Source organism: Microbacterium paraoxydans (assembly GCF_020524545.1).
In the GTDB taxonomy this organism is placed as follows: domain Bacteria; phylum Actinomycetota; class Actinomycetes; order Actinomycetales; family Microbacteriaceae; genus Microbacterium; species Microbacterium paraoxydans_C.
In genome coordinates this window covers 336,952-785,967 of record NZ_JAIVLG010000001.1, presented here as the reverse complement: position 1 = coordinate 785,967, position 449,016 = coordinate 336,952, and the positions used below count along the sequence as shown (strand labels likewise).

The 449,016-nt window shown below is 68.5% G+C and carries 450 protein-coding genes, 9 tRNA genes, 1 other RNA gene and 1 pseudogene (2 of these 461 cut by a window edge); 166 read left to right on the top strand and 295 right to left on the bottom strand.

Annotated features, from left to right (window positions below; all coding sequences use genetic code 11):
* Positions 1–191, bottom strand: partial view of a heparan-alpha-glucosaminide N-acetyltransferase domain-containing protein gene (locus LC041_RS03900; protein WP_226531636.1) — the 5' end (the start) only. Its footprint begins 958 nt before the window's first position; only the first 191 of its 1,149 coding nucleotides appear in the window; its start codon is at positions 189–191; its stop codon lies beyond the left edge, outside the window.
* Positions 192–234: 43 nt separating this feature from the next.
* On the opposite strand from LC041_RS03900, the gene hrpA reads away from it, so the two are divergent.
* From hrpA to LC041_RS03880, 4 genes are all read left to right on the top strand, one after another.
* On the top strand, positions 235–4,152 hold the full coding sequence (gene hrpA, locus LC041_RS03895; RefSeq protein ID WP_226531635.1) for an ATP-dependent RNA helicase HrpA: 3,918 nt from the start codon (positions 235–237) through the stop codon (positions 4,150–4,152).
* A 67-nt stretch (positions 4,153–4,219) separates the two neighbouring features.
* Entirely contained in the window at positions 4,220–5,164 is a 945-nt protein-coding gene (locus LC041_RS03890; RefSeq protein WP_226531634.1) for a quinone oxidoreductase family protein, read from the top strand.
* Between the two features lie 75 nt (positions 5,165–5,239).
* The gene (locus LC041_RS03885) at positions 5,240–6,238 is read left to right on the top strand and encodes a Gfo/Idh/MocA family protein (protein ID WP_226531633.1); all 999 of its coding nucleotides are present in this window, start codon (positions 5,240–5,242) and stop codon (positions 6,236–6,238) included.
* A gap of 2 nt (positions 6,239–6,240) precedes the next feature.
* Positions 6,241–7,203, top strand: coding sequence for an NYN domain-containing protein (locus LC041_RS03880; protein ID WP_226531632.1), 963 nt, complete (start codon positions 6,241–6,243; stop codon positions 7,201–7,203).
* A 30-nt stretch (positions 7,204–7,233) separates the two neighbouring features.
* On the opposite strand, the gene LC041_RS03875 is transcribed toward LC041_RS03880, so the two are convergent.
* The 9 genes from LC041_RS03875 to LC041_RS03835 form a co-directional block, all read right to left on the bottom strand.
* Entirely contained in the window at positions 7,234–8,508 is a 1,275-nt protein-coding gene (locus LC041_RS03875) for an MFS transporter (protein WP_226531631.1), read from the bottom strand.
* 6 nt (positions 8,509–8,514) lie between these two features.
* Positions 8,515–9,522: a sugar phosphate isomerase/epimerase family protein gene (locus tag LC041_RS03870; RefSeq protein WP_226531630.1), complete on the bottom strand. Its 1,008-nt coding sequence runs from the start codon at positions 9,520–9,522 to the stop codon at positions 8,515–8,517.
* On the bottom strand, positions 9,519–10,493 hold the full coding sequence (locus tag LC041_RS03865; RefSeq protein ID WP_226531629.1) for a sugar phosphate isomerase/epimerase family protein: 975 nt from the start codon (positions 10,491–10,493) through the stop codon (positions 9,519–9,521). Before LC041_RS03865 ends, LC041_RS03870 begins: the two co-directional genes overlap by 4 nt.
* A gap of 2 nt (positions 10,494–10,495) precedes the next feature.
* Positions 10,496–11,440 carry a sugar phosphate isomerase/epimerase family protein gene (locus tag LC041_RS03860; RefSeq protein WP_226531628.1) on the bottom strand — a complete coding sequence of 315 codons (945 nt, stop codon included), beginning with the start codon at positions 11,438–11,440 and terminating at the stop codon, positions 10,496–10,498.
* Positions 11,441–11,465: 25 nt separating this feature from the next.
* Positions 11,466–12,293, bottom strand: a complete 828-nt coding sequence (locus LC041_RS03855) for a carbohydrate ABC transporter permease (protein WP_226531627.1) — start codon at positions 12,291–12,293, stop codon at positions 11,466–11,468.
* Positions 12,290–13,258, bottom strand: a complete 969-nt coding sequence (locus LC041_RS03850; protein WP_226531626.1) for a carbohydrate ABC transporter permease — start codon at positions 13,256–13,258, stop codon at positions 12,290–12,292. The genes LC041_RS03855 and LC041_RS03850 overlap by 4 nt, the downstream gene beginning before the upstream one ends.
* 7 nt (positions 13,259–13,265) lie before the next feature.
* Entirely contained in the window at positions 13,266–14,579 is a 1,314-nt protein-coding gene (locus LC041_RS03845; protein WP_226531625.1) for a sugar ABC transporter substrate-binding protein, read from the bottom strand.
* Between the two features lie 37 nt (positions 14,580–14,616).
* Positions 14,617–16,110 (bottom strand): GMC oxidoreductase, encoded by a 1,494-nt coding sequence (locus tag LC041_RS03840; RefSeq protein ID WP_226531624.1) that lies wholly within the window; start codon positions 16,108–16,110, stop codon positions 14,617–14,619.
* Positions 16,111–16,177: 67 nt separating this feature from the next.
* Positions 16,178–17,281, bottom strand: a complete 1,104-nt coding sequence (locus LC041_RS03835) for a Gfo/Idh/MocA family protein (RefSeq protein ID WP_226531623.1) — start codon at positions 17,279–17,281, stop codon at positions 16,178–16,180.
* 115 nt (positions 17,282–17,396) lie between these two features.
* Between LC041_RS03835 and LC041_RS03830 the strand changes: the two genes are divergently transcribed.
* The 3 genes from LC041_RS03830 to LC041_RS03820 are packed head-to-tail and all read left to right on the top strand — an operon-like array spanning position 17,397 to position 20,239.
* Positions 17,397–18,596: an ROK family transcriptional regulator gene (locus LC041_RS03830; RefSeq protein WP_226531622.1), complete on the top strand. Its 1,200-nt coding sequence runs from the start codon at positions 17,397–17,399 to the stop codon at positions 18,594–18,596.
* 27 nt (positions 18,597–18,623) lie between these two features.
* Positions 18,624–19,259 (top strand): DUF4166 domain-containing protein, encoded by a 636-nt coding sequence (locus LC041_RS03825; RefSeq protein ID WP_226531621.1) that lies wholly within the window; start codon positions 18,624–18,626, stop codon positions 19,257–19,259.
* Positions 19,256–20,239, top strand: a complete 984-nt coding sequence (locus LC041_RS03820; RefSeq protein ID WP_226531620.1) for an epimerase — start codon at positions 19,256–19,258, stop codon at positions 20,237–20,239. The genes LC041_RS03825 and LC041_RS03820 overlap by 4 nt, the downstream gene beginning before the upstream one ends.
* Here the strand turns inward: LC041_RS03820 and LC041_RS03815 are convergent.
* From LC041_RS03815 to LC041_RS03805, 3 genes are read right to left on the bottom strand one after another with little or no spacing between them, the layout of a single operon-like run.
* Positions 20,236–20,625, bottom strand: coding sequence for a PLDc N-terminal domain-containing protein (locus LC041_RS03815; RefSeq protein ID WP_226531619.1), 390 nt, complete (start codon positions 20,623–20,625; stop codon positions 20,236–20,238). The two genes, LC041_RS03820 and LC041_RS03815, sit on opposite strands and share 4 nt — an antisense overlap.
* 51 nt (positions 20,626–20,676) lie before the next feature.
* Positions 20,677–21,606, bottom strand: coding sequence for an aldo/keto reductase (locus LC041_RS03810; protein ID WP_226531618.1), 930 nt, complete (start codon positions 21,604–21,606; stop codon positions 20,677–20,679).
* A gap of 29 nt (positions 21,607–21,635) precedes the next feature.
* On the bottom strand, positions 21,636–21,866 hold the full coding sequence (locus LC041_RS03805) for a helix-turn-helix domain-containing protein (protein ID WP_226531617.1): 231 nt from the start codon (positions 21,864–21,866) through the stop codon (positions 21,636–21,638).
* Positions 21,867–21,960: 94 nt separating this feature from the next.
* Between LC041_RS03805 and LC041_RS03800 the strand changes: the two genes are divergently transcribed.
* From LC041_RS03800 to LC041_RS03790, 3 genes are read left to right on the top strand one after another with little or no spacing between them, the layout of a single operon-like run.
* Entirely contained in the window at positions 21,961–22,335 is a 375-nt protein-coding gene (locus tag LC041_RS03800) for a helix-turn-helix domain-containing protein (RefSeq protein ID WP_226531616.1), read from the top strand.
* Positions 22,336–22,379: 44 nt separating this feature from the next.
* Positions 22,380–22,778: an ImmA/IrrE family metallo-endopeptidase gene (locus LC041_RS03795; RefSeq protein WP_226531615.1), complete on the top strand. Its 399-nt coding sequence runs from the start codon at positions 22,380–22,382 to the stop codon at positions 22,776–22,778.
* Positions 22,779–22,786: 8 nt separating this feature from the next.
* Positions 22,787–23,389: a GNAT family N-acetyltransferase gene (locus tag LC041_RS03790; protein ID WP_226531614.1), complete on the top strand. Its 603-nt coding sequence runs from the start codon at positions 22,787–22,789 to the stop codon at positions 23,387–23,389.
* Between the two features lie 3 nt (positions 23,390–23,392).
* Here LC041_RS03790 and LC041_RS03785 read toward each other — a convergent pair whose 3' ends face one another.
* Positions 23,393–23,596, bottom strand: a complete 204-nt coding sequence (locus tag LC041_RS03785; RefSeq protein WP_226531613.1) for a hypothetical protein — start codon at positions 23,594–23,596, stop codon at positions 23,393–23,395.
* A 90-nt stretch (positions 23,597–23,686) separates the two neighbouring features.
* Between LC041_RS03785 and LC041_RS03780 the strand changes: the two genes are divergently transcribed.
* Positions 23,687–24,298 (top strand): flavodoxin family protein, encoded by a 612-nt coding sequence (locus LC041_RS03780; protein ID WP_226531612.1) that lies wholly within the window; start codon positions 23,687–23,689, stop codon positions 24,296–24,298.
* Between the two features lie 6 nt (positions 24,299–24,304).
* Here the strand turns inward: LC041_RS03780 and LC041_RS03775 are convergent, their stop codons facing one another.
* From LC041_RS03775 to nrdH, 6 genes are all read right to left on the bottom strand, one after another.
* Positions 24,305–24,805: a GNAT family N-acetyltransferase gene (locus tag LC041_RS03775; RefSeq protein WP_226531611.1), complete on the bottom strand. Its 501-nt coding sequence runs from the start codon at positions 24,803–24,805 to the stop codon at positions 24,305–24,307.
* 33 nt (positions 24,806–24,838) lie between these two features.
* Positions 24,839–25,879, bottom strand: coding sequence for a hypothetical protein (locus LC041_RS03770; RefSeq protein ID WP_226531610.1), 1,041 nt, complete (start codon positions 25,877–25,879; stop codon positions 24,839–24,841).
* A 157-nt stretch (positions 25,880–26,036) separates the two neighbouring features.
* Entirely contained in the window at positions 26,037–27,014 is a 978-nt protein-coding gene (gene nrdF, locus LC041_RS03765; RefSeq protein WP_226531609.1) for a class 1b ribonucleoside-diphosphate reductase subunit beta, read from the bottom strand.
* Positions 27,015–27,068: 54 nt separating this feature from the next.
* Positions 27,069–29,213: a class 1b ribonucleoside-diphosphate reductase subunit alpha gene (nrdE, locus tag LC041_RS03760; RefSeq protein WP_226531608.1), complete on the bottom strand. Its 2,145-nt coding sequence runs from the start codon at positions 29,211–29,213 to the stop codon at positions 27,069–27,071.
* Positions 29,210–29,644: a class Ib ribonucleoside-diphosphate reductase assembly flavoprotein NrdI gene (gene nrdI / locus LC041_RS03755; RefSeq protein ID WP_226531607.1), complete on the bottom strand. Its 435-nt coding sequence runs from the start codon at positions 29,642–29,644 to the stop codon at positions 29,210–29,212. Before nrdI ends, nrdE begins: the two co-directional genes overlap by 4 nt.
* Positions 29,645–29,650: 6 nt before the next feature.
* A complete protein-coding gene (gene nrdH / locus LC041_RS03750; RefSeq protein ID WP_047519073.1) occupies positions 29,651–29,884 on the bottom strand; it encodes a glutaredoxin-like protein NrdH in 234 nt (77 codons plus the stop codon).
* Between the two features lie 435 nt (positions 29,885–30,319).
* Between nrdH and LC041_RS03745 the strand changes: the two genes are divergently transcribed.
* The 8 genes from LC041_RS03745 to LC041_RS03710 all read left to right on the top strand — a co-directional run bounded on the left by LC041_RS03745 (position 30,320) and on the right by LC041_RS03710 (position 42,700).
* Positions 30,320–31,483: an MFS transporter gene (locus LC041_RS03745; RefSeq protein WP_226531606.1), complete on the top strand. Its 1,164-nt coding sequence runs from the start codon at positions 30,320–30,322 to the stop codon at positions 31,481–31,483.
* Positions 31,480–32,394, top strand: a complete 915-nt coding sequence (locus LC041_RS03740; protein WP_226531605.1) for a sugar kinase — start codon at positions 31,480–31,482, stop codon at positions 32,392–32,394. The genes LC041_RS03745 and LC041_RS03740 overlap by 4 nt, the downstream gene beginning before the upstream one ends.
* Before the next feature lie 246 nt (positions 32,395–32,640).
* Positions 32,641–34,554 (top strand): purple acid phosphatase family protein, encoded by a 1,914-nt coding sequence (locus LC041_RS03735; RefSeq protein WP_226531604.1) that lies wholly within the window; start codon positions 32,641–32,643, stop codon positions 34,552–34,554.
* 37 nt (positions 34,555–34,591) lie between these two features.
* Entirely contained in the window at positions 34,592–38,722 is a 4,131-nt protein-coding gene (locus LC041_RS03730) for a metallophosphoesterase (RefSeq protein ID WP_226531603.1), read from the top strand.
* 100 nt (positions 38,723–38,822) lie between these two features.
* Positions 38,823–39,599 carry an alpha/beta fold hydrolase gene (locus LC041_RS03725; RefSeq protein WP_226531602.1) on the top strand — a complete coding sequence of 259 codons (777 nt, stop codon included), beginning with the start codon at positions 38,823–38,825 and terminating at the stop codon, positions 39,597–39,599.
* Positions 39,596–40,756: an acyl-CoA dehydrogenase family protein gene (locus LC041_RS03720; protein WP_226531601.1), complete on the top strand. Its 1,161-nt coding sequence runs from the start codon at positions 39,596–39,598 to the stop codon at positions 40,754–40,756. The genes LC041_RS03725 and LC041_RS03720 overlap by 4 nt, the downstream gene beginning before the upstream one ends.
* 85 nt (positions 40,757–40,841) lie before the next feature.
* A complete protein-coding gene (locus tag LC041_RS03715) occupies positions 40,842–41,309 on the top strand; it encodes an Lrp/AsnC family transcriptional regulator (protein ID WP_226531600.1) in 468 nt (155 codons plus the stop codon).
* The gene (locus tag LC041_RS03710; RefSeq protein ID WP_226531599.1) at positions 41,306–42,700 is read left to right on the top strand and encodes an aspartate aminotransferase family protein; all 1,395 of its coding nucleotides are present in this window, start codon (positions 41,306–41,308) and stop codon (positions 42,698–42,700) included. Before LC041_RS03715 ends, LC041_RS03710 begins: the two co-directional genes overlap by 4 nt.
* Positions 42,701–42,815: 115 nt before the next feature.
* Here LC041_RS03710 and LC041_RS03705 read toward each other — a convergent pair whose 3' ends face one another.
* Positions 42,816–44,360 carry a PucR family transcriptional regulator gene (locus LC041_RS03705; RefSeq protein WP_226531598.1) on the bottom strand — a complete coding sequence of 515 codons (1,545 nt, stop codon included), beginning with the start codon at positions 44,358–44,360 and terminating at the stop codon, positions 42,816–42,818.
* A gap of 100 nt (positions 44,361–44,460) precedes the next feature.
* On the opposite strand from LC041_RS03705, the gene LC041_RS03700 reads away from it, so the two are divergent.
* Together LC041_RS03700 and LC041_RS03695 are read left to right on the top strand one after the other, a co-directional pair.
* Entirely contained in the window at positions 44,461–45,945 is a 1,485-nt protein-coding gene (locus tag LC041_RS03700) for a CoA-acylating methylmalonate-semialdehyde dehydrogenase (protein WP_226531597.1), read from the top strand.
* Positions 45,946–45,959: 14 nt separating this feature from the next.
* A complete protein-coding gene (locus LC041_RS03695; protein ID WP_226531596.1) occupies positions 45,960–47,348 on the top strand; it encodes an aspartate aminotransferase family protein in 1,389 nt (462 codons plus the stop codon).
* Between the two features lie 85 nt (positions 47,349–47,433).
* On the opposite strand, the gene LC041_RS03690 is transcribed toward LC041_RS03695, so the two are convergent.
* From LC041_RS03690 to galU, 4 genes are all read right to left on the bottom strand, one after another.
* Positions 47,434–47,506 (bottom strand) — tRNA-Ala (locus tag LC041_RS03690).
* A gap of 50 nt (positions 47,507–47,556) precedes the next feature.
* A complete protein-coding gene (locus LC041_RS03685) occupies positions 47,557–48,402 on the bottom strand; it encodes a hypothetical protein (protein WP_226531595.1) in 846 nt (281 codons plus the stop codon).
* 93 nt (positions 48,403–48,495) lie between these two features.
* Positions 48,496–49,107, bottom strand: a complete 612-nt coding sequence (locus tag LC041_RS03680) for a GNAT family N-acetyltransferase (RefSeq protein WP_226531594.1) — start codon at positions 49,105–49,107, stop codon at positions 48,496–48,498.
* 41 nt (positions 49,108–49,148) lie between these two features.
* Positions 49,149–50,036, bottom strand: a complete 888-nt coding sequence (gene galU / locus LC041_RS03675) for a UTP--glucose-1-phosphate uridylyltransferase GalU (RefSeq protein WP_226531593.1) — start codon at positions 50,034–50,036, stop codon at positions 49,149–49,151.
* A 41-nt stretch (positions 50,037–50,077) separates the two neighbouring features.
* Here galU and LC041_RS03670 point away from each other — a divergent pair, with 41 nt between their 5' ends.
* Genes LC041_RS03670 through mscL form a run of 3 tightly spaced genes read left to right on the top strand, consistent with a single transcriptional unit; the run spans position 50,078 to position 51,409 of the window.
* Entirely contained in the window at positions 50,078–50,674 is a 597-nt protein-coding gene (locus tag LC041_RS03670) for a 5-formyltetrahydrofolate cyclo-ligase (protein WP_226531592.1), read from the top strand.
* A 15-nt stretch (positions 50,675–50,689) separates the two neighbouring features.
* Positions 50,690–50,962: an FmdB family zinc ribbon protein gene (locus LC041_RS03665; RefSeq protein ID WP_226531591.1), complete on the top strand. Its 273-nt coding sequence runs from the start codon at positions 50,690–50,692 to the stop codon at positions 50,960–50,962.
* Between the two features lie 24 nt (positions 50,963–50,986).
* Positions 50,987–51,409: a large conductance mechanosensitive channel protein MscL gene (mscL, locus tag LC041_RS03660; protein WP_226531590.1), complete on the top strand. Its 423-nt coding sequence runs from the start codon at positions 50,987–50,989 to the stop codon at positions 51,407–51,409.
* Positions 51,410–51,506: 97 nt separating this feature from the next.
* On the opposite strand, the gene LC041_RS03655 is transcribed toward mscL, so the two are convergent.
* Together LC041_RS03655 and LC041_RS03650 are read right to left on the bottom strand one after the other, a co-directional pair.
* Positions 51,507–51,710, bottom strand: a complete 204-nt coding sequence (locus tag LC041_RS03655; protein WP_226531589.1) for a hypothetical protein — start codon at positions 51,708–51,710, stop codon at positions 51,507–51,509.
* The gene (locus LC041_RS03650; RefSeq protein ID WP_226531588.1) at positions 51,703–55,371 is read right to left on the bottom strand and encodes an AAA family ATPase; all 3,669 of its coding nucleotides are present in this window, start codon (positions 55,369–55,371) and stop codon (positions 51,703–51,705) included. Before LC041_RS03650 ends, LC041_RS03655 begins: the two co-directional genes overlap by 8 nt.
* A gap of 229 nt (positions 55,372–55,600) precedes the next feature.
* Here LC041_RS03650 and LC041_RS03645 point away from each other — a divergent pair, with 229 nt between their 5' ends.
* From LC041_RS03645 to LC041_RS03635, 3 genes are all read left to right on the top strand, one after another.
* Positions 55,601–56,113, top strand: coding sequence for a methylated-DNA--[protein]-cysteine S-methyltransferase (locus LC041_RS03645; protein ID WP_226531587.1), 513 nt, complete (start codon positions 55,601–55,603; stop codon positions 56,111–56,113).
* Positions 56,114–56,249: 136 nt separating this feature from the next.
* A complete protein-coding gene (locus LC041_RS03640; RefSeq protein ID WP_226531586.1) occupies positions 56,250–57,107 on the top strand; it encodes a LuxR C-terminal-related transcriptional regulator in 858 nt (285 codons plus the stop codon).
* Between the two features lie 75 nt (positions 57,108–57,182).
* The gene (locus LC041_RS03635; RefSeq protein WP_226531585.1) at positions 57,183–57,527 is read left to right on the top strand and encodes a histone-like nucleoid-structuring protein Lsr2; all 345 of its coding nucleotides are present in this window, start codon (positions 57,183–57,185) and stop codon (positions 57,525–57,527) included.
* A gap of 29 nt (positions 57,528–57,556) precedes the next feature.
* Here the strand turns inward: LC041_RS03635 and LC041_RS03630 are convergent, their stop codons facing one another.
* Positions 57,557–58,201, bottom strand: a complete 645-nt coding sequence (locus LC041_RS03630) for a MarR family winged helix-turn-helix transcriptional regulator (RefSeq protein ID WP_226531584.1) — start codon at positions 58,199–58,201, stop codon at positions 57,557–57,559.
* A gap of 90 nt (positions 58,202–58,291) precedes the next feature.
* Here LC041_RS03630 and idi point away from each other — a divergent pair, with 90 nt between their 5' ends.
* From idi to LC041_RS03590, 8 genes are read left to right on the top strand one after another with little or no spacing between them, the layout of a single operon-like run.
* Positions 58,292–58,813 (top strand): isopentenyl-diphosphate Delta-isomerase, encoded by a 522-nt coding sequence (gene idi, locus LC041_RS03625; protein ID WP_226531583.1) that lies wholly within the window; start codon positions 58,292–58,294, stop codon positions 58,811–58,813.
* Between the two features lie 3 nt (positions 58,814–58,816).
* A complete protein-coding gene (locus tag LC041_RS03620; protein ID WP_226531582.1) occupies positions 58,817–59,899 on the top strand; it encodes a polyprenyl synthetase family protein in 1,083 nt (360 codons plus the stop codon).
* Positions 59,896–60,804: a phytoene/squalene synthase family protein gene (locus LC041_RS03615; RefSeq protein WP_226531581.1), complete on the top strand. Its 909-nt coding sequence runs from the start codon at positions 59,896–59,898 to the stop codon at positions 60,802–60,804. The genes LC041_RS03620 and LC041_RS03615 overlap by 4 nt, the downstream gene beginning before the upstream one ends.
* Positions 60,801–62,390, top strand: a complete 1,590-nt coding sequence (gene crtI, locus LC041_RS03610; RefSeq protein ID WP_226531580.1) for a phytoene desaturase family protein — start codon at positions 60,801–60,803, stop codon at positions 62,388–62,390. The genes LC041_RS03615 and crtI overlap by 4 nt, the downstream gene beginning before the upstream one ends.
* Positions 62,390–62,737: a lycopene cyclase domain-containing protein gene (locus LC041_RS03605; protein ID WP_226531579.1), complete on the top strand. Its 348-nt coding sequence runs from the start codon at positions 62,390–62,392 to the stop codon at positions 62,735–62,737. Before crtI ends, LC041_RS03605 begins: the two co-directional genes overlap by 1 nt.
* Entirely contained in the window at positions 62,734–63,078 is a 345-nt protein-coding gene (locus LC041_RS03600) for a lycopene cyclase domain-containing protein (RefSeq protein ID WP_308012735.1), read from the top strand. The genes LC041_RS03605 and LC041_RS03600 overlap by 4 nt, the downstream gene beginning before the upstream one ends.
* Entirely contained in the window at positions 63,075–63,968 is an 894-nt protein-coding gene (locus LC041_RS03595) for a prenyltransferase (RefSeq protein ID WP_226531578.1), read from the top strand. Before LC041_RS03600 ends, LC041_RS03595 begins: the two co-directional genes overlap by 4 nt.
* 39 nt (positions 63,969–64,007) lie before the next feature.
* On the top strand, positions 64,008–66,194 hold the full coding sequence (locus tag LC041_RS03590; RefSeq protein WP_226531577.1) for an MMPL family transporter: 2,187 nt from the start codon (positions 64,008–64,010) through the stop codon (positions 66,192–66,194).
* A 32-nt stretch (positions 66,195–66,226) separates the two neighbouring features.
* Here the strand turns inward: LC041_RS03590 and LC041_RS03585 are convergent.
* From LC041_RS03585 to LC041_RS03570, 4 genes are all read right to left on the bottom strand, one after another.
* Positions 66,227–66,299 (bottom strand) — tRNA-Arg (locus tag LC041_RS03585).
* Between the two features lie 50 nt (positions 66,300–66,349).
* Positions 66,350–66,847: an HNH endonuclease gene (locus tag LC041_RS03580; RefSeq protein ID WP_047522501.1), complete on the bottom strand. Its 498-nt coding sequence runs from the start codon at positions 66,845–66,847 to the stop codon at positions 66,350–66,352.
* A 309-nt stretch (positions 66,848–67,156) separates the two neighbouring features.
* Positions 67,157–67,975: a M23 family metallopeptidase gene (locus LC041_RS03575; RefSeq protein WP_226531576.1), complete on the bottom strand. Its 819-nt coding sequence runs from the start codon at positions 67,973–67,975 to the stop codon at positions 67,157–67,159.
* A gap of 275 nt (positions 67,976–68,250) precedes the next feature.
* Positions 68,251–68,952, bottom strand: a complete 702-nt coding sequence (locus tag LC041_RS03570) for a metal-dependent transcriptional regulator (RefSeq protein WP_047522511.1) — start codon at positions 68,950–68,952, stop codon at positions 68,251–68,253.
* 101 nt (positions 68,953–69,053) lie between these two features.
* Between LC041_RS03570 and serC the strand changes: the two genes are divergently transcribed.
* Complete coding sequence (gene serC, locus LC041_RS03565) at positions 69,054–70,166, top strand: phosphoserine transaminase (RefSeq protein WP_226531575.1); 1,113 nt, start codon at positions 69,054–69,056, stop codon at positions 70,164–70,166.
* Positions 70,167–70,175: 9 nt separating this feature from the next.
* On the opposite strand, the gene LC041_RS03560 is transcribed toward serC, so the two are convergent.
* Positions 70,176–70,787 carry a DUF3027 domain-containing protein gene (locus LC041_RS03560; protein ID WP_226531574.1) on the bottom strand — a complete coding sequence of 204 codons (612 nt, stop codon included), beginning with the start codon at positions 70,785–70,787 and terminating at the stop codon, positions 70,176–70,178.
* A complete protein-coding gene (locus LC041_RS03555) occupies positions 70,771–71,151 on the bottom strand; it encodes a cold-shock protein (protein ID WP_047522525.1) in 381 nt (126 codons plus the stop codon). Before LC041_RS03555 ends, LC041_RS03560 begins: the two co-directional genes overlap by 17 nt.
* 118 nt (positions 71,152–71,269) lie before the next feature.
* On the opposite strand from LC041_RS03555, the gene LC041_RS03550 reads away from it, so the two are divergent.
* The 3 genes from LC041_RS03550 to LC041_RS03540 are packed head-to-tail and all read left to right on the top strand — an operon-like array spanning position 71,270 to position 74,945.
* Positions 71,270–71,545 (top strand): multidrug ABC transporter ATPase, encoded by a 276-nt coding sequence (locus LC041_RS03550; RefSeq protein WP_226531573.1) that lies wholly within the window; start codon positions 71,270–71,272, stop codon positions 71,543–71,545.
* A gap of 10 nt (positions 71,546–71,555) precedes the next feature.
* Positions 71,556–73,268 (top strand): helicase-associated domain-containing protein, encoded by a 1,713-nt coding sequence (locus LC041_RS03545; protein WP_226531572.1) that lies wholly within the window; start codon positions 71,556–71,558, stop codon positions 73,266–73,268.
* 36 nt (positions 73,269–73,304) lie between these two features.
* Positions 73,305–74,945, top strand: a complete 1,641-nt coding sequence (locus tag LC041_RS03540; protein ID WP_226531571.1) for a DNA repair helicase XPB — start codon at positions 73,305–73,307, stop codon at positions 74,943–74,945.
* Positions 74,946–74,979: 34 nt separating this feature from the next.
* Here the strand turns inward: LC041_RS03540 and LC041_RS03535 are convergent, their stop codons facing one another.
* Complete coding sequence (locus tag LC041_RS03535; RefSeq protein WP_226531570.1) at positions 74,980–75,987, bottom strand: CPBP family intramembrane glutamic endopeptidase; 1,008 nt, start codon at positions 75,985–75,987, stop codon at positions 74,980–74,982.
* A 161-nt stretch (positions 75,988–76,148) separates the two neighbouring features.
* On the opposite strand from LC041_RS03535, the gene LC041_RS03530 reads away from it, so the two are divergent.
* The 3 genes from LC041_RS03530 (at position 76,149) to LC041_RS03520 (ending at position 79,061) form a co-directional block, all read left to right on the top strand.
* On the top strand, positions 76,149–76,841 hold the full coding sequence (locus LC041_RS03530; protein WP_047522533.1) for a response regulator transcription factor: 693 nt from the start codon (positions 76,149–76,151) through the stop codon (positions 76,839–76,841).
* Positions 76,842–76,903: 62 nt separating this feature from the next.
* Entirely contained in the window at positions 76,904–78,610 is a 1,707-nt protein-coding gene (locus tag LC041_RS03525) for a sensor histidine kinase (protein ID WP_226531569.1), read from the top strand.
* 163 nt (positions 78,611–78,773) lie between these two features.
* On the top strand, positions 78,774–79,061 hold the full coding sequence (locus LC041_RS03520) for a WXG100 family type VII secretion target (RefSeq protein WP_226531568.1): 288 nt from the start codon (positions 78,774–78,776) through the stop codon (positions 79,059–79,061).
* A gap of 66 nt (positions 79,062–79,127) precedes the next feature.
* Here LC041_RS03520 and groL read toward each other — a convergent pair whose 3' ends face one another.
* From groL to LC041_RS03500, 4 genes are all read right to left on the bottom strand, one after another.
* Positions 79,128–80,747, bottom strand: coding sequence for a chaperonin GroEL (gene groL / locus LC041_RS03515; protein ID WP_226531567.1), 1,620 nt, complete (start codon positions 80,745–80,747; stop codon positions 79,128–79,130).
* Between the two features lie 124 nt (positions 80,748–80,871).
* Positions 80,872–81,450, bottom strand: coding sequence for a LytR C-terminal domain-containing protein (locus tag LC041_RS03510; protein ID WP_226531566.1), 579 nt, complete (start codon positions 81,448–81,450; stop codon positions 80,872–80,874).
* A gap of 60 nt (positions 81,451–81,510) precedes the next feature.
* Positions 81,511–81,786: a DUF3263 domain-containing protein gene (locus tag LC041_RS03505; protein WP_226531565.1), complete on the bottom strand. Its 276-nt coding sequence runs from the start codon at positions 81,784–81,786 to the stop codon at positions 81,511–81,513.
* Positions 81,787–81,795: 9 nt separating this feature from the next.
* On the bottom strand, positions 81,796–82,788 hold the full coding sequence (locus LC041_RS03500; protein ID WP_226531564.1) for a DUF2332 domain-containing protein: 993 nt from the start codon (positions 82,786–82,788) through the stop codon (positions 81,796–81,798).
* Positions 82,789–82,859: 71 nt separating this feature from the next.
* Here LC041_RS03500 and msrB point away from each other — a divergent pair, with 71 nt between their 5' ends.
* Both msrB and LC041_RS03490 read left to right on the top strand, forming a co-directional pair.
* Positions 82,860–83,264 (top strand): peptide-methionine (R)-S-oxide reductase MsrB, encoded by a 405-nt coding sequence (gene msrB / locus LC041_RS03495; protein ID WP_047521486.1) that lies wholly within the window; start codon positions 82,860–82,862, stop codon positions 83,262–83,264.
* Positions 83,261–83,839 (top strand): nitroreductase family protein, encoded by a 579-nt coding sequence (locus LC041_RS03490; RefSeq protein WP_226531563.1) that lies wholly within the window; start codon positions 83,261–83,263, stop codon positions 83,837–83,839. Before msrB ends, LC041_RS03490 begins: the two co-directional genes overlap by 4 nt.
* Positions 83,840–83,843: 4 nt before the next feature.
* Here LC041_RS03490 and LC041_RS03485 read toward each other — a convergent pair whose 3' ends face one another.
* The gene (locus LC041_RS03485; protein ID WP_264188945.1) at positions 83,844–84,755 is read right to left on the bottom strand and encodes a DMT family transporter; all 912 of its coding nucleotides are present in this window, start codon (positions 84,753–84,755) and stop codon (positions 83,844–83,846) included.
* Positions 84,756–84,859: 104 nt separating this feature from the next.
* On the opposite strand from LC041_RS03485, the gene LC041_RS03480 reads away from it, so the two are divergent.
* The 5 genes from LC041_RS03480 to LC041_RS03460 all read left to right on the top strand — a co-directional run bounded on the left by LC041_RS03480 (position 84,860) and on the right by LC041_RS03460 (position 89,261).
* Entirely contained in the window at positions 84,860–85,486 is a 627-nt protein-coding gene (locus LC041_RS03480; protein ID WP_226531561.1) for an SOS response-associated peptidase family protein, read from the top strand.
* Between the two features lie 92 nt (positions 85,487–85,578).
* Positions 85,579–86,490 (top strand): ABC transporter ATP-binding protein, encoded by a 912-nt coding sequence (locus tag LC041_RS03475; protein ID WP_226531560.1) that lies wholly within the window; start codon positions 85,579–85,581, stop codon positions 86,488–86,490.
* A complete protein-coding gene (locus LC041_RS03470) occupies positions 86,487–87,302 on the top strand; it encodes an ABC transporter permease (protein ID WP_226531559.1) in 816 nt (271 codons plus the stop codon). The genes LC041_RS03475 and LC041_RS03470 overlap by 4 nt, the downstream gene beginning before the upstream one ends.
* A gap of 10 nt (positions 87,303–87,312) precedes the next feature.
* Positions 87,313–88,587, top strand: a complete 1,275-nt coding sequence (locus LC041_RS03465) for a sensor histidine kinase (RefSeq protein ID WP_226531558.1) — start codon at positions 87,313–87,315, stop codon at positions 88,585–88,587.
* Positions 88,584–89,261: a response regulator transcription factor gene (locus LC041_RS03460; RefSeq protein ID WP_226531557.1), complete on the top strand. Its 678-nt coding sequence runs from the start codon at positions 88,584–88,586 to the stop codon at positions 89,259–89,261. The genes LC041_RS03465 and LC041_RS03460 overlap by 4 nt, the downstream gene beginning before the upstream one ends.
* A gap of 10 nt (positions 89,262–89,271) precedes the next feature.
* On the opposite strand, the gene LC041_RS03455 is transcribed toward LC041_RS03460, so the two are convergent.
* Positions 89,272–90,225: an aldo/keto reductase gene (locus LC041_RS03455; protein WP_226531556.1), complete on the bottom strand. Its 954-nt coding sequence runs from the start codon at positions 90,223–90,225 to the stop codon at positions 89,272–89,274.
* A 25-nt stretch (positions 90,226–90,250) separates the two neighbouring features.
* Positions 90,251–91,057, bottom strand: coding sequence for a polyphosphate kinase 2 (gene ppk2, locus LC041_RS03450; RefSeq protein ID WP_226531796.1), 807 nt, complete (start codon positions 91,055–91,057; stop codon positions 90,251–90,253).
* A gap of 174 nt (positions 91,058–91,231) precedes the next feature.
* On the opposite strand from ppk2, the gene LC041_RS03445 reads away from it, so the two are divergent.
* From LC041_RS03445 to LC041_RS03435, 3 genes are all read left to right on the top strand, one after another.
* Complete coding sequence (locus LC041_RS03445; protein WP_226531555.1) at positions 91,232–91,546, top strand: DUF7882 family protein; 315 nt, start codon at positions 91,232–91,234, stop codon at positions 91,544–91,546.
* A 4-nt stretch (positions 91,547–91,550) separates the two neighbouring features.
* Positions 91,551–92,174, top strand: coding sequence for a hypothetical protein (locus LC041_RS03440; protein ID WP_226531554.1), 624 nt, complete (start codon positions 91,551–91,553; stop codon positions 92,172–92,174).
* A gap of 94 nt (positions 92,175–92,268) precedes the next feature.
* Positions 92,269–92,898, top strand: a complete 630-nt coding sequence (locus tag LC041_RS03435) for a hypothetical protein (RefSeq protein WP_226531553.1) — start codon at positions 92,269–92,271, stop codon at positions 92,896–92,898.
* 49 nt (positions 92,899–92,947) lie between these two features.
* Here the strand turns inward: LC041_RS03435 and LC041_RS03430 are convergent.
* Together LC041_RS03430 and LC041_RS03425 are read right to left on the bottom strand one after the other, a co-directional pair.
* A tRNA-Thr gene (locus tag LC041_RS03430) sits at positions 92,948–93,020 on the bottom strand.
* Between the two features lie 41 nt (positions 93,021–93,061).
* Entirely contained in the window at positions 93,062–94,000 is a 939-nt protein-coding gene (locus LC041_RS03425) for a DsbA family protein (protein WP_226531552.1), read from the bottom strand.
* Positions 94,001–94,232: 232 nt separating this feature from the next.
* Between LC041_RS03425 and LC041_RS03420 the strand changes: the two genes are divergently transcribed.
* Together LC041_RS03420 and LC041_RS03415 are read left to right on the top strand one after the other, a co-directional pair.
* Positions 94,233–95,336, top strand: coding sequence for an ABC transporter ATP-binding protein (locus LC041_RS03420; RefSeq protein WP_226531551.1), 1,104 nt, complete (start codon positions 94,233–94,235; stop codon positions 95,334–95,336).
* Between the two features lie 91 nt (positions 95,337–95,427).
* The gene (locus LC041_RS03415; protein ID WP_226531550.1) at positions 95,428–96,732 is read left to right on the top strand and encodes a DUF4032 domain-containing protein; all 1,305 of its coding nucleotides are present in this window, start codon (positions 95,428–95,430) and stop codon (positions 96,730–96,732) included.
* Positions 96,733–96,742: 10 nt separating this feature from the next.
* On the opposite strand, the gene LC041_RS03410 is transcribed toward LC041_RS03415, so the two are convergent.
* The 5 genes from LC041_RS03410 to LC041_RS03390 all read right to left on the bottom strand — a co-directional run bounded on the left by LC041_RS03410 (position 96,743) and on the right by LC041_RS03390 (position 101,683).
* The gene (locus LC041_RS03410) at positions 96,743–97,384 is read right to left on the bottom strand and encodes an NAD(P)-dependent oxidoreductase (protein WP_226531549.1); all 642 of its coding nucleotides are present in this window, start codon (positions 97,382–97,384) and stop codon (positions 96,743–96,745) included.
* 25 nt (positions 97,385–97,409) lie between these two features.
* Positions 97,410–98,423 carry a 23S rRNA (guanosine(2251)-2'-O)-methyltransferase RlmB gene (rlmB, locus tag LC041_RS03405; RefSeq protein ID WP_226531548.1) on the bottom strand — a complete coding sequence of 338 codons (1,014 nt, stop codon included), beginning with the start codon at positions 98,421–98,423 and terminating at the stop codon, positions 97,410–97,412.
* Complete coding sequence (gene cysS / locus LC041_RS03400; protein WP_226531547.1) at positions 98,416–99,819, bottom strand: cysteine--tRNA ligase; 1,404 nt, start codon at positions 99,817–99,819, stop codon at positions 98,416–98,418. The genes rlmB and cysS overlap by 8 nt, the downstream gene beginning before the upstream one ends.
* An 83-nt stretch (positions 99,820–99,902) precedes the next feature.
* Entirely contained in the window at positions 99,903–101,129 is a 1,227-nt protein-coding gene (gene ispD / locus LC041_RS03395; RefSeq protein ID WP_226531546.1) for a 2-C-methyl-D-erythritol 4-phosphate cytidylyltransferase, read from the bottom strand.
* A 71-nt stretch (positions 101,130–101,200) separates the two neighbouring features.
* Positions 101,201–101,683, bottom strand: coding sequence for a CarD family transcriptional regulator (locus tag LC041_RS03390; protein WP_226531545.1), 483 nt, complete (start codon positions 101,681–101,683; stop codon positions 101,201–101,203).
* A gap of 135 nt (positions 101,684–101,818) precedes the next feature.
* Between LC041_RS03390 and LC041_RS03385 the strand changes: the two genes are divergently transcribed.
* Positions 101,819–102,349, top strand: coding sequence for a DNA modification methylase (locus LC041_RS03385; protein ID WP_226531544.1), 531 nt, complete (start codon positions 101,819–101,821; stop codon positions 102,347–102,349).
* Positions 102,350–102,404: 55 nt separating this feature from the next.
* Here the strand turns inward: LC041_RS03385 and LC041_RS03380 are convergent, their stop codons facing one another.
* Positions 102,405–103,088, bottom strand: coding sequence for a response regulator transcription factor (locus tag LC041_RS03380; protein ID WP_226531543.1), 684 nt, complete (start codon positions 103,086–103,088; stop codon positions 102,405–102,407).
* On the bottom strand, positions 103,085–104,308 hold the full coding sequence (locus LC041_RS03375; RefSeq protein ID WP_226531542.1) for a sensor histidine kinase: 1,224 nt from the start codon (positions 104,306–104,308) through the stop codon (positions 103,085–103,087). Before LC041_RS03375 ends, LC041_RS03380 begins: the two co-directional genes overlap by 4 nt.
* Before the next feature lie 216 nt (positions 104,309–104,524).
* Between LC041_RS03375 and phoU the strand changes: the two genes are divergently transcribed.
* A complete protein-coding gene (gene phoU / locus LC041_RS03370; RefSeq protein ID WP_226531541.1) occupies positions 104,525–105,235 on the top strand; it encodes a phosphate signaling complex protein PhoU in 711 nt (236 codons plus the stop codon).
* Between the two features lie 118 nt (positions 105,236–105,353).
* Here the strand turns inward: phoU and LC041_RS03365 are convergent, their stop codons facing one another.
* Positions 105,354–106,103, bottom strand: a complete 750-nt coding sequence (locus LC041_RS03365; RefSeq protein ID WP_226531540.1) for a phosphoglyceromutase — start codon at positions 106,101–106,103, stop codon at positions 105,354–105,356.
* Between the two features lie 58 nt (positions 106,104–106,161).
* Between LC041_RS03365 and LC041_RS03360 the strand changes: the two genes are divergently transcribed.
* Complete coding sequence (locus LC041_RS03360; protein ID WP_226531539.1) at positions 106,162–106,989, top strand: class I SAM-dependent methyltransferase; 828 nt, start codon at positions 106,162–106,164, stop codon at positions 106,987–106,989.
* 2 nt (positions 106,990–106,991) lie between these two features.
* On the opposite strand, the gene ygfZ is transcribed toward LC041_RS03360, so the two are convergent.
* The 3 genes from ygfZ to LC041_RS03345 all read right to left on the bottom strand — a co-directional run bounded on the left by ygfZ (position 106,992) and on the right by LC041_RS03345 (position 109,166).
* On the bottom strand, positions 106,992–108,122 hold the full coding sequence (ygfZ, locus tag LC041_RS03355; RefSeq protein ID WP_226531538.1) for a CAF17-like 4Fe-4S cluster assembly/insertion protein YgfZ: 1,131 nt from the start codon (positions 108,120–108,122) through the stop codon (positions 106,992–106,994).
* A 1-nt stretch (position 108,123) separates the two neighbouring features.
* Entirely contained in the window at positions 108,124–108,726 is a 603-nt protein-coding gene (locus LC041_RS03350; RefSeq protein WP_226531537.1) for an FABP family protein, read from the bottom strand.
* A gap of 149 nt (positions 108,727–108,875) precedes the next feature.
* A complete protein-coding gene (locus tag LC041_RS03345) occupies positions 108,876–109,166 on the bottom strand; it encodes a hypothetical protein (RefSeq protein WP_226531536.1) in 291 nt (96 codons plus the stop codon).
* 73 nt (positions 109,167–109,239) lie between these two features.
* Here LC041_RS03345 and LC041_RS03340 point away from each other — a divergent pair, with 73 nt between their 5' ends.
* The 8 genes from LC041_RS03340 (at position 109,240) to LC041_RS03305 (ending at position 118,424) form a co-directional block, all read left to right on the top strand.
* Positions 109,240–109,923 carry a winged helix-turn-helix transcriptional regulator gene (locus LC041_RS03340; protein ID WP_226531535.1) on the top strand — a complete coding sequence of 228 codons (684 nt, stop codon included), beginning with the start codon at positions 109,240–109,242 and terminating at the stop codon, positions 109,921–109,923.
* Between the two features lie 51 nt (positions 109,924–109,974).
* Positions 109,975–112,140, top strand: a complete 2,166-nt coding sequence (locus tag LC041_RS03335) for an RNA degradosome polyphosphate kinase (RefSeq protein WP_226531534.1) — start codon at positions 109,975–109,977, stop codon at positions 112,138–112,140.
* Positions 112,137–113,126, top strand: a complete 990-nt coding sequence (locus LC041_RS03330; RefSeq protein ID WP_226531533.1) for an NUDIX hydrolase — start codon at positions 112,137–112,139, stop codon at positions 113,124–113,126. The genes LC041_RS03335 and LC041_RS03330 overlap by 4 nt, the downstream gene beginning before the upstream one ends.
* Positions 113,127–113,276: 150 nt before the next feature.
* On the top strand, positions 113,277–114,380 hold the full coding sequence (locus tag LC041_RS03325) for a phosphate ABC transporter substrate-binding protein PstS (protein ID WP_226531532.1): 1,104 nt from the start codon (positions 113,277–113,279) through the stop codon (positions 114,378–114,380).
* A 104-nt stretch (positions 114,381–114,484) separates the two neighbouring features.
* Entirely contained in the window at positions 114,485–115,462 is a 978-nt protein-coding gene (gene pstC / locus LC041_RS03320) for a phosphate ABC transporter permease subunit PstC (protein WP_226531531.1), read from the top strand.
* A gap of 1 nt (position 115,463) precedes the next feature.
* Positions 115,464–116,549, top strand: a complete 1,086-nt coding sequence (gene pstA, locus LC041_RS03315) for a phosphate ABC transporter permease PstA (RefSeq protein WP_226531530.1) — start codon at positions 115,464–115,466, stop codon at positions 116,547–116,549.
* Positions 116,550–116,577: 28 nt separating this feature from the next.
* On the top strand, positions 116,578–117,357 hold the full coding sequence (gene pstB / locus LC041_RS03310; RefSeq protein WP_226531529.1) for a phosphate ABC transporter ATP-binding protein PstB: 780 nt from the start codon (positions 116,578–116,580) through the stop codon (positions 117,355–117,357).
* 212 nt (positions 117,358–117,569) lie between these two features.
* Complete coding sequence (locus LC041_RS03305; protein ID WP_226531528.1) at positions 117,570–118,424, top strand: type IV toxin-antitoxin system AbiEi family antitoxin domain-containing protein; 855 nt, start codon at positions 117,570–117,572, stop codon at positions 118,422–118,424.
* Between the two features lie 170 nt (positions 118,425–118,594).
* Here LC041_RS03305 and LC041_RS03300 read toward each other — a convergent pair whose 3' ends face one another.
* The 4 genes from LC041_RS03300 to sigK all read right to left on the bottom strand — a co-directional run bounded on the left by LC041_RS03300 (position 118,595) and on the right by sigK (position 121,715).
* Entirely contained in the window at positions 118,595–119,476 is an 882-nt protein-coding gene (locus LC041_RS03300; RefSeq protein WP_226531527.1) for an aminodeoxychorismate lyase, read from the bottom strand.
* Between the two features lie 189 nt (positions 119,477–119,665).
* Positions 119,666–120,295, bottom strand: coding sequence for a DNA-directed RNA polymerase subunit beta (locus LC041_RS03295; RefSeq protein WP_226531526.1), 630 nt, complete (start codon positions 120,293–120,295; stop codon positions 119,666–119,668).
* A 29-nt stretch (positions 120,296–120,324) separates the two neighbouring features.
* Positions 120,325–121,119, bottom strand: coding sequence for an anti-sigma factor (locus LC041_RS03290; protein WP_226531525.1), 795 nt, complete (start codon positions 121,117–121,119; stop codon positions 120,325–120,327).
* Complete coding sequence (gene sigK / locus LC041_RS03285) at positions 121,116–121,715, bottom strand: ECF RNA polymerase sigma factor SigK (protein ID WP_226531524.1); 600 nt, start codon at positions 121,713–121,715, stop codon at positions 121,116–121,118. The genes LC041_RS03290 and sigK overlap by 4 nt, the downstream gene beginning before the upstream one ends.
* 150 nt (positions 121,716–121,865) lie before the next feature.
* Here sigK and LC041_RS03280 point away from each other — a divergent pair, with 150 nt between their 5' ends.
* On the top strand, positions 121,866–122,525 hold the full coding sequence (locus LC041_RS03280; protein WP_226531523.1) for a fasciclin domain-containing protein: 660 nt from the start codon (positions 121,866–121,868) through the stop codon (positions 122,523–122,525).
* A gap of 139 nt (positions 122,526–122,664) precedes the next feature.
* A tRNA-Lys gene (locus tag LC041_RS03275) sits at positions 122,665–122,740 on the top strand.
* 22 nt (positions 122,741–122,762) lie between these two features.
* On the opposite strand, the gene LC041_RS03270 is transcribed toward LC041_RS03275, so the two are convergent.
* Positions 122,763–123,221, bottom strand: coding sequence for a hypothetical protein (locus LC041_RS03270; protein ID WP_226531522.1), 459 nt, complete (start codon positions 123,219–123,221; stop codon positions 122,763–122,765).
* Between the two features lie 173 nt (positions 123,222–123,394).
* On the opposite strand from LC041_RS03270, the gene LC041_RS03265 reads away from it, so the two are divergent.
* Entirely contained in the window at positions 123,395–123,940 is a 546-nt protein-coding gene (locus tag LC041_RS03265) for a type 1 glutamine amidotransferase domain-containing protein (protein WP_226531521.1), read from the top strand.
* Between the two features lie 30 nt (positions 123,941–123,970).
* Here LC041_RS03265 and LC041_RS03260 read toward each other — a convergent pair whose 3' ends face one another.
* Positions 123,971–124,486, bottom strand: a complete 516-nt coding sequence (locus LC041_RS03260; protein ID WP_226531520.1) for a CGNR zinc finger domain-containing protein — start codon at positions 124,484–124,486, stop codon at positions 123,971–123,973.
* A 25-nt stretch (positions 124,487–124,511) separates the two neighbouring features.
* Between LC041_RS03260 and LC041_RS03255 the strand changes: the two genes are divergently transcribed.
* A complete protein-coding gene (locus tag LC041_RS03255) occupies positions 124,512–124,727 on the top strand; it encodes a hypothetical protein (protein ID WP_226531519.1) in 216 nt (71 codons plus the stop codon).
* A 3-nt stretch (positions 124,728–124,730) separates the two neighbouring features.
* On the opposite strand, the gene LC041_RS03250 is transcribed toward LC041_RS03255, so the two are convergent.
* The 12 genes from LC041_RS03250 to LC041_RS03195 all read right to left on the bottom strand — a co-directional run bounded on the left by LC041_RS03250 (position 124,731) and on the right by LC041_RS03195 (position 135,258).
* The gene (locus LC041_RS03250; RefSeq protein ID WP_226531518.1) at positions 124,731–125,279 is read right to left on the bottom strand and encodes a DUF1697 domain-containing protein; all 549 of its coding nucleotides are present in this window, start codon (positions 125,277–125,279) and stop codon (positions 124,731–124,733) included.
* On the bottom strand, positions 125,276–125,857 hold the full coding sequence (locus LC041_RS03245; protein WP_226531517.1) for an isochorismatase family protein: 582 nt from the start codon (positions 125,855–125,857) through the stop codon (positions 125,276–125,278). Before LC041_RS03245 ends, LC041_RS03250 begins: the two co-directional genes overlap by 4 nt.
* A 66-nt stretch (positions 125,858–125,923) precedes the next feature.
* Positions 125,924–125,996 (bottom strand) — tRNA-Thr (locus LC041_RS03240).
* A gap of 69 nt (positions 125,997–126,065) precedes the next feature.
* The gene (locus tag LC041_RS03235; RefSeq protein WP_226531516.1) at positions 126,066–127,619 is read right to left on the bottom strand and encodes an alpha/beta hydrolase; all 1,554 of its coding nucleotides are present in this window, start codon (positions 127,617–127,619) and stop codon (positions 126,066–126,068) included.
* On the bottom strand, positions 127,616–128,773 hold the full coding sequence (locus LC041_RS03230) for a DNA polymerase III subunit delta' (protein WP_226531515.1): 1,158 nt from the start codon (positions 128,771–128,773) through the stop codon (positions 127,616–127,618). Before LC041_RS03230 ends, LC041_RS03235 begins: the two co-directional genes overlap by 4 nt.
* Positions 128,774–128,846: 73 nt before the next feature.
* Positions 128,847–129,476 carry a dTMP kinase gene (gene tmk, locus LC041_RS03225; protein WP_226531514.1) on the bottom strand — a complete coding sequence of 210 codons (630 nt, stop codon included), beginning with the start codon at positions 129,474–129,476 and terminating at the stop codon, positions 128,847–128,849.
* Complete coding sequence (topA, locus tag LC041_RS03220; protein WP_226531513.1) at positions 129,473–132,319, bottom strand: type I DNA topoisomerase; 2,847 nt, start codon at positions 132,317–132,319, stop codon at positions 129,473–129,475. Before topA ends, tmk begins: the two co-directional genes overlap by 4 nt.
* A gap of 77 nt (positions 132,320–132,396) precedes the next feature.
* The gene (locus tag LC041_RS03215) at positions 132,397–132,726 is read right to left on the bottom strand and encodes a helicase (RefSeq protein ID WP_226531512.1); all 330 of its coding nucleotides are present in this window, start codon (positions 132,724–132,726) and stop codon (positions 132,397–132,399) included.
* Entirely contained in the window at positions 132,726–133,109 is a 384-nt protein-coding gene (locus LC041_RS03210) for a TadE family type IV pilus minor pilin (protein WP_226531511.1), read from the bottom strand. Before LC041_RS03210 ends, LC041_RS03215 begins: the two co-directional genes overlap by 1 nt.
* Positions 133,106–133,303: a DUF4244 domain-containing protein gene (locus LC041_RS03205; protein WP_226531510.1), complete on the bottom strand. Its 198-nt coding sequence runs from the start codon at positions 133,301–133,303 to the stop codon at positions 133,106–133,108. The genes LC041_RS03210 and LC041_RS03205 overlap by 4 nt, the downstream gene beginning before the upstream one ends.
* A 54-nt stretch (positions 133,304–133,357) precedes the next feature.
* Positions 133,358–134,260 (bottom strand): type II secretion system F family protein, encoded by a 903-nt coding sequence (locus LC041_RS03200; RefSeq protein WP_226531509.1) that lies wholly within the window; start codon positions 134,258–134,260, stop codon positions 133,358–133,360.
* On the bottom strand, positions 134,254–135,258 hold the full coding sequence (locus tag LC041_RS03195) for a TadA family conjugal transfer-associated ATPase (protein WP_226531508.1): 1,005 nt from the start codon (positions 135,256–135,258) through the stop codon (positions 134,254–134,256). Before LC041_RS03195 ends, LC041_RS03200 begins: the two co-directional genes overlap by 7 nt.
* A gap of 401 nt (positions 135,259–135,659) precedes the next feature.
* Between LC041_RS03195 and acs the strand changes: the two genes are divergently transcribed.
* Positions 135,660–137,627 (top strand): acetate--CoA ligase, encoded by a 1,968-nt coding sequence (gene acs, locus LC041_RS03190; RefSeq protein WP_226531507.1) that lies wholly within the window; start codon positions 135,660–135,662, stop codon positions 137,625–137,627.
* A gap of 84 nt (positions 137,628–137,711) precedes the next feature.
* On the opposite strand, the gene LC041_RS03185 is transcribed toward acs, so the two are convergent.
* A complete protein-coding gene (locus LC041_RS03185) occupies positions 137,712–138,170 on the bottom strand; it encodes a RidA family protein (protein WP_226531506.1) in 459 nt (152 codons plus the stop codon).
* Positions 138,167–138,391, bottom strand: coding sequence for a DUF4177 domain-containing protein (locus LC041_RS03180; RefSeq protein ID WP_226531505.1), 225 nt, complete (start codon positions 138,389–138,391; stop codon positions 138,167–138,169). Before LC041_RS03180 ends, LC041_RS03185 begins: the two co-directional genes overlap by 4 nt.
* 89 nt (positions 138,392–138,480) lie before the next feature.
* Here LC041_RS03180 and LC041_RS03175 point away from each other — a divergent pair, with 89 nt between their 5' ends.
* The 6 genes from LC041_RS03175 (at position 138,481) to LC041_RS03150 (ending at position 144,298) form a co-directional block, all read left to right on the top strand.
* Positions 138,481–141,039 carry a transglycosylase domain-containing protein gene (locus LC041_RS03175; protein ID WP_226531504.1) on the top strand — a complete coding sequence of 853 codons (2,559 nt, stop codon included), beginning with the start codon at positions 138,481–138,483 and terminating at the stop codon, positions 141,037–141,039.
* Complete coding sequence (locus tag LC041_RS03170; RefSeq protein WP_226531503.1) at positions 141,030–141,971, top strand: metallophosphoesterase; 942 nt, start codon at positions 141,030–141,032, stop codon at positions 141,969–141,971. The genes LC041_RS03175 and LC041_RS03170 overlap by 10 nt, the downstream gene beginning before the upstream one ends.
* Before the next feature lie 56 nt (positions 141,972–142,027).
* Positions 142,028–142,104, top strand: a tRNA-Pro gene (locus LC041_RS03165).
* A gap of 66 nt (positions 142,105–142,170) precedes the next feature.
* Positions 142,171–142,647, top strand: coding sequence for a VanZ family protein (locus LC041_RS03160; protein ID WP_226531502.1), 477 nt, complete (start codon positions 142,171–142,173; stop codon positions 142,645–142,647).
* Positions 142,644–143,399: an HAD-IIB family hydrolase gene (locus LC041_RS03155; RefSeq protein ID WP_226531501.1), complete on the top strand. Its 756-nt coding sequence runs from the start codon at positions 142,644–142,646 to the stop codon at positions 143,397–143,399. The genes LC041_RS03160 and LC041_RS03155 overlap by 4 nt, the downstream gene beginning before the upstream one ends.
* 53 nt (positions 143,400–143,452) lie before the next feature.
* On the top strand, positions 143,453–144,298 hold the full coding sequence (locus LC041_RS03150) for a DUF1295 domain-containing protein (protein WP_226531500.1): 846 nt from the start codon (positions 143,453–143,455) through the stop codon (positions 144,296–144,298).
* Between the two features lie 18 nt (positions 144,299–144,316).
* On the opposite strand, the gene LC041_RS03145 is transcribed toward LC041_RS03150, so the two are convergent.
* The 16 genes from LC041_RS03145 to ffs all read right to left on the bottom strand — a co-directional run bounded on the left by LC041_RS03145 (position 144,317) and on the right by ffs (position 163,544).
* A complete protein-coding gene (locus LC041_RS03145) occupies positions 144,317–145,576 on the bottom strand; it encodes an alpha-hydroxy acid oxidase (RefSeq protein ID WP_226531499.1) in 1,260 nt (419 codons plus the stop codon).
* Between the two features lie 10 nt (positions 145,577–145,586).
* Entirely contained in the window at positions 145,587–146,309 is a 723-nt protein-coding gene (locus tag LC041_RS03140) for a FadR/GntR family transcriptional regulator (RefSeq protein WP_226531498.1), read from the bottom strand.
* A gap of 205 nt (positions 146,310–146,514) precedes the next feature.
* A complete protein-coding gene (locus tag LC041_RS03135) occupies positions 146,515–147,168 on the bottom strand; it encodes a thymidine kinase (protein WP_226531497.1) in 654 nt (217 codons plus the stop codon).
* Positions 147,169–147,177: 9 nt separating this feature from the next.
* Positions 147,178–148,650: a malate:quinone oxidoreductase gene (locus tag LC041_RS03130; RefSeq protein WP_226531496.1), complete on the bottom strand. Its 1,473-nt coding sequence runs from the start codon at positions 148,648–148,650 to the stop codon at positions 147,178–147,180.
* Positions 148,651–148,713: 63 nt separating this feature from the next.
* On the bottom strand, positions 148,714–149,784 hold the full coding sequence (locus LC041_RS03125; protein ID WP_226531495.1) for an aspartate-semialdehyde dehydrogenase: 1,071 nt from the start codon (positions 149,782–149,784) through the stop codon (positions 148,714–148,716).
* Positions 149,785–150,044: 260 nt separating this feature from the next.
* A complete protein-coding gene (locus tag LC041_RS03120; RefSeq protein ID WP_226531494.1) occupies positions 150,045–151,325 on the bottom strand; it encodes an aspartate kinase in 1,281 nt (426 codons plus the stop codon).
* Between the two features lie 109 nt (positions 151,326–151,434).
* Positions 151,435–152,352, bottom strand: a complete 918-nt coding sequence (locus LC041_RS03115; RefSeq protein ID WP_226531493.1) for a DMT family transporter — start codon at positions 152,350–152,352, stop codon at positions 151,435–151,437.
* The gene (recR, locus tag LC041_RS03110) at positions 152,349–152,942 is read right to left on the bottom strand and encodes a recombination mediator RecR (protein ID WP_226531492.1); all 594 of its coding nucleotides are present in this window, start codon (positions 152,940–152,942) and stop codon (positions 152,349–152,351) included. The genes LC041_RS03115 and recR overlap by 4 nt, the downstream gene beginning before the upstream one ends.
* Positions 152,942–155,143 carry a DNA polymerase III subunit gamma and tau gene (locus tag LC041_RS03105; RefSeq protein WP_226531491.1) on the bottom strand — a complete coding sequence of 734 codons (2,202 nt, stop codon included), beginning with the start codon at positions 155,141–155,143 and terminating at the stop codon, positions 152,942–152,944. The genes recR and LC041_RS03105 overlap by 1 nt, the downstream gene beginning before the upstream one ends.
* 175 nt (positions 155,144–155,318) lie before the next feature.
* The gene (locus LC041_RS03100) at positions 155,319–157,826 is read right to left on the bottom strand and encodes a glycoside hydrolase family 65 protein (RefSeq protein WP_226531490.1); all 2,508 of its coding nucleotides are present in this window, start codon (positions 157,824–157,826) and stop codon (positions 155,319–155,321) included.
* Positions 157,823–158,581, bottom strand: coding sequence for an HAD-IA family hydrolase (locus LC041_RS03095; protein WP_226531489.1), 759 nt, complete (start codon positions 158,579–158,581; stop codon positions 157,823–157,825). The genes LC041_RS03100 and LC041_RS03095 overlap by 4 nt, the downstream gene beginning before the upstream one ends.
* A 100-nt stretch (positions 158,582–158,681) precedes the next feature.
* Entirely contained in the window at positions 158,682–159,902 is a 1,221-nt protein-coding gene (locus LC041_RS03090; RefSeq protein ID WP_226531488.1) for an acetate/propionate family kinase, read from the bottom strand.
* Positions 159,899–162,016, bottom strand: coding sequence for a phosphate acetyltransferase (gene pta / locus LC041_RS03085; protein ID WP_226531487.1), 2,118 nt, complete (start codon positions 162,014–162,016; stop codon positions 159,899–159,901). Before pta ends, LC041_RS03090 begins: the two co-directional genes overlap by 4 nt.
* Positions 162,017–162,081: 65 nt before the next feature.
* Positions 162,082–162,630 (bottom strand): hypothetical protein, encoded by a 549-nt coding sequence (locus LC041_RS03080; RefSeq protein ID WP_226531486.1) that lies wholly within the window; start codon positions 162,628–162,630, stop codon positions 162,082–162,084.
* 146 nt (positions 162,631–162,776) lie between these two features.
* Positions 162,777–163,385: a rhomboid family intramembrane serine protease gene (locus LC041_RS03075; RefSeq protein ID WP_226531485.1), complete on the bottom strand. Its 609-nt coding sequence runs from the start codon at positions 163,383–163,385 to the stop codon at positions 162,777–162,779.
* 62 nt (positions 163,386–163,447) lie between these two features.
* An RNA gene (ffs, locus tag LC041_RS03070) (signal recognition particle sRNA small type) lies at positions 163,448–163,544 on the bottom strand.
* A gap of 172 nt (positions 163,545–163,716) precedes the next feature.
* Here ffs and LC041_RS03065 point away from each other — a divergent pair.
* The 3 genes from LC041_RS03065 to LC041_RS03055 are packed head-to-tail and all read left to right on the top strand — an operon-like array spanning position 163,717 to position 168,161.
* Positions 163,717–164,706 (top strand): AAA family ATPase, encoded by a 990-nt coding sequence (locus LC041_RS03065; protein ID WP_374197650.1) that lies wholly within the window; start codon positions 163,717–163,719, stop codon positions 164,704–164,706.
* A gap of 10 nt (positions 164,707–164,716) precedes the next feature.
* Entirely contained in the window at positions 164,717–165,907 is a 1,191-nt protein-coding gene (locus LC041_RS03060) for a DUF58 domain-containing protein (protein WP_226531484.1), read from the top strand.
* Entirely contained in the window at positions 165,894–168,161 is a 2,268-nt protein-coding gene (locus tag LC041_RS03055; RefSeq protein WP_226531483.1) for a transglutaminase family protein, read from the top strand. The genes LC041_RS03060 and LC041_RS03055 overlap by 14 nt, the downstream gene beginning before the upstream one ends.
* 2 nt (positions 168,162–168,163) lie before the next feature.
* On the opposite strand, the gene trhO is transcribed toward LC041_RS03055, so the two are convergent.
* The 13 genes from trhO to LC041_RS03005 all read right to left on the bottom strand — a co-directional run bounded on the left by trhO (position 168,164) and on the right by LC041_RS03005 (position 178,562).
* Complete coding sequence (gene trhO, locus LC041_RS03050) at positions 168,164–169,054, bottom strand: oxygen-dependent tRNA uridine(34) hydroxylase TrhO (RefSeq protein ID WP_226531482.1); 891 nt, start codon at positions 169,052–169,054, stop codon at positions 168,164–168,166.
* Positions 169,055–169,112: 58 nt separating this feature from the next.
* Positions 169,113–169,841, bottom strand: a complete 729-nt coding sequence (locus LC041_RS03045) for a hypothetical protein (protein WP_226531481.1) — start codon at positions 169,839–169,841, stop codon at positions 169,113–169,115.
* Complete coding sequence (locus LC041_RS03040; RefSeq protein WP_226531480.1) at positions 169,838–170,566, bottom strand: ABC transporter permease; 729 nt, start codon at positions 170,564–170,566, stop codon at positions 169,838–169,840. Before LC041_RS03040 ends, LC041_RS03045 begins: the two co-directional genes overlap by 4 nt.
* The gene (locus tag LC041_RS03035) at positions 170,563–171,279 is read right to left on the bottom strand and encodes an ATP-binding cassette domain-containing protein (RefSeq protein ID WP_226531479.1); all 717 of its coding nucleotides are present in this window, start codon (positions 171,277–171,279) and stop codon (positions 170,563–170,565) included. The genes LC041_RS03040 and LC041_RS03035 overlap by 4 nt, the downstream gene beginning before the upstream one ends.
* Positions 171,272–172,924, bottom strand: a complete 1,653-nt coding sequence (mpaP, locus tag LC041_RS03030) for a daptide biosynthesis intramembrane metalloprotease (RefSeq protein ID WP_226531478.1) — start codon at positions 172,922–172,924, stop codon at positions 171,272–171,274. Before mpaP ends, LC041_RS03035 begins: the two co-directional genes overlap by 8 nt.
* A 28-nt stretch (positions 172,925–172,952) precedes the next feature.
* A complete protein-coding gene (mpaM, locus tag LC041_RS03025) occupies positions 172,953–173,780 on the bottom strand; it encodes a daptide-type RiPP biosynthesis methyltransferase (protein ID WP_226531477.1) in 828 nt (275 codons plus the stop codon).
* Between the two features lie 64 nt (positions 173,781–173,844).
* Positions 173,845–173,964: an MpaA3 family daptide-type RiPP gene (gene mpaA3 / locus LC041_RS17290; RefSeq protein WP_308012732.1), complete on the bottom strand. Its 120-nt coding sequence runs from the start codon at positions 173,962–173,964 to the stop codon at positions 173,845–173,847.
* A 34-nt stretch (positions 173,965–173,998) separates the two neighbouring features.
* Entirely contained in the window at positions 173,999–174,124 is a 126-nt protein-coding gene (gene mpaA2 / locus LC041_RS17055) for an MpaA2 family daptide-type RiPP (RefSeq protein WP_264188840.1), read from the bottom strand.
* Between the two features lie 42 nt (positions 174,125–174,166).
* Positions 174,167–174,301, bottom strand: coding sequence for an MpaA1 family daptide-type RiPP (mpaA1, locus tag LC041_RS17050; protein ID WP_264188838.1), 135 nt, complete (start codon positions 174,299–174,301; stop codon positions 174,167–174,169).
* Between the two features lie 4 nt (positions 174,302–174,305).
* Complete coding sequence (gene mpaC, locus LC041_RS03020) at positions 174,306–175,490, bottom strand: daptide-type RiPP biosynthesis dehydogenase (protein WP_226531476.1); 1,185 nt, start codon at positions 175,488–175,490, stop codon at positions 174,306–174,308.
* Entirely contained in the window at positions 175,487–176,746 is a 1,260-nt protein-coding gene (gene mpaD / locus LC041_RS03015) for a daptide-type RiPP biosynthesis aminotransferase (protein WP_226531475.1), read from the bottom strand. Before mpaD ends, mpaC begins: the two co-directional genes overlap by 4 nt.
* On the bottom strand, positions 176,743–177,792 hold the full coding sequence (gene mpaB, locus LC041_RS03010) for a daptide biosynthesis RiPP recognition protein (RefSeq protein WP_226531474.1): 1,050 nt from the start codon (positions 177,790–177,792) through the stop codon (positions 176,743–176,745). The genes mpaD and mpaB overlap by 4 nt, the downstream gene beginning before the upstream one ends.
* Entirely contained in the window at positions 177,792–178,562 is a 771-nt protein-coding gene (locus tag LC041_RS03005; protein ID WP_226531473.1) for a hypothetical protein, read from the bottom strand. The genes mpaB and LC041_RS03005 overlap by 1 nt, the downstream gene beginning before the upstream one ends.
* Before the next feature lie 143 nt (positions 178,563–178,705).
* Here LC041_RS03005 and LC041_RS03000 point away from each other — a divergent pair.
* A tRNA-Ser gene (locus tag LC041_RS03000) sits at positions 178,706–178,793 on the top strand.
* Positions 178,794–178,851: 58 nt separating this feature from the next.
* On the opposite strand, the gene LC041_RS02995 is transcribed toward LC041_RS03000, so the two are convergent.
* The 8 genes from LC041_RS02995 to LC041_RS02960 all read right to left on the bottom strand — a co-directional run bounded on the left by LC041_RS02995 (position 178,852) and on the right by LC041_RS02960 (position 187,914).
* Positions 178,852–179,454 carry a GNAT family N-acetyltransferase gene (locus LC041_RS02995; protein WP_226531472.1) on the bottom strand — a complete coding sequence of 201 codons (603 nt, stop codon included), beginning with the start codon at positions 179,452–179,454 and terminating at the stop codon, positions 178,852–178,854.
* 28 nt (positions 179,455–179,482) lie between these two features.
* Positions 179,483–180,112 carry a phosphatase PAP2 family protein gene (locus tag LC041_RS02990; protein WP_226531471.1) on the bottom strand — a complete coding sequence of 210 codons (630 nt, stop codon included), beginning with the start codon at positions 180,110–180,112 and terminating at the stop codon, positions 179,483–179,485.
* Positions 180,113–180,143: 31 nt separating this feature from the next.
* Positions 180,144–181,532: a multidrug effflux MFS transporter gene (locus tag LC041_RS02985; protein WP_226531470.1), complete on the bottom strand. Its 1,389-nt coding sequence runs from the start codon at positions 181,530–181,532 to the stop codon at positions 180,144–180,146.
* Between the two features lie 161 nt (positions 181,533–181,693).
* Positions 181,694–182,848 (bottom strand): cystathionine gamma-synthase, encoded by a 1,155-nt coding sequence (locus LC041_RS02980; protein ID WP_226531469.1) that lies wholly within the window; start codon positions 182,846–182,848, stop codon positions 181,694–181,696.
* Between the two features lie 73 nt (positions 182,849–182,921).
* Entirely contained in the window at positions 182,922–184,298 is a 1,377-nt protein-coding gene (locus tag LC041_RS02975; RefSeq protein ID WP_226531468.1) for a cystathionine beta-synthase, read from the bottom strand.
* A gap of 98 nt (positions 184,299–184,396) precedes the next feature.
* Positions 184,397–185,359 (bottom strand): carbohydrate ABC transporter permease, encoded by a 963-nt coding sequence (locus LC041_RS02970; protein ID WP_226531467.1) that lies wholly within the window; start codon positions 185,357–185,359, stop codon positions 184,397–184,399.
* Positions 185,356–186,495 carry a carbohydrate ABC transporter permease gene (locus tag LC041_RS02965; protein WP_226531466.1) on the bottom strand — a complete coding sequence of 380 codons (1,140 nt, stop codon included), beginning with the start codon at positions 186,493–186,495 and terminating at the stop codon, positions 185,356–185,358. Before LC041_RS02965 ends, LC041_RS02970 begins: the two co-directional genes overlap by 4 nt.
* A gap of 102 nt (positions 186,496–186,597) precedes the next feature.
* Entirely contained in the window at positions 186,598–187,914 is a 1,317-nt protein-coding gene (locus tag LC041_RS02960) for an ABC transporter substrate-binding protein (protein ID WP_226531465.1), read from the bottom strand.
* A gap of 284 nt (positions 187,915–188,198) precedes the next feature.
* Between LC041_RS02960 and LC041_RS02955 the strand changes: the two genes are divergently transcribed.
* Positions 188,199–189,203, top strand: coding sequence for a LacI family DNA-binding transcriptional regulator (locus LC041_RS02955; protein ID WP_226531464.1), 1,005 nt, complete (start codon positions 188,199–188,201; stop codon positions 189,201–189,203).
* Positions 189,204–189,284: 81 nt separating this feature from the next.
* Here the strand turns inward: LC041_RS02955 and rplL are convergent, their stop codons facing one another.
* Together rplL and rplJ are read right to left on the bottom strand one after the other, a co-directional pair.
* The gene (rplL, locus tag LC041_RS02950; RefSeq protein WP_226531463.1) at positions 189,285–189,668 is read right to left on the bottom strand and encodes a 50S ribosomal protein L7/L12; all 384 of its coding nucleotides are present in this window, start codon (positions 189,666–189,668) and stop codon (positions 189,285–189,287) included.
* Between the two features lie 48 nt (positions 189,669–189,716).
* Positions 189,717–190,205 (bottom strand): 50S ribosomal protein L10, encoded by a 489-nt coding sequence (gene rplJ, locus LC041_RS02945; RefSeq protein WP_017829129.1) that lies wholly within the window; start codon positions 190,203–190,205, stop codon positions 189,717–189,719.
* Positions 190,206–191,638: 1,433 nt separating this feature from the next.
* On the opposite strand from rplJ, the gene LC041_RS02940 reads away from it, so the two are divergent.
* Positions 191,639–192,319, top strand: coding sequence for a YqaJ viral recombinase family protein (locus LC041_RS02940; protein WP_226531462.1), 681 nt, complete (start codon positions 191,639–191,641; stop codon positions 192,317–192,319).
* A 35-nt stretch (positions 192,320–192,354) separates the two neighbouring features.
* Here LC041_RS02940 and LC041_RS02935 read toward each other — a convergent pair whose 3' ends face one another.
* From LC041_RS02935 to LC041_RS02910, 6 genes are all read right to left on the bottom strand, one after another.
* A complete protein-coding gene (locus LC041_RS02935; protein ID WP_226531461.1) occupies positions 192,355–192,849 on the bottom strand; it encodes a hypothetical protein in 495 nt (164 codons plus the stop codon).
* Positions 192,846–193,478 carry a hypothetical protein gene (locus LC041_RS02930; RefSeq protein WP_226531460.1) on the bottom strand — a complete coding sequence of 211 codons (633 nt, stop codon included), beginning with the start codon at positions 193,476–193,478 and terminating at the stop codon, positions 192,846–192,848. Before LC041_RS02930 ends, LC041_RS02935 begins: the two co-directional genes overlap by 4 nt.
* Entirely contained in the window at positions 193,475–194,101 is a 627-nt protein-coding gene (locus tag LC041_RS02925; RefSeq protein WP_226531459.1) for a signal peptidase I, read from the bottom strand. Before LC041_RS02925 ends, LC041_RS02930 begins: the two co-directional genes overlap by 4 nt.
* Positions 194,098–194,715, bottom strand: coding sequence for a SipW-dependent-type signal peptide-containing protein (locus LC041_RS02920; RefSeq protein ID WP_226531458.1), 618 nt, complete (start codon positions 194,713–194,715; stop codon positions 194,098–194,100). Before LC041_RS02920 ends, LC041_RS02925 begins: the two co-directional genes overlap by 4 nt.
* 8 nt (positions 194,716–194,723) lie before the next feature.
* Positions 194,724–195,350: a SipW-dependent-type signal peptide-containing protein gene (locus LC041_RS02915; RefSeq protein ID WP_226531457.1), complete on the bottom strand. Its 627-nt coding sequence runs from the start codon at positions 195,348–195,350 to the stop codon at positions 194,724–194,726.
* A 204-nt stretch (positions 195,351–195,554) separates the two neighbouring features.
* A complete protein-coding gene (locus LC041_RS02910; protein ID WP_226531456.1) occupies positions 195,555–196,454 on the bottom strand; it encodes a LysR family transcriptional regulator ArgP in 900 nt (299 codons plus the stop codon).
* 70 nt (positions 196,455–196,524) lie between these two features.
* Between LC041_RS02910 and LC041_RS02905 the strand changes: the two genes are divergently transcribed.
* Positions 196,525–197,187 (top strand): LysE/ArgO family amino acid transporter, encoded by a 663-nt coding sequence (locus tag LC041_RS02905; protein WP_226531455.1) that lies wholly within the window; start codon positions 196,525–196,527, stop codon positions 197,185–197,187.
* Between the two features lie 6 nt (positions 197,188–197,193).
* On the opposite strand, the gene LC041_RS02900 is transcribed toward LC041_RS02905, so the two are convergent.
* The 6 genes from LC041_RS02900 to LC041_RS02875 form a co-directional block, all read right to left on the bottom strand.
* Complete coding sequence (locus tag LC041_RS02900) at positions 197,194–197,550, bottom strand: iron chaperone (RefSeq protein ID WP_226531454.1); 357 nt, start codon at positions 197,548–197,550, stop codon at positions 197,194–197,196.
* A 115-nt stretch (positions 197,551–197,665) separates the two neighbouring features.
* The gene (gene rplA, locus LC041_RS02895; RefSeq protein ID WP_226531453.1) at positions 197,666–198,355 is read right to left on the bottom strand and encodes a 50S ribosomal protein L1; all 690 of its coding nucleotides are present in this window, start codon (positions 198,353–198,355) and stop codon (positions 197,666–197,668) included.
* An 11-nt stretch (positions 198,356–198,366) separates the two neighbouring features.
* Complete coding sequence (gene rplK, locus LC041_RS02890; protein WP_226531452.1) at positions 198,367–198,798, bottom strand: 50S ribosomal protein L11; 432 nt, start codon at positions 198,796–198,798, stop codon at positions 198,367–198,369.
* 343 nt (positions 198,799–199,141) lie between these two features.
* On the bottom strand, positions 199,142–200,176 hold the full coding sequence (nusG, locus tag LC041_RS02885) for a transcription termination/antitermination protein NusG (RefSeq protein ID WP_226531451.1): 1,035 nt from the start codon (positions 200,174–200,176) through the stop codon (positions 199,142–199,144).
* Between the two features lie 42 nt (positions 200,177–200,218).
* Positions 200,219–200,491, bottom strand: a complete 273-nt coding sequence (secE, locus tag LC041_RS02880) for a preprotein translocase subunit SecE (protein ID WP_017201518.1) — start codon at positions 200,489–200,491, stop codon at positions 200,219–200,221.
* Between the two features lie 40 nt (positions 200,492–200,531).
* Positions 200,532–200,604 (bottom strand) — tRNA-Trp (locus LC041_RS02875).
* A 173-nt stretch (positions 200,605–200,777) separates the two neighbouring features.
* On the opposite strand from LC041_RS02875, the gene LC041_RS02870 reads away from it, so the two are divergent.
* Positions 200,778–202,622, top strand: coding sequence for an HSP90 family protein (locus tag LC041_RS02870; protein WP_226531450.1), 1,845 nt, complete (start codon positions 200,778–200,780; stop codon positions 202,620–202,622).
* A 21-nt stretch (positions 202,623–202,643) separates the two neighbouring features.
* Positions 202,644–205,442, top strand: a complete 2,799-nt coding sequence (locus LC041_RS02865; protein WP_226531449.1) for a hypothetical protein — start codon at positions 202,644–202,646, stop codon at positions 205,440–205,442.
* Positions 205,443–205,468: 26 nt separating this feature from the next.
* Here LC041_RS02865 and poxB read toward each other — a convergent pair whose 3' ends face one another.
* The 8 genes from poxB to gabT form a co-directional block, all read right to left on the bottom strand.
* Complete coding sequence (gene poxB, locus LC041_RS02860) at positions 205,469–207,193, bottom strand: ubiquinone-dependent pyruvate dehydrogenase (protein WP_226531448.1); 1,725 nt, start codon at positions 207,191–207,193, stop codon at positions 205,469–205,471.
* A gap of 126 nt (positions 207,194–207,319) precedes the next feature.
* Positions 207,320–207,757 carry a pyridoxamine 5'-phosphate oxidase family protein gene (locus LC041_RS02855; protein ID WP_226531447.1) on the bottom strand — a complete coding sequence of 146 codons (438 nt, stop codon included), beginning with the start codon at positions 207,755–207,757 and terminating at the stop codon, positions 207,320–207,322.
* A 112-nt stretch (positions 207,758–207,869) separates the two neighbouring features.
* Entirely contained in the window at positions 207,870–209,234 is a 1,365-nt protein-coding gene (locus tag LC041_RS02850; RefSeq protein ID WP_226531446.1) for an NAD-dependent succinate-semialdehyde dehydrogenase, read from the bottom strand.
* A 58-nt stretch (positions 209,235–209,292) separates the two neighbouring features.
* Positions 209,293–210,759 carry an NAD-dependent succinate-semialdehyde dehydrogenase gene (locus tag LC041_RS02845; RefSeq protein ID WP_226531445.1) on the bottom strand — a complete coding sequence of 489 codons (1,467 nt, stop codon included), beginning with the start codon at positions 210,757–210,759 and terminating at the stop codon, positions 209,293–209,295.
* A 22-nt stretch (positions 210,760–210,781) separates the two neighbouring features.
* On the bottom strand, positions 210,782–212,329 hold the full coding sequence (locus tag LC041_RS02840) for an APC family permease (protein WP_226531444.1): 1,548 nt from the start codon (positions 212,327–212,329) through the stop codon (positions 210,782–210,784).
* The gene (locus LC041_RS02835) at positions 212,329–213,213 is read right to left on the bottom strand and encodes a universal stress protein (protein ID WP_226531443.1); all 885 of its coding nucleotides are present in this window, start codon (positions 213,211–213,213) and stop codon (positions 212,329–212,331) included. The genes LC041_RS02840 and LC041_RS02835 overlap by 1 nt, the downstream gene beginning before the upstream one ends.
* Entirely contained in the window at positions 213,210–214,595 is a 1,386-nt protein-coding gene (locus LC041_RS02830) for a flavin monoamine oxidase family protein (protein ID WP_226531442.1), read from the bottom strand. Before LC041_RS02830 ends, LC041_RS02835 begins: the two co-directional genes overlap by 4 nt.
* Positions 214,596–214,700: 105 nt before the next feature.
* Positions 214,701–216,065, bottom strand: a complete 1,365-nt coding sequence (gene gabT, locus LC041_RS02825) for a 4-aminobutyrate--2-oxoglutarate transaminase (RefSeq protein ID WP_226531441.1) — start codon at positions 216,063–216,065, stop codon at positions 214,701–214,703.
* A 98-nt stretch (positions 216,066–216,163) separates the two neighbouring features.
* On the opposite strand from gabT, the gene LC041_RS02820 reads away from it, so the two are divergent.
* Positions 216,164–217,672, top strand: a complete 1,509-nt coding sequence (locus LC041_RS02820) for a PucR family transcriptional regulator (protein WP_226531440.1) — start codon at positions 216,164–216,166, stop codon at positions 217,670–217,672.
* Positions 217,673–217,686: 14 nt separating this feature from the next.
* Here the strand turns inward: LC041_RS02820 and LC041_RS02815 are convergent, their stop codons facing one another.
* On the bottom strand, positions 217,687–218,094 hold the full coding sequence (locus LC041_RS02815) for a riboflavin kinase (protein ID WP_226531439.1): 408 nt from the start codon (positions 218,092–218,094) through the stop codon (positions 217,687–217,689).
* The gene (locus LC041_RS02810; protein WP_131494309.1) at positions 218,091–218,600 is read right to left on the bottom strand and encodes a flavin reductase family protein; all 510 of its coding nucleotides are present in this window, start codon (positions 218,598–218,600) and stop codon (positions 218,091–218,093) included. Before LC041_RS02810 ends, LC041_RS02815 begins: the two co-directional genes overlap by 4 nt.
* Positions 218,601–218,703: 103 nt before the next feature.
* Here LC041_RS02810 and LC041_RS02805 point away from each other — a divergent pair, with 103 nt between their 5' ends.
* Positions 218,704–219,303, top strand: coding sequence for a PadR family transcriptional regulator (locus LC041_RS02805; protein WP_226531438.1), 600 nt, complete (start codon positions 218,704–218,706; stop codon positions 219,301–219,303).
* A gap of 4 nt (positions 219,304–219,307) precedes the next feature.
* On the opposite strand, the gene LC041_RS02800 is transcribed toward LC041_RS02805, so the two are convergent.
* The 7 genes from LC041_RS02800 to LC041_RS02770 all read right to left on the bottom strand — a co-directional run bounded on the left by LC041_RS02800 (position 219,308) and on the right by LC041_RS02770 (position 227,109).
* Positions 219,308–220,192 carry a ribokinase gene (locus tag LC041_RS02800; RefSeq protein ID WP_226531437.1) on the bottom strand — a complete coding sequence of 295 codons (885 nt, stop codon included), beginning with the start codon at positions 220,190–220,192 and terminating at the stop codon, positions 219,308–219,310.
* Positions 220,185–221,564 carry an NtaA/DmoA family FMN-dependent monooxygenase gene (locus LC041_RS02795; protein ID WP_226531436.1) on the bottom strand — a complete coding sequence of 460 codons (1,380 nt, stop codon included), beginning with the start codon at positions 221,562–221,564 and terminating at the stop codon, positions 220,185–220,187. Before LC041_RS02795 ends, LC041_RS02800 begins: the two co-directional genes overlap by 8 nt.
* A gap of 111 nt (positions 221,565–221,675) precedes the next feature.
* On the bottom strand, positions 221,676–222,524 hold the full coding sequence (locus LC041_RS02790) for an ABC transporter permease (RefSeq protein WP_226531435.1): 849 nt from the start codon (positions 222,522–222,524) through the stop codon (positions 221,676–221,678).
* Positions 222,517–223,314, bottom strand: coding sequence for an ABC transporter ATP-binding protein (locus tag LC041_RS02785; protein ID WP_226531434.1), 798 nt, complete (start codon positions 223,312–223,314; stop codon positions 222,517–222,519). Before LC041_RS02785 ends, LC041_RS02790 begins: the two co-directional genes overlap by 8 nt.
* The gene (locus tag LC041_RS02780) at positions 223,314–224,417 is read right to left on the bottom strand and encodes an ABC transporter substrate-binding protein (protein WP_226531433.1); all 1,104 of its coding nucleotides are present in this window, start codon (positions 224,415–224,417) and stop codon (positions 223,314–223,316) included. The genes LC041_RS02785 and LC041_RS02780 overlap by 1 nt, the downstream gene beginning before the upstream one ends.
* A gap of 113 nt (positions 224,418–224,530) precedes the next feature.
* Positions 224,531–225,643 (bottom strand): DUF6226 family protein, encoded by a 1,113-nt coding sequence (locus LC041_RS02775; RefSeq protein WP_226531432.1) that lies wholly within the window; start codon positions 225,641–225,643, stop codon positions 224,531–224,533.
* Positions 225,644–225,666: 23 nt separating this feature from the next.
* Positions 225,667–227,109, bottom strand: a complete 1,443-nt coding sequence (locus tag LC041_RS02770) for a helix-turn-helix transcriptional regulator (protein WP_226531431.1) — start codon at positions 227,107–227,109, stop codon at positions 225,667–225,669.
* 269 nt (positions 227,110–227,378) lie between these two features.
* Here LC041_RS02770 and aceA point away from each other — a divergent pair, with 269 nt between their 5' ends.
* Both aceA and aceB read left to right on the top strand, forming a co-directional pair.
* Positions 227,379–228,704 carry an isocitrate lyase gene (aceA, locus tag LC041_RS02765; protein WP_226531430.1) on the top strand — a complete coding sequence of 442 codons (1,326 nt, stop codon included), beginning with the start codon at positions 227,379–227,381 and terminating at the stop codon, positions 228,702–228,704.
* Positions 228,705–228,847: 143 nt separating this feature from the next.
* Complete coding sequence (gene aceB / locus LC041_RS02760) at positions 228,848–230,518, top strand: malate synthase A (RefSeq protein WP_226531429.1); 1,671 nt, start codon at positions 228,848–228,850, stop codon at positions 230,516–230,518.
* A 308-nt stretch (positions 230,519–230,826) separates the two neighbouring features.
* On the opposite strand, the gene LC041_RS02755 is transcribed toward aceB, so the two are convergent.
* Complete coding sequence (locus tag LC041_RS02755) at positions 230,827–231,921, bottom strand: helix-turn-helix domain-containing protein (RefSeq protein WP_226531428.1); 1,095 nt, start codon at positions 231,919–231,921, stop codon at positions 230,827–230,829.
* 237 nt (positions 231,922–232,158) lie between these two features.
* Positions 232,159–232,677 carry an Lrp/AsnC family transcriptional regulator gene (locus LC041_RS02750; RefSeq protein ID WP_226531427.1) on the bottom strand — a complete coding sequence of 173 codons (519 nt, stop codon included), beginning with the start codon at positions 232,675–232,677 and terminating at the stop codon, positions 232,159–232,161.
* A 105-nt stretch (positions 232,678–232,782) separates the two neighbouring features.
* On the opposite strand from LC041_RS02750, the gene ald reads away from it, so the two are divergent.
* Both ald and LC041_RS02740 read left to right on the top strand, forming a co-directional pair.
* On the top strand, positions 232,783–233,877 hold the full coding sequence (ald, locus tag LC041_RS02745) for an alanine dehydrogenase (RefSeq protein ID WP_226531426.1): 1,095 nt from the start codon (positions 232,783–232,785) through the stop codon (positions 233,875–233,877).
* 81 nt (positions 233,878–233,958) lie between these two features.
* Entirely contained in the window at positions 233,959–235,158 is a 1,200-nt protein-coding gene (locus LC041_RS02740; protein WP_226531425.1) for a pyridoxal phosphate-dependent aminotransferase, read from the top strand.
* A 108-nt stretch (positions 235,159–235,266) separates the two neighbouring features.
* Here the strand turns inward: LC041_RS02740 and LC041_RS02735 are convergent, their stop codons facing one another.
* Genes LC041_RS02735 through LC041_RS02715 form a run of 5 tightly spaced genes read right to left on the bottom strand, consistent with a single transcriptional unit; the run spans position 235,267 to position 238,529 of the window.
* Positions 235,267–235,668: a VOC family protein gene (locus LC041_RS02735; RefSeq protein ID WP_226531424.1), complete on the bottom strand. Its 402-nt coding sequence runs from the start codon at positions 235,666–235,668 to the stop codon at positions 235,267–235,269.
* Between the two features lie 30 nt (positions 235,669–235,698).
* Entirely contained in the window at positions 235,699–236,832 is a 1,134-nt protein-coding gene (locus LC041_RS02730) for a UDP-N-acetylmuramate dehydrogenase (RefSeq protein ID WP_226531423.1), read from the bottom strand.
* A 13-nt stretch (positions 236,833–236,845) separates the two neighbouring features.
* The gene (locus tag LC041_RS02725) at positions 236,846–237,244 is read right to left on the bottom strand and encodes a MaoC/PaaZ C-terminal domain-containing protein (RefSeq protein WP_226531422.1); all 399 of its coding nucleotides are present in this window, start codon (positions 237,242–237,244) and stop codon (positions 236,846–236,848) included.
* A complete protein-coding gene (locus tag LC041_RS02720; RefSeq protein ID WP_226531421.1) occupies positions 237,244–237,702 on the bottom strand; it encodes an FAS1-like dehydratase domain-containing protein in 459 nt (152 codons plus the stop codon). Before LC041_RS02720 ends, LC041_RS02725 begins: the two co-directional genes overlap by 1 nt.
* Before the next feature lie 29 nt (positions 237,703–237,731).
* On the bottom strand, positions 237,732–238,529 hold the full coding sequence (locus LC041_RS02715; RefSeq protein ID WP_226531420.1) for a sulfite exporter TauE/SafE family protein: 798 nt from the start codon (positions 238,527–238,529) through the stop codon (positions 237,732–237,734).
* Between the two features lie 165 nt (positions 238,530–238,694).
* Between LC041_RS02715 and LC041_RS02710 the strand changes: the two genes are divergently transcribed.
* Complete coding sequence (locus tag LC041_RS02710; RefSeq protein WP_226531419.1) at positions 238,695–240,269, top strand: AMP-binding protein; 1,575 nt, start codon at positions 238,695–238,697, stop codon at positions 240,267–240,269.
* Positions 240,270–240,440: 171 nt separating this feature from the next.
* On the opposite strand, the gene rplQ is transcribed toward LC041_RS02710, so the two are convergent.
* From rplQ to rpsL, 36 genes are all read right to left on the bottom strand, one after another.
* The gene (gene rplQ / locus LC041_RS02705) at positions 240,441–240,998 is read right to left on the bottom strand and encodes a 50S ribosomal protein L17 (RefSeq protein WP_226531418.1); all 558 of its coding nucleotides are present in this window, start codon (positions 240,996–240,998) and stop codon (positions 240,441–240,443) included.
* 33 nt (positions 240,999–241,031) lie between these two features.
* Entirely contained in the window at positions 241,032–242,021 is a 990-nt protein-coding gene (locus LC041_RS02700) for a DNA-directed RNA polymerase subunit alpha (protein ID WP_017201565.1), read from the bottom strand.
* A 133-nt stretch (positions 242,022–242,154) separates the two neighbouring features.
* Complete coding sequence (rpsK, locus tag LC041_RS02695; RefSeq protein ID WP_017829189.1) at positions 242,155–242,553, bottom strand: 30S ribosomal protein S11; 399 nt, start codon at positions 242,551–242,553, stop codon at positions 242,155–242,157.
* A 31-nt stretch (positions 242,554–242,584) separates the two neighbouring features.
* Positions 242,585–242,959, bottom strand: coding sequence for a 30S ribosomal protein S13 (gene rpsM, locus LC041_RS02690; protein WP_047524098.1), 375 nt, complete (start codon positions 242,957–242,959; stop codon positions 242,585–242,587).
* Between the two features lie 148 nt (positions 242,960–243,107).
* Complete coding sequence (gene rpmJ, locus LC041_RS02685; RefSeq protein WP_005050492.1) at positions 243,108–243,224, bottom strand: 50S ribosomal protein L36; 117 nt, start codon at positions 243,222–243,224, stop codon at positions 243,108–243,110.
* A 64-nt stretch (positions 243,225–243,288) separates the two neighbouring features.
* Positions 243,289–243,510 carry a translation initiation factor IF-1 gene (gene infA, locus LC041_RS02680; RefSeq protein WP_017201569.1) on the bottom strand — a complete coding sequence of 74 codons (222 nt, stop codon included), beginning with the start codon at positions 243,508–243,510 and terminating at the stop codon, positions 243,289–243,291.
* Between the two features lie 155 nt (positions 243,511–243,665).
* Positions 243,666–244,331 carry a DsbA family protein gene (locus LC041_RS02675; protein ID WP_226531417.1) on the bottom strand — a complete coding sequence of 222 codons (666 nt, stop codon included), beginning with the start codon at positions 244,329–244,331 and terminating at the stop codon, positions 243,666–243,668.
* Complete coding sequence (gene map, locus LC041_RS02670; RefSeq protein WP_226531416.1) at positions 244,331–245,182, bottom strand: type I methionyl aminopeptidase; 852 nt, start codon at positions 245,180–245,182, stop codon at positions 244,331–244,333. The genes LC041_RS02675 and map overlap by 1 nt, the downstream gene beginning before the upstream one ends.
* Position 245,183: 1 nt before the next feature.
* Positions 245,184–245,780, bottom strand: coding sequence for an adenylate kinase (locus LC041_RS02665; RefSeq protein WP_226531415.1), 597 nt, complete (start codon positions 245,778–245,780; stop codon positions 245,184–245,186).
* A complete protein-coding gene (secY, locus tag LC041_RS02660) occupies positions 245,777–247,099 on the bottom strand; it encodes a preprotein translocase subunit SecY (RefSeq protein ID WP_226531414.1) in 1,323 nt (440 codons plus the stop codon). The genes LC041_RS02665 and secY overlap by 4 nt, the downstream gene beginning before the upstream one ends.
* A 183-nt stretch (positions 247,100–247,282) precedes the next feature.
* Positions 247,283–247,918, bottom strand: coding sequence for a 50S ribosomal protein L15 (gene rplO / locus LC041_RS02655; protein WP_226531413.1), 636 nt, complete (start codon positions 247,916–247,918; stop codon positions 247,283–247,285).
* Positions 247,918–248,103, bottom strand: a complete 186-nt coding sequence (rpmD, locus tag LC041_RS02650; RefSeq protein ID WP_017201575.1) for a 50S ribosomal protein L30 — start codon at positions 248,101–248,103, stop codon at positions 247,918–247,920. The genes rplO and rpmD overlap by 1 nt, the downstream gene beginning before the upstream one ends.
* Positions 248,103–248,780, bottom strand: a complete 678-nt coding sequence (rpsE, locus tag LC041_RS02645) for a 30S ribosomal protein S5 (protein WP_268768102.1) — start codon at positions 248,778–248,780, stop codon at positions 248,103–248,105. The genes rpmD and rpsE overlap by 1 nt, the downstream gene beginning before the upstream one ends.
* A 20-nt stretch (positions 248,781–248,800) precedes the next feature.
* On the bottom strand, positions 248,801–249,160 hold the full coding sequence (rplR, locus tag LC041_RS02640; protein ID WP_226531412.1) for a 50S ribosomal protein L18: 360 nt from the start codon (positions 249,158–249,160) through the stop codon (positions 248,801–248,803).
* Between the two features lie 2 nt (positions 249,161–249,162).
* Entirely contained in the window at positions 249,163–249,699 is a 537-nt protein-coding gene (rplF, locus tag LC041_RS02635; protein WP_047524102.1) for a 50S ribosomal protein L6, read from the bottom strand.
* 6 nt (positions 249,700–249,705) lie between these two features.
* Complete coding sequence (gene rpsH / locus LC041_RS02630; protein ID WP_226531411.1) at positions 249,706–250,104, bottom strand: 30S ribosomal protein S8; 399 nt, start codon at positions 250,102–250,104, stop codon at positions 249,706–249,708.
* A 132-nt stretch (positions 250,105–250,236) separates the two neighbouring features.
* Complete coding sequence (gene rplE, locus LC041_RS02625) at positions 250,237–250,827, bottom strand: 50S ribosomal protein L5 (RefSeq protein ID WP_047524104.1); 591 nt, start codon at positions 250,825–250,827, stop codon at positions 250,237–250,239.
* Entirely contained in the window at positions 250,827–251,186 is a 360-nt protein-coding gene (gene rplX, locus LC041_RS02620) for a 50S ribosomal protein L24 (protein WP_226531410.1), read from the bottom strand. The genes rplE and rplX overlap by 1 nt, the downstream gene beginning before the upstream one ends.
* 2 nt (positions 251,187–251,188) lie before the next feature.
* The gene (gene rplN / locus LC041_RS02615; RefSeq protein ID WP_226531409.1) at positions 251,189–251,557 is read right to left on the bottom strand and encodes a 50S ribosomal protein L14; all 369 of its coding nucleotides are present in this window, start codon (positions 251,555–251,557) and stop codon (positions 251,189–251,191) included.
* On the bottom strand, positions 251,554–251,871 hold the full coding sequence (gene rpsQ / locus LC041_RS02610; protein WP_226531408.1) for a 30S ribosomal protein S17: 318 nt from the start codon (positions 251,869–251,871) through the stop codon (positions 251,554–251,556). Before rpsQ ends, rplN begins: the two co-directional genes overlap by 4 nt.
* Positions 251,871–252,188 carry a 50S ribosomal protein L29 gene (gene rpmC, locus LC041_RS02605; protein ID WP_206476034.1) on the bottom strand — a complete coding sequence of 106 codons (318 nt, stop codon included), beginning with the start codon at positions 252,186–252,188 and terminating at the stop codon, positions 251,871–251,873. The genes rpsQ and rpmC overlap by 1 nt, the downstream gene beginning before the upstream one ends.
* Positions 252,188–252,607 (bottom strand): 50S ribosomal protein L16, encoded by a 420-nt coding sequence (gene rplP, locus LC041_RS02600; RefSeq protein WP_047524107.1) that lies wholly within the window; start codon positions 252,605–252,607, stop codon positions 252,188–252,190. Before rplP ends, rpmC begins: the two co-directional genes overlap by 1 nt.
* Positions 252,607–253,362: a 30S ribosomal protein S3 gene (rpsC, locus tag LC041_RS02595; RefSeq protein ID WP_226531407.1), complete on the bottom strand. Its 756-nt coding sequence runs from the start codon at positions 253,360–253,362 to the stop codon at positions 252,607–252,609. The genes rplP and rpsC overlap by 1 nt, the downstream gene beginning before the upstream one ends.
* The gene (rplV, locus tag LC041_RS02590) at positions 253,362–253,760 is read right to left on the bottom strand and encodes a 50S ribosomal protein L22 (protein WP_226531406.1); all 399 of its coding nucleotides are present in this window, start codon (positions 253,758–253,760) and stop codon (positions 253,362–253,364) included. The genes rpsC and rplV overlap by 1 nt, the downstream gene beginning before the upstream one ends.
* Positions 253,760–254,041 (bottom strand): 30S ribosomal protein S19, encoded by a 282-nt coding sequence (rpsS, locus tag LC041_RS02585; protein WP_017201589.1) that lies wholly within the window; start codon positions 254,039–254,041, stop codon positions 253,760–253,762. The genes rplV and rpsS overlap by 1 nt, the downstream gene beginning before the upstream one ends.
* Before the next feature lie 12 nt (positions 254,042–254,053).
* On the bottom strand, positions 254,054–254,893 hold the full coding sequence (gene rplB, locus LC041_RS02580; RefSeq protein WP_017201590.1) for a 50S ribosomal protein L2: 840 nt from the start codon (positions 254,891–254,893) through the stop codon (positions 254,054–254,056).
* 20 nt (positions 254,894–254,913) lie between these two features.
* A complete protein-coding gene (gene rplW / locus LC041_RS02575; protein WP_017829206.1) occupies positions 254,914–255,237 on the bottom strand; it encodes a 50S ribosomal protein L23 in 324 nt (107 codons plus the stop codon).
* Positions 255,234–255,896 carry a 50S ribosomal protein L4 gene (gene rplD / locus LC041_RS02570; RefSeq protein WP_226531405.1) on the bottom strand — a complete coding sequence of 221 codons (663 nt, stop codon included), beginning with the start codon at positions 255,894–255,896 and terminating at the stop codon, positions 255,234–255,236. The genes rplW and rplD overlap by 4 nt, the downstream gene beginning before the upstream one ends.
* Before the next feature lie 2 nt (positions 255,897–255,898).
* Positions 255,899–256,558: a 50S ribosomal protein L3 gene (rplC, locus tag LC041_RS02565; RefSeq protein WP_226531404.1), complete on the bottom strand. Its 660-nt coding sequence runs from the start codon at positions 256,556–256,558 to the stop codon at positions 255,899–255,901.
* Positions 256,559–256,566: 8 nt separating this feature from the next.
* Positions 256,567–256,875 (bottom strand): 30S ribosomal protein S10, encoded by a 309-nt coding sequence (gene rpsJ / locus LC041_RS02560; protein ID WP_017201594.1) that lies wholly within the window; start codon positions 256,873–256,875, stop codon positions 256,567–256,569.
* Between the two features lie 830 nt (positions 256,876–257,705).
* Positions 257,706–257,918 carry a hypothetical protein gene (locus LC041_RS02555; protein ID WP_045264638.1) on the bottom strand — a complete coding sequence of 71 codons (213 nt, stop codon included), beginning with the start codon at positions 257,916–257,918 and terminating at the stop codon, positions 257,706–257,708.
* Positions 257,919–258,070: 152 nt separating this feature from the next.
* The gene (locus LC041_RS02550) at positions 258,071–258,994 is read right to left on the bottom strand and encodes a hypothetical protein (RefSeq protein WP_226531403.1); all 924 of its coding nucleotides are present in this window, start codon (positions 258,992–258,994) and stop codon (positions 258,071–258,073) included.
* A gap of 228 nt (positions 258,995–259,222) precedes the next feature.
* Entirely contained in the window at positions 259,223–260,413 is a 1,191-nt protein-coding gene (gene tuf, locus LC041_RS02545) for an elongation factor Tu (RefSeq protein WP_047524110.1), read from the bottom strand.
* A 168-nt stretch (positions 260,414–260,581) separates the two neighbouring features.
* Positions 260,582–262,696 (bottom strand): elongation factor G, encoded by a 2,115-nt coding sequence (gene fusA / locus LC041_RS02540; protein WP_226531402.1) that lies wholly within the window; start codon positions 262,694–262,696, stop codon positions 260,582–260,584.
* 87 nt (positions 262,697–262,783) lie between these two features.
* On the bottom strand, positions 262,784–263,254 hold the full coding sequence (rpsG, locus tag LC041_RS02535) for a 30S ribosomal protein S7 (protein ID WP_017201608.1): 471 nt from the start codon (positions 263,252–263,254) through the stop codon (positions 262,784–262,786).
* Between the two features lie 5 nt (positions 263,255–263,259).
* Positions 263,260–263,628, bottom strand: a complete 369-nt coding sequence (gene rpsL / locus LC041_RS02530) for a 30S ribosomal protein S12 (RefSeq protein ID WP_017201609.1) — start codon at positions 263,626–263,628, stop codon at positions 263,260–263,262.
* Positions 263,629–263,849: 221 nt separating this feature from the next.
* Between rpsL and LC041_RS02525 the strand changes: the two genes are divergently transcribed.
* Positions 263,850–267,056: an ATP-binding protein gene (locus LC041_RS02525; protein ID WP_226531794.1), complete on the top strand. Its 3,207-nt coding sequence runs from the start codon at positions 263,850–263,852 to the stop codon at positions 267,054–267,056.
* Between the two features lie 34 nt (positions 267,057–267,090).
* On the opposite strand, the gene LC041_RS02520 is transcribed toward LC041_RS02525, so the two are convergent.
* The 11 genes from LC041_RS02520 to LC041_RS02470 form a co-directional block, all read right to left on the bottom strand.
* Positions 267,091–267,924 (bottom strand): ABC transporter permease, encoded by an 834-nt coding sequence (locus LC041_RS02520; protein ID WP_226531401.1) that lies wholly within the window; start codon positions 267,922–267,924, stop codon positions 267,091–267,093.
* Entirely contained in the window at positions 267,921–268,922 is a 1,002-nt protein-coding gene (locus LC041_RS02515) for an ATP-binding cassette domain-containing protein (RefSeq protein WP_226531400.1), read from the bottom strand. Before LC041_RS02515 ends, LC041_RS02520 begins: the two co-directional genes overlap by 4 nt.
* 76 nt (positions 268,923–268,998) lie before the next feature.
* Positions 268,999–269,646, bottom strand: a complete 648-nt coding sequence (locus LC041_RS02510; RefSeq protein WP_226531399.1) for a spermidine/putrescine ABC transporter substrate-binding protein — start codon at positions 269,644–269,646, stop codon at positions 268,999–269,001.
* A 170-nt stretch (positions 269,647–269,816) separates the two neighbouring features.
* Entirely contained in the window at positions 269,817–270,248 is a 432-nt protein-coding gene (locus LC041_RS02505; RefSeq protein ID WP_226531398.1) for a hypothetical protein, read from the bottom strand.
* 68 nt (positions 270,249–270,316) lie between these two features.
* A complete protein-coding gene (locus LC041_RS02500) occupies positions 270,317–271,348 on the bottom strand; it encodes an ABC transporter (protein ID WP_226531397.1) in 1,032 nt (343 codons plus the stop codon).
* Between the two features lie 115 nt (positions 271,349–271,463).
* On the bottom strand, positions 271,464–271,616 hold the full coding sequence (locus LC041_RS02495; protein WP_226531396.1) for a hypothetical protein: 153 nt from the start codon (positions 271,614–271,616) through the stop codon (positions 271,464–271,466).
* 73 nt (positions 271,617–271,689) lie between these two features.
* Positions 271,690–272,343 (bottom strand): HAAS signaling domain-containing protein, encoded by a 654-nt coding sequence (locus tag LC041_RS02490; protein ID WP_226531395.1) that lies wholly within the window; start codon positions 272,341–272,343, stop codon positions 271,690–271,692.
* On the bottom strand, positions 272,340–272,672 hold the full coding sequence (locus tag LC041_RS02485) for a PadR family transcriptional regulator (protein ID WP_226531394.1): 333 nt from the start codon (positions 272,670–272,672) through the stop codon (positions 272,340–272,342). Before LC041_RS02485 ends, LC041_RS02490 begins: the two co-directional genes overlap by 4 nt.
* 67 nt (positions 272,673–272,739) lie before the next feature.
* Entirely contained in the window at positions 272,740–273,648 is a 909-nt protein-coding gene (locus LC041_RS02480) for a sugar ABC transporter permease (RefSeq protein WP_226531393.1), read from the bottom strand.
* 1 nt (position 273,649) lies between these two features.
* Complete coding sequence (locus tag LC041_RS02475; RefSeq protein ID WP_226531392.1) at positions 273,650–275,254, bottom strand: ABC transporter permease subunit; 1,605 nt, start codon at positions 275,252–275,254, stop codon at positions 273,650–273,652.
* Positions 275,255–275,327: 73 nt separating this feature from the next.
* Positions 275,328–276,536 carry a sugar ABC transporter substrate-binding protein gene (locus tag LC041_RS02470; protein ID WP_226531391.1) on the bottom strand — a complete coding sequence of 403 codons (1,209 nt, stop codon included), beginning with the start codon at positions 276,534–276,536 and terminating at the stop codon, positions 275,328–275,330.
* A 199-nt stretch (positions 276,537–276,735) separates the two neighbouring features.
* Here LC041_RS02470 and LC041_RS02465 point away from each other — a divergent pair, with 199 nt between their 5' ends.
* The 3 genes from LC041_RS02465 to LC041_RS02455 all read left to right on the top strand — a co-directional run bounded on the left by LC041_RS02465 (position 276,736) and on the right by LC041_RS02455 (position 278,723).
* A complete protein-coding gene (locus LC041_RS02465) occupies positions 276,736–277,380 on the top strand; it encodes a hypothetical protein (RefSeq protein WP_226531390.1) in 645 nt (214 codons plus the stop codon).
* Between the two features lie 9 nt (positions 277,381–277,389).
* Positions 277,390–277,881 (top strand): YajQ family cyclic di-GMP-binding protein, encoded by a 492-nt coding sequence (locus LC041_RS02460; protein WP_226531389.1) that lies wholly within the window; start codon positions 277,390–277,392, stop codon positions 277,879–277,881.
* 203 nt (positions 277,882–278,084) lie between these two features.
* Positions 278,085–278,723 carry a GntR family transcriptional regulator gene (locus tag LC041_RS02455; RefSeq protein ID WP_226531388.1) on the top strand — a complete coding sequence of 213 codons (639 nt, stop codon included), beginning with the start codon at positions 278,085–278,087 and terminating at the stop codon, positions 278,721–278,723.
* A gap of 6 nt (positions 278,724–278,729) precedes the next feature.
* On the opposite strand, the gene LC041_RS02450 is transcribed toward LC041_RS02455, so the two are convergent.
* From LC041_RS02450 to LC041_RS02430, 5 genes are read right to left on the bottom strand one after another with little or no spacing between them, the layout of a single operon-like run.
* Entirely contained in the window at positions 278,730–279,737 is a 1,008-nt protein-coding gene (locus tag LC041_RS02450; RefSeq protein ID WP_226531387.1) for an alpha/beta hydrolase, read from the bottom strand.
* 60 nt (positions 279,738–279,797) lie between these two features.
* Positions 279,798–281,171, bottom strand: coding sequence for an FAD-dependent oxidoreductase (locus LC041_RS02445; RefSeq protein WP_226531386.1), 1,374 nt, complete (start codon positions 281,169–281,171; stop codon positions 279,798–279,800).
* A gap of 59 nt (positions 281,172–281,230) precedes the next feature.
* The gene (locus LC041_RS02440; RefSeq protein WP_226531385.1) at positions 281,231–282,292 is read right to left on the bottom strand and encodes a polyprenyl synthetase family protein; all 1,062 of its coding nucleotides are present in this window, start codon (positions 282,290–282,292) and stop codon (positions 281,231–281,233) included.
* Positions 282,293–282,338: 46 nt separating this feature from the next.
* Positions 282,339–283,058 carry a class I SAM-dependent methyltransferase gene (locus LC041_RS02435; protein ID WP_308012730.1) on the bottom strand — a complete coding sequence of 240 codons (720 nt, stop codon included), beginning with the start codon at positions 283,056–283,058 and terminating at the stop codon, positions 282,339–282,341.
* Positions 283,055–283,618 (bottom strand): DUF402 domain-containing protein, encoded by a 564-nt coding sequence (locus tag LC041_RS02430; RefSeq protein ID WP_226531384.1) that lies wholly within the window; start codon positions 283,616–283,618, stop codon positions 283,055–283,057. The genes LC041_RS02435 and LC041_RS02430 overlap by 4 nt, the downstream gene beginning before the upstream one ends.
* Positions 283,619–283,675: 57 nt before the next feature.
* Between LC041_RS02430 and LC041_RS02425 the strand changes: the two genes are divergently transcribed.
* The gene (locus tag LC041_RS02425; RefSeq protein WP_226531383.1) at positions 283,676–284,929 is read left to right on the top strand and encodes an isochorismate synthase; all 1,254 of its coding nucleotides are present in this window, start codon (positions 283,676–283,678) and stop codon (positions 284,927–284,929) included.
* A 7-nt stretch (positions 284,930–284,936) separates the two neighbouring features.
* Here the strand turns inward: LC041_RS02425 and LC041_RS02420 are convergent, their stop codons facing one another.
* From LC041_RS02420 to LC041_RS02410, 3 genes are read right to left on the bottom strand one after another with little or no spacing between them, the layout of a single operon-like run.
* Complete coding sequence (locus LC041_RS02420; protein ID WP_226531382.1) at positions 284,937–285,779, bottom strand: polyphosphate kinase 2 family protein; 843 nt, start codon at positions 285,777–285,779, stop codon at positions 284,937–284,939.
* Between the two features lie 16 nt (positions 285,780–285,795).
* A complete protein-coding gene (gene menD / locus LC041_RS02415; RefSeq protein WP_226531792.1) occupies positions 285,796–287,442 on the bottom strand; it encodes a 2-succinyl-5-enolpyruvyl-6-hydroxy-3-cyclohexene-1-carboxylic-acid synthase in 1,647 nt (548 codons plus the stop codon).
* A gap of 14 nt (positions 287,443–287,456) precedes the next feature.
* Positions 287,457–287,807 (bottom strand): PLD nuclease N-terminal domain-containing protein, encoded by a 351-nt coding sequence (locus LC041_RS02410; protein ID WP_226531381.1) that lies wholly within the window; start codon positions 287,805–287,807, stop codon positions 287,457–287,459.
* Positions 287,808–287,882: 75 nt separating this feature from the next.
* Between LC041_RS02410 and LC041_RS02405 the strand changes: the two genes are divergently transcribed.
* The 4 genes from LC041_RS02405 to LC041_RS02390 all read left to right on the top strand — a co-directional run bounded on the left by LC041_RS02405 (position 287,883) and on the right by LC041_RS02390 (position 292,055).
* Positions 287,883–288,311: a hypothetical protein gene (locus LC041_RS02405; protein ID WP_226531380.1), complete on the top strand. Its 429-nt coding sequence runs from the start codon at positions 287,883–287,885 to the stop codon at positions 288,309–288,311.
* Positions 288,312–288,384: 73 nt separating this feature from the next.
* Positions 288,385–289,035, top strand: coding sequence for a DsbA family protein (locus LC041_RS02400; protein ID WP_226531379.1), 651 nt, complete (start codon positions 288,385–288,387; stop codon positions 289,033–289,035).
* A gap of 93 nt (positions 289,036–289,128) precedes the next feature.
* Positions 289,129–289,935 carry a tyrosine-protein phosphatase gene (locus tag LC041_RS02395; protein ID WP_226531378.1) on the top strand — a complete coding sequence of 269 codons (807 nt, stop codon included), beginning with the start codon at positions 289,129–289,131 and terminating at the stop codon, positions 289,933–289,935.
* A gap of 41 nt (positions 289,936–289,976) precedes the next feature.
* On the top strand, positions 289,977–292,055 hold the full coding sequence (locus tag LC041_RS02390) for a bifunctional lysylphosphatidylglycerol flippase/synthetase MprF (RefSeq protein ID WP_226531377.1): 2,079 nt from the start codon (positions 289,977–289,979) through the stop codon (positions 292,053–292,055).
* A 25-nt stretch (positions 292,056–292,080) separates the two neighbouring features.
* Here LC041_RS02390 and LC041_RS02385 read toward each other — a convergent pair whose 3' ends face one another.
* The 3 genes from LC041_RS02385 to LC041_RS02375 form a co-directional block, all read right to left on the bottom strand.
* On the bottom strand, positions 292,081–293,328 hold the full coding sequence (locus LC041_RS02385; RefSeq protein WP_226531376.1) for an RNA polymerase sigma factor: 1,248 nt from the start codon (positions 293,326–293,328) through the stop codon (positions 292,081–292,083).
* Positions 293,325–293,693: a YciI family protein gene (locus tag LC041_RS02380; protein WP_226531375.1), complete on the bottom strand. Its 369-nt coding sequence runs from the start codon at positions 293,691–293,693 to the stop codon at positions 293,325–293,327. Before LC041_RS02380 ends, LC041_RS02385 begins: the two co-directional genes overlap by 4 nt.
* Before the next feature lie 62 nt (positions 293,694–293,755).
* Positions 293,756–294,409 (bottom strand): DUF998 domain-containing protein, encoded by a 654-nt coding sequence (locus LC041_RS02375; protein WP_226531374.1) that lies wholly within the window; start codon positions 294,407–294,409, stop codon positions 293,756–293,758.
* 185 nt (positions 294,410–294,594) lie between these two features.
* On the opposite strand from LC041_RS02375, the gene LC041_RS02370 reads away from it, so the two are divergent.
* The 5 genes from LC041_RS02370 (at position 294,595) to dacB (ending at position 300,638) form a co-directional block, all read left to right on the top strand.
* On the top strand, positions 294,595–295,071 hold the full coding sequence (locus LC041_RS02370) for a hypothetical protein (protein ID WP_226531373.1): 477 nt from the start codon (positions 294,595–294,597) through the stop codon (positions 295,069–295,071).
* 163 nt (positions 295,072–295,234) lie between these two features.
* Complete coding sequence (locus tag LC041_RS17285; protein WP_226531372.1) at positions 295,235–296,983, top strand: sensor histidine kinase; 1,749 nt, start codon at positions 295,235–295,237, stop codon at positions 296,981–296,983.
* Positions 296,971–297,636 carry a response regulator transcription factor gene (locus tag LC041_RS02360; RefSeq protein WP_226531371.1) on the top strand — a complete coding sequence of 222 codons (666 nt, stop codon included), beginning with the start codon at positions 296,971–296,973 and terminating at the stop codon, positions 297,634–297,636. Before LC041_RS17285 ends, LC041_RS02360 begins: the two co-directional genes overlap by 13 nt.
* 168 nt (positions 297,637–297,804) lie before the next feature.
* On the top strand, positions 297,805–299,064 hold the full coding sequence (locus LC041_RS02355) for a serine hydrolase domain-containing protein (protein WP_226531370.1): 1,260 nt from the start codon (positions 297,805–297,807) through the stop codon (positions 299,062–299,064).
* Positions 299,061–300,638 carry a D-alanyl-D-alanine carboxypeptidase/D-alanyl-D-alanine endopeptidase gene (gene dacB / locus LC041_RS02350; RefSeq protein ID WP_226531369.1) on the top strand — a complete coding sequence of 526 codons (1,578 nt, stop codon included), beginning with the start codon at positions 299,061–299,063 and terminating at the stop codon, positions 300,636–300,638. The genes LC041_RS02355 and dacB overlap by 4 nt, the downstream gene beginning before the upstream one ends.
* A gap of 33 nt (positions 300,639–300,671) precedes the next feature.
* Here dacB and LC041_RS02345 read toward each other — a convergent pair whose 3' ends face one another.
* The 14 genes from LC041_RS02345 to LC041_RS02280 all read right to left on the bottom strand — a co-directional run bounded on the left by LC041_RS02345 (position 300,672) and on the right by LC041_RS02280 (position 313,069).
* Entirely contained in the window at positions 300,672–301,079 is a 408-nt protein-coding gene (locus tag LC041_RS02345) for a hypothetical protein (protein ID WP_226531368.1), read from the bottom strand.
* Positions 301,064–301,672 (bottom strand): TIGR00341 family protein, encoded by a 609-nt coding sequence (locus LC041_RS02340; RefSeq protein WP_226531367.1) that lies wholly within the window; start codon positions 301,670–301,672, stop codon positions 301,064–301,066. The genes LC041_RS02345 and LC041_RS02340 overlap by 16 nt, the downstream gene beginning before the upstream one ends.
* 375 nt (positions 301,673–302,047) lie before the next feature.
* Positions 302,048–302,500, bottom strand: a complete 453-nt coding sequence (locus tag LC041_RS02335) for a hypothetical protein (protein ID WP_226531366.1) — start codon at positions 302,498–302,500, stop codon at positions 302,048–302,050.
* A 122-nt stretch (positions 302,501–302,622) separates the two neighbouring features.
* A complete protein-coding gene (locus LC041_RS02330; protein WP_226531365.1) occupies positions 302,623–303,789 on the bottom strand; it encodes a helix-turn-helix domain-containing protein in 1,167 nt (388 codons plus the stop codon).
* Positions 303,782–304,408, bottom strand: a complete 627-nt coding sequence (locus tag LC041_RS02325; protein WP_226531364.1) for a hypothetical protein — start codon at positions 304,406–304,408, stop codon at positions 303,782–303,784. The genes LC041_RS02330 and LC041_RS02325 overlap by 8 nt, the downstream gene beginning before the upstream one ends.
* An 84-nt stretch (positions 304,409–304,492) precedes the next feature.
* Positions 304,493–304,810 carry a hypothetical protein gene (locus LC041_RS02320; RefSeq protein WP_226531363.1) on the bottom strand — a complete coding sequence of 106 codons (318 nt, stop codon included), beginning with the start codon at positions 304,808–304,810 and terminating at the stop codon, positions 304,493–304,495.
* On the bottom strand, positions 304,810–307,545 hold the full coding sequence (locus tag LC041_RS02315) for a phage tail tape measure protein (protein ID WP_226531362.1): 2,736 nt from the start codon (positions 307,543–307,545) through the stop codon (positions 304,810–304,812). Before LC041_RS02315 ends, LC041_RS02320 begins: the two co-directional genes overlap by 1 nt.
* 528 nt (positions 307,546–308,073) lie before the next feature.
* Complete coding sequence (locus tag LC041_RS02310) at positions 308,074–309,036, bottom strand: hypothetical protein (protein ID WP_226531361.1); 963 nt, start codon at positions 309,034–309,036, stop codon at positions 308,074–308,076.
* The gene (locus tag LC041_RS02305) at positions 309,033–309,449 is read right to left on the bottom strand and encodes a helix-turn-helix domain-containing protein (protein ID WP_226531360.1); all 417 of its coding nucleotides are present in this window, start codon (positions 309,447–309,449) and stop codon (positions 309,033–309,035) included. The genes LC041_RS02310 and LC041_RS02305 overlap by 4 nt, the downstream gene beginning before the upstream one ends.
* The gene (locus LC041_RS02300) at positions 309,442–309,657 is read right to left on the bottom strand and encodes a hypothetical protein (RefSeq protein WP_226531359.1); all 216 of its coding nucleotides are present in this window, start codon (positions 309,655–309,657) and stop codon (positions 309,442–309,444) included. The genes LC041_RS02305 and LC041_RS02300 overlap by 8 nt, the downstream gene beginning before the upstream one ends.
* 1,010 nt (positions 309,658–310,667) lie before the next feature.
* Positions 310,668–311,753 carry a tyrosine-type recombinase/integrase gene (locus LC041_RS02295; RefSeq protein ID WP_226531358.1) on the bottom strand — a complete coding sequence of 362 codons (1,086 nt, stop codon included), beginning with the start codon at positions 311,751–311,753 and terminating at the stop codon, positions 310,668–310,670.
* A gap of 3 nt (positions 311,754–311,756) precedes the next feature.
* On the bottom strand, positions 311,757–312,152 hold the full coding sequence (locus tag LC041_RS02290) for a hypothetical protein (RefSeq protein WP_226531357.1): 396 nt from the start codon (positions 312,150–312,152) through the stop codon (positions 311,757–311,759).
* A complete protein-coding gene (locus LC041_RS02285) occupies positions 312,149–312,724 on the bottom strand; it encodes a hypothetical protein (RefSeq protein ID WP_226531356.1) in 576 nt (191 codons plus the stop codon). The genes LC041_RS02290 and LC041_RS02285 overlap by 4 nt, the downstream gene beginning before the upstream one ends.
* A 99-nt stretch (positions 312,725–312,823) precedes the next feature.
* Positions 312,824–313,069, bottom strand: a complete 246-nt coding sequence (locus LC041_RS02280) for a helix-turn-helix transcriptional regulator (RefSeq protein ID WP_226531355.1) — start codon at positions 313,067–313,069, stop codon at positions 312,824–312,826.
* Between the two features lie 103 nt (positions 313,070–313,172).
* Here LC041_RS02280 and LC041_RS17425 point away from each other — a divergent pair, with 103 nt between their 5' ends.
* A complete protein-coding gene (locus tag LC041_RS17425) occupies positions 313,173–313,733 on the top strand; it encodes a helix-turn-helix domain-containing protein (RefSeq protein ID WP_374197649.1) in 561 nt (186 codons plus the stop codon).
* Between the two features lie 163 nt (positions 313,734–313,896).
* Complete coding sequence (locus tag LC041_RS02270) at positions 313,897–314,958, top strand: tyrosine-type recombinase/integrase (RefSeq protein ID WP_226531353.1); 1,062 nt, start codon at positions 313,897–313,899, stop codon at positions 314,956–314,958.
* A 28-nt stretch (positions 314,959–314,986) separates the two neighbouring features.
* Here the strand turns inward: LC041_RS02270 and LC041_RS02265 are convergent.
* Positions 314,987–315,062: pseudogene (locus tag LC041_RS02265) on the bottom strand.
* Between the two features lie 204 nt (positions 315,063–315,266).
* Between LC041_RS02265 and LC041_RS02260 the strand changes: the two are divergent.
* Together LC041_RS02260 and LC041_RS02255 are read left to right on the top strand one after the other, a co-directional pair.
* Positions 315,267–316,184, top strand: coding sequence for a hypothetical protein (locus LC041_RS02260; RefSeq protein ID WP_226531352.1), 918 nt, complete (start codon positions 315,267–315,269; stop codon positions 316,182–316,184).
* A 9-nt stretch (positions 316,185–316,193) separates the two neighbouring features.
* Positions 316,194–316,499 carry a DUF4229 domain-containing protein gene (locus LC041_RS02255; RefSeq protein ID WP_226531351.1) on the top strand — a complete coding sequence of 102 codons (306 nt, stop codon included), beginning with the start codon at positions 316,194–316,196 and terminating at the stop codon, positions 316,497–316,499.
* 15 nt (positions 316,500–316,514) lie between these two features.
* On the opposite strand, the gene LC041_RS02250 is transcribed toward LC041_RS02255, so the two are convergent.
* From LC041_RS02250 to LC041_RS02240, 3 genes are read right to left on the bottom strand one after another with little or no spacing between them, the layout of a single operon-like run.
* On the bottom strand, positions 316,515–317,489 hold the full coding sequence (locus LC041_RS02250; RefSeq protein ID WP_226531350.1) for a 1,4-dihydroxy-2-naphthoate polyprenyltransferase: 975 nt from the start codon (positions 317,487–317,489) through the stop codon (positions 316,515–316,517).
* Positions 317,490–317,540: 51 nt separating this feature from the next.
* The gene (locus tag LC041_RS02245; protein ID WP_226531349.1) at positions 317,541–317,831 is read right to left on the bottom strand and encodes a DUF4287 domain-containing protein; all 291 of its coding nucleotides are present in this window, start codon (positions 317,829–317,831) and stop codon (positions 317,541–317,543) included.
* 17 nt (positions 317,832–317,848) lie between these two features.
* The gene (locus LC041_RS02240) at positions 317,849–318,211 is read right to left on the bottom strand and encodes a cupin domain-containing protein (RefSeq protein ID WP_226531348.1); all 363 of its coding nucleotides are present in this window, start codon (positions 318,209–318,211) and stop codon (positions 317,849–317,851) included.
* Between the two features lie 46 nt (positions 318,212–318,257).
* On the opposite strand from LC041_RS02240, the gene LC041_RS17280 reads away from it, so the two are divergent.
* Entirely contained in the window at positions 318,258–319,283 is a 1,026-nt protein-coding gene (locus tag LC041_RS17280) for an ArsR/SmtB family transcription factor (RefSeq protein ID WP_226531347.1), read from the top strand.
* A 9-nt stretch (positions 319,284–319,292) separates the two neighbouring features.
* Here LC041_RS17280 and LC041_RS02230 read toward each other — a convergent pair whose 3' ends face one another.
* Complete coding sequence (locus LC041_RS02230; protein ID WP_226531346.1) at positions 319,293–319,751, bottom strand: Lrp/AsnC family transcriptional regulator; 459 nt, start codon at positions 319,749–319,751, stop codon at positions 319,293–319,295.
* 72 nt (positions 319,752–319,823) lie between these two features.
* Between LC041_RS02230 and LC041_RS02225 the strand changes: the two genes are divergently transcribed.
* A complete protein-coding gene (locus LC041_RS02225; RefSeq protein ID WP_226531345.1) occupies positions 319,824–321,263 on the top strand; it encodes a DUF6421 family protein in 1,440 nt (479 codons plus the stop codon).
* A gap of 129 nt (positions 321,264–321,392) precedes the next feature.
* Positions 321,393–322,052, top strand: coding sequence for an SDR family NAD(P)-dependent oxidoreductase (locus LC041_RS02220; protein WP_226531344.1), 660 nt, complete (start codon positions 321,393–321,395; stop codon positions 322,050–322,052).
* A gap of 22 nt (positions 322,053–322,074) precedes the next feature.
* On the opposite strand, the gene LC041_RS02215 is transcribed toward LC041_RS02220, so the two are convergent.
* Entirely contained in the window at positions 322,075–323,538 is a 1,464-nt protein-coding gene (locus tag LC041_RS02215) for an MFS transporter (protein WP_226531343.1), read from the bottom strand.
* 55 nt (positions 323,539–323,593) lie between these two features.
* On the opposite strand from LC041_RS02215, the gene LC041_RS02210 reads away from it, so the two are divergent.
* Entirely contained in the window at positions 323,594–324,661 is a 1,068-nt protein-coding gene (locus LC041_RS02210; protein ID WP_226531342.1) for a threonine aldolase family protein, read from the top strand.
* Between the two features lie 6 nt (positions 324,662–324,667).
* Here LC041_RS02210 and LC041_RS02205 read toward each other — a convergent pair whose 3' ends face one another.
* From LC041_RS02205 to LC041_RS02175, 7 genes are all read right to left on the bottom strand, one after another.
* Positions 324,668–325,390, bottom strand: coding sequence for a FadR/GntR family transcriptional regulator (locus LC041_RS02205; RefSeq protein WP_226531341.1), 723 nt, complete (start codon positions 325,388–325,390; stop codon positions 324,668–324,670).
* A 13-nt stretch (positions 325,391–325,403) separates the two neighbouring features.
* Entirely contained in the window at positions 325,404–326,846 is a 1,443-nt protein-coding gene (locus LC041_RS02200; RefSeq protein ID WP_226531340.1) for an aldehyde dehydrogenase family protein, read from the bottom strand.
* 1 nt (position 326,847) lies between these two features.
* Complete coding sequence (locus LC041_RS02195; RefSeq protein WP_226531339.1) at positions 326,848–328,221, bottom strand: glutamine synthetase family protein; 1,374 nt, start codon at positions 328,219–328,221, stop codon at positions 326,848–326,850.
* Complete coding sequence (locus LC041_RS02190) at positions 328,218–328,982, bottom strand: SDR family NAD(P)-dependent oxidoreductase (protein WP_226531338.1); 765 nt, start codon at positions 328,980–328,982, stop codon at positions 328,218–328,220. Before LC041_RS02190 ends, LC041_RS02195 begins: the two co-directional genes overlap by 4 nt.
* Positions 328,983–329,006: 24 nt before the next feature.
* Entirely contained in the window at positions 329,007–329,819 is an 813-nt protein-coding gene (locus tag LC041_RS02185; protein WP_226531337.1) for a gamma-glutamyl-gamma-aminobutyrate hydrolase family protein, read from the bottom strand.
* Positions 329,819–331,306, bottom strand: a complete 1,488-nt coding sequence (locus tag LC041_RS02180) for an APC family permease (RefSeq protein WP_226531336.1) — start codon at positions 331,304–331,306, stop codon at positions 329,819–329,821. Before LC041_RS02180 ends, LC041_RS02185 begins: the two co-directional genes overlap by 1 nt.
* 200 nt (positions 331,307–331,506) lie before the next feature.
* Complete coding sequence (locus LC041_RS02175; protein ID WP_226531335.1) at positions 331,507–332,112, bottom strand: NUDIX hydrolase family protein; 606 nt, start codon at positions 332,110–332,112, stop codon at positions 331,507–331,509.
* 330 nt (positions 332,113–332,442) lie between these two features.
* Here LC041_RS02175 and LC041_RS02170 point away from each other — a divergent pair, with 330 nt between their 5' ends.
* Positions 332,443–333,099, top strand: coding sequence for an alpha/beta hydrolase (locus tag LC041_RS02170; RefSeq protein ID WP_374197648.1), 657 nt, complete (start codon positions 332,443–332,445; stop codon positions 333,097–333,099).
* On the opposite strand, the gene LC041_RS02165 is transcribed toward LC041_RS02170, so the two are convergent.
* Positions 333,100–333,318: a hypothetical protein gene (locus LC041_RS02165; RefSeq protein ID WP_226531334.1), complete on the bottom strand. Its 219-nt coding sequence runs from the start codon at positions 333,316–333,318 to the stop codon at positions 333,100–333,102.
* 324 nt (positions 333,319–333,642) lie between these two features.
* Between LC041_RS02165 and LC041_RS02160 the strand changes: the two genes are divergently transcribed.
* The 5 genes from LC041_RS02160 to LC041_RS02140 all read left to right on the top strand — a co-directional run bounded on the left by LC041_RS02160 (position 333,643) and on the right by LC041_RS02140 (position 342,102).
* Positions 333,643–335,334, top strand: coding sequence for an ABC-F family ATP-binding cassette domain-containing protein (locus tag LC041_RS02160; RefSeq protein ID WP_226531333.1), 1,692 nt, complete (start codon positions 333,643–333,645; stop codon positions 335,332–335,334).
* Positions 335,335–335,383: 49 nt separating this feature from the next.
* Positions 335,384–339,988, top strand: a complete 4,605-nt coding sequence (locus LC041_RS02155) for an ATP-dependent helicase (protein WP_226531332.1) — start codon at positions 335,384–335,386, stop codon at positions 339,986–339,988.
* 23 nt (positions 339,989–340,011) lie between these two features.
* Positions 340,012–340,803, top strand: a complete 792-nt coding sequence (locus tag LC041_RS02150; RefSeq protein ID WP_226531331.1) for an EI24 domain-containing protein — start codon at positions 340,012–340,014, stop codon at positions 340,801–340,803.
* Complete coding sequence (locus LC041_RS02145) at positions 340,803–341,576, top strand: DNA-formamidopyrimidine glycosylase family protein (RefSeq protein ID WP_226531330.1); 774 nt, start codon at positions 340,803–340,805, stop codon at positions 341,574–341,576. The genes LC041_RS02150 and LC041_RS02145 overlap by 1 nt, the downstream gene beginning before the upstream one ends.
* Before the next feature lie 118 nt (positions 341,577–341,694).
* Positions 341,695–342,102 (top strand): DapH/DapD/GlmU-related protein, encoded by a 408-nt coding sequence (locus tag LC041_RS02140; protein WP_047524579.1) that lies wholly within the window; start codon positions 341,695–341,697, stop codon positions 342,100–342,102.
* Between the two features lie 41 nt (positions 342,103–342,143).
* Here LC041_RS02140 and LC041_RS02135 read toward each other — a convergent pair whose 3' ends face one another.
* Positions 342,144–342,806 carry a LuxR C-terminal-related transcriptional regulator gene (locus LC041_RS02135; protein ID WP_226531329.1) on the bottom strand — a complete coding sequence of 221 codons (663 nt, stop codon included), beginning with the start codon at positions 342,804–342,806 and terminating at the stop codon, positions 342,144–342,146.
* Positions 342,793–344,040: an ATP-binding protein gene (locus tag LC041_RS02130; protein ID WP_226531328.1), complete on the bottom strand. Its 1,248-nt coding sequence runs from the start codon at positions 344,038–344,040 to the stop codon at positions 342,793–342,795. Before LC041_RS02130 ends, LC041_RS02135 begins: the two co-directional genes overlap by 14 nt.
* A 115-nt stretch (positions 344,041–344,155) precedes the next feature.
* Between LC041_RS02130 and LC041_RS02125 the strand changes: the two genes are divergently transcribed.
* Genes LC041_RS02125 through LC041_RS02110 form a run of 4 tightly spaced genes read left to right on the top strand, consistent with a single transcriptional unit; the run spans position 344,156 to position 347,516 of the window.
* Complete coding sequence (locus tag LC041_RS02125) at positions 344,156–345,694, top strand: PspC domain-containing protein (protein ID WP_226531327.1); 1,539 nt, start codon at positions 344,156–344,158, stop codon at positions 345,692–345,694.
* Entirely contained in the window at positions 345,694–346,008 is a 315-nt protein-coding gene (locus LC041_RS02120) for a hypothetical protein (RefSeq protein ID WP_226531326.1), read from the top strand. Before LC041_RS02125 ends, LC041_RS02120 begins: the two co-directional genes overlap by 1 nt.
* A 10-nt stretch (positions 346,009–346,018) precedes the next feature.
* Positions 346,019–346,759, top strand: a complete 741-nt coding sequence (locus LC041_RS02115; RefSeq protein ID WP_226531325.1) for a substrate-binding domain-containing protein — start codon at positions 346,019–346,021, stop codon at positions 346,757–346,759.
* 40 nt (positions 346,760–346,799) lie between these two features.
* Positions 346,800–347,516: a glutamine amidotransferase-related protein gene (locus tag LC041_RS02110; protein WP_226531324.1), complete on the top strand. Its 717-nt coding sequence runs from the start codon at positions 346,800–346,802 to the stop codon at positions 347,514–347,516.
* Position 347,517: 1 nt separating this feature from the next.
* Here LC041_RS02110 and LC041_RS02105 read toward each other — a convergent pair whose 3' ends face one another.
* Positions 347,518–347,988: a glutaminase gene (locus tag LC041_RS02105; protein ID WP_226531323.1), complete on the bottom strand. Its 471-nt coding sequence runs from the start codon at positions 347,986–347,988 to the stop codon at positions 347,518–347,520.
* On the bottom strand, positions 347,985–349,199 hold the full coding sequence (locus LC041_RS02100) for a cation:proton antiporter (protein WP_226531322.1): 1,215 nt from the start codon (positions 349,197–349,199) through the stop codon (positions 347,985–347,987). The genes LC041_RS02105 and LC041_RS02100 overlap by 4 nt, the downstream gene beginning before the upstream one ends.
* Before the next feature lie 86 nt (positions 349,200–349,285).
* Here LC041_RS02100 and purU point away from each other — a divergent pair, with 86 nt between their 5' ends.
* Entirely contained in the window at positions 349,286–350,137 is an 852-nt protein-coding gene (gene purU, locus LC041_RS02095) for a formyltetrahydrofolate deformylase (protein ID WP_226531321.1), read from the top strand.
* On the opposite strand, the gene LC041_RS02090 is transcribed toward purU, so the two are convergent.
* Positions 350,134–351,180, bottom strand: coding sequence for an NAD(P)H-dependent flavin oxidoreductase (locus tag LC041_RS02090; protein ID WP_226531320.1), 1,047 nt, complete (start codon positions 351,178–351,180; stop codon positions 350,134–350,136). The genes purU and LC041_RS02090 overlap by 4 nt on opposite strands.
* Before the next feature lie 146 nt (positions 351,181–351,326).
* Between LC041_RS02090 and LC041_RS02085 the strand changes: the two genes are divergently transcribed.
* Together LC041_RS02085 and LC041_RS02080 are read left to right on the top strand one after the other, a co-directional pair.
* A complete protein-coding gene (locus LC041_RS02085) occupies positions 351,327–351,599 on the top strand; it encodes a DUF6412 domain-containing protein (RefSeq protein WP_226531319.1) in 273 nt (90 codons plus the stop codon).
* A 66-nt stretch (positions 351,600–351,665) separates the two neighbouring features.
* A complete protein-coding gene (locus LC041_RS02080; protein WP_226531318.1) occupies positions 351,666–352,445 on the top strand; it encodes a YidC/Oxa1 family membrane protein insertase in 780 nt (259 codons plus the stop codon).
* On the opposite strand, the gene LC041_RS17275 is transcribed toward LC041_RS02080, so the two are convergent.
* The 3 genes from LC041_RS17275 to LC041_RS02065 form a co-directional block, all read right to left on the bottom strand.
* On the bottom strand, positions 352,417–353,334 hold the full coding sequence (locus LC041_RS17275; RefSeq protein WP_226531317.1) for an EamA family transporter: 918 nt from the start codon (positions 353,332–353,334) through the stop codon (positions 352,417–352,419). The genes LC041_RS02080 and LC041_RS17275 overlap by 29 nt on opposite strands.
* 133 nt (positions 353,335–353,467) lie before the next feature.
* On the bottom strand, positions 353,468–354,352 hold the full coding sequence (locus LC041_RS02070) for an SDR family oxidoreductase (RefSeq protein WP_226531316.1): 885 nt from the start codon (positions 354,350–354,352) through the stop codon (positions 353,468–353,470).
* Between the two features lie 100 nt (positions 354,353–354,452).
* Positions 354,453–354,803: a DUF7882 family protein gene (locus LC041_RS02065; RefSeq protein ID WP_226531315.1), complete on the bottom strand. Its 351-nt coding sequence runs from the start codon at positions 354,801–354,803 to the stop codon at positions 354,453–354,455.
* Positions 354,804–354,993: 190 nt separating this feature from the next.
* Here LC041_RS02065 and LC041_RS02060 point away from each other — a divergent pair, with 190 nt between their 5' ends.
* The gene (locus LC041_RS02060; RefSeq protein WP_226531314.1) at positions 354,994–355,473 is read left to right on the top strand and encodes an FHA domain-containing protein; all 480 of its coding nucleotides are present in this window, start codon (positions 354,994–354,996) and stop codon (positions 355,471–355,473) included.
* 16 nt (positions 355,474–355,489) lie between these two features.
* Here the strand turns inward: LC041_RS02060 and LC041_RS02055 are convergent, their stop codons facing one another.
* From LC041_RS02055 to phnD, 6 genes are all read right to left on the bottom strand, one after another.
* Entirely contained in the window at positions 355,490–356,578 is a 1,089-nt protein-coding gene (locus LC041_RS02055) for an alcohol dehydrogenase catalytic domain-containing protein (RefSeq protein ID WP_226531313.1), read from the bottom strand.
* Between the two features lie 11 nt (positions 356,579–356,589).
* Positions 356,590–357,297: a phosphonatase-like hydrolase gene (locus LC041_RS02050; protein WP_226531312.1), complete on the bottom strand. Its 708-nt coding sequence runs from the start codon at positions 357,295–357,297 to the stop codon at positions 356,590–356,592.
* Entirely contained in the window at positions 357,294–358,439 is a 1,146-nt protein-coding gene (locus LC041_RS02045) for a TIGR03364 family FAD-dependent oxidoreductase (protein ID WP_226531311.1), read from the bottom strand. Before LC041_RS02045 ends, LC041_RS02050 begins: the two co-directional genes overlap by 4 nt.
* A complete protein-coding gene (gene phnE / locus LC041_RS02040) occupies positions 358,436–360,193 on the bottom strand; it encodes a phosphonate ABC transporter, permease protein PhnE (RefSeq protein ID WP_226531310.1) in 1,758 nt (585 codons plus the stop codon). Before phnE ends, LC041_RS02045 begins: the two co-directional genes overlap by 4 nt.
* On the bottom strand, positions 360,190–361,020 hold the full coding sequence (gene phnC, locus LC041_RS02035; RefSeq protein ID WP_226531309.1) for a phosphonate ABC transporter ATP-binding protein: 831 nt from the start codon (positions 361,018–361,020) through the stop codon (positions 360,190–360,192). The genes phnE and phnC overlap by 4 nt, the downstream gene beginning before the upstream one ends.
* A gap of 107 nt (positions 361,021–361,127) precedes the next feature.
* On the bottom strand, positions 361,128–362,057 hold the full coding sequence (phnD, locus tag LC041_RS02030; protein WP_226531308.1) for a phosphate/phosphite/phosphonate ABC transporter substrate-binding protein: 930 nt from the start codon (positions 362,055–362,057) through the stop codon (positions 361,128–361,130).
* Positions 362,058–362,226: 169 nt separating this feature from the next.
* Here phnD and LC041_RS02025 point away from each other — a divergent pair, with 169 nt between their 5' ends.
* Positions 362,227–362,970, top strand: coding sequence for a GntR family transcriptional regulator (locus LC041_RS02025; RefSeq protein ID WP_226531307.1), 744 nt, complete (start codon positions 362,227–362,229; stop codon positions 362,968–362,970).
* A gap of 255 nt (positions 362,971–363,225) precedes the next feature.
* Here LC041_RS02025 and LC041_RS02020 read toward each other — a convergent pair whose 3' ends face one another.
* The gene (locus LC041_RS02020; protein WP_226531306.1) at positions 363,226–364,368 is read right to left on the bottom strand and encodes a sensor histidine kinase; all 1,143 of its coding nucleotides are present in this window, start codon (positions 364,366–364,368) and stop codon (positions 363,226–363,228) included.
* 227 nt (positions 364,369–364,595) lie between these two features.
* Between LC041_RS02020 and LC041_RS02015 the strand changes: the two genes are divergently transcribed.
* Positions 364,596–365,252, top strand: coding sequence for a response regulator (locus LC041_RS02015; RefSeq protein ID WP_226531305.1), 657 nt, complete (start codon positions 364,596–364,598; stop codon positions 365,250–365,252).
* A 20-nt stretch (positions 365,253–365,272) separates the two neighbouring features.
* Here the strand turns inward: LC041_RS02015 and LC041_RS02010 are convergent, their stop codons facing one another.
* Positions 365,273–366,733, bottom strand: a complete 1,461-nt coding sequence (locus LC041_RS02010; RefSeq protein ID WP_226531304.1) for an HNH endonuclease signature motif containing protein — start codon at positions 366,731–366,733, stop codon at positions 365,273–365,275.
* Positions 366,734–366,841: 108 nt separating this feature from the next.
* On the bottom strand, positions 366,842–367,705 hold the full coding sequence (locus LC041_RS02005) for an EamA family transporter (protein ID WP_226531303.1): 864 nt from the start codon (positions 367,703–367,705) through the stop codon (positions 366,842–366,844).
* 266 nt (positions 367,706–367,971) lie between these two features.
* On the opposite strand from LC041_RS02005, the gene LC041_RS02000 reads away from it, so the two are divergent.
* The 3 genes from LC041_RS02000 to LC041_RS01990 all read left to right on the top strand — a co-directional run bounded on the left by LC041_RS02000 (position 367,972) and on the right by LC041_RS01990 (position 371,345).
* Positions 367,972–369,255: a M18 family aminopeptidase gene (locus LC041_RS02000; RefSeq protein WP_226531302.1), complete on the top strand. Its 1,284-nt coding sequence runs from the start codon at positions 367,972–367,974 to the stop codon at positions 369,253–369,255.
* Positions 369,256–369,318: 63 nt separating this feature from the next.
* Positions 369,319–370,761, top strand: coding sequence for a purine-cytosine permease family protein (locus LC041_RS01995; protein WP_226531301.1), 1,443 nt, complete (start codon positions 369,319–369,321; stop codon positions 370,759–370,761).
* Entirely contained in the window at positions 370,758–371,345 is a 588-nt protein-coding gene (locus tag LC041_RS01990; protein ID WP_226531300.1) for a cysteine hydrolase family protein, read from the top strand. Before LC041_RS01995 ends, LC041_RS01990 begins: the two co-directional genes overlap by 4 nt.
* Positions 371,346–371,424: 79 nt before the next feature.
* On the opposite strand, the gene LC041_RS01985 is transcribed toward LC041_RS01990, so the two are convergent.
* Positions 371,425–372,135, bottom strand: a complete 711-nt coding sequence (locus tag LC041_RS01985; protein WP_226531299.1) for an MBL fold metallo-hydrolase — start codon at positions 372,133–372,135, stop codon at positions 371,425–371,427.
* A gap of 80 nt (positions 372,136–372,215) precedes the next feature.
* On the opposite strand from LC041_RS01985, the gene LC041_RS01980 reads away from it, so the two are divergent.
* A complete protein-coding gene (locus LC041_RS01980; RefSeq protein WP_226531298.1) occupies positions 372,216–372,740 on the top strand; it encodes a TetR/AcrR family transcriptional regulator in 525 nt (174 codons plus the stop codon).
* 16 nt (positions 372,741–372,756) lie between these two features.
* Here the strand turns inward: LC041_RS01980 and LC041_RS01975 are convergent, their stop codons facing one another.
* The 4 genes from LC041_RS01975 to LC041_RS01960 form a co-directional block, all read right to left on the bottom strand.
* Positions 372,757–374,490 carry an ABC transporter ATP-binding protein gene (locus LC041_RS01975; RefSeq protein WP_226531297.1) on the bottom strand — a complete coding sequence of 578 codons (1,734 nt, stop codon included), beginning with the start codon at positions 374,488–374,490 and terminating at the stop codon, positions 372,757–372,759.
* Positions 374,483–376,069, bottom strand: coding sequence for an ABC transporter transmembrane domain-containing protein (locus LC041_RS17270; protein WP_226531296.1), 1,587 nt, complete (start codon positions 376,067–376,069; stop codon positions 374,483–374,485). Before LC041_RS17270 ends, LC041_RS01975 begins: the two co-directional genes overlap by 8 nt.
* Positions 376,070–376,349: 280 nt before the next feature.
* Positions 376,350–377,723 (bottom strand): pyridoxal phosphate-dependent decarboxylase family protein, encoded by a 1,374-nt coding sequence (locus tag LC041_RS01965; RefSeq protein ID WP_226531295.1) that lies wholly within the window; start codon positions 377,721–377,723, stop codon positions 376,350–376,352.
* Between the two features lie 11 nt (positions 377,724–377,734).
* A complete protein-coding gene (locus LC041_RS01960; protein ID WP_226531294.1) occupies positions 377,735–378,394 on the bottom strand; it encodes a TetR/AcrR family transcriptional regulator in 660 nt (219 codons plus the stop codon).
* 80 nt (positions 378,395–378,474) lie between these two features.
* Between LC041_RS01960 and LC041_RS01955 the strand changes: the two genes are divergently transcribed.
* The 6 genes from LC041_RS01955 to LC041_RS01930 are packed head-to-tail and all read left to right on the top strand — an operon-like array spanning position 378,475 to position 385,230.
* A complete protein-coding gene (locus tag LC041_RS01955) occupies positions 378,475–379,515 on the top strand; it encodes an agmatine deiminase family protein (protein WP_226531790.1) in 1,041 nt (346 codons plus the stop codon).
* Positions 379,515–381,272, top strand: coding sequence for an amidase (locus LC041_RS01950; protein ID WP_226531293.1), 1,758 nt, complete (start codon positions 379,515–379,517; stop codon positions 381,270–381,272). The genes LC041_RS01955 and LC041_RS01950 overlap by 1 nt, the downstream gene beginning before the upstream one ends.
* A 30-nt stretch (positions 381,273–381,302) precedes the next feature.
* On the top strand, positions 381,303–382,154 hold the full coding sequence (locus LC041_RS01945) for a tryptophan 2,3-dioxygenase (protein WP_226531292.1): 852 nt from the start codon (positions 381,303–381,305) through the stop codon (positions 382,152–382,154).
* Complete coding sequence (locus LC041_RS01940) at positions 382,154–383,161, top strand: amidohydrolase family protein (RefSeq protein ID WP_226531291.1); 1,008 nt, start codon at positions 382,154–382,156, stop codon at positions 383,159–383,161. The genes LC041_RS01945 and LC041_RS01940 overlap by 1 nt, the downstream gene beginning before the upstream one ends.
* 1 nt (position 383,162) lies before the next feature.
* Complete coding sequence (locus LC041_RS01935) at positions 383,163–384,401, top strand: kynureninase (RefSeq protein ID WP_226531290.1); 1,239 nt, start codon at positions 383,163–383,165, stop codon at positions 384,399–384,401.
* Entirely contained in the window at positions 384,391–385,230 is an 840-nt protein-coding gene (locus LC041_RS01930; RefSeq protein ID WP_226531289.1) for a PaaX family transcriptional regulator, read from the top strand. Before LC041_RS01935 ends, LC041_RS01930 begins: the two co-directional genes overlap by 11 nt.
* Here the strand turns inward: LC041_RS01930 and LC041_RS01925 are convergent.
* Positions 385,227–385,721, bottom strand: a complete 495-nt coding sequence (locus tag LC041_RS01925) for an FBP domain-containing protein (RefSeq protein ID WP_226531288.1) — start codon at positions 385,719–385,721, stop codon at positions 385,227–385,229. The two genes, LC041_RS01930 and LC041_RS01925, sit on opposite strands and share 4 nt — an antisense overlap.
* A 295-nt stretch (positions 385,722–386,016) precedes the next feature.
* Here LC041_RS01925 and LC041_RS01920 point away from each other — a divergent pair, with 295 nt between their 5' ends.
* Entirely contained in the window at positions 386,017–386,364 is a 348-nt protein-coding gene (locus LC041_RS01920) for a DUF1380 domain-containing protein (RefSeq protein ID WP_226531287.1), read from the top strand.
* Positions 386,365–386,376: 12 nt separating this feature from the next.
* On the opposite strand, the gene LC041_RS01915 is transcribed toward LC041_RS01920, so the two are convergent.
* Positions 386,377–386,754, bottom strand: a complete 378-nt coding sequence (locus tag LC041_RS01915) for a hypothetical protein (RefSeq protein WP_226531286.1) — start codon at positions 386,752–386,754, stop codon at positions 386,377–386,379.
* A gap of 214 nt (positions 386,755–386,968) precedes the next feature.
* Here LC041_RS01915 and LC041_RS01910 point away from each other — a divergent pair, with 214 nt between their 5' ends.
* Positions 386,969–387,178, top strand: coding sequence for a CsbD family protein (locus tag LC041_RS01910; RefSeq protein WP_226531285.1), 210 nt, complete (start codon positions 386,969–386,971; stop codon positions 387,176–387,178).
* Positions 387,179–387,259: 81 nt separating this feature from the next.
* On the opposite strand, the gene LC041_RS01905 is transcribed toward LC041_RS01910, so the two are convergent.
* Complete coding sequence (locus LC041_RS01905; RefSeq protein ID WP_017201713.1) at positions 387,260–387,424, bottom strand: hypothetical protein; 165 nt, start codon at positions 387,422–387,424, stop codon at positions 387,260–387,262.
* A 122-nt stretch (positions 387,425–387,546) separates the two neighbouring features.
* Here LC041_RS01905 and LC041_RS01900 point away from each other — a divergent pair, with 122 nt between their 5' ends.
* The 6 genes from LC041_RS01900 to LC041_RS01875 all read left to right on the top strand — a co-directional run bounded on the left by LC041_RS01900 (position 387,547) and on the right by LC041_RS01875 (position 392,529).
* On the top strand, positions 387,547–387,813 hold the full coding sequence (locus LC041_RS01900) for a DUF7218 family protein (RefSeq protein ID WP_226531284.1): 267 nt from the start codon (positions 387,547–387,549) through the stop codon (positions 387,811–387,813).
* Positions 387,814–387,821: 8 nt separating this feature from the next.
* Positions 387,822–388,898: a carboxylate-amine ligase gene (locus LC041_RS01895; protein WP_226531283.1), complete on the top strand. Its 1,077-nt coding sequence runs from the start codon at positions 387,822–387,824 to the stop codon at positions 388,896–388,898.
* Between the two features lie 44 nt (positions 388,899–388,942).
* Positions 388,943–390,340, top strand: coding sequence for an MFS transporter (locus LC041_RS01890; protein WP_226531282.1), 1,398 nt, complete (start codon positions 388,943–388,945; stop codon positions 390,338–390,340).
* An 8-nt stretch (positions 390,341–390,348) separates the two neighbouring features.
* Complete coding sequence (locus tag LC041_RS01885) at positions 390,349–391,194, top strand: endo alpha-1,4 polygalactosaminidase (RefSeq protein WP_226531281.1); 846 nt, start codon at positions 390,349–390,351, stop codon at positions 391,192–391,194.
* A 91-nt stretch (positions 391,195–391,285) separates the two neighbouring features.
* A complete protein-coding gene (locus LC041_RS01880) occupies positions 391,286–392,326 on the top strand; it encodes an iron-containing redox enzyme family protein (protein ID WP_226531280.1) in 1,041 nt (346 codons plus the stop codon).
* Positions 392,323–392,529, top strand: coding sequence for a CDGSH iron-sulfur domain-containing protein (locus LC041_RS01875; RefSeq protein WP_226531279.1), 207 nt, complete (start codon positions 392,323–392,325; stop codon positions 392,527–392,529). Before LC041_RS01880 ends, LC041_RS01875 begins: the two co-directional genes overlap by 4 nt.
* Positions 392,530–392,601: 72 nt before the next feature.
* Here the strand turns inward: LC041_RS01875 and LC041_RS01870 are convergent, their stop codons facing one another.
* On the bottom strand, positions 392,602–393,690 hold the full coding sequence (locus LC041_RS01870; RefSeq protein ID WP_226531278.1) for an alkene reductase: 1,089 nt from the start codon (positions 393,688–393,690) through the stop codon (positions 392,602–392,604).
* 38 nt (positions 393,691–393,728) lie between these two features.
* Positions 393,729–394,226 (bottom strand): MarR family winged helix-turn-helix transcriptional regulator, encoded by a 498-nt coding sequence (locus LC041_RS01865; protein WP_226531277.1) that lies wholly within the window; start codon positions 394,224–394,226, stop codon positions 393,729–393,731.
* Between the two features lie 104 nt (positions 394,227–394,330).
* Between LC041_RS01865 and LC041_RS01860 the strand changes: the two genes are divergently transcribed.
* Positions 394,331–394,855 (top strand): hypothetical protein, encoded by a 525-nt coding sequence (locus LC041_RS01860; RefSeq protein WP_226531276.1) that lies wholly within the window; start codon positions 394,331–394,333, stop codon positions 394,853–394,855.
* A gap of 279 nt (positions 394,856–395,134) precedes the next feature.
* On the opposite strand, the gene LC041_RS01855 is transcribed toward LC041_RS01860, so the two are convergent.
* Positions 395,135–395,590: a MarR family winged helix-turn-helix transcriptional regulator gene (locus LC041_RS01855; RefSeq protein WP_226531275.1), complete on the bottom strand. Its 456-nt coding sequence runs from the start codon at positions 395,588–395,590 to the stop codon at positions 395,135–395,137.
* A gap of 1 nt (position 395,591) precedes the next feature.
* The gene (locus tag LC041_RS01850) at positions 395,592–397,325 is read right to left on the bottom strand and encodes an MFS transporter (protein ID WP_264188827.1); all 1,734 of its coding nucleotides are present in this window, start codon (positions 397,323–397,325) and stop codon (positions 395,592–395,594) included.
* 92 nt (positions 397,326–397,417) lie between these two features.
* Between LC041_RS01850 and LC041_RS01845 the strand changes: the two genes are divergently transcribed.
* Positions 397,418–398,173, top strand: a complete 756-nt coding sequence (locus LC041_RS01845; RefSeq protein WP_226531273.1) for a class I SAM-dependent methyltransferase — start codon at positions 397,418–397,420, stop codon at positions 398,171–398,173.
* A gap of 28 nt (positions 398,174–398,201) precedes the next feature.
* On the opposite strand, the gene LC041_RS01840 is transcribed toward LC041_RS01845, so the two are convergent.
* The 8 genes from LC041_RS01840 to LC041_RS01805 all read right to left on the bottom strand — a co-directional run bounded on the left by LC041_RS01840 (position 398,202) and on the right by LC041_RS01805 (position 407,968).
* Positions 398,202–398,378: a hypothetical protein gene (locus LC041_RS01840; protein ID WP_226531272.1), complete on the bottom strand. Its 177-nt coding sequence runs from the start codon at positions 398,376–398,378 to the stop codon at positions 398,202–398,204.
* A gap of 115 nt (positions 398,379–398,493) precedes the next feature.
* Positions 398,494–398,865, bottom strand: a complete 372-nt coding sequence (locus LC041_RS01835) for a hypothetical protein (protein ID WP_226531271.1) — start codon at positions 398,863–398,865, stop codon at positions 398,494–398,496.
* 93 nt (positions 398,866–398,958) lie between these two features.
* Positions 398,959–403,140: a PQQ-dependent sugar dehydrogenase gene (locus LC041_RS01830; RefSeq protein ID WP_226531270.1), complete on the bottom strand. Its 4,182-nt coding sequence runs from the start codon at positions 403,138–403,140 to the stop codon at positions 398,959–398,961.
* 98 nt (positions 403,141–403,238) lie between these two features.
* Complete coding sequence (locus LC041_RS01825) at positions 403,239–403,991, bottom strand: ABC transporter ATP-binding protein (protein WP_226531269.1); 753 nt, start codon at positions 403,989–403,991, stop codon at positions 403,239–403,241.
* Positions 403,981–404,742, bottom strand: a complete 762-nt coding sequence (locus LC041_RS01820; RefSeq protein WP_226531268.1) for an ABC transporter ATP-binding protein — start codon at positions 404,740–404,742, stop codon at positions 403,981–403,983. Before LC041_RS01820 ends, LC041_RS01825 begins: the two co-directional genes overlap by 11 nt.
* Positions 404,739–405,854 (bottom strand): branched-chain amino acid ABC transporter permease, encoded by a 1,116-nt coding sequence (locus LC041_RS01815; protein WP_226531267.1) that lies wholly within the window; start codon positions 405,852–405,854, stop codon positions 404,739–404,741. The genes LC041_RS01820 and LC041_RS01815 overlap by 4 nt, the downstream gene beginning before the upstream one ends.
* Entirely contained in the window at positions 405,838–406,722 is an 885-nt protein-coding gene (locus LC041_RS01810) for a branched-chain amino acid ABC transporter permease (RefSeq protein WP_226531266.1), read from the bottom strand. The genes LC041_RS01815 and LC041_RS01810 overlap by 17 nt, the downstream gene beginning before the upstream one ends.
* Before the next feature lie 10 nt (positions 406,723–406,732).
* A complete protein-coding gene (locus LC041_RS01805) occupies positions 406,733–407,968 on the bottom strand; it encodes an amino acid ABC transporter substrate-binding protein (protein WP_226531265.1) in 1,236 nt (411 codons plus the stop codon).
* A gap of 127 nt (positions 407,969–408,095) precedes the next feature.
* On the opposite strand from LC041_RS01805, the gene LC041_RS01800 reads away from it, so the two are divergent.
* A complete protein-coding gene (locus LC041_RS01800) occupies positions 408,096–409,109 on the top strand; it encodes a LacI family DNA-binding transcriptional regulator (RefSeq protein ID WP_226531264.1) in 1,014 nt (337 codons plus the stop codon).
* Positions 409,110–409,194: 85 nt separating this feature from the next.
* Here the strand turns inward: LC041_RS01800 and LC041_RS01795 are convergent, their stop codons facing one another.
* A complete protein-coding gene (locus tag LC041_RS01795; protein ID WP_226531263.1) occupies positions 409,195–410,697 on the bottom strand; it encodes an arylsulfatase in 1,503 nt (500 codons plus the stop codon).
* Between the two features lie 86 nt (positions 410,698–410,783).
* Entirely contained in the window at positions 410,784–411,677 is an 894-nt protein-coding gene (locus tag LC041_RS01790) for a formylglycine-generating enzyme family protein (protein WP_226531789.1), read from the bottom strand.
* 113 nt (positions 411,678–411,790) lie between these two features.
* Between LC041_RS01790 and LC041_RS01785 the strand changes: the two genes are divergently transcribed.
* The gene (locus LC041_RS01785; RefSeq protein ID WP_226531262.1) at positions 411,791–413,191 is read left to right on the top strand and encodes a threonine/serine exporter family protein; all 1,401 of its coding nucleotides are present in this window, start codon (positions 411,791–411,793) and stop codon (positions 413,189–413,191) included.
* Positions 413,192–413,231: 40 nt separating this feature from the next.
* Here LC041_RS01785 and LC041_RS01780 read toward each other — a convergent pair whose 3' ends face one another.
* Genes LC041_RS01780 through LC041_RS01765 form a run of 4 tightly spaced genes read right to left on the bottom strand, consistent with a single transcriptional unit; the run spans position 413,232 to position 417,553 of the window.
* Positions 413,232–413,936, bottom strand: coding sequence for a potassium channel family protein (locus LC041_RS01780; RefSeq protein WP_226531261.1), 705 nt, complete (start codon positions 413,934–413,936; stop codon positions 413,232–413,234).
* Positions 413,937–413,949: 13 nt separating this feature from the next.
* Positions 413,950–414,246, bottom strand: a complete 297-nt coding sequence (locus tag LC041_RS01775; protein ID WP_226531260.1) for a DUF7882 family protein — start codon at positions 414,244–414,246, stop codon at positions 413,950–413,952.
* A gap of 45 nt (positions 414,247–414,291) precedes the next feature.
* The gene (ppsA, locus tag LC041_RS01770) at positions 414,292–416,676 is read right to left on the bottom strand and encodes a phosphoenolpyruvate synthase (RefSeq protein ID WP_226531259.1); all 2,385 of its coding nucleotides are present in this window, start codon (positions 416,674–416,676) and stop codon (positions 414,292–414,294) included.
* A 49-nt stretch (positions 416,677–416,725) separates the two neighbouring features.
* Positions 416,726–417,553 (bottom strand): pyruvate, water dikinase regulatory protein, encoded by an 828-nt coding sequence (locus tag LC041_RS01765; RefSeq protein WP_226531788.1) that lies wholly within the window; start codon positions 417,551–417,553, stop codon positions 416,726–416,728.
* Positions 417,554–417,774: 221 nt separating this feature from the next.
* Between LC041_RS01765 and LC041_RS01760 the strand changes: the two genes are divergently transcribed.
* The 5 genes from LC041_RS01760 to LC041_RS01740 all read left to right on the top strand — a co-directional run bounded on the left by LC041_RS01760 (position 417,775) and on the right by LC041_RS01740 (position 426,009).
* Positions 417,775–417,987 (top strand): heavy-metal-associated domain-containing protein, encoded by a 213-nt coding sequence (locus tag LC041_RS01760; protein ID WP_226531258.1) that lies wholly within the window; start codon positions 417,775–417,777, stop codon positions 417,985–417,987.
* Between the two features lie 67 nt (positions 417,988–418,054).
* Positions 418,055–420,373 (top strand): heavy metal translocating P-type ATPase, encoded by a 2,319-nt coding sequence (locus LC041_RS01755; RefSeq protein ID WP_226531257.1) that lies wholly within the window; start codon positions 418,055–418,057, stop codon positions 420,371–420,373.
* The gene (locus LC041_RS01750) at positions 420,370–422,466 is read left to right on the top strand and encodes a heavy metal translocating P-type ATPase (protein WP_226531256.1); all 2,097 of its coding nucleotides are present in this window, start codon (positions 420,370–420,372) and stop codon (positions 422,464–422,466) included. Before LC041_RS01755 ends, LC041_RS01750 begins: the two co-directional genes overlap by 4 nt.
* A gap of 121 nt (positions 422,467–422,587) precedes the next feature.
* Entirely contained in the window at positions 422,588–424,111 is a 1,524-nt protein-coding gene (locus tag LC041_RS01745) for a VaFE repeat-containing surface-anchored protein (protein WP_226531255.1), read from the top strand.
* 110 nt (positions 424,112–424,221) lie between these two features.
* Positions 424,222–426,009, top strand: coding sequence for a sigma-70 family RNA polymerase sigma factor (locus tag LC041_RS01740; protein ID WP_226531254.1), 1,788 nt, complete (start codon positions 424,222–424,224; stop codon positions 426,007–426,009).
* A gap of 65 nt (positions 426,010–426,074) precedes the next feature.
* Here the strand turns inward: LC041_RS01740 and LC041_RS01735 are convergent, their stop codons facing one another.
* Together LC041_RS01735 and LC041_RS01730 are read right to left on the bottom strand one after the other, a co-directional pair.
* Positions 426,075–426,479 (bottom strand): VapC toxin family PIN domain ribonuclease, encoded by a 405-nt coding sequence (locus LC041_RS01735; protein WP_226531253.1) that lies wholly within the window; start codon positions 426,477–426,479, stop codon positions 426,075–426,077.
* Entirely contained in the window at positions 426,476–426,712 is a 237-nt protein-coding gene (locus LC041_RS01730; protein ID WP_226531252.1) for a type II toxin-antitoxin system VapB family antitoxin, read from the bottom strand. The genes LC041_RS01735 and LC041_RS01730 overlap by 4 nt, the downstream gene beginning before the upstream one ends.
* A 180-nt stretch (positions 426,713–426,892) precedes the next feature.
* Between LC041_RS01730 and LC041_RS01725 the strand changes: the two genes are divergently transcribed.
* A complete protein-coding gene (locus LC041_RS01725) occupies positions 426,893–427,600 on the top strand; it encodes a haloacid dehalogenase type II (protein ID WP_226531251.1) in 708 nt (235 codons plus the stop codon).
* A gap of 5 nt (positions 427,601–427,605) precedes the next feature.
* Here the strand turns inward: LC041_RS01725 and LC041_RS01720 are convergent, their stop codons facing one another.
* A complete protein-coding gene (locus LC041_RS01720) occupies positions 427,606–428,229 on the bottom strand; it encodes a metal ABC transporter ATP-binding protein (protein ID WP_226531250.1) in 624 nt (207 codons plus the stop codon).
* 54 nt (positions 428,230–428,283) lie between these two features.
* Here LC041_RS01720 and aztB point away from each other — a divergent pair, with 54 nt between their 5' ends.
* From aztB to aztD, 4 genes are read left to right on the top strand one after another with little or no spacing between them, the layout of a single operon-like run.
* The gene (gene aztB / locus LC041_RS01715) at positions 428,284–429,183 is read left to right on the top strand and encodes a zinc ABC transporter permease AztB (RefSeq protein WP_226531249.1); all 900 of its coding nucleotides are present in this window, start codon (positions 428,284–428,286) and stop codon (positions 429,181–429,183) included.
* Positions 429,180–430,379, top strand: a complete 1,200-nt coding sequence (locus tag LC041_RS01710) for an ABC transporter (RefSeq protein ID WP_226531248.1) — start codon at positions 429,180–429,182, stop codon at positions 430,377–430,379. Before aztB ends, LC041_RS01710 begins: the two co-directional genes overlap by 4 nt.
* Complete coding sequence (gene aztC, locus LC041_RS01705; protein WP_226531247.1) at positions 430,376–431,296, top strand: zinc ABC transporter substrate-binding protein AztC; 921 nt, start codon at positions 430,376–430,378, stop codon at positions 431,294–431,296. The genes LC041_RS01710 and aztC overlap by 4 nt, the downstream gene beginning before the upstream one ends.
* A 50-nt stretch (positions 431,297–431,346) precedes the next feature.
* The gene (aztD, locus tag LC041_RS01700) at positions 431,347–432,543 is read left to right on the top strand and encodes a zinc metallochaperone AztD (protein ID WP_226531246.1); all 1,197 of its coding nucleotides are present in this window, start codon (positions 431,347–431,349) and stop codon (positions 432,541–432,543) included.
* A gap of 70 nt (positions 432,544–432,613) precedes the next feature.
* On the opposite strand, the gene LC041_RS01695 is transcribed toward aztD, so the two are convergent.
* Both LC041_RS01695 and LC041_RS01690 read right to left on the bottom strand, forming a co-directional pair.
* Positions 432,614–434,050, bottom strand: a complete 1,437-nt coding sequence (locus LC041_RS01695) for a type II toxin-antitoxin system HipA family toxin (protein ID WP_226531245.1) — start codon at positions 434,048–434,050, stop codon at positions 432,614–432,616.
* Positions 434,050–434,310, bottom strand: coding sequence for a helix-turn-helix transcriptional regulator (locus tag LC041_RS01690; protein ID WP_226531244.1), 261 nt, complete (start codon positions 434,308–434,310; stop codon positions 434,050–434,052). The genes LC041_RS01695 and LC041_RS01690 overlap by 1 nt, the downstream gene beginning before the upstream one ends.
* Positions 434,311–434,401: 91 nt before the next feature.
* Here LC041_RS01690 and LC041_RS01685 point away from each other — a divergent pair, with 91 nt between their 5' ends.
* On the top strand, positions 434,402–434,857 hold the full coding sequence (locus LC041_RS01685) for a DUF805 domain-containing protein (RefSeq protein ID WP_226531243.1): 456 nt from the start codon (positions 434,402–434,404) through the stop codon (positions 434,855–434,857).
* Here LC041_RS01685 and LC041_RS01680 read toward each other — a convergent pair.
* The 7 genes from LC041_RS01680 to LC041_RS01650 form a co-directional block, all read right to left on the bottom strand.
* On the bottom strand, positions 434,811–436,307 hold the full coding sequence (locus LC041_RS01680; protein ID WP_226531242.1) for an FAD-binding oxidoreductase: 1,497 nt from the start codon (positions 436,305–436,307) through the stop codon (positions 434,811–434,813). The genes LC041_RS01685 and LC041_RS01680 overlap by 47 nt on opposite strands.
* On the bottom strand, positions 436,304–437,485 hold the full coding sequence (locus LC041_RS01675; protein WP_226531241.1) for a histidinol-phosphate transaminase: 1,182 nt from the start codon (positions 437,483–437,485) through the stop codon (positions 436,304–436,306). The genes LC041_RS01680 and LC041_RS01675 overlap by 4 nt, the downstream gene beginning before the upstream one ends.
* Positions 437,478–439,121 carry a purine-cytosine permease family protein gene (locus LC041_RS01670; protein WP_226531240.1) on the bottom strand — a complete coding sequence of 548 codons (1,644 nt, stop codon included), beginning with the start codon at positions 439,119–439,121 and terminating at the stop codon, positions 437,478–437,480. Before LC041_RS01670 ends, LC041_RS01675 begins: the two co-directional genes overlap by 8 nt.
* A 57-nt stretch (positions 439,122–439,178) precedes the next feature.
* Positions 439,179–439,922, bottom strand: coding sequence for a sugar phosphate isomerase/epimerase family protein (locus LC041_RS01665; protein WP_226531239.1), 744 nt, complete (start codon positions 439,920–439,922; stop codon positions 439,179–439,181).
* A 146-nt stretch (positions 439,923–440,068) separates the two neighbouring features.
* A complete protein-coding gene (locus LC041_RS01660; protein ID WP_226531238.1) occupies positions 440,069–442,006 on the bottom strand; it encodes a DUF2264 domain-containing protein in 1,938 nt (645 codons plus the stop codon).
* A gap of 111 nt (positions 442,007–442,117) precedes the next feature.
* Complete coding sequence (locus LC041_RS01655; protein ID WP_226531237.1) at positions 442,118–443,116, bottom strand: Gfo/Idh/MocA family protein; 999 nt, start codon at positions 443,114–443,116, stop codon at positions 442,118–442,120.
* A 15-nt stretch (positions 443,117–443,131) separates the two neighbouring features.
* Complete coding sequence (locus LC041_RS01650) at positions 443,132–444,250, bottom strand: GntR family transcriptional regulator (RefSeq protein ID WP_226531236.1); 1,119 nt, start codon at positions 444,248–444,250, stop codon at positions 443,132–443,134.
* A gap of 514 nt (positions 444,251–444,764) precedes the next feature.
* On the opposite strand from LC041_RS01650, the gene LC041_RS01645 reads away from it, so the two are divergent.
* Positions 444,765–445,151 carry a hypothetical protein gene (locus tag LC041_RS01645; RefSeq protein WP_226531235.1) on the top strand — a complete coding sequence of 129 codons (387 nt, stop codon included), beginning with the start codon at positions 444,765–444,767 and terminating at the stop codon, positions 445,149–445,151.
* A gap of 125 nt (positions 445,152–445,276) precedes the next feature.
* Positions 445,277–445,984, top strand: a complete 708-nt coding sequence (locus tag LC041_RS01640) for a hypothetical protein (RefSeq protein WP_226531234.1) — start codon at positions 445,277–445,279, stop codon at positions 445,982–445,984.
* Between the two features lie 101 nt (positions 445,985–446,085).
* Here LC041_RS01640 and LC041_RS01635 read toward each other — a convergent pair whose 3' ends face one another.
* The 3 genes from LC041_RS01635 to LC041_RS01625 all read right to left on the bottom strand — a co-directional run bounded on the left by LC041_RS01635 (position 446,086) and on the right by LC041_RS01625 (position 447,984).
* Entirely contained in the window at positions 446,086–446,607 is a 522-nt protein-coding gene (locus LC041_RS01635) for a DUF2510 domain-containing protein (RefSeq protein WP_226531233.1), read from the bottom strand.
* Between the two features lie 185 nt (positions 446,608–446,792).
* A tRNA-Ser gene (locus tag LC041_RS01630) sits at positions 446,793–446,883 on the bottom strand.
* A gap of 54 nt (positions 446,884–446,937) precedes the next feature.
* Positions 446,938–447,984, bottom strand: a complete 1,047-nt coding sequence (locus tag LC041_RS01625) for a hypothetical protein (protein WP_226531232.1) — start codon at positions 447,982–447,984, stop codon at positions 446,938–446,940.
* A gap of 132 nt (positions 447,985–448,116) precedes the next feature.
* Between LC041_RS01625 and LC041_RS01620 the strand changes: the two genes are divergently transcribed.
* Positions 448,117–448,893 (top strand): hypothetical protein, encoded by a 777-nt coding sequence (locus tag LC041_RS01620; protein WP_226531231.1) that lies wholly within the window; start codon positions 448,117–448,119, stop codon positions 448,891–448,893.
* Positions 448,894–448,911: 18 nt separating this feature from the next.
* Here the strand turns inward: LC041_RS01620 and cydC are convergent, their stop codons facing one another.
* Positions 448,912–449,016, bottom strand: partial view of a thiol reductant ABC exporter subunit CydC gene (cydC, locus tag LC041_RS01615; protein WP_226531230.1) — the final stretch only. The gene runs 1,563 nt beyond the window's last position; 105 of the gene's 1,668 nt are visible here — the last part of the coding sequence; its start codon lies off the right edge, out of view; it ends in the stop codon at positions 448,912–448,914.

Below are 449,016 nucleotides of genomic sequence, written 5' to 3'. Positions count from 1 at the left end.
AGGATCGAGGATCGACCGTGCACGAGGTCGGTCCAGGTCGCCGGGTCCGCCCACGCGAAGGGCTCCGTCTCCCCGATATGTGCGCCGGCCATGCCGAGGATCGCCAGAGCCCGGGCGACGTCGAGACCGAGGATGCGCGGCGGACGGCCGAACTCGCGGAACCAGCGGACAGGAGCCAGTGCGGTGATCACCCGTTGATCGTAGGCGGTGAATCCCGTCATACGATGGAGGGCTATGTCCTCCCCTGCGATCTCCTATCCGCCGGAGCTGCCCGTCAGCGCAGCCAGGGCCGAGATCGCCGACGCCCTGCGCGACCACCAGGTCGTGATCGTCGCGGGCGCCACCGGATCCGGCAAGACGACCCAACTGCCGAAGATCGCCCTCGAACTCGGGCGGGAGCGCATCGCGCACACCCAGCCGCGCCGCCTCGCGGCCCGCACGATCGCCGAGCGCGTCGCCGAGGAGCTCCAGGTCGAGCTCGGCACGGTCGTCGGCTACAAGGTGCGCTTCACCGACAAGGTCTCGGACGCCACCCGCATCGCGCTGATGACCGACGGCATCCTCCTCAACGAGATCCATCGCGATCGGCTGCTCACGCGCTACGACACGATCATCATCGACGAGGCGCACGAGCGCTCCCTCAACGTCGATTTCCTCCTCGGCTACCTCTCGCGCATCCTGCCCGAGCGCCCCGACCTCAAGGTTGTCATCACCTCGGCCACGATCGATCCGGAGAGCTTCGCCACGCACTTCGCGGCGGCGGACGGCACACCCGCTCCGATCATCGAGGTCTCCGGACGCACGTATCCCGTGGAGATCCGCTACCGCGGGCCGGTCGAGGATCCCGACGAGGAGGATCAGGCCGCGGAGCCGGAGGATGAGGTCTCGGCCATCGTCTCCGCGCTGCGCGAGCTGGACCGCGAGGCGCCGGGCGACGTGCTCGTGTTCCTGCCCGGCGAGGCCGAGATCCGCGACGCGGCCGACGCGGTGCGCGGCGCGTACGCGGACCACCGCGCGCCCACCGAGGTGCTCCCCCTGTTCGGACGCCTCTCCGCCGCGGACCAGCACCGGGTGTTCGAGCGCAGCCGGGTGCCGGGCGTGCGCCGCCGGGTGATCCTCGCCACCAACGTCGCCGAGACGAGTCTCACCGTTCCCGGCATCAAGTACGTCATCGATACCGGCACCGCCAGGATCTCGCGCTACAGCAACCGTTCCAAGGTCCAGCGTCTGCCGATCGAGGCCATCTCGCAGGCGTCGGCGAACCAGCGCTCGGGCCGTGCGGGACGCACCAGCGACGGCATCGCCATCCGCCTCTACTCGGAGGAGGACTTCGACCGGCGTCCCGAGTTCACCGAGCCCGAGATCCTGCGGACGTCACTCGCATCGGTCATCCTGCAGATGCTCTCGCTCGGCTTCGGCGACATCGCCGCCTTCCCGTTCCTGACCCCGCCCGACTCCCGCGGCGTGAAGGCCGCGTTCGATCTGCTCACCGAGCTCGGCGCGGTCGAGCCGTCCCGCCGTGACGGCTCCCCCCACCTCACCCGCACGGGACGGGACATCTCGCGCATGCCGATCGACCCGCGGTTCGCACGGATGCTGATCGAGGCGGGCCGTGCAGGAGCGGGCGGATCGGTCACACGCGATGTGCTCGCGATCGTCTCAGGCATGACGATCCAGGACGTGCGCGAGCGGCCGGAGGAGCGCCGCGAGGAGGCTGACCGCCTGCACGCGCGCTTCATCGACCCGACGAGCGACTTCCTGACCCTGCTGAACCTGTGGAATCACCTGCGCGAGCAGCAGCGCGAACTCGGCTCGAGCGCGTTCCGCCGACTGTGCCGCTCCGAGCATCTCAACTACGTGCGGGTGCGCGAGTGGTTCGATGTGCACCGCCAGTTGCGCACGCTCGTCAGGACGCCCGAGCGCGGGGCCGAGACGGGCGCCGCGAGCGATCCGGACGCGATCCACCGCGCGCTGCTCTCCGGACTCCTGTCGCAGATCGGCATCCTCGACGAGCGCACGGCGCCCGCCGGCAAGGCGCACTCCCCTGCGAAGGAGCCGAAGGGCCGCCGCATCGCCGAATATCGGGGCGCCCGCGGCATCCGCTTCTCGATCTTCCCCGGGTCGGGTCTGCGCAAGAAGCGCCCGCGCGCGGTGATCGCGGCCGAAATCGTCGAGACCTCTCGCACGTTCGCTCGCACGGTCGCCGCGATCGACCCGGCGTGGGCAGAGCCGCTGGCGGGCGACCTCGCCAAGCGGCAGGTGACCGAGCCGCACTGGTCGAAGGATGCCGGCGCCGCCGTCGCCTTCGAGAAGGTCACCTTGTTCGGGCTCGAGATCATCCCCCGACGCCGCGTGCAGTTCGCGCGCATCGACCGGGCCGCATCACGCGAGCTCTTCGTGCGGCATGCGCTCGTCGAGGGCGAGTGGGATCCGACGCGCATCGACAAGCGCGCGAGTGCGTTCTGGCGCAGCAACGCCGAACTGCGCAAACGCCTCGAGAAGCTGGAGGAGCGCGAGCGCCGCCGCGACATCCTCGCCGGCGACGAGGCCGTGTTCCGGTTCTACGACGAGCGCATCCCCGCCGAGGTGTTCGACGTGCGCTCCTTCGAGAGCTGGTGGCGGGAGGCGATGGCCGCGACGCCGAAGCTGCTCGTGATGCGCGAGAGCGACCTGATCGACGACGAGGAACGCGCGGATCAGCGCGAGTTCCCGACCCGGTGGACGCAGGGCGACCAGGTACTCGGCCTCGCGTACCGGTTCGAGCCCGGCTCCGAGGACGACGGCGTCAGCGTGGTCGTGCCCTTGCCACTGCTCGCCCAGATCGAGGACCGCGGCTTCGACTGGCAGGTTCCCGGCCTGCGGGCCGAGTTGATCACGGGGTTGCTGCGCGCCCTCCCCAAGGCGATCCGGCGCCACGTCGTGCCCGCCGCCGACTGGGCCGAGAAGTTCGGGGCCGAGCTCAGCGAGGAAGGCCCGGAGTCGCACGGCGGACTCCCTCCGCGCACGCTCAAGGAGGCGCTCGCGCGACGGATCCAGCCGCTCGCGAACCAGCTCGTCTCCGCAGCCGACTTCGACGACGAGCGGGTGCCCCCGCACCTGCGCATGAACTTCCGTGCCGTGGACGAACGTGGTCGGATCGTCGGCTCTGGCCGTGACCTGCAAGCGCTGCAGACGCGACTCTCCGACCGTGCGCGCAGCAGCGTCGCCCGCTCGATCGCCGCTCCACCCCGATCGGGGACCCCCGGCGGAGGTCGCGGGCCCGAACGCGTCGCTGCGGCTCCGATCGAGCAGACCGGTCTCACGGGGTGGACCTTCGGGGATCTGCCCCCGGTCCTCGACACCCGCGTCGCCGGTGGCGTCGTGCGCGGCTATCCCGCCATCGTCGACCAGGGCAAGAGCGTGTCGGTACGCGTGGAGTCGACTCCGGAGGCCGCTGCCGCCGCCACGCGCGACGGCGTGCTGCGCCTGGTGCTGCTCGGTGTGCCGTCGCCTTCCTCGTATGTGCAGGAGCATCTGACGAGCCAGGAGAAGCTGGCACTCGCCGCCTCGCCGTATCCGTCGGCCGCCGCCCTCATCGAAGATTGTCGGGCGGCCGTCGCCCGCAAGGCCGTCGAGCGTGTCGTGCCGGACGGGATCGTGCGCACCGAGACGGATTTCGCGACGGTGCGCGACGCGGTCTCGGCCACACTCGTCGACGACCTCTTCGCCTGCGTCTCGCTGGTGGCGCGCATCCTCAGCCGATCCAGGGACGTCGAGCGCGGCATCAAGTCGCAGAACTCGCTCGCGCTGCTCGGCCCGCTGAACGACATCCGCACCCAGCTGAGCGGGCTCCTCCATCCGGGTTTCGTGTCGGCGGCCGGCGTCGACCGCCTCGCGCACTTCCCGCGGTACCTGGAGGGGATGCTCGACCGCCTGAAGACGCTCGCCAGCGAGCCGGGCAAGGACCGCGCACGAATGACGGAGTACGAGCGGATGGCCGCTGCGTTCGAGGACGCCGGGGGCACGATACCTCTCCGCGCCGACGCGGCACCGCCGCTCGTCGAGGTGCGATGGCTTCTGGAGGAGTACCGCGTGAGCGTGTTCGCGCAGCGGCTCGGCACCGCGCAGCCGGTATCCCCGCAGCGCATCATGAAGGCGCTCTCGGGGCGCTGACCCACGAGATCTCCTTCATCCCACGCGACACGGAGCCTCCGTGGCCGGTCGCGGGTAGCCTGATTCCATGGCTCGCGCGATCGTGTACACCGAAATCGGATCCCCCGCCGTCCTCCACCTGATGGAGATCCCCGACCCGGTCGCCGCGCGCGGTGAGGTCGTCGTGCGGATCGAGGCGGCAGGCGTGAATCCGATCGATGCGAAGCTCCGCGGCGGCAGACGTCCTTCCCCGCCGATCACCGAGCCGCGTCCGGCCGGGTTCGACGGCGCCGGGGTCATCGAGGTGCTGGGCGAGGGCGTCGACGGCCTGCAGGTCGGCGATCGAGTGGCGATCCGCGACGGGCACGGCACGTACGCTTCCGCACTCGCCGTCGCGACCGAGAACCTCGCTCCGCTTCCGGACTCGGTCACGATGGCCGAGGGCGCCGCGATCGGGATCCCGGCAGGCACCGCCTACCAGGCGCTGCGGTCTCTCGGCGTCACCGAAGGCGATGTGCTCCTCGTGCACGGAGGCTCCGGCGCGGTCGGGCAGGCAGCCGTGCAGTTCGCAGTCGCCTGGGGTGCGACCGTGATCGCGACCGGGAGTCCCGCCCGCCACGACCAGCTGCGCGAACTCGGGGCGGTCCCCGTGGCCTACGGCGATGGTCTGATCGATCGAGTCCGCGATGTCGCTCCGTCTGCCGTCACGGTGGTGCTCGATTGCGCCGGCACCGACGAGGCGATCGAGACCTCCCTCGCGTTGGTGGCCGACCGCGACCGCATCGGTACGATCGTCCGAGGGCCGGATGCCGCATCGTTCGGAATCCGCGCCTTCTCCGGGGGCTCACCGGTGCCCCTCACCGATCAGGAGCTCGCCTGGCGCGCCGAGGCGCTGCCCCGGACGATCGCGCTCCTGGAGACCGGGGACTTCACCGTCGAGATCGGACCGCAGCTGCCGCTCACCGAGGCGGCGCGGGCCCATGAGCTCCTGGAGTCCGGAACCGCCTCGGGCAAGATCATCCTGCTGCCGTGATCGAGAGGCCGCGGATCGGGAGCCGACCCCGTGAGGATGCGGCGTCACGCCCGCGGCACCCCGTACGCTGAGACCATGACAGGTCTTCGGTGGGGAATCCTCGCGACCGGCGGTATCGCCGGCGCATTCGCGTCCGATCTGCGAACCGCGGGGCTCGACCTCGTGGCCGTCGGCTCCCGTTCGCAGGAGTCGGCGGATGCTTTCGCCGCGCGCTTCGACATCCCCCACGCCCACCCCTCCTACGACGCTCTCGTCGCCGACCCCGACGTCGACATCATCTACGTGTCGACGCCGCACCCGATGCACCATGAGAACGCTCGGCTCGCCCTCGAGAACGGCAAGCACGTGCTGGTCGAGAAGGCGTTCACGCTGAACCGTGCCGAGGCCGAAGATCTGCGGGCCCTGGCTGCGGAGCGCGGGTTGCTGGTCATGGAAGCCATGTGGACGCGGTACCTGCCGCACATGGTGCGTCTGCGCGAGCTGATCGCCGAGGGCGCGCTGGGTGAGATCCGTGCGGTGAGCGCCGACCACACGCAGCTGTTGCCCTCCGACCCGGCCCACAGGCTCAACGCCCTGGAGCTCGGCGGCGGCGCCCTGCTCGACCTCGGCATCTACCCGATCTCCTTCGTCTGGGACGTGCTCGGGGCCCCGACGTCGGTGCGCGCGGTCGGCCGCCTCATCGAGACGGGAGCGGATGCCGAGGTCGCGACGGTCATGACGCACGAGGGCGGAGCGGTCTCCACCACCCTGTCGTCGTCGCGCGGGGCCGGTCCCAACACGGCCCACGTGGTCGGCACTGCGGCCCGCGTCGAGATCGAGCGCTTCTGGTGGTCGCCGTCCATCCTGCGTGTGATCGATCCGCAGGGCGCGGTGATCGAGGAGTTCGACGGCCGCCCGTCCTCCGACGGTCCGCGCGGGATGCAGTTCGAGGCGCTGGCCGCCGAACGTCTGGTGACCGAGGGCCATCTCGAGGGCGACATCCTGCCGATCGCCGACACCGTCGCGATCATGGGCGTGCTCGACGAGATCAGGGCCCAGCTGGGCGTCGTCTACCCCCGCGAGAGCGGAGTCTGATCATGGCCGAGGCCACCGATGCCCGCGTCGCCGTCTATCTCGACTTCGACAACATCGTCATCTCCTGGTACGACCGGGTGCACGGGCGCAACGCCTACGGCAAAGACCGGCAGCGGATCACCGAGAACCCGAACGATCCGGAGGTGGTCGACCGCCTCGGCCGCGCGATGATCGAGGTCGGCGCGATCATCGACTACGCCGCATCCTTCGGAACACTGGTGTTGACCCGCGCGTACGCCGATTGGTCCTCGCCCGTGAACGCCGAGTACCGCTCGCAGCTCGTGGCCCGCGCGGTCGACCTCGTCCAGCTGTTCCCCGCCGCGGCCTACGCCAAGAACGGTGCCGACATCCGGCTCGCGGTGGACGCGGTCGAGGACATGTTCCGGCTCCCCGACCTCACGCACGTCGTGATCGTGGCCGGCGACAGCGACTACGTGCCGCTCGCCCAGCGCTGCAAACGACTCGGTCGCTACGTCATCGGGGTCGGTGTGTCGGGCTCGACCGCGAAGTCGCTCGCCGCGGCGTGTGACGAGTTCGAGTCCTACGACTCGCTGCCCGGCGTCGTGCGCCCCGTCAAGGCCGTCACCGCACCCGTTTCAGCGCCTCCCGTCGAAGCGGCGGCGCCCGCAGCAGAGACCGCGACGAAGCCGAAGAGCGCGCCGAAGCGTGCGAAGGCCAAGCCCACCGCCAAGGCGGAGGAGAGCAGCGTCGAGGAGAAGATCGACGACCAGGAGGTCGCCACCCAGCTGTTGGAGCGCGCGCTGCGCCTCGGCCACGACAAGGCCGACGCCGACGAATGGCTGCACAGCTCCGCGGTCAAGACGCACATGCGCCGCATGGATCCGTCCTTCAGCGAGAAGGCTCTCGGCTACCGCTCGTTCTCCGACTTCCTGAAGTCACGCGACGACATCACCGAGCTCGAGGAGACCGGCCATGAGCGATTGGTCCGCCTCCGCGAGCCGTGAGCCGACGGGCGGTCGAAGCGATCAGGGCACTCAGGGCGCGGACCGCAGCGCCCGCCAGGAAGCCGCGACGGCGAGCACCGTGACCGCCCCGACGACGGCGTAGGCGATCCGCGGATCGCCTACCTCCGCGAGCCCGCCGACCAGCAGCCCCGTCACGACGGTCGACCCGGGCAGGGCCATGGCCCAGATGCCCATCACCCGCCCGCGCACCGCGCTCGGCGTCGACAGCATCACGAAGGCGTTGGCCCTGGCGATGAACCACATCACGATCATGCCGACAGCGGCCAGGCCGATGAACAACAAGGGCAGTGACGGGGCGGCCGCCGACAGCAGCACGGCGACGGCCATGGCCACCGCCATCGTCCGCACCTCCGTACTCCGCGGTGTGATCGGTCCGGTGGCCGAGAAGAACGCGCCGGGAAGGGCGCCCAGACCGAAGGCCACGGCAAGCGCACCGTAGGTCGCACCGTCACCGTGGAACACGTCCACCACCAGCAGGGGCACCACGACGGCGATGTTGTAGCTCGCTGCCGCGCACACCGCGAGGAGAAGCGTCGCGCGGATCGCGGGCGTGCCCGTGGCGAACCTCCACGCGCCCGTCGTCGCCGCCGGGGGCGCCACGGCCGAAGTCGCACGCTGCTCCCCCCGCGGGAGCGGACCGACGCCGGCCTCGGGGGCCGGCATGCGGCTCGGCAAGGCGAGGAGCACGAAGATCGAAGGGACGAACAGCACCACGTTCACCACGAAGCACCAGCCCGCATCCGTCACCAGCAGCAGCGCGCCCGCGATCGCGGGTCCGATCACGCGCGCGCCGTTGATGATCACCTCGTTCATGCCGACCGCGCTGGTCACCCGGTCGCGGCCGACCAGATCGAGCACCAGCAGCTGACGGGCCGGGTTGTCCGCCGCGAACGCGATCCCGTGGGCGAGCGAGAGCGCCATCAGCATCCACAGCTCGAGAGCGCCGCCGAGGGCCAGCGCCGCGAGCACGGCGGCGATCGCCATCTGCACCCCTGCCGTCACGAGCAGCACGGCGCGACGGGTGTGACGGTCCACCAGCACGCCGATGAAGGGACCGAGCAGCAGCGTCGGGAGCATCATGCTGGAGGTCACCGCGCCGAGCGCGAGACCGTCTCCGCCCAGCTGCACGACGAGCCAGGCGATCGCGATCTGCGAGGCCGCACCGCCAGCCCCGGAGAGCAGCTGCGCGATGCTCCATCGTCGATACTCCTGCACACGCAGGGCATCGAACGACCGCGTCAGCGCTGACCGGGTGAATCGCGCGCGCAACGGTCGCCAGAACACCCGCGCCTACTGGTTGGTGAAGGCGGCGTCGAAGGAGGCGTCGGGCGTCGGCCACAGCAGCGATCGCACATACGCGAGGGCCTGCGGCGCCCCGTGCAGGCGATCCATGCCCGCGTCCTCCCACTCGATCGAGATCGGGCCGTCGTAGCCGATTGCATCCAGCGCGCGGAACGAGTCCTCCCACGGCACATCCCCGTGTCCCGTGGAGACGAAGTCCCACCCGCGGCGAGGATCCCCCCAGGGAAGGTGCGAACCGAGCACACCGGCGCGACCGTTGCGCGGACGCATCCGCGTGTCCTTGCAGTCGACGTGGTAGATGCGGTCGGCGAAGTCGACGATGAACCCCACCGGATCGATGTTCTGCCACATCATGTGCGAGGGGTCCCAGTTGAAACCGAAGGCCTCTCGGTGTCCGATCGCCTCGAGTGCGCGCACGCTCGACCAGTAGTCGTAGGCGATCTCGCCCGGGTGCACCTCATGGGCGAAGCGCACGCCTTCCGCGTCGAACACGTCGAGGATCGGGTTCCACCGATTGGCGAAGTCCTGGAATCCGGCGTCGATCACCGACGCCGGGACGGGCGGGAACATCGCCACATACTGCCAGATCGGCGAGCCCGTGAAGCCGACCACGGTGTCGACGCCGAGCTTGCGAGCGACCCGAGCCGCACGCTTCATGTCCTCCGCCGCGCGCTGCCGCACGCCTTCCTCCTGGCCGTCTCCCCACACGTACTCGCGCAGGATCGCCTCGTGCCTGAAGTCGATCGGCGCGTCGCAGACGGCCTGACCGGCGAGGTGATTCGAGATCGCGAAGAGACCCAGCCCGTGACGTTCCAGGATCTCGAGCCTCGACGCCGCGTAGGCGTCGTCTTCGTCCGCGCGTCGCAGGTCGAGGTGGTCGCCCGACGCCGCCACCTCCAGGCCGTCGTATCCCCACTCCGCAGCGAGCCGGGCGACCTCCTCGAAGGGCAGATCGGCCCACTGACCGGTGAACAGGGTGACGGGATGCGTGCTCATGCGTGTGCCTCCGTTGCGCCGCTCGGGTAGTTCTCCGCGATCCACGCCCAGCTGGCCTTGGCGCTCTCGAACGGATCCATGCTCGGTTTGTCGACCTCGATGAGAACGGTACCCTCGAAGTCGTCTGGCAGCTCGGCGAGTGCCTCACGGATCGGTACGTGACCCAGCCCCGGCTCCAGGAAGAAGCGCTGCGCCATGACGTCGAAATAGGGTGTTCGCGTCTGCCGGGCGGCCTTCGCGAGGTCGAGATCCATGTCCTTGACGTGCAGGTCGGAGATGCGATCGGCGTGCGCCGCCACCCAGGCGACCACGTCGACTCCCGTCCAGGCGAGATGCCCGAGGTCGGGCCCCGCGGCGAGGAGCGAGGGCGAGACGGCGTCGAGCACGTGATCGTATTCGGCCTCGGTCTCGATCCAGGTGCCGACGTGGTTGTGCAGCGCGGCCGTGACGCCTTCGGCATGGAGCACCTGGGCGGCCTCCCCGATGATGTCGGTCACACGGTCGAGCCGGGCGGCGTCGAAGGCGTGCCCCACGGCGGCCGCCTCGTCGATGCGCGGACGCCCCGGAGCCATGTCCGCAGCCAGGAAGACTCTGTCGAGCCCCAGATGGAGGGTCTCCTCGGCACGACGGCGGATGCCGTCGAACCAGCGGAAACGCGCCTCGTCGTCGCCGGAGAGGTCGCGCCCGAACTCTTCGGGCAGTCCGATGTGCACGTAACCGGGAGTGACTCGGAGCCCGGCGTCGGCGACGACCCGGGAATAGGCCTGCAGCGTCTGCGTCGGCAGCACCTCGAGCATCACCGAGGAGAACCCGGCGTCGCGCACCTCCCCGAGGACGACCGGTTGCCTGGCCAGGAACCGGGGGCGGTCGAACTCCCAGCCGACGCTGCCTGGCTCCCCCGTGGAGTCGCCGAGCGACACGGTGATCCACTGGAGTGTGTTGAGCGAGAAGTGCTCGCGCGTGAGGGCCATGGTCAGGCCCGGATCTCGGCGACCCAGCGCGCCGTGTGGAGCGCGCTTTCGACGGGGTCCATGCTCGCGCGGTCGACCTCGATGATGACCCAGCCGTCCCAGCCGTCGGGGAGGGCATCGAGCGTGCCGCGCAGGTCGATCTGCCCGAGTCCCGGCTCCAGGTAGAGCCCGAGATCGGTGGCGCGTTCGTATGTGAGCCTTTCCTCCCTGCTGCGACGCGCGAGGTCGAGGTCGAGGTCCTTCAGGTGAAGGTCCTGCACACGATCGGCCCAGGTCGTGAGGGCCTCCCTCGCGCTGATTCCGGCCCACTCGAGGTGGCCGATGTCGAAGGAGGCGCCGAGGCGCGAGGCGTCGATCGAGTTGAGCACGTGCTCGTACTCGTGCTGCGTCTCGATCCAGGTGCCGACGTGGTTGTGCAGCCCGGGCTTGACCCCCTCCGCGTTCAGCACGTCGACGGCCTCATCGATCAGATCGGTGAGTTCGTCGAGTCGGTCCTGGGAGAAGTCCGCGCCGACGGCGGGCTGCTGCCAGCGGATGGCGTCCTGATCAACCTCGGCGGCGAGGAAGATCGTGGACAGTCCGAAGTACGCGGACTCCTCCGCCTTACGACGAACACCATCGAACCAGTGGATGCGCTCGAACGTGCCGCGCTCGAGCCGGCCACCGTGGTCGCTCGCGAGAGGGACCTGCACGTAGCCCGGCGCGAGGGCCAGCCCGGATTCCGCCACCATCGACGCGTAGTTCTGCAGCGTCTGCGTATCGAGCACCTCCATCATCGTCGCGTCGAAGCCCGCCTCCCTGATCGCGCGGAGCACCTCAGGGTATTCGGAGACGAACGCGGGATCGGCGAACCTCCACAGGCTCGCGCTGTCCAGATCGGCGGGGTCCTCCTTGACGTTGATCCACTGGATCGCGTTGAGGGCGAACTTCAGGTCCTTCACGGCCATGCGATGGGTCCTTTCAGGGTGCGGGTCACTTCAGTCCGGTGGCGGCGACGCCCTGGATGAAGTACTTCTGCAGGAAGAGGAAGAGGATGAGGATCGGCAGCAGCACGACCATGGCTCCGGCCAAGAGCAGCCCGAAGGAGATCGTGTTGGAGGCCTGCGAGGCCACGGACAAGCCCACAGGCGCCGTGTACGTGTCCTGGGACTGGGCCACCACGAGCGGCCACAGGAAGTTGTTCCAGGAGGTGAGGAAGGACAGGATCGCGACCGTCGCCAGCCCCGGGCCCGTCAGCGGCAGGAAGACCCGGAGGAAGATCCTCCCCTCCCCCGCACCGTCCAGACGCGCGGCCTCCATCAGCTCGTAGGGCACGCCGTGCGCGAACTGGCGCATGATGAACACGCAGAGGGGAAGCACGAGCACCGGCAGGATGATCGCGATCAGGGAGTTGACCAGGCCCATCTGCACGACGATGACGAACTGCGGCACGAACAGCGCGACGTAGGGCACGATCATCGAGGCGATCACCAGCGGGAACACCACTCCGCGGCCGCGGAAGCGCAGCTTCGCCAGCGCGTAGCCGGCCATCGCGCTGAAGAGCACGTTGCCGACGATCGCGACGCCGGAGACCACGATGCTGTTGAGCATGTACGTGCCGAACCCGCGGTCGGCGAACAACTGGATGTAGTTCTGGATCTGGAAGGACTCCGGGAACCAGGCCCCGGGGTTGCCCAAGAACTCGGCCTGCGTCTTGAACGATCCGAAGAACACCCAGACGAAGGGCAGCAGCATGAACACGGTGATGACGGCGAGCACTGTGTAGTTCAGCGCCTGGCGCGTCGGAGACGGAGTCTTCAATGTTTCGGCCTCAGGATTCTGAACTGGACGATCGCGACCACGCCGACGAGCAGCAGCAGCAGCACGGAACCGGCCATCGAGGCCGACACGTTGCCGAAGCCGAACTGCTCGTACACCCAGACGGCGATCGATTTGGTGGAGCCGAGCGGACCGCCCTTGGTGAGCAGGTAGGGCTCCTCGAAGATGTTGAGGAACGACACCGTCTGCAGCACCGTCACGAGAAGAGTGGTGGGGCGCAAGAGCGGCAGCGTGATCGACCAGAGGCGCCGCCACGCTCCGGCGCCATCGGTCGATGCCGCCTCGTAGATCTCCTCCGGCACGGCCTGCAGACCGGCGAGGAAGAGGATCATGCACGTGCCGGTGGTGCGCCAGACACCCATCATCACGACCGTGGTGACGGCCCATCCCGGCTCGCCGAGCCAGTTCGGCTCCGGCAGACCGAGTTCGCCGAGCGTCGAGTTCACCGGGCCGGTGATCGAGAAGGCGTACTGCCAGATGACAGCCGCCGCGACGATGTTGGTGATGACCGGCACGTAGGCCGCTGCGCGGAAGAAGTTGCGCAGCCGCCGGATACCGTTGTTGAGCATGAGCGCCAGGGCGAGGCCCAGTGCCATGCTGAGCGGCACGCAGATCACGACGAACATCACCGTGTTTCCGAACGCGCTCTGGAACCCCGGGTTGTTGATGATCTCGATGAAGCCCTGCACGCCGGTGAAGTTGACGTTGAACGGGTCGCGGATGTCGCGAGCGCTGATGTCGGTCATGCTGGCGCCGATGGCGAGCACGGCCGGAACGCCCGTGAAGAGCAGGAAGATCGCGAGGAACGGGGTGAGGAACAGCCACGCGGTTGCGGCTTCGGCCCGCGATCCCTCGTGCACCTTCCTGATCCCTCGAGGACCGGTCGCCCGGGGGCGTCGCGAGGACGCCCCCGAGGTGACCATGGTGCGGGTCGCAGTGGAGGTCATGATGCGCTCAGTCGCCCATCCCGATGGCTTCGGCCTGGGCCTGGGCCGCGTCGAGCGCGTCCTGCGCGGAGACGCCGCCGCGGACGACCTTCTCCATCTGCTCGCCGATCACGGTGCCCACCTGGGTCCAGGTCGAGACCTTCGGCAGGTTCACGCCGGTCTCCAGGCCCGCTTCGACGGTCTCGAGCAGACGGTTGCCGGCGAGAGAGGGATCCTCCCAGGCCGACTTGACCGCCGGCATGTTCTTGAAGATCTCGAACCACTTGACCTGGCTGTCCGGCTCGGACATGAACCGGGCGAACTTCCACGCCGCGTCCTTGTTCTCGGAGTCGGTGGGCACGAACCAGCTGCCGCCGCCGACCGTCGTCGCGGCGTCGCCGTCGGGGCCGACCGGCATGGGCGCCAGCGAGAGGTGCTCGTCCGCCCAGCCCTCGCCGTTGGCGTCGTCGAACCAGCCGACGAACCACGGGCCGCCGTCGATGATCGCCGCGTTCTTGCCGGTCGTGGACCAGGAGACGGTGTCGAGGAACGCAGGACCGTCGGGCGAGGCGAGGCCGTCGGCCATGAAGCTGGCCCAGAACTCGAGCGCCTCCACGTTCTCCGGCGAGTTGATCGTCCACTCCGACAGATCGTCGGAGATGAACCCTCCCCCGTTCTGCTTGGCGAAGGTCAGCAGCTGGCGGGCCGTGTACGCGTCGTAGGCCGCATACAGTGCCAGCGGATACTCGACGCCCGAGGACTTGAGCTTCTCGGCGAACGTCCGCAGCTCATCCCAATCGCCCGGGGCCTGCGCCCCCGCGGCATCGGCGAGATCGGTGCGGTAGATGACCATGTCCGAATACGCGTACCACGGCACACCGTAGGCCACGTCGTCGTAGACCGAGTTGTCCCAGATGACCTCGAAGAAGTCGTCGGGGTCGACGAGTCCGTCCGGCACCGGGTCGAACCCGCCGGTCGCGATCAGCGAGGACTGGGTCTCGGTGAAGGAGTAGATCAGGTCGGGGACGGTTCCCGCGGTGATCGCCGCGGTCATCTTCGAGGCGAACTCCGCTTCCGGGATCTGCGTCATGTTGATCTCGACGTCCGGGTTGTCCTTCTTGAACTCGTCGAACATCTGGGGCAATTCGGCGCCGTCGGCGCCCTGCGTCCAGATCTCGAGGGTTCCGGTGGCCGGCTTGTCGTCGATCGTCACGGACTCGCCGGCGTTTCCGCCGCCGCTGTCGTCGCCGCGGCCGCAGCCGGTCAGCAGCAGGGCGCCGGACGTGACCAGCGCGAGTCCGAGCATCGTCGCCCGGCGTCGCGAAGTGGTGTGAGTGTGCAACGCGATCATCTCCTTGGTGGGTAGGGGTACTGCAGGGTCAGAGGGAGGCGGCGACCGCGCGGGCGATGCGCACCGAGAGCGTGGCTCCGGTGAGCGTCGAGTTGCAGGTCAACGCGGTCGGGATCACGCCGTTGCCGGCGAGGTACAGGTTGTCGAAGCCCCAGACGCGGCCGTCGGTGTCGACGACGCTGGTGCCGTCGTCCGCCGCGCCCATCCGGACGGTGCCGGTGTAGTGCAGCGACGCTCCCGGCGGCTGGATCTCGCGCTCCTCGGTCGGGAAGTCCCCGATGACGGCGGCGGCGGTCCGCTGCACCTCCTGGGTACGGCGGATCTCCTCCAGATCGGCGTCGGAGTACGAGAAGTGCACGGTCATGTGCGGCATCCCGAGGGCGTCCGTCAGCTCATCCGAGAACTCGATGCGGTTCTCCGCACGGATCTCGGTCGCGCAGTACCAGCCGACGCTGAGCTTGTGGCGCCCTTCGAACACCCGCTCCATGAGCTGGCCGTGCGCGGGGCGGGCGGCACCGATCGACGGGCTCCAGAACGAGCCGATGAACGGTTCACCCACCGGCGCCTCGATGATGTCGGCGTCCGTGAGACCGAAGCGCGCGGCGTCGATGTCGACCTCGCCGTCGATCGTCGCGTGCTCGTTGAGGTAGCAGCCGAGGGCTGCGGGGCGGATACCGGAGGCCCACAGCAACTGCGGTGTGCGCAGGGCGTCTCCCGCGATCAGCACCTGCGTGCCACGCACGCTGCTCTCCTCGCCGGTGACGAGGTCCCGCAGGGCGAGCCCGGTCACCCTGCCGTCCTCGTGCTCGAGGCGGTGCACCAGCACGCCGCTCACGAGCGTCACACCGGGCTCGCTGCCGTCGAACACGAACGGGGCGATGTCACGCGGACCGGTGCGGGCGAAGGGCTGCCCGACGCGCGGAACTCCCCCCATCGGCATGTAGCCGAATTCGCGCGCGGGATCGGGGCTGGGAACCGCCTCCCGCAGCGCGGCGAAGAGGGGCTTCTCGAAGGGGTTGTCGACGCCCGCGACGAGGGGGCCCACGTAGGTGCGCAGGAGTCCGCGCGCCGTCTCCAGGTCGGCGTCCCATTCCGCACGCGGGACGATGGCGGGGATCTCCTCGGCGTAGGGCCACGGTGTCGCCGCGGTCCAGTGCACGCCCATGCCGCCGATGTTCCAGGCGACCGAGGCGCCGGGGAAGGCAGCGAAGTTGTGCCCGAAGAAGGCGGCCGGGAAGACTCCGGACGACTCCGGGTCCCACCCGTCACCGTCGATCTCACTCATCGAGACCGCGTCCTTCACATACTCGATCTGCCGTGCGCGGCGCATGAGGTCGTCGTACGAGGCGTTCATGGCGCTCTCGTCTGCCTCGACCAGGTGCTCTCCGGGGACGCCGGTGATCTCACGGCCCGCCTCGACGACGAGGATCGTCGCCTCCGGTGCCTGCTGATGCACCTGATTGGCGATGATCGCGCCGTTGGGGCCGGTGCCGACGATCACGAGATCGTAGTTGTCCGTCATTGGATTTCTCGTTCCTTCTGTCTGCGTCGAATCAGGAAGTGGGTGCGGCGATGCGCCCGGGCAAGGCTCAGAGGGGAGTGTCCACCCATCGTTGCTCCGCGGCCGCGACGAGCACGGCCTCGGTGAGCTGCGCGGCGCGCACGCCGTCGGCGAACGTGGGCAGTCCATCCGGCTGCTCCCCGCGTACGGCCGCGTAGACGTCGGCGACGAATCCGTTGAACGCGTCCTGATAGCCCTGCGCATGTCCGGCGGGGACGCTCGAGAATCGCGCGACGCCGGGGTGCGCCGTGAGCGGATCGCGGAAGAGGTGACGGCTGCCCGCGCGCTCGCCGATCCACAGCTCCTCCGGCCGCTCCTGGTCGAACCGGATGCTGGCCTGCGCGCCGTGGAGCTCGAGTGTGAGCGAGTTCTTGCGTCCCGCCGCCATCTGCGAGATCAGCAGGGTGCCGATGGCACCGGATGTCATCTCGACGAGGATGGAGACGGCATCCTCATTGGTGACGGCCCGGCCTGCGCGCTCGGCGTACACTCGCCGGGTTCTGGCGGTGAGGCGCACGATCCGCTCGCCCGCCACGAACTCGAGCAGGTCGCACAGGTGGGAGCCGATGTCCGCGAAGGCACGGGAGGGTCCTCCGTCGGCCGAGGTCACCCTCCAGTCGTCGTCGCCCGGCAACAGCATCCAGTCCTGCAGGTAGCCGCAGTCGACCGTGATCAGCTCGCCGATCTCTCCGGCGGCGACGCGGGCGCGGGCCTCGCGCACCATCGGGTGGTACCGGTAGACGAAGGGCACGGCGGCGACGACGGCTCGCTCGGAGGCGGCGGCGGCGAGCGCTCGGGCGTCGTCGACGTTCGTGGCGAGCGGCTTCTCGCAGATCACGTGGCGACCGGCGTCGATCACGGCGAGTGCGAGCTCTGCGTGGGTCGCGTTGGGAGTGCACACGTGCACGACGTCGACATCCGCTGCCAGGAGATCGGCGAGACCGTCGGCCGCCCGCTCGATACCGAGATCCTCGGCGGCAGCGCGAGCCCGCGCGATCGAGGAACTGGCGAGGACCGCAGTGGCCGCGCCGGCGGCTCGAGCCGCTCTGCTGTGGACCTGGGCCATGAAGCCCCCGCCGAGGAATCCGGATCGGATCGCCCCGACGCCGGTTGTGGTGACGTCCGTTGTCATGTCGATGATTCTGACACAGGTCGCCATACTTTTGCTAGTTCTTCGTCAAAAGAGTTTTCACAATCGTCAGATGCCTATGCGCTCTTGAGGGAAACCCTGTGATTTACTGACCCCTATGAGTGACGCGGAACGCATCTTCCCCAGCGCTTCGAACGGTGCCGGCGACATTTTCCAGCTCCTCCTGGACGGTCAGGCGCGTACCAAGGCCGATCTCGTGCACCTGACCGGGCTTGCGCGATCCACCGTCTCGACCCGCGTAGACGCCTTGCTCTCCGCGGGGCTGCTCGTACCCGCTGGGGAAGCCGCGTCCACCGGGGGGCGTCCGCCGTCGCGCGTCGCCTTCAATCCGCGCGCCGGCCTCGTGCTCGCCGTCGACCTCGGCGCTTCCCACGCCACGGTCGCTCTCGCCGATCTCGGCGGCCGCATCCTCGCCTCGACGACCCATCCGCTCGACATCGCGAGCGGTCCCGAGCCTGTGCTCGATCGCATGCTGGCCGAGGCACGCACGCTCCTCGGGGGCGTCGAGGCTCCCGCCGAGGCGCTCGTGGGCGTCGGCATCGGAGTGCCCGGGCCCGTCGAGCACTCCACGGGGCGCCCCTACAATCCGCCCATCATGCCGGGCTGGGACCGCTTCGACATCCCCGGCTACGTACAGCAGAGCTTCGATGTGCCGGTCCTCGTCGACAACGACGTGAACGTGCTCGCCCTCGGGGAGCAGATCACGAGCTTCCCCGACACCACCGATCTCATCTTCGTGAAGGTCGCCACGGGCATCGGAGCGGGCATCATCGCCGGAGGGCGCCTGCAGCGCGGCGCACAGGGCTCGGCCGGCGACATGGGCCATGTGCGGGTGCCGCATTCGTCCGAGTCGACCCACGCGGCCGATGAGGAGCGCGACCTCGAGGATCTGGCCAGCGGCAGCGCGATCGCCGCATCGCTTCGCGCACAGGGCATCGACGCCGAGACCAGCCGTGACGTGACCGAGCTCGTGCGCAGCGGCAACACCGCCGCCATCGAGGCCTTGCGTCAGGCTGGTCGCGACGTCGGAGAGGTGCTCGCGACCGTCGTGAACCTGCTCAACCCGTCCATCGTGGTCCTGGGCGGCAGCATCGCCCGAGCCGGCGAGCATCTGCTGGCCGGCGTGCGCGAGGTCGTCTACCGCCGTTCGATCCCGCTCGCCACCCAGCACCTGGCCATCGTCCAGTCCCCCACCGGCGAACGCGCCGCGGTCCTGGGGGCGGCGATCATGGTCGCCAGGGAGGTGCTCTCTCCGGCCAACGTCGACGCCCGCGTCGCCGCGGTTCATCGGGGCTGACCACAGCCGGCGGGCTAGGCTCGAGGGGTGACGCTCGTGCCGCAGTCCCCGTATGCTCGGGCACTCGGTGAGCGGATCGACGACCTGCACCCCCGACTGCGCACCTACTTCGCGGCGATACCCGAGGGCGCGGTCGGCGTCGGCGAGGGTGTTTTCGAGCGGGTCGGCACACCGCGACGCTGGCTCTGGCCTCTGCTACGGCTCCTCGAAGGACGCGGCGTGGTCGCCGCCGCCTGGGAGCGCGATGTGCCGTTCCGCGTGGAGAACCGCACGGTGGCCTCACGGGCCATCGGCGAGCGCACCTTCGATCTCGCACGAGGACCCTGGGTGATGCGCGACGCCGCGGCCCTCACGCGGCACGGACGCATCGTCGACGAGCTCGGAGAACCCGGCCTCCTCGCTGCGTGTTTCGACGTCGAGACGCACGACGGCGCCCTCCGTCTCACCAGCAACGCCGTCGGTGTGCGTCTCGGGCGGCTCCGGCTGCGCGTCCCCCGCCCGCTCTCGCCGACCATCCGGCTGACGGAGCATTTCGACGATGCTCGCGACAGCCAGTGCGTGACCCTCACCGTCCACCTGCCCGTCATCGGACGCGTGTACGAGTATCGGGGCCGTTTCCGCTATCGCATCGAACCGGCCGCAACGAAGGAGCAGACCGCATGAGCACGGACCGCATCGGCACGGGACGAGTGGTCATCGGCGGGTCCACGGGGTTCATGGGGTCGTACCTCGCGCCACGGCTCCGCGCCGCGGGTCGCGAAGTGGTGACGGTCTCCCGCTCGGGCGCCGACATCCGGTGGGGCGACCAGGTCGAGATAGATCGCGCCGTCGATGGCGCGTCCCTGGTGATCGGCCTCGCCGGCAAGAGCGTCAACTGCCGCTACACCACCGAGAACCGCGCGGAGATCTTCCGCTCGCGGCTCGACACCACGTCCTCGTTGAGCACCGCGATCGCGCGGGCGACGACGCCTCCCCCGTTCTGGGTGAACTCCTCGACCGCCACGATCTACCGGCACGCCGAAGACCGCCCGATGACCGAGTCCTCCGGCGAGATCGGCACCGGATTCTCCGTCGAGGTCGCCAAGGCGTGGGAGCACGCGTTGTTCGCCGACGACCTGCCGGCCACGCGTCGGGTCGCTCTGCGCAGCACGATCGTCCTCGGTCACGGCGGCGTGCTCGAACCCCTCAAGACCCTGGCGCGTCTCGGCCTCGGAGGTCCGCAGTACGACGGGCGCTGGCCGGTGAGCGCCGCCCGTCGAGCGGCAGGAACGGCACACTTTCCGGGGGCACGTCGGGGTCGGCAACGCTTCAGCTGGGTGCACATCGAAGACGTCGCCCGGATCATCGACTTCCTCGAGCAGACGCCGTCGCTCGACGGACCGGTCAACGCCGCCGCCCCGCATCCCGTCGACAACGTCGAGTTCATGGCGACCGTGCGCGACGTGCTGGGTGCCCGGATCGGCCCGCCGATGCCTCGGTGGATGCTGGAGCTCGGAGCCATCGGCATCCGCACCGAGACCGAGCTGATCCTGAAGAGCCGTTGGGTGCTGCCCGAGAAGCTCACCGCCGCCGGGTTCGAGTTCCGTCATCCGCGGCTGGAGGAGGCGATCCGCGAGTCGTTCGACCGCCCGCACGCCGCCTAGGAGGTCGGCCCTGCGGAGCCGGACGGAGCGTCGCCGTCGCGTCGGCGCTTCTCGATCTCTTGGCGAAGACGCCATTCCTCGATCTCACGGTCGAGATCGGCGATCTGCTCCTCCGTCGTGCGCCGATCGACCGGCGGGGCCGGTCGCACGTCGGTCTGCGGTGAGGGCCGCTGCGCCCTCCGCATCCGGGGAATCTGTACGCCGGCGTCGCCGTACTCGCGACCGATCGCGAACCACAGTGCGCTTCCGATGAGTGGCAGCAGGATGACGATGATGATCCACACCATCTTCGGCAGGTGCTTCACCAGAGAATTGTCTCGAGTGATGATGTCGATCAGCGCGCCGATCATCAGGGCGATGATGAGAAGCGAGAACAGGAACGGCATGAACTCAGGGTAGACGACGACGCGACGGCTCGCCTCGCTGCGCCCGGTCGACTACGGAAGCAGGTGCCCGGCCGCACGGAACAGTTCGTACCACTCGGGCCGCGTGAGCTCGATGTCGGCACCCGCCGCGGCCTGCTGCACCCGCTGCGGCGTCGTGGTCCCGAGAACGACCTGCATGCCGGCGGGGTGGCGCGTGATCCAGGCGGTCGCTATCGCGATCGGTGCCACGTCGTGCGCAGCCGCCAGGCGGTCGATCACCGCGTTCAGCTCGGGGTACTCGGGGTTGCCGAGGAAGACGCCGCGCGAGAACCCGTCCTGGAAAGGCGACCACGCCTGAATCGTGATGCCGTTGATCCGGCAGTACCCCACGAGCCCTCCGCCGTCGCGCTCGACGCTCTGCTCATGGCCCGCCATGTTCGCCGCCACCGGTTGCGCGAGAAGGGGCGCATGGGTGAGCGAAAGCTGCAGCTGGTTCGCGATCAGGGGTTGCCGGACTGCCGTGCGGAGAAGATCGATCTGTCTCGGCGTGTGGTTCGAGACGCCGAACGCCTTCACCTTGCCCGCGGCCTCGAGGTCGTCGAACGCCCGGGCGACCTCATCGGGCTCGACCAGGATGTCGGGACGGTGGAGCAGCAGCACGTCGAGACGATCGGTGCGCAGCGCCGCCAGCGAGCCCTCGACCTGGCGCACGATGTGCTCGTAGGAGAAGTCGAACATGCCCTGCGCAGGCACGATGCCGCATTTGGTCTGCAGCACGATCTCATCGCGCTCGGACGCACTGAGCTGCAAGGCGTCGGCGAATCGCGCCTCGCACCGGTGCATGCTCCCGCCGTAGATGTCGGCGTGGTCGAAGAAGTCGATGCCCGCGTCCCGCGCCGTGGCGTACAGCGTCCTGACGTGCGCATCGTCCTTGTCGTGAATGCGCATCATGCCGGCGATGACGGCGGGAGCGGTGGCGGATCCGAATGCGACGGTCTTCATGGGGACCACGCTACCCCGCACGACCGACGTCAGCCGTCGTCGGCGACGGACGCAGGCAGGAGCGTCGTCACTGCCACGTCGAGCGCCTCGGCGACGGCTGCCAGATCGACCACGGTGAAGTCCCTCTTCCCGTCGAGGAGGTCCGCCAGTTCGCTCAGGCCGATGCCGGAGCGCTGCGAGAGGTCGGCGATGGTCACTCCGGCATGCAGCCGTGCTCTCTCGACTTCGGATGCCAACAAATGACGTAGATGTGTCCCCATACGCCTACGCTACCGCTCCACACGGACACTCGACGCCGCCGGGTGAACCAGAATGGCAGCATTCTGGCTTCGGAGCGCTGCTATCGTGAGCCGGGTGAAGACAGCTGCAGAGGAGTTCAACGAAGCCGTGGGCCGCCAGATGCGCGCGGAGATCGCCGCCTCCCGAAGCAGCATCGCCGCCATGGCTCGCGGGATCGGCATCGCACGCAGCGCGCTCGACAACTACGTCACCGGAAAGCGCGCGATCCCCGTTCCAGTCGTCTACTCCGTCTGCGCCACGCTCGGCGTGGACCCCCACGTACTGCTCGCCCGCGCGGAGGAGCGGCTCCGGGCGGACGGCGAGCCCACCGCGCGCATCACTCCACTCCGCCGTACACCCGATGTCGCCGGTCCACGCGAAGATGTCCGCGAAGTCGCCTTCGATTCCCGCGTCCACCATGACGCCGATTCGGACGACCTCTACGACTGACCCGGCCTCGAGCGCCGGAACGGACCGGAACGAGGAGGAGCACCATGCAGCACCTCCTCCGTCTCGCCGAGGAGCGTCGGTTGCGGGTCGTCGAGCGCACCGGGCGCACCCGAGGTGGCTTCGACCCCGAGACACGGACGATCCGGCTCGCTCCGGGGATGAGCAGCCGAACGATGCGCAGCGTCCTCGCGCACGAACTCGGGCACGCGCACCTCGGCCACCTTCCCACCTCTTCTCCCACGGTCCGCGCGCAGCAGGAGCGTCGGGCCGATGAGTGGGCGGCCCGCCAGCTCATAACCGTGGAGGCGTATGCCGACGCCGAGGCTGTCCGCGGCCCCCACCTCGCCAGCCTGGCATTCGAGCTCGGCGTCACCGTCGAACTCGTGACGGCCTTCCAACGGTTGCTGAGCGAAGGCGCCGTCCCGCTCGCCCGCGCTGGTTGAATGTCGTCATGGCCTTCCTCTCCCCTCCCGTCCCCGTCACCCTCACCGGCGAGCTCGTCGAGCTTCGTCCGCTCGCACGCTCGCACGTCGACGGCCTCATCGAAGCGGTGCGGGAAGGCGACCTGTGGAAGACGGCCTGGTACACCTCGGTCCCCGCGCCCGACGGAGTCGCCGCCGAGGTCGAGCGACGCATGAGACTCGTCGACACGGGCGAGATGGTGCCCTTCACCGCGTTCGACGCCGCAGGCCGCGTTCTCGGACTCACCTCGTACTACGACCTCGTCGCCGATGTCCCACGGCTGCACATCGGCTACACGTGGAACCGACCGTCCGTGCACGGGACCGGCACGAATGCGGAGTCGAAGCTGCTGTTGCTCCAGCACGCGTTCGAGTCACTCGGGGTGTTCCGCGTCGGATTGACCACGCAGTGGGTGAACTTCCAGTCCCGCGCTGCCATCGAGCGGCTCGGGGCCAAGCAGGACGGCGTGATGCGCGCGATGAGCCGCTACCGCAACGGAGCGCTCAGGGACAGCGTGGAGTACTCGATCATCGAGCCCGAATGGCCCGCCGTCAGGGCGAATCTCGAGGCGAGACTCGCCACGCGGCGGTGAGGGTCACTCGGTGGGGTTGCCCGACCAGTTGTTCGACCGACGCGTGGCGGAACCGCGCTCACGGAGCATGAAGGCCATGGCCAGGGTCACCAGCAGGAGGCCGCCGCAGAACGCGAGCGCCTGGAATGCCGGCAGCCCGAACGAGATACCCATCAGCAGGATTCCTCCGATGAAGAGGATCATGAAGAAGAGGAAGCTGAGGATCACGGGATCTCCTGTCGTCGGTGCCGTTTACCAGGATAGCCCGGACACGGGAAGCCCCTGTGCACCCGCGCTCGATTCTGGTCTGCTCGGAACATGAAGACTCCACTCTCCGCGGTCGCCGTCTCCTGCACCCTGAAGCCGTCGCCCGCTGCCTCCAGTTCCGACCTCCTCGCGACCCAGGTGCTCGATGCACTCGCCGCGCACGGCGTCACCGGCGACCTCGTCCGCGCCGTCGATCTCACTCTGAGCCCCGGCGTGGAGAAGGACATGGGCGGAGACGACGAGTGGCCGAGCATCCGACGGCGCATCCTGGACGCCGACATCCTCGTCCTCGTCACCCCGACCTGGATGGGACAGCACTCGAGCGTCGCTCAGCGCGTGCTCGAGCGCCTGGATGCCGAGCTCGGCGAGACCGATGCCCGCGGTAGGCCGACCCTGTTCGACAAGGTCGCTGTCGCCGGCATCGTGGGAAATGAGGACGGCGCCCACCACATCGCGGCGATCCTCTTCCAGTCGCTGAACGACGTGGGCTACACGATTCCCGCCCAGGGCTCCGTCTACTGGAACGGCGAGGCCATGCACACGACCGACTACAAGGACCTCGACGAGACGCCGGAAAAGGTCGCATCGGCGATCAGCACGGCCGCGCGCAACGCCGCCCACCTCGCCAGGGCGCTCAAGGCACAGGAGTACCCGGCGGGCTGATGCCGCTCACGTCGTGAGGTCGAGCGCCCACGCGTTCACGGTCAGCTCTGCTCCGCGGAACTGCTCGGTGAACGTGCCGACCAGGTCGAAGCCGTTCCGGCGGCAGACCCCGTTCGACGCGGCATTCCCGACCTCGGGGAACGCCGTCAGGAACCGTCTGCCCTCTCGATGCGCACAGGCGTCGTCGACGACGAGAGCCAGGGCGTCGGAGGCCACCCCGCGTCCTTGCGCTTCGGGAAGGACGAACCATCCGGCCTCCAGCGCCGGCTCCTGCCGCCACTGCATGCGCCAGTGGCCGATCGAGCCGAGTGCGGAGCCCCCGGCATCTTCGATCACGAACATCCGTGCCTCGCCCGCCGCGACCAGACGGAGGTAGCGGGCGTGGCGCTCCACGATCTGGTCTTCGGTCTCCGGGCCTCCCAGATGACCCGTCATCGCCGGAGTGTTCGCCGCGTGCAGCAGATCGAGGTCGTTCTCCGACCAGAGCCGGAGTCGCAGGTGATCCATCCCCAGATGATCGCAGGTGCCTCCGACATCCGTTCAGTGTCCGCGCACGTGCGAGGCGGACGACGCCGGTGGGCGGAAGGTGACGACCTCGTCCCGGCGCGCCGTCTCGACCGCGAGCCCGGCACGCTCGAGTCGTCGGTGGACGCGCTGCGGGAGTGCCGGGAGCTCCGCTGAGAGACCGCGAGGCGGTGCCGCGAGCCCGGCGAACAGGGACAGGTCGACCCCGCCGCCACGTACTTCGATGCGCGCGTAGTCGCTGCGGCACCGCCAACGTAGGAACTCGATGGCAGCACAGGGAATCCTGTGCGTCGTGTCGTCGACGCTCACACGCACCTCGTCGTCCGCGAAGGCGACCGTGCACGCAACGGTGCGGCGGCGCAGGATCGCCAGGAGCAGGAGATACACCGGCAGACCGAGCACGAGCCCCAGGAGGACGAGCGCGATCCGTGGCCCCATCCGCATCACGATGTCATCCAGCACGATCAGCAGTGCGCCCCCGAGGAGTCCACCGACCACGACGATGGCGACGATCGCCCCGGTCAACGTCCTCATTCGGATCGGGATCGCCGGAAAGCGCACGAGCGACCCTCCACCACGCTCGTCGTGCTCCCAGCCCGGCGTCATGCGCCTCGGCTGCTTCTCCGTGTCGCGGGGCGGGATGAGCGCGATGACGCGGCTGAGGAGCCCGAGCCAGATCCAGGCGACCGCCGGGACCGCCGCGAGCTGGAGAACCAGAGCGACCTCGCGAACCGTCTCGGGCAGAGGTTCGAGCAGCTCTCCCCCGAACTCGGCCACGAAGGCGACCGCCGCGCCGAGGACGACCGCGACACCGGCGTGCAGTATCGCGCCGTTGCGAGCCGGGACCATGCCCAGCGTCGCATTCACGAACGCGACGCCGAAACACCAGCCACCGACCAGCATCAGCAGGAACGGGAAGAAGCCGAGGTCGTCGCCCGCGAGCGTGAACCCGACAGCGGCGATGAGAAGAGCAGCGCCCCACACGAGGGGGTTGCGCGTGAGCTTCCGGGTCACAGTCCTGCGGACGCTCCTGTCAGCGGCGGCGTCTTCGGTCATCCCTAGGAGTCTAGGGTCGAGGCCGTGAACCAGGGGGCTCTCCCGCGTCGAGAAAGATGCGGGCGGACGGACGAAGAGCCCCCGGCCAGCCGCTCGAGATGAGCTGCGGGCCGGGGGCTTCGTGGTCGCCGAGGAGGAAGTCGCCGACCGACAGGACTCAGAAGTCCCAGTCGTCGTCTTCCGTGGCCTCGGCCTTGCCGATGACGTACGACGAGCCCGACCCCGAGAAGAAGTCGTGGTTCTCGTCGGCGTTCGGCGACAGGGCCGACAGGATCGCCGGGTTCACGTTCGTGACGCTGGAGGGGAACATGGCCTCGTAGCCCAGGTTCATCAGGGCCTTGTTGGCGTTGTAGTGCAGGAACTTCTTGACGTCTTCGGTGAGACCGACGCCGTCGTAGAGGTCCTGCGTGTACTGCACCTCGTTGTCGTAGAGCTCATACAGGAGCGAGAACGTGTAGTCCTTCAGCTCATCACGACGCGCCTGGTCGGCGGTCTCGAGGCCCCGCTGGAACTTGTAGCCGATGTAGTACCCGTGCACGGCCTCGTCGCGGATGATGAGGCGGATCAGGTCGGCCGTGTTGGTCAGTTTCGCCTTCGACGACCAGTAGATCGGCAGATAGAAGCCCGAGTAGAACAGGAACGACTCCAGCAGGGTGGAGGCCACCTTGCGCTTGAGCGGATCATCGCCCTGGTAGTAGTCCATGATGATCTGAGCCTTCTTCTGAAGGTTCGGGTTCTCCGTGGACCAGCGGAACGCCTCATCGATCTCCTTCGTCGACGCGAGCGTCGAGAAGATCGAGGAGTAGCTCTTCGCGTGCACCGACTCCATGAACGCGATGTTCGTGTAGACAGCCTCTTCGTGCGGGGTGATCGCATCGGGGATGAGGGACACCGCGCCCACCGTGCCCTGGATCGTGTCGAGCAGCGTGAGCCCGGTGAACACCCGCATGGTGAGCAGCTGCTCGTCGGCGGTGAGTGTGTTCCACGACTGCACGTCGTTCGACAGCGGCACCTTCTCCGGCAGCCAGAAGTTGTTCACCAGACGGTTCCAGACCTCGAGGTCCTTGTCGTCCTGGATGCGGTTCCAGTTGATCGCCTGCACGCTGGAGACCAGCTTGAGTCTTTCGGGGGTCATGTTCTTCGTCGTTTCTCGGGTTTCAGCCGTGTTCTCGGGTCGACAGTTCTCGGGTCAGAGCATGCACGAGACGCACTCGGCCATGTCCGTGCCCTCGAGCGCCAGCTGACGCAGACGGATGTAGTAGATCGTCTTGATGCCCTTGCGCCAGGCGTAGATCTGCGCCTTGTTGATGTCACGCGTCGTGGCGGTGTCCTTGAAGAACAGCGTCAGCGACAGACCCTGGTCGACGTGCTGGGTGGCCGCGGCGTACGTGTCGATGACCTTCTCGTAACCGATCTCGTACGCGTCCTGGTAGTACTCCAGGTTGTCGTTCGTCATGAACGCCGCCGGGTAGTAGACGCGGCCGAGTTTGCCTTCCTTGCGGATCTCGATCTTCGACGCGATCGGGTGGATCGACGACGTGGAGTTGTTGATGTACGAGATCGACCCGGTCGGCGGGACCGCCTGCAGGTTCTGGTTGTAGATGCCGTGCTTCTGGATGGACGCCTTCAGCTCGACCCAGTCGTCCTGCGTCGGGATGTGCTTGCCGGCGAAGAGCTCCTTGACCTTCTCGGTCGCGGGGACCCATGCCTGGTCGATGTACTTGTCGAAGAACTCCCCCGACGCGTACTTCGAGTCCTCGAAACCGTCGAACGTCGTGCCGCGCTCGATCGCGAGGTTGTTCGACGCACGCAGCGCGTGGAACAGCACCGTGTAGAAGTAGATGTTCGTGAAGTCGATGCCCTCTTCCGAGCCGTAGTGCACGTGCTCGCGAGCGAGGTAGCCGTGCAGGTTCATCTGGCCCAGACCGATCGCGTGAGAGCGGTCGTTGCCGTCCTCGATCGAGCGCACCGAACCGATGTGGCTCTGATCGCTGACCGCGGTGAGCGCGCGGATCGCCGTCTCGACGGTCTGGCCGAGGTCGTCGGCATCCATCGACAGCGCGATGTTCATCGAGCCGAGGTTGCAGGAGATGTCCTTGCCGATGTTGTCGTACGACAGGTCGTCGTTGTACGTGGTCGGCGTGTTCACCTGCAGGATCTCACTGCAGAGGTTGGACATGTTGATCCGGCCCTTGATCGGGTTGGCCTTGTTCACCGTGTCCTCGAACATGACGTACGGGTAGCCCGACTCGAACTGGATCTCGGCGACGGTCTGGAAGAACTCGCGCGCGTTGATCTTGGTCTTCTTGATGCGCGGGTCGTCGACCATCTCGCGGTACTTCTCGGTGACCGAGATGTCTCCGAAGGGCACGCCGTAGACCTTCTCGACGTCGTACGGCGAGAACAGGTACATGTCCTCGTCGTTCTTGGCGAGCTCGAACGTGATGTCGGGGACGACGACGCCCAGCGACAGCGTCTTGATGCGGATCTTCTCATCGGCGTTCTCACGCTTGGTGTCGAGGAAGCGCATGATGTCGGGGTGGTGCGCGTTGAGGTACACCGCGCCCGCACCCTGGCGGGCACCGAGCTGGTTGGCGTAGCTGAAGCTGTCTTCGAGCAGCTTCATCACGGGGATGATGCCGGACGACTGGTTCTCGATCTGCTTGATCGGCGCACCCGACTCACGGATGTTCGACAGCAGCAGTGCCACACCGCCACCGCGCTTGGACAGCTGCAGCGCGGAGTTGATGCCGCGGGCGATGGACTCCATGTTGTCCTCGATGCGCAGCAGGAAGCAGCTGACGAGCTCACCGCGCTGCGCCTTGCCCGCGTTGAGGAACGTCGGGGTGGCCGGCTGGAAGCGACCGGAGATGATCTCCTCGACGAGCGCGACCGCGAGCTTCTCATCGCCGTCCGCGAGTCCGAGGGCGGTCATCACGACACGGTCCTCGAAGCGCTCGAGGTACCGCTTGCCGTCGAACGTCTTGAGCGTGTAGCTCGTGTAGTACTTGAACGCGCCGAGGAACGTCTCGAAGCGGAACTTCTTGCCGTAGGCGAGATCGTTGAGCTTCTGGATGAACTCCATCGAGTACTTCTCGATGACGGCGCCCTCGTAGTACTCCTTCTCCACGAGGTAGTCCAGACGCTCCTTCAGCGAGTGGAAGAACACCGTGTTCTGGTTCACGTGCTGCAGGAAGTACTCCCGCGCGGCGCGCTTGTCGGCGTCGAACTGGATCTTCCCGTTCTCGTCGTACAGGTTGAGCATCGCGTTGAGGGCGTGATAGTCGAGGCCCTCGTAGGAGGGGTTCGACTTGAATGCCACTGTCTCGGTCACTGAAGCTGCCACCGTCGTTCCAATCCGTCGCTCACGCGATCCACATCGTCTTGTGTGCCGAAGATCTCGAGCCGGTACAAGTGAGGCACGTGGCACTTGCGGCTGATGATGTCACCGGCGAGGCAGAACGCATCGCCGAAGTTGGTGTTGCCCGCGGAGATCACACCGCGGAGGTGGCGCCGGTTGCGCTCGTCGTTGAGGAACCGAATCACCTGCTTGGGAACGGCGCCCTTCTCGACGCCTCGTCCCGCGCCCCCGCCGTAGGTGGGGGTGACCAGCACGAAGGGCTCGTCGATGACGAGGTCTTCTTCGTGTCGGTGGAGGGGGATTCGTCGGGCGGGGAGCCCGAGCTTCTCGATGAACCGCGCGGTGTTACCCGACACGCTCGAGAAGTAGATCAGGAGCGGCGCTGCGGTCGCGACGGCGCTCATGGGAGGTCACGCCAGACGAGAGGCGAGCTCGTCGATCTTGTCGGGACGGAAGCCCGACCAGTGCCCCTCGTCGGTGACGACGACGGGTGCCTGCAGGTAGCCGAGCGCCTTGACCTGCTCGAGCGCCGTCGGGTCCTCGGAAAGGTCGAGGACCTCGTACTCGATGCCCTTGGCATCCAGGGCACGGTACGTCGCGTTGCACTGAACGCAGGAAGGCTTGGTGTAGACCGTGATCGACATCTTTTTCGTAACCCCTCAAATCTCTGGCCCGCTTCTCATCAGGCTGTTTCCCGGTAGACCCCCTGCCGGGACTTCAATACTACATATGGGGACCGACATTGGGGGCGACCACAAGGGGTAGTAGTTACATCCGTGTAGTTATCCACCGTTCTCCACGACCTCAACACAGGTTCTCCACCGTTTCCTCCACAGGCGAAGGCCCTGTCCTGAGGGGCGCGAACCGCGTGAAATCGCGGCTGGGAAGCCCCTGTGAACGATCCATCCACAGGGGGCACGGTACGCCGGTCCTCGGACATTCGGATTCCTGTGGAATTCGCCCTTCGGCGTGTCGCGGCGTGTCGCCGCACGAGCGCTTCCACGACCGCGTCGGAGGCCCGGTACCGTTATCTCGTGGCGGGATATCGGGATCTTCTTCGCACGCCTGGTGTGGCGCGCATGATCGCGGCTCAGCTGACCGCGCGCTTCCCCAACGGCATGATGTCGCTGGCGATCCTGCTGCACGTGGAGCAGGAGACCGGGTCGTACGGATCGGCCGGGCTCGTCCTCGCGGCGACCAGCGTCGGGCAGGCCGTCGCAGGTCCCGTCACGAGTCGGTGGATGGGCGCCTGGGGCATGCGACGGGTACTCACCCTCACCCTCACGGTCTGCGTCCTCGCCGTACTGAGCCTCGCGGTCCTTCCCCTCGACGTGCCCGGCTACATGGCGCTCGGGATGGTCGCCGGGCTGTCCACGCCGCCGGTCCAGGCGGCGGTGCGCACGATCTACCCGAAGCTCGTCAACTCCTCCCACCTCACTCCGCTGTTCTCCCTCGACGCGTCGTTGCAGGAGATCATCTGGGTGCTGGCGCCGGTCGTCATCACGCTCGTTTCCACCCAGGTCGGGACCACGGAGGGGCTTCTGCTCGTCGCGATCGTCCTCGTCCTCGGCGGCGCCTGGTTCATCCTCTCCCCCGAAGTCGGGCGCGTTCGCATCCCACGCAGCCGGCATGCTCTGGGCAAGGTCGTCCTCAAACCACCGGTCCTGCTGGCGACGGTGATCGGGTTCCTGCTGATCGGGGCCTGCGCCGCCGTGGAGGTGGGCGTGGTGGCCACCTTCGAACACGGAAGCCTGGCGGCCGGACTCGTGCTCGCCGTGTTTTCGGCGGGGAGCCTGGCGGGCGGCCTGGCGTTCGGACACATCCCCATCGGCCCCTGGGCCATGGCACGCCGACTGCTGATCGTCACGATCGGACTCGGCCTGACGATGGTCATGCTCAACGTGTTCTGGCTCGGCGGCACCTTGATCCTCGCCGGCATCGGCATCGCCCCCGCCCTCGCTGTCCTCTTCGCCATCACCACCGCGAGCGTGAAGTTCAGCGAGACCGCGGAGGCGTTCGGCTGGGCCGGCACCGGTCAGCTGATCGGCGCGGCCGCCGGGTCCGCCGTCGCCGGCTTCCTCGTCGACGTCAGCGACTGGCGAGGCGCGTACCTCGCCGCCACGATCTTCGCAGCGGTCGGTCTGCTCGTCTCCATCGTCTTCGTCCGTTCCTTCCCCGATCTGCGTCACCGCGACGCGAGCCCGCATCCCGACACCGAACCCTTGGCGGTCACCCCTTCATGAACTCCCCCTCCTCTCCGGCTTCCTCCGCACCCGAGATCGTCTGCGTCGGCGAGTCGATGGTGCTGATCACCCCGACCGACGCCGGTCTGGCCGATGCCTCGCAGGCGTCGCTCGGCCTCGCCGGGGCGGAGGCCAACGTCTCCGTCGGCGTCGCCGCCACCGGCCACCGCGCTGTCTGGGCGTCGCGACTCGGCGCAGACCCGATGGGCGACCGGATCGCCTCGGAGCTCGATCGTCGTGGTGTGGAGCTGTGGGTCGAGCGGGACGATGCCTCCCCCACCGGCGTCATGTTCAAAGACCCCGGTGTCGAGACGTCGACGGTCTACTACTACCGTCGAGGATCAGCCGCCTCGCTCATGGAACCCGGCTTCCTCGCGCCGTCACGGCTCGCGGGGGTGCGCATCGTGCACACCACCGGGATCACCCCCGCCCTCTCCGCATCGTGCCGGGAGATGACCGACCGGCTCTTCGTCGATGCGCGCGCGGCGGGCGCACTCGTCTCCTTCGACGTGAACGACCGCCGACAGCTCTGGGACCGGGAGGACGCCGCCGCGACCCTTGCCCGCCTGGCCGACGCCGCCGACATCGCCTTCGTCGGGCGCGACGAGGCGGAGCGCATCTGGGGGACGGTCTCGCCTGCGGAGATCCGCGCGTTCCTGCCCGACTGCGGGCTGCTGGTCGTCAAGGACGGCGACGTGGGTGCGACCGCCTTCGAGGGCGACGCCGAGCCGGTGTTCGTTCCCGCACCGGTGGTCGAGGTCGTCGAGCCGGTCGGAGCCGGGGACGCCTTCGCCTCCGGCTTCCTGAGCGCGACCCTCGACGGCGATGACCTCGCCGCGTGTCTCTCGGCGGGCCACGCCGCGGCCGCGCGCGTGCTGACGATCGCCGCCGACCTCCCACCGCTGGACTGACACCTCTCCCCGTCGCGCGGGGTTCCTTCACTGAACACGCGCTCGGATCACGCCGACCGGAGTCAAGCAACCGATCGGTGAACGCCCGTCGGCGATCGATGAACGGCGGATGACGGCTGCCTGGAAGGGCCGCTCTGCTCTGGCACGCGCTAGTAGCTTCGCGAATGGCGCCTCTTCCACCCTGTCGCAGCGCGCCGTCCTCCCACCTCGAACACCCGACGAAAGGTGCTGCCTGCGATGGCGCGCTTGCCACGATCCCTGACCCCCCTGCGGCGTACCGCCGCCTTCACCGCCGGAGGCCTCGCCGCCGCCGTCGGACTCACCTTCCTCGGCGGCGGCGTCGCCGTCGCCGCCGGCGGACTCAACCCTCCGGCCGTCGCCCCGGCCACGGTCTTCGTGCCGTCGGCGACGCCCGATCGCGTGATCCTCACGCCGACCGCCGCACCGCAGACGAGTCAGAGTGTGAGCTGGCGCACCTCGGCGGACGTGACGTCGCCGCAACTGCAGCTCGCCCCGCTCACCGCGACGCCGGTCGACACCGCCGCTGCGCGGACCGTCACCGCAACCACCACCGGGTTCACCTCGAACTTCGGCTACGAGATCGCGCACCATTCGGCGACCGTGGACCAGCTCGAGGCAGGCACCACGTACCTGTATCGCGTGGGCGACGGTGCGACCTGGAGCGAATGGCTCGAGTTCACGACCGCCGACGACACGGTCGGCAACTTCAGCTTCCTGGTGCAGGGCGACGCGCAGAACGATAACAAGGCGTTCACCTCCCGTGCGATGCGTGCCGCGTTCGAGGCGCGCCCCTACGCGCGCGCCGTCGTGCACGCCGGTGACCTAATCGACACCGAGACGTCGGATGCGGAATGGGGCGAGTGGCACGAGGCCGCCGCGTTCTCGAACCAGTACCTGAACGTGATCGCGGCCACCGGCAACCACGAGTATTACCCCGGCCCCGAACTCTCGAAGCACTGGGACGCCCAGTTCGAGTACCCCGCCAACGGCCCGCAGGGCGCCGACCTCGGCGAAACCGTCTACTCCGTGGACTACCAGGGGGTGCGCTTCATCACGCTCAACAGCACCCAGGCATTCTCGCCCGCGAGCCTCACGGCGCAGACGGAATGGCTCGAGGATCAGCTCGCAGAGAACCCGAACACCTGGACGGTCGTGGCTTTTCACCACCCGATCTTCTCCGTGACGTCCGGCCGCGACAACGCCGTCCTGCGCGATGCCTGGATGCCGCTCTTCGAGGAGTACGGCGTCGACCTCGTCGTGCAGGGCCACGATCACGCCTACGGGCGTGGCAACCTGATCGCGAACGAGAGCCATCTGCCCTCCGGAGCCGACTCGGAGACGAGCCACACCGGGCCCGTGTACCTCGTGTCCGTCGCCGGACCGAAGATGTATGTGCCTGACCCCGCCGAAGCCAACAACTGGACGGCGAACGACGCGAACCTCCGGGTCGTCGGTCGCGACGTGCAGCTCTTCCAGACCGTCGACGTGACCGCCGACGAGTTCCACGTCGAGGCTCGCACAGTGGACGGTGCCCTCTTCGACTCCTTCACGATCGAGAAGACGAACGACGGCACCAAGCTCGTGAGCGACGACGAGGCCTGGACGGCCGGTCCCGGCTCCACACGCTGGGGTTTCGAGGAAGGCACGGATCCGGTCGACCCCGTCGACCCCGTCGACCCCGTCGACCCCGTCGACCCCGTCGACCCCGTCGACCCCGTTGACCCCGTTGACCCCGTGGACCCCGACGGCGTCTCGATCACCCTTTCGACCGCGCAGGTCGCGCCCGGCGACGAGCTCCAGCTCACGGCGAAGGGCCTGGACCCGGAGGAGCGCGCGTCCATCGAGCTTCACTCCACCCCGGTGCAACTCGCCGTGGCCTCGAGCGATGCCGATGGCACGCTTGCCGCGACGGTGCGCATCCCGGCCGACACGGCTCCGGGCGAGCACGAGATCGTCGTGACGGGCCTGGGCTCCGAGGCCACCGGCCGCATCGCGATCATCGTCACCCGTCCGGCCGACGGCGGCGGCTCGCTCGCCGCGACCGGCTGGGCCGGCGGCGGCCTCGCTCTGTTCGGCATCCTCATCACCGCGGCCGGAGCCGCCGTGATCCTCCGCTCCCGTTCCCGCTCCGCCGCGTGACCGGCCCGCTCATCGAAACCCGAAAGGCACTGATCTCATGACCACCCCCTTCACGCGGCGCCGCACCCCGTGGCGGTTCGCCGCCTGCGCCCTCGCGGGAGCCGTGCTCCTGTCGGCCGGCGTGCTCACCGCGCCCGCGCCGAGTGCTCAGGCCGCGGATGCGGCCCCGTCCGCGTGGGAGCCGTCGGCGATCCCCGACCGGATCGTCCTCACCCCCGCCGCAGACGCGACCACCCAGCAGACCGTCACATGGCGCACCGCAGCCACGACCGACCGCGGGATCGTGCAGTACCGCACCATGACGGCGACCCCGTACCCGGGCGGCGTGAGGGAAGCCACCGCCGCGCACACGACGGTCGCCACCGATGCCGGCTACACGCAGAACCTGCACTCGGCCACACTCACCGACCTGCAGCCGGGTGTCGAGTACATGTACCGCGTCGGCGACGGCACGAACTTCTCTGAATGGCAGGACTTCGCCACCGCGAGCACAACCGACAAGAACACGTCGTTCATCTTCCTCGGCGACATCCAGAACGGCATCCTGAGCGACGGCTCCCGCGTGCTGCGCAACGCCTTCCGCGACCGCCCGAATGCCGACGTCGTCGTGCAGGTCGGCGACCTGGTCAACGACGCGAACGCGGATGCGCAGTGGGGTGAGCTGTTCGACGCGTTCTCCTATTCCCTGGGCACACAGAACCTCATCACCACCCCGGGCAACCACGAGTATGACGGCGGCTTGTCCCGCACCTGGCGCGCACAGCTGCCGTACCCGGCAAACGGTCCGGCCGGGGAGGGCGCGATCTACGACGAACTCGCCGGCACGGTGTACTACACCGACCGCGAGGGTGTGCGCTTCGTGTCGCTGAACAGCAACATCGTCTCCGAGGAGGGTCTGCACGTGCAGGCCGAGTGGCTTGAGGGCGTGCTGGCAGAGAACCCGAACGAGTGGACGATCGTACTGTTCCACCACCCGGTGTACTCGCTCGACGAGGGCCGCAACAACCTGGGCATCCGCACGGTATGGGGCCCGGTCCTCGAGAAGTACGACGTCGACCTCGTCCTGCAGGGTCACGACCATGCCTACGGGCGCGGCAACTCGCTCGCCGCCGAGGAGAACCTCCCCGCAGGTGCCGACCCCGAACTGAGCGCGACCGGCCCGGTCTACGTCGGCTCCAGCGCCAGCGTGAAGCTGTACGAGTACGGTCCGCGCCTGTGGAACGAGAACGGCGCGCACCTGCGTCGCCTCGACGGCGGCAAGCAGTTCTACCAGCTCGTCGACGTCAGCGAGGGCACCCTGCGCTACGAATCGAGGACCGCCGACGGCGAGTTCTTCGACGGCGTGACGATCACGAAGGACGAGAACGGCAAGCTCGTCACGGACGGTGTCGAGCCGCAGGAGATCCCCACCGGTCCCGTGCAGCCGTGCCTCGGCTGCGGCGGTAACCCCGATCCCGGCGAAATCACGCCCGATGTACCGACCGGCGAGGTCGACTACGAGGTGACAGGCTCGCTCGTGTCGGTGGACAAGTCGAAGGCGAGCCTGCCCGCGGGAGTGGCCTACTCGGAATCGCGTGACGTGCTCTACCTGGGAGACCAGAACGGACGCAAGATCTACGAGATCGACGCCGACACCGACCAGATCCTCGGCGAGATGACCCTCCCCGAGAACATCCGCGACCTCGGTATCGATGACGACAGGGACCTCCTCTACGTCGGACAGCAGAACCGCAACTGGCTCGTCGTCTCCATCGCGCCCGACACGTTCGGTCAGGTCGTCCGCGGACCATTCCCGACCATCGAATCCAACCGCTCCATCGACGTCGACCCCCAACTCGGATACGTCTACGTCGCCGTCCCCTCCCGTGGCATCGAAGTCCTCGACGCCACCACCGGCGCCTCCCTCGGAGTCATCAACGGCACCGCCGACGCCTACTACGTCGCCGCCGACCCCACCACCGGCACCGTCGTCAGCACCAAATTCCACGACCTCACGAGTGTCGTGAACGTCGAGGCGTTCGATGCCGACAACGGTTTCGCCAAGATGTGGGCGAAGGCGACGAGGGCCAACCCCCGTCAAGTCGACATCGACTCGACGAACGGACTGCTCTACGTGGGATACACCGGCACGGGTGCAGGCTCTGGCGGGTTCTCGGTGCACGACCTCGCCACGGGCAAGGCGCTCGGCGACTTCGCCGATCCCGCCTTCGGCAAGGACGGCTACGGCATCGCCGTGGACGAGGAGCACCAGCGCGTGTTCGTCTCGAACCGCGACTTCCGCCTCAACCCACCAGGAGAGGAACTCACCGCCGCCGCCGTGACCGTGAGCGAGCGAGTGATGCCGGAGGCGCTGTCGTACGAGTCGGCGGGACACCTGGTGTCGGTGGACAAGTCGAAGGCGAGCCTGCCCGCGGGAGTGGCCTACTCGGAATCGCGTGACGTGCTCTACCTGGGAGACCAGAACGGACGCAAGATCTACGAGATCGACCCCGACACCGACCAGATCCTCGGCGAGATGACCCTCCCCGAGAACATCCGCGACCTCGGTATCGATGACGACAGGGACCTCCTCTACGTCGGACAGCAGAACCGCAACTGGCTCGTCGTCTCCATCGCGCCCGACACGTTCGGTCAGGTCGTCCGCGGACCATTCCCGACCATCGAATCCAACCGCTCCATCGACGTCGACCCCCAACTCGGATACGTCTACGTCGCCGTCCCCTCCCGTGGCATCGAAGTCCTCGACGCCACCACCGGCGCCTCCCTCGGAGTCATCAACGGCACCGCCGACGCTTACTACGTCGCCGCCGACCCCACCACCGGCACCGTCGTCAGCACCAAATTCCACGACCTCACGGACGTGATCAACCTGGAGGCCTTCGACGCGTCGAACGGATTCGCGAAGCTGTGGGAACGCACGAGTCGCCCGAACCCTCGTCAGGTCGACATCGACTCGACGAACGGACTGCTCTACGTCGGCTACACCGGCACGACGGCCGATCGTGGCGGGTTCTCGGTGCACGACCTCGCCACGGGCGCCCTGATGGGCGACTTCGTGGGCCCGCAATACGGCAAGGACGGCTACGGCATCGCGATCGATGAGGAGCGCCAGCGCGTGTTCGTCTCGAACCGCGACTTCCGCCTCAACCCACCGGGAGAGGAACTCACCGCCGCTGCCGTGACCGTGAGCGTGCGGACGGTCGACCCGACCGACCCGACCGACCCGACGGATCCAACAGAACCGACCGATCCAACGGATCCGACCGACCCGACGGATCCGATCGACCCAACGGATCCGACCGACCCGGAGACTCCGGTGTTCACGGCGCGGTCGCTGTCGGTGATCGCATCCGCGACGGACGTCCAGGAATCGGACGAACGTCCGGTCGGGTCGGTGGTCGACACCCGAAGCGGCCATCTGTTCGTCGGCAACGAGATGCGCCCCGCGCGCGTCTGGGAGATCGACCCGACGACCGACACGCTGGTGCGGACGCTCGATGTGCCCGCCCCGACCGCGGTCGACGAGGGCGTGCGAGACGTCGCGCTCGACGAGGCGAAGGGCGAGCTGTACGTCGCCTACTCCAACCGATGGCTGGTGATGGATGCGAGCAGCGGTGCGCTCACGCGCGGACCCTATGCGTTCACGGCCAACGTGCGCGGCATCGACATCGACCCGGAGGCAGGTCTCGTGTTCGGCGCCACGCGCGGAACGGGAGTGGAGATCATGGACGCGGCGACGGGCGCAGCAATCGCCGTGACGCCGGCCGGCGACTCCGCCTGGCGCTCGCACGGCATCGCGTGGGACGGCGTCAACGACCGCCTCTACGTGGGCACCGCCGATGCTGACGGGTCGACGGACGGCGTGCGTGTGTTCGCCGGAGGCACGTGGGAACTCGCAGGGACCATCCCGATGGCGAACGCCGACCTGCGCTCCCTCGCCGTCGACACCGCCACGGGGCGGCTGATCGCCGGGCACCAGACGACGACCTTCGACGCGAGCGGAGTGTCGATCTACTCGACCGCCGATCTGTCGCTGATCGCCCGGCTCAGCGCCCACGCGTACGGCAACAAGGTCTACGGCGTCTCGGTGAACCCGACGGACGGCGAGATCTACGTGTCGGCGCGCGACCGGTACCCATCCGGGCTGGTGGCGATCGGCACCGACTGACCGCTGTTGCCGCAGAGGGGGCGCGTCCGCGAGGCCGCGCCCCCTTTCCGCGTCCTCCGGCCCCGCGACCGCGGATCCGAGTCGGTCGTAGGCTGGTGCCATGCCCGCTCCCCTCTCCCTGCCCCGGCTCGCCTGGGGAGACCCGACGGCTTCGCGCCGCGCCCTGCTCGTGCATGGACTGGGGTCGTCCGGCGCTCTCATGTGGCGCCTCGGCGACGCTCTCGCGGAGGCCGGTTGGCACGCGACGGCGGTGGACCTCCGCGGACACGGCGATGCCCCGCGGTCCCTCGACTACACGGTGCAGGCGTACGCGTCCGACCTCGTCGCCACGCCCCCTGACGGCGGAGGAGCGTGGGATGCCGTGATCGGGCACTCCCTCGGTGGCGCATCCAGCACGGTCGCCGCTGCCTCGGCACCGGATTGGACGCGGCGTCTGGTGCTGATCGATCCCGCGATCCACGTCGTCGGGCGCGACGCGAGCATCGTGCGAAAGAGCCAGGAGCGCGCGTTCGCCGAGAACCGCATCGACGTGGTGCAGCAGGAGCACCCGCACTGGCACCCGCAGGACCACGAGCTGAAGATCGACGCGGTCCGACGCGCGAGCGCCTGGGCCGTCGAGGAGACCAGTCGGCAGAACCAGCCGTGGGACGTGCGGGACGCGGCCGCGCGGCTCACCGTCCCGACGCACGTGATCGGCGCCGACCCTGCCGTGTACAGCATCTTCACCGGCGATCTCGCCGCCGAGGTGCTGGCCGCCAACCCCCGCATCACCCTCTCGGTCGTGGAGGGTGCGGGCCACTCGCTGCACCGCGACCGGCCGGAGGAATCCATCCGGCAGCTGCTCGAGGCCCTCGCCGGAACGGAGACACGCGCATGAACGACTTCGACCCCAGGGCCTTTCTCCCGGACGACCTCCTCGACCGGATCCGCGAGCGCGCTCCGATCCACGACCGCGAGAACACTTTCCCCCAGCAGGACCTCGACGAGCTGCGCGACGCCGGCTACCTGTCGATCCTGGTGCCGACGGAGCGCGGCGGCGCGGGACTCGGTCTCGCCGAGGCAGCGATCCTGCAGCAGCGACTCGCGGGCGCCGCACCTGCGACGGCGCTCGCGATCAACATGCACCTGGTGTGGACCGGCGTCGCCAAGATCTTCTCCGATCGCGGCGTCCCCGGCCTGGAGTTCGTGCAGGACGGCGCGGTCGCGGGCGAGGTCTTCGCCTTCGGCATCAGCGAGGGCGGCAACGACCTGGTCCTGTTCGGCAGCGACACCGCCGCAGTGCCGGACGGCGACGGGGGCTATGCGTTCACCGGCACCAAGATCTTCACCTCCCTCGCTCCGGTGTGGTCGAAGCTGGGCCTGCACGGTCTCGACACGACCAGTGCTGATGCTCCACAGCTCGTGTTCGCCTTCATCGAGCGCACGGATGCGGTGACGACATCCGACGACTGGGACACGCTCGGCATGCGGGCCACGCAGAGTCGGACCACTCGGCTGGAGGGCGCCGTCGCGGACGCCGATCACGTGGTGCGCCGCATCTCGCCCGGGCCCAGCCCCGACCCCATCGTGTTCGGCATCTTCTCGGTGTTCGAGATCCTGCTGGCATCGGTCTACACCGGCATCGCGCGCCGTGCCCTCGAACTCGCGGTCTCGACCGCGCAGAAGCGTCGGTCCAAGAAGAGCGGAGCGGCGTACAGCCAGGATCCCGACATCCGCTGGCGCATCGCCGACATGGCCATCGCCTACGACGCTCTGCCCCCGCAGATCGCCGCGCTCGCGCGCGACGTCGACGACCGCGTCGATCACGGCGCTCGCTGGTTCCCCCTGCTGTCGGGTGTCAAGCACCGCGCGATCACGATGGCGAAGCAGGTCGTGGACGAGGCGATGCTGGTCGCGGGCGGCGGCTCTTACTTCTCGGCGAACGAACTGTCGCGGCTCTACCGAGACGTGCTGGCCGGCGCGTTCCACCCCTCGGACCCGGAATCCGCCCACTCCACCGCGGCGAGCGCGTTGCTGGGTCCGATCGAGAACTGAGCCGAGACAGCAGATTCCGCCGACTTTCACCCTCAGTACGGCGGAATCGGTTGCTTGAGACACTTCCGAGTGCGAAGATCGCACCATGGGTTCGATGAAGAAGCACCCCACTCTCGATGCGATCTCCAAGACGATCATCGAGCTGCTCCAGGAGGACGGCCGCCGCTCCTACTCCGAGATCGGGCGCGTGGTCGGCTTGAGCGAAGCCGCCGTGCGTCAGCGGGTGCAACGGCTCACCGAGTCCGGCGTGATGCAGATCGTCGCCGTGACCGACCCGATGCAGCTCGGCTTCCCTCGTCAGGCCATGATCGGCATCCGTGTCTCCGGCGACACGCGCCACGTCGCCGAAGCCGTGGCGGCGATCGATGCGGTCGACTACGTGGTCATCACGGTCGGATCCTTCGACGTGCTCGCCGAGGTCGTCTGCGAGGACGACGACGACCTGCTGGCGCTGATCAACGACACCATCCGGCCGATCGACGGCGTCCTCTCCACCGAGACCTTCATCTACGCCAAGCTTCAGAAGCAGCTCTACAACTGGGGGACCAGATGAACACCGTCCGCGCCACGCCCACCGAGTCCGCACTGCAGACGATGGCCAAGGACCATCTCTGGATGCACTTCACGCGACAGTCGACGATGGCCGAGTCCGGAGTCCCGATCATCGTGAAGGGCGACGGCCACCGGATCTGGGATGCGAAAGGCAAGGAGTACTTCGACGGGCTCGCCGGCCTGTTCGTCGTGAATGCCGGGCACGGACGTCGACGGCTGGCCGAGGCCGCTGCCGCGCAGGCATCCGAACTGTCGTTCTTCCCGCTGTGGTCCTATGCCCACCCTGCGGCGATCGAGCTGGCGGACCGTCTCGCCGACGAGGCGCCCGGCGACCTCAACCGCGTCTTCTTCTCGACCGGTGGCGGCGAGGCGGTCGAGACTGCGTTCAAGCTGGCCAAGCACTACTGGAAGCTGCGGGGGAAGCCCACCAAGCACAAGGTCATCTCCCGTGCGGTGGCCTACCACGGCACGCCACAGGGAGCGTTGGCGATCACCGGCATTCCCGCCATGAAGTCGATGTTCGAGCCGGTCACACCGGGCGGCTTCCGCGTCCCCAACACGAACTTCTACCGCGCGGCCGAGATGGGAGGACCCTCCGAGGACCTCGAGGCCTTCGGTCGTTGGGCGGCCGATCGCATCGAGGAGATGATCCTGTTCGAGGGGGCCGACACCGTCGCCGCAGTCTTCCTGGAGCCGGTGCAGAACTCCGGCGGGTGCTTCCCTCCCCCTCCCGGATACTTCGCCCGAGTGCGCGAGATCTGCGACCGCCACGACGTCCTCCTCGTCTCGGACGAGGTGATCTGCGCGTTCGGCCGCCTCGGCCACACATTCGCCTGCACGGGTCTCGGTTATGTGCCCGACATGATCACCTGCGCCAAGGGGATGACGAGCGGGTACTCCCCGATCGGCGCCACGATCATCAGCGACCGCATCTACGAGCCGTTCTCGCACGGTGACGTCTCGTTCCCGCACGGCTATACGTTCGGCGGACACCCGGTCTCGGCTGCGGTCGCGCTGGAGAACCTGGCGATCTTCGACGAGGAGGGACTCAACGCCCACGTGCGGGAGAACTCACCACTCTTCCGCGCGGAACTCGAGAAGCTGCTCGACCTGCCGCTGGTCGGCGACGTCCGCGGGGACGGCTACTTCTTCGGCATCGAGCTCGTCAAGGACAAGAGCTCCAAGGAGACGTTCGACGATGCGGAGTCCGAGCGTCTGCTGCGCGGATTCCTCTCCCCCGCGTTGTTCGAGGCCGGACTGTACTGCCGGGCCGACGACCGCGGCGACCCCGTCATCCAGCTCGCACCTCCGCTCACGGTGGGTCCGGCGGAGTTCCGTGAGATCGAGCAGATCCTCCGCGATGTGCTGACCCGCGCGCAATCGGTGCTGTAGCCGGCGTCCTGTCGCGCCGAGACCCCCTCCGGTCGCCGAGGCCCCCGGTAGCTCACGCGACCTGCCGGGGGCCTCGACGCGGAGAGGGGGTCTCGATGTCAGGGGGACGGCGCGTTCAGCCGTGGACGGCGCTGCGCCGTGCGGCGAGAGCGAGGTGCAGGGCGGCGAGGGTCTCGCCGTCATCGAGATCAGCGCCCGACAACTCAGCGATCAGCGTGAGGCGCTGGTAGAAGACGGACCGGGAGAGGTGGCTCGCCGCCGCAGCTGCTGATCGATTGCCGGGGTGAGCGACGAGCGCGGCCAGGACATCCAGGAGGTCGCCGCGGCGCTCCCTGTCGTGCGCGATGAGCGGAGCGAGCATGCGTTCGCTGTGCTCGTGAAGCCGGTGATCGTCCCGCAACGAGGCGACGAGCCTCTCGAGCGGACGATCTTCGACCCTGCGCACACGAGGACCCGTGCCGGGATGATCACCGCCCGCCGCGAGATCGCGCGCGACACGCAGCGAGGCGAGGAGCCCCAGGACGTCCTCCGCGGACGGACCGACGAACACGGTGCGGTCGGGCCCGACGATGCGCGAGATCATGACGTCTGTGAACGGCACGGATGCCGGCACGGAGAGCAGCGCGACGTCGTGTGAGTCCACACCGGCCGCGACCACTGCGCACCCGGCCTGACGCGCACGATACGCGAGTTCGCTCGCCGACACCGCACCGCGTGCGACGATGCCGTGGCAGTGGTGCCCGTCGAACACGAAACCGCCGGCGGCGAGACGCGCGGCGATGTCGGCGGGGCTCGCGAACCGCGCTCCGAGCAGGTCGTCGATCAGTCCGCTCTGCGCCAGGATCGACCACTCGGCGTCGCCCCCGTCGGCAAGGCATCCGAAGGCCAGCGCCGTCGCCCCTTGCTCGAGCACCGTGAGTCGCCCGGCGGGGTGCGCGGGGCCCGGCAGCGCCGAGAGAGTGCCCCAACGAACCCCCCGCGCCTGCACCGGCACGGGCTCCCCGTCGTCGGCGAGCCGCGTGAGCGCCTCGGCGACCGGCACGCGAAGTGGTTCGACCGCGATCACCTCGTGCGCCAGATTCTGCAGCACCACCGGAGACCCCAGCGCTCGCGCGACCTCCGCGACCACCACGTCGGCAGGGGCGCCCTGGAGACTGAGCGCCGTGAACAGCTCGTGCAGGCGCTGACGCTCGTGGAGTGCATCGGTCTGCGCGGCGATCAGTGCTCGATGCACAGCCTCGGTCACCGTCACGAACTTGACCTCGCTCGTCAGCACGATCAGCGCGAGTCCTGCCTCGGCGCACTCGCCCGCGATGACATCAGGGACCCGGGCATGCGAGACACCGAGTTCCAGGACGATCCCCGCGATACCCGCACGATGCAGCCCCCGTACGAACGCCTTCTGTTCCTCCGCCTCCTCCGGCCAGCCGGCCCCTGTGCTCAGCAGCAGTTCTCCGCCGTCGAGCAAGCGAGCGACTCCGGCGCTGTCGGAGACGTGAGCCCAGCGCACTTCGGCCTCGAGCGCAGCCCCACCCACGACAACCTCGGGTGAGCCGGCCTGCATCACCGGCTCCGCGAGGACTTCGGCGACCGTGAGCAGCGCGGTGGCACGGATCGGACGATCTGTCCGATCCGACGAAAAGTCCTGACGGATTGACATCGCGATTGCCCCCACGACTCTGTGAACATTGAGAAACACCAGCGTAGCGAACCTCGGTCAGAGTGTTCGAGATCACTTCTTCAGCACTCGGAGGAACACCGTGGACATCGTCCGTCACGTCATCAACGGAGTGGAGACCGCCGAAGCGGCTCGCACCGGCCAGGTCTTCGATCCCGCCACCGGCGAGGTCTCCACGCACGTCGCCCTCGCCTCGGCAGCCGAGGTCGAATCCGCGATCGCAGCGGCAGCGGCCGCCCTGCCCGCATGGCGCGAGACGAGCCTGATCAAGCGCGCCGATGTCTTCTTCCGCCTGCGGCAGCTCCTCAAGGAGCGCACCCCCGAGCTCGCTGCGATCGTCACATCCGAGCACGGCAAGGTGCTCGCGGATGCCGCGGGCGAAGTGTCACGCGGCATCGAGAACGTCGAGTTCGCCGCCGGCCTCGTGCACCTGCTCAAGGGCGAGCGCAGCGAGCAGGTCTCCCGCGGCGTCGACGTGCACTCGGTCAAGCAGCCCGTCGGCGTGGTGGCGGCGATCACGCCGTTCAACTTCCCCGTGATGGTGCCGCTGTGGATGGTCGCCTCCGCGATCGCCTGCGGCAACACGGTCGTGCTCAAGCCCAGCGAGAAGGATCCCTCCGCCGCCGTCTGGATCGCGAAGCTGTTCACCGAGGCCGGTCTTCCCGACGGCGTGCTCAACGTCGTCAACGGCGACAAGGAGGCGGTCGACGCACTCCTGGACTCGCCTCGGGTGAACGCCGTCAGCTTCGTGGGGTCGACCCCCATCGCCCGTTCGATCTACCAGCGCGCCTCGGCCGCCGGAAAGCGGGTGCAGGCACTCGGCGGCGCGAAGAACCACATGGTGGTGATGCCGGATGCCGATATCGACGCCGCCGCCGATGCCGCGGTCTCCGCCGCCTACGGGTCCGCCGGTGAGCGCTGCATGGCCGTCTCCGTGCTCGTCGCCGTGGGTGATGTCGCCGACGACCTGGTCTCGGCGATCGCCTCGCGCATCGACGGCCTGAAGATCGGCCCCGGCACCGATACCACGAGCGAGATGGGTCCCCTCATCACGCGCGAACACCGCGACAAGGTCGCCTCCTACGTGACGGGAGCGGGTGCCGAAGGCGCGAAGGTCGTCGTGGACGGCACGCAGAAGGAATTCGACTCCGACGGCTTCTTCCTCGGCGTCAGCCTGATCGACGAGGTCGCCCCCGGCATGAAGGTCTACGACGACGAGATCTTCGGACCGGTGCTGTCCGTGGTGCGCGTGGAGACCTACGCCGAAGCCGTCGAGCTCGTGAACGCGAACGCCTACGGCAACGGGACCGCGATCTTCACCCGCGACGGCGGCACCGCACGCCAGTACGAGTTCGACATCGAGGTCGGCATGGTCGGCGTGAACGTGCCGATCCCGGTGCCGATCGGCGCGTACTCGTTCGGCGGATGGAAGGACTCGCTGTTCGGGGACTCCCACATCTACGGTCCCGAGTCGGTGCACTTCTACACCCGCTCCAAGGTCGTCACGACTCGCTGGCCGGACCACACCCCCTCGCAGATCGACCTCGGTTTCCCGAGCAACCACTGACAGGAGCGTTCACGATGACGAACTTCACGGACCGCCACGGGACCGCCCACCCGCTCCCCGCGCCCGCCGCCGAGGCGCAGGTGCGCGCGGACGACCGCGGCCACGTGTTCCACTCCTGGAGCGCGCAGGCGCTGATCGACCCGCTGCCCGTCGCCACAGGTCAGGGCTCGACGTTCTGGGACTACCAGGGGAACGCCTACCTCGACTTCTCCAGTCAGCTGGTGAACCTGAATCTCGGACACCAGCACCCCGACCTGGTCGCCGCGATCCAGCAGCAGGCGGGGCGCCTCGCGACCATCCAGCCCTCGATGGCGAACGACGTGCGCGGTGAGCTGGCACGCCTGATCGCGGAGGTCGCACCCGACGGCATGGAGAAGGTCTTCTTCACCAACGGCGGCGCCGAGGCCAACGAATACGCGGTGCGCATGGCACGGCAGTTCACCGGCCGACGCAAGGTGCTCTCGATGTATCGCAGCTACCACGGCTCCACGTCGACGGCCATCTCGCTCACGGGGGACCCGCGCCGATGGGCCAACGACACCGTCGACTCGGGCGCGGTGCGCTTCTTCGGCCCGCACCTGTACCGTTCGCCGTTCCACGCCGAGACGCCGGAGCAGGAGTCCGAGCGCGCGCTCGCGCACCTCGAACAGACCATCCAGCTCGAGGGGCCGCAGACGATCGCGGCGATCATCATCGAGACCGTCGTGGGCACGAACGGCGTGCTCGTGCCGCCGCCCGGCTATCTGCAGGGTGTGCGCGAGCTGTGCGACCGCTACGGGATCGTGTACATCGCCGACGAGGTCATGGTCGGATTCGGTCGGCTCGGCGAATGGTTCGGCATCGACGCGTTCGACGGGCGCCCCGACCTCATCACCTTCGCGAAGGGTGTGAACTCCGGCTACGTGCCGCTCGGCGGGGTCGTGATCTCGGATCGGATCGCAAGCGCGTTCGACACGATGCCGTTCGCCGGCGGACTGACCTACTCCGGGCACCCGCTCGCCTGCGCGGCCGGAGTCGCGACGTTCGAGGTGTTCCGCCGCGACGGCATCCTGGAGCGCGTGCGCGACCTGGGCGCGCGCGTGGTCGAACCGACCTTGCGTCGGTGGGAACAGACTCACCCGAGCGTGGGCGAGGTCCGCGGTCGCGGGCTCTTCTGGGCGATCGAGCTCGTGCGCGACCGGGAGACCCGCGAGCCGCTGGTCCCCTTCAACGCGACCGGTGCGGATGCCGCCCCGATGGGTGCCTTCGCCGCAGCGGCCAAGAGGGCCGGTGTCTGGCCGTTCACCCACTTCAACCGGGTGCACGTGGCTCCCCCGCTGGTGATCGATGAACACGAGCTGGTACGCGGTCTGGAGGCGATCGACGGTGCGCTGACCGTCGCCGACGAGGTCGCCACCGGCTGAGCGGGGCCCGCTCAGCGAGGGAGAGCGTCGAAACCAAACGCCCGGCCAGTCATGATCTCTCATGCCTGACCGGGCGTTTTCCCGGTGGACCTAAGGGGATTCGAACCCCTGACCTCCTCGATGCGAACGAGGCGCGCTACCAACTGCGCCATAGGCCCGTGAACACCTCTACGCTATCACGACGAAAGGGCTGCTCGCTTCCGTCCGATCATCCGGCGGCACGGCGGGAGAGGAGTTCGCGCACGTGGGCCTCGATCTCGGCGTCGTCGACGAACCCCATCTTCGCGTAGGGCGACGATGCGGCGGGAAGCGGTGTGGGCGCGGCGGGAGCCATCTGCTCGGCACGTTCGCGGAGCTCTGCCACCCGCGCCGCCTTGCGACGTTCCTCCTGCGCCTCGATCTGATCCTGCGCAGCCTGTGCGCGCGACCCGGCGACGGAGACCAAGGGCTCCGGCAGCGGCCGCGGCGTCCAGGTCGCCCGGCCCTGATCATGCAGTTCGGGAGCGGCCCGCTCGACCACTGGAGCGGGCACGACCTGCGTGGCACGCGCGGCCCGAGCAGCGACGGCGGCCATCCGCTGAAGCGCGGTACCGGCGGGAACGATCAGAGCGCCGCCGAGCCACAGCAGCAGCGAGGAGCCGGCGATGACGAGCTGCCAGATTCCGAGGCCGACGGCAGCGAGGCCGAGCAAGAGCGAGATGGTCGACACCATGCGCACCCGGCGACGCGCCCGTGCACGACGGATCACCGGGTCGGCCCTGGTTGCGGCGAGCTGTTCCCGCAACGACTCGAGCTCTGCGGCTTCACGTTCCGACTGCACGCGCTTGGCGAGCTTCTGCTGCGCCAGGGCGGTGCGCGCGTTCAGCTCGAAACGCACCTCCTGCGGCGTCTCGCTCGTCTCGGCGAGGACCCGCAGCGCCTGGTTGAGGCGGACGGCGTTCCGCTCCGCGGCGTTGTACTGGAACCGACCGCGCCACGATGGGAGCAGATAGAGCATCCACAGGAGCACGGCGACGAGCACGATCACTCCTCCACTCAGCACCGGCCCGTCCATGGTGATAACGCTACGGGCACAGGGGCGGCGCGGCCGTACAGAAGGGCGCGTGTCGCGGCGAGTCCTTTCGGATCCGCTCGGTTCGGGGTCTCTTCAGAACGAGATGCGGTCGGAGGGCGGCACGGTCGAGGCATCCGGCGGCACCTGACCGCTCAGCCAACGCGCCAGCACTCCCTGCGGCACATCCTCCTGCGTCAGCGCGAACGCGTAGTGATCGCGCCAGTCCCCATTGATGTGGATGTACCGGCGACGCAGACCCTCGTAGCGGAATCCGAGCTTCTGCACGACGCGGATGCTCGCAGCGTTCTCGGGCCGGATGCAGATCTCCATCCGGTGCAGGCCGTACTCGGTGAAGCATGCGTCCGTGGCAAGCGCGACGGCGGTGGGGGTGATGCCCCGCCCCGCGAACCGCTCGCTGACCCAGTACCCGATCGTCGCCGAGCACAGGGACCCGCGGGCGACTCCCCAGACGTTGAGCTGCCCTGCCACCTCACCCTCGTACTCCATGACGAAGGGGTAGCCCGAACCGTCACGGTACTGCTGCAGCAGCCGCCGGATGCTGAGCCGCATGTCGAACGACACCGAGCCGTACGGCACCGTCGCCTCCCACGGCTGCAACCAGGAGCGGTTCGCGAGCAGTTCGTGCTGCAGCGGACGGGCATCCTTCGCACGGACGAGCCGCAGTTCGATGGGTCCGTGTCGCATCCCCGCCGCCGTTTCCATGCCGCACCGACCCGCAGCGTCGCCTAGAGGCGTTCTGCGAACTCCTTGAGCCAGGGGCGCAGCTCGGGGCCGAGGTCGTCCCGGTCCGCGGCGAGCTGGACGATCGCCTTGATGTAGTCGACGCGGTCTCCCGTGTCGTAGCGGCGCCCACCGAAGACGACGCCGACGACGCCGGGCCCCTGCGGATCGGTCGCGAGCTCCTGCAGTGCGTCCGTGAGCTGGATCTCGCCGCCCTTGCCCGGCTCGGTGCGCTCGAGGATATCGAAGACCGAGGCCGGCAGCACGTATCGACCGATGATGGCCAGGTTCGACGGAGCGTCCTCCTGCGCAGGCTTCTCGACGAGCCCGGTGACGCGGACGGCGTCAGACCCCTCGATCTCCTCGACCGCGGCCGCACCGTACATGTGGATGCTCGCCGGATCGACTTCCATGAGTGCGATCACCGCGGCGCCGGTGCGCTCGTGCTCGGCGATCATGTCGGTCAGAAGCGGGTCGCGCTCATCCATGAGGTCGTCTCCGAGGAGAACCGCGAAAGAGCTGTCCCCCACGTGGGTCCGCGCCCGCAGGACCGCGTGGCCGAGCCCCTTGGGTTCACCCTGCCGCACGAAATGGATGTCGGCGAGGTCGCTGGACTTCATCACCCGCTCAAGCCGTCCGGTGTCGCCCTTCTCCATGAGCTTCACCTCGAGCTCGGGAACCGAGTCGAAGTGGTTGGAGATCGCGTTCTTGTTGCGGCCGATGATGACGAGGATGTCATCGATCCCCGCGTTGGCCGCCTCTTCGACCACGTACTGAATGGCCGGCTTGTCGACGACCGGAAGCATCTCCTTCGGCATCGCCTTCGTCGCAGGCAGGAATCGTGTCCCCAGTCCTGCTGCGGGAATGACGGCCTTGATCTTCTGTGCACCCATCCCCACAGCCTAGTGGTGAGCATCGCCGTAGACTCGAAGCCATGTCGAACGACGTCGAACACGCCAAACGCGCGCTCCGCGCCGATCTGCGCGAGCGGCGTCAGCTCCTCTCAGACGCGCAGCGCGAAGCCGCCGCCGCAGCGATCGGCGAACGGCTCGACTCACTCATCGATGAACTCGGCGCCCGCTCGATCTCCTGCTTCCTCTCCACCACCACCGAGCCGGGAACCCGCGAATTCGTGACGCGCGCGGTACGCCGAGGCATCCGGGTCCTCCTCCCCGTCACCCGCGCCGACGGGTTGCTCGACTGGGCCGTCGCCACCGAAGACGACGAGATCTCGGAGGGGTTGTACGGGCTTCCGGAGCCCACCGGAGAAGTGCTCGGGCCGATCGCCGTCAACGACGTGGAGCTGATGATCGTCCCCGCCTCCGCCGTCGACCGCAGCGGGATGCGGATGGGGTGGGGGCGCGGGTACTTCGACAAGACGATCGGCTCGATGGAGAAGTGCCCGCCGGTCTATGCCGTCGTCTATGATTCCGAGGTACTCGACGAACTTCCGCGCGAGGTGCACGACCAGCCGGTGAACGGCGTCATCACCCCCTCGCAGACGCTCACCCTGTCGCCTCCGCGACGCTGACCCGCAAGGACGCCCATGCCCACCTACGCCTATGCCTGCACCTCGTGCGGACACCAGTTCGATGCCGTGCAGAGCTTCGCCGAGGATGCGCTCTCGGTGTGCCCGGAGTGCGGCGGGGCCCTGCGCAAGCAGTACGGCTCGATCGGAGTGACCTTCAACGGCTCCGGCTTCTATCGCACGGACTCGCGCGCCAAATCCGGTGGTTCGAAGGACACTTCGGCATCATCGAAGTCGGAATCGACGACGAGCGCCACGCCGGCGGCTGCGTCGACACCAGCCTCGTCCTGAGGCCCTGATCTGTTGGGGGATCCCATGCTCAAAGGTTTCAAAGAATTCATCCTGCGCGGCAACGTCATCGATCTGGCCGTGGCCGTCGTCATCGGCGCGGCCTTCACCGCGATCGTCAACGCGGTGGTGTCCAGCATCATCACGCCGCTCATCTCCCTGTTCTTCAAGGCCGATTCGATGGGCGGCTTCGGCCCTCAGATCACGAACATCTACGGCGACAAGGTCACGTTCCCGATCGGCGACCTGATCGCGGCGATCATAAGCTTCCTGGCCGTGGCGGTCGTCGTCTACTTCGTGTTCGTCCTGCCGATGAACACGTTCAAGGCCCGCGTCGAGGCGCGCAAGGGTACCCCGGCGGAGGAGCCGGAGGAGGAGCCGGCCGCCGCGACCGAAGCCGAATTGCTGGTCGAGATCCGCGACCTGCTCAAGGCTCAGCGCGGGGCCTGATCGCACCCGCGCCTCACCGGAGACGCACGGTCCCTCCTCGGAGGACCGTGCGTTTCTCGTTCGCCGGCCACGTCACCGACAGCCCGCTCCCGGCGCCCTAGTAGTGCGGAGGCACGTCCTGGATGAGCTGGTCGTCGTTCGGGCCCTTCGGTCCCGTCGACCGTGCAGGCGGCGGCGACTCATCCGGTGCGGATTCCGGCGTCGGATAGCTGCCGGGAACCGGCGTCAGACGAGCACGACGGGAACCCGGGACCCGCACCACGCTCTGGCGCGGAGTCGAGCCATCGCTCTCGTCAGTCATTCGGGGTGTCGATGATGTCGATCGGCTGCGTGTCGTTCTCCGCACGCGGGGCGGAGTCGGAGATGCCGAGCACGGCGGCGATGCGCGTCGCCACCGTCGTCGGATCGCTGTACAGATCGAAGGCGTGCACACGAACGTAGTGCCAGCCGAGACGTCGCAGCACGTGCGGGCGCAGGCGCAGCGTCTCCCGCAACGACTCGCCCCGAGATTCCGGGTCGGACTCGATGACCACAGCCTTGCCTGCGTGCTGCGCGACGAGCGGCAGCAGCCCGCGGTAGTCGACGTCGACAGATGCGCCGAGCCGCCGGAGCTCCCTGGCGAGGGCGAGGGTGAGGGGGTCGGCCAGATCCTCCAACCGCGCATCTCGACTGCGCATGGCGAGTCCGCCGAGGATCGACATCAACGTCGCTGCGCCGTGCTCGAGCCGGCCGTCATCGAACGACGACGGGCGGATCGACGAGACCAGGACCATCGACCGGCGAGCCCGGGTCATCCCGACGGTCAGGAGCCGCTCCCCGTCGGGGGTCGAGAGGTCGCCGAAGTCGCTCAGCACCCGACCGTGTTTGGTGAGCCCGAAGCCGAGGGAGAAGATCACGCGGTCACGGCTCTCCGCGACCGATTCCTCGAGGGTCAGCACGGCGAAGGGCTCGACCGTGTCACGTCCGACGAAGTCCGCCACGTCGGACCGGCCGGCGAACGCGGAGGTGACGGCCGCGCGGACCCGCTCTGCGTGGCGTGCGCTGGCCGTGACGACCATGAGCGACTCCGACGGGCGGTGCACGGCATGCTCGACCACGAGCGTGACAACTCGGGCGACCTCGGCATCCGGGCTCTCGACCGCGCCCGAGACCGGATCGGGGGTACCGGTACCGCCCTCGACGTAGTCGACCGTGAGGCTTCCGCGTCCGAGGTACGAGCCGGCCCAGGGCAGCGACACGATCTCGCCGCCGTAGAAGGCGTCGTTGATGAGCTCCGCGAGGTCTTCGCCGCCGGCGCGGTAGCTCCGGGTCAGCGTCATCACGGGCAGCAGCTCGGACAGCCGCTCGAAAGCCGAGACGTCGTCGAACGGGACTTCGGGCTCCCACGACGCCTCAGGATCGACAGCGGTGTGGAACGGCGTCGGGCGCTGTGTGACCGGGTCTCCGAACGCCACGATCTGACGTGCCCGACGGATCGTCGGCGCCGCTTCGGCGAGATTGATCGCCGCGGCGTCGACGAGGAGGACGGTGTCGAACTCCACGGACTCAGGGATCTCCGGTACCTGATACGGCGACGAGATCCAGACGGGCGCGAGGACGTCGACGAGCGCAGGGGCCGCGCTGACGATCTGCGCGGTGGTGGCGGACTGCTGCGTCAGCGCTCGACGGAGATGCTGCGACTGCTGAGGTTCGTCGACGATCGCGATCCGCCACTGGTTCGCGAGCTGCCAGGCGAGCAGCGGACCCGCCATCGCCGCGTGCGCTTCATCGACCAGACGGAAGTCCCGCTCGAGACGATCGACCACGGCGGTGTTCGCACCGAGGAGGGCACGGTTGTCCTGCAGTGCCCGCTCGAGGAGCGATTGCCACCAGGCGAACTCGAGCTCGTCCCCCACTTGGGACTCGGCGACGTGTCGTACCGAGAGTTCCGTGAGCAGCGGCTCGAGCCCAAGCAGCGCCAGACGGTCACGCAGCTGTGCGCGCTCCACGAGATTCTCGAAGACGTCGGACTTCGCGGCAAGACCGGCCAGGGTGCGCACGAGTCGTGCCACGGGCAGCGAGGCCAGAGGTTCGCGGCGGTCGAGCGCGGCGTCGAGCTCCGCCAGCTCGGCCTCCACCCGCTGCCAGGCGACGTACACATCGGCGAGACCGAGCGGGATCTCCGGTGCGGCACCGGCCTCGACGTAGCGCTGCCACTGCGTGCGCTGGGCCTGGATGCGCAGCAGGGCCTCGTGCATCTCGGTGACGTGGACGCCAGGACGCACGTACTCCTTGGCGAGACGACGCAGTCGTCGTCTGTTCGCCCCGGAGAGCCCCGGCGCGTCGCGACGCGAGCCGTGCGCCTGGATGAGTTCGCCGAGCGGGCGCTCGAACACCGTGGGACTGAAGCGATCCAGGGAGTCGCGGATGCCCTGCAGCAAGCGCAGGTACTCGCCGAGTTCGTCGATCGTCGAGAACGGGCGCATGTGCGTCTGCGCGATCAGCTCGTAACCGCGCTCCAGGAGTGCGGGCACACTGCTGGAGTGCAGCCGGCCGGCCAGCTCGTGTGCGGCCCGGGCCGCCTCGGTGCTGGCGAAGGTGACGCCGTACCAGGGAGAGTCGTCCGGACCGAAGCGGAACTCGCCGAGACGCGCGGCCTGCGCGAGCGCCGCGGCGGCTTCGCTGCGGTCCGAGGCGAGACGACGCAGGGCGTCCGATCCGAGACGCGCGGTCGTCGAGGGAGGGATCGGGAGCGAGGCGAGGCGGGTGAGCTGGCGGGTCGCGTCGAGCACCGATGCGTCCATCCCGGCGATCGGCGCGGTGAGCGCCTGCCGATAGTCGCGAAGCACCGTGCGCAGGCGCACCAGGGCGTCGTCGACCTCGCTGACCTTCGGGGCCGTGGCCTTCTCGTTGCGGCCGATCGCTCTGACGAGGTCGCGGCGCACGCTGGCCGGCGAGATCGCGAGGCTGTCGAGTCCGATTCCCGCGAGCCGATGCCGCACTCCGTCCAGCGTCGACCGACGAGCGGAGACCACGAGCACTCGCTTGCCGCCACGTACCAGTTCGCCGAGCGCGTTGATCACGGTCTGCGTTCCGCCGGTTCCGGGAAGCGTCGCGACCGTCAGCGAGTGCCCCGCGGCGATGCGCGCGAGCACGGCTTCCTGTTCGGCGTCGGCGTCGAGGAGCAGGTTGTCGGACGCCGGAGCCCGATCGTCGGGGCCCGTGTGGTGAGGCGTGGCGCGCGGCGCCGTGACGCGCTCCCGGTCGCCGACATGGCCGCCCAGCGCGTTGAGCACCACGTGGTCGAGGCTCCCGCCGTCGCGCGACATCGCGCCGGACACGTCGGCGAACGTCGACACGACGAGCCGCGGCTCGACCGAGAACGTGTCGATGGAGCGCGTCATCGCTCGCAGGCTGTCGATCACCGGCTGCGGCTTGAAGATACCGCCGTCGTAGGCCAGCGCGGCGAGCGCCGCGGCGTCGATCGAGAGCCCGAAGTGCTCGCGAGCGATCCGCACGAGCGCGGGGTTCACCTCGAACGCGCCCTGCAGCTTCAACTCGAAGTCCGAATGATGGCGACGGATCGCCAGCGGGCGCAGCAGCACGGGGGCGGCGAAGCCTGCCCCTCCGATACGCCAGCCCGCGACCCCGACGGCGAGGTGCACGGCCTCGATGCCGCGAACCGTGCGGAGTTCGGTGTTCTTCGCCGTGATGCGCTCCGCCGCGAGCCGCGCTGTGCGCAGACCCACCTCATCGCGGAAGAGATTCGAGAGGAGTGTCGACTTCCCGGTGATGAACTGGGGCAGGCTGCCCGGATGCGCCTTGGAGATGTCGATCCCGGACTCCACGCTGTCGCGGAAGCTGACCAGTGGCGACGGGCCACCCAGATCGGCAGCCTCCGCCCTCAACCGGGTCCGTTCCGCCTCGGCCGCATGTGCGATGTCGATTCCTGTCGCGGTCTCACGCAGATCGTCGATGGACACAGCGGCTTCCGCCGCTGCGTCCTCCGCAGACCTGTCTTCACGTCGCCACACATTCACACCCTAGGCGCGACACGCGGAGACGAAGAGTATCCCAGGCGGGTTTCCGCCGAATCCCCGCCGGAATCGGGCGATCTGCACTCCTCCTGCCCCGCCCTCCGGGCGCCCGCGTTATCCACCTGAGCCAGGAGGAAGATGGTCCGCACCCGCTGTCGCCGGTCAGGATGGTGCCATGACCTTCCGCTACGACTTCGCTCCGACTCCCTTCGGCGACGCCCTCGCGGTGTTCTCGGATGAAGGCGTCGTACGCTTCGACCTCTCCGAGTCCGAAGACCCGCGCGTCCCCTGGCTTCTCGAGGGCGTCTCCCGACAGCTGCACGCCGTCCCGGAGCCCGACCCCGGCGCGGCCGACGAGCTCGCGCACCTCCTCGCCGAGTATTTCGACGGCAAGCCGGTTCGCTTCCACGAGCACCTTCGCCTCGACTGGCGCCTCACCGACGGGTTCTCTCGCACCGCGCTGCAGACCATCAGAGACATCGCGTGGGGAGAGACGATGAGCTATGGCGAGGTGGCCGTCCTGGCGGGACACCCCGGAGCCGCCCGCGCCGTGGGCACCGCCTGCCGACTCACACCGTTCTCCATCATCGTTCCCGTGCACCGCGTGGTGCGCTCGGACGGGACCCCGGGGCACTACGGCGCACATCCCGAGCGAAAGCGGTTCCTGCTCGACCTCGAAGCCGGTTGACCCGGCGTGGCGCGAGACGTGGACCCGGCGAGTAGGCCGCCGGGTCCACGTCTGACGCCAGGAGCGAGAAGGACCCCGGGTGATAAAGTCGACGCTACGAACGGGGAACGCAGTCGTCACCCGGAAGCAGGTAATCGTGAGCGCACCCGTCACCCTCGAATCCGAGACCGAACTCGTCACCAACGCGGTGCGCGAGCTCGCGCGACGAACGCGCTTCCCCGTCGCTTTCGGGGGTCTCATCGAAGAGGGCGTCGTGAGCGTCACCAGCATCGTCGGTGCACGCACCCGCTCACTGGACGGCCTCCGCGTGCGTCCGGAGCGTGGACTCGGCGGCAGAGCGATGATGGAATTGCGCCCGCGGATGACGAGCGACTACGGCTCGTCACAGCAGATCACGCACGACTATGACGTATTCGTCCTCGGCGAGGGACTGCGCACCCTCCTCGCGCTACCGATCATCGTGCAGGGACGACCTCGCGGTGTCCTCTACGCCGGCGGCTGGGACGAAGAGCAGGTCGGCGGAGTGACCACCGCCCCTGCGATGCAGGTGGCGCAGTCGGTCGCCGACGAATTGCGCATCCGTGACGAGGTCCAGCGGCGAATGCACGCGAACGTCGGTGGAAGCGATGCCGTCGCCCCGCGGCAGCGCGAGGAACTGCGGGAGAGCTTCGCAGAGCTGCGCAGCATCGCGGCATCCATCGATGACACCGAACTCCGGGCACGGATCGCGCGAGTCGAGCAGCGGCTCGTCACCCTCGCGGGCGACGAGCCGGCGGCCTCGACCAGCCCGATCTCGACCGTTCACCTCTCCCCGCGGGAGACCGACGTCCTGGCCTGCGCCGCGATGGGGGCCACCAACGCGGAGATCGCGGCCCAGTTGGGTCTGCGCGAAGGCACGGTCAAGGCCTATCTCGGCGCCGCGATGTCGAAACTCGACGCCTCGACGCGGCATGCCGCCGTCACACGTGCCCGACGCGCGGGTCTTCTCCCGTGACAACCTTCCGCAAGCAGATGTGAATTCACAATCGTCCAGTTGCCCGCTTTCCTCGATTGGCATATATTCGCATTCATGGCGAGAAGAATTGTGCATCAGCTGGTAGACGACATCGACGGCAGTGTTCTCGAGGTGGGCGAAGGCGAGACGGTTCATTTCTCGTTGAATGGCGCCTCGTATGAGATCGACCTGAATTCGACCCATGCGGAGGAGTTGCGCAACGCTCTCGAGCCGTACATCTCGGCGGGACGACGCGCCGGTTCTTCCAGCGCCGCCCGCACGTCGGCATCTCGCAAACGCCCTGCCCGCAATCCGGAGGTCGCTGCGATCCGCGCGTGGGCGAAGGAGAACGGCCACACGCTCTCCGAGCGCGGACGCATTCCTGCGCCGATCGTGGACGCATACAACGCCGCGCATTGATCTCGCGCTGAATTACCTGCCCGCGGATATCAGTCTGCGGTTTCCTGCACCCACGCTTCGTCCCGCAGAGTGATTTCCTCGGTCATATCGTCGAGGAATCGGATGACGACTTCACGCTCCGCGGGGCTGAGCCGCGCCGCGGAATAGAATCGCTTGGCCTGCTGACGGCCGACCGTCTCCATGGCGGCCAATCGCGTCTCCGGTGTGATGCTGATGTGGAGCGCCCGACGGTCGGTCGGGTGCGGCTCCCGCATGATGTGCCCGCCCTTCTCCAGTCGATCGAGAAGCTTGGTCGTCGCCGCCGTGGAGACGCCGAGGTGGTGGGCGATGCCGCCGGGGGTCGCGACGAGCTTCCGATTCGCGCACACGATCAGATAGTGCAGAGCGCGCATGTCCGTCTCGTTGAGACGCATGTAGCGCCGGGAAGCCTGGGAGAGCTTCTGCTCCGCCTCCCTCAGGTTGGCGAGTGCCTCCATGAGCCGGGCGATCTGCCGCAGCTCTTCCGGCGGCACACCCTCACGGTCGACGAGCGTGCTGCGCGGATCGCTCGCGTCGACGTCATAGAGCGCCGAGTGCGAGAGTCCGTCCGGAGTCTCACCGCTCGGCCTCTTGCCACCGCTCAGCGACACCTCTGTCGCGCGCTCGCGCGGGGTGGTGCCGGGCTCCGTGTCCATGCGATCATGTTACACACGAACAGTTTCATGCTAAGTTGACTACTTACCAAGTTAGAGAAATACCGGACAGCGCGAATTCAAGGAGATGCCATGGATGACGTGACCCTCCTCGCCGAAGACGGGACCACTGTCGGGACGATGCCGAAGAGCGCCGTCCACTCCCGCGACACCCCTCTGCATCTCGCGTTCTCCTGCTACGTCCTCGACACGCACGGCCGCCTCCTGCTCACCCGTCGAGCGCTGGCGAAGAAGACCTGGCCGGGTGTCTGGACCAACAGCTTCTGCGGTCACCCCCGCCCCGGAGAGGACATGCTCGATGCCGTCCGGCGGCACGGCGTCGACGAACTCGGCATCGACCTCTCCGACCTCCACGTCGCCGTCCCCGACTACCGCTACCGGGCCGTGGACGCGAGCGGGATCGTCGAGAACGAGATCTGCCCCGTCCACGTCGCTGTCATCGATGGTGAGCCCTCCGCGAACCCCGATGAGGTGTCCGAGTGGATCTGGGTCGACGTGGCCGCGCTCGTCGAGAGCATCACGCACACGCCGTTCGCCTTCAGCCCGTGGCTCGTCGAACAGCTCCCGATCCTTCGACGACTCGGCGAGGTCTGACCGATGAGCAGCACGGTGACGGAAGAAGACCTCGGGACGCGCATCGAAGAGGCCCTGCGCCACCGCTTCTCGGAACGCAGCGTCGCGGCAGAGAAGTACGGAGAGGAGTTCGTCGCGCTCTGGCACGCCGCCGCGCACCACGCGCTCGGCGGGAAGCTCGTCCGCCCTCGGCTCCTCATCGACCTGCTGCAGTCGCTCTCCCCCTCCCCCCTTTCGGAGCGGAGGACCGCGTGCGCGATCGATGTGGCCGCGCACGTCGAGCTGCTCCACTTCGCCTTCCTCCTGCACGACGACGTCATCGACGGAGACCTGACCCGGCGGCGCGGACCGAACCTCATCGGTTCCCTGGTGGCCGAGCGCGCCGATGCCCCTGCCGAGTCGACACTGCACTGGGCACGCTCGAGCGCGATCCTCCTCGGGGACATGCTGCTCGCCTCGGCTGTGCTGGGGTTCGCGCGCGCCGACATCGCCCCCGACGCCCGTGAGCGTCTGCTCTCGCTCTTGGAGCAGACGATCTTCGAGACCGTGGCCGGAGAACACGCAGACATCGCCCTCAGCGACGGCGTGATCACACCCGATCTGCGGACCATCCTCGCGACGAGCGTCTACAAGACGGCGACCTACTCCTTCATGCTGCCCCTGCGCGCCGCTGCCGTTCTCGCGGCGTCCTCCCCCGCCGCCGAGGAACGACTCAGCGAGATCGGTCGGCATCTCGGCCTCGCGTACCAATTGCAGGATGACCTGCTCTCCGTGTTCGGCGACCCCGGAGAGCACGGCAAGGATGCCTACTCCGATCTGCGCGAGGGCAAGGAGACGGCGATCATCGCCTATGCCCGCATGACGGCGCACTGGGAGAGCATCGACGTGCACTTCGGCAGGGCCGATCTCAGCCTCGCCGAGGGATCCGACGCCCGGGAGCTCCTGCGCGAGTGCGGTGCCGAAGACTTCGTGCTCGGCCTCATCCGGGAGCATCTGGATGCGGTGTCGACCACCCTTGCCGAAGCGGAGTCCGACGGCACACTCCCGGCAGCGGCTGCACGGACGATCCGCGCTCACGCTTCCCGCGTCGAAGGGCGCCGCCGATGACCACGGACCCGGCCGATCGCACGGAGGACACCGCGCTGCGACGCTTCAGCCGTACGGCGGAGATCGCCACGACCGACGTGATCCGCACCTACTCGACCTCGTTCGGACTCGCCACCCGACTTCTCGGCCGACGTCACCGCCAGCACGTCCGGAACATCTACGCCATGGTGCGCATCGCCGACGAGATCGTCGACGGGGTGGCAGCCGAGGCGGGGCTCGACAGCACTGCGCAGTCGGCGGCGCTCACCTCCTACATCGAAGAGACGCACCGCTCGATGCGCACCGGCTACAGCAGCGACCTCATCCTGCACGCGTTCGCACGGACGGCACGGGAGTGCGGTATCGGTGAAGACCTGACCGGGCCGTTCTTCGCATCGATGAGCGCCGACCTCGCCGATGAAGACGCCTTCACCGCCTACGACGCCGCCACGCACGCGGACTACGTCTACGGCTCCGCCGAGGTGGTCGGTCTCATGTGCCTTCAGGTCTTCCTCCGGGGTGCGGACCGGACGACGGAAGAGCTCGACACGCTCCGCCGTGGCGCACGCCAGCTGGGTGCCGCCTTCCAGAACGTCAATTTCCTCCGCGATCTCGCCGACGACACCGACCGGCTCCACCGCGGGTACCTCGGTGGCTCCGCTCGGCTGACGGACGCGGACCGTGACGCCTGGGTGGCGACGGTCTTCCGGCAGCTCGCGGATGCGGATGCCGCCATCCCGCTGCTCCCGAAGGATTCCCGCGCCGCGGTGCGCAGCGCCCTCGCCCTGTTCGCCGCCCTCACCCGACGCGTCGCGAAGACCCCCGTCGAGGTGCTGTACCGCCGACGCGTCCGCGTGCCGGATCCGATCAAGGCGCTGCTCGCAGGCCGAGCCGTCGTCGTCACCGCCGTGGAGCGCGACCGATGAGCCGCGTGGTGGTGATCGGCGCAGGCATCGCCGGCCTCGCGACGGCCGGGCTCCTGGCGCGGGACGGGCACGAGGTCGTCGTCTTCGAGAAGAACGCCCGCGTCGGCGGTCGCGCGGGAACGATCGAACGGGACGGATTCCGCTTCGACTCGGGGCCGTCGTGGTACCTGATGCCTGAGGTCTTCGATCACTTCTTCGCGATGATGGGGACCTCGACGTCCGAGCAGCTGGACCTCACCGAACTCGATCCGGGATATCGGGTCTTCCGGTCACCCCGTTCCTCGGGTGGAGTGAGCGTCCCGGCAGGACGCGATGCGGTCACCGAGCTCTTCGAAGAGCTGGAGCCGGGTTCCGGTCCCGCCCTCGACGCCTATCTGGACTCCGCGCACCACGCTGCGACGATGGCCGAGAAGTACTTCCTCTACAACCCGTTCACCCGCCTGCGCACTCTCGCGAACCCGGAGGTCGTGCGAGCGCTCCCCCGGCTGTTCGCCCTCCTCGGAACCAGACTGCAGTCCTTCGCGGAGCAGCGATTCCGTCATCCGGTCGTGCGCCAGATCCTCGGCTACCCCGCGGTCTTCCTCGGCACCGACCCGCGCACCGCGCCCGCGATGTACCACCTCATGAGCGCGCTCGACCTCGATCAGGGCGTCCGCTACCCCCAAGGCGGTTTCTGGCGCGTGGTCGAGCGGATCGAGGCGCTCGCTCGCGAGGCCGGCGTCCGGATCGTCACCGGCGCCGATGTCACCGGTATCCACACGCAGGACGGCACCTCCGGCGTGCACACGACCGGGGTCGGCTGGACGGATCACGCGGGCGTCGCGCACGTGGAGCACGCCGACATCGTGGTCTCGGCGGCGGATCTGCACCACACCGAGACCGTACTGCTGCCGCCTTCCCTGCAGACCTACCCCGAGTCGTGGTGGTCACGGCGGACCAGCGGTCCCGGCGGCGTGCTCGTGATGCTGGGAGTTCAGGGCACGCTGCCCGAGCTTCCGCATCACTCGCTGTTCTTCACCGAGGACTGGGACGCCAACTTCGATGCGATCTTCGGAGCGAGCCCGACCGTTCCCGATCCGGCGTCGACCTACGTCTGCCGACCGAGCGCGACGGATCCCGACGTCGCGCCGGAGGGTCACGAGAACCTCTTCGTCCTGATCCCGGTCCCGGCGGACGTCGAGCTCGGGCAAGGCGGATCCGATGGACGAGGATCACCCGCGATCGAGAGCGCCGCGGATGCGGCGATCGACCAGATCGCGACCTGGGCAGGGATCGCGGACCTCCGCGAACGCATCGTCGTGCGCGAGACGATCGGCCCCGCGGACTTCCGGGACGACTACCGCTCCTGGCGCGGCGGGATGCTGGGGCCGGCGCACATCCTCTCCCAGAGTGCGATGTTCCGCGCGCAGAACGCCTCCCGGCGCGTGCAGGGCCTGTTCTACGCCGGGGCGACCACCGCCCCGGGCGTCGGCGTCCCGATGTGCCTCATCAGCGCGGAGATCGTGCTCAAGCGCATCCGCGGTGACCACTCCCCCGGCCCGCTTCCCGTTGCGGTACCGTCCGCGGTCGGGACGGAGGCATGCTGATGGGCGTGGTGTATCTGTCGGCCCTTCTCCTGTCGATGGGGTGCATGCTGCTGCTGGACTGGCGGTTCCGTCTCTTCTTCTGGAGAGATGTCGTGTCGGCTGCGATCGTGACGCTCATCGGTCTCGTCTTCTTCCTCGTATGGGATGTGGCGGGCATCGCCACCGGGATCTTCTTCCGGGGTGAGGGTGCGATCGCGACGGGCCTCGTGCTGGCGCCCGAACTGCCCGTCGAAGAACCTGTGTTCCTCCTGTTCCTCGTGGTGTGCACGATGGTGATCTACACCGGCGCCGTGCGCCTGATCACGTGGCGGCGCGAAAGCCGTCGCGCACGGGCAGGTGGGTCGTGAGCTACCTCCAACTCGCCGCCTGCTTCCTGCTCGTCGCCGTCGTGGTCGGTGTCATCCTGCCGCTTCTCCGCCGACGCCGCGGACCGCTCCCCTCTGCCGTCCTGCTGACCGTGCTCGTGCTCTTCCTCCTCACTGCGGTGTTCGACACCGTCATGATCGCGAGCGGATTGTTCCGCTACGCCCGGGATCCACTCCTGGGCGTGTACATCGGCCTGGCCCCCGTCGAAGACTTCGCCTATCCGCTGGCGGGTGCCCTGCTCCTTCCCGCCGTGTGGACGGAGCTGCGCGCGCGACGGCGAGCGCGTGAGGACCGGAACGTCCACGACGGGGAGCGCGGATGAACACCGGAGCCACGCCGTCGCGGACGTTCGGACGGGATCTCGCGCAGATCGTGCTGTCGTCACGACCGATCAGCTGGATCAACACCGCTTTCCCCTTCGCGGCCGCCTATCTGCTCACCACCCGCGAGCTCGATGCGACGCTGCTGGTGGGCACGCTGTATTTCCTCATCCCGTACAACCTCGCGATGTACGGCATCAACGACGTCTTCGACTACGCCTCCGACCTGGCGAACCCGCGCAAGGGAGGGATCGAGGGCGCACTCCTGGCGCCGCGCATGCATCGCGCCACTCTTTGGGCGGCCGCGGCGACGAACATCCCGTTCCTCGCCTACCTCGTGATCGTCGGCAACCCGGCATCCTGGCTCTGGCTGGCCGTGAGCGTGTTCGCCGTGATCGCCTACTCGGCTCCCGTGCTGCGGTTCAAGGAGCGACCATTCCTCGATTCGATGACCTCGAGCACGCATTTCGTCAGCCCGGCGATCGTCGGGCTCGCCCTGGCCGGAGCACCCGTCACGTCCACCAGCGTCCTCACCCTCGCCGCGTTCTTCCTGTGGGGCATGGCAGCCCATGCGTTCGGGGCCGTTCAGGACGTCGGACCGGACCGCGAAGCAGGTATCTCCTCGATCGCCACGGTGATCGGGGCGAGGGCAACCGTGCGCCTTTCCCTCTCGCTGTGGGTGCTCGCCGGAGCCGCCATGCTTCTGACCCCCTGGCCGGGACCGCTCGCCGCGGTGCTCGCCTTGCCGTACGTCGTGAACGCGGCACCATGGTGGAACGTCGACGATGCGGGCTCGGCTGCCACCAACCGGGCCTGGCGACGCTTCATCGCGCTGAACTATTTCGCCGGTTTCCTCGCCACGATGATCCTCATCCTCGCGTGGGTGGCCTGACCCTCCCCCGCCGACCGAACCCCTTCCGAGAGGAACACGATGTCCCGCCCCGACTCCACGCCGACTCCGCCGATCAGGGAGCGCTCACGGCGCCACTCCTGGGTACGCGTGTTCCTTCCGGTGGCGCTGATCCTCGTCTGGCTGGTGGGCGCTTCGCTCGGCGGCCCGCTGTTCGGCAAGGTCGACGAGGTGTCGTCCAACGACCAGACGACCTATCTGCCGGAATCGGCGCAGGCCACCGAAGTCCAGCAGCTGCTCGGCGAGTTCAACGACAGCGATTCGATCCCGGCCATCGCGGTGTTCACCTCGGACGATGTGCTCACCGCGTCCGAGGTGGACGCGATCTCCGAAGCCGTCGCGGATGCGCCGAGCGTGGAGGGCGTCGGAGACGACGTCTCGCCTGCGCTCCCCTCGGATGATGGGAAGGCCGTCCAGGCGTTCATCCCGATCGAGAGCGATGCGGAACTCGCCGATGCGACGGGAGCCCTCGGCGACGAGCTGCGTGCTGCCGTCCCCGACGGCGTGACGGTCTACATCACCGGCCCGGCAGGCTTCAGCGCCGATCTGGTCGCGGGCTTCGCCGGCATCGACGGCCTGCTCCTCGGTGTCGCGCTCCTCGCGGTCCTGGTCATCCTGGTGCTCGTCTACCGTTCGTTCCTGCTGCCCCTCGTCGTGCTGTCGACGAGCCTGTTCGCACTCTGCGTGGCACTCCTGGTCGTGTGGTGGCTCGCGAAGTTCGAGGTGCTGCTGCTCAGCGGCCAGACGCAGGGCATCCTCTTCATCCTCGTGATCGGCGCCGCCACCGACTACGCCCTGCTCCTCGTGGCACGCTTCCGGGAAGAGCTGCGCGTCTCCCAGGACAAGGGCGTGGCGCTGCTCGCCGCCTGGAAGGGGTCGGTCGAACCGATCGCCGCATCCGGCGGAACAGTGATCGCCGGGCTCCTCTGCTTGTTGCTCAGCGACCTGAAATCCAACAGCACCCTCGGCCCCGTGGCCGCGATCGGCATCGTGTTCGCGATGCTCTCGGCGCTGACCTTGCTGCCCTCGCTCCTCCTGCTCTTCGGGCGTGCGGTGTTCTGGCCGCGACGTCCGCACTTCGAACCCGAGGTGGTCGCCGCCGAGCACGGTATGCGGACGACGGGCCTGTGGGCCCGGTTGGCGGGTGTCATCAAGCGCCGCCCACGGGTGATCTGGATCGTGACCACCCTCGCCCTGCTGCTCGGAGCCGCCGGGGTGACTCAGCTCGATGCCAACGGTGTGCCGCAGTCCGAGCTGGTGCTCGGTGCCTCGGAGGCCCGTGACGGGCAGGTCGCGCTCGGTGAGCACTTCCCGGGCGGCTCCGGCAGCCCGGTGTATGTGGTCGTCGAGGAGGATCGCCTGCAGGACGTCGCAGACATCCTGCTCGCACACGACGGCATCGATGCGGTCTCGGTCACCGCCGCGGATTCGCCCAGCGGCAGCGCGCCCGTGACAGCCGACGGCATCACCGCGTTCGGCCCGCCCGGGACCCCCGCCCCCGCACCGACGACTGTCGACGGTACGGTGCTCCTCCAGGGAACGCTCACGGACGCCGCAGACTCCGAGGCCGCCGCGGCGACGGTGCGCGAACTGCGGGCCGAGCTCGACGGCACCGACGCCCTCGTCGGCGGAGTCACCGCGACGTCCATCGACACGAACGACGCCTCGATCCACGACCGCAATCTGATCATCCCGGTGATCCTCGTGGTGATCATGCTGATCCTGATGCTGCTCCTGCGCTCGATCCTCGCCCCGGTCCTGCTGATCCTGACCACGGTGCTGTCGTTCGGCACGGCGATGGGAGTCTCGGCGCTCGTGTTCAACGGGATCTTCGACTTCCCCGGTGCCGACCCTGCCGTCCCGCTCTTCGGCTTCGTGTTCCTCGTCGCACTCGGGATCGACTACAACATCTTCCTGATGACCCGCGTGCGCGAGGAGGCGAAGGCGCACGGCACCCGTGAAGGCATCCTGCGCGGGCTCTCGATCACGGGCGGGGTGATCACGTCGGCAGGTCTGGTCCTCGCCGCGACGTTCGCCGCGCTCTCCGTGATCCCGATCCTGTTCCTCGTCCAGCTGTCCTTCATCGTCGCCTTCGGGGTGCTTCTCGACACGTTCGTCGTCCGCTCCCTGCTGGTGCCGGCTCTGACCTACGACATCGGCAAAGCGATCTGGTGGCCGTCGAAGCTCTGGCGGCGGGGAGAGGACTGAGACGCAGGGGCGCAGCCGCAGGTCGCGCTGGGTGCCCTCGACAGGATTCGAACCTGCGACCTGCCCTTTAGGAGAGGGCTGCTCTATCCCCTGAGCTACGAGGGCGCGCGTCAAGTCTACGGGACGAGAGAGCGCGCCCTCGGCGCCCTTGACGGTTAGGCGGCCAGAGCCAGGTACGGCTCCCATCGCGGGTCACTGCGTTCGGTTCCACGGACCGTCCAGGCCGTGCCGTGCGGAGGCCGCGGCGTGAATCGCAGCTGCCAGCGCATCTCCTGCGGGGTGCGGTCGCTCTTGACGTTGTTGCAGCGCAGGCAGCAGGCGACGAGGTTCTCCCAGGAGTCCGCACCTCCGCGCGAGCGCGGCAGGACGTGATCGATCGTGGATGCGGCCTTCCCGCAGTAGCCGCAACGATGGTTGTCACGCCGGAGAACACCGCGTCGCGTGACAGGTACTCGTCTGCTCGTGGGCACCCGGACGTAGCGGGCGAGGATGATGACCGCCGGCCGATCGTAGACGCCGTGGGTGCCCCAGACGGGATCGTCTTCCACGCGTTCGATCACGGTCGCCTTGTCGTTCATCACGAGCACGAGCGCTCTCTTGAACGACACGATCGCGAGCGGCTCGTATCCGGCATTCAGGACCAGTGTGCGCATTCGTCATCCTCTCGATCCGCCGGGACGGCTTCCCGGCACTCTCGACTCACACGAGGTCGCGCAGGCGGCAGAGCGATCGTAAGGACGAAAAAAGGCGCCGTCTAAAGACAGCGCCTTTCGCGCACGGCAACGCCGTGGCATCCCTGCGGGCTATGCAGAAGGACGTGACGACCGAGGGCATCCATGGTTCGGATGGTCGGTATTCGCTCCATCAGCCTCTCCCAGCTGTTCGACAACGGGATCAGGCTAACCCATCTCCCTGGGTACAGGGCGAAACGGCGGGTGAATGAGGGAAGACGTGTCGGGGAATCAGCCGGCGTTGACCGAGAGCCACGACATGGGCTCGACGAGGCCACCGTTGATCCACACCTCGAAGTGGAGGTGGTTCGCGGTCGAGCGTCCGGTGCTGCCGACGTAGCCGATCAGCTGGCCCGCGGCGACCGTCTGGCCGACCTGAACCTGGCGCGAACCGTAGAGCATGTGGCCGTAGGTCGTCTGCACTCGCTGTCCGCCGACGACGCTGTCGAGCATGACGCAGACGCCGTAGCCGCCGATGCTCTCAGCCGAGGCGCGGACCACACCTGCCGCGGCCGCATAGATCGGGGTGCCTGCGGGCGCGAGCATGTCGGCACCGTTGTGGCCGCCGCCGATCGTGCGGCTGACGTTCCAGGAGCCCATCGGGAGCGGGTAGCGGACCTCTCCGGAACCGGGCGACGTGAGGGCGTAGCCCGCGGAGTTGAACTGCGTGGAAGCCGATGCGGTGGATGCGGCTGCGGCCGCACGGGCGGCTGCCGCTTCCTCGGCCTTCTTCTTCGCGATCTCCTCCGGAGTCGTCGCGCTGAAGGTGCCGCGGCTGAGCGGTGCGGCGGTGGCCTGCGAGGCGACGACGAGCGATTGCGCGTCGACGGCGGCGAGCTGCTGGAGAGTGGTCGGTGCAGCCTCAGCCGGCTTCGGAGAAGCGAAGGCCGGAAGTGCGATCCCGGCGACCAGCGCGCCGACGGCCCCGAAGATCGCGATCGACCGAAGGGGCTTCAGCGCCTTGCGAGCACCCGTGCGCGCGCCGGTCCGGCGGGCTGGTGCTCGGTCTTCAGATTTCTTCTTCGCGGTCGGTTCGATGTCTGCGGCCAAAACGTGGTCCTCCTGGGCCCTCGCGCTTTCGGGTAGCGCTGGCTCGTCGGCACTCTGCTCTCGTGGCATGAATGTAGCTCGGGGTACTTCGTGCGTTCCTGCCGTGAAGACGACGAGCCTGGAAGGCGAATCTTCGCGGTGCGTCTCCAGCGGGCTTCTTCGCTGGCGACTCGACCGAGGTTACCGGAAGATAACGATCGTGTCACCCCAGGAACCTGACAATCGTCGCAGAGGCCCTCGCGGGCACCCTCTTGCGGTCAGCGTTCTGCGTGAGATCAGGCCGGTTCGCCCACCAGGAAGATATGCGACGCCAGCTCGACGGGAAGCTCGAGTCCGTCGGTCTGGCCGTCCATCTGGATGAGGACGTAGCCCTCGCTGAAGCGGAAGTCGCCGTGCGCACCGGGAACCACACCGGCGTCGCGGAGCTGCTCCAGCAGTTCGGGGTCCACCTGGGCGGGCTCGGCCAGACGACGGACCGTTCCCTCGACCGGCTCACCGGCCGCGTTCAGGCGCTGAACGAGACCGATGACGCCTTCGTCGAAGGTACGCGCGGGAATGTCACCGAGCTGGTCGAGGCCCGGGATCGGGTTGCCGTACGGCGACTCGGTCGGGTGGCCGAGCAGTTCGACCAGGCGGCGCTCCACCTGCTCGCTCATGACATGCTCCCACCGGCAGGCCTCTTCGTGGACGAACGCCCAGTCGAGCCCGATGACATCCGACAGCAGACGCTCGGCGAGGCGGTGCTTGCGCATCACGTCGACGGCCTTGCGACGACCCGCGTCGGTGAGCTCGAGCGTGCGGTCTTCGGAGACGATGACGAGACCGTCGCGCTCCATACGCCCCACCGTCTGCGAAACCGTGGGGCCGGAGTGGCCCAGGCGCTCGGAGATACGCGCGCGCAGCGGCACGATGTTCTCCTCCTCGAGTTCGAGGATGGTGCGGAGATACATCTCCGTGGTGTCGATCAGATCGGTCATGTGCGGGCCCTCCGGGGTTCTTAGGCAAGCCTACATTCCCGGGCGGACATCGGAGCCGCGCGCGGTGCGGCGGGGCGCCGTTCGCCCTCTAGAATCAAGCCATGGCGATCGAGATTCCCCGTGACCTCCTGCCCACTGACGGCCGCTTCGGCTGCGGCCCCTCGAAGGTGCGTCCCGCGCAGCTGGAGGCCTTGGCGGCCTCGGGAGCCTCGATCCTGGGAACCTCGCACCGCCAGGCTCCCGTGAAGAACCTCGTCGGAAGCGTCCGCGAACAGCTTGCAGCACTGCTGCGCGTCCCCGAGGGATACGAGATCATCGTCGGCAACGGCGGATCCACCGCGTTCTGGGATGCCGCCGCTTTCGGACTCATCGAGCACCGCAGCCAGAACCTCGTGTTCGGTGAGTTCGGTGGCAAGTTCGCCGCCGCCGCGGGGGCTCCGTGGCTCGCTGCTCCCGACGTGCGCAAGGCCGAGCCGGGCTCGCTGACCGTCGCCGAGGTGGTGCCGGACGTCGACGTGTACGCCTGGCCCCACAACGAGACGTCGACCGGTGTCGCGGCCCCCATCGGGCGCGTCGACGCGGAGGGGGCGCTCACCGTCATCGACGCGACGAGCGCCGCAGGCGGGATCGACTTCGACGCCACCCAGGCGGATGTGTACTACTTCGCGCCGCAGAAGAACCTCGGGTCCGACGGAGGCCTGTGGTTCGCAGCCGTCTCCCCCGCCGCGATCGAGCGCATCGAACGCATCGCCGCGTCCGACCGGTACATCCCCGAGTTCCTCAGCCTGAAGAACGCTGTCGACAACTCGCGTCTCAACCAGACGCTCAACACCCCGGCCCTCACGACGCTGCACCTTCTCGACAGCCAGCTGCGGTGGATCCTCGACAACGGAGGACTCGCCTGGGCTGCGGCCCGGACGGCGGAGTCTTCTTCCGTGCTCTACGACTGGGCGGAAGCATCGTCGGTCGCCACTCCGTTCGTCGCGGACGCGGCGCACCGCTCCCCGGTGGTCGCGACCATCGACTTCGACGACAGCATCGACGCCGCCGCCATCGCGAAGACGCTCCGCGCCAACGGGATCGTCGACACGGAGCCCTACCGGAAGCTCGGTCGCAACCAGCTGCGCGTGGCGACGTTCGTCTCCATCGAGCCGGACGACGTGCGCCAGCTCACCCGCTCCATCGAGTACGTGCTGGAGAACCTGGGCGCCTGAGCGCCGGGCTCACTCCTCTTCGTCGACCTCGCTGGCGTCCTCATCCAGGGCGCCGGCTTCGTCGTCCTCGGCCCCGTCCGCCTCGGACGCGTCTGCGCCGGTCTCGGCCCCGGAATCGTCGAGTTCGTCGATGTCGACGCCGTCGACGTCACCCGCGTGAAGGATGTCCGAGACGTGGTCGCCCTCATCGAGGTCGTCCTCGTCGTCGTCGAGGTCTTCGTCGAGGTCGTCGTCCGCGTCATCGTCGTCCGGCTCGTCGTCGGGCGATTCGCCGTCGGCCGAGGCCGCTTCGGCGAGCTCGGCCTGGTGTGCGCGGTACTCGGCGAGCCGCTCGGCCCAGGGCACCCACTCGGGCGCGAGGAGAGCGCCGTCGCCCGGGAGCAGTTCGACCTCGAGGACCGTCGGATCCTCGTCGTCCACTCGCGCGATGGTCACGGTCCAGTACCACCCGGGGTAGCCGGCGAGACGGTTCTCGAATCGCAGCGAGACCGCGCCGTCCTCCTCGGCGACGTATCCGGCCGCCGGTCCGATCGACGTGGCAGGAGTGATCTCGCGCAGAGCCGCCAGCGCGAGATCGTGGGCGCCGAGCAGACGGGCGTCGGCCTCAGGCTTCGAGGTCATCGGCGACCTTGCGCAGGACGGCCGCGATCTTGCGGCCGTGTCCGGATGAGGGGTAGCGTCCGCGGCGCAGATCTCCGCCGATGCCGTCGAGGAGCTTCACGAGGTCTTCGACGATGATCGCCATGTCGTCGGCGGGCTTGCGCTTCGCCTTCGACAGGCTCGGCGGCGCCTCGAGCACGCGTACCGAAAGCGCCTGGAGGCCGCGCTTGCCATCCGCCACGCCGAACTCCACGCGCGCACCCGCCTTCACCGCGGCACCCGCAGGCATCGCGGAGGCGTGCAGGAAGACGTCCTGGCCGTCATCGCTGGCGATGAAGCCGAAACCCTTGTCTTCGTCGTAGAACCTGACCTTGCCGGTGGGCATGGGAGAACCTCGCTGAGATCGATATGCAGAACCAATGACGCGCTCGTGCGCGCCCTCCCAGCCTACCGGTCGCGGGCTCCGCCGATCCGATGGTGTCGGTGAGAGTAGGCTGAGGCGGATGAGCACGCACAATTCCGAACCGGAGGTTCCCGTCCGCCAGCTGGATCGTTTCCTGGCTTTCGCCGCGCTCGGAATCGCCGCGGCATCCGTGGTGTGCTTCTTCGCCATCATCATCGGAACCGCCGTCGGCATGGACCAGAGCTCCTTCGGCGAGGGGGCGTGGCCGTTGATCGCTGCGATCCCCTACTGGGGGCTCCCGGTCGCCTTCCTGATGATCCTCACGCTCCTCATCATGAGCTTCGTGCGAAAGGGACGCGCTTCCACGCGTTCGTGAGGAACCGGCCATGAGCACTCACGCACGACCGCTGGCGGACTGGCTGGCAGCGGCGAGCGATGACGACCTCCGCCGACTCTTCACGGCGCGCCGGGTGCGGCCGGACGCCCCGTGGCAGGACTTCTTCGACGCGGCTGAGGCGCTGCTCGACCCCGCTTCCCTGGCGAAGGTCCTCCCCTCGCTCACCGCGGCCGAGGCGAAGGCCCTCACCGCCGCGGCGTCCGGCGTCCCTTCCGGCGCCCTGCAGGAACAGCTGACAGCACTCGCTCTGCTGCGCCCCGACGGCACCCCCTATCCCCCTGTCACCGCTGCGATCGACGGGCGACCGTCTCCCGAGCCCGTGACGGACCCGCCGGTTCCTCCCCGCTCGTCGGAGGCCGCCTCGGCGCACGCCGCGGAACGCGCCTTCACGACGGTGGCCGTGCTCGCAGACCTTCTCCTCATCGCGCGCGAGCGTCCGTTCGCCCTGCTCACCGGCGGCGGGGTGAACGCGGGCGAGAAGCGCCAGCTCGCCGAAGCCGGCGTGCCGGGCGAGCTCGTCGATGCCCTTGTCTCCCTTGCGCTCCAGGCCGGTCTCGCGGTCTCGGCCGACCGCCGCCTGCGCTCGAGTCACTCCGCTGAGGAATGGCTGCGGTCCTCAGCCGTCGACCGCTGGAGCGTGCTGGCCAGCTCCTTTCGCGACACCCTTCCGCAGGGCATCCGTTCAGCGGAAGGCGGATGGATCCCACCGGATTCGTGGATCGACGCACACCCGTGGGATCAGAACTGGCCGGAGCGTTCCGCGGCCCTGCACGAAGCGGCCCGTCTGCTCGGACTGATCGCCGAAGACGGCACGGAGCCCGAGTGGGCGGTCGCGCTGCGGAGCGGCGACACGGCTGACGCGGGGGCGCTCGTGCGGCTGCTCCCCACCGAGGTCGACCGGATCTTCCTGCAGAACGACCTCACGGCCATCGCCCCTGGTCCGCTGGAGCCCGCGCTCGACGTGCGGCTGCGTACGATCGCCGCCCGGGAATCCGCGGCACAGGCATCGTCCTACCGCTTCACCGCGGAGTCCGTGGCGCACGCGTTCGCGACCGGTGAGACGGAGCAGTCGATCCTCGACTTCCTCGGCACGCTCTCGCTCACGGGCATCCCGCAGCCGCTCGGCTACCTGATCGCACAGACAGCGCAACGGCACGGTCTGGTCCGCGTCTCGACGGATGAGGAGACCGGCCGCACCCGGATCGAGAGCAGCGACGGCCACCTCATCGATGCGATGGCGGTCGACCAGTCCCTGCGCCCGCTCGCTCTCACCGCGCACGTCGGATCGCTCACCTCCCGCGTCAGCCGTGACACCGTCTATTGGGCGCTCACCGATGCGCGATACCCGGCGACGCTGGTCGGGCCGGACGGCGCCCCGGTCGTCCGCGAGAGGCACCCTGCCCCATCGTCCGCCGCCGCGCACACCGGCACCTCCGACCTCGACCCCCTCATCGCGCGCTTGCGGTCGCATCAGGGACCGGATGCCGACGCCGCCTGGCTCGATCGCGAGCTCGAAGCGGCAGTGCGGGCGAAGTCCGTGCTGCAGGTGACCGTCGGCATGCCGGACGGCTCCACGCGAGAGCTCCTCCTCGAGGCGACCGGGATCGGCGGCGGGCGGCTGCGGGGGCGCGATCGTGCCGCCGACGTGGAGCGCACCCTCCCCGTGTCGAGCATCCGCACGGCCACGATCGTCGCGCCATAGACCCCCGGTGTCGCAGGACCGGTAAACTGGTCAGCTATGTCTGATGGCCCCCTGATCGTCCAGAGCGATCGCACCGTGCTGCTCGAAGTGGCCCACGCCGACGCCGAGAGCGCCCGCCACGAACTCGCGATCTTCGCCGAGCTGGAACGTGCCCCCGAACACATTCACACCTATCGCATCACCCGGCTGGGCCTGTGGAACGCACGCGCTGCCGGCCACTCCGCCGACGACATGCTCGAGACGCTGGACCGCTGGTCACGATTCCCGGTACCGCCCTCCGTCGCCGTCGATCTGCGTGAGACGGTGAATCGCTATGGACGGCTGGTCATCGAGCGCGATGACGAAGGCACCCTGATCCTGCACTCTTCGGATCCGGCCGTGCTCGCGCAGGTCGCGAACAACAAGCGCATCCAGCCTCTTCTGATCGGTCACCCGACCCCTGAGACGTACGTGGTCGACGCCTGGGCGCGGGGGCAGATCAAGCAGGAGCTGCTGAAGATCGGGTGGCCGGCCGAGGACCTCGCCGGCTACACCCCGGGCACCCCGCACGAGATCGAGCTCGCCGAAGACGGCTGGCAGATCCGTCCGTACCAGCAGGATGCGGTGGATGCGTTCTCGAAGGACGGCTCCGGCGTCGTGGTCCTCCCCTGCGGCGCGGGGAAGACGATCGTCGGCGCGGGGGCGATGGCCGCGACGAAGACCACCACGCTGATCCTCGTCACCAATACGGTGTCGGCCCGACAGTGGCGCGACGAGCTGCTCAAGCGCACCAGCCTCACACCGGAGGAGATCGGCGAGTACTCCGGCCAGGCCAAGGAGGTCAAGCCCGTCACGATCGCGACCTATCAGATCCTGACCGCCAAGCGGAAGGGCGAGTACGCGCACCTGGCGCTGCTGGACGCCCTCGACTGGGGCCTCATCGTGTACGACGAGGTCCACCTTCTCCCCGCGCCGGTGTTCAAGCTCACCGCCGACCTGCAGGCCCGTCGCCGCATCGGCCTGACAGCGACACTGGTCCGTGAGGACGGTCGCGAGGGCGATGTGTTCAGCCTGATCGGACCCAAGCGCTTCGACGCGCCGTGGAAGCAGATCGAGGCGCAGGGCTTCATCTCCCCCGCCGCCTGCTATGAGGTGCGCGTCGACCTCCCGCCGAGCGACCGGCTCGAGTACGCCGCGGCGACCGACGACGAACGCTATCGGCTCGCTGCCTCGGCGCCGGCCAAGGTGACTGCGGTGCGCGAGCTCATCGCGAGGCATGAGGGCGAGCGCATCCTCGTGATCGGCCAGTACCTCGATCAGCTCGAGTCGCTGTCGGCGGCACTGGATGCTCCGCAGATCACCGGCGCGACACCGGTCGACGAGCGCGAGGAGCTGTACCGGGCCTTCCGCGAGGGCGAGATCTCCCTCCTGGTGGTGTCGAAGGTCGCGAACTTCTCGATCGATCTCCCCGAGGCGTCCGTAGCCATCCAGGTGTCCGGCTCGTTCGGGTCGCGCCAGGAGGAGGCCCAGCGACTCGGACGCCTGCTGCGTCCGAAGCAGTCCGGACACACGGCGAGCTTCTACACCCTCGTCGCCCGGGACACCATCGATCAGGACTATGCCCAGAACCGCCAGCGCTTCCTGGCCGAGCAGGGCTACAGCTACACGATCATGGACTCCGACGCGATCGCCGCCTGACCTTTCCGCCGGGCATCCCCCGCGGTCGCGCCCTTCAGCCGCCCAGGAGGCGCGGCAGGTGATGGGTCCCGGCGTGACGGGCCGGTGCGGGCACGGGCGCCGTCGCGGTGCGCGTCACACCGAGGCGTCGCGCCCAGCGGTCGGCGAGCACCGCGTACACGACCATCGCGATCATCGAACCGACGAGGTCCGCCGCCGTCCCCGAGGTGGCGTTGGCATCGACGAGGGCGACGGATCCGAGCAGGAAGATGAGCACGTTGTTGACGATGTGCAGTGAGATCGCCGCTTCGAGACCACCCGTCCGCCAGGTCAGCCAGGCGGCGACGATCGCGAAGGCCCCCACGCTCGCAGCGCCCCAGACGTCGTAACCGTGGCCGAGGACGAACAACGGCACGGGCAGCAGGATGGCGAAGGCCGGATGCCGGAGCCAACTGCCGACCAACTGCATGAGGTACCCGCGGAAGACGTACTCCTCCGCGGCCGCCTGGAAGGGGATCAGGAGCAGCACCAGGAGGACCATGATCCACAATCCGGGGTGCGAGAAGTCGGCGACCACCGCCTCCCCGGCGAGCGCGGACCACCCCAGCACGACGGCGAAGTACACGGCGAACACCGCGAGCACCAGCAGGAGGCTCTTCCCGAGCCACCCCACCCGCAGTCGTGCCGTCACGGAGGACAGCACCCCGACGCCGCGGCCTTCGACGACCCGGGAAGCCAGCAGCAGAGCCGGGATCATCAGGATCAACGGGAGCACGAGGGCGATCAGCAGCCAGGGACGGTCGAGGTCGAAGTACTGCACGGAGGTGAGGAGCACCATCATCTCGTCGCCCCACCCCGGGATGAGCGCTGCTGCGGCGACCAGGGGCACGGTCAGGAGGAGGAGGAGCACGACGTAGAACGCGAGGGCGACGAGTCCGGTGAGGAGCGGCCGCCACCAGCGATACCGCGGTCGGAGGTGCGCCAGCCGGTGGTAGGGGACTTGCGCGGCGTGCGATGGGGAGGGCGGGGCGGGGGCGACGGATGCGTCCTCGTTCGAGCTCATGTCTCAATCCTTGCCTGTCCACCTGTGCTCTTGCTCCCACCGCGAACGATGTCTCGTCCCGCGTAGGTCGAGCGCGTCGACGACTCGCCGGGAGCGCGCGACTCCACGCCGTTCCGCACAATAGTCAGCATCCACATGGCCGGAGTCACCATAATGGGGACATGACTGCTCCGCGCATCCTGGTCGTCGATGACGAACCCAACATCCGCGACCTGCTCTCCACGGGTCTCAGCTTCGCCGGATTCCAGGTGAAGACGGTCGCCAACGGCGCCGCCACGATCTCGGCCGTCCTCGAGGAGGAACCGGACCTGATCATCCTCGACGTCATGCTCCCGGACATGAACGGGTTCAGCGTGACCAAGCGCCTCCGCGGCGCCGGCTTCACCGCCCCGATCCTCTTCCTGACGGCGAAGGACGGCACCGACGACAAGATCGAAGGACTCAACGCCGGCGGCGACGACTACGTCACCAAGCCTTTCAGCCTCGACGAGATCGTCGCCAGAGCGCAGGCGATCCTCCGCCGCACCATGCAGGCCGACGAGGAGTCGATCATCCGCGCGGGCGAGTTGTCGATGGACCAGGACACCCACGACGTCCACGTGGGCAAGGAGCCGATCGAGCTCAGTCCGACCGAGTTCAAGCTGCTGCGCTACCTGATGCTCAACCCGAACCGTGTGCTGTCGAAGGCCCAGATCCTCGACCACGTGTGGGAATACGACTTCAACGGCGACGCCGGCATCGTCGAGAGTTACATCTCGTACCTTCGCCGGAAGATCGATCCGCACACCGAGGAGTCGCTCATCCAGACGAAGCGCGGCTTCGGCTACATGTTGAAGGTCGGCAAGTCGGCCTGACGCCCGGGCCACAACCACTCGACGCCGCCCAGCGGCGTGTTCGCCGCACCGAGGAGGACCGCATGGCGCACAAGCCCGATGCGGTCACCAGCTGGTGGCGGCGCATCAGCCTCCGGGCGAAGGTGACCGGAGTCACGGTGGCGGTCCTGGCGCTCGGCCTGCTGGTGGCAGGAATAGGAACCGTGCCGATCCTGCGCAACGCGCTCGTCGCGAACATCGACGCGCAGCTTCCGGCGCTGGTGTCCAGTGATCTCGTGGAGCGGTACTTCGATACCTCGACGACGGACGGCACCACGACCTACACTCCCCGCGAAGAGCAACCACGGGACTTCTCCTTCGCCATCTACGACGCGACGGGCGTGCTGCGAGCCACCGTGCGCGGCACCTCCGGCCCGACACCTCTCTTCCCCGCCGAGTACTCCCTCGCCAAGGCCACCGCCGATTCCGAGCGGACCCCGCTCGAGCTCGCAGGGCCGGATGGCGAGGTCTTCCACGCCGCCGTCGCCGTGGTGGGCTCGGAAGACGGCGGGGGCGCGCTCCGCATCCAGCTGGTCGCGCTCCCCCTCGCGCCCGCGGATCGCATCGTCAGCCAGTACTTCGGCATCTACATCACGATCGCCCTCATCACGATCCTCATCGCCGCGCTGCTCACCCGCGGCCTCGTCACCCTGACCTTCCGCAGACTCGGACAGGTCGAGGCGACTGCCATGTCGATCGCCGCCGGCGACTTCCGACAGCGTCTCACCGATCTCGAGCCGACGACGGAGGTCGGCCGTCTGAACGCAGCCATCAACACGATGCTCGATCGTGTGGACCGCTCACTCGCGCAGCGCGACCGCACGGTGCAGCACATGCGGCGTTTCATCGGCGATGCCAGTCACGAGCTGCGCACGCCCCTCGTGAGCGTTCGGGGGTACGCAGAGCTCTACCGCATGGGCGCGATCAAGGGGGAAGAGGACACCGCCAGAGCCATGGAGCGCATCGAGAAGGAGGCGATCCGGATGGGTGTCCTCGTGGAGGATCTCCTCGCACTCGCGCGCCTGGACGAGGAACGCGAACCGGAGATCGCCGCTCTCGATCTGCGTCCGATCGCACGGGACGCGGCGCTCGACCTGCGCGCCGCCGCTCCCGGCCGGACGGTCACGGTGATCGACCGGACGGTCGGTGCCCCGGCCACCGCCCCCCTGCGCCTCGCTCCTTCCCCGCAGCCCGAGGATGCCGTGCGCCCGACTCCCCGCGGGTTGTCCCGGACGGCGCTCTCCCGTCTGCGTCGCCGCCCCCGCGTTCCCGAACCGACCCCGGCCATCGACTTCACGGAGATCCCCGACATCCCCGTGCGGACGCCTCCGATCGTGCTCGGGGAGGAGAACAAGGTGCGGCAGGTCGTCACCAATCTGCTGGGAAACGCCCGCCGCTTCTCCCCCGAGGACGGACCGATCGAGCTCATCGTCGACTCCGACCGCGCCCGCGGTACCGGCAGCATCTCGGTCGTGGACCACGGTGAAGGCATCCCGCCGCAGATCCGCGAGCAGATCTTCGAGCGTTTCTGGCGCGCCGATACGTCACGCGCACGGGAGACAGGGGGATCCGGTCTCGGGCTCGCGATCGTCGCATCGATCATGAAGGCCCTGCACGGTGCCGTCGACGTGTCGGAGACCCCCGGCGGCGGGGCGACTTTCACGGTCACGCTGCCGCTCGCGCCGGCCCGCGCCACGCCCGCGCACCTGCTCGAGGACACGCAGCCCCTGGAACGACTCGACCTTCCCTGATCGACCGGCACCCACGTCGGAGTGCGCCCTCCGCACGGGCAACGGTTCTGCACGGGTCGGAGCATCTCACGGTTGTCCCCAGAGGACGACGCCGGCCGACGCTGACCCGATTAACGACACCGCCTCGCGCATAGCGTCGGAACCCCAAAGAGAAGGAGTTCCCATGTCTGTCTTCACCGTCGACACCGATGCCGTCCACGCCGCCCACGGCGCCGTCAGAGCCACCATCGAGCGTCTGCAGAGCGAGTCGGCGACGCTCATGGCTCAGCTGCGTCAACTGCAGAGCTCGTGGGTCGGAAGTGCCTCCAACGCGTTCCAGGGGTGTGCCGAGCAGTGGCAGGGTGCCCAACTGCATGTGGAGCAGGTTCTCGACTCGATCGGAACGTCGCTCGGATCGGCCGCCACGCAGTATGCCGATGCCGACCAGTACTCCGCGAGCCTGTTCCGCTGACGCCGCTTCCCGCGAACGCAGAACGCCCCCGGCCGAAGCCGGGGGCGTTCTGTCAGGAAGGAACTATCAGAAGTCCATGCCGCCCGACGGGTCGGGCATCGGAGCCGCTGCCTTCTCGGGCTTGTCCGCCACGACGACCTCGGTCGTGAGGAACAGAGCTGCGATCGACGCCGCGTTCTGCAGCGCCGAACGGGTGACCTTGGCCGGGTCGATGATGCCGGCGCCGAACATGTCGACGTACTCGCCCGTAGCCGCGTTCAGGCCCTGGCCCGCGGGGAGCTCGGCGACCTTGTTCGCGACGACACCAGCCTCGAGACCGGCGTTCAGCGCGATCTGCTTCAGCGGAGCCTGGATCGCGACGCGGACGATGTTCGCTCCCGTCGCCTCGTCACCCGTGAGCGAGAGCGCGTCGAGCGCCTTCGTTCCGGACTGGATGAGCGCGACGCCACCGCCGGGGACGATGCCCTCTTCGACGGCTGCCTTCGCGTTGCGGACGGCGTCCTCGATGCGGTGCTTGCGCTCCTTGAGCTCGACCTCGGTCGCAGCCCCCGCCTTGATGACGGCGACGCCACCGGCGAGCTTGGCCAGGCGCTCCTGGAGCTTCTCGCGGTCGTAGTCGCTGTCGGTGTTCTCGATCTCGCGACGGATCTGCGTGACGCGACCCTCGATCTGGTCGGCCTCGCCGGCACCCTCGACGATCGTGGTCTCGTCCTTGGTGACGATGACCTTGCGCGCACGACCCAGCAGGTCGAGCGTGGCGTTCTCCAGCTTGAGGCCGACCTCCTCGGTGATGACCTGACCACCGGTGAGGATCGCGATGTCCTGCAGCTGCGCCTTGCGACGGTCGCCGAAGCCGGGGGCCTTGACGGCGACCGACTTGAAGATGCCCTTGAGCTTGTTCAGCACGAGCGTCGCGAGAGCCTCGCCCTCGACGTCCTCGGCGATGATGACGAGCTCCTTGCCGTCCTGGATCACCTTGTCGACGATGGGCAGGAGGTCCTTGATGTTCGAGACCTTCTGGTTCGCGATGAGGATGTACGGGTCCTCGAAGACAGCCTCCTGGCGCTCCGGGTCCGTCACGAAGTACGGGTTCAGGTAGCCCTTGTCGAAGCGCATGCCCTCGGTGAGCTCGAGCTCGGTGCCGAACGTCTGCGACTCCTCGACCGTGACGACGCCTTCCTTGCCGACCTTGTCGATCGCCTCGGCGATGAGCTCGCCGATCGCGGGGTCAGCAGCGGAGATGGACGCCGTGGCGGCGATCTGCTCCTTGGAGTCGATCTCCTTGGCGGTCGAGAGCAGCTCCTCGGTGATCGAGGCGACGGCCTTCTCGATTCCGCGCTTGAGCGAGATGGGGTCGGCGCCGGCTGCGACGTTGCGCAGACCCTCGCGGACCAGAGCCTGAGCGAGGACCGTGGCGGTGGTGGTGCCGTCACCAGCGACGTCGTCGGTCTTCTTCGCGACCTCCTTGACGAGCTCCGCGCCGATCTTCTCGTACGCGTCGTCCAGCTCGATCTCCTTGGCGATGGAGACACCGTCGTTCGTGATCGTGGGGGCGCCCCACTTCTTCTCGAGGACGACGTTGCGGCCGCGCGGGCCGAGGGTCACCTTGACCGCGTCGGCGAGGATGTTCAGGCCGCGCTCGAGGCCGCGGCGGGCCTCCTCATCGAAAGCAATGATCTTTGCCATGAGTTTTTTCGTCCCTCCTGGACGTAGACGTTGGGTTTAGCACTCAGAGTGAGAGAGTGCTAACGCCATTCTGGCACTCGACACCTTCGAGTGCAAGCCGCCCGGCACGGGTCCCCTCCGCAGGTCAGGAGGCGGGCTCGTCGTCGGGCGTCTGCGGTGCAGAGGTCGACCGATCGAGACCGATCACCACGGTGAACTGCTTCTCTCCGTCTTCGGTCTGACCGGAGTAGTAGTCGCTCTGCTGGACCCTCGCGCCACCGAGGAGGTTGGCCAATCCGATCGCGGCCTCTTCGTCTTCTTCGTTGACGTAGAAGACGGTCGTCTCGGCGAAGTCCTGGCTGGAGCTGTCCCCCGCGAACACGTCGTCGGCCGCCCAGCCGTTGTTGATCAAGGTGTCGCGCATCTGCGTGTCGAGTCCCTCGTCGGGCGTCCCGTTCAGGATCATGACGGAGATCGTCGGGTCGACGATCCCCGTGTCCACCGGAGACGGGACAACGGACGGCGCAGCTTCGGGGAACAGAGAGACCCGCCCCATCACCACGAGCGAGCCGAAGATGCCGGCGATGATGAGGATGAGCGCGGCCACGAAAGACCACAGCAGCACGACCCAGCCGTTCATGCCGGGGGCTTCGGCGCGATGCGCTCCCACGCGTCCGGAGGAACGGGGAACGTCATCGAAACGATCGCGGGAGGGCTTTGACACCCCTCGATGCTAGCGGCACGTTCCTGTCAATCGCTTCCGCGGTGCGGGGACGGCGTCCCGTCATTCGGGCGTGGCCGCCCAGCCGACGAAACCGGGGGTGCGTGCGCGACGCCGTGCGGCTCGCGCATCGCGGATGCGACGGAGTCTGCGCACCAGCATCGGGTCGTACTCCAACGCGACCTCCGAGTCGATCAGACGTCCGAGGAGCTGGTAGTAGCGCGCGGCACTCATGCCGAGCTGCGAGCGGATGACCTCTTCCTTCGCCCCGTCGTGCCGGGGCCAGGTCCCTTCCAGGGCGAGGATCGCGCGATCGCGCTCCGTCAGGTCTCCGATCATGGATACAGGTTAGGACTCGTCGGCAGGGAGAGCCGCTCGCCACTCCCACCATCGCCCGAGCGGATCCGCGGCGGCGCGCACACGCCCGTCCAAGGCGACGACGAAACCCGGCCAGTCGTCTGCATCGACGGCCGGCTCCCACACGTCGAGCACCCCCGGCGGGTCGATCGTGATCCAGCGCGCATCCAGGCGGTCGATGGTCGCGACGAGCGCGGCTCTGGACGCCCGCGGGATGTGCACCAGCACTCCCGGCGTCGTGATGACGAGGGTGGCTTCCCGCGGGGCGGCGGCGGCGAGCTCCTCGATGCCGCTCAGCGCATCACCGGCGACGAGCATCGGAGGATCGGCGGCGACGATGTCGAGCGCGGCGGCCATGCGCTCATCGCGCCCCGCCTCACCCGGCCAGACCAGCCCACGCAGCCACCGACGGTCGCGCTCGTCCGCCGCGTCGAGCGGAGCCAGGTCGATTCCGGCGCGCCAGATCACCTCCGGCATCCGCAGGGGCGGCAGAGGTCCGGACACCCGGGTCTCCAACACGACCGACGACGGCCCGTCCACCGGATCCAGTGCGGCGCGCAGCTCACCGTTCTGGTCGCTGACGCGGTACGAATACCGATCCGGGTAGAGACAGAGCCCGGCCGCCGCACCGACCTCGAGCAGTGCCACCGGACCGGGTATCTCGGTGAGCACCGGAAGGAGGGCGGCGAGTCGAAGCGGTTCGTTCGTCTGCAACGACCGCCGTGCGCACTCGGTGACGATGCCGTCCGCGTGCCGCAGCACGAAGTCCCGCCACTGCGGGTATCCGGCCAGCGGCGCACCGAGCATCCGCGCGACGGCGAACACCAGCGGCGGCTGCCTCCTCGTCTCCGGGATCCGCCGGAGGACCGCTCGCACCGCGTCGTCCTCCGCGACGCCGGTCGCCCATTCGGCGTAGAGGGCACTGCGACCCGGTGCCTCGTCACGAGCGAAGCGCGCATACCGCTCCTGGAGAGCATCGGTCATCCGTCCATTCTGACTCGAAGCACCCGAGAGGTCGCTGCAGGAGGGAGAATGGAGGCGACTCAGGAGGACACATGTCGTACAGCGTGGACAAGACCGAAGACGAGTGGCGCGAGGAGCTCGGCGATGAGCGATACGCCGTGCTGCGGAAGGCCGCGACGGAACGAGCCTGGACGGGTGAGCTCCTCGACGAGGAACGCGCGGGACTCTACACCTGCGGCGCCTGCAACGCGGAGCTGTTCAAGAGCGGGACCAAGTTCGACTCCGGCTGCGGGTGGCCCAGCTTCTACGAATCGATCCGCCCCGACGCGGTCGAGCTCCTCGAGGACGACAGCTTGGGCATGGTGCGCACCGAAGTCCGCTGTGCCAACTGCGGCTCGCACCTCGGCCACGTCTTCCCGGACGGGTTCGGCACGCCGACCGGCGACCGCTACTGCATGAACTCGATCGCGATGAACTTCACCCCAGACGCCTCGTGAGTGCTCTGGACGCCGTTCGCGCGCGTCAATCCTGGTCGAAGGTCGAAGACACGGCCCCTGGTCGCGAGGAGTTGCTGACCCTGGTGGCTGCCGCAGGTCGCGTCGCCGATCATTCCTCCCTGCGACCCTGGCGGCTCATCGAGCTTCGCGGGACGGACCGCGAAGTCCTCGGCGCCGCGATCGCGAAGGCCCAGGGCGACTCCTCTCCGTCCAGCAAGCCGCTGCGCGCTCCGCTGCTGATCGCCGTCGTCGCGAGCTACCGCAAGAGCGAGAAGGTGCCGCGCTGGGAGCAGGAGGCCGTCGCCTCCGGGGTCGCACACATGCTGAGCCTGCTGCTCGATGAGGCAGGTTGGGGCGTGATCTGGCGCACAGGCCACTACACCCGCGCCAAGGCAGTGTCGAAGGCGCATGGTCTCGGCAAGAACGAAGAGCTTCTGGGCTGGCTCTACGTCGGACGCAAACCGGAGGGCAAGAAGGCGGGACGCCGCAAGATGGTGGATGCGCGGAAGTCGCTCACGCGCATGCCGACGCCGGGGTCGGTCTCCACGAAGAAGTCGAGCAAGAAGAAGAAGTAGAGCGTCAGCGGCGCCACACCCGAGGGATGGCGACGAGCACCGAGGCGACGGCGACAGCGACCATCGCGATGACCTGCCAGAGTGCGGGCCCTGCCGCGGCGGGCCAGATCAGGTCGATCACGACCGAGGTCAGGAGCTGTCCGAGCACGGAGCCCAGTCCCATCAGGAGCACCCCGGTGTGCCCGACGATGAAGGCCCCGAGGAGGATGTAGCCGGCGCCGAGGAACCCGCCGAGGTACAGCCACGGCTCGACGGGGAGGGCATCGGGCGGCCCGCGGAACACGATGCTCGCCCCGGCCGCGAGCATCAGAACCACCGTCCCCGCGACGAAACTCATCAGGGTCGCCGCGAGGGGCGAGCGCACGCGCTGAGCGAGACGTCCGTTCGTGGCCGCCTGCCAGGCGATGCCGACGCCGGCCGCGAACGGCAGCAGCAGCATCCACAGCGGCGCGGCGGAGAGCACATCCCCGGACAGGGAGATCCCGACGGCGGCGAGCGCGAGCACCCCGCCGGCCACGCGCCCCGGAGTGACCGCCACCACGCCGGCCGGCCCGAATCCGATCCGATCGAGGACGAGTCCGTGCAGTGTCTGGCCCGCGACGACGCCGACACTGAAAAGGGAGACCCCCAGCACGCCTGCTGTCAGCCCCTGCGTCGAAACCGTGAGCGCGCCGCAGGCACCACCCAGGAGCATCCAGAACGGGATGCTGCGCTCACGGACACCGCGCCACAGACGCCCCACGCCTCGGCGGGCGCTCGCCATGCAGGAGATCACCGCGACGAGGGCCAGCAGGCCGACCGAGAACGAGAGGAGACCGGCGACGATGCCGTCGTCGACGCGCACCCCGAGCACACCGTTGATCCGCGCCTGGACGGCTGTCATGATCCCGATCGCGACGGCCCCGCCGAGTGCCAGCGGAGCAGGAAGACGGCGGGATTCTGGCACCCATCGACCCTACCCGAGCACGCGTTCCCGCCCGATCGCCCTCCGACGTCGGTGCCCGGGTCTACGCTGGCGGCATGTGCGCGAGCTATGGCCTCGATCCCCGGTTCACCGATGCGGAACTCCTCGCCGCCGCCGACGACGCGGTGCTCGAAGGACTCCGGGCCTGGGCGGAGGAGAACGCCGGCGAGACGGTGCGTCCGACCGGCAAGAATCTTCGCAACCTCAACCCCCTGATCGTGCAGCCCGATGCCGCTCCGACGCTCGAACCCGCCTGGTGGGGATTCCTGGTCGGCGGCGAGCCGGCGAAGTTCCCCTCGATCAACACCCGCGCCGAGCGGCTGCGGGAACGTCCCGGCAACGCGAAGTCGCGAGGGATCGTCCCGGCGACGAGCTGGTACGAGATGCAGAAGCCGTCGCGGCAATGGAACGAGTTCATCGTCGACGACGGCACCCTCTTCGGCATGGCGGCCGTGACGCAGCGGGGTCGGGCGTCCGACGGCGAGTGGTTCACGTGCTATTCGATCGTCATGCGTCCCGCTCCCCCGCACCTCGCGGATCTCCACGACCGGATGCCATTGCTAGTCCCGACCTCCTTGAGCCACGAGTGGCTGACGGCTCCGCCCTCGAGAGACCTCATCGATGAGGCGCTCCTCGCCTCCGATGAGATGGCCGCACGCGTTCGAGCTCGGCCTCGACTCTGAACCGGATGTCCTCCGCGGGGAGGACGCCCGGTGCAGAAGACGGTACCTGCGGCGGATGCGGCGTACCGAGGATGCTCCGTAGCGTGGACGTCATGATCACAGCAGAAGGCCTCACGAAGAGGTTCGGAGACAAGACCGCCGTCGACGACGTGTCGTTCACCGTCAAGCCGGGCAGTGTCACCGGATTCCTCGGACCGAACGGCGCCGGCAAGTCCACCACCATGCGGCTGATCGTCGGACTGGACCGGCCGACGTCCGGACGCACCGCCGTCGCAGGTCGTGAGTACCGCAAGCTGCGCGCGCCGCTCACCGAGGTCGGCGTGCTGCTCGACGCGAAGGCGGTGCACACCGGACGCACCGCGCGCAATCACCTCCGGGCGATGGCGGCGACCCACGGCATCCCCTCCTCGCGCGTGGATGAGGTGATCGACCTCGCGGGCATCGGCTCCGTCGCCCGCAAGCGGGCGGGCAAGTTCTCCCTCGGGATGGGCCAGCGGCTCGGCATCGCCTCGGCCCTGCTCGGGGACCCGCACACGCTGATTCTCGACGAGCCGGTGAACGGTCTCGACCCCGAGGGGGTCCGCTGGGTACGCCAGTTCGTGCGGCATGCGGCTTCGGAGGGGCGCACCGTGCTGCTGTCGAGCCATCTGATGAGCGAGATGGCGCAGACCGCCGACCACGTCATCGTCATGGGTCGCGGTCGGGTGCTGGCGGACGCAGCTCTGTCCGATCTCGTGCGTTCCTGGACAAGGAACACCGTGCGGGTTCGTACGCCGCGACCTGCCGACCTGGCGGCTGCCGTGGGCGGCCCGGACGTGGAGATCGTGAGCTCCGCTCCCGACCTGCTCGACATCGTGGGGCTGCCCGCCGCCCGCATCGGCGATCTGGCCGCCGATCGCGGCATCCCGCTGCACGAACTCACCCCGACCACCGGTTCGCTCGAAGACGCCTACCTCGCCCTCACCGGCGACTCCGTCGAGTACCGCACGAAGGAGATCTCATGACCACGACACAGGCTCCCGCTCCCACACGGCCGCGCGTCGACACCGGTCGGCGCCTGACGTTCGTGCGCGCCCTGCGCGGCGAGTGGATCAAGCTCGCGACCCTGCGCTCGACGTGGTGGTCCATCGGCATCGCCGCCGCACTCACGATCGGGATCGCCGTGCTCATCGCTCAGGCGGTCGACATGCCGGGCTTCGAACCGATCCAGGCCGTCATCATGCCGATCCAGTTCACCATGCTGCTCGCCGGCATCATCGGCGCGATCTCGGTCACCGGAGAGTACTCCACCGGGATGATCCGCTCGACCCTGACGGCCAACCCGATCCGCGGGTCCGTTCTGGCGGCGAAGTCGATCGTGCTGGCCGTGTTCCTCTTCCTGTCGTCGCTGGTGATCTTCTCCGTCGCGGCCGCCGCCGTCTCACTCGTCGTGGCACCGCGGGACCAGAGCATCGACTGGTCGGATCCCTCGATGTCGCTTCTCCCGATCGTCGTGGCCTCGCTCTCGATGGCCGTCTTCGCACTGATCGGGGTGTCGTTCGGCTTCATCCTGCGCTCCGGCGCCGGTGCGATCGCGGCCACCGTCGGTGTGCTGTTCGTGCTGCCGATCGTGGCGAGCTTCTTCACCTTCGCCGGCGAGGCATGGGCGTGGCTCGTCGATGCAGCGAACTACCTTCCGGTGGCGGCCGCACAGAGTGCCATCCTGCCGGGTGACGGCACCCCGCTCGAAGCCCCGGTGGCCTTCCTGACTCTGGCCTGCTGGGTCGCCGGCGGCGCTCTCGTGGCCTGGGCGGTTCTGCGCACCCGCGACGCGTAGAGTCTGGTCAGTGAAGAGAACGCGAAGCCGCAGCGACTCGATCCGCGAGGACGAGGAGCTGCGGCTTCCGCGTGCGCCGGGACTCTTCCGCCGCTTCTGGGCACGACACCCCCTTCTCGCGGACGTCCTGCTCGCGCTGTTCTGCCTCCTCCTCTCGCTCGCCCCGGCCGGGCGACTCGTGGATGCGTCGATTCCCGAAGCCACAGCCATCGCGATCAACATCGCCACGCTGTCGATGGTGGCCCTCGCCTGCAGCACCCTGCTGTGGCGACGCCGGGCCCCGTTGGCCCCCTTCATCGCGGCGGTCGTCCTGGGCACCGTCGGCCTGTTCACGGGGCTGTCCGGCGGGCTGATCCTCCTGCTCGTCGCCTGTTACGGGCTGGCGGTCTACCGCTCCTCTCGAGCCGCCTGGACCTGGTATGGAATCGGCGCGGCATGGTTCGTCGGCCTCACCACGCTGCTGATGCTCACGGGGGCGATCGTGCTCCAAAGCGGGTTCGATACCGCTCTCAGCTACGTCGTGCTGGGCCTGATCGGCACGCTCGTCGGTGTCAACGTCGGAGGGCGCAAGCGTTACCTCTCCGCCGTCATCGATCGCTCCCGACAGCTCCTCGTCGAACGCGACCAGCAGGCCAGGTTGGCGGCCGCCTCCGAACGCGCACGTATCGCCCGGGAGATGCATGACATCGTGTCGCACTCGCTGACCGTGATCGTGGCGCTCTCCGAGGGCGGCGCGGCGACGGCGGATCGCGAGCAGGCGCGCAGGGCCGCGCTCTCGACGGCGGAGACCGCTCGTTCCGCACTCACCGAGATGCGGTCGATGCTGGGAGTCCTGCGGGGCGACGAGTCGCCACTCCCCCTCGCTCCGGTGCATCCGGTGCCACCACGGGACACCGTCGAAGCCGCGCAACGCGCCGGCTTTCCGGCCACTCTCACCGTGACCGGAAAGCCTGAGGTCTCGCCCGCGGTCGCGCACGCGATAGGTCGGATCGTCCAGGAGGGCGTCACCAACGCGATGCGCCATGCGCCGACCGCATCGGCGATCGCGGTGCGCGTGGCCTATGCAGCGGAGACGGCGACGATCGAGATCGTGAACGACGGCGTCACGGGCGAGGTCGGATCCGCCGGCTTCGGTGTCCGCGGGCTGTCCGAACGTGCGGCCCATGTGCACGGCACGCTGCAATCCGGCCCCGTCGGTGAGGGACGGTGGGTGCTGCAGGCTGTGCTGCCGACAGGGGAAAGCGCCCACGGCGCCGGGGTCGAGTCGAGGGAGGACGAGACATGACAGAGGCGATCAGAGTGCTCCTGGTGGACGATCAGGAACTGATCCGAGTCGGGTTCCGCATGGTGCTCGAGGCCGAGGGAGACATCGTGGTGGTCGGCGAGGCCGCGGACGGGAAAGCCGCGATCACGCAGAGCAGGATCCTTGCCCCTGATCTCGTGCTGATGGACATCCGCATGCCCGAACTCGATGGTATCGCGGCCACGGAGACGATCGTGCGCGAGCATCCGCGGACGAAGGTGCTCGTGCTGACGACCTTCGACCTCGACGAGTACGCCTTCGGCGCCATCCGCGCAGGCGCGAGCGGCTTCCTGCTGAAGGATGCGCAGCGACAGGAGATGATCTCCGCCGTGCGCGCCGTGCACCGCGGAGATGCCGCTCTCTCCCCGCGCGTCACGCGGATGCTTCTCGAGCACGTGACGCCGCAGCTGGGCTCCTCCTCCGTCCCCGGCCCTGCGTCGGCAGAGAGCGCCGCGCTCGCGTCCCTCACCGAGCGGGAGCGTGATGTGTTCCTGGCGATCGGCCGCGGCCTCACCAACGCCGAGATCGCCCAGACGCTCTACGTGGGCGAGTCCACCGTGAAGACGCATGTGGGCCGGGTGCTGACCAAGCTCGCGGCCCGCGACCGCATCCACGCGGTGATCCTGGCGCACAGACTCGGCCTCGTCGGCGACTAGCGGCGTCGCATCAGGCCGGGGAGGGGCTCCACTCCGAGACCCGGTCGAGCACGGCCACCTCTTCGGGCGAGAGTTCGAGGCGTGCCCCGGCAAGCAGGTCGGGCACCTGCTCGACGGTGCGGGCGCTCGCGATCGGCGCGACGACCGTGGGCTGCGCGCGCAGCCAGGCGAGCGACGTCGCCGCGATCGACGCGCCGTGGGCGTCGCCGATCTCTTCCAGCGCGCCGAGGATCTGCAGCCCGGCCTCGGTGGCGTACTTCGCGGCGCCCTGCGCCCGCGGAGATGCCTCGCCCGCGGCATCCGTCGAGCGGTATTTGCCGGTCAGGAACCCGCTCGCCAGCGAGTAGTAGGGAACGAGCCCGAGCTCGAACTCCTCGGCGATCGGGATGATCGTCTGCTCGACCTCGTTGCGGTGCACGAGGTTGTAGTGCGGCTGCACGGCCACCGGCACGGCGACCCCGAGACGCCGGGCGATCTCGACCCATTCACGGATCCGCTCGGCCGAGTAGTTCGAGACGGCGACGTGCCGCACCAGGCCATCCGCGACCAGCTGACCGAACGCAGCGACGGTCTCTTCCAGCGGGACGGTCTCGTCATCGAAGTGCGCGTAGTACAGATCGATCTCGTCGATGCCCAGGCGCACCAGCGATGCCTCGGCCGCCCTGCGGACATTCTCCGCGGACAGCCCTCTGAATTGCGGGTGCTGGCTCACCTTGGTCGCGACGACGACTCCGGCGGGCTTGCGGGACGCCAGCCACTCGCCGATGATCGCCTCGCTCTCCCCGCCTTCATTGCCCGCCACCCAGGAGCTGTAGGAGTCGGCCGTGTCGATGAAGTCGCCTCCCCCGTCCACGAAGGCGTCGAGCACCGCGAAGGAGGCGTCGCGATCGGCGGTCCAGCCGAACACATTGCCGCCGAGCGAGAGCGGGAGCACGTCAAGGTCACTGTTGCCGATACGAGTCATGTCGTTGACAACCGCCGACGGCGCCTCACGCATTCCCGCTCGGTGTGTGTTCCTCGTCGTGGACCTGCGATGGGCGCCTGACGAGACGTGGGTCGGGCGCATGAGCGATCAACGGATCCTTGCCGGGATAGTCGAATCGTGCAAGGACGCACCTCATCGCCTCGAGCCGTGCGCGCTTCTTGTCGTTCGCCGTGATGGCGATCCACGGTGCGGCCGACGTATCGGTGTGGGCGAACATCGCCTCGGTCGCCGCCGTGTACTGTGCCCACCGGTCGATGCCGGCGAGATCCGTCGGGGTCAGCTTCCACTGCTTCACGGGGTCCGCGCTGCGTCGCTGGAACCGCCGCCGCTGCTCCGCCTCGTCGACTGAGAACCAGAGCTTGATGAGACGGATGCCCGCTCCCACGAGCATGCGCTCGAACGAGGGCGCCGTCTGCAGGAACTCCTCGTAGTCGCCCGACGAGCAATACCCCATCACCCGCTCGACCCCGGCGCGGTTGTACCAGGAACGGTCCATCAACACGATCTCGCCACCGGACGGCAGGTGCGCGACGTAGCGCTGGAAGTACCACTGGGTACGCTCGGCATCCGTCGGCTTGTCCAGAGCGACGACTTTCGCACCGCGCGGATTGAGGTGTTCCATGAAGCGCTTGATCGCGCCGCCCTTACCTGCGGCGTCCTGGCCCTCGAACAGGATCAGCACACGTTCGGAGGTGTCCCTGACGTGGGATTGGAGCTTGAGGAGCTCGACCTGCAGCAGTCGCTTCTCGCGTTCGTAGGCCGCCGCGGAGACCTTCTCGATGCAGGGATGGCCGTGCTGCCACTCCTGCATGGCCGTGGCTGCGTCGGGTGCGCTCATGATGTGTGTGCCCTCCGACGGCCGATCCCCCGTGCACCGCACGCCACCGCGGCGTCGGTAACGTATCACCGGCCAAAGCGATATGTCAGAATACGACAGCCCGCCCCGTTCCCGACGGCGCGCGAGGATCGCGGCTATCGTTCTGGGATGGGAACGATCCAGTACGGAAACGGCGACGAGATCCACATCGAGGACCGTGCACTCGCCCATCTGAAAGTGGTCATCGCGACCAAACTCCGGCGCAACGAGAGCTTCACCCTGTCCTGGCGCCATCGTGAGGGTGAGCCCGCCGGACGCTCGACGATCTGGCTGCACCCGTCTATTCCCCTGCGTTTCACCTTCGAGGCACCTGACGCGCCTCCACTGAACCCGACCTGGATCCAGGGCCTGATGCACTCCGCGAGCTCGACGGGCGGGATCAGCCTCGTCGACGAGGTTCTCGACGTGCCGCAGGACGCGTGACGCCATGGAATCTCGCACACCGCACGTGGTCGCCCGCCGGACAGGGGACGACGCGGGCCAGAAGCGACACGACGGCGTCGGACGGCGAACACTCCTGGCGGGTGCGGCCTGGTCGGTGCCCGTGATCGCTGCCGCTGTCGGGACACCGCTTGCCGCCGCGTCGACGGGTGCGCGTGGGCGGTTCGTGATCGAGACGATGCAGGGCGGCACCTGGATCGATCCCGAGTACTACGGAGCATCGATCCAGCTGCGCAACGACGACACACAGGCCGCCTCACTACCGGTGGAGCCGATCACCAGCGGCGTCGTCGTCGTGACTTTCGCCTCGATCGATGTCGGCGCGGTGCAGCCTGCCATCATCGCGAACGCCGGTGGCAGCAGTCCCGTCGTCGGCGCGCTGCCGGCGACGGACCCGACCTGGACGGCCGGAGACGCGGTCGACAACGGCGATGGCACCATCTCCTACACCCTCGTCTTCGCTGGCTCCGTGGCCGGACAGGGTGTGACGCACGTCAGCTTCGGCATCCTCGGCTCGACTCCGCTGCATTCGGGCATCAGCGTAGAAGTCCGCGCCACCGGGGACCCGACGGACGGGACGACGAGCTCTCGCACCGCGACCTTGTTCTGACTCCCGGGGCGGGTCATCCGCTGAGCAACCGTCGGTCACCCCGTCCGGGTGAGCGGCAACATCGCCGCCGGGTCGCGGGCCGCAGAATCGGCTCATGCACAGAGGCCCTTCGGATGAGTCGACCCGCACGACTCGTGTTCTGGACGTCATCACGGTCGTTCTGCTCTCGGTGACCGCGGTCGTGACGGCCTGGTGCGGCTTCGAGGCCTCGAAGTGGGGCGGCGAGATGTCCATCGCATTCAGCCAAGCTTCCAGCGCTCGCATTCAAGCCGCTTCCGCCCAGTCCACGGCCCAGGCTGCACGCCAGTACGACCTGACGCTGTACACGGAATGGGTGCTCGCAGAAGCGGACGGGCGAGACGAGTTGGTGGCTTTCATCGAGGAACGCTTCACCGAGGAGTTCGCGGTGGCCTTCGACGCGTGGGCCGCGGAGGGGCGCGCGTCTCGTGGGCCGTTCGTGATGGAGGAATACGTCCCGCCCGGCACGCGGGAAGCCGAGGAGTTGAACGCGAGAGCGGATGCGAAGTTCGATGAGGCCCTCGCCAACAATCAGCGCGGCGACAACTATTCCCTGCTCACCGTGCTGTTCGCACTCGTCCTGTTCTTCGCCGCGATCTCTCAGCACCAGGCGGCCCCCTGGCGACGCCGGGTGTTCCTCGGCCTGAGCGGCGTCATCGTCCTGTGCGGGCTCGCCCTGCTCACGACATTCCCGATCAAGATCTGACCCGGAAGAGTCGCTAGATCGATCTCTCCGCTCCCGTCTGGAAGAACAGAGCCGACTACGGGACTCGAACCCGTAACCCCCGTATTACAAGTACGGTGCGCTACCAATTGCGCCAAGTCGGCGGATGCCATCAGCTTAGCGATGGCATCGACCCCCTACCGAATCACGGGGCAGGTGTGGAAGTCGGGGTCGGGGTCGCCGTTTCGCGTGACGCGTCGCTGGCGACACTGAGGACGAACTGGGAGAACTCGGCGGGATCGTCCATCGCACCGACGTAGGCCTCGCCGTTCGCCACGATCATCGGGGTCGCGGTCAGCACAAGGTCGTCGGAACCGGCGAGCGGACCGTCCAGGGCCCGGGTCGTGGCCTCCTTCGCCCAGCCCACGAAGTCGCCGTCCTCGACGCACGAACGGACTGCCTTGCCGTTGGTGACGCCGACGGCGAGAGCGAGGTTCGCGAGGTCTTCGTCCGAGAGGCCGTCGCTGCCGACCTCGGGCTGATCGTCGAGCAGCTCGTGATTGAAGGCGTAGAACTGCTCGGGCGAATGCGTGGCGACGCACGCCGCGGCCGCGGCCGAGCGCAACGAGAACTTGGTCCCGTTCGAGCTGGCGGTGAGCAGCGCCACCGGGTGGTAGCTGACCGTGACCGCGCCTTCCTTGATCCAGCCGGCGAGCTGGCGGGCGTTGGCACGCTCGAACTTGCCCGCGTCGGGCGACAGGTAGTCGACATAGATGTGGATGTCGACCTTCTCGGATGCGGTCGGCTCCGGCGTCGGCGATTCGGAAGCACCGGCATCGCTCGGCTCGGGCGTCGGGGTCGACGGAACCGCAGCGGACCCGGCGAAGGCTTCGATATCGGTGACGACGACACCGTCCGACTCCATGCCGGTGGGCGTGAGCCGCGGCTTGGACACCTGCGACGACACCGCCAGCGTCACTGCGGTGCCGATCGCGCCCACCGCGACCAGCGCCACGGCGCCGATGATGATCCGTCGCATGAGGCGCGCCCGCGACTGCTGGGCGTGCACTCTCTGGGCCTTCTCCCGCACGATCTCGCGTGAATTTCGCGGTGTGGGGACGTTCGGCGTTTCGTCGCTCGACATCGTTCCTCTGTGAGTCTCTCAGGGGGTCCGGGTTGGCCCCGACCGCCGCTCAGCGACGATCGCCGCAGCGCGCGGCCGAGTTCGATGGTAGCGATTCAGGCTGAGAAATACCCAGGTGCCCCCGTTCATGTCATACTGATTCCGACCCAGAGTCGGGTCACGGCGGGCTCACTCCGCCGCTTCATCACTACGGATCGTCCGGCACGTACCTGCCGGTGAAGGAGAAACAACGATGGCATCTGTGACTTTCGACGAGGCCACCCGCCTGTACCCCGGTGGAACCCGTCCCGCTGTCGACAAGCTGAACCTCGAGGTCGGTGACGGCGAGTTCCTCGTCCTCGTCGGACCTTCTGGATGCGGTAAGTCGACCTCCCTCCGCATGCTGGCCGGCCTCGAAGAGGTCAACGCCGGCCGCATCCTCATCGGCGACCGTGACGTGACCGACGTCCCGCCGAAGGACCGCGACATCGCGATGGTCTTCCAGAACTACGCGCTCTACCCGCACATGACGGTCGCCGAGAACATGGGCTTCGCCCTGAAGATCGCGGGCGTCGGCAAGGAAGAGCGTGCGGCACGAGTGCTCGAAGCCGCCAAGCTGCTCGACCTCGAGCCCTACCTGACCCGCAAGCCGAAGGCCCTGTCGGGCGGTCAGCGTCAGCGTGTCGCCATGGGTCGCGCCATCGTGCGTCAGCCGCAGGTGTTCCTCATGGACGAGCCGCTGTCGAACCTCGACGCCAAGCTGCGCGTGCAGACGCGTACGCAGATCGCCTCGCTGCAGCGCCGTCTCGGTGTCACCACGGTCTACGTCACCCACGACCAGACCGAGGCTCTGACCATGGGTGACCGCATCGCGGTGCTCAAGGACGGCCTTCTCCAGCAGGTGGGCTCCCCGCGCGACCTGTACGAGAAGCCGAACAACGTCTTCGTGGCCGGCTTCATCGGCTCGCCTGCCATGAACCTGTTCCCCGCCGACCTCGCCGATGGCGGCATCCGCTTCGGGTCCGAGATCGTTCCGCTCGACCGCGACACGGTCGGCCGCGCGAACGGCAGCCAGGTCACGGTGGGTGTGCGCCCCGAGGACATCACGGTCGGACCGGCCGACGGCAAGGGCCTCCCCGTCGTCGTCGATCTGGTCGAAGAGCTCGGTGCCGACGGCTACCTCTACGGCCACACCGAGATCAACGGCAAGCGCAGCGACATCGTCGCCCGCGTCGACGGCCGCAACCACCCGAACGCCGGCGAGACCGTCACCCTCGCGGCGAACCCGGGGCACGTGCACGCCTTCGACATGGAGTCCGGCGACCGCCTGAACGACAAGCCGGTCGTCTCCGTCTGATCGGATCCACAGACGCGGCGCAGGTTGACTTCGGTCGCCTGCGCCGCGTCTCTTTCTGTCTCCGTCATCACACCCGCGTTCAGGGAGCACCATGCAGGATTCCTTGCGGATCACCGCGAGCACGATCGATCCGGGCCTGCTGGCCCTCCCCTGGTCCACGACGCTGGCGAAGTGGCCCTCGGAGTACATCGTGTCCCTCCCGAAGGGCCTCTCCCGCCACCTGGTGCGCTTCGCAGACCTCTCCGGCCGCGTCATCGCGGTGAAGGAGACCACGGCGGAGATGGCCCAGCGCGAGTACGACATGCTCGGGAACCTAGCTCGACTCGACGTTCCCTGCGTCGACCGCGTCGCCGTGATCGCGGGACGCACCGACGCGGACGGGGAGCCCCTGCCTGCCGCCCTCGTGACGGCACATCTGCGCTTCTCGATGCCCTACCGAGCACTGTTCACGCGCGTCCTGCGTCCGGACACGGCCACCCGGCTCGTGGACGCCTTGGCCCTCCTCCTGGTGCGCCTGCACAACGTCGGCTTCTACTGGGGCGATGTCTCCCTGTCGAACACACTGTTCCGTCGCGACGCCGGGGCCTTCGCCGCCTATCTGGTCGACGCCGAGACGGGTGAACTGCATGAGGAAGGACTGACCGACGGCCAGCGCGCCTACGACCTGGACCTCGCCCGCACGAACATCGCCGGGGAGATCATGGACCTCGCGGCCGGCGGTCGCTTGGAGCACGGTGTGGACGCCATCGCGATCGCAGACGGCATCGTGTCGTCGTATCGCTCGCTGTGGGCGGAGCTGACCGCTCAGGAATCGTTCTCGGCCGCCGAGACATGGCGCATCACGGAACGCGTCGAACGCCTCAACGCGCTGGGCTTCGACATCGACGAGATGTCCATGTCGACGACGGCGGACGGCACCGTCGTCGAGATCCAGCCGAAGGTGGTGGACGCCGGCCACCACCAGCGCCGCCTGATCCGGCTGACGGGCCTCGATGTCGAAGAGAATCAGGCCAGACGCCTGCTCAACGACCTCGACGAGTTCCGCGCCCGTTCGACGAAGCAGTGGTCCGACGAGGAGATGTACGCGCACGAGTGGCTCACTCGGGTCTTCGAGCCCGTCGTCCGCGCAATCCCGTACGAGTTGCGCGCAAAGCTGGAGCCCGCGGAGGTGTTCCACCAGGTGCTCGAGCATCGGTGGTACCTGTCACAGGCACAGGGACGCTCCGTGCCGCTCGCGGAGGTCCTGACGAGTTACATCAACGAGGTGCTGCGCCACCGCCGTGACGAGGCGACCATCATGGGCCCGCCGACCGAGACCATGAGCCTGCCCGTCATCACCGGAGTGACTCCCGTCGCCGACGACGACGAGGACATCGACTGGCGCGACCTGGTCTGAGCACGCGGGGTCAGTAGCCGACCGTGAAGCGCTCGCGGTGGTGATTCCCCTGCTCGATCTCGTCGACCACGGCCATCGCGAAGTCCGCGCCGGAGATGAAGGAGTTCCCCTCGGCATCGCGGACGATCACGTCGCCGCCGTCGCGGTAGTGTCCGGTGCGCTCCCCCTCGGCCCAGGGGCCGAAGACCTCGGCAGGGTGGATGAAGAACCAGTCGAGGTCCTCGTCCGTGCTCTCCAGGAACGCGAGGGAATCGATGCCGACCTGCGCCTCGTGCTTGTACTCCTCAGGGAAGCCCTGATCGAACAGGCGCGGTCCGCCCGGGGCGACGAGGCTGCCACCTGCTCCGCCGACCACACCGAGTCTCGTCGGCGTACCCGCGAGCTGCGCGACGAGAGTGGTCAACGCCTCCAACGCGCGATCGGCCATGTCCCCTCGCGGCGAGAGCGCCGAGACGACCGCATCCGCGCCGACGAAGGCATCCGCGAGCGGAGCCGGGTCCAGCGCGGAGCCCTGCACGTAGGCCGCACCTGCCACCGGGTCCGTCGGCGCCGAGCGCGAGATGGCGATCACGGCATGCCCTCGGCTCACCGCCTCGGAGACGATGTGACGACCGGCGTACCCGGTTCCTCCGACGACGACGATGCGAGACATGGTGGACCTTTCTCCGGATGTGCGGCTAGGACTGGTTGGCGGCGCGGACCGTCGCCACCTGATACAGCGCGACCGACGTCGCGATACCGGCATTCAGCGACTCCGTCGCGGCGGAGATCGGAATCGAGACGATCTGGTCGCACGTCTCGGTGACGAGCCGCGAGAGCCCCTTCCCTTCCGAACCCACGACGATCACCACGGGACGGTCGGCGAGCTGCAGGTCGGGAAGCGATACCTCGCCACCGCCGTCCAAACCGAGCACGAAAACGCCCTGCTTCTTGAATTCCTTGAGCTGCGTCGTGAGATTCGTCGCGAGGGCGACCGGGATCCGCGCGGCGGCACCCGCACTGGTCTTCCAGGCCGCGGAGTTCACGCCCGCGGAGCGGCGCTGCGGCAGGATGATGCCGTGTCCGCCGAATGCGGCTGCGGATCGGATGATCGCTCCGAGGTTGCGGGGATCGGTGACACCGTCCAGAGCCACGAACAGCGGCACCTCGCCCTTGTCGATGACCGTTTCCAAGAGGTCCTGCGGGTGGGCGTATTCGTACGGCGGCACCTTGATGGCGACCCCCTGGTGCACACCGTCGAAGCCCGCCATGCGGTCGAGCTCCTGCCGGGTGACCTCCATCACGGGGATGCCGCGATGGGTCGCGATCGACAGCATCTCCTTGACGCGGTCGTCCATCTCCACGCGCTGCGCGATGTAGAACGCCGTCGCGGGGATCTTTGCCCGGAGCGCCTCGAGCACCGAGTTGCGCCCGGTGACGGTCTCGGTGTCGGTGGTGTTGTCCTTCGCCCTGGCGGAGCGGTTGGGGTTGCCGCCCGAGGTCTGGCGCTGACCGCCGGGCTTGCCCTTGCCGCCGGACGCCGCGTAGCGCTCAGCTGCAGCCTTGCGCTTGCCCGCGGGGTGCCAGGCGCGGTCCTCCGCTTTCGGGGTCGGCCCCCGGCCCTCGAGCGCCTTGCGCCCGAGTCCGCCCGTGCCCTTGGTCGGGCCCTTCTTCTTGCCGTTGCTGGCGCCGGGGCGCTGTGGCTTAGCCATCGATACTCCAATGGGTTCCGGCCGGAGTGTCCTCCAGCGTGATTCCTGCGGCGGCGATCGCGTCTCGGATGCGATCCGCCGCCGCCCAGTCTTTGTCAGCGCGAGCCTGCGCGCGCTGGGTGATCATCGTCTGGACGAGCGCGTCCAGAGTACGGTGCTCGGCGAGGTCTGCCCCGCCGGATACGAGCTCGTCGATTCCGAGGAGACGGGTCATCGCTTCCACCTGGGCGAATGCGGCCCTGGCCTCGTCGTCCGACCCGGCGTCGAGCGCCGAGTTCCCGCGGCGCACGGTGTCGTGCAGCACGGCCAGCGCCTGGGGGACCCCCAGGTCGTCGTCCATGGCGTCCGCGAACGCCTCGGGAACAGCGCCGCCCGCTGCACCGTCGGTTGCAGCGGGAACCGACCGCCGGACACGAGCGACGAAGGTGTCGATTCGTGCCAGCGCAGCCTCGGCCTCCACCCACGACGACTCGCTGAGGTCGAGGCTCGATCGGTAGTGCGCAGCCGCGAGCGCGTAGCGCACGACCCGCGGGTCATGCGCCGAGAGCACGTCCGCCGCGAGAGTGAAGTTCCCCAGCGACTTGGACATCTTCTGCCCGGCGACGGTCACGAGTCCGTTGTGCACCCAGTAGCGGGCGAAGCCGTCGCCCGCCGCCGTCGACTGCGCGAGCTCGTTCTCGTGATGCGGGAACCGCAGGTCGAGTCCGCCGCCGTGGATGTCGAATTCCGCGCCGAGGTACCGCTTCGCCATGGCGGAGCACTCGATGTGCCAGCCGGGACGACCCGCACCCCACGGCGAGGCCCAGGTCGCGTCGGCGGGTTCCTCCGGCTTGGCGCCCTTCCAGAGGGCGAAGTCCTGCGGGTTCCGCTTGCCGCGGGGGTCGGCGTCCTCGGCGGGTTCCATCGCGTCGACGGACTGATTCGTGAGGGAGCCGTACTCGGACCAGGAGCGCACATCGAAGTACACGTCGCCCGAGCCGTCGGAGGCCGGGTACGCGTGACCGCGTGCGATCAGAGTCGCGATCAGCTCCTGCATCTGAGGCACGGATGCCGTGGCGCGTGGCTCGTAGGTGGGAGGAAGGATGCCGACACCGGCATACGCCGCCGTGAACTCCTGCTCCATCCGATACGCCAGCGCCCACCACGGCTCGGCATCCGTCGCGTTGGCGAGCACCTTGTCGTCGATGTCGGTCACGTTGCGCACGAAGGTGACCCGACCGTACCGGTAGGCCAACCAGCGACGCAGCAGATCGAAGCTCAGCGCCGCGCGGACGTGACCGATGTGGGGTCCGGATTGCACCGTGGGTCCGCACACGTACATCGTGATGTTCTCGGGATCGAGAGGCACGAAGTCACGCAACACCGCAGCGCGGGTGTCGTAAAGGCGGAGAGTCACCGCTCAAGCCTACTCGGGGACTGCTGGGCGACCACTCCGCGAGGACGATTCCGGCCGCTTGTGACGTTCTCGCTTTCCGCGCGTCAGCTGTTCCGCGGATCGACGGGCACCACGAGGGCCACCGCCGTCACCGCGATGCCCTCGCCGCGCCCCGGAAAGCCCAGCCGGTCGGTCGTCGTCGCCGTGACGGATACCGGAGCGCCCAGCACCGACGACAGGATGCCCTCCGCCTCGGCACGTCGAGGGCTGAAACGGGGCTTGTTGCCCTGCAGTTGCACGGAGACATTGCCGATCTCGAAGCCCGCGTCGGCCAGCAGCTCTCGCGTGCGCGCCAGGAAGACATCCGCATGCGCTCCGGCATACTCCGGATGCGAGGTGCCGAAGTGCTCGCCGATGTCTCCGAGACCGGCGGCACCGAGGAGGGCATCGACGATCGCGTGCGCGACGGCATCCCCGTCGGAGTGTCCGGACAGGGGCTGCTCCCCGGGCCATTCCACGCCCGCGAGCCAGAGGTTCCCCTCGCCGCCGAACGCATGCACATCGGTGCCCACGCCGATGCGAGGGGTGACCGGATGCGTGCGCGGCGCCTCCTGCGGTGCGGGTACCGTCGATGATGCGCCGAGGAGCTGCCTGGCGCGATCGAGGTCATCGGGTGTGGTGATCTTGAACGCCCGGGCAGAACCGTCGATGTGCCGCACCGCGTGACCTGCCGCTGCGAACAGCGCCGCATCGTCGGTGTACTCGGCGCCTGCGGACGTGGCTCGTGCGTAGGCCTCTACGAGCGCGAGACGGGGAAAGCCCTGCGGCGTCTGCGCCGCAGCGAGCTCGGAACGGTCGACGGCAGCCACCACGGCACCGTCCGCGACCTTCTTGAGCGTGTCGACCACGGGAAGCGCCGGCACCACTCCCTCCCGCGCCGTGACGGCACGGGCGACCGCGTCGATCTGGGACGGCGGCGTGAGCGCGCGGGCCGCGTCGTGCACGAGCACGGTCGTCACGTCCCCCCACAAGGCGTCGAGCCCCGCGGCGACGGACTGCTGGCGCGTCGCGCCGCCGGTGACGACACGACCGAGGTCTCGTCGATCTCCTGCGGCGGCCTGGAGCTCTGCCAACGCATCACCTTCGTATCCCGCGGGCGCGACGACGACGACCTGAGCAGGCAGGGCTGCGAACACGCCGTCCAGGGCATGCCGGAGGATCGAATGCGCATCGATCCCGACGAGGGCCTTCGGCGCCCCCGCGTCCAGCCGCGTGCCGGAACCGGCGGCGACGACGATGATCGCGATGTCGGGGACAGGAAGAAGGGTCACCCTCTCACGCTACCGCGTGGCAGAGACGACGAAGGGGCGGATGCCGCAGCATCCGCCCCTTCGTCGAGAACTCAGGAGGCGAGGACCTCGTCGAGCAGTGCGCCCGCCTTGTCCTCGTCGGTCTTCTCCGCGAGTGCGAGCTCGGAGATGAGGATCTGACGAGCCTTCGCCAGCATCCGCTTCTCGCCCGCCGACAGCCCGCGGTCCTGATCCCGACGCCACAGGTCGCGGACGACCTCGCTCACCTTGATGACGTCGCCGGAGGCGAGCTTCTCGAGGTTCGCCTTGTATCGGCGGGACCAGTTCGTGGGTTCCTCGGTGAAGGGAGCACGCAGCACCTCGAACACGTGGTCGAGGCCTTCTTTCCCGATCACATCGCGGACGCCGACCAGGTCGACGTTCTCGGCGGGAACCTCGATGACGAGATCGCCCTGGGTGACGTTGAGCTTCAGATATTTCTTCGCCTCACCCTTGATGATGCGCTCCTTGACCTCGATGATGGTCGCAGCGCCATGGTGGGGATAGACGACGGTTTCGCCAACCTCAAAAAGCATAAAAACGTGTCCTTTCGGCAACCTCAAGGATACCACAGGGCAGATGCGCTAAGGTTCGCGCCCCGGGTCCGCAGAGTCGCTCACGACTTACCCATAGAATGGATGCGGATATCCCGCCGGACCTCAGGAGGACCCGTGAAATCGCGCCTTGTTGCGTCTGCAGCCCTCAGCGCCCTCGTTCTGCTCGGCGCGACCGGGTGCACGTTCATCACCCCGCAGTCGACGAAGATCGAGTACCCGGCCTCCGACGGCGTGAACATCTCCGACGCCGACGGCCCGCTCGACGTGCGCAACGCCCTCGTGATCGCGACGGAGGACGGTTCGATCGGCAACTTCATCGCCGCCGTGGTCAACCCCACCGATGAGAGCGCCACCCTCACGATCTCCGTCGGAGACGACAACGACTTCAAGCTCACTGTTCCCGCGGGCGAGACGAAGAGCCTGGGTGCCGACGAGGAGCCGCTGCGCATCGTCGGGCTCGACACCAAGCCCGGGGCGACGGTGGAGATGCACTTCCAGTCCGGTGACTCCGTCGGCGTCAAGGCCGACGTTCCCGTCCTGGACGGCTCCCTCCCCTACTACTCGGACCTCGTCCCCTCGGAGTCGGTGCGCACCTTGCCCACGCCGATGCCGACCGACACCGCGGCGCCTGCTCCCTCGGAGTGACCCCGCGTCGAACGCAGAGGAGGCCGGCACCCACGGGTGCCGGCCTCCTCTGCGTTCAGCCCTCGAAGCGGTACCCGAGGCCACGCACCGTGACGAGCATGACCGGCTCACTCGGGTTCTCCTCGATGCGCGAGCGGATGCGCTTGATGTGGACGTCGAGCGTCTTGGTGTCGCCGAAGTAGTCACTCCCCCAGACCCGGTCGATGAGCTGACCGCGCGTGAGGACGCGTCCGGAGTTGCGCATCAGGACCTCGAGGAGCTCGAACTCCTTCAGCGGCATGTTGATCTGCTCCCCGGCGACGGACACGGTGTGCCGATCGATGTCGAGCGAGACCCTGCCGCCGTCGAGCACGCGTTCGTCGAGCTCGCCGTCGGCCTGCACGATCCGGCGCAGCACAGCCCGCATACGGGCGAGCAGCTCGCGCGAGGAGTACGGCTTCGTGATGTAGTCGTCGGCGCCGAGCTCGAGCCCGACCACGATGTCGACCTCGGAGTCCTTCGCGGTGAGCATGATGATCGGCACGGCCGACGTCGAGCGGATCTGACGGCACACCTCGGTGCCGGGCATGCCGGGGAGCATCAGGTCGAGCAGCACGATGTCCGCGCCGCGCTCCCGGAACGCGGAGAGCGCGCCGGGGCCGTCCTCCGCGATCTCCACCTCGTAGCCTTCGCGGCGCAGCAGATACGCGAGCGGGTCGGCGAGGTCGGGCTCGTCCTCGACGAGAAGGATTCGGGTCATGTTCTCTCTCCGTTTCGAACGCGCGCGGATGCCGCAGCCTTGGCGGCCTTGCGCGCACGCTTCTTCTTGCTCTTCTTGCCCGAGTCGCTGTGCTCCGGGGCGTCGATCCGGGGAAGTCGGATCGTGAAGGTGGAACCACGCCCGGGGCGGGACCACAGTCGCACCTCCCCGCCGTGGCGCTGCGTGGCGTGTTTGACGATCGACAGCCCGAGCCCCGTGCCGCCCGTGCGCCGGGAGCGCGCCTCATCCGCCCGGTAGAACCGTTCGAAGATGCGCTCGCGATCCGCTTCCGCGATACCGATGCCCTGATCGGACACCGCGATCTCGACCACACCGTCCTCCGCGCGCACGCCGACTCCCACGCGGGATCCGCGGGGCGAGTAGACGATGGCGTTGGCGATCAGGTTGCCGACCGCCTCGATGAGGATCTGCGCGTCGCCGCGCACCCAGACGCCGCGGTCACCGCCGCGGGCGAGCTCGACGCCGGCGGAATCGGCCTGGACCACGTGGGCCTCGATCGAGGACGCGATGACCTCGTCGATCGACACGGGACCGACCTTGGTCAGACCGTCCTCGGCCTGGAGTCGGGACAGGCTCATGATCCGACCCGTGAGCTGTCCGAGACGCCCGGCCTCCGCAGCGATACGCGCGGCGAAGATGCGCACCTGCGCCGGGTCATCCGCCGCGGACTCGATCGCTTCCGCCAGGAGGCTCACTGCGCCCACCGGCGTCTTCAGCTCGTGACTCGTGTTGGCGACGAAGTCCCGGCGCATCTGGTCGAGACGCTCCTGCTCGGTGACGTCGCGGATGATCAGAAGCACCAGGCGCGTGCCGATCACGCTCGCGCGCGCCGACACGAGTCGCGGATCGAGGCTCAGCCCTCCACGCGTGATCCGCATCGACTCGGTGACGGAGCCTCCGGTGTCGCGAACACCGCGCACGAGCTGACGGAGCTCCGTGTTGTCGAGCGTCGCCCCGACCTCGATGCCGAAGCGGGTCGCGGCCTGTGAGGTGGCGAGGACCATCCCTGAGGTGTCGACGATCGCCGCCGCGTCGTCCATGCTGCCCAGAACGTCGGTGATGCCGGCCGGGACCGCCAGCGATGTCTCCTCCTGGACGCGCGCCCGTGCCCGGTAGGCCCACGCCACGAGCAGGGAGAGGCCGACACCGATCACCAGCCCGATGGCGAGCGAGGACAGCGCGAGCTGCGGCAAGGTCATGTCACAAGCGTAGAGTGCGTTCACCGTCCGTCCGGCGGGTTTCCGCGCCCTGACGGGAACAGGGGAAGTACTATTCACGTGCTGGGCACCGTTCGTTAACCTTCGAAGCGGACAATCGCTTCGGGCTTGTGCGGGAGCACAGACCTGCTCTCCTGCGGACGACCCGCCGCCTCGCGCTGACACAGCCGAGATCCGAATGAAAGGTTGCGCCCCAACATGCGCGAAGTGTTCCACCAGTCCCTCGAGGACCTTCAGAACCGCCTGGTCGAGATCGCCGACCTCGTCACGGTTTCCATCGACAAGGCCACCAGGGCGTTCGCCACGAGCGACGTGGCACTGGCAGAAGAGGTCATCGCCGACGATGCGAAGATCGACGATCTGGCCGTCGCCCTCGACGAGCAGGCGATCGAGATCCTCGCCCGCCAGCAGCCGGTCGCACGCGATCTGCGCATCGTCGTGACGGCTCTGCGCGTGAGCGCCTCGCTCGAGCGCATGGGCGACATGTCGGAGCACATCGCCCAGCTCGCCCGCCTCCGCTTCCCCGAGCGCGCCATCCCGAAGGGCCTCAAGGGCACCTTCGTGAAGATGGGCGAGCTCGACGTCGAGGTCGCCCGCACGCTCTCGGAGCTCCTGCGCACACAGGACCTTCGCTTCGCCGACGCCATCCGCAACGCGGACGACGACGTCGACGAACTGCACGCCACCGTCTTCGAGAAGGTGCTCAGCGACAACTGGAAGGGCGAGGCCACGGCGACCGTCGACGCCACGCTCGCCAGCCGCTACCACGAGCGCTTCGCCGACCACGCGGTGGCCGTCGCGAAGAAGGTCGTCTACCTCTCCACCGGCGACTGGGCGGTCGAGGAGGACGACATCCCCCTCGCCGTCGAACAGCAGGAACTCGAGCAGCAAGAACTCGGGCACGCCTGACGCGCACGTCCCTCGGTCGAGACCCCCGCTGCGCGTCGGCGCCCCTCCTGAATCGCGTGATTCAGGAGGGGCGCCGACGGCGTGAGGGGGTCTCGACCGATCCAGGTGGAGCGGGGACCTACTTCTTGCCCTGCGCAGCCACCGCGGCCGCACCGGCAGCCGCAGCCTCGGGGTCGAGGTAGCGGCCGGGCCCCGTCGGGACGTTGTTCTCGTCGAGCTCGTAGACCAGCGGAATGCCGGTCGGGATGTTCAGCTCGGCGATGTCGGCGTCGCTGATGCCTTCGAGGTGCTTGACCAGGCCGCGCAGCGAGTTGCCGTGCGCGGTGACGAGGACCGTCTTGCCGGCTTCGAGGTCGGGGACGATCGCGCTCTCCCAGTACGGAAGCAGACGGTCGATCACGAGCTTGAGCGACTCCGTGCGGGGCACCTCGCCGTCGATGCCCTGGTAGCGCACGTCGTGCACCTGGCTGAACTCGCTCTCGTCGTCGAGCACGGGCGGGGGAACGTCGAACGACCGGCGCCACAGCTGGAACTGCTCGGGACCGAACTCCTCGAGCGTCTGCGCCTTGTCCTTGCCCTGGAGCGCACCGTAGTGGCGCTCGTTGAGACGCCAGGAGCGGGTCACGGGGATCCACAGACGGTCGGCGGCGTCCAGAGCGATGTTCGCGGTCTGGATCGCGCGACTCAGCATGGAGGTGTGCAGCACATCGGGCAGGATCCCGGACTCGGCGAGCAGCTCACCGCCGCGACGCGCCTCCTTCTCGCCCTGCGCGTTGAGGCGGACATCCACCCAACCGGTGAAGAGGTTCAGTTCGTTCCACTCGCTTCGGCCGTGGCGGAGCAGGATGAGGGTACGGGTCGCAGTCATGTCGCCAGTTTATCCACCCGGGACCTTCGGCCGATCCGGATCCTGGGAGGATGGAGACATGGCGTCATCCCCCCTCGGCCGGCCGACCCGCGGCACGACGGGAACGAACCGACTGCGCCGCAACGATCGCTGGATCGCGCACAGCGACGCGGTGCGCCGCGCACGCGATCCGCTCGTGGTCGACCTCGGCTACGGCGCGAGCGGAGTCACCGCGTTCGAACTCGCGACACGTCTCGTGCGCGTGCGCGACGACGTCGAGGTGCTCGGGCTCGAGATCGACGCCGCCCGCGTCGCCACGGCCGACGCCCAACTCGCGGAAGTGCGCGCCGGCCGGACGCCCTTCGCCGCCGATCTGCCCGTGTCGTTCGCGCGGGGAGGCTTCGAGGTGCCTCTTCCCCGGGGACGCAGACCCGCGGTGATCCGTGCCATGAACGTCCTGCGCCAGTACGACGAGGAAGACGTGGCGGATGCGTGGGCACGGATGAGCGCACGCCTGGCCCCCGGCGGCCTGCTCTTCGAAGGGACCTGTGACGAGATCGGCCGCGTTTCGAGCTGGATCGACGTCGATGCGCACGCCGCGCCGCTGCGCTTCACGATCTCGCTCCGTCTCGCCGATCTCGAACGTCCGAGCATCGTCGCCGAGCGCCTGCCGAAAGCCCTGATCCACCGCAACGTCGGCGGGGAGCGCGTGCACGACCTCCTCGTCGACCTCGACCGGGAATGGGACCGCGCGGCACCCCTGTCGACGTTCGGCGCCACCCAGCGCTTCCTCGCCGCCGTGACAGGGCTGCGCGATCAAGGATGGCCGGTGCTCGGTGGGCGCACCCGCTGGCGTCTCGGCGAGCTCACGCTGCCCTGGGCCGCGGTCGCTCCCCGGGCCGACTGAGTTCAGCTTCCGGCGACGGCGTCGCGCGGGTCCGGTGCCGTGGGCCGCCGAGACAGACGGGTGAGGCGCGGGATGTCCGCGGTGGCCCCCGCGTCCGCAGGGACGATCACCTGCTGCGAGGCGGCGATGTCGATGCCGTCGGCGCGAACCACCAGATCGCCGATCGGCGCGCGCCGGGAGAGGATCGCGAGGGCGATCGGACCGTCTTCGTGATGACGCGCCACCGAGGTCAGGTGCCCGACCTCGTCGTCGCCGGCGAAGACCGCGGCACCGGGCTCGGGAAGGACCGCATCGCTGCCGTCGAGATGGAGCGCTGCCAGACGGCGGGGCGGGTGTCCGAGGTTGTGAACCTTGGCGACGGTCTCCTGGCCGCGGTAACAGCCCTTGTTCAGATGCACCGCGCTGCGGATCCAGTCGGACTCGTGCGGCAGCGAACGCTCGTCGACCTCGGTCGCCCAGCGCGGGCGCCAGGCGGCGACGCGCAGCGCTTCCGCGGCGAGGAGGCCGGCGAGTGCGTCCCGGTCGAGCGATGCGGCGAGAGCATCGGCTGCTTCGTCGGCGAGGATGGCGACCCGCCAGGCGTAGTCGGCGGCCGGATGCTCGACGACCTCGGAGTACTGGTGCCCCCCGGCGCTGATCCGCTGCCATGGATCAGACCAGACCAGGGCGGTGCCGTTCGGGGCGAACGCGGCGGCGGTCACCACCGCTGCCACCCCGCCACCGTCGAGGTATCCGACCAGCACGAGGTCGGGACGGAGGTCGACGGTCGCCTGCGTGCGGAACTTCATCCGCGTCAGCCAGCCCGCAAGCGCCTCGGCGTCTCCGCCGTCGACGATGAGCCAGGTGGATGCGCCGTCGTCGATGACACCGGCCGCGTGCTCCACCCGGCCCTGCGGGTCGAGCACCAGAAGCTCGGTGCTGTCACCGGGGGCCAGCCTGCCCACGTCCTGCGAGGTGATCGAATCGAGCCAGCTCAGCCGCTCGGGGCCCGCCACCTCGATCACGGTGCGATCGCCGAGAGGCGCGAGGGCAGCGCCGTCGGCGAGGCGCCGCTGCTCGCGGAACACGTCGCCGAAGTGAGCGATCAGACCGCCCTCGGAGACGGCACCGTCGATCTGGTCGAAGCCGGACATCTCAGACCTTGGCCAGCCGTGCCGATGCGTGGGAGCGCAGCGGGGTGCCGAGTGCGGCGATGTCCCATGCCCACAGCAGGTGCCCGTCGACGAGGCCGTACATGCGCGAAGAAGCGGTGTGCACCTTCGCGCCGGCGCTGCGCACGACGGCGTCCGAGCCGATGTCGATGCGGGGACCGTTGATCTCGCCGAGGTACAGCTCGAGCGCGCCATCCGCGTGTGCGAGCGAGACTTCGATGGGGAATCCGCCGCTCGGGGCGCGCAGCTCTTCCACGTCGTCGACCGTGCGGGCGACGGCAGGGGCGGTCGGCGGGAGCAGGGCGGGACCGGGATCCGCGTCCGTCGCCGGTCGTGCGAGCCGCCAGAAGCCCGTCTCGGCGAGCAACGCCGCCGCGGGTGCCCCCTCGTCCGTGAGGAACGTGGCGGTGCCGGAGTAGTTCAAGAACGGGCCACCGTCATGACTGAAGCTGACCCGATGGGTGAACTCGCCCTGCAAGCGCTCGTCGCCGACCGGATAGTCGATGACACCGGTGCCCTCCCAGACGCCGATCAGCCACGCGAACGGGACGAGATCGGCCGGAAGGTCGACGGGCAGTTCGATCACGATCGCGTCAGCGCTGGCCGCGGAAGAGGTTGCGCAGCACCACTGCCGAGACGAAGACGATAGCGAGGCTCGCCAGGCCCAGCAGGCCGATGAAGAAGATTTCGAGCGCCATGAGGTCCATGCCCCCACCTTACCGCGCCGCGTCGGTCTCAGGACGGGATCAGCGCCGCGAGACCGAATCCGACCGAGATGAGTCCCATCAGCATCAGGGCGCCGACGACGCTGCTCGCCACACGGAAGATGAATCCCTGGGTGCGGCCGTACCAGAGCTGTACGGCGAAGGAGAGCAGGACGACGCCGCCGAAGCCGACGAGCATCCAGGGAACGCGCCACTCCTCCGACACGAAGATCCCGATCGCGACGGTCGCCACGAACGCCGCCGCCCACACGACGATCACACCGACGAACGCGTTGCGCGGTGCGAGTGCTGGTTCCGTCATGACAACCATTGTTGCGCATCCGCCCCGGTATCATGGCGGCACGACGTCGATCCCACGTCGGTGAGGAGTGCGCGTGGCCCTGGTCCTGGTTCTGACCAATGCTCCGCTCTCGGAGCAGGTCCTGCCCGCCCTTGAGCTGCTGAGTCATAGAGCGCGCCAGATTCCTGCCGAACCCGCGCAGCTGATCAATGCGCCGGACTACGACGTCGTGGTCGTCGACGGACGCCATGATCTCGTCGCCGCGAAGTCGCTGTGCCAGCTGCTGCGCGCCACGGGTCAGGACGCTCCCCTCCTCCTCGTCGTCACCGAGGGCGGCATGAGCGCGCTCTCCGGGGACTGGGGCATCGACGACGTCCTGCTCGTGACCGCGGGACCGGCCGAGATCGACGCGCGCCTCCGACTCGCACTGGCCCGACACGACGAGGTCGCCGAGCCCACGCGCGTGCAGGCGTCCGGTGTCACGATCGACGAGCAGTCCTACTCGGCGAAGCTGCGCGGCAGGCCGCTGGACCTCACCTACAAGGAGTTCCAGCTCCTGCACTTCCTGGCCACGCACCCTTCGCGTGTCTTCACTCGGGAGCAGCTGCTCAGCGAGGTCTGGGGCTACGACTACTTCGGCGGAACCCGCACGGTCGACGTGCACGTACGGCGCCTCAGAGCGAAGCTCGGCGACCAGGAGCAGATCATCGGCACGGTGCGCAACGTCGGCTATCGCTTCAACGTCGACGAGGAGGAGAGCGTCCCCGCGGACCACTGAGGATCGACACCGTTCACACGGGCGTCACCTGGCGGTGCTTAGATGTACCCCATGATCGATCCCGCACTCGCCGACGCCGGTCTCGGTGACGCCGAAGACGACGACTTCGACGCCATCGAGTCCCCGGACTCGCTGCTCCCCGACCACCGCTACCTGGATCGCGAGCTCAGCTGGCTCGCGTTCAATCAGCGCGTGCTGGAGCTCGCGGAGGATTCCTCACTCCCCGAACTCGAGCGGGCGAACTTCCTGGCCATCTTCGCCAGCAATCTCGACGAGTTCTTCATGGTGCGCGTCGCGGGCCTCAAGCGGCGCATCATGACCGGTCTCGCGGTGCCGACGAACATCGGCCGCTCCCCCGTCGATGCGCTGGCCGACATCTCCCGCGAGGCGCACGCACTGCAACTGCGTCACGCGGATGCGTGGAACTCGCTCGTGCGCCCCGCCCTCGCCGAATCCGGCATCGAGATCACCGACTGGTCCGAACTCACAGACGGCGAGCGCTCCGCCCTGTCCGACTACTTCCAGGCCCAGGTGTTCCCGGTGCTGATGCCGCTCGCCGTCGACCCGGCGCACCCGTTCCCCTACATCTCCGGCCTCTCGCTGAACCTCGCGATCCGCATCCGCAACGCCCGCACCGGCCGCCAGGAGTTCGCGCGCATCAAGGTCCCGCCGATGCTCCCCCGTTTCGTCGAGGTGCCCGGCACCGGCGAGATCAAGCGCTTCCTTCGGTTGGAAGAACTCATCGCCAACCACCTGGGCGACCTGTTCCCCGGCATGGAGGTGCTCGACCATCACGCGTTCCGCCTCACACGCAACGAAGACGTGGAGATCGAGGAGGACGAGAGCGAGAATCTCATCCAGGCACTGGAGGCCGAGCTGCTGCGCCGTCGGTTCGGCCCGCCGATCCGACTCGAGATCACCGATGACATGGATGACGTCACGATGGATCTGCTGGTCCGCGAGCTCGACATCACGGACCTCGAGGTCTACCGCCTCCCCGGGCCTCTCGACCTCCGCGGACTCTTCGACCTCTCGCGCATCGACCGCCCGGATCTGCGATACCCGCCGCACCTGCCCACCACGGCCGTGGCCTTCCAGCCCGCAGGATCGAGCGCACGCGCCGACATCTTCAAGGCGATCCGCAAGTCGGACGTGCTCGTCCACCACCCGTACGAGTCGTTCACCACGAGCGTGCAGGCCTTCCTGGAGCAGGCTGCGCAGGATCCGCACGTGCTCGCCATCAAACAGACGCTGTACCGCACGTCCGGCGACAGCCCCGTCGTGCAGGCCCTGATCGACGCCGCCGAGGCCGGCAAGCAGGTGCTCGCCCTGGTCGAGGTGAAGGCCCGGTTCGACGAAGCCAACAACATCGTCTGGGCGCGCAAGCTCGAAAAGGCCGGCGTGCACGTCGTCTACGGCCTCGTGGGGCTCAAGACGCACTGCAAACTCGCCCTGGTCATCCGCGAGGAAGAAGGGATGCTGCGTCACTATTCGCACGTCGGCACCGGCAACTACAACCCCAAGACCAGCCGCATCTACGAGGACTTCGGGCTCTTCACCGCCGACGCGCAGGTCGGCAAGGATCTGACGCGCCTCTTCAACGAGTTGAGCGGCTATGCCATCGAGAAGAAGTTCAAACGACTCCTCGTCGCCCCGCTCCACCTCCGCAAGGGCCTGATCCGCCAGATCGACGCCGAGCGCAAGAACGCGGAGGCCGGCATTCCCGCCCACATCCGCATCAAGGTGAACTCGATGGTCGATGAGGAGATCATCGACGCGCTGTATCGCGCGAGTGCCGCGGGTGTGAAGGTCGACGTCTGGGTGCGCGGCATCTGCAGCCTGCGCACCGACCTCGACGGCATCAGCGAGAACATCACGGTGCGCAGCATCCTCGGCCGCTACCTCGAGCACTCGCGGATCTTCGCCTTCGAGAACGCCGGCGATCCGCAGGTATACATCGGCAGCGCGGACATGATGCACCGCAACCTCGACCGTCGCGTGGAAGCACTGGTGCGCGTGACCGACCCCGCCCACCTCAAGGAGCTGCACACCTTCTTCGACCTGGCGATGAACGACGGCACCTCGTCGTGGCACCTCGGCGCGGAGGGCGTGTGGGAGCGCCACGCCGTGGATGCCGACGGAAAGCCCCTGATCGACCTGCAGGATAAGACCATGGGGTTGATCCAGCGGCGCCGCCGCGCACGGGCGGTTCGATGACCGGGCGGCAGTTGCAGCTCCCGCCGGACTCCGAGACGGGTTCCAAGTGGGCCGACAAGGCGGTCTATGCCGCGGGCGCCGTGGTCTGGCGGATCGTCGACGGCAAGTTGCGGATCCTCCTGATCCACCGCACCAAGTACCGGGACGTCACCTTGCCCAAGGGGAAGGTCGATCCCGGCGAGATGCTCGCCGAGACGGCGGTGCGCGAGGTGCACGAGGAGACCGGCATCCGCGTGTCCCTCGGTGTTCCTGTCGGAGTGAGCCGCTACCACCTCGCCTCCCGCAAGCAGAAGGTCGTGCATTACTGGGCGGCCGAGGCGACGGAGGCCGCGATCCGCGAGTCCACGTTCGTGCCCAACAAAGAGATCGCGGCGCTCGAATGGGTCAGCGTGAAGAAGGCGCGAAACCGACTGAGCTATCCGGTCGACCTGGAGATCCTCGACTTCTTCGCCAACCTGATCGATGACGGTGTCCTGCGCACCTTCCCGCTGATCGTGCTGCGCCATGCGAAGGCGCTCTCGCGCTCGGACTGGGACCGCTCGGATGCCGCGCGCCCGCTCACCGAGCGCGGCCGCACCCAGGCGAAGTCGATCGTCGGACCGTTGCGCGCCTTCGGTGTGCGCAAGATCGTCACGAGTGACGCAGTGCGCTGTGTCGCGACCGTCACACCGCTCGCGAAGGCCCTCGACCGGAAGCCGGTGCAGACGGAGAAGATCAGCCAGGACGCGTGGGAAGACGGCGGCGCGGATCTCCGATCCGTGGTCGGCCGACGTGTGCGGTCCGGAAAGCCGGCCGTGCTGTGCAGCCACGGCCCTGTGCTGCCGGGGCTCCTCTCGGAGATCGCGCTCGCGACCGGCACAGTCTCCGGGTCTTATCTCAGCAGTGCCGCCGACCTCGAGCCCGCCGCGTTCTCCGTCGTGCACCTCTCGTCCACGAACCCCGGTTCCGGCATCATCGCGATCGAGACCCACACCCCGAAGGTCTGAACCGCCGCGACTTCTCGCGGCAGCACCCCAGAGAGTCGCCCGTCGTTCACCTGCCGTTCACCTGCTCGGGAGAGTCTCGTTAACCGTCGCCCATAGCGTCACTGTGTGCCCTGCACCGGGCCCCACCCATCCAAGATCGAAGGATTCACAGTGAAGATCTCCCGAATCGCACGAATCGGCGCCATCGGCGCCGTCGCCGCTCTTGCTCTCGCCGGTTGCGCCGCGAACGAAGCCGGCAGCGGCGGCTCCACCGACGAGCCCACCGAGTCCTCGCTCTCCGGCACCATCGACGCCACCGGCGCGTCCTCGCAGGCTGCCGCGCAGGAAGCCTGGGTCGCCGCGTTCCAGACCGCGAACCCCGATGTGACCGTCAACTACGAGCCCACCGGCTCCGGCACGGGTCGCGAGAACTTCCTCGAAGGCGGCAGCAACTTCATCGGCTCCGACCGCGCGTTCAACGACGAAGAGGTGGCCGCCGGCGGCTTCGGCGCCTGCACCACCGACGACATCATCGAGGTCCCGCTCTACATTTCGCCGGTCGCCGTCGCGTTCAACCTCGAAGGCGTCGACTCCCTCAACCTGGACGCCGCGACCATCGCAGGCATCTTCGCCGGCACCATCTCCAACTGGAACGCCCCGGAGATCGCTGCTCTGAACGACGGCGTCGAGCTGCCCGACCTGGCTATCTCGCCCGTGCACCGCTCCGACCCCTCGGGCACGCAGGAGACGTTCACCAAGTACCTCAACGCCACCGCCGGTGACGTCTGGACGTACGAGCCGGCCGACGTGTGGCCGATCCAGGGCGGCGAGGCCGCACAGGGGACCTCCGGTGTGAAGCAGGCCATCACCGCGGGCAACGGCGCGATCGGCTTCCTCGACGCGTCGCAGGCCGACGGCCTCGGACAGGTCGCCGTGGGCGTGGACGGGGACTTCGTGGCCTACTCCGCCGAGGCGGCCGCCAAGCTCGTCGAGAACTCGCCGCTGGTCGAGGGCCGCGGCGAAGGCGACCTCGTCTTCGACGTCGACCCCTCCACCGCTTCGGACGGGGCCTACCCGATCGCCCTGGTCAGCTACCTGATCGGCTGCGAGCAGTACGAGGACAGCAACGTCGCGGAGCTCGTGAAGGAGTACTTCACGTACATCGCGAGCGCCGAGGGCCAGGACGCCGCCGCCGAGAACGCCGGCAGCGCACCGATCTCGGACGGCCTGCGCGATCAGGTCCTCGCCGCGATCGACCTGATCCAGGTCGGCTGATCACGCCGACACGCTGACACGGTGCCCCCGCGTCCCGACGGGGCGCGGGGGCACCTCCCGGTCAGTATCCGATCCACATCGACCCGGCCCGAAACAGGGAGATCATGAGCACGACCGCGCAGGCGCCGACACCGACGCCGACCAAGGCGCCGCCCGCCCCGATCAAAGGCAAGCAGCGGCTCGGCGACCGGATCTTCTCCGGTACGGCACTCGGGGCGGGGATCATCATCCTCATCGTCCTCGCGCTGGTCGCCGCCTTCCTCTTCATCCAGAGCCTCCCGGCCTTCGAACTCGACACCAGCGACAACCACATCCTCAAGGGCGAGTCGTTCTGGGTGTACGTGTGGCCGCTGGTGTTCGGCACGTTGTGGGCGTCTTTCATCGCGCTGCTCATCGCCGCGCCGATCGCGATCGGGATCGCCCTGTTCATCTCCCACTACGCCCACCGCCGTCTCGCCGCCGTCCTCGGCTACATCATCGACCTGCTCGCCGCCGTCCCCTCCGTCGTCTTCGGGCTCTGGGGCGGCCTCGTGCTCGCGCCGCTCCTCCAGCCGATCTACGCCTGGTTGAACGAGAACGCCTCCTGGGTGCCCTTCTTCGGTGGCCAGGTGTCCTCGACGGGCAAGACGATCCTCACGGCCGCACTCGTGCTCGCGGTGATGTGCATCCCGATCATGACCGCCATCTGCCGCGAGGTCTTCCTGCAGACGCCGAAGCTCCACGAGGAGGCGGCACTCGCACTCGGTTCCACGCGCTGGGAGATGGTCCGCATGGCGGTGCTGCCCTTCGCGCGCGGCGGCATGGTCTCCGCGGCGATGCTCGCCCTCGGCCGCGCCCTGGGCGAGACGATGGCTGTGACCATGGTGCTCTCTCCGTCCGCGGTCGTCAGCTTCCTGGTGCTCACCGCCACGAACCCCACGCCGATCCCCGCGAACATCGCCCTGGCCTTCCCCGAAGCCCATGACACCGGCGTGAACACACTCATCGCGACCGGCCTCATCCTCTTCGTCGTGACCTTCGCGGTCAATGCGGTGGCGCGCTGGATAGTCGCCCGCCGCGCCGAGTTCTCGGGAGCGAACTGACATGACCACCCTGACCGCCACTCCGGCGAGCACCGCGTCGCTCACCTCGGGCAAGCTCCCCAAGTGGGCTCCGTGGGCGCTGCTCGCGGCGTCGTTCGCCATCTCCGCCGCCATCTTCGGCGTCGCCGCCGCCGGCTCCAGCCTCGCCGACTTCAACATCGTCGGTACCGCGATCGTCGGCATCCTGCTCTACATGGTCATCATCACCGTGATCTCGTCGATCGCGGAGAGCCGGCGGAAGGCCGTCGACCGCCTGATGACGGCGCTCGTCGCCACCGCGTTCCTCATCGCCCTGCTGCCGCTCGTGTCGCTGCTGTGGACCGTCGTCGCCAACGGCATCGAGCGCTTCGACCTCGAGTTCTTCAGCTACTCAATGCGCAACGTCGTCGGCGACGGCGGCGGTATCGTGCACGCCATCTGGGGCACCGTGCTGATCACCCTGACGGCCACGATCATCTCCGTTCCGATCGGTCTGATGACCTCGATCTACCTGGTCGAGTACGGACGGGGCAAGATCGCGAAGGCGATCACCTTCTTCGTCGACGTCATGACGGGCATCCCCTCGATCGTCGCCGGTCTGTTCATCTACGCCGTGTTCGCACTGCTGTTCCGCCCCGGAATCTCGATGGGCATCATGGGCGCCCTCGCCCTCGCCGTGCTGATGACGCCGGTCGTCGTGCGAGGCAGCGAGGAGCTGTTGCGCATCGTCCCGAACGAGCTGCGCGAAGCGTCGTATGCGCTGGGAGTCCCCAAGTGGCTGACCATCCTCAAGGTGGTCCTGCCGACGTCGATCGCCGGCATCATGACGTCGGTCATGCTCGCCATCTCCCGCGTCATCGGTGAAACCGCGCCGCTGCTGCTCACCGCCGGCTTCACGCAGAGCCTCAACACGAACATCTTCAGCGGACAGATGATGACGCTCCCGGTGTTCGCGTACAACCAGTACATGAACCAGGGCACGAACCCGGATGCGTCGATCGCCCGCGCCTGGGCCGCAGCCCTCACCCTCATCCTCATCGTCATGGTGCTGAACCTGCTCGCGCGTCTCATCGCGAAGCTGTTCGCTCCCAAGCTCACCGGCCGCTGAGCACCCGACCACTCAGAATAGGAATCACGTGTCCAAGAGCATCGAAGTCAACGACCTGAACGTCTACTACGGCGATTTCCTCGCTGTGGAGGGCGTCTCCCTCGACATCCAGCCGCGCAGTGTCACGGCCTTCATCGGCCCCTCGGGGTGCGGGAAGTCCACGTTCCTGCGCACTCTCAACCGCATGCACGAGGTCATCCCCGGCGCCCGCGTCGAAGGTGAGGTGCTGCTCGACGGCAAGGACCTCTACGGCGCCGGCATCGATCCCGTCCTCGTGCGCCGCGAGGTGGGCATGGTGTTCCAGCGCCCGAACCCGTTCCCCACCATGTCGATCAAGGAGAACGTGCTCGCCGGCGTCAGGCTCAACAACAGCCGCATGTCCAAGAGCGACCAGGACGACCTCGTCGAGAAGTCGCTCACGGGCGCGAACCTGTGGAACGAGGTCAAGGACCGGCTCGACAAGCCGGGCTCCGGGCTGTCGGGCGGCCAGCAGCAGCGACTGTGCATCGCGCGCGCGATCGCCGTGTCGCCGCAGGTGCTGCTGATGGACGAGCCGTGCTCCGCGCTGGACCCCATCTCGACCTACGCGATCGAAGAGCTGATCGGCGAGCTCAAGAACGAGTTCACGATCGTCATCGTCACGCACAACATGCAGCAGGCGAGCCGCGTGTCGGACAAGACCGCGTTCTTCAACATCGCGGGCACGGGCAAGCCCGGCAAGCTCATCGAGTACGACGACACCACCTCGATCTTCACCACCCCCTCGGTGCAGGCCACTGAGGACTACGTCTCCGGTCGCTTCGGCTGAACCCGCGCACGCGAGGGCTGCCAAAACCCAGACCATCCGCGCTCCTCGTGGCGTGTCCCCCAAGGACACGCCGCCGCGGGGCCCGATGGTCTGGGTTTTCGCATATCCGAGGAGGTCGTGCGTCGACTGCACCGGAGGCGAGCCGCGCGACTTGTGCACAGGTCCCGCGGCCGCGGCATCGCGCCACCGCACGCCCAGGGCAGTATCGATCGATGTCGTTCGCCCATACTGCTTCCGTGCTGCGCACGCTCGGGCGGATGGCACGGACCTCTGAGCTCCGACGACGAGGTGTGAGCCGCGCCGAGCTCGCGCGCGCCGTGCGGTCCGGCGAGGTGATCCGCCCTCGCCAGGGCGTCTACGCACTCCCCGACACCCCGGAGGCCTGGTTGCACGCGGCCTCGCACGGCGGCACGATCGGATGCGCCCAAGCCGCGGCGGTCCACGGACTCTGGGTACTCGAGACGCCTTCCACCCCGCACATCTGGATGGGAGACGCGGGAACACCCCGGTCGTCGTGCGAGGACTGCGTGATGCACTGGGATGAGGGGCGCGTGCGCGTCGGCGAGGTTGCACCGGTACCGAACGCCCTCCTCCAGATCGCAGCCTGTTGCGGCGAGGACGCCTTCTTCGTCGCGCTCGAGTCCGCCCTGCGCCGATCGTTGATCTCGCCGGCGGCACTCGCGTGGCTCCACCGGCATCTCCCGGCCTCGGTGCGGTGGCTCGTCGCCTTCGCCCGAGCGGACGCCGACAGCGGGCTCGAGTCGCTGATCCGGCTTCGCCTGCACCGGATCGGCGTCCACGTCCGTACGCAGGTGTCGATCCACCGCGTGGGAGAGGTCGACTTCGTCATCGGCGAGCGCCTCATCCTCGAAGCCGACGGCCGGGAGAATCACGCCCGCGAGAAGGAGCGCAGCAAGGACCTCCGGCGCGACGCTGAAGCGGCCGCCGCCGGGTACACGACTCTACGGTTCACCTACGAGCTCATCATCGACGACTGGCCGCTCGTAGAGGCCGCGATCCTCGGCGCTCTCGCGCGCGGAGCCCACCTCGCCCCGGCTCCCCACTGACCTCTGCGTGCCTCGCTCGACGTGTCGCGCCGCACCAAAACGGAGACGTCCTGTGCACGCCACGGCGTGTCTGGAGTGGACACGCCGTGGAGCGGCCGGATGCTCTCCGTTTTGGCACGGGGGGCAGGGGGGGCAGGGGGCACGGGGGCAGGGAGGCAGGGGGCAGGGGGTCAGCGGGGAGAGAGCAGGTAGCGGTTGAGGGCGGCCGTCAGGGCCGTGTCGACCGGGAGGGAGGTGCCGTCGATCGCGGTGATCGCCGCGGCGAGGCGGACGCTCGACACCAGCCATGCCGCATCCGCCCGCGGGAGGTCCGTCGCCGGGATGCGGTCGTAGGCGGTCTCGAAGCCCTGCGCCGCGAGGTGCTCGTACACGCTGAGCTGGGTCGTCCCGTGCAGGATGCCCCCGTTCGGTGCCGGGGTCACGAAGCGGTCCCCGAAACGGAGGATCAGCGAGGCGGTCGGCGCCTCGAGCACGAACCGGTCGCTGGACAGGAAGATCGCGTCGTCCGCGCCACGGCGGCGGGCCTCACGCAGGGCCGCCATGTTGACCGCATACGACAGGGTCTTGGCGCCCAGCAGCAACCACGGCGCCCTCTCGGCAGCGCCCAGGTCGTAGCCACGGTCCAGTGTGACGACGCGCACCCCGCGCTCCCGCACGGCGGCGAAGTCGGCGGCCGGAGCAGCGGTCACCCATGCCGTGGGAGCGGGGCCGTGCTCGACACCACGGCTGAGGATGAGCTTGATGACGGACTCACCCGATCCGAGTTGCACAGCCGCCGCGCGAATGGCTTGATGCCACTGGTCGAGGTTCGGCGCGGGAAGATCGCACAGGCGTGCGGAGTGCGCGAGTCTCTCGAGGTGCGGGACCACCTCCTGCGCATGCCCGTCGACGACGCCGATGGACTCGAAGACCCCATCGCCCCGCTGCGTGCTGAGCTCGCCGACGCTCAGGGCCGGCGCTGCCGCATCCACCTGAGTGAACGTGTCGGCATAGTCGGAGCGCTGCTCCTCGACGGCCACGGGATCGATCATGAGTGCGAAACGCCCGGTCATGATCCGAGCCTAGAGGGCGGGAATACCCACGACTGCTTCGCGTTACAATTGAGTGGCCGGGCCGCATAACCCCGGGCTCCATTTTTCGCCGCTACGAGCGGCCTTCCGCCGAGAGGCGTTCTTGCGGCCCGGTCTTTCCTTTTCAGGGCCTCCGAGCGTCTTCCCCACGCGCTCCGCAGGGACGATCGCTCAGCTGAGGGCTCCGGACCGCCACAGCACGGCCGCCGCCGCCAGGTCCTGCGCATAGCTGCTCAGACGCAGCGCTCGCGTCGTGAGTTCGCTGGCGCGCGCGGGCTCCGTCGGCTCGTAGTCATCGGCGGTGTGGGTCGCACCGGAAGCCTGCACACGACAGAAGGCGGCCGCGCGGTCGAGCGCCACGGCGAAGTCGCCCCGAAACGCCCCGCGCAGGATGGTGTCGATGAGGGCGACGAGTTCGTCCGGCCCCGCAGGCACCGGAGCACCGGCGATCACGGTGTCTGCAGACGGCAGCTCGACACGGCCCCGGTCATAGAGCAGTGCGGCCGTGCGGGCGTCGGCGTGGATCGCGAGCTGCAGCACGTAGAGACGCCACAGTGCACCGGGAAGTGTGCGCGATGGTGCCTTCGACCAGAGTTCGGCGATCTCGTCGATGCCGTGCTCCGCGGCGAAGGCCACGAGACGCTCGGCACTCGCGCCGCTCTCGTCCGCACGCACGCGGGTCAGCAGTGCGGAAGCCGTGGCATGCGCGACGCGGGTCTCCTCGGCGGGATCGTGCGAACCGACGATGTTGTCGAAGGCGGTGGTGGGTCGACGCACGGGACGGTGATGCTGCTCGGGCATCCCTCCAGGGTACGCGCGATCGACGACGGTCAGGCCGTGGGGATGACGATCACCGGGTCCGTGGTCGGCTGGCCCGTCGGAGATCCGCCGGCCTGCTCGACGGTCACGGCGATCGCATCGCCCGCCTGCATCTCGCCCGCGAGGAGCGCTGTGGCGTCACCGTCGTCCACATCGAACACACCCGCGGAGACCGGAGCATCACCGCGGACGAACCAGAGCTCGTACGTCTCGCCCTCTGCGGGGGTGGGGATGCCGTCGGCGACCAGCACGGCCTTGCCGACCGAGGCTGACCAGTGCGCGGTCGCCGAACCGCCGTCGTCGAGGGCGACGGTCGCCTGCTCGGCGTCTCCCGCCGCCTCGATCTCCTGCAGCGCGACCACGCTGGCGGGAGGATTGAGCTGCTGGTTGAGGGCGACCGCACCGATGCCGACGCCGACCAGCACGGCCAGGCATGCCGCCAGAGCGAACACGCTCCGCGTCCAGCGGCGCGGCTTCGGCTTCTGTGCGGCCCCGGAGGCGATGGCGGCGTCCTGCGATGCTGCCGTGTCGTCCGTGGTCGTCGAGGCGACGTTCGACGCAGTGGGCGTTCCGCCGTCCTGGGGCAGATCCGCGATCTGTGCAAGCAGCGCGGATCGGATGTGCGCGGGAGCGGTCACTGGCTCGACCGGGCCCGCGAGCGATGCAGCGGTGGCGGCATCCTCATCCACGGTGTTCTCCCATTCCGGGTGCTCCGCGAGGGCAGCGAGATAGCGGCGCTCGTCGTCCGCAGACAGCGAGTGCAGCGCGGCACCTGCCGCGAGTTCTGCGAAGTCCTTCTCGTTCATGCCGTCACCCCCATCGCCGTGCGCAGACGGGTCAGCCCGTCTCGCATCCGTGTCTTGATCGTCCCCAGTGGCGCGCCCACGAGGGCCGCGATCTCGTTCTGACTGTAACCGCCGTAGTACGCGAGGACGAGTGCTTCGCGCTGCGCCTCCGGTAGCCCCGAAAGCGCGTCGACGACCTTCCCTCCCTCTATCCCCAATTCGACCTGCTCCGCGACACTGTCGTGCGCGACGCCGATGTCCTTGAATCCTGCTCGTACGTCTCGGTCGGCGCTCGACTGCGAAGCACGCACCCGATCGACGGCCCGGCGATGCGCGATCGTCATGATCCACGCTCGTCCCTGACCTTTGTTCGGAGCGAAGCGGGAAGCGGATTGCCAGATCTCCAGAAAGACCTCTTGGAGTACTTCCTCACTCTGTGCGCGGTTGATGAGCACACGGAGGATGAGACCGAAAACCCGGGAGGAGAGCAGGTCATAGAGAGTCGCGAAGGCAGCTTGATCACCTGACGCGACGCGGACGATGAGGTCGGCGACAGCATCCTGCGTCGCTCCGTCCTCGGGAACGTCGAACCCATCGATGACCATCCCTACAAGCATGCCGTATCTCCGCCCCGATCCCGCGCATGCGAGGCCGCCACGGGACCGATTTCGAAGATTTCTCAGATTCTTCCCATCCGAACCCGAGGGGGCTCCGAACAGCACTCGACGCCACGGAGAGGCCGTGGCTCAGTTCCGAAGGAGCTCGACATGTTCAGCACCAAGAAGAAGGTCACCGCGGCAATCACCCTCGGCCTGGCGAGCGCATTCCTGCTCTCGGCCTGTTCCATGGGCAGCGGCAGCACCACGGACGAGTCCTCCGAGCCGGCGGCACCGGAGACGTCGGAGTCGACGCCGATGGAGATGGACCCGGCCGCGAACCTGGTCGGCCCCGGCTGCGCGGCATACGCCGACGCCGTGCCGGACGGCGCAGGATCCGTCGAGGGTATGGCTCAGGACCCGGTCGCGGTGGCGGCCTCGAACAACCCGCTGCTGACCACGCTGGTCTCTGCGGTGAGCGGACAGCTCAACCCCGACGTCGACCTCGTCGACACCCTGAACGGTGGGGAGTTCACCGTTTTCGCCCCGGTGGATGACGCCTTCGCGAAGATCGACCCGGCCACGATCGAGGCTCTCAAGACCGACAGCGCCACGCTGAGCTCGATCCTCACCTACCACGTGGTCCCCGGCCAGATCGAGCCGGCCGACATCGACGGCATGCACGAGACCGTGCAGGGCGCCGAACTCGAGGTGACGGGCAGCGGAGACGACCTGATGGTCAACGACGCCAAGGTCATCTGCGGTGGAGTGCAGACCGCGAACGCGACCGTGTACCTCATCGACACGGTTCTGATGCCCCCGGCATCCTAAGCCAGGGACCGTCGGGTGGGAGGACACCCGACACACGCCCTTCTCGGGAGCAGGGGGAGGATCCTGAGAAGGAGAGAGGGGCCGTCAGCGGAGTCATGTCGCTGACGGCCCCTCTTCTTGCGCACTAGACTTGACGCAGGGGCCTCTAGCTCAGTCGGCAGAGCATCGGACTTTTAATCCGCGGGTCGTGGGTTCGAGCCCCACGGGGCCCACCACAGCACGACGACGTGAATCCACTCAGGATTCGCCGTCGTGCCCTCCGGCCAACAGCTCATCGCGGATCTCGGCCACGCCGCTCGGCAGTGTCTCGCCTTCGAGGTCGAAGACCGGGGCCTCCGGGCTGCCACCGATCGCGCACACCGCGACGCTGTCCTGTCCCTCCAGCGTCTTGGGGATCACGACGAACCAGAGCGACCGACCACCCAGCCATTCCGTGGTCGCCATGTCGGAGAAATAGGTCGCCTCCGGTGCGAGACTCCGGGTCCGCTCCGTGCACAGCTCCACCAGCTGGGCGGTCGCGAACGCCGTTGCGGGCGCGGTCGGCTCCGGCTCCGGCGTCGGCGTCTCGGTCGGCGAAGGGCTCGGCGACGGCGAACCCGTCGACGCGGTCGGCGAGGGACTCGGCGCCGGCTCCGGGGCGCAGCCGGCGAGCAGCACGAGCACCGGGACGAGGACGAGGGCGGAACGGAAGCGCATGGCTGGATGCTACTGCTTCTGTGCACCGATCCGCGGGGAGCACTCCGCGTCCGCCCGACTTCGCCTCTAGCATCCTCCCCCGCTCCCCGGCCACCCCCTTCACGCACCGCGTCGCCCGGGAGAGGGTGGACTCGTCCGCAACCCGCGGGCGACCCCCCACGAAAGGACGAACGATGACTCTCACCGGCAACCGAGTGGCGTTCCTGGCGACCGACGGATTCGAGGACAGCGAGCTCACCAGTCCGTGGGAGGCGGTCACCGCCGCGGGTGCGAGCGCGACCCTGATCGCCCCGTCGGGAGCGGCGATCACCGGCAAGAACGGCCACGAGCAGGCTGTCGATCTTCTCGCCTCCGACGCCGCAGCGGACCAGTTCGACGCGCTCGTGCTTCCCGGTGGCGTCGTCAACGCCGACCACCTGCGCCTCGACAAGCCGTCGATCGCGCTCGCCCGCGCGTTCTTCGACCAGCACAAGCCCGTCGGCGTGATCTGCCACGGCGCCTGGATCCTCATCGAGGCCGATGTCGTGGACGGGCGGACTCTCACCAGCTATCCGAGCCTGACCACTGACCTTCGCAACGCGGGAGCGACGTGGGTCGACGAGGAGGTCATCGTGGACGAAGGGCTCGTCTCCAGCCGCACACCGGACGACCTCCCAGCCTTCAACGCGAAGCTCGTCGAGGAGATCGGTGAGGGAACGCATGAAGGCCAGACCGCGTGAATCGGCCCGGTGAGGCCGAGCACGTCGGCCTCACCCGCGAGCCCGGTGCCGACGCACGGCCGCGCGGTTGGCGCAGCGCACGGAGCAGAACCGCTGACGACCGTTGCGCGTCACATCCGCCACGACGTTCGTGCACGGTGAGGCCTGGCAGCGGCCGAGCCTGCCCATTCCCCGGGTCACGAGATGCAACGAGGTTCCGAGGCTGATGATCGCGCGAAGCACGTACGGCAGGGAGGGGACGTCATCGCGGTAGTGCAGGTGCCAGCCCTCGCCGTCGTGGTTGGTCAACCGCGGGTAGGCCGCTGCGGCGGCGAGCTGCGCGTTCAGCAGTAGCGCCCGCGCATCCGCGTCGGGCTCGTCGACGATCGCGAGCCAGTCGTCGATGACCGCTCTGACTTCCGCATGGTCGTCGACGGCCGGCGGGAAGGTCTGCGTCATACCGAGGGCGAGAGTGCGCGCCTCGATGCCGGCGCGGTCCGCGGGCCAGTCGTTGGCCAACGATGCCGCCAGCAGGACGGCATACTCTCCGTAAGGGTTGAGATGCATAAGACCATTACATCACGCTGGATGCATGACCTCGCCGAACACTCTTCCGATCCCCCGCCTCCGACCGGAGCCCGCGACGCATGAGCATGGCTGGCGCGTGGAATCCCGGCATCCGACGAGCGAGGGCATCGTGCTCTACGTGCGCTGTGCGGAGTGCGGCTCCCGACGTGTCGACCTGCAGGCACATCCGCACCTGCCGCCGATCGGCGTGAGCACGCAACTCGGCGACGCGGGGCACTGAGGCTCAGCCGTGGGTGATCAGGCGGTCAGCTCGATGAGCGTGCGGGTCGTGCGCAGGTTGCGGGCCGTCCCCGCCACACCGAGCGCACGGTCCAGCACCGCTTTGGTCAGCTTCGTGGAATGCACGCCGCCGGCGCCGTAGTCGATCCACAGGGTCGTCCGCGACGAGGGCGAGGCGCTCCGCGGGGAGCAGACGCTCCTCCAAGGATGCGAGCGCACCGCTCGCAGGCGGCCCCTCCAGGAACATCGCGTGCACGAAGGTCGCGTCTCCCTCGGGAAAGGGCTGCGCGGACTCCGACGAGACCAACTGCGCATGGGTCCGATGGATCACGGGGGTGTCCACTCCGAACTCCCGGTCGATCGCGGAGCGAACGGCGGCGCGCGCGGTGTCCGGATCCGGTGGAGTCGCGCAGATGATGTTCCCGCTGGCGATGTACGTCGAGACGTCGACGAGGTCCGTCTCGGCGGCCAGCACTTCGCGCAGTCGAGCCATCGGAACCCTGTTGCGTCCGCTGACGTTCACCGCCCGCAGGAGGAGGACGCTGCGGCTCACGCGTCCGCGCTCACGACCAGTTCCGCACCGGCATGGACGAGTTCAGCGAGCGCAGCCTCGCTCGTGTCCGGAGCAACCCCCGCGACGAGGTCGGTCAGGATGCGAACGTGGATGCCGTGTGCGATCGCGTCGAGCGCGGAGGCACGGACGCAGTGGTCCGTCGCGATTCCCACGACGTCGGCGCTGAGCACGCCGGCCGCCGACAGGATCACGCCGACGCTCTCGTGCGCCTCGGTCTCCCCCTCGAACATCGAGTACGCGGGCCGGCCCTGGCCCTTGCGGACGTGATGGGTCACGGATCCGGTGTTCAGGAGCGGATCGTATTCGGCACCCGGTGTGCCGGCGACGCAGTGCACCGGCCAGGAGTCGATGAAGTCCGGCGTCTGTGCGAAGTGTCCTCCGTTGTCCCCCTCGGCGTCATGCCAGTCGCGGGAAGCGATGATCGCCTCGTAGTCCGCGGCGCGCGCGGAGAGGAAGTCCGTGACGGCGGACGCCACCGCATCACCACCCGCTACCGCGAGTGCACCGCCCTCGGTGAAGTCGTTCTGCACATCGACGATGAGAAGCGCTCTGCTCATACTTCGAGGTTACGCCGCCGAGACGGGAAAGGCCCCGTGATGTTCTTCGCATCACGGGGCCTTCGGAGCCGCTTGTCAGAATCGAACTGACGACCTTTTCATTACGAGTGAAATGCTCTGCCGACTGAGCTAAAGCGGCGTGCGACGCGTGAGCGGCGCGATCACCGATATTACCCTGTCTCGCGCTCGCTCGCGAATCGGACCGGTCTCACTCGCAGCGGAGGCCGTCTTCGGGCACCACGTCATCGAGCAGGAAGGCCTCGACCGCGTCATCGACGCAGATGTTGCCCTTGTTGTAGCCGGTGTGCCCCTCCCCCACGCGAGTGATGAGCACGCCCTCCTCCAGCTGATCCGCAAGCGATTCGGACCACTCGTACGGCGTCGCCGGGTCGTTCGTCGTCCCGATCACTAGAATGGGTCCAGCACCCTCAGCCGTGATCTCGCCACGGGTCCCGGTCGGCGGATAGGGCCAGACCTCGCAGGAATCCGGGCCGCTCCAGTACGGAGCGATCGTCGGAGCCCCCTCGGCGATCTTGGCATCGATCGCAGCTTCGGCAGCGGGGTCGTCCTCCACCGGGTAGTCCATGCAGTTGTATGCGCGGAACGCCTCGGTGGAGTTGTCGATGTAGACGCCGTCTTCGCGACTGTTGTAGAAGTCCGCGAGGAAGAACGCCGAGGTCGGGTCGCCCTGCAGCGCCTCGTCGAGCGCCTGCGTGAGGAATCCCCAGTTGTCCTGCGAGTAGAGCGCCGCGATGATGGCGGTCAGCAGGCTGTCCGCGCCCATGAGTCGACCGTCGCCGCCCTTCAACGGCGTGCGGTCGACGCTCGCCAGCAGCGCTCCCAGATCAGCCATCGCTTCATCCACCGTCCCGGCGAACGGGCACTCCCCGGAGTCGAGACAGCTCTGCATATAGGCACGCAGCGCCGATTCGAATCCGAGTGCCTGCGTCGCGCCGACCTCGAGCCCCGGGACGGCCGGATCGATCGCGCCGTCGAGCACCAGACGGCCGGCCTTCTCGGGATAGAGCTTCGCGTAGGTCGCACCGAGGAACGTGCCGTACGAGTACCCGAGGTAGTTCAACTGCTTGTCGCCCAGCACTGCGCGGATCAGATCCATGTCGCGCGCCGCATTGACGGTCGTGATGTACGGCAGGATGCCCGCACTGTTGGCGTTGCACGCCTCGGCGAACGACTTGTGCGCGGCGAGCAGCTCCGCCTCCCATTCGGAGGTACCGCGGGCGGCGGCGGGGATGCCGTAGAGGTAGTCGTCCATCTCGGGCGCTTCGTAGCAGGTCACGGCGGTCGAATCACCGACTCCGCGCGGGTCGAAGCCGATCACGTCGAAGTTCTCGATGAGGTCGGGCCCGACGGCGAATCCGAGGTTGTTCAGGACGAGGTCGACCCCACTGGCTCCAGGACCGCCCGGGTTGGTCAGCAGGGAGCCGACCGGGGTTCCCTGCGCCCGGTGACGCACCACTGCGAGGGTGATGTCGCCCGCGGCAGGGTTCTCCCAGTCGAGCGGGGCCGTGACATCGGTGCAGTCGTACCCGGTGCCGCACTCCGTCCAGGTCAGTTCCTGCGAGTAGAAGGGCAGCAGGTCTTCTGCGACACCCTCGGTGTCGGGAGCGGCGGTCGTGGACGGCCGCGAGGACTGCTCGGGGATCATCGCGTACAGACAGCCGGAGAGCGCGACGGATGCCGCGGCGAGGCCGGCGATGACCCCGATGACACGACGGAAGCGGGAAGTCGATAGGTCGTTCACGGTTTCCTCCCGCTCGTGATCGTCACGAGCAAGCTCTCCAGCGCGAGCAGCGGAGCGACGTTGCGCTCCAGCGACTGCCGCGTCTCGGCTAGATGGTCAAGTACGACAAGAGTACGGGTCACAGGCCAGACGGCCGCGAGCGCCTCGAGTTCAGGACGGAGCTCACGGTTGATGAGGTCTCCGCCACGATCGAACTGCAGCATCACGACGTCGCGGAACAGCGACTGCAAGTCCGTGAGCACCCGGTCGATCCCGTCTCGAAGGCTTCGCGTGGCGCGCTTCTTCTGATCGTCTTCGAGCGCGGACAGCTGGGTGCGCAACGCCGGTGGCACCGCCTGGCCCTCCGCGACGCCGATGGTGCGCAGCAGCGAGGCGCGCTCACTGGCATCGCGCTCAGCCGTGAGGGCCTTCGCATCCTCCGTCGCAGCCTGGATGATCTGGCCGGCGACCTCGACCGCATCACCCACACCGCGTACTCCGAGGACGGATCGGAGCGTCTCATCGCGGCGACGGCGAGCACCATCATCGGTCGCGAGCCGCTGGGCCATACCGATATGACGCTGCGCGTGCCGCGCGGCCTGCTCGGCGATGGCCTGCTCAGCGCCCGTGCGCACGCTGATGAGACGCGCGACATCGTCGACATCGGGCTCGGTCAGCCGCAACGACCGCACCCGGGAGCGGATCGTGGGAAGGAGATCCGCCTCGCTGGGGGCACACAGGATCCAGACCGTCTGCTCCGGCGGCTCCTCGAGGGCCTTCAGGAGCACGTTGGAGGTGCGCTCGACCATGCGGTCAGCGTCTTCGACCACGATGACGCGGTATCTGCCGGCGGAGGGGGCGAAGTAGGAGCGCTCCACCAGGCCGCGGGCCTCGGCGATCGTGATGATGACCTTGTCGGTGCGCAACGCGGTGACATCGGGATGCGTGCCGGCGAGCACCTGACGCATGACGTTCTCGTCATCGGGGTGGTCGGCGATCAGCGCAGCCGCGAACGCGTAGGCGAGGGTCGATCGTCCGGATCCCGGTGGTCCTGTGATCAGCCAGGCGTGCGACAGCGCGACGGGATCGGCGGCGGCGGCACGGAGCGTGTCGACCGCGGCGTCCTGCCCCCACACATCCGCCCAGGGGAAGGGAGCGGGAACGGTCTGGGGCATGTACTCAGCCTAATCGGGACCGCCGACCTCGTCGGGACCGCTGATGTCCCCACCCGGGAGCCGTGGGGCCGGATCAGCCGAGCAGATCCTCCACCCGGACGCGGATCCGCTGGGCGATGCTCTCGGCGGACGCAGCGGCATCCAGAACCAGGAATCTGTCGGGCTCGGCATCGGCGAGCGCGAGGTAGGCGTCACGGACTCGGCCATGGAACTCGGCCTGCTCCGCTTCGAGGCGGTCGAACGGCTTGTCCGCCGAGTCGAGGCGGGTCCGCGCCGCGGCCGGATCCAGATCGAGAAGCACGGTCAGGTCGGGGAGCGCCCCCTCCGCGGCCCAGAGCGACAGGTCCCGGATCTCCTTCGCGTCGAGCACGCGCCCTGCCCCCTGATACGCCACGGACGAGTCGAGGTAGCGGTCCTGCAGCACGACGTCGCCGCGCTCGAGTGCAGGTCGCACGACCGTTGCGACATGATGCGCACGATCCGCCGCGTACAGCAGCGCCTCCGCTCGCGGTGCGATGTCACCGCGGTGGTGCAGCACGATGTCGCGGATCAGTTGCCCGACCTCGGAGCCGCCCGGCTCCCGCGTGCGCACGACAGTGCGTCCCGCGGCGACGAGCCACTCCGCGAGCAGGTACGACTGCGTGGTCTTGCCAGACCCGTCGCCGCCTTCGAGCGTGATCCACACTCCGCGGCCTGGGGTCACGACTCCGCCTTCTCGGCGGCCTTCGCCGCCGCGTTCGCCGCACGCGTGGCGGCCGCCTTCTTCGCCGCCGCCGACCGCGCGGCCGACGTCGCCGCCGCTGTCTTCTTCGCGGGAGCCTTCTTCGCGGCCGATGTCTTGGCCGCCGCCTTCTTGGCGGGCGCCTTCTTCGCCGGAGCCTTCTTGGCTGCCCCCCGCTTCGGGGCCGGCCCCTTCGCGCGCTTGTCGGCGAGCATCTGCACGGCGATCTCGAAGGTGATGTCCTCGACCTTCTGACCCCGCGGGATGGTCACGTTGGTCTCCCCGTCGGTGACGTACGCCCCGAAGCGTCCATCGCGGATGCGGATCGGCTTGCCGCTGACGGGATCGGCCTCGAACTCGGCGAGGGCGCTGGAGGCACGTCGACCGGCACCGTACTTCGGCTGTGCGTAGATCTCGAGCGCCTGCTCGAGCGTGATGCTGAAGATCTGCGACTCGCTCTCGAGAGAGCGCGAGTCCGTGCCCTTCTTCAGGTAGGGACCGAAGCGACCGTTCTGCGCCGTGATCTCGTCACCGGACTCGGGGTCCACCCCCACCACGCGCGGGAGGCTGAGCAGCTGCAGCGCCGTATCGAGGTCGATCTCGTCGACGGACATCGAGCGGAAGAGCGAGGCGGTCCGCGGCTTGGGCGCCACTTCCTTCTTCGCACCGCGCTTCGGCTTCGGGGTCTCGACGACCTCGCCCGTCGCCTCGTCGATCGCAGCGTCCTCGGAGACAGGGTCGTTCTCCTGCACGTAGGGCCCGAAGCGGCCGTCCTTGACGACGATGATCTTGCCGTTCGCCGGGTTCTCCCCGAGCACACGGTCGCCCGCGACGGGAGCATCGATGAGCTCCTGCGCCTTCTCCGCCGTGAGCTCGTCGGGCGCCAGGTCCTCCGGCACGTTGACGATGCGCGGCTTCGCCTCGGGGTTCTCGGGGTCGGCGACCTCGAGGTACGGGCCGTACTTCCCGAAGCGGAGAGTGGCGGCATCCGTGATGCGCGTGGAATTCAGCGCACGCGCATCGATCTCGCCGAGGTTGTCGACGACCTGACGGAGCCCGACGTGCGAGTCCGATCCGAAGTAGAACGACTTGAGCCATTCGACGCGGTTCTGTTCGCCCCGCGCGATGGTGTCGAGGTCGTCTTCGAGTGCCGCCGTGAAGTCGTAGTCGACGAGGTCCGCGAAGTGCTCTTCGAGCAGACGCACCACGCTGAACGCCAGCCACGTCGGGACGAGGGCCTGACCACGCTTGACGGCGTAGCCGCGGTCGAGGATCGTCTCGGGGATCGACGCGAACGTCGAGGGGCGACCGATGCCCTTCTCCTCGAGCACCTTGACGAGCGAAGCCTCGGTGTAGCGCGGCTTCGGCGTCGTGCGGTGACCCTTCGCCTCGGCATCCGACACCGCGAGCCGATCACCCACGGCGACGGCTGGGAGCGACTGGTTCTCCGCGGCGTCGGCGTCACCGCGCTTCTCGTCGCGCCCTTCCTCATAGGCCTCGAGGAAGCCCTTGAAGGTGTACACGGTTCCGGATGCCGTGAACTCGGCTTTCTTCCCCGCTGCGTCGACGGCGATCGTGACTGTCGTGGTCTCGTACTTCGCGTCGGCCATCTGGCTGGCGACCGTGCGCTTCCAGATGAGGTCGTAGAGACGCTGCTCGTCGCGATCGAGCTCGGAGGACAGCGACGCCGGCGTCCGGAAGTTGTCGCCCGAGGGGCGGATGGCCTCGTGGGCCTCCTGGGCGTTCTTGCTCTTCGACTTGTAGACGCGCGGCTTCAGCGGCACGGCGGCATCACCGTAGAGCGCGACCGCCTGGCTCCGCGCCGCCTGCACCGCCTGGGTGCTCAGCGACGTGGAATCGGTACGCATATAGGTGATGTAGCCCTTCTCGTACAGCCGCTGGGCGACGCCCATCGCCTGCTTGGCCCCCATGGAGAGCTTGCGCCCGGCCTCCTGCTGCATCGTCGAGGTCGTGAAGGGTGCGTAGGGGCTTCGTGTCCCCGGCTTGGCCTCGACCTTGGTGACGGAGCCTGTGCCGACCGCATCGATCGCGGCGGCGAGAGCGGAGGCCGCGGCTTCATCGAGGACGACGACGGCCTTCTTGAGCTTTCCGTCGTCATCGAAGTCTGCGCCGCGTGCGAGCTGGCCACCGTCGACGCGGACGAGGCGGATCTTGAAGGAGGTGCCGGTCGCCGCGGCTGCCGCATCGACGTCCCAGTACTCGGCGGAGGTGAACGCCATGCGCTCACGCTCCCTGTCGACGATGAGTCGGGTCGCTGCGGACTGGACACGTCCGGCGGAGATCCCGGTCTTGACCTTGTACCAGAGCACGGGTGAGACATCCCAGCCGTACAGGCGGTCGAGGATGCGGCGGGTCTCCTGGGCGTCCACGAGGTCGTGGTCCAGTTCGCGCGTGTTGCCGACGGCGGCCTGGATCGCGTCCTTGGTGATCTCGTGGAAGACCATGCGCTTGACCGGGACTTTGGGCTTGAGGGTCTCCAGGAGGTGCCAGGCGATCGCCTCGCCTTCGCGGTCCTCATCTGTCGCGAGCAGGAGTTCGTCCGCACCCTTGAGGGCACGCTTGAGCTCGGCGACCGTCTTGGTCTTGCGATCGGACACGACGTAATAGGGGTCGAACCCGTTGTCGATGTCGATCGAGTACTTCCCGTAGGCCTGCTTGTCCTCCGCCGGAATGTCCTTCTTGTCGGCGAGGTCGCGGATGTGGCCGACGGAGCTGAGCACCTCGTACCCGTCGCCGAGGTATCCCTGAATAGACCGCATCTTCGTCGGGGACTCGACGATGACGAGCTTCTTGCCTTCAGCCAAGGGTGCGTCCTTTCTTCGAAGCACACCATACACACCACTGTGTGGGGTCATTCACAGTGAGCGAGGTCGCGCGGCCGTCACTGTCCCTCGGGTGGCCCGGCACGGGCTCGGGAGACGGCTGCGAGTCCAGCGTACGCCGACTGCACCTCCACGGTCGCCACGAAGCCCTCCAGGGTGCATCCGGTGAGGTCGGCACCGGATGCCGCCGCGACCGTCGCGGCGAGCTCGCACGGCTCCTCCGAGGTGGGCACGGCCCCGCTGGCGGCGTCGGCCGCGGCGAGCGCGGCGGCGTCGGCAGCACCCGCAACCCGCTGCGCCGTCACCGATGCCCCGGCGACCGAGGCCAACCCGAGCGACAGCGCGGCCGCCACGGCGAGGACGCCCGCGGCGAGCGCGGTGCCCGCCATCAGAGTCCTCCGTCCAGCGCGCAGCTCGACGCCCGCAACGGTACTCGAACCACCGCACCCAACGAGGCCTCGGCCGACGCGGTGACGCATACGAGCTCGCCCCGGCGCGACGCTGACGCCCCGGCGCCCGGGACCGCCACTCGCACGACCGCCTCCGCGGCATCCGCTCCTTCTCCCCGGCCCAGCAGGCGGGCCGCGTCGGCGGACGCATCCTGCAGAGCCACCTGGCGCGACGCCGCGCCGAGCGCCCCCGCTCCCAGAAGGAGCGCGAGCACCACGGCAGGCACCGCGAGCGCGAGCTCGGCCGCGACGGACCCTCGCTCTCCCCCGGCGAGGCGCGCCGACCCTCGTCGCCGCGGCGTGGTGACGGTCGCTGCTCTCACGACACGGTCAGCGCGCGGCGCACGAGATCGGTCAAGATGCCGCGGACCTCGTCGGATCTCATGATGACGACGAGGAGTCCGGCGAAGGCGACAGCCGCCATCGTCGTGATGGCGTACTCCGCGGTGGCCGCGCCACTGTCGTCGCCGAACAGCGTCGCCGCCCGGCGTCGGTCGAGTCGGGGAATGGTCGTCATGGTGTTCCTTCTTTCTCTGGATGTTTCGGATCGGAGACCGACCGCCACGGGCGGTCACAACGGCAAGGGTGTCGAGGACAACACGCTCAGGAGCATCGGCGCCACACCGAGCAGGAGGAACGCCGGAAGGGTGCACACTCCAAGCGGGATCAGGAGTCGTGTCGAGAGCTTCGCCGCGCGGAGACGGCCCTGGACCCGAGCGGCATGGCGGTCCTGAGCCGCGGACGCGCGGAGCAGTTCCACCGCCGGCACCCCCGCGGCACGGGACAGATCGAGCACGGCACGGATCCGCTCGTCACTTCCCCCGGACGCGGAGCTCTCTGCGACGAGGGCGAGCGCTCGGTCGATGGAGGATCCGCCGGTGAGCGCGACCGCCATGAGTTCCGCGCGGATTCCGGGCGTGCCCGGCTCAGGCCGCGCCCGCCGCAGAAGTCTCTTCGTCCACTGGCGCGCCGCCAGCACCAGGAGCAGCCCCGCGACCACGCAGCCCGTACCGAGAGGGTTGCCGACGATGGCACCGAGGGTGTCGAACCCGAGCGCGAAGCCGAGAAGGAGTCCAGCGAGCGGCATCCAGAGCAGCAGACGCGCAGTTCCCGCGGGTTCCGCGAGGGCGATACGCACGTCGTCGGCCGCCGAGGCGGCATCACGAAGCGACTCCGCGATCATCCGGAGCACCTCGGCGAGCGGCGCGCCGACCGTCGTTGCGATCTCCCACGCGGCTGCCAGATCGGTCCATGCCCCACGCTCGGCCTCGATTGCCGAGAGGAGCGGGACACCCTCATCGACCCGCTCGACCACAGCCACCGCATGCGGGTCGCCGGTACCTGCGAGATGCCGCCATGCGACGAGGGGGACAGCGCCAGCCTGCAACAGAACCGCCAGCGTCTGCACCGATGTCGCGGCATCCGCCGCACCTGCCGACTCGTCGCGGAGTGCAGGTATGCGCCGTATCACCATGGGGATACCTCCTCGATATCGAGTCGATCGCCCACGATCACGAGCCGACCCGCCTGGCGTATCCGACGGACCCCACCCGGAGTTCGATCGAGATGCAGAACCACGGTGAACGCGCTCACCGCCTGCCGTGCGAGTGCGACGGCATCCATCCCCGCCAGCGCTCCGAGCGCCTCGAGCCGGGCGGGCACGTCGCGCAGACCGCTGGCATGCATCGTGCCCGCTCCCCCGTCGTGACCGGTGTTGAGTGCGCTGAGCAGCTCGCGCACCTCCTCCCCTCGACACTCACCGACCACCAGCCGGTCCGGCCGCATGCGCAGGGACTCCCGCACCAGGCGCGCGAGGGTGATTCCCCCCGCGCCTTCCAGGTTCGCCTGACGCGCTTCGAGCGCGACGTGGTGCGGGTGCCGCGGACGCAGCTCCGCCACATCCTCGATCGTGACGATCCGCTCGGCCGGCGGCACCTCGGAGAGCAGCGCGGACAGCAGGGTGGTCTTGCCCGTTCCGGTTCCCCCGGTGATGAGGATGTTCGCCCGATCGACCACGAGGCTGAGCAGCCAGGCCCGCTGGCGTTCCTCGAAGGCGCCGAGGGATTCGAGCGCCGAGAGATCCGCCGCCCGCACGCGTGGGAGCCGGATCGAGAGCGCGGTTCCCGTCGTCGATACCGGCGCGAGCACGGCGTGCACGCGGATGCCGGAGGCGAGGCGGACATCGACGCACGGTGCTTGATCATCGAGGTGCCGCCCGCCGAGACCGACGAGCGCGACCGCGAGATCTCGCACCTCCCGCTCGGATGCCCGCCACGGCGTCGCCGGCTCCGCGCCACCGCCGCGATCGACGAACAGTCCGGTCGTCCCGTTCACGAAGACGTCGGTGACGGTGTCGTCGATGTGGGCACGGAGCGGACCGAACGCGGGGTCGAGGTGCAGGGTTTCGAGGGAGGTGCCGGTCGTCGCGACGGCCGCCCCGCCCCGAGGCTGGATGACGAAGGAATCGGGCATACCGCGACGCTAGGCCGCGCCACCGGGACGAGTGCCTCGTCTTGCGGGCGCGATGCGGCCTCTGTGCAGAAGTGGCGTCCGATGGAGCCAGTGCAGAAGCCGATCGCGCGTCGCGGGAGCCGATGAGAGAGCGCTCCCAAGCCGAAATGGGCGGCACCTCACGGGGGGAATGAGGTGCCGCCCACGGTGAGCCACGATTGGGGGAATCGGGCGCACCAAGGCCGGAATGAGATTTCGGCTGTCGTCGAGTGTACGCATGGCAGGCGCCCTCACAAAACCGAAACCACTACCGACTTTCGGCAGTATGCGAGGGGAGTCCACGAGGATAGATTCACCCTGACCTGGTCGTCCACCCCACGACCATGCTCGAACGACCGAATGCCGCAAAGGAGCGCCTGCCGATGAGCAGCCAGATCGACCACCTTCTCGATGAGACCCGGCGATTCCCGCCGTCGGAGGAATTCATCGCCCAGACCATCTCCTCCCCCGCACTCTACGAACAGGCCACCGCTGATCGCGAGGCCTTCTGGGGTGAGCAGTCCCGCGAACTCGTGCACTGGCACAAGCCGTTCACGCAGGTACTCGACTGGACGAATCCGCCGTTCGCGAAGTGGTTCGACGACGGCGAGCTGAACGTGGCCTACAACTGTCTCGACCGTCATGTCGAGGCCGGCAACGGCGACCGCGTCGCGCTGCACTGGGAGGGCGAGCCCGGAGACTCCCGCCGCATCACCTACGCCGAGCTGACCGACGAGGTCAAGCGTCTGGCCAACGTGCTCGAAGGGCTGGGAGTGGGTCAGGGCGACCGCGTCGCGATCTACCTGCCCATGATCCCCGAGGCGATCGCCTCGATGCTCGCCGTCGCCCGTCTCGGCGCCATCCACTCGGTCGTCTTCGGCGGCTTCAGCGCCGACAGTCTGCGCTCGCGCATCGACGACGCCGGGGCGAAGCTGGTGATCACAGCGGACGGCGGCTACCGCAAGGGTCGCGTCTCGGCGCTCAAGCCCGCGGTAGACCAGGCGCTGGCCGATCGAGGCGAGGGTGAGCAGCAGACCGTCGAGCACGTGCTGGTCGTCAAGCGCGGCGAGAACGATGTCGACTGGGTCGAGGGCCGTGACCTCTGGTGGCACGACGTCGTCCCCACCGCCTCGTCCGAGCACACCGCCCTGGCGTTCCCTGCGGAGAACCCTCTCTTCATCCTGTACACCTCAGGGACCACCGGGAAGCCCAAGGGCATCCTGCACACCTCCGGCGGCTACCTCACCCAGGCGGCGTACTCGCACAAGTACGTCTTCGACCTGCACCCCGAGACCGACGTCTTCTGGTGCACGGCGGACATCGGCTGGATCACCGGGCACAGCTACGTGGCCTACGGCCCGCTCGCGAACGGTGCGACCCAGGTGCTCTACGAAGGCACGCCGGACACCCCGCACCCCGGCCGCTGGTGGGAGATCATCGAGAAGTACAAGGTGTCCATCTTCTACACGGCTCCGACCGCGATCCGCTCCTTCATGAAGATCGGTCGCAGCGTTCCGAAGAAGTTCGACCTGTCGTCGCTGCGCCTGCTCGGCTCGGTCGGAGAGCCCATCAACCCCGAGGCGTGGATGTGGTACCGCGAGGTGATCGGGGCGGGCAAGACTCCGATCGTCGACACCTGGTGGCAGACCGAGACGGGGGCCATCATGGTCTCGGCCCTCCCCGGCGTCACCGAGACCAAGCCCGGATCAGCCCAGGTCCCGCTTCCCGGGATCTCGATCGACGTGGTCGATGAGAGCGGCGTCGAGGTCGGCAACGGCAACGGCGGCCTGCTCGTCATCACGGAGCCCTGGCCGAGCATGCTGCGCGGCATCTGGGGCGATCCGGAGCGCTTCCGTGAGACGTACTGGGAGAAGTTCGAAGACCAGGGCTACTACTTCGCGGGAGACGGCGCACGCCTCGACGAGGACGGCGACCTGTGGCTGCTGGGCCGCGTCGACGACGTCATGAACGTGTCGGGCCACCGTCTATCGACCGCCGAGATCGAATCGTCACTGGTCGCGCACGAAGCGACCGCCGAGGCCGCGGTGGTCGGGGCGTCGGATGAGACCACCGGCCAGGCCGTCGTGGCGTTCGTCATCATCAAGGAGAGCTATCTCGCGGAGCATGAGCCCGCAGGCCTCGCGCAGCAGCTGCGCCTGTGGGTCGGCGAGCAGATCGGCGCGATCGCACGTCCGCGCGACGTCTACATCGTCGGCGAGCTGCCCAAGACCCGCTCCGGCAAGATCATGCGACGTCTTCTGCGCGATGTCGCCGAGGGCCGCGAGGTCGGTGACACGACGACCCTCGCCGACACCGCTGTGATGAGCATCATCTCGGCTCAGGTGAAGTAGCCCCGTCCTGAAAGATCGAAAACGCGCCTCCCGGGCTTCCGGGAGGCGCGTTTTCGATCCCGGCACGGAGCGCGGGCGGCAGGATCAGGCGAGGCGGAAGGTCACCTCGACCTCGACCGGGCTGCCGAGGGGAAGCTCTGCGACGCCGACGGCCGCGCGGGCGTGGCGTCCGGCATCCCCGAAGATCTCTCCGAGCACGTCGCTGGCACCGTTGATGACGCCGGGCTGGCCGGTGAACCCCTCGGCGGAGGCGACGAAGCCACCCACCCGGAGCACACCCGCGATGCGGTCGAGTCCGCCCGCGGCATCCGACGCCGCTGCGAGGGCGTTCAGCGCGCACGTCCGCGCATAGGTCTTCGCGTCGTCGGCCGAGACCTCCGCACCGACCTTGCCCACGGCGGGGAGCGCCCCCTCGGTGAACGGCAGCTGCCCCGAGGTGTACACGAGACCGCCGTGCACGACGGCGGGCACATAGGCGGCCACCGGCGCGGCGACCGCGGGCAGCTCGATGCCGAGCTCGGCGAGACGGGAGGAGACGGTCATGCCTGCTCTCCCTCGAACTGGCGGGCGGCCTGCTCCGCGGCGGCGAGACCGGCGTTCGCCGAAGCGTCGGCCGTCACGGGGCGCTTCAGGTAGGCGACGAGCCCGCCTTCCGGGCCCTGCACGACCTGCACGAGCTCCCAGCCCTGCTTGCCCCAGTTGTTGAGGATCGCCGCGGTGTTGTGGATCAGCAGCGGCGTGGTGAGGTACTCCCACGTGGTCATGGCACTCCTGTCGATCAGGGCACGACGCCGTCATTCCGCGTCGGGCTCGTCAAAGGCGGTATTCAGGGAACTCCCCTACGATCAAGCGTATGCCCCAAAAGAATCGCACGGTGAGAGGCGTGCTCGGCGGACTCGTCGGGCTCGTCGGCCTGAGCGCCGTCGCCGGACTCCTGGTCGCAGCGAGCGTCACGCCCGTCCTCACGATGACGGGCCTCGCCGGCACCCAAGCCCTCACGCTCTTCGATCAGCTGCCCGAGAACCTCAACCCGAGCACGCCGATGGAGCAGTCCACGATCTACGCCACGACTCCGGAGGGCAAGAACGTCGCCCTCGCCTCGTTCTACGAGCAGAATCGCGTGCCCGTGACGTATGAGCAGGTCTCCCCCGTGCTCTACGACGCGATCCTGTCCAGTGAGGACAAGAGCTTCTACAGCCATGGCGGCGTCAACGTCGGCGCGACGGTGAAGGCCCTGATCGACAACGTGCGCGGCACCTCCAGCCGCGGCGCGTCGACCATCAGCCAGCAGTACGTGAAGAATGTGCTGATCCAGGAATGCGAGCAGAAGGTCGACACGACCTCCGAGACGCACACCGAGGATCTGCAGCAGTGCTGGAAGGACGCCACCAACGCGACGGGTGCCGACGGCATCGAGCGCAAGCTCCAGGAGATGCGCTACGCGATCCAGATCGAGAAGGACTACTCGAAGAACGACATCCTCCTCGGATACCTCAACATCGCCAACTTCGGCGGAACGGTCTACGGCATCGAGGCCGCGGCCAACTACTACTTCAACACGACGTCGGCGAAGCTCACGGTCGCGCAGGCCGCGACGCTGGCCGGAATCGTCCAGAACCCCAACACGTATCGCATCGACAAGCCCGAGGGAACCGTCACGAACTCGGACGGCGAGGCGCTCAACACCGCCGAGAGTGGATACGCCCTCACGAAGGATCGTCGTCACTACGTGCTCGGCCGCATGCTCGCGGACGGCAAGATCACCCAGGCGCAGTACGACGAGGCGGATGCGTCCGAGATCACGCCCGTACTGAACCCGCCCACGCAGGGCTGCGCCTCCGCAGGCGCCAACGCCTACTTCTGCCAGTACGTGAAGTCGATCGTGCTGAACGACGAGGCCTTCGGCGAGGAGCCGCAGGATCGGGCCGACCTGCTCCGTCGCGGCGGACTCAAGATCTACACCTCACTGGACTACCGCATCCAGGACCCCGCCGCGCAGGCGATGAAGGACATCGTGCCTGCCAACTACGACAACGACTACTTCGGTGCCGCAGGAGTCTCGATCGAGGTCGGCACGGGACGCATCCTGTCGATCACGCAGAACACGCAGTTCGATGAGACCACCACGGATGATCAGGCCAAGAGCTCGCTGGTCTTCGCCGGGGACATGGAGCACGGGAACTCGGGCGGATTCCAGGTCGGCTCCGTCTACAAGCTCTTCACATTGATCGACTGGCTCGAGAAGGGCCACTCCGTCAATGAGGTGATCAACGGGCGGGTGCAGACCAACCTCAAGATCCCGGTGTGCGAGAGCCCGCAGACCACCAATACGAAGGAGATCGGCAACTTCGGCGGCGGAGGCGGCTACACCGGGAGCGTCATGGACTTCACCCGACAGTCCTTGAACAGCGGCTTCTTCGCGATGGCCTCGAAGCTGGACATCTGCGAGATCAACCAGGTCGCCGACCGGATGGGCGTCACGCTCGCCAGCGGCAAGAAGGTCACGGACGAGAACGTGCCGTACGACGTGCTCGGTCCCAAGAACATCTCTCCGATCGCCATGGCCAACGCCTACGCCACGGTCGCCAGCGGCGGGAAGTACTGCACGCCGCGCGCGATCGATCGCGTGGTCGGCCCCGACGGCAAGGACCGCGAGCTCCCTGCGTCCTCCTGCACCGACGGCGTCATCTCGAAGGAGGTCGCGGCGACCGCGGCATACGCCCTCCAGGGCGTGATGAACGGCGGTACCGGACGGGATGCGAACCCTTACGACGGAACCCCGCTCATCGGCAAGACCGGAACTCACGACCGCTGGTCGACCATGATGATCGAGTCCAGCACCAAGGTCACGTCCGCGGTCTGGGCCGGGCGCTGGAAGGGCCAGAGCGACATCTACCAGAAGTGGGCGGGGAACTATCAGCTCAACAACATGCGATACCCGCTGGCGAAGGCGGCTCAGGCTGCGGCCAACGGCGCCTACGGCGGAGACGCCTTCCCCCGCCCCGACAACAACCTGACCCGGCGGGTGCTGACCGAGGTGCCGAACGTCGTCGGGATGACGATGGACGAAGCACGGTCGACGCTGGAGAGCCGCGGCTTCTCGGTCGCTGAAGGCCCCGCGGTCGACAGCGACCAGCCGACGAACATCGTCGTCGCCCAAGATCCCTCCGGGCAGGCCGCCGGAGGCACGACCGTGACCATCTCCCCCAGCAACGGGCAAGGGACCACGGTTCCAGGGAACCTGGCCGGGATGTCCCGCGCGGACGCGGCAGCCGCACTGGGCGCGGCCGGCTTCACGTCGATCGACTTCGACAACTCGTGCAACCCGCCGACCGCGGTCGTGAGCTCCACGGATCCGGCCCCCGGTACCGCCACGAGCAAGTCCACCGCCGTGCGAGTGACGTGCGAGTAGCCTCTCGCCGCACGGCCCACCCGGCCCTCATCGCGCTCGGCGCGGTGGGGGCCGTCGGTGCTGCCGCCACCGTCTGGGGCATCGGCATCGAGCGCTACCTGTTCACGGTGCGCGAAGCCACCTCCCCCGCCCTCCCCGCCGGTTCAGCCCCGATCCGCATCCTGCACCTCTCGGATGCGCACATGGCGCCGTGGCAGCATCGAAAGCAGGATTGGCTGGCATCGCTCGCGGAGCTGAAGCCCGATCTGATCGTCAACACCGGCGACAACCTCGGCCACCTCGACGGCCTGGCCGGCATCCGCCGGGCCTTCGATCCGCTGGCCGGTATTCCCGGCGTCTTCGTGCACGGCTCGAACGACGTCACCGCTCCCTCCCCGCGCAACCCGCTGCGCTACTTCCTCGGCCCGTCCACGAAGCACCGCGAACCGACGCCACTGGACACCGACGCGATGGACCGCTACTTCACCGAAGAGCTCGGCTGGAGCGATCTCAACAACGCGGCGGTGCGCCTCACCATCGCCGGCACGGCGGTCGACGCGTTCGGCGTGAATGATGCGCACCGGGACTGGGACCGCCTCGACGTGCTCCCCGACGCGATCGACGCCCTCGGCCCGCGCGATGCCTCGACGCCGTTGCTGGGCGTCACCCACGCGCCCTATCAGCGCGTGCTCAACGGTTTCGTCGACCTCGGTGCCGATGCGGTCCTCGGCGGTCACACGCACGGCGGGCAGGTCTGCCTTCCCGGCTACGGCGCTCTTGTCGCGAACTGCGACATCCCGCTCAAGCAGGCCAAGGGCCTCAGTACCTGGTCGCACGGCGGACGCACGGTGCCGCTCAACGTCAGTGCAGGCTGCGGTCACTCCATCTACGCTCCCGTCCGCTTCGCGTGCCGCCCCGAGGCGACACTGCTCACGCTGACGGCACAGGGCTGATCCCGGCCTCGATTCGGCGCACGGAGCATTTCCCTGTAGACTCGGAGGGTTGCAAACGGGGTGTGGCGCAGCTTGGTAGCGCGCTTCGTTCGGGACGAAGAGGTCGCAGGTTCAAATCCTGTCACCCCGACCAGTGACACCGGAAGGCCGCCCTCAGGGGCGGCCTTCTCTGTATCGGCTTCGCGCACGAAGGGAACGCATGGAGTCTCTGCTCCCGCCGCCGCGCCGTTACACCCGCGCCTGGGCGCTCGCCCTCGGCATCCCCTTCCTCCTCGCCCTCGCGGCGCTCACTCTGACGCCCTCGCGCGTCGAGGACACGATGCCCAATCTGCTCGACGTGATCCTCGGCACGGCCCATCGTCTGGGTTGGGCGTCGCTGGACTTCACCCGTCTCGAGATCCTGGCGAACATCATCGTCTTCATCCCGGTCGGCGTCCTCGCGTTCGTGCTGCTCCCCCGTCGCGTCTGGCCTCTCGCGCTGCTGGTCGGACCGACGCTGTCCCTGGCGATCGAGACCGTGCAGCGCCTCGCTCTGCCCCATCGCGCGGCGACCCTCACCGACGTCCTGGCCAACTCCACCGGCGCCTCGTTCGGTGTGGCGCTCGCGGTGATGTGCACCCTGCTGTTCGCCCCGCGAACCTCGCCACGCCCACCTTCTAGGCTGGAGACACCATGATCACGCCCGTCCTCGTCGCCTTCGATCTCGACGACACGCTCGCGCCCTCCAAGGGAGTGATCGACCCGCGCATCGCCGAGCAGCTGCGAGCCCTGCTGCGTACGGTCGACGTCGCGATCATCTCGGGCGGCAACGAAGCGCAGTTCCGCTCGCAGGTCGTCGCCCACCTCGGTGATGCGGACGCCGCTGTGCTCTCGCGACTCCACTTGCTGCCGACCTGCGGGACACGTTACCTCCGTCACGACGGAGCGGACTTCGTCCCCGTCTACGCCCACGACCTCAGCGACGAGGAGAAGCAGGCGGCGCTGACGGCTCTGCGGGAAGAGGCTGAGCGTCTCGGCCTCTGGGAGGCTGACCCGTGGGGAGAGATCCTCGAGGACCGCGGATCGCAGATCACCTTCTCCGCACTGGGCCAGCGCGCCCCGCGAGAAGCCAAGCACGATTGGGATCCGACCGGCGCGAAGCGCGCGGCTCTGCGGGATGCGGTAGCCGCTCGCCTTCCCGGCCTCGAGGTGCGCTCGGGCGGGTCGACCTCGATCGACATCACCCGCGCCGGTATCGACAAGGCCTTCGGGATGACCCAGCTCGCCGCCCACACCGGGATCGCGCTCACGGACATGCTGTTCTACGGCGACCGGCTCGACGAGGGCGGGAACGACTACCCGGTCCTCGCGATCGGGGTGCCGTCGGTCGCTGTCGAGGGCTGGGAAGACACGGCCGACAAGCTCGACGCGCTCCTGCGTACCCTCTGATCCGCCGCGGTGTCGCACGGCGCGACGTCGCCGCCTGGCCCTAGCATGGCGACATGGACGCCATGCTGATCGTGATCGTCGTCGCCGCGGCCACCAGCGCGGCCTGCTGGATCCTGTCGCTGCTCACCCGCGACACCTCGTGGGTCGATCGCGCGTGGTCGATCGTGCCCGTGGCCTATGTGTGGATCTTCGTCGCCGGTGCCTTCGCTCAGGGCGACGGGACCGCACGCATCGTGCTGATGGGTGTGCTCGCGACCGCGTGGGGCGCCCGCCTGACCTTCAACTTCGCGCGCAAGGGCGGCTACACGGGCATGGAGGACTACCGGTGGGCGATCCTGCGCGCACGGATGCACCCCTGGCAGTTCCAGGTCTTCAACGTGCTGTTCATCATCGGCTACCAGATGACGCTTCTCGTGCTCATCACCCTGCCCGCGCTCGTGGCCGCGCAGCACCCTTCGGCCCTCACGGGATGGGACGTGCTCTTCATCACGGCGTTCCTCGCCTTCCTGATCGGGGAGACGGTCGCGGACCAGCAGCAGTGGACGTTCCATCAGCGCAAGAAGCAGGCCGGCGGCTCCCTCTCCCCCGGTTTCGCCACCACCGGGCTGTTCCGTTACAGCCGACACCCGAACTTCTTCTTCGAGCAGGCGCAATGGTGGGCTTTCTACGCGATCGGCGCGACGGCCGCCGCCACGGCCGGTGCGGGCGTGATCGGCGGAGTCCTGAATCCGACGATCATCGGCCCTGCGCTGCTCACGGTGCTCTTCATCGGCTCGACGATCTTCACCGAGTCGATCACGGCGTCGAAGTACCCGGCCTACGCGGAGTATCGCCGGACGACGTCGATGCTGGTTCCGTGGCCGCCACGACGCCGAGCGGTCGCCCCGCAGGCCCGGTGAGCGCGCGGACTCAGCCTCTCAACGCGCGAGAGCGTCCGTAGCCGTTCGCCCCACCGGAACCAGTCGCGTGAGCTGAGTGACGTGTCCCGGTTCGAGCTCTGCGAGCGTGGACACCCCCAGCAGACGCATCGTACGCTCGATCTCACTGCGCAGGATCGCGATCGTCCGGTCGACGCCCTGACGCCCGCCCGCCATCAAGCCGTACAGGTACGCGCGTCCGATCAGCGTGAAGTCCGCCCCCAGCGCCACCGCCGCGACGATGTCGGCACCGTTCATGATGCCGGTGTCGATCATGACCGTGAAGTCGTCGCCGACGGCCCGACGCACTTCGGGCAGCAGGTGGAACGGGATCGGCGCGCGATCGAGCTGTCGTCCCCCGTGGTTCGAGAGCACGATGCCGTCGACACCGGCATCGCGCAGGCGCACGGAGTCCTCGACGTTCTGCACGCCCTTGATCACGATCTTCCCCGGCCAGATATCGCGGATGACGTCGAGGTCGTCGTAGCTGATCGTCGGGTCCATCGCGGCGTCCAGCAGCTCGCCGACCGTTCCGCCCGTGGTGCTCAAGGAGGCGAACTCCAGCTTCGGCGTCGTCAGGAAATCGAACCACCACCACGGCCGCGGAATCGCGTTGATGATCGTGCCGAGAGTGAGCTGCGGCGGGATGCTGAAGCCGTTCCGCTTGTCGCGCAGGCGTGCACCCGCAACCGGAGTGTCCACCGTGAACTGCAGGGTGTCGAAGCCGGACGCCGCGGCGCGGCGGGTGAGCTCGTACGAGATCTCCCGGTCGCGCATGACGTAGAGCTGGAACCAGTTGCGCCCGTGCGGGTTCGCGGCCTTCACTCCCTCGATCGATGTGGTGCCGAGCGTGGAGAGCGTGAACGGGATGCCCGCGGCGCCCGCGGCACCGGCACCGGCGACCTCGCCCTCGGTCTGCATCAAGCGGGTGAAGCCCGTGGGCGCGATCCCGAAGGGCAGCGCGGCGGGTCCGCCGAGGATATCGACGCTCGTGTCCACGTCAGGAGCGGGCCGCAGGATGCCGGGGTGGAACTCCACGTCCTGGAACGCCTGCCGAGCGCGCGAGAGCGAGAGTTCCCCTTCCGCGGCGCCGTCGGTGTAGTCGAACGCGGCCTTGGGGGTGCGGCGCTTGGCGATCAGACGAAGGTCGTCGATCGTGAGCGCGGCATCGAGACGGCGCTTGCGGCCGTCGAGCTCCGGCTTCTTGAACTTCATGAGGTCGAGGAGTTCGACGGGATTCGGGAGCTGGCGCTGCACCATGGTGTGCCTCTCAGTTCAGGGGATGAAGGTCGCGGGTCAGCCCCGCGGACGTGTAGTAGCCGGTGATGTGCGAGTGGACGAGGGTGCGAGCGGCCGCGACGTCGCCCTCGTCGATCGCCCCGACCAGGGCCCGGTGTTCGGCGCGCAGCCGCTGCGCCATCGCGTCCCAGTCGGTGATCGCGGCGACCCCTGCCTGCACGTAGGACTCGATGGACGAACGCAGGCCGGCCATCATCGCGGCGATGACCGTGTTGCCGCTGGCCTCGGCGAGGGAGAGGTGCAGTTGGGCGTCGAGCGCGAGGAACTCCGCGGGGGTGAGGCCCGCGGCTTCCATCGCCTCGAGCAGCCGATGCGCGTGCGCCGTGTCCCGCTCCGCAGAGGCCGCGATCTCGGAGACCACCGCGTCTTCGAGCACCAGCCGCGTGCGGACGACATCATCCAGCGCGAACCCCTGGGCTGCGACCTGGAGCCGGAGCAGGGCCGACATGCCCCCGGTCGGCGTCGCGATGACGATGGCCCCGGACTGCGGACCGGAGCCGGTCGCGGTGCGGATGAGACCCATCACCTCGAGCACGCGGAACGCCTCGCGCACGCTGGAGCGTCCGACACCGAGCTCACTTGCGAGATCTCGCTCCGAGGGGAGCCTGTCCCCCGGGCCCAGGCGACCGTCGAGGAGGTCGCGTTCGATGTGCTCGAGTACGAGCTGCCAGGCACGCGCCGGCTGTTCACCCATCGATCCTCCTGTGGTCTGACCACAGAGTATCCCGTGTGGTCAGACCACGCAACACCGACGGTCTCGGTCCGTCCCTGTTCACAACTCCGCAAGAATTCGCGGAAGCCACCGCGGAACGGCGCCACAGCAGGTTCCGGCCGAGAGTTTCTGCGGAGTTATGAACGCGAAACGGTGAGACCGCCTCGGGAGCGGGAGCGGGGCGCGCTCAGCCCAGACGTCCACCTGATTCGTCGAGGTAGCACGTCCCGCACAGCGACTCGTACGTCGTCAGCTCCGGGGAAGCAGTGCCGACAGCCCCCTCGTCGATCGCGACCTGATCACCGTCGAAGACGAACCGCCCACCGACCACGCGGCCGTTGAACACCGCCTTGCGTCCGCAGCGACAGATGGTCTTGAGCTCCTCGAGCGAGTGCGCGATCGCGAGCAGACGCGCGGATCCCGGGAAAGCATGCGTGAGGAAGTCGTTCCGGATGCCGTAGGCCATCACCGGCACTCCGTCCTCCACCGCGATCCGGAAGAGGTCATCGACCTGAGCCGGAGTGAGGAACTGCGCCTCGTCGACGAGGAGACATGCGACGTCCACGGGGCCAGCGGGGAGGAGCTCTTCATCCGTGGAACGCCGCAGGCGGTCCCGGTGCGCGGTGAACAGCTCGCGTGCGTCGTCGTCCTGGCCGACGAGGAAGTCGACCTGGCGGGTGACGCCGAGCCGACTCTCGATCTCGGCCGCCCCCTTGGTATCGATCTCCGGCTTCGCGAGCAGCACATGCTGTCCGCGCTCCTCGTAGTTGTACGCCGCTTGGAGCAGAGCCGTCGACTTGCCGGAGTTCATCGCGCCGTAGCGGAAGTAGAGCTTCGCCACGGGCCGAGCTCAGACGTTGATGCCGAGGGTGGCGGCGGTCGCCTCCGTGGACTCCTCCGCAAGCGCCGGATCCGTGTTCAGCTTCTCGCCGAACGTGGGAATGAGGGCGCGAAGCTCGGGCTCCCAGCCGGGGTACTCCGACGGGAAGCAGGTCTTCAGCAGGCCCAGCATGATCGGCACCGCAGTAGAGGCGCCGGGCGAGGCACCGAGGAGGCCGGCGATGGATCCGTCCGCAGACGAGACCACCTCCGTGCCGAACTGCAGGATGCCGCCCTTCTGGGGATCCTTCTTCATGACCTGCGCGCGCTGGCCGGCATCGATGAGGGTCCAGTCCTCGTCCTTCGCCGTCGGCATGAAAGTACGCAAGCTGTCGACCTTCTTCGCGTGGTTCTTGAGCAGCTCGCCGACGAGGTAGCTGATGAGGTCGGGGTTCTTCACCGCCACCTGCAGCATCGGGAGGAGATTGTGCGCGCGCACCTGCGACACGATGTCGAGCATCGAGCCGTTCTTCAGGAACTTCGGGCTGAAGGTCGCGAACGGACCGAACATGAGCGAAGACTCGCCGTCGACGACGCGCGTGTCGAGGTGCGGGACCGACATCGGCGGCGCACCGACCGAGGCCTGCGAGTACACCTTCGCCTTGTGCTGCGCGACGATCTTCGGGTTCGTGGTCTTGAGGAACTGTCCGCCGATCGGGAAGACGCCGTAGCCCTTGATCTCGGGGATGCCGGAGTTCTGCAAGAGCTTCAGGGCCCAGCCACCGGCGCCGACGAACACGAAGCGCGCTTTGACCTCGTTCGGCGTGTGGCCGATGCTGTTGCGGTACTTGACCAGCCAGGTCCCGTCCTTCTGCTTCTTCAGGCTGCGCACCTCGTGGTTGGTGCGCAGCGTGACGCCCGACTCGGTGAGGTGGTCGAAGAGCTGGTGGGTGAGAGCGCCGAAATCGACATCGGTGCCAGCCGGAACACGAGTCGCCGCGAACGGCTCACCCTTGCGGCGCTGCTGCATCAGCAGCGGGGCCCAGGTGTTGATGACACGGGAGTCCTCGCTGTACTCGATGCCGGCGAACAGCGGCTGCTTCTTGAGCACCTCGTAGCGCGCCTTGAGGTAGGCGACATCCTTCTCGCCGCGGACGAACGTCATGTGCGGGGTCGCGTTGATGAACGTCGACGGCGCATCGAGCACGCCCCGGTCCACCAGCGACGACCAGAACTGGCGACTCTGCTGGAACTGCTCGTTGATCGACACCGCTTTGGCAGGATCCAGCGGGGCATCCCCCTGCTGCGGCATGTAGTTCAACTCACACAGGGCGGCGTGACCCGTGCCGGCGTTGTTCCACGGGTTCGAGCTCTCCTGGGCGACGTCGGAGAGTCGCTCGAAGGCGACGATCTTCCACTCCGGCTGCAATTCGTGCAGCAGCGTACCCAGGGTGGCGCTCATGATGCCACCGCCGATCAGGACGACATCGACGTTTTCAGTCACCGAACCAGTCTAGTTCGCGGGCGCGCCGCCGCGAACCATGCGACGGCGTCCGCAACGCGGAGGTCAGCGCACGACGGCGAGACGCTCGGCGAGGACCTCGGCGATCTGCACCGCGTTCAGCGCGGCCCCCTTGCGGAGATTGTCGTTGCTGAGGAACAGTACGAGGCCCTTGCCCTCCGGCGCGGACTGATCGGCACGGATGCGACCGACGAAGCTGGGGTCCTTGCCTGCGGCCTGCAGCGGCGTGGGCACCTCGTCGAGGACGACCCCGGGAGCCGTGCTCAAGACCTCGCGCGCGCGTTCGGGCGAGATGCTGCGAGCGAACTCGACGTTGATCGAGAGGGAGTGACCGGTGAAGACCGGGACACGCACGCAGGTGCCCGCGACCCGGAGATCGGGAAGCTCGAGGATCTTGCGGCTCTCGTTGCGGAGCTTCTTCTCCTCATCCGTCTCGTTGTCCCCGTCTTCGACCAGGTTGCCGGCGAACGGGATCACGTCGAAGGCGATCGGGGCGATGTACTTCTCGGGCTCGGGGAAGTCGACGGACGAGCCATCGTGCACCAGACGGAGGGTGTCGCCCTGCGCGAGCACGCCCTCCACCTGACCGAGGAGTTCCTGGGCACCGGCGAGCCCGGAGCCGGAGACGGCCTGATAGGTCGACACGATGAGACGCTCGAGACCGGCCTCGGCATCCAGGGCCTTCAGCACCGGCATGGCCGCCATCGTCGTGCAGTTCGGATTCGCGATGATGCCCTTGGGGCGCTCGTCGATCGCGTGCGGATTGACCTCGCTGACCACGAGCGGAACCTCGGGGTCCATCCGCCAGGCGCTGGAGTTGTCGACGACCACGGCACCGGCGGCGGCGAAGCGCGGCGCATAGGCGCGGCTCGCCGTGGCGCCGGCGGAGAACAGGGCGATGTCGATCCCCCCGGCGTCCGCCGTCTCAACGTCTTCGACGATGACCGTCGCGCCACCGAACTCGATGGCCGTGCCTGCCGATCGTGCCGAGGAGAACAGACGCAGCTCACGGATCGGGAAGGAACGCTCGGCGAGAATCTCGCGCATCACGGTGCCCACCTGGCCGGTGGCGCCGACGATGGCGACGGAGAGTCCTGATTCGGAGATGCGGGTCATGATGTTCCTTGGCGTCGTGCGGTACTGCGTACGAGGCTTCGGGCGCGGCGTCGGGATGTGGATGCTGCGCCTGGCGCCGGTGTCAGGGTTTCGGTGAGTCTACCGCCACCCCGCCGCTCTGCTCGCCACACCGCGAGACCGGGAGCCTCCGCGGGGTCAGGCAGTTCGGCGAGATCAGGCCGATTTGCTGCGGATGTGCCTGATTCGATGTGAGCGCCTGATCCGGCGAAGCGGCAGGAAGCCTGCGAAAGTTGGCAGGATCAGCGGCCCGTGCCGGCGTGGACCGTGGCTTCGGAGTCACCGTCGAGTCCATACGCGGTGTGAACAGTTCGCGCCGCCTCGGTCAGGTCGGTGTCGCGGAGCACCACCGAGATGCGGATCTCCGAGGTGGAGATCATCTCGATGTTGATGCCGCCCGCCGAAAGCGCCTCGAAGAGAGTGGCCGAGACGCCCGAGTGCGTGCGCATCCCCGCACCGACGACCGAGAGCTTGCCGATCTGATCGTCGTGGATCAGGTTCTGGAACCCGACTTCGGTCTGATCGCCGGCCAGTGCCTTGAGGGCAGCCGCCGCATCCGCCTTGGGGACCGTGAAAGAGATGTCGGTGCGCCCGGTCGCCGAGACGTTCTGCACGATCATGTCGACGTTGGCGCCGGACTTCGCGACGATCTTGAAGATCTCCGCAGCCTTGCCCGGCACGTCGGGCACGCCCGCGACCGTGATCTTGGCCTGGCTGAAGTCGGTGGCGACACCGGCGACGATCGGTTCTTCCATGGCTGCTCCCTCGGCTTCGCGCGGGTTCTTCATACCCTCGCCCAGAACGTATGTGCCCTCGGCCGACGAGAAGGTCGACCGAGCATGAATGAGGACGCCGTGACGGCGTGCGTACTCGACGGCACGGATGTACAGCACCTTGGCGCCGTTGGCCGCCAGCTCGAGCATCTCCTCGCTGGAAACGTGGTCGAGCTTCTGCGCCTTCGGGATGACGCGCGGGTCAGCGGTGAAGATGCCGTCCACGTCGCTGTAGATCTCGCACACGTCGGCATCGAGCGCGGCGGCGAGAGCGACGGCCGTGGTGTCCGACCCTCCGCGTCCGAGCGTCGTGATGTCCCTGGTGTCGCGGTTGAAGCCCTGGAACCCGGCGACGATCACGATCGCCCCCTCATCGAGGGCTTCTCGCAGACGAACCGGCGTCACGTCGACGATGCGCGCGGCACCGTGCTGGGAATCCGTGATCATGCCCGCCTGGCTGCCGGTGAACGACCGCGCCTCGAATCCCATCGAGTGGATCGCCATGGCCAACAGCGCCATCGAGATGCGCTCTCCGCTGGAGAGCAGCATGTCGAGCTCGCGCGGCGCGGGGATCGGCGCGACCTCATCCGCGAGCTCCAGCAGCTCATCGGTCGTGTCGCCCATGGCGCTGACCGCCACGACCACGTCGTGACCGGCACGACGCGTGTCGACGATGCGCTTGGCGACGCGCTTGATGCTCTCTGCGTCGGCGACGGACGAGCCGCCGTACTTCTGCACGATGAGGGCCACGATCACTCCCTGGGATGTCGGGCGGATTCGCCCACGATCATTCTATGATCGGCGCGTATGCCCTGTTGCGCATGTGACATCGCCCCGGCGACGAGCGGCCGCTCGGCGGTCAGAGGGACGGTGGGAGCGCCTGCGGGGAGACAGGACGCAGCCGACCGCCCGTGGCCGCGAACCAGCAGCCGACGATGATCAGCGGGAAGCCGAGGAGCAGTCCGGGCGTCAGCGGTTCGGCGAGGACGATCGCACCGAGGACGATCGCGACCACGGGGTTGACATAGGTGAACAGCGGAGCGCGTACCGGCCCCACCTCGCGGATGAGCGCGAAGAACGCCAGGAACGCCACCGCCGTGCAGATCACGGCGAGAGCGAGCAGCGCTCCGATCGACGGCAGCGTCGGCACCTCGTGCTGGGTGAGCACACCGATCGGGAGGTAGAAGATCCCGATCATCAGCAGCGACAGCGTGATCGTGCCCAGCGACGGCACGGCGTTGAGCTTACGGGCGACGATGAAGGGGGCCGTCGCGTAGAGCACAGCCACCAGGAGCACCTCTCCTGCAGCGAGAAGGCTCACTTCGCCGCCGAAGAGTCCGGGACCTGCGACCACGACGGCGACACCTGCGAATCCGACGAGCAGACCGATACCACGGGCGGGCCGGAGCACCCCGCGGTCGCCGCCACCGAGGGCGATCAGGGCAGCGAACAGGGGCACGGTCGCCACCAGCAGCCCGGTCATCCCGGAGGGCAGCGTCATTTCGGCGTGGCCGAGCAGGAGGAAGGGACCGGCCATCTCGACCGCACCGAAAGCGAGGACCCAAGGCCAGTGCTTCAGCGCGGCTCGCAGCGCACCGCTGCGGATCGCGAACGGCAGCAACAGCAGTGCGGCGATCAGGGTGCGTCCGGCCACGATCGCGGGAGGTGAGATCGACTCGACCGCGACGCTGATGAACAGGTAGGGCACACCCCACAGCAGGGCCATGGCCCCGAAGAGCAACCAGCCGCGACGCGAGAATCCCGCGCTCGGCGTCACAGGACGCGCCGACCCTCGAACGCGCGCCCGAGCGTGACCTCGTCGGCGTACTCCAGGTCGCCGCCCACGGGCAGCCCCGAAGCGAGACGGGACACCGTGATCTGCATGGTGGTCAGCAGACGGCTCAGGTAGCTCGCTGTGGCCTCGCCCTCGAGGTTCGGGTTCGTGGCGATGATCACCTCCTGCACCGTCCCGTCGGCGAGGCGCGTCATGAGCTGAGCGATTCGGAGGTCGTCGGGTCCGATACCGGCTATGGGGCTGATCGCCCCGCCGAGGACGTGATAGAGCCCGCGGAACTCCCGGGTGCGCTCGATCGCGGCGACGTCCTTCGCGTCTTCGACCACGCAGATCAAGGACTGGCTGCGGCGAGGGTCGCGGCAGATCCCGCATCGCTCCTGCTCGGCCACGTTGCCGCAGATCTCGCAGAAGCGCACGCGGAGCCGGATCTCACCCAGCAGCTCGGCGAGACGCGCGACATCGAACGTCGGCGTCTGGAGGATGTGGAACGCGATCCGCTGGGCGGACTTCGGGCCGATGCCGGGGAGCCGACCGAATTCGTCGATCAGCTCTTGAACGATGCCGTCATACATCAGGAGAACCTCGTCGGGGGCTCGTAGGGCTCTTCGCGCAGGAACGTCGCGCCGAGCACCTGGCGGATCACGGCCTCGCCGTAACGCTGTACTCCCCCGGCAGCGGGAGCGCGCTCGACGACGACCGGTGGGGCTGCGACGGTGCGCTGCACCGGCACCGGCCGCTCGGGGGGAGCCTGGCGTGTCGCGGGCGGTTCGTAAGACGGGTCGTAGGGCGGCTCTTCGTCGTACGCCGGGGCGTCGTCATCGTCGGGCAGCGGTGGCGCGTCTCGATCGACAGCGCCGTCGGACGGCGGTCGTGGGGCGGATGCCGCCGCCTCGACCTCCTCGGGCTCGTCGTCGACCGGAAGCGGCGCGGCGTCTGTGGGACGTGCGCTCGGCTGCTCCACGGTCGAGGGAATCGGTGCGACCGCCCACTCCGTCACGGTGGAGGCTGACGCGCTGCGGACCTGCGGACGGGGAGGCCCCGCTGACGCAGGCTCCGATGCGGGAGCAGGGTCGGCGGGGGTCGAGGGCCCGGACGCCGAGGACTGTCGCGGAGCCCCTCCGGCCGGCATCGGCGCGGGGAGGTACTTCACCCGGACGCCCAGCTCGTTCTCGATCGCCGTCCGCAGATGGTCCGAGGGTCCGGAGCCTGGAGTGGTGCCCTTGAACTTCGCGACGTCGTGCTGGCTGGTGAAGCCGAGCGTCAGTACCTCGGTGTCGGTGGCGTAGGCCAGCGGTTGCACGGCGGTCGCCAGCAACCAGGATGTGCGGCTGATGCTCTCGAGCCGCGTCAGCACCGCGGGCCACGAGGCGGCGATGCGTTCGAGCGTGACAGGGCCCTGTGCGACGACGGGCCCGGCCTCGGGCGCGGCCACGGGGGCGGGGCTCGACGATTCGGGCTCGCGGCTCTCGACGACCGGCTCCCGGACCGCAGCGGCCGCAGGCGGAGCAGGAGCAGGGGGCGCGGTCTCCCCCGGAGCGGCGCTCGGGGCGGGCGAGGAGGGCACCGGAGTCGTGACGGCCGCGGGGGTCGAGCGGGCTGCCCCGGGCGCACGCTCGGGCGCGGCGACCGGCGCAGCATCCGACGTCGACGCCTCCGACGCACCGGCGAGCACGCGCGCCACCATGAGCTCCAGGTGGAGCCGCGGGGAGGTCGCACCCGACATGTCATCGAGGGCGGCGCTGACCACGTCGGCCGTGCGCGAGAGTCGTGCCGACCCGAAGGTGGCCGCCTGGGCGCGCATCCGCTCCAGGTCGTCTTCGGCGATGCCGCGGAGGACGGCCGAGGCACCGGCGCCGACCGCCGCGATGACGATGAGGTCGCGCAGGCGCTCGAGCAGGTCGTCGACGAAGCGGCGCGGGTCCTGCCCCGTCTGCACCACACGGTCGATCGCCGGGAAGGCGGTGGCTGCATCCCCTGCGGCGAGCGCATCGACGATCTCGTCGAGGAGGGCGGCATGCGTGTAGCCGAGCAGTGACACGGCGCGTGCGTACCCCACGGTCACCGTCTCGGATTCGGCCGGCGCATCTGACCCGGCGATCAGCTGGTCGAGCAGCGAAAGCGTGTCTCGGGGCGAGCCGCCACCGGCGCGGACCACGAGCGGGAGGACGCCCTGTTCGACGATCACGCCCTCTTCCGCGCACAGCTTGGCCACGTACTCGAGCATGGCGGCGGGCGGCACGAGCCGGAACGGGTAGTGATGTGTGCGGGAGCGGATCGTGCCGAGCACCTTCTCTGGCTCGGTGGTCGCGAAGATGAACTTGACGTGCTCGGGCGGTTCCTCGACCAGTTTGAGCAGCGCGTTGAAGCCCTGTGGCGTCACCATGTGCGCCTCGTCGAGGATGAAGATCTTGTACCGGTCGCGGCTGGGGGCGAACGTCGCCCGTTCACGCAGGTCGCGCGCGTCGTCGACACCGTTGTGGCTCGCCGCGTCGATCTCGACCACGTCGAGGGATCCTCCGCCGGCCCGCGACAGCTCGACACAGCTCGGGCACACGCCGCAGGGCACGTCGGTCGGTCCCTCGGCGCAGTTGAGGCAGCGCGCGAGGATGCGAGCCGACGTCGTCTTGCCGCAGCCGCGGGGTCCGGAGAACAGGTACGCGTGGCCGACTCGATCGCCGCGCAGAGCCGTCATCAGCGGATCGGTCACCTGGGACTGCCCGATCATCTCGCCGAAGGTCTCGGGTCGGTAGCGGCGATAGAGGGCTGTGGTCACCTCACCAGCCTACGGCGTGCCACCGACCTTCGCTCCGGGGAACCCGGGATCCCGTCCCGGTCCACCCACACACATCGCCGAGACCCCCGCTGGTTGTCCACGCCCCCTCGCTCCGGCGCACGCCAGCGGGGGCGCCGACGACCAGCGGGGGTCTCGGCATCACAGAGAGGGAGTGTCAGTCGATCGGCTCGACCACGGGGACAGCGGTCGTGATCACCGGAACGGACGCCGACATGCGTGTACCGTCCTCGCGGCGGGCGTCGGCGAACTGCCGCAGGGTCGGCCGCCCCGGGATCAGGGGTCCCTGGTCACCGAGGGTCACGACGGCCTCGTCGTCCGCCGTGGCGAAGTACGCGGTGTCGCGCACGCTGAACGGCACGGGGGGCCCGCTGCGCACCTGGACCCGGAGCTCATCCCTGGTCACGGTCACCTGCATCGTGGATCCCTGCCACTGCAGCGGGAACGAGAGGGAGGGCCAGTCCGCCGGAAGTCGCGGATCGAAACTGAGGTCTCCCGCGTAGTCACGCATGCCGCCGAAGCCGCAGACCAGCGCGGTCCACACCCCACCGGCGGAAGCCACGTGCACGCCGTCGGCCGCGTTGTGATGCAGATCGTGCAGGTCGACGAACAGCGACTGCTCGAAGTACTTCCTGGCGAGGTCCTGGTACCCCACCTCGGCGGCCATGATCGACTGCACGACCGCCGAGAGGGTGGAGTCACCCGTGGTCAGCGGGTCGTAGTAATCGAAGTCGGCCTTCTTCTCCTCGGGCGTGAAGTGGTTCCCCTGCAGGAACAACGCGAGCACGACATCCGCCTGCTTGAGCACCTGGAACCGGTAGATCACGAGGGGGTGGAAGTGCAGCAGCAGCGGTCGCTGCTCGGCGGGGGTGTTGGCGAGATCCCAGACCTCGCGCTCGAGGAAGAGCGAGTCCTGCGGGTGGATGCCGAGCCCCTCGCTGTACGGGATGAACATGGCTGCCGCCGCGCGCTCCCATGCCTCGGCCTCGCCGGGGCCGAGGCCCGTCCGGTCGACGAGCTTGACGTAGTCCTCGGGGTGGTTCTCTTTGATCTCACGCACCACCTTGGCGGCGTAGCGGAGGTTGTAGCGCGCCATCACGTTCGTGTACAGGTTGTCGTTGACGACCGTCGTGTACTCGTCCGGGCCGGTGACGCCGTGGATGTGGAAGGTCTCGATGCCGTCGCCGGCGTCCGCCTCGTCGACCAGCCGCGAGCCACGCCAGAATCCGAGCGTCGCCCACAGCCGTGCGGTCTCGATCGCGATGTCCGCGCCCTCGCGCCGCAGGAACTCCTCGTCCCCCGTGGCCCGCACGTACTTGCCCAGCGCGAAGCTGATGTCGGCGTTGATGTGGTACTGCGCGGTGCCCGCGGCGTAGTACGCGGAGGCTTCCTCGCCGTTGATGGTGCGCCAGGGGAAGAGCGCCCCTGCCTCGTTGAGCTGGGCCGCGCGACGACGCGCCGCCGGGAGCATGCCGGCCCGGGCGCGCAACGCGTTGTACGCCCACTGCGGCGTCGTGTAGGTCAGGAACGGGAGCACGTAGATCTCCGTGTCCCAGAAGTAGTGGCCGCTGTACCCCGAACCGGACACGCCCTTGGCGGGGACTCCGGCGCCGTCGGCGCGCGCCGACGCCTGCGCGAGTTGGAACAGGCACCAGCGGGTGGCCTGCTGCAGGTCGTCCCGCCCGCCGATCTGCACGTCGCTACGCTCCCAGAACGCGTCGAGCCACTCCCGCTGTCGTCGGAACACCGCCTCGACGCCCTCGCCCGCCGCCCGGTCGAGCGACCGACGGCACCGGTCGACGAGTTCCCGCGGCGGCACCCCCCGAGACGTGTGGTAGCTGACGAGCTTCGTGACCGTGATCGGGACGCCGGCCTTCGCCTGCACGCGGAACACGTTCTTGGCGATGTCGGGCTCCACGAGCGTTCGCGCGTTGTACTCGTTCTCGGTCTCGACGATGTGGTCCGCGACCACCGCGACGGTCATCCCGGAATCCGCGACCCGGTAGGACAGTGCGGAACGCAGTCCGTCCTGCCAGTGCTCGGACGGCTCCAGCACGCGGTCGGCGATCTTCTCCGCCTTGCGGGGGTCGAAAGGAGCCGCTTTCGTGCCGATCGGGGTCCCGGCGTACACGCCGGCTCCATCCTGGCGGTTCAGCAGCTGACAGCTGATCGTGACCGGGGCATCCGCGTTCTCGACGACGACCTCGAGCCGGAGGACTGCGAGGTGGCGCTCCTCGAAACTCACGATGCGCTCATCCCGCATGCGCACGCGCTTGCCGGACGGGGTCTCCCACACCACCAGACGCTCCAGGACACCGGTGCGCATGTCGAGGGTGCGGCGATACTCACGCACGTCCGCATCGTCGAGCGAGATCGGTTCGTCGTCGACGTACACCCGCATGACCTTGGCGTCTGGGGCGTTGACGATCGTCTGCCCGACCTCCGCGAAGCCGTAGGCCTGCTCGGCGTGCCGGATCGGCCAGGTCTCGTGCAGCCCGTTGATGAAGGTGCCGTGCTCCTGGGCACCGCGACCCTCGATATGGTTGCCGCGCAGCCCGAGGTAGCCGTTGCCCACGGAGAACAGCGTCTCGCTGACGCCCTCCTCCGAGTAGTGCGTGTCGATCAGACGCCACGGGTCGACGGGGAAGCGGTCGCGGTCGATCATGCGGTCTCCGGGATGTCGGTACGGGTGGCGGGAACGAAGACGGCGAGGTCCTCGACGACGATCGTGGCGCCGGCGGCTCGCAGGGCGTCGGCACCTGCACCGCGATCGACGCCGATCACGGTGCCGTAGCCGGCTGCGGCGGCGGAGGCGGCACCGGACGTGGCATCCTCGACGGCGATAGAGCGAGCCGGATCGACGCCGAGGGCCGCGGCGCCGGCGGCGAACATGTCGGCGGCCGGCTTGGAGGCGAGACCCTCGCGCTCCGCCACGACTCCGTCGACGACGATCCGGAAGAGGGAGCGGATGCCTGCCGCGGCCAGCACCTCCTCGGCGTTCTTGGAACTCGACACGACCCCGAGCGGGATGCCGGCGGCCCGCAAGCTCTCGACGAGCGCGAGCGACCCGGGATACGGAACGATGCCCTGCGCGCGCAGCGACGCGGCGAAGGCGGCGTTCTTGCGATTGCCGATCCCGCAGACGGTCTCGGCGGAGGGATCGTCGTCGACGTGACCCCAGGGGACTTCGACGTTGCGGCTGCGCAGCAGACTCGCGACCCCGTCGTAGCGCTTCTTGCCGTCGACGTAGTCGTAGTAGTCGGCGTCGGTGTACGGCGGCGTGATGCTCCACCGGGCGAAGACATCGTCGAACACGGCCTGCCAGGCGCGCATGTGGACCTCGGCGGTCGGGGTGAGCACGCCGTCGAGGTCGAAGAGCACGCCGTCGGCGTGGAACAGGTCGGGCAGTGCGTCTGGCACAGAGCCTCCAGGAGAAGGGCGATCAGCGGGCCGGCACCTCTCCGTGCCACCGCTCAAGCGTAATGCGGCAGTGCGTCACGGGGTAACCCCCGCGAGCGGATCAGAGGAGCTCGGCCGTCTGCCTCGCGATCTGCAGTTCCTCGTCGGTCGGCACGACGAGCACCGTCACCGCCGAGGCGTCCGTGGAGATCCGGCGGATGCCGCGCTCCCGAGCTTCGTTTCTGACCGGCTCGATCTCGACGCCCGCGAATCCGAGCGTCGCCAGCGCAGCGGCCCGGACGGGTGCGGCGTTCTCGCCCACACCTGCCGTGAAGGAGATGACGTCCACTCCCCCGAGCTGGGCGATGTACGCACCGGCGTAGGCGCGCAGACGGTGCACATACACATCGAAGGCGAGCACAGCGGCTTCGTCTCCGGCTTCGACCCCGGCGAGGATGTCGCGCATGTCGCTGCGTCCGGCGAGCCCGGCGAGCCCGCTGCGGGTGTTGAGCAGCGAGTCGAGGTCGTCGATCGAGTAGCCGGCGCGGCGCGAGAGATGCACGAGCGCCGCCGGATCGATGTCGCCCGACCGCGTGCCCATCACCAGCCCTTCGAGCGGGGTGAGACCCATCGACGTCTCCACCGAGCGCCCGCCCTCGATCGCGGTCACGGAGGCGCCGTTGCCGAGATGGAAGACGATCTGCCGGAGTTCTGCGAGGTCGCGCCCGAGGAAGGCCGCCGCCGACTCGCTCACGTACTGGTGACTCGTGCCGTGGAAACCGTATCGCCGCACCCGATGCTCCGCGGCGAGCGCGGCGTCGATCGCATACGTGTACGCGGCGGGCGGAAGCGTCTGATGGAACGCGGTGTCGAACACAGCCACGTGCGGAACCTGATCGAACACGGCGCGTGCGGCAAGGATCCCGGCGAGGTTCGCGGGGTTGTGCAGGGGTGCGAGCACGGCGAGCTCGTCGATCTGACGCTCCACGTCGGTGTCGATCAGGGTCGGGGCGTAGAAGCGCGCGCCGCCGTGGACCACCCTGTGCCCGACCGCGACGGGGCGATGCTCGTCGAGCGACGGTCCGTGCGCGCCGAACTGCTCCCGCATCACCTCGAAGGCAGCGGCGTGATCCGCGATCGGCCGCTCCGAGCGGTACGTCGCGTCGAGCATCGTCGGCACCGCATCGGCATCCGTATCGGGGCGGACGGTGTGCGCCACGGGACTGGAATCCTGCCCGATCCGCTCGATCAGTCCGCTCGCGAGCAGATCTTCCTGTTCGATGTCGATCAGGCTGTACTTCAGCGATGACGATCCGCTGTTGATCACGAGGATCGCACTCATGCCGCATCCCCCTGCGCCTGGATCGCCGTGATGGCGACCGTGTTGACGATGTCGTCGACGAGCGCACCCCGAGACAGGTCGTTGATGGGTTTGTTGAGCCCCTGGAGCACGGGCCCGATGGCGACGGCTCCCGCCGAGCGCTGCACCGCCTTGTAGGTGTTGTTGCCCGTGTTGAGGTCGGGGAACACGAACACGGTCGCCCGGCCGGCGACCGCCGAATCCGGGAGCTTGGCCTTGGCGACCGCCGCATCCGCCGCCGCGTCGTACTGGATAGGTCCTTCGACGGGGAGCTCGGGTGCGCGCTCGCGGACGAGGGCGGTCGCCGCGCGCACCTTGTCGACATCGGCTCCGGAGCCGGACTCCCCCGTCGAGTACGACAGCATCGCGACGCGCGGCTCTATGCCGAACTGACGGGCGGTCGTCGCCGAAGAGATCGCGATGTCGGCGAGCTGCGCGCTCGTCGGATCGGGGATCACCGCGCAGTCTCCGTAGACGAGCACACGATCGGCGAGTGCCATGAGGAACACGCTGGAGACCACCGTCACCCCCGGCTTCGTCTTGATGATCTCGAACGACGGACGGATCGTGTGCGCCGTGGTGTGCGCCGCACCGGAGACCATGCCGTCGGCGAGTCCGAGATGCACCATCATCGTGCCGAAGTACGACACATCGGTCACCGTGTCCGCCGCCTGGGCGAGCGTGATGCCCTTGTGCGCCCGCAGCCGCGCGTACTCGGCGGCGAACCGCTCGACGAGTGCGGGGTCGGTGGGACTCAGCACCCGGGCCGCCGCGATGTCGACGCCGAGCTCGACGGCGCGGGCACGAATAGCCGCCTCGTCGCCGAGGATCGTCAGATCCGCGACCTCCCGCGCGAGGAGCGTCGCCGCCGCCCGCAGGATGCGGTCGTCGTCGCCCTCGGGCAGCACGATGCGGCGCCGATGAGCGCGGGCGCGCTCGATCAGGCCGTACTGGAACATGAGCGGGGTCACGACGTGTGCTTCGGCGAGCCCGAGCTGCTCAGTCAGCTCCACGAGATCGACGTGCGCCTGGAACAGCCCGAGCGCGCGGTCGTAGCGGCTGCGCGAATCCACCGAGAGGCGGCCGCGGGTGCTCATCACGCGCACGGCGGTGTCATAGGTGCCCAGATCGGTCGTGATGATCGGCACCGACGACGCGAACCCGTCGAGCAGCCGTACGATCGTCTCCGGAAGCGGGAACGGGCCGTTCAAGATGATGCCGGCGATGCGCGGGAAGGTGCCGGAGGCGTCGGCGAGCAGCGCCGCGAGCAGCACCTCGGTGCGGTCTGCCGGGATCACCACGACAGCCTCCTCGGTCAGCCGGGGCAGCACGTTGACCATGGACATGCCGGCGACGACGATCGTCAGCGCCTCCCGGGTCAACCGGTCGTCGTCGCCCGTGAGCAGCGCGCCGTCGACGGCGGCGAGGATGTCGCGGATGGACGGCGCCACGAGCGCACGATCCTCGGGGATCGCCCACACCGGCGTGTGCTCCCCGGGGAGCACGGCGCGGACCTCGTCGATGACGGCGGCGAGCGCATCGGGATCGGCGCGGTTCACCGCGACGGCGAACAGCTCCGCACGCTCCTCGGACAGCTCGGACAGGGCGAGCGCGGCGATCTGCCCGATCGCGGCGGCCTCGCGGGCGGTCGTGGTACCGAGCTGTTCGGCCTGACGCTGCTGATCGCGACCGCTGAGCACGAGCAGCACCGGGACGCCGAGGTTGGCGGCGATCCGCGCGTTGAACCCGAGCTCGGCCGGGCTCGCGACGTCCGTGTAGTCGCTGCCGATGATGACGACGGAGTCGCACTGCGCCTCCACGGCTTTGAACCGTGCGACGATCGTCGACAGCGCGCTGTCCGGGTCGGCGCGCACATCGTCGTACGTCACGCCGATGCAGTCCTCGTAGTCGAGGTGCACGCCGTCGTGCGCGAGCAGCAGTTCGAGGATCTCGTCGCGTTCGGTCGCCGACCGCGCGATCGGGCGGAACACTCCCACGCGCGGCGACACGCGCATCAGGGCGTCGAGCACCCCGAGGGCGATCGTCGACTTGCCGGTATGGCCTTCGGCCGAGGTGATGTAGATGCTCCGCGCCACGTGCCCAGCTTAGGCGCGGCGTCCGGGAAGCCGCAGGGGATCCCACCGGGACAAAGGTGCGGGCGTCACTCGCACGGGCGCGACAGCGCGTCGACGACGGCGGCGGCATCCTGCAGGAAGCGTGCGTAGTAGTCGCGATCGGTGTTGACCTGCACCCGGTGGATCGCGTGCGAGGGTTCCAGGTCCCGCCATCCGGGCAGGCGGCCCAGCCGGTCGTAGAACAGCGTCGCCGCGGTTGCCGGATCCATGCGCTGCTCGATGCTCCCCCACCACTCCTGCTGCTGGAAGAGTCCGATGCTGGTCGTGCGCGATCCATCGGGGTTGGTGAACCCGCTCGTCTCCCAGTCGCCGTAGTCGATGTTGCGCAGGCTGCTCTCACCCATCGCCGTCATCACCCCGAGGATCTGCCCGTCGCGGCGGAACCCGAGTGCACCGGCCGTGCGGATGATCGTCGCGGCGTTGTCGAGCTGCTCCCCGCTCCAGCCGCGGACGCCCGCCTCGGGGAACGTCCGGGGGTCGTCGAGGCAGATCGGGGCGGGGTCGCGGCCGAGCCCCAGCGGGATCAGCGTCAGCAGACCTCCGAGCACGACGACCGCGACGGCGGAGATCAGCACGCGCTGCAGGATCTTCCTCCGTCGGGCCCGGATCGCCGCGCGTCGGCGCGCACCGGTCCTGCGTCGCCGAGCCGCGCTGCTGCGCCTCTTCGCCGTCTTCTTCGCCGCCGTTCGAGCCTTCCCCCGGGACGCGGTGCGCCCCGAGTTCACGTCGTCACGCTGCCGCGCGCGATTCGGGGACGACCGGCGAACGCCGCCACGCCCCCGCCGATCGCGCCGAACAGGTGCCCCTGCCAGGAGATGCCCTCGGCGGCGCCGAACACTCCGGCCAGCATCGAGCCGCCGTACACGACGATCACGACGAGCGCGATGACGGCATAGAGGATGCGGTGGGCGACGCGCCCCGGGGCGAACACCCGCATCACGACGTAGCCGAAGTAGCCGAACACGAGCCCGGAGGCACCGACCGTCAGGGTCCCCGGAGCGTTCACGACCCACGTGCCGATACCGCCCACGATCGCGACGATGGCGGTGACAGCCCAGAATCTGCGAGCACCTTCGACGGCCACCAGGCATCCGAGGACGAGGAAGGGCACGGAGTTCGCGATGAGATGCTGCCAGCTCGCGTGCAGGAGCGGACCGAGCACGATGCCGCCGAGCCCCGCGACGTCCCAGGACCGCAGGCCGAAACCGGTGAAGGATCCCGGGAGGACCGCATCGGCGAACTGCACGATCCACATCGCGACGAGGAGGAGGGCCGGCGAGGCGAATCGGCCCAGCGGATGCTGCGCCTTCGAGGGCGGGGAGACGGTCACGGGACGATTGTCTCAGGTGCACCTGACGTTCGAATGGGCGTCACGGCACGGCCATCGCACATGAAAAAGACTCTCCGCGCACCCAGCAGAGCCCGGTTACCCTTGCTGCGTTTCCGCCCTGGGGGAATTGGCCTGGATGCCGCCACGCGGAGAGCCGTCAACCATCCTAACCCGAGCGCGTCGGGTGCGACGACACCTCCGGCCGTTCGACGGGCAGGTCGGGTCGTGGATGCCACCGCGCGCTCTCGGGGGGAAGCTTCCAGAGCAGTGACGGCGTCACCGGGTTACGATCGAATAACGCGCACCGCAGCGCCGACGTGAGAGGGAACGCATGCCAGAGAAAGCCCCCCTGATCCCGGTGATGATCGATGCCGAACGGTTCGCCGCGCAGACCTCTGCGATCCTCGGCTCCATCGGCCGGGTCATCGACGGGAAGCCGGACGCCGTGCGCAGCGCCCTCGTCTGCCTCCTGGCCGAAGGGCACCTGCTCATCGAGGACGTCCCCGGGGTCGGCAAGACGATGCTCGCGCGCGCACTCGCCGCGAGTGTCGATGCGACCGTGCGGCGCATCCAGTTCACGCCCGACCTGCTGCCCGGCGACGTCACCGGCGTCTCGGTGTACAACCCGGTCGATCAGGAGTTCGAGTTCAAGCGCGGCGCGGTGTTCGCGCACATCGTGATCGCCGATGAGATCAACCGCTCCTCCCCCAAGACGCAGTCGGCTCTTCTCGAAGCGATGGAGGAGGGTCAGGTCACGGTCGACGGATCGACCCACCTGCTCCCGACACCGTTCCTGGTGGTGGCGACGCAGAACCCGCTCGAGATGGAGGGGACCTACGCGCTCCCCGAGGCCCAGCGCGACCGCTTCATGATGCGCATCTCGATGGGGTATCCGGACGCCGCAGCCGAGGCCCTCATGCTGCGCCAGCGCGATGTGGTGAACCCGCTCGCCGCCCTGTCGCCCGTCGCCGATGCGACCGCCATCTCCCAGCTCATCGCCTGGGCGCGCTCGGTCCACGTCGCCCCCGCGCTGGAGGAGTACACGGTCGCGCTCGCCCAGGCGACCCGTTCCGACCCGAACCTGCACCTCGGTGCCAGCCCGCGGGCGACCCTGCAGCTGATCCGCGCCGCGAAGGTGTGGGCGGCGCTGGACGGTCGCGATTACGTCATCCCCGACGACATCACAGCCCTGCTCATCCCGGTCCTCGCCCACCGGCTGCTGCCGGCGCGCGGCGCCCACCGCGCGGGAGCCCAGCCGGTCGAGGCCGCACTCACCCAGATCGTCGAACGGGTGCGGGTCCCCGTCGCGACACGTTCCTGACCGGTCGATCATGCGAAGACGCCGACCCCTCACCGGCCGCGGAGCCGGCGCTCTCGTCGCCGCGCTGTGCTGCGTGATCGCCGCCAACGTCCTCGGCACCCGCATCCTCCTCTACATCGGTCTGCTGCTGGCCGCTCTCACCGTGTTCTCGCTCCTCGCCGTCCGTCTGCCACGGCGTTCCGGGACGGTCACCCGTCAGATCTCGACCGATCTGCTCACCGTGTCCGAGACCTCGCGCGTGACGGTCCGGATCGCGCTCCGCGCGCTGCGGGTGCCACGCGGACTCTGGCACGACGTCCTCCCCGACGCGGTCGCCGGCGACTCCGGCGGTGAGTACCCTCCCGAGACGGGTCGGCTCACGTATTCGATCACCGGGGTGCGACGGGGCGTCTGGCCGCTCGGTCCGCTGATGCTGCGCACCGTCGACCCGTTCGGCCTCGCCCAGCGCGAACAGGCGTTCGGAGAGACCCGCAGCATCACCGTCGTCCCCGAGGTGTTCGCGCTCGCCCCGCTGGCCGTGCGCGTCGGAGCCGCCGGCGGAACCGCGCACACGTCATCGACGCGGCTCGGACAGGGCAGCGACAACCTCTCGCCGCGCGGCTACATCCCCGGCGACTCGATGCGCCGCATCCACTGGCGTGCGACCGCCCACCGCGGGCAGCTGATGGTGCGCCAGGAAGAGGAGGAGTCCAGCCCCGACGCAGTCGTCGTCCTCGATCGCAGTGCCGCCCGCTGGGAGGCGCCGGGCTCCGACGCCGACCCGACGTTCGAGACCGCCGTCTCGCTCTGCGCCTCTGCAGCCGTGCACCTCGCCTCCGAGGGGTACAGCGTCGACGTGATCGACAGTGCCGGTTCGCTGCTCGGTGCGCTGCGCGGGCACGAGGACGATCGCGACGGACTGCTGGTGGCGCTCGCGATGGTCGCGCCCCGGGGGGAGAGCCGAGATCTGGCGACGCTCATCGGTGGCACCCCGCCAGGACCACTGGTCTTCATCACCGGCCGACTCGACGAGGAGGACGCGGCCCGGCTGCGTCCGGCCGGTGCCGCCGCGCCGATGCTGTTCAGCACGGATCTGCTGCCCGGCGCCGCAGAAGCGGCGACTCCGCACGGGTGGACGGCGGTGGCGCTCGGGCCCGTCATCGCGGACGCCTGGGAGGACGCGGTCACGGCGCGGATCGGAGTCGGCGATGTTCCGCGCTGAGCAGCCCCCGCAGACCGCGGCCCGCCCCGCGCACGCGGCACCGACCTGGCACCGCGACGAGGAAGAGCCGACCGGTGTGTTCGGCCCCGGCGCGCTGGCCGCGACAGCGACGATCGTGGCGATGTGGCCGTACACATCGGTGATCTCGCCCGGAGCCTGGTCGTCTTCCGTCCTGATCGTGATCGTCGCCGTGACGGGTGGCGGGATGCTCCTGCGACGGCTGCTGCGCCGACAGGCCGCCTGGCTCCGGGACGCGGGGACGTTCCTCGGTCAGATCGTGGTCGCGATCGCGGTGGTGACCCTGCTGGTGTCCGGCGACACCGCGTTCTTCGGCGTGCTGCCGACGCCGACGACGGTCGCCGTGTTCGGCACGCTCGGCGCGGCTGCCTTCGAAGCGGTCGTCTTCGGCTCCGCGCCGTTGGACGCCTCGCCCGCCCTCACCGCTGCCCTGTCCGCCGGCTTCGCGATCGTCGCGATCCTGGTCGATCACCTGGTGGCGCACCGTTCCGCGGTGCTGGCGACGCTGCTGACGGGCATCGTCGGAGCCGTCCCGATGATCATCACCCTCGGCGAGACCAATGTCGTGTGGTTCGTGCTGTTCGGCGTGGTCACGCTCTTCCTGTTCCGGTACACCGCGAGTCGACACCCGGAATCCCCTCGAAAGTCCTCGCTTTCGGTCGCCATGGGCGTCGGGGCCGCCGCTCTGGTGACGACCTTGGTGATCGCCCCCGCGCTTCCGGTGGCGACGAGCATGGCCGGCACCGGTGTCGGGGTCACCGTCGATGCCTCGTTGCGTCTGGGCGATGACCTGCGCCAGCCCAATCCGGTCGAAGTGCTGACCATCGCTGCGAAGGCCGACGTCGCCCCCTACTTGCGGCTGACGACGCTCTCCCGGTTCGACGGTCGGGTGTGGCAGCCGGACCGGGGCGATCTTCAGTCGCAGGACGACGGGTTCGGCGCTCCGGAATGGGGGCCGGAGATCGCGACGGAGGAGGAGAACACGTCCATCCGTGTGCTCCGCATGTCGAGCTCGTGGTTGCCCGTCCCGTATCCCGCCACCGAGGTACAGGGGCTCAGCGGTTCCTGGCGGGTGTCTCCCCTCAACCGCACTCTCTTCTCGCGCAGTGCCGATGCGGTGGGGAACGACTACACCGTCACCTCGTCGCGCCTGGTTCCGACGCTCGAGCAGATCCGTGCGATCGACGCGGCATCCCCGGTGGTCGATCCCGACGCCGAGCCGGTGGAGCTGCCCGAGATCATCGCGGAGCGTGCCGCCGAGGTGACAGCCGCCGCAAGCACCGACTACGACCGGCTGATCGCACTGCAGAACTGGTTCCGCTCGCAGTTCACGTACTCGCTGGAGACGCCGGTGGAGGAGGGCTTCGACGGCACCGGCGCCGAAGCCGTCGCGCGGTTCCTCGACGTGCGTTCGGGATACTGCGTGCACTTCGCGGGGGCGTTCGCGCTCATGGCGGAGAGCCTGGGAATGCAGGTGCGCATCGTCGTCGGGTACCTTCCCGGCTCACTCACCGACGAGAAGCGCGGCAGCGAGTCGGTCTTCTCCGTGACCAGCGACCAGTTGCACTCCTGGCCCGAGGTGCTCTTCCCCGGTATCGGCTGGGTGCCGTTCGAGCCCACCGCCTCCTTGGGCGTGCCCACCGCGTTCCGAGCGGGGGTCACGCAGGGCGGCGACTCGGGATCCCCCTCCACCCCTGCGCCGACCACGGCCCCGCAGAGCGAGGAGACCTCTGGACCGGAGATCGACCGCGCGGACACCGGGGGCGACTCGGCCGACGGCACCACGCAGCGGCGTCTCGATCCGACGCCGGTCACGCTCATCGCCTTCGGTGTCGTCGCGCTGTTGCTGGTACCGGCATCGATCCGCGTCATCGAACGTCGCCGACGCTTCGCGCAGGCGAGACGCGGCGATCCTGCAGCGGCATGGGCGGAGCTCCGCGACACCCTGATCGACCTGCAGCTGCCGGTCTCCGACGCCGACACCCCGCGAGTTCGTGCGGCCGGCCTGGCGCGCGAGGGCCGGGTGGGGGCTGCGGCGATCCGACGGCTGACGGATGCGGTCGAGCAGACGAACTACGCACGTTCGGTCGAGGTGCAGACCGATCTCACCGAGCCGCTCGACGAGGTGCTGCGGGCGTTGCGCCGGAGCGTGGATCGGCCGGCGCGGCTGCGGGCGGCGCTGTTGCCCCGGTCGCTGTACGCTCCCCGTGCCGCGGAACCCGGGGTCGCTGCCTGACCTCAGGCGGCATGGGCCGTGCAAGGCACGGCCACGCAGGCCTCGCACACGACGAACTGCGAGCGGCACGACAGGTCGGGACAGTTCGCCGTGCGTTTGGTCGGGGTGCCGCACCCGACGCACTCGCCGATCACGCGCGCATGGTCGGAGAAGTCGACCGATCCGCGGCCGTCGAACACGTAGAGCGATCCGTCCCACAGACCGTCGTCGCCGTACTTCTCGCCGTAGCGGACGATACCGCCCTCGAGCTGGTACACCTCGCCGAAGCCGCGCGCCGTCATCAGGCTGGACAGCACCTCGCAGCGGATCCCGCCCGTGCAGTAGGTGACCACGGGCTTGCCCTTGAGGTCGTCGTAAGCGCCGGAATCGAGCAGTCTCACGAAGTCCCTGGTCGTCTCGGTGTCGGGCACGACCGCGCCGCGGAACCTCCCGATCTGCGCCTCGAGGGCGTTCCGGCCGTCGAAGAAGACCACCTCGTCTCCACGCTCGTCGATCAGACCGTGCAGTTCTTCGGGCGTCAGTCGCGTGCCTCCGCCGACGACACCGTGCGCGTCGACGCGCAGTTCGCCGGGCGCGCCGAACGAGACGATCTCATCGCGCACCTTCACACTGAGCTTGGGAAAGTCGAGGCTGCGCCCGTCGGCGTCCAGCCCCGTTCCCTCGCTCCACTTGATGTCCGCGTCGGCGAACGGCGCGTAGGAGCGGAAAGATCGCAGCCACTTCTTCAGCACACCGATGTCGCCACCGAGTGTGCCGTTGATCCCGTCCTTCGAGATGAGCAGGCGTCCACGCAGGCCGAGTGCCTCGCCGAGGTCGCGTTGCCAGACACGGACGGCCTCGGGGTCGGCCAGGGGCGTGAACGCATAGAAGAGGACGATCTTGGGGGTTGCCACCTAGGGATCCTACGTCGTGACCCCGTGCCGCTCCGAACCCCGGCGCGGCGCGAAACCCTTACTTCACGTCGCGGCGCAGGAGGGTGGCTCCCCCCGCGACGAGAGCCGCCAGCATCCACCCGGCGGCGACCGGCACGGCGCTGCTGGGCCCGTCATGCGGCGACATCCCCACGGCGGCGACGTCGAATCCGAATGCCTCGAGCAGCGCGATCAGCGGCATGCCGCGGGCGGCGGCGTTCCAGAGCATCGCGACGAGGACGGCGCTCCCGAGAGACATGGAAGCGACGAAGAGAGCCACGAGATGGCTCTGGACGATGACGCCCACCGCCATGCCCCACAGGCCTGCACCGGCGCCCACGGCCAGGGTGGATCCCACCGATGCCCAGCTCACCGGGACACCGCCCATCGCGACGGCCAGCGCGATGTTTCCTCCCAGGAGCGCCACGCCGGCGACGACCGCGCCGCCGAGCGCGGACGCGAGTGCGCGGGTGATCAGCGTCACCCACCGGCTCTGCAGCATCAGTCGCTGCGCGACGACGCCGTCCCGCCGGTCGAGGGTGTATCGGAAGGAGCCGTAGACGGCCGCCAGAACAGCGCCGTACGTAGCGAGCACGGCGCTGAACGGTGCAGCGAGCGCGGCGCGGGCGTCGGCCGGTGCCTCCGCGATCTCCGCGGGGATGCTCGTCGCCATCGAGATCGACAGCACGAATGCCGCGACCGCCACCCAGAGGAGGACGACGTCCCCGGTGAACGTGCGGGCGTGGGCTCGAAGCGCGCGGACGATCATCCCGTCCTCCTCCGGCCGCCCGCCCATGCCACGGCCACCAGGCCCGCAGCCCAGGCGAGTGCGACGACGAGGGCCGGGCCGAACTCGAGCAGGTGGCCCTGGTACTCGGGCACGCTCAGAGCCGCGAGGACCAACCCGGGCGAGAACCTCGCCACCTCCGGCGCCGTGCGCAGCAGCGCGAGCTCTCCTACCATCGGCAGGACGAGGACGATGACGGCCGTCGCGTAGTAGTTCCGGGTGATCCAACCGATGGACCCCCCGATCAGGGCACCGAGCATCCCGCCGATGACAGCGCCCGCATAGATGCGCCACCCGTCCGGGGCCGGGGCGAAAGACAGACCGCTCACGCTCAAGAAGACCGCGACGCCCGCGCTCCACACGACGAAGAGTCCCAGGGACAGCGTGAGCGCGACGAGGACCCCGGCGATGAGCTTCCCGCCGAACGCGCGGCGGAATCCGACGCCGGTGAGCGTCCGGTCCATCGAGCCGTAGTAGTACTCGCGGGTGACGCCGTACGCTCCGACGAACGCCGCGGAGATGCCCGACCAGGCGAGGGGTTCCAACAGGCGAGCGGTCGCTGTGACCGAGTCGAGGCCGGCTACGTCCAGGCGCGAGCCATCGGAGAACAGCACGAAGGCTGGCAGCAGGAGCGCCACGAGGTACACGGCGAGGAGGGAGAGTCCGCTCACGGAACGCAGGACTTCACTGTGGATCGCGCTCTTCATGCAGGCACTTCCTCGACCAGTTCGAAGTACTTGCTCTCCAGAGAGTCCCCTTCACGCGTGACGAGGTCGCCGAGCCGTCCCGCGAAGAGGGCTCGCCGCTTGATGACGACCACCTCATCCACGATGTGTTCGAGCTCCGCGAGTTGATGGCTGGCGACCAGCACCGTGCCACCGCCTTCGGCGAAGCCGCGGAGGAACCTGCGCAGCCAGCGGATCCCGTCGGGGTCCAGACCGTTCGCCGGCTCATCGAGGATGAGGATGGGAGGTGACCCGACGAGAGCGGCAGCCAGGCCTAGTCGCTGAACCATCCCCGTCGAGAACGTCCGCACACGGCGACGGGCGTCGGCGGCGAGCCCGACTTCTTCGAGGACCTCGTCGATGCGGCTGCGTGGCGCACCGGCGGCGAGCCGGCAGATCTCCAGGTGCCGCCTCGCGGTGATGCCCGCCTCGAACCCGAACCCGTCCATGTGCACACCGACGTGCGCTGCCGGGTTCTCGAGGGCCGAGAAGGGCACCCCGTCGATGAGGCTCTCGCCGCTCGTCGGCCGGAGCAAGCCCACGAGCGTTCGCAGCGTCGTGGACTTGCCCGCGCCGTTGGGCCCGAGGAGTCCGACGATCGTCCCGCGCGGCACGACGAACGACAGATCTTCGACGGCGGTGCGGCGGCCGTACCTCTTCGTGAGGCTTCGGACCTCGATCGCGTGTTCAGTCATGTTCATCCCTCTCCTGCTTCTCCTCCGCAAACGCCGACAGAGGCGAAAGCACGCCCGTCGCCCAAAGCGTCTGCCACAGACTTCTCGTGCCGAGCGCGACCTGCGCCCGTCCTGTCGAGGGCATGCCTCCGCTGCCCTCGTGCACATCGACACCGGCGATGATGGTCGCGGGGACGCTCACGCCGTCCGCCGCGATCGGGACGAGCGCCTCCAGCCCGACCTCCGTCTGCTTCCACGGCTCCGGCCTGACGGTTCCGTCGCCGACCCGCGCATTCGTGAGGAGCCCCGCGCTCAAGAGCAGGACCGGGGCACTCTCCGGCACGTCCGCCTCGACCACCGTCCGCGACTGCACCAGGAGCACCCGGTCACCCCGCGTGACGAAACCGAACGTCGTCGTCACAGGTACCGGGATGACGGCTCCCACGACCACGATGCTCGCCAACAGCGCGACGCTGACGGAGACGAAGCGAAGCCGTGAGACGCCCGACCGCAAGACGCGGAGCAGTGCTCTCGAGAGGAGCGCGACCCCGGCGATCACCACGGCCGTCTCCAGAACGAGGACGAGGATCCCCGCGGCCGGTCCTGCCCCGGCGAGCGCTTGCGCGACGCGCGAGAGCGCGAACAGCACCATCGCGACCGGAGCGATGAGGCAGGCGAGACCGAACGGAACACTCCACCACCTGTCCAGATCCCTGGACTTCCGCGGTCCGCCGAACAGCACGCGGGTCAGAAAGTCGGCCCCATCACGAATCGTCCGGTCACGGAGGTTCGGTTCGTCGAGTGCGCTCATGAGAGCGATGTAGCCGTCGAACCGCACGAACGGAATCAGGTTGACCAGCACGATCGCGGCGCAGGCGACGGCGAGGAGCTGGAGTGTCTGGCGGATCAGAGGATCTTGGAGCACGAGCGCGGTGACGAGGGCGAGCGCCGCGGCGACGGCGTGCACGGCCGGACCGGCGAGCGCGACCGCGACACGTTGCCGCCGATCGGAGAGGCGCCAGCCGTCGGTCACGTCCACGAAGAAGGCGGGCGTGAGGTAGTAGAGCATGAAGCCCGCGCGACGCGGCTCACCGCCGAACCGCGCGAGCGTGAGGCCATGGGCGCTCTCATGGAGCAGCGTCATGGCGGACAGGACGGCGACGACGACCACGAGCCCGGGCAGCGACACGGGCATAGCCAGGACATCCCCCACCTCTCCCACCTGGAAGGCTGCGGCGACGAGGCCGAGGCAGAGGACCACGACGACCGGCACCAGAACCCCTCGTCGTGGGAGCGGGAGGAGGAGACGATTCCAGCGGCCGAAGAAGGCGGGCGCACGCAGCGTCGCGAACTGGAGGGTGAACGGAGGCCGATAGGTCACTCTGCCGGGCGGGGGTCTCGTGTCACCGTCCAGGAGCCCGCTGGCGCGGAAGCGCTGGATGAGCAGGAGGAAGTCCTCCACGGCCTCGGAGGCGGCGAAGCGTTCGTGCAGGTCGCGAAGCGTGGTCTCACCGTTCATCGCCGTCAGCAGATCGACGACGGGCCGCGAGACCCTCGACGACGGCACGCCCTGCAGCATCGCGATCCAGACGCCCGCCTCGTTCACTTCCTCGAAGGCGACACCGGATGCGAGCAGGGGACGATCATCGGCCGTCAGCGGTACCACGGCCCGAGGGCCTCGACGGCGAGCGAAGCTAGCCGAGGTCATCGTCATGCGCCCGCTCGGGGGTCCCGGCCCACGTCGTCGTGAGAAGCAGGATGTCCGCTCCGCGGTGCGTCCGCACGGGCGAGACGGTGGGTTCGGCGAAACCGGCGTCCGCGAGTTCGAGGGAGAGGAGTTCCTGGCTGAGCACGCGCAGCCGACTCGTGAGGACGCACACGTCACCGCCCGCGGCGAGATCGTCGGCGCGCACCCAGTTCACCAGGCGAGCCGCACCGTCCTCCTCCATCTGCTGCGAGAACAGATAGGTCTCCTCGCCGCCGGGCGCAGGGACACGGATCTCCTGATCCGTCGGCACCGTCAGGCTCTCCGCCGAAGCGCCTCCCGCGACGGTGAAGGCGAACACTCCCCCCGGCGCAAGGTGGCGCCGCACGCTCGCATAGAGGAGCGCCCTCCCCTCTCCGTCCAACAAGGTGATCGAGGTCGCACCGAGGACCACGAGATCGTACTGCCGCTCAAGGGTGAAGTCGCGCATGTCGGCGACCACGCAGTCCAGCCGCGGGTGCTCCGGCAGGGCACGGCGAAGGTGGGAGAGCATGTCCCCGGAGAGATCGAGCGCGGTCACGGTTCGACCGGAACGCACCAACGGGATCGTCAGCCTCCCACCGCCGGCGGCCACATCGAGGATCGGACCCGCGGCTTCTCTCGCGAGCGCCAGCACCTCTCGAATCTCTGCGGGATCGGAACCGACCAGTCGCTCGTAGAAGTCCGCCCCGACCCCCGCATACAGATCCTGTCCTCGGGCGACCGCACCCGCCCTGTCGAGTCGCGCCGCGATGGCTTCGGTTATCGATCCTGACATTCATCACACCTCTCCGCGGAAGCGAGGGGGTGCGGGCGCGCGGAACCGCCCGCACCCCGACCGGTCACGTGGCGATCGCGGCTGCACCGCCGATGATGGCGATGATGTAGCTGACGTGCTCCCACCACTCGAGGGGCGCGTCGATTCGTTCGAGTTCCTGGAACTCCAGCAGATCAGACTGCATGTGGTACCTCTTTCATCTCGCTGCGATGCGCTGCCTACGTGAGCGCGAGGATGCCGATGATGACGCCGACGGCGAAGCCCCGAACGAAATCGTCGGTGTTGTTCAGCGCGTCCATCGCCTCGAGCTCAATGAATTCGAGCCTCTGCACTTCGGTGTTCATGCCTGTCTCCTTTCTCGTCTCGATCTCCGTCGGGCGACGGGATCACGTCGCAGCGGCTGCGCCGATCCCGATGAGGATCAGTGCACTGATCGCGCCCTGATAGAAGCTCTCCCAGCTGGGAGCCTCCATGTCATCCAGTTCCTCGAACCGGAGTCGCTCTTCCGCGTCCTTGATCATCTCTTCACCTCCTCTGCGTGGCAGTCGACGGCCGGCGCACCTCGCCGGCGTACGGATGGCCCCAACAGGAATCGTGGAGCACCTCACGGATGTCATCGGCCACGAGGCCGGTGAGCATCGGGCGGCGATCTCCCCACGACGACTCCGTCGACGTCGAGATACGGTCGGCCTCCCGAGCGGTCGGTCGCGGCGGAAGCGGGATCTCCCACCGCTCGATCAGCGCGGTGATGCCCGCAGCCGGTTCGAGAGGCAAAGCCACCCCGCTCGCGACCCGCGACCAGAACTCCAGGAGACTCTCCCGGTCCCCCCAGCGTGTGTCGCCCGCGCAGATGCGACGCCAGACCGCCGCGATCACCGCCGCCGTGGCGACCATCTTGCGGACCCCCAGCACGAAGGCCACTTCGTTCGCGAGATACCAGTGGCGGGCACTGTAGGGGTCGCGCCCACGGAGCGCCGCGCCGCGTTGAGTGGCTGCGCTCAGGCGCGCCAGGCGCAGTCGCCCCGCGGAGGAGACAGCGTCCTGGGAGACCGTCTCGAGGAGGGCCCTCCCGAGGATGACGGCCTCGCTGCTCCCCCGCGGGCTTCGTCCCGAACTCGTCGACGTGCCGGCGAGGCGCAGGAAGGCCTCCAGTGCTCCCTCACGGACGGCGCCGTGCGTGAGGGACTCCAGGTTGCGTGGATCGATGACGGCGTGACGAGGTCTGAGCGAGTGTCCGACGATGAGCCGGTAGCCGCTGTCGTTCTTGAGAATGCCGACGCTGTTCGTCTCGGACGAGGTGCCGAGGGTCGTCGGCACGGCGACGAGTTCCACCGGCGGCGGCGCGTACGGCAGCACGGTCAGTGAGGACCTCTCCGCATGACCGATCGCGTAGTCGAAGGTCTTCCCCGGTGCGAGCGCGAGCGCGGCGATCTTGCTGGCGTCGAGCACGCTTCCCCCGCCGACGGCCACGATGACCTCGGGCGATCGACGGACGACCTGCCGCGCGATCCCGGAGACGAACGCGACATCCACCGACGATGCGTCCACGGTGATGGTCGTCGCCGCGGACGCTGCACGGAACGGGACCGGGATCGCAGAGTCCGCGATCACGAGGATCTCGCGCCCCGCGGTGAGTTGCGTCACCACGTGATCCGCGACGCCGGGGCCGTGCCACAGGGTCGGGGTCCGTCTGGCGAAAGCGGTGGTCATGCTGCCGCGCCCTGCACTCGCGCCAGGCCGGAGCGCACGGCCGCATCCACGGCGCGGAGCTCGTTCGAGGTGAACCCGTATGCCGGGATCAGCTCGATGGAGCTGGGACCGGGCTGCACCAGCACGCCGTGGTCTGCGATGGCGGAGACCACGCGGAGAACCTCCGAGGACGACAGCGGGCGCTCGTCGTGGTGTCGAAGCCCCATCCCCACGAAGCAGCCTCGCCCGGTGATCTCCGCGATCAGGCCATCCGACTTCAGTGACGTCGCCACACGGAGCACCTCGGCGCTGAGTGCCTGCGTGGTCGCTTCCACGTCGATCCGGCGAAGTTCCTCCAGCACCGCGGTGATGGCTGCCGCGCATACCGGCGTTCCCGCCTGCGTCTCACCATGGACGAAGGTCCAGCCGCCGCGGGTGAACTCAGTTGCGACTCGAGGCCCCACGAGGAGCGCGGCCGCGGCCGTCGCGCCGTTCGTGAGCGCTTTCGAGAGGAGGAGGACGTCCGGTGCCGCCGCCCAGCCGTCGGTGGCGAGCATCGCCCCGGTGCGTCCGAATCCCGTCGCGACCTCATCGGCCACGAGCAGGAAGCCGTACTCCTCTCGGAGCGTCAGGAGGCGATCGATGAACGCGTCGGACAGGGCGTGTGCGCCACTGCCCAGGACGGGCTCCACGACGACCGAAGCCACCCGGGAGCCCTCCCGCTTCAACAGCGTGGCGAGCTCTTCTCCGTCGTCGCCGTGCGAGACGTGCCTCACCGATCTGCGATCGACGGAGTAGACGGGCTGCAGGAGATCGTCGCCGCTGAGCGCGTGACTGCCGTACATCGTGCCGTGATAGCTGCCCTTCAGCCCGACGATGAGCGACCGGGAGCCGGTACCCCGCTGCGCCCAGTACTGCCGCGCGAGCTTCATGGCGGCATCGTTCGCCGCGCCACCCGAGGTGGAGAAGATGACCCGGCTGTACCTGGTCGGATTCGCGAGGTCGAGAAGCCCTTCAGCGGCGACCTCTGCGTAGCGATGCGAAGCCCGGAACAGGGTCAGGTACGACGCATCGCGGGTGGCCTTGGCCACCGCCTCACCGACGACCGGGTTCCCATACCCGAGCGGCACGTTCCAGAGCCCACTCGTCGCGCACAGGCGCGTGGATCCGTCGGCGAACTCGATCCGATGTCCCTCGGCGCGGACGGCGACCCGATCAGGCGGGAAGGTCGCGTCCGCGGGGAGCATCGAACTCCACACGGCGTTCGGCTCGCTCAACGCCGGATGCCGTTCGCCGGGCGGGCGACGTCGTCCCGGATGCCGAACCGGATGCGGAGGGCGGTGACGGCCTCGAGACACAGGGCTCGCGCATCGACGACGGAGGCGCCCAGCTGTCGAGCCGCGCGCTCTGCAGCGACCTCCGGCGTCGAGGACGTCTGCGTGACGGCGACCACCTGAGCGGTCGCCGGAGACAGCAGCTGCCGACGCAGTGTCCGCGTGTCCGCCAGGACGAAACCGTCCGTGGTCTCGATCAGGAACGGATCCGCGGCCGAGGGGGCGGCATCCGCGAAGCCGTCGTCGACGAGCGCCCACCCGAATCCCGAGATCCGGGTGTCGCCGTTGGCCAGGCGGAGCATCTTCATGAGGTCTGTCGCACCGAGGTATCGGAGCACCCCCTCGCGGATCGATCTGTCGGCGACGAGCAGGTCTCGTCGCACCGATTCGTCCAGTGCCACGGCCCGGGGGTGCAGCGCGGAGAGGATCGCGGGCAGCTCGTCGACGATGCCGAGGGTGTCGCCCTGGACGCCGATGCTGACGGTGCCGTCCGCACGCACTCTGACCGCGCTCGGAGTCGCGAGCTCGCCGGGTTCCGACAGCGCGCCGCGATCCGCCAGGAGCACTCGCGGATCGATCAGAGCGGACGGGAAGACGCCCGTCCGCCGCGCGAGCTCGGCATCGTCGAGGAGGGCCTGCCAACTCGCCCCTTCGAAGAGGCCGAGCGCCGTCGGACCGGTGAACTGCAGGAACGCCGCAGCGACGTAGTCCTGGAGCTCGACGCAGCGCTCACCGAAGAACAACTCGTCGCCGATGTCGTGCAGCGCGCCGGCGTAGCGGGCGACGTGGGCCGGGCCCGCACACGGTCCGCTCTCCTCGGGGAGAAGGATGACATCGTCTCGGCCGGCTGCGCGCGCGACACGATCCGCCAGGGCGCCGCTCTCGACGAGGAACACCCGTGCGTACCTCTCCGGCACTCCGGTGATCCACTCCCGGAGCGCGCGTGCCCCGACCAGGTCCGACCCGGCTCCGCTCTCGTCCTGACGCATCAGACGTGGTCCCGTCGACCCGCCGAGACGAGGGCCGCATACAGCTCGATCCACGGTCGATCGTCGAGATCCGCCTCGAGCATGCGGGGGTCGATGATGCGCGCGAACGCGCGACCACGACCGGCGCTCTCGGCGGCCACGACCTCGATGTCGACGCGCCCGTCGCCCACCCGTCCGAGCAGGAGACCGTCCGGGCCGTCCCGGTACTCGCCGTCCGCGGTCACGTGCACGCGCACCAGAGAGTCCGGCACCGGATACGCGCGGGTGAAAGATGCGGCGGAATCCAGCAACAGGGCGCCGTCGAGGAGCCGGTCGGCGAAGGTTCCGGTCGATCGAGCGTCGTCAGCATCCCGCAGGAACGCGGCGAGGCCTTCCGCCGACCTCTGTCGGACCACCGTGAGCCCGTCGCGGAAGCGGAATCGACCGGCGAGATAGTCCTGCAGCCGGAACGTGTGGGGCCCGCCGAAGCTCATCTCGTCACCGGGTGCGTGGAGGGCTCCGGCGAAGGAGACGATCCGAGGGTCCACCTTCGGGCTGTACCCCGCGGGGACGAAGATCACATCGTTCCGTTCCGCGAGCGCCCGCACCTCGTCGAGGTGCACCGCGGATTCGAGGAAGAACGCCGTGCACCCCGGTACCGAGCGCTCCGCGGTCACATACTGCTCGAATGCCCTCACCGCGCGGTGACTGCCACCTCGTGCCGTGGTCGTGCTGGCGCTCATCGTCTCCCCCAGAAGCGTCGGATGCGATCTGGCATCATCCGTACTCATGTGAGGCTATTGAGCATTCAGGCGACTTGCAATATATTCCAAACGCGTCATATCAGGCACAGGAAGACCTCGCGCCAGGCTCCGCCACAGCGCTCTGTCACGTCGCGCTCCGTCGATCGGATAGGATGGACAGGTTGTTCCTTGGTGACGTGTCCGAGCGGCCGAAGGAGCACGCTTGGAAAGCGTGTGTTGTGCAAGCAACCGCGGGTTCGAATCCCGCCGTCACCGCCAAATGAGAAAGAGCCCCCGCGCCAGCGGGGGCTCTTTCTCATTTCTCCCAGTGCGGTGCTCAGTCGTCGAAGCGCACGCCGTAGATCTGTCCGCCCGGTTCCGCCGGGAGCCGCTTCATCCCGAGGCGCTCGTAGAACGCGGCGGCCCCGGTGTTGTTCGGGTCGATGCCCAGATGCAGCCCCCGGACGCCACGGTGCGCCAGCTCCGCGAACAGGGTCTCGATGAGAGACCGTCCCAAACCCTGTCCCTGCGTCTCCGGAAGCAGGTCGATGTGCAGGTGAGCCGGATGGTCCGCGGCGTTGGGCTCGATCCCGGGCGCGCGGCTGTAGCCGTAGTCGACCATCCAGTCCTCGCGCGTGACGACCTCGGCCGGCCGAGGATAGCGCTCCTTCAGCGTCGGCCACCACACGTCGCGGAACCAGGTGTAGAACGCATCGGTGTCATCGGTCGCCACGATGTAGCCGATCGTGCGCCCGTCGTCGCTCTCCACCACCCAGGCGAGATCCGGGTGCCGCTCTGCGTATGGGACCGCGAACAGGTCGCCCCAGAGCGCGTCGTCCGAGAGCACTCCGGTCGCATCGACGCCGGCGTCAGCGGTCTTCACGCAGATCTCGGAGAGCGCGGCACGGTCGGCGGGGCGATAGGGACGGATACGCGACACGAAGGACTCCTCTGGACAGCGGGCCCGTTCAGCCTATCGGCGCCGCCACCTCGGCCCTCTTCTGCTGCACCCACGGCAGCAGCCACGCGGCCAGAACGAGGACCACGCCGGCACCGACGAGAGCGCCGCCGAGAGTGTCGCTGGCCCAGTGCACCGAGAGGAAGGTGCGTGAGAGCGCCATCGCGAGCACCCACAGCACGCCGAGGACCGCCGTCCAGACCCGCGGGAACAGCACCCAGATCACGAGGGCGATCGTCGCGGCATTCGCGGTATGCCCGGAGGGGAAGGAGCCGTAGTCGCTCACCACCAGCATGTCATCGGGGCGGGCTCGTCCGAAGATCTGCTTGAGCAGCTGCACCATGGCGGCGCTCGCGGCGAAGCAGAGGGCCGCGAACGCGGCAGCACGCCACCGGCGAGCCAGCACGAGCACGATGACGGCCGACAGGGGCACCGCGAAGATCGCCACCCAGCCGCCGCCGATCCAGTTCAGGACGAGCGCGAAGTCGACCATCCCGTCGAATCGGACAGCGGCGATCATCTCGTTCCACCAGCGGTCGAACCCGGAGGCCTCCGGATAGCCGAACACCACCAGTGCGCCGAGCGCCGTTGCGAGCGCGAGGAGGCCCACCCCCCACCACAGCAGCATCCGCCTGTCCATCGTCCCATTCTGTCGGACGACGCCTGGACTCTCAGGGAGTGAGCATCCCCACGGTGCGCGGACGCACGACGAACCACAGCGACAGGACACCGATCGCGGAGCAGCCGACCATCACCGAGGCCATGGTCGTCGCCGTGATCCCGGCGTCGCGCGAGAGCCAGCCGACCACCGGCGAGATGAGCCCCGCCACACCGAAGTTCGTCGCCCCGATGATGGATGCCGCTGTCCCCGCGGCCTTTCCGTGCCGGTCGAGAGCCAGCACCTGCACGTTCGGGAACGTGAAGCCGCACGCCGTCATGAAGACGAACAGCGGGATGACCGTGCCCCACAGCCCGAGCCCGAGCTGGTCGGTCACGATGATCGCGGCACCCGCGAGCAGCAGCACCGCCGTCGAGTAGGCCATCACCCACTGCGGTCCGAAGCGGGCCGCGAGCCGCGAAGCCGTCTGCACGCCGGCGACCACACCGAGCGAGTTCACGGCGAACAGCAGACCGTACTGCTGGGCGTCCAGCCCGTGGGTCACCTGGAACAGGAACGGCGACGCAGACAGGTACGAGAACAATCCGGAGAAGGTCATCCCGCCGATCACGAGCACCCCGAGAAAGACCCGATCCGAGAGCACCGAGCGGTAGCGCTGGCGCATGGTGGCACCGCTCCCTTGGCGACGCGCGACGGGAAGGGTCTCGGGGATGAACAGGAGCGTGGACAGCAGCATCACCACGCCGTAGGCCGCGAGCACGCCGAAGATCCCCCGCCAAGGCATGAGCGTCAGCAGCCAGGACCCGATCAGCGGCGCGATGACCGGTGCGACGCCCGACACCAGTGCAAGGCGCGAGAGCATGATGACCAGTCGCCGTCCGCCGAACAGGTCCCGCACGATCGCCATGGCGACGACTCCACCCGCGGCCGCGCCAACGCCCATCAGCACCCGAGCCGCGCTGAGCAGGCCGAGGTTCGGCGCGAGGGCCGCCCCCACGCTCGCGAGGACATGCAGAGCGGTGACGAAGATCAGGGGCACTCGACGCCCGACCTTGTCGCTGAGCGGCCCCACGACGAGCTGTCCCAGCGCGAAGCCGATCATCGTTCCGGTCAGGGTCAGCTGGATCGCGGCGGCCGTGGTCTGGAAGTCCTCCTCCAGCACGGGGAAGGCCGGGAGATAGAGGTCGATCGTGAACGGGCCGAGCGCGGTGAGCGCGCCGAGCAGGACGATGTAGAGCGTCCGTCTGCCGAGGGAGATCGCGTCTCCTGGATGCAGCATGATCGGCGCGGTCGCAGGGTTCGATCCGAGGGTGCGGATCGCCCCGGTCGCCGTGCTGGTGCGGATGCTCCCGGTCGCGGTACGTGCGGGCCGCGGGGTTTCATCGGTCGGCTGCTCCGCGGGGGCGACGGGGACGGAGTCAGTACGGGGCGCGTCGGACACGACGTCCTTCCAGAGTTCGGGGTTTTGCGGGATCGAATCGATTCGCCGCAGGAAGCCCCCATGCTATCGCGTCCGTCTCCCCCGCTGCGGGATCAAAAACGCACCTCCCGGCCACCCCGTGGGCACCTTTTTGCTCCCGCACGCGCCGCCAGGCGGCGAGGTCAGTGGGTGACGCGCCCCAGTCCCTGTTCGAGGTCGGCGATCAGGTCGCCCACATCCTCGATGCCCACCGAGAGACGCACCACGTTCTCGGGGACTGCGAGCGCCGTTCCGCGCACCGACGCATGCGTCATGTCCGGTGGATAGCCGATGAGCGACTCCACGCCCCCGAGCGACTCGGCGAGCTGGAACACGGAGGTGCTCTCGGCGAAGGCCCGTGCCGCGTCGGCGCCGGCAGCGAGGCCGAGCGACAGCATGCCGCCGAACCCGCTCATCTGCGTGGCGGCGATCTCATGCCCGGGATGCGAGGCGAGTCCGGGGAAGTACACCTGTGAGAACTCGGGACGCTCCGCCGCCCATTCCGCGATCGCCTGCGCGTTCACCGAGTGCTGGCGCATGCGCAGCGCGAGGGTCTTGATGCCGCGGGTCGTCAGCCACGCGTCCATCGGCGCGGACACCGCACCGACGGCGAACTGCTGGAACTTGACCTCCTCGACGTACCGGTCGTCGCCGAACACGACCGCACCGCCGAGCACGTCGGAGTGCCCTCCCAGGTACTTCGTCGTGGAGTGCACGACCAGATCGGCGCCGAGCGCGAGCGGCTGTTGCAGCGCGGGAGACGCGAAGGTGTTGTCCACGACCACGAGAGCACCGGCGGCGTGGGCGATCTCGGCGATCAGGGCGATGTCGACGATCTTCAGCAGGGGGTTGCTCGGCGTCTCCACCCAGACGATCTTCGTCTCCGGGCGGATCGCGGCACGGAGCACATCGGTATCGGAGAGCTCCACCGTGGTGGTCTGCACTCCCCAACGCGCCAGTACCTTGGTGAGCAGCCGGTACGTGCCGCCGTACACGTCGTTGCCGAGCAGGATGTGATCGCCCGGCTTCAGGATGCCGCGCAGCAGCGCATCCTCCGCAGCGAGCCCCGAGGCGAAGGACAGCGCGCTCACTCCGCCTTCGAGCGCCGCCAGCTGGGTCTCCAGCGAGGAGCGCGTGGGATTGCCCGCACGGTTGTACTCGTAGCCCTCGCGGAAACCGCCGATGCCGTCCTGCACATGGGTGGAGGACTGGTGGATCGGCGGGATGATCGCCCCCGTGGTCGGGTCGGCTGCTTGTCCTGCGTGGATGGCGCGGGTGGCGAAGGCGTGGTCGGACATGCCCTCAGCCTACGTCCGCGACCAGTGCCGCGGACGCCCCGTTACGCCCAGGGTCATCACCCTGCGGACGGCCTCAACGCGAGAGGTACGCGAGCAGATCCTGGCGCGTCAGCACTGTGTGCGGCTTGCCGTCCTCCGTCACCAGCAGCGCATCGGCCTCGGCGAGCGCGGCTCTCGCCTGAGCGACCGAGGCGTGGATGCCGACGAGCGGAAGCCGCGCCCCGACATGCGCGCCCACGGCGTCGGTCGCGTTCGCCTCGCCGCGGAACAGCAGGTCGAGCAGGCCCTTCTCGTCGACCGTTCCGAGCACCTCGCCCATCATGACGGGCGGTTCGGCGCTGAGCACGACCAGCTGCGAGACGTCGTACTCGGTCATCATGCCGATCGCCTCGAGCACGGTGTCGGTCGGGTGTGCGTGCACGAGATCCGGGATCCCCGCTCCCTGGCGGTCCGGGCGTGCCGCGAGCACGTCGGCGACGGTCTCCCCGTCCTCCACCTCGCTGAACCCGTAGGAGCGCATCCACCCGTCGTTGAAGATCTTGCCCAGGTAGCCGCGGCCTCCGTCGGGCAGCAGCACGACCATCACGGCGTCCGCCGGGAGGTCCCGTGCGACGCGCAGCGCACCGACCACGGCCATCCCGCTCGATCCGCCGACGAGGATGCCCTCCTCGCGGGCGAGTCGCCGCGTCATCGCGAAGGCGTCGGCATCGCTCACCGCGACGACCTCGTGCGGCACGGTGGGATCGTACGCTCCCGGCCAGATGTCCTCCCCCACGCCCTCGACGAGATACGGCCGTCCGGTCCCCCCGCTGTAGACGCTGCCCTCCGGGTCGACCCCCACGATCCGCACCCGGTCCTCCGAGATCTCGCGCAGGTACCGGCCGGTCCCCGTGATCGTCCCGCCCGTGCCGACGCCGGCGACGAAGTGCGTGACCTCGCCGTCGGTGTCCCGCCAGATCTCCGGACCTGTGGTCTCGTAGTGGCTGCGCGGACCGTTCGGGTTCTCGTACTGGTTGGGCTTGAACGCGCCGGGGATCTCCCGCGCCAGCCGGTCGCTCACGCTGTAGTAGGACTCCGGGCTGTCTGGCGCGACCGAGGTCGGTGTCACCACGACCTCCGCCCCGTATGCGCGCAGCACGTCGATCTTGTCGGCGCCCACCTTGTCGGGAAGCACGAACACGCACGTGTAACCGCGCTGCTGCGCCACCAGCGCCAGGCCCACACCCGTGTTGCCGCTGGTCGGTTCGACGATCGTCCCGCCCGGCTTCAGGTCGCCTGCGGCTTCGGCCGCGTCGATGATCCGCGCGGCGATCCGATCCTTCGACGAGCCGCCCGGGTTCAGGTACTCGAGCTTCACGAGAACCGTGCACGCGACGCCCTCGGTGACGTGACGAAGCTTCACGAGGGGCGTGTCGCCGACGAGGTCGACGATGGAGTCTGCGTACTTCATGCCTTCAGGGTAGACGCGCGGATGCCGCGGACGGGGTTGTGTTTCGCCCGACCGCGGCATCCGTTCTCACGAAAGGCCCCTCTGTCTTCCGAAGCGTGTCAGCCCTTCGTCGATCCGGCCAGCAGGCCTCGGACGAAGTAGCGCTGGAGTGCGAAGAACACGATCAGCGGCACGATGATCGAGACGAAGGCGCCCGCCGTGAGCAGGTACCAGTCGTTTCCTCTCGTTCCGGTGATCTCTGCCAACAGCTTCGTGATCGGCGCCGCAGCGCCGTCCGCGAACACCAGCGCGACGAGCAGGTCGTTCCAGACCCAGAGGAACTGGAAGATCGCGACAGAGGCGATCGCCGGCATCGTCAGCGGAAGCACCACACGGAAGAAGATCTGCCCGCGGGATGCGCCATCGACGCGCGCGGCCTCGATGATCTCGCCGGGGATCTCCGACATGAAGTTGTGCAGCAGGTAGATGGCGAGCGGTAGAGCGAACATCGAGTGCGCGATCCACACCTGTGCGTACCCCTGGGAGGCGTCGAGCGGCAGTGTGACCTGCAGCCCGAAGAGGTTCAGCCCCCGGGAGAACGAACTCAGCAACGGCACCAGGGCCATCTGGATCGGCACGATCTGCAACGCGAACACGAAGATGAACAGTGCGTTGCGGCCCTTGAAGTCGATCCAGGCGAACGCGTAGGCAGCCATCGAGGCGATCATCAGCGGTACAACGGTGGCGGGGATCGTGATCGCGATCGAGTTGACGAACGACTCCAGGATCGTGAGCTGCGTCGTGCCGGACTGCAGCACATCGGCGTAGTTGTCGAGCGTCACCTGCGGATCGGCGAAGAACGTCCACCAGCCTGTGGTCTGGATCTGGTCCCGTGGCCGGAACGACGAGATGAACAGTCCGAGCGTCGGGATCGTCCACAGGAAGGCGATGACGATGGATGCCACCGATGCCCACGGCCGGGACAGCTTCTTGCGAGTGCGTCCGGCCGCACCCTCGAACCCACCGCCGGTGGTGATCGCGCGCGTGCTGAGGGCGGCGTCTGACTTCACGGTGTCGGTCATCGGATCTCCCGCTGCTTCTTGATCTGGCGCGCGTTGTAGATCACGATCGGCAGCACCAGGATGAACAGGATGACGGAGAGCGCGGCACTGCGCCCCGCCTCGAACTTCGAGAACTGGGTGTACATCTCGTTCGCGAGGGTCGACGTGCCGTAGTTGCCGGCGGTCATCGTCCGAACGATGTCGAACACCTTCAGCGACGCGATCGAGATGGTCGTGAGCACCACGATGAGTGCGGGACGGATCGCCGGCACGGTCACCGATACGAACCGCTGCCAGGCGTTCGCGCCGTCCAGCTCTGCCGCCTCGAGCAGCTCGGCCGGCACACCCTTGATCGACGCCGACAGCACGACCATCGCGAAACCGGTCTGCACCCAGATGAGCACGACGATCAGGAACAGGTTGTTCCACGGCTCGTTGAGCAGCCATTGCTGCGGCGTGCCCCCGAGCCACACGAGCACCTGGTTGAGCAGACCGATCTGCTCGTACTGCGGACCGCGGTACTCGTAGATGAACCGCCAGATGATGCTGGCCCCGACGAACGAGATCGCCATCGGCATGAAGACCAGGACCTTGTAGATCTTCTCGCCACGCGTGCGGTCGATGAACACGGCGTAGGCGAGGCCGACGATCGTGGAGACCGTCGGCACCAGGAGCACCCAGACGATCGTGTTGATCACGGCCGTGATGCCGTCCGACTGCGTGAAGATCCACAAGTAGTTGGACAGGCCGACGAACTCCTTGCCCGAGGAGTTCATGAACGACGAGAACATCGTCTGGATGGAGGGCAGGACGAGGCCGACGAGCAGCAGCAGCAGCGCCGGCGCCATGAACGCCACGAGCTGGATGAGATATCCCGCGCCATCGCGGGAACGGTAGTCGAGCCAGAAGAACAGAGCGCCGACGGCGACGGCCACTCCCATCGCCCAGTAATAGGAGTTGAAGAAGAACATCACCGCGAGCGGGATGAGCAGGCACATCGCCAATCGGACGAAGGTATAGAGCTTTCCCCTGCGTGGAGCGATGTCCACCAGGAGCAGGATGATCGCCACGACCACCGCGAAAGCGATGACGACGGCGACCGCCTGCAGGACCGGCGGGAGCGAGCCGATCCACTTGAAGAAACTAGTCGCGTTCACGGATTCCCCTTCATCACGCGGACCGGATCACCGGCGCGCACGTCCCTGTGCACGCCGCGGAGGCAGAGGGGCCGCCCGGTGCGGGGCGGCCCCTCCCCCGGATCAGCTGCTCGGCCAGCCGGTCTCGATCTGCGTGAGCACCTCATCGGTCGAGGTGCCGTTGACCCACGCGACCATGCCCTTCCAGAAGGTCCCGGCACCGACGGCACCGGGCATCAGGTCGGAGGCGTCGAAGCGGAAGGTCGTGTCCGGGTCCTGCAGGATCTTGATGGTCTCCTGGAGGATCGGGTCCTTCGCGTTCGCCGGGTCGAGGCCGTTGTTGGCGGACGTGACGCCACCGAGGCTGACGCGGCTGTTCGCCCACTCGGGGCTGGACAGGTACGCGAGAACCTTCTGGGTCGCCTCGGAATCGCTGAACCCGCCGACGATCTCACCGGCACCGGTCACTGCGGTGTCGCCCTCGGACTCGCCCGGGAGCATGAAGGCCCAGATGTCGCCGTCCTCAGCGATCTCCGTGCCCTCCGGGAAGAAACCGGAGAGGAACGAAGCCTGGTGGGTCAGTGCGCAGTTGCCTTCGGCGAGGGCGGGAGCGACGTCGCCGAACGCGGTCGAGTTGATCGAGCGCACGTCGCCGAAGCCGGCGTTCACGTTGGCCGGGTTCAGCAGGATCTCACCGACCGAATCGAACGCGGACTTGATCTGCGGGTCGGTGAACTTGACGTCGTTGGTGACCCACTGGTCGTAGACGTCCGGGCCGGACTGACGCAGCACGTAATCCTCGACCCAGTCCGTTCCCGGCCAACCGGTCGCCGTTCCCGACTCGAACCCGGCGCACCACGCGGGGGTGCCGGTCGCCGCCTGGATGGTCTCGGTCAGCGCCGACATCTCGTCGAGCGTCTTCGGGACCTCGACGCCCCACTCCGCGAACTTCGCCGGCGAGTACCAGATCCAGCCCTTGACGTTGGCCATCAGCGGCGCCCCGTAGAAGGTGCCGTCGACGGTGCCGTAGTTGACCCAGTCCTCGGTCCAGTACTCGTTGGCGTTCTTCTCGACCTCTTCGGGAGCGGGCTTGAGGAAGTCGCGCTTGGCGAAATCGGCGAACAGACCGGGCTGCGGGAAGATCGCGATGTCCGGCGGGTTCCCGCCCTGTGCGCGAGTGCCGAGCTGCGTCTCGAAGTCCTGGCTGCCCTCGTACTTGATGGTGATGCCGTTCTCGTCGGCCCAGTCCTTCCAGGACTCCTGGAGGAGCTCCGCCTCCGAGTCGACGATCGTTCCGTAGATCGTGACGGTGGCGTCGCCGCCATCACCGCCGTCTGTGCCCGGTGCGCCGCCGGGAGCCCCGCATCCGGCGAGCGCGATGCCCGCGACCCCCAGCAGGGCGATCGGCGCGTAACGCCGGGAACGCTGTGACAGAGCCATGTGAATTCTCCTCTTCGAGTACAGGTTCCCTCTGGTGCGACGCCACCCCGCGGCATCGTTAGGGAACCGATTCCAGGCCAACCTACTGGCCATGCGCACCCCCGCACAACACGCAAGGGTCACAAGCTCGCAACCATTCGACGCGAGGAACATCCAGAGATGGGAGCGCTCCCTCGACTCGGGCATGGAACCGGTTCCTTTTTCTTCGTTCGCCGACTACGCTGACACCCGGTGCGCGCTGCGACGCCACCCACGCAACCGCGTGATCAGGTCGAGGAGGACCGATGAGCACGATCGCGGATGTCGCGTCCCGTGCCGGGGTGTCGAAGGCCACAGCGAGCCGCGCACTGAGCGGACGCGGCTATGTCTCGGACGAGACGCGGACGCGCGTCGAGGTCGCAGCCCGAGAGCTCGCCTACGTCGCGCACTCCTCCGCGACGAGTCTCGCCACGGGACGGACGCAGACGGTCGGTATCGTCATGCCGCCGGCGGACCGCTGGTTCTTCGCCGAGCTGCTCGCCGGGATCCAGGAGTCGCTGTTCGCCCTCGACTACGACCTCGCCCTCTACGGCGTGCCCGAGGGATCGCAGACCCGGGAGCGACTCTTCGAGAGCGTGCTGCCGGGCCGCCGCTTCGACGGCATCATCGCCGTCGGCATCCAGCCGAGCGCGCGCGAACTCGAGCGCCTGCAACGCACCGGGAGACCGTTGGTGAGCGTCGGACCTTACGGGGAGGGCTCGAGCGCGGTCTCGATCGATGATGCGGCGGCGGCGCGCATCGCGACCGAGCATCTGATCGAGCTCGGCCACACCGACATCGCCTTCATCGGCGGACCCACGGACTCGACGGTACGGAGCTTCGGTGACGCGCGCCGGCTCGACGGCTACCGGGACGCGCTGAGCGCCGCCGGGCTCGCATCCCACGCGCGGGCCGTCGGCACGGCATCGACCATGCCCGGCGGTTACACCGCGGCGGCTGGGCTGCTCGGAGACCGGAGAAACCGACCGACGGCGATCGTCGGCGTGTGCGACGAAGCGGCGATCGGGGCGATCATCGCTGCGCGCCGCCTGGGCATCGCCGTACCGACGGAGCTCAGCGTCGTCGGTATCGATGACCACGAGCACGCGGACATGTTCGCCCTGACGACGATCGGGCAGTCTCCGAGGGAGCAGGGACACGAAGCCGTGCGTCTGCTGATGCAGCGGATCGACCGACCCGACGCTCCGTGGGAGCACGTCACCGCCGCATCCGCCCTCGTGGTGCGCAATTCGACCGCTCCCCCTCGCTGACGGCCGCCTCGCCCATCCGCACCGGAACGCACGAAGGCCCCGGGCGAACCCGGGGCCTTCGCAGAAAACGCTGAAGCGTGATTACTTGAGGGTAACCGTCGCGCCTGCCTCTTCGAGAGCAGCCTTGGCCTTCTCGGCGGTCTCCTTGTTGGCGCCCTCGAGGACGGCCTTCGGGGCACCGTCGACGACGGCCTTGGCCTCGCCGAGACCCAGCGAGGTGAGCTCGCGGACGGTCTTGATGACCTGGATCTTCTTGTCGCCAGCAGCCTCGAGGATGACGTCGAAGGAGTCCTTCTCGTCCTCAGCCTCGGCAGCGCCTGCGCCACCCGCGGCACCGGCAACGGCGACGGGAGCAGCAGCGGTGACCTCGAACTTCTCCTCGAACGCCTTCACGAACTCGTTGAGCTCGATGAGGGTCAGGCCGGCGAACTGCTCGAGCAGTTCCTCGGTGGAAAGCTTCGCCATGATGTATCTCCTAGATAGATGGGGTTTGTAGACGAGATCGCAGGTCGCTTACGCGGCCTCTGCGGTCTCCAGCTTTTCGCGAAGAGCATCGATGGTGGCGGCAGCCTTGCCCATCGTCGCCTTCATCATGCCCGCAGCCTTCGCCAGCAGAACCTCACGGCTCTCGAGCGCGGCGTACTTGTTGACCTCGTCCGCGGTGAGGGCGTTGCCCTCGAAGATGCCGGACTTGATCACGAGAAGCGGGTTGGCCTTGGCGAAGTCACGCAGAGCCTTGGCGGTGGCGACGAAGTCACCGTGCACGAACGCGACAGCCGACGGCCCCTTGAGGTCGTCGTCCAGCGCGGAGATGCCAGCCTTGTTGGCGGCGATCTTGGTCAGCGTGTTCTTCACCACGGCGTACTCAGCGTCCTGACGGATGCTGTTGCGCAGCTCCTTGAGCTGGGCAACCGTCAGACCGCGGTACTCGGTCAGCAGAACGGCAGTCGAGTTCTCGAATGACTTCGTGAGCTCGGCGACCGATGCATCCTTCTGCGCCATGGTCACTCCTTGGTGTGTACGAGGCGCCGCACGGTGGTGGGGCGCCGACCTGGACCACCTGCATGGAAAAAGCTCCGGCGCAAGCGCACGGAGCTTTGGAAAGTTCGTGTCCTGCGCGGGCCCCTGCGATGCAGAGCTTCGATCCTGTGCACTTGCGCGCACACGATGACCAGCGGTCTTCGGTTACGACAACTGTACCCGACGCATCCCCCTCTCCCAAATCCGCCCCTGCACCCCTGTTAGCTCTTCCCCACCGGACCATCCGCCAGCCAGTCACCCCTCGGATCGCGTCTTCCCGGCGCTTCTCCGCGAGCACGGCCTCCTCGACGCTCCGTCCTCGGCGAAGGATGGAATCACGGTACTTGTCCTCTCCGTCGAACTCGCCGAAACAGTGCGAGCGACGGAACCCGAAATCGACCCAGTAGTTCTCCCCTTCAGGCCCGCGCACATGCACCTGCAGTTCGGGCGGCGCGAAGCCGAGCCGGTGCAGCTGCAGACGACTGACGCTCTCACCCGGTAGCTGCGCGCGTCCGTCGGCGAACTCGATCACCCGTCGCGCCCGACGCACGCCACGCGAGTGCGAGCGGAGCGCTCGCTCCGTCATCCGCGACCGCCAGCCTTCAAGCGACTCGGAGTCCTGGACCTGACCCGAGACGGCCTCGCGACGAAGTGCGGCATCCGCGGCACACAACCCGACCTCCTCTCGGGCCGAACAGGCCAGGTCGAGGATCGTCCGGTCGAGCGACGTGCACCTGATGCCATCGACGACGACAGAATCCGCGGGAGGAACCTCGACGTCGTGCCACATCACCCCGGACCGGGTCCTCCCATGCCTGGCCCCGGCAATGACCGCGTGGACCTTCCCAGGCGCCAGCCGATACAGCGGCACGCCGTGCAGGACCGCGGCGGACGGCCCCCAGAACACCGGCCCTGGACCGTCGGAGTTGAGAGCGGTCGCAACCACCTCGACGAGATGACGCCCCTCGTTCCAGAGCCCGTCCCATCGGTTCGCCTCGACGTAGCGACCCCGGCGCACTCGACGGAGGGACCCCGCAGCGACACGCGATCCGATCTCCCGTTCCGTGTGCCCCGTCACGAGCAACTCGTCCCGCGTTCGGATGAGCGAGCGAACGGCGGTGACATCGATCCTGTTCAGCATCCCGTCATGGTGGAGTCTCCGACGCCCCCTACCGCCGTCGCTCACAGAGTTGATCTCAGGTCTCGACATCCACCGATTGGTGCAGGAACAGTCGCGTCCGACCCGCACCCCCGCTGACCGTCCGCGCCCCCGCTGAATCGCGCGAGCATGCGGGGGTGCCGACGAGCAGCGGGGGCGTCGGCGGAAACGGAGAGGAGCATCGGGACGGGGCCGGGCGGAAGAGCGGACGGCGTGTGGGAGAGGAAGGGTCGGCGAGCGGGGTTAGGGTCGAAGGGTGACCCCGGAACTCGCTGCACGCATCGTCGCGGACTCACGCGATCGTGTGGCGTGGATGAGGGCACGCTCGCGCGGGATCACTGCGACCGACGTGGCCGGACTCACTTCCGAGAAGTCGATCGCCAGGGCAGCGGACTCGAAACTCGGTGGCGGCCCGCGCTTCGGCGGCAACGCCTACACCGACCACGGGCGCCGGCGCGAGCCCGAGATCGCCGCCTGGGTCGCCGCGACCCACGGCATCCTCCCCTCGTCCGCGCTCTTCCGCGCCGAAGTCGAGCATCGCCACCTCGCCACCCCCGATGGGATCGCAGTCGATGCCGAGGGCCGCGTGAAGCTCGCCGAGATCAAGACGACGAACAAGGCCTTCCGCGGGATCCCCCGCACCTACTTGCGCCAGGTGTGGTGGCAGCAGCATGTGCTCGGCGCCGAGCGGACGCTGTTCGTGTGGGAGGAACACGTCGACTTCGCCCCGGTCCACGACGAGCCCCGGTGCGTGTGGATCGACCGGGACGACCGTGAGATCGCCAAGCTCGTCGGACTCGCGACCGACCTCATCGACGAGCTCTACCGGCGCACGACCGGCCAGCAGATCCCGAGCCGGACGGTTGGCCCGGCGGAGAGCCGTCGGGAGCAGCTGCGCGAACGAGACGCCTTCCGCGCGCTGGCCCTCGCCGACTGATCATCGAACACCGCGCCCCGGAGCGCGGTGTCGGCTCAGGTACAGGTGTTGTTGCCGCCGAGTCCGAGCAGTCCGCCCACTGACAGCGAACGCGTCGCCGCCGGTGAGACCCAGGACGTCCCGGGGTAGCTGGTCTGGACCTTCACCGTGTTGGTCGAGCCCAGAAGGCTTCCCAGGAGCGTGTTCAGCAGTCCGGAACTGATCGTGGAGGAATACGTGTAGGGCCCCGTCCCGGACTGCGTGACGTTCGCGTTGTCCACGACCACGTCGTTGATGGAGAAGCGCTGCTGGAGCTTCACGGCAGGCGACGTCCACGTGATCGTGAACCCGGTGAAGGTGCCGAGGAAGCTCGTCACCGTGCACGATGTGACCACCGGAGTCGGAAGGGTCGCCGCGGTGAAGGCTCCCGCGGCGTACTCGCTGTCGGTGAACCTCGCCTCGGTCGGCTCCATCGGCGGAGACAAGGCGATTCCGACGAGGACCGCGACGCCGACCGTGCCCGCGAGCATCCGCCGCCGCCCGCCCCTCATGGGCGCGCTCCGAGTTCTGTCCCCGCTCCGCGACGGCGAACGACGGCCAGCGCCCCGCCGCACACCGCGAGGAGTGCACCGCCGAGGAGCGCCCAGCGGGAGCCCGGCGCGGGGCCGGTGCTCGCGAGGCCTCCCCCGGGGCCCACGTCCGCCGTCTCCCCTGCACCTGTCGCGATCACGCGGATATCGGTGCTCCCCGAACCGTCGGTCGGGTCGAGGGCGATGGAGAGGCGCAGATGGGCCGTCTCGGTGTCGGCGATCTCCGCGAGCGGCACCAGTGCGCCGTCCCGCGGAATCGGCCAATCCGTGTGCAGCACCGTCTCCACCCCAGGGCATCCGGCATCGATCCAGGCCCGCGAGCATGTGGAGACATCGACGAGCAACCGTGCTGTGCCTGTCGCACTCACACCGATCCGTACCACACCGGGGTCGGGAGCCTCCGCGCTGACGGCGACGTCCCATCGCACGGGCGCTCCCGGGAGCAGGCCGGCAGCAGCCTCCCAGTCCGCTACCGAGACGAGGCGGAGCACTTCTCCCTGGATGACCTGCGTGGTCGGCGCCGCCCAGGCGGCACTCGGCGTCACGACCGCGGCGGCCGCGATCGCCGTGATCACGACGGCACGCCTCATCCGCCCCTCCGGCCCGCACCGACACGACCAGTCCGATCCGCAGGACGATGCGTTCGTGGCCAGAACGCCCAGACGACCAGAGCCGTCGCCGCCAGGGTCAGCGTACCGAGCACGACGGGGTTTCCCATGCCGACGATCAGCGTCGCGATCCCTGGGATCGAGAACAGGACGATCCGCACGCTGGAGACCGTGTAGGGGAAAGGATCCTCCGAGGCGTTCGCATCTCCGCGCATCGTGATGATCCGCTCCTCGGGCATGACCCCGGGCTCGATGGCCGTGACGCGGTGCGTCACCGGGAGCTCTCCTGCGCGGTCCACGGTCACGACGTCACCGACCGCGATCCCGCTCGCCGGGATCCGCTGCACCACCGCCACGGACCCGGCCGGGATGGTGGGCGACATCGACCCTGTCCGGAACATGATCAGCGTGATCTGCGCTGTGAACGCGAGTACCACGAGGACGATGCAGACCACCCCCGCCAGAGCGGCGAGCCAGAGGAGCGCATCGCCGATCGCTCGGCCGGTCCGGCCACGGGCGCGGACCGAGGCGGGGGCCATCGTGCCGTCATCCGCGCGCAGCCCCTCAGCCTGCGCGCGCGCACCGCGTCGGGTGGTCTGTGTCACGATGACGTCCCCTGGATCTGCCAGGTCTGGGACATCGTGAGCCCCTGCGCGGCGTTGAGCGCGGTCGTCGGCAGTGTGACCGCGATGCAGTAGTTCACCTGCGCCGCGCCGTTCGCGCTCACGGCCTGAGTGGAGGCGCCTCCGGCCGTGAGCGCTGACCCGTCGGCCACCACGGACGCCCCCGCGGCGTAGGTCGTCGCGTTGCACGCGGTCCCGGCGATCGTTCGCACACCGTAGGTCAGATGCGCAGCGAGCCCGGTGCCACCCGGGGTTCCGGCCGTGAACTGCAGCGTCCCCGCCACCGAGGGGTTCGCGGTCTTCACGCTCAACAGCGCGTAGGTCGTCGTGCCCGGCGCCATCGCCGTGGGCGGCAACTGGAAGCTCAGAGTGGATGCCGTGCCGGTGGTCGCATGACTGGCGAAAGTCACCCCGTCGGCGGCTCCGACGATATCGAAGCGCCCGGCGGTGAACGTCGCGGCACCGTACTCCGAGTCGTTCCACGCGGCGAGGGTCACGGCCGCGCCGACCCCGAGCACCAGCCCGCCCGCGAGGACGGCCCGGATACGACGGGAGCGCAGTCGCCGCTTCTCCCGCATGTCTCTGCGGGTGACCATCAGAGGACTCAGTTCGTCGACGTCGCCGTGAACTTCCACGTGGCGTTGGTCACCAGCGAGGGTTCGAGATCGGCATCCGCGGTCACCTTGATGCACAGCTGCACATCGTCACCGGGATCGAGCGCGGTCGCCCCCGGGGCGAGGGCCACCGGGGTCACGCCGGTCTGCGCGTCGAGGGTCGCACCGGACGCGATCGGCGTGCCGACGGCGGTCGCGGCATCGCAGGTGGCTCCCGGGGCGAGCTGATAAATCTGATACGACAGGTGGTCCGAGTTCGAGGTGCCGGCAGCGTCCGCCGTCGTGCCGTCGGCTTCGAGGTCGGCCGCACTGGTCGTCCCAACCGCCAATCGCACCCAGAAGCCGGCATAGACCGAGTCGGTGGGCGACATGTTGTCGACGACGCCCGCCGGCAGGCTGAAGGCCAGCGTCGCCGCCGCATCGCCGTCCTCGGTGTTGTGGTCGCTGAAGGTCGTTCCGTCCGTCGATCCCTCCAGGTTGAAGGCACCGGCGGTGAAGGTGCCGTTGGCGAACTCGGAGTCGTTCCACGCGGCGAGCGTGACGGCGACGCCCACTCCGAGGACGAGTCCGCCCGCCAGGACCGCGAGAACTTTGCGCTGTGTCTCTCTGTGAACCATCGGTCGTCCCCCTCAGGAATCAGGCGATCGCGTGGATGCCCGACAACGGCCGCCCCTCAGAAGCCCCGCATCCGCGCTGTGCCCTCATCCTCATCCACGCCTCGGAGCAGGACAAGGCGATTTCGCGCACGCTCTGCGCTCATCGCGCGCAACCCCTCAGGGCCATCTCACACGGGTTCCTGGTCGGCATCCCGACGGCGACGATCAGCCCGGCTGACTGTTCCGTGAACCGCCGAGCACCCGGCGCGCCTCGGCAGCGACCTCACCGGCGATGGTGTCGAGCAGTTCGGAGCGCAGGTTCCACTGTTGCCAGTAGAGTTCGACGCGCAGGGTAGGACCGCCCAGCGGGATCAGCCCCGGCAGCTCCTGGATCAGCGGCACCATCCCCCACCCGAGGCCCAGACCGACCGCGAGCGCGTAGTCGTGCGACGCCGGAACGTAGTGCCGGGGCACCCCTTCCTGACCGACGGACATCGCGCGGAGCCATTCGTGCTGCAGCGTGTCTCGACGGTCGAAGTCCACGAACGGGGCCGACGCCAACGCTTCCGCCGTGACCCCTGCGGGGAACCAGCGCGCCGCGAACCCCGGCTCCGCCATAGCTCGGTACTCGAGCACTCCGAGGGACGACACCGAGCACCCGGCGACAGGAGCCTCCTCGCTGGTGACAGCCGCCATCACGGTGCCCGACTCCAGCAGTCTCGCCGTGAAGTTCTGATCGTCGCGGTGCAGATCGAAGTCGATGTCGCGCGCGGCGGAGAGTCGCGCGAGGGGGGCGAGGAACCACGTCGCCAGGGAATCGGCGTTCACCGCCAGCGGGATGCTGATACGTCGTGTCGCGCCGGCCTCATCGATGCCGACACCGAGCAGAGCGTCGTGTTCGAGCAGGGCGACCTGTCGCGCCAGACGCACGACCGCTTCCCCTGCCTCCGTCAACCGCGCCGGCTTGGCCCGAACGAGCAGGATGCGGCCGAGCTGCTGTTCGAGCATCTTCAACCGCTGGCTCACCGCCGATGGCGTGATCTGCAAGCGTCTCGACGCGGCGTCCAACGTCCCCTCGTCGACGATCGCGGCGAGGGTGGCGGCCAATTCCGGATCGATCCTCACATTAGGAATCCTAATGTCACTGAAGAAATCATCGCTTTCGCTCATGTTCTTCGATTCCTAGGCTGGGTCCGTGCTCACCGTCCTCGCCGGGCTCGGACTCGGTCTCTCCCTCATCGTCGCCATCGGCGCCCAGAACGTGTTCGTCCTGCGCCAGGGGATCCGTCGCGAACACGTGCTCGCCGTCGTGATCATCTGCGCCGTCTCCGACGCCGCCCTGATCGCCGCCGGCGTGGCCGGGCTCGGTTTCGTGCTCTCGGCCGCCCCGTGGCTCGTGGTGGTGGCACGGTGGGCGGGCGCGCTGTTCCTGCTGACCTACGGCATCCTCGCCGCGCGCCGTGCCTGGCGCGGCGGTGAGGAGCTCCGGGTGGACGGACCGCAGGACACGGCCCCGAGCACCCCGCTCCCGCGCGCCACGACGTCGACGCTCGTCCGCCCACGGCTGGCACCCGTCGTCCTGACCACCCTCGCGCTCACGTGGCTCAATCCGCACGTGTACCTCGACACGGTTCTGATGCTGGGATCGATCGCGGCTACGCACGGCGAAGACCGCTGGCTCTTCGCCTGCGGGGCGATCGCCGCGAGCGTGGCATGGTTCACGGCGCTGGGGTTCGGCGCGCGCTATCTGGGACGCTGGCTGCGCACCCCTCTGTCCTGGCGCATCCTCGACGGCGTGATCGCCGTGGTGATGATAGCGATCGCGGTGAGTCTCGTGCTGCCGGTACTCCGAGGCTGACGGCCCTCAGGCTCCGTCGATCTGGGCGAGCCGCGCCCGGACGAGGCTCTCGAGCACGGCGGTCGGGAGCGGCTGTTCGGGCTGGAATCGGATGGTGCCCTTGTCGACACTGACCCCGGGCCTGCCCTCGAGTAGGCCGGCGACCGCGGAGACCGCATCCCGGCTGAAGGGATAGATGCCGATGTGCTTCTTGGCCCGCATCACCGAGAGGAGTGCTTTTCCTCGGTGCACGAGTGCGGGCATGCCATACCCGGTGCCCTGCTCCGCATCGGGAGCCTCCCGGCGCGCGATCGCGTAGACCCGGTCGATCGCCTCACGATCCGCGGCGTCGAGCTCAGCGAGGTAGTCATCGATGGTGCCCATCACGTCATCCTGCCAGCCGGCGACGTCGACCGCGACCGGATGCGGTCTGGTGGATACGCCCCGGACATGAGAACGCCCCCGGGGCGAACCCGGGGGCGTTCTCAGCGAGTCAGACTCAGATGGCGTTGACGTCCAGCGGGATGCCGGGGCCGAACGTGGTCGACACCGCACCCTTCTGGATGTAACGGCCCTTCGAGCTCGACGGCTTGAGGCGGACGATCTCCTCGAGCGCTGCGCCGATGTTCTCGCCCAGCTGCTCCGCGGTGAAGGAGGCCTTGCCGACGACGAAGTGCACGTTGGCGTGCTTGTCGACGCGGAACTCGATCTTTCCGCCCTTGATCTCCTCGACGGCCTTGGCCGGGTTCGGGGTCACGGTGCCGGTCTTCGGGTTCGGCATCAGACCACGCGGTCCGAGCACCTTTCCGAGACGACCGACCTGGCCCATGAGCTCCGGGGTGGAGACGGCGGCGTCGAAGGCGGTCCAGCCGTCGGCGACCTTCTGGATGAGCTCGGCGCCGCCGACCTCATCCGCACCTGCAGCGATCGCCGCCTCGGCTGCGGGGCCGGTGGCGAAGACGATGACGCGGGCGGTCTTACCGGTGCCGTGGGGCAGGATGACGGTGCCGCGCACCATCTGGTCCGCCTTGCGGGGGTCGACAGCAAGCTTCAGCGCGACCTCGACGGTCGAGTCGAACTTCGACGAGCCGGTCTCCTTCGCGAGGGCGACGGCCTCGGTCGGGGTGTAGAAACGGTCTGCCTCGATCTTCTCGGCGGCAGCCTTGTAAGCCTTGGACTTGGTAGCCATGATTATTCTCCTCAGCCCTCGACCGTGATGCCCATGGAACGGGCGGTGCCGGCGATGATCTTCGAGGCTGCCTCGACATCGTTCGCGTTCAGGTCGGCCTGCTTCTGCTCGGCGATCTGACGGACCTGGTCCTTGGTGATCTTCGCGACCTTGACGGTGTGCGGGGTCGAAGAGCCCTTGGCGACGCCTGCGGCCTTCTTGATGAGCTCCGCGGCGGGCGGGGTCTTCAGGATGAACGTGAAGCTGCGGTCCTCGTAGACGGTGATCTCGACGGGGATGACGTTGCCGCGCTGCGACTCGGTCGCGGCGTTGTACGCCTTGCAGAACTCCATGATGTTGACGCCATGCTGACCGAGCGCGGGGCCGATCGGCGGCGCCGGGTTGGCTGCACCGGCGTTGATCTGAAGCTTGATCAGGCCGGTCACCTTCTTCTTCGGTGCCATTCTCTTTCCTTTCATCGAATCAGATGCCGGAGCATCCGCTTCTCCCACGGATCCGGCATTTCCGGACCGTGGTCGTCTCTGCGCACGCCGAAGCGGCACACAAACCACACAATCTTACCTCATCGCACCTACCTCATCGCCCCCGCGCCCCGCCGCCTCCGTCCACCGCCGTTTGCGGGATCAGAAACGCACCTCGCGGAGGGTTTCCCGGCGCGTTTTCGATCCCGCATCGGAGCTGCGGCGCGGGGCGGGGGCGGGGGCGGGGGCGGGGTCGGGGCGGGGCGGGGGGATGCGAGAACGGCCGCCCCCTCAAGTGGGGACGGCCGTTCTCGTGAGGGATGCGTCAGATCATCTTGGTGACCTGGTCGAACGACAGCTCGACCGGGGTCTCGCGCTCGAACAGGGAGACGAGGACCGTGAGCTTGCCGCTCTCGGGCTTGATCTCGCTGATCGAACCGGGAAGCCCCGCGAACGAGCCCTCCTTGATCGTGATGGTCTCGCCGACCTCGAAGTCGACCTCGGCCGGAAGCGGACGAGCGACGGCGACGCCACCCTTCGACGCGATGTTCTTGGCCGTGGGGACGTCCTTGACCTCGACGAGCGACTTCAGCATGTTGAAGGCCTCTTCGAAACGCAACGGCGTCGGGTTGTGAGCGTTGCCCACGAAGCCGGTGACACCCGGGGTGTGACGCACGACCGACCACGTGTCTTCCGTGAGCTCCATGCGCACCAGCACGTAGCCGGGGATGCGCACGCGGGTGACCATCTTGCGCTGGCCGTTCTTGATCTCGACCACGTCTTCCATCGGGACCTCGACCTGGTAGATCTCGTCCTCGACCTCGAGCGTCGACTTGCGCTGCTCGATGTTGGCCTTCACCTTGCGCTCGAAGCCGGCGTAGGAGTGGATGACGTACCACTTGCCGGGGAGCATGCGCAGGTCCATGCGGAAGGCCTCGTACGGGTCTTCTTCCGCGCCCTCGCCCGCCGAGGAGTCCTCGTTGCCCTGGACGTCGTCCGCACCGAGGTCGGGACCGTCGTAGGGCGTGACCTCCTCGGCCGCAGCAGCATCGTGGTCGGCGGCCTCTTCGGCCACAGATTCGTTGAGGACCTCAGCGGCAGCCTCAGACTCTGCCGCTTCGTCCAGGTTGAGAGCGTCGTTCACGATCGCGTCCGCCTCCGGGTCGTCGATGTCGATGTCGATGTCTTCCGTGCCGTCTTCTTCGCCGTCTCCGCCTTCGACGTGGACCGCGACGTGCTCGGCCGAGGTGACCGAGAGCTCCTCCGCGGCGAGGACGTTGCCCTCCTGGGCCTCGTCCTCCTCGCTGGACTGCTCTGCGGCGGTCGCCCAGTCGGCGTCGTCGGAATATCGTTCAGACACGTTGCTTCTTCTCCATAGCTGCGGCGTGAGCCGCGGGGGTCATCAGCCAGGGATTCCGAACACCCAGTGCGTCACGAATGCGAACAGCGTGTCCAAGCCGTAGACGATGCCCATGACGATGATCACGAAGACGAGCACGACACCGGTGAACTTGAACAGCTCCTTGCGAGTCGGGGTGACGACCTTGCGGAGCTCGGCGATGACCTGGCGGATGAACAGGGCGATGCTCCCGAAGAACCGGGAGAAGGGGTTGCCCTTCTTCTCGCGGGTGGCGCCGGCCGCGACGACCTCGCCGCGCGGTTCGTCCTGATCCATCCTGAATGTACCTTTCGTGTGTCAGCGTTGCGCTGACGCGCAGGGCGGACAGGAATCGAACCTGCAACCTGCGGTTTTGGAGACCGCTGCTCTGCCAATTGAGCTACCGCCCTAGAGACCGGGAGGTCTCGGGGTGTTCTCCCCATTCTGCCGCTGTGATCGGTGTCAGGAGACCCGGGCACGGCGAAAGAATGCAGACAACAACTGCCCCACAAGCATACGGCATCCATCCGGTCGCGCCGAACCGGGATCGCGATGGCGTGTTCTTGTTAGGCTCGGCGAGCGTATGCAGGAGGAGGGAGCGCCGGTGAGCGCTGAAGTGCAGCAGTTCCAGGTGGATCTGCGCGGAGTCGTCGATCTGCTCAGCCGGCACATCTACTCCAGCCCCCGGGTGTACCTGCGGGAGCTCCTGCAGAACGCCCGCGACGCGATCACGGCCCGTCACGAGGTCGACGGCGGGGGCGGGCGCATCCGAATCACTCCCCTGACCGCCGAGAGCGGCGAGTTCGTGCTGCGCGACGACGGCGTCGGGCTCACGGCGACCGAGGTCGCTGATCTGCTCGCGACCGTCGGCCGAAGCTCTAAGCGCGACATCTTCGACCTGCCCCGCAGCGACTACCTCGGACAATTCGGCATCGGGCTGCTGAGCTGCTTCATGGTCGCCGACACGATCGTGATCCGTTCCCGCAGCGCACGCGGCGGTGCCGGCGTGGAGTGGACGGGAAGCGCGGACGGCACGTTCCAGGTCGCCGAGATCGACGAGGAGCTGCCGATCGGCACCAGCGTGCATCTCGTGCCGCGTTTCGACGCCGACGAGCTGCTGCGTCCCGCGGCCGTGCGCGAGCTGGCCACGACGTTCGGGGAGTTCCTGCCCGTGCGGGTCACGATCGACACGGGCGCCGGCGACATCGACATCACCCGCGACGCCCCGTTCCTCGACGCCGCGCAGGACCCGGACGCGGCCGTGGCGTACGGACGGGACCTGCTCGGGACGGGTCCGCTCGACGTCATCGAGCTGAGCGAGCCCGCAACAGGAACCCGGGGCCTCGCCTACGTGCTGCCGTTCGCCCCGCCTCCCGGCGCGCGGCAGGCGACCCGCATGTACCTCGGCCGGATGCTGCTCTCCGAACGCGTCGACGACGTGCTCCCCGACTGGGCCTTCTTCGTGCGGGCCGTGGTCGACTCCACCGGACTCGCCCCGACCGCGAGCAGGGAGTCGCTCGTCGAGGACGCAGCCCTCGAGCGCGTGCGCGAGCAGCTCGGCGCGGGGATCCGCCGCTGGGTGCTGGAGCTGGGCCTGCGCGAACCCCACCGTCTCGCCCAGTTCGTCGCCGTTCACGAGGTCGGGCTGAAGTCGCTGGTGCGCCACGACGAGGAGCTCGCCCACTTCATCTCGCGCTGGCTGACCGTCGAGACCACGCACGGCGCCGTACGCATCGGCGACCTCGTCGAGCGATATCCGCACATCAGGTACGCGCAGACGGTGGACGAGTTCCGGCAGGTGGCTGGCATCTCCCCCGCCGACGAAGTGCTCGTCAACGGCGGCTATCTCTACGATTCCGACCTCATCCGGATGCTGCCGGACCTCTACCCCCACGTCACCGTCGAACAGGTGGACGTCATGGGCGAACTCGACCGACTCGACCCGCCGCCTCTCGACGACCGCGATGCCGCCGTCGGCCTGGAGGCCCGTGCCGGTGCGGTGCTGGCGGCATCCGACTGCTCCGTGGTCGTGCGGTCGATCGATCGGCCCGACCTCGCCACCCTCTACGTGGCCGACCCCGAGGTGCTCAGGGCGATTGACCGCGGCCGCACCAAGGGCGTCACCGGATCGCTCTGGGGCGGCGTGCTCGACCGCATCGACCAGACCCTGTCCTCCGCCGGGGAAGAGGATCTGCGCGCCAGGCTGTGCCTGAACTGGTCGAACAGGGTCGTGCGCGCCCTGGTCCGGGTGCAGGACGACGCGGTCTTCGCCCGTACCGTGCAGCTGCTCTACATCCAGGCTCTCCTGGCCGGGCACCACCCGCTCGCCGACGCCGACCGGGCATTGATGACCAGCGCCCTCTCCGACCTCGTCTCGCTCTCGGCCGGTCTGGAGGGAGACACCCTTCCCTTCGGCGACGCCCGCTGATCCTCCCGAAAGGCTCCGTCCATGACACATCCGAAGAAGCGCTTCCCGCAGCTGATCGAAGAGATCGATCGCACTCCCTGGGGTCCCGCAGAGCAGGCGCTGGTCTCCGAGGCGGTGGCCCTCGCGGTGGAGATCGGCGATGAGCGGCTCGAGTACGAGGCCAGGATGCGCCAGACGGCCTCGGCGAACATGAACGGTGCGACCGATGTCATGCTCAACTCGTTCGCGTGGTGTCTCGCGCATCACGATGCGGACCCGCAGCGCTTCCCCGCCGACCTCGACAACGGCGGCGCCGACCTGATGTGGCAGTTCAAGTGGATGGCCTCGTCGTTGCGGTCCTCTCCGGCCTTCTCCCAGGAGCAGATCGCCGCCGTTCTCGACGACATGGAGGCGCACTACCGTGCCGCAGGTCTCGGCGTCAGCGGGGTGCTCACGGCTCGTTTCGAAGACGCCTGGGACGCCGGACGCATGGACGATGCGGAGGCGCTCCGCGTGCAGCTCGAGGCAACGCCGCGCGACGACCACAGCCACTGCGACGCATGCGGGCGCAGCCAGTTCGCCGGATTCTTCGCCGACACCGATCGCGACGCCGCGGCGATCGCGTTGGTCGAGGAGATGATCGAGGGCGGCTTCTCCTGCGGCGAGGAGCCGGAGCACGCCCTGTCCCGTGTTCTGCTCCCCTACCTGCGCGCCGGACGTCTCGAGGAGGCGAAGACCGCGCACCTGCGCAGCTACCGCCTCGCCAAGGACAACCCCGACAACCTGCGGATCGTCGCCAACAACATCGTGTTCGCGGCAGTCACCGGAAACGAGGCGCGTGCTCTCGCCCTGGTCGAGAAGCACATCTCCTGGCTCGCGCACGACGGGCTGAACGTCGACGCGCACTTCGCCGCCCTCGCCGCCCTCGCCGTGGCGCTCGACCGCGTCACGGCGGCCGGACACGGCGACACCCCGGTGCGCGGTGCGGAGTCCGCCGCCCTCGCGCCGTTCTTCGGAGAACACGACGGAGCGTGGAGCGCGTCCGACCTGGCTGCCGCCTCGTGGGCCGCCGCGGAGCGGATCGGCGCCGCGTTCGACGAGCGCGATGGGACCCGCGGCCACGCGCGCAGTCTGGATCGGATGCGCGCCCTCGCCTCGGAACAGTACGACGTGCCGATCCGCTCGGATGCGTTCGTCGCCCCGACGCCGTCCGACGCTCCGGCGGATGCGGACGGGTGGTTCGAGCGGGCCATGCAGCTCGCCCAGTTCGGGGCTGAGCACGAGACCCTCGACGCACTCCCCCGCGCCCTCGAGGTGGAGGACCCCGAGAAGCTCGCGCAGCTCCTGTCGATGCGTCTCGGGATTCTGATCGCCATGGACCGCGCCGAGGAGGCTCTGCAGGTACTCCCCGAGCGCGTCGCCGCGCTGCGGGCCGCCGGCCGCGAGGAGCAGGCCGCCCTGGAGGAGCGCCTCGGGCTCGCGACGTTCGGGCTGAACACGCCCGAAGCGACCGCTGCGCTGGAAGAGGCTATCGCCGACGCTGCGACTCTCCCCGCGTGGTCGCGCGGCGACCTCGCGATCAGCCGTGCGGCGCTGCACCTCCGGTCCGGCGAAGCGGACGCCGCGTTGGACCTCGCGGAGATGGCGGCCCGTTCCTTCGCCGAAGCCGAGGATGTTCGCCTGTCGAACACCACGACCCTCTTGGCGATCTCAGCAGTGCTGAGCAAGGGTGATCTGGTATCGGCGACCACGCTGCTGGACCGCTTCCTCGCCCAGGATGACCTCAGCCGCGGGCACCGGGCACAGGCGCTGCAGATCAGGGCACGGGTGCGGGGCGGCAGCGACAGCTACGCCGAGGGCGCGACCGATGCGGACGAGGTATGCCGGCTGCTCGCAGAGCTGGGGGCGACGCGCGCTCTCGGTGATGCGCACCTGCTCGCCGGCGCCCTCTGGGAAGACGCGGAGGAGCCCGAGAAGGCCCTCTCGCGCTATCGTCTCGCGTCGCGGATCGCCGGAGAGGCAGACGGCGACGCGACGGGCGTGGATTTCCGCCTCGCTCGCACCATGCTGCGGGTCGGAGACGCGGAGGAGGCCGCTGAGCTGTTCGGCGATGTGCTGCAACGGGAGGAGATCGGGGAGGTGCCCGCCGGTTCCCGGGCGATGACCGCGTCGATGCTGGCACGCGCTCTGGGCGCGGCCGGTGAGTTCGGCCAGGCCGTCGGCGCACACGGCTACGCCGCCGAGCTGTTCGGCCAGGCCGAGGAGCACGCCGATCAGGCGATGTCGATGACCGAGCAGGCCAAGATCCTCGCCCGCTTCGACGAGCAGGAGGACGCGATCGGGCTGCTGGAGGCGGCCGCCGAGATCGTGCGCCGCGCGCCCGACGCCGTCGGGGCACTGACCGAGGTGCTGCACAGTCTCGGGCAGGCCTACGGCGGGCGCGGCGACGAGCGGGCGTTCGGCCTCTTCGACGAGGTCGCCGCCCTCGCGCAGCAGCACGACGCGGGGTGGTTGCTCGCCGATGTGACCGACTCGCGTGCACGCGCCCTGGCAGAGCTCGGGCGCATCGACGAGGCCGTGTCCGCCGCGCTCACGGCTGCCGACGGCTTCGCTGCATCGGGAGACCTCGGCTCGGCCGGAGGCTCGGAGCTGTTCGCCGCGCGGGTGCTCGCCGGCAACGACCGCTCAGCCGACGCGGTGCCCCTGTATCGCAGCGCGATCGAGCACGCGTCCGAGCACCCGCCGCTCCTGCAGGTCGCCACCCTCGAGCTCGGCAACCTGCTCGAGGCGCTCGGACGGCACGGCGAGGCCACCGAGATCCGCGCACACCTGGAGAGCTGAGCGTCGGACCCCGGCGCGGCGCCCGCTCAGAAGAACTGGCGCCAGTTCGCCTTGGCGAGGTCGAGGAGCTCGTCCCCGCGCCCGGACATGACCGTGCGGATCGCATACAGCGCGAAGCCCTTGACCTGGGCGGCCTCGATCGCGGGCGGCATGGAGAGCTCCTGTCGTTCGGTGACGACGTCGAGCAGGGCAGGGCCGTCGTGCTCGAGCACGTCACGCACCGCCTCCGGGAGATCCTCGCTGCGCTCCACGCGACGGGCGAAGATACCCATCGCCTCGGCGATCGCCGCGAAGCTGGGGTTCTCCAACCCGGTCCCGTACGTGACGAAGCCCGCGGCCTTCATCTCGAGCTCGACGAAGTTCAGTGAGGAGTTGTTGACCACGATGGTCTTCACGGGCAGCGCGTTCTGGGTCACGGTCAGCAGCTCGCCGAGCATCATCGAGAGACCACCGTCGCCCGCGAGAGCCACGACCTGACGGTCGGGGTGGGCCACCTGTGCCCCGATCCCGTGCATCAGCGCATTGGCCATCGAGCCGTGCGTGAACGAACCGATCAGCCGGCGGTTCTCGGTCATCGACAGGTAGCGCGCGGCCCACACGGTCGGCGACCCCACGTCGGCCGTGAAGATCGCGTCGTCGGTCGCGTACTCGTCCAGGAGCCGAGCCAGATACTGCGGATGGATAGGACGGTCGCCCTTGGCGGGCACCGCCAGCTCATCGAGCTTCTTGCGGGTCTTGCGGTAGTGGGCGGTGGCGTCATCGAGGTGGCTCCGGTCATCCTTGTGCGCCACGCGCGGCAACAGCGCGTCGGCGGTGGCGCGCACGTCACCGACCAGCCCCAGATCGAGGGGATGCCGCTTCCCGAGCTGTGCACCGCGGAGGTCGACCTGGATCGTCTTCGCGCCGTCGGGATAGAACTGCTCGTAGGGGAAGTCGCTGCCCAGAACCAGCAGCGCGTCGGCGGCCTCCATCGCCCGGTATCCGGAGGCGAAGCCCAGAAGCCCCGTCATCCCGACGTCGAAGGGGTTGTCGTACTCGATGAACTCCTTGCCGCGGAGAGCGTGCACGATGGGGGCGCCGAGCTTGTCGGCGAGGGCGATGACCTCGTCGTGCGCGCCCTCCACACCGGCACCGGCGAGGATCGTGACGCTCTTCGCCGCGTTCAGCAGCGTCGCGGCCTTCTCGAGCTCCGCGGCGTTGGGCACCACCACGGGCCGCGTGCGCTCGATCACGACGGCGCGATCGTCCGCGATGTCGGCCAAGGCGACGTCACCCGGGATCACGAGGACCGCGACGCCGCGCTCCTCGATCGCGGCGCGCATGGCGACCTCCAGCAGACGCGGCATCTGCTTCGGGTCGGCGACGTACTCGACGTACACGCTGCACTCACGGAAGAGCTCCTGGGGATGCGTCTCCTGGAAGTACCCGGTGCCGATCTCGGTCGTCGGGATCTGCGCGGCGATCGCGAGCACCGGTACGCGCGAGCGGTTCGCATCGTACAGACCGTTGATGAGGTGCAGGTTTCCCGGACCGCAGGAGCCTGCGACGACCGCGAGCTCTCCCGTCGTGGCGGCATCCGCGGCGGCGGCGAACGCGGCGGACTCCTCGTGGCGCACGTGCACCCATCGGATCGTTCCGTCTTTGCGCAGCGCGTCCGTGAAGCCGTTCAGCGAATCCCCGGGGATGCCGTAGACACGGTCGATCCCGTTGGCGTGCAGAGTCTTGACGATGTTCTCAGCGACGTTGGCCATGGTTCGACCCTACGCCCGGGCGCGCATACGAAGGAGATCTCGCATTCTGAAGGAGCGGATGCCGGGCGAAGCCTCCTTCAGAGCGCGAGATCTCCTCCAGAACGCGGGGCCTTCTCCAAGACGCGCTCAGTACTCCTGGGGTCCGTCGCGCTCCGGCTCGGCGCTGCGGCGGAACGCCCGCCCCGACACCGAGGTCGCTGCGATCCGCACGAAGACGCGCTTGAGGGTCGGGATCCAGGGCCGGAGCCCCGCGACCTCCGCCCGCTGCACGTCGGCATCCGACTCCAGGGCGGTGGCGTACCCGCGGATGATCACACTCCAGGCATCCGTGTCGGTATGGTCGTCGACCTCGAACAGCACGTCGGTGTTGACCGTCAGCTCGAACAGCTTGCTGCCCGGCGCGGTGCGGAACAGGATGCCTTCGCCGTCGACCACGTAGTTCACGGGGAAGATGTCGATCGTGTCTCCCACGTGGGTGACGAGTCTTCCGAGTTCCTGCGTGCCCAGCAGCTCCCAGCTCCGATCGGAGGTCAGGGTCTCGATGGGGTCGGTGTGCGCGCTCATGCCGCCATTGTCTCCCACTCCACGTCTCCACCGACAGGGCATTCGTCGCGCGTTCAAGGGTGGGCGCGCGAACGGCCCCTCGCGCTCTGCGGGGGGCCGTTCGCGGCGGCGCTCAGCCGACGCGGATGAGCTTCTTGTTGACGAACTCGTCCGCAGCCAGGTGACCCAGCTCGCGAGCCGTGCCGCTGCGCTTGACACCGCCGAAGGGCAGCTCAGGGCTGTCGGCCAGCACGAGGTTGACGTAGACCATCCCCGCCTCGATCTTGTCGGCGACGCGCTCGGCCTGCTCGGCATCCGTCGTGAAGACGTAGGAGCCGAGGCCGAACGTGGTGTCGTTCGCGAGCTCGACGGCCGCGTCCTCATCCGCGACGCGGTAGACCACGGCTGCGGGGCCGAAGAGCTCCTCGCGGTACACGTTCATCTCGGGCGTGACGTCGGCCAGCACGGTCGGCGCGAAGAACGTGCCCTCACGCGTGCCTCCGGCCAGCAGCGTCGCCCCCTGCTCGACCGCCTGGTCGATCTGCTTCTGCAGGGTGGCCGCCGCGGTCTCGGAGGACACCGGGCCGAGGATCGTGTCGTCGAGCATGGGATCGGTCGCCTCGACCGCCGCCATCGCTGCGGTGAACTTCTCGACGAACGCGTCGTACAGCCCATCCACGATGATGAACCGCTTGGCACCGTTGCAGGCCTGCCCGTTGTTGTCCAGGCGCGCGTCGACGCCGGCCTGCACGGTCGCGTCGAGGTCGTCGGTGGAGAGCACGATGAACGGGTCGGAGCCTCCCAGCTCCAGCGCGACCTTCTTGAGGTTGCGGCCGGCGATCTCGGCGACCGCGGCACCGGCGCGCTCGGACCCCGTGAGCGAGACGCCCTGTACACGCGGGTCGGCGATCATCGTCGCGATCTGCTCGTTCGTCGCGAGCACGTTCTGGTAGGCGCCCGTGGGGAAGCCGGCGTCGTGATAGATCTTCTCGATCGCCGTCGAGGACTCCGGGCACTGCGGCGCAGGCTTGAGCAGGATCGTGTTGCCGACGATCAGGTTCGGCGCGGCGAAGCGGACGATCTGGTACGCCGGGAAGTTCCACGGCATGATGCCGACGAGCGGTCCGAGCGAGGACCGGCGGATGATGGCCGACCCCTCCCCCAGGATCGCGATCGGCTGGTCGGCCATGATCGACGCAGCCTGATCGGCGTAGTAGTCGGCGATGTCTGCGGCGAAGTCGACCTCGCCGAGCGCGGCCTCACGGGGCTTCCCCATCTCGCGCACGAAGATGTCGGCGAGCTCTTCGCGCCGTCCGCGGTGCAGCTCGGCAGCGCGGTGCAGGAGGGCAGCGCGTTCGGCGACCGTCGACGAACGCGACCACTCGCGGTGGGCGGCGTCGGCGGCGGCGACCGCCTCCTCGATCTGGGCGTCCGTGAAGGTGTCGAAGGACGCCAGCGTCTCTCCGGTGGCGGGGTTGATGACGGCGTAGTCGGTCATGACATGTCCTCTCATGTGGTGGTGCGGAGCCCGGCGACGCGGGCCCCGCGCATCGGAATCAGGAGACCGGGATCAGCGTGTACTTGGTGGACAGGTACTCGTGGATGCCCTCGAACCCGCCCTCGCGTCCGACGCCGGACTGCTTGACGCCGCCGAAGGGGGCAGCCGCGTTGGAGACCACGCCCACGTTGAGACCCATCATGCCGGTCTCGAGCCTGTCGATCATCCGCTGACCGCGCTGCAGGTTCTCGGTGAAGACGTACGAGACGAGCCCGTACTCCGTGTCGTTCGCGAGGTGCACGGCCTCGTCCTCGGTCTCGAAGGTCGCGATCGCGAGCACCGGTCCGAAGATCTCCTCGCGGAGGATCGCGCTCCCGGCGACGACATCGGTGAGCACAGTCGGCTCGTAGAACGTGCCCGTGCCCTCCACTGCCTTACCACCGGCGAGGAGGGTCGCGCCGCGCCCGACCGCGTCGTCGACGAGCTCGCCGGCCTTGGCGACGGCATCGGCGTCGATGAGCGGACCGATCGCGACGCCCTCCTCCGTGCCCCGGCCGATCTTCATGCTGTCGACGCGCTCGGTGACGCGCTTGGCGAACTCCCCTGCGACGTCCTTGTGCACGATGAAGCGGTTGGCGGCGGTGCAGGCCTGTCCGATGTTGCGGAACTTCGCAGCGAGCGCCCCCTCCACGGCCTTGTCGAGGTCGGCGTCGTCGAACACCACGAAGGGCGCGTTGCCACCGAGCTCCATCGACACGCGCAGCACGCCCTCCGCCGCCTGGGCGATGAGCTTGCGTCCGACCTCGGTCGAACCCGTGAACGACAGCTTGCGCAGGCGCGGGTCGGCGATGATGGGCGCCGAGAGCGCGCTCGACTTCGACGTCTGCACGACGTTGACGACGCCCGCGGGGAGCCCCGCCTTCTCCAGCAGCGAGACGAAGAAGATCGTGGTGAGCGGGGTGAGTGCCGGGGGCTTGATCACGACCGTGCAGCCGGCGGCGAGCGCGGGGGCGATCTTGCGCGTCGCCATCGCGAAGGGGAAGTTCCACGGCGTCACGAAGAACGACGGTCCGACCGGGCGCTGCGACACGACCATGTGGCCGGTGCCTTCCGGGTTGATGCCGTATCGACCGCTGATGCGCACGGCTTCCTCGCTGAACCACCGCAGGAACTCACCGCCGTACCCGACCTCTCCCCTGGCTTCGGCGAGGGGCTTGCCCATCTCGAGCGTCATGAGCAGGGCGAGATCCTCCTTGTGCTCCTGAACGAGGTCGAACGCTCGACGGAGGATCTCGCTGCGCACGCGAGGAGCAGTCGCGGCCCACTCATCCTGCGCGGCGACGGCGGCATCGAGGGCGCGGATGCCGTCTGCGGGCGTCGCGTCGGCGATGGTGCGGATCACGGCACCCGTCGCGGGGTCCTGCACGTCGAAGGTGCCGCCGGTCTCGCCGTCGATCCATTGTCCGCCGATGAAGAGACTGGTGGGGATGCTGTCGAGGAGGGCCTGTTCGGTCTGGGTGCTCATGATTCTCTTTCTGTGGGGAGGGCTAGGAGCGCGGGCGTCGGCTGGGCGGTGCGTCGATGCTCAGCGTCTGTCCGCGGAAGAACGCGGGCCGTCGGACCGCGTTCCAGATCATCACGGCGATGCCGACGACGATGATCAGCATCCCGAGGATGAAGACGATCCCGACGCCGCCGATCTGCGAACCGGAACCGTATGCGGGGTCCATGGAGTCGATCAGCGTGGTGAAGAACAGGATGGCGAGGATGATGCCACCCACCAGCGGGAACAGGAACATGAAGAAGAAGTTCCGTGTGGAGTCGAACCACTGCTTGCGGAAGTACCAGACGCACGCGAAGGCGGTGATCCCGTAGTAGAAGCAGATCATCATGCCGAGCGTGAGGATCGTGTCCCACAGCGTGTCTTCACTGACCACGCGCATGACGGCGTAGAACGCCGATGCCACGACGGCCGAGACGATCGTCGCGTAGCCGGGGGTGAAGAAGCGGGGGCTGATCCTCGCGAACGACTTGGGCAGAGCGCCGTAGTGCCCCATCGCGAGCAGTGTGCGCGCCGGACCGACGAAGGTGGACTGCAGCGATGACGCCGAGCTGGTGAGCACCGCGAGCGAGACGAGGAACGCGAGCGGTCCGAGGATCGGGCCCGAGAGGTGGAAGAACACGTTCTCCTGGATGTCCTCGTTGCCGAGCCCCAGCGCACCGGTGCCGACGCCGGCGAACATGATCATCGCGACGGCGAGCAGCAGGTACAGCGAGACGATCGTGAGCACCGTGAGGGTGGCTGCGCGCCCCGGGGTCTTCTCGGGATCCTTCGTCTCCTCGTTCATGGTGAGGGTGACGTCCCAGCCCCAGAAGATGAAGATCGAGAGCGACAGGCCAGCCGCGATCGCGCTGAACGATGAGATCGCGAAGGGGTTGAACCAGTTCAGATCGAACGGCTGGTAATCGAAGCCGTTTCCGCCGACCGCCTGGGCGATCGCCGAGATGGCGAAGAAGACGAGAACGAGGATCTGGAAGCTGACCAGCCAGTACTGCAGCTTCTGCGTCGTCTGCATGTCACGGTACGAGACCCACGTCGCACCCAGCATGAACAGCAGACACACGGCGATGTTGATCCAGGTGACGCTCGCCAGCCCGGCGATGTCCGGGTTGCCGGTGATCTGCGAGATCAGGAGGAACAGGAAGTCCACCGCGATGCCGGCGAGGTTGGACAGCACCAGGATCGTGGCGACCACCAGGCCCCAGCCCGCCATCCAGCCGACCCACGGCCCGAAGGCGCGTGCGGCCCATGTGAACGAGGTGCCCGAGTCGGGCATCCGGTTGTTCAGCTCGCGGTAGCCGAAGGCGACCAGGAGCATCGGGATGAAGCCGACGAGGATGATGGCGGGGATCTGCGATCCCACGGTGGATGCCACCGGGCCCACGGCTGCGGTGAACGTGTACGCGGGCGCGATGCACGAGATGCCGATCACGACCGCGCCGATGAGGCCGACCGTTCCGGCGCTCAGGCCCTTCGTGGAGATACCGGTCGTGACACCGGATTCGGGCTCCGTCGCCCGGTTGGTGCTGCTCATCAGCGTTCTCCTGCTTCGTTGCGGGTGCGCGGGACGACGATCATGGGGACGGGGAGCTCGTGCAGCATCTTCGCCGCCGTGGACCCCAGGAAAAGACGACGGGGCTGGGCCAGGCGGCTGGAGCCGACCAGGACGACCTCCCCGGGAAGCCAGCGGAGCTGCGCGACGGCATCCTCGACGGAATCGCCGGGCGCCTTCTCGACCGCGGCGGTGCGGCCATCGGGCAGCAACTCCGTCGCCACGGCCAGCACCTCCTGCGCATGCGTGTCGCCGACCGTGCGGATCGCACCCGTGTCGAGCCCCGGGGGCACATCGAACGGTACGAGGGACACGAGCCGGAGATCGACGCCGCTGTCGCCGGCGATGGCCACGGCCTCGTCGAGCAGGGCGTCCGCCCCCGGCCGCGAGCCGACAGCGACGGTGACGCGCGGGATGACATGGTCGTCCTGCTGCGCGGTCCCCACGGGGGCGAGCGCCACCGGGATCGTCGACGAGTGCAGGAGCTCGGAGGCCACGCTGCCGAGGCGGTGGCGTCCGAAGATGCCTCCCCCCGCGGCGCCGATCACGATGACCCTGGCGCCGAACTCCTCCCCCGCGGCGATCAGCCCTTCGGCGAACGATTCGGAGAATCGCACGTGACCGCTGCGGGTCAGCTCCTGGGGCAGACTGACCACCGCCTCGCCGAGCCACTTCTTGGCCTGCGCGCGGATGTGCTCCTCGTAGGCCCGCTCCGGCGGCACGGCCGCGTTGCGCGTGCCCTCGTTGGGCAGCACGATCACCAGGTGCAGCGTCGCACCGAGGCTGCGGGCGAGCCGGGCCCCCAGCGCCGCGGCATCCGCCCCCGCATCCGTCGCCGTGTAGCCGACGACGACCGAGCCGCTCATCCGTCGACGCTCTCTGCAGCGCCGTTCTCACGGCTGGCTTCGACGATGTTCGAGGCGACCAGGTGGCCCATCCGGATCGCGCCGTCCACGTGCTGGTAGCCCGCACCGGCGATGTCGCTGCACGCGAAGTGGATCGGGCCGACCGGGGTGCGCAGGTCCGCACCGTAGCGGTGCAGGCCGCCCATGTCGAAGCTCGCGGCATAGGCGCCGCGGGTCCATTCCTCGCTGCCCCAGTCGCTCTCGTAGTAGACGACCGGGTTCTTGGCCTCGGGACCGTAGTAGTGGGAGAGCGACTCGAGGATGCGCTCCTTGCGCTCCTCGGCCGAGAGCTCGAAGACCCCATCGGCGTTGGCGTCGGACACGAAGCCGACCAGGGTGCCGCGCTCATCGCCGTGGTTCGTGTTGTCATACGCCTCGTGCGAGAGCTCGTACGGGCTGAACGCGGTGCCGCTGAGGCCCTGCTCGCGCCAGAACGGACGGTCGTAGACCGCGTGCACCTTGATGACGAAGCCCATCGAGAGGTGCTGGTGCAGCTGATGCTGGCGGCGCGGCAGCGGCGGGTCGAACGAGATGCGGCTGTACAGCACCGGCGCGTGCGCGAGGATCGCGTGACGGGCCCGGACGGTGAGCTCATCCGTGGTCGCGACGACGCCGGCGTCCGACCACTCGAGGCTGCGAACGGGCTGGTCGAGCAGGACATCGTTGCCCAGTCGCTCGGCGAGGCGCAGCGGCACCTGCTGCAGCCCGCCGACGACCCGCTTGTCGAGGATGAAGTCGGCATCGACGAGGTTCGAGTAGGAGCCGGCGGAGGAGGCCATCAGCAGCGACTGCAGCAGCGAGAACGCGTGCGTCGGCTTGGTGAGCATCGCGGATCCCGTCGCGAAGGCAAGGTTTCGCACGGCCTCGTCGTCGTCGGTCTGCTGACGCAGCCAGGCATCCCAGGTGATGGAGTCCCAATCGGCGGCGCTCGGGTGCGCCCAGGGACGGTCCGGATCGATCTCGGCGACCAGCGCATCCAGGATGTCGGTGATCCGGGCGATCTCCGCCTCGGTCTCCGGAGCGACGGGGAACATCTCTCCGGTGAAGCGGTGCACCCGTCCATCGGGTCCGATGTAGACGCTGTCCCCGTCGCGGTAGCGGCTGTAGGTCTCGAGCCCCAGCTCCTCGATCGCGTCCTTGAGCGCATCCTGATCGGGCGAGACCCACTGGCCGCCGATCTCGAGCATGGCGCCGTCGATGACGTCGGTCCACAGTCGTCCGCCGACACGGTCACGGGCCTCCAGCACGGCGACCGACAGACCGGCCTTCCGGAGGTCGTTCGCCGCCGTGAGCCCAGCGGCCCCGGCACCGATGATCAGTACATCGCGGGTGATCTCAGACATCTGCAACTCCTTCGTTGGGAAGTAGTGCCGGTCGCGACCCGAAATCCCCCGATTGGGGTCGCGACCGGACAGGGGGTCGGGCCACGCGGGAGCGCGGCCCGCGTGCTATTCGGCGGCAGCCAGGGCGGCGGCCACGATGTCGAGTCCTTCGTTCAGCAGGTCGTCGCCGATCGAGAGCGGAGGGAGGAAGCGGATGACGTTGCCGTAGGTTCCGCAGGTGAGGACGATGACGCCCTGGGCGATGCACGCCTTGGCGACCGCGGCCGTGAGCGCGGCGTTCGGCGCCTTGGTCTCGGGGTCGACGAACTCGGCGGCGATCATCGCCCCGTGGCCGCGGACGTCTCCGACGCGCGGGTCGTTCTGCTGGATCGCAGTGAGACGGTCCGTGAGGATCGTGCCGATCTGCTGTGCACGCTCGATCACCCCGTCGTTCTCGAACACGTCGATCGACGCGAGCGCCGCGGCGCACGCGATCGGGTTGCCGCCGTAGGTGCCGCCCAGACCACCGGAGTGCGAAGCGTCCATGATCTCCGCGCGGCCCGTGACGGCGGCGAGCGGAAGGCCGCCGGCGATTCCCTTGGCCGTGGTGATCAGGTCGGGCTCGATGCCGAAGATCTCGCTCGCGAACATGTGTCCCGTGCGGGCGAAGCCGGTCTGCACCTCGTCGGCGATGAAGACGACGCCGTTCGCGCGACACCAGTCGACGATCGCGGGCAGGAAACCGTCGGCGGGGACGATGAAGCCGCCCTCGCCCTGGATCGGCTCGATGATGACGGCGGCCAGGTTGTCGGCGCCGATCTGCTTCTCGAGCTGGAGGATCACGCGGGCCGCGGCCTCGCCGCCCTCGAGCCCATCACGGAACGGGTACGACATCGGTGCGCGGTACACCTCGGGAGCGAACGGGCCGAACCCGCTCTTGTAGGGCATCGACTTGGCGGTGAGCGCCATGGTCAGGTTGGTGCGGCCGTGGTAGCCGTGGTCGAAGGCGACGACCGCCTGGCGACCTGTGTGCTTGCGGGCGATCTTGATGGCGTTCTCGACCGCCTCCGCTCCCGAGTTGAACAGGGCGCTCTTCTTGGCGAAGCCACCGGGAGTCACTCGGTTGAGTGCTTCGGCGACGCCGACGTACGACTCGTACGGCGAGATCATGAAGCAGGTGTGGGTGAACTGCGCGGCCTGGGCTGCGACGGCCGCGGCGACCTTCGGGTGCGCGTTGCCGACCGTGGTCACGGCGATGCCGGAGCCGAGGTCGATGAGGGAGTTCCCGTCGGCGTCGACGACGACTCCGCCGCCGGCAGCGACCGCGGCGACCGGCACGGTGTGACCGACACCGGCTGCCACGGCATCCGCCTTGCGCGCGAGCACCTCGGCCGAGCGAGGCCCGGGGAGGTCCGTGACCAGACGACGCTCCTGCGGGAGGTCGGGTCCGCCGAGAGGGACTGCGGGGGCTGCGGTGTCGAGGAGTGCCATGATCGCGAGCGTACGGCGGCGCCGAAGCCCCCCGCACTCGCCGACACGTACAATCTGAGGAGCAGTTTCGCCAGGCTGTACATACGGAAGGAAGTGTCGTGCCCACCATCGCGCAACCGACGCTGCGCGCACTGCTGCGCCGCCGCGACCTCGGGCTCGCGCTCGTCCCTCGCGAGGCCGAGTTGGCCGACGGGGCTCTCGACCGTCCGCTCCGCTGGGTGCACAGCTCCGACCTGGCCGACCCGACGCCGTTCCTCTCGGAAGACCTCGCACTGCTGACCACCGGTACGCAGTTCGACGAGGCCGTCGGCATCGACACCTACGTCGGTCGCCTCGCCGATCGCGGCGTCCTCGGACTCGGCTTCGGCACCGAAGTGCACCGCTCGGGAGTGCCGGACGAACTGGTCGCCGCCTGCGCCTCGCACGGCATGCCCCTGTTCACCGTGCCGTATCGGACACCGTTCATCGCCGTCGCCCGTGCGCATTCCGAGGCGATCGCCGCACAGGCCTATGCGCGCCGATCCTGGGCGCTGGACACACAGCGCGCTCTCGCCCTCGCGGCCCTCCGCCCGAGCGGACTCGACGCCACGATCGCGGAACTCGGACGACGGCTCGAGGTCTGGGCGGGGATGTTCGACGCCGCAGGAACGGTCGTCGCCTCTCACCCCCGGGACCGCCTCGACGCCGAGGTGCGCGACGCGCTGGGCGAGCGGGTGATGGAGATCCTCACCCGCGGGCTCGAGGCCGGTCAGTCGCTGGTCCTCGGCGACCACACCTTCATGCTGTTCACCGTGGGGCGCGGCGGACACCTGCGCGGGGTGATCGCCCTCGCCATCGACGCCCTCGACCCCGAGGCCCGGTCGGTCGTGACGTCGGTGATCGCGATGGCCGGGCTCGCGATGGAGCAGAGCGAACAGCTCGCACGGAGCCGCCGACGCCTGCACGCGCAGCTCCTCGGATCGCTCCTCGCCGACGACCCGGGTCTGGCCAGAAGGGTGCTGGGCAGCATGCCGCCCGCTCCCGTGGTCGTCGCCGTCGCCGCGGACGCCCCGGCCGGACCGCTCGCGGACTGGTGGGAACGGAACCGGGTCGAGCACGGCACCGCATCGTTTCTCGCCGAATCCCGGGATGGCGTGACGATCTGCCTCTCCGCCGCCGACGAGCCCCTGCTCGACGAAGCCGCCGCACGCTTCGGCATCCGCATCGGCGTCTCCGAGCCCGAGGGGTACGGTTCGTTCTCCCGCGCGCACGCTCAGGCGCTCACCGCACTGCGCCAACAGGGCACGCACGGCGTCGCACGCTACGCCGACACCGTGGGCTCCCGTATCCTCACTGCTCTCGCGACGGATGAGGCGCGCCTGGTCGCGGAATCACGACTCGCACCGATCCGCGAGCACGATGCCCGCACCGGCGCCGATCTCGAGCGCTCGCTGCGCACCTGGCTGGAGCACGATGCCACAGCGGAGTCCGCCGCGGTCGCGCTCGGAGTGCATCGACACACCCTGCGCTCCCGGATCGCCACCGCGGGCGCGCTGCTCGAGATCGACCTGTCGACCTTCCCCGCGCGCGCCGAGCTCTGGACGATCCTGCAGACCGCTCGAGACTGACCCGACCGGAGCGATCAGCGGGGACCGACCGCAGGCGCACCCAGCAGGGCCCGGCAGCGGACGACATCGTCCGCCGACTGGGCGATCAGTTCATCGACACGGTCGAACCGCAGCGTCGGGCGGAGCCGCGCGACGAGGGTCACATCCAGCCGCCGACCGTACAGGTCGATGTCGACGTCGTGCAGATGCACCTCCACCCGCCGCGCACGGTCGCCGTCGAAGGTCGGGTTCGCTCCGACGCTGACGCTCGCCGCCCACGGATGCGTGTCTTCGTCGATTCGCACCCATGCCGCATAGATGCCGTCGTCCGGGAGGCCACGCCCTTCGAGTTCCAGGTTCGCCGTCGGGAAGCCGAGGACTCGACCCCGACCGTCACCGGGCACGACGAGGCCGGCGATCGTCCCGAGCGGCTGAGCACTCACGCGCTCTCGGGGGCGGCGATGGCGCGATAGCGGCTCTGGTGGAAGACGAGGGGCTCGACGTCGTCGAACAGCGTGAGGTCGGCGATCTCGTACAGCGCGATCTCGTGATCCCCGCCGTCGAACGTGCTGTGCAGGCGACAGGTGAGCCAGAGCGCGGCATCCGAGATGAGCACCGCCCCGCCGTCGGTGCGCTGCCACTCGTGGCCTCCGAACCGGTCGCCCTCGCGCGCCGACAGCGAACGGCTGAGCGGCTCGTGGTGTGCGGCCAGCACGCTCATGCCGAGCTCGGGGACCTCGCGCAGCACCGGCCAGGTCTTCGAGGTGCGCGCCGCACTGATCGCGACGAGCGCGGGCTCGAGCGAGATCGACGTGAACGAGTTGACCGCCATCCCCACGGCGCGGTCGTCGATGTGCGCCGCGAGAGCGACGACGCCGGTCGGGTACACCGAGAACGCTCGGCGGAGGGCCAGGTCGCGCGGGAGGGCTTCGGTCACGGCAGACGTCATTTCGGCTTCCTTTCGTTAGTCAACTTTGACTAGTTTCAATAGTAGGCAAGTTTGATCATGCAAACAACCGGAATCTGTGACGCCAGCCGTTAGCATGAGGGGCATGTCGACCACCCGCCTCGTCGTCCTCGGTGCCGTGAAGCAGTTCCAGCCCGTGCACGGGTACTTCCTCCGCCGCGAGCTCATGACCTGGCACGTCGACGAATGGGCGCACATCCAGCCCGGATCCATCTACAACGCGCTGCGCGCGCTGGAGGTCGACGGCTACATCGCAGAGAGCGGCACCGAGGCCGAGGGCAAGCGTCCGGCCCGCACCACCTATCGGATCACGCCGTCCGGGGAGGTCGAACTCCAGCGGATGCTGCGCGAGAACCTGTGGAACGTCGCTGCCTTCGACACCCAGGCCATCATGACCGTCGCCTCGTTCATGTTCGTGCTGAGTCGGCAGGAGGTCATCGCCGGCCTCGAGCACCGCCTGATCAAGAGCGACGCGATCATCACGCAGAACGGCTTCGACGTGCAGGACACGCTGCGCTCCGAGACGACGCCGAAGTACGTGCGGGAGATCTTCGACCTCTCCACCGCCCGTCTCACAGCCGAGAAGCAGTGGCTGCTCGACCTGCTGGAGCGCCTCCGCGGCGGCGAGTACACGTTCGCCGGAGAGACGGTGTCAGCGGTCGACGACACCGCCCGCGCGGAGTAGCGACTCAGCGCGACGCCACGAGCGCCGCGATCGACTCGACGGTCAGCGCCGGGGTGGTCGCCCCGCGATGACGGGCCACGACGGCTCCTGCCGCACAGGCGCCGTCCAAGGCGTCCTCGAGCCCGTCGCCGCGGGCGAGGGCCGCGGCCAAAGCTCCGCAGAACGCGTCGCCGGCGCCGGTCGTGTCGACCGGATCGATCCGGAAGGCCTCGATGTGCAGCGGTTCACGCTCCGCGCGGTGAAGCACCACTCCCCCGGCGCCCCGGGTGAGCACGATGGTCTTCGCGCCCGCCACGTGCAGCCGGTCGATACCGCCGAGCTCGGCGCACTCGGTCTCATTCACCACCAGCACATCGACATCGGGGAGCATCCCGACCGCGGCGGCGTGGGCGGGCGCGGCGTTGAGGATCGTGAGCGCACCCGCCTTCCGTCCCGCCCGCAGCGCGGCGGACACGCTGTCGACGGGCACCTCCAGCTGGGCGAGCACGACCGCTGCTCCTTCGATCCCGGCGACCGCGTCGTCCGGGTCGAGTTCGGCGTTCGCGCCGGCCGCGACGATGATGCTGTTGTCCCCGCCGTCGAGCGCCAGCACGTGAGCGACGCCGGTCGGTGCGACCGCGCTGCGGCGCAGGACCGCCGTGACCCCGGCGCGCGACAGGGTCCGCTCGAGCGCCTCAGCGGCCTCATCCTCTCCGACGACGGCGCAGAACCGAGTCGGCGCCCCGCTGCGTGCGCAGGCGACGGCCTGATTCAAGCCCTTGCCTCCGGAGAAGCGGCCACCGGCCCGGCCGAGCAGGGTCTCGCCGACGTGCGGGGGGCGCGCGACCTCGACGACCAGGTCGAGGTTCGCGCTCCCCACCACAGCGACACCGGAGAGGGTGTCAGACACGCGACATCGTCCGCCGGTACTGCGCGCCCGTGTGCGAGTCCGCGAGCGCCGGCGAGGGCGTGCCGACCAGACGCTCACGCAGCGACTGCGGCTCCGACGAAGGCTCGACCACCGCACCGCGCTCCTTGAGGATCGGCAGCACATGCTCGATGAAGTCGGCGGTCGACGCCGGCGGGATGACGGGGGCGAACAGGAACCCGTCGAGGTCGGCGCCGTCGGCGAGCTCGATCATCCGGTCCGCCACCTGCTCGGGTGTGCCCACGATCGGGCGGGCACCGACGCCGTGCGCGTGCCAGTCACCGAGCACGTCGCCCACGGTCTTGTCGGCGAAGCGGGCCACCTGCGTCTGCGAGAGTTCGGTGCTCAGCTCCGACATCGGGGTGTTCGGAGCGTAGGCCGAGAGGTCGAGCCCGGTGAACCAGGCGTAGGAGGCGACCGTCACGTCGGGGTTCTGCGCATCGGCGACCTCGGCGTACTTGCGCTGCGCCTCCTCCTCCGTGCTGCCGACGATCGCGGCGAACGCCGACATGATCTTGACCTCGTCGGAGCCGCGACCGTTCTTCACTGCCTCCCCGCGGATGGCGGTCGAGTGGCCGCGAAGCTGCTCGACCGAGCCGCTTCCGACGAAGATCGCCTCGCCGTGCTTGCCGCCGAACTCGCGGCCCGCGGGCGACGCACCGGCCTGGAACAGCACCGGGGTGCCCTGCGGCGAGCGCTGTGTGTTCCCGTAGCCGTGCGAGCGGAAGTACCGACCCTCGTGCGCGATGCGGTGCACCTTGGACGGGTCGGCGAAGCGGCCGGACTTGTCACGCTCCAGCGCGCCCTCCTCCCAGGCCTGCTCCCACAGCTTGTAGACGACCTGCATGAAGTCGTCGGCCATGAGGTAGCGCTCGTCGTGGCCGACCATCGGCACGCCGAAGCCCTGCACTGCGGTGTCGGCGGTTCCCGTGGTGACCACGTTCCAGCCGATGCGTCCGCCGGAGAGGATGTCGAGGGTCGCCATGCGACGCGCGAACGAGTACGGCGGCTCCAGCAGGGTCGATCCGGTCGCGACGAGACCCAGCCGTGTCGTCTCGGGGATCAGGGCGGCGAGGATGATCGCGGGGTCCAGACGCGGCAGATCCAGACCCTCCAGCGAGCAGACGTCGGGACGCTCGCCGGCCACGTCGGCCCAGCCCCAGGCATCCGCGAGGAAGAGGAAGTCGAATCCGGCGTCCTCGACCATCCGCGCAGTGTCGCGCCAGTACTCGAGCTTGTCGAACAGGTAGCGCCCGTTGTCGGGGTGCCGCCAGGTCGCCGTACCGGAGTCGTTCGCCTGGGCGTTCTCGAAGAGGCCGAGACGCAGCGGCTTCACGGGGGTCTGATCGGTCATGAGCGGGTGCCTTCCTTGTGGGTGGTTCTGGTCGTTCTGAGGTGGTTCCGGGCACGCCGGAGGAACCCCGGGACGGGTCGGGGGCTCCCGTCCCGGGATGAGGGTGCTGCGTCAGCCCTTGGCCGTGACCTCGCCGTCGCTCCACCACAGCACGCGCTTGCGCACCAGGGCGAGGACGATGATGAGGAGCACACCGAGCAGGCACAGCAGGGCGATGCTGGCCCAGGTGACGGCGAGGTTCGCCTGCGCGGCCGAGGTGGTGACGAGCGAGCCGAGGCCGGCCTGCTGACCCGCCGCGACGAACTCCGCGACCGCGGCGCCGACCACCGCGAGCGGCAGGGCGATGCGGAGCCCCGCGAACACGTAGGGCATGCTGCCCGGGAAGCGCAGCTCGCGGAAGATCTCCCACCGGGAGGCGTGCAGCGTCTTGAAGACGTCGAGGGCCTTCTGATCGACGTCGCGGAGTCCCGCGAGCGAGTTCACGAGCATCGGGAAGAACACCACGAGCCCGGTCACGATGAACTTCGGGACCATCCCGAATCCGAAGGCCACCACCAGCGCCGGGGCGATCGCCACGATCGGGGTCACCATCACGATGATCACGAGCGGCATGACGGCCCGCTCGATGATCTGGAACTCGGCCATGATCACAGCCAGCAGGAAGCCGGCGAGGATGCCCGCGGAGGCACCGACCACGACCTCGAGCAGGGTGACGAGGAAGTTCGACCAGTACATGCCGGCGTCCTCGACGAGACTCCCGCCGATCGCCTCCAGCGTCGGCAGCACGTAGGGGTTGGTCCAGGCCACGATCTGCCACAGCAGGGCGGCGATCACGAAGGTGATCAGGGTGGGGCCCCATGACCCCCAGCGCAGCCACGGCGGGACGCCTCGGTTGCGCTGGGCGTTCAGGCGGGCGGTCGCGAGGGTCGCGGTGGTGTCTCTCATCGTCAGCTCAGACATGGGCCTTCTCCGTCTGCGCGCGCAGCGCACCGCGCACGACTGCCTCCAGGTCGCGGAACTCGTCCGTCGCGTACGCCTCCTCGGTGCGCGGCCGGGGGAGGTCGACGTCGATCACCTGGGCGATGCGCCCGGGGTGGGCGGCCATCACCACGATGCGGTCGGACAGCATGATCGCCTCGGGCACGGAGTGCGTGACGAACATGACGGCCTTGCGGTTGGACTGCCAGAAGTCCAACAGCGCGATCCGCTGCAGGTCCCGGTTCATCTCGTCGAGGGCCGAGAACGGCTCGTCCATCAGCATGATGGCCGGGTCGAACACGAAGGCCCTCGCGATCGCGGCCCGCTGCTGCATACCGCCGGACAGCTGCCCCGGGTACTTCGTCATCGCCTGGCGGAGACCGAACGTCGACAACAGCTCCGCCGGGTCGCGCAATGCTCTCCCGGCGTTCGCCCTGGCATTGATGCGCACCGGCAGTTCGACGTTCTCCCGCACGGTCTTCCACGGCAGCAGCGCGGGCGACTGCGGCACGAGGCCGATCTTCTTGTCGCGCGACGCCGCCGTGACGCTCTCGCCGTCGATCGTGACCGTGCCGGAGTCGGCCTCGAGGAGACCGGCGACGACCTTGAGCAGCGTGGACTTGCCGCAGCCGCTCGGGCCGATCACCGAGACGAACTCGCCCATGCCGATCGTCAGATTCACGTCGTCGAGCACCGTCACCTGAGCACCGTCGACGCCGAACGCCTTGGAGACGCCTCTGACCTCGACCCCCGTTCCCTGTGCGGCGGCCATCACTCGGCCTGCCAGATCAGGGTGTCGCCGTCGTAGAGGTCGGCGACCAGGTCGGCGTCCATCATGTCGGCGATCGCGGGCAGGTCCTTGACGCCGCCGTACTTCTTCACGAGGGCGTACTCGGGCTCCCACATGGACTCGTTCTGCACGCCCGGGTTGCCGCCGGCGCTCTCCCGCACCCATGCGGACTCCACCTCCCACGTGCGGGCGAGCTGGTCGCGCGGGAACGCCGCGCCCTGGTTGTTGTCCTCGGCCAGTTTCGCGAGCGTATCGATGCAGGCATCCGACTCGTCCAGGCAGTACTGCAGCGCCTTGAGGCTCGCCCGCATGAAGTCGGCGGCGACCTCGCGGTGCTCGTCGAGGAAGCGGGAGTTGACCTCCATCACGTTGTACGTGCCCTCCACACCGAGGTCGGAGGGGAGGAACTCGCTGAACGGCAGGCCCTGCGCCTTGAGCGACTGCGGCTGGTTGGACGCGTAGCCGACGATCGCATCGACCTGCTCGCGCACGACGACGGTCGGGTCGTAGTTGGTCATCTTGACCATCTCGACCTTCGACACGTCGACGCCGGCCTCGTCGAGCATGGCCGAGGCGATCGGGGTCAGGTTGATGAAGTATCCGAGCGACCCGCCTTCGAGGTCGGTGAGGCTCGCGAGCTTCTCGTTGCCGAAGATCGAGAACGGCGGGGTGGTGCCGTAGGTCGCGACCGCCGTGAGGTTCTTGCTGTTCGCCGCCGCGAGCATCACATCGGATGCGGAGCCGAGAGCGGTGAACTGCGCCTGACCGGACGCCACGAGCTGCTGCCCGTTCGCACCGGAGGCGTTGATCTCCACGTCGAGGCAGAGATCGTCGAAATAGCCCAGCTCCTCGGCGAGGAACACGTCGAGCTGCCCGGCGCTGGCGGAGTAGCCGTAGCCGGAGATGTAGGTGATGGTGCCGGCATCCTGATTCCGCTTGCAGGCGTCGGTGTCACTCGCACTCGTGGGGGCGGTATCGCCGCCTGGCGTCTGCGCGGAGCATGCTCCGAGCGTCAGCGTGGCGGCGAGAACGCACGTCAGGGTGGCAGTGATGCGGAATCGGGTTTCCGCAGAGGAAGTAGCCATGAGGGTCCCTTCTCGGCCGTTCGTCGTTGATGGCTCGATGAAAGTAACATAGTCAAGATTGACTAAGCAAGATCGAACTAAATTTTGACGACACGGCTCGCACCCAGCGATGCCTAACGCAGCGGCCAGGCCGGCCACCATCCGTCATCGAGGCGTCGCAGCGCGGACGTCGCACGCTCCCGGTCGGACTCGGCCAGGTCGGGGGCAGGACCGGCTCCGCTCTCGCGACGCTCGCCGTCCGGCGACCGGATGTCCGTGTACAGCCACGAACGATTCCCGACCGGGTACTTCTCCCGGAAGCCGCCCGAGGCGATGGACAGCACGATCCGCTCGAGTTCGTCAGCCGCCGTCTCCACGGTCTCATCGCAGGCATCGCACGTGCAGGACGGGATCATCGAGCGGAACAGCGCCCCGGCGTCGATCTGGACGACGGGAGGCATCGGAGTGATGGTGATCGCGGCCCCGGTCACCGGCTCGAGGACGATGCGATCCGCGCCCCCGTCACCGGGCTCCCCGCGCACCACCACGTCGTACACGCCGCGGAGGTGGGCGACGAGGGCATCGATCACCTGGAGGAGAGGCTCGAAGCGCTCCGGGTGGGTCTCTCGCGAATACGCCTCCTCCGGGGGAATCCCGTCCGGCCAACGGCGTCCGTACGGGATCACCTCGCCCGCCTCGTCACGGAAGAGCCCGACAGGAAGGACGGGTCGGACGTAGGCGACCGCGGGGATGACGGGCGTGGGCGCCGACTCCTCGTCGGAGAGTGCCCTCAACTCCTGGTCGTCGAGGTCATCCTGGTCCCATGACGCGAGCATCTGCAGGAACGCGTCCCGCTGGTCGGACTGGTGCACCATCCCCTGCACGAGCGACGCAACCGGGATGGAGAGCGTGTTCGTCCCGATCTCAGGCTCGGTGGTCATCCGCCAGGTCGCTGCCGCATGCACGACGGCGATGACGTTGCCGACGAAGCGCGCGGTCGCTGCGGAGAGGTCGACACTGTCGAGGATCTCCGGATGAGCGGCGATGAAGTCCCACGTCGCCGCGAGGTCGTCGGCCAGGAGACCGGGATCCCCGCCTCGACTCCGCACGAAGTCGGCGAACGGCTCGAAGCCGTCGACGAACCGCACAGGTCGCGGGACCTCCGGCAGTGGCGGCACCCAGAGTATCGCCGAAGCCTGCGCCTCAGGCATCGTTCCGAAGGGGCCGGGAAAGACACCGCTACTCATCGACCGAGCGTATCGGGCACGGCTCAGGCAGGCGAGTGCGCCTCCAGGAACTCGTACACGTCGGTCGTGTCGACGCCGGGGAACGAGCCGGTCGGCAGCGTCGCGAGCAGCGTCCGCGGGGTCTTCACATTGGGCCAGGAGTTCTCCCGCCAGCGCTCTTCCAGCTCAGCAGGCGCCCGGCGGCAGCACACCTCGACCGAGTGCTTCGAGACGCCGCGGTGCGAGGTGTCCCGCCCGACGAACCACCGGGTGTCGTCGAAGCGCACGCCCACGCTGACCGAGTGCAACCCCTCGCTCGACGCCTCGACCCGCGCGGTGCACCAGTACGTGCCGTTGCCGGTGTCGGTGTACTGGTAGTACGGATTGAAGCGGTCGTCCTCATCGAACACCACTCGCGAGGTCCACTTGCGGCAGCACAACTGCCCCTCGATCGCACCCAGGCGGTCGGTGGGGAAGTTCACGTCGTCGTTCTCGTACGCCTTGGTGATCGTGCCGGACTCGTGCACCTTGAGGAAGTGCACCGGGATGTCGAGATGCCGCGTGGCGAGGTTCGTGAACCGGTGCGCCGCCGTCTCGTAGGACACCGAGTACGCATCGCGCAGGTCCTCGATCGAGATCGCCCGCCGCTGCTTGGCGTCTTTCAGGGCCGGGACCACGTGCGCCTCGGGAATGAGGAGCGCACCGGTGAGGTAGTTGGTCTCGACGCGCTGCCGCAGGAACTCGGCGTAGCTGCGGGGCTCGGAGTGCCCGAGGATTCTGCTCGACAGAGCCTGCAGCACCGCGGTGCGGGCGTCTCCCTTCGCCGGCACGCTGCTGGACAGGTACAGGCGGCCGTTCGCGAGGTCGGCGACGCTGCGGGTGGTCTGCGGCAGGTCCGGCGCGTAGTGCAGCGTGAACCCGAGGTAGGCCGCGATCTCCGAGGCGGTGCGCTGCGTGAGGGGGCCGCCGGGGTGCCCGACGGCGGCGAGGATCTCGGCGGCCTTGGCCTCGAGGTCGGCGAAGTGGTTGTCCTGACGTCGCATGAGATGACGCAGCTCGACATTCGCCCGCCGGGCCTCCTCCGGAGTGGCGGCCCTCTCGTCCTTGAGCCGGTCGATCTCACCGTGGAGGGCGAGCAGAGCCTTCAGCGCATCCGTCGGCACGCTCTTCGCGATCCGGAACGGCTCGATGCCGAGCGCCTGGAAGGTCTGCCCCTTCATCGCCCGCTCCAGCGCGATCTCGACCGCACTGCGCTCATCGAGGGGCTCGCCTTCCAACAGGGTGTCGATCGTGACGCCGAGCGCTCGGGCGATCGCCTGCAGTTGGGTGAGCTTCGGTTCACGCTTGCCGGTCTCGATCATCGACATCTGGCTGGGGGCGCGATCGACCGCCGAGGCGAGGTCGTCGAGGGTCATCCCCCGCGCGGTTCGCAACTGTCGGATGCGTCGACCGATCGTGAGGGCGTCGGCCTCTTCCGCGATGTCCATCCCACTCCTCTTTCGCTCGCCTTTTGCTCGCCTCGTGCTCGCCTTTTGCTCGCACCCCGTGCGGGATCAGAAACGCACCTCCACGAAGCACTTCCGGCGCGTTTTTGCACTTCGACCGCCGATGGTCGGAGCGAGTGGAGGCGATTCTGTCACGAAAGCAGAAGAATCGCGAAACTTCTGCTTCGATTCGGTCATTCGGATGCCTGAAATTCACTCACAGTGGAACCACGCCACACCGGCACCGCAGCCGGATCCACCGAGGAGACACCATGACGAACACCGCCCACACCCCGACGCCCCGCCCCGCCGGTCTGCGAGCCGGCGACCAGGTTCAGACGGCCGCCGAGCTCCAGGAGATCTGGGACACCGATCCCCGCTGGGACGGCGTCGAGCGCACCTACTCGGCGGAAGACGTCATCCGCATCCGCGGCTCGGTCCGCGAGGAGGCGACGCTCGCCCACCGCGGCGCCGACAACCTCTGGAACCTCCTGCACACGGAGGACTACATCCGGGCCCTCGGCGCCTACACCGGCGGCCAGGCCGTGCAGCAGGTGCGAGCGGGCCTCAAGGCCATCTACCTGTCCGGATGGCAGGTGGCCGCCGACGGCAACCTCGCGGGACAGACCTACCCCGACCAGTCGCTCTACCCCGCGAACTCGGTTCCGGCCGTGGTGCGCCGCATCAACAACGCCCTCATCCGCCAGGACCAGCTGGAGCACGCGGAGGGCGAGACCACCCAGGACTGGCTCGCCCCGATCGTCGCCGACGCGGAGGCCGGTTTCGGAGGACCCCTCAACGCCTACGAGCTCGCGCAGTCGCTCATCCAGTCCGGTGCCGCGGGCATCCACTGGGAGGACCAGCTGGCCAGCGAGAAGAAGTGCGGCCACCTCGGCGGCAAGGTGCTCGTGCCCACCCAGCAGCACATCCGCACCCTGAACGCCGCCCGCCTCGCGGCCGACGTCGCCGGTGTCCCGACCGTGATCATCGCACGTACGGATGCCCTCGCCGCCGATCTGCTCACCAGCGACGTCGACGAGCGCGATCAGGCGTTCACCACGGGCGAGCGCACCACCGAGGGGTTCTACCGGATCCGCCCCGGTCTGGAATCGGTCATCAGCCGCGGCCTCGCCTTCGCCCCGTACGCCGACCTGCTGTGGGTCGAGACGGGAGAGCCCGACATCCAGCTCGCCCGAGACATCGCCGCGGCCATCCACGAGCAGTTCCCGGGTAAGCTCCTGGCCTACAACTGCTCGCCGAGCTTCAACTGGAAGAAGCACCTGTCGGACGCCGAGATCGCGACGTTCCAGCAGGAGTTGGCAGACCTGGGCTACAAGTTCCAGTTCATCACCCTGGCAGGCTTCCACGCCCTGAACCACTCGATGTTCGACCTCGCCCGCGGCTACGCGGATCGCGCCATGAGCGCCTACGTCGAGCTGCAGGAAGCCGAGTTCGCCGCCGAGGCCGACGGCTACACCGCCACCAAGCACCAGCGCGAGGCGGGCACCGGCTACTTCGACGTCATCTCCACCGCGCTCAACCCCGAAAGCGCGACACTCGCCCTGGCCGGCTCCACTGAGGCCGCACAGTTCCACTGATCCGTCAGCCGATGCCACCTCGGTCGAGGCCCCCTCTCCCCGTCGAGACCCCCGCCCTCCCACGCGAACCGGAGGGGGTGCCGACGGCAGGAGGGGGCGTCGACCCTCTCTCGGCATCCCCACAACGCAAAGGACCCATGATCATGACCACGCCCACCGCTCCCCCGACCACCGCTCCCCCGACCACGGGCCCGATCCAGACGACCCAGCAGGGCCCTGCGATCGAGGTCACCGGTCCCGTCCGCGACCGCTACGAGGAGATCCTGACACCCGAAGCGATCGCCTTCCTGACCGAGCTGCACCACCGTTTCGCCGCCCGCCGCCACGACCGACTCGCCGATCGGATGCGCCGCCGCTTCGAGATCGGCAACGGGCACGACCCCCGCTTCCGCGAGGACACGGCGCACATCAGGGCGGACCGCGACTGGCGCGTCGCCGGCGCAGGTCCCGGCCTCGAGGACCGACGCGTCGAGATCACCGGCCCGACCGATCCGAAGATGACGATCAACGCCCTCAACTCCGGCGCGCGGGTGTGGCTCGCCGACCAGGAGGATGCCACGAGTCCGACCTGGAAGAACGTGATCGAGGGGCAGCTCTCGCTGCACGATGCCATCCGCGGCGAGCTGTCGTTCACCTCGTCGGAGGGCAAGGAGTACCGCGTCACGGCGGAGCGCACCCCGACGATCGTGATGCGCCCTCGCGGATGGCACCTGCCGGAGAAGCACCTCGCATTCACCGACCGTGCGGGCCGTCGCACCTCGGCGTCCGGGTCGCTCGTCGACTTCGGTCTGTACTTCCTGCACAACGCACAGGCGCTGATCGAGGCGGGGCGCGGACCGTACTTCTACATCGCCAAGCTCGAGTCGAGCGAGGAGGCGAAGCTGTGGGATGACGTCTTCTCCTTCAGTGAGGAGTACATCGGCATCCCGCACGGCACGATCCGCGCGACCGTGCTGATCGAGACGCTGCCCGCCGCGTTCGAGATGGACGAGATCCTGTACGAACTGCGCGACCACTGCGCCGGCCTGAACGCGGGGCGATGGGACTACATCTTCTCGATCATCAAGAACTACCGGGGGCGCGGGGCGCGGTTCGTGCTCCCCGACCGCAGCGAAGTCACGATGACGGTGCCGTTCATGCGGGCGTACACCGACCTGCTCGTGCAGACCTGCCACAAGCGCGGCGCCTTCGCGATCGGCGGCATGAGCGCGTTCATCCCGAACCGCCGTGACCCCGAGGTGACCGCACGGGCGATCGAGAAGGTGACCGCCGACAAGAAGCGTGAGGCCGGTGACGGCTTCGACGGCACCTGGGTCGCGCACCCCGATCTGATCCCCACGGCGCAGGCGGAGTTCGACGCCGTGCTGGGCGACCGCCCGAATCAGGTGGATCGTCAGCGCGACGACGTGCACGTGGAGGCGCGCGACTTGCTCGACCTGCACATCGGACGCCCGATCACGGCGCAGGGTGTGCGGGACAACGTCTCGGTCGCCATCCGCTACCTCGAGGCCTGGCTGCGCGGACTCGGCGCCGTGGCGATCGACAACCTGATGGAGGATGCGGCGACGGCCGAGATCAGCCGTTCGCAGGTGTGGCAGTGGATCCACCAGGATCGGACCACCGAGGACGGTACTCCGATCACCGCTGAATACGTCGAGGGACTCATCACGCAGGTGCTCGCCCAGGCGACGCGCAGCTACGGCGACCGTTTCGACGACGCCGCGGAGATCTTCCGTGAGGTCGCCCTGCGCGAGGAGTTCCCGACCTTCCTCACGCTCGGCGCCTACAGCCGGTTCCTGGTCGACGAGGACTGAGCGCCCCACGAAGAGCCCTCGGGAACGCGGCGGAGCCCCTCACCCGCTCACGGCGGGCGAGGGGCTCCGTGGTGCGGGACGCCCCGAGCTTCCGGGCGGGGCGCAGGATCCGCACCCGGAAGTCGTGACGGGGCGTGGGGAACAGCCTCGGCTCGCACGAGCCTGCCGTCAAAGCCCGACGGGGACTCGGGCAGCTTCAGCGTAGGCACTAAGCCGCGACCGGGGTAAGCGCTCGAAGGGAGTCTGTCACCGCCTGCGCTCAAGTGGGCACGCGATGACGCGCTTGGCGCCGATTGCGCGCCGTGATGTCACTGATCGCCATGTCGTTCATCGCGATGTCCTGTCTGCTCATCGCTCAACAGCATCGCCGCAGCGAGCGGCGCCGGGCGGGAGCGCGCCGCGAGACGAAAGGCGCTGGGGCTGCCGCCCACGTGTCTCGAGAACTGCGCGCGCAGGGCCGCTGCGTCGACGAACCCCGCTCGCTTCGCCACCACCGCGAGCTCCTGTACGGGGAGCACGAGCAGTTCCTCCCGCGCGGTCGCCAGCCGTCGACGCAGCAATTGCGCCGAGAGACTTTCGTCAGCACCCGCGAAGAAGCGGAACAGCTGACGACGGCTGATGTGCAGTTCGGCCGCGAGCTCATCGATCCCGAACTCCGCGTCACGGTGCCGGCGTTCGATGATCTGCGCGGCTTCCGCCCTGATCCGGCCGACACGATCGGTCTCCCCGTCGCCGGGGAACTGACGGAACAGCCCCCGTACCAGCGCGACCAGCGCCGCCTCCGTTCCCGCGAGCGCTCCCGCTCCCTGATCGGGATCCTGCAGCCACTCGTAGAGCATGCGGCCCATCGCGACCCCCGCCGCACGTGTGAGCGGGGTGTCGGGGAACAGACCGGCGCCCGTGACCAGCCTGTGGTGATACCCCGGGATCGCCTCAGCCGGAACCACGACGCCTGTCGTCTCGCTCAGCCCGAGGTGCTCGGCGGCGGAGGGACCGATGCTCGACATGAACCCCATGCGTCCGGTGCTCAGGAGCTGGATTCCCTGCGCGGTGTGCAGTCGCTGGGCTCCGAGGTTCGAGACGCCCACGATGATGATGTCCTCATCCTGCGCGGCGCCACGATCGTAGGTGACGGTGTGCGGCGTCTCGAGCGTGCTGAACAGCATCGTCGCACCGATCGAGTGCCGCAGCAGAGCGGCCTCGAAGGCGAGCGGGTCTGCTGCCGTCATGGTTCCGAAGTTCGAAAGCTGCAGCATACCGAGAGGGCCGTCGAGGCGGAGGACGCTGGAGGTGTACCAGCTCGGCGGTTGAGAGGTGCGCTCATCGCCTCTCGTGGCGTGCCGGAGCCCACCTGACAGTCGTTGCATCCAGGCTGCGCACGCGGCGTCCGTGATGGCCGTCATGCGCGGTGACCTGATCCGGCAGAGAGCCATGAACCGCACTCGGCGGGCGCGTCGGCATACCCCAGAAATTGCACCATCACGGTCCCCCATGTCCGACGCACGCCGCCCATGCGACGCGCGCGCCCGATCCCCGGAGACACACTAGCCAGGCGCTTCGTGCGCATGCAATATACGACGTGACAGGCCCGCGGGGGCGCCCTCGGCTCGCCTCCGGGACCGGGAATCTCCGGCGCGCGCTCAGTGGAAGGACGCCGCCACCGAGTTGCGGTGATAGTCGAACACGATGCTGGTGCGCGTGGAGGCGACGCTGCTCTGGGCCGACAGATGCTCGAGCACGAACTCGCGCATCTCCGACGAGTCGGAGACCGCGATGTGCAGGAGGAAGTCGTCGTCCCCTCCGAGGAAGAACACCTGGATCACCGACGGGAGGACTCGCACCCGGTCCGCGAACTCGACGATGCTCTCCCGGCGGCCGCTCGGGCGCAGGGTCACTCCGATGATCGCCTGGAGCCCCGCCCCCAGCTTCCGCTCGTCCACACTCGCGTGGAACCCGGTGATCACCCCCCGATCGATCAGCGCGCGCAGCCGTGCGTGCGCCGTCGACGGTGCCACCCCGAGCCGCGCGGCGAGCTCCGCGTTGGTCATCCGTCCGTCGGCGGTGAGCAACTGCACGATCCTCGCATCGATCGCATCGAGGGCCGGCGCCCGAACGCTGTTCGGCCCCGCGGCGTCAGAAGGCATCTCCATACGAAGCATTATTCAGGATCTCGGCCGTCGACGAATCATCTTCACCGATTCTGTTGATCCGGCGATGTTTCTGCGATCCTGGGTGCCTCACCTCATCACACCCCTGGAGGATCAATGAAGATCGGCGTCCCCACCGAGGTCAAGAACAACGAGAACCGCGTCGCCCTCACCCCGGCAGGCGCCGATCGGCTGGCCCACGAAGGCCACCGCGTGCTCGTGCAGTCCGGCGCAGGACTCGGCTCCGGTATCACGGACGAGGCCTTCCGCGCCGCCGGTGCGGAGATCGTCGAGACCGCCGCCGAGGTATGGGGCGAGGCTGACCTGCTGATCAAGGTCAAAGAGCCGATCGCCCAGGAGTACGGCTTCCTGCGCGAAGACCTCACGCTCTTCACCTACCTGCACCTTGCCGCCGACCGCGCGCTGACCACCGCACTCGTGGATGCCGGGACCACGGCCGTCGCCTACGAGACCGTGCAGCTGCCCGACCGCAGCCTGCCGCTTCTCGTGCCGATGAGCGAGATCGCCGGGCGGCTCTCCGTGGTCATGGGCTCGCACTCGCTGCTCCGCTCGCAGGGCGGTCGTGGAATGCTGCTCGGTGGCATCGCCGGCACCCCCCGCGCGAAGACCGTCGTGATCGGAGGCGGCGTCGCTGGGGAGCATGCTGCGGCCAACGCCCTCGGACTCGGCTCGAAGGTGACCGTGATCGATGTCTCCCTCCCCCGTCTGCGGGAACTCGAGCACCGCTACGGCGGCGCGCTGGAGACCCGCGCCTCGAGCCGCTATGACATCGCCGAAGAACTCCGGACCGCCGACCTCGTCGTCGGCTCCGTGTTGATCCCGGGAGCCGCGGCCCCCAAGCTCGTCACCGATGACATGGTCGCCGCGATGAAGCCGGGGTCGGTGCTCGTCGACATCGCGATCGACCAGGGCGGATGCTTCGAAGGCTCACGTCCGACGACCCACGACGACCCCACGTTCGCGGTGCACGAATCGATCTACTACTGCGTTGCGAACATGCCGGGCGCGGTCCCCGAGACCGCGACCCGTGCGCTGACCAACGCGACGCTGCCCTACGTCTCGGCGATCGCCGGCAAGGGCTGGGAACGGGCAGCATCCGAGGATGCCGCGCTCGCGAAGGGACTGAACGTCCAGGGCGGGCGCATCACCCTCCCGGCCGTCGCTCAGGCGCACGGCTTCCCGACCGACTGACCTTCCGCACCCGAAAGAACCTCGGATCTTGGCGGCGTCCCACACCTTGCCCGCCCCACGGACCCGAGTACGCTCGTAGTCGTGACCGAACGCGCTCCTCTCTCCCGCAAGCTGTCCGCCATCGCCGAGTCCGCGACCCTCAAGGTCGACGCCAAGGCCAAGGCACTCAAGGCCGAGGGCAAGGACGTCATCTCCTATGCCGCCGGCGAGCCCGATTTCGCGACGCCGCAGTTCATCGTGGATGCCGCAGCGGAGGCCCTCGCCGACCCCGCGAGCTACCGCTACACGCCCGCCCCCGGTCTTCCGGCGCTGCGGGAGGCGATCGCCGCCAAGACTCTGCGCGACTCCGGGCTCGAGGTCTCCCCCGGTCAGGTCATCGTCACCAACGGCGGCAAGCAGTCCGTCTACCAGGCATTCCAGGCCGTGGTGAACCCCGGCGACGAGGTGCTGCTCCCCGCGCCGTACTGGACCACCTACCCCGAGGCCATCCGTCTCGCCGACGGCACCCCGGTCGAGGTCTTCGCCGGTGCCGACCAGGACTACAAGGTCACGGTCGAGCAGCTCGAGGCCGCCCGCACCGCACGGACCACCGTGCTCGTCTTCGTGTCGCCGTCGAACCCGACCGGATCCGTGTACACCGCCGCCGAGACCAAGGCCATCGGCAAGTGGGCGCTCGAGCACGGCATCTGGATCATCAGCGACGAGATCTACCAGAACCTCACCTATGAGGGCGTCAAGGCCACCTCGATCGTCGAGGCCGTACCCGAGGTCGCCGGTCAGACGATCCTCGTCAACGGCGTCGCCAAGACCTACGCCATGACCGGCTGGCGCGTGGGCTGGATGGTCGGACCGGCCGACGCCATCAAGATCGCCGGAAACCTGCAGTCGCACCTCACCAGCAACGTCAACAACGTCGCGCAGAAGGCTGCCATCGCCGCGCTCAACGGCCCCCAGACCGAGGCCGAGCAGTTCCGCGAGGCCTTCGACCGCCGCCGCCGCCTCATCGTCTCGGAGCTGTCGAAGATCGACGGCCTCGTCGTCCCGAACCCCCTCGGCGCGTTCTACGTCTACCCCGACGTGCAGGGCCTGCTCGGCCGGACCTGGCGTGGCGTCACGCCGACCACCTCGCTCGAGCTCGCCGACCTCATCCTCGACGAGGCCGAGGTCGCGGTCGTCCCCGGCGAGGCCTTCGGTCCCTCCGGCTACATCCGCATGTCGTACGCACTCGGCGACGACCAGCTGCTCGAAGGCGTCCAGCGCCTCCAGGGCCTGTTCTCCTGATCCGGCCTTCCCGTCTGCTGACCCGCCGAGACCCCCACTGACCGCCGAGACCCCCTCGCAGCCGCGGCGCTGCGAGGGGGTCTCGGCGTGTGGCGGGGGTCTCGGCGGTCAGTCCTCCGGATGGAAGCCGATCAGCCAGCGGATGCCGTAGCGGTCGACGAGCGTGCCGTCGTAGTCCCCCCAGGGGCGCTTCTGCAGCGCGTCGAGCACTCGCCCGTCGGCGGCGAGCTTGTCGAACCACCCGGTGAGGGTCAGCGCATCGGCGGTCCCGAGGAGCGACAAGAACATGCCGCCCATCTGGACGGCATCGTCGTCGGCACCGGCATCCGCGCCGGCGAGCTCGACGAGCCCGCTCAGCTGCCCGTGTGCGACCGCATCCCCCGGGCCGTCGTGACGCCCTGCCGCGGCATAGTCGAACAGCTGCAGGTCGCCTCCGAACACCGACCGGTAGTGACGCAGCGCCTCCGCGGCGTTGCCGGGGAACAGCAGGTACGGGATCAGTCCGCTCATGCCGCGAGTGTATCCGCGACCGTCGCCGACCTACAGGTCGACGCCCACCAGCACGGGCTCCGGCTGCAGCACGAGACCGAACTCGGCGTGCACCCTGCTCTGGATGAACCGGGCCAGCTCCGAGACCTCTCCCGCCGTCGCACCACCCCGATTGGTCAGGGCGAGCGCGTGCTTCGTCGACACCGATGCGCGGGAACGCGGGAGCTTGAACCCCTTGCGGATGCCGGCCTGCTCGATCAGCCAGGCCGCGCTCACCTTGACATCGGAGACCGTCGCGGGCTTCGACGGCGGAACCTGTCCGTCATAGGCGGCGAGCGGGATCACGGTCACCGCGTCGAGGTCGGGAGCGACCGGCCAGCGCGGGCACTCGGGCGGCAGCGACCTGGCGACCGCCGCGGTCACGATGGCGTTCTGGAAGAACGATCCGACGCCGTGTGTGTCAGGATCCGCATCGTCCAGGATCATGCCCTTTGACGCCCGAGTGGCGAGAATCCGCTCCCTGACCCAGCTGAGTGGCACGGGCGTCTCATCGACGAGCCCGAGCGCACGCCGCAGCTGCTCGCCGCGAACCACGCGCTCGCCGGCGATCGGCAGGTCGACGGTCACCGTGAGGATCACGGCGCGTCGCTGCGGCACGCTTCCGTGGTGGTGCTTGAGCACCGAGGTGCGGAAACCGAGTCCGAGATCGGCAGCGGGAACGGTCGAGATCTCGCCGGTCGACTCGTCGATCAGTTCGACCTCGACCAGCGTCTCCTGGATCTCCTGCCCGTATGCGCCGATGTTCTGCACAGGAGCAGCGCCGACGGTGCCGGGGATACCGCTCATCGCCTCGAGCCCCGCGTAACCGTTGGCCACCGCGTAGGCGACCAGGTCGTCCCAGCCATGCCCTGCCTGCGCGCGCAGACGGATGCGCCCCGGGTGCGGCGAGGGCAGCTCTTCGACACCCTCCGTACGCACCCGGATGACGGTGCCTTCGAAGGGCTCGTCGCCGACGAAGAGGTTGGAGCCCCCACCGAGGACGAACCACTCGTCGCCGCGTGCCCACGTCTCACGCAGAGACTCGACGAGACCCGCGGTCGTGGTGGCCTCGAACATCCGCTCCGGTGCCGCGCCCGTGCGGAGCGTGGTCAGCTCCGCCAGACGAACCGGCTCGATCTCCCGCATCAGACCGCCTTCATCAGACGGCGACGCGCAGCTGCGCCTTGACGAGCACGGTGGTGTCGCCGAACGTCACCTTGAGGTCGATACGCGTGACCTCTTCGTCCACCGCGCCCACGGTCGCGACGACCTTCACCTCAGCCCCCTCGACCGGATCCACCACGACCGGCTTGGTGAAGCGCACCCCGTAGTCGAGGATCTTCGTCGCCGGGTCGAGCGCTGCGACCACGACCGAGGACGCGATCCCCATCGTGAGCATGCCGTGGGCGAGGACGCCAGGGAGCCCGACGGACGCCGCCACATCGTCGCGGTAGTGGATGGGGTTGAAGTCTCCGGACGCCCCCGCGTAGCGCACGAGCGATTCACGGGTGAGGTGCACGGTGCGCTCGGCGACCACGTCTCCGACGGTGTAGCCCATCAGGCGGTCCCCTCTTCCTCGGCGCCGACGAGCAGCACACTGGTGGCGGTCACGACGTGGGCCCCCGCAGGGTCGGTGATCTCGGCCTCGCTGGTGATCATGGCATTCCCGCCCATCATGCGGATGCCGGTGACGCGCAGTTGTGCGGTGAGTTCGTCGCCCGCGACGATGGGCCGCGTGTAGGTGAAGCGCTGCTCGGCGTGGATGGTGCGTGCGAGCACGATGCCGGAGTCCTCCTGGCCCAGCAACTGCTGGAGCGTGAGGTCCTGGATGACCATCGCGAAGGTCGGCGGCGCCACGACGTCGGAGAAGCCGGCCGCGCGGGCGGCCTCGACGTCGGTGTGCTGCGGAGCGTCGGCGAAGACGGCACGCGCGAACTCGCGCACCTTCTCGCGTCCGACGAGGTACGGGGCCGTCGGCGGGAACTCCCGGCCGACCAGTTCTTGGTTCACTGCCACCCCTCGATCCTACCGAGGCCGCTTCTCACTCAGGCGCGCTTGCGCCCTCGAACCGCCTTGATCGCCATCTGCACCGCGATCACCACGAGATATGCCGCGAACAGCATGTTGCCGAGCGTCGGATCGACGATCGTCGCCAGCCATGCCCCGAGTGCGGTCGTGGTGCACGCGGCCACGCCGATGAGCAGTGCCGCGAGCAGGTCGACGTTGCGATTGCGGACGTTGCCGACCGTGCCCGAGATCGCCGTGGGGATCATCATGAGCAGCGACGTCCCCTTGGCGACGAGATCGCTCGTGCCGAAGGCCAGCATCAGGACGGGGACGACGATCACACCACCGCCCACCCCGATCAGGCCGGCGAGGATGCCGGTGCCGATGCCGACGCCGACCAGGGCGATTCCGGTCAGCCAGGTGAGCTCGAACGCGGCATCACGCGAGGGGATGACGAGGAAGAGACTGACGATCACGACGACGAGGAACCCGACGAAACCCCAGCGCAGGGCTGTCTGCGAGATGCGCGGCAGCAAGCGCGTACCGATCTGCGCGCCGAGTACGGCTCCTGCCGCGAGGATGATGGCGGGGATCCAGGCCACGGATCCGGTCGTGGCGTAGGAGATGACGCCCACGCTGGCGGTCGGCACGATCGCCGCGAGCGAGGTTCCGGCCGCCAGGCGCTGGTCGAAGTGGAGCAGGAGCACCAGCAGCGGGACGATGACCGTGCCGCCGCCGACGCCGAAGAGCCCGGAGAGGAGTCCGGCGAGAAGACCGATCCCGATGAACGTGATGTAGGCGCGAGGCCCTCGTGCCCTGGCCTGTACGTCACTCACCGGATCAGCCTACTCCCGGCCTCCTCCCGTCCCGAATGCAGACCTCCGAGTCCGCCGTGATCGGCACCACGATCTGAGTCGACCTCTGGGACGCAGTGCCGTTGTGTGCGAAACTGGATCGCACTCGACGATGCCGTCACGACACCCAGGATCGAAGGAGATCTCATGGTTCGCAGCACCTACCCCGATGTGGAGATCCCCGAGGTCTCCATCCACGAATTCCTCTTCGGAGACCTCGACGAAGGCGAGCTCGACACGATCGCGCTCGTCGACGGCATGAGCGGTGCGACCACCACCTATCGACAGCTCCTCGGACAGATCGATCTCTTCGCCGGTGCCCTCGCCGCACGCGGAGTGGGCGTCGGGACCACGATCGGCGTCTTGTGCCCCAACGTCCCCGCCTTCGCCACAGTGTTCCACGGCATCCTCCGCGCGGGAGCGACCGCGACGACGATCAACTCCCTCTACACTGCCGAAGAGATCGCGAACCAGCTCACCGACGCCGGCGCGACGTGGCTCGTGACGGTCTCTCCGCTGCTTCCCGGTGCTCTGGCTGCCGCGGAGAAGATCGGCCTGTCGGCCGATCACCTCATCGTGCTCGACGGCGCCGAGGGACACCCGTCGCTCCCGGCACTGCTGGGCGAGGGGCGTCACGCGCCGGAGGTGTCGTTCGACCCGGCCACCCATCTGGCCGTGCTGCCATACTCCTCCGGCACGACCGGGCGCCCGAAAGGCGTGATGCTCACCCACCGGAACCTCGTCGCCAATGTCTCGCAGTGCCGCCCCGTCCTGGGCGTCGAGGCGAGCGATCGCGTATTGGCCGTGCTCCCCTTCTTCCACATCTACGGGATGACGGTGCTGCTCAACTTCGCACTGCGACAGCGCGCCGGGCTCGTCACGATGCCCAGGTTCGATCTGCCGGAGTTCCTCCGCATCATCGCGGAGCACCGGACGACGTGGGTGTTCGTCGCTCCCCCGATCGCCGTCGCGCTGGCGAAGCATCCGATCGTCGACCAGTACGACCTCTCCGCGGTGAAGGTGATCTTCTCCGGAGCGGCCCCGCTCGACGGGGCTCTGGCCTCCGCCGTGGCGAACAGGCTGGGCTGCATCGTCACGCAGGGCTACGGCATGACCGAGACGAGTCCTGCGGTGAACCTCATCTCCGAGACACGCGACGAGATCGATCGCTCCGCCATCGGGCCGCTCGTGCCCAACACCGAAGCACGGCTGGTCGACCCGGAATCGGGCGAGGACGTGGCCGTGCCGGGCGAAGGCACCAGCGAGCCGGGTGAGCTGTGGGTGCGCGGACCCCAGGTGATGGTCGGGTATCTCAACCGGCCCGACGCCACGGCCGAGATGCTCGACGCCGACGACTGGCTGCACACCGGCGATGTCGCCACGGTGACCCACGACGGTATCTACCGGATCGTCGACCGGCTCAAGGAGCTCATCAAGTACAAGGGCTATCAGGTCGCCCCGGCCGTCCTGGAAGCCGTCCTGCTCGAGCATCCCGCCATCGCCGATGCTGCGGTGATCGGCGCGCTCGACGATGACGGCCAGGAGGTGCCGAAGGCGTTCGTGGTGCGACAGCCGGACGCCGACCTCGATGCCGACGCCGTCATGGCGCATGTGGCCTCGCACGTCGCGCCGCACGAGAAGGTGCGGCAGGTCGAGTTCATCGAAGTGATCCCGAAGTCGAGCTCCGGGAAGATCCTCCGCAAAGACCTCCGCGCCCGCTGACCCCGGTCGGGTCCGCATCCAGGACCGACGATTCGCCGACACTCCGACGATCCGCCGCAGAACTCGGGCAGATTTCTCGGCGGATCGTCATCGAATCGGCGGATCGTCATCGGACGACGACGAAGCCCGCCACCCCGAATAGGGCGGCGGGCTTCGTCGTGAGCGAAGTGCTTACTCGGACTTCTTCTCGACAGCGTCCTCGGCGGCAGCCTCTGCGGCTTCGCCTTCGGCCTGCGACTCGGCACCGGCGTCGGCGGCGTCCTCGGCGGGAGCCTCCTCGGCGGGAGCCTCCTCGACGACCTCAGCCGGCTCCTCGACGTTCTCGGCCTTCGGCGCAGCAGCCTTCTTGGTCGACTTCGCCTTCGGGGTGACGGGCTCGAGGACGAGCTCGATCACGGCCATCGGAGCGTTGTCGCCCTTGCGGTTGCCGACCTTCGTGATGCGGGTGTAGCCACCCTCACGCTCGGCGACGAGCGGCGCGATCTCGGAGAACAGGACGTGCACGACTTCCTTGTCACCGATGACCGACATCACACGACGACGCGCGTGAAGGTCGCCACGCTTGGCGAAGGTGATCAGACGCTCGGCGAGCGGACGAAGGCGCTTCGCCTTGGTCTCGGTCGTCTTGATCGACTTGTGGGTGTAGAGCGCCGCTGCGAGGTTGGCAAGCATGAGGCGCTCGTGAGCGGGGCCGCCTCCGAGGCGGGGACCCTTAGTGGGCTTGGGCATAATCGTCTAACTCCTGGTCAGAAAGGTCGGGTATCAGAAGGACTCGTCTTCGCTGCCGCCGTAGAAGTGGGCGCCGTCGAAACCGGGCACCGAATCCTTGAGCGACAGACCGAGCGAGATGAGCTTGTCGCGCACCTCGTCGACCGACTTCTGGCCGAAATTGCGGATGTTCATGAGCTGCGTCTCCGACAGGGCGACGAGCTCGGAAACGGTGTTGATGCCCTCACGCTTCAGGCAGTTGTACGAGCGGACCGACAGGTCGAGGTCCTCGATCGGCATCGACAGCTCGCTGGAGTTCACAGCCTCGACCGGCGCCGGGCCGATCTCGATGCCCTCAGCCTCGACGTTCAGCTCGCGAGCGAGACCGAACAGTTCGGTGAGCGTCTTGGCGGCCGACGCGACGGCGTCGCGGGGGCTGATCGCGGACTTGGTCTCGACGTCGAGGACGAGCTTGTCGAAGTCGGTGCGCTCCCCGGCACGGGTCGCGTCGACGCGGTAGCTGACCTTGAGGACCGGCGAGTAGATCGAGTCGATCGGGATCTGACCGGCCTCGGCATACTCGTTGCGGTTCTGCGTCGCGGAGACGTAGCCACGGCCACGCTCGATCGTGAGCTCGAGCTCGAACTTCGCGGTGTCGTTGAGCGTCGCGATGACCAGCTCGGGGTTGTGCACCTCGACACCGGCCGGGGCCGAGATGTCGGCGGCGGTGACTTCGCCCGCACCGGTCTTGCGCAGGTACGCGGTGATGGGCTCATCACGCTCCGACGAGACGACGAGCTGCTTGATGTTGAGGATGATCTCGGTGACATCCTCCTTCACGCCGGGGATGGTGCTGAACTCGTGCAGCACGCCGTCGATGCGAACGCTGGTGACAGCAGCACCGGGGATCGACGACAGCAGGCTGCGGCGCAGCGCGTTGCCGATCGTGTAACCGAAGCCGGGCTCCAGAGGCTCGATGATGAACCGGCTACGGTTCTCGACGATCTTTTCCTCGGTCAGTGTGGGACGCTGTGCAATAAGCACTCTGTGTTCCTTTCGATCACATGCCCGCTATATGACATGTGGTGGGGTGAGGTCTTGAGTTGTGGAAGTCGATGCCCGTACGCGGGCGTCGAGCCGCTCGGACCGGAGAGGGCCGAGCGGCTCGAAGCGCGTATCAGACGCGGCGGCGCTTCGGCGGGCGGCAACCGTTGTGCGCCTGCGGAGTGACGTCCTGGATCGAACCCACCTCGAGGCCGGCGGCCTGCAGCGAGCGGATCGCCGTCTCGCGGCCGGAGCCCGGGCCCTTCACGAGGACGTCGACCTTCTTGACGCCGTGCTCCGCGGCCTGACGGGCTGCGGACTCGGCGGCCATGCCGGCGGCGTACGGGGTCGACTTGCGGGAGCCCTTGAAGCCCACGCCACCCGACGAGGCCCACGCGATGACGGCGCCGGACGGGTCGGTGATCGAGACGATGGTGTTGTTGAACGTCGACTTGATGTGGGCCTGGCCCAGCGCGATGTTCTTCTTTTCCTTGCGGCGCGGCTTGCGCGCGGCGGCCTTGGGTGCAGCCATGAAAATGTTCTCCTAGTCCCTGGGGCCGCGCTTAGCGGGCCTTCTTCTTGCCTGCGACGGTGCGCTTCGGGCCCTTGCGGGTACGGGCGTTGGTCTTGGTGCGCTGACCACGGACCGGAAGGCCACGACGGTGGCGGATGCCCTCGTAGGAGCCGATCTCGACCTTGCGGCGGATGTCTGCGGCGACCTCGCGGCGCAGGTCACCCTCCACCTTGTAGTTGCCTTCGATGTAGTCGCGGAGGGCGATCAGCTGGTCGTCGCTGAGGTCCTTCACGCGGATGCTCTCGTCGATCTCCGTCGCCTTGAGGATCTCGACCGAGCGGGTACGGCCGACGCCGTAGATGTAGGTAAGGGCGATCACCACGCGCTTGTCGCGCGGGATGTCAACGCCGGCAAGACGTGCCATGCGAATCTCCTGGGTGTTGTGGAGGTGTGGGACAGGATCGGTGCCCGGGCCTCCGCCCGAGGTGTCCCCCGCTTCCGCGGGTTCTGATCCTGCCGTCGTGTGTATTCAGTTGTGAGATGTGCGTGAGCGATGCCGCACAGCGAGGGACTCAGCCCTGGCGCTGCTTGTGACGCGGGTTGCTCTTGCAGATCACCATGACGCGGCCGTGACGGCGGATCACCTTGCAGTGATCGCAGATGGGCTTGACGCTGGGGTTGACCTTCATGATGTTTCCTGTTCGCTGTCTTCGTACCGCCCCGAGCAGGGGCAGGCCGTTACTTCTCGACCGATCAGCGGTAGCGGTAGACGATACGGCCGCGGGTCAGGTCGTAGGGGCTGAGCTCCACGACCACACGGTCCTCGGGGATGATACGGATGTAGTTCTGCCGCATCTTGCCGGAGATCGTTGCAAGGACCTTGTGTCCGTTGCTGAGCTCAACGCGGAACATCGCGTTGGGCAGAGCCTCGGAGATCACGCCCTCGATCTCGATGACACCGTCTTTCTTAGCCATAGCCTCGCTGACGCTTCTGCAGATCGGTCGATCTGCGGTGGGTGAATGGTTTGTGGTGCTGCACCGACGGACACGCCGAATCAAGGCACAAAGCACCAAAGATCTATGTTAGACGCTCGATTACCATCCGGCAACTCGAGCGCCCGACCCGCGGGTCAGCCGATCAGCTGCTCCATCTTGGTGATATCGCCGGCCTGGAGGTCGAGGCGCTCGCCGTTGACCTCGATCGTGGGCGTTCCCGCGATCTCGTGGGACTTCGCCTGCGCCGCCCCGAACTTGCGGTACGTCTCGTCGTTGATGCACGAGACCGCGTCATCGGCACCGACCTGCGTCGCGAAGCCCGCGATCTGGTCGTTCGTCAGGCCGGAGGAGTTCTCCGCCGGCTGGTTCTCGAACAGCAACTTCGCGAAATCGAGGTAGAGGTCGGGGTCCGACTCCGCGACGCAGAAGGCCGCTCCAGCGGAGCGCGACGAGAAGTCGGTGCCCTGCGAGAAGCGGTCGAGGATCGCGATCGGGTGGTACTCGAGCGTGATGCGTCCGTCGGCGGCGGCCGCCTCCAGCTGCTCTCCGTACTGGTCCTCGAAGCTCTTGCAGATGGGGCACTGGAAGTCCAGGAAGACCGCAACGGTGTCTTCGCCGTCCCCGAACGAGATCGCCCCCGTCTCCGGGTCGAACGTGTCGTTGGCACTCGGAGCGGCGCCGGGCGAGGTCGCCTGGTTGTTGAGGAACACCACGAGTCCACCGATCGCCACCAGCACCACGACCACGGCGATGGAGACGCCGATCGCGAACCAGTTGGTGTTGCTCTTCGCCGCTGCCATTACTTTCCGATCTCTCGAGGCTCGACCCCGAACGGGGCGAGTCCGGCTCTTCCACCATCGGGCGCGGTCAGCACCCAGATACCCCCATCATGCAGGGCGACGCTATGTTCCCAATGGGAGCCGTCCGTACCGTCGACGGTCGTCACGGTCCAGTCATCCTCTTCGATGAAGGTCGCTTCTCCGCCCGCGGTGACCATCGGCTCGATCGCGAGCACCAATCCCGGCTTGACCTCTTCTCCGCGATCGGGAGTGCGGTAGTTGAAGACGCTCGGGGCCTCGTGCATCTTGCGCCCGATGCCGTGGCCGACGTACTCGCGCAGGATGCCGTAGGGCTCACCGGGGACCTCGGAGGGACCCTGCGCCTCGATGTAGTCCTGGATGGCCGCACCGATCTCGTCGATCGACGACGCAGATGCCATGGCGGCGATTCCCGCCCACATCGAGCCCTCGGTGACCCGGGAGAGCTCCTCCCGCCGCGCGACCAGCTCCGGTCGCTCCGGATCGGGCACGACGACGGTGATGGCGCTGTCGCCGTTCCATCCCTGGAACTGCGCACCGCAATCGACCGACACGATGTCACCCGGCCGCAGTACCCGCTCCCCCGGGATACCGTGAACGACCTGCTCGTTCACGGAGATGCAGGTGGTGTGGTGGTAGCCGCGCACCAACTGGAAATTGGATTCGGCACCACGAGCCAGGATCGCCCGGTTCGCCACCGTGTCGATCTCGAGTGTGGTGACGCCGGCCTTGACCATCGGGCGGACGGCGTCCAGTGCCGCCGCCGTGATGAGTCCGGGCTCGACCATGGCTCGCAGCTGAGCCGGGGTCTTGTAGATCGACCGGCGGAACATCTCAGGCCGCGAGGCTCAGACCGCGTGCGGCCAGCGCCCTGGCGATCCGTTCCGTGATCTCGTCGAGCGAGCCGACACCGTCGATACGGTCGACGATGCCCTTGGCGCCGTAGACCTCGAGGATCGGCGCGGTCTCGCGCTCGTAGATGTCGAGGCGGTGGCCAATGGCCTCCGGGGTGTCATCCGAACGGCCCTGCTCGGTCGCGCGCAGCGAAAGACGCGACAGGCTCTCCTCGCGCGGCACGTCGAGGAGGATGACGGCGTCGAGCGCCTCCCCCCGCTCGGCGAGGAACGATTCCAGGTGAGCGACCTGCGCGGTGTTGCGCGGGTACCCGTCGAGCAGGAAGCCCTGCGCCGCGTCGGGCTGCGCGAGCCGGTCGCGCACGATCTCGCTCGTCAGCTCGTCCGGAACGAGATCGCCCTTGTCGAGGATCGCCGTGACCTGCTGACCGAGGGGCGTGCCCTCCTTGATGTTCGCGCGGAAGATGTCACCGGTCGACACGACCGGGACGCCGAAGGACTCGGCGATGCGCACGCCCTGCGTGCCCTTTCCGGAGCCCTGCGGCCCGACGATGAGGAGACGTGCGGATGCTGTCATCGGAGAAGCCCTTCATAGTGACGCTGCTGGAGCTGCGCATCGATCTGCTTGACCGTCTCGAGACCGACACCGACGATGATCAGGATCGACGCGCCACCGAACGGGAAGTTCTGGTTGGCGCCGACCGTGGCCAACGCGATCAGCGGGATGAGCGCGATCAGACCGAGGTACAGCGAACCGGGAAGCGTGATGCGGGTGAGCACGTAGTCGAGGTACTCGGCCGTGGGCCGCCCCGCACGGATGCCCGGGATGAAGCCACCGTACTTCTTCATGTTGTCTGCGACCTCGACCGGGTTGAACGTGATCGCCACGTAGAAGTAGGTGAAGCCGATGATCAACAGGAAGTACGCGGCCATGTAGACCGGGCTGTTGCCCGTCGTGAAGTTCGCGCTGATCCACGTGACCCACGCGGGCGGCGTCGAGCCGTCCTGCGGGGTGTTGAACTGCGCGATGAGAGCGGGGATGTAGAGCAACGACGAGGCGAAGATCACGGGGATCACACCCGCCATGTTCACCTTGATCGGGATGTAGGTGTTCGTCCCACCATAGGTGCGTCGACCGACCATGCGCTTGGCGTACTGGACGGGGATCCTTCGCTGGGACTGCTCGACGAACACGACGAGCCCCATCACGATGATTCCGACGAACAGCACCAGGAGGAAGACCTCGAAGCCCTTCGTCTGCCAGATGAGCCCCATGGCGCCGGGGAACGTCGCGGCGATCGAGGTGAAGATGAGAAGCGACATGCCGTTGCCGATACCGCGCTCGGTGACGAGCTCGGCGAACCACATGATCAGGCCGGTACCGGCCGTCATCGCCATGATGATGAGCAGCTGCGCCCACCACACATCGTTGGTCAGCAGCTGCTGACAGGCCGCCAGATCTGTCGTCCCGAAGAGCTGACCGCTGCGCGCGACCGTGACGAGAGTCGTCGACTGGAGCAGCGCGAGGGCGATCGTGAGGTAGCGCGTGTACTGGGTCAGGCGGGCCTGACCGGCCTGGCCTTCCTTGTGCAGTGCCTCGAAGTGCGGGATGACCACGCGCAGGAGCTGGGTGATGATCGTCGCGGTGATGTACGGCATGACGCCGAGCGCGAAGATCGACAGCTGCAGCAGCGCACCGCCGGAGAAGAGGTTGACCAGTCCGAGCAGACCATCGGTACCTGCGTTGGCGGCGAGGCACTCTTCGACGTTCGGGAAATTCACGAACGGTGCCGGGACGTTGGAACCGAGCCGGTAGATCGCGATGATGGCGAGGGTGAAACCGATCTTCCGACGCAGGTCGGGCGTGCGGAAGATCCGCGCGATGGCGCTAAACAAGGACGTTCCTCCTGAAAAGGTTGCCGATTCCCGAAGGACGGCTGAAAGACCAGGGTAACGCAAACCGGGCTTTCCGGAATTCGCCACCGATACCAGGCCCGCCGGATGCGGCCCCAGAGCGAGGTCTCGGAGTGTGAAACCACAAGAGGGGCCGGAGAATCTCCGGCCCCTCTTGCACTGCGGTTACTTGACGGATCCGCCCGCCGCGACGATCTTCTGCTCGGCGGAACCCGAGACCTTGTCGACCGAAACGGTGAGCTTCACGGCGATGTCGCCGTTACCGAGAACCTTGACCTTCTCGTTCTTGCGAACGGCACCCTTGGCGACCAGGTCGCCCACGGTGACGTCGCCACCCTTGGGGTACAGCTCCGCGAGCTTCTCCAGGTTCACGACCTGGTACTCCACGCGGAACGGGTTCTTGAACCCGCGCAGCTTCGGGGTGCGCATGTGCAGCGGCATCTGCCCACCCTCGAAGCCGACGCGAACGGTGTTGCGCGCCTTGGTGCCCTTGGTACCACGACCAGCGGTCTTACCCTTCGAGCCCTCACCACGACCGACGCGAGTCTTGGCGGTGTTGGACCCGGGGACGGGACGCAGGTGGTGCACCTTCAGCACGCCGGGGCGGGACGCCGGAGCGTCCTTCGCCGGCGTCGCCTTCTTGGCGGCGGGCTTCTTGGCGGGAGCCTCAGCCTTGGCGTCGGCTGCTGCGCTCTTGGCCGGAGCCTTCTTCGCGGCAGGCTTCTTCTCGGCGGCAGCCTTGGGGGCGGCAGCCTTCTTCGGGGCCTTCTCAGCCTCGACGGCCTCGTTCTTCTCAGCCATTAGTCGATCTCCTCAACCTTGACGAGGTGGGCGACGGTCTTGACGTAGCCGCGCGTCTGCGCGTCGTCGGGGCGAACGGTGGTGTCACCGATCCGCTTGAGACCGAGGCTGCGCAGCGTGTCGCGCTGGTTCTGCTTCTCGCTCACCTTGGACTTGATCTGCGTGACCTTCAGTCGCGCGGCCATCAGGCACCTACCTTCTGTGCGGCGATGGCGTCGGCCTCGGCGCGGACGAGACGCGCAGGGGCGACCTGGTCGAACTCGAGGCCACGACGCGCGGCGACCGCACGGGGCTCCTCGAGCTGCTTCAGGGCGGTGACCGTCGCGTGCACGATGTTGATCGTGTTCGACGAGCCGAGCGACTTCGACAGCACGTCGTGGATACCGGCGCACTCGAGCACGGCGCGGACCGGACCACCGGCGATAACACCGGTACCGGCAGCGGCCGGGCGGAGCAGGACCACACCGGCGGCGGCCTCACCCTGCACCGGGTGCGGGATGGTGCTGCCGACGCGCGGAACGCGGAAGAAGTTGCGCTTGGCCTCTTCGACACCCTTCGAGATCGCCAGCGGCACCTCACGGGCCTTGCCGTAGCCGACGCCCACCAGACCGTTGCCGTCACCGACGACCACGAGAGCGGTGAAGCTGAAGCGACGACCACCCTTCACGACCTTCGAGACGCGGTTGATGGTGACGACGCGCTCCAGGAACTGGTTGTCACCACGGTCGCGCGAGTTGCGGTCGCGGCCACCCTGGTTGCGGTCACCACGGCCACCACGGCGGCCGTCGCGCTGATCGCGAGTCGGCTCTGCCTGCGTGGTGCCTGCAGCCGTCTCGGAAGTGGCAGCAGCCGCTTCGGTCACTTCGTTCTCCTTGTTGTCACTCACAGTGCCAGACCCCCCTCGCGGGCGCCGTCGGCGATGGCGGCGACACGACCGGCGTAGCGGTTGCCGCCACGGTCGAACACTGCCTCGGAAACGCCTGCGGCCTTCGCGCGCTCGGCGAGGAGCTCGCCGACCTTGCGTGCCTTGGCGGTCTTGTCAGCCTCGAGCGAGCGCAGGTCGGTCTCGAGCGTCGAAGCAGACGCGACGGTGTGACCCTTGCTGTCGTCGACCAGCTGCACGAAGACGTGGCGGGCCGAACGGTTGACGACGAGACGCGGACGCGCCTCGGTGCCGACGACCTTCTTGCGAAGGCGGGCGTGACGACGCGCGCGGGCGTCAGACTTTGACTTGAGAGCCATGGTTACTTACCACTCTTTCCGGCCTTGCGACGCACGTTCTCGCCGGCGTAGCGCACACCCTTGCCCTTGTACGGCTCGGGCTTGCGGATCTTGCGGATGTTCGCAGCTGCCTCACCGACAGCCTGCTTGTCGATCCCGCTGACGGTGAGCTTGGTGGTTCCCTCGACCGTGAGCGTGATGCCGGCGGGCGGGTCGACCAGGACCGGGTGCGAGAAGCCGAGGGCGAACTCGACCGAGCTCCCCTTCTGCTGCACGCGGTAACCGGTTCCGACGACCTCGAGACCCTTGGTGTAGCCCTGGGTCACGCCGATGATGTTGTTGTTGATGAGCGTGCGGGTCAGGCCGTGAAGCGACCGCGACTCGCGCTCGTCGTCGGGACGGGAGACCAGAACCTGGTTCTCCTCGACCGCGACCTCGATGGGGCTGGCCACCGTCAGGGTGAGCTCACCCTTGGGGCCCTTCACCGCGACCTCACGGCCGTCGACCGAAACGGTCACGCCCGCGGGAACGTCGATGGGAAGTCGTCCGATACGCGACATTTCGAATTACCACACGTAGGCGAGAACTTCTCCGCCCACGCCCTTCTGCTCAGCCTGACGGTCGGTGAGAAGACCGGAGGAAGTGGACAGGATCGCCACGCCGAGGCCGCCGAGGACCGTGGGCAGCTCGGTCGACTTCGCGTAGACGCGGAGACCGGGCTTCGAGACGCGCTTGATGCCGGCGATGGAGCGCTCACGGTTGGGACCGTACTTCAGCGTCAGCGTGAGGTTCTTCCCGACACGAGCGTCGGTGGTCTCCCACGCGGCGATGTAGCCCTCCTGCTGGAGGATTTCTGCGATGTGCGTCTTGAGCTTGCTCGACGGCAGGGTCACGGAATCGTGGTGCGCCGAGTTCGCGTTGCGCAGACGGGTCAGCAGATCTGCGACCGGGTCTGTCATTGTCATTGTTGTTTTCCTTTGTTCATGAGGTTCCGGCTGCCGTTACACGACAGACGGCCTGCGATGACACGCAATTTTCAATTGTACGTGCACATCGACGGGCTCAGTGACACGAGACCACTGAGCCCGTCGAGGGTGTTACGCCTGTGCGTCTTCCGAGCGGAACGGGAAGCCGAGGTGGCGGAGCAGTGCCCGACCCTCGTCATCCGTCTTCGCGGTGGTGACGACGGTGATGTCGAAACCGCGAACCCGGTCGATCTTGTCCTGATCGATCTCGTGGAACACGCTCTGCTCCTGGAGACCGAAGGTGTAGTTGCCGTTGCCGTCGAACTGCTTGGCCGAGAGACCGCGGAAGTCGCGGATACGGGGCAGTGCGAGCGAGACGAGGCGGTCGACGAACTCCCACGCGCGGTCACCGCGGAGGGTGACATGCGCGCCGATGGCCTGACCCTCACGCAGCTTGAACTGCGCGATGGACTTGCGGGCCTTCGTGACGATCGGCTTCTGGCCGGTGATCTTGGTGAGGTCGTCGACCGCACCATCGATCACCTTGCTGTCGCGAGCTGCCTCGCCGACACCGGTGTTCACGACGACCTTGACCAGTCCGGGGATCTGCATGACGTTCGAGTAACCGAACTCTTCCTGCATCGCCTTCTTGATCTCGGTGTTGTACTTCTGCTTCAGGCGCGGCTGGATCTTGCCAGCCGGCGCGGCAGTGTCGGTGCTCATCAGAGGTCCTTACCGCTCTTCTTCGCGTAGCGCACGCGGACGGTGCGCTTCACGCCGTCCTTCGTCTGCTCCTCGACCCGGTGGCCGACCTTGGTCGGCTTCTTGGTCGAGGGGTCGACGAGTGCGACGTTCGAGATGTGGATGGAGGCTTCGACGGTCTCGAGTCCTCCGGTCTTGGTGCCACGCTGCGTCTGTCCGACGCGGGTGTGCTTGGTGACGTAGTTCACGCCTTCGACGATGACGCGGTTCTTGTCGGAAAGGACGTCGAGGACCTTGCCCTGCTTACCGCGATCGCCGCCACGATCCTGCGTCGCGCCCGTGATGACCTGAACCAGGTCACCCTTCTTGATCTTCGCCATGATTAGATGACCTCCGGCGCCAGCGAGACGATCTTCATGAACCTCTTGTCGCGAAGCTCACGACCGACCGGCCCGAAGATACGGGTGCCACGGGGCTCCCCGTCGTTCTTCAGGATCACTGCGGCGTTCTCGTCGAACTTGATGTAGGAGCCGTCCGGGCGACGGACCTCCTTCTTGGTGCGGACGATGACCGCCTTGACGACGTCGCCCTTCTTGACGTTGCCACCGGGGATCGCATCCTTGACGGTCGCGACGATGGTGTCACCGAGGCCCGCGTAGCGGCGCTTCGAGCCACCGAGAACGCGGATCGTGAGCAGCTCCTTGGCGCCGGTGTTGTCGGCGACCTTGAGTCGGGATTCCTGCTGGATCACTTGGCCTTCTCCAAAATCTCCACCAGACGCCAGCGCTTCGTGGCGCTCAGCGGGCGGGTCTCGTTGATCAGGACCAGGTCGCCGATGCCGGCGGTGTTCGCCTCATCGTGCGCCTTGACCTTCGAGGTGCGGCGGATGACCTTGCCGTAAAGCGGGTGCTTCACGCGGTCCTCGACCTCGACCACGATGGTCTTGTCCATCTTGTCGCTGACGACGTAGCCGCGACGCGCCTTGCGGTACCCGCGGGCGTCCACATCGCGCACGTCGTGAGCAGCGTGCTCAGCCTCGACGGCGGCTTCCTTCTTGGTGGCCATCACTCAGCCTCTTCCTTCACGGCGTCGTCGGCGGAGTCCGCCTTCTTCGCCTTCGACTTGGACGCCTTCTTGGCCGGAGCCTCGACCGGAGCGGGCGTCGCACGGATACCCAGCTCGCGCTCGCGGATCACGGTGTACAGGCGCGCGATGTCGCGCTTGACAGCGCGGATGCGGCCGTGGCTCTCCAGCTGGCCGGTGGCCGACTGGAAACGGAGGTTGAACAGCTCCTCCTTGGCCTTGCGCAGCTCCTCGACGAGGCGCTGGTCTTCGAATGTGTCGAGCTCTGCCGGGGCGAGCTCCTTGGTGCCGATCGCCATTACGCGTCGCCCTCCTCGCGCTTGATGATGCGTGCCTTGAGCGGCAGCTTGTGAATTGCTCGGGTCAGAGCTTCGCGAGCGAGCTGCTCGTCGACACCCGCGACCTCGAAGAGGACACGGCCCGGCTTGACGTTGGCGACCCACCACTCGGGGGAACCCTTACCGGAACCCATGCGGGTCTCAGCAGGCTTCTTCGTGAGCGGACGGTCGGGGTAGATGTTGATCCACACCTTTCCACCACGCTTGATGTGACGGGTCATCGCGATACGAGCGGACTCGATCTGACGGTTCGTCACATAAGCCGGCGAAAGCGCCTGGATACCGTACTCGCCGAAGGAGACCTTCGTGCCGCCGGTGGCCTGGCCCGAGCGCCCGGGGTGGTGCTGCTTGCGGAACTTGACCTTACGGGGGATGAGCATTATGCCGACGCTCCTTCTGCGACAGGTGCCTCGTTGCGCGGGGCACGGCGGCGGTCGCCACCACGGTCGTCACGACGAGCCTTGGGCGCGTTGGCCTGCTCGCGAGCGAGCTCCTTCGCGGTCAGGTCGCCCTTGTAGATCCAGACCTTCACGCCGATGCGACCGAAGGTGGTCTTCGCCTCGTAGAAGCCGTAGTCGATGTTCGCGCGCAGCGTGTGCAGCGGCACACGACCCTCGCGGTAGAACTCCGAGCGGCTCATCTCGGCGCCGCCGAGACGGCCGGAGACCTGGATGCGGATGCCCTTGGCGCCGGCACGCTGCGCGCCCTGCAGACCCTTGCGCATCGCGCGACGGAACGCCACACGAGCAGACAGCTGCTCGGCGATGCCCTGCGCGACCAGCTGAGCGTCGGCCTCGGGGTTCTTGACCTCGAGGATGTTCAGCTGGATCTGCTTGCCCGAGAGCTTCTCGAGGTCGCCGCGGATGCGCTCGGCCTCGGCTCCACGACGACCGATCACGATGCCCGGACGGGCGGTGTGGATGTCGACGCGGACACGGTCACGGGTGCGCTCGATCTCGATGTTCGAGACACCGGCACGGTCGAGCTGCTTCGTGAGCAGGTTGCGGATCTTGATGTCCTCGGCCACGTAGTCGGCGTAGCGCTGACCCGGCTTCGTCGAGTCGGAGAACCAACGCGAGACGTGGTCCGTCGTGATGCCGAGGCGGAAGCCGTACGGGTTTACCTTCTGTCCCATTACTTGCTCGCCTTCTTGTTGCTGTCGCCCGCCGCGACCGGAGCCGCCTCAGGCGTCGAGAGCACGACCGTGATGTGGCTCGTGCGCTTCTTGATCTGGAAAGCGCGACCCTGTGCACGAGGCTGGAAGCGCTTGAGCGTCGTTCCCTCGTCCACGTACGCGTTCTTCACGTACAGGTCCTGCTCGTCGAGGTACTCGCCGTCGCGATCGGCCTTGACCTGCGCGTTGGCCATAGCCGACGCGACAAGCTTGTAGATCGGCTCACTGGCGGACTGCTGAGCGAACTTAAGGATCGCCAGAGCCTCCTGGGCCTGCTTGCCCTTGATGAGCGCGACGACACGACGAGCCTTCTGCGGGGTCACGCGGATGTGCTTCACGCGTGCGATGGATTCGACCATTAGCGGCGCCGCCCCTTCTTGTCGTCCTTCTCGTGGCCGCGGAAGGTGCGGGTGGGCGCGAACTCGCCCAGCTTGTGACCGACCATGGTCTCGGACACGAACACAGGGATGTGCTTGCGTCCGTCGTGGACCGCGATCGTGTGACCCAGCATGGCCGGGATGATCATGGACCGACGGGACCAGGTCTTGATGACGTTCTTGGTGCCGGCTTCGTTCTGCACGACCACCTTGCGAAGCAGGTGCTCGTCGACGAAGGGGCCCTTCTTAAGACTGCGAGGCATCTTCTCTTACTCCTACTTGCGCTTCTTGCCGGCGTTACGACGACGCACGATGTACTTGTCGCTTTCCTTGTTGGCGTGACGGGTGCGACCCTCAGCCTGGCCCCACGGGGAGACGGGGTGACGACCACCGGACGTCTTGCCCTCACCACCACCGTGCGGGTGGTCGACCGGGTTCATCGCGACACCACGGACGGTCGGGCGGACGCCCTTCCACCGCATGCGGCCGGCCTTGCCCCAGTTGATGTTCGACTGCTCGGCGTTGCCGACCTCGCCGATGGTCGCGCGGCAGCGCGCATCGACGTTGCGGATCTCGCCCGAGGGGAGACGCAGCTGGGCGTAGGGACCGTCCTTGGCGACGAGACGGACGGAAGCACCGGCCGAGCGCGCCATCTTCGCGCCGCCACCGGGGCGGAGCTCGATCGCGTGGATCACGGTACCGGTGGGGATGTTCTTCAGCGGGAGGTTGTTACCCGGCTTGATGTCAGCCCCGGCGCCCGACTCGACGATGTCGCCCTGCTTCAGCTTCGCGGGAGCGAGGATGTAGCGCTTCTCGCCGTCGAAGTAGTGCAGCAGCGCGATGCGCGCGGTGCGGTTGGGGTCGTACTCGATGTGAGCGACCTTGGCGTTGACGCCGTCCTTGTCGTTGCGACGGAAGTCGATGACACGGTACTGGCGCTTGTGGCCACCACCGATGTGACGGGTCGTGATGCGGCCCTGGTTGTTGCGACCACCGGTCTTCGAGAGCGGGCGCAGCAGCGACTTCTCCGGCGTCGATCGAGTGATCTCGGCGAAGTCAGCCACCGACGAGCCGCGACGGCCCGGGGTCGTGGGCTTGTACTTGCGAATAGCCATGATTGTCCTTATCCCCCGGATCAGCCGATTGCCGTGAAGATGTCGATGGTGCCCGACTTCAGGGTGACGATGGCGCGCTTGGTGTCCTTGCGCTTGCCGGTGCCGAAGCGGGTGCGGCGAGCCTTGCCGACGCGGTTGAGAGTGTTGACCCCTGCGACCTTGACGCCGAAGATCTTCTCGATCGCGAGCTTGATCTCGGTCTTCGAAGCGCGCGGGTCGACGAGGAAGGTGTACTTGCCTTCATCGATGAGCCCGTAGCTCTTCTCGGACACGACCGGCTTCAGGATGATGTCGCGCGGGTCCTTGTTCAGGGCCGTCTGGAGAACAGATGCCTGCTCGCTCATGCGGAGACCTCCTGGTTGGCGCCGGACTTGGAGGCGATGAAGCCCTCGAGCGCGGCCTGGGTGAAGACGATGTCGTCGGAGACGAGCACGTCGTATGCGTTGAGCTGGTCGAACGACAGCACGTGGACGTGGCCGAGGTTGCGGATGCTCTTGAGCGCGAGCTCGTCGCCGCGCTCGATGACCACGAGGACGTTCTTCGACGAGGCGACCTGCGCGAGGAAGCCCGCTGCGGCCTTGGTCGAGGGCGTGCCCTCGGCGCCGAACGTGTCGATCGCGTGCAGACGGTCGCCGCGGAAGCGGTCGCTGAGCGCGCCCAGCAGGGCGGCGGCGATCATCTTCTTGGGAGTGCGCTGCGAGTAGTCACGCGGCTTCGGGCCGTGGACGATGCCACCACCGGTCATGTGCGGCGCGCGGATGGAACCCTGACGGGCGTTACCCGTGCCCTTCTGCTTGAAGGGCTTGCGGCCGGCACCGGAGACCTCGCCACGACGCTTGGTCGAGTGCGTGCCCTGGCGAGCCGCCGCGAGCTGCGCGACGACGACCTGGTGGATGAGCGGGATGTTCGTCTTGACGTCGAACAGCGCGGCGGGAAGCTCGATCGAGCCTGCCTTCTTGCCGTCTGCCTTGAGGACGTCGAGCGCGAGAGTCGAGTCAGCCATGATCAGGCACCCTTCACTGCGTTGCGGACGTAGACGATGCGGCCGCGAGCACCGGGGACGGCGCCCTTGACGAGCATGAGTCCCTTCTCGGTGTCGATGGCGTGCACCGTGAGGTTGAGGACGGTCACGCGCTCGCCGCCCATACGGCCGGCCATGCGCATGCCCTTGAAGACGCGGCTCGGAGTCGACGATGCGCCGATGGAGCCGGGCTTGCGGTGGTTGCGGTGTGCACCGTGCGATGCCGAGACGCCCTTGAAGTTGTGGCGCTTCATGACACCGGCGAAGCCCTTGCCCTTGCTCGTGCCGACGACGTCGACGAGCTGGCCTGCCTCGAAGGTGCCGTCGACCGTGAGCTCCTGGCCCAGGGTGTAGTCGCCGGCATCCGCGGTGCGGATCTCGGTGACGTGACGGCGCGGCGTGACGCCGGCAGCCTCGAAGTGAGCGGAGAGCGGCTTGTTGACCTTGCGGGGGTCGATCTGGCCGTACGCGATCTGCACGGCGTTGTAGCCGTCCTTCTCGGGCGTGCGGACCTGGGTGACCACGTTGGGCGCCAGCTCGATGACGGTGACGGGAACGAGCTTGCCGCTCTCGTTCCAGACCTGGGTCATACCGAGCTTCGTGCCCAGCATGCCCTTGGAAACCTTGGAGTTGATGTCAGCCATGTCGAACCTCAGAGCTTGATCTCGATGTTGACATCGGCCGGCAGGTCGAGACGCATCAGCGAGTCGACGGCCTTGGGCGTCGGGTCGACGATGTCGATCAGACGCTTGTGGGTGCGCATCTCGAAGTGCTCGCGGCTGTCCTTGTACTTGTGGGGCGACCGGATGACGCACACGACGTTCTTCTCGGTCGGAAGGGGCACGGGGCCGACGACTGTTGCGCCCGCACGGGTCACGGTGTCGACGATCTTGCGTGCGGACGTGTCGATGACCTCGTGGTCATACGACTTCAGGCGAATGCGGATCTTCTGTCCCGCCATTGTCTGCTCTCTCTCTTTAAGCGTCTTACCGTCCGGGACCGGGTGGCCCTGGGGCATTGGACGCACGTCGGCGCTGTTCGCGCCTCGGCACGAGAACGGCTCTCACGAGTCGATCTGCTGCACCACTGTTCTTCTGTCAGCCGGAAGCCGTGAGGCAACCGGATGCCGACCTTCCGCCGCGCACGGCGGAAACCCATCGTGAAGAGGGGTGTCGGGGTGTGTTCTGCTACCCGCGGCCTAGAACCCTGCGCCGTCCCGGAGGAGGCGCCGTCTATGCACTGCCCTGGCAGTGATCCGTCGCACGCACAGCGGCGACGGAATATCGAACCTGTCTATTCTGCCACGGCCGATTTCACTTGTGCAAACCCGGGCGTGTCGCGAGCGTCGAGCACGGCTTCAGACGTGCCTAGCGACGTCAGATCGCGGAAGATAGCGGGGCGAGGCATCCCCATGCCTCGCCCCGCTTGGGGAGGGCGTTCAGTGCGAGGGGGCACACCGAACGCGAGTAACCCGACGTGAAGGGACGTCGGGTTCCTCGACCGAGGGCACGGCGGAAGATCCGCCGCGCAGGCAGGGAGACGCTCAGGCGCAATGGCTGCGCGCGTCGCACGATGATCCCCAAGATCGCATATCCCCAGTTTGGACGCGGATGCCCGCGTGATCCCGGAAGCCGAACCCCTTCGGCTTCCACGACCGCAAGATCCCCAGGCGGTCGAGATGATCCTACTCGATGCAGCAGCGAATCCGCCACATTCGAGGCCGGGTATCCCCTCCACCATCGAAAGCGGCGCCCCACCGAGTGGGGCGCCGCTTTCGGTGTACGGGTGCGACTACTCGTTGCCGACGGCTTTGTCCGCGCTGTCTCGAATCTCATCGATCTTGTCCGCGGCACCGGGAGCGATCTTCTTCGCGAAGTCGGCGACGCCGTCGAGCACCTTGTCGCTGATGTCCTCCGCCTGCTCGCTCTTCACGGCTTCGGCGATCTTGTCCTTGTTCTGCTCGTAGAGGTCCTTGCCCTTGTTCACGGCGTCCTCGATACCCATGCGAATCCCCTTCTGACATGTGTCCTGCCGACCGGCAGGCCGACGCTCTCATTGTGCCCTCCTCTCCCCGCCCCGGGGAACCCCCGACCACGGCTCGCTGCGAGAAGGAACACGCCGCGATCCGACGCCCGCAACCCGGCGTGTTCCTTCTCTCAACGACGGGTTGCCAGGGCGCGACGGAGACGGGCGAGGAATGCGGAGCGCCCCTCGAGCAGGTCGTGCTGTGTGAGCCGGATGAGCAACCAGCCGGCCTCCTCCAATTCGCGCTGCCGCCGGATGTCCTCGCGCCACTGCATGCGTGAGGTGCGATGGTGATCGCCTTCGTACTCGAGGGCCGTCCGCTCCGCGACGTAGGCGAGGTCGACCTTGGCCAGTCGGCGCCCGCGACGGCGGATGACGTGCTGAACGGCGGGCTCGGGCAAACCCGCCTCCACGATCATCAGGCGAGTCTCGGTCTCCTTCGGCGACTCGACCCCTTCTCTCGCCAGCCCGAGGGCCCGGCGGATCGTCACCACACCGGGGAAGCGCCCCCAGCGCTCGAGGATCGCGAGGATCTCGACGAGGTCGGTCGGTGGACGGTGCGTGCGCAGCGCCGGATAGTTCGTCGATGTCGTGATGATCGCGTCGATCAGCACCACCGCCTGGGCGAGAGTGAGGCTCTCGGCCAGGGTGAACAGGGTCGGGACCGAATCGAGCACGGGCAGCCCTTCGATGACGGAGATGGTCCGGCGCTGTCGCCCGAGCCGACGTCCGCGCACCCCCGCGACCGCCGGCGGTGCGCCATCGGAGGGCACGACGACCTCAACAGGTTCGTCCGGATGCCAGTGCCACGGGAGAGGCAACCCCCACAGCCGCGCGGCCGTTCTGCCCGTGAAGCTCTGCCCCGGTCGGAGCCGCGGTGCGTAGCAGTCCACGCGGCCCCGGAACGTCTCGGCGACGAACCCGGAGCGGATGCCGGGGAACGGACGTTCGAGCGAAGGGTGATCGCGCCGCCAGCGCCGCACTCCCGCATCGTCCGCCCGAGCGATGTGGAAGGTGTCGCCGAGCTCCCGCGGGAGAGGATTCAGTCGTCGCATCCGCCCATGCTCCGGCGCCGCTGCGTTCCGATTCGTCCACGACCACTCCCCTCCCCGGCGTCCCGGGACAACTCCGCGCTTCTCCTCTTCCGTGCAGACTTCGTGGAAGAAGGGAAACGCCGCGCTCGGGGGTCTGAGACGCGGCGTTTCCCTTCTCACGAGGAAGGGGGCGGGGACGACAAAGGGGCCGGGCCCGAAGGCCCGACCCCTTTGCGAGGAAGCAGATGCTTACTTGATGATCTTCGTGACCGTACCGGCGCCGACGGTGCGTCCACCCTCACGGATGGCGAAGCCGAGGCCCTCCTCCATGGCGATCGGCTGGATCAGCTCGACCGTCATGTCGGTGGTGTCGCCGGGCATGACCATCTCGGTGCCCTCGGGCAGCGAGATGACGCCGGTGACGTCGGTGGTGCGGAAATAGAACTGCGGGCGGTAGTTCGTGTAGAACGGGTTGTGACGGCCACCCTCGTCCTTCGACAGGATGTACGCCGTGCCCTCGAAGTCGGTGTGCGGCGTGACCGAACCCGGCTTGACGATGACCTGACCGCGCTCGACGTCCTCACGCTTGGTGCCGCGGAGCAGCAGACCACAGTTCTCGCCGGCCCAGGCCTCGTCGAGCTGCTTGTGGAACATCTCGATACCCGTGACCGTGGTCTTGACGGTCGGACGGAGTCCGACGATCTCGACCTCGGAGTTGATGGCCAGCGTGCCACGCTCGGCGCGACCCGTGACGACGGTTCCACGACCGGTGATCGTGAAGACGTCCTCGACGGGCATCAGGAACGGCTTGTCGCGGTCACGCTCCGGGTCCGGAACGCTGTCGTCGACGGCCTGCATCAGGTCCAGGATCGCCTGGACCCACTTCTCGTCACCCTCGAGGGCCTTGAGAGCGGAGACGCGGACGACAGGAGCGTCCTCGTCGAAGCCCTGGCCGGCGAGCAGCTCACGAACCTCGAGCTCGACGAGCTCGAGGATCTCCTCGTCGTCGACCATGTCGGACTTGTTCAGCGCGACCAGCAGGTAGGGAACGCCGACCTGCTTGGCGAGCAGCACGTGCTCACGCGTCTGAGCCATCGGGCCGTCGGTGGCGGCGACCACGAGGATCGCGCCGTCCATCTGAGCCGCACCGGTGATCATGTTCTTGACGTAGTCGGCGTGGCCGGGAGCGTCAACGTGCGCGTAGTGGCGCTTCGGGGTCTCGTACTCGATGTGCGAGATGTTGATCGTGATACCACGCTGGCGCTCTTCCGGCGCCGAGTCGATGGAAGCGAAGTCACGCTGCACGTTGGTGTCGGACGGGTACTTGTCGGCAAGCACCTTCGAGATCGCTGCGGAGAGCGTGGTCTTGCCGTGGTCGACGTGACCGATCGTTCCGATGTTGACGTGCGGCTTGGTCCGCTCGAACTTGGCCTTAGCCACTGGGTCCTCCTCAGGACGTCGTTGTAGAGGTGACCGGGCACTGGTTTGCGACCGGTTCTCTACGGGTTAGATTCTCAGTTTAGTAGAGAGGGAATGTGAAGTTGTAGGTGACCTGGGAACCCCGCAGCGCTTCGCCGTGCTCGGCGCCGCGGGGCCCCAGAAGGGTGATTACTCGCCCTTGGTCTTCTGGACGATCTCGTCCGCCACCGCGCGGGGCACCTCAGCGTAGCTGTGGAACTCCATCGAGTAGACGGCGCGGCCCGAGGTCTTCGAGCGCAGGTCGCCGATGTAGCCGAACATCTCGGACAGCGGCACCTGAGCGCGGACGACCTTGACGCCTGCGGCGTCTTCCATCGACTGGATCTGGCCACGACGCGAGTTCAGGTCACCGATGACGTCGCCCATGTACTCCTCAGGCGTGCGGACCTCGACGGCCATCAGCGGCTCGAGCAGCACGGGGTTGGCACGGCGAGCGGCCTCCTTGAAGCCCATGGAGCCCGCGATCTTGAACGCCATCTCCGAGGAGTCGACGTCGTGCGCCGCGCCGTCGACGATGGTCGCCTTGACACCGACCATCGGGAAGCCCGCGAGGACGCCGACGTTCATCGCATCCTGGAAACCGGCGTCGATCGAGCCGATGTACTCACGAGGGATGCGACCACCGGTGACGGCGTTCACGAACTCGTACGTCGTCTCGGCGTCGAGGTCGAGCGGCTCGATGGTGAACTGGATCTTCGCGAACTGTCCGGAACCACCGGTCTGCTTCTTGTGCGTGTAGTCGTGCTTCTCGACGGCCTTGCGGATCGTCTCGCGGTACGCCACCTGCGGCTTGCCGACGTTCGCCTCGACGCGGAACTCGCGCTTCATGCGGTCGACGAGGATGTCGAGGTGCAGCTCGCCCATGCCCTTGATGGTCGTCTGACCGGTCTCGGGGTTGAGCTCCGTGCGGAAGGTCGGGTCCTCCTCAGCGAGCTTCTGGATCGCGAGACCCAGCTTCTCCTGGTCGGCCTTGGTCTTCGGCTCGATCGCGACCTCGATCACGGGCTCCGGGAAGGTCATCGACTCGAGGACGACCGGAGCTGCCGGGTCGGCGAGGGTGTCACCGGTGGTGGTGTCCTTCAGGCCGATGACCGCGTAGATGTTGCCGGCGGTCAGCGAGTCGACCGGGTTCTCCTTGTTGGCGTGCATCTGGAAGATCTTCCCGATGCGCTCCTTCTTGCCCTTGGTCGAGTTGACCACGGCGGAGCCGGAATCGAGGTGACCCGAGTAGACGCGCACATACGTGAGGCGACCGAAGAACGGGTGCACGGCGACCTTGAACGCCAGCGCCGAGAACGGGTCGTTGGCGTCGGGGTGACGCTCGATGATCGTGTCGTAGTCCTTCGGGTCGTGCGCCTCGATGGCACCGACGTCGAGGGGGTTCGGCAGGAAGTCGACGACCGCGTCGAGCATCGGCTGGACGCCGCGGTTCTTGAACGCGGAACCGCAGAGCACCGGGTAGATCTCGCTCGCGACGGTGAGCTTGCGGATCGCGCCCTTGATCTCGGCGACCGTGAGCTCCTCGCCACCGAAGAACTTCTCGAGCAGCGCGTCGTCGGTCTCGGCGACGACCTCGAGGAGCTGCTGACGGTACTCGTCCGCCTTCTCCTTGAGGTCGGCGGGGATCTCCTGGACCTCGTACTTGGCGCCCATGGTGACGTCACCCTTGGCATCGCCCGGCCACACCAGCGCACGCATCTCGATCAGGTCGACGACGCCGATGAAGTCGTTCTCCGCACCGATGGGCAGCTGGAGGACCAGCGGCTTGGCGCCGAGGCGGCTGACGATCGTGTCGACCGTGAAGTAGAAGTCCGCACCCAGCTTGTCCATCTTGTTGACGAAGCAGATACGCGGCACGTTGTACTTGTCGGCCTGGCGCCACACGGTCTCGGACTGGGGCTCGACGCCCTCCTTGCCGTCGAACACGGCGACAGCACCGTCGAGGACGCGGAGCGAGCGCTCCACCTCGACCGTGAAGTCCACGTGACCGGGGGTGTCGATGATGTTGATCTGGTTCTTGTTCCAGAAGCAGGTCACGGCGGCAGACGTGATCGTGATGCCGCGCTCCTTCTCCTGCTCCATCCAGTCGGTGGTCGAGGCGCCGTCGTGCGTCTCGCCGAGCTTGTGGTTGACGCCCGTGTAGAACAGGATGCGCTCGGTCGTCGTGGTCTTGCCGGCATCGATGTGCGCCATGATGCCGATGTTGCGGACCTTGCTCAGGTCCGTGAGCACGTCTTGTGCCACAGGAGTGTCCTTATCTTTTGGAGCAGTCGTACTGCGAAGAGGGGGTGCCCGTCCTCCGGCGGGAAGCCGGAGGACGGGCGAAGCTGGTTACCAGCGGTAGTGAGCGAACGCGCGGTTCGACTCGGCCATCTTGTGCGTGTCCTCGCGGCGCTTGACCGCGGCACCGAGGCCGTTGGACGCGTCGAGGATCTCGTTCTGGAGACGCTCGGTCATCGTCTTCTCACGACGACCCTTCGCGTAGCTCACGAGCCAGCGCAGAGCGAGCGTGTTGGCGCGGTGAGGCTTGACCTCGACCGGCACCTGGTAGGTCGAGCCACCGACGCGGCGGCTGCGGACCTCGAGGGTCGGGCGCACGTTGTCGAGCGCCTTCTTGAGCGTGGCGACAGCGTCCTGGCCGTTCTTCGCCTCGACGCCGCGGAGTGCGCCGTAGACGATCGACTCGGCCAGCGACTTCTTGCCGTCGACGAGGATCTTGTTCACCAGCGAGGTGACGATCGGTGCGCCGTATACCGGGTCGTTGACGACGGGGCGCTTCGGGGCGGGTCCCTTACGAGGCATCTAACTCAACCCTTCTTCGCGCCGTAGCGGGAACGAGCCTGCTTACGGTTCTTGACGGCCTGGGTGTCCAGGGCGCCACGGACGATCTTGTAACGCACACCGGGGAGGTCCTTGACACGACCGCCACGCACGAGCACGAGCGAGTGCTCCTGCAGGTTGTGGCCCTCACCGGGGATGTACGCGGTGACCTCGGTGCCGTTGCGGAGCTTCACACGAGCGACCTTGCGCATCGCCGAGTTCGGCTTCTTCGGGGTGGTGGTGTAGACGCGGGTGCAGACCCCGGCCTGCTGCGGGTTCGACTTGAGCGCCGGCGCCTTGGTCTTGGTGACCTTGGGCGAGCGACCCTTGCGAACCAACTGCTGAATGGTTGGCACGTTCTCTCCTCATAGTGCTGCACGGTGACAGCGTGATGGGTTTCACATCATGACCCACCGGCACGCCGGAACCGACGAGCTTTTGGTGTGGTGGGTATGCCGTGGGGGCGGACCGGCATGGTGCCGACGCCCAGCGCGCACGTCGAGACGTGCACACACCTGGTCAAGTGTAAAGCCGCGTAACGTGGTGGTCAAATGAGCGCGGCTAGGCTGGCGTGGTGATGAAGGAGCCGCCTCGGGTCGCCGTGCTGGGCCCGACGACCGTGGGCGCTGGCTCGGGTTCGGGCACCGCCGACCTCCCCGGACCGACCGCACGCGCGCTGCTGGTCTCTCTGACTCTGAACGCCGGGCGCCCGCGCGGCGTGGAGGCGCTGGCCGCCGAGATCTGGGCGGATGACGACCTCCCGCAGAACCCGAGAGGGTCGCTGCAGACGCTGGTCTCGCGGCTGAGGGCGGCGGGCGGCGCCGACCTGATCAGCAGCGGACCGAGCGGCTACGCGCTCACCTCGGGAGACGACACCGACCTCGCCCGTGGGCGCGCGCTGGAAGCCGCGGCCTCACGGCTGCCGGAGGGCGATCCGGCGCGCTTGACGCTCGCCGAGGAGGGGCTCGAGCTCTGGCGCGGCGACGTCGGCGCGGACCTCGGCGGCTCCCCCGTCGCCGCGGAGCTCGTCGAGGTCTCGACATCCCTGCGCGAGCGACTCGAAGACATCCGCAGCCGCACGCTCGTCGCGGTGGGAAGAGCGGAGGAGGCTCTCGCGTCGCTGCGCTCTCGAGCGGCTGCGCATCCCTATGACGAGGGCGTGCACGTCCGGCTGATGGAAGCCCTCGCCGCTGCGGATCGCTCTCAGGAGGCCGTCGTGGTGTTCGCCGAGTTGCGCGAACGCCTGGGCGATGAACTCGGCTCCGCTCCGGGCGCGACGGCCACCGCCCTGAACACCCGCATCCTGCGCGGCGAGGCCACCCCGCACGCCGCTCCGCTGCGGATCGGCCTGCGATCCGCTGCGAACGCCCTGATCGGACGCGACGACGACCTCACGCGGGTCGCTGCCCGGCTCGCCCGAGCCCGCATGGTGACGATCCTCGGTGCCGGTGGCCTGGGCAAGACCCGCCTCGCCCAAGCCGTGGCGGCGGCATCCGATGCGCCAGCCGTCGCCGTCATCCCGCTCGCGAGCATCCGAGCGGATGCCGACCTCGAACCGGCGATCGGCGCCGGTCTCGGCATCAGCGAGAACCGCACCGGGAGCACGCTGGCCGATGCCCGCTCACAGCCGGATCTGCGCGCGCGTATCGTGGCTCTGCTCGCCGAGCGGCCCGCTCTGCTCGTCCTCGACAACTGCGAGCAGATCGTCGACGCGGTCGCGGCGTGGACGAGCGACGTGCTCGCCCTCCTGCCCGACCTCCGCATCCTCGCCACGAGCCGCACGCCCATCGCCATCAGCGCCGAGACCGTCTACCCGCTGGCACCACTCCCGATCGGCGAGTCCGGCGACGTCGGTCCCGCCGTGCGTCTGTTCCTGGAGCGTGCGTCCGCCGTGCGACCGGACGCGACCCTGCCCCCGGAAGTCATCGCCCGCCTGTGTCGACGGCTGGACGGACTGCCGCTGGCCATCGAACTCGCCGCTGCCCGCATGCGCACCATGACGGCGCAGCAGATCGAATCCCGACTGGAGAACCGTTTCGCTCTGCTTACCAGCGCCGACCGTTCCGCGCCGGAGCGGCACCGGACGCTCCAGGCCGTGATCGAGTGGAGCTGGGACCTCCTCGATCCCGATGCCCGGCGGGCGCTCGCCCGACTCGCCCTGCTGCCCTCCGGCTTCTCCGCCGTCACCGCCGCCGCCGTCCTCGGTGACGGGTTGGTCGACGATCTGCTGGATCGCCTCGTCGGGCAGTCGCTGCTCGTCGTCACCGAGACGCCGGAGCAGGGCGGGGTGCGATTCCGGATGCTCGAGACCGTCCGCGAGTTCGGTCTCTCGCGGCTCCGTGACGAGGAGGAGGGGTGGGATGCGGTCCTGCGCTGGGCGTCCTCCTTCAGCCGTGCACCCGGCGCCGGGCTGTTCGGAGCGTTCTCGCCTCTGCGGCCCGATGTGCTCCGCGAGCTGAACATCGAGAACGACAACCTCGTCGCCGCGCTCCGACGCTCCATCGACACCGGCCGAGGCCCAGAGGCGACCGCCGTCTTCGCGGCTCTGACCTCGTCCTGGGTCGCCCGTGGGGCCTTCACAGAGCTGATCGGCTTCACCCCCTCGATGATGGCGACGATCGCGGACATGCCCGACGATGCCGTCCCCGCGGATGTGCTTGCCCCGGTGCTGCTGATCAGCGCACTGATGGCCATGGTCGACGACGGGAGCCGCAGCCTGCGCACCTTCCACCGGATCCGACGGCTGCGGAACGAGGCCGCCGACCTGAGCCCGGCGTGGGCTGCGCTCGCCGAGATCGCCGCTACCGCGGCTCGCCCCGACCGCATGGCCGCACGACTGGCCGAGCATCGCCTGTCCCCCGATCCCTCCGTCCGGCTCGTGGGCGAGTTCCTCACGGCGCAGTCCGCCGAGAACGAGGGGGAAGCGGAAGTGGCCGGTGCCGCGGCACAGCGGGCATGGGAGTTGGCGCAGAGCATCGGAGACCACTGGCTCTCCGGGCTGTCGGCGAGCTCCGCGGCGCAGGTGGCCAGCCAGTCCGCGCACCCGACGGAAGCCCTGATCTGGCTGGATCGCGCCCGCCGCGGCCCTGACGGGTTCGACGACCTGGACGAGCGCCGTCAGCAGGACTGGGTCCGTGGCGTGAGCCTGGTGAGTCTGGGGCGGCTCGACGAGGCGGAGCGCCTCTTCGAACAACTCACCCACGTGACCGAGCTCACCCCGCAGGGACTCGAGTTCGCCTCCGTCGGCTGGGTCGGTCTCGCTGAGACGGACCGCGCGCGCGGTCTGACCGACGTCGCGGCCGTTCACTACGAACGCGCGATGACCACTTTCCGCTCCCCCGATCAGCGGGCCTCCCCGTGGTACCTCCTGGTCATGTCGAGCTTCGTCTCAGCGGCTGTCCTCGACGGCTTCGCGACCTCGCAGAGCACACAGCACTGGGCACGACGACTGCGCACCCGGATGCTGGCCATCGTCCGGATGCGCTCGGGGTACATCGACCGCCCCGTCCTCGGCACGACCCTGGCCGGCTGGTCGAGTTGGGCGCTCACCCAGCCCGCGCTGCAGGACCGTGGCCTGCTCGCGCTGGCCCTCGCCGAAGCCCTCGGCGGCCGACAGGACCTTCCGAGCCTGCACCTCGACGTGCTCCGGGACCACGCGAGCTCGATCGTCGGTCGCGCTGCCGTGGCCGCGGAGCGCGCCCGGGTCGCCGGCTACCCGACCGAGGAGCTCACCGCCCGCGCGCTTCGCGTCTTCGACATGCGGGAGACGCCCCGAGCAGTGTGAACCGCTCGGGGCGTCGCTGGAGTCGACGAGCTCCTCAGGCTTTGCGCATGTAGGCCCGCACCGTCAGCGGGGCGAACACGGCCACGATCACCGCGGCGCCGAGGAGGGAGATCCAGGCATCGGCGCCGAAGACTCCGTTGTTGACGATCTCGCGGACAGCGGTGACCAGATGCGACACCGGGTTGATGTTCACGAACCCCTGCAGCCACCCGGGCATCGTGTCGACCGGTACGAACGCGTTCGACAGGAACGTCAGCGGGAACAGCACGAGCATCGAGATGCCCTGAACGCTCGAGGCTGTCCGTGCGATCACACCGAAGAACGCGAAGATCCAGCTGATCGCCCACGAGCAGGCGATCACGAGCAGACCCGCGCCGATCACCGCTCCGATACCGCCCTCCGGCCGCAGCCCCATGAGGTAGCCCATCGTGAAGGTCAGCGTCGTCGCGATCGCATACCGGATCGTGTCGGCCAGCAGCGCCCCGGAGAGCGGCGCGATCCGCGCGATCGGCAGAGACCGGAATCGGTCGAACACGCCCTTGTCCATGTCCTCACGCAGCTGGGTGCCGGTGACGACCGAGGTCGTGATCACCGTCTGGACGAGGATGCCGGGGATGATCGTCGGCAGGTACGAAGCCACGTCCCCCGAGATCGCCCCGCCGAAGATGTACGTGAACATCAGCGTGAAGATGATCGGCTGCAGCGTGACGTCGAACAGCTGCTCCGGTGTCCGTCGGATCTTCACGAGTCCTCGGTACGCCATCGTGAGGGTGTTCCGGACGGTCTGGGCGATGCTCGTATGGTTCTTGAGACGGCGCTCCGATGCCGGGACGATCCTTCGGCTCGGGGCTGTTGCGACGGCGCTCATGCGTGCACCTCTTCCTTCTCTGCGTCGGTGGACGGTGCAGCCTGATCGGCGGCGTCGTGACCCGTGATGGTGAGGAAGACCTCATCGAGCGTGGGCTTCTGCACGCTCAGCTCGGTCACCCCGATCCCGCTTTCGCGCAGGGCGATGAGCAGATCGGCGACGCGGTCGGCATCCGCCATCGGCGCGGTGATGCGGGCGGCCTCGGGCGAGAGCGTTCCCCGCACACCGAGGATCCGTTCGATGGCCCGGAGCGCATCGGCAGTGTCGGTCGCCTCCGCGAGGCGCAGCTGCAGGCTCGAACTGCCGACCGATCCCTTGAGCTCGTCCGCCGTCCCCTCCGCGACGACGCGGCCGCGATCGATCACGGCGATCCGGTCGGCGAGCTGATCCGCCTCATCGAGATACTGCGTGGTGAGCAGCACCGTGGAGCCGGTCGAGACGAGTTCGCGGATCGTGCCCCACATCTGGCCGCGGGTGCGCGGGTCGAGCCCGGTCGTCGGCTCGTCGAGGAAGATGAGCGGAGGCTGAGCGATCAGGGAGGCGGCGAGGTCGAGACGGCGCCGCATGCCCCCGCTGAACTGCTTCAGAGGTCGACGAGCGGCCTCGCTCAGCCCGAAGCGTTCGAGCAGTTCGACGGACTTGTCCCGAGCGTCCGCACGCGAGAGCCCGAGCAGACGGGCGAAGATCAGGAGATTCTCGGTCGCGGAGAGCGTCTCGTCGACCGAGGCGAACTGGCCGGTGACACCGATCAGCTGACGGACGATCTGCGGCTCGCGGACGACGTCGTGGCCGAACACGCGGCCGACGCCGCCGTCCGGACGCATGAGCGTCGCGAGCATGTTGATGGTCGTGGTCTTCCCTGCGCCGTTCGGTCCGAGCACTCCGTAGACGGTGCCGGTCTTCACCCGGAGATCGACGCCGTCGACCGCCCGGTTCTGACCGAACACCTTCACGAGCCCTTCGGCCTCGACGGCCCAGTCTGATGTGAGATCTGTCATGCCCACAGCATCCGACGCGCCACTTTCACCGCGCTGTCGTCGTGCTGTCCGTCGCTGTCAGTCGCGGGCGGAGCGTTCAGGGGATGTCGGGATCGAAGGGCGAGTCCAGCGACTCGGTCAGCTCCGCCAGCAACGCCTCGATCTGAGGTTCGACATGCTGGGAGATCGCCGCCTGGATGACGATCCGGTGACCGAGCAGGATGTTGCAGATCTCCCGGCCGACCATGTTGGCGTACTCGTCCGCGAGGGCGACTTCCTGACGAAGGGCGACCTTCGCCTCCTCCGTGAGCGGTGGCAGCGCCGGCAGTTCCGCGGCGGAGTCATCGGCGAGTCCGGCGATCGTGAACAGGAACGGCGCTCCGGGCACCGGCTCCGGATCGAGCGGCAGCCCGTCGAACTCGGGATCGAGGTCCTCAGCCGGTCGGTAGCTGCGGGCGCGATTGCGTGCGGCCTGCTGATCGAGCTCACGCTGCAGCATCGGGAGGTTCTGCGCCGTGTACTCCGCGACGGCGTGGTCGACGATCGTCTTGATCCGGGTCGAGAGCCCGTGCTGCACACCGTGGGGCGCGTTCGCGCCGATCCCGGCGGCGGAGAGGATCGGAGACCCCAGACAACGACGGCAGGGCGCGACGCGACCTCGATGGGTCGCCGGCTCCCAGCGCGGCACCCAGCGCAACCAGGCCTCGACAGCCTGGTCCACCTGCGTCTCCAATGAGCGCTCCACCCCACCAGCGTACGGCGCGTCGTCCCTCACTGCGTCGATTTCGCGGCTCGCGGCGGGGCGTGGACGGTGGATGCCGGACGATCAGCGGAGGGTGTGACGATCGGCGGGCTCGATGCCGTGAGATCCTCGGGGAATCGTCGTCGACTCGGTGAATCGTCCACGATGAGACGTCACTCGTCCTCGTCGCGCTCCCAGGGCCAACGCGGGTGCTCGGCGCGGGTGCGCCGGAGAGCGATGCCACCCCACGCAGCGATCAGCGCCGCCGCGAGCAGCACCGCGCTCGCCCCGCCACGGACGAGGTCACCGACGACCGCCGTCGCGATCACGATGTCCGACGTTCCGAGGAGCACGACGAACCACACCACCGCGAGATGGGCGAGGACCGCGACGAGCGCGATCGTGATCGTGGAGACGAAGGACGGACGCCGGTTCCGGAGCGTCACCCACAGGAGCACCCCGAAGGCGACGACCGCGGCGAGCATCCCCAGCACCCCCGGAGCTTGGCCGAGGCCGGGGGCCGAGATGATGTCGGCGTCGGTCGCCACGCTCAGCGCTCCGAGCCCGAACACCGCCAGCGCGAAGAAGCTGATGGTGGCGAGCACCACCGCCAGGACAGCCGAAACCCCCGCGGACTCGTGCCCGCGGGGGTTCGGCGTGGTGGAGTTCGTGACTACCTCGACAGCGTGGGACCGGCTTCGAGGGTGCGCTCGTACTCGCGCTGCGCCTCGGCGTTCAGCTCGGTCTTGCGCGCGCCGCTTCGGGACACCCATGCTCCGAACCAGATGGTCAGCTCGCGACCGAACACGAACGCGGCGATGGCCAGCGGTGCCAGCAGCTGCTCCCCGACGAGGTCGAGACCCTGCGAGGCGGTGAGCTTCCAGAACGGCGCCTCGAACAGCTGCCCGAGGATATGGCCCGCGTATGCGATGACACCGACGATGAGACCGAACACGACCCAGAGGCCCCAGCGTCCGCGGTTGATGATCGCGCCGAGCAGCCAGAATCCGAGGAAGAACACGACGACGGGCGTCCAGTATCCCCAGGTCAGCAGCGGAGCGAGCGCCGCTTCGCCGATATTCTCGCCGGTGACGTCTCCGGCGATCGCGCCGAGGCCCAGCGAAGCGCCCAGGTACAGGACGGCGAAGACGAGGGTCGCGAGCAGGCCGATGAGTCCGGCGGTTCCTCGGTTCCCACGGTCGCGCGGCGGCTCCGGAGCCTGCACGAAGATCGGCTGAGGCTGGGCCGCGGCCGCACCCGCGGTCGCGGCGATCAGCGGTTCCGACGGGACGATGCGAGTATCGTCCTCATCGCCGTACTGCGCGTAGGCCCCTCCGGCCATGCCGGACTGCTCGTGACCGAACGGGGTGGGCTCAGCCACGACCGGTTCGGGGAAGAAGGAAGCGCTGTCTGCGTCGGCCTCAGCGCGGACGTCGCGTGCGTCCTCGCTCGAGGCCGCGGTCGGCGTCGCGGTCGCGGCGGGGGGCGGAGGCGCGAACGTGCCGGGATGCTCCCGCTCGGCCTCTTCGAAAGCGGCGAGGTCGGGATCGACGGGCTCGACGACGGGCCCGTCGTCCACGCTGTCGTTCGCGCCGGGAACATCCGCGCCCGCTGCGGCGGCGGCGTCGAGTCCGGCGTTCGCGCTGCCGACGACGTCGTCGACGTCAGCCGGCTTTTCGGGCTGGGGGCCGTCGGGATCACTCATGGGGTGCGCCTCTCATCGGATGTGTGCATTGCGAGGGTACCGCCGCGTCAACGGCCGTTCACGCAGGCGTGCCGACGTGTCGCCATGCGGGAGAGGACGACCCCGACGCGACCGCTCAGGGAAGCGCGGTCCGCAGAGCGTCGCCCGCGAACGCGGCCAGCACGGGAAGGATCGGGAGGGACAGCCAGACGAGCGCCCCGATGATCCCGGCGCACACGACACCGGCGAACCAGCTCATCGCGATGCTGCGCCCAGCCACTCGTGCCATGGCTCCACGCTACGACGCGCGTGGCGAACTCATCGGCCGCAACGCCGAGCGATGGCGCGCGGGCGCTGCGCGGTCAGCGGGCCGTGCGCCCCCGCAGCCGCCAGAGCAGCCAGAGCCCCGAGGCGGGGATGAGGAGGAAGCCGAAGAGGAGGAAAGCGTGCCAGATGCTGAGCCCCGGCACCAGGGGATTGCTCGCGACCTCCTCAGGGGCGGACCCGGACCCCGAGGAGCTTCCCGAGGAGGCGAACTCCGCAAAGCTCATGAATTGCAGGAGCAACAGAGACAGGGCGCCGAACACGAACGGCACGATGATCGCGACGACCTTCTCCCACGTCTTCCACAGCGCGCTCAGGGAGACGAGCACCGCCCCGACGAACCAACCGAGCACCGGGACGACGAACCCACCGAAACTCAGCGTCAATGCCGCCGTGATCGCGAATCCTCGCGTGGACGTCGATGCGCTACGGGGCGCGGGCGGAGCGGAGATCGGAGCGGCGACCATGATCGTCGGGCTCCCCGGAACCTCGTCCTGCGCCTCGCGCGCGATCGCCGCCGGATCCCCCAGCCGCGCGATCCGCGCGGCCGTCGCTTCGGCCTCGAGCCCCTGGAGCTCTTCGACGATGCCGCCGCGGATCTCGGAGGCGACGCCGTGCGGGAGGTCTCGCATGGCTTCGTCGAGCCGCGCGAGGTAGTCGTCGCGCAAGACCTGGGCGTCTGTCTGTGTCATGGTCGTCCCTCTCCGACGATGCCCGTGACGACACGGGCGAACGGTGTCCATTGGGCGCGGAAGCGCTCGAGCTGTTGCACACCCGCCGCCGTGAGCCGGTAGTACTTGCGCACCGGACCGCTCTCGGACGGTTGGTCGAACGTGCTGACCCAGTCGGCGTCGCGCAGCCGTCCCAGAAGCGGATACAGCGTGCCGATGCTGGCGATCAATCCGGCGCGCGTGAGCGCGTCCGCCAGTTGCCAGCCGTACATCGGCTCACGCGCGAGGAGTCCGAGCACGCAGTACTCGACGACACCCTTGCGCATCTGGGCACCGACATCAGCTGTCATGCATCACAAGATAGCATGCGACACAAGCTACTGCGACCCCCGGGCACGCGATGCGGCCCGAAGGAGATCAGCCCTTGGTCGCGCCCGCCGTCAGCCCGCCGACGATGTACTTCTGCAGGAAGAGGAAGAGGATCATGACCGGGATCGCCGCCATCACGGCCCCGGCCGAGAACGCCGACCAATCCGCGTACCGCGGGTTGGCCACGAGCTTGGTGAGCCCGACGACGAGCGTCTGCTGGTCGACGTCGACCAGCATCACACTCGCGATCACGTATTCGTTGACGGTGCCGATGAAGGACAGGAGCCCGACCACGGCGAGGATCGGCGCGACCAGGCGCAGGATGATCGTGAAGAAGATCCGGGCGTGCCCCGCACCATCGATGCGGGCGGCTTCGTCGATCTCCTTCGGGATGGTGTTGAAGAAGCCGTACATCAGGTACGTGTTCACGCCGAGGGCTCCTCCGAGATACACCAGGATGAGCCCCGTATGGGTGTTGAGCCCGATCGCGGGGAACCAGTCCCCCAGCGTCGACATGAGCAGGAAGATCGCGACGACGGCGAGCAGCTGCGGGAACATCTGCACCACGACGATCGTGACGAGTCCGACGCGGCGTCCCGCGAACCGCATGCGCGAGAAGGCATATGCGGCGCACGCACCGATGAAGACCGTGACCGCGCCCGTCACGACGGCGATGAGCAGGGTGTTCAGGAACCAGGTGCCGTAGGGGTTCTGCGGATCACTCAGGATGCGCACGTAGCTGTCGATGCCGACGGCGGAGAACAGCTGATTCGAGCCGGTCAGCGTCCCCCTCGGGTTCAGCGACGCCGACACGACGTAGAGGAGGGGGAACAGAGCGAAGACACTGACGACGATCGCGACGAGATGGCGCCACCCGGTGTCGGCGAACCAAGCGCCGAAACTGCGTCGGCGGGGGGCGAGGGGGTGCGCGTCGGTGGCGGGGCTGGCGGTGCTCATGTCAGTTCAGCTCCTCGAGGGCCTTGGTCTTGCGGAAGCTGATGATCGAGATGGTCGCGACCACGATGAAGATCAGGATGGTGAAGGCGGAGGCGAGGCCGTAGTCGCGCGTCTGCCCGGTGAAGGCCACCTTGTACACCATCGAGATCAGGATGTCGGTGTGCCCGACGGGGATCGACACGTCGCTGAACCGCGGCCCGCCCTTGGTGAGCATGTAGATCAGGTTGAAGTTGTTGAAGTTGAACGCGAACGACGAGATCAGCAACGGCGCGACGGTGACGAGCAGCAGGGGCAGCTTGATACGCCGGAAGACCTGCCAGGGATTGGCTCCGTCCATCACGGCCGCCTCGTTCACATCCTCCGGGATGCCCTGGAGAGCACCCATGCAGACCAGGAACATGTACGGGAAGCCGAGCCACAGATTCACCAGCAGCACCGACACCTTCGCGAGCGTCGGATCCGTCAGCCACGGAATCGCCGCGCCACCGAAGAGGACCTGGTTGATGAAGCCGAAGCTCTCGTTCATCATCCCGGCCCAGACGAGCGCGGAGAGGAAAGCGGGGAACGCATACGGCAGGATCAGGATGATCCGGTATCCGTTGCGGAAACGCATCCGGGTGTTGTTGAACACCAGCGCGAGCAAGAGCCCGAGGAAGAACGTCGACGCGACGGAGATCAGAGCGAACGCGAACGTCCACAGCGTGACCGAGATCAGTGGACCACGGATCGACGAGTCGGTGACGGCGCGCACGAAGTTGTCGAAGCCGACGGTCGTCTGCCACCCGGGAAGCAGCTGCTCCCCGTCGGCCGCGGTGAAGGCTCCGCCACCTTCGTCGGCGTAGACGGTGCCTGAGGTCGTGTCCGTGATCGTGTCGGAGACCGCGTCGTACTCGAGTGTCGAGACGTACAGATACCCCTTCTGGCCGTCCGGCGCCCGCAGGCTGCCGTCGTTGGGGTCGTCGCTGAACGGGACGGAGAGCTTGTCCAGCTCCTCCGAGAGCGTGAAGACGGTCGCCAGCGGAAGCGTCGTCCAGCCGTCCACGGCGACGGCCTGTCCGCCCTCGAATTCGGCGTCGACGTCTTCGAGCGGCTGTTCGGCCGTGCCGAGGAGCGCGTCGCCGGACTCCGGGTCCGTCACCAGGAGCCCATAGGTCCCGAACTGCTCGACGACCGTGACGGGGTAGGTGGGCGAGTCCTCGACCCGCTCCTGCGCAGACGCCAGGAGGGAGGAGATCGCCTGATCCTTGGTGCCGTTGTGGCCGGTGCCGTAGTTGGTGAAGCCGATGTACCCGGTGTAGAGCAGTGTGAACACCTGGAAGACGACCAGGAAGATGATGCCGGGGGTGAGGTACTTCGCCGCGATGCGCTTGCGTGAGAAATAGATGTAGTTGACGAGGACGGCGACCGCGACGACGATGCCGAGGATCAGCCACTCCCGGTTCGCGAAGAGCACGAACGCGGCGTAGAGCGCGATCGCGTCGACCACCGCCAGCAGGAGGATCTTCAGAAGCATCCAGCCGATCGGGCCGGAGGCGGCCTCCGCGATCTTCGCGGCCTGGCGCTGACGTCGGGTCGGAGGCACAGTGCGCTCATCGGTGTCTGTCATGTCGTCCTCGTCATGATCCTGCCGGGGCGGGCGGATGGTGCCGCTCGCCCCGGCAGGGCCAGTGTGATGGCTGTTACTTGATCGCCGCGGTCACGTCGTCGACGAGCTTCTGCCACGTCGTCGTCGGGTCTTCGCCGTTGATGATCGCAGCCTCGGCGACACCCCAGAACTGCCAGACCGACCCCATCGCCGGGATGGCCGGCATCGGGACGGCGTCGGCGCCGACGGCCTGGAAACCGGCGATGATCGGGTCGGATGCCGCCGTGTCGGCGGCCGCGGTCAGCGCCGGCAGGACATTGCCGGCCTTGAACAGCTCGAGCTGGACGTCTTCCGTGCCGAGGTAGTTGACCAGGAAGTCGTTCGCCGCGACCTTGTTCTTGGACTCTGAGCTCACGAAGAAGCCCTTGACACCGGCGAACGGCGATGCGGTCTCACCGGTCGGGCTGGGGATCGGGTCGATCGCGACGTTGATGCCCGCATCGGTGGCAGCGCCCACGTTCCACGGGCCCGTCAGCCAGAAGGCCGCGGTGCCATCGAGGAACTGCTGCTTGGCGATCTCACCGTCGATGTCGGTGTTCAGCACGCCGGCGGCACCCTGCGCGCCGAGCCAGTCGGCGAAGGCGAAGCCGCCCTCGCTCCCGAGCTGGAGGTCGGTCGGGTCGTAGCTGCCGGTGTCGTCCGTGCCGAAGACCGGCGCACCGAACGCCGTCTGGAAGGGGTACAGGTGGTACGGGTTCCCCTCGGCACCCTGCTCGACGACGAACGTGCCCTGGGCGATCATGTCGTCGAAGCTGGTCGGGGCGGTCGGGACGAGGTCGGCGTTGCGGAGCACAGCGATGTTCTCGACGGCGTACGGAAGCATGTAGACGGTGCCGTCGTACGTCGCGGCCTGCAGTGCGACCGGCAGGTAGTCCTCGGAGCTGTCGCCGAGCTCGATCGGGGCGACCACACCGTTGGTGGACAGCTCCCCGAGCCAGTCGTGCGCACCCATGACCACGTCGGGCCCCTTGCCGGTCGGCACCTGCTGGATGAAGTCGTCCTTCATGTCGTCGACGGACTTGCCGACAAGATCCACCGTGACCCCGGTCTTGTCCTGGTACGCGTCGGCCGCTCCCTGCAGGGCGTCGACGCGCTCGGCGTCGACCCAGACGACGAGCGTGCCGCCGTCCTCTGCGCCGGAGGTGTCATCGCCGCTGGTCCCCGTGGAGCAGCCGGCGAGCGTCAGAGTCGAAACGATGGCGATCGCGCCCGCGGCGGCGATGCCCCTCTTGTTCACCTTCATTGGTGTGTGCCTCTCTCAGTGCTGGGTGGCCTGCACAGACTGCAAGCGCTTACAGTATGCATCGAAGTGAGGACGTTACGCAATGAAGCAGTCCAGTGATATCAACCTGTGATCGAGGAAGGCGGACCGTCTCGGAGTGAAAGCGTTTCCACGATGCCGCCGAATAGGACGCGCCGCCGCGACGCGATACCGTCGAGACATGCGAAAGATCCGTCTCTCCTGGCTGTTCGGCGGGCTCGGACTGATCTCGTGCGGCATCGTCGGCATCGTGCGGAGCACGGTGCTGAACGCCCCCGGAGCGAACATCGTCCTCGCACTCCTCAGCGACGTGCTCTGGGCCGGGGCGATCCTCCTTCTGTCCATCGGACTGAGTCGCGCGGCGAGTGTCGTCGCGCGAAGACCCTTGGGGCTGACTGCGTCCGCGGTCGTCGCCCTCTGGCCGGTGACGGCCACAGTCCTCGGCCCGCTCGTCCTCCCCCAGGAGCCGACGGCGACGGACGCATGGCAGACCTGGGCGTATGTGTCCGTGCTGATGCCCCTCGTCTTCGGGCTGATCGCCGCGATGCAGGTGGCCCGCGCGCGGACCGTGCCAGCGCCCTGGAACTGGACTCCGCTCTGGGCGCTCGGCATTCAGGCGATCGTCTGGGTCGTGCCGCAGGCCATCGGCGCCGGCTCCCCGCGCGCGCTCATCGAGATCGCCGACGTCCTTCGCGCACTCGGTCTTCTCGGCTTCCTGGCCAGCACCCTCGGGCTCGGCATCGTGGCGGTGACGCTCGCCGTCCACCCTCGGGTGAAGACCGTGCCCGTGTTCGAATCATCAGGTCCCGACACACCCGTTGCCTAGAATTGCAGAATGGCAAACGACTCTAGCTTTGACATCGTCTCGAAAGTGGATCACCAGGAGGCGGAGAACGCCGTGAACCAGGCCCGCAAGGAGGTCGAGCAGCGCTACGACTTCAAGGGCACCGGGGCGTCGATCGCCTGGAGCGGCGAGCAGATCCTGATCACCGCGAACACCGAGGAGCGGGCGAAGGCCGTCCTGGACGTGTTCCAGTCCAAGCTCATCAAGCGCGGCATCTCGCTGAAGAGCCTCGAGTCGGGCGACCCCTTCGCCAGCGGCAAGGAGTTCCGCATCATCTCGACTCTCAAGGACGGCATCTCCTCCGAGAACGCGAAGAAGATCGGCAAGATCATCCGCGACGAGGGCCCCAAGGGCGTCAAGAGCCAGATCCAGGGCGACGAGCTGCGCGTCCAGTCGAAGAGCCGTGACGACCTCCAGGAGGTCATCGCCCTTCTCAAGGGTGCCGATCTCGACGTCGATCTCCAGTTCATCAACTACCGGTAAGCATCGCGACTGGTACGCAAGAGGGGGCTGGATGCCACGGCATCCAGCCCCCTCTCTGCGTATGTCTCCGGGTGGATGTCTATGTTCTGCTCGCGCGCCCGCGAGGGTGGACGGCATCGGGATCCATCGGCCTCTCACGGTGCGGTGCCCCGCCGAGCCTGAGCGTCGGGTGCTCGGGACACAAGCGTAGGGGGAGCGCATCCATGCGGAACACCGGATCGGGATCGACCAACTTCAGTGAGAGCAAGCAGCTCCTGGCGGACGAGGTCTTCCGGCACATCGGATCGCAGATCGTGAGGGGCACGCTGACGGAGGGAGAGCGCATCCGCGACGTCGAGGTCGCGGAGGAGCTGCACGTCTCGCGCACCCCGGTGCGAGAGGCTCTGCAACGTCTCGAGCGGCTCGGGATGGTGATGATGTACCCGAGTCGGTACACCGAGGTCACCTCCGTGACGGCGGAGACCGAGGCGCAGTCGCTCGTCTTCGCCGGCTGTCAGGCGGGCATCGCCGCACGCCTGGCGGTCCCCCGCCTCAGCACGACGCAGCGCGAGCACGTCGTCCGTCTCGTCGCGGCGATGTGCGCCACGCTCGACGATGGCGCGAAGACGTCCGAGGCCCGTTGGGCGGTGTTCTCCTACCTCGGCGAGCATTGCGGAAACAGCCAACATCGGGCGCTGATGGAGGACGCGAGCATGGCGCTCCTGCGCAACCTCCGCAACTGGAAGATCGTGCCCACGGACCGCGAACGCATGCGACAGCTCTACCTCGACTTCGGCGAGGCCGTCGCCGACGGTGAGGGGGAACGCGCCGAGGGGCTCGTCCGGTCGATGCACTATCTCTGAGGGAGCTCAGCCGGTCGCTCGCCAGCCCGTGACCCACCGGTCCAGCCGCCGATATGCGTCTTCCCGCGCCTCGTGCCGGGAGAGGAAGACGTCATGCAGGGCCCCGTCGATGCGCTCCACGGTAACGGTCGAGCCGAGACGGAGGGCCGCCCGTGCGATGTCGTCGACGACGAGCACGGAGTCCGCGGACGTCAGCTCCTCAGACCACCGGGTCGGCGGCACGAACCTCGCGGAGAGCAACACGCACACCGGAGCCGTGATCGAGAGCCCCTCGGCCACGGTCTTGTGACCCGACAGGATCGCGTGCAGCCATCCGGCATAGACAGCCATGGTCTGCGCCGGGCGCCAGAGCGGGTTCACCTCCATCGGGTCATCGGGGTCGGCGACCTCTTGCTGAGCGCGGGTGTAGAAGCCGAGGTCGACCTGCGGCGCAGCCTCCAGCGGACGGATTCGCGCCTGCAGCTCCACCATCGGAGCGATCGCCGCTCTGGCAGGGGCGAACTGAAACTCCAGCCACGGGCTGTTCAGGATCACCGCGTCAGCCACGCCCGGATGCCGCGACGCCCACAGGCTGAGCGTGAGGCCTCCGGTGGAGTGCCCGAGCAGGATGAGCCGTCGCGCCGATTCCCCGCCGCCCTCCCCGCGCCCCATCTCCGTCAGAGCCGCGGCGATGTCCTCGTCGTAGGTGGCGAGGTCGGCGACGTAGCCGGGCGTCTGCCCCTCGCGGAGACTCCGCCCGTACTTGCGCAGATCGAGGGCGAAGAAGCGCGCCCCCCGCGATGTCCAGAAGCGCGCGAGTCGCTTCTGGAAGAAGTAATCCGACCACCCGTGCACGTAGAGCACGTCGACGCCGTCGAGCTGTGGGGACCGGCGGCGCAGGCGATCCCACCACCTCGACTCTGCGGGAAGGGCGCGCACCAGCGTCGCGACGACCGGCCCCTGGTCATCCGTGCCGAGGTCGAGCGTCAGCTGCTCGAACTCGTCGCCGAGCACATCGGGTGTCCAGTCGGCCATGCAGTCCTCCCCCGTCATCGCCAGGCTAGTCCAGGTGCGATGCCGAGAGCGGGTGCGGCGCTATTCGCCCCGGGAGACGCGGACCATCTCGTCGCGCGGGACCACCTTGACGCGAGCGCGCTCCTGCGGAGCGCCGAGGGCGATCTCGTGCTCGTCGAGGCGGTGCCAGCCGTCCAGGTCGGTCCAGCGCACGCCACGCTCCTGGAGAAGTGCGACGATCGCCTCTTCCGACGGGTCCTCCGGGTGCCACCAGGAGCCCTGATCGTTGATGATGTGTCGCACGGTCTCCATGGCGTCGGACTTCGTGTGGCCGATCAGACCGACCGGTCCGCGCTTGATCCACCCGGTCGCGTAGATGCCGGATACGCGCTCGTTCGAGTCCTTCGCGAGCACCTGGCCCTCCCGGTTCGGGATCACACCGTGCTTCTTGTCGAAGGGCACACCCGGCAGCGGCGAACCGAAGTAGCCGATGGCGCGGTACAGCGCCTGCAGCGGGACCTCGCGCATCTCACCCGTGCCCACGGCACCGCCCTGGCCGTCGGGGCGCGTGCGCTCGTACACGAGCGCCGCCACTCGACCGTTCTCGTCTGTGCGCACCTCGACAGGACGCGCCCAGAAATGCAGGTGGAGACGCCGCGAGGCCGTTCCCCCGGCGTTGTTGACCGATTCGCGCTTGCGCCACGACTGCAGGATGCGGTCGATGACCATGACCTGCTTGTTGCTGGCGACGGCGTCTTTCGACGCCTCGTCGTAGTCGAAGTCCTCGTCGTACACGACCATGTCGACGTCACGAAGCTCGCCGAGTTCGCGGAGTTCGAGCGGGGTGAACTTGACCTGAGCGGGGCCGCGCCGACCGAAGACGTGCACATCCGTGACCTCGCTGGCCTGGAGCCCCTCATACACGTTCTGCGGGACCTCGGTGACGAGCAGGTCCTCCGCGTGCTTCGCGAGCATGCGGGCGACGTCGAGCGCGACATTGCCGTTTCCGAGGACGCCGACGGCCGCGGCATCCAGCGGCCACTCGCGCGGGACGTCGGGGTGACCGTCGAACCAGCTGACGTAGTCGGCCGCGCCATAGGAGGCGACCGCGTCGATCCCGGGGATGTCCAGTGAGGTGTCGCGGATCGCGCCGGTGGCGAAGATCACCGCGTTGTAGTGCTTCTTGAGGTCGTCGAGCGTGAGGTCCTCACCGAAGCGCACATTGCCGAAGAGGCGGATGTCGCCGCGGTCGAGCACATCGCGCAGAGCCGTGATGATGCCCTTGATGCGGGGGTGATCGGGGGCCACACCGTAGCGCACGAGACCGTAGGGCGCCGGAAGCTGCTCGAAGAGGTCGATCGACACGTCGAACTTGCGCTCGGCCTTCAGAAGGATGTCCGCGGCGTAGATGCCGGCGGGGCCCGCACCGACGATAGCCAGTCTGAGCTTGGTCATGGAGGTCCTTTCGTATGCCGTCGCAGCCGGCGCGCGGCCCGACGGGCCGCCCGCGCAGATCAGCTGGATCGTTCGGCGAGGGTCTCTGCGAATCGGGTCAGCGCCTCGCGCACCGTGCCGCGCGGCAACGGATCGAGGGCATCGATGGCGTCCTGCGTCCAGGCGTGTGCGAGCTCCAAAGTCTTCTGCGTCACCGAATGGTCGCGCAGCTCGTCCAAGGGTCCGTCGAGGATCGCCGGATCCGCTCCGTCGGCGATGCGGGCCACCCCGTCGTCGATGCGAGCGGCGAGGTGGGCCGATGCCTCGTCGGCTTCGGCCTTGAGCAGCAGGTAGGGCATGGTCGGGACACCGGCGCGCAGGTCGGTTCCGGGCACCTTCCCCGTCTCCTCCGGCTTGGCCGAGAGGTCGATCACGTCATCGAGCAGCTGGAAGGCGACGCCGATCTTCTCGCCGTACACGCGCAGAGGTTCCTCGAACTCGCTCGGGGCGTTGGAGAAGATCACGCCTCCCTGGGTGGCGGCGGCGATCAGCGAACCAGTCTTGTCGGCGAGCACCTGGATGTAGAACGCGATCGGGTCGTCGCTCTCCTGCGGGCCGAGAGTCTCGTGCATCTGACCGAGCACGAGCCGCTCGAACGTGTCGGCCTGGAGGCGGATCGCCCGTTCACCGAGTCGTGACATCAACTGGCTGGCGCGGGAGAACAGGATGTCGCCCGTGAGGATCGCGATGTTGTTGCCCCACACGGCGTGCGCTGCCGGGACGCCACGGCGGCGATCCGCACCGTCCATGACGTCGTCGTGGTACAGCGAGCCGAGATGCGTGATCTCGAGCGCCTTGGCGACGTCGACGACCTCGGGGGTGTTGCCGTCGCCCAGTTGCGCGGCGAGGAGCGTGAGCACCGGCCGGATGCGCTTGCCACCGGCCTCGTACAGGTAGCGGCTGGCCGCGTCGGCCAGCGGGTCGGCGACGCGGACGTCCTCGGCGAGTCCGGTCTCGACAAGCTCCAACCCGTCTTCGATGGCGCGCGCGACACGTCGGGCGGCGGGGCCGATGAAGACGCGATCGCTGAAGCCGAGACGGCTCGCCAGTCGCGAACCCGGGGCGATGGGGCTCGAAGTCACGCTCCCAGCCTACCTTCGTCGGATGCCGCGGTTTCGCCTGGGGGTATCACTCCGGCTTGCGTGCTCTGTGAAGGGCGACGATGCCGAACGTGAGATTGCGGTACGCGACGTCGCCCCACCCCGCCTCCCGGATCCAGGTCGACAGCTTCTTCTGGTCCGGCCACTCCCGGATCGACTCGTTGAGGTAGTCGTACGCCTCCCCGTTGGTGCCGGCGACGCGTGCGACGCGCGGCAGGACCTGATCGTTGTAGAGCCGGTAGGCGCCGCGGAACAGCTTGCCCGGAGGAGTCGAGAACTCGTTGATCACGAGCCTGCCGCCGGGCTTGGTCACCCGGTACAGCTCGCGGAGGGCCTTCTTCGGGTCGTGCACGTTGCGCAGCGCATACGACATCGTGACCGCATCGAACTCGGCATCGCCGAACGGCAGGGCCGTGGCATCCGCCTGCACGAACGACAGATTGCGCATCGCGCCGTGACGGCGCTGGCCTTCGGCGAGCATCCCCGGCGAGAAATCGGCGGCGACCACTTCGGCGCCGCTGCGGGCCAGAGAGGCCGACGAAGACGCGGTACCCGCTCCGAGGTCGAGGATCCGCTCCCCCGGCTTCGGCGCGACCGCGCGGGTCGTCGCCGCCCGCCACAGGATGTCGTTGCCGAAGGTCATGGCCGTGTTCGTGCGGTCGTACCCTGCGGCGACCTGGTCGAACATGCCGCTGACGCGGGCGGGGTCCTTGCCGAGATCGGCGCGGTTGGCTTCGTTCGGGGTCACCGTTTCAGTCTAGGCGCGAGCCCCAGGGCTTCGAGGCGGTCCAGCCAGGGATCTGCGGTGGCATCGTCGAACGGAGCGGTCTGCGCACGCACCCGCTCCTCGAGGTCGAGGGCGAGTGCTTCGAGACGCGTCATCACATCGGCGGGATAGCCGTATCGGGCGCTGTGGTCTGCCCACTCGTCACGGTCATCGACCCAGGTCCCGCGAGCGCCCGTCACTCGCACGACATCGAGGTCCATGTCGATGCCGGTCGCCAGCAGGGGGTCGTCGGACCAGCGGATGTCCCACCCCAGGTCGATGTAGATGCGCATCCCCCGACGGTGCCGACGGTTCACGGTCACCGCATGATCGCCGCTGGCCGGGACGAGAGTCACGTTGGGGCCGCCCGCGTGGAACTCGGCTCCGGGGCGCGCGCTGTGCCATCCCGTGGGCTGGCCGATCCAATCCCCCCACTCGTCCGCCCCGAGGTAGACGCATTCGTGACGCCAGTGGGGCGAGCCGTCCCACTTTCGCCACTGGAAGACCATCTCGGTGCCGGGTGCGGGGCGTGCATCACTCATCCGCTCACCCTACGACGACGCGGATCCCTCCCCCCCTGAGCGGCCTAGGCTGGAACCGTGCACACCACCCACCTGGTCGTGGAGACCCGAGAGATCGACCCGGTCGAAGATCTGCTCGCTTACACGGATCCCGCCCGCCCGCTCGCCTGGCTGCGGCGCGGAGATGGAATCGTCGCCGTCGGCGAGACCCTGGTGGAGATCCGCCCTCCCGCCCGCCCCGGCGAATCGCGCGTCGAAGCCCTCTCCGCTGCCTGGCGGGGAATGGCCGCCGAGGCCGAGATCACCGATCCGCTCGGGCTTGCGGGCACCGGGCTGGTCGCCTTCGGCGCCTTCACGTTCGACGAGGAGTCGACGGCCGACAGCGTGCTCGCGGTGCCGACGCACGTGCTCGGCCGACGCGGCGACCGGTTCTGGGAGACCCGCATCCGGCTCGCTGATGCAGCGGCCGACGACGATGCGCTCGCCACGGAGCCGTACGGACCGCACTGGGCCGGCACCGTCGGACCGGGTGCGCAGACGCCTCAGCGCTATCAGGACTCGGTGCGCCGCGCTCTGACCCGCATCGCCGACGGCGAGCTGAGCAAGGTCGTGCTCGCGCGCGACCTCACCGGCAGCATCCCGGCAGGGTCCGACCTGCGTCGCCTCGTGCGTGCGCTCTCGACCGGCTACCCCGACACCTGGGCGTTCGCGGTCGACGGACTGATCGGAGCGAGCCCGGAGACTCTGGTCACCGTGCACGACGGCACTGTCACCGCGCGGGTGCTCGCCGGCACGATCGGACGCGGGGCGGATGCAGACGCCGACACCGCGGCATCCGCGCACCTCGCATCGAGCACGAAAGACCTGGACGAGCATCAGTATGCGGTGCAGAGCGTGCTCGCCTCACTGCGCTCGCACACCAGGGCCCTGGCCGCGAGCGAACAGCCCTTCCTGCTGAAACTGCCGAACCTCTTCCACCTGGCGACCGATGTCGAGGGCGAGCTGGCCGACGGCGAGTCCGCCCTCGACCTGGTGCGCGTCCTGCACCCGACCGCGGCGGTCGCCGGCACCCCCACTCCGGCGGCGATCACCGCGATCCGCGACCTCGAGCCCTTCGACCGCGGGCGCTACGCCGGGCCGGTGGGCTGGGTGGATGCGGCAGGCAACGGAGAATGGGCGATCGCCCTCCGCTGCGCGCAGTTCACCGCGGGGACCGACGCGATCGGAGTGACCGCCTACGCCGGAGCGGGCATCGTGGCCGGTTCCGACCCGGAGAGCGAGCTGCTCGAGACCCGGGTCAAGTTCCGGCCCCTCGTCGACGCCCTCGCCTAGCCCGACGTCAGCTCGCGGCGAGGCGCTCCTTCTCGGCCTCGACGTCGAAGTCGGCGACCGGCCACTGCGGATCGATGTCCTCGAGCGCGGCGAGCAGCAGCTCCTGCACCGCGAGGCGCGCATACCACTTGGCATTCGCCGGGATCACGTGCCACGGCGCGGCCTCCGTCGATGTCCGCTCGAAGACGGTCTGGTACGCCTCCATGTACTGCGACCACAGGAGCCGCTCGTCCACGTCACCGGGGTTGTACTTCCAGTGCTTGTCCGGACGGTCGAGCCGCTCCATCAGCCGCGCCTTCTGCTCTTCCGGCGAGATGTGCAGCATCACCTTCACGATGCGGGTGCCCGAGGCCGCCACGCGCGCCTCGAAATCGTTGATCGCGTCGTAGCGGCGCTCGATCTCCGCGTCATCCGCGAGCCCGCGCACCCGTCCGATCAGGACGTCCTCGTAGTGGGAGCGGTCGAACACCCCGATGTAGCCGGGCTCGGGCAGGCGCTTCTCGACGCGCCACAGGAAGTCGTGGGCGAGCTCCTCGGGAGTCGGAGCCTTGAACGCGGCGAGCGCGACCCCCTGCGGATCGACGCCGCCGACCACGTGTCGCACGATGCCGCCCTTGCCCGCCGAGTCCATCGCCTGCAGCACCAGCAGCACTGCATCACCGGTCGCCCCCACCCGGCTCTCGGCGAACAACCGCTCCTGCAGATCGTTCAGCGCGTCGAGCCCGGCCGCGAGGTCCCGCGCACCGTCCGACTTGCCTCCGACGTAGCCGGGCTTGGTGTCGGGGTCGAGATCGGCGAGACGGAATCCGCCATCGACGCGGAGCCGCTGCGTCCAGGTGTGCGCGTTCATACGCACATCCTGCCAGTCACCGCGCCAGCGGCACCTCGATGATCTGTCGTCCGCCTCGCGGCGTGGTCAGCGCCTGGTCGAGCGCGGTGCGGGTCGTGACCCGCTGGTACTCCCAGCCGTACGCCCTCGCGAGGTCTTCCAGACGCACGGTGTGGGGGGTGTAGAAGGCACGATCCAGGTCAGCCGGCGGTGCGGAGGCAGCGACCTCCAGGCCGTCGAAGATCGTGCCTCCGCCGTCGTTGCCGACGACGACCTGGAGGCGCGGTTCTTTCTCATCCGGCGGCAGCAGCAGGGCTCCGACGTCATGCAGGAAGGCGAGATCGCCCAGCAGCACCCTGGTCACGCCGGGAGCGCCGGCGGCCTGACTGGCGAGGGCGATACCGGTCGCGGTCGCGATCGTGCCGTCGATCCCGGCGAGGCCGCGGTTCGCGTGGACGGGCACCTTCTTGCCTCCGAGCACCTGGTCGGCGACGCGCACCAGCCGAGACGAGCCGAAGACGAGCCGATCGTGCGGCCAGGTGGCCCGCCAGACGGCGTCGACCAGCAGCTCACGGTCGAGTGGACGACGGACCGCATCGAGTTCGGCCTTCACGGCTTCCCGACGGGCGGCGAAGTCGGTGGAGGCGAGGCCCTCGGGATCGGGGGCGTTCTCACTCAGATCCACGGTCTCGGCGGCGGAAGCCTGGAGCCAGGCGCCGAGCCACGCGCGATCGGCGGCGCCGGGGGCGACGGTGACGGCACCGACGGCGCGCGTGCGGTGGTTGAGGTTGAGCTCCTCCCCTCCACGGCGGACGGCGACCACATCGACGTCCGGGCGCGAGAGGAGCGCCGTCGCTTCTCGGCTGAGGGTCGGATGGCCCAGCACGACCACGCGCTCGATACGTCCGCCGAGCTCCTCCCGCCCGAGGAGGCGTCGATATCCGTGCACGACCTGCCGACCGAATCGGGCACCGCTCACGATCTCGGCGATCAGCGGCCATCCACCGGCGTGCGCGACCTCCTCGGCGTCCGGCCCGGCATCGGCACCCGCGAGCACGACGGTGCGCGGGCCCCGTGCGAGTTCCAACGGGTCGGCTGTCGGCGGGACGGGGGCGTCGCCGGGTCTGACGACGACCCCGGGAAAAGCGCCGGAGAGCGGCTCTCGCGACGGCAGGTTCACGTGGACGGGTCCTGCGACGCCGGGAAGCGCCTCGACGTCGCTCACGCCCATCGCCGCACCGACGGCGCGCTCGGCGAGCCCCGCCCACTCGCCGTCCCCGGGAACCGGTGCGTCGACCTGATCGCGCACCCACGGGTGGAAGAGGCCGTGCTGGAGCGTGGCCTGGTTGGCGCCGACGCCCCGCAACTCGGGCGGGCGGTCAGCGGTGAGCAGCAGCAGGGGCACACCGGCGTGGAACGCCTCCATCACCGCGGGCAGCAGGTTCGCCACGGCGGTCCCCGAGGTGCAGATCACCGCGACGGGGACGCGCGCCTCCCTGGCGATGCCGAGCGCGGTGAAACCTGCGACCCTTTCATCGATGCGCACATGCACGCGGAGGTAGCCCTCCTCCGCCAGACGCACCGCGGCGAGCGCGAGGGACTGCGAGCGCGACCCGGGGGAGACGACGACGTCGCGGACGCCGTGGGCGATGAGGTCTGCGAGCAGGGACGCCGCCGCATCCATCGCCGGCGACGAGGTCACGGGCGCGGGTCCGAGGCGGGAGGCTCGTCGGTCTCCTCGTCCAGACGTGCGAGCTCCTCTTCGAGCCGGCGGATGCGCGCATCCTGCTCGGTCTTGCTGATGCTGCGCAGGAAGGCGGGGTCATCGTCCGGCGCGATGACGGGGCGAGCGCCGGAACCGTTCGCCCGCCGACGTCCGATCACGAACCAGAGGATTCCCCCGATCACGGGGAGGAGCACCACGATGGCGATCCAGGCGGCTTTGGGCACACCCCGGTGACGCGTCGCCGGCTGCACAGCGCAGTCGACGATGCTGAACACCCAGAACACGGCGGCGAGGAAGCCGCCGATGATCAGTAGTCTCGCCACCCTTCCAGTGTAGGCATGTCCACGGCATCCGGGGCTCGGAGAGGGCAGAGGCGTCGTTGCTAGACTGCGCGGGAAATGCTGCCCTCATCGCCGGATCGGATGCCGCGAGCACGGGCCGAGCGGACGATGATCGCGCGCGTGGTCCTCGCGGTCGGCCTGGCGCTCCTGCTCGTCGTGGGTGCGTGGTCGACGTCGCGCGGCTCCGCCGAGGTGCATTCCACGCTCTGCCTCGCCTCCGGCATCGCGGCCCCGACCGGCGCGGACTCCGGCGCCGCCACAGCCGACGGCGAGACCGCCGTCGACGTCCTCACCTCCGACGCGGGGATCTGCCTGGTCGTCGCGCTCTGCGCCGTCGCACTGGTGCTGCTGTTCCTGCGTCTGCGTGGTCGCGGAACCCGGCTGCTCGTCTCGTGCGTTCCGCGCGCGACCGCGCCGATGCGGGCCGGGCCGCATCCCGTCGTCCCTGCGCTCTCACTCGTACAGCTCTCCGTCTCCCGCACCTGAACCCCGACGCGTGCATACGGCCGCCCTCCGCGCGGCACCCCCATCCCGTCGTACCCGTGTGTCTGGAGACCCCATGAAGAACTCTGTCAAAGCGACCCTGATCGCCATCGCCGTCGCCGTCGTCCTGCTGATCGTCGCCCTCGTGTTCGCTCTCACCCAGCGCGCAGCCCCCACGCCGCCGGAGGGCGCGGAGCAGCAGACTGTCCGCACCGACTCGCACGTGCTGGACGACGGGGGCGAAGGAGCCGTCACCGTGGTCGAGTTCCTCGACTTCGAGTGCGAGGCCTGCGGGGCGTTCTACCCCGTCGTCGAGGAGCTCCGGGAGAGGTACGACGGGGAGATCACCTACGTGGTCCGCTACTTCCCGCTCCCGGGTCACATCAACTCCATGCAGGCCGCGCTCGCCGCCGAGGCCGCAGCGCAGCAGGACCGTTTCGAGGACATGTACCACCGACTGTTCGAGACGCAGGCGCAGTGGGGAGAGCAGGGCGAGGAGACCCCCGAGGTGTTCCGCGCCTTCGCCGAGGAGCTCGGGCTCGACATGGCCGCCTACGACGCGACGATCGCAGACCCCGCGACAGCCGAGCGCGTGCAGGCGGACAAGAGCGACGGTGAGAAGCTCGGCGTGACCGGAACCCCGACCTTCTTCGTCGACGGCGAGAAGGTCGTGCTGCAGACCTGGGACGACCTGGAGCAGGCGATCGAGAAGGCGGTGAAGGGCTGAGCCTCGCGCCCTCCGCGGCACCTCCGCGGAGGGCGGACCGGACACGAACCCCGATACGCTGAAACCAGCTTCAGGGAGAGGGCCCGGACGACGATGGAACTGACTTCGCTTCTGCAGGGGACGCACAACGCTCGGGAGCTCTCCGGGTTGCCGATCTCGGGAGGCGGGACCATCGCGTCCGGGCTCCTCTTCCGCGCCGACGCTCTGGGCGCACTGACCGACGACGGACTGCAGGCTCTGACGGATCTCGGTATCGGCACCGTGATCGATCTGCGCACGGATGCCGAACGTTCCCGTGCCGCGGACCGCCTCCCCGCGGACGGCAGCGTGAGCCTGCTGCCCGTGCCCGTGCAGGGCGGTGCCATGGATCAGATGGTGAAGAATCTCCTCCCCTCGGCCGGCAGCAGGAGCCTGTCGGTGACCCAGGTCGCCCAGATCCTGAAGCAGGTGCCGACTCTGGAGGAGCTGTACCTCGCGATCCTGGCCGACAGCACCGCGCAGTTCGCGACCGTGGCGCGCACGGTGCTCGCCGCCTCGCGCACCCCTCGACCCGGCGTTCTGTTCCACTGCACAGCGGGCAAGGATCGGACCGGCCTCGTCGCGGCGCTCCTGTTGTCCCTCGCCGGTGTGCCGCGCGCGGACATCGTCGACGACTACACGCAGACCGAGAAGAACCTCGCCCTCGGATTCGCGGAAGCGCTCACCGGGCTCATCACCTCGCTCGGCGTCCCCCTCACCCCCGGGCTCAAGACCTTGGCGACCGAATCACCGGCCTCGGCCATCGAGACGGCCCTGGACTGGATCGAGACGAACCACGGCGACGCCGCGGGCTATCTCCGCAGCGGCGGCATGGCGGACGAGGAAGTCACCGAGCTGCGGCGGGTGCTGCGCGGCGAGTAGTGCCGCCCCCGCGTCGCCGGTGCCGTCGCTACGCTGATCGCATGACTGAGGAGCGCTCCCCCTCGCGGCACCCGCTGACGGCGTTCGCGCGGCGGATCCCTGCGACGCTGACCATGGTGGTGCTGATCCTCGCGGTCGGGGTGATCTGGCGCGGGCTGTGGATGCCGTTCGAGGACAGCGACCTGTTCCCGACCGTCGCCTACGGATTGCCGAATCTCGCCGACGGCAGATGGTGGACGCCGCTGACGGGCACGTTCTTCGTGAACCAACCCTGGGTCTACGTGTTCACGATCGCCGGGTTCTGGGGCATGGCCTACCTGGAGTTCCGGCGCGGGACGCGCGTCGCCATCGCGTACTACGCGATCGGTCAGCTGTTCGCGATCAACGCCGCCGCCCTCGTGCTCCTCGTGCTCTCCGCCTTCCCCTGGGCCTGGGCCGCTACGCAGGCGCAGGCGCTCGACGTCGGCGCCTCCGGTGGCACGATGGCCTGCATCGCCGCGGCGGTCGGGCTGTTCCGCCCGCCATGGCGGGTGCGCGGGTGGCTCATCCTGCTCGGCTTCGTGTTCATCGCGATGCTGTTCTGGGGCAAGCTCGCCGACCTCGAACATCTGCTCGCGGTGCTGCTGATCCTCGTCGTCGACCGTACCCTGCGCGTGCGTCACACGACCGTCCGCGAACAGAGGCTGGTCGCCGTGATAGCGATCCTCGTGCTCGGTGCGGTCGAGATCATCACCACTCTCGTTCCGACCGACGGTCCGTTCGGTCCGACCGAGCCCGCCTCGGGCGGCTTCATCGACCTCGCCATCGACCTGGTGGTGATCCTGGTGCTCGTGAACGGCCTGCGTCGGGGCCGGCGCTGGACGTGGGTGCTCGCCCTGCTGCTCGGGATCTTCAACGTCGCCACGGCCGCTCTCGTACTGACGCTGATCACCGTCTTCAGCCAGGCCCAGCTCGACGTCCGCTGGGACGGCGAGACCGAGCTCGCCCTCGCGAACGGCTTCCTCTGGGTGATCATGCTGGTGTACCTGATCTGGGTACGCCATGCCTTCCACGCCCGTCGGAAGTCGAAGCTCGGAATCCAGCCCTCCCCCACGCCAGACGACATGAAGCGCGAGCTGCGCACGCACGGCGGCGGGACTCTCTCCTGGATGACGACCTGGGACGGCAACGACTACGCCCGCGTGCCCGGCGGCGTCGTCGCCTACCAACGGCGCAACGGCGTCGCGCTCGCGCTCGCCGACCCGATCGGACCCGAGGATGCCCGGGTCGAGGCCGTGCAGGAGTTCATCCGCACGGCGGAACTGGCCGGTCTCGTCCCGTGCTTCTTCAGCGCGGACGAGGCCACCCGCGCCGCGGTCCCCTCGACCTGGCGGAGCATCGTCGTGGCGGACGACACGATCGTCGATCTGCCGGGACTCGAGTTCACGGGGAAGCGATGGAACTCCGTGCGCACCTCGCTCAACAAAGCCGGGCGCGAGGACATGACCTTCCGGATGACCCATCTCAAGGCGGAGTCGTGGGGTGTGCAGCAGCAGCTGCGGGCGATCTCGGAAGCATGGGTCGGCGACAAGGATCTGCCGGAGATGCGCTTCACCCTCGGCACGCTCGATGAGGCCGAGGACCCCGAGGTGCGGCTCGCCATCGCCCTCGCCCCGAACGGCGACGTCGACGGCTTCCTCTCCTGGCTGCCCGTGTACGGCCACGAAGGCGAGGTACGCGGCTGGACCCTCGACCTGATGCGCCGCCGCGAGGGCGGGTTCGGCCCGGTGATGGAGTTCCTGATCGGCTCCTCCGCCCGGCAGTTCTCCGACGAGGGCGCACAGATCATGTCACTGTCCGGCGCCCCGCTCGCCCATGACTATCCCCCGGATGCCGGGGTGATCGCGGCGCTGAGCGACCGCCTCGCCGAAGCTCTGGAACCGGTGTACGGCTTCGGTTCACTGCATCGGTTCAAGCAGAAGTTCCACCCCCGCTACGAGACCATGTACCTGCTCTTCCGCGACGAGAGCGACCTCACCCGTATCGGCGGCGCCCTCACCAGGGCCTTCCTGCCGGATGCGACGCTGCGTCAGTTCGCCGGCGCGGGGCTCGAACTCGTCCGCGGCGGCGGGAGGGATTGACCTCGACCGACCGGCCGACGGCCGTTCACCCCCGGGCGCGCTCCTCGAGGTAGCGCCTCTCGACCTCGTTCGTGGAGTGCGCGGCGGCCTCCGCGAAGCCGACCCGCGCCGCGGCGTGCTCACCGACGTCGGCGAGCAGGTGCGCCCGCACGATCCGTGCTCTGGTGGCCGTCAGCGGGTCGGACGACAGCGCGTGCTTCCGGTCGAGCTCGTCGAGCAGGGCCAGCCCGCGGCGAGCGCCGAACGCGCGGGACACGGCGACCACACGACTGAGCCGGACGACGCCGGTCGGTTCGAGCCGTTCGAGCCAGAGGTAGAGCGCGGCGATCTGCGGCCAATCCGTGTCGGCTGCGGTGAGGGCGTTCACATGGACCGCGCTGATCGCCGCTTGGAGCTGGAAGGGACCGACCCGACCGCGAGCCCACACGGCCTCGATCAGTCGCGATCCCTCGTCGATGAGCGTGCGATCCCACGCCGCCCGATCCTGCTCGTCGAGCACGACCAGGACGTCGTCGATCTGCCTGGCCTCGCGTCGCGCCTCGGTCAGCAGCATGAAGGCGAGGAGCCCCTGTGCCTCGGGATGGTCATCACGCGCCGCCACGAGCATGCGCGCCAGACGGATGGCCTCGGTCGTCAAGTCGATGCGGACGAGCGCGGGCCCCGCCGTCGCCGTGTAGCCCTCGTTGAAGATGAGGTAGATGACGCGCTCGACCGCGGTGAGGCGGGCATCGAGGTCGTCGACACCGGCCAACTCGAATCGCGCACCTGCTCTGCGCAGTGTCTGTTTCGCCCGGCTGATCCGCGTGGCCATGGTCGCTTCCGGCACTCCATAGGCGTGAGCGATCTCCGCGGTCGTCAGCCCCCCGACCGCACGCAGGGTGAGCGCGATCCGCGAGGGCTCGCTCAGCGCGGGATGGCAGCACAGCACGAGCAGTTCCAGGCTGTCGTCGCGTGCCACGGGCGCGAGAGCCTGTCCTGCGACGTCGCTGCGGCGCGGGTCCGACGCCAGCCACTCGTACTCCCGACGCCGATCCGCGTCCTCCGCACGCAGCAGATCGATCAGCTTGCGGTATCCGACACGGATCAGCCATCCCCGCGGCTCCGCGGGGATGGCGTCGGCCTGCCACGCCGCGTGCGCCGCCAGCAACGCCTCCTGCGTCGCGTCTTCCGCCAGATCGAAACGTCCGAATCGACGGACCAGGGCACCGAGGACCTGCGGCGCCTCCCGCCGAAGGATCTCCTCGATGCGCCGGCGGCCGGTCGGCGAGGTCACGCGAAGTCGTCACCCATGATCGGCCGGATCTCCATCGGCTCCCCGAGCACCGACACCATCTCGGCGACGATCTCGCGCGCCCGCTCGATGCCCGCGCACTCGATGATGGCGAAACTCGCCAGCACCTCCTTGAGCTCGGCGAACGGACCGTCCGTTGCGACGGCACCGGAGGCTGTCGGACGCACGGTGGTCGTCACGGCGGGATGCCCCAGCCCCTCGCTGAGGACGAACTCGCCCGAGGCGCGCAACGACTCCTCGAAGCGTTGATACGCGGCGAAGGCGTCCAGCGCCTCCTGGCTCGGGGTATCCGCCGTCTCGGCGTCCCAGGCGGCGGCAGGCGTGTAGCTGAGCAGCAGGAACTTCACTGTTCTCCTCCGGGGTCTCAAGTCATCCGATGATGTCCGATGCGTCTCTCCCACCGTACGGGTCATGCCGATCGCCGCAAGCGAAGCGCCATCACGCTCACCCATCCGAAGGCCACGGCGCCGGTGATCGCGATCTGGATGCTGGACTCGGTGGGCGACATCGGCATGAGGAGCACGAGAGCGACAGCCCCGTGACCGATCGCCGCTGCCACCCGACGTGCGCGGATCTCGCGGATCAGGAGCGTGATGGCCGCACCGGCGAGCGCGAGAAACGACAGCGCTGCGGCGGAGGTGTGCACGATCGAATGCCACGACATCGTGACGACCCCCTCCGGAGCGCCGACGGGGAAGCCGTTCTGCGGATCCATCGGGAAGAGCCCGGCGAGGAGGAACGCGGTGCCGAACACGCCGACGAAGATCGGTACCAGGCGAAGTCCGATGCCCTCAGGGCGCACCCGCCGGTAGGCGATGGCGAACGCGATCCCGCCGAGGCCGGCGACGGCGAAGGTGAGCATCTGCACCCAGCCGAGTGAGCCCGTCGCCAGTTGGCTCAGGGGGTGGATACGGATGTCGAAGCCCTCCCTGGCGGTCGCCTGGATGGTGGACGACAGGTAGAACACAGGACCGGCGAGAGCGGCGAACAGAAGGAGCCGTCGCGTCGACGATCGTCGCTGCGGACGGATGTGCTCCGCAGCGAGCGCGGAATGAATGGTCATGGCGGTTTCCTCTCCGATGCCCCGGGGTGGTGCATCTGAAGACACCACGGTGCCGACCCGCGGTTCTCGACATCACCGCCGAGAAACTCCTCTCCCCTGCCGTGTCGTGTCGAGATTCCGGCGACGGCTCCGTCGTGTCCTGTGAGCGCGGCATCCGCCGGGCCGAATTCGAACAGGAGAGCATCATGACGGACCAGACGCAGACCGACGCCACACAGTTCGGCGACGAGGGGAACTGGGGCGAGCAGCCCCAACCCGATCCCCGCCTGCGGGCCCTCGACCGGCTCGTCGGCGAGTGGGTCGTCGACGGCGGCGCCCCCGGCACAGTGCGCTACGAGTGGATGCCCGGCGGGTACTTCCTCCTCCAGCACGTCGACCTCGAGCAGTTCGGGCAGAAGATCACCGGATTCGAGGTGATCGGCAACCTGCACCCGTTCGGGGAACCCGTCGGCGAGGAGGTGGTCTCCCGCTTCTACGACTCGCTCGGCAACACCCTCGACTACGTCTACGAGCTCGAGGGCGACACGCTCACGATCTGGGGCGGGGTCAAGGGCAGCCCGGCGTACTTCCGCGGCACGTTCTCGGAGGACGACCGGGTCATGGCCGGCGAGTGGGTGTACCCCGGTGGCGGCGGCTACCCCTCGACGATGACCAGGAAGTGAGCACAGGCGTTCCCGTCGCACTTTCGACGGCTGTCAGGCCGTCTTGCGCGCGAAAGCGCGACGGGAACGCCGGAGGGGCTGGCCGCCGTCCGGTTGCTCTGCGTCAGCCCGTCCGCCAGTGTGGAAGCACACCGCCCCGCTCCTCCCAGACGAGAGACTCTTCGTGTCAACCCCCGTCTCGCCTCTCACCCGCCCCGCACAGCGACGCCTGCAGGGCGGCCCCACCGGGTCGCTCGAACTCGCCCTGATGGTCATCGCCGTCTTCGCGGCCGTGCTCGGGATCATCGTGATCGCCGTCGGCTCCGAGCAGAGCGGTGAGCCGTTCGCCGTGTCGGCATTCGTCGCACTCGCCTGGATCTGGGCGGGCACGGGGATCTGCGCGTGGTGGCGGCGGCCGACCAACGGCATCGGCGGCCTGCTCCTGATCGGCTCCCTTTCGATCTTCCTCATGAGCTGCGGGGTTCTCGGCCCTCCCGCGATGAACTGGCTCAACGCGATCTTCGCGACGACGCCGCTCGGCGTGGCGATCCATCTGCTGCTCGCGTTCCCTTCCGGGCGCGTCCGTGGCCGCGTCTCGGTGACCGCGGTCGTGCTCGGCTACGCGACCTGCCTCGTCTTCGACACGGCGCGCGCGCTCACGACCGGCACCGCGGCGTTCGAACTGCTGTCCTTCGCGCAGAGCCTGCTGGGCGTCACTGCCATGGGCATGACCGCGATCGTGCTCGTGCAGCGCTTGCGGTCAGCGGATTCGACGCATCGGCGGCTACTGCTTCCTCTCTACGCGTACGGACTCCTCGCGGTGGTCTGCCTGCCGCTCCTCCCGAACGTCCTGCTGCCGATGGGAATCGACTTCGACATCGTCATCTCCCTGCAGTGCGTGCTGCTCGCCGGGCTGCCGATCGCGTTCCTCTTCGGGGTCCTCCGCGGCGGTTTCGCACGCACGGCTCCTCTCGAGGCACTGAGCGAATGGCTCGCGATCCGAGGGGCGAGCCGGCCGGCCGTCGCGCGGGCACTGGCGACGACGGTCGGAGATGACACGCTGCGGGTCTCCTATTGGGATTCCGCGAAAGGACAGTACGTCGACGAACGCGGTGAGACGGTGCTCCGTGACGTGCGCCTCTCGGACCGCGACCGCGCCTGGCTTCAGGTGAGAGTGGATGACGACGTGGTCGGGGCGGTCGACTACGACGCCCGGGTGATCGCCGAGCCCGGTCCGGTGCGTCGCGCCGCCGAAGTCCTCGCCATCGCCCTCGATCGCGAGCGCCTGACCACGCAGCTCCTCGTCAGCAACGAAGCCCTCAGCCGGTCGCGGGTGCGCCTGGTCGAAGCCGCCGATCGGGAGCGCTCGCGCATCGCGCGCGACCTGCACGATGGCTTGCAGGTGCAGCTCGTCCTCCTCGCCATCGAGGCCCAGACCATCGCGAACGCGGCCGGCGGATCCGCTGTGACCGGTGACATCGAGAAGCTGCGTGAGGGCATCGACCTCGCCGCCGCCGACCTACGTCGCCTCGTCCACGACGTGCTGCCGGCCGCCCTGCTCGAGCGAGGACTGGTCGCCGCGACCGAGGATCTCGTGGATCGCCTCGCCGTGCCTGCGGTGCTCGTCGCGGACATCGACGAGACGATGATCTCGACGTCGACCGCCCACACGGCCTACTTCATCGTGGCCGAGGCGTTGTCGAACACCGTCAAGCACGCCGAAGCGTCCCGGGTGCACGTGACCGTGGGCCAGAGCGAGGGACGGATGACGCTCGAGGTGGAGGACGACGGGGTGGGCGGTGCACAGATCGGCGGAGGCGTGGGGTTGCGCGGGCTCGCCGACCGGGTGGACGCGCTCAGCGGCACCATCTCGATCCGCTCGGAGCCGGAGCGTGGGACCAACGTCCGGGTGGAGCTGCCATGCGCGTCGTGATCGGTGAGGACGAAGTGCTGCTGCGCGAGGGCATCGCCCACATCCTCGCGAACGACGGCTTCGAGGTGCTGGCGTCGACCGGTGATGCGGTGGCCCTCGAGCGAGAGGTCGAGCGGCACCGACCCGACCTCGTGATCACCGACATCCGGATGCCACCGACCCACACCGACGAGGGGCTGCTCTCCGCTCTGAGGATCCGTCAGGCGCACCCGGGCATCGGCGTCGTCGTGGTCTCGCAGCACGTGCAGCGGCGCTACGCCATCGAGTTGCTCGAGGGCGGTGCGGGCGGTTTCGGGTATCTCCTCAAGCAGCGGATCGCCGACGTTCGCACGTTCACGGCGGACCTCCGTCGCGTCGCCGCCGGTGGCACCGCCCTCGACCCCGAGGTGGTCTCGGTACTCGTGGCGCGGGCGAGTCGCGGCACATCGGCTGTGGCGCAGCTCACCCCGCGCCAAGTCGAGGTGCTCGAGTTGATGGCACAAGGGCGAAGCAACGCGGCGATCGCCGTGCAGCTCGTGTTGAGCGAGAAAGCCGTCGTGCAGCACACCTCGAGGATCTACGACGCTCTCGGTCTGCCGGTCGACGCGGACGATCATCGTCGTGTCCTCGCGGTCATCCGCCACCTCCAAGCGGACAACCCGCCCGTGCCCTGAGACGCAGCGCCAGGGAGCCCGGGCTCAGTCTCGACGGCGCGATCCCCGATGGCCATAGACCTGAGTCGCCAGTCCCGAAGCGACCGAGGTCCATTGCCGTCTCCGGCGAAGTGGGCGAGTGTGGCTGGAGTGGGCCACCGCCCTCCGTGACCCAGGCTGGGAGAACCCATGATGCGCCGCCGTCGACTGCCGCTCACGTCTGCGCGCACGCGCGCGCGACACCCACGCGCCCACGCGCGAGGTGCTCGCGCACGGGTCGCCACCGGGCTCGCCGCGGTCGGAATCTTCGCCGTCCTGCTGTCGGGGTGCAGTGGGACGCCGACGCCGACGCCGAGCACAGGCAGCGATTCGGAGAAGAACTCCAGCGCGCTCCGTCCGGCGGCGCCCGAGGGAGAACTGCCCGCCGACCTTCAGACGGAGCTGCAGCGGATCGTCGAGCAGGCGATGGTCGAGTACGCGGTCCCTGGTGCCGCCGTCGGAGTGTGGATTCCGGGCGAGGGCTCCTGGATCTCGGCCTCCGGTCTCGCCGACATCGAGGGCGATGTCCCGGTGTCACTCGACATGACCTGGCCCCTGCGCAGCGTCACCAAGTCGTACACCGTGACCCTCATCCTCCAGCTCGTGGACGCGGGCGAGGTCAGTCTCGACGACACGATCGACCGATACGTCGACGGCATCACGAACGGTGACCGCATCACGCTCCGCCAACTCGCCGACATGTCCAGCGGCAACGCGGACTACACGTCGACCGAGGGCTTCGGCGCGGCCTACAGTGCCGACGAGTCGACGCTCTTCACCCTCGACCAGCTCAACGGATTCGTGGTCGACCAGCCTCCCCGGTTCGCGCCGGGCACACAGCGGATCTACACGAACGCGAACACCAACCTCCTCGGTGCCATCGTCGAGCAGGTCACGGGACAGTCGTTCGGAGAGGCACTGGACGAACGGATCCTCCAGCCGCTCGGGCAGAGCGGTACGCACTACATCCTGGACGCCGCGAACTGGACCGAACACCCGCTGGGCTACGCGATGCTGGAGGGCGAGCAGGTCGTGCAGAACGACAACCTGTCGATCTACGGACCGGCCGGGTCGATGGTGTCCACGCTCGACGATGCCCTCGTCTGGGCCCAAGCGCTCGGCTCCGGCCTCCTCGTCGAGCCCTCCACCCAGGCAGAGCGCCAAGACGGGGCGCCCCTCGACGAGGGACCTCCCTACGACCGGTACGCCGTGGGGGTGGGCGAGACGAACGGGTGGTGGGGCCACAACGGGGAAGGTCTGGGCTTCACGGCGGCGGTGTTCCACGACCCGGAGACGAGCGCGAGCATCGCGGTGTTCATGAACGAGTCCAACGTGATCCCGAAGGCGCACCCGGCCGACCAGACGTTCCGCCGGATCGCCGACCTCCTCGCCGGACGGAGTACAGAATGAACGCGGTCTTCCTCCGACGCGGAACCACGGTCGCGGCCGTGTCGGCGCTGGTCCTCACCGGCGCGACCGCGTGCACCACGGAAGAGTCCGCAGTCCCCTGGGCCGTCGACGGCCTTCCGGAGGCGGCGCTGGACGTGATGAACCAGGACCGGTATGAGCACGCCACCTGGTCGATCGCCGTGCACGATCTCGAGAGCGGAGAAGTGCTCATCGATCTCGGCGCCGACCGGATGGTCGAGCCCGGGTCCTTTGCCAAGACGTACAGCGCCGGGGCCGCCTGGCTCGAATGGGGCCCCGACCACACCATCATCACCCCCGTCAAGCGCACCGGTGAGGTCACAGATGGCGTCCTCGACGGCGATCTCGTGCTCGTGGGGATGGGCGATCTCACGATGGGCGGACGCACGAAGGCCGACGGAAGCGTGGACTTCACGAACCTCGACCACAACGACGCGAACTTTCTCCCCGGCTCGAGCCTCACTCCACAGGACCCGCTCGCCGGGCTGGCTGATCTCGCCGCGCAGGTGAAGGCGTCGGGCATCGATGCGGTCGGCGGTGACGTCGTGGTGGACGACCGTCTCTTCTCGGGCACGCTCGGCGGCCAAGCGGTGACCCCGACCATCATCAACCAGAACCTGGTCGACGTGATGGTGCAGCCGACGGAGCCCGGCGAGCCGGCCGGCACGACGCTGACGCCCGCTGTCTCGCCGTGGGTCGTCTCGTCGAGCGTCGAGACCGTCGAGCCCGGGGGGACGACCGACGTCAGGATCGAGGATTCCTCGCACGACGGCGAGGTCGTCCTGTCGGGCACGATCGCCGCCGACAGCGAACCGCAACTCAAGGTCTACGCGTTCGATGACCCCGCCACTTTCGCACGTACAGCGTTCATCGAAGCGCTCGGGCGCGCCGACGTGGCGGTGGCCGCCGACCCTCTCGTCACGAACCCTGGGACGGAACTCGCAGGTCGCGCGGAGGTCGACAGCATGCCGACGGTCGCGGAGCTGGAGTCGCTCCCCCTCGCAGAGGAGGTCACGTACGTCATGAAGATCAGCTACAACCGCGGTGCGCAGACGCTCATCTGCCGACTCGCCGTGGAGCGCGGCGACTCGGAGTGCGACGCGGGCATGCCGATCTCCGGCGAGATCTGGAAGGACGCCGGGCTCGACATCACCGGCGCATCCCTCATCGACGGGTCGGGGCTCGAAGGGAACTACGTGACCCCCGCGAACGCCCTGCAGATCCAGACGCTGATGGCCCAGCGCCCCGATGCCGAGCGGTGGAAGGCCACGATGCCGGTGCTCGGCGTCGATGGCTCGCTCGCGATGGTCGAGGCCGACAGCCCCGCGGCCGGCAAGGTGTTCGCGAAGACCGGCACCCTCCTCAGCTGGGACGCGTTCAACCAGCGCTTCCGGCTCGCCACGAAGACGCTCGGCGGGGTCATGGAGACAGCGTCCGGACGCGACCTCGCCTTCACGATCATCGTCACCCAGGGGTTCTTCGATGACCCGGACGGCATCCTCGATGCGAACGACGACGTCGGTGCCGTGACGGCGATCATCCAACAGGCCTTCTGATCTCTCGCGGTCGTTCCCGCCGGAAGGGGACGCTCACTGCACGACCAGCTCGGTCCCCTGGCCGACATCGACGACGACCCCGATGTACGAAGGCACCGTCTTCGCGATCTCCTCCCTCAGCTCGTCGAGCGGCGGCGTCGAGCCGTCCGGGGTGGTGAGTGAGACGGTCGCCGTCAGTCCGCTCCATTGCACGGCACCGTGGATGCGTCCGTCGCTCTCGCCGCCGAGCCAGTCGGCCGTCACGTTCCGGATGGCGACCGACCAGCGTGCGACCGCGATCGAGGCGATCGAGTTCGCCGTCAGCGGGAGAGCGATGATCAGGGCGAGCGTCGCCACGATCGCATAGGCCCGGCGTCGATCGGCGGTGGGCGAGGATCCCGGGTCGCGCGCGTAGCCCGCCACCGTGAACACGATGCTGCCCGCGATCACCAGCGCGAACACTTCGAGAGGAAGAGGACGAGGGCACCGAGTGCCTCCGGCCACTGCCCCTGCCCCGCGCACACGCCGACCACGCCGAGCGGCGGTACGAGGGAGATCGCGATCGCGACTCCCGGCATCACCGCGCTCAGGTCTTTGCGGCACATCGCGAACCCGCCGGCGAACCCGGTCGCCAGCGCGGCCATCAGATCCATCAGGCTCGGCGAGGTGCGTCCGATCACTTGCGAGTTGGTGGCCAGGCTCTCCGGAGTCGCGACGAAGAGGGCGAACACGAGCCCGAGCGCGACGACGATGAAGACGCCACTGAGGACCCACAGGATCGAGGAGAGGACCCTCCGGAGATGGCCGGTGACGATCCCCCAGGCGATGCCGAGGATCGGCGTGCCCAGGGGGGCGATGATCATCGCCCCGATCACCGTCGCCGTCGAGTCGGTCAGCACCCCGGCGATCGCGATCACGCCGGAGAGCGAGAGCATGATGAGGAATCCGGTCCGTTTGCTGAGGGCGTCCCCGGCGCCCAGGTTCAGCGCATCATCCAGCGCCTCGGCCGACAATCGCTGCGACGGGGGGATCAAGGTCTGCGTCAGTCGCGACATGCCGCGGACCCCGTCTCCGCGCCTCGTGTTCTCGTCATGAGCGAACGGTAGGCAGGCCGCCGCCTGCGCGCAAGTGCCCATCGCCCGCGCGGGAGGAGGCGGGGCGGACGAGCGCGAGTGGACGCGACGGCGGGAGTCGAACCCTACGCGCACCCGCATGACGCCGTGGAGTCCGCCCCTTGCCCCGTTTTGTAGGGCTACTTTCGGTTACATGACTCACGCCGAACACGAGATAATTACGGCCTTTGTTGTCACAGTGTTGTCACCAGGCCTCGCGAGGAAGCGCCGTGTCGCTCCACGCCGTTCAGGCCCACCGATCACGGCAACGGCGAGCTCATGCGCGCTACGTCGGCAGCTGCTCCGACGAGAGACCCGCTAGTCCGCTGCGAGCCTCAGACCTTCGCTTGCGATCGCCTCCAGCCGGCGCTGCGTATAGGGCAGGTACCCGGTTCCCTGATCACGATCGTCATCTGCTGCGACGGTACCGAAGTATGGGCGGGCAGCCTCATAGCCGGGGCTTTGCAGTCGTCGGAAAACGTCTACGAATGCATCAAGATCTATCGGCACACGACGCGGCTCCGGCGCGAACACCGGCCCCTTAGAGAGGAGGCCGAGAAGCATCGCTTGACCATCGGGACCGAGCACTTCGCGGAGGCCGGCGCTGAGCTTGTCGTGGGTCGGGTCGAGCTCCCGATCGCATCTCCCCATGTGGACGATGGAGAAACCCGAGACGAGTTCTCCGTAGGTCCAGGTGAAAAGGCCCTCGCCGGGATCTGCGATCTCCTGCCCGCAAGCGTCACAGATCCAAGGTCCCACTGCATCCCTCATATGCGCTCCCTGTGACTGCGAACAACGGAGACGCCCCGGCCCGGCCGTTCAGTCGGGTTCTTATTTCAAACCTGGGCCGGGGTAGGCGTCTCCGCTGTCACTCTACACGCGCATTCGGTCGGTCACATGCGCAGACGCTCTGTGCTGCTGCCCTTAGCGCGGGCGCTCCGGAAGTCGATATGAGTCACGTTGTCGCGTGGTGACTCCGGGGCCCCGAGGGCGTCAGGGGCGAGGGATCGCAGGATGGCCGGCGGGAGTCCGAGGTCGGCAACGATCTTCCCGTCCGCAAAGGGACTTGGACCGTACTTCATCTCGATCAGCTTGCGCATGAGCTTCGGGGCTTCATGTGGGACGTGGACCGGTTCGTTCTTCCGCCACCCACGGGCTGAGATCTGTCGGAACAGCGCCTGTGCGCGATCCGAGGAGATTAGACCGAGCTGGCGTCCGCGCATGGCGAGCGCCTGCATTGACATGCCCCACTTGGCTTTGAGCTGCGCGAGGTTCTTGAGTGTCATAGCTTCTTCGAACGCGCTAGCGATCGCTCGCTCGGGTGCGAGTAGGGCACCGGCGAAGAGGTTTGCTTCGCGTTCCTTCACGTCAGGATCAACCCACGGGCGGAAGGTGTGCAGCACCATGTGCCCAGCCTCGTGCGCAGCAGTGAAGCGGTCACGGTCACCGGACGAGCCCGGGAACAGCGAGACAACTGCCGTCTCGCCCACGCCCAGCCAGAATGATGCGCCGAAGTGCTGCGACTTCCCCTCTCCGTACAGTGGCTCATCTTCGCTGGGCAGGACGAGGGGGCAAACCACGATGCCACGACGCTCCATCGTGCGGACGAGGTGGTTGATGGGAGAGGTGCTGTCCAAGGCCCAGAGGGCGCGCACCTCTTGGGCGATCTCTTCGATTCGGTCCACGGCGAGCTCAGTGTCACTGTCGTCGACGACGGGGAGTGACGGCCGAGGGTAGCGGGACCCATCGAGCAGCTGCTCGGAGATACGGAATGCTTCCTTGAACAGTTGCCGAGCCTGCTCTGTGTCCCTGCTCTTCGCGGTCTTCATGCGTCGGAACTCCGGCGCTGCCCCCGGGCCTGCCTGAGGGCGAAAATCGAAAAACGTGGAGGGGAGGCCGAGCGCGGCCGCGATGGCACCGATCTGTTCGGGAGAAGCGGAGCGATCCCCACGCTCGAGCATGGAGATCAGGGGCTGCTGCAGGTTGGAGGCGGCCGCGAGATTGGCCTGGGTGACGTTCATGAGCACTCGACCATCACGGATGCGCGTGCTGTCAGCCATTTTCGACCTCGCCCTCCTCTTCTGCCTCCTGGCCGAAGTACTCGAGTTCTTCGTCTCGCTGCTCAAACTTCATGTCCGCGAAGGACACTCCGCGCTCGAGGTAGACGTTGAGATCGAGCGGCGCGTTGCGGTTGAGGCGAACGGAACCAAGGGTGTGCACGAGCCGAAGCTTGAACTCTTCCCCCTGTCGCTCCCATAGGAGCAGAAAGTTGTGAGCGGCGATCAGCACGTCCGGATCTGCCTGGAGGAGAGAGTTGCTGTAGTAGCTCACACGAGCAGGGTTGCGACCGCTCGGCGGCACGACCTCGGGAGCCCAGGTATGGAGCACCCTTATCGTGTGCGCGCCATTAGCGAGCCGCACAGGACAGTTCGGGCCGGAGTTCTTCACCAGCTGCCAGCCGCCCATCGAGCCGTCGTCGAGTGTCTCGAGCTCACGGTGCACGAGCGCTCGGGCGACATGCGTGCGTGTGCTGCTGTAGTTCTCGATCGAAGCGAGGGGACCATCGACGCCGAAAGCCGTGTCGAGGGCTGGCGCTGCGACGTCGAGGGCATCAAAGACGGCGTCGCTGGCGGGCTGCACTGACTCCAGCAGCTGGGTGATCTCTTCGGATGTGCTCACGTCCGTTATATTATCACTTGATCTAGCACAATTCATAGCCAGCATGTCTGAACACCTGGGCTCGAAAGAGCCCCCGTTCGCGTGTCACCCGCTCTTGGCTTGGATGATGCCGGCGAGGGAGCGTGTGGCGTGAGCGATCGCGCCGAGGGTGCCGGTGATCTTGATCGTCTCGGGCGGGGTGGCTTCGTTGACGAGATACACCGCCACACGTGTCAGCGCCTCCTGGGCGATGAGGATGACGTAGTCGATTGAGCTGGTTGTCTCATAGGCCTTGGCCACGACCGCGAGCGCTGCGCTCTTGTTGCCGTCGACGACGTGCGCGGAGAGGGTGAGCACCTGGTCATGGAGCTCGGCGTCGTCGACGGCGAAGATGTCGCCGCCGGGTGTCGTGAATGATCCCATCAGTCACCCACTCCCTCATGGAGACCGCTGACGGCCACCGCTCGTCGCACCTGCTTGTTCATCTCGCCAACGATCAGCTCCGGGTCGATCCCGTAGATGTCGCCGAACGAGTACTGGTTGCCCACCGCACTCCTCCCCGCCGGTGAAGCAGCCGGGAGAGCATGAGATGCCGGCGCAGGCTGGAAGGCGCCGATGCGTCGGCCGATGCCCTCCCACACGTCGAGAGAGTGATCCCGGTACGCGGGGTTCTCTGTGATGTATGCCTCGGACCAGCCGGCCTCCGCGATGCGGTGAATCCCACCGTTGACCGGGCTGTAGATCCCGGGGAGCATCGCCCCCGATGCGAACGACGTGACCTTCTTCCCCTTGTCGAAGAGGTTGCCGGTCGCGCTATTCGTGACGTCGAACCGGCCGACCTGGAGGGCGGCGCCGTCTGCTTGCACGCGAATTCGGATGGTCTGGCCGTTGTTGAGGGTGACGAACCGGTTGATCTTGTTCTGGGCTTCGTCGACGCCGAGCAACTGCACCACGGTGGGGATGTTGCCGGGGATGAGGCCGAGGGCGTCGGCGTAGGCGTCTGCTGCGGCGCCGGTGATGCCGAACTGGGCGAGCATCTCGATGAGGCGCTGGCGTCCGGTAGCCATGACACCATTGGCGGCTTCCTGGCTACCGGTCTGCTCGAGCGTGGCAGCCGCGGCTTCGAGGGTCTTGCGGGCGATCCCGTCGAGGGCGGATTCGTTGGCGCGGCCTGCAGCGGTCGTGATGTCGAGGGACGTGCCGTTCCGTGCGACGGACTCGGTGAGGTCGGCGTATGCGGCCTCGAGGTCGCGGGCCGCGGAGCGAGCGTCGAGCTCGGTTGAGCCGAATCCGCGGATTGCGTCGGCGAGCTCGTTGATTCCCGTTGTGGCGACGCCGGCGCCGCCCTCGAGCTTGCGGAGCGCGGTGTCGTGTTCGGCGGCCGCTGCGGCGGCCGTCTTGTCAGCCTCGCTCTTCTGTTGGGCGACCTTGCGGGCTTCGTCGAGTGCACCGATCTCCCCTTCGAGGCTCTCGGTGAGGAGCTCAGCGGCGCGGGAGGCCCGTACGTCGGCGTCGCTCTGGCTGATCATGGCTTTCGAGCCGCGGGCGAGGCCGGCTTGGACGGCACTGTAGACCTTGGTGAGTGCTTCGGCGTTGCCGAGCACGGCGTCGGTGACGGTATCGACGCCGAGGCCGAGCTCTGCGGCCGCGTCGGCCGCAGAGCCTCGAGAGATCCACAAGAAGGACTTCTCGGCGGTGAGGTTCTCGGCGGCAAGGTCGCGAGTGGCTCGGGTGACCTTCTGGGTACCTCGTTCGAGGGTGTCGGCGTAGGAGCGTGCCCGGGCTTCGGCTTCGGCGTGGGCGGAGGCGACAGCGCCGATAACGGCCAAGCCAATACCGAGGGCGGCCGTGGCCAGGCCTGCGGCGATGCTGATGCCGCTCATAGACATGTTGAGGGCCTTGACGCCCTCTCGGAAGTCGGCGATCTTCGGTACTGCGGTGAGGAATGCTCCGCCCATGAGTGCGACTGCGGTGGCAGCCAGGCCGAAGACGACGCCGGCTCCTTGTACCTCGTCGGGTAGCTCTCCGAAGAGGTCGACGGCGCCGGTCAGGGTCTGAACGAGTGCGCGGAGCACGTCGTTGGCTCCGGATCCGCCGGTGATGAGGGCGGTATCAAAGGCGCCGCCGAGTGCCTCCACATCTCCAGCGAGGTTGTCGAGGCGCATCGCGGCGGTTTCGGCGGCGTATCCCTGGTCATTGACCGCCTCCGTCCACTCACGGATGCCTGCCTCACCCTCGTCGTAGAGGACACTGGCAGCGCGGACTGCGTCAGAGCCGAAGATGGTGGCCATCGCGGCGTTGCGCTGCTCGGGCGTGAGCTTCTGCAGGGAGGTCCGGAGATTGCCTGCGAACTGAGCCAAGCCGACGAAGTTGCCGGAGGCGTCGTAAGCCGAGATCCCGAGCTCTTCCATCTTCTGTTTTGCCTCGTTCGACTGCGGGGTGAGGCGCTGCAGCATGCTCTTGAAGCTGGTACCGGCGTCGGATCCGAGGAGGCCCTGGGCTGCGAACGCGGCGAGGCCGGCGGTGGTTTCTTCGATCGAGAGGCCCGTTTGTTTCGCGACGAGGCCACCCTGAGCGAGTGCTTGAGAGAGTTGCGAGACGTCGCCCATCGCCTTCCCTGCGCCGGCCGCGAGGAGGTCGGCAACATGCGACATGTCGGCGCCTTCGAGATTGAACGTCTTGAGGGCGACGGCGGCGATGCCGGCGGCTTCCGCGACGTCGAGTCCACCTGCTGCGGCGAGATCGAGTGCGGCATCGAGTCCGCCCCCGAGGATGTCCGCGGTGGAGACGCCGGCGCGGGCGAGCTCTTCGATCGCGCCGGCCGCTTCGGTGGCGCTGTAGACGGTGCGGGCACCCGCTTCGAGAGCTGCGTCCCGGAGAAGGTCCATGTTGCCGGCGGTCTCATGGGTCGCGGCTTTCACGTACGACATCTGCTGGTCGAACTCGGCGAACTTGCTGACCGCGAGCCCGACACCGATCGCCATGGCAGTACCAACACCGAGGGCTGTGCGCCCAAGGGACTCGAAGCCCTGCCGTTGCGCGGCGAGCTTCTCCGCCTTCGACCCGGCTTCGTCGGTGGCCTTGCCGACTTCCCGCATCCCCTGCATGTAGCCCTGCGCCTGCAGGATCAGGCTTACCTTTACGCTTCTGTCAGTCAATCCTCTTCATGTCGATCCTGGGTTTCTGGGGCGGATAGGGGCGTCAGGTGGTTGAGGTACCGGTCAAGCGAGCTCGCCGGTTCCAATGGATCTTGCCGTGGCGTTCCGAGCAGCAAAGCTGCGTTTCCCGGTAGGGAACGAACAGGTTCGAGCACTCCTCGAGCGCACACAGTCGAGCGGTGAGTGGTTCGGCTCTGGCGCGGCCGCTTGCCACGAGACGACAGCGCCTGCTGCAGAAACGGGCGTTCGGATGATGGCCTGTGATGTCGCCGGCGCATGTCTTGCATGCCCGAGATTCCGGGCGAGCGCAAGTGTCGCACTCGCGACGAGGAGGCCCCGGAGAGTAGGGGGCAAGGTGGCCGCAGCGAGCAAGGCGAGGGGCCCCTGTGCGGCGTCCTCCGCGCCCGATAGGACCGGCAGCGGGAAAGTTTGAACCCTCGACGGACCCCAGCGCCCTCCCCGGCGGTACGGAGACGCCGCGGGGTTGGGGGTCTCCCCCCACCCCTTGACGCCCGCCGGTCGGCCGCATCAGACGTTCTTGAGCAACGAGGACGTGGCCGCTGCGGCCGCCGCTTCTGCTGTGGTGAGTCCGTCGAGTGCAGCCTGGTCGGCGGTGATGAATCGACCGCTGCGCCCTTCCTCCAGCTGTCCGAGGTCCTGAGCAGTCATGGAGTGCAGCGCGGCCCAGTTGTCCGTGATGAGTGCACGCACGTTGCCGGCGTTGTAGCGGACGATCGCGAGGTATTCGTCGGCGCGAGTCTCGGCCTTGTCGGCACCCATCGCCATCGGGTCGGACTGCACAAGAGCATCCTTGACCACGGTCTCGATCGACTCGCTGAAGTAGCGCTCCACACCTCGAACGCTCAAGTATGCGGGAAGCTCTTGCATGACAGCACCTCGCTCCCCGGGGCCGACAGCGTCCGCCACGATGCGCTCGATTGAACCGACGAGTTCGGTGTCGCTGAGGTTGTCGAGCTGCGGCTTGAGGCGACCCCAGGCTCGCTGTGCCTGCGTCTCGTACAGGAGCCGCTCTTCGACGCTGCCAGTGGGGCGGGCGAGGAGCTTGTCGACCTGGGTGGCGAGGACCTTGCTTGCCTTGTTGAGCTCTTCCTGCGCCGAGACGAGCACCCGATCGACAACGGCGACGGGCGCGGCGATGGTCGGTGGGTACAGGCGATCAAAGATCTCCTTGGTGTACTTGCCGTCGATGAAGTCCTGACGCGCCTGACGTGCGGCGGGATCTGACCAAGCGCCCTTGAGCGCGGTCAACATCTGAGCGTTGGCGATGACCAGGCGGGGCTTGAAGTTGATCGGCTGACGCAGCGGCCAGCGTTCGGCGATCTCCTGGCGGATCCCGGCAGAGAGTTCTTTGTCTCCGCGCTGCTCGGCGACGGCGAGGATCTCCATCGCGGTCTTCCGGTTGGTCGCGAGTGCGAGCTTCTCACGGGCCTCGCGGCGGGCGAGCTGGTTCGCGGCTTCGGTGAAGCTCATGTGTTCTCCTGTGCTGTGCTGCTGCTCGGCAGCGAGAGTGGGTCGATGTGCCAGCGGTCCTCGACCTTCCGGCCGAGGAGCTCGCCCGTGTCCAACAAACGAAGGACGTGGCGGGTGCTGACATGCAGCCGGTCGGCCGCCTGTCTGGTGGTGATGAATCTCAACCTTGTCCCGATGTCCGGGCTCGGACGCGAAACATGTCCGAGTCCGGACGTCACCTCGGCAGCGGCCGCTTTCGCTCGGAGCCCGGCAGTGCGGATGGCAATGAGGATCTCGACGAGCTGGTGGTCGCGGTCGCGGCGGGCCTGCGCGAGTGCCCGGTCGAGCTCGCCAACGGTCCAGACCTGTAGCGCGAGGTTCCCAGGGAGGATGAGGAGATCGTCGAAGAGGAAGTCTGCAGCTGGTCTAACCATCGCTCTCCGTCCCGGACACGATGCTCAGCGGCTCCGCCGCGGCGAGCGCGGTGGGTTGTGGTGGTTCGGTGAGGGGTGGGAGGCGTCGGGCGTCGGTGACGCCTTGGGCGCCGCAGATGACGCAGATGCGGTCGGTGGTGAGGACGCAGTGGCGGCCGCGTCGGCAGTTGAAGGGTGAGGGCTCTGTGATGGTGGGCTTGGTGGTCACGCGGTCGCTCCGAGGTTTGCGGGTGCGAGGGCGTCGATGACGCCGCGCTGGTGGCAGGTGACGCAGATGTCGTCGGGTACGCCGGGGCGTTTCTCGCCGGTGACGCGGTGGCGGCCGGCGTCGCAGTCGTATGGGCGGGGTTTGCGGGGTCGGGTGGGTGCGTCGGGGTGTGCTTCGGTCCACGTGGTGCGGTTGTCGCCGCATGCGACGCAGCGGTCGGGGGTGCCGTGGGGGTGTTTCGGGCAGCGGGCCGCTTCGCGGGCGGTGCGTGGTTCGGGGAGGTCGTGGTCCCAAGGATGTGGGGTGGGAGTGGGCGGCTGTTCAAGCTCGAAGGTGCTCGCGCGCGCGTCCCCCTCCTCTTCTAGTCCTCTTCCTTCCTTGGGGGTACCTCTGGTGGTACCCATTCGGGACTCTCGTGGTACCCATTCGGGACTCTCGTGGTACCCATTCCCGTTATTGGGTACCTCTGGTGACACCCTTTCCGCGGAGTTATCCACAATGGGTACCACGAGGGGTACCCCTTCGCGTTTGAGGCTGTAGACGGCCGTAGAGCCACGATGCCCGCTCTTGGCTCTGGTGATAGCTCCCGCCTCGATTAGAGCGCTGGTGGCGCGCATGAGGCGTCTCCGTGACGGTGCTGATGTGTCGAGGCCGATGGCTTCGAGCGTGGTGTCTCGTCCAGCGAAGTAGGTCGGTTGGGGGTCCTTGTCGCGGGCAGAGAGCGCCATAGTCTGCAGCACGAGCATTTCGAGGGGCTCGAGCGGCCGGGTGCCGGCCGCTCGAGCTCTCTTGTTGAATGCGCGGGCGTAGCTCATGGCTTCGCTCAACAGTTCGATCCCCACTAAGCGCTGCCTTCCATGGTTGCGCGGATCTCGTGCTGCTCGACCGGGAGATCCAACCGAGGAGCCTGCTGACCTTCGGCGAGCGCGGTGATGGTCATCAGGTGTTCTCCCTTCGGGCGAGTTGATGGCGGGCGGGGGTTTTCGCAGTGGATTGGTGGGGTGCTCTCACTAGGCGTTGGCTCCCGCGAGGACACGGTTGGCTCGCCATTGCCGGTTGGCGAGCGCGTGGGCGTCGCGGCATAGGTCGCAGCGGCATCCTGTGCGGTAGGCGGCCGGTGTGCCGTGTCGACTTGCGCCCGCACTGGCTCGACGGAGATCTTCGAGGCGGGGGATGGCGGATCCTGCGGCGAGCGCCGTGGCGTGTGGGCTTTCGTCAAGGGTAGGGATGAGAGCTGCTGCAGCGATTTGCTGTGACAGATCGACCTTCGTGTACCTCATCGTGGTTGCCGGGTTTTCGTGGCCGAGGAATTCGGCGATGACCCTGATATCGACGCCGGCCGCGACGAGTTCGGTCGCGCAAGCATGGCGAAGCGAGTGAGCGGTCAGGCGGGGGTCGTCGATGCCGACGGTGCTGATCCGGTTAGCGAGGAGCGATGAGACGCTTTTGGGAAGGACGTGCCCCTCGCCGGTTTGTCCCGGGAACCAGTAGCCGCGTCGGGGCATCGTGGCCGCGAGCGCGGCGATCGTCGGTGTGAGCGCTTGTTCTCTAAACTTCGAACCCTTGGCGATGTAGCGGACGACGTTCTCCTGGAGGTCGAACTGCTCGCCTGCAGCGCGTGCGATCTCGGCGACTCGCCAGCCTTGGAAGTAGCCCAGGAGGATCATGGCTCGGGTGCGTGCGTACGCTGGACGCCCGCCGCTTACGCCGTTGAGGAGTAGGCCGACCTGAGCGACGGTGAACGGTCTTGGCTTCCCCACGGGTACTTTCACCTTGGGGAGCTTGGCTGAGGGGTTGCGTGGGATGAGGTCCTCGGTGTGGAGCATGCCGAAGAAGCGCTGGAACACGGAGCGAAGCTGATACATCGTTCCGGGGCTGAACCCGCTGTTGATGTACTCGAGCAGATGAGCGAGCGTTACTTCGGTTGGGGCGGCACCTGTCGCGATTGCGAAGCGGCGGAGGATGCCGATGCAGTCTTCGATGTAGCGGTTCGAAAGATTTCCGGCGTGCAGGAATGACCTGAATAATGCGACGAACGGAAGCCACGTGGGTGGCACGTCTGCCAGCGGCTTGATGACGTTCTGAGGATTTCCCACCGCTCAGCCCTCCCGCTCGAGGAGCTCCTGGCCGACGTCGCTGCGGCGGCGGAGCTCACGCGGCCGGTCAATGTGCCCGGCGGCCGCGGTCAACGCGGCTGCGAGGCCACGAGCCCTGTCGGGTTCCAGAGTCACGCGGCCGCGTGCATGCGAGAGAACGACGGTAGATCCGTCCTCTCCGGGTTCGACCTCGAACGTCGCTACGGCGAGCACTGCGGGCGGGCGAGGTCGTTGGTGGGCTGCCATGGCGTCTGCGAGGGCGCGGTCTGCGTCGCGGAACTCGTGGATCAGTGCGGCGGGGACCGGGTTCTCGAACGTGGCCGTGGCCACGGCCGCGGAGAGGGTGAGCGCCGCCGCGACGAGGCTTTCCCTGGCGTCCGCGATCATGCCGACGCTCACTGGTTCACCTCACGAGCAGAGAAGCGGGTGAGGCTGCGGGCTTCGATGTCGGCGAGCTCGTCGGCTGCCGCGGCGAGCGCTTCGGCGAACCGCTTCACAGCGCTTGGAGTCTTGGACGCGAGGTTTTCGGCGTCGGCCGCGTTCCATGTGAGGTTTGGTCCATCGCTGTGGTGGTCACCAACCTGTGATGGCTCGTCGTAGAGGTCGGGCCAGAGCACGAGTTCGATGTCCTGTGAGACACTCACGGGCACCAGGTCGCCGTGGGGCTGACCGTCGAATGCAAGCGCGATCGCGCCGCATCCGTAGTTGATGCGGTAGCTGGACGCGACAGCCCAAGTGGGTGGGGTGAGGAAGTCTGGCATACGTTCGGCAGTGACCCCAGGCGCCCGCCCCTGCCGAATCAGGATGTCGAGGATGCCGATCCGCTCGAGCGGGTGGTCGCCGATCGTGAACCCCTCGGCACTCTCAGCTGCGGCGAGCGCCGCAGTCACTTCGGGTTTGGTGAGCTGCTGTTCGATCCATGTGCGGATTGCTAGCGCTGCGGCGCGGTACTCGTCGTCGGTGACAAGCACGGTGGCGGCCGGTAGGGTAATCATGCTGGTTCCTCTCGAAGGGTTCTGGTTCTCTGGGCCCGGCTGAACCCCGGGCCCTTTCTCGTTGATACTCATCCGTCAGGCCGTCGCTGCGGTGCTGCTCTGTTCGGAGCTTTCGAGCCACGCGATGACGTCTACGGTCCGATAGAGGACGGTTCGGGGCGTCGGCTTCAAGAACTTCGGGCCTTTGCCGGTGAAGCGAAGCTGGGCGAGGTGTCCGACCGTCATGCCGGGCACTAGGTCGCACGCCTGTGCAGGCGTCAGGTACTTCTGCTCGTCTGCTCTCGGTGCGTCCGGCTGCTGGGGCGCGAGTTGAACTGTCACGACTTCTCCTTTCGTGACACATCTCTTCGGTAAGTGTGTCAAGCGATAGGTTACATCACGTTGCTACACTTTCCGCAAGCGTGTATCACGAGAGGCTTTTCAGATGACTGGGGATAGCGGCAGCACGGACTCCGATTCAGGAGCCCGACCGTTCGGTGCAGAGGTCGAGTACTTGCCCGACGCGGACGCACGCCCCATCGAGGTAGGCGGACCGACACTGACTCTCCGATCGCCTGGAACCCTGATCGTTGACCACCATCCGCGAATAGGTCTGGAGACTCGCATTCGCGTGTCGGCGTCGGGCTCCTTCTGGCTGAGGATCATGTCAGTCACGATTGAGAGTCATGGAGCCCAGGAAGAAGTTACTTCCGATGACCTCCGGAATGTCCGAGTCATCGACTTGCTTCGACAGCATCTACCTCCACACGCAGGGTGGACTCCGCTCACCGCGCACGCATTGGCCAGCGAGGCGTACCCGACCGCGATCCGGGACCAATGGCCGTCACCTGGCGCAATGGGTGAGGTCGCACGCACGTATAACGTGGCCCTCGCGTTGCGGTTGCATCCGATTAAGGCAGTCACCGATGCGTTCGGGATCTCGCGATCGACTGCACACCGGTGGATCAACCAGTGTCGCGAGTCGGGGCTGATCGTCGGTGGGTAGCGTTCACGAGTACTTCGTCAAGGGCGAGCTCGACAAAGAAGGGAAACCTCGGCGGGTTGATCGTCGCTACCGGATCAGTTACCGGCGCCCAGATCACTCCCAGACTACCGAGCGAGGATTCACGACAAAGCGAGATGCGGAGCTCCGTCTAGCGGAGGTCGAGGTGTCCAAGGGCCGCGGCGAGTACGTGAACCCGTCGACCGCGAGGGTGACCGTCGGGACGCTCGGTGCGGAGTGGCTGCGCGACAAGGAAACCAGCCTCAAGCCGTCGACATATCGCGCAGTCTCGGACGCCTGGCGGGTCTACGTCGAGCCAAAGTGGGGGCGGGTTGCGGTCGCGGCAGTGCAGCACTCCGCGGTGCGAGAGTGGATCCGCCAATTGTCGGACGGCACAGCGCCGAGCGCCCGACGCGAGTCGTCACGAACGGCTGGCCTGGCAACAAAGCCGAAGTCTGCGACGGTCGTGCTGAGAGCTCACGGCGTGCTCGCCGCGATCCTCGACGTCGCGCTCCGCGATCGCCGCGTCACTCAGAACGTCGCCCGGGGACTCGACAACCTGCCCCGGAAGGTCGCGAAGCCTCACGTCTACCTCACCCACGAGCAGGTCGATGCGCTCGTCGACGCATCGGGCGACTACGGCACGCTGATCCACGTCGCGGCCTACACCGGCCTCCGTTGGGGCGAACTCACCGGCTTGAGGGTTCGGGACGTAGACGCGCTGAAACGGCGTCTGAGCGTCCAAGAGAACGCTGTGCGGGTCGGGACGACGATCCACGTCGGCACGCCGAAGACGCATGAACGGCGCAGCGTGCCGTTCCCCAACTTCCTCGCTCTGCCGATCGCACGCCAGTGCGAGGGCAAGGGGCGCGACGCCTTGCTGTTCGGGGAGGGCCTCGTACACGTGCCGCGGCCCCGCACGAGCGAAGGCTCACGCTCCTGGTTCATGACCGCGCTCGAGACGGCAGGACTCCCCCGCATGACAATCCACGACCTCCGGCACACCGCGGCGTCGCTCGCGATCTCGGCCGGCGCGAACGTGAAGGCCGTGCAACGGATGCTCGGGCACAAGTCCGCGGCGATGACTCTGGACGTCTACGCCGACCTGTTCGATGACGACCTCGAGGCCGTTTCGGACGCGCTCGATCAGGCGCGCACTTCGTCGAGTGTTGCTGTTTTGTTGTCACGGAGCGCGGTGCAGACAGCAAAGAAGCCCCGCCAGCCCTGATATTCCGGGGCAGGTGGGGCTTCTGGAGTGGACGCGACGGCGGGAGTCGAACCCGCAACGCCGTCAGGTATGAACTGAGGCCCGGGACCACCCGGATCGCCGCGATGGAAACGACGTTACCCCGCCGTGATCTTCCGCGCTAGAACCGTTTCCTGGGATGACGCTCCGAACGAGGGTGCGAAAACCCAGAAGCAACGCCGCGCCGTCGGCGTGTCGGACCGCAACACGCGGACGGCAGCACGACACGTCTGGGTTTCGGCAGAGCTTCCGGCTCGCACCGGTGCCTCCGATCGGGGACGATGAGGAGCATGTTCTGGCCCTTCGGATCCGCGTGGCGCCCGGTGCGGTGGAAACGGCGCGAGACCGTCGAGCTGCGCTGGCTCTCCGCCCGCACGTGGACTCGACGCTGGTACCCGCAGGGCATCGACGTCGGCATCTGGCGCGGTCGCCCCACGATCGCCGTGAGCTGGTTCCGGCAGCGCCTCGACGGCCGCCACCTCGCCTCCCGTGTCACCCTGGTCGACCGGGAGCGCTCCCGGCGCCTCGACGTCATCCTCGCAGTCACCGGCGACGACGGCGCGCTCGATCCGGCGCCGATCCATGCCGGTGGCCTCGCCTGGTTCGGGGACCGATTGTTCGTCGCGGCGACACGACGTGGCATCTGGGAGTTCGACCTCTCCGACATCCGCGAGGTCCGCGGCGCCGACGCCCGACGGCTCACAGGAGCACGGGCCCGCGGAGGCCGTGCCACCTCGCTCGTGGCCGTGCGCACCCGCGTGCATCCGGTCGCGCTGCGCTGCTCCTTCCTCGGCCGCGTGTTCGATGACGACGGCACGCCCCGCCGATGTGTGCTCATCGGCGAGCACCGCGCCGACGGCGGCGGCCGGATCGGCGAGTTCACCATTCCCGGGGGCGCCGAGGACGGCTTCACCGAAACGGACCGCTTCTCGCCAGACATCGCGCGCATGCAGGGCGCCGTGCGGTGGGGTGGACGCTACTTCGTGTCGCAGTCCGACCAGCTGCATCCCGGCGTGCTGTGGAGCGGTGCACGGGCCGCGCTCACCCGAGATCGCGCCGCGCTGCCGGTCGGCTGTGAGGATCTCGCGCTCGATCTCGATGCCGAGCTGCTGTGGACGCTGGGAGAACACCCCTGGCGCCGCGTCGTACGCGGCATCCCCTTCGCGCACCTGGGCATCGGCGACGGAGGCACGGCCCGGCGAACGTAGACTGAAGGCGTGAAGAAGTCCGCCCCTTTCCTCGTCTACACCGTGCTGCGGCTGCTGGCATTCCTGGTGCCGCTCGCGATCCTGTGGTTCTTCTTCCCGATCTTCCGCGAGTTCTGGTGGCTCGCGGCGATCTTCGCGGCCCTCATCGGGATGAGCATCTCGATGCTGTTCCTGCGCACCCCCCTGACCGATGCCTCGGCACGACTGCAGGAACGTCGAGAGAGCCGTTCCTCGGGTGGTCAGGCCGACGCGGATGCCGAGGACCGGGCCATCGACGACGCGAACGAATCCGTCGAAGACGACCCGCGGGTCTGAGCTCCGCGCGCGCGGTCAGCCGACGAACGCCCAGAAGAGGGCACCGGCGTAGAGCAGCGCGGTGAGAGAGGTGAGCGCCAGCGCGGTCACCAGCTCCTTCGCCTGCCGATACGACCAGACGATAGCGATGGCGGGCAGACCTGCCAGCAACGCCAGAAGCGAGATCCACGCGATCGGGAAGAGCAGTGCCAGGACGGCCGCGATGCCGAACGGTGCCAGCACGAAGAGCGTGAACAGCACCTGGGTCGCCCGGCGCCCGATCAGCACGGTGAGGGTGCGCTTGCCGACCTCGCGGTCCTGATCGATGTCTCTCAGGTTGTTGGCCAGCAGCACGGCGCACGCGAACAGGCCGGCGGCGATCGCACCGAGCCACGCCTGCTGCGACAGGGCGAACACCTGCACCCACGTCGTGCCGAGCGTCGCCACGAGTCCGAAGAACACGAACACGAACACTTCGCCCAGGCCGTAGTAGCCGTACGGTCGCTTGCCCCCGGTGTAGAACCACGCGGCGACGATGCACGCGGCACCGACGGCGAGCATCCACCACTGTCCCGTGCGGATCACGATGGCCAGCCCGACGGCCGCGGCGAGCGCGAAGAAACCCAGACCGATGATCAGCACCGTGCGGGGCTTCACGCGTCCGGAGGCGGTGAGCCGAGCCGGGCCGACACGGTGGGCGTCGGTACCGCGGATGCCGTCGCTGTAGTCGTTCGTGAAGTTCACGCCGATCTGCAGCAGTACCGCGACGGCGAGACAGGCGAGCGCGATGACCCAGTGGAATTCGGGACCGGTGCTGCGCGCCGCTCCGGTACCGATGACCACAGGCGCGATCGCGAGCGGCAGCGTGCGCAGTCGCGCAGCCCCGATCCAATCGGATACCATCACCGGTCCCGCTTCGACGACCGGACGCTTCGCCGGATTGCCGCTCGTGCGGGTCGGCGTGCGCTTGGCGCTCGGGGCCTTCTTCTTGCGCTGGGAGGATGCTGCCACGCAGGGAATCCTACTGGCCGGTCCGATGCGCGGCCTGCGCGCACGGAGGGATCACGCGTTCGGATTGCTGTCCTTGCCGTCGAGCCACAGCATGTCGGAGGCGTCGCCGTGGGCGCCGCCCGTGCCCACGTGCTTGGCACTGATCTGCGGGCCTTTCGTGATCACGTGCACGAGCGCCATCGCGTGCCCCTGACCGAGCTGATAGTCCTCTTTCAGCCATGCGACGATGGGTGCCGCCTTGGTCGTCCGGTCGAAGCCCTTCTCCGTGGCGCGTTCGATGAACTGTCGCGGGGTGAGGCCGGTCTTGGTCTCGATGTTGTCGAGGTATGCCTGGAAAGACATGGGGTCTCCTACGGTGTTCAGTCCTCGTCGAGGAACGTCTGGATGATGGTGGCGGAGGCGTGGATGCCGATGATCTTGAGAACCCCGTCACCCGCATTGGTGAAGCGGTGCGGGATGAAGGCGGGGCCCGTGGCCGTGTCTCCGGCCTCGGCGACGAAAGTCTCCTCGCCCACCGTGATCGAGGCGACGCCCTCGATCACGACCCAGGTCTCAGGATAGGGATGCCAGTGCAGCCCCGGACCCTCGCCCGGCTGATTCTCGACGAAGAAGTACGACACTTCGGCGCCGTGCTCGACGCCGACGAATCGGCGGCTGCGCCCCGAGCCGATGCGGATGTCGGCGCCGGCGACGACCCCGAGAGGAGCAGGTGTGCTGTTCATGGCCTCAGTCTCGACAACGTCGGGACGAGACCCCTAGTGTTTCGATGTGCATCGAAATACAGAGCCGATCGAGGGCATCGAGCATCCCGACCACCGCGTGGAGTTCCACCTCACGCCGGGCGATGTCGAAGCGGTGCGGTTCGGCATCTCCCCCGGTCACGAACTGGCTCATGCCGTGCGCGTGCTGCGGCGCCCTGCCGCACATCCGCTGCAGTGGGGATGGCTGCGGGCCGTCCGCGACCGCCTTCCGCGTGACGATTTCGCCCTGCTCACCACCGTGATCGGAGACGACGGCTACCTGCCCGACTTCCTGACCACGGCACCACGGTGGGATCTGACGCCCGAGGTCGAGCTGGAGGAACTGCGCCAGGCACGTCTCGAGCCGATGCGCGTCGACTTCGGGAAGATGGTGCTGCGTTCGACCGGCGCTCGACGGCAGGCGCTGCGCGAGATGCAGGAGCACCCCGCGCGCGCCCGCGGCCTCATCGCGGATGCCTGCGCGGCTGTGTGGGAAGCGGCGCTGGCCCCGGTGTGGCCGCAGCTCGAGCGCCTGCTGCGCGCCGATATCGCCGTGCGCACGCGCGCGATCGCGAGCACGGGTATCGCGGGGATGGCCGGCGACCTGCATCCTCAGGTGACCTGGGGCGCGGGTGCCGTCCGTGTCTCCCTCCGCCGTCACAGCGAGCAGGTCGATTGCCGAGGAAGCGGACTCGTCCTGGTTCCCTCGGTCATGTCGTCGTGGGGGTGCATGGTGCTCACCGAGCCGCCGGCACAACCCACCCTGTTCTATCCCGCTCGAGGCGTCACGGCCGGTTGGGCGCGGGACGCGACCGAGATCGCCGATGCTCTCGGCGCACTGTTGGGGCCGGCACGCGCCGGCATCCTGCTTCGGGCAGGCTCGGCTCGCACCACCTCGCAGGTCGCCCAGGAGGCCGACCTCGCGATCTCCACCGCCTCGCATCACCTCGCCGTACTCCGAGGCGCCGGACTGATCGCCAGCGAACGCGACGGTGCCAGGATGCAGCACCTGCGCACCCCGCTCGGCGAGGCGATGGTGGGCGCCGTGCTCTGAGTCGCGCGCTTACTCGGTCGAGCCCACCGGGATGATCGGCCGATGCTCGTAGTAGGTCTGCAGCACCACGGTGGTGCGCGTGCTGACATTCGCCGCGAGGCGCACATCCCGCACGAGCTCCTCGAGCGCACGCGGAGTCGGGACGCGGACGAACAGCATGTAGCTCGCGTCGCCCGCGATGGAGTGGCAGGCCTCGATCGCGTCGAGGTGCTCGAGCATCTCGGGCGCATTGTCGGGCTGAGCAGGGTCGAGAGGCGTGATCTCGATGAAGGCGGACAGGGGCGTACCCACTTGCTCCGGGTCGAGGATCGCCCGATATCCGGAGATCACGCCCCGAGTCTCCAACCTGCGCAGCCGGGACTGCACGGCGGAGACCGAGAGGCCGACGGCATCCGACAGCTGGGAGAGCGTGGCACGCCCGTCACGGGAGATCGCGGTCAGGATCGCACGGTCGACAGAGTCATCCATGGCTGTAAGATTATCGTCAGGATTCCGTTTCTGCAGGAATCTTTCCGTCTATTTCTCCGATCGGAGGTCCCGATGTCCCTTCTTTCCGCCAACAGTTCCGCTGTCCAGGCCATCGTCGGCGAACCCGAGGTCGTCGAGGACGCAGCAATCGCCGAGCAGTCAGCCGCCTGGGCGCAGCTCAAGGACGCTGCGATCGCGATCCGCGAGATGCAGATCAAGGACGGCTCGATCCCCGACGCCGCGCACCACGCCACAGCCCGCGAGCTCGTCGGTGCGATCACCGGCGCGATCCGCGCGCTCGCCCCCGCTTTCCCGCATGACGCCGAGTACCTCGCCGCGTCGGTGGTCGACTTCGACCGCTGGGCCTCGGAGGACTTCGGCGTGCCGGACTTCCTCGACTCGCTCGTAGCCTTCCAGCCGCAGCAGCACCGCGTCGACGGCATCCGCCACCTCGTGGTGTTCCCGATGTACACCCAGAACGGATCGAGCGACCGCCTGGTCGAGGCTCTGATCGTCGAGACGATCTGGCCCGAGTTCATCGCCGCTCTCGAGTCCGGAGACTACGGCAACAAGCTGTTCGTCTCGTTGCGGCTGGTGGATTTCACGCCCGGCTACGACACCAACTCGGCCGTGCTGTTCCCTGAGACCGTCGCGATGCGTGAGATCCCGACCTTCACCTGGGGTGCGATCTTCCAGGACCGCGAAGCGGCCCGCTACCGTCGCGTCACCCGCGCCGCAGCGGAGATCACCAACCTCGAGCTGCCGGAGCGCGCGGCCGCGATGCTCGACGATCAGCAGGTGGCGGAGAAGACCTTCGTCATGTGGGACATCATCCACGACCGCACGCACATGCGCGGGGACCTGCCGTTCGACCCGTTCATGATCAAGCAGCGGATGCCGTTCTTCCTGTATTCGCTGGAGGAGATGCGCTGCGACATGACGGCGTTCCGCGAGTCCGTGAAGATCGAACGCGCCCTCGCGGCCCGCATCGCCGCCGGTGAGGAGCTGACCGAGACCGAGCGCGAGATGCACGACTACGCGCACCTCGTGCAGTACGCGGTGATCTTCGACCGGATCTTCCGGTTCGCGATCACGGGCACCAGAACGCGCAACTACGACGCGGTCGGCGGCCAGCTGCTGTTCGCCTGGCTGCATCAGCGCGGCGTGCTGCACTGGACCGACACCGCTCTCGCGTTCGACTGGGACAACGTTCCGGATGCCGTGGTCGCTCTGGGAGATGCGATCGACGACCTGTACTGGCACTCGATCGACCGCCCGAAGGTCGCGCACTGGCTCGCCGCGTATGAACTCGTCCGCGGGACACTGACCCCGCACCCGGCATCGCAGTGGGCTCGCGGCCTGTCGGACGAGATCCTCGCCGGCGCACCGAAGGGGTACACGGACGCGGTGATGGACGATGAGTTCCCGCTGTCGATGTTCTTCGAGACCCTCCACAAGAAGATGAAGCCGGTCATCGAATCGACCGTCGGCATCCGCGGCACGGACGACTGACGATCTCCGCGCACCGCGCGCGGTTCGAGTGTGACGCTGGGGCGCACCGCGCTGCGGCCGGAACCTCTTCTGCGGACTCTTCCGCGGGTTCCGGCCGCAGCTGCCCCACCGATCCGAGAGAGTGGGACCATGACGGAACAGACGGATTCGGGACTCTCCGGCCGCAGAGTCGTGCTCGCAGGCGCGACCAGCGCTGCCGGTCTCGCGGTCACGCGCGCCCTGCGCGGAGCCGGTGCGCACGTCATCGCCACCGGTCGCTCCGCCGACAGACTGCGGGAGCTCGTCGAAGCCGGTGCCGAAGTCGTCGTCGCCGATGCGACCTCGCTGGAGGAGATGAGCGCACTCGCCGCACGGTCCGGCGCGGTGGACGCGGTGATCCCGCTGGTGGGTGGCTGGCGCGGTGGCGGCGGTGTCGTCGGGCAGTCGGACGAGGACTTCGCGGCGCTCCTGCCCGCCCTCGAGTCGGTGCGCGCCACGAGCCGAGCCTTCGACACGGCGCTGCGAGCCTCCGAGGCCGGAAGGTTCGCGATCGTGTCGTCGACCGCCGTCGCACGGCCGCTCGCGGGAGGAGCGAACTACGCCGCTGTCAAGGCCGCGAGTGAGGCCTGGACCCGGGCGGTCGCGCAGGGCTACGCCAAGGCCGCGCGCGACGCCGAAGAACCGTTGCGCACCGCCTCCGTCGTGTTCCGCGCCAAGGCGCTCGACCCCGAGGTGCTCGCGACCCGGGTCCTGTCGCTGTGGGACGCGGACGCCGCCGACCTCAACGACCGGGTCTTCGACCTGGAGTGACCCGCACACCGTCCTGTCGCTGTCACCGGGGTTCCGGCGGCATTCCCGGCACGACGGGCGGAGCGTCCGCATGTCTGACCTCGGCGGGGTCTCTCGTCGCCTCCGCCGCGCTCAGTCCCGAGGTCTGCGGTGCCGATCCCTCGGCGTCCTCTTCGAGAGCGGGGATGTCCTGCTCCGGCGCGTGCGCGTAGAGCTCGGTGAGCTTGCGGTACGAGCGGGTGAAGAAGGCGAGCGTCGCAGCCACCACCATGATCAGTCCCGCGAAGAGGCAGATGAGGGCGATGCCCCGCGCCTCGCCCTCGCCGAGCAGCCATCCCCACTGCTGCTGCCCCTCGGCGGTGTTCATGTACGGGATGATCAGGAACTCGGCGATCGGGGCGATCAGGAACGCGGTGATCGGTGCCGCCGCCGCCTCCATCGCCGCCGCAACCCCGAACACCCGGCCCTGGCGCGTGAACGGGACGACCTTCTGGATCACCGTCTGCTCCGCGGCCTCGACCGGCGGCACCAGCGCCATGTACACCCACATGCCGACCACGTACAACGGCCACCACTCTCGCAGCATGAACACCGAGCCCAGCAGTCCCATCGCGATGACCACGAGCAGCATGGTGCGCATCGGCCGCGGCCCGAGCCCGAACTTCGCCACGAGCGCACCACCGATCAGGAAGCCGGTCGACGCGAACGCCAAGGCGAAGCCCCAGGTCTGTGCGTCGAACAGGGTCAGCCCGTACGGATCCATCAGCGCCATGTAGACGCCGCCGATGAGGTTGTTGAACGTGGAGAAGATGATGAGCGCGAACAGCCCGGGGGCGAGCCGGATCGCCTTCACACTGCCGCGGAAGTCGAGCGCGCTCGTCGCCTCGGGGTCGGGGGTCGGCGTGCCCTCGGGGATGCGGATGAACAGAAGGTGCGCGAACGTGAGCGCCATCGCGGCGATCGCGATCGCGAGGGTCCAGCCCATACCGAGGAACCCGATGGAGAGCCCCGAGAACACGCTCGTCACCAGGAAGGCGATGCCCTGCACGGTGCCGACCAGACCGTTCGCGTTCGCACGCTTCTCTTCGGGGATGAGCAGCGTGACGGTGGTCGAGAGAGCGATGTTGCGCAGCTGCTCGATCACTCCGCCGAACAGGATGACGCCGGAGAACAGCCAGAACCACGGGCCGCCCAGGTCGAGCAGCGCGGCTTCGGGCTGCCACAGGTACAGAGCGCCGGCGACCAGGAACGCGACCGCCGAGATCACGCTCGAGATGACCATGACCGTGTGCTTGAGGTTGCGATCGACGATGGTGCCGAACGCCATCGCGAAGAACGCGATGAACAGCATGTAGGCACCGCCGATGATGCCCGTGGCCAGCACCGATTGCGTCTCGATGTAGACCCAGAACGTGAGCGCGAACCAGAGGAAGCTCGTCGTCACGTTCGCGATGAGCGTGTTGACGAGGACGTTGCCGAAAGCCCTCTTCGCCGCTGTGCGCTCCATGGGATCGAGGGTAGGGCGAGGCGGGGACATTCGGTAGGGCGATTAGGCTTGGACGGTGAGCATCCAGCATGACCCCGCGATCCGCGGCTTCGCCAGTGACAACTACTCCGGCATCCACCCCGAGGTCCTCGCGGCGATCGCCGCGGCGAACGGCGGTCACCAGAGCGCCTACGGCGAGGATGCGTACACCGCCCGCCTGCAGGAGGTCTTCCGGGCGCACTTCGGCGACGGCGTGGAGGCGTTCCCCGTGTTCAACGGCACGGGCGCGAACGTGACCGGCCTGCAGTCGATGCTCCCGCGCTGGGGCGCCGTGATCGCGGCGTCGACCGCACACATCAACGTCGACGAGGCGGCCGCCCCGGAGAAGATCGGCGGCTTCAAGCTGCTGACGGTTCCCACCGACGACGGCAAGCTCACCACCGAGCTGATCGACCGCGAGGCCTGGGGCTGGGGCGACGAGCACCGAGCGCAGCCTCTGGTCGTCTCGATCACGCAGAGCACCGAGCTGGGCACCCTGTACACCGCGGAAGAGATCCGGACGATCGCCGATCACGTGCACGAGCGCGGCATGAAGCTCCACCTCGACGGCGCCCGCATCTCCAACGCCGCCGCCGCCCTGGACCTGCCCCTGCGTGCCTTCACCCGCGACGCCGGCGTCGACGTGCTCACGTTCGGCGGGACCAAGAACGGCGCGATGCTCGGCGAGGCCATCGTGGTGCTGAACCCCGACGCCGCGGACGGGCTGACCTTCTCCCGCAAATTCAACATGCAGCTGTCGTCGAAGATGCGATTCGTCTCGGCCCAGCTGATCGCGCTGCTCGAAGGAGACCTCTGGCTGCGCAACGCCCAGCACGCCAACGCCATGGCGGCGCGTCTGCGGTCCGAGATCGAGGCGGGCATCGCCGAAGGATCCATCCGGGGCGTCGGCTTCACGCAACCGACTCAGTCGAACGGCGTGTTCGCGACGCTGCCCGACGGCGTGGCCGACCAGCTCCGCGACTCGTTCCGGTTCTACGACTGGGACGCCGCGCGCAAGGAAGTCCGCTGGATGTGCGGCTTCGACACCGAGGAGGGCGACGTCGACGCGTTCGTCGCGGAGCTCTCACGCCTCACGCGCGACTGAGCCCGGTCAGGAGTCGACGACCCGGGTGAACTCCTCGTGGGTCGTGTGCAGGTGGGCGCGCATCGCGGCACCCGCAGCTTCAGCGTCTCCGCGGCGCACCGCGTCGAGGACCTCCTCGTGCGCCGACCAACTCGACTCCTTCACGAAGTCGAAGCTCATCAGGTCGACGGGCTCGAACATGCGCACCCGCGCCTCCTCGACCGCGTCGCGGACGAAGGAGTTGCCGGAGGCGCCGGCGAGGGCGAGGTGGAAGTCCGTGTCGGCGATGCGCGATTCGGCCTTGGTGACGGCGGCGGCGAGATCCTGCTGCGCCCGCGCCATGGCTTCCAGGTCGGCGTCGCTCCGACGGACGGCGGCGAGCGCCGCCCCTCCCGACTCGACGATCGAGCGGAACTCGGTGAGGTCCCCGATCTCCGCCGAGCGTGTGCGCACCTCCTCGCGGATCAGACGAGGATCCAGCACCGCGTCCTGCACGATCGCCCCGCCGGACGCTCCCCGCGAAATCAGGATCTGCCCGCTCCCCTCGAGGATGCGCAATGCCTGACGCAACGTCTCCCTGGAGACCCCGAGCTGCTCGGCGAGCCGCCGCTCGGGAGGAAGGCGATCACCGGGACGGATGCGACCGAGGGCCATCTCCCGCCGGAGGAACCCCGCCACAGCCTGGTAGCCCGAGACGGGGTGGAGCACGGCACGGGAGAAGTCGTGCGGCGCGTCGTCACGCTCGCCCATCCACACCCTCCGATCAGAGGGGAAGGTCAGCGCGGTCGGCGCCCACGATCTGCTTCCCCACGAAGAAGTCAAGCACATCGTCGTCGCCGTGCCCGCCCAGACCGCTCGCCCCGAAGAAGCTCTGGGCCGATTCGGGCGACATGTCCAGCACGCTCGTGCCGTTGATCTTGACCTCACCGGCGATCAAGCGCGTCCCGAGTCGCGCAGCGGCCTCCCTGTCGTCCCCGAAGACATACCCCGCCAGTCCGACCTGCCCCGTGTTCGCCAGAGCGACGGCCTCCTCTTCGCTGTCGTAGCCGCCGACAAGAAGCATCGGACCGAACACCTCGTCCTCGAGCCCTGGACCATCGAGCACAGCCACCGTCGGCTCGACGAACCACCCGGTCGTCGGAACCTGCGAGACACGGAGGATCTCGGCACCGTCGCGTGCCAGACGATCCCGCTGCTCGATCAGCTCATCCCGCCGCCCGGCGAACGCGACCGGGCCGACCTGGGTCGCCTCGTCCAGGCTCGACCCGATCACCCGACGGGCGAACTCCGCGATCAGCAGACCTGCCAGCTCGTCTCGCCGCGCCCGATCGACCAGCACTCTGCGCGGTGCCTCGCACCACTGTCCCGACAGCTTCAGGAGGCCATCGGCGAGAGCCGTCGCGGCGGCGGGGAGGTCGGCGCCCGCCTGGACGATCGCGGCATTGTTCGATCCGAGCTCCAGTTGGAGTCGGGCGAAGCGCGGCGCCGCCGTCGCGGCGATCGCGCGGCCGGTGGGCGTGGAACCGGTCATCGAGATCGCGGCGATGCGCTGATCCGCGACGAGGGAGCGACCGATGCCACCGCCGCCCTGCACCAGACTCACGACGCCGTCCGGGATGCCCACCGCGTGCACGCCCTCCAGCAACAGCTGCGCGCTCCAGGGGGAGAACGACGAGGGCTTCAGCACGACCGACGCACCGGCGGCGAGCGCGAAGGCGGTCTTCTTGACAGCCATCGCGCTCGGCGCGTTCCACGGCAGGATGAGAGCGGTCGGTCCCCACGGCGCACGGTGCAGTCGCACTCCCCCCTGTTCCGAGGGGAGCTCGCGGACATCTCCGACCGCGACGGCGCGCTTCGCAGCATCCCGCACGGTGTCGCCGTTGGCTCCGCCGAACAGGCGGGTGACGGCGATCGGAACACCACTGTTCAGCGCATCGAGACGAGCGATCTCCTCGGCGCGGTCATCGAGCCAGTCCGCCAGATCACTCAGCTTCTCTGCCCGGCGGGCCGGACTCAGGCCGCGCCACCGCGCGTCGTCGTGAGCTTCCTGAGCCGCGCCCACGGCGCGGGCGACCTGTGCCAGCGAACTGGACGACGAGGCGACCAGGGCCTCGCCCGTGTTCGGATCGTGCAGCCAGCTGCCGTCGCTCTCGGGGCTCTCCTCGGCAGCACCGCCGATCCAGGTGCGCAGGGCGGGGTAGGTCATCTCAGATCCGATCGAAATAGCGGTGCAGGTCCCAGTCCGTGACCCGCGACATGAACGTCGACCATTCGTGCTCGAGCAGCACCTGCTGGTGCGAGATCAGCTCCGCGTCGAGCAGACCGCGTATCAGCGGGCTCTCCCCGAAGAGGGAACTGGCCTGATGCGGGTCCCCCGGCATGGAATCGTCGCCGGGCAGATCGTAGGCGCTGCCCACGACCGCGTCACCGAGCACACTCCCGGCTTCCATGCCGTCGCGCGCCGAGGCGAGCACCCCGGTGAGAGTGAGATACGGGTTGGTGTCCGCGCCGGGCAACCGGAACTCGAAGCGCAGCGCCTGCGGCGAGTGCCCCACCACGCGGATGGTGGCCGTGCGGTTGTCGTAACCCCAGGTGCGACCGCTTCCGGCGACGTCCGCGGAGTTGCTCCGACGATAGGAGTTCACGGTCGGCGCGTACCAGGCCATCAAAGCCGGGGCATGCTCCAACGCACCGGCGATCGCGGAGCGCATCCGCCCGCTGAGCCGGTCGGGCGCCGTCTCGTCCCAGAAGACGGGCACCCCGTCCTCGTCGACGAACGACACGTGCACGTGACAGGACGATCCGGGCTGATCGTTCAGGGGTCGAGCCATGAACGTCGCGGACATGCCGGCGCGAGCCGCCGTGTCGCGGACGGCGAGCTTGTACAGGGCATGGCGGTCGGCCATCTCGAGCGGATCGCCGTACTCGAAGGTCATCTCCCACTGGCCGAGACCCCACTCGCTCTGCGCGGCCTCGACGAGGATGCCGCTGGCACGGAGATCGGCGCGCAGCTTCTGGAAGAAGGGCTCGTACAGATTTCCCTCGTGGATCATGAAGTCCGAAGGGGTGAGCGTGGTCGGGTCGAGATCACGGAACCCGGAGCGACGCAGCTCGCGCGGATCGTTGCGGAAGAGGTAGAACTCCAGCTCGGTTCCGGCGAGCGGGGTGAGTCCGCGCTCGCGGATGCGGGCGAGTTCCTGCTTCAGGAGCACACGGGGTGAGAGCGCCATCGGCTCGTGCGTTCGCACATCGACCGGGTCTGCGAGGCAGATCGCGACGCCATCGAGCCAGGCCGCCGGACGCAGTGTCTCCAGATCCGGGATCAGGGTCACATCCGGAACGCCGTTGTGCATGCCGCACAGCGCGAACCTGTTCTGATCGATCAGCTCCAGCCCCTGATCGATGTCCCACGCCCACGCGCAGGTGCAGATGTCGACGCCGTTCGCGACCACCCGCCCGAACCCCTCCACCGGGATGCGCCGCCCCACGAGCCGCCCCTGCATGTCGGGCGTCGCCACGATCACGGTTCGGATGCCGGCGGCGGCGAGATCATCCGGCTCCAGTCTCACGTCGTCGATCATCGGGTCAGCCACCCTCCGTCGACGGGGAGCTGGATCCCGTCGATCCACGACGCCTCGTCGCTGAGCAGCCAGGACACGGCGGCGGCGATGTCAGCAGGCACGCCCACGCGCGGCACCAGCAGGCGCTGCTTCATGAATTCCAGAGCCTCGGGACTGGTGACGCTCTCGTAGTCGAAGAAGTCGGTGGCGATCGGGCCCGGAGCCACGCAGTTGACGCGGATGTTCTTCGCCGCGAGCTCGACCGCGAGCGCCTTCGTGAGCATGGGCACGCCGCCCTTGCTGGCGTTGTAGTGCGGCTGAGCCGTGCCGGTGCTGGTCACCACGACGAGTGCCTCGACCGTGGAGAGGTTGACGATCGCTCCGCCACCGGAGGCGGCGATCAGGGGCGCGACCTCCTGCGCCACGAGGAACTGCCCCTTCAGGTTGATGTCGAAGACGAAGTCCCACGCCTGCTCGGTGAGGGTCTCGAAGGAGTGCTCGGTGACCACTCCCGCGTTGTTGACGAGCAGATGCAGCGATCCCCATGCCTGCCTGGCCGTCTCGACCGCCGCGCGGATCTGCTCGCGCTCGCGGACATCGACCACGGCAGCCAGCGCGGTGCCTCCGTCCTCCTCGATCAGCCGCACGGTCTCGGCCGCGCCCTCGGCCGAGACGTCGGTGACGAGGATGCGAGCTCCCTCGCTCGCGAGGCGGAGCGCAGTCTCCCGCCCGATACCGGATCCCGCTCCCGTGAGGAACGCGTTCTTGTCTGAATGTCGCACTTTCTTCTCCCTGTCCGCCGACGCCTAGGCGACGGTCTGTGTCTCGGACGCGGCGCCGAGCGTCGCGTAGACGGCTGCCTGGTCGACCAGCCAGTCGAAGATCGGGTCGGACCCGAACGTCTCCGGGTGCCACTGCACTCCGACCGCCGGATGACCGCTGACCTCGATCGCCTCGACCACTCCGTCGGGGGCGATTCCGGTCACGACGACCCCGCGTCCTGGGGTCTCGACAGCCTGATGGTGGAACGAGTTCACGAGGGTGGTGTCGCCGTAGAGCTCGCGCATCAGGCTGCCCGGGGCCGTGCTCACGTCGTGCACGCGGTGTGCGCGCGGATAGGCGTAGGAGCCGTGCGACTCGCCCTCGCCGTGCGCCAGGTGCTGTCGGAGGGTCCCGCCCCGGACGACGTTGATGAGCTGCGCCCCGCGGCACACTCCGAGCACGGGGACGCCGTGCTCGATCGCCGCCTCGACCACCCCGAACTCGAACTCGTCGCGTCCGGGGTCGATCGCGAGCGTGAACGGCCCTGGCGCCTGTCCGTAGCGGCGCGGATCGACGTCGTCCCCGCCCACGATCACGATGCCGTCCACGCGGGCGACGAGGTCGTCGGGCGCGGCGTCCATCGGCAGGTGCATCGGGAGCCCTCCGGCACGGAGCACGGAGGTCGCATACTCGCTCAGGTAGGCCTCGAGCGGCGCATCGGCGAATCCGTGCGGCGCCCCGATCACTCCGGCACGGGTGCGGCGTCCGGTGATGCCGATGAGCGGTCGCAGAGGCGAGGTGCGGCGGGCGATGATGTCCTCCATGCGTGGTGTGAGGTGGGTGGGCGTGGAGGGCATCAGGCGCTCTCGTCGAATCGGCGGGCGATCTGCGCGTACGCCTCCGGGCGCCGTGCGCGCATGATCACGGCCTGGACGACGCCGGCGACGACGGCGAGCACCACGACAGCGACGAGCGTGATGCTGACGGGTCCCCAGGCGGGATCGCCGTCGGCGTCGACATCGCTCACCAGCAGCGGGAAGTTCGCGGCGATGAGCACGGCGGAGACGGCGAGACCCAGGAATCCGAGGCCCGGGGCGATCACGGTGTGCCACGGGCTGCGCAGCACCCGGGTGCGGGCGAAATAGACGATCACGGCGAGGCAGGTGACGGCCATCAGGATCACGATCGCGAGGGTTCCGATGCCGGCGAACCACGAGAAGATGTTCTCCGGCGTGAACCCGATGACGGTGAGGAGGACGATCGCGGCGCCGGACGTGGCGACCTGCACGATGGAGGCGACGTGCGGGGAGCCGTGACGAGCGTGTACGGTGCCGAGACGGTCGGGGAGGACGCGAGCGTTCGCCATCGCGTGATGGTAACGGGTGAGGACGTTGTGCAGCGACAGCACGGCCGCGAACATGCTCCCGAGGAAGAGCAGTGCGATGGCGACGGACCCGACCGGCCCGAGGTACTGCTCGGTCACGCGGGCGATGAGCGTGGTGGGATCCGCGGCCGCCTCGGCGGTGACCTGGTCCTCGCCCAGCCCGACGACGATCGCCCACGACGCGAAGGCGTAGAACAGCCCGATCACGATCGCCGACGCGTACGTCGCCCGCGGGATCGTCCGCTCGGGCGAGCGCACCTCGTCGCGGTAGACGACCGTCGACTCGAATCCGATGAAGCTCGCGATCGCGAACATCAGCCCGAGCGCAGGAGCTCCGGAGAGGATGTTCTGCAGGAGGAAGGTGCCGAAGGTGACGCCCTCCGCGCCGCCGGTGGCGAGGATGACGATGCCGAGCAGCACCACGATCCCCATCTCGGCGAGCAGGACGACGACGAGCACGCGGGAGCTGAGCTCGATCCGCCGGTAGCCGAGGGCCCCGACGATCACCACGGTGAGCAGCGTGAGCAGCCACCACGGGATCTCGGCGCCGCCCAGCAGGACGATGCTCGAGCTGATGGTCGCGCCGAGGTAGGAGAAGACCGCGATCTGCACCGTCGTGTAGCAGATGAGCGCCAGATAGGCGGTGGCGAGTCCTGGCGTGCGACCGAGGCCGTGCGTGGCGAACACGAAGAACGAGCCGGCCTTCGGGAGATAGCGGCTCATCGCGGTGAGGCCCACCGAGAACAGCAGCAGGATCACCGTGGCGACGAGGAACATGACGGGGAAGCCGATCCCGTTCCCGATGAGGAAGCCGATCGGCACGAGCCCGCCGATCACGGTGAGCGGAGCGGCGGCGGCGATCACCATGAAAGTCACGGCGACCGCCCCGAGGTTGCCTCGAAGGGCACGTTCCCCGGCCGGCCGTGCGGTGTTGCGGGTTGTCGTCGTCGAAGCATCCATCGAAGCATCCTTTGCCTATTGGACTAATGGTCTACTTCTTAGCCCAATAAGCGACACGGCGCAATAGTCTCTCCCGTCTCAGGCGCGGCGGAGCACTGATTCGGCGCACGCGCAACCGTTGACGCGCGTCGAAACGCCCCGGCGGCCGATGCTGACGACACAGGGTCTCGGCGCGAGGGAGTGTTCTCGGCGCTGCAGTGCTAGCGGAGCAGGCCGAGGCTCGCGAGCGCCTGACGCACCAGGGTGCCGCGACCGTTCTCCATCTCGGCTGCGACCGCGTCGGATCCCGCGGCCTCCGGTGAGAACCAGGTGACTTCGAGCGCATCCTGTCGCGGTTCGCACGTGCCGGTGACGGGCACCACGAAAGCCAGCGACACCGCGTGCTGGCGGTCGTCGTGGAAGGCGCTGACGCCGGGGATCGGGAAGTACTCGGCCACCGTGAACGGCAGCGGCTGCGGCGGGAGCAGCGGAAAGGCCATCGGGCCCAGGTCGTTCTCCACGTGCCGGAAGAGCGCCTCGCGGATCGTCTCGCCGAAGCGGACGCGTCCGGAAACGATCGTGCGCGTCATCTCCCCCATCGGCGTGGACCGCAGCAGGATGCCGATCTCGGTGACCTGACCGGAGCCGTCGGTGCGCACGGGGATCGCCTCGACGTAGAGCATCGGCAGTCGCCGCCGCGCCTCCTCCAGCTCGAACTCGCTCAGCCAGCCGGGGTTCGCATCGGGAGCCGGCGGGTTCGCATCGCGGAAAGCGCCGAGACCCTCTTCTTCGGGCTCCGGATCGGGATCAGGTGTGCGGACCGCCATGTCTCCTTTCTACCAGCCGCCCCCGCGGAACGACACCGGTGCGCCTTTCGCCCGCGCCCCGCCCGTGTGCGCCACCCTCGTGCGCCGCCCTAGTGCCCCGCCCTCGTCCGCCGCCCTCGTGCCCCGGCGCGATGCGCACCGTTTCTCCCGCCGACACGCCAGATGTCGGACGTTGCTCGCACTTCGGTCCGACATCTGGCGTGTCGGCGGGCGCCTGGTGGCGGGCGTGTCGGCGGGCGCCTGGTGGCGGGCGTGGTGCGGGCGCCTGGTGGCGGGCGCGTGGTGCGGTTGCGGGCGCCTCGCGTCGGCGGGCCCTGGCAGGATGACGGTGTGAGCGAGAACCTGATGATCGACGACACCGCGACCCGATGGTCGTCCCGCGACCGCGGAGGGATGCCGCTACTGGTCCTCTTGCACGGCTACGGGGCGGACGAGCACGACCTCTTCGGGCTCGTCCCCTATCTCCCCGAGGGCATCACAGTGGCGTCCGTGGCCGCACCCCTGTCCCCACCGTGGCCCATGCCGGGGAGATCCTGGTACGCGATCGAGGGGCTAGACGGGCGCGACCCCGCCTCCGTCACCCGTGCCGGGGAGGCCTTCCTGCGCTGGCTCGCCGATGCCGCCGAGAACGCTCCGTCGGTCGCCCTGCTGGGGTTCTCACAGGGTGCGGCGGTGGCGCTGCAGGCGCTGCGACTCGCCCCCGAACGCATCGACGCGGTGGTGGCGCTGAGCGGCTATGCGGCGCCCGGCGACTTGCCGAATGACGAGGCGCTGACCGAACTGCGCCCCTCCGTGTTCTGGGGCCGGGGCACGGGCGACGACGTCATCCCGCCCGCGCTGATCGACCATACGGCGCAGTGGCTGCCTGCACACTCCGAGCTCTCCGGACGGGTGTACACCGGGCTGACCCACAGCATCTCCGAAGAGGAGCTGGGCGACGTGCACCGGTTCCTCTCGAAGTGGCTCGAGGGCATCTCCGCCGACTGATCAGCGTTCGGGCGGGTCCTCGTCGTCGCGGCCCTCCTGCCCCGGAGCGTCGTCTTCCCGTTCATCCCCCGCGCGCGGGCCACCGCCCGAAGTGAGGGCGACCGAGAGCGCGATGCCGACCGCCACCCCGATCACGAAGCCGAGCAGCCAGTTCTGCAACGCGATGCCGAGGGAGGAGCCGATCGCCACGCCGAGCGCGAGCCCGACGCCCAGCCCCATGCGCGACCGGGACTCCTGAGGACTCGGGTTCTGCCTGCCATGCCTCCACGCTACGGATTCCTTCGCGCGACGGCATCCCCCGCCCGACTGATGCGCGACACGCCCGGGTTGCGGAGCACCGACACGCCCGGGTATCGTCGAGGCGTCCTGTCCGCCGTGTCTGGAAGTCCTTTGATCTGATCCGTCGCCTCCGCGCCTCTCTTTCCGCGCGCTGACCCGACGATCGCCGACTCCACGGCAGACCCGCTCCTCCGCGACCTGTGACTCCACATGGTCCGGTCGGTGCTCGGTGTCAGTGCACCCTCGCACTCGACAGGAGACCCCATGTCAACCCCCGCTTCCCCCCACGCATCGGTCGTCCTCGATCGGCTCGCCTTCACCTGGCCGGACGGCACGATCGCGCTCGACGGCATCTCCGGCAGCCTCGCCTCCGGGCGCACGGGCCTGGTCGGTCGCAACGGCGCCGGCAAGTCCACGCTGCTGCGCCTGATGGCCGGCGAGCTCGAACCCACCTCGGGAGTCGTCGCGGCTTCCGGCGAGGTCGCCTACCTCCCGCAGCAGCTCACGCTAGACGTCGACCGCCGGGTCGCGGAGCTGCTCGGCGTCTCCGCCGCCCTCGACGCCGTCCGGGCGATCGGCGCGGGCGACGTCGATCCCGCACACTTCGACGCCGTCGGGGACGACTGGGACACCGAAGCGCGCGCCGAGGCGTCGTTGGCGGAAGCTGGCCTTGCTCCGGAATTCCTGGACCGCAGGGTCGGCGAGCTCTCCGGCGGCGAAGCGGTGCTCGTCGCGATCGCCGGCATCCGCCTGCGTCGCGCGCCGATCACGCTGCTCGACGAACCGACCAACAACCTCGATCGCGACGCCAGGGCGAAACTCGCCGCGATGGTGCGCGCCTGGAAGGGCACGCTCATCGTCGTCAGCCACGATCTGTCCCTGCTCGAGCTGATGGACGACACCGCGGAGCTGTACGCCCAGACGCTCAGCGTGTTCGGTGGACCCTATTCGGAGTGGCGCGCCTGGCTGGATGCCGAGCAGGACGCGGCGAAACAGGCCGAGGTCACCGCCGCCCAGGCGTTCCGCAAGGAGAAGCGCCAGCGGATCGAGGCCGAGGTGAAGCTCGCCCACCGCGCACGCACCGCGAAGAAGGCCGAGATCGAGAAGCGGGTCCCCAAGATCATCGCGCATGGCCGCAAGATGGCCGCCGAGGTGTCGGCCGGCAGGCTCCGCACCGAAGTCGGCGCGAAGGAGGAGGCCGCCCGGTCGGTGCTCGACGACGCCGGCAGACGCGTGCGCTCGGATGCGTCGATGAAGATCGAGCTGCCCGATCCCGGGATGTCGCGCAGTCGCCGGATCGCGACCATCGACGACGGTGAGCGCGCCTGGGTGGTGCAGGGTCCCGAGCGCGTGGCGCTGATCGGTCGCAACGGTGCCGGGAAGACGACCCTGCTGGAGCAGTTGGTCGCCGGCGGTGTTCACAACTCCTCAGAAAACGTCTCCTCGGCACCGCAAGCGGGCGCTACGACCGGATCGGCCGCAGATCTGAGGAGTTATGAACGCCCGCGGGTGCACGCCGAGGCCCACACCGACCTCATCGGGTACCTGCCCCAACGGGTGGACGGTCTCGACGAAGAGCGCTCGGTGTTCGAGAACATCGCCGCCGCCGCACCGCAGGTTCCCGAGAAGGAGCTACGCAACCGGCTCGCCCGCTTCCTCATCCGCGGGGCCACGGCCGACCGTCCCGTGTCGTCCCTGTCCGGCGGCGAGCGCTTCCGCGTCGCGCTGGCCACGCTGCTGCTCGCCGACCCCGCCCCGCACCTCGTGGTGCTGGACGAGCCGACGAACAACCTCGACCTGGACACGGTGGACCAGCTGGTCGATGCCCTCCGCGCCTATCGCGGCGCGGTGCTGGTGGTGAGCCATGACGATGCCTTCCTGCGCCGGCTCGACCTGGACCTCACCCTCGAGATCGGGGACGACGGCGCACTGCGGGAGGTCTCACTGGAGCGGTGACGCGTGGACGCACGGCCCGGATGTCCCCGGCCTCGGCGAAGATGGAGACATGAGCGATGTGCTCGACCGCTTCACCCCGGCCACGCAGGACTGGTTCCGGGGTGCGTTCCCCGCGCCCACTCCGGCCCAGGCGGGCGCCTGGGAGGCGATCTCGGCCGGGAAGCACGCTCTGGTCGTCGCACCGACCGGTTCCGGCAAGACGCTGTCGGCGTTCCTGTGGTCGCTCGACAGCGTCTTCCGAGAGCGCACGTCGGGGTTCGCCCTCCCGGCGAAGGGCGAACCTCGAACCCGCATCCTCTACATCTCACCGCTGAAGGCGCTGGGCGTCGACGTCGAGCGCAATCTCCGCTCCCCCCTGATCGGCATCGGCCAGTCCGCTCGTCGGCTCGGCGTGCCCGCCCCCGCGGTCACGGTGGGAGTGCGCTCCGGCGACACCACGTCGAGCGACCGCCGCAAGCTGGTGTCCGATCCGCCGGACATCCTGATCACGACCCCCGAGTCGCTGTATCTCATGCTCACGAGCCGCGCGGGCGAGACGCTGCGCGGCGTGCACACCGTGATCATCGACGAGGTGCACGCCGTCGCCGCGACCAAGCGCGGCGCGCATCTGGCCGTGAGCCTCGAACGCCTCGACGCACTGCGCCGGGCGAACGGGATCGAGACGCCTGCCCAGCGAATCGGACTCTCGGCCACGGTGCGTCCGATCGACGAGGTCGCGCGGTTCCTCGGCGGCTCGGCTCCGGTGGAGATCGTGGCGCCCCCGGCGTCGAAGACCTTCGAACTCGACGTCGTCGTCCCGATGGAGGACATGACCAACCCGCCGCCCCCTCCCGGCGTCGAGGCCGAGACCGTGGACGCGGAGTACACCGAGGTCACCGGTTCGGTGTGGCCGCATGTGGAGGAGGCGATCGTCGACCGCATCCTGCAGAACAACTCGACGATCGTGTTCGCCAACTCCCGGCGACTGGCAGAGCGGCTCACGGGTCGCCTCAACGAGATCCACTCCGAGCGGATCGGCGTCGCACTGCCCGCGGCGACCGTCCCCGCGGCCATGATGGCGCAGGCCGGAGCGACGGCCGGTGCCGATCCCGTGCTCGCCAAGGCGCACCACGGATCGGTGTCGAAGGAGCAGCGCGCCCAGGTCGAGGAAGAGCTCAAGTCGGGTGTCCTGCGCTGCGTCGTCGCGACGAGCAGCCTCGAGCTCGGTATCGACATGGGGGCGGTCGACCTCGTGATCCAGGTCGAGGCCCCGCCGTCGGCGGCCTCCGGTCTGCAACGCGTCGGACGCGCAGGGCATCAAGTGGGCGAGATCAGCCGCGCCGCGCTCTTCCCCAAGCACCGCGGTGATGTGCTGCACACCGCGATCGTCACCGAGCGAATGCTGGCGGGGAAGATCGAGGCGATCCAGGTGCCGCGCAATCCGCTCGACATCCTCGCCCAGCAGACCGTCGCCGCGAGCGCCCTCGGTGCGATCAGCGTCGAGGAGTGGTTCGAGACCGTCCGTCGTTCCGCGCCGTTCCAGTCCCTCCCCCGCTCTGCGTACGAGGCCACGCTCGATCTGCTGGCCGGACGCTTCCCGTCGGACGAGTTCGCCGAGCTGCGCCCTCGACTCGTGTGGGACCGCGACGCGGGGACGCTGACGGGCAGACCCGGCGCGCAGCGCATCGCGGTGACCAGCGGCGGGACGATCCCCGACCGCGGCCTGTTCGGCGTGTTCGTGGCCGGCGAGACCACCGGTGCCCGGGTGGGCGAGCTCGATGAGGAGATGGTCTACGAGTCACGGGTCGGCGACGTGTTCACGCTCGGCACGACCAGCTGGCGGATCGCCGAGATCACCCACGACCGCGTCAATGTGATCCCCGCCTACGGACAGCCCGGCAAGGTGCCGTTCTGGCATGGCGACGGCATCGGCCGACCGTTCGAGCTCGGCGAGGCGCTCGGCGCCTTCGCGCGCGAGGTCTCGACTGCTCCGCCCGAGAAGGCGGCGCAGCGTCTGATCGATGCGGGTCTCGACGACCAGGCTCGCGCGAACCTCCTGGCGCACCTCACGGAGCAGCGCGAGGCGACGGGCACACTCCCGACCGACCGGACCCTCACGGTCGAACGGGGTCGCGACGAGGTCGGCGACTGGCGGGTCATCCTGCACTCCCCGTACGGCATGAAGGTGCACGCACCGTGGGCGCTGGCCATCAACGCCCGCGTGCGCGAGCGACTGGGCGTCGAGGGGTCGGCGGTGGCGAGCGACGACGGCATCATCGTGCGGATCCCGGATGCGGAGGCCGAGCCACCGGGGGCAGAACTGTTCGTGTTCGAGCCCGAAGAGCTCGAACACATCGTGACGGAGGAGGTGGGCGGCTCTGCCTTGTTCGCCTCCCGGTTCCGCGAATGCGCGGCGCGGGCGCTGCTCATGCCCCGCATGAACCCGAACAAGCGCACACCGCTGTGGCAGCAGCGACAGCGCTCGGCGCAGCTGCTCGAAGTGGCCAGGCGCCACCCGACGTTCCCCGTGATCCTCGAGACGCTGCGCGAGGTGCTGCAGGACGTCTACGACCTCCCCTCCCTCCGCGCCCTCGCGACGTCGATCGCCGACCGCCGGATCCGCCTGGTGGAGACCGAGCCGGGCCAGCCGTCGCCCTACGCCCGCGACCTGCTGTTCGGCTATGTGGGCGCGTTCATGTACGAGGGCGACTCGCCCCTCGCCGAGCGCCGGGCAGCCGCGCTGTCGGTCGACCCTGCGCTCCTCGGCGAACTGCTGGGCACCGTCGAACTGCGCGAACTCCTCGACCCCGACGTGATCGCCCAGTTCGAGCGCGAGGCACAGCGGCTCGCCTCCGACCGTCGCGCGCGAGGCGTCGAGGGCGTCGCCGATCTGCTGCGCATGCTCGGGCCTCTCGATGCGGAGGAAGTCGCTCTGCGCCTCGACCCGGAGAGCGTGCCGGGCACAGCGGGAGAGACCGTCGAAGCCGATGCCGCCGCCGCGCTGCTGGGCGACCTGGTCACGGCGCGACGAGCGATCCCCGTGACGATCGGCGGCATGAGCCGCATCGCCGCGATCGAGGATGCCGGGCGGCTGCGCGATGCGCTGGGCGCCGCGCTCCCGACGGGGATCCCCGTCGCGTTCCTCGAACCCGTGGCCGATCCGCTGGGGGATCTCGTGGCCAGGCACGCCCGCACGCACGGCCCGTTCACGACGGATGCGGTCGCCACGCGGTTCGGACTCGGCGCCGCCGTCGCCCGTCATACGCTGCAGCGCCTCGAGACCGCAGGGCGCATCGCCAGCGGCTATTTCCTCCCCGACGCCGCCGGCAGCGGCGACGCGATCGAATGGTGCGACGCCGAGGTGCTCCGCCGGCTCCGCATGCGCTCGCTCGCCGCGATCCGCGGATCCGTCGAGCCGGTCTCCCCCGAGGCCTACGCCCGCTTCCTCCCCGACTGGCAGCACATCGGTCGCCCTCTCGAAGGCGTCGACGGCGTGCTCACCGTGATCGAACAGTTCGCCGGTGTCCCCATCCCTGCAAGCGCGTGGGAATCGTTGGTGCTGCCCTCCCGCGTACGCGACTACACGCCCGCGCTGCTGGACGAGCTCACCGCAGCCGGCGAAGTGATCTGGTCCGGCCACGGCACGCTCCCCGGCCGCGACGGCTGGGTGTCGATGCACCCCGCCGACCTCGCGCCGTTCACCCTGCCGGAGCCCGACACCGAGATCGCCTCGGATTCCTTGGAGTCGCGGATCCTCATCGCCCTCGACGTCGGTGGAGCGTACTTCGCGGGCCAGCTGAAAGAGATGGCGGCCGCGGAGAACGAGCAGTCCGTCCTCGAAGCGCTGTGGTCGCTGACCTGGTCGGGCTACGTGACCAACGACACTTTCGCGCCGATCCGCTCGCTGCTCGCCGGCGGCTCACAGGCGCACAAGGTGAAGCGCCGCGCTCCCCGCGCCCGCACCTACCGCGGAGTGTCCTTCACCGGTTCGGCCGCGCCGAGGCCGCTGTCGATCGGAGGACGCTGGTCGTTGCTCCCTCCCGTCGAGAAGGATCCCTCCCGGCGTGCCACCGTGACCGCCGGCCTGCTGCTCGACCGCTACGGCGTCGTCACCCGCGGTGCAGTCCACGCCGAGGGCCTCCCTGGGGGATTCGCCCAGGCGTACCGGGTGCTGGCGGGCTTCGAAGAAGCCGGGCACTGCCGTCGTGGCTACGTGATCGAGAAGCTCGGCGCCGCGCAGTTCGCCGCGTCCGGAACGGTCGATCGTCTGCGCACCTATGCCGGACTCGCCGATCCGCCCCCGCGCGATGCCGTGACCCTCGCCGCCACCGACCCCGCCAACCCGTACGGCGCGGCTCTGGGCTGGCCCAAACTCGACGGGGTCGCGCACCGGCCGGGGCGCAAGGCCGGTGGGCTCGTCGTCCTCGTCGACGGAGCACTCGTGCTCTCCGTCGAGCGCGGCGGACGGACGGTGCTGGCGTTCAGCGACGACGCCGACGTGCTGCGGGCCGCGGCCGCCGATCTCGCGGCCACCGCGCGCGCACGCCGGCTCGATACCCTCACGGTCGAGAAGATCAACGGCGAGGGCGTCTACGGCACCGGGCTCGCCCTCGCCCTGCAGGAAGCGGGGTTCGTCGCGACGCCCCGCGGCTACACGCTCCGCAAGGCCACGTGAACGATGCGCCTACGCTGGAAGCCATGATCCGTGAGTTCGCCAGGGGCGTCCGCACCCTCTTGCACGGGTTCGGTCTGTGGCGCACGCGCCCGGGGCTCATGCTGCTCGGCCTGATCCCTGCGGTCATCGCAGTCCTGCTCCTCGCCGCAGCGCTGATCCCCCTGGTGATCGGCATGCCGTCGGTCTCCGCCTGGCTCACGCCGTTCGCAGAGGGATGGCTCGAGCCGTGGAGGGGTCTGCTGCGTGCGGCTGTCGGCTTCGTCGTCGTCGCAGCCGCTCTCGCCCTCGCCAGTGTGGTCTTCAGCGCGCTGACCCTGACCATCGGCGACCCGTTCTACCAGCGCATCTGGCACGCCGTCGAGGTCGATCTCGGCGAGGCTCCTCCAGCCGACGGCGGCAGCTTCTGGACGACGATCGGCGAAGGAATGCGACTGGTGGTGCTCGGCATCCTGATCGCGATCCTGGTGCTCCTGATCGGCCTGCTCCCCGCGGTGGGCGGGTTCCTCGGCCCGGTCGCGGGAGTGCTGCTGACCGGCCGGCTGCTGGCGCGCGAACTCACCGGGCGCGCCTTCGACGCCCGCGACCTCAGCCCGGCCGATCGTGCCGCCCTATTCTCGGGCAGCCGCGCGCGGGTGCTCGGTTTCGGTGTCGCCACCCAGCTCTGTTTCCTGATCCCGGGTGGTGCCGTCGCGGTCATGCCGGCCGCGGTCGCCGGCAGCACGGTGCTGGCGCGCGACATGCTCGCCCGCCCCCTCGGCGCGACAGCGCCTCACCCCACGACGCCCCCTCCACCCACGTCCTCCGAGACCCCCTGATGCCCGAGGGCGACACCGTCTTCCGCACGGCACGGCGCCTCGACGAGGCCCTGGCCGGATCCGAGGTGACCCGGTTCGACCTTCGTGTCCCGCGCTTCGCCACCCTGGATCTGACCGGTCAGCGGGTGCACGCCGTGGTACCCCGGGGCAAGCACCTGCTCGCGCGCATCGGCGACAGCACCCTGCATTCCCATCTGCGCATGGACGGCGCGTGGTTCGTCTACCGACGCGGCGAGAAGTGGCGGCATCCGGCGTTCAAGGTCCGCGCCATCATCGGCACGGCCGACCGGGAAGCCGTCGGCGTCGACATCGCCGAGATCGAGGTCGTACCGACCAGCGACGAGGAGCAGCTCGTGGGCCATCTGGGCCCGGACCCACTCGCCCACGACTGGGATCCCCAGGAGGCGGCCCGGCGACTCGGTGGCGACGCCCGCAGCATCCACGTCGCCCTCCTCGACCAGCGCAACGTCGCGGGGTTCGGCAACGAGTACGCCGCCGAACTCCTGTTCCTCCGAGGGATCCTGCCGACGACACCGGCATCGGAGGTCGAGGTCGCGGCGCTTCTCGACCTGGGTGCGCGCACGATCCGCGTCAATCGCGACCGTCGCACCAGGACCTTCACGGGCATCGACCGACCGGGTCAGGGCACCTGGGTCTACGGCCGCGCCGGACGCCCCTGTCGACGCTGCGGCACCCTCATCCGACGCGGCGAACAAGGCGCGGATCCGACGCGCGAGCGGGTGACCTTCTGGTGCCCGGTCTGCCAGCGCTAGTCACTCTCTTTCGCCGACGCCGGCTCCGGCACCCCACGACATCCATCCGAGGGAATGAATCCGCCCCTTCGGTGGTTGTTGATATATCCGGAAGAGACTCCGGAGCACGGGAGGAATCGTGGGTAAGAACTACGTCGACATCGAGAACGACCAGGGAGCGACGCTGCGGTACCGCAAGCACGCGAACGGTCGGGGTCTCGTCGCGCATGGCGCGAAGGTGCATCCGAAGGCGCACATCGAGGCAGGTGCCTACATCGAACCGGGCGCGCGCGTCGGCGCCGGGGCGACCATCGCCCGTGGCGCCTGGATCGACGAAGACGCCGTGGTCGGAGAAGGTGCGTTCGTCGATGCACACGCGCACATCGGCCAGGGTGCCGCGATCGGCGACCACGCCTACGTGGGTGTCCGCACCGACGTCGGCGCCGGAGCGCGCATCATTCGAGGTGCCAGGATCGGCGACGACGAGACGGTCGCGGCCGGGCTCACCATCGCGACGGATCAGAAAGGTCTCTGGCTCGCGGCCTGACCGCGCGACACCCCGGCCGGATCATCCGCGCCGGCTCAGCACTACAGCAGGCGGCGCTCCGACGCCCAGGCGGTGAGCTCGTGGCGCGACGAGAGCTGCAGCTTGCGCAGCACGGATGACACGTGCGTCTCGACCGTCTTGATCGAGATGAAGAGCTCCGACGCCACCTCCTTGTAGGCATAGCCACGGGCGATCAGGCGCATGACCTCCTGCTCGCGCGCGGAGAGGCGATCCAGCTCATCCGTCGCCGTCGCGATCTCACCGGCGACCGCGCCGAAAGCATCGAGCACGAACCCGGCGAGCCGCGGCGAGAAGACGGCGTCTCCGTCCGCCACGGCGTGCACGGCGCTGCTGACCTCGATGCCCGACGATCCCTTGGTGATGTAACCGCGAGCACCCGCACGGATCACCCGCACGACGTCGGCGGCAGCATCCGACACGCTCAGCGCGAGGAATCGCGCGCCCGTGGACGAGCCGCGGATCACGGCCTCCCCGCCCGCGGCATCCTCCCCGCTCCCGCCCGGCAGGTGCACATCGAGCAGTACGACATCCGGCTGCGTCTCCGCGATCACGGCGATCGCCGTCGGCACGTCGGCCGCCTCGCCGACCACCTCGACACTCGCAGCAAGGTCGGCACGCAGGCCGGAGCGGAAGATCGAGTGATCGTCGACGATCACGACGCGGACGCTCTCAGCCACGGTCATCCTCCCTGAAGGGGATCGGTCGTTGCCCCGGCCGGTCATGCGGCGCGACCGCCAGGATGCTCAGATGCACTTCGGTGCCGTTCACGTCGCTGCGGACCGCCCCGGTCCCCCCGGCACGACGCATGCGGCCGATGATCGACTCCCGCACGCCGAGTCGATCGCTCGGCACGTCGTCGAGGTCGAAACCCTCCCCGCGGTCCCGGATGAAGACATCGACGCCCGCAGCGCTCCCCTCGATGTACACCGAGATGTCCCCGCCTGCATGCCGCGCGGCGTTCAGGATCGCCTCCCGGGCCGCCGCCGCGAGCTCGCCGCTCGCGCGCTCGGTCGAGAGGCCCGCCGATACGACGTCGATGCGCACCGGGTAGTCGAGTTCGAGCGCTCCCGCGTAGTCACGCAGATCTGTCGGGAGGTCGCTGTCGGCCGGGGCGTCACCGTCGTACAACCACGCACGCAACTCCCGCTCCTGCGCCCTGGCGAGGCGGGCTGCCTCGCTGGAAGCGCCCGCCCTGTTCTGGATCAGCGCCAGCGTCTGCAGTACGGAGTCGTGCAGGTGCGCGGCCATCTGGCTGCGCTGTTCCTCGCGGATACGACGCACCCGCTCGCCCGACAACTCACGCCACCGCGGGATGAGAGCCGAGGAGATCACCGCGGCGAGCCCGGCAAGAGGGACGAGCACCAGTGCCACGCCCGACCGCGCGACGGGCCAGGAGAGCAGCACGGTGAACAGCAGCGCGAGCAGCAGGAGCGACAGGACCCGGACGATCATCGTGTGTCGCGGTCCTCGCGCCGTGTCGGTGCGATCGATCAGGGTGGCCCACAGCCCCGCGCCCGTCGCGAAGGCCGCCGTGCCGCCGACCACGACCGCGGCGAGATCGGGCGGGATCGATCCGTTCAGCCAGTCGCTGCCGCCGCGCCAGGCCAGCACGGTGAGAATCCCGACAGCCGCGGGAGCGAGCAGCAGCCAGGCGACCGGCACACGCCTCGTCGGCGCCTCTTCGCCTTCGGCCCAGGGGGTGAAGGCCCAGCACCAGGCGTAGAGGAGGACGCCGGCGCCCCCGCACAGCATCAGCGCGACGAACAGCGCCCGCATCAGCCACACCCGCACGCCCAGGTGTCGGGCGAGGCCCTCGCTCACCCCGGCCACCAGGCAGTCGCGATCACGGGTCAGCGGCGGGCGCGGCGACGCGGCGACGGGCGCTGTTCGCGCAGGTGCGTGCGCCGAAGAGGACATGTCGCCCATCCAATCACCCGCACGAGCGCTCCGGGTCCTCCCCCGCCCGGAATCAGGGGCCGCTCAGGGGTTCCCCCCATGGCGGGGGTCCGTCCACGACCGCCAGGATCGAAGCATGACGATTCCGACCGTGCCCCCGCCTCCCGCCGACCAGGGCGCTCCCACCCTCGGCGAACCCGGCACCGGCATCCCGCGTGGAGTCGAGCGCTTCCTCCTCTGGGTCGCCGGCCTCGGTGTCGCGCGCTCCGAGGGCTGGCTGGGTGGTGTCGCCGCCGGGCTCGCGGCTCGTTTGCGCATCGATCCGCTGATCGTCCGTGGCGTCCTCGTCGTCGCGGCGCTGTTCGGCCTGCCGGTGATCTTCCTGTACGCCGCGGCGTGGGCGCTGCTACCCGACATCGACGGTCGCGTCCACCTCCGCGATCTGTTCCGTCGCGACTATCAGCCCGTGCAGTGGGGCATCCTCGCGATGGCCGTCATCGGTCTGTTCCCGACCACCCCGCTCGCCGGGCGTCTCTTCGGACTCGGCTACGACGGGTGGTCGGCCCTCTCCGTCATCAGCTGGATCGTCGGGCTCGTGCTCGTCGCCGGTCTGCTCTTCCTGATCGTGCGCGCCATGCGCCGCACCCCGGGTGCTTCCGCGCCGGATCTGCCGACGGCTTCCGCAGTTCCGGCGGCCCCGGGCGCATCCGACCCCCTCGACGGTTCGGGTACCGCCGAGGGGGCGGATGCCACTCTCCGCGAGGAGGGGGCAGAGCCCGCGCTCGCCTTCGCTCCCCCGGAACCGCCCGCGCCCCGTCCGCCCGACTCGCAGGATCCCGCCGCTCTCGAAGCATGGCGCGCCCAGCATGCGGCCTGGAAGGAGCAGGATCAGGCCTGGCGGCGCCAGCAGCAGGACATCGAGCGGGCTGCCCGCGACCAGCTGCGCCGTGAGCGCCAAGCCGAGGCTGCGGTGTTCGCGGCCGAGGCTGCGGAACGCCGGCGCATTCGCCGCGCATCGAATCCCCGCGCGGGCTTCGCGTTCGCCGCCACGATCATCGGACTTGCGATCATCACGGGCTCCGCCGTCGGTCTCGTCGCCGGCGGCGAGGCACTCGGCGGCGCGCTGGGACTGCTCGCCGCAGCCCTCATCCTCGCACTCGGGATGATCGTGGCCGGGGCGTTCCGTCGACGGAGCGGGTTCCTGGCCTTCGCGACCGTGATCACGCTGATCGGCGGACTCGTGGCGGGCGCCTTCTCCGCCTTTCCGGGAGTCGCACTGGGCTATGTCTCGCTCGGCAACGACGAGTCCGCGCATGTCAGACAGCCCTTCGGCGATATGTTCCTCACCCTGAGCCCGTTCGAGGACGGCCCGCGGTCGATCATCGTGGACAAGGGAACCGGCAACACGTTCATCGACGTCCAGCCGGGCGTCGCGCTCGAACTGCGCGCCGTCATCGAAACGACGACCGTGTCGTGGACCCGAGTGGATGAGGAGACCGGAGAGATCACCGCGCACGGCACCTGGTCGCCCGTCCGCAGGGACGGGGAATCGGTCGTCCGGCAAGAGATCACCGCCGAGGGCGCCGAACCCACCATGGTGCAGCCCGTCAGGATCGATCAGACCAGCGGAGTGATCTCCGTCACCGTCCACGAGCCCGCGAAGGAAGACCAGTGATGAGCACGCCGACGATCGTCGAAGCCCCCTCCCCTCCCCGCACTCGCTGGGCCGCCGTGATCTGGGGCGTCCTGTTCGCCGCGACCGCCGCGACCGCCCTCTGGATGCTGGCCGACGCCGACCGGAGGGACACCGTCGCGGATGGCCTGCTCGCGCTGACGCCGACCACGATCGTCACGATCCTCCTGCTGACCGCGGGCGTGCTGATCCTGGTCGGAGGAGCCGCAGGTCTCATCCGCCGTGCACAGCGGAGGCTCGCGACCGCGACGACCTCCGTCGCGCAGGCGGAGGTGGCCTCGCCCCCCGCCGAGTAGCCTGGACCCCATGGCGAATCAGGGAAGACGGTCCGCAAAGGGCGCAGGTCGAGGTACCCCCGTGCGCCGGAACAAGGCCGCCCCCGCCGAGCGGTTTCCGCCGCAGAAGCCGAAGAAGAAGACGGCCAAGGTCGTCTTCGACGCTCCTCGCCCCGAGCCCGAGACACCGCGCACCTTCCGTCTGGGAGCGGTGCCCGGCGCGACACCGGGGAAGTGGATCGATGCATGGAAGCAGCGCATGCCGCGGGTACCGCTCGAGCTCATCCCGATCGAGGTCACCACCCAACGCGAGGCCGTCGACGCGGTCGATGCGGCGCTGGTACGGCTGCCGCTCGCCGACGACTCCCTGCACATCATCCCCCTGTACGACGAGGTCCCGGTCGTGGTCGCGGCGGTCGACTCGCACCTGATGGCGGCCGAGAAGCTCACCGCCGCGGATCTCGAGGGCGAGGTCGTGATCGGGCTGGCCGATGACGTGCTGGGGCCGCTGGACCTCCCGGGCACAGCCCCGGCTGCCTTCGCCGCCCTGCCGACCGGCGAGGCGATCGCCACGGCGGCTTCCGGTGTCGGTGTCGTGATCGTCCCGATGTCGCTGGCTCGCGCGCACCACCGCAAGGATGCCGACCACCGCGTGCTCGTCGACGGCCCGACATCCACCGTGGCGCTGGCCTGGCCGCGGGATCGCACCACGCCCGACGTCGAGACGTTCGTCGGCATCGTCCGCGGCCGGACCGCGAACTCCTCCCGGTGACCGCGTCGGCGCGGCCTCGCGCTCTCGTTAGAATCTCCTGATGGCCTCGCTTCTCTACGTCTGCGTGCGGCCCGAGATCGGGGCGGCGGACGCCGAGCACGCGTCTTTCCGACGGGCGCTCGGCGTCGATGTGGTGGACCGCCTCGACCTGCTGCAGACACCGCTGTATCTCGAGCGCCTGCGCGGCTATCGCGGCGTCGTGGTCGGCGGCTCGCCGTTCAACGTCTCCGACACGGTGAAGTCCGCGGAGCAGCTGCGGGTCGAAGCCGACCTCCGCACCCTGGCGGACGCGGCGATGGCCGCCGAGATCGCGGTGTTCTTCACCTGCTTCAGCATCGGCGTCGTGACACGGATGCTCGGCGGCGAGGTCGTGACGGACACTCCCGAGCCCGCGAGCGCGACCGTGATCGATGCGACCGAAGCCGGCGCGGCCGACCCCGTCTTCGGGCCGAGTGGCCCCGCCCTCACGGTGTTCACGGCGCACAAAGAGAGCGCGGCGAGCACCCCGCCCGGTGCTGTGCTGCTGGCGACCAACGAGGCATGCCCGGTGCAGGCCTACCGCGTGGGCACCCACCTGTACGCCGCGCAGTTCCATCCCGAGCCCACCCCTCGTGACTTCGCCGACCGCATGACGTTCTATCGCACCACCGGCTACTTCGACCCGGAGGAGTTCGACGCGGTGCAGCAGCAGGTGCTCGCGGCGTCGGTCACCGAGGGTGCCGCGCTTCTGCGCCGCTTCGCCGAGACCTTCGCCTGACTCAGCCCGCCGCCGCGTCTCGCAACAGGGCCACCCGCTCGCGCAGGTATGCCTCCAACGGCATGAACCCGCCCGCTGTACTCCATCGCACCGCCGGGACACCGTCGACGAGTGCCAGAGGGCCGGAGGCGCCCCCCGCATCCACGGCGTCGACGTCGATCACGCTCCACCCCACGTGGACGACGTCTCCCTCGTCGAAGCCGCCCCGCAGCGCTTCGGCCCGACGCTCGGCGCGGGCTCTGGCCGACTCCGCGGTGTACCCGCGGCGCCCGGGATCGGCCGCGCGGAGCACCTCGGCCGTGGCCAGCGCATGCGTGTCCGTCAGCAGCAGCACACCCAGATGCCAGGCGTCACCGACCCGCACGATGCGGCGTCCGCGCCACCGGGAGACGCGCTCTTCGCCGAGCCCCTCCTTGGCGACGCCGTCGAGGCTCCGCACCGTCCGGGCCAGGAGCTCCGACGCCGCCGTCACAGCTCCCCCTGCACCGCATCGCCCGCACGCGCGGGTCCGACGACGTCGGCGCGGTCCCCGCGCAGGGTCATCCCGATCAACGGGTAGAGCAGGACCGAGAGCATTCCCGCGCCCACCAGCGCCGCCGCCGTGCCCGTGTCGAGCATCTTCTCGTCGACACCGATCGCGGTGACCGCGACGATGATCGGCAGTCCGGTCGCGGCGAGGAGCCCGAGGGCCGCACGGTCTCGGACGCTCGCCCCCGCGGGCACCGAGAGCTGCGCGGCCGACCCGCGGATGACCAGCAGCGCGATCAGGAAGATGGGCACCAGTGCGAGCGCCGTTGGCGAGACGAGCAGCGCCTGCAGGTCGAAGGTCACGCCCGTGTAGAGGAAGAAGACCGGCACGAGGAAGCCGAAGGCGATCGCCTCGATCTTGCTCTCGACCTCTTCGGCGTCCTTCTTCGGGGCGCGCGCCATGATGATGCGCCACACGGCTCCCGCGACGAAGGCTCCGAGCAGCATGTCGAGGTCGAGCATCACGCTCAGCCCGACGAGGGCCGCGATGAGCAGGATCACGAAGCGCACCCCGAACTGGTCGGACGTGTGCAGCGTCGCCCGGACGATGCGGTGCAGGCGTCCGTGCGGCACCCGGTGCGCCAGCAGCACCGCGAGCCCTGCCAGCACCACGAACGTCAGCAGGACGGCCGTGGCGATCGGCGTGGTCCGCGTGCTGAGGAAGATCGAGATCGCGATCAGGGGCAGGAACTCGCCGACCGCCCCGATCGCGCTGATCGCCCGTCCGAAGGGCGTGTCCAGCTCGCGTGCGTCGCGCAGGATCGGCATCAGCGTGCCGAGTGCGGTGGAGCTCAGCGCGATGCCGATCACGACCATCCCCTCGCCGGGGGCGAAGAAGAAGCCCAGACCGATGCCCAGCAGGACGCTGAGGAGCCACCCCAGGGAGGCGCGGGCGAGCGGCCTGCCCGCCACCGTCTTGAAGTCGATCTCGGTGCCGGCGACGAAGAACAGCAGCGCCAGACCGAAGTCGCTGAGCTTCTCCAGCAGGGGACCCGGTTCGACCCAGCCGAGCACCGCGGGCCCGACGAGGATCCCGAGCACGAGCTCGAACACCACGATCGGCACACGCACCACCGGGCGGACCCCGCGGGCGAGCAGGGGCGCGGCGACGGCCAGCAGGGGGATCAGCACCAGGCCGAGATCGCTCGCTTCCACGATCCTCAGAGTAGCGAGTCACCTCACGCGATTCGCCCCCGGTGTGCATCCACGGCAGAATCGATGCACACCCTCGAGGAGCCTCCATGTCCCAGCCCGATACCGCCCGCCTGCTCATCGCGTGCGACGACCAGCCCGGGATCGTCGCAGCCGTGGCGGGCGTGCTCGCCCAGCACGGCGCGAACATCATCTCGCTCGACCAGCACTCGACGGATTCCGAGGGCGGACGCTTCTTCCAGCGCACCGTGATCCATCTCGACGGTCTCTCCGCGGCGCGCCCCGCACTCGAGGCCGATATCGCCGTCGTCGCCGAGCGCTTCGGGATGGAGTGGTCGCTGCACGACGTCGCCCGCCGCAAGCGGGTGGCGATCTTCGTCTCGAAGTACGACCACTGCCTGATGGAGCTGCTCTGGCGCACCCAGCGCGGCCAGCTCGACATCGACATCACGATGGTCGTCTCCAACCACCCCGACCTGGCCGAGTCGGTCCGCTCCTTCGGCGTGCCGTTCGTGCACATCCCCTCGGGAGACAAGGCCGCCATGGAGGAGCGTCAGCTCGAGCTGCTACGCGGGAACGTCGACCTCGTGGTGCTGGCGCGCTACATGCAGATCCTCACCGACGACTTCATCAACCGCCTCGAGGCACCGGTGATCAACATCCACCACTCCTTCCTGCCTGCGTTCATCGGCGCGAACCCCTACGCGCGCGCCAAGGACCGCGGTGTCAAGTTGATCGGCGCGACCGCGCACTACGCGACGGCCGACCTCGACGAAGGACCGATCATCGAGCAGGACGTCACACGCGTCACCCACTCCGAGTCCGCCGCCGAGCTGCAGAGCCGCGGCGCCGATGTCGAACGGCTCGTGCTCGCCCGCGCCGTGCAGTGGCACGCCGAGGACCGCGTGATCGTGCACGGCAAGTCCACCGTCATCCTCTAGCGCCCGCCGCCCTCCCCCGCGGCCAGCTCCGCGAACAGCTCGGCGGCGGTGTCGTGGCGGGCGAGGGGCGCAGCCTGCCCCATCCACAGCGACTGCAGCTCGCCGAGATTCTGCTCCCCCGCCGCCGCACGGAAACGTCCGGTGAGCCAGTTCTGCATGGGGAACGGTGCGATCGTTCCGCTGGCCTCGATCGCCCGCACCGCACGGTTGCGGGCACCCCGGGCCAGGCGACCGCTCATGGCCCGCGTGAGGACGGTCTCCTCGGCGGCGGTCGCACGGATCGCGGCACGGTGCGCGGTCGTGGCCGCGGACTCCGCGGTCGCCAGGAAGGCCGTCCCGACCTGCACCCCGGTCGCCCCGAGAGCGAACGCTGCGGCGACTCCTCGACGGTCGGCGATCCCGCCCGCCGCGATCACCGGCACGTCGACAGCATCGACCACCTGGGGGACGAGTGCGAACGTGCCGACGAGCGAATCCTCGGCCGGACGAAGGAACGACACGCGGTGCCCGGCAGCCTCGGACCCGGTGGCGACCACGGCATCCACCCCCGCGTCGGCGAGCGCGACAGCCTCTGCGACCGTCGTCGCGGTGCCGAGGATGCGGATGCCGCGCCGCTGCGCCTCTTCGACCAGCTCGACCGACGGCACCCCGAACACCGTGCTGAGCACGGCGGGCCGGATCTCCCAGATCGCGTCGAGCTGCTCCTCGAGCGACGGGGTGTACCGCTCAGGGCGCGCGGGGATGTCGATGCCGACCGCCTCGTAGAAGGGTTGCAGCGCCTGCGCGAACACGGTGTGCTGCGGATTCGGCTCGGTCTCGTCGCCGGTGGGGAGCCAGATGTTCACTGCGAACGGACGGTCGGTCGCCGCCCGCAGAGCAGCGCCCGTCGAGCGGATGCGGTCGCCGTCGTACCCGTAGAGGCCGAAAGAACCGAGTCCGCCCGCTTCGCTGACGGCAGCGGTGAGGGTGGTCGAGGAGAGCCCGCCGAAGGGCCCGAGGATGATCGGATGCTCGATCCCGAGCAGGGCGCGAAGGTCACTCATGCTTCGACGTTACGCCCGCGGCGTTGCCCGACGCCCGTTTCGAATCGCGTGAATGGTTGCATCGACAGCCCGGATGCAACCATTCACGCGATTCGAAACGCGGGGACAGCCGCCGGTGCTACCCTCGCTGCAGGAAGGGAGCGCGCATGGGCGAGTGGTTCGGGCAGATGCTGAGCATCGTCGCGACCGCGCTCGGCCTCGTGTCGATGCCGGATGCTGCGGCGCTCGGCCTCGCCGTCGCGCTGCTCGCGGTGACCGCCCTCACCCTCGCGGTCGTGCTGAGCGTGCGCCCCGAGGCGTCGACCGGTGCCCCGCATCCGTTGCGCGCCATCGATGTCGGCACCCTCCTCACCCAGAGTGATCCTGATGCCGCAGGGCATCCGCGCCCTCGGGCGCCGGGAGTCGCGACCGCCGCGTAGTCCGCTCGTCAGACGGGACCGCGCGGCCTTCGCCGACCCTTCCCGCCCGCTCGAACGGACACTTCCATGGACCCTTTCGCCTTTCCGCCCCTGACCACCCTCCTCGATGCCGCGTACGGCGCACTGACCGGGCTCTCCGATCTCCTCACCCCGATCGCGGGCGCGTCCGCCGCTGCCCTCGCCGTGGTCCTCGTCACACTGCTCGTGCGGGCGCTGCTCATCCCCGTCGGCATCTCCCAGGCCAAGGCCGAGCAGACCAGAGCCCGCCTCGCACCGAGACTGCGCGAGCTGCAGCGCCGCCACAAGAAGAACCCCGAACGCCTGCAGAAGGAGACGATGGCGTTGTACCGCGCGGAGAACACGTCGCCGTTCGCGGGGATGCTCCCGGTGCTGGCGCAGGCGCCCGTCGTCGGTATCCTCTACACGCTGTTCCTGCGGCCGGAGATCGCCGGACACCCCAACGAACTGCTCACACACGACCTGGTCGGCGCGCCGCTGGGCACGAGCCTGATGTCGGCACTGTTCGGGGGCACCGCGACGCCCGCGACGTTCCTCGTGTTCGGGGTGCTGCTCGCGGTCATGCTCGCCGTCGCCGAGATCACCCGCCGCGTGTTCCGCCCGACGCCGGTCGACGGTGACGACTCACCGCTGAACTCGCCCACCATGCTGCGCGTGGTCTCGGCGATGCACTACGCGACCGCGGTCTTCGCCGTGTTCGTGCCTCTGGCCGCCGCGCTGTACCTCACCGTCACGGTGGTCTGGACGCTCGTGCAGCGGGTGATCCTGCGCCGCCGGTTCCCGCTGCCGACGCCCGCGGTCAGTCAGGCAGCGGTATCGGCGCGGTGAACGGGCCGGAGGGACCGTCGTCGCGGCGTTCCCTCCGCACCCCGAGTGTGGTCCCGACGCTCGCGGCGATCACGAGGGCGACGGCGAGCATCCGCAGCGGGGTGGCGTCCTGCCCCAGGATGAGCCAGCCGGCGAGCGTCGCGAACGCGGGTTCGAGGCTCAGCAGCACGCCGAACACGCGCTGCGGCAGACGGCGCAGCGCTGCGAGCTCGAAGCTGTAGGGGATCACGGACGACAGCACCGCGGTGATCGCGGCGAGCAGGAGCAGCTGCGGATCCATCGCCACCGTCGACGCGGCCGGGATGCCGACCGGGATGAGCAGGACGGCGGCGACCACGAGCCCCATCGCCAGGCCGCTGCTGCCGGGGATGAGGGAGCCGACGCGCGCGCTCATCCGGATGTACATGGCCCAGAAGCCCGCCGCGATCAGGATGAACAGCACCCCGAGCGGATCGAGCGGCTCCGCCCCGATCAGTCCGTCGACGCCCAGCACGATCATTCCGAGCAGGGCCACCCCGACCCAGACGAAGTCCGTGACCTTCCGGGTGAGCACGGCCGCGAGCACGAGCGGTCCGAGGAACTCGATCGCGACGGCGGGGCCCAGCGGGATGCGGTCGATCGCCGCGTAGAAGAACCCGTTCATCGCGGCGAGCGAGACGCCGAAGAGCACCGCGGCGAACCACTGCGGGCGCGTCCACTTCCCGGGACGCGGGCGCACGATCACGACCAGCAGCGCCGCGGCGATCGCGACGCGCAGAGAGGTCACCCCCCACGGGCCGAGCACCGGGAAGAGCTGGGCGGCGACGGCGGCCCCGAACGGGAGCGAGAGGCACGAGCCGATGACGAGCGCGACGCCGACGAGGGGACGCGACGCTGCCGACTTCTGCACCACACAAGCTTAGGCGGCGACACCCGGTGTCCTCCTCGCCGAGACCCCCCGTCGGCGCCGAGACCCCCGCCTGCCCGCGTTGCTGCGCAGGGGTCTCGGCGGCAGGCAGGGGTCTCGACGGCAGGCAGGAGGGTCAGAGGGCCTTGCCTCCGGTGACCGCGATGACCGATCCGGACGTGTACGAGGACTCCGCCGACGCCAGGTACACGTATGCCCCGGCCAGCTCCGCCGGCTGTCCTGCCCGACCCAGCGGAGTGTCGGCACCGAAGGTCGCGAGCCGCTCGGCATCCCATCCGGTCGCGGGGATCAGCGGGGTCCAGATCGGCCCCGGCGCGACGGCGTTGACCCTGATCCCGCGGGGTCCCGCCTCCTCGGCGAGCGCCTTCACGAAAGCGACCTGCGCAGCCTTGGTCATGGCGTAGTCGATCAGGCCCGGTGAGGGGTTGTAGGCCTGGACGGACGCCGTCACGATGATGCTCGCCCCGGGCCGGAGGCCGGGATAGGCCGCCCGCGCCGAGAACAGCATGCCCGCCAGGTTCGTGTCGAACACCCGACGCATGCGGTCCGTTTCCAGGCTGCCGAACTCGTCGATATCGTGCTGGTAGCCCGCGTTGAGCACGAGCACGTCGAGCCCGCCCAGCTCGCTCCGCGTCCGCGCGACGATATCGGTCGCGAAGGCCTCTTCCCGCACGTCGCCCGCGAAGCCCACGCCCGTGCGTCCCGTCTCCCGGACCACGGCGAGCGTGTCCTCCGCGTCGTCCTGCTCCTCGGGCAGGTGCGCGATCGCGATGTCGGCACCCTCTCGTGCGAAGGCGATCGCGACCGCTCGGCCGATTCCGGAGTCACCGCCCGTGATGAGAGCGCGGCGACCTTCCAGACGTCCGTGGCCGACGTAGGTTCCCTCCCCGTGGTCGGGTTCGGGCCGCGTCCGCTCGGTCAGCCCCGGCTGGTCCTGGTGCTGGTCGGGAAAGCCCTCTTCGCGATGAGCGTGCCGGGGGTCGGTGGTGTCGTCGGTCATGGCCGATCCTCCTCGTCTCGTCGAACGAGGCCCACACTTCCACCCCCGCCCGCGCGCGGTCAGGGGCTTGACATCCCGCGCTCGGCGCTGCGGCCCCGGCTCAGAGCGGAGGAGTGACGGGAACCTCTCCGGCGGCACCGGGCTCGTCTCCGGCCTCGGCGGGCTCGGGCACGAGGTACAGCCCGCTGGGGGCGTTCGCCGTGAAGGCGAGCGCCTCGATCCACGCCCGGTTGATGGAGGGCTGACGGCTGCCGAAGTACTTGAAGACGAGCGAGCTCCCCGGCTGGATCCACACGGTGGTCCGCCCGCCGCCCACGCTCGCATCCTCACGCCAGCTGAACGGGAAGGGCTCCCCACGGCGAAGCTTCGCGGTGATCACGAGCTGAAGGTGGGTGAGGGCGCGATCCTCGATCTCGGTCTTGACGCCGCCCTCGTAGACGAATTTACCCATGCGTGATGCTCCTTGGTCGCTGCCGGGCCGAGACGACGGCTCACCTCATTCTCCCGCACTCGGGAGAAGGTTATCGCCTCCGGGCGCCGTCGACCGCGCGATGGCGAATCGCCGCGCCGAAGTCAACCCCCTTCGGCGAAGCGAGGGCAGGAGCCTAGCCTCGGGGCACGAGATCTCGCGGAGGACTGCCATGAACGACCGATCCATCGACGACCGTCCGGATGACGGCTACACCCCCACGACCACACATGCCGAATGGGGAGCAGGGAACCCTCGCCTGCGCATCACCCGAGACGACGAGCGCACCGAGTTCGCACTCGAGGCCGACGTGGTGCGGATCGGGTCCGCCGAGGGCAACGAGCTGCGTCTCCCCGAGACCGACCCCGTGCACGCCACGATCACCCACGACGACCGCGACGAGTACGTGCTCACGCTGCACGGCGAGGGAGAGACCAACGCCAGCCTCGGCGTGGACGCCACCCACCGTGACGAGGACTCCGAGACGCTCCGCACGGGCGCGCACTTCACGGCGGGCCCCTGGACCTTCGTGTTCGCCCGCGACGAGTTCGCCGACCATGGACGTCCGTACGGCGGACGTCCGGGCGGAGAGTATTCCGACCAGCCCCTGCAGCCGCCGCGTCCGGACTACGACGAGAGCGAAGAGCGGTGACCCCTGGTCGGGCTGGTCAGCGCCCCGGGACCAGCCCGATCCGAAGCGGTGCCCCCGATGCCATCGCCTCCTCCAACGCCCTGTCGATCTCGGGCAGGCCGCGGACGGCCCCGACGGCGTCCGCGAAGGGGTAGGCACGGCCGCGTCCGGCCAGGAAGCCGACCGCCTCCGCCAAGTCGTCGCCCGTGTAGTTGTGGACTCCGGCGACGGTCACGAGGCGCCGCACGATGCTCTCGGCGTCGAGGGGGACCGGGTCTGCGGGGAAGACGCTCCCCACGAGCACCACGACTCCTCCGACCGCCACCCCCTCGAACGCTTCGCGGACGGCATGGCCCGAGGCCTCGATCACGATGTCGGGCCCGCGGTCCACGCCGGTCGCCCCGAAACGCGTGGCGAGTGCCCGGCGCTCCGGATTCGGATCGAGCACCTCCACCGTCGCACCCTGTTCGACGGCGATCGCCGCGGCGGAGAGACCGACCAGCCCGGCGCCGTGGATCCGCACGACAGCGCCGTCCAGATCACGGTCCCTGGCCGCCCTGGCCACTGCCGCCCAGGCGGTGGCCGTGGCGCAGGAGGCGGGAGCGAGCACGGCGGCCGGCAGCGCTTCCGGCACGCGGACGATCGCAGTCCCCGTGCGCAGTTGCACGTGACTCGCGAAGGCGCCGGTGAGGTCGCCGTGGACGCCGACCCGGTCATGTCCGTACTTGCCGAGGTCGCGGCACTTCTGCGGCATCCCGTGCACGCAGCGGTCGCAGCTCCCACAGGAGACGGTCACCGACCACACCACGCGATCGCCGACGCGCAGCGGGGTGCCGTCGACCCCGCTCGTCCCGGCGTCACCGAGCGCGATCACGCGTCCGACGCTCTCATGCCCGAGCACCAGCGGCACCGGGGCGGAGCGGCGCCCCTGCACGGTGTGGACATCGGAGCCGCAGATCGTCGACATCTCGACCGCGACCAGCACGTCGCCGTCGGCGAGCGCGACACCCGGCACCGCGATCGTCTCGTGCGGGTGTCCCGCGCCGATCCAGACCATCGCGGTCGCCGCCGGGCGCAGCGCGACGTCTCTGCGGTGTCCGGGAGGACGGATCAGCAGCGTTCCCATGTCGTCGTCTCTCAGGATGTCGCGACGAGCGGAAGCAACTCGCGCTGGGCGAGTGCTCCCCGCAACGCGGTGACGTCCGAGAGCACGGCGTCCGCGCCCGCCGAGCTCAGGGCCGGTCGATCATGCGCACCGGTGAGCACCCCGGCGACGAAGCCGGCCCCCGACCGCCGTCCGGACTCGACATCGCTGACGGTATCGCCGGCGACGGCGACGGCGGAGACCGACGACGTCTGCGTGCGCAGCAGCGCCGTGAGCACGAGGTCGGGCGCGGGGCGTCCGCGTCCGGCATCGATCGGGGACAGCGCGAGGTCGACGAGGTCGCGCCAGCCGAGACCGTCGATCAGCGCCTCCCGGGTGACCGGGGCGAAGCCCGTGGTGAGCACGACCCTCAACCCCGCGTCCTTGAGCTCCTGGATCGCATCCGCCGCACCGGGGATCTCGGAGACGCCCTGCTCGGTGATGATCTCGGCGTAGGCGCCCTCGAAGGCTGCGGTCGCTCGCGCCGCGGCCTCGGCATCTCCGCCGGAGAGGTGTGTGAAGACGTCGATCTTCGACTGCCCCATCGTGGCACGCACGTGGTCGAGGGCTTCGGCCCAGGGCATGCGATCGGCGACGCCCGTGCGCTCGGCCGCGCGCTGGAACGCCTGCTCCACGATGCCGTCGTCGAGCACCGTGGTCCCCGCCATGTCGAGGACGACGAGTTCGAGAGGAGTGGTCATGATGTTCCTTCCATTGCTGCCGCCCATCCGAAGGCAGCGGTGAGATTCTGTTCGGCGAGCCCCAGGCCCGTGGTCATCCCGATGCCGGTCGTGGCCGCGAGCACGAGCACGCCGTCGTCGCCCCGATCGATCAGGAAGTCCTGGCGGCCCTTGGCGTACACGCCCTGCCAGCGTTCGATCACGCGCGGCGCCGGCGCATCGAACAGCTCGTGCGCCTCGGTGAGGAACGCGGTGAAGGCGGCTTCGCTCTGGAACGGCGCTGGGGCCGTGCCGGTGGCGTGCGAGTCGCCGAGGATGAGCGTGCCGTCGGGGAGCTGCGTGTACATCTGGTTCAGATCGATCGCGGCGAGGTCCGGCCGTTCGGTGTGAAGGCGTTCGCGCAGCACGGCGGCCTCCGGCCCGTCGGCGAAGCGCCCGTACCGCACGAGCGACCATCCGGTGAGCAGAGGTGCCGCGAGCGGATACCGGAACGACACGGCCGCCCGCACCATGTCGAGGGCGCAGCGGACGATCCCGTGCCGCTCGGCGACCTCGGGAAGCAGCTGGTCGATGTCGTGGTTGACGGCGACGACCACGCTGCCGCAGGCGAGAGGGCCGCGCGTGGTGTCGATGCGTCCGTTCCCCACCGCGGTCACGGCGGTGCGGAAGCGGAACTCCACGCCGAGGGAAGCGAGGTGACGGACGATCGCGGCCGCCGCCGTGCGCGGATCGGTCTGCAGGTCGCTCTCGATGTGGGCGCCGCCGACCAGTCCCTGCGCGCGGAGCGGTGCGAGCCGCAGGAGCTCGTCGGGCTCCAGCATCCGGATGCCGCCGTCGTGAGCGGCCGCTTCGAGTACCGCGATCTCGTCGTCGTGCCGGGCCGCGACCAGCGTTCCCGACTCCCGCAGCCAGAACCCCGCGTCTCGGGACAGGCGCAGCCACGACTCGCGCGAGGCGTCAGCGTAGCGCCGGGCCTCCCCTCTCTGCGCGCCGATGCACAGGTGACCGAAGTTGCGGATCGTGGCACCCACCGGCGTATCGGTGCGATCGACCACGATCACCCGCAGTCCGCGACGGACCGCCGCGTAGGCCGCACCGAGACCGACGACCCCTGACCCCACCACGACGACGTCCGCGGTGTCCGCCGAGCGACCCGGATTCATCGGAACACCTTCCGCATCCACATGGCGAGGCCCTCGACGACGAGCACGGTGGCGAGGATCATCAGCACGATCGCCGTCACGGTCTCGTAGCGCGACCCCTGACTCGCGTTGAGGAGGTAGTAGCCGACCCCGCCGCCGCCGACGATGCCGAGGATGGTCGCCGCACGGATGTTGGTGTCGAGCATGTAGAAGCTGTGACCGATCAGCGCCTGGGTCGCCTGTGGCACCGTGGCCGCCGCATAGGTCTGCAGACGCGTCGCCCCGACGGCCCTGAGCGCGCACTCAGGGCCGCGATCGACCTCTTCGAACGAGTCCGCGATGAGCTTGCCGAGGAGTCCGATCCCACCGATCGCGAGGGCGATGACGCCCGCCTGCGCGCCGAGTCCCGTGATCACGACGAGCACGATCGCGAGGATGAGCTCCGGGATGCCGCGGATGCCGACGAGCAGCAGGCGCGCCGTCCCCCGGGCTCCGGGGGTCGGCGCGATGTTGCGCGCGGCGAGCGAGCCCAGCACGAGCGACGGGAGAAGGGTGAGCACGGTGGCCGCGAGCGCGATCGCGACGGTCTCCCGCATCGCCTCGAACATCGCACTCGGGTCGTAGTTGCCGAACGAGGGCGGCCAGAACTTCGCCGCGACCTCGGGAAGCTTCGCCCAGAACGTGAAGAGGTCCATCCAGTTGATCTGGCTGACCACCACGCTGCCGATGACGACGAGCACCGCCACGACGCCGGCGATGGTGTGGCGCACGCGCGGGGCGGTCCAGGGGCGACGCACGGCGGTCTCGGGGGTCGTGGCCCAGGCAGGGCGGCCGACCGGTACAGCTGCGGCGCCGGCGCTGAGGCGCGGGTGCAGAATCCGGTCGATCCACGAGCGGGTGTGCTTCTGCTCGCCCAGCATCGCGCCGCGCACCATGCTCGAGACGACCTCCATCGCGATGCACAGAAGGAAGATGACCAGCGCGATGCCGAGGCCCTTGCCGTAGTTCAGGGACTTGAACGCGTACGACATCTCCAGGCCGAGGCCGGCGACGCCGACGTAGCCGAGTACGACACTGCCTCGCAGGTTGATGTCGTTGCGGTGCAGCACGGTGGCCACCCAGCTGGGCAGCACCTGCGGGAGGATCCCCGCCGCGAACTCCTGCATCTTCGAACCGCCCGCAGCGCGGATCGCGAGGCGGGGACCTTCGTCGATCTGCTCGATGGCATCGGCGAACATCTTCGAGATCATGCCGATCGAGTGGATGCCGATGGCGAGGATGCCGGGGAGCGTGCCGAGCGAGAACATCAGCACGAATGCCATCGCGAGGACCACGTCAGGAAGAGCACGAGTGAGCACGCCGATGAACCGGGCAGCGGCGCGCCAGCCGTTCCCCGGAGTCGTGTTGGACGCGGCGAGGTAGGCGATGGGCACCGACAGCACCGCGGCGAGCAGGGTGCCGACGAGCACGAGACCGACGGTGAGCGCGATCAGCCAGACGAGATCGCCGGGGGCCGGGAACGTGAGGCCGCCGATGCGAGCCAGGAAGTTCTCGGCGTTGCCCCAGCTCTGCAGCATGGCGGGGATCGAGATGTCGACGTCACGGACGGCGAGGATGCCGAGGGCGAGCAGGGCGACGAGGGTGAGCGATGCCGCGATGCGTTCCGGGGAGACCACCCGCTTCGGGGCGCGCTCCGCGACGCTGCGTCCGCCGCCCCGAGGAGCCGAACCGCCACCTCGCGTCGAGGACTCCGTCGAGGCGTCGAGAGCCGTCATGATGCGGCCACCTGCGTCGCTGCGTCGACGAGTTCTTCCTGGACGGCACGGATCTCGGCGGTCGTGGTGGCGACGCGGCCGTAGATCTCCATGACCTCGGCCTTGGTGAGGTCGCCGGTCGGGGTGTCCAGCACGACCTCGCCGTGCCGGAGTCCGACGATGCGGTCGGCCCAGCTGATCGCGAGATCGACCTGGTGCAGGCTGCAGACGACGGTGAGCCCTTCGTCGGCGGCGATCTCACGGATCAGCGCCATCACCTGCTCGCTCGACTCGGGGTCGAGCGAGGCGACCGGTTCGTCGGCGAGCAGGATGTCGGGCTTCTGCATGAGCGCGCGGGCGATGGCGACGCGCTGCTGCTGTCCGCCCGAGAGGGTGTCGCTGCGCTGGTAGGCGCGATCGAGCAGGCCGACCCGGTCGAGATGCTCGAGCGCGGTGAGCTTCGCGGTCCGCGCGTAGCCCCAGAGCCCGAGGCGCGGACCGCGCAGGTCGGAGAGCGAGCCGGTGAGCACGTTCTCGAGCACCGTGAGCGAGGGCACGAGCTCGAACTGCTGGAAGATGAAGCCCACGCGACTGCGGAGGTCGCGCAACGCCCTTCCCCGGAGGGAGGACACGTGGGCTCCCAGCACCTCGACCGAGCCCGAGGTGGCGATCTCGAGGCCGTCGAGATGGCGCAGCAGGGTCGACTTGCCCGAGCCGGAGAGTCCGAGGAGCACGACGATCTCGCCGCGGGACACCTCCAGCGAGGCGTCCTTCAGCGCAGTGGTCGTCCCGAAGGTCTTCGTCACGCGGTCGAGGCGGATGAGGGCATCGGATGCCGAGGCGGTCATGTCATGGCTCCTGTGATGTGGTGAGTCGTGCGGTGGTGCCCTCCGTCTCGTCCGCAGGAGGCGGACGGGACGGAGGGCGCCGATGGGGCGAGGTCGTCAGGCCGGGCTCAGCCCTGGCACTGCTCGGCCTCGGTCTCCTTGCAGATGTCGCGGATCAGGTCGTAGTACGCGTCGTCCACCGGCTTCGTGGCGTAGAACACGCTGCGGAACGAGTCGGTGTCGGCGCTGTCGATGCCCGCGGCGATGATGTCGTCGATCGTGACCTCGGAGAGGCCGTCGATGAGCTTTTTCGCGACGTCGTCGGGGAGCGCGGACGAGTAGACCAGCGGCGCACCGGGCACCATGGTCTCCTCGACGACCTTCACCTTGTCCGACTTCTCGACTTCGGAATCCTCGGCGAAGCCCGCCTCGCATTCGACGCCCTCGCCGACCTTGGTGACGCTCACGTCGTGCTTGCCGGCGAAGACGGGCGTGACGTCGGTCTTCGGGTCGATGCCCGCCTCGAGCAGGTTGTACGACGGGAACAGGTAGCCCGAGGTCGATGACGGGTCGACGAAGCAGACCTTCTTGCCCTTGAAGCCGTCGATGCTCGTGATGTCGCTGTCCGCGGGGACGATCGCCTGCGAGTAGTAGCCCGGCTCCTGCCCCTCCTCGGTCACGATCGAGGAGATCGGAGTGAGCTCGGCGCCGTTGTTCGTGGCCGTGACATAGGTGAAGCCCGAGAACGACGCGACGTCGACCTTGCCGGCCACAGCAGCCTCGATGAGCGCGGCGTAGTCGGTCGACTCGTGGTACTCCACGGTCTTGCCCGTGAGGTCGGCGATGTAGTCCATGAGCGGCTGGTAGTTGGTCTCGGTGTCGACCGAGTCGGGCACGACGCCGAAGACGAGCGTGTTCTCGTCGACCGCGAAACCGCTCGCAGAGGACGACCCGTCGGCGCCCGGGGTGCCGGTCGCCTCAGCCGATCCGGAGCAGGCAGCGAGACCGAGCGCGAGGATCGCGACACCGGCGAGGGCGGGGAGAGCGCGAAGCTTCATGAGGACCTTTCAGAGTGGGAGGGGTGATCCACGGACGACTCTGACAGGTGCCACCGCGAGATATGTACCTAACTCGGAAGAGTTCAGAGCCCGTTTACCGAGCATTCGCCTGGATGAACGCTCCCCGAACGTGATCGCGTTGCGAGGGATGACAGAGTAATGTACCTATGTGGCTGAAGCTGTGTACACCCAGATCGCCGAGGACCTCCGTGCGCGGATCGCCGACGGCGGATTGCGCCCGGGAGACGACGTTCCGACAGAGGCGGAGCTCGCCGAGAGATGGCACACATCCCGCGGGCCGATCCGGAATGCGCTGGCGGCGCTGCGCGCAGAGGGCCTGATCGAGACGACGCGCGGCCGACCAGCGCGGGTCGTGGCGCGCAAGGCCAATCAGGCAGTGGACGTCTCGGTGCCGTTCACACGCTGGGCGCGCGAACTCGGGGTCTCCCCGGGCGCCCAGACCCAGGAGCTGAGCCTGCGACGCGCCGGCGCCCTCGGCGCAGCTCTCGGCGTCGACGAGAGCGACACCATCGTGAGCGTCGTGCGGTTGCGCTTCCTCGACGGGCGCCCGACGATGCTCGAGCGCCTCAACTACACCGAGGCCGCGGGGCGACACCTGTTCCACGCGAACTTGGACGAGGTATCGATCACCGAGTATCTGTCCTCCGTCGGACACCCCATCGTCACGCTGGAGCACGTGATCGACGCGGTGGCAGCCGACGAACAGGATGCCGCGCTGCTGCGGGTACCCCGACACACACCGATCCTGCGCCTGACCCGCACGTCACGTGACGCGGAGGGGCGGATCTTCGAGGCCTCGGAGGACCGCTACCTGAGCGAGGTCGTTCGCTTCACGGTCGCCGCGTCGGGGATCTCCACCGATGGGCACTACATGCGGGCAGTGGGCGCATAGCCGGGAAGCCGGAGTCTGGATCCTGGTCCGTGACCACGGAGCCCGTTAACGCAGATGGCGATCGCGAGCGCGCAGAGTGTTTCAGAAGCCAGAAAGATCGCGCCCGCGATCGCAGCGCTGGGGACGCTTTATCTGGGGAGCCTCCAGAATATGGGTCGGCTCAACCCGAAAAGTAGCGCCAAACGTCGAGGGCTGCCTAGACTTTCGTCCAGAAAGTCCGCTCCTCGGTGAAGCATGCTCACACACTCTAGAGCATCAGACGACCGGAAGGCGGGCGGACACGACCCACGATCCGTCTTCCTCCCCGGCACTGAACTGTCCACTGGCCCCCATCACCCTTTCGGCCATCCGGGTGAGACCCGTGCGACTCGAGGAGAGCTCGCGTCGCGGCGTGGTCGGGAGCGGACTGCGCAGGACGAGGTGCGCGACCTCGTCGTCGACGGCGAGGTGCACCTGCACTTCGCCGGGGCCGGCGTACTTGAGGATGTTCGTGGCGGACTCGCGGGTGATTCGCGCGAGGACGATCTCGACCGCACGCGGGATGCGCTCGTCACGAGGGTCTCCCACACGATCCACGGAGTGACCTGCAGCCTCGAACTCCTCCTGAGCCTCGTCGATAGCGGCAGCGAGGTCTCCGGTCTGCACGCTCGAGGACTGGGGTCCGTCATCGGCGAGCTCGATCACGAAACGCAGATCGGTCATCGCCTTGCGCGCGGCGACGCGAATCGCCTCTTGCGAATCCGTACTTGTCTGGGGGTCTTCGAGCATCTGCACGTGCAACGACACCACCGTGAGGTGGTGAGCGATGCTGTCGTGCAACTCACCGGCGATCCAGCGCCGCTCGGCGAGTACTGCTTGGCGCTCCTGTTCGGCCGCCGCCTGGAGTTCGCGCTCGAGGCGGCTGCCACGGGCGAACGCGAGCCGAAGGGCGAACCCGACGGCTCCGGCCACCGTGGCGAAGACGAGAAAGAGACCGACGTTCACATCGGCGTCAGCGTCGCCGTAGGCGACGACTGCCGTCGCGATCAGGAACGCGCCGGTGTAAGAGAGGATCAGGGAAGTCCACCCCAGCCTCATGACCAAACCGGACGCGACTGCGGCGGCGGTCAGAACCTGGGACTCGGTTCCCACGAGAAATGATGACGCGAACACGACGCCGAGGGCGCATGTCGCGAGAAGCGGCTTCCAGAGGTAGAGGGCGAACGCTGCAGTGGATGCGACGCTCACCACCAGGGCGGCCGGGTTCACACCCGGCGTGGTGAAGAAGCCTATGACGTCGGTGGCGATGGTGATACCGAGTATGACCAAGACGACGATCCGCTCGATCGTGCTGAGCTTCTCGCCTCGACCCAGCCGGAACGAATCCGCAGATCGTCGAAGGGACTGGTCGAAGGCCATACTTCACTATCTCCTATTCGCCAGGTACGCTAGCGGACGAGACCAAAAAACTTGCCAACCTGCTGCCAGAAAGTCATCGCGTTCACCTCCATTATGTAGTCGTTCGTCGATGTCTGTATTCATCTTCTCGGTGATCCTCGCGGGCCACATCTGCCTCAAGTCCAGACCTTTTTGGCCAAAGGTCTACATGCCGTCGTTGATCCACTCACGCCGTTAGGCTTCCCCCTATGCAGGAAATCCGTGTCCTGATCGTCGACGACGATCCCCTGGTCCGCTCGGCGCTGTCCCACTTCGTCTCCCGTGACCCCGAGATCACGGTCATCGCCCAGGCGGAGGACGGGCTCGAGGCGATCGCGACCGTCGAGCGCGAGCAGCCCGACGTCGTGATGATGGATGTGCAGATGCCCGAGATGGACGGCATCGAGGCGACGGGCGTGATCGCCGAACGCTGGCCTCACGTTCGAGTGCTCGCCGTGACGACACTGGACGGCAGCGACACTGTCCTGCCCATGCTGAGCGCGGGCGCCTCCGGCTATATGCTCAAGGACTCCAGCGCCGAGGAGATCGTCATCGGCGTGCGCGAGGTCTACAGCGGCGCGAGCTCGCTGTCACCGCGGATCGCCTCGATGCTCATCAAGCACGTCCGTGAGTCCACTCCGGCGACCTCCGAAGTGGATGCGCTCGAGCCTCTGACCGAGCGTGAGGCGGAGGTGCTCCAGTGCCTCGCGAAAGGCATGTCGAACGCCGAGATCGCCAAAGCGCTGATCGTCTCCGAGGGCACGGTGAAGGCCCACCTCGGGCGCATGATGTCGAAATGGCACCTGCGCGACCGGGTGCAGATCCTGGTCACGGCTGCGCACGCCGGCCTCGTTACCTTCCGCTGAGAATCACCCTCTGCGGAGACTCACCCTCCGCAGAGAACCCGCTCCCCGCGACTCCGACCAGCGCGAGACCGAATCGAACGGTGCGGGGTACGCCAGCGGCGTGTGGGATCCCACCAGGCGGGGCCGCGGATCTGCGGGAGTCCCTCGCTCATCCGGATCTCCCATCCGGAGCTGTCCAGCGATCGATGATGCCACCAGCACAACGGCACGCCGTTGTCGGTATGGGTCGGCCCGCCTCGGGCGTGCTCGATCACGTGGTGGATCTCGCACCAGGTGGCGGGGACATGGCACCCCGGAATCACGCACTCACCGTCTCGGGCGACGATCGCCCGTCGTTGATGCACGGTGAAGACTCGATCGGTCACCGTCACGCCGATGATCCGTCCCTCGTCAGTGAGGACGCGCTGAATCGCGCCCGCGCACGCGACCTGCGCCGCCACGGCGAGAGGCACCGGAGCCTGCGAGCTCGGGATGGTGGCCCACCCCGCGCCAGTCGCGACGCCTTCGGCCTCCATCTGCACGACCAGAGTCGGCGCGGCACCGCCCAATGCGGGCATCTCGTCATGGCGCGCTGCGATCCCCAAGGCGGCGACCAGCGCATCGTGGCGCTTCTGCGCCGCAGTGCGGGGATCGATCACGTGACGCGGATCCGTGTTCCACGACTCACCATCCAGCGTTTCCTCCTCCGAGTCGCGGAACACGACCCCGGGTGGAACCGGACCACCCGTCTTCGGATTGCACTGCGCGTCGAGGATCAGCTCCAGCTGCGCCGCGGCGTCTGGCAGCAGAGCGCCCCTCAGCGAGTGCACCCCATCGCGCAAGCGTCCGACCGTCACGAACCGCTGCTGCTGCGCCCGGAGGTCAGACGGCTCGGCGCCATCCGGGTCGAGGGTCATGGCCAGCACCTGCGCGAACTGACGAAGGTCGTCCGGCGTCGCGGGCGGCGCAGGATCCCTCTCTGCACCCGCTTCCGCATCGGCATCTGCGTCCGCAGCGGGATGGCCGCGCGCGAAGTCCGCCATCGCCGCATCGGCCGCAAGCCGGTCGGCCACCCCGATGCGGTCCCCCGCCTGCTCGATCGGCGCCGTCGCCGCGAGAAGCCCGGCGATACCGATCGCACCGTCGAGGAGCGCCGTGCGCATCGACGGGTAACGGGCGGGTAGCCGCTCCCCCGACGACAACGACACCTCACGACGAACAGCGGACGCCGCCTTCACCACGCGCGAGGCCCCCGGCGCATCGAGTCGGAGCACCCGCTGCAGCAGCTCGTTCATGGAGCGACATCCGTGGACCTCGGGCAGCCGCTGGTCGGCAGACGCGACCGTCTCCAGGATCACCGCCTCCACGCGCCGCAGCGCTTCTCCTGCGGCGTGGAGCGCCTCCATCCGACCGGAATCCGACTGACCCGCCAAGGCTCCCGTGGACAGCGCTCGATCGAGTCCGGCGACCACCTGATCGAGTGAGTCGAGAAGCGGGTTCATGCCTTCATCCAACACTCGACCACTGACATTTCCATGCCCTAAACGGCCCTGTTCAGACGCTATTTCGCGATATGCCGGAATGCACTCCTCCGCGGTGGACGACGGTGCTCAGAGCGCGAGCAGGACGATCCCCCCGACCACCACGAGTGACGCGGCGATCCGCCATCCTGGATGCGACTCTCGCAGGACGAAGACCCCGAACAGACTCACCAGCACGACGCTCACCTCGCGCAGCGGTGCGACCAGCGCGACCGGAGCGATCTGGATCGCCGTGAGCACCAGGATGTACGACAGCGGAGACAGGATGCCGAATGCGAGGATGCGGCGCCACTGGGTGCGTCCGAGCGCCCATACCGCACCCCAGCGGCGACGAACCGCGACCGAGTAGAACGGCACCTGCAGCAGCGTGGTCCCGACCATGAACGCGACGAGCGAGAGGTTCCACGTGCGCACCGCATGCGCGTCCCAGATCGTGTAGACCGCGATCGCGACACCCGTCAGCAGCCCGAAGACGATACCGGGGTCGATCCGGCCTGTCCCGGCTCCGCTGCCCCGATCGACGAGACCGACGGCGACGACGCCGACGATCACCGCCGCGACGCCGACGAGCGCGACCGCCGACGGGCGCTCCCCGAGCAGCAGCACGGCGACGATCACCGAGAGGAAGGGCCCCGTGCCGCGAGCGGTCGCGTAGACGGTGGAGAGGTTGCCCCGCTGATACCCGCGCTGCAGGACCGCCATGTAGCCGACGTGGAGGATCGACGAGACCACGACCCCGAGGACGAACGATCCCCCCTCATCGGCGCCGAGGCCGCCCGTGAACGGCACGGCGCCGACCCACACGAGAGTGCTGCCCACGGCACCCCACCACAGAAAAGGTGCGCCGGCCCGGCTGATGCCGTGCGCGATGATGTTCCACGCCGCGTGGGCGATGGCGGCCCCGAAGACCAGGACGAAGGCGAGAGGCGACACGACGGGACCCTTCCGTCCGGCGCACGGCGCGACGAACAGGGTCCTCCGGGCTTTTGTCCTGTCAGATGACGGCTCTCCTGCGGAGGAGCGCCGTGGCGCCGCTCGGACCAGACGGGCGAACCCCGGAACCCTAGGCGCTATCGAGGATGACCCTACCGTGCCGTGGTGAACACCGGGGAAACACCGAGGCGCCCCGCTCGACGCGGACCCGAAGCGAGACCCCGGACTACGCTCGAAGGACCGCACACTCGAAGGAAGGTCACGACATGCCTGTCACCCCCGCCGCGCTCGCCCACGCCGAGGATCTCGCCGACTTCGTCGCCGCTTCGCCGTCGAGCTATCACGCGGCGGCGGAAGTCGCTCGACGACTCGAGAGTGCGGGGTTCACCCGGCTCCGCGAGGAGGATTCCTGGGCGGCGTCCGCAGGCGGGCGGTATGTGGTGGTGCGCGACGGCGCAGCGATCGCCTGGACGGTGCCCGCGGATGCCACGGCGACGACCCCCGTGCAGATCTTCGGCGCCCACACCGACTCCCCCGGCTTCAAGCTCAAGCCGCAGCCGACCACGGGGTCACGCGGCTGGCTGCAGGCCGCGGTCGAGGTGTACGGCGGTCCCCTCCTCAATTCCTGGCTCGACCGGGAGCTGCGCCTCGCCGGGCGCCTGGCCCTCGCGGACGGACGCGTCGTACTCGCCGACACCGGCCCCCTCCTGCGCCTGCCGCAGCTCGCGATCCACCTCGACCGCGGCGTCAACAACGGGCTCGCGCTCGACAAGCAGGTAGAGACGCAGCCGGTGTGGGGTCTGGGCGACGCGAGTGAAGCCGACATCCTCGCCGAGCTCGCAGACTCCGCCGCGGTGGCGGCCACCGACATCCGCGGGTACGACGTCGTGATCGCCGACGGCGCGCGCGGCGCCGTGTTCGGCAAGGACAGGGCGTTCTTCGCCTCCGGCCGTCTGGACGACCTCGCTTCGGTGCACGCCGGGGTGGAGGCGCTCGCGACGCATGACCCGAAGGCCGGAGGACCCATCGCCGTGCTCGCCGCCTTCGACCACGAAGAGCTCGGCTCCGAGTCGCGCTCCGGTGCGGCAGGTCCGTTCCTGGAGGACGTGCTCGAACGCCTGTACGCCGGGCTCGGCGCCGATGCCTCCGAGCGGCGCCGAGCGTATGCGTCGTCGTGGTGCCTGTCCAGCGATGTCGGACACTCGGTGCACCCCAACTACGCCGCCAAGCACGACCCCGTCGTACAGCCGGTGCTCGGCTCGGGGCCCATCCTGAAGCTCAACGCCAACCAGCGATACGCGACGGATGCCGTCGGCACGGCCTCGTGGCTGTCGTGGTGCGAGCGGGCGGGCGTGACGGCCCAGGAGTTCGTGTCGAACAACAGCGTGCCGTGCGGCTCGACGATCGGCCCCATCACCGCGACCCGTCTCGGTATCCGCACGGTGGACGTCGGCATCCCGATCCTCTCGATGCACTCCGCCCGCGAGCTCGCCGGGGTCTCCGATCTCCATAACCTCAGCCGCGTCGCGCAGACGTTCTTCGCCGGCTGATCCTTCGCCTCCGGCGTCGGCGAAAGTCCCCCGGCGGCATCTCCGCAGTGCCAGGATGTCAGCATGACTGACATCAAGCCGGCCCTCATCGAGCGCGCAGGCATCGAGATCATCCCCGAGTCCGAGCGCACCGCGAAGCCGCGGGACCTCTTCTGGCCCTGGTTCGCGGCGAACGTGTCGGTCTTCGGGATGTCATACGGCTCCTTCGTGCTGGGCTTCGGCATCTCGTTCTGGCAGGCGACCCTCGTCTCGGTGATCGGCATCGTGGTGTCGTTCCTGCTGTGCGGGCTGATCGCGATCGCCGGCAAGCGAGGGTCAGCGCCGACCATGGTGCTCTCCCGCGCGGCCTTCGGCGTGCAGGGTCAGAAGGTTCCCGGCATCGTCTCGTGGCTGACCTCGATCGGCTGGGAGACCTTCCTCGCGATCATGGCCGTGCTCGCCACCGCGACCGTGATCACCCAGCTCGGTGGCGACGGCGACAGCATCGGGCTCAAGGTCGTCGCGACCGTGATCGTCGCGGCACTGATCGTCACGGCCTCCGTGCTGGGCTACCACACGATCATGCGGATGCAGTCGGTGCTGACGTGGATCACCGGAGTCGTGACCGTGATCTACATCATCCTCGCGGCGCCGGAGATCGATGTCGCCACGGTGCTGGCACGCCCCGACGGCGGCATCGGCCAGGTCATCGGCGCGCTCGTGATGGTGATGACCGGATTCGGGCTCGGCTGGATCAACATCGCCGCCGACTGGTCGAGGTACCAGAAGCGCACGGCCTCCGACGGCGCGATCGTGGCGTGGAACACCATCGGCGGTTCGGTGGCACCGGTCATCCTCGTCGTGTTCGGTCTGCTGCTCGGCGGGTCGAACGACGAGCTGATGAACGCGATCGCGGCCGACCCGATCGGAGCCCTCGCCTCGATCCTCCCGACCTGGGTGCTCGTTCCTTTCCTGCTCACCGCCGTACTGGCGCTCGTCTCTGGCGCCGTGCTGGGCATCTACTCCTCGGGGCTGACCCTCCTCAGCCTCGGCATCCGCATCCCCCGTCCGTCCGCCGCAGCGATCGACGGGGTGATCCTCACGATCGGAACGGTCTTCGTCGTGTTCTTCGCCAACGACTTCCTCGGACCGTTCCAGAGCTTCCTGATCACCCTGGGCGTTCCGCTCGCCTCGTGGGCGGGCATCCTCATCGCCGACATCCTGCGTCGCCGCAAGGACTACGACGAGGACGCCCTGTTCGACGGTCGTGGCCGCTACGGCGCCTGGGATTGGACCTCGATCGGCACCATGGTCGTCACCAGCGTGATCGGATGGGGGCTGGTCGTGAACAACTTCGCCGAAGATGCCGCCTGGAACAACTGGCAGGGCTATCTGCTGTTCCTGATCGGCGGCAGGGACGGGGACTGGGCCTACGCAAACCTCGGGGTGTTCTTCGCGCTGGTGCTGTCGTTCCTCGTGACCTACGTCGCCCGGGCCGGGAAGATCCGGCGACAGGAGAACGCGTGAGCGCGCGCTCGCTCGACGACACCTGGCTCGTGGTGATCGATCCCCAGAGCATCTTCGCCGCTCCGGACTCCGCCTGGGGTTCGCCCTTCTTCGCCGAGGCGATGCCCCGCATCCGCGCCCTCGCGACGGCCTTCGGCGACCGGGTACTCGTGACACGGTGGATGCCGACCGCCGACCGGACGACGTCCTGGGGTGCGTACTTCGACGCCTGGCCGTTCGCGGATCAGCCACCGAGCGATCCGTTGTTCGCCCTCGTCCCGGAGGCAGCCGCCTTGAGCACGCACCCGACGCTCGATCTGCCGACCTTCGGCAAGTGGGGGCTGGAGCTCGAGACCGTGGTGGGCCACGGAGGCCATGTCGTGCTGGCGGGCGTCTCGACCGACTGCTGCGTGATCTCGACCGCACTGGCAGCGGCGGATGCGGGTGCCCACGTCACGATCGCTGCGGATGCGTGCGCCGGCTCGACGGCGGAGAACCACCAGGCCGCCCTCCAGGTGATGGGCCTCTATCCCCCGCAGATCACCGTGAGCGACACCGACACGATCCTCGGCCGATCCGGGGATGACGATGTGCGGAGCGGATGACGATCTGCGGAGCAATCGGCCGGATCGATCCGGGAATCGTCACCGACTCCGGGAATCGTCACCGACTCCGATCTGCCGATCAGGACGCGGCCCGCACCTCGGCGACCAGGTCCGCCGGCGACCCTCGCCACGGGGCGCCGTGCCCCGGAAGAACCCAGGATGCCGACACCGCGGCCAGGCGATCGAGGGAGGCGAGCGCGGCGTCCGGCTCATCCGTGAAGGGCGCCGGCTGTGCGCCCACGCGACCGGTGAGCACGTGCCTCGTCGTGAGCGCGTCGCCCACGAACACGGCGTCCGCGGCCGGGACGTGCACCGCGATGCTGCCCGGCGAGTGACCCGGCATCCCGACGACGACCGGCGCTCCGGGCAGATCGAGCACGTCTCCGTCACCCACCTCGGTGACCACCGAGACATGCGGTGTGCGCAGCGCGTTCTTGCGGAGCCCGTAGGCGAAGAACCCGAGCGTCGGTCCGAGCCTCGCGGGCCCCATCGCGGTCTTGGGCTTCTCGCCGGTTCGTACCCGGTGGCTGTCGGCCTCGTGGATGAAGACCGGCACCCCGGCCTCGGTGCGCAGCCGCTCGGCGAACCCGATGTGGTCGCTGTCGCCGTGGGTGAGGACGAGGCCGCGGACCTCGGAAAGGGGGCGCCCGATCGTCTCGAGTTCGTGCTGGAGGTCGTGCCAGTGCCCGGGGAGTCCCGCGTCGATCAGTGTGATCCCCTCGGGCAGGTCGATGAGGTACGAGGCGACGATGTCGTTGCCCAGACGGTGCAGGTGCGGTGCGAGCTTCATGGCGAATCCTCTCGGGATGATTGCGATGGCTACGATACGTAGCTATCATGGCTCACGTCAATAGCCATGCAGGAGGACCGATGCCGACCCCCGAACGCACCTCCACCGCGGAGATCGTCGCGACCGGACGGGAGATCCTCGAGACCGCCGGACCCGCAGGCCTCACCATGCAGGCGGTCGCGACGCGCGTCGGCGTGCGTGCACCCTCGCTGTACAAGCGCCTCCGCGATCGGGACGCCCTGCACACCGCGGTCGCCGTGGCCACGATCGATGCCCTCACCGCACGACTCGAGAACGAGGGCGACGACCTCGCGGCCCTCGCGCACGCCTATCGAGGCTTCGCGAAGGAGAACCCGGAGGGGTTCCGCCTGATGTTCACGATCGCCGCCCCGCACGACGCCCTCGAGCGCTCCGCCGCGCCGGTGATCCGCGCGGCAGCCGCTCTGGTCGGCGAGACGGACGCCCTCGACGCCGCGCGCCTCTTCACGGCGTGGGCGACCGGTTTCCTGCAGATGGAGCTCGCCGGGGCGTTCCGCCTCGGCGGCGACATCGACCGCGCCTTCGAGTACGGGCTGTCACGGCTGCTGCCAGCGCTCACCACCTGACGCCCCGCACGGGCCGTCACCAGGCCGTCCAGGCCGCCCACAGCTCGGCGTAAGGACCGGGCTCCGCCACCAGTTCGTCGTGGGAGCCCGCCTGCACGACACGACCGTCGGACATCACCAGGATGCGGTCGGCCGACACCGCCTGGCTGAGCCGATGGGCGATCACGATCCCCGTGCGACCGTCGATCGCCGCGAGCGCCGCCCGGTCGAGCATCTCGGAATCGGCCGACCCCGCCTCGGCGGTCGCCTCATCGAGGATCACGACGGATGCCGTAGAGAGCGCGACCCTGACGAGAGCGAGGTGCTGCGCCTGGCCGGCGGTCAGCGGCAGCCCCGCGTCACCGACCACCGTGTCGAGCCCCTCGGGCAGGGCCAGGATCCACTCGGCGCCGAGCCGCGCGATGACCTCCCGCACCCGCGCCTCGTCCGCGTCGCCGAACAGCGCAAGGTCCTCACGCACGGAACCAGCGAAGACGTGCGGCTCCTGGCTCAGCATCACGACAGCATCGCGCAGATCGTGTGGATGCCACTCCTCGATCGCGACGCCATCGTGACGCACCGCCCCCTCCCCGACCGGGAGCGTGCCGACCAGCACGCGGGCGAGCGTGGTCTTGCCCGCACCGCTCGCGCCGACCACAGCGATCACGTCTCCGGGAGCCGCCGCCAGCGACACGTCCTCCAGGTCACGCCGTCCCGGCACGTGGGAGAAGCCCAGCCCGTCGACCGCGATCTCGCCCCGGTGCGCAGGCGTCGCGCTGCCACGAGGCCGCGGCGAGGGCAGCAGGATCACACCGAACAGCCGCGCGAGGCTCGCCCCGGCATCCTGCAGCTCGTCGATCCGGAACAGCAGCGCGCCCATCGGACCGAACAGCGCGAGGAAGTACAGCGCTGCAGCGGTCGCCGCCCCCAGCTCGACCTGCCCTCCCGTGACCAGGAGGTACCCGACCACGAGGACGGCCGACAGGCCCACCAGCTCGGCCAGGTTGAGGAACACGTTGAAGTCGTTGCGCACACGCGTCGCGCGCACCTCGAGTGCGATGCCCTGCCTGCTCGCCTCGGCGATGCGTTCCAGGTGCCGCTCCTCGGCCCTGAGCGCCCGCACGGTGTCGACGCCGCGCACCGCCTCGATGGTGCGCTGGCCGCGCTCGGCGACCACGACACGGTGCTCGCGGTACACGGGCGCCGACCGCCGGAGGAACCGCCGCAGCGCGAAGTACTGCAGCGGCACGGCGAGCAGTGCCGCGAGCGCGAACCGGAGGTCGAGAAGGCCCATGCCGAGCAGACTGACGACGATGCCGAACAGGGCGCTCAAGAACGCCGGCAGAGCATCCTCGACGACCTGCCCGACGGCGCGGACGTCGCCGGACAGCCGTGCGACCAGATCTCCCGTGCCGGCCGCCTCGATGCGCGCGCCGGGCTGTGCGAGCGCGGAACGGAAGGCCGCCTCGCGCACGTCGCGGATGCTGCGTTGTCCGAGCCGTGCCAGCAGCACGCGCCCCGCCCATGTCAGCACGGCGCCGACGACGAGCGATCCTGCGAGAGCGAGGCCGTACGGCACGAGCGAACGTCCGCCGTCGACGATGTCGTCGACGATCAGGCCGATGATCCAGGGCGCCAGCAGCGCCGCGGCCACACCGGCGCACAGTGCCAGCAGGGCTCCGGTCGCCAGCGCGCGCTGCCGTCGGAGTGTGTCGAGCAGGCCGCGCGCGGTCTCGGACCGCGTCGCGATCGGCAGCTTCTCGTCAGACATCCGCCGCCCCCCTCAGGTCGTACACGCGATGACAGGTCGACAGCAGCGCCGCCCGGTCGGTGAGGAGCACGATCGCCCGCTCCTCGGCGGCGAGACCCGCCGCGACCTGCGCCTCAGTGATCGGATCGATCGCCGTGGTCGGCTCGTGCAGCACCACGAGCGGCTGGGGCTGATGCAGCGCCCTCGCCAGCAGCAGACGCTGGCGCTGACCACCGGAGAGTCTGAGCCCGCGTTCACCCACGCGCTCGTCGAGTCCGTCTGGCAGTCGCTGCACGACTTCGTCGAAGGCGGCTGCGGTCAGCCACGCGTGCTCGATCTGCGGCGCGATGTTCTCGGCGCAGGTCCCACTGAACACGGCGGCATCGTGCGGGGGCGCGAAGACCATGTCCCTGAGCGCATCCGAGCCCAGCTGCGCCGCATCGACGTCTCCGATGACCAGCTCGCCCGGCTCCGGTTGCCTGCGCCCGCCGAACAGCTGCGACAGATCGACGATGTGCTCGGGGTCGGCACGGATGCCGGTGACCTCTCCGGCGGGGATCTCGATCCATCGCCCCGCGACCCGCACGCGCGCCAGCGGTCCCTCCGCGTCGGCACCGGCGACGGCGGGCGCTCCGTCCGGCGTCGCTGCAGGCGCCGCGGCTTCGTCGGTGAACTCCGCGATCCGGGTGGCGGATCCGTGCTTCGCCGCGATCTGCGCGGGCAGGTGCCCGAGCGACTGCAGGGGTCCGCGGATGGTCTGCGCGAGCCCTATGGCGGTGACGAATCCACCGATCGTGACGTGCCCTTCGAGCGCGAGCCATCCGCCCAGCATCGCGATGCCGGTGAACACGAGACCGCTCACGAGCAGGTTGAGCGCCGCGAGGCCTGCGGCCGCCTTCTCCGCCCGGTAGGCGGCCTGAGCAGCCACCGCGCTCTCCGCCACGTAGCGCTGCGTCGCGCGGTGCGCGCCGCCGAGCGCCCCCAGCGCGCGCAGACCCGTGGCGTAGTCGGTGCTGACCGCGTCGAGATGCGCCGCCTGGCGCTGCGCCTCATAGCCGCGTCGGCGCAGACCACGGCTGCACGCGTTCACGACCAGCGCCTGCGCCACGGTTCCGATCACGACCGCGACCGCGAGCGGCCACGCGATCGCGAGCAGTGTCAGGCAGGCAACCAGCACCGCGGTCGCCGCGGCCGCCTGCTCCGCGATCGTCCAGAAGAACCCGGCAGTCTGTCCGGCATCCGCCGAGGAGATCGTCAAGACCTCGCCGGCCGGCCGCCGGGTGCGCCGGCGCAGCGCCAGCCCGACCACCCCCTGACGGAGCACATGCTCCCCCTGCGCGTACACCCGCGTGCCGAGACGGTCACCCAGCTGCCAGGAGCAGATCAGCACCGCGAACACCGCGACCAGGAACGCCAGAACCCACGCCAGCGCCGCGGGATCCCCGGGAGCGATGGCGCGGTCGATCACGACGCCGACCGCCACGGGCACCAGCACCTCGGCGAGTTGATGCCCGCAGAAGCCGGCCACCGCGAGCACCGCGCGACCACGGCGACCAGGGCCCCAGAGTCCCTCGCGGAAGATCGTCCCCGCGCTCGTCACAGCGACGCCGAACCGAACGGCACGAGGAGGGGGCTGAGGCGACGCGCTCTGCGACTCGGATGCATGGAGGCGAGGAGGAACATGAGACTCCCGTGATCGCGAAGAATCCCCGGATGATGACACACCTCGGGTCGGTAAGGGTTGCTTTACCTAAGCTATACGATCCTCGAGGTGGCGCTCTCGCCGCGCGATCCCGCACAGACCTCCTCACCCTCCCCGGCTTCCCTCTCACGGTGGCCGGGTCATCCGACGACTCAGCGGAACGTCGGGAGCGTGGATGCTACTTCATGGTGTCGAGGATGCTCGTGAGGTCCTCGAATGTCGTGAGCGGGTTCAGGATGGCGAAGCGCGTGTTCGGTCGACCGGCGTGCGAACTGGGCACCACGAAGGCGCGCTGGGAATCGAGCAGCTCGGCCGACCATCGGTCGTAGTCGGCGCGCTCCCAGCCGTCGCGCTCGAAGACCACGACGGACAGCTGCGGGTCTCGCACGAGGCGGAGCTCCGGGCGACGGGAGATCTCCGCGGCGATGCGCTCGGTGAGCGCGATGGTCGCGCCGATCGCTTCACGGTAGGCATCGACCCCGTAGGTCGCGAGGGAGAACCACATCGGAAGGCCCCGCGGGCGCCGAGTGAGCTGGATCGAGTAGTCCGAGGGGCTGAACTCGTCGGCGTCGGTCAGGGTGTCGAGGTACTCGGCGTGCTGGGTGTGCGCCCGGCGACCGTGGTCCGGCTCACGGTAGATCAGCGCGCAGCAGTCGAACGGCGCGAACAGCCACTTGTGCGGGTCGACGATCACCGAGTCCGCACGCTCCACACCCCGGAAGCGGGGACGGGCGGAAGGGGCGAGCATCGCGGTGAGCCCGTAGGCACCGTCCACGTGCAGCCAGAACTCGTACTCGTCCTTGAGCGCGGCGATCGCGTCGATGTCGTCGACGATGCCGAAGTTCGTCGATCCCGCCGTCACGACGACGGCGCAGATCTCGTCGCCGTGCGTGTCGAGCGCCTCGCGCACAGCGTCGGCACGCAGCATGCCGTCGTCGCCTGCGGGCACGAGCACGACGTCGGCATCCATCACCCTCGCTGCGGACTTGTTCGACGAGTGCGCTTCCGCACTGCACACGATCTTCCAGCGCGCCGGCAGTTCCTTGCCCTGCGCGACCAGCCGCGCCTTGGCCGCCTCTCGCGCCGCGACCAGGGCCGACAGGTTGCCGATCGTGCCGCCCTGCACGAAGACACCGCCGGCGGTCGCCGGCAGCCCGAACTCCCCCGCGAGGAACGAGAGCACCTCGTTCTCGGCGTGCACGGCCCCCGCGCCTTCGAGCCAGCTGCCGCCGTAGAGCCCGGACGCCGAGACCACGAGGTCGAAGGCGATGGCCGCCATGGTCGGGGCGGTCGGGATGAAGGACAGGTAGAGCGGGTGGCTCGTGGTGAGGCAGGCCGGGGCGAGGATGTGCTCGAACACGCTGAGCGCGCGCTGCGCACCGAGGCCCGCGTCGGTGATCGTCGCGCCCACGAGACGGTTCAGCTCCGCCTCGGTCTGCGGCTTGTCGAGCGGCACGTCTGCGGCGAGCATGCGACGGCGCGAGTAGTCGAGCACGGCATCGACGATCGCCGTCGATTCGGGCGAGGCCGCGTGCATGCGCACAGCATCCATGATGCGTTCCTTTACTGGTCTTCGGTGCGGAGGTCGGTCGGGTCGGCGAGGGAGGAGACGTGGGGTGCGGCACTGTCGAGCACGGCGGACAGTGCGCGACGGGCGAGGTCGGCGCGGTCGCTCGGTGCCCACTTCACGAGCGAGTGCGCGTTCATGCCGTCGACCATGGCGAGCAGGAGCCACGCCGCGGTGTCGGCACGACCGTCCGCGATCACGCCCGCTGCCGTCGCGCGGAGGAAGATCTGCTCGAGCGCACTCTGCCACCCATCCATCTCGGCCCGTACGCGGGCGGCGAGGACATCGTTGCGGACGCCGAGCGCCCAGGCCTGGACCCAGATCAGGGTGACGTCGTCGCGCTCGCCGTCGAGGAGGGTCTCGACCAAGGCGTGCAGTCCCGCGCGGAGGTCTCCCCCGCCATCGAACGCCGCGATCACCTCGTCCCGCTCGGCGGCGACGATGTGCCCGAAGACATCGGCGACGAAGGCGTCCATGACGGGCCGATAGTGCGCGACCAGGGCCGGGGTGACGCCGACGCGCGCTGCCACTGCACGCACCGTGAGCACCTCGAGTCCACTCTCGCGCGCCAGGGCGATGGCGCCGTCGACGATCGATCGCTCGCGCTCCTCCGGCGGCATCCGCCGTGGCGCGGTGCTTCTTGACGTGGTGTTCATCGCGGGCTACGGTATCACTCGTTGATCACGTGTTCAACAGCGGATTCCGTCCGCCCGAGATCGTCGACGAGGAGATCACGATGAGTTGGCGCATGCCCGCCGAGACCGCACCCCATGAGCGCACCTGGATGGCGTTCCCCGCGGAGGGCGAGACGCTCGGCGCCACGGACGCCGAGCGCGAGGAGGGGTACGCAACCTGGACGGAGGTCGCCCACGCCGTCGCCGAGTTCGAGCCCGTGACCATGCTGGTAGACCCGAGCGAGATCCCCCGGGCCCGACGCATGCTCGGCGCCGGCATCGAGATCGTGGAGGCCCCGGTCGACGAGTTCTGGATGCGCGATTCCGGCCCGACGTTCGTGGTCGACGACGAGCACCCCGGCGTGCTCGGTGCCGTCGACTGGATCTTCAACGGCTGGGGCGCCCCGGACTGGGCCGAGTGGCGCAAAGCCGCACAACACGCCCGCATCGTGGCCGACGCCGTCGGTGCGGAGCTGGTGAGCTCGACACTGGTGAACGAGGGCGGCGGCATCCACGTCGACGGCGAAGGCACGGTGCTGCTCACCGAGACCGTGCAGCTCGACCCACGACGCAACCCCTACGCCGACAAGCAGCGGATCGAGGCCGAGATGGCCAGGACGATCGGGGCGAAGACCGCGATCTGGCTGCCCCGCGGCCTCACCCGCGACTACGACGACTTCGGGACGAACGGTCACGTGGACATCGTCGCCACGATCGTCTCGCCCGGGAGGCTCCTCCTGCACGACCAGCAGAACCCGCAGCACCCCGATCACGCCGTGTCCCGCGATCTCCGGACCCTCCTCTCGGCGCAGACGGATGCCGCCGGTCGCCGCTTCGACGTGATCGACCTGCCCGCACCGTCGACGCTGAGCGACGACGAGGGGCCCGTCGATTGGAGCTACGTCAACCACCTCGTCACGAACGACGGCGTGGTCGCCTGCGGGTTCGGCGACGAGAAGGCGGATGCCGCGGCCCGCGAGATCCTCGCGGACGCGTACCCCGGGCGACGCGTGGTCACGGTCGATGCGCGCCCGCTGTTCGCTCGCGGCGGCGGCATCCACTGCATCACGCAGCAGCAGCCCTCCATCGACGGGTCACGCTGATGTTCGACGTCGTCGAAGCCTCCATCGCCGACCTGCGCCGCGCGCTCGAGAGCGGCACCACGTCCGCGGCCGAGCTCGTCGATGCCTACCGAGCGCGCATCGCCGCCTTCGATGCGCCGGGCACGCCGGCCGCCCTGAACGCGGTGGTGGTCGCGAATCCCGACGCGCGCGCCGAGGCCGCGGCCTCCGACGCCCGCCGGGCCCGAGGCGAAGTGCTCGGCCCCCTCGACGGCATCCCGTACACCGCGAAGGACAGCTACCTGGTGCGGGGGCTCACCGCCGCAGGCGGAAGCCCGGCCTTCGCCGACCTGATCGCCCAGCGCGACGCCTTCACGATCGAGCGCCTGCGGGCGGGCGGAGCGATCTGCCTCGGGCTGACGAACATGCCGCCGATGGCCAACGGTGGGATGCAGCGTGGCCTCTACGGTCGAGCGGAGAGCCCGTACAACGCCGCCTACCTCACTGCGCCCTTCGCGTCGGGTTCGTCCAACGGCTCCGGCACCGCGACCGCCGCGAGCTTCGCCGCCTTCGGACTCGGCGAGGAGACCTGGTCCTCCGGTCGCGGGCCCGCGACCAACAACGCCCTGTGCGCCTACACACCCTCCCGCGGCGTGATCTCGACCCGCGGCAACTGGCCGCTGGTGCCCACGATGGACGTGGTGGTGCCGCACACCCGCACCATGGCGGACCTGCTCGAAGTCCTCGACGTGATCGTCGCCGACGACGCCGACTTCCGCGGGGACTTCTGGCGCGCGCAGCCGTGGGTCCCGATCCCCTCGGCCGCCGAGGTGCGTCCCGCGTCCTACCCGGCACTCGCCACCGGGACCCCGGACGCGCTCGCCGGCACGCGGATCGGCATCCCGAAGATGTACATCAATGCGGATCCGGATGCCGGAAGCGCGGCGGATCCGGGGATCGGGGGGCCGACGGGGCGACGCATCGAGACACGGGCGAGCATCCTCGAGCGGTGGGAGGCTGCGCGCCGCGACCTCAGCGCCGCCGGAGCGACTGTGATCGAGGTCGACTTCCCGGTGGTGTCGAACTACGAGGGCGACCGCCCGGGCACGCCCACCCTCTCGACGCGGGGACTGGTGTCGCCCGAGTTCCTGCGGCGCGAGATCGTGGACCTCTCGGCGTGGGCGTGGGAGGACTTCCTGCAGGCGAACGACGACCCCGGACTTCGCACGCTGACCGAGATCGACGGAGCCACGATCTTCCCCCACCCGGAGGGCGCCCTGCCCGATCGCTACACCGGCTTCGACGACGACATCGCGGAGTATCCGGACTGGGTGCGCACACACCCCGATGCGCACTTCAGCGACATGCCCGAGCTCGAAGACGGACTGCGGGGGCTGGAGGAGACGCGTCGCCGCGACCTGGAGGAGTGGATGGACGCGCTTCACCTCGACGCCGTGGTCTTCCCCGCGGTCGCCGACGTGGGACGAGCCGACATGGACGTGAACCCGGCTTCCGCCGACCTGGGGTGGCGCAACGGCACCTGGATAGCGAACGGCAACCTCGCCATCCGTCACCTCGGCATCCCCACGGTCACGGTTCCGATGGGGCTGATGGCGGACATCGGCATGCCGATCGGCCTGACCTTCGCCGGACGCGCCTACGACGACACGACCCTGCTGCGCCTCGCCACGGCGTTCGAAGCGGCCGGGGCTCCGGGGACGCGGCGCACTCCTCCGCCGCGCACGCCGGCGTCGCCGTCGGACGACGGGATCTGGGACAAGAACATTTCACCACTGTGACGCCCGCCACAGAAGTGATATGTTCGGCGCATGCACACCGAGAACGAACGCGCCCTCGAATCCGGGATCGTCACGGATCTGTCCGGACGGATGACCTACGGCTCGTACCTCGCGCTGGACCAGCTGCTCACGGCGCAGCACCCGGTGAGCGAGCCGCAGCACCACGACGAGATGCTGTTCATCATCCAGCACCAGACCACCGAGTTGTGGCTGAAGCAATTGCTGCACGAACTCTCTTCGGCGCGTGAGCTGCTCGCCCGCGACGACCTGCGCGAGGCGCTCAAACGCATCGCCCGGGTCAAGCGCATCCAAGACGTGATGACGCAGCAGTGGTCGGTGCTCGCCACCCTCACCCCCACCGAGTACGCACAGTTCCGCGGAGCACTGGGCAACTCGTCCGGGTTCCAGTCCGTGCAGTACCGGGCGGTGGAGTTCGCCCTCGGCAACAAGAACGAGAAGATGCTGCGCGTCTTCGCCGATCACCCCGCGAACCTCGCACTGCTCACGGCCGAGTGGGAGAAGCCCACCCTGTACGACGAGTTCCTGCGCTTCGCCGCCCGCCGCGGGCTGCCCGTCCCGACCTCGATCCTCGACCGCGACGTGCGCGAGCCGTACCGCGAGACCCCGGAGCTGGTGCCAGCGATCCGCGAGATCTACCAGGACCCGAACCGGTACTGGGACCTGTACGAGGCGTGCGAGGACCTGGTCGACCTCGAGGACAACTTCCAGTTCTGGCGGTTCCGGCACCTCAAGACCGTCTCCCGCACGATCGGCATGAAGGTCGGCACCGGAGGTTCCAGTGGCGTCGGCTTCCTGCAGCGCGCCCTGGATCTGACGTTCTTCCCCGAGCTCTACACCGTGCGCACCGAGATCGGCAGCTGATGCACGCCGCGACGTTCTTCGACGGATCCGGATGGCGCGAGGGCGTCGTCGAGCTCGTCGACGGGCAGGTGCGGCTGAGCGAAGAGCACCCCGCGACCGGCCTCCCCCGCCTCGACGGCGTCGTGGTGGGCGGGTTCACGGATCACCATGTGCACCTGCAACTCGTCGACCACACGCAGTTGGCGGGTTCGCGCCTTGGCCGCGTGGTCGACCTCGGCGGAAACCCGCAGGCGCTTCGCCGGCTCGCGCGTGGCGGGATCGAAAACGCGCCCGCGACCCGCGATTCCGGCACGTTTTTGATCCCGCACGCACTCGCCGTCGAGTTCGCGGGGGCGTTCCTCACGGCCCCGGGCGGATACCCGTCCGACCGGGACTGGGCACCGGACGGGTCGGTGCGCGAGGTCGCGGACGAGAGGACGGCCGCGGCAGCAGTGACGGAGATGGCGGATGCCGGTGCCTCCTGCCTCAAGGTCACGAGCAACAGCACGGCCGGACCGGTCTTCACGGACGACCTCTTCCGTGCGATCGTCGCACTCGCCGCGAACCGCTCCCTCCCCGTGGTCGCGCACGCCGAAGGACCGGGTGAGGCGCAGCGCGTCATCGGACTCGGCGCCGCCTGCCTCGCCCATGCTCCGTTCACGGAACGCCTCGACGATCACGAGATCGCGCGGCAGGCGGCCTCGGCGTCGTGGATCTCGACCCTCGCCATCCACGACGGTCCCGCGCGCACGATCGCGATCGACAACGTTCGACGCTTCCACTCCGCAGGAGGCGCTGTGCTCTACGGCACCGACCTGGGCAACGGACCGATGCCGATGGACCTGAACGCGCATGAGATCACCGCGCTCCGCGAGGCCGGCCTCGACGCCGACGCACTCCTGCAGGCGCTCTCCCCGGTCGATCCGCTCGCCCCGGCCGCGGATCTCCTGTTCCTCCCCGGCGCCGCGCCCGGAGCCACCGACCCGCTCGACGCCCGCCCCCTCACCCCCGCAGACCTGAAGGTGTGACATGACCGACCCCCGCAACAGCGACCTGCTCGCCCTCGCCCGCCGACTCGACGCCGCCGACCCGCTGCGTGCGCATCTCGACGCGTTCGCGGAGGCCCCCGGCGTCACGGCCTACCTCGACGGCAATTCGCTCGGCCGTCCGCTGCGCGACGTCCCCGAGAAACTGGCCGCGTTCGCGCGCGAGGACTGGGGCACTCGGCTCATCCGCTCCTGGGACGAGCAGTGGATGGCGCTGCCGATGGAGCTGGGCGACCGTATCGGACGGGTCACCCTCGGAGCCGCCGCGGGCCAGACCGTGGTGGCCGATTCCACCAGCGTGCTGATCTACAAGCTCATGCGCGCCGCGGCGACCGCCGACCCCACCCGCACGGAACTCGTGATCGAGGCGGGCAACTTCCCCACCGACCGCTTCCTGGCCGAAGGCGTCGCCGCCGAGACCGGCATGACCCTGCGCTGGCTGGAGCCCGACCCCGTATCCGGCGTGACCGTCGCCGACGTGGCAGCGGTCGTCTCGGAGCGCACCGCTCTGGTGTCGCTCAGCCACGTCGACTACCGTTCCGGCGCCCTGGCGGACATGCCGGGCATCACCGCCGCCGCACACGCGGCCGGTGCGCTGATGATGTGGGACTTGTGCCACTCCGCCGGCGTCATCCCGATGCAGCTCGACCGATGGGGGGTGGACCTGGCGGTCGGCTGCACGTACAAGTACCTCAACGGCGGCCCGGGCTCCCCCGCCTTCGCGTACCTGCGCAGTGGACTCCAGGGTGTGCTGCGGCAGCCGATCCAGGGGTGGTGGAGCGCCGCCGACATCTTCGCGATGGGCCCCGAGTACGTGCCGTCCGGCGATATCCGCCAACTGCTCAGCGGTACGCCGCCGGTCACATCGATGCTCGCGATGCAGGGGATGCTCGACCTGATCGAGCAGTCCACCATCGAGAGCGTCCGCGCCAAGTCGCAGTCGCTGACCGACCTGGCCGTCCGCGCCTACGACGAGGTCCTCGCGCCCCTCGGCGTGCGATTGCTCAGCCCGCGTGACGCCGCGCTCCGCGGGGGACACGTGACGATCGGTCACCCCGACTTCCGCGACGTGACGCGGCGACTGTGGGCGGACGGCATCATCCCGGACTTCCGCTTCCCCGACGGCATCCGCCTCGGCCTCTCCCCTCTGAGCACCTCGCACGTCGAGACCATCACGGGTGTGCTCGCCGTCCGCGACACCCTGGAGTCCGGTGACTTCTGACTTCCAGGACGCCTTCGTCCTCGACGACATCGATGCGCGCCCCGGCAGCACCGCCTCGCTGCTGCGGACGTTCGTCGGCGTCTTCCTGCGTCCTCTCGGCGGCTGGATCTCGGCTGCGGATCTGGTGGCGCTCGCGGGGGATCTGGGCATCCCGCCCACTCAGGCCCGTACCGGCATCACTCGCCTCAAACAGAAGGGGCTGCTGCTCGCTGAGCGCGACGCCACGATCGGCTACCGGTTGAACCCGGCCGCGCTCCCGATGCTGGAGCGCGGCGACCGTCGCATCTTCGAGATGCGGGAGATGACGGATGACGATCCGTGGTGCCTGGTCTCGTTCTCGATTCCGGAGAGTGCGCGAAGCACCCGTCACCAGCTGCGCCGTCGGCTGCAGTGGATCGGTGCCGGCGTGGTGTCCCCTGCGCTGTGGATCTGCCCCGGCCACCTTCGAGACGAAGCTCTGCAGATCCTCGACGAGCTCGACGCGCGGCGCTGGGCGACGTTGTTCCTGGCCTCCGCCCCGGCACCGGCCGGCACTCTCCTCGAAGCCGCCGCTCAGTGGTGGGACCTGGAGGCGCTGCGCGCCGAGCACCTCGCGTTCCATGCCTCTCTCGCGACGCTGCCGACCGAGCCGTTCGCCGCGTCCGTGCAGCTGATCGATCGCTGGCGGGTGCTGCCGTACACCGACCCCGGCCTGCCGCCGTCGATGCTGCCGATTGACTGGCCCGGTCGGCGCAGCTTCGACGAGTTCGCACGCCGGTCCACGGCTCTGGCCGGGCCGGCGTGGGAGCACGTGCGCGCTCGGACCGCCGAGCGCGCCCGCCCCAGCTAAGCCGCGCGTCCACCCACTTCGGAGAGGAATCCGGCCACGTGCTCCTGCAGGCGCAGGATGCGCAGGTCGCGCGCGAACTCTCTGTCGAAGCCCTGGTACGCCAGCGGCGGCAGGACCCGCACGTTCCGGTTGCAGCCGAACTCGGCGCACGTGAGGATGCCCACGGAGTCGCCCTTGCGTCCGGCCGGCCCGGCCTTGCGTGCGACGTACAGCTGCACGTCGTTGCGGAGCGTGACGTCTTCACACCACGAGCATTGCGCACGAGCGATCACCCGCTGCTCGGCACGCTGCAGGAAGACACCCACCACGACGTCGTCGATCCAGGTGACGACGTACGCCCGACGGGGGATCTTCGGGTCGATCCAGCCGAGGAAGTCGAGTCGCTCGAAGTCGATCTCGGCGAAGCCGGGCGGGAGAGTGAGGTCGGAGACCTCCTTGCGGGAGGCATTGAGGAAGGAGGCGCGGATGGCGCGCTCGTCGATGGGACGCATGGCAGAAGTGCTTTCGGATGGTCGCCGCAGCGGGCGAGTCGATTGGGGTGAGGATCCCGGACGCGGAGGCCGGGTACGAGAAGACACCGGCGACGGGGTTCCGCCTCCGGCCGGTCCTCAGCCTCTGTCTGCGGCGCGGTGGGCGCCTGCAGCTCCGCTCTGCGCCCGAGGGGCGCTCATCGACGACAGCACCCGGCGATTCTACACCCGTATGTTTCGTCGCATGTCGGGCTGCCTGGCCCGCGGGCGGCTCCCGACCTACTCTTTTCGGAACATCGATCCGAAGGAGACCGCCGTGTCCACGCCGATCAACCGCCTTTCGCCCATCCCGGTGCGCGAGCGTGCGGCGTGCATGTGCAGCAACGGCGGCCGCTGCTCGTCCTTCGCCCCGGGACACGCGCTGCACCTGATTCAGGCGCGCATCGCCTCGGCGACCTCCACGGAATGGGTCGACGGCATCGTGGAGGCGTCCGACCCGCTCTCGGGCGACCTCGTCGTGCGCGCACTCGACGGCGCCGTGCACGCGCTGTGGAACGCCGCGGGCGCCGCACTCGAAGCAGGACCCGGGACACCGGTGGCGCTGCACGCCCGCTACGCGGTCCTCGCCGTGGGACGCACGCGGTTCAACGTCGCCGCCGTCTGAGCCGACCGCGGCTCAGGCCGCCGCCATCATCATGTCCTTCACCGCCGTGCACGCATCCATGCACGCCTGGCAGGCCTGCGCACACAGACGGCAGACCTCGCTCATGTCGGCGTGCTCCATGCACTCGTCCATGCAGGTCTGACACATCGCGATGCACGCGTCGAGCATCGCCATCATCGACGCCGGCGCCATCCCCTGCATCCGCAGCATCGATCGCATCATCGTGCCCGCCATGTCCGCACAGTTCATGCAGGCCGGGGAACAGTCCATCATCTGCGTCGAGCACACCGTGCAGGCCTGTTCGCACGCCGCACAGGCATCCATGCACGCCTGCACGACCGACATGTCCATCATCTCCATGTCGGGCATCGACTCCATGTTCTTCGACATGGCGCCCATCATCATCGAGTCCATCGCACACCGCTTCCTCCGTCGGATCGGCGGGCAGGACCGCCCGCCTGGCGCCAGGCTAGTCCTCTGCGCCCGCCGCGTCGATGGGCCGGAGCGCTGACATGACCGGTCGCGATTGTCAATCCCGTAGCCGCTTCCGCGCGCGCGTGGAAAGGTCGGTCACGATCGAATCCGCCCACGAGAGGAGCAGAGCATGAGTGCTGCAGACGACATGAAGAACGCTGCCGAGAAGGCCGCAGGAAAGGTCAAGGAAGGCGTCGGGAAGCTCACCGACAACGAGCGGCTCGAGGCCGAGGGCCAGGCGGATCAGGTGAAGGCTTCGGCCAAGCAGGCCGGCGAGGACGTGAAGGATGCGGCCAGCAAGGCCGGGGACAGCGTCCGCGACGCGTTCGACAAGAAGTAGGGTCCGGCTCCCCCGGACACCGAAGAGGTGAGGTCCGCCGACGGGCGGGCCTCACCTCGATGGGTCAGACGTTGTGAGTCGTCAGACCTTGCGGCTGCCGCTGATCGCTCGGATCAACCAGGCGATCACAGCGATCGCGAGGAGCACGAGTCCGACCCACAGGAGGAACTGGAGCGACTGCACCAGTCCTCCAGTGATCGCAAGGATCACGGCGACGACGATGACGATGATCAGGAGGATGTTCATCGGTCTTTCCCTTCTTTCGGCAGGCGCGGACGCCCGACTGCGTGTCATCACGCTAGCCCGACAACGCCAACTGCCCGAGGGGGTTGACTTCCGCCCTCCGAGTGCGCGAAGGAGACGAGCACATGCCAGGAAGACGCGAGAACTCGCTGAAGGATCCCGGGCTCTACGAAGAGCTTCGCAAGGACGGGGCCTCCAAGGAGAAGGCCGCGCGCATCTCGAACGCCGCCGCGAAGGAGGGGCGCAGCACGATCGGACGGCGCGGTGGAGAGCACGGCGACTACGACGACTGGACCGTCCCCGAGCTGCGCCGTCGCGCCAAGGAGCTGGGGCTGACCGGCTACAGCCGAAAACGCAAGTCGGAGCTGATCTCCGCGCTCAGGAATCACTGAGGCTGCGGATGACGCGCTTCGGCATCGAGGAGGAGTTCGTCTTCCTCGATGCGCACTCCCTCGCGCCGGTGGCCCTGACTGCGGGCACCCGCGAGCGCATCACCCGGCTGCGCACCGGCGGCGAGGTCACGAGGGAGTATCTGACCTCGCAGATCGAGTGCCTCACGGAACCGCTGTCGACCGCGACGGAGGCGGAGGCGCAGTCGGGCCATCTCCGTGGACTCATCGGCTGGCACGCACGGGAACAGGACGCGATCGCCGCCGGAACCGGCACGCCTTTCGCTACGACCCGTTCGTCCACGGTGTCCTCCTCAGCGCACTACGACCAGGTCGCATCGCTGCTCGGCCACCTCACGCGCGACCACGAAGTCAACGGGTTGCATGTGCATGTGGAGGTGCTCGACGACGAGGAACGGGTGCGCGCACTCAACCGGGTGCGCGGCTGGCTCCCGCTCCTGCTCGCCCTCAGCGGCAACAGCCCCTTCGCCGGCGGTCGCGACTCGAGCTTCGCGAGCTGGCGAAGCATCCTGATCCGCCGGCTGCCGGGATCGTGGAGTCCACCGCGGTTCCACGACTTCGACGACTACCGCACGCGCGTGGGGTGCCTCGTCGGGCTGCGAGCGATCACCGATCCCGCGGCGCTCTCCTGGGCGGCACGGATCTCGGAGCGCTACCCCACGGTCGAGCTCCGCGTCTTCGATGCGCAGCTCACGGCGGAGGACGCCGTGTTCGCCGCTCTCCTCTCCCGGGCAATCGTCCTCAGCGACGAGCCGCCGCACCCGGATGCCGGGATCGACGGGGTCGACGCCTCGCTGTGGACGGCCGCCCGCCACGGGATGGATGCCCGGTTGCTGGATCCCACGACCGGAGAGGTCGCCGGTGCCTGGGCGGTGGCCGATCGGATGATCGCCGTCATCGCTCCCTCCCTCCGGGAGCTCGGCGACGAAGAGCAGGTGCGCGAAGGGCTCGCTCGACTGCGGGCGGTCGGCACGGGCGCCGACCGCCAGCGTCGGGCATTCGACAAGGGAGGAACGGCGTCGCTCGCCCGACTGTTCGCCGCAGGCACCCCAGCCCCTGTGGCGTGACCTGCGACGACCCCGACGTCGGCCACCGGGAGTAAGGTCGGCCTGTGGCATCCTTCGCCCCTCTCCAGCGCCTCGTGATCTCGATCGCCGTGCTCGCTTCGTTCGTGACGTTCCTCGACGGAACGGTCGTGAACGTCGCGCTGCCGGCGATCAGCCGTGAACTCGGCGGCGGCATCACGATGCAGCAGTGGGTGGTCGACGCGTATCTGATCACCTTGAGCGCCCTGATCCTGCTCGCGGGATCCGTCTCCGACGCGTACGGACGAGTCCTCGTGATGCGCGTGGGGCTGATCGCGTTCGGCATCGCCTCCATCGCGGTCGCCGCCGCCATCGACCCGCTCATGCTGATCGTCGCCCGGGCCGCGCAGGGCGCCGCCGGAGCGCTGCTGGTCCCGAGTTCGCTCGCACTGATCACCGCCACCATGCGCGCCGACACCCAGGCCCGGGCCATCGGGGTGTGGACCGCGTTCACGACGGGCGCGCAACTGGTCGGGCCGCTGCTGGGCGGTCTCTTCGTCGACTTCATCTCCTGGCGGTTCGTCTTCCTCATCAACGTCGTGCCCATCGCGGTCACCCTGTTCCTGCTGGCCCGTCTGCATCTGCCGGAGCATCCGCGCGGCATCAAGGTCGACTGGTGGAGCGGTGCCCTGTGCGCGATCGGCCTCGGCGCCGTGGTGTTCGCGCTGATCGAGCAGCCCAACATGGGTTGGCAGTCGCCGGCCATCTGGGTTCCCGCCGTCGCCGGCGCCGCGCTGTTCGGGCTGTTCCTGTGGCGTCAGCAGCACTCCGCCTCCCCGCTCATGCCGCTGTGGCTTTTCCGCGTGCGCGACTTCGGATGGGGGAACCTGGCCACGCTCTTCGTGTACGCCGCCCTGTCGCTCAACGGCTTCGTCGTGGGCGTCTATCTGCAGCAGGGCGCCGGGCTCAGCGCGACAGCGGCCGGTCTCGCGAGCCTGCCGATGACGATCCTGATGATCCTGGTCAGTTCGCGGGCCGGTCGCTGGGCGGGCAGATGGGGTCCCCGCATCTTCATGACGGTCGGCCCCCTGATCATGGCCGTCGGCGCGCTGATGCTCCTGTCCGTCGCCGCCGATTTCGACTACTGGTGGCAGGTGTTGCCCGCGATGATCGTGATGGGTGTCGGGCTGTCCCTCACCGTGGCTCCGCTGACTGCGGCGATCCTCGGTGCGATCGACGAGAACCACTCCGGTATCGCCTCGGCCGTGAACAACGCCGTGTCCCGCGTCGCCGGGTTGCTCGTGGTGGCGATGCTCTCCACCATCGTGGGCGGCCAACTCGACCTCGACGGATTCCACAGTGCGGCGTGGGTCACCGCGGCGCTGCTCGTGATCGGCGGCGTGGTGTCGTGGATCGGCATCCGTCGCAATCCGGCCGAGCCGGTGCCTGCCGACCTCGCCGCGTCCGGCACGGACCCGCATTGATGCGGTCGATGCAGCCGCGCAGACCCGACGCTCGGTTGCGCCGAAGCGCACTGCTCTCCGCCGCCGCGACACTCGTGCTCGCGCTCGGCGCATGCACAGCCGCTCCGGTCTCTCCGGCCACCGAGAGTGTTCGTCTGCTTCCGTCGGCCGGCGCTGTTCCTGACTACCAGTTGGGCGGCGCGTACGACCCCGCCCCGGACGTCGGCATCGTCGGACGCGACCGAGGCGCCGATCCCGCACCCGGCGTGTACTCGATCTGCTACCTCAACGGTTTCCAGACGCAACCGGATGAGCTCGGATCCTGGCCCGACGACCTCCTGCTGCGCCACGACGATGTGCTCGTGGTCGATCCGGACTGGCCGGATGAGGCTCTGCTCGACACCGCGAACGCCGAGCGTCGCGAGCGGATCGCCGACACCGTGACCGCGTGGATCGAGGGGTGCGCCGAGTCCGGTTTCGACGCGGTGGAGTTCGACAACCTCGACTCCTACTCGCGGTCGGACGGCGCACTCTCGTTCGAGGACAATCTCGCGCTCGCGACCCTGTACGTCGAGGCCGCCCACACGGCGGGGCTCGCGGCGGGCCAGAAGAACGCCGCGGAAGACGCTGTCGCGCTGCACGAGCGCGCCGGCTTCGACTTCGCGATCACCGAGGAATGCGCGGCCTATCGGGAGTGCGGCGCGTACACCGCGGTCTATGGCGAACACGTCATCGACATCGAGTACACGGACGAACTCCCCCGCCCGTTCACGGAGATGTGTACCGACAGCGACGCACCCGCCTCGATGATCCTCCGCGACCGTGCTCTCCTCACGCCCGCCGACGACGGGTACACGTCCGAGACCTGCCCCTAGGGGACGCAAGCGGTTCCGCGTCAAGTCCCTGTATCTGTCACGGGTTTGCACGCAGGATGCTGGTGTCCCCCCACCGTGAGGAGCTCGCCCCATGACCGCATCCACCCTCGTCTCCCCCACCTCGCTCGCCTTCCGTGATCGCGGCCCGGTGAGCCGCGCGGTCATCGCGCACCTCACGGAAGGCACCGCGTCCGATCACACCGCGCTCGCCATCGACGCCGCAGCGACGAGCACCGACATCGTGCGCGACGACGACATCCAGCTCGCGCTGTTCGTCCTCTACGCCTCCGCGTACGGCTCACTGCCACAGCTGGATGCCGACCTCGAATGGGACCCGACACTCTTGCGGACCAGACAGGTCCTCGAGGCGGCGTTCGAGGAGTCCCTCCGTGCGTGCATTCCGACACCGGCGTTGCCGGACCCGACCGTGGATGCCGTCGGCCGCGCCCTCTTCGCCCTTGCCGAAGCAGAGAGCGGGCCGAGCCTCTCGCGCTACTTCGTGAAGAAGGCCACCGAGGAGCAGGCGAGGGAGATGCTCATCCAACGCTCGGCCTACACGCTGCGCGAGGCCGACCCGCACTCGTGGGCGATCCCGCGGCTGGACGGTCGCGCCAAGGCCGCACTGGTCGAGATCCAAGCCGACGAGTACGGGGGCGGGCGTCCACAGCGCGTTCACGCCGCGCTCTTCGCTCGTGCGATGGAAGCCGCGGGTCTCGACACGACCTATGGCGCGTACGTCGACGACCTGTCGGCTCTCACCCTCGCCTCGCTGAACATGATGTCGCTGTTCGGCCTCAACCGCCGCCTGGTGGGCGCGATCGTCGGGCACCTGGCGGCCTACGAGATGACCTCCTCCATCCCGTGCCGGCTGTACGCCGACGGCCTGCGTCGTCTGGGCTTCGATGCCGAGGTGACGGCGTACTTCGACGAGCACGTGGAAGCGGATGCGGTACACGAGCAGATCGCTGCCCGCGACCTTGCGGGCAGCCTCGCCGAAGACCATCCGGAGATGCTGCCCGACATCATGTTCGGGGCCGCGGCCTGCCTGACCGTGGACGGCTGGGGTGGCGCCGCGACGCTGGAGGCCTGGACGGCGGGAGCCTCCGCGCTCCGACAGCAGGTGGGCGCATGAGCGCCGCACGAGAGCCTGTGACGATCACGCCGTACCCCGATGGCCCGCTGCTGGTGCGGGGCGACATCGAGGTGCACACCGTCGAGGGCGATCCGATCGCGCCGCACCGCCGGACCGTAGCCCTCTGCCGCTGCGGCCTTTCCGCACTCAAGCCCTTCTGCGACGGCACGCACAAGGCGGCCGGTTTCCACACCGACGACTGACCGGCTCCCACGAACGCTGCGGTCGGGGGCACGCGACACCGGATCGCGGGCCCCCGATTCCGCTGACGCCGGTCAAGCCCCGACGCGCACCGACTCCAGCGACGGGTAGTCGGTGTATCCCTCCGCCGTCCGGCCGTAGAACAGCTCGGGCCGGGGTTCGTTGAGCGCGGCATCCTGACGCCAGCGCTCGACCAGGTCGGGATTGGCGATCACCGGACGTCCGACAGCCACCGCATCGGCGATGCCGTCGGCCACGAGTGCCTCCGCGGCTTCCCGCGTCGTCTCGATCGCGAAGCCGGTGTTGACGATCAACGGTGCGCCCGCCGTGCGGCGGATGTGCTGCACGAGCTCGCCCGCAGGATCGGCGTTGAGGACGTCGAGGAAGGCGAGACCGAGCGGCGCGAGCCCCTCGGCGACGGCTGTGTAGGTTGCGCGAACGTCGGCGTCGTCCTCTTCCAGCACACCCTGGATGTTGTGCTGCGGCGAGAGACGGATGCCGGTACGGTCGGCTCCGACGGCGGCGACGACGGCCGCAACGACCTCGATCGCGAAACGTGCCCGGTTCTCGGGTGACCCGCCGTACTCGTCGTCGCGGACGTTCGACACCGGCGAGAGGAACTCGTGCACCAGGTAGCCGTTGGCGCCGTGCACCTCGACGCCGTCGAAGCCGGCCGCGATCGCGTTGCGTGCGGCCTGAGCGAACTGCTCGACGACCTCGGGGATCTCGTCCAGCGTGAGGGCGTGGGCGACGGGCAGATCGGCCTTGCCCGCGGGCGTGCGCGTCTGACCCGGTGCGGCGAGCGCGCTGGGAGCGACGACCCGGGGCTCCCCCGAGATCGCGGGGTGACCCACACGACCTCCGTGCATGAGCTGCATGACGATGGCCCCTCCGGCGTCATGCACCTCCGCGGTGATCCCCTTCCACGCCTCGATCTGTGCGGGTGTGACGATGCCCGGCTGCCCAGGGTAGGACTTGCCCTCGAGCACAGGCCACGTGCCCTCGGAGATGATCAGCCCCTGCCCCGCCCGCTGCCGGTAGTACTCCGCCATCGTCGCGGTCGGCACACCGTCGTCGTCTGCGCGCGTGCGGGTGAGCGGCGCCATGACGACGCGATTGGTCAGCGGGAGGGCGCCGAAGCGGGCCGGTTCGTAGAGATTCACAGTGGGAGGTAAGGCCCGGAGCGCTCCCCGTATTCCCCTCAGCTCCCGCCGAGCCCCGCGAGCAGGTCCGCGAAGTGGTCGAGGTCGGCTGCCGTCCACTTGCGCAACCGCTCCCCGATGCGCCCCTCGTACTGGGAACGCGCGAGCGCGACCCGCTCCTGCGCGAGGTCGGTGGCCACGAGGACGCGCGCCCGGCGGTCCTCCGGATCCGGGATGCTCTCGACGAGTCCCAGCTGTTCGAGCTGGCGTACCTGGCGGCTCACGGCCGACTTGTCGGTCTGCAGGCGTTCGATGATCGCTCCGGCCGAGGTCGCCTTGCCCGTCGCGATGGAGGTGAGCACCTGGTAGCCGAGCGGCTGCAGGTCGGGGTGCACGGTGGCTGCGGCCTCACGCCAGCTCACTCGGATCCGCGCGAAGAGCCGTCCGAGTTCCTGTTCGACCCTGGTGACCGCGTGGTCGAGGTCCGCGTCTCCCAGCAGTTCCGCCTCGGCGTCGGATGCAGGGGTCTCGGCGGGGGCGTCGGAGGAGGCGCTCATGCTCGCCAGTGTACGGCGAAGGAGATGGCCGGCCGGTGCGCTACTGTCCCACCATGAGCATTGCGCATCACCTGCGCCGCAGCGTCGCCGCAGCGGCTACCGCCGTGGTCGCGGCGCTCGCGCTCACCGCGTGCGGGCCCAGCATCACGGACCTCCTTCAGATCTCAACCGCATCTTCCGTCGAGCGGATCCAGGACGACCTCTGGGAATACCGCGACGACATCGTCGCGGATCCTGAAACAACGATCATCGCGCTCGGGTACTTCGCGGATGCCCGCCAGGGGATACCCCCGGAGTACAACGGCGACAGAGAGCTCCTTCTGAATATCAGCGACGCGATCGAAGGCCCCGCCCTCACACTGCTCACATCAGGCGGGGCGACGACAGGGGGCGGGTGGACCTACGACCAGCAGTCTGCCGCGGTCTGCTTCACGCTGACGTTTCCGAAAACTCGGGATCGCATCGTCACCACACCCGCAACCTGCGGTGACAGCCCGCAGCTCGAGCGCTTCGACCGCATATATGAGCTCGACGAGCTCGACGTGCGGCGCGAGGTCACCGCCGTCGACTACCCCGCCCCTATCTGCCAGTGCTATAGCGGTAGCCCCTGTGATTGCCCCGGAGGCTGACGAGTTCCTCATCACCGGATGAAGGGCGGAGGGCGAAGACGATGGCGACGGCGGTGACTAGGGTGTGCAGAGCGACGACAAAGGAAGACCCTCCTGAATCGGTGTGACGTCGACCAGGGCATAGCTCCCGTCATCAGCGTGACGAACACCCAACCCCGGATGTCACCGCTGTTGCCTCGGAGAATCCGTCGGGCACGGTTGCGAGCCCCACCAGGGATCGCGAGAAAACGCCAGTGTACGGCGAAGCCCCGCTGTCGAACGTGACAGCGGGGCTTCGGCTCACACTTCTGCGAGCAGCCGGAAGACCTTGGACGCGGCGCGGATCTCCTCGGGGGTGAGCTCGTCGATCACGGCTTGGAGGCGGGTGCCATACTCGCGGCGGACCTCCGCGAGCGCCACGCATGCGCCGGCCGTGACCGTCAGCACCCGAAGCCGCCCGTCGCGCTCATCCGGCCGGGACTCGAGGAGCCCCAGCTCCTCCAGCATCCGCACCTGACGGCTGATGACCGACTTGTCCATCTCGAACCGGTCGGCGAGCTCGTGCGCGTTGGCCGTGCCCGCTCGATCGATGAACGTCAGCAGCTTGTAGCCGCCGACCTGCAGCTCGGGGTGGACTCGAGCGGCAGACTCCTTCCACAGCGACCTGGTCCGCGCGAAGATGAGGTTCAGGTGCGCTTGGAGATCGCCGAGGGCACTGTCGACGTCCATCGAAGCGACCGCTCCCGGGGCCGACATGTCAGCGCTCCTGGTCCCGATCTTCGCGTTCGAGCACTCCCACCGAACCCGTCTTGGAGGCCGAGGACTCTCCGCCGTCGATCCGGATCGCTCCGGTCGAGAGCGAGGCGCCGATCTCTCCCTCGGAGACCTCGATCACCGACTCCTCCGCCTGCTCGAGCATCTGCTCGGCGGCGTTCTTCGTCGACAACGGCTTGTTCCTGATGAACGCGATGGCGATGACGGCGATCACGGCGAGCGGGATCGCGACGATGAACGCATCGGCGATGCCGTGGCCATAGGCGCCCTCGACGATCGAGCGGATCGTGTCCGGCAGTTGCCCGACCTTCGGAACGTCACCCGACGCGAGGTGCTTCAGGGCATCAATCTCCTCCTGCGAGCTCGGCGTGAAGTCGGAGAGCCCGTCCGTGATGTACGTGCCGACGCTCGTGGACAGCAGCGAGCCCATCACCGTCACGCCGATGGTGCCGGCGATCGTGCGGAAGAAGTTCACGTTCGACGAGGCCGCTCCCAACTGCTGCGGAGCGGTGTCGTTCTGGACGATCAGGGTGAGGTTCTGCATCACCATGCCGAGTCCGGCTCCGAGGACGAACATGTACACGGCGACCAACGTGAACGGGGTGTCGTAGCGCAGGGTGGACATGAGGCTGACGCCCACGGTCGCGAGGACCGAGCCGGTCAGCATCCAGCCCTTCCACTTGCCGAAGCGGCTGACGAGCTGGCCGATGATGATCGACGCGCCCATCTGACCGATGATCATCGGGATCGTCATGAGGCCGGACTCCGTAGGCGTGGCACCGCGAGCGAGCTGGAAGTACTGCGCGAGGAACACCGACGTGGCGAACATCGAGACGCCGATCGCGATCGACGCGATGACCGAGAGGGTGAAGGTACGGTTGCGGAAGAGCGACATCGGAACGATCGGTTCCTTGACGAAGAACTCGACCGTGATGAACGCGACGATCGCGACACCCGCGGTGACGGCGAGCATGATGCTCGTGGACGAGTCCCAGTCGAACTGGTTGCCGCCCATGGAGACCCAGATGAGCAGGGTCGAGACGCCGACGGCGAGGAGCACGATGCCGAAGTAGTCGATCGACACCTTGGTGCCGCGCTGCGGCTTGGGCAGGTGCAGGGTGAACTGCAGCAGCACCAGAGCGAGGATCGCGAAGGGCACACCGACGAAGAAGTTGGCGCGCCAGCCCCAGGCGTCGGTGATGACTCCGCCGAGCAGCGGTCCGCCGATGGTACCGAGGGCCATGATGCCGCCGACGACGCCCATGTACTTGCCGCGCTCACGCGGGGAGATGATGAGCGCCACGGCGATCATGACGAGCGACATGAGTCCGCCGACGCCGATGCCCTGGACGACGCGGACCGCGATGAGCATGTTCGTGTCGGTCGAGAAGCCCGCGATCACGGTGCCGACCGTGAACAGGATCAGCGAGATCTGGACGAGGACCTTGCGGTCGACGAGGTCGGCGAGCTTGCCCCAGATCGGGGTGGAGACGGCGGTCGCCAACAGGCTGGCGGTGATGACCCAGGTGTACTGGGACTGGGTACCGCCGAGGTCGGCGATGATGACGGGCATCGAGGTCGACACGACCGTGCCCGAGAGCACGGCGACGAACATGCCGACGACGAGGCCGGAGATCGCGGTGAAGACCTCGCGGGCCGAGCGTGTCGTCTCGGTTGCGGAGGATGAGATGTGTGTCACGGAATGAGACTCCTGCATAGAAAGTTGATCGAGGTCAACCATACTCCACTAGTTGCCAAAGTACAACTATTAGCAGAAGGGACCGCGCCGGCCGCTGGGAGAATCGAGTCATGACTGATTCCTTCGAGGCGCTGATCGAGGCCGGGAACACCGCGGACGTGACCGGGTGGGACTTCGCCTGGCTGGACGGACGAGCCACGGAGGAGCGGCCGCCCTGGGGCTACGCGGGCCGACTCTCCGCGCGTCTCGGCGCCGCATCGGCATCGCTCGACATCCAGACCGGCGGCGGCGAGGTCCTTGCCGAAGCTGCAGCCTTCCCGCCCACCGCTGTGGCGACGGAGTCGTGGCCGCCGAACGTCCGCCGCGCGACCCAGCTGCTCCGACCGCGGGGCGTCGTGGTCGTCGCCGACCCGGACGAGCCGCCCCTCCCGTTCGCGGATGAGGCCTTCGACCTGGTGACCAGCAGACACCCCGCGACGATCTGGTGGACGGAGATCGCCAGAGTCCTCGAGCCCGGCGGCACCTACTTCGCCCAGCACGTCGGGCCGGCGAGCGCGTTCGAGCTGATCGAGTTCTTCCTCGGCCCTCAGCCTGAAGCGCGCCGCGGACGCCGTCCGGAGGACGAGGCGCAGGAGGCCGAAGCCGCGGGCCTCGACATCATCGACCTGCGCACTGCACGGCTCCGCATCGAGCTCCACGACGTCGCCGCGGTGGTCTATCTCCTTCGCAAGGTCATCTGGTGGGTACCCGGCTTCACGGTCGAAGACCATCTCGATCGGCTTCGCGACCTGCACGATCTCATCCAGGACGAGGGACCGTTCATCGCGCACTCGACCCGGCATCTGATCGAGGCCCGACGCCCGTAGTCGCCTCTCGCGCGTCCGGCGTGGAGCATCAGCAATACACGGTCCCCATCGCGTCGCGCACCTCGGACAGCGTCGCCTCGGCCACCGCCCCGGCGCGCTCGTTCCCATGGCGCAGGACGGAACGCACCAGTTCGCCGTCCGCGGCGAGACTCCGCCGACGCTCGCGCATCGGCGCCAGGAAGTCGTTCACCGCCGCGGCGGTCACGGTCTTCAGCGCGCTGCTCCCCGCGTCACCGATGTCGTCGGCGATATCGCAAGGGGTGACATTCAGGCATAGGGCAGCCGTCGTCGGGGACCCGCGGCGCTCGCCTTCGCTCTGCTCAGCCGCAGAACGCCGACGTCGAATCCTTGAGCTGCTCTATGGCGTCGACGGTCTCCGGGGCCCGCAAGTCGGTCATCCCGCCGATCTTCTCGGCTCCGGAGCGGATGAGATCGCCGAGCTGTCCGTCGACGTTCGCCGCCAGGCTGTCGAGCGATGAGACCAGCTGATCCCGCGCGGCATCCGCCTGCTCCGCAGAGACCTCGCCTTGAGCGAGCAGGGTCTGGTACTGACCGTAGGCGTCGTCGATCGTCGCGCAGGTCGCCGGCACGTCGACGCCGAGCGCATCGCCGGCCAGCTGCGTGACCTGGGAACACCCGGCGACCAGGAATCCGGCGGTGAGCACGAGGGGCAGAACGAGGAGACGGCGCATCCCCCGAGGGTAGCGGGGGATGCTGGGGCGGCCATGGGAGCGGGACAGGGCCGCGGGCGCGAGGGACGAACGCCCCCGCGCCCGCGGTCGCGGTCATCCTGCAGTGAGGGTGAAGCGCACCGTCGTGGCGTTGCCCGCGACGTCGTACACGACGAGGGTGTTCGCCCCGGCCACCGCACCGAAAGCACCCGGCTTCACGGCGTTGAGATCGGACCAGGCGTTGTCGGTCAGATCCTTGGCCACGCCGTTGAGCGTCAGCCGGTCCACCTTGCCGGCGTCGTGGAACTTGAACGACACCAGGCTGTAGACCCCGTCAGCCCCGACGGTGAACGACGCGCCCTGTTTGACGGTGACCGTGGGCGCCCTCGTGTCGAGTGTGAACCGGACGGTGGTGGCGTTGCCCGCGAGGTCGTACACGACGAGGGTGTTCGCTCCCTCCACCGCGCCGAAAGTCCCCGGCCGGACGCCGTTGAGGTCGGACCACGCGTTGTCGGTCAGGTCCTTCTCGACCCCGTTGAGCGTCAGGCGGTCGATCTTCCCCGCATCGTGGAGCTTGAAGGAGACCTTGCTGTACACGCCGTCCCGACCGACCGTGAACTCCGCGCCGCTCTTCACGGTGACCTCGGGAGCCGCGGCGTCGGTCGCCACTGTCGTGACCGAGAGATCGCGGAGGCGTCCGAAGTTGTCGAACGATCCGAAGCCGACCCGCCCCTGGGTGAACGTCTTGTCGTTCGCCGTCATCAGCGGGGCATCGAGTCCATCCACGTAGACGGCGATGTCGCCGCTCTCCACGCATCGTACGACCCGGACGTCGTGCCACTCCTCGTCGGTGACGGCGGGCGGTGCGCCGACGCTCCCGTCCCACTGGTCGTCGATCCGCTCACGGTCGGCCTTGTTCACCTTGAAGATGCCGTTGTGCGGGTAGATCGAGTTGTCCTGCGAGAGGTGCGCGTAGTAGTACTCCGTGTCCGATTTCCACCCGAAGACGATGATCACGTCGCGGTTGTTCACCGTTGCCTTCTCGTCGAGGCGCACCTGCCCGGTGAGATCGAACGACCCCAGCTCGGCGCCCTCGGTGAGGACCGCGTACTCGAAGGGACGACGGATCCCGTCATTCGGGTTCGTCCCCGCCTCGGTGAGCACCACCTCATCGCCCGGGAAGTCCCACTTGGCAGGCGTCCGCGGTGCCCAGTCGTCCTCCGACATCACATCCGTGATCACGGGGCCGTCAGGCGTGCACGCGGGTGGCGTCGGCTCCTCGACCGGCGGCACGTCGTACAGCGCGTACTGCGCGGCGACCTGTTCGGGAGTCGGAACCGTGTCGAGCATCATCAGGTCGTCCATCCGCCCGGTGAACGGATTGGCCTCGCGGGTGTTCTGGGGGAAGCTGCCGCCGATCTTGATCCCGGCGGGTGCGGTGTCGGACGTCGATCCCGCACCCCACGGGTTCGCGGCGGTGTACTCCCCCGCGAGCTCCTCGCCGTTCATGAACAGCTTCATCTCCCCCTCGGTGAAGTCGAACGTGGCCGCGAGGTGCACCCAGCGTCCTTTCTGCAGGATCTCGTCCCAGGGCAGATCCGCTGCGAACGTCCAGGAGCCCGCTCCATCGACCCGTCGCCCGAGCGCGACGAGCTTCAGTTCGCCGTCGACGGTGATCACCTCGAGCAGCGCGCGCACCGCGTGTCCGTCCGACGTGCCCGTGAGCACTCCGGCCAGACCGATCGCGTTGTACACATCGTCCGGATTCGCCGTCCCGGAGTTCAGCGCCGGGTGGTCGCCGGTCGGCTTGAACCATCCCATGACGGAGATCTGATCGGCTCCGGCGAACCGGTCGAGGGAGTCGACGCCGTCGGCGTCGTAGACGCCGGCCTTCCAGTCGTCGTTCGACGCGGTCCTCGGACTCATCTGCTGGGTCTGGAGTGCCTCGCCCGCCCCCGGGTAGGCGCGATCGGCGACCCGCATCTCGACACCGCCGTTGATCAGCGAGATGTCGGTTCCCGAGCGTCCCTGGTCGACCTCGACCGTCGGCTTCGCGGCGTCCGGGTGATCGAAGTCGTAGTGCGTGACGAGGTTCGGAGCGAGAGCCGGGAGAACGAACGGAGACGTCGGCACATCGACCGTGCGCGCGCCCGTGACCTTCCAGATCTTCCCGTTGGCCTTCGATACCAGGTAGAGCTCGCCGTCGGCGTCGGCGCCGAACCGCAGATCGACCCGGGCGTCGCCGACCAGCTCCTGGAACGTCGTCTCCTCACCGTCGGCGAAGACCCGCAGCTCCTCGATGGTCGCGAGATCGTCGATGTCACCGTCGTTGCGGACCATCTCGTCGGCGTCGGCGGAGAGCACCCATCCGCGCACCAGATCCGTGAAGAGGTAGCGCCCCTGCAGCTCGGCGATCTCTCCGCGGTAGACGAAGCCACCGTTGACGGCCACGCCCGCATCTCCGGTCTGACCGGGATCGCGGTTGTGGTCGTACGCGGCGACGGGGTACGTGAAGCCGTTCTCGGCGTCGTCTTCCGGAAGGGGGAAGATCTGCCGGTTGTCGGCCACGAACGAGCCCTCGCGGACCGACCAGCCGAAGTTGTCGCCGGGTTCGACGGCATAGATCGACTCGACCTGCCACTCGCCGATATGTCCGAGGTACATCGTGTGGTCACCCGCAGGGTCCCAGCTGATGCGGTGCGGGTCTCGCATGCCGACCGCGTAGATCTCGGGCAGGGCGTCCGCGTCGTCGACGAAGGGGTTGTCGGCGGGCACACCGTACTCGCCGTTCTCGCTGTCGTCGCCCGTCGGGTTCACGCGCAGGATCTTCCCCTGCGGCGTGGCCAGGTCCTGCGGGTTCCCGTTGCCGACGCCGTTGCCGCCGTCGCCCACCAGCACGTAGAGGTTCCCGTAGTCGGCGTCGCCCGCAGAGACGGTCGGGTTGAACGCGATCTGCTGCACCGTGTGGACGCGACCGGCGAAGGGGATCCGCATCACCTCGCGGTGCGTGCCGACGAAGGTCGCCGCTGCCGGATCCGCGGCCTTCCATTCGGTGATCACGCTGTGGAAGGCGGTGTTCCCGAACGCAGGGAAGTCCGGGGTGTCCTCCGTCAGCGCTGATCCACCCTCGGTGTGGACGGTGTAGAAGAGCCCGTTCTCCGCGAAATCGGGATGGAACTCGGCCGAGCCCAGGCCGGTGCCGAGGCCCGCGCTGTTGTGGAAGTTGTCGATGAACTCGTCCCGCACGTTGAGGTACGGCACGTACTCGCCGGACTCCTTGTCGACCAGGTAGAGGATGTCGTTGTTGTCCGGCACCATCAGACGACCCGAATCGTCGGGGACCTCGTCGAGATGGGTGATGCGGTTGTGGCGCACGAGACGCTGATCCTGCGTGGCCGGGGTCGTGTGCGATTCCGGGAGCTGCGCCAGCTCGGTCACCTCGATCCCGAGATCGGCGAGCGCGGGGTCGGGCAGCGGATTGAGCAGTGGCTCGCTCGTGGTGCCGCCGGGCGCGCAGTCCCCCGGGTTCCCGGTGGCGATCGCGAGGTTCTCTCCCGTGTTGTCGACGGCCACGTCATCGAGCAGGAGGCGCCCCGCGCTCGATGAGCCGTTCTTCCAGAAGAAGCGATCGAGCGCCCCGTTCACCGCCTGCCGGAATCCGAACTGCTGCTCGGTGCCATCGGGGAGGCGCGTCATCTCGTCGTACGCGCCGCCCTGCGTGTAGACGGTGACCTTGTCAGCCGCGTTGTCGGCGACGATCCAGACGCATTGCCAGGCGTCTCGCGACCAGACTCCGGCCGCCTTGAACGCCCCTCCGTCGCGCACGCGCAGCACGTCATCGTTCTGATTGTTGACGTAGGCGCGGCTGTGGACGTAGTCGTTCGGCGCGTCCACGTCCGTGAGTCCGAACGAGGTATCGACGCTCCCCGTGCGCAGGAATCGGAAGAAGAGCGTGCCCGTGTCGCCATCGGCGATCGCGGGGATGGCCCGGTACGACTGGTGCCCTCCCCCGACGGATTCGACCACCTGATTGTTGCCGTTCAGGGGATCGGCGATCACGCGCGGCGCCGCCGAGGCCACCCAGCCGTCCTGGCCGTCGAGCGCCACGCGCTCGTAGGCTTCGAAGTCGATCAGCTCGGTGAACGGCTCCGCCGCCGCGGCGGGGACCGCCGTGAGCAGAGCCCCGACCACCGTCGCCGCAGCTACAGCCGCCGCGGCCCTCCGCGGTCGGAAAGAACGTGGCGGCGTCTCCGGTCCGGAATCGGGAGTCACCGGTCGCAGGGTTCGTTCGTGCATCACTGACCTCTCAACATCATCGTCGTGCGGTGGCGTGCCGATGGGCCGTGAACCTCCTCCGGGGCGGCACTGCAGCGGAGGAGACGGAGGCGCGGACCTCAGCCCGCGTCGGTGACCGTCGGCTTTCCGCCCAGATAGAGGGCGGCCAGCGTCGGGTCGGCGAGAAGCTCGGAGGCCGGCCCCGAGATGTGTACGCGACCGAGATCGAGCACGCATCCGATGTCGGCGGTCTCAAGCGCCCGTCGTGCGTTCTGCTCGACCAGCAGCACGGCGGTGCCGGCGTCTCGCATGCGCACGATCTGCTCGAAGACCTTCTCGGTGGTCTTGGGATCGAGTCCCATCGAAGGCTCGTCCAGGAGCACGACCTTGGGGCTCACCATGAGCGACCGCGCGAACTCGACCTGCTTCTGCTGGCCTCCGGAGAGGAGACCGGCGAGTTGCTTCCACCGCTCCCCCACGATCGGGAAGAGGTTCTGGACGAACTCGACCCGCTCCTGGATCGCCGACTGGTCCTTCAGGGTGAACGCGCCGAGCATGACGTTCTCGCCGACCGTCATCTCGCGGAAGACGCTGTGGCCCTGCAGCACGTGGGCGAGGCCGTGGCGCAGCATCGACTGCGGCCCCTCGCCGGTGATGTCGCGGCCGTCTACCTCGATCTTCCCCGAGCGCGGCTTGAGCATGCCGCTCGCGACCTTCAGGACCGTCGACTTGCCGGCACCGTTGGGCCCCACGAGGCACACCACGGAGCCGGGCGGCACCTCGACGGTGAGGCCGCGGAGCACCAGCGCCGCCCGGCCGTAGCCGGCCTCGATGTCGCGCAGCTCGAGCAGGTTCTTCGCTTCAGACTCCAAGGTAGGCCTCCAGGACTCGGGGGTCTTGCTGGATGATCGCGGGCGTTCCCTCGGCGATCTGCCGTCCCCGGTCGAACACCACGACGTGATCGCACAGGCTCATGACCATCTCCATGTTGTGCTCGACGATGATGAAGGTCTTGCCCTCGTCGTTGAGTTCGCGCACGAGGGTCGCGATGCGCCCGATGAGGGCGGGGTTCACGCCTCCGGCGGGCTCGTCGAGCATGATCGTGTCGGGTTCGCCCATCAGCACGCCCGCCAGCTCCAGGAGCTTCTGCTGGCCGTAGCTGAGATTGCGGGCCTCGGCGTGCTCCAGATGATCGATGCCCACGCGCCGCAGCCACCCGCGCGCGCGTTCGAGCTCATCCGGATCGTGGGCCGAGCGCAGCTGCTGGCGGATGCTCGTGCTGCGCACCGCGACCAGCAGGTTCTCCATCACCGTCATGCGCGGGAACACCCGGCACAGCTGGAAGCTGCGCCCGATGCCGGCGCGGGCGATGCGGTCGGGCGACTTGCGGGTGATCGTCTGCCCTCGGTAGCGCACCTCTCCCGAGTCCGGCTTGATCATCCCGGTCACGCAGTTGAAGAAGGTGGTCTTGCCGGAGCCGTTGGGCCCGATCAGACCGTTGACCTTGCCCTCTCGGAACGTGACGGTCGCGCCGTCGACGGCGGTCACTCCGCCGAACGACTTGGTCATCTCGACGGTGCTCAGGCTCTCAAGAGTGGTGGGCTGTGCCGTGGGGGCGTTCATGACGACGTCTCCTTCGTCGAGGCATCGGCTGTTCGGTTCGCGTTCTGCTCCAGCAGCTCGCCGGCGGTGATCTCCCGGATCGACGCCTGGCTCGATGACCGCGTGAACAGTGCCTTCACGGCGGGGATCACGCCGTCGGGCATGAAGAGCACGACGACGCCGAGGAGGATGCCGGTCGCGATGAGGTGGAACTGCGTGTCGCCGAACTCGAGCTTGAAGTACTCGAGGGCGACGCCGACCACGACCGCTCCGAGGAGCGGGCCGAAGAGATTCCGCACCCCGCCGAGCAGCGCCATGAGCACCATGTACGAGCCGATGAGGATCGAGAACTGGAAGATCGGATCCAGGTCACCGAACCACAGGGCGTACAGCCCACCTCCGAGCGCCACGAACAGGGCCGAGAGCACGTAGGCGATCAGCTTGTACCGCGTGGTCGGCACCCCGAGCGACTGCGCTTTGTCCTCGTCCTCGCGGATCGATTTGAGCGCCGTGCCGAACTTGGAGCGGTCGATGATCCACCACACCAGGAGCGCGAAGGCCAGCAGTCCGGCGAACAGGTAGTAGAAGATGCGGTGGTGCTCCGGTCGCAGGACGTCGAACGGCCGCGGCACGTTGAGCCCTTCCGAACCGCCCGTGACATCGCGCCAGCTCTGGAACACCAGCAGCATGATCAGCACGAACGCGATCGAGACGATCACGAAGGAGGCGCCACGGACGCGAAGGGCGGCGATGCCGATGGGGATCGCGACGATCGCGACGACCACGGCTGCGACGATCCAGGCGAGGAAACCGGGGAGGTCGAGGAACTTGATCAGCAGCCCGGTGCCGTAGGCGCCGAGACCGAAGTAGGCGGCGTGCCCGAGCGAGATGTAGCCCGTGAACCCGCCCATGAAGTTCCACCCCGTCGACAGCACGGCGTAGTTGAGGATCACGACGCCGGCCGACAGGATGTACGGGTTCGGCGCGATGGCGGGGAAGGAGAGGACGAGGGCCGCTCCGACGACGAGGAGGACGAGTCCGACCCACATCGTCGACCTGCGGCGCACGGGCGCGGGCGGCGCGATCACGACCGTCTCGGTCGGGATCGGCTCTCTGCTAGAAACGCTGGGCAAGACGACCTCCGAAGAATCCTTGCGGACGGAACATGAGCGTGGCGAACAGCGCGACGTAGAACACCGTCTGCGCCCAGGTCGGCCCCAGCGGGAGCTGGAGCAGGCTCTGCGCCACCCCGAGGACGAGCGCCGCGATCGCGGCACCGGGGATGCTCCCGAGTCCGCCGACCACGATGATCGCCATGAGCGGCCCGATCCAGTGCCAGTGCAGCGAGGGGTAGATCGTGGCGTCGAGCGAGAGCGCCGTGCCGCCGATGGCCGCCGTCGCGAGTCCCAGCCCGAATCCGTAGCCCGCGACGCGATCGGTGTTGATGCCGACCAGGCGCGCGGCCTCCGGGTGCTGGATCGTGGCCCGCAGCGCCTGCCCGAACTTCGTGTACTTGAGCAGGACGAACAGGAGCGCCAGCGCCACGGCGGCGAGGCCGAAGGCGATGAGCTTGACGACGGGGACCTGTGCGCCGAAGACCTCGAGGCTCGCGCTGGCGTACGGCAGCGGGATGCGCCGCTGGGTGCCGGTGAAGAAGAACCCGAGCGCGCCCTCGATGATGAGCGCCACCGCGAAGGTCAGCAGCACCGACATCATGGTCAGGGTCAACGGCTTGAGCCTCGAGACCAGCAGCCGCTGCATCACGACGCCGGTCACGAAGAACAGCGGGACCGTGACGATGAGCGACACGAGCGGGTCGATGCCGGTCTCCCGGTTGAACCACCACGCGAGGTAGGCGGCCAGGATGAGGAAGGCCGAGTGCGCGATCATGACCACGCGCATGATCCCGAAGTACAGCGTGAGCCCGGCCGCCAGGAGGGCGTAGAGCCCTCCCAGCAGGACACCGAGGATCAGGCTTTGCAGCAGCAGTGCTCCACTCACGATGTGCGGATCACCACGTCGGCTTCGGGTACAGGAACTCGGCTTCCTTGACGTCCTCGGGGAGGACGATCAGGATCTCGCCGTCGATCCACTGCTGGATGAGGTGTGCACCCGTGGGCTTGCCCGTCTCGTCCCAGCTGAGTTCGCCGACGACGGTCTCGACGGAGTTGTCGCGCAGCCAGTCGATGAGCTCCTGCTGGCACTCGCCCTGCTCTGCGCAGCCCACCGCCTCGACCGCGGCCGCGACGACCTGCCCGGTCGTGTAGGCGTTCGCCTCGTCCTCCGACGGCGGGTTGCCGTGCACCTCGGTGTACTTCTCGACGAACTCGATGTTGCTCGGGAACTGCGACTTCGGCGAGTAGCCGGTGGGAGCGAGGATGCCCTCGGTCGCTCCGCCGATCGCGGCCGCGAACTCGGGGTTCGTCGGGGCCGTGGAGAACGCGGCGAGCTCGGGCTGATAGTTCAGCTGCTGCAGCGCGATGATGAGGTTCACCGCATCCTGATACTGCGTGCCGCCGATCACGATGTCGGCGTCCGACTGGGCGATCTTCGCGGCGATCGTGGAGAAGTCTGTGGTGTTGGGCGGGTAGACCTCGTCGACGAGGATCTCGACGCCGGCTTCCTCGAGCTTGTCACGCAGACCGTACGCGGTGCCCTGGGCGAAGGGATCGTCCATCGCGGCGACCGCTGCCGTCGCGGGCCGCTGATCGTCGGGGAGGGCGAGCAGGTAGTCCGCGAGGTTGTTGTAGTGGTCGTTGGCGATGGCCGGGGCGGCGTAGAAGAGGTTGTCGAAGCCCTGGGTGAAGACCTCCTCGGCGGCACCGGCCGGCTCCACGAACAGCATCCCGTACTCCTGGGCGACACGCGCCGAGGGGACGACGAGTCGGGTGGAGAACGGGCCGAACACGAGGTCGACGCCGTCCTGCGCGATCAGCGACTCGTAGTCGGAGACGACGCGGTCGGCGTTGGACTGGTCGTCGAGGATCTTCAGCTCGACCTGGCGGCCGAGGAGTCCGCCGTTCTCATTGACGATGTCGCGCCACGCCTCATAGCCGCGCTCGACGCCCTTGCCCGGCTCGGAGAAGTCCCCCGTGAGGGGCAGGGAGATGCCGATGACGATCGGATCGTCGGAGCCACCCCCCTCCGCCTGATCGCCCGTGGCCGAGCAGGCCGAAACCGTGAGCGCGGCGATCGAGAGTGTTCCGATCGCTGCAGCGATCCGTCGACCGTGTCTGGGTGCAGTCATCCGAGTCTCCTACGTCATCGTAGCGAAAGCGCTTTCGTAAGCGCTTCCGCCACTATAGTGGGGTCGAAGAACGAAGAGCAACCTACTTCGCAATCCGCGTCGATCTTGCTCCACAGGGGGAGGTCTCGTGAAGCGTGATGTCGCGCCACGACTCATCGACGTGGCCGAAGCCGCGGGGGTGTCCCTCGCGAGTGCGTCACGGGCGATGACCGGCGGATCGGGCATCTCCTCGGAGGTCGCCGCGCACGTGCGGTCGGTCGCTCAGCGCCTCGGCTACGAGCCCAACCTGCACGCGCGAGGACTCGCCGGCGGGCTCGTCCCGACGATCGGACTGGTCGTGCACGAGATCGGCGACCCCTACTTCTCCGATATCGCCAGCGGGGTGATCCGCAGCGCGACCCTCGAGAACCGATCGGTGCAGATCGCTCAGGCCGATCGCACTCCCGACAGCGAACTCGCGCAGGTGAAGTCGCTGCTTCGCCAGCGCATCGGCTCCATCATCATCGCGGGCTCGGGGTACGCGGATCCCCGCCGGGAGCTCGGCATGACCGAAGCGCTGCTGGACTTCACCCTGGCCGGAGGACGCGCCGCCGTCATCGGGCGCCACCATGTCCCCGTCGACGCGGTGCTCCCCGACAACCACCGCGCGGGGGTCTCGGTGGGGCGCCACCTCGCCGAGCTGGGGCACCGCAGGATCGGCGTCGTCGCCGGCCCCCTCGATCTCAACACGGTCGCCGACCGCATCGCCGGGCTGCGCGAAGGAACGGCTGACACCGATGTCGAGCTCACCGTGGTGTCGCGGGAGTTCACCCGCGAAGGGGGCATCGCGGGAGCCCGCGAACTGCTCCAGCGGGACCTCACCGCGATCGTGGGCCTGAACGACGCCATGGCCATCGGCATCCTCAGCGAGCTGCGCCAGCACAGCATCCGCGTGCCCGAGGAGATGTCGGTCGTCGGATTCGACGACATCGCGGTCGCCGCCGACGTGGCCCCCGCCCTCACCACGGCGCGGATCCCCATGGTCGAGATGGGCCAGCACGCCGTGTCGCTCATCCTCCGTCCGGCCAGCGACGAGGCACGGACGATCACGACCGCGCACGAGCTCATCATCCGTCAGTCGTCCGGACCCCCGCGGGTCTGACTCCCCCGTCGCTCCCGTCACGACACGACGGCTTACGAGCCCGGTCGGGCCGTCGTATCGCGACAGGAACGTCGAGGAAGGGTCCTCAGGAGCTCCCGGTGGTCGAGGACTCGAGCTTCGCCATGACCTGGTTGATGGTGAACGACGCCGATTCCTGACGCGCGGGGAATTCAGCCAGCGACTGCAGCATCCGCGCCACGTACGCCTGCGCGGGGATCATCAGGAACACGTGCTCGAGCACCCAGTCCCAATAGGTGTTCGAGGTGATGTCCGCCCGCTCGAAGGGGTCGGTGCGCAGGTTGAACAGCTTCGGGAACCGCAGCTCGACGTAGGGCTCCTGCCAGATGCGCAGGGTTCCCGTCGCCCGCTGCTCCAGGAACACGAGCTTCCAGTTCTCGAAGCGCAGGGCTGTGAGGTCGCCGTCGTCCGAGACGTAGAAGAAGTGCCGACGCGGACTCCGATCGACGGCACCGGTGATGTAGTCGAGCTGGTTGTGGCCGTCGAGATGCACCTTGTACTCCGTGCCGTGCAGTGCGGCACCCGACTTCAGCCGTTCCGCGATGTCGTCGTCGCCGACGGCCGCGAGCAGGGTCACGAACCAGTCGTTGTGACTCACGATCCCGTTGAGCGTCGTCCCGGCGGGGATGTGTCCCGGCCAGCGGACCATCGCGGGCACACGGTAGGCCCCCTCCCAGTTCGAGTTCTTCTCGTTCCGGAACGGCGTCATGCCGGCATCCGGCCAGCTGTTCATATGCGGGCCGTTGTCGGTGGAGTACATCACGATCGTGTTCTCGGCCAGCCCGAGCTCATCGAGCAGATCGAGCAGGCTGCCCACGACGCCGTCATGATCGATCATCGTGTCGTGGTACTCCGACTGCCAGCGTCCGGCCTGCCCCTTGCTCTCCTCCTTGGTGTGGGTGCGGAAATGCATGTGGGTGGAGTTGAACCAGACGAAGAAGGGGGTGTCGTCGTCGGCCTGCTGGCGGATGAAGTCCGCCGCGGCGTCGCGGAATTCCTCGTCGACGGTCTCCATGCGCTTCTTGGTCAGCGGACCGGTGTCCTCGATGCGCTGAGTGCCGTCCTCGTTCGCCCAGGAATGGATGACGCCCCGCGGACGGAACCGCTCGCTGAAGCCGGGGAACTCCTCGTCCGTCGGATAGTCCGGGTGCTCGGGCTCCTCTTCCGCATTGAGGTGATACAGGTTGCCGAAGAACTCGTCGAAGCCGTGCGCGGTGGGCAGGTACTCGTCTCGATCCCCGAGATGGTTCTTGCCGAACTGCCCCGTGGCGTAGCCGTGGTGCTTGAGCGCGTCCGCGATCGTGGGGTCTTCGGGCTGAAGACCCAGCTTCGCGCCCGGCATCCCGACCTTGGTGAGCCCGGTGCGATAGGGGTTCTGTCCGGTGATGAAGGCCGCACGACCCGCCGTGCAGCTCTGCTCGCCGTAGTAGTCGGTGAACTTCACGCCCTCGTCGGCGATCCGATCGATGTTCGGCGTCCGATAGCCCATCAGGCCGTCGGAGTACGTGCTCAGGTTGCTGATGCCGATGTCATCGCCCCAGATGATGAGGATGTTGGGCTTGTCGGCCATGCGTGACTCCTTGCTTCAACCGGTGAGAGGGGGCGGATGCCCTCGGTCGAAGCCAAACAGGTTCCCGGGTCGAAACCCAGGACGCCTCACTCGGAGCGGGTGAGGCGGAACCCGATGTGCGACATCCCCGTGTCCTCGGCCTGCGGCGAGCGCGCGGCGGGCCGGAACCGCAGGCAGTAGTCCGGTGAGCACAGGTGGGATCCGCCTTTGAGCACGCGACGGGGGATGCCGGGGAAGCCCTCCTGCGCGCTGGCGGCGGCGAGGAGGTTCGTCCGCTTGCCCGCATCGACCGGGGTGTCGGAGAGCCGGAGGTGCCGCGGGGTGTAGAAATCGGTGGTCCACTCCCACACGTTGGCGATCATGTCGTAGAGCCCGTAGCCGTTCGGCGGGTATGAGCCGACGGGTGCCGTGCCTCCGACGCCCTGGTTGTCGTAGGGGAAACGACCCAGCCACGAGTTCGCCTGGGCGACCCCGTCCGGATACGGCTCGTCCCCCCACGCGAACGCTGCGCCTTCCAGGCCGCCGCGCGCGGCGTACTCGTGCTCGGCCTCGGTGGGCAAGCGCATCCCGACCCAGTCGGCGTACGCCACGGCGTCCTCGAACGCGACGTGCACGACAGGATGCTGCATCCGGTCGTCGATCGACGAGTCCGGGCCGAACGGCCGACGCCAGAAGGCTCCAGGCTGCCAGCGCCACCAATTGCGCCAATTCCCCAGATCGGTCGGCCCGGACGTCGGCGTGAAGACCATCGCGCCGGGGACGAGAGCGGCGGGATCGGCGCCGGGGAACGCCGCCGGATCGAGCTCCCGCTCGGCGACGGTCACGTAGCCCGTCTCGTCCACGAACTCGGCGTATTGCGCGTTCGTCACCTGATAGCGATCGATGAAGAACGAGGCGACCTCGCGCTCGTGCACCGGGCGCTCGTCCGGGTAGAAGTCATCGGACCCCATCAGGAACGTACCGCCCGGGATGCGGACCATGTCGCGCGAGTTCGTCACGTGACTCAGCGTAGTGTCCTGGTCTTCCTCGTTGCAGGGGCGGTTGCCGGAGATGGCCCCGTGACGGATCGTCTGTCGGACGGGAGAATGGAGACATGTCCGCGAGATCCCGCCGGCCGCTGCTCACGTCGGTGCGCCGCCTGCTGCACACCGATCCCTCGGCCGTCGCGGCCACCGAGGCGATGCCCGTCATCGACGAACGCACGGTTCCGCGGGTGCTGGACCTTGCGACGCGTATCGGCGAGTCGATGTTCGCGGTCGGAGCCTCCGCACATGAGGTGACGCTCGCGATCATCCGCGTGTGCGACGCCTACGGGATGAAAGGCGTCCAGGTCGACGTCACCTACAACTCGATCACCGTGTCGTTCCACCTGAGCGGCGAGGTCTGGCCGGAGACGCTGGTCCGAGTGGTGCGGGTGACGGCTCCGGACCACGCGAAGCTCCAGCGGGTGCAGGCTCTCGTCGCGGACATCGACGACGGACTCGACCTCGAATCCGCACGCTCGACGTTCCGGGCCATCCGACGGGTCCCCTTCCGCTATCAGCAGCCGGTGGTCATCGTCGCGCGGGCGCTGCTCGCCGTCGGCGTGAGCATCATGCTCGGGGCCTCCCCGCTCATCGTCGCCCTCACCTTCGTCGCGGCTCTCTGCGCGGCCTTGACCCAGGCGGCTCTCGCCAGGGTCCGAGTCCCGCTGTTCTTCAGCCAGATCGCCGGCGGCTTCGTGACGACCGGGGTGGCGGTCGTCGTATCGGCGCTCGGCGCCGCCGGGCTCGAACCCTTCGTCGGCATCCGCCCGTCCATCATCGTGGCCTCGGGCATCGTCCTGATGCTCGCCGGACTGACCGTCGTCGGCGCGGCGCAGGACGCGATCGACGGCTTCGCGCTCACCGCCGGCGGACGCATCCTCGACCTCACGATGCAGACGCTCGGCGTCGTGATCGGGATCCTCGTCGGCCTCGAGCTGGGCAGCGTCCTCGGCTTCGCGATGGGACTCCCGGATGACCCCGCCCCGTTCGGCCCGCTGCTGAATCAGTTCGCCGGTGCGATCATCGTCGCCATCGCCGTCGCCGTGTTCAACGGCGCCGGTATCCGGATCATCCTGGTGAGCGCACTGCTCAGCGCCGTCACGCTCGCGGGCTACTCGGCATCCATCGCCCTGAACCTGCATCCCGCGGCGGCGAGCGCAGTCGGCGCTCTGCTGGCGAGCTTCCTCGGCATGCTGATCGCCCGCAACCTGCACGTGCCGTCCGTCGCGGTGACGACCGCGGCGATCGTCCCTCTCGTCCCCGGTGTAGCCGTGTTCCAGGGTCTGCTCGAGATGGTGCATGCGGCCGGCACCTCGACCGGGATGCTGTATGCCGGCGGATCGCTCATCGATGCCGCCGTGATCGGCGTCGGTCTCGCCTCCGGCGCCTCCCTCGGCCTCTACCTGGGCACCCCGGTGCGCGCGACGCTCTCGAGCGTCGCGAAGACGCGCGCCCGCGTGCGCCGCTGACCCATCGGCGCTCGAGGACCCGAACCGCCCCGGCTGCGCGTCACGCGCCTTCCGTGGTGCTGTCCGCGCTCGGCGGGCGGGGCGAGGTCGTGGCACGGATGCGGTCGGTGATGTACGAGACGACGGTTCCGGACGTGACGCCGATGATCGCGATGCCGCCCATCATGAGCAGGACGGCGAAGAAGCGCCCGAGAACGGTCACGGGGTAGACATCGCCGTAGCCCACGGTCGCCAACGTGACGCAGGCCCACCACACCGCCTCGCCGAAGCTCGTGATCGTCGCATCCGGCGCATCGCGCTCCACCTGCAAGGTCGACAGCGAGATGAAATAGACGAATACGACCGAGTAGGCGACGGCGTAGGCGATGATCTCCGTCCTGACGACTGCTCCGGTCTTGTGATGGAAGTACGGCGCCTGTCGGATGAGGTCGACCACCCTGACCGCTCGGAAGACCGGGAGGAGCACGGCCAGCAACTCGAGCGGATGCCGCCAGAGGTACTCCCACCGGGCGCCTCTCGGGGTGACGACGATGCGCACGATGTAGTCGGCGGCGAACGCGAACCAGGTCAGAATCGCCGCGGCCCCGGCGACGAAGCGCAGGAGCGGAGGCAGATCGACCCCGATGACGTACACCGAGAAGCCGACGATGAAGATGACCCCGAGCACGAGAAGGGGGATGCTGACCGCGCGGTTCCACCTGTCGAGCGGGTCGCGGTCAGGAGGCTTCGGTGACCCACGGCGCATGCGTGCAGCGCCTCTACCCGAGTTGGTCGAGGACGAGCTCTCCCCGGGCATTCAGGTGTTCCATCATGCGCTCGATCCGCTTCGAGTCGATCGCCGGCATCTCCGCCCGGTCGAACGCGAGGCTCAGCGGGATGCTCGGATGCATCCAGATCGTGAGCCGGCCGGCGGGATTCTTCTCCTCCGGCAGCCAGGTCATCATGAAGCTCTCATGGCGGCGAAGCTTCGTCCCGATGACGATCTTCAGATGCGCCAGCGTCTCGTCATCGACCTCGATCGGAGGACGAGAGCTGTTGTACTCGAGGGTTCCCATGACCTGAGACTACTCGCGTCGGCCGACACCGATCGTCCGGCGCGGTCAGGGCACCGGAACGGTCTGCTCGGCGAGCCGCAGCCACGTCTCCACGACCGTGTCGGGGTTGAGCGACATCGACTCGATGCCCTGCGCGACCAGCCACTCGGCGAGATCGGGATGGTCGCTCGGACCCTGGCCGCAGATTCCGACGTACTTCTCCGCACGGCGGCACGCCTCGATGGCCATCGAGAGCATGCGGAGGACGGCAGGGTCGCGTTCGTCGAACGTCGAGGCGACCAGTCCGGAGTCGCGATCGAGTCCGAGCGTGAGCTGGGTCATGTCGTTCGACCCGATCGAGAAACCGTCGAAGTGCTCGAGGAACTCATCGGCGAGCACAGCGTTGGAGGGAAGCTCGCACATCATGATCACGCGCAGCCCGTCCTCACCGCGCCGCAGCCCGTTCTCGCTCAGGAGTTCGGTCACGGCCGCCGCTTCCCCCAGGGTGCGCACGAACGGGACCATGATCTCGACATTGGTGAGGCCCATCTCGTCACGCACGAACCGCAGCGCCTCGCACTCCATGTCGAAACAGGCGCGGAAGTCCGGGGAGATGTACCGCGAGGCCCCGCGGTAGCCGAGCATCGGATTCTCCTCCTCCGGCTCGTAGAGCTCCCCGCCGATGAGGTTCGCGTACTCGTTGGACTTGAAGTCGCTCAACCGCACGATGACGGGTTCGGGCGCGAAGGCCGCCGCGATCATCGACACGCCCTCTGCCACGCGCCGCACGAAGTACTCGCGGGGGGATTCGTACGCCGCGATGCGCGCAGAGATGTCGGCGCGCAGGGGCGCCGGCAGCGTCTCGTGGTCGAGGAGCGCGCGCGGGTGGATGCCGATCTGGCGGTTGATGACGAACTCGAGCCGTGCGAGCCCGACGCCGCGGTTGGGCAGCTTCGCGAAGGCGAACGCCTGATCGGGCGTTCCCACGTTGAGCATGATCTTCGTGGGACTCTCCGGCATCTCATCCAGACGCGTGACGATCTCCTCGAACCCCAGGACGCCCTCGTAGACGAAGCCGTTGTCCCCTTCCGCGCAGGACACGGTGACCTGCTGCCCGTCGAGAAGGACCGCGGTCGCGTCACCGGTGCCCACGACCGCGGGGATGCCCAGCTCGCGCGCGATGATCGCGGCATGACAGGTACGCCCACCGCGATTCGTGACGATGGCGGAAGCGAGCTTCATGATCGGCTCCCAGTCCGGGTCGGTCATGTCGGCGACGAGCACGTCGCCGGGCTGGAAGGCGTCCATCTGTGCGAGCGAGGTCATCACCCGCACCGGTCCGGCTCCGACCTTCTGCCCGATCGCACGCCCGACGGTGACCACCGTGCCCGGCTCCTCGAGCACGAAGCGCCGCATCTCCTTGCCGTCTGCACGGGAGACCACGGTCTCCGGTCGGGCCTGAAGGATGTACAGACGTCCGTCGATGCCATCCTTGCCCCACTCGATGTCCATCGGGCGGCCGTAGTGCTCCTCGATGACCAGAGCCTGCCGTCCGAGCTCCTCCACCTCGGCATCCGTGATGCTGAAGCGGGCGCGTTCGGCGGTGGCGACGTCGGTGAAGACGGTGCTCGCGCCCGCATGCGTGCCGTCGGCGTAGACCATCTTCACGGCCTTCTCGCCGACGGAGCGCTTGAGGATCGCCGGCCGCCCCGCACGCAGCGCGGGCTTGTAGGCGTAGAACTCGTCCGGGTTGACCGCGCCCTGCACGACCGCCTCGCCCAGACCGTAGGAGCTCGTGATGAACACCGCACGGTCGAACCCGGATTCGGTGTCGACCGTGAACAGCACGCCGGAGGCCCCGACATCGGAGCGGACCATGCGCTGGACCCCCGCGGACAGCGCCACGTCATGGTGGTCGAACCCGTGGTGCACGCGGTAGGCGATCGCCCGATCGTTGTAGAGCGATGCGAAGACACTGCGGATCGCGGCGAGGATGTTGTCGATCCCGCTGATGTTGAGGAACGTCTCCTGTTGGCCGGCGAAAGAGGCATCGGGAAGATCCTCCGCCGTCGCGCTCGATCGCACCGCCCAGGAGACGGAGGCAGGCTCCGGATCGGAGTCGACCAGCGTGGCGTACGCCGCGCGGATGTCCTGTTCGAACGCCGCCGGGAGCGGCTGCTGTTCGATCCACTCGCGCACGGTGGCGCCGACCCGGGCGAGCTCGGCGACATCCGCGACGTCGAGGGCCTCGACGGCGGTTCGGATGCGTTCGTACAGTCCGCCGGCGGCCAGGAAGTCCCGGTAGGCGTCGGCCGTGGTCGCGAAGCCGCCGGGCACGCTCACCCCGGCGCCGGAGAGGTTCGAGACCATCTCGCCCAGCGAGGCGTTCTTGCCTCCGACCTGGGCGACGTCGGCCATGCCGATCTGCGTGAACCAGAGGATGTTCGTCATGGGATCTCCAGAGAGTGGGGCTTCGTGTGCGATGGGGTGGAGGCCGCGATCAACTGCGCAGTCGCATGGACTGCATGATCACGGCGGACATCTCCTCCACGGATTTCGTGGAGGAGTTGAGGAAGGGGACGCGGTTGCGGCGGTAGAGGTCCTCCGCGCGGCGGATCTCGAGCGTGCACTGGGCGAGGCTGGAGTACACCGTGTCCGGCCGCCGCTCGTGACGCACCTGGCTCAGCCGGAGCGGAGTCGTCGTCAGCCCGAAGCACTTGCTCGCGAACCGTTCGACCATCGCGGGAAGACCGTCGGAGGGGAAGTCGTCATCCGTGAGCGGGTAGTTCGCCACCAGCAGGCCGTACTGCAGTGCCAGGTACATGGTCGTCGGGGTCTTCCCGCAACGGGAGGGCGCGATGATGATCACGTCCGCGATGTCGAGTGCCCGCATGCTCTGGCCGTCGTCGTGCTCGATCGCGTACTCGACCGCGCGCATCCGGGCGAAGTAGCGCTCCATGTCGCCGACGCCGTGATACTGGCCGAGCTGCTCGGAGGCGGCGCTCCCGAGCGAGACTTCCAGCTCCCGCAGGTGCCCGCCAAGGAGATCGATCACGACAGCGCCCGATCCGTGGAACTCCGCGAGGATCCGCGCGGACTTCACGGTGGCGAAGACGATCGGGACAGCGCCGGCGGGGCTGATCCGAAGATCCCCGATCACGGCGCGCGCACCGTCCACCGAGTCGACGAAGGGCACGGTGTGGCGGCGGAACCGCGCGCCGGGAAAGTTGGCCAGCAGGGCGTTGCCGAGGGTCTCCGCGGTGATGCCGGTGCTGTCCGACACGAAGTACGCGTCACGGACGTCGGTGCCGGAATCGTCGCCGAGCACGCCGACGGGGAGCGGGGGCGACGCAGGCTGACGGGTCGAAGGCTCGGACACGTTCCTGAGCTTAGGAAAGTACTGCGCTTCGTCACCTACCGATTCGGAGAAAGAAGCGGCGAATTTACCCGTGGAACAAGCTGCGTCTCCAGCGTGCGGAATACCCCCAATGGGTATATCGTTATGGTGATCAGATACCCGGTAGGGGTACTTCCAGACAAGGAGCTGCGATGACGACGAACGAGTACAAGGTCACAGGGATGACGTGCGGGCACTGCGAGATGTCGGTCCGTGAGGAAGTCGCCGAGGTTGCCGGCGTCGACGGGATCCGGGTCAGTGCGCAGACGGGAACGCTCGTCGTCACGAGCTCCGAGGGCGTGGACGACGCCCAGATCCTCGCTGCCGTGACGGAAGCGGGGTACTCCGCCGTGCGGACGGCGTGAACACCGACGACCTGGGCGCGGCCTCCCGCTGAGCGCGCCGAACCACGATCAGGAGAAGGATAGGACCATGAGTACATCAGCACTTCCGAGCATGGGATCGGGCATCGAGCTCGAGATCGGCGGGATGACGTGCGCTTCCTGCGCCATGCGCATCGAGAAGAAGCTGAACAAGCTCGACGGCGTCGTGGCCACCGTCAACTACGCGACGGAGAAGGCGAGCATCTCGGTCCCGGACGACTACGACGCCGCCCTCCTGATCGCCGAGGTGGAGAAGACGGGGTACTCCGCCGTCGTGGCCGCACCCCGAGGGAAGAAGAAGGAAGCCGGAGCGGACGCCCACGCCGGTGACACGGATCCGGAGCTGCTCTCCCTCCGCAACCGCTTGATCGGCGCGGTCGTGCTGACGGTGCCGGTGATCGCCATGGCGATGATCCCCGCACTGCAGTTCACGTACTGGCAGTGGGCCTCGCTCACCCTCGCCGCCCCGGTGATCGTCTGGGCGGGCTGGCCCTTCCACAAGGCCGCGTGGACGAACCTGCGCCACGGAGCGGCGACGATGGACACGCTCATCTCGATGGGCACCTCGGCCGCCTTCCTGTGGTCGCTGTACGCCCTCTTCTTCGGCTCAGCGGGCATGCCGGGCATGACGCACCCCTTCGAATTCGCACTGGCCCCCTCCGACGGGGCGGCGAACATCTACCTCGAGGTGGGTGCCGGCGTGACGATGTTCGTCCTGGCGGGACGCTACTTCGAGAAGCGGTCGAAGAGGCAGGCCGGTGCGGCTCTGCGCGCGCTCCTCGAACTCGGCGCGAAGGAGGTCGCTGTGCTGCGCGGCGGCATGGAGGCGAGGATCCCGGTCGAAGACCTTCGGGTGGGCGACGAGTTCATCGTGCGGCCGGGCGAGAAGATCGCGACCGACGGCGTCGTGGTCTCCGGGACGTCGGCCGTGGACGCCTCCATGCTCACCGGTGAGTCCGTCCCGGTCGAGGTGACGCCGGGCGACCGCGTCACCGGAGCCACCACGAACGCCGGCGGGCGGCTCGTGGTCCGGGCGACCCGGATCGGCGCGGATACCCAGCTGGCACAGATGGCCACGCTCGTCGAGGAGGCGCAGACCGGGAAGGCGGAGGTGCAGCGGCTCGCCGACCGGATCTCCGGGGTGTTCGTGCCGATCGTGATCGTGATCGCTCTCGTCACCCTCGGCGGCTGGCTCGTTGCGGGGTTCCCGGTCGCCGCGGCTTTCACGGCGGCGGTGGCGGTCCTCGTGATCGCGTGCCCGTGCGCGCTGGGACTCGCCACGCCCACGGCACTTCTGGTCGGCACCGGGCGAGGGGCGCAGATGGGCGTGCTCATCAAGGGGCCGGAGGTGCTCGAATCCACTCGCAAGGTCGACACCGTCCTGCTCGACAAGACCGGAACGGTGACCACCGGCAGGATGACCCTCGTCGACGTCGTCGTCGAGCCCGGCACCGACCGGGCGACCCTGCTGCGGCTGGCCGGGGCGGTGGAGGATGCCTCGGAGCACCCGATCGCACAGGCGATCGCCGCGGGCGCGACCAGGGAGGTCGGGGCGCTGCCCACGCCGGAGGGCTTCGCGAACCTCGAGGGACGGGGCGTGCACGGCGTCGTCGACGGGCACGCCGTGCTGGTCGGACGCGAATCGCTCTTCGCCGAGTGGTCGCAGACGCTGAGTCCCGACCTGGCTTCGGCGAAGGCGCGCGCCGAGGGCGAGGGCAGGACCGTCGTCGCCGCGGGCTGGGACGGACGCGCACGCGGCCTCCTCGTCGTCGCGGACACGATCAAGCCGAGCAGCGCCGAGGCGATCGCCCGGTTCCGGGAGCTCGGGCTGACTCCCGTTCTGCTCACCGGTGACAACGAGACCGTGGCACGGCGGATCGCGACCGAGGTGGGCATCGAGGACGTCATCGCGGAAGTCCTCCCCAAAGACAAGGTCGACGTGGTCGTCCGGCTGCAGCGCGAGGGCAAGACCGTGGCGATGATCGGCGACGGCGTCAACGACGCCCCCGCCCTCGCCCAGGCCGACCTCGGACTCGCGATGGGCACGGGCGCGGACGTCGCCATCGAGGCATCGGACATCACGCTCGTGCGCGGTGATCTGCGCAGTGCGGTCGATGCGATCCGCCTGTCGCGGAAGACGCTGGCCACGATCAGGACCAACCTCTTCTGGGCCTTCGCCTACAACGTCGCCGCCATCCCGGTCGCAGCGCTCGGCATGCTCAACCCGATGCTCGCCGGCGCGGCGATGGCGCTCTCCAGCGTCTTCGTCGTCGGCAACAGCCTGCGCCTGCGCGGCTTCACGAGCGTCACGCGACGAGGACGCGCGGGCCGAGGATCCCGACCCGCTCTGAGGAAGGAAAACGCATGAACGACCAGCACGCGCACCACGACGCACAGGCTCCCGCCGCCGAGCACGCAGGTCACGAGGCCGACGGCGGCCACACGGAACACGGCGGTCACACGGGGCACGGCGGTCACGCGGAGCACGGCGATCACGTCGGGCGGTTCCGCCGTCTGTTCTGGATCAACCTCGTCATCGCGGTGCCCGTGGTGGCGTTCTCTCCGATGTTCGCGATGCTTCTCGGCTACGACGTTCCGGGCTGGGCGCGGCTCATAGCCCCGGTGCTGGGCACCGTCATGTACGTGTGGGGCGGATGGCCGTTCCTCACCGGAGCCGTCAGCGAGCTCCGGACACGCACACCGGGGATGATGCTGCTCATCGGGCTCGCCATCACGGTAGCTTTCCTCGCCTCCTGGGGCGCGACGCTCGGGGTGCTCCACCACGAACTCGAGTTCTGGTGGGAGCTGGCGCTGCTCATCGTCATCATGCTCCTCGGCCATTGGATCGAGATGCGCTCGCTCGCGCAGACGACGTCGGCACTCGACTCGCTCGCCGCCCTGCTGCCCGACGAGGCCGAGCGCGTCGAGGGCGAGACGGTCGTCACGGTCTCCCCCGCTGACCTGGCCGTCGGTGATGTCGTCGTCGTCCGTCCCGGCGGGAGCGTCCCGGCCGACGGCAGCATCGTCGACGGAACCGCCGCGATGGATGAGTCCATGGTCACGGGGGAATCACGTCCGGTCACACGGACGACGGGCGACACCGTCACCGCGGGCACCGTCGCCACCGACTCCGGTCTTCGGGTGGAGATCACCGCCACCGGCGACGACACCGCCCTCGCCGGCATCCAGCGGCTCGTGACGGAGGCGCAGAACTCCTCGTCGCGTGCGCAGCGCATCGCCGATCGCGCCGCCGCACTGCTCTTCTGGTTCGCTCTGCTGTCCGCCGCCCTCACCGCCGTGGTGTGGACGCTGGTGGGGAATCCGGATGCCGCCGTGGTGCGCAGCATCACCGTGCTGGTCATCGCCTGCCCCCATGCGCTCGGTCTCGCCATCCCCCTCGTCGTATCCATCGCCACCGAGCGGGCCGCGCGCGGCGGCGTGCTGATCAAAGACCGACTCGCCCTGGAGAGCATGCGCACGGTCGACGCCGTCCTCTTCGACAAGACGGGCACACTGACCAAGGGCGCTCCGACGGTCACGGCGGTCGAGACCGCCGGTGAGGTGGATGCCGATCGGCTGCTCGTCCTCGCCGCCTCCGCCGAGGCGGACAGTGAGCATCCCCTGGCCCGGGCGATCGTGCGGGCGGCTGAGGAGAAGAACCTCACGCTCGCCTCCGCGTCCGGCTTCGCCTCCTCCCCGGCGGTGGGAGTCACGGCGAGCGTCGACGGCGCAGAGGTCCGTGTCGGCGGCCCGAAGCTCCTCGACGAGATCGGCGGACAGGAGATCGCCGCCGCGGACGAATGGCGCGGGGAAGGCGCCATCATCCTTCACGTCGTCCTCGACGGGCGCGTGGTCGGCGGGCTGCGACTCGCCGACGAGGTGCGCCCCGAGTCGCGGGAGGCCGTGGATGCCCTTCACCGCCTGGGCGTCGAGGTCGTCATGATCACCGGTGATGCTCAGGCCGTCGCCGAGTCGGTGGCGGCTGAGCTCGGCATCGATCGGGTCTTCGCCGGGGTGCGCCCCGAGGACAAGTCCGCGAAGGTCGCGGAGCTGCAACGCGAGGGCAAGAAGGTGGCGATGGTCGGCGACGGCGTGAACGATGCGCCGGCTCTGTCGCAGGCCGACGTCGGGATCGCCATCGGCGCGGGGACCGATGTCGCCATCGCCTCCGCCGGCGTGATCCTCGCAAGTTCCGATCCCCGCTCGGTGATCTCGGTGATCGAGCTGTCCCGCGCCACGTATCGCAAGATGAAGCAGAACCTGTGGTGGGCTGCGGGCTACAACCTCATCTCGGTCCCGCTCGCCGCCGGCGTCCTGGCACCGATCGGATTCATCCTGCCGATGTCGGTCGGAGCGATCCTGATGTCCCTGTCGACCGTCGTGGTCGCGCTGAACGCGCAGTTGCTGCGCCGGATCGACCTCGCCCCCGACGCCCATACCCGGTCCGTCGGCGACCGCTGATCCGGCGGGCCGAGCACCCCGACACGCCCGGCGAAGACGGCCCGCGTCACTTTCGCGTCCTTTCCGACTCCTTATCCCCAGAGAGACGCATCAGCGTCCGAGACCGAGGGGAGTCCACCAGATGACGGCAACAGAGGCAGCGGGTCCAGGGGCCGGGCTCTTGCGAAGGACGCCACGAGCGGGCAGCTGGATCGCGGGCGTGCTGCTCGCGCTCGCAGCGATGGTCGCGCCCGCGGGAGTCACCGCTGCGACCGCGGAGGAGGTCGATCCGGGGGACTCGGTCTACATCGGTAGCCGCGAGGGATACGGCGGAACCGCGATCTTCCCGATCTGGTCCTCGGGCGTCCAAGCCGGCGATCCGGACTATTGGGCGTACTGCATCGAGCACGATGTGACGGCGATGACCGGCCGTCTGGGAACAGCCGGAGACGTCGAGAGCTTCCTGGGCGCGAACTACTTCGTGGATCCGGACGTACAGGGCAAGGTGCTGTGGGTCCTCGCGCACAGCTATCCCGCCGTCAGCCTGGAAGCCCTCGGGGCCGCGGCCGGTGTTCCCGGGATCTCACGCAACGACGCGATCGAGGCCACGCAATACGCGATCTGGCGATACACGGATCTGACCTTCGACGCCGCCTGGGCCTGGGAGACCCCCGACTCGGAGGCCGCCTACTGGTACCTGGTGAACGGAGCGAATGCCTCCCCCGGACTCACCCCCGAAGACCTGGCGGTGACCGCGACCGTCTCCGCGCCGACCGCCCCGCAGATCGCGGGAAGTCTCGTCGGACCGTTCACGGTGAGCACCGACCAGGTATCCGTCACGGTCTCGGTGGACCCCGCCGTCGCCGTCACCGATTCGTCCGGAGCACCCGTCGACGTGAACGCCGTCGTCGACGGACAGGAGCTCTATCTGGATCTGCGGGCGACGACCGCCGCTGGCAGCGCGACGGTGCGAGCGACGGCCGAGGGTTCCCGGAGCACGGGCGCGGTGATCTCGGTGCCCAACGTGCCCGAGGGCACGGCGACGGCGGAGGACCACGCGCAGTCGATCATTCTCGTGGCGCCGAGCACCGCGCAGCTCACGGCGGAGGCCGGCGCAGAATGGTCGGCTCAGCCGGCAGCAGCTGAGCCGACCATCGGAACGTCGTTGGTCGATGCCGCGGACGGCGACCGCACCCTGGCGGCGAGCGGCGGTTCGGTGATCGACACGGTCGCGTACGAGAACGTGGTGCCGGGTCTCGAATACACCGTCCGCGGCGAGCTGATGCGCAAGGCCGACGGCAGTTCGACGGGCATCATCGGATCGACGACCTTCACCCCGGTGTCCGCGAGCGGCTCCGTCGAGGTCACCTTCGTCGTGCCCGAGGGCTTCGCGGGCACGACACTCGTCGCCTTCGAATGGCTCTTCACCGGTTCGGACCCGGCGGGTGAGCCCGTGGCCGCGCACACGGACATCGACGACGCGGCGCAGACGGTCGTCGTCGAACAGGCGGACGCCGGGACTCCCGCCTCGCCGACGGTGGACAGCGGCGGGACTCTGGCGGCGACCGGCGCCGAGGCACCGATCATCGTGGCCGCGGCGGCGCTGCTCGCGGTCGTCGCAGGAACCGCTCTGTTGGTGACGCAGCGGAGGAAGAGCGCCATCTGAGCGATGCGCCGCGAGCGGTGAGGATGGAGTCCCCACGGCTCCATCCTCACCACTCGGGGGACCACCGGAATATCATCAAGCGACCGGGCAAACTTCAGTGAAGGGAAGTCGTGGAAGACTCTCGCACCGATAGGGATCTCCTCCGCGCGTTGCGTCATGGGGAGCAGTCTGCCTATGCCGTGCTGTGGGAGCGCCACATCGGCCCCGCGCTGCGCTACGCGCACAGGTTCTCCCCTGCACACGCGGAAGACCTCGCTTCCGAGGCGCTTCTCGCCGTCTACCAGCAGGTGACCACGACGAGCACCGGACCCGAGTTCGCGTTTCGCTCGTATCTGAAAGCCGTGATCCGCAACACGGCGATCCGGTGGCGGAAGGAAGCGGAACTCGTCGACGACACCGTCGACCCGGATCGCGCCGATTTCCGCGACGCGCTCCACCTCGTCGAGCGGGAGTCGAACGCGCGACAGCTCCTCCAGGCGTTCCAGGAGCTCCCGGAGCGCTGGCAGCGGGTGCTCTGGCTGACGGAGGTCGCCGAGGTCGCTCGCCCCGAGATCGCGCGCGAGCTGGGCATCAAGCCGAACGCCGTCTCGGCCCTGCAGCGCCGCGCCCGCGTCGGGTTGAAGTTCCACTGGCTCACCAGCCACGTCCCGCCGGTGCTCCGCGACGACGAGGCCCATGCCGCGCGCCTCTTCCCCCGATACCTCACCGAACCGCTCGACGGCACCGTGGTTCGAGAGATCACCGACCACGTGTCTTCGTGCGACGACTGCGACGAGCTCCTCCTGAGCATGCGCAACGATGCGCAACGACTGAGCGGGGTTGCGCTGTCGGCTGTCGGCTTCGGCGCGCTCGGCGTCGCCCTTCCCGCCACCGGGGCGCTGGTTCCCGGCACCGGGGCCGCGGTGGCCGCCGTCGCCGCGGGTGTCGGCGTCTCGACCTTCCTCGTCGGCGGCATCGGTGCGCTCTCGGTCGGGGGACTTCTGCTCGGCTCTCTGCTGCTCCCCTGGACGCCTCCGGCCGCGTCAGCGCCCGCCGAAGCCACGATGGAGAGCGCCGCCCCCGCCATCCTTCCCTTTCTCGACGACGAGAGGTCAGACGAGACGGGCGCGCCCCCGACAGCCGCCCCCGCTGCGCCTCAGCCGTCCTCCCCCTCCACAGGACGCCGAGTTCTCGACCCTCACATCGACGCGATCGAGCTGGTGAACGACCCCGATGCGCCCGCTCCGACCGCGCCGACCGCCCCGGTGACGGCGCCGGGCACGACTCCTGGCCCGGGCCCTGGTTCGAACCTGAGCCCCGGGGTCGCCACGCCCCCTTCCTCCTCCGGCTACCTCGCCCCCGTGCTCTCCGGAGTCGCCACCCCCGGTGCTGCCGTGGGGCTGGACATCGACGGAGCCCGCTACACCCCTCCCGTCGCCTCCGACGGGTCGTGGACCTTCGATCCGCGCGCGCTCCAGCTCCCCGCCGGCACTCACCACTACCAGGCGTGGGCTTTCGACACGGACGATCAATCACCTGCCGAGACCGGCAGCTTCACGGTCCTTCCCATCGTCATCCAAGGCTTCGAGGCGATCACCGGCACGGAAGACATGGACGTCGCGGAAGCCGGCACGACCGGCCTGGTCATCGCGGCCACCGGCCCGACGAACGGAACGATCTACGTCACCACGATGCAGGGGCACTCTGCGATGATCCCGTTGGATGAGACCGGGCAGGCACGGAAGCGACTGCTGCTGAACTCTCGCGGCTGGTACTACTTCACGTTCCGGGCGTTGGACGCCGACGGATTCTGGGGTCCACCGGAAGAGCACGCCCTCGATGTCTACGACCCCGACATCATCTTCGATCCCTGGGGACCGGGCCCCGAGGAGATGACGTTCGAGCTCACCGACCCGTGAGCTCGCCTCGGAGCGGAGGAACAGCCCGCACCCCGAGGTTGTTCTCCCCGCTGTCCGTTCCGGGGTCAGGCCGCCACGTACTCCTGGCGGACTCTGCCGTCGGTAGCGAGCTCGATGTATCCGAAGTCATGGTCGGAGTTGAGGATCACGGCGTCGTTAGCGACCGCGTACGCGGCGATGAGACAGTCGAAGGCTGCTGCGGCGCGCAGGAGCCCCTTCTTCCACAGTGCCTGCTGGATGTCGAGGGCATCCTGCTCGGCGGGATGCTCCCATGCGGGAAGCAACCCCTCCATGTCCCGGCGCAGCTCCGCATACTCTTCGGTGCTGCGCGCTGAGTGGCAGTACTCGAGAACCTGTGGCGGGCAGGTGATGATGAGGTTGTTCGGTGAGAGAGACCGTAGTCGATCCGCGATCGTCGCGCTCTTGCCCGCCTTCTGCCAGATGCTGTTGTCGACGAGATAGGTGGTCACCGCGCCGAGCGCTTGTCTCGCGACACGGCAGCGGTCGGCGTGATCGTGGGTGCATCGATCTGATCGTCATCGAAGTGGCGCCCGATGATGCGCTCCACGGCGGCGGGCTGACGGCGCACGGCGATCAGCGTGCGCAACGCGAGATCCACGGTCTCCCGGTTGGAGGTCGTGCCGGCGAGCTGCTTGGCCCGCATCAGCTCGTCGGGGTCGATGTCGATGGATGTGACGGCCATGGTGTCTCCTGTTTTCTCGACTCCTATATAGAGCATTGTATAAGAATGGCTCGACGCGGTCCAGAGGTCCTGAGAGGCTCGTTGCTCGGACCGATGCCCGAGCTGCATGGGTTCGTCCTCCCGTGAGCTCTCTCCGGAGCGCGGCGGAACAGTCCGCGCTCCGAACGTGTTCTCTTCTGCATGACCGACGGATCCCGTGAAGTGGCGCCGGAGCGCGTCGTGGCCGTGTTCGACGTGTTGGGCACTCTGGTGGATCAGGCGGAAGGTCTCCGCCGGCGGGTGGAGGCGACGACCGGGGCCGACCCTGAGAAGGCGACGGCGGTCGTCGATGAGTGGCTGAGCGGGGTGGCCGAACAGGAGAGCGCCATCGTCGGCGGAGAACGCGCGTTCGCGACCAGCGACCAGCTCGACGCCGAGGTCTTGGAGCAGCTCGCCTCCGCAGGCACCCTTTCCCCCGCGGCGGTTCCGGCGCTCGTCGGCGCCTCCGCTTTCAGCCCGCCCTGGGAGGATTCGACCGCGGGTCTGCGGTCTCTCGCCGACGTCGCCACCGTCGTGGGGCTGTCGAACGCGAGTCGTCGCGTGCTGACCGGCCTGAGCGTCCACGCCGGCTTCCGCTGGCACCAGCTGCTCTCCGCGGAGGACGCAGGCACCTACAAGCCGGCTGCGGCGATGTACGAGCTGGCCATGGCGAGCGTGCCGGCGAGCGGTCGTCCCCCGCTCATGGTCGCCGCCCACGCCTGGGACCTTCGAGCCGCGAGAGCCGCGGGCATGCGCACCGCCTACGTGCCCCGGCCCGATGCCGACCCCCCTGCCCCGGGCGAATGGTTCGACATCCACGCCACGAGCCTCGCAGACCTCGAGAGGCGTCTACGGACCGAGGCGGGATAGGGCGCTCAGATCACTCGCCCACGCTCCAACCGGACGACGCGGTCGGCGGAGAGAACAGCGTCCTCGTCGTGAGTGACGGTGCACACCGCGACCCCGCGAGCGGCCTCCTCCCGCAGGATCCGCTGCATCCGCGCCGCGCTCTCGCGATCCAGCCCGGCGGCCGCCTCGTCCAGCAGCAGGATCTGGGGCTCGCGCACGATCCCCTGAGCGAGGAACACCCGCTGACGCTGCCCACCCGACAGCTCTGACAGCGGACGGTCGGCGAACCCCGACATGCCGACGCGGTCCAATGCCTGCGCGATCGCCCGTCGCACGCCTGCGCGCGGCAGACGGTGCCCACGCCCCCACGTCCCGATGCGCACCACGTCCGCAGCCGTCACCGGCAACGAGTCCGGTGCGGCGGGTCGCTGCACGACGAGCGCAAGTGCCCCCTGGCGGCGCACCGCTCCCCGGCGCGGGGCTTTCACACCGGCGAGGATCTCGATCAGCGTCGACTTGCCCGATCCGTTGTGCCCGGCCAGCGCGACGACCTCTCCGGGGCGGACATCGACCGCCACGGAATGCAGGACGTCAGCGTCGGTGTACCGGTAGCAGACGTCGCGTGCGGACAGCCCAGCGCTCTCTTCCATGACCTCAGAGTAGCAATTGATAATCATTCTCATTCTCATATAGAGTCTCCTCTCGTGCCCTTCCTGCTCGAACCCTTCGCCGTGGAGTTCTTCGTCCGCGCCCTGTGCGGCGGAGCGCTCGTGGCCCTGATCTGCGGGGTCGTGGGCACGTGGGTGGTGATCCGCGGCATGGCCTTCCTGGGCGAAGCTATCGGCCACGGGATGCTACCCGGCGTCGCGTTCGCCACCGTGATCGGCGCTCCTGTCCTGGTGGGCGCGGCCCTGAGCGCTGCCGCCATGAGCGCGGCGATCGGTCTACTCCAGAGGCGCGGACGACTCTCCTACGACACGAGCATCGGGCTGCTCTTCGTCGCCATGCTCTCGCTCGGCGTGATCGTCGTCTCCCACTCACGCAGCTTCGCCACGGACGCGACCGCTCTCCTGTTCGGCGACATCCTCGCCATCCGCACCGACGACATCGCGATGCTCGCCGCCGCTGCCCTCGTCACGGTCGGTGTCGCAGCCGCGTTCCATCGCTCGTTCGTGGCGACCGCCTTCGACCCGCGCATCGCCCGCACGCTGGGACTGCGCCCCCAGCTCGCGCACGTGGTGCTCGTCGCGCTCGTGACGCTCGCCGTCGTCGCGTCGTTCCAGGCCGTGGGCACGCTCCTCGTGGTCGGCCTGCTCCTCGCCCCCGCTGTCGCCGCTCGGGCGTGGACGACGCGGATCCCCACAACCATGGTCGGGGCCGCTCTCGTGGGCGCCGCAGCCGTTCTGATCGGCCTGTTCGCATCTTGGTACTTCGCGGTCGCGGCCGGAGCGTCGATCGCCATCGCCGCTGTGCTGCTCGCCGCCGTCTCCGCGGCCGCCCGTTCCCTCCTGACCCGCACCGCTCGCCTCCGCCACCCCACCGGCCAGCACGAGGCAGCGTGCTCCGAAGGCGCTTCCGTCGCGCTCCCCGAAAGGATTCGATGATTCCCCGCACTCTGCGACTCCTCCCCGCCGCTCTGACGATCGTCGCGCTCAGCGCCTGCGCGCCTCCCGCGGAGAGCTCACCGCCTGCGACTCCTGCGTCCGGAGACGGACACGGCGCGATCGCCGGCGCCGCGGAGATCGCCGAGCCGCCGCTCGGCCTCCTGTCCATCGACGCCGCCGGACGTGCCTCCGTGCTCGATCTGGGGACCGAGGAAACAACCGCCCTCGACCGCACGGCAGCACCGTCGGCTCTCGCGAGTGACGGGCGCTACGGGTTCGTGACCACGAAAGAGGGCTTGGAGGTGATCGACTCAGGCCGATGGAGCTGGGATCACGGCGACCACTTCCACTACTACCTCGCCGAGCCCACGCGTGTGGGCACGGTGGTCGGCGAAGGCGTCGCGACCGTCGTGACCGGCGCACTCTCGACAGCCGGGGCGACCGGCGTGTTCTTCGACGGCAGCGACGAGGCGATCCTCCTCGACAACAGGGCCCTCTCCCGCGGTGAGATCGAGGAGCTGTTCCGCATCGAGGTGAACGCGGACGCCGGACTGGTCGCCCCGGTCGGTGAGGGTGCCCTCGTGACGATAGGCGACACGCTCGTGTACCACGACAGCAGCGGCGAGCCTGCGCACTCCTCGATCGACTGCGTCGACGCCGCTGGAGCGATCACCACACGGGTCGGACTCGTCGTCGGGTGCGCGGACGGCGCTGTCCTGGCGACCTGGCAGGACGCGGAGCTCACGGTCGAGCACATCCCCTACCCGTCGGGAGCCGTCGAGCGCGCCGTGTCGTTCGACGGCCGGAAAGGCCGCCCGACCGTCGCCGCGGTGGCGGGAACGACGGGGGTCTGGCTGCTCGACTCCCGGGAGCGCAGCTGGACCCTGGTACCCACCGAGCGCCCGCTCACGCGTGTCACCGCCGTGGACGACGCCGAGGGACATGTGGTCGCGGTCGACATCGATGGACGGATCGTCGTGCATCGCGCAGACGGCGGCGCGCTCGTCGGCGCGACCGCTCCCCTGCTCGCCGACGGTGGAGTGGCGTCATCGCTCACGGTCGACGAGGACCGCGCCTACATCTCTGATCCAGCGGCGGGTGTCGTGCACGAGGTCGACTACGCCGATGCCGCCCGGGTGGCCCGGTCGCTGGAGACGCCGACGACTCCCGTGTACGTCGCGGAGGTCGGGCGATGAGACCGCTGCGGGCGACCTCCCTGCTGATCGCGATGGCTGTGGCTCTCGTCGGCCTCACGGGGTGCATCGGCACTGCGGAGTCGGACCGCCCGCAGATCGTGGTCACCACGAACATCCTCGGTGATGTCGTCGAGAACCTCACCGGGGATGCCGCCGAGGTCACGACCCTGATGAAGCCGAACGCCGACCCGCACTCGTTCGAGATCTCCGCACAGGAGGCTGCACGCATGGACGGCGCCGACCTGCTCGTGACGAACGGGCTCGGCCTCGAGGAAGGCCTCCAGCAGCACATCGATCGCACGGCAGCCGCGGGAGTGCCGACCGTCGTGGCCGGCGACGTGATCGACGTGCTGCCCTACAGCTCCGAAGACGCCAACGGTGCGGACGATCCACACTTCTGGACCGACCCGGCACGGATGGTCGATGTCGTGGATGCGGTGGAGGAAGCGCTGGCCGCAGTGGCCGAGATCGACGTCGCGCAGGTCCGAAGAAATGCCGAGGCCTATCGAAGTGAGCTCGCCGAACTCGACGAGGAGATGTCGTCCGCCTTCGCCGAGGTCCCCGCGGAACGACGAGCACTCGTGACGAACCACCACGTCTTCGGCTACCTCGCCGACCGCTTCGACTTCCGACTGATCGGCGCGGTGATCCCCGGGGGAACGACCCTCGCCGCCCCGAGCGCCGCCGACCTGCGCGACCTCACCGACGCGATCGACGAGGCGGGCGTCCGCACGATCTTCGCCGAATCGTCGCAGCCGGACCGACTCATCCAGGTGCTGGCCTCCGAGGCCGACATCCACGTCGACGTCATCGAGCTCTTCACCGAGTCCCTCACCGAACCCGGCGAGGGCGCCGACACCTACCTGACGATGATGCGCGCCAACACGGCTCGCATCATCGACGGACTGACCCCATGAATGGACCCCGACCGGGGCCCGATACGAGAGGAAACACAATGAAGCGACACATGAGGAGGAGTGCCGCTGTCGCGGCGCTGGCAGGCGTCTCACTGCTCGCCACCGCCTGCGCCGGCGGTGCGGGCGGAGCAGGCGGCACCGCACCCACGGACGAGAAGTCAGCCGCCACCACGAGCGAGACGGGACGCGTCGCGATCTCCTACCCCGGAGGCATCGCAGTGCTCGACCCCGAGACGCTCGAGGTCGTCGACGAGTTCGCGACCGAGGAGTTCACACGCCTGAACCCCTTCGGCGACGGACGCACCATCGCCGTGACCACCTCCGCAGGGTTCCAGATGCTCGACACGGCGGAGCCCGCCCTCACCGATGCGCTGTTCGACGCCTCGGCGGCCGGGCACGTCGTCATCCACGGCGAGAACACCGTGCTGTTCGACGACGGCACCGGCACCACCACGATCGTGCCGACCGACGGGTTCGCCGACGGCTACGACGTCCTCCCCGAGACCACGACCTACACCGCCGACGCAGCGCACCACGGGGTCTCGATCGTACTCGAGGACGGTTCGCTGCTCACCACAGTCGGCGACGAGACCGCACGCACGGGAGCGAAGGCGCTGCACGCCCACGACGACCACTGGGATGAGGCCGCCGTCAGCGCCGAGTGCCCTGGAATTCACGGTGAAGGCACCGCAGCAGGCGAGGCCGTGATCTTCGGATGCGAGAACGGTGCACTGCTGTTCAAGGATGAGGCCTTCACGAAGCTCACGGCGCCGGACGCTTACGGCCGCATGGGCAACGCGTTCGTGTCGGAGACCAGCCCGATCGTCGTCGGCGACTACAAGAACGACCCCGATGCCGAGGGCTACCTGCTGAACGCCGTGACGCTGATCGACACCGACGCCGAGACCCTCGAGGTCGTCGAGCTGCCTGCCGAGGTGCGGTACACCTTCCGCGACATCGCGCGCGGCCCCGGCGACCTCGCCTACATCCTGTCGGCCGACGGACAGATCCACGTGCTCGACCCCGAGACGGGCGAGCTCACCACGTCCTACCCGGTGATCGAGCCGTGGGAGGGTCCGGCCGAGTGGCAGGACGCGCACCCGGCGATCAAGGTCGACGGCGACATCGCGTACATCACCGAGCCCGCCGCGAACAGTGTCCACGCGGTGGACCTCACCACGGGCGAGGTCATCGCCTCGGTCGAACTCGACCACACCCCGAACGAACTCGCGGTGGCCATCGGCTGACCTCCGCGTTCGTGCGCACGGGCGGGCAGGGAGTCCTTCGCGGACACCCTGCCCGCCTCACGTCTGACGATCAGCGTGCGCGTCGGCCGAGATAGCGACCCGTGATCCATCGGTTGCCGCGCCACTCGCCCGGTTCCCAGATCCGGCCGACAGGAAGGTCGACCGCGTTCGCCCCCTGGAAGCGAGGCAGCGCGCGCAGGCTCAGGTCCTCGCCGTTCGCGCGGCGCACGAACTCGTCGGCGAAGGCCCGGATACGCCCGGGCATCTCGAGCAGCCGCGGGGTGACCATGTCGGCGGGGACTTCGGCGATCGCGGCCTCGAATGCTCCGTGGAGCCGGGGCGCCATCGCGTTGATGGTGTCTCGCATGAGTTCACGTCGTACTCCTAGGACGTCGGCGGCGCGTGCGATGTTGCGGCCGGAGATCTGGCGATACCTGCGCTCCTTGCCGTACTTCACCGCCGCGCTGGATCGGAACGCGACCCGGTCTTCCTCCCAGAACCCGTGCGCCGAAATGAGATCGTAGGCCGGTGCGAGACGGGTCGTGTTTCCGACGTGCAGCACGCTGTGGTTCTTCGCGTGCGCGTCGATGCCTGCCACGAGAAGGTTGAACACGAACAGGTCGGCGAGCTCCACGTGGTCCTTGCCCCGGTAGGACGGGGACGAGGTGTGCTCGACCAGCTGCATCATGTCGGCCATCGTCGGGCCGCCGTCCTCCTCGTACTTGCGCGACGGATAGACGCCGAGCGCCTGGCAGAAGTCCTCCTGGTGAATCCTGGCGACGGTGCCGTCGGCGGTGATGCGGCGATCGAACCGCGTCGTGACGAAAGCGCGGATGCCGTCGAAATCGAGGATCTCCACCCTCGCGGTCCGCAGGTCGAGCGCGCGCGCCGCGCGCATCGTCACGTACTCGACCGCCTGGATGTGGTCATCGGTGTGCCCTGACTTCAGCGCCATGCCGGGCTTCACGATGTGCGTGCTCGGCGCCCGGCCGTTCGGCTCGAACCATTGCCCATCGATCCGGGCGAGGGCGAACTTGCCCTGGTTGCCGCCGAGCGAGAAGCGACTCTCGTCGGCGTCGGTGTCGTCGACCCAGTGGTTGGGGTCGTCCAGGATGGCACGCACGCGCCGCGCGATGTCGCGCTCGGTGAGGAGTGAGAGTCCACCGGCTTCGGAGGGCACCGTGCGCTCGGGGACGACCTGGACGGAACCCGGGGCGTCCTCACCCATATGCGCGAGGAGTGTGAAGGGATCCGTGCGCCGCTCGCCGAACTTCGCAGCCCACCGCCTGCGGACCTCCTCCGCATCGGGGAGCAGGTTCGACAGCCACGGCATCACGACATCCGGGCCGTGGCCGAGCGTGCTCTTGGGCATGCTGACCGAGAGGGGGGTAGCGGTGCGATCCGCGAGGTACCCCTCGTCGTAGAGGAACTCGACCTGATCGGTCTCGCCCCGCATGACGCTGCCGGCAAGGCGCCCGTCGAGCCAGACATCCAGGACGTCCGCCATCACAGACCCTCGAAGATCTCGTCGAGCACGGGGGAGGGTTCGTCGCGATCGAGCGAAACGACGTATCCCAACGCGGCTGCGACAGACACGGCCGCACTCAACGAGGGGTCGACGTTCCCCGCCTCTAGGTCGATCACCCACCGGCGGCTCTTACCCACAGCCTGAGCCAGCTCGTCCTGGGTCACATTGCTACGCAGCCGGTGACTGCGGACGAACGTCGCGAATGCCACTGTCGACGAAAGCTGCATGACATCCTCCATGTGAAGTATAGTACTCATTTAGCGATATGATCACTATACTGCACTTAATCTCGTAGGAGAGGTATTCTGCACCTGAAGGTAGGTTGCTGGTATGACGACGACGCAGACCGCCCTCAGCGCGCCCCTCCACGGCGCCACGCTCCCCCAGGCCGTCTCGCGCTTCTTCCGCAAATACGCGACGTTCAGCGGGCGGGCCAGCCGAAGCGAATATTGGTGGTGGGTGCTGGCGAACACGCTCGTCGCCGTGACGTTCAATCTCGTCGGCCCCCTGACCTACCCGCAATGGGACTCTCACCCCGTCAACCTGCTGTCACCGTTTGCCGCGGGAGGCTCCTTCCCGTTGACCAGCCCGATCGGTGTGGCGTTCCTCATCTACGCGACGGCGATCCTGATCCCCGCGCTCGCCCTCACGTGGCGACGACTTCACGACACGGATCGCAGCGGAGCGTGGATCTTCATCGTCTTCGTCCCGATCATCGGCGCCCTTGTGCTGTTCATCTTCACCGTGTGGGGTCCGCGACCGGCCGGCGCCCGCTTCGATCAGTAGGGCGAGAGTCCCCGAGCACCTTTCCCGGATTCAGCACACCATCCGGATCGAGCGCCCGCTTGATCGCGCGCATGACGGGGAGCCCGCTCGCATGCTCGTTTGCGAGATCACGCGTCTTACCCCGGCCGATGCCGTGTTCGCCGGTGCACGTGCCCCCGAATGCGAGGGCACGTGCGATCATGCGATCGTAGAGGGCCGACGCCGTCTCACGCTCGGCATGGTTCCCCACTTCGAGCACGAAGGCGAGGTGGAAGTTCCCATCTCCGACGTGACCGGCGATCGGGGCGATGAGTCCGCTCCGCTCGACGTCGGCTTGGGTCTCGGTGATGCACTCCGCGAGATGGGTGATCGGCACGCACACATCTGTCGACCAGGTGTACGAGTTCGTGCGCAGCGCCTGGGCTGCGGGCAGAGCCGCGTGGCGCACGCTCCAGAATCGTTCGGGGTCGTCCCCGTCGATGTGCCGGGTCTCGAGCACTCCCTGAGACGCCGTGATCGCCGCGAGCTGCTCCGCGTGCGCGGAGACTTCGGCGTCGGTGCCGCTGAGTTCCACGAACAGCGTCGCCGACTCGACGAAGTCCGTGCCGCAGTAGGCGTTGATCGCTCGCATCTGCGTCGAGTCGAGGAGTTCGGCCCGGCCCAGCGTCACGCCGGTCTGCAGCGCCCGCTGCACAACGATCGCTGCGGACTCGACAGTCGCGAAGGAGAGCACGGAGAGATGGCGGACGGCGGGGATCGGTGTGAGCTTCAGCACGAGCTCGGTGATGATCCCGAGCGTCCCCTCGGAGCCGATGAACAGGTGGGTGAGGTCGTAGCCGGCGGAGGACTTCCTCGCCCTCCCGCCCGTGCGCACCACTGACCCGTCGGCGAGGACGACGGTGAGTCCGAGCACGTTCTCCGCCATGGTTCCGACCTTCACCGCGTTCGTCCCGCTGGCGCGGGTGGCGGCCATGCCGCCGACGCTCGCGTCGACGCCGGGACCTGCGACGAACTGGAGTCCGTGAGCCGCGAGCACGGGATTCAACTCGCTTCGACGCACGCCGGCTTGAACGGTCGCGTCCGCCGAGCCGGCGTCGATCCGCAGGATCTCGTTCATGCCGAGGAGATCGATCACGACCGCCCGCGAACGCCCGCGGGAGCCCGCGCGCGCGACGGCCGAGGGCAAGGCATTCGCCCCACCCTCCAGGCCTGTTCCGGACCCGCGGGCGATGACCGGGACGCCTTCCGCGCGGCAGAGTCGAAGCACCGCGGCGACATCGTCTGTCGAGGCGGCGTGCACCACGGCCAGGGCAGGCGCCCAGGCATGGTGGGAACGGTCGTGCGAGCGGTCGCGGACGGCATCGAGTTCGGTGTCGACCGAGCCGAGGATCGCGTCCCGGATCGACGCGATCAGCTGGGTGTCGCCCCGGGACGATTCGGACGACGTCTCGGTCAGATGCTCGGAGGTCACCCGAGCGCTCCTCGTCGGGGAAGGAACTCCTCGGCGAGCAGGCTCAGCACACGCTCCTGCGCCTCGCGGGTGCCGATCGACACCCGCACGCCTTCATCGAGGAACTGCCGAACGGAGACGGCGTTCTCCGCGCAGAGCTCCACGAACTCCCGCGAATCCGCGCCGAACGGCAGCCAGACGAAGTTGCCCTGGGCGTCAGGAACGTCGATCCCCAGGGACCGCAACCGCCCGCGAAACCACTCTCGCTCGGCGACCGTCTGATCCACTCGGTCGAGCACGGCGTTCAGGTGTTCCAGCGAGGCGATCGCCGCCGCTTGGCTGACCTGCGGCACCGAGAACGGCACCGCGATCGTGCGCAGGTGATCGGTGATGGCCTCCTGCGCGATGCAGTACCCCACCCGCAGCCCCGCGAGCCCGTGTGCCTTCGAGAAGGTGCGCAGCACGAGCACGTTCGCGAACCGGCGGTATAGGGCAAGGGCGTCGAGCCGGTCCTCACCTCTCACGTACTCGAAGTACGCCTCGTCCAAGACGACCAGGACCCCCGGGGGAATCAGGTTCAGGAAGCCGAGCACACTCGAGTGGCTGAGAGCCGCCCCGGTCGGGTTGTTCGGGGTGCAGAGGATCACCACGCGCGTACGCTCGGTGATCGCTGCGAGCATCGCTTCGAGGTCATGCGTGAGGTCGGCGCGCAACGGAACCGGCACACCCCGCGCCCCCGTCTCGCCGATCGATATCGGATATGACTCGAACGATCTCCACGGGTACACCACTTCGTCGGCGGTGCCGTCCGCTCGCCGACCGGCGAACACCCGCAGCACGTCGTTGAGCACGGCGAGGCTTCCCGTGCCGGCGACGATGTGCTGCTCCGGCACCCGGAGCAGAGTGGAGAGGCGCTCCCGCAGTGGCCGGGCCGTCGGATCAGGGTAGATGTTGAAAGCGCCCGCCGCGCTCGCGGCCGCGCTCACCTCTGGCAGAGGAGCGAAAGGAGACTCGTTCGACGAGAGCTTGAACCCGACGAGCCCTGGCACCGTGCGTACGGGCTTGCCCGGCACGTAGCGCGGCAGTCCTGTGATCTCGGGCCGAGGATCGACCGTCTCCCGCTGCGGGACCGACTCTGTCGCCGAGCGTCCGGCGTCTTCTCGCGCACCGGCGACGCCCCGCGCTGAGAACCTATACAACGGCGATCCGCCCCGTCTGCTCGGCGGTGTAGCTCGCCGGGTACACCATGGCGCTCGGCGGATTCATGGTCCGCTTCGCCCACGGGTAGTACACGGAGAAGGTCACCACGATCGAGACCAGCCATGAGACGTCCGCACCGCCGACCGCTTCCACGAAGGGCCCGTTCCATCCGCCCAGCATGCTGTACGCATCGGCGGTGAGGAACGGTATCTGGACGATGATCCCGATCAGGTAGGAGATCAACGCCGTCGCATTGACCGCGCCGTATCGCCCACGACGATCGTAGAGAGCAGGAATGTCGATTCGCTCGCGCGAGATCAGATAGTAGTCGACGAGATTGATGACGCTCCACGGGATGAAGACGGCGAGCAACAACAGCACGAAATTCTTGAAGTTGTTCAGGAAGTCCGCGCTGGCGGCGAGAGCGATGACCACCGACAGAGCGACGAATCCGACGATGTACGCCGCCCGCACCGCCTTCGAGATGCGGGCATTGTCCTTGAAACTCGTGATCACCGTGACGGTGCTCATGATCCCTCCATACGCGTTCAGCGTATTGGCGGTCAGCTTGCCGATGATGATGAGGATATAGATCGCAAAGGCAGCATATGCCGGCCCCGCGAGCTCGCCCATGAATCCGACCGGGCCACCGAGCAGCGCGTCGCCCGAAACAGCACCGATGAGAATTCCCATCGTCATCGAGATCTGAGTGCCGGAAACGCTGCCGAGGAACGTGGACCAGAATGTCACCCGAACGGGCGTGTCGGCCGGAAGGTATCGAGAATAGTCGGCCACATAAGGTGCGTACAGCATCTGCCAGCTCGCTCCGAGTGAGACGCAGATCATGATCGTCGCCCAGTCCGACTCTCCGGTGCCGAACGAGGCGCGGACGTCGTAGGTCGTGAAGATCCGGAAGAACAGGTAGGCGAACCCGATCAGCCCGCCCACCGTGGCGACCCTGCCCATCACGTGTATCAGGTTGTAGCCGAAGATCGACACCACGGCGGTGAGCGCGCCGAAGATCAGGATGCCGACGACAGGCGCGGCGCCCGGGGCGCTGTGTATCCCGAGGAGATGGTTGATCGCATCGCCGGAGAGCGCGGCTCCCGTCGAAGCGAAGCCGAGATACATCAGGATCACGAGCACCAGTGGGAGAGTTGCCCCGAGCACGCCGAACTGGACTCGGCTCGAGATCATCTGCGGAAGTCCCATCCTGGGCCCCTGCCCGGAGTGCAACGCCATCGTGACACCGCCGAGCACGTTGCCGAGGAAGACCGACACGATCGCGGTGAGGGGCTCGGCCTGGAAGATGGCGACGGCGATCAGCCCGGTCACCACCGCCGTTATCTGCATATTTCCCCCGAACCAGAGCGTGAATTGGCTCCAGGGGGTTCCGTGACGTTCGTTTTTCGGGACCATGTCTATGGTCCTCGTTTCGACACTGAGTGCCGACGTGCTGGACTTACGTTGACTCATCATCGGGTCACACCGTTCTCGTTGTGCAGCGCGTTCTCTGGCTGTCCGTGGCGAAAAGGCTAGAGCGGGAGTATCGGCAATCGACACGGCCACCCAGCGCTTTCTGTCCGAAATACGAGACAATCGGCCCGCGAAAGCGAGGAGTTCAAAAGGGGGCAATAATTCTGTCGCATTTCAATCCCCAGGAATAGGGGATCATGCGTGATTAGCACCTATTTATTGCCGCATTGAAACATTTGCCCGCTCCAGGAACCGGCGCAGCGAGCGCGCCTCGGATACGAGCAGGCTCAGGTCATCGTTGCGGACGAACTCCAGGAGGGCATCGCGCGGAGGAGACCCCGACAGTTGCGCCTGGTGCACGAACGCCAGCCACAGGTCGGAGCGTGCGGCGAGCGGAAGACGCTCGATGCTCGGCCACCAGGAGAAGACGTGCACTGCGCTCACCCGCGAAGCCAGCGAACGGTACGTGGCCAGCGCCACCTCCGCCGACGCACCGACCTCAGGCTGCCAGTACGTGCTGAGTTTCGGGACGCGCCGGAGCAGCCAGCCGGTGGTCTCCGGCGTGTCCGCGAGGGTTCCCGAGTGGTACTCGAGAGCAAGGTGGATCCCTCGCCGTGCGGCAGAATCGACGCTCTCCTCGATCCGGCCCGCAAGTGCCTCCCGGTCGGACGGCGACGACCCCGCAGAACTCGTACGCCCCGCCCAGATCCTGACGCGATCGGCCCCCAGCGCTTCTGCGCTGTCGAGCACCGGGGCGATCTCCTCCTCTGGCGTCGCACGATAGTAGGAGCCGTAGGAACACGAGACGAGCCCGGCCGCCCCGGTTGCCGATGCCACCCGTTCCGCCGCGCGCAGGTCACCCGGAGGGACGTGCACGTCACCGCCCCACTCGATGACCTCCAGGCCGGCTTCGACAGCGGCGTCGACGATCTCCTCGGGGCTGTGCGCCCGAAAGGTCACAGAACACAAGCCTGAACGGATGAGGGTCATAGCGCCGCTCCTCCGTTCTCGCGGCCGGGTAGCCGTGGCGGTGAAGAGCGGGGATGCCCGGGCATCCTCCTAGTGTGCGTGCCACCGAGCAGAGGATTAAAGGAGTAGAGCGGTGACTATCCGCTGGCTGCGCGGAATGCCTGCTGCGCGTAGCGGTCCGCCGCGAACACCTCCGACGCCGACCAACGGAAGACGTGTTCCTGCCCATCCAGCGTCATCCGCACGTGGTCTTCGGCGATACGCACGTCGACCGCGTTGCAGGCCACGCCTTCGCGATCGGGCTCCCGACGCACGGAGCACTGCCACGCGATGATGACGTCCCCGTGCAGCGGAGCCGTGGTCAGCCGAGGGTAGGCGGCCCGCGCCCCGAGTGCCGTCCCGCCCGCGACCTGCTCGACCGCGGCCTCCACCGAGAGCGGCCCGCCACGGCCCTCGGCGGCCGAACCCGTCGACGCGTCCCATGCACCGAGCCAGCGGATCCGGGCCCACAAAGCCGCCGCGCCGACCGCAGCCGTCCCGTCGCCGGACACCCGCTCGTGTGATCGGCCGTCGCCCTCCCACGACACCGCCGCGCCGCTTACCGTCAGCCGCAGCCCCACGGCACCACGCACTCGGGCGACGTACACGGTCGTCTCGTCGCTCAGATGAGCCGCGACCGAGGTCTCGACGTGGCGTCCTGCGGCATCGAGGGCTCGGGTGACAGCTCCGCCGCGAGGCGTGACCGTCGCCGTCGATGCCGCTCGGTGCACGGCACCGTCGATCGTCAGGTCGTTGTCGCGCGCCCCGTCCCCGCGCACGGGCACTGTCGCCGAGGAGAATTGCAGCCGACGATACAGGTGATCGTCGCGAGTGGGGTGACCGTCGCTGCCGAAATTATGCAGCGTCACGAGCCCGTCACGACTCTCCACCAGCCAACGCGGTGCGTGCAGGATCACGCGCACATCTTCGCGCTCCGAGAGCATCGGCGACTCCGGCTGCGTCCAGATCGTGTCGTCTCGCGGGAGGATCAGCCCGAGGAAGCCTTTGCTCGCCCAGTAGGGCGAACCTGACCCGCTGTACGACTGCACGATGTCGGCCGAAGGAGTCGCACGCCACCCCAGCGACAGGACACCGTCGTCGAGCACCCCCTGATCGGTGAAGTACCGCAGCGTACCGCTGGCGATTCGCCGCATCCGAGAGAGCGGAAGCACATCGACGCCCTCCCAGCGAGCCATCCAGAACGGTGCCGTGACCGCCCACCGATAGATGAGCGATCGCCCCATCAGCACGGGAGCGCCGCCTCGCGAGAACAGATGCTGATAGCCGACGAGGAAGGCTCCCAGCCGCGTTCGATACTCCGCCCGACGGTCGTCCAGCCGCGCGCCGAGCATCCGGGCGATGAAGAACGGATACCAGTGGAAGGCGTAGGCGTTGTAGTAATCGAACCGCCGCCCGTCGCCGTCGGTGTACCAGCCGTCGCCGCGGTACCAGTCCTCCATGCGATCGAGCGCGTTCTCGACGAGTGCGCGTCGATCGCACCAGCCGACGCTCGACGTGAACGCCGCCAGCGTCGCACCGAGCAGCACATGATTGTTGTCGGCGCACCACGCGCCCGCCGCGCCGTCGAACCACTCGCAGATCCCTGTCTTCGTCGCGTCGTCCAACGGGTCCCAGAGCAGACTCCGGGCGAGGTACAGGCCGATCGCGACGGCCGCGGCCTCCACGGTGGGCTGGCTGTGGTCCGACAGGCGCGGCCAGAGCCGCCCGGCGACACCGCGCCGCAGCGCCTCGCGCCAGTACGCGGCCTCGCCGCTCATACTCACCGGATCGCCGGCGACGCGCATCGCGGCGAGCAAGAACGTCCGCGCGAACCCCTCGAGTCGATCGACCGAGGACGACGATCCATCCGACGTGAAGTCGACCAGCGCGCCGCCTTCCCTCGCGTGAGCGCGGGCGGAGGCGAGAAGGCGATCAGCAGCCGCCTCCCAATGCACGCGGGCGTATCCGGTGAACGGCGAGAGCTCGCGGTCGAGATCGGGCATCCAGGGCTGCTCGACGGAGAGAAGACGCGACATGATTTCATCGTGTGCGGTGCGACCCAGAGGATTAAAGAAGGATAGTGATTCCTGCTGCCTGATCGTCGCTGACGATCCGTGTCGTCTTCGGCACGGTCTGCCGTGTCGATGTCATGCAGTCACCCGTGACCGCAACGGGAGCTGATGAGAGCGCTGCCCGACGGCCGATTCATAGCTGGCCAGGACCAGCTCGACGACGTGTCTCGCGTGTTCCAGCGGCACGGCGGGCGGCCCCCCGTCGATCACGCCGAGGAAGTCGGCGAGCTGGGCTTTGAAAGCACGCTGGATGTCGTCGGGCTGCGGTTCGCGCACCCGGTGGTTCTGTCCGTCTCTGCGGACGAGCGTGCCGAGCCGCGGGTCGGTTTCGATGACGCCTCTCTCACAGACGATGACGAGACAGTCGCTGCGCGAGGGCGGATCGCTGATGACCGCGATCGTCACACCGACCCCGTTGGCGAGCCGCAGGGCGATCGAGCCGTCGGTCTCGACGGGGACGCCGAAACGCTGGACCACACTCGCGCTCACCTCGACCGCGCGGGCGCCACCGAACCAGAGCGACCTGTCGAGACAGTGCCCCCCGATGTTGAAGAGAGCGCCGCCTCCCGCGATAGATCGGGAGAAGAACCACTCGGGGCGCGCACTCGGGCGGTAGTCGGTGCTGCGATGGTCTCGGATCATCACCACGTCGCCGAGATCGCCCGTCGCCAGGACATCGCGCGCGGTGATCTTGTCGGGGAGGAAATGCTGGATGTGTCCGATCGCGAGTCCGACCCCCGCTGCTCGGCACTCCTGCACCATGAGGTCGCAGTCCTCCACGCTCGTCGCCATCGGCTTCTCGACCAGTACGTGTTTGCCCGCGCGAGCGGCGTCGACCGCCATCGGCAGGTGCAGCGCGTGGGGGGTGTTCACGATCACCGCGTCGACGTCACGGCTCTCGACGAGCTCACGGTAGTCCGTGTGGATCCGCACGCCGTCGACGCCATGGACGGCTCTCGCCGCTGCGGTCTCATCGAGATCGCAGACCGCGGTCAGCTGCACTCCCGGCAGGGCTGTCGCCGCGGCGACGTGGTACTTCGCGACGGCGCCGGCGCCGATCAATCCGATACGCATGGAACTCCTCGTAGGTCACTCGGACACGGTGGCGCCGCAGGAGCGGCGGACCACGATGCGCGGCCGAAGTCTGATCTGGTGCAGCGGACAGTCGGCGCCCTCCACGAGGCGGCGCAGCAGCACATCGGCCGCCATCCGTCCGATGCGATATTTCGGCGGAGCGACCGCGCTGAGCGGCACCTCGGCGAGATCGGCGATCTCGTCGTCGTACGAGACGAGGGCGATGTCCCCGGGCACGGTCAACCCTCCGCGGCGGATCGCCCCTTGCAGCAGGGTCGCCTCGCGGTCGCCGAAGACGAGAGCTGCGGTCGCGTCGAGCGCACGCAGCTGCTCGAACGCCCCCTGCGCGGCATCCGCCTCCCATGCCGCCTTGGGCTGGGTGAATTCAAGATCGGGAACGATGCCGAGCTCCTGAATCGCATGGCGGTATCCGCTCAAGATGGCGGGGCCCGTCGGGGTGTTCTCGCGCATCAGCAGGGCGACGCGCCGGTGTCCCAGAACTGCGAGGTGCTGCACCGCATCGTAAGCGCCGCCACGATGATCGGAGCAGATGTGCTCGGTGCGGTCGAGCGGCCCCGCATCGGTGAGACTCCGCTCGACCATCACGACCGGCACCGGCAATCGCATCAGCTGGTCCGCACGCGCGGCGGGGTCGTCGATCTCCGTCAGGGTCGGCGACAAGAGCAGCCCGTCCACGCCTGTGTCGAGGAGCGACTCGATCGCGGCGTCCTCTTTCGTGGCGTCGTACCGATACGTCGCCAGCTGCAGCGTGGCACCGGCGGCGGAGAGCGAGTCGTCGATGCCCTGGAGCACGCGCGGGTAGTAGAGCTGGGTGTCGGGCAGCAGCACACCGATGCGACGACGTACGCGCTCCTCACGGGGGCGACGGGGCGCGACGAAACTTCCCGCGCCCTGCCGACGCACCACCACGCCCTCGGCCACGAGGTCATCGAACGCACGACGCACGGTGGTCAGCGAGTAGCCGGTGTCATCGGCGAGCTGCTGCTCCGTCGGCAGCTTCTGCCCGACCGTCCAGATGCCGGCACGGATCCCGCGGCGTAGCTCGTCGGCGAGGGCCTCGAATTTCAAGCCCTTGGAATCCGCATCGCGAATCACCGACCGTCGTGCCGCCATGACCTTCCCTCTCCTGCGTGCCTCCCTGAGAGTCTGCCCGCCAGGAAGAGAGGAATAAAGAAGTATTCCCCAGGATGGAAGGGTCTGTTTCCGGATTACTCCTTGAATACTCTCTCTCCGCGAGCGTTGATTCCGGACCGAGATCATCTGCCTCGCCCACAACAACAACAACAACAGTGGTTTGTCGAGGGAATCCCCTGCTCCAGGAGATGCAGACGTTCATCGACGACCCGTCACCGCGGTACGCCTCGGCCACGTAGATAAAGTAGAGGGATCTGAGTCGGAGGAGAGCGCGTGATCCAGCTGGACCGCTGCAGCCTCACCCCACAGCTCTCGCTGCGGGATCTCACCTCGGCAGCCGTCGCCGGGCTCACCGGTGAGCGATGGGCGATCACAAGCCAAGCCCAAGCCCGAATCATGTGTCGATCGAGTGTCGTTCTGGTGGTTTTCCATATCCTTTTTGGGATCCCTGGCGTACGCTTGGATTCAGGGAACCAAGCGAGGTGAGGCCACCATGGTCACGAAGACTCCCGTCAACACGGCGGCATTTCAACGCACGATCCGCCTCGACGTCCGGGAGATCACCCGGCGCCTGAACGCGGCGCTCGGCGGCACGCTGGTCTCTGCTCTGGCCGGATCGAAGGACACCAAGGCCTCGCACAAGTGGGCGAAGGAGGACGGCCCGCAGCCGCGACCTGAGGCTGTCAAGCGACTGACCTTTGCCTACGAGCAGTGGCAGAAGGTCGCCGATGTCGAAGGCGAGCACGTCGCGCGCCTCTGGTTCATCGGCGCCAACCCGTGGCTTGAGTATGACACCCCCGTGAACTCGATCCGCGAAGGTCGCTTCCGTGAGGTGAATCACGCAGCGCAGGCGCTGGTCGACGACTCATTCAGCGGCTGATGGTCAAGCTGCGCCCGGGGTCGGAGCAGAACAGGATCTGCGCCAAGACCGGGCTCGCACTCACCTCGGGCCCAGTCTTGCCGCACCGAGTGGCGCGAGCATCCTACGGTCCTCTCAACCCTCCGGTGCGGCAACCCCACTCAGATCCGACCATCGAGCTGCGCGATCACGTCGCGAGCTGGGGTCGCTACGACACGGTGGGCCGCACGATCTACGCCGCGGACGAACCCACGGTTGCGTTCATGGAGTTGCTCGCCCCCTACCGGACCAAGATCGCTGACGAGCGTCGTGCGCTCCAGCCTCTGGCCAACCACCTGGGCGTGGCCCTCGATGACCTGTGGCGAGACATCGTTGCCGACTGGGACGAGGTGGGCAACATGAAGGCCAGTTGGCTTCCGCGCCAGTTCCGCGAGGGGCGTGGGCTGTGCGCGCTAGCGTTCCCTGATGGCTGGTGGATCGACATCGCCGCCGCCGAGACCATCTCGGCTCTGCATGATCTATTCGGCAGCCACTGGCCGACCGCCCGCGGCGAGATCGACGAGCCGCTCACGCTCACCCACCTCACCGGCGATGACCGTGTTCTCACGACGGCGATCGCGAGCAGGCTGCGTGAGGGCATCGAGCTCGACGACGGCACGCTCCCGCTCGGCATCAGCTTCATGTCCAAGCACGGTTACCCGTCCGGGGGCACCGGCCGCTGCGTGGCGTACTGGATGCGCGACGTCGACAACGGGCTTCCCGAGCCCACGGAAGTCGCGTTTGGCTCTGGCATCAGTGACAAGAGTGACCCCTTCAACGAGGCGCTCAAGCTCTGCAAGATCAGAAGCCGGTGACCGGATGATACCGAGCGAGGTGACATGCCGTGCTGTGACTCAGGTCAGAGGCCTCCGCGGCGCACCGCCTTTGGAGGGTGACTGCTCAGTTCCCGGCCTGTTCAGCCTTCCACCCCGTCGTTCGGCAACGACATCCTCGTGAAGACGTAAAGGGCTGCGACCTCCTTCTCCAGATATCCGACATGCTGGCCGTTGATCTGCACCATGACGGCGTTCCTGTCGTGCGGATTGGTCGGTTCTGGAACGAGAGCAGCGATCAGATCAGTGCGTTCGATCTCCTCGTCCTTCTTCGGCTTCCGCCCGATCGCCTTGTGGATGCTGTCCATCCGGGCGAACTCGCCGGCGACCTCGGTGTTCGGATACCCGTCCGCGCCCAGCAGGAGGTATCCCGTTCGGGTCGCCTTCTCCTGCACAGGCCCGTTGTTGCGCGTGAGTGGTTCGGCTGCGGTACTCCTCTTCCGAGCCACGGAAGGTGCGGCGGGCACATGAAGCGGGTCGGTCGCCTGCACACCGTCGTTCGCGACCCAGTCGGTCCAGGCCACGCCATCCCAGTAGCGGTACTGATTTCGACCGGTGGGGTCAGGATGCCACGCGGCGGGAACCTGTGGAGAAGCGGTGGTCATCGGGGATCCCCTCGTCTCATGACGCAACTGACGCTATCGAGAATCTATCGTCCACGGTCTCTTCCCGATCGAGAATCCAGCAAAGGACACGTGAACGCGTCGCCGCTGCGTTACCGGACGCCGCGTACGCACATGACGAAGGCCCCGAAACCCTTGATTTCTCAAGGATCTCGGGGCCTTCGTGGTGGCGGTGACGGTGGGATTTGAACCCACGGTAGGGGGTTACCCTACACAACTTTTCGAGAGTTGCACCTTCGGCCGCTCGGACACGTCACCGCGGAATAGCTTACGCGAGAGCGGGCGAGCGCGCGAATCGGGCGTTGGAAGAACTCACCAGGCGCTGGCGACCTCTGCGTGCGTGCGCAGGATGCCTTCGGTCGATCCGGCCGGTGCGCGGCCGATGCCGCACTCGGTGGCGACCCCGAACCGCTCCACGAACTGGCGGCCCGCGGCGACGCGGCGCCCTGCCCCTTCGGCGCCGTCCTCGCGGTGGACGAGCCCGAGGTACAGCTCTTCGACGGGCGCGAGGTCGGCGAGCGGGGCGAAGTAGCCTTCATCGTCGCGCTCGATCGGCACCGGCAGATGCAACCAGGTGAGGGGACGCGCTGTCGCCGCCAGCACCGCGTTCGCATAGCGGACCAGAGTCGCGGAATCGGTCGGCTCGATGAAGTGCTTCTCCCCCGCGTCGCCGTAGCAGAGGTGCACACCGACCTCGACGTCTGCCGGCACCGCGTCGACGAGGCGAGCCAGCCGCGCGACCAGGCCGTCGAACGGGTCACCGGGCCACCAGGCCTCCATGACCGCGCCGTACCCGGCCGCACGCTCGATGATGCCCATCTCGCTGGCCACATCCCATTGCACGGCAAGGTCTGCGTGCGGGATCCCGGCCAGGATCTCATCCAGCTCGCGCAGGATCGCCGCCGTGTAGACGGGCTCGATCGCCGCCCGGTCGTCGCCACGGAAGAAGGAGGAGATCACGGCGAGCGGTGTCGGCAGCGACACTTGGAACCGCACGTCGGCCGGCACCGCACCCTCTTCGCGGAGGCGCGAGAACACCGCGTAGGACTCGATCGCGGCGGCCGCGTATCCGAGCGCGGGAAGTTCGATGTTCGCGGCCTCCACGCCCTCACCGATGCGCAGACCACGGGCGTCGATCCCGGCCGGGAACGGGATGGGCTCGTCGCCGATGCGCTCGATCCCCTCGGCCTGGCCGATCGCGTCGGGCTGGAACATGATCCAGTGGAATCGCTTGCCGACCTCGCCGTCCGGGATGCGCCGGAGGCGGGCGCCGAGCAGATCCGCCGCCGTGCGGATCGTCGTCTCGGCGTCGTCGAAGTTCACACTGCCCACGAGGAGGGCACCCTGCGGCTGAGTCATCACCCCAGGATATCGGCGCGGGATTCCGCGCTTTTCCCCGGCCGACCACCCGGCGCCGAGACGCCCGAAGAGTTAGGATGTCCTAAGAACCCGCCGCCTGTGGGGGCAGCGATGACGGGAAGGGTACGCAGTATGGGCTTCATCACCTCCGAGGCGCTGGCCGACACCGGCTACGTGGTCCTCGACGACCACTCCGCACCGGGCGACCCCGCCGAATGGCTCGACCTGGAGTACGTCCGCTGGCGCTCCTCCGGTGTCACGCGCTTCGCCCCGCTCGCCAGCTACGCCGGTGACGTGGACTGCAACGGTTTCTGGAACCACACGCCGCCGCGCACCGACAAGGACGGCGTGTGGATCGACTCCCAGGTCGCGATCGCCCCCACGCTCCAGCGCCGCGCCCTGGAACCCGGCGCCGGCGTCGGTCGCTGCCGCGTGATCGAGCTGCAGCCGAACGAGTATGCCGACGCCGTCTACAACCTGCACCAGGACGACAACAACCGCCTCAACGACGAGGGCACCGGCTGGGTGGTCCGCGGATTCTTCAATCTGTCCGACGACACCGAGTCGATGCTGATCCTGCGCGCCGACCGCTTCGACCCGGCGACCGAGGTCCGACTGCCGCTCCGCGCGGGTTCGCGCATCATCGTCGACACGCAGCGCTTCTGGCACGCGGTCTGGCACCGCGGCACCGCACCCCGGTACGCCCTCATCACCTCCTGGACCAGCGGTCCCGAACTCGACGCGTACATCGCCGCGAACCACGGCGAAGCGCACCCGGCCACCGTCGACCTCGATCCGCAGTTCGTCGATGCCGCGCAGGTCGAGCTGCACCGCCGCATCGAGGAGCGCCGCCGCGCCTTCGAGGCTCAGGGCATCGTGATGGAGCCACCGGTCGACATGAACGCCTGACCCGCGGAGGCTTCACACTCAGAGCGTGCGTCCGCCGTCGAGTCGCACCACACGGTCGACGGTGCCGGCGGGCGGCACCACGTGCGAGATCAGCAGCACGGACTGCGACCCCGCCGCCGCCAA

What these genes read in the sequence shown, in the direction of transcription:
- aceA (WP_226531430.1), top strand. Translation starts at nt 227,379, where the DNA reads ATGACGAACACCGCCCACACCCCGACGCCCCGCCCCGCCGGTCTGCGA.
- LC041_RS03230 (WP_226531515.1), bottom strand. Translation starts at nt 128,773, where the DNA reads ATGCCCCAGACCGTTCCCGCTCCCTTCCCCTGGGCGGATGTGTGGGGG.
- LC041_RS02145 (WP_226531330.1), top strand. Translation starts at nt 340,803, where the DNA reads ATGCCCGAGGGCGACACCGTCTTCCGCACGGCACGGCGCCTCGACGAG.
- LC041_RS02555 (WP_045264638.1), bottom strand. Translation starts at nt 257,918, where the DNA reads ATGGGTATCGAGGACGCCGTGAACAAGGGCAAGGACCTCTACGAGCAG.
- LC041_RS03035 (WP_226531479.1), bottom strand. Translation starts at nt 171,279, where the DNA reads ATGACTGAACACGCGATCGAGGTCCGAAGCCTCACGAAGAGGTACGGC.
- LC041_RS02775 (WP_226531432.1), bottom strand. Translation starts at nt 225,643, where the DNA reads ATGAGTAGCGGTGTCTTTCCCGGCCCCTTCGGAACGATGCCTGAGGCG.
- LC041_RS03860 (WP_226531628.1), bottom strand. Translation starts at nt 11,440, where the DNA reads ATGGCCGTGAAGGACCTGAAGTTCGCCCTCAACGCGATCCAGTGGATC.
- LC041_RS02470 (WP_226531391.1), bottom strand. Translation starts at nt 276,536, where the DNA reads ATGAAGGTGAACAAGAGGGGCATCGCCGCCGCGGGCGCGATCGCCATC.
- LC041_RS03205 (WP_226531510.1), bottom strand. Translation starts at nt 133,303, where the DNA reads ATGACGACCATTCCCCGACTCGACCGACGCCGGGCGGCGACGCTGTTC.
- LC041_RS02090 (WP_226531320.1), bottom strand. Translation starts at nt 351,180, where the DNA reads ATGAGTGACCTTCGCGCCCTGCTCGGGATCGAGCATCCGATCATCCTC.
- aztD (WP_226531246.1), top strand. Translation starts at nt 431,347, where the DNA reads ATGAGGAGGAGTGCCGCTGTCGCGGCGCTGGCAGGCGTCTCACTGCTC.
- LC041_RS03255 (WP_226531519.1), top strand. Translation starts at nt 124,512, where the DNA reads ATGACCTCGCCGAACACTCTTCCGATCCCCCGCCTCCGACCGGAGCCC.
- LC041_RS01855 (WP_226531275.1), bottom strand. Translation starts at nt 395,590, where the DNA reads ATGTCGGCCCCGGGAGCGGTCGCTTCGATGGACGTCGACAGTGCCCTC.
- rplC (WP_226531404.1), bottom strand. Translation starts at nt 256,558, where the DNA reads ATGGCTGACATCAACTCCAAGGTTTCCAAGGGCATGCTGGGCACGAAG.
- LC041_RS03835 (WP_226531623.1), bottom strand. Translation starts at nt 17,281, where the DNA reads ATGACAACGGACGTCACCACAACCGGCGTCGGGGCGATCCGATCCGGA.
- LC041_RS02115 (WP_226531325.1), top strand. Translation starts at nt 346,019, where the DNA reads ATGGCGAATCAGGGAAGACGGTCCGCAAAGGGCGCAGGTCGAGGTACC.
- phnD (WP_226531308.1), bottom strand. Translation starts at nt 362,057, where the DNA reads ATGAAGCTTCGCGCTCTCCCCGCCCTCGCCGGTGTCGCGATCCTCGCG.
- LC041_RS01750 (WP_226531256.1), top strand. Translation starts at nt 420,370, where the DNA reads ATGAACGACCAGCACGCGCACCACGACGCACAGGCTCCCGCCGCCGAG.
- LC041_RS03740 (WP_226531605.1), top strand. Translation starts at nt 31,480, where the DNA reads ATGAACTCCCCCTCCTCTCCGGCTTCCTCCGCACCCGAGATCGTCTGC.
- LC041_RS02200 (WP_226531340.1), bottom strand. Translation starts at nt 326,846, where the DNA reads ATGACCTACCCCGCCCTGCGCACCTGGATCGGCGGTGCTGCCGAGGAG.
- LC041_RS03670 (WP_226531592.1), top strand. Translation starts at nt 50,078, where the DNA reads ATGTCGAACGACGTCGAACACGCCAAACGCGCGCTCCGCGCCGATCTG.
- LC041_RS03005 (WP_226531473.1), bottom strand. Translation starts at nt 178,562, where the DNA reads ATGAGTACGGATGATGCCAGATCGCATCCGACGCTTCTGGGGGAGACG.
- mpaA2 (WP_264188840.1), bottom strand. Translation starts at nt 174,124, where the DNA reads ATGAACACCGAAGTGCAGAGGCTCGAATTCATTGAGCTCGAGGCGATG.
- LC041_RS02245 (WP_226531349.1), bottom strand. Translation starts at nt 317,831, where the DNA reads ATGTCTTTCCAGGCATACCTCGACAACATCGAGACCAAGACCGGCCTC.
- LC041_RS02855 (WP_226531447.1), bottom strand. Translation starts at nt 207,757, where the DNA reads ATGAGCGCGCACACCGACCCCATCGAGACCCTGACCTCCGATCGGAGC.
- LC041_RS03060 (WP_226531484.1), top strand. Translation starts at nt 164,717, where the DNA reads ATGCGAAGACGCCGACCCCTCACCGGCCGCGGAGCCGGCGCTCTCGTC.
- LC041_RS01725 (WP_226531251.1), top strand. Translation starts at nt 426,893, where the DNA reads ATGACCGACGGATCCCGTGAAGTGGCGCCGGAGCGCGTCGTGGCCGTG.
- phnC (WP_226531309.1), bottom strand. Translation starts at nt 361,020, where the DNA reads ATGACCGCCTCGGCATCCGATGCCCTCATCCGCCTCGACCGCGTGACG.
- LC041_RS03290 (WP_226531525.1), bottom strand. Translation starts at nt 121,119, where the DNA reads ATGAACGAGAAGGACTTCGCAGAACTCGCGGCAGGTGCCGCGCTGCAC.
- LC041_RS03830 (WP_226531622.1), top strand. Translation starts at nt 17,397, where the DNA reads ATGAGTGACGCGGAACGCATCTTCCCCAGCGCTTCGAACGGTGCCGGC.
- LC041_RS01755 (WP_226531257.1), top strand. Translation starts at nt 418,055, where the DNA reads ATGAGTACATCAGCACTTCCGAGCATGGGATCGGGCATCGAGCTCGAG.
- rplL (WP_226531463.1), bottom strand. Translation starts at nt 189,668, where the DNA reads ATGGCGAAGCTTTCCACCGAGGAACTGCTCGAGCAGTTCGCCGGCCTG.
- LC041_RS03480 (WP_226531561.1), top strand. Translation starts at nt 84,860, where the DNA reads ATGTGCGCGAGCTATGGCCTCGATCCCCGGTTCACCGATGCGGAACTC.
- LC041_RS02420 (WP_226531382.1), bottom strand. Translation starts at nt 285,779, where the DNA reads ATGAACGCGCACACCTGGACGCAGCGGCTCCGCGTCGATGGCGGATTC.
- LC041_RS01880 (WP_226531280.1), top strand. Translation starts at nt 391,286, where the DNA reads ATGACCGCATCCACCCTCGTCTCCCCCACCTCGCTCGCCTTCCGTGAT.
- LC041_RS03380 (WP_226531543.1), bottom strand. Translation starts at nt 103,088, where the DNA reads ATGACCCGAATCCTTCTCGTCGAGGACGAGCCCGACCTCGCCGACCCG.
- LC041_RS03730 (WP_226531603.1), top strand. Translation starts at nt 34,592, where the DNA reads ATGACCACCCCCTTCACGCGGCGCCGCACCCCGTGGCGGTTCGCCGCC.
- LC041_RS01775 (WP_226531260.1), bottom strand. Translation starts at nt 414,246, where the DNA reads ATGGGAACCCTCGAGTACAACAGCTCTCGTCCTCCGATCGAGGTCGAT.
- LC041_RS03545 (WP_226531572.1), top strand. Translation starts at nt 71,556, where the DNA reads ATGAGCACTCACGCACGACCGCTGGCGGACTGGCTGGCAGCGGCGAGC.
- LC041_RS02240 (WP_226531348.1), bottom strand. Translation starts at nt 318,211, where the DNA reads ATGAACAGCACACCTGCTCCTCTCGGGGTCGTCGCCGGCGCCGACATC.
- LC041_RS02010 (WP_226531304.1), bottom strand. Translation starts at nt 366,733, where the DNA reads ATGAACCCGCTTCTCGACTCACTCGATCAGGTGGTCGCCGGACTCGAT.
- LC041_RS02755 (WP_226531428.1), bottom strand. Translation starts at nt 231,921, where the DNA reads ATGACGGCCATCACGGACGCCGCGTGCGCAGCCTGGATGCAACGACTG.
- LC041_RS02110 (WP_226531324.1), top strand. Translation starts at nt 346,800, where the DNA reads ATGGCCTCGCTTCTCTACGTCTGCGTGCGGCCCGAGATCGGGGCGGCG.
- LC041_RS02990 (WP_226531471.1), bottom strand. Translation starts at nt 180,112, where the DNA reads ATGGACAGGCGGATGCTGCTGTGGTGGGGGGTGGGCCTCCTCGCGCTC.
- LC041_RS03175 (WP_226531504.1), top strand. Translation starts at nt 138,481, where the DNA reads ATGCCCCAAAAGAATCGCACGGTGAGAGGCGTGCTCGGCGGACTCGTC.
- ygfZ (WP_226531538.1), bottom strand. Translation starts at nt 108,122, where the DNA reads ATGTCCGGCTTCGACCAGATCGACGGTGCCGTCTCCGAGGGCGGTCTG.
- LC041_RS02515 (WP_226531400.1), bottom strand. Translation starts at nt 268,922, where the DNA reads ATGACAGATCTCACATCAGACTGGGCCGTCGAGGCCGAAGGGCTCGTG.
- mpaC (WP_226531476.1), bottom strand. Translation starts at nt 175,490, where the DNA reads ATGACCACCGCTTTCGCCAGACGGACCCCGACCCTGTGGCACGGCCCC.
- LC041_RS01795 (WP_226531263.1), bottom strand. Translation starts at nt 410,697, where the DNA reads ATGGCCGACAAGCCCAACATCCTCATCATCTGGGGCGATGACATCGGC.
- LC041_RS01805 (WP_226531265.1), bottom strand. Translation starts at nt 407,968, where the DNA reads ATGACTGCACCCAGACACGGTCGACGGATCGCTGCAGCGATCGGAACA.
- crtI (WP_226531580.1), top strand. Translation starts at nt 60,801, where the DNA reads ATGAGCCGCGTGGTGGTGATCGGCGCAGGCATCGCCGGCCTCGCGACG.
- LC041_RS03695 (WP_226531596.1), top strand. Translation starts at nt 45,960, where the DNA reads ATGACGAACTTCACGGACCGCCACGGGACCGCCCACCCGCTCCCCGCG.
- LC041_RS03365 (WP_226531540.1), bottom strand. Translation starts at nt 106,103, where the DNA reads ATGACTGCGACCCGTACCCTCATCCTGCTCCGCCACGGCCGAAGCGAG.
- LC041_RS03375 (WP_226531542.1), bottom strand. Translation starts at nt 104,308, where the DNA reads ATGACCTTGCCGCAGCTCGCGCTGTCCTCGCTCGCCATCGGGCTGGTG.
- LC041_RS02165 (WP_226531334.1), bottom strand. Translation starts at nt 333,318, where the DNA reads ATGGGGCTGGGCGTCGGGCTCGCGCTCGGCGTGGCGATCGGCTCCTCC.
- LC041_RS01820 (WP_226531268.1), bottom strand. Translation starts at nt 404,742, where the DNA reads ATGAACGCCCCCACGGCACAGCCCACCACTCTTGAGAGCCTGAGCACC.
- LC041_RS03775 (WP_226531611.1), bottom strand. Translation starts at nt 24,805, where the DNA reads ATGGATCACCTGCGACTCCGGCTCTGGTCGGAGAACGACCTCGATCTG.
- LC041_RS02160 (WP_226531333.1), top strand. Translation starts at nt 333,643, where the DNA reads ATGTCAACCCCCGCTTCCCCCCACGCATCGGTCGTCCTCGATCGGCTC.
- LC041_RS03525 (WP_226531569.1), top strand. Translation starts at nt 76,904, where the DNA reads ATGGCGCACAAGCCCGATGCGGTCACCAGCTGGTGGCGGCGCATCAGC.
- LC041_RS02395 (WP_226531378.1), top strand. Translation starts at nt 289,129, where the DNA reads ATGGAACTGACTTCGCTTCTGCAGGGGACGCACAACGCTCGGGAGCTC.
- LC041_RS01895 (WP_226531283.1), top strand. Translation starts at nt 387,822, where the DNA reads ATGACGCGCTTCGGCATCGAGGAGGAGTTCGTCTTCCTCGATGCGCAC.
- LC041_RS01695 (WP_226531245.1), bottom strand. Translation starts at nt 434,050, where the DNA reads ATGGCGGACGTCCTGGATGTCTGGCTCGACGGGCGCCTTGCCGGCAGC.
- LC041_RS03520 (WP_226531568.1), top strand. Translation starts at nt 78,774, where the DNA reads ATGTCTGTCTTCACCGTCGACACCGATGCCGTCCACGCCGCCCACGGC.
- mpaA1 (WP_264188838.1), bottom strand. Translation starts at nt 174,301, where the DNA reads ATGATCAAGGACGCGGAAGAGCGACTCCGGTTCGAGGAACTGGATGAC.
- LC041_RS02375 (WP_226531374.1), bottom strand. Translation starts at nt 294,409, where the DNA reads ATGACCATTCATTCCGCGCTCGCTGCGGAGCACATCCGTCCGCAGCGA.
- LC041_RS02340 (WP_226531367.1), bottom strand. Translation starts at nt 301,672, where the DNA reads ATGTCGCGACTGACGCAGACCTTGATCCCCCCGTCGCAGCGATTGTCG.
- LC041_RS03195 (WP_226531508.1), bottom strand. Translation starts at nt 135,258, where the DNA reads ATGCCCGATTCCTTCGTCATCCAGCCTCGGGGCGGGGCGGCCGTCGCG.
- rplO (WP_226531413.1), bottom strand. Translation starts at nt 247,918, where the DNA reads ATGGCTGAGAAGAACGAGGCCGTCGAGGCTGAGAAGGCCCCGAAGAAG.
- LC041_RS02870 (WP_226531450.1), top strand. Translation starts at nt 200,778, where the DNA reads ATGCAGGAGGAGGGAGCGCCGGTGAGCGCTGAAGTGCAGCAGTTCCAG.
- LC041_RS01885 (WP_226531281.1), top strand. Translation starts at nt 390,349, where the DNA reads ATGCAGCCGCGCAGACCCGACGCTCGGTTGCGCCGAAGCGCACTGCTC.
- LC041_RS02220 (WP_226531344.1), top strand. Translation starts at nt 321,393, where the DNA reads ATGACGGAACAGACGGATTCGGGACTCTCCGGCCGCAGAGTCGTGCTC.
- LC041_RS03145 (WP_226531499.1), bottom strand. Translation starts at nt 145,576, where the DNA reads ATGGTGCAGCGCCAGCTCCCGAATCCCGTCGAACTCCTCGACCTCATG.
- mpaB (WP_226531474.1), bottom strand. Translation starts at nt 177,792, where the DNA reads ATGCGTCAGGACGAGAGCGGAGCCGGGTCGGACCTGGTCGGGGCACGC.
- msrB (WP_047521486.1), top strand. Translation starts at nt 82,860, where the DNA reads ATGTCGTACAGCGTGGACAAGACCGAAGACGAGTGGCGCGAGGAGCTC.
- LC041_RS01910 (WP_226531285.1), top strand. Translation starts at nt 386,969, where the DNA reads ATGAGTGCTGCAGACGACATGAAGAACGCTGCCGAGAAGGCCGCAGGA.
- LC041_RS03630 (WP_226531584.1), bottom strand. Translation starts at nt 58,201, where the DNA reads ATGGACACGGAGCCCGGCACCACCCCGCGCGAGCGCGCGACAGAGGTG.
- rplX (WP_226531410.1), bottom strand. Translation starts at nt 251,186, where the DNA reads ATGGCGAAGATCAAGAAGGGTGACCTGGTTCAGGTCATCACGGGCGCG.
- LC041_RS03200 (WP_226531509.1), bottom strand. Translation starts at nt 134,260, where the DNA reads ATGGTGATACGGCGCATACCTGCACTCCGCGACGAGTCGGCAGGTGCG.
- LC041_RS02840 (WP_226531444.1), bottom strand. Translation starts at nt 212,329, where the DNA reads ATGAGCAGCACCAACCGGGCGACGGAGCCCGAATCCGGTGTCACGACC.
- LC041_RS03425 (WP_226531552.1), bottom strand. Translation starts at nt 94,000, where the DNA reads ATGTCGAGCGACGAAACGCCGAACGTCCCCACACCGCGAAATTCACGC.
- rplK (WP_226531452.1), bottom strand. Translation starts at nt 198,798, where the DNA reads ATGGCACCGAAGAAGAAGGTGACCGGCCTGATCAAGCTTCAGATCAAC.
- LC041_RS02795 (WP_226531436.1), bottom strand. Translation starts at nt 221,564, where the DNA reads ATGACCGATCAGACCCCCGTGAAGCCGCTGCGTCTCGGCCTCTTCGAG.
- LC041_RS02335 (WP_226531366.1), bottom strand. Translation starts at nt 302,500, where the DNA reads ATGAGGGATGCAGTGGGACCTTGGATCTGTGACGCTTGCGGGCAGGAG.
- LC041_RS02725 (WP_226531422.1), bottom strand. Translation starts at nt 237,244, where the DNA reads ATGGGCTACACCGTCGGAGACGTGGTCGCCGAGCGCACCGTGCACCTC.
- serC (WP_226531575.1), top strand. Translation starts at nt 69,054, where the DNA reads ATGGCGATCGAGATTCCCCGTGACCTCCTGCCCACTGACGGCCGCTTC.
- LC041_RS03040 (WP_226531480.1), bottom strand. Translation starts at nt 170,566, where the DNA reads ATGAAGAGCGCGATCCACAGTGAAGTCCTGCGTTCCGTGAGCGGACTC.
- LC041_RS03865 (WP_226531629.1), bottom strand. Translation starts at nt 10,493, where the DNA reads ATGGCCCTCACGCGCGAGCACTTCTCGCTCAACACACTCCAGTGGATC.
- idi (WP_226531583.1), top strand. Translation starts at nt 58,292, where the DNA reads ATGGATGACGTGACCCTCCTCGCCGAAGACGGGACCACTGTCGGGACG.
- LC041_RS02045 (WP_226531311.1), bottom strand. Translation starts at nt 358,439, where the DNA reads ATGAATCCGGGTCGCTCGGCGGACACCGCGGACGTCGTCGTGGTGGGG.
- LC041_RS02830 (WP_226531442.1), bottom strand. Translation starts at nt 214,595, where the DNA reads ATGTCTGAGATCACCCGCGATGTACTGATCATCGGTGCCGGGGCCGCT.
- LC041_RS03710 (WP_226531599.1), top strand. Translation starts at nt 41,306, where the DNA reads ATGAACACCGTCCGCGCCACGCCCACCGAGTCCGCACTGCAGACGATG.
- LC041_RS03280 (WP_226531523.1), top strand. Translation starts at nt 121,866, where the DNA reads ATGTTCAGCACCAAGAAGAAGGTCACCGCGGCAATCACCCTCGGCCTG.
- nrdH (WP_047519073.1), bottom strand. Translation starts at nt 29,884, where the DNA reads ATGTCGATCACGGTCTACACCAAGCCTTCCTGCGTTCAGTGCAACGCG.
- LC041_RS03090 (WP_226531488.1), bottom strand. Translation starts at nt 159,902, where the DNA reads ATGAGTGCGATCCTCGTGATCAACAGCGGATCGTCATCGCTGAAGTAC.
- LC041_RS02850 (WP_226531446.1), bottom strand. Translation starts at nt 209,234, where the DNA reads ATGACCGACTACGCCGTCATCAACCCCGCCACCGGAGAGACGCTGGCG.
- LC041_RS01635 (WP_226531233.1), bottom strand. Translation starts at nt 446,607, where the DNA reads ATGACCACCGCTTCTCCACAGGTTCCCGCCGCGTGGCATCCTGACCCC.
- LC041_RS03725 (WP_226531602.1), top strand. Translation starts at nt 38,823, where the DNA reads ATGCCCGCTCCCCTCTCCCTGCCCCGGCTCGCCTGGGGAGACCCGACG.
- LC041_RS02230 (WP_226531346.1), bottom strand. Translation starts at nt 319,751, where the DNA reads ATGGATGACTCTGTCGACCGTGCGATCCTGACCGCGATCTCCCGTGAC.
- LC041_RS02390 (WP_226531377.1), top strand. Translation starts at nt 289,977, where the DNA reads ATGACTGAGGAGCGCTCCCCCTCGCGGCACCCGCTGACGGCGTTCGCG.
- LC041_RS03680 (WP_226531594.1), bottom strand. Translation starts at nt 49,107, where the DNA reads ATGCGACACGGACCCATCGAACTGCGGCTCGTCCGTGCGAAGGATGCC.
- rpmC (WP_206476034.1), bottom strand. Translation starts at nt 252,188, where the DNA reads ATGGCGATCGGCACCAAGGAGCTCGCCCCGGCAGAGCTCGACACATTC.
- LC041_RS03890 (WP_226531634.1), top strand. Translation starts at nt 4,220, where the DNA reads ATGGCTCGCGCGATCGTGTACACCGAAATCGGATCCCCCGCCGTCCTC.
- nrdI (WP_226531607.1), bottom strand. Translation starts at nt 29,644, where the DNA reads ATGAGCGCCGTCGCGACCGCAGCGCCGCTCCTGATCTACTTCTCGAGC.
- LC041_RS01710 (WP_226531248.1), top strand. Translation starts at nt 429,180, where the DNA reads ATGATTCCCCGCACTCTGCGACTCCTCCCCGCCGCTCTGACGATCGTC.
- LC041_RS02460 (WP_226531389.1), top strand. Translation starts at nt 277,390, where the DNA reads ATGGCAAACGACTCTAGCTTTGACATCGTCTCGAAAGTGGATCACCAG.
- LC041_RS03500 (WP_226531564.1), bottom strand. Translation starts at nt 82,788, where the DNA reads ATGACCGATGCTCTCCAGGAGCGGTATGCGCGCTTCGCTCGTGACGAG.
- LC041_RS03345 (WP_226531536.1), bottom strand. Translation starts at nt 109,166, where the DNA reads ATGACGGAACCAGCACTCGCACCGCGCAACGCGTTCGTCGGTGTGATC.
- LC041_RS03805 (WP_226531617.1), bottom strand. Translation starts at nt 21,866, where the DNA reads ATGGGGACACATCTACGTCATTTGTTGGCATCCGAAGTCGAGAGAGCA.
- LC041_RS03815 (WP_226531619.1), bottom strand. Translation starts at nt 20,625, where the DNA reads ATGCCGTTCCTGTTCTCGCTTCTCATCATCGCCCTGATGATCGGCGCG.
- LC041_RS01980 (WP_226531298.1), top strand. Translation starts at nt 372,216, where the DNA reads ATGCCGACCCCCGAACGCACCTCCACCGCGGAGATCGTCGCGACCGGA.
- LC041_RS03720 (WP_226531601.1), top strand. Translation starts at nt 39,596, where the DNA reads ATGAACGACTTCGACCCCAGGGCCTTTCTCCCGGACGACCTCCTCGAC.
- LC041_RS02260 (WP_226531352.1), top strand. Translation starts at nt 315,267, where the DNA reads ATGTTCTGGCCCTTCGGATCCGCGTGGCGCCCGGTGCGGTGGAAACGG.
- LC041_RS02150 (WP_226531331.1), top strand. Translation starts at nt 340,012, where the DNA reads ATGATCCGTGAGTTCGCCAGGGGCGTCCGCACCCTCTTGCACGGGTTC.
- LC041_RS02225 (WP_226531345.1), top strand. Translation starts at nt 319,824, where the DNA reads ATGTCCCTTCTTTCCGCCAACAGTTCCGCTGTCCAGGCCATCGTCGGC.
- LC041_RS02080 (WP_226531318.1), top strand. Translation starts at nt 351,666, where the DNA reads ATGGACCCTTTCGCCTTTCCGCCCCTGACCACCCTCCTCGATGCCGCG.
- LC041_RS01975 (WP_226531297.1), bottom strand. Translation starts at nt 374,490, where the DNA reads ATGTCTGACGAGAAGCTGCCGATCGCGACGCGGTCCGAGACCGCGCGC.
- LC041_RS03885 (WP_226531633.1), top strand. Translation starts at nt 5,240, where the DNA reads ATGACAGGTCTTCGGTGGGGAATCCTCGCGACCGGCGGTATCGCCGGC.
- rpsS (WP_017201589.1), bottom strand. Translation starts at nt 254,041, where the DNA reads ATGCCTCGCAGTCTTAAGAAGGGCCCCTTCGTCGACGAGCACCTGCTT.
- LC041_RS02790 (WP_226531435.1), bottom strand. Translation starts at nt 222,524, where the DNA reads ATGTCTGAGCTGACGATGAGAGACACCACCGCGACCCTCGCGACCGCC.
- LC041_RS03645 (WP_226531587.1), top strand. Translation starts at nt 55,601, where the DNA reads ATGACCTTCCGCTACGACTTCGCTCCGACTCCCTTCGGCGACGCCCTC.
- LC041_RS03795 (WP_226531615.1), top strand. Translation starts at nt 22,380, where the DNA reads ATGCAGCACCTCCTCCGTCTCGCCGAGGAGCGTCGGTTGCGGGTCGTC.
- LC041_RS03265 (WP_226531521.1), top strand. Translation starts at nt 123,395, where the DNA reads ATGACTCTCACCGGCAACCGAGTGGCGTTCCTGGCGACCGACGGATTC.
- LC041_RS03150 (WP_226531500.1), top strand. Translation starts at nt 143,453, where the DNA reads ATGGACGCCATGCTGATCGTGATCGTCGTCGCCGCGGCCACCAGCGCG.
- LC041_RS03215 (WP_226531512.1), bottom strand. Translation starts at nt 132,726, where the DNA reads ATGGCGGGCACCGCGCTCGCCGCGGGCGTCCTCGCCGTGGCGGCCGCG.
- rpmJ (WP_005050492.1), bottom strand. Translation starts at nt 243,224, where the DNA reads ATGAAGGTCAACCCCAGCGTCAAGCCCATCTGCGATCACTGCAAGGTG.
- gabT (WP_226531441.1), bottom strand. Translation starts at nt 216,065, where the DNA reads ATGGCACTCCTCGACACCGCAGCCCCCGCAGTCCCTCTCGGCGGACCC.
- LC041_RS02750 (WP_226531427.1), bottom strand. Translation starts at nt 232,677, where the DNA reads ATGCTTCGTATGGAGATGCCTTCTGACGCCGCGGGGCCGAACAGCGTT.
- mpaA3 (WP_308012732.1), bottom strand. Translation starts at nt 173,964, where the DNA reads ATGCAGTCTGATCTGCTGGAGTTCCAGGAACTCGAACGAATCGACGCG.
- LC041_RS03460 (WP_226531557.1), top strand. Translation starts at nt 88,584, where the DNA reads ATGACAGAGGCGATCAGAGTGCTCCTGGTGGACGATCAGGAACTGATC.
- LC041_RS02490 (WP_226531395.1), bottom strand. Translation starts at nt 272,343, where the DNA reads ATGACACAGACAGACGCCCAGGTCTTGCGCGACGACTACCTCGCGCGG.
- rlmB (WP_226531548.1), bottom strand. Translation starts at nt 98,423, where the DNA reads ATGGCTAAGCCACAGCGCCCCGGCGCCAGCAACGGCAAGAAGAAGGGC.
- LC041_RS03045 (WP_226531481.1), bottom strand. Translation starts at nt 169,841, where the DNA reads ATGATCGTCCGCGCGCTTCGAGCCCACGCCCGCACGTTCACCGGGGAC.
- LC041_RS01790 (WP_226531789.1), bottom strand. Translation starts at nt 411,677, where the DNA reads ATGGTCCGCATCCCGGGCGGTACGTTCCTGATGGGGTCCGATGACTTC.
- LC041_RS02125 (WP_226531327.1), top strand. Translation starts at nt 344,156, where the DNA reads ATGACGATTCCGACCGTGCCCCCGCCTCCCGCCGACCAGGGCGCTCCC.
- sigK (WP_226531524.1), bottom strand. Translation starts at nt 121,715, where the DNA reads ATGCTTGTAGGGATGGTCATCGATGGGTTCGACGTTCCCGAGGACGGA.
- LC041_RS01620 (WP_226531231.1), top strand. Translation starts at nt 448,117, where the DNA reads ATGGGCTTCATCACCTCCGAGGCGCTGGCCGACACCGGCTACGTGGTC.
- LC041_RS03615 (WP_226531581.1), top strand. Translation starts at nt 59,896, where the DNA reads ATGACCACGGACCCGGCCGATCGCACGGAGGACACCGCGCTGCGACGC.
- mpaM (WP_226531477.1), bottom strand. Translation starts at nt 173,780, where the DNA reads ATGTCAGGATCGATAACCGAAGCCATCGCGGCGCGACTCGACAGGGCG.
- LC041_RS02060 (WP_226531314.1), top strand. Translation starts at nt 354,994, where the DNA reads ATGAACGACCGATCCATCGACGACCGTCCGGATGACGGCTACACCCCC.
- LC041_RS02900 (WP_226531454.1), bottom strand. Translation starts at nt 197,550, where the DNA reads ATGGGCACCATCGATGACTACCTCGCTGAGCTCGACGCCGCGGATCGT.
- LC041_RS02070 (WP_226531316.1), bottom strand. Translation starts at nt 354,352, where the DNA reads ATGACCGACGACACCACCGACCCCCGGCACGCTCATCGCGAAGAGGGC.
- LC041_RS02000 (WP_226531302.1), top strand. Translation starts at nt 367,972, where the DNA reads ATGCCTGTCACCCCCGCCGCGCTCGCCCACGCCGAGGATCTCGCCGAC.
- LC041_RS03705 (WP_226531598.1), bottom strand. Translation starts at nt 44,360, where the DNA reads ATGTCAATCCGTCAGGACTTTTCGTCGGATCGGACAGATCGTCCGATC.
- LC041_RS02805 (WP_226531438.1), top strand. Translation starts at nt 218,704, where the DNA reads ATGTCGACCACCCGCCTCGTCGTCCTCGGTGCCGTGAAGCAGTTCCAG.
- LC041_RS03155 (WP_226531501.1), top strand. Translation starts at nt 142,644, where the DNA reads ATGATCACGCCCGTCCTCGTCGCCTTCGATCTCGACGACACGCTCGCG.
- LC041_RS03745 (WP_226531606.1), top strand. Translation starts at nt 30,320, where the DNA reads ATGATCGCGGCTCAGCTGACCGCGCGCTTCCCCAACGGCATGATGTCG.
- LC041_RS03540 (WP_226531571.1), top strand. Translation starts at nt 73,305, where the DNA reads ATGTCTGATGGCCCCCTGATCGTCCAGAGCGATCGCACCGTGCTGCTC.
- LC041_RS03435 (WP_226531553.1), top strand. Translation starts at nt 92,269, where the DNA reads ATGCACAGAGGCCCTTCGGATGAGTCGACCCGCACGACTCGTGTTCTG.
- LC041_RS02320 (WP_226531363.1), bottom strand. Translation starts at nt 304,810, where the DNA reads ATGGGATCATTCACGACACCCGGCGGCGACATCTTCGCCGTCGACGAC.
- LC041_RS03555 (WP_047522525.1), bottom strand. Translation starts at nt 71,151, where the DNA reads ATGCCCACCGGCAAGGTCAGGTTCTACGACGAAGACAAGGGTTTCGGC.
- LC041_RS02400 (WP_226531379.1), top strand. Translation starts at nt 288,385, where the DNA reads ATGAAGAACTCTGTCAAAGCGACCCTGATCGCCATCGCCGTCGCCGTC.
- LC041_RS02135 (WP_226531329.1), bottom strand. Translation starts at nt 342,806, where the DNA reads ATGACCGTGGCTGAGAGCGTCCGCGTCGTGATCGTCGACGATCACTCG.
- LC041_RS03880 (WP_226531632.1), top strand. Translation starts at nt 6,241, where the DNA reads ATGGCCGAGGCCACCGATGCCCGCGTCGCCGTCTATCTCGACTTCGAC.
- LC041_RS03535 (WP_226531570.1), bottom strand. Translation starts at nt 75,987, where the DNA reads ATGAGCTCGAACGAGGACGCATCCGTCGCCCCCGCCCCGCCCTCCCCA.
- LC041_RS01730 (WP_226531252.1), bottom strand. Translation starts at nt 426,712, where the DNA reads ATGGCCGTCACATCCATCGACATCGACCCCGACGAGCTGATGCGGGCC.
- LC041_RS01745 (WP_226531255.1), top strand. Translation starts at nt 422,588, where the DNA reads ATGACGGCAACAGAGGCAGCGGGTCCAGGGGCCGGGCTCTTGCGAAGG.
- LC041_RS03140 (WP_226531498.1), bottom strand. Translation starts at nt 146,309, where the DNA reads ATGGGTGAACAGCCGGCGCGTGCCTGGCAGCTCGTACTCGAGCACATC.
- rpsK (WP_017829189.1), bottom strand. Translation starts at nt 242,553, where the DNA reads ATGGCTGCACCCAAGGCCGCCGCGCGCAAGCCGCGCCGCAAGGAAAAG.
- LC041_RS01760 (WP_226531258.1), top strand. Translation starts at nt 417,775, where the DNA reads ATGACGACGAACGAGTACAAGGTCACAGGGATGACGTGCGGGCACTGC.
- LC041_RS02185 (WP_226531337.1), bottom strand. Translation starts at nt 329,819, where the DNA reads ATGCCCTCCACGCCCACCCACCTCACACCACGCATGGAGGACATCATC.
- LC041_RS02485 (WP_226531394.1), bottom strand. Translation starts at nt 272,672, where the DNA reads ATGACAGCTGATGTCGGTGCCCAGATGCGCAAGGGTGTCGTCGAGTAC.
- LC041_RS01985 (WP_226531299.1), bottom strand. Translation starts at nt 372,135, where the DNA reads ATGAAGCTCGCACCGCACCTGCACCGTCTGGGCAACGACATCGTCGCC.
- LC041_RS02015 (WP_226531305.1), top strand. Translation starts at nt 364,596, where the DNA reads ATGCAGGAAATCCGTGTCCTGATCGTCGACGACGATCCCCTGGTCCGC.
- LC041_RS01935 (WP_226531290.1), top strand. Translation starts at nt 383,163, where the DNA reads ATGACCGACCCCCGCAACAGCGACCTGCTCGCCCTCGCCCGCCGACTC.
- LC041_RS02550 (WP_226531403.1), bottom strand. Translation starts at nt 258,994, where the DNA reads ATGCGACGACTGAATCCTCTCCCGCGGGAGCTCGGCGACACCTTCCAC.
- LC041_RS02360 (WP_226531371.1), top strand. Translation starts at nt 296,971, where the DNA reads ATGCGCGTCGTGATCGGTGAGGACGAAGTGCTGCTGCGCGAGGGCATC.
- LC041_RS02450 (WP_226531387.1), bottom strand. Translation starts at nt 279,737, where the DNA reads ATGGCCGACTGGACACCCGATGTGCTCGGCGACGAGTTCGAGCAGCTG.
- LC041_RS02915 (WP_226531457.1), bottom strand. Translation starts at nt 195,350, where the DNA reads ATGGTTCACAGAGAGACACAGCGCAAAGTTCTCGCGGTCCTGGCGGGC.
- LC041_RS02120 (WP_226531326.1), top strand. Translation starts at nt 345,694, where the DNA reads ATGAGCACGCCGACGATCGTCGAAGCCCCCTCCCCTCCCCGCACTCGC.
- LC041_RS03715 (WP_226531600.1), top strand. Translation starts at nt 40,842, where the DNA reads ATGGGTTCGATGAAGAAGCACCCCACTCTCGATGCGATCTCCAAGACG.
- LC041_RS01940 (WP_226531291.1), top strand. Translation starts at nt 382,154, where the DNA reads ATGCACGCCGCGACGTTCTTCGACGGATCCGGATGGCGCGAGGGCGTC.
- LC041_RS02960 (WP_226531465.1), bottom strand. Translation starts at nt 187,914, where the DNA reads ATGGCTCTGTCACAGCGTTCCCGGCGTTACGCGCCGATCGCCCTGCTG.
- rpmD (WP_017201575.1), bottom strand. Translation starts at nt 248,103, where the DNA reads ATGGCCGCGCGACTGAAGGTCACGCAGATCAAGTCCAAGGTGAGCGAG.
- mscL (WP_226531590.1), top strand. Translation starts at nt 50,987, where the DNA reads ATGCTCAAAGGTTTCAAAGAATTCATCCTGCGCGGCAACGTCATCGAT.
- phoU (WP_226531541.1), top strand. Translation starts at nt 104,525, where the DNA reads ATGCGCGAAGTGTTCCACCAGTCCCTCGAGGACCTTCAGAACCGCCTG.
- rplE (WP_047524104.1), bottom strand. Translation starts at nt 250,827, where the DNA reads ATGAGCACCGACACTGCCGCGCCGGCTGGCAAGATCCAGCCGCGCCTG.
- LC041_RS03505 (WP_226531565.1), bottom strand. Translation starts at nt 81,786, where the DNA reads ATGATCGGAGACCTGACGGAGCGCGATCGCGCGATCCTCGCCCTGGAA.
- LC041_RS02085 (WP_226531319.1), top strand. Translation starts at nt 351,327, where the DNA reads ATGGGCGAGTGGTTCGGGCAGATGCTGAGCATCGTCGCGACCGCGCTC.
- LC041_RS02785 (WP_226531434.1), bottom strand. Translation starts at nt 223,314, where the DNA reads ATGGCCGCCGCACAGGGAACGGGGGTCGAGGTCAGAGGCGTCTCCAAG.
- LC041_RS02955 (WP_226531464.1), top strand. Translation starts at nt 188,199, where the DNA reads ATGAGCACGATCGCGGATGTCGCGTCCCGTGCCGGGGTGTCGAAGGCC.
- LC041_RS01660 (WP_226531238.1), bottom strand. Translation starts at nt 442,006, where the DNA reads ATGTCGCGTCTTCTCTCCGTCGAGCAGCCCTGGATGCCCGATCTCGAC.
- LC041_RS01865 (WP_226531277.1), bottom strand. Translation starts at nt 394,226, where the DNA reads ATGAGCGCCTCCTCCGACGCCCCCGCCGAGACCCCTGCATCCGACGCC.
- rpsJ (WP_017201594.1), bottom strand. Translation starts at nt 256,875, where the DNA reads ATGGCGGGACAGAAGATCCGCATTCGCCTGAAGTCGTATGACCACGAG.
- LC041_RS02175 (WP_226531335.1), bottom strand. Translation starts at nt 332,112, where the DNA reads ATGGCGGTCCGCACACCTGATCCCGATCCGGAGCCCGAAGAAGAGGGT.
- LC041_RS02355 (WP_226531370.1), top strand. Translation starts at nt 297,805, where the DNA reads ATGATGCGCCGCCGTCGACTGCCGCTCACGTCTGCGCGCACGCGCGCG.
- LC041_RS03410 (WP_226531549.1), bottom strand. Translation starts at nt 97,384, where the DNA reads ATGTCTCGCATCGTCGTCGTCGGAGGAACCGGGTACGCCGGTCGTCAC.
- LC041_RS03655 (WP_226531589.1), bottom strand. Translation starts at nt 51,710, where the DNA reads ATGACTGACGAGAGCGATGGCTCGACTCCGCGCCAGAGCGTGGTGCGG.
- LC041_RS03685 (WP_226531595.1), bottom strand. Translation starts at nt 48,402, where the DNA reads ATGGACGGGCCGGTGCTGAGTGGAGGAGTGATCGTGCTCGTCGCCGTG.
- nrdF (WP_226531609.1), bottom strand. Translation starts at nt 27,014, where the DNA reads ATGACCCCCGAAAGACTCAAGCTGGTCTCCAGCGTGCAGGCGATCAAC.
- recR (WP_226531492.1), bottom strand. Translation starts at nt 152,942, where the DNA reads ATGTATGACGGCATCGTTCAAGAGCTGATCGACGAATTCGGTCGGCTC.
- LC041_RS01925 (WP_226531288.1), bottom strand. Translation starts at nt 385,721, where the DNA reads ATGCGTCCCATCGACGAGCGCGCCATCCGCGCCTCCTTCCTCAATGCC.
- LC041_RS03295 (WP_226531526.1), bottom strand. Translation starts at nt 120,295, where the DNA reads ATGCCCGAGCAGCATCACCGTCCCGTGCGTCGACCCACCACCGCCTTC.
- LC041_RS03870 (WP_226531630.1), bottom strand. Translation starts at nt 9,522, where the DNA reads ATGAGCACGCATCCCGTCACCCTGTTCACCGGTCAGTGGGCCGATCTG.
- LC041_RS02465 (WP_226531390.1), top strand. Translation starts at nt 276,736, where the DNA reads ATGCGAAAGATCCGTCTCTCCTGGCTGTTCGGCGGGCTCGGACTGATC.
- LC041_RS01645 (WP_226531235.1), top strand. Translation starts at nt 444,765, where the DNA reads ATGGTCACGAAGACTCCCGTCAACACGGCGGCATTTCAACGCACGATC.
- LC041_RS02155 (WP_226531332.1), top strand. Translation starts at nt 335,384, where the DNA reads ATGAGCGATGTGCTCGACCGCTTCACCCCGGCCACGCAGGACTGGTTC.
- rplJ (WP_017829129.1), bottom strand. Translation starts at nt 190,205, where the DNA reads ATGGCGCAGAAGGATGCATCGGTCGCCGAGCTCACGAAGTCATTCGAG.
- LC041_RS01835 (WP_226531271.1), bottom strand. Translation starts at nt 398,865, where the DNA reads ATGCGCCGTCTCCTCGTTCTGCCCCTCGTGCTCACCGCCGGATTCCTG.
- LC041_RS01965 (WP_226531295.1), bottom strand. Translation starts at nt 377,723, where the DNA reads ATGGATGCTGTGCGCATGCACGCGGCCTCGCCCGAATCGACGGCGATC.
- rplD (WP_226531405.1), bottom strand. Translation starts at nt 255,896, where the DNA reads ATGGCTGACTCGACTCTCGCGCTCGACGTCCTCAAGGCAGACGGCAAG.
- LC041_RS02865 (WP_226531449.1), top strand. Translation starts at nt 202,644, where the DNA reads ATGACACATCCGAAGAAGCGCTTCCCGCAGCTGATCGAAGAGATCGAT.
- LC041_RS02665 (WP_226531415.1), bottom strand. Translation starts at nt 245,780, where the DNA reads ATGACAGCATCCGCACGTCTCCTCATCGTCGGGCCGCAGGGCTCCGGA.
- rpsG (WP_017201608.1), bottom strand. Translation starts at nt 263,254, where the DNA reads ATGCCTCGTAAGGGACCCGCCCCGAAGCGCCCCGTCGTCAACGACCCG.
- LC041_RS03260 (WP_226531520.1), bottom strand. Translation starts at nt 124,486, where the DNA reads ATGCATCTCAACCCTTACGGAGAGTATGCCGTCCTGCTGGCGGCATCG.
- LC041_RS03790 (WP_226531614.1), top strand. Translation starts at nt 22,787, where the DNA reads ATGGCCTTCCTCTCCCCTCCCGTCCCCGTCACCCTCACCGGCGAGCTC.
- LC041_RS02710 (WP_226531419.1), top strand. Translation starts at nt 238,695, where the DNA reads ATGGTTCGCAGCACCTACCCCGATGTGGAGATCCCCGAGGTCTCCATC.
- LC041_RS02525 (WP_226531794.1), top strand. Translation starts at nt 263,850, where the DNA reads ATGAAGGAGCCGCCTCGGGTCGCCGTGCTGGGCCCGACGACCGTGGGC.
- LC041_RS02810 (WP_131494309.1), bottom strand. Translation starts at nt 218,600, where the DNA reads ATGACGTCTGCCGTGACCGAAGCCCTCCCGCGCGACCTGGCCCTCCGC.
- rplQ (WP_226531418.1), bottom strand. Translation starts at nt 240,998, where the DNA reads ATGCCCAAGCCCACTAAGGGTCCCCGCCTCGGAGGCGGCCCCGCTCAC.
- LC041_RS03620 (WP_226531582.1), top strand. Translation starts at nt 58,817, where the DNA reads ATGAGCAGCACGGTGACGGAAGAAGACCTCGGGACGCGCATCGAAGAG.
- LC041_RS03185 (WP_226531506.1), bottom strand. Translation starts at nt 138,170, where the DNA reads ATGACCGTCTCCTCCCGTCTCGCCGAGCTCGGCATCGAGCTGCCCGCG.
- rplB (WP_017201590.1), bottom strand. Translation starts at nt 254,893, where the DNA reads ATGGCTATTCGCAAGTACAAGCCCACGACCCCGGGCCGTCGCGGCTCG.
- LC041_RS03360 (WP_226531539.1), top strand. Translation starts at nt 106,162, where the DNA reads ATGGCGTCATCCCCCCTCGGCCGGCCGACCCGCGGCACGACGGGAACG.
- LC041_RS02455 (WP_226531388.1), top strand. Translation starts at nt 278,085, where the DNA reads ATGCGGAACACCGGATCGGGATCGACCAACTTCAGTGAGAGCAAGCAG.
- rpsH (WP_226531411.1), bottom strand. Translation starts at nt 250,104, where the DNA reads ATGACAATGACAGACCCGGTCGCAGATCTGCTGACCCGTCTGCGCAAC.
- LC041_RS02370 (WP_226531373.1), top strand. Translation starts at nt 294,595, where the DNA reads ATGACGGACCAGACGCAGACCGACGCCACACAGTTCGGCGACGAGGGG.
- LC041_RS02920 (WP_226531458.1), bottom strand. Translation starts at nt 194,715, where the DNA reads ATGGTCACCCGCAGAGACATGCGGGAGAAGCGGCGACTGCGCTCCCGT.
- groL (WP_226531567.1), bottom strand. Translation starts at nt 80,747, where the DNA reads ATGGCAAAGATCATTGCTTTCGATGAGGAGGCCCGCCGCGGCCTCGAG.
- LC041_RS02930 (WP_226531460.1), bottom strand. Translation starts at nt 193,478, where the DNA reads ATGAGGCGTGCCGTCGTGATCACGGCGATCGCGGCCGCCGCGGTCGTG.
- purU (WP_226531321.1), top strand. Translation starts at nt 349,286, where the DNA reads ATGTCCCAGCCCGATACCGCCCGCCTGCTCATCGCGTGCGACGACCAG.
- LC041_RS01875 (WP_226531279.1), top strand. Translation starts at nt 392,323, where the DNA reads ATGAGCGCCGCACGAGAGCCTGTGACGATCACGCCGTACCCCGATGGC.
- galU (WP_226531593.1), bottom strand. Translation starts at nt 50,036, where the DNA reads ATGGGTGCACAGAAGATCAAGGCCGTCATTCCCGCAGCAGGACTGGGG.
- LC041_RS01830 (WP_226531270.1), bottom strand. Translation starts at nt 403,140, where the DNA reads ATGCACGAACGAACCCTGCGACCGGTGACTCCCGATTCCGGACCGGAG.
- LC041_RS01900 (WP_226531284.1), top strand. Translation starts at nt 387,547, where the DNA reads ATGCCAGGAAGACGCGAGAACTCGCTGAAGGATCCCGGGCTCTACGAA.
- LC041_RS03270 (WP_226531522.1), bottom strand. Translation starts at nt 123,221, where the DNA reads ATGCGCTTCCGTTCCGCCCTCGTCCTCGTCCCGGTGCTCGTGCTGCTC.
- LC041_RS02430 (WP_226531384.1), bottom strand. Translation starts at nt 283,618, where the DNA reads ATGAGTGATGCACGCCCCGCACCCGGCACCGAGATGGTCTTCCAGTGG.
- LC041_RS01945 (WP_226531292.1), top strand. Translation starts at nt 381,303, where the DNA reads ATGCACACCGAGAACGAACGCGCCCTCGAATCCGGGATCGTCACGGAT.
- LC041_RS03595 (WP_226531578.1), top strand. Translation starts at nt 63,075, where the DNA reads ATGAACACCGGAGCCACGCCGTCGCGGACGTTCGGACGGGATCTCGCG.
- rpsC (WP_226531407.1), bottom strand. Translation starts at nt 253,362, where the DNA reads ATGGGACAGAAGGTAAACCCGTACGGCTTCCGCCTCGGCATCACGACG.
- LC041_RS02730 (WP_226531423.1), bottom strand. Translation starts at nt 236,832, where the DNA reads ATGCGGGAGATCGAGCCGGTTCGTCTGGCGGAGCTGACCACGCTCCGC.
- LC041_RS02050 (WP_226531312.1), bottom strand. Translation starts at nt 357,297, where the DNA reads ATGACCACTCCTCTCGAACTCGTCGTCCTCGACATGGCGGGGACCACG.
- LC041_RS02500 (WP_226531397.1), bottom strand. Translation starts at nt 271,348, where the DNA reads ATGAGTGATCCCGACGGCCCCCAGCCCGAAAAGCCGGCTGACGTCGAC.
- phnE (WP_226531310.1), bottom strand. Translation starts at nt 360,193, where the DNA reads ATGACGGCTCTCGACGCCTCGACGGAGTCCTCGACGCGAGGTGGCGGT.
- LC041_RS01905 (WP_017201713.1), bottom strand. Translation starts at nt 387,424, where the DNA reads ATGAACATCCTCCTGATCATCGTCATCGTCGTCGCCGTGATCCTTGCG.
- LC041_RS03455 (WP_226531556.1), bottom strand. Translation starts at nt 90,225, where the DNA reads ATGACTCGTATCGGCAACAGTGACCTTGACGTGCTCCCGCTCTCGCTC.
- LC041_RS02205 (WP_226531341.1), bottom strand. Translation starts at nt 325,390, where the DNA reads ATGGGCGAGCGTGACGACGCGCCGCACGACTTCTCCCGTGCCGTGCTC.
- LC041_RS02130 (WP_226531328.1), bottom strand. Translation starts at nt 344,040, where the DNA reads ATGTCCTCTTCGGCGCACGCACCTGCGCGAACAGCGCCCGTCGCCGCG.
- LC041_RS03665 (WP_226531591.1), top strand. Translation starts at nt 50,690, where the DNA reads ATGCCCACCTACGCCTATGCCTGCACCTCGTGCGGACACCAGTTCGAT.
- ald (WP_226531426.1), top strand. Translation starts at nt 232,783, where the DNA reads ATGAAGATCGGCGTCCCCACCGAGGTCAAGAACAACGAGAACCGCGTC.
- LC041_RS03100 (WP_226531490.1), bottom strand. Translation starts at nt 157,826, where the DNA reads ATGATCGACCGCGACCGCTTCCCCGTCGACCCGTGGCGTCTGATCGAC.
- LC041_RS01955 (WP_226531790.1), top strand. Translation starts at nt 378,475, where the DNA reads ATGAGTTGGCGCATGCCCGCCGAGACCGCACCCCATGAGCGCACCTGG.
- LC041_RS01655 (WP_226531237.1), bottom strand. Translation starts at nt 443,116, where the DNA reads ATGCGTATCGGATTGATCGGCGCCGGCGCCGTCGCGAAGTACCACGTC.
- LC041_RS01785 (WP_226531262.1), top strand. Translation starts at nt 411,791, where the DNA reads ATGTCCGCGAGATCCCGCCGGCCGCTGCTCACGTCGGTGCGCCGCCTG.
- LC041_RS03840 (WP_226531624.1), bottom strand. Translation starts at nt 16,110, where the DNA reads ATGACGGACAACTACGATCTCGTGATCGTCGGCACCGGCCCCAACGGC.
- rpsQ (WP_226531408.1), bottom strand. Translation starts at nt 251,871, where the DNA reads ATGGCCACCAAGAAGGAAGCCGCCGTCGAGGCTGAGCACGCTGCTCAC.
- LC041_RS03415 (WP_226531550.1), top strand. Translation starts at nt 95,428, where the DNA reads ATGCAGGATTCCTTGCGGATCACCGCGAGCACGATCGATCCGGGCCTG.
- LC041_RS02975 (WP_226531468.1), bottom strand. Translation starts at nt 184,298, where the DNA reads ATGAAGTACGCAGACTCCATCGTCGACCTCGTCGGCGACACGCCCCTC.
- LC041_RS02735 (WP_226531424.1), bottom strand. Translation starts at nt 235,668, where the DNA reads ATGAGCGGACTGATCCCGTACCTGCTGTTCCCCGGCAACGCCGCGGAG.
- LC041_RS17425 (WP_374197649.1), top strand. Translation starts at nt 313,173, where the DNA reads ATGACTGGGGATAGCGGCAGCACGGACTCCGATTCAGGAGCCCGACCG.
- LC041_RS03850 (WP_226531626.1), bottom strand. Translation starts at nt 13,258, where the DNA reads ATGACCTCCACTGCGACCCGCACCATGGTCACCTCGGGGGCGTCCTCG.
- LC041_RS01915 (WP_226531286.1), bottom strand. Translation starts at nt 386,754, where the DNA reads ATGTCGAAGAACATGGAGTCGATGCCCGACATGGAGATGATGGACATG.
- LC041_RS03300 (WP_226531527.1), bottom strand. Translation starts at nt 119,476, where the DNA reads ATGACCGGGCGTTTCGCACTCATGATCGATCCCGTGGCCGTCGAGGAG.
- LC041_RS03820 (WP_226531620.1), top strand. Translation starts at nt 19,256, where the DNA reads ATGAGCACGGACCGCATCGGCACGGGACGAGTGGTCATCGGCGGGTCC.
- LC041_RS03055 (WP_226531483.1), top strand. Translation starts at nt 165,894, where the DNA reads ATGTTCCGCGCTGAGCAGCCCCCGCAGACCGCGGCCCGCCCCGCGCAC.
- LC041_RS01950 (WP_226531293.1), top strand. Translation starts at nt 379,515, where the DNA reads ATGTTCGACGTCGTCGAAGCCTCCATCGCCGACCTGCGCCGCGCGCTC.
- aztC (WP_226531247.1), top strand. Translation starts at nt 430,376, where the DNA reads ATGAGACCGCTGCGGGCGACCTCCCTGCTGATCGCGATGGCTGTGGCT.
- LC041_RS01720 (WP_226531250.1), bottom strand. Translation starts at nt 428,229, where the DNA reads ATGGAAGAGAGCGCTGGGCTGTCCGCACGCGACGTCTGCTACCGGTAC.
- LC041_RS03390 (WP_226531545.1), bottom strand. Translation starts at nt 101,683, where the DNA reads ATGCTTTTTGAGGTTGGCGAAACCGTCGTCTATCCCCACCATGGCGCT.
- LC041_RS02475 (WP_226531392.1), bottom strand. Translation starts at nt 275,254, where the DNA reads ATGACAGACACCGATGAGCGCACTGTGCCTCCGACCCGACGTCAGCGC.
- LC041_RS03780 (WP_226531612.1), top strand. Translation starts at nt 23,687, where the DNA reads ATGAAGACTCCACTCTCCGCGGTCGCCGTCTCCTGCACCCTGAAGCCG.
- LC041_RS02970 (WP_226531467.1), bottom strand. Translation starts at nt 185,359, where the DNA reads ATGACCGACACCGTGAAGTCAGACGCCGCCCTCAGCACGCGCGCGATC.
- LC041_RS03550 (WP_226531573.1), top strand. Translation starts at nt 71,270, where the DNA reads ATGAGCACGCACAATTCCGAACCGGAGGTTCCCGTCCGCCAGCTGGAT.
- rplF (WP_047524102.1), bottom strand. Translation starts at nt 249,699, where the DNA reads ATGTCGCGTATCGGACGACTTCCCATCGACGTTCCCGCGGGCGTGACC.
- acs (WP_226531507.1), top strand. Translation starts at nt 135,660, where the DNA reads ATGAGCAGCCAGATCGACCACCTTCTCGATGAGACCCGGCGATTCCCG.
- infA (WP_017201569.1), bottom strand. Translation starts at nt 243,510, where the DNA reads ATGGCTAAGAAAGACGGTGTCATCGAGATCGAGGGCGTGATCTCCGAG.
- LC041_RS03590 (WP_226531577.1), top strand. Translation starts at nt 64,008, where the DNA reads ATGTCCCGCCCCGACTCCACGCCGACTCCGCCGATCAGGGAGCGCTCA.
- LC041_RS03445 (WP_226531555.1), top strand. Translation starts at nt 91,232, where the DNA reads ATGGGAACGATCCAGTACGGAAACGGCGACGAGATCCACATCGAGGAC.
- LC041_RS01650 (WP_226531236.1), bottom strand. Translation starts at nt 444,250, where the DNA reads ATGGCGGCACGACGGTCGGTGATTCGCGATGCGGATTCCAAGGGCTTG.
- LC041_RS02310 (WP_226531361.1), bottom strand. Translation starts at nt 309,036, where the DNA reads ATGAGCTTCACCGAAGCCGCGAACCAGCTCGCCCGCCGCGAGGCCCGT.
- LC041_RS02845 (WP_226531445.1), bottom strand. Translation starts at nt 210,759, where the DNA reads ATGAGCACCCAGACCGAACAGGCCCTCCTCGACAGCATCCCCACCAGT.
- LC041_RS02835 (WP_226531443.1), bottom strand. Translation starts at nt 213,213, where the DNA reads ATGAGCGGCTCGGTCGTCGTCGGCTACACGGCGACGGATGCGGGGGCG.
- rplR (WP_226531412.1), bottom strand. Translation starts at nt 249,160, where the DNA reads ATGGCTCTCAAGTCAAAGTCTGACGCCCGCGCGCGTCGTCACGCCCGC.
- LC041_RS01685 (WP_226531243.1), top strand. Translation starts at nt 434,402, where the DNA reads ATGACGACGACGCAGACCGCCCTCAGCGCGCCCCTCCACGGCGCCACG.
- LC041_RS02935 (WP_226531461.1), bottom strand. Translation starts at nt 192,849, where the DNA reads ATGAGGGGCGGGCGGCGGCGGATGCTCGCGGGCACGGTCGGCGTCGCG.
- aceB (WP_226531429.1), top strand. Translation starts at nt 228,848, where the DNA reads ATGACCACGCCCACCGCTCCCCCGACCACCGCTCCCCCGACCACGGGC.
- dacB (WP_226531369.1), top strand. Translation starts at nt 299,061, where the DNA reads ATGAACGCGGTCTTCCTCCGACGCGGAACCACGGTCGCGGCCGTGTCG.
- LC041_RS02445 (WP_226531386.1), bottom strand. Translation starts at nt 281,171, where the DNA reads ATGACCAAGCTCAGACTGGCTATCGTCGGTGCGGGCCCCGCCGGCATC.
- LC041_RS03605 (WP_226531579.1), top strand. Translation starts at nt 62,390, where the DNA reads ATGGGCGTGGTGTATCTGTCGGCCCTTCTCCTGTCGATGGGGTGCATG.
- LC041_RS02305 (WP_226531360.1), bottom strand. Translation starts at nt 309,449, where the DNA reads ATGGTTAGACCAGCTGCAGACTTCCTCTTCGACGATCTCCTCATCCTC.
- LC041_RS03570 (WP_047522511.1), bottom strand. Translation starts at nt 68,952, where the DNA reads ATGACCGATCTGATCGACACCACGGAGATGTATCTCCGCACCATCCTC.
- LC041_RS03475 (WP_226531560.1), top strand. Translation starts at nt 85,579, where the DNA reads ATGATCACAGCAGAAGGCCTCACGAAGAGGTTCGGAGACAAGACCGCC.
- LC041_RS01850 (WP_264188827.1), bottom strand. Translation starts at nt 397,325, where the DNA reads ATGCAGGAGTCTCATTCCGTGACACACATCTCATCCTCCGCAACCGAG.
- LC041_RS03470 (WP_226531559.1), top strand. Translation starts at nt 86,487, where the DNA reads ATGACCACGACACAGGCTCCCGCTCCCACACGGCCGCGCGTCGACACC.
- LC041_RS02780 (WP_226531433.1), bottom strand. Translation starts at nt 224,417, where the DNA reads ATGGCTACTTCCTCTGCGGAAACCCGATTCCGCATCACTGCCACCCTG.
- LC041_RS03440 (WP_226531554.1), top strand. Translation starts at nt 91,551, where the DNA reads ATGGAATCTCGCACACCGCACGTGGTCGCCCGCCGGACAGGGGACGAC.
- LC041_RS02405 (WP_226531380.1), top strand. Translation starts at nt 287,883, where the DNA reads ATGCTGCCCTCATCGCCGGATCGGATGCCGCGAGCACGGGCCGAGCGG.
- LC041_RS02195 (WP_226531339.1), bottom strand. Translation starts at nt 328,221, where the DNA reads ATGATCGACGACGTGAGACTGGAGCCGGATGATCTCGCCGCCGCCGGC.
- hrpA (WP_226531635.1), top strand. Translation starts at nt 235, where the DNA reads ATGTCCTCCCCTGCGATCTCCTATCCGCCGGAGCTGCCCGTCAGCGCA.
- menD (WP_226531792.1), bottom strand. Translation starts at nt 287,442, where the DNA reads ATGGATGCGGCGGCGTCCCTGCTCGCAGACCTCATCGCCCACGGCGTC.
- LC041_RS01995 (WP_226531301.1), top strand. Translation starts at nt 369,319, where the DNA reads ATGACTGACATCAAGCCGGCCCTCATCGAGCGCGCAGGCATCGAGATC.
- LC041_RS03810 (WP_226531618.1), bottom strand. Translation starts at nt 21,606, where the DNA reads ATGAAGACCGTCGCATTCGGATCCGCCACCGCTCCCGCCGTCATCGCC.
- LC041_RS02480 (WP_226531393.1), bottom strand. Translation starts at nt 273,648, where the DNA reads ATGAGCACCGCCAGCCCCGCCACCGACGCGCACCCCCTCGCCCCCCGC.
- LC041_RS03125 (WP_226531495.1), bottom strand. Translation starts at nt 149,784, where the DNA reads ATGACCCGCATCTCCGAATCAGGACTCTCCGTCGCCATCGTCGGCGCC.
- rplA (WP_226531453.1), bottom strand. Translation starts at nt 198,355, where the DNA reads ATGGCTACCAAGTCCAAGGCTTACAAGGCTGCCGCCGAGAAGATCGAG.
- LC041_RS03635 (WP_226531585.1), top strand. Translation starts at nt 57,183, where the DNA reads ATGGCGAGAAGAATTGTGCATCAGCTGGTAGACGACATCGACGGCAGT.
- LC041_RS03770 (WP_226531610.1), bottom strand. Translation starts at nt 25,879, where the DNA reads ATGACCGAAGACGCCGCCGCTGACAGGAGCGTCCGCAGGACTGTGACC.
- LC041_RS02215 (WP_226531343.1), bottom strand. Translation starts at nt 323,538, where the DNA reads ATGGAGCGCACAGCGGCGAAGAGGGCTTTCGGCAACGTCCTCGTCAAC.
- LC041_RS02065 (WP_226531315.1), bottom strand. Translation starts at nt 354,803, where the DNA reads ATGGGTAAATTCGTCTACGAGGGCGGCGTCAAGACCGAGATCGAGGAT.
- map (WP_226531416.1), bottom strand. Translation starts at nt 245,182, where the DNA reads ATGTTCCGCCGGTCGATCTACAAGACCCCGGCTCAGCTGCGAGCCATG.
- LC041_RS01690 (WP_226531244.1), bottom strand. Translation starts at nt 434,310, where the DNA reads ATGGAGGATGTCATGCAGCTTTCGTCGACAGTGGCATTCGCGACGTTC.
- rplP (WP_047524107.1), bottom strand. Translation starts at nt 252,607, where the DNA reads ATGCTCATCCCCCGTAAGGTCAAGTTCCGCAAGCAGCACCACCCCGGG.
- LC041_RS01845 (WP_226531273.1), top strand. Translation starts at nt 397,418, where the DNA reads ATGACTGATTCCTTCGAGGCGCTGATCGAGGCCGGGAACACCGCGGAC.
- LC041_RS03160 (WP_226531502.1), top strand. Translation starts at nt 142,171, where the DNA reads ATGGAGTCTCTGCTCCCGCCGCCGCGCCGTTACACCCGCGCCTGGGCG.
- LC041_RS02675 (WP_226531417.1), bottom strand. Translation starts at nt 244,331, where the DNA reads ATGGCAGCGGCGAAGAGCAACACCAACTGGTTCGCGATCGGCGTCTCC.
- LC041_RS01625 (WP_226531232.1), bottom strand. Translation starts at nt 447,984, where the DNA reads ATGACTCAGCCGCAGGGTGCCCTCCTCGTGGGCAGTGTGAACTTCGAC.
- LC041_RS03180 (WP_226531505.1), bottom strand. Translation starts at nt 138,391, where the DNA reads ATGACCACGTGGGAGTACCTCACCACGCCGCTGCTGATCCACAACACC.
- LC041_RS02980 (WP_226531469.1), bottom strand. Translation starts at nt 182,848, where the DNA reads ATGTCCGACCACGCCTTCGCCACCCGCGCCATCCACGCAGGACAAGCA.
- LC041_RS03580 (WP_047522501.1), bottom strand. Translation starts at nt 66,847, where the DNA reads ATGCGCACACTGGTCCTGAATGCCGGATACGAGCCGCTCGCGATCGTG.
- LC041_RS03245 (WP_226531517.1), bottom strand. Translation starts at nt 125,857, where the DNA reads ATGAGCAGAGCGCTTCTCATCGTCGATGTGCAGAACGACTTCACCGAG.
- LC041_RS03065 (WP_374197650.1), top strand. Translation starts at nt 163,717, where the DNA reads ATGCCAGAGAAAGCCCCCCTGATCCCGGTGATGATCGATGCCGAACGG.
- LC041_RS02495 (WP_226531396.1), bottom strand. Translation starts at nt 271,616, where the DNA reads ATGGCACGAGTGGCTGGGCGCAGCATCGCGATGAGCTGGTTCGCCGGT.
- secE (WP_017201518.1), bottom strand. Translation starts at nt 200,491, where the DNA reads ATGGATCAGGACGAACCGCGCGGCGAGGTCGTCGCGGCCGGCGCCACC.
- rpsM (WP_047524098.1), bottom strand. Translation starts at nt 242,959, where the DNA reads ATGGCACGTCTTGCCGGCGTTGACATCCCGCGCGACAAGCGCGTGGTG.
- LC041_RS03305 (WP_226531528.1), top strand. Translation starts at nt 117,570, where the DNA reads ATGTCGTTCGCCCATACTGCTTCCGTGCTGCGCACGCTCGGGCGGATG.
- LC041_RS03330 (WP_226531533.1), top strand. Translation starts at nt 112,137, where the DNA reads ATGACCGGGCGGCAGTTGCAGCTCCCGCCGGACTCCGAGACGGGTTCC.
- LC041_RS02180 (WP_226531336.1), bottom strand. Translation starts at nt 331,306, where the DNA reads ATGGATGCTTCGACGACGACAACCCGCAACACCGCACGGCCGGCCGGG.
- LC041_RS01780 (WP_226531261.1), bottom strand. Translation starts at nt 413,936, where the DNA reads ATGCGCCGTGGGTCACCGAAGCCTCCTGACCGCGACCCGCTCGACAGG.
- LC041_RS01960 (WP_226531294.1), bottom strand. Translation starts at nt 378,394, where the DNA reads ATGAACACCACGTCAAGAAGCACCGCGCCACGGCGGATGCCGCCGGAG.
- LC041_RS03420 (WP_226531551.1), top strand. Translation starts at nt 94,233, where the DNA reads ATGGCATCTGTGACTTTCGACGAGGCCACCCGCCTGTACCCCGGTGGA.
- LC041_RS02770 (WP_226531431.1), bottom strand. Translation starts at nt 227,109, where the DNA reads ATGGACATCGCGGAAGAGGCCGACGCCCTCACGATCGGTCGACGCATC.
- ppsA (WP_226531259.1), bottom strand. Translation starts at nt 416,676, where the DNA reads ATGACGAACATCCTCTGGTTCACGCAGATCGGCATGGCCGACGTCGCC.
- LC041_RS02020 (WP_226531306.1), bottom strand. Translation starts at nt 364,368, where the DNA reads ATGGCCTTCGACCAGTCCCTTCGACGATCTGCGGATTCGTTCCGGCTG.
- LC041_RS02330 (WP_226531365.1), bottom strand. Translation starts at nt 303,789, where the DNA reads ATGGCTGACAGCACGCGCATCCGTGATGGTCGAGTGCTCATGAACGTC.
- pstC (WP_226531531.1), top strand. Translation starts at nt 114,485, where the DNA reads ATGAGCACGACCGCGCAGGCGCCGACACCGACGCCGACCAAGGCGCCG.
- poxB (WP_226531448.1), bottom strand. Translation starts at nt 207,193, where the DNA reads ATGGCCAACGTCGCTGAGAACATCGTCAAGACTCTGCACGCCAACGGG.
- LC041_RS03560 (WP_226531574.1), bottom strand. Translation starts at nt 70,787, where the DNA reads ATGACCTCGAAGCCTGAGGCCGACGCCCGTCTGCTCGGCGCCCACGAT.
- ppk2 (WP_226531796.1), bottom strand. Translation starts at nt 91,057, where the DNA reads ATGCAGGAGTGGCAGCACGGCCATCCCTGCATCGAGAAGGTCTCCGCG.
- rplV (WP_226531406.1), bottom strand. Translation starts at nt 253,760, where the DNA reads ATGGTCGAATCCATCGCACGCGTGAAGCACATCCGCGTGACCCCGCAG.
- LC041_RS03530 (WP_047522533.1), top strand. Translation starts at nt 76,149, where the DNA reads ATGACTGCTCCGCGCATCCTGGTCGTCGATGACGAACCCAACATCCGC.
- LC041_RS02520 (WP_226531401.1), bottom strand. Translation starts at nt 267,924, where the DNA reads ATGAGCGCCGTCGCAACAGCCCCGAGCCGAAGGATCGTCCCGGCATCG.
- LC041_RS03335 (WP_226531534.1), top strand. Translation starts at nt 109,975, where the DNA reads ATGATCGATCCCGCACTCGCCGACGCCGGTCTCGGTGACGCCGAAGAC.
- LC041_RS02055 (WP_226531313.1), bottom strand. Translation starts at nt 356,578, where the DNA reads ATGGGAACGCTGCTGATCCGTCCTCCCGGACACCGCAGAGACGTCGCG.
- pstA (WP_226531530.1), top strand. Translation starts at nt 115,464, where the DNA reads ATGACCACCCTGACCGCCACTCCGGCGAGCACCGCGTCGCTCACCTCG.
- rplW (WP_017829206.1), bottom strand. Translation starts at nt 255,237, where the DNA reads ATGAGCGAGCAGGCATCTGTTCTCCAGACGGCCCTGAACAAGGACCCG.